Annotated in this window: 410 protein-coding genes, 3 tRNA genes and 6 pseudogenes (2 of these 419 running past the window's edge); 183 read left to right on the top strand and 236 right to left on the bottom strand. The window is 64.1% G+C overall.

Annotation, left to right across the window (positions count from 1 at the left end):
* Window positions 1-1,609: the 3' portion of a ShlB/FhaC/HecB family hemolysin secretion/activation protein gene (locus ACPFMA_RS23165; RefSeq protein WP_425928820.1), read on the top strand. Its footprint begins 26 nt before the window's first position; the window shows 1,609 of its 1,635 coding nt (coding positions 27-1,635); its start codon lies beyond the left edge, outside the window; the stop codon is at window positions 1,607-1,609.
* Window positions 1,610-1,633: 24 nt separating this feature from the next.
* On the top strand, window positions 1,634-6,178 hold the full coding sequence (locus ACPFMA_RS23170; RefSeq protein ID WP_425928821.1) for a hemagglutinin repeat-containing protein: 4,545 nt from the start codon (window positions 1,634-1,636) through the stop codon (window positions 6,176-6,178).
* 93 nt (window positions 6,179-6,271) lie between these two features.
* On the opposite strand, the gene ACPFMA_RS23175 is transcribed toward ACPFMA_RS23170, so the two are convergent.
* Window positions 6,272-6,583, bottom strand: coding sequence for an NGG1p interacting factor NIF3 (locus ACPFMA_RS23175; protein ID WP_420059159.1), 312 nt, complete (start codon window positions 6,581-6,583; stop codon window positions 6,272-6,274).
* 1 nt (window position 6,584) lies between these two features.
* Window positions 6,585-10,481 (bottom strand): phosphoribosylformylglycinamidine synthase, encoded by a 3,897-nt coding sequence (gene purL / locus ACPFMA_RS23180; RefSeq protein WP_420059160.1) that lies wholly within the window; start codon window positions 10,479-10,481, stop codon window positions 6,585-6,587.
* A 246-nt stretch (window positions 10,482-10,727) separates the two neighbouring features.
* On the opposite strand from purL, the gene mltF reads away from it, so the two are divergent.
* Window positions 10,728-12,185 carry a membrane-bound lytic murein transglycosylase MltF gene (gene mltF, locus ACPFMA_RS23185; RefSeq protein WP_064301700.1) on the top strand — a complete coding sequence of 486 codons (1,458 nt, stop codon included), beginning with the start codon at window positions 10,728-10,730 and terminating at the stop codon, window positions 12,183-12,185.
* Window positions 12,186-12,328: 143 nt separating this feature from the next.
* Here mltF and tadA read toward each other — a convergent pair whose 3' ends face one another.
* The 6 genes from tadA to ACPFMA_RS23215 all read right to left on the bottom strand — a co-directional run bounded on the left by tadA (window position 12,329) and on the right by ACPFMA_RS23215 (window position 19,644).
* Window positions 12,329-12,808 carry a tRNA adenosine(34) deaminase TadA gene (tadA, locus tag ACPFMA_RS23190; protein WP_064301699.1) on the bottom strand — a complete coding sequence of 160 codons (480 nt, stop codon included), beginning with the start codon at window positions 12,806-12,808 and terminating at the stop codon, window positions 12,329-12,331.
* On the bottom strand, window positions 12,808-14,190 hold the full coding sequence (locus ACPFMA_RS23195) for a multicopper oxidase family protein (RefSeq protein WP_425928822.1): 1,383 nt from the start codon (window positions 14,188-14,190) through the stop codon (window positions 12,808-12,810). The genes tadA and ACPFMA_RS23195 overlap by 1 nt, the downstream gene beginning before the upstream one ends.
* 237 nt (window positions 14,191-14,427) lie before the next feature.
* Entirely contained in the window at window positions 14,428-15,312 is an 885-nt protein-coding gene (locus ACPFMA_RS23200) for an alpha/beta hydrolase (RefSeq protein WP_425928823.1), read from the bottom strand.
* Window positions 15,312-17,540: a TonB-dependent siderophore receptor gene (locus ACPFMA_RS23205; RefSeq protein ID WP_425928824.1), complete on the bottom strand. Its 2,229-nt coding sequence runs from the start codon at window positions 17,538-17,540 to the stop codon at window positions 15,312-15,314. The genes ACPFMA_RS23200 and ACPFMA_RS23205 overlap by 1 nt, the downstream gene beginning before the upstream one ends.
* 74 nt (window positions 17,541-17,614) lie before the next feature.
* On the bottom strand, window positions 17,615-18,961 hold the full coding sequence (locus ACPFMA_RS23210) for a HAMP domain-containing sensor histidine kinase (RefSeq protein ID WP_425928825.1): 1,347 nt from the start codon (window positions 18,959-18,961) through the stop codon (window positions 17,615-17,617).
* On the bottom strand, window positions 18,961-19,644 hold the full coding sequence (locus ACPFMA_RS23215) for a response regulator transcription factor (protein WP_425928826.1): 684 nt from the start codon (window positions 19,642-19,644) through the stop codon (window positions 18,961-18,963). The genes ACPFMA_RS23210 and ACPFMA_RS23215 overlap by 1 nt, the downstream gene beginning before the upstream one ends.
* 221 nt (window positions 19,645-19,865) lie before the next feature.
* On the opposite strand from ACPFMA_RS23215, the gene ACPFMA_RS23220 reads away from it, so the two are divergent.
* From ACPFMA_RS23220 to ACPFMA_RS23235, 4 genes are all read left to right on the top strand, one after another.
* Complete coding sequence (locus ACPFMA_RS23220) at window positions 19,866-20,477, top strand: glutathione S-transferase family protein (RefSeq protein WP_425928828.1); 612 nt, start codon at window positions 19,866-19,868, stop codon at window positions 20,475-20,477.
* A gap of 30 nt (window positions 20,478-20,507) precedes the next feature.
* Complete coding sequence (locus ACPFMA_RS23225; protein ID WP_425928829.1) at window positions 20,508-22,541, top strand: pyridoxamine 5'-phosphate oxidase family protein; 2,034 nt, start codon at window positions 20,508-20,510, stop codon at window positions 22,539-22,541.
* A gap of 34 nt (window positions 22,542-22,575) precedes the next feature.
* Window positions 22,576-23,040, top strand: a complete 465-nt coding sequence (locus ACPFMA_RS23230) for a DUF1348 family protein (protein WP_009403547.1) — start codon at window positions 22,576-22,578, stop codon at window positions 23,038-23,040.
* A 110-nt stretch (window positions 23,041-23,150) separates the two neighbouring features.
* Complete coding sequence (locus ACPFMA_RS23235; RefSeq protein WP_064301691.1) at window positions 23,151-24,041, top strand: LysR family transcriptional regulator; 891 nt, start codon at window positions 23,151-23,153, stop codon at window positions 24,039-24,041.
* Window positions 24,042-24,076: 35 nt separating this feature from the next.
* Here ACPFMA_RS23235 and ACPFMA_RS23240 read toward each other — a convergent pair whose 3' ends face one another.
* The 8 genes from ACPFMA_RS23240 to ACPFMA_RS23275 all read right to left on the bottom strand — a co-directional run bounded on the left by ACPFMA_RS23240 (window position 24,077) and on the right by ACPFMA_RS23275 (window position 32,499).
* A complete protein-coding gene (locus tag ACPFMA_RS23240) occupies window positions 24,077-25,612 on the bottom strand; it encodes a ComEC/Rec2 family competence protein (protein ID WP_420059168.1) in 1,536 nt (511 codons plus the stop codon).
* Window positions 25,613-25,627: 15 nt separating this feature from the next.
* Window positions 25,628-26,611: a peptidoglycan-binding protein gene (locus tag ACPFMA_RS23245; RefSeq protein ID WP_425928830.1), complete on the bottom strand. Its 984-nt coding sequence runs from the start codon at window positions 26,609-26,611 to the stop codon at window positions 25,628-25,630.
* Entirely contained in the window at window positions 26,601-27,032 is a 432-nt protein-coding gene (locus tag ACPFMA_RS23250; protein ID WP_425928831.1) for a hypothetical protein, read from the bottom strand. The genes ACPFMA_RS23245 and ACPFMA_RS23250 overlap by 11 nt, the downstream gene beginning before the upstream one ends.
* A complete protein-coding gene (locus ACPFMA_RS23255) occupies window positions 27,016-27,765 on the bottom strand; it encodes a GNAT family N-acetyltransferase (RefSeq protein ID WP_425928832.1) in 750 nt (249 codons plus the stop codon). Before ACPFMA_RS23255 ends, ACPFMA_RS23250 begins: the two co-directional genes overlap by 17 nt.
* A 174-nt stretch (window positions 27,766-27,939) precedes the next feature.
* On the bottom strand, window positions 27,940-29,517 hold the full coding sequence (guaA, locus tag ACPFMA_RS23260) for a glutamine-hydrolyzing GMP synthase (RefSeq protein WP_064301686.1): 1,578 nt from the start codon (window positions 29,515-29,517) through the stop codon (window positions 27,940-27,942).
* Window positions 29,518-29,597: 80 nt separating this feature from the next.
* Window positions 29,598-31,067, bottom strand: a complete 1,470-nt coding sequence (gene guaB / locus ACPFMA_RS23265; RefSeq protein ID WP_009398329.1) for an IMP dehydrogenase — start codon at window positions 31,065-31,067, stop codon at window positions 29,598-29,600.
* A gap of 85 nt (window positions 31,068-31,152) precedes the next feature.
* Window positions 31,153-31,710 carry a sugar ABC transporter ATPase gene (locus ACPFMA_RS23270; protein ID WP_425928833.1) on the bottom strand — a complete coding sequence of 186 codons (558 nt, stop codon included), beginning with the start codon at window positions 31,708-31,710 and terminating at the stop codon, window positions 31,153-31,155.
* Window positions 31,711-31,734: 24 nt separating this feature from the next.
* Window positions 31,735-32,499 (bottom strand): sulfite exporter TauE/SafE family protein, encoded by a 765-nt coding sequence (locus ACPFMA_RS23275; RefSeq protein WP_064301742.1) that lies wholly within the window; start codon window positions 32,497-32,499, stop codon window positions 31,735-31,737.
* A gap of 115 nt (window positions 32,500-32,614) precedes the next feature.
* Here ACPFMA_RS23275 and ACPFMA_RS23280 point away from each other — a divergent pair, with 115 nt between their 5' ends.
* Together ACPFMA_RS23280 and ACPFMA_RS23285 are read left to right on the top strand one after the other, a co-directional pair.
* Window positions 32,615-33,505: a LysR family transcriptional regulator gene (locus ACPFMA_RS23280; protein ID WP_425928834.1), complete on the top strand. Its 891-nt coding sequence runs from the start codon at window positions 32,615-32,617 to the stop codon at window positions 33,503-33,505.
* Between the two features lie 51 nt (window positions 33,506-33,556).
* Window positions 33,557-34,303, top strand: coding sequence for a transglutaminase-like domain-containing protein (locus ACPFMA_RS23285; RefSeq protein WP_064301683.1), 747 nt, complete (start codon window positions 33,557-33,559; stop codon window positions 34,301-34,303).
* Between the two features lie 141 nt (window positions 34,304-34,444).
* Here the strand turns inward: ACPFMA_RS23285 and ACPFMA_RS23290 are convergent, their stop codons facing one another.
* From ACPFMA_RS23290 to ACPFMA_RS23325, 8 genes are read right to left on the bottom strand one after another with little or no spacing between them, the layout of a single operon-like run.
* Complete coding sequence (locus ACPFMA_RS23290) at window positions 34,445-35,656, bottom strand: DUF1302 family protein (protein ID WP_425928835.1); 1,212 nt, start codon at window positions 35,654-35,656, stop codon at window positions 34,445-34,447.
* A 3-nt stretch (window positions 35,657-35,659) separates the two neighbouring features.
* Window positions 35,660-38,797, bottom strand: a complete 3,138-nt coding sequence (locus ACPFMA_RS23295) for an outer membrane lipoprotein-sorting protein (RefSeq protein ID WP_425928836.1) — start codon at window positions 38,795-38,797, stop codon at window positions 35,660-35,662.
* Between the two features lie 29 nt (window positions 38,798-38,826).
* On the bottom strand, window positions 38,827-39,876 hold the full coding sequence (locus ACPFMA_RS23300) for a flavin-containing monooxygenase (protein ID WP_425928837.1): 1,050 nt from the start codon (window positions 39,874-39,876) through the stop codon (window positions 38,827-38,829).
* Window positions 39,877-40,221 carry an acyl carrier protein gene (locus ACPFMA_RS23305; protein WP_420059416.1) on the bottom strand — a complete coding sequence of 115 codons (345 nt, stop codon included), beginning with the start codon at window positions 40,219-40,221 and terminating at the stop codon, window positions 39,877-39,879.
* Window positions 40,218-41,924 (bottom strand): fatty acyl-AMP ligase, encoded by a 1,707-nt coding sequence (locus ACPFMA_RS23310; RefSeq protein ID WP_425928838.1) that lies wholly within the window; start codon window positions 41,922-41,924, stop codon window positions 40,218-40,220. Before ACPFMA_RS23310 ends, ACPFMA_RS23305 begins: the two co-directional genes overlap by 4 nt.
* Window positions 41,921-43,111: a cysteine desulfurase family protein gene (locus ACPFMA_RS23315; RefSeq protein ID WP_064301677.1), complete on the bottom strand. Its 1,191-nt coding sequence runs from the start codon at window positions 43,109-43,111 to the stop codon at window positions 41,921-41,923. Before ACPFMA_RS23315 ends, ACPFMA_RS23310 begins: the two co-directional genes overlap by 4 nt.
* Before the next feature lie 11 nt (window positions 43,112-43,122).
* Window positions 43,123-43,482, bottom strand: coding sequence for an iron-sulfur cluster assembly scaffold protein (locus tag ACPFMA_RS23320; RefSeq protein ID WP_425928839.1), 360 nt, complete (start codon window positions 43,480-43,482; stop codon window positions 43,123-43,125).
* A gap of 29 nt (window positions 43,483-43,511) precedes the next feature.
* Window positions 43,512-44,696, bottom strand: a complete 1,185-nt coding sequence (locus ACPFMA_RS23325) for a hypothetical protein (protein WP_420059418.1) — start codon at window positions 44,694-44,696, stop codon at window positions 43,512-43,514.
* Between the two features lie 430 nt (window positions 44,697-45,126).
* Here ACPFMA_RS23325 and xseA point away from each other — a divergent pair, with 430 nt between their 5' ends.
* From xseA to ACPFMA_RS23355, 6 genes are all read left to right on the top strand, one after another.
* Window positions 45,127-46,506 carry an exodeoxyribonuclease VII large subunit gene (gene xseA, locus ACPFMA_RS23330; RefSeq protein WP_425928840.1) on the top strand — a complete coding sequence of 460 codons (1,380 nt, stop codon included), beginning with the start codon at window positions 45,127-45,129 and terminating at the stop codon, window positions 46,504-46,506.
* 4 nt (window positions 46,507-46,510) lie between these two features.
* Window positions 46,511-47,335 carry a peptidoglycan DD-metalloendopeptidase family protein gene (locus ACPFMA_RS23335; RefSeq protein ID WP_425928841.1) on the top strand — a complete coding sequence of 275 codons (825 nt, stop codon included), beginning with the start codon at window positions 46,511-46,513 and terminating at the stop codon, window positions 47,333-47,335.
* Window positions 47,336-47,659: 324 nt separating this feature from the next.
* The gene (gene leuA / locus ACPFMA_RS23340; RefSeq protein WP_064301672.1) at window positions 47,660-49,336 is read left to right on the top strand and encodes a 2-isopropylmalate synthase; all 1,677 of its coding nucleotides are present in this window, start codon (window positions 47,660-47,662) and stop codon (window positions 49,334-49,336) included.
* Window positions 49,337-49,360: 24 nt separating this feature from the next.
* Window positions 49,361-50,890, top strand: a complete 1,530-nt coding sequence (locus tag ACPFMA_RS23345; protein ID WP_425928842.1) for a hypothetical protein — start codon at window positions 49,361-49,363, stop codon at window positions 50,888-50,890.
* A gap of 9 nt (window positions 50,891-50,899) precedes the next feature.
* Window positions 50,900-52,042: a merozoite surface protein 3b gene (locus ACPFMA_RS23350; protein ID WP_425928843.1), complete on the top strand. Its 1,143-nt coding sequence runs from the start codon at window positions 50,900-50,902 to the stop codon at window positions 52,040-52,042.
* Window positions 52,039-52,377, top strand: a complete 339-nt coding sequence (locus tag ACPFMA_RS23355) for a DUF6384 family protein (protein WP_425928844.1) — start codon at window positions 52,039-52,041, stop codon at window positions 52,375-52,377. Before ACPFMA_RS23350 ends, ACPFMA_RS23355 begins: the two co-directional genes overlap by 4 nt.
* 42 nt (window positions 52,378-52,419) lie before the next feature.
* On the opposite strand, the gene ACPFMA_RS23360 is transcribed toward ACPFMA_RS23355, so the two are convergent.
* The 3 genes from ACPFMA_RS23360 to zwf are packed head-to-tail and all read right to left on the bottom strand — an operon-like array spanning window position 52,420 to window position 55,286.
* Entirely contained in the window at window positions 52,420-53,097 is a 678-nt protein-coding gene (locus tag ACPFMA_RS23360; RefSeq protein ID WP_064301669.1) for a bifunctional 4-hydroxy-2-oxoglutarate aldolase/2-dehydro-3-deoxy-phosphogluconate aldolase, read from the bottom strand.
* Window positions 53,098-53,113: 16 nt separating this feature from the next.
* The gene (pgl, locus tag ACPFMA_RS23365) at window positions 53,114-53,827 is read right to left on the bottom strand and encodes a 6-phosphogluconolactonase (protein ID WP_420059421.1); all 714 of its coding nucleotides are present in this window, start codon (window positions 53,825-53,827) and stop codon (window positions 53,114-53,116) included.
* Window positions 53,814-55,286 carry a glucose-6-phosphate dehydrogenase gene (gene zwf, locus ACPFMA_RS23370; RefSeq protein ID WP_420059422.1) on the bottom strand — a complete coding sequence of 491 codons (1,473 nt, stop codon included), beginning with the start codon at window positions 55,284-55,286 and terminating at the stop codon, window positions 53,814-53,816. The genes pgl and zwf overlap by 14 nt, the downstream gene beginning before the upstream one ends.
* A 211-nt stretch (window positions 55,287-55,497) precedes the next feature.
* On the opposite strand from zwf, the gene ACPFMA_RS23375 reads away from it, so the two are divergent.
* Window positions 55,498-56,358: a MurR/RpiR family transcriptional regulator gene (locus ACPFMA_RS23375; RefSeq protein WP_425930627.1), complete on the top strand. Its 861-nt coding sequence runs from the start codon at window positions 55,498-55,500 to the stop codon at window positions 56,356-56,358.
* Window positions 56,359-56,511: 153 nt separating this feature from the next.
* Here ACPFMA_RS23375 and ACPFMA_RS23380 read toward each other — a convergent pair whose 3' ends face one another.
* The 9 genes from ACPFMA_RS23380 to edd all read right to left on the bottom strand — a co-directional run bounded on the left by ACPFMA_RS23380 (window position 56,512) and on the right by edd (window position 67,297).
* Entirely contained in the window at window positions 56,512-57,819 is a 1,308-nt protein-coding gene (locus ACPFMA_RS23380) for a carbohydrate porin (protein ID WP_009398303.1), read from the bottom strand.
* Between the two features lie 63 nt (window positions 57,820-57,882).
* Window positions 57,883-59,037: an ABC transporter ATP-binding protein gene (locus ACPFMA_RS23385; RefSeq protein WP_425928845.1), complete on the bottom strand. Its 1,155-nt coding sequence runs from the start codon at window positions 59,035-59,037 to the stop codon at window positions 57,883-57,885.
* 3 nt (window positions 59,038-59,040) lie between these two features.
* Window positions 59,041-59,874, bottom strand: coding sequence for a carbohydrate ABC transporter permease (locus ACPFMA_RS23390; protein WP_425928846.1), 834 nt, complete (start codon window positions 59,872-59,874; stop codon window positions 59,041-59,043).
* Window positions 59,867-60,775: a carbohydrate ABC transporter permease gene (locus ACPFMA_RS23395; protein WP_425928847.1), complete on the bottom strand. Its 909-nt coding sequence runs from the start codon at window positions 60,773-60,775 to the stop codon at window positions 59,867-59,869. The genes ACPFMA_RS23390 and ACPFMA_RS23395 overlap by 8 nt, the downstream gene beginning before the upstream one ends.
* A 171-nt stretch (window positions 60,776-60,946) precedes the next feature.
* A complete protein-coding gene (locus ACPFMA_RS23400; protein WP_064301664.1) occupies window positions 60,947-62,212 on the bottom strand; it encodes an ABC transporter substrate-binding protein in 1,266 nt (421 codons plus the stop codon).
* Window positions 62,213-62,328: 116 nt separating this feature from the next.
* On the bottom strand, window positions 62,329-63,744 hold the full coding sequence (locus ACPFMA_RS23405; RefSeq protein ID WP_167654026.1) for an ATP-binding protein: 1,416 nt from the start codon (window positions 63,742-63,744) through the stop codon (window positions 62,329-62,331).
* Between the two features lie 19 nt (window positions 63,745-63,763).
* Entirely contained in the window at window positions 63,764-64,474 is a 711-nt protein-coding gene (locus ACPFMA_RS23410) for a response regulator (protein ID WP_425928848.1), read from the bottom strand.
* A 28-nt stretch (window positions 64,475-64,502) separates the two neighbouring features.
* A complete protein-coding gene (locus ACPFMA_RS23415) occupies window positions 64,503-65,474 on the bottom strand; it encodes a glucokinase (RefSeq protein WP_425928849.1) in 972 nt (323 codons plus the stop codon).
* Complete coding sequence (gene edd, locus ACPFMA_RS23420) at window positions 65,471-67,297, bottom strand: phosphogluconate dehydratase (RefSeq protein ID WP_425928850.1); 1,827 nt, start codon at window positions 67,295-67,297, stop codon at window positions 65,471-65,473. The genes ACPFMA_RS23415 and edd overlap by 4 nt, the downstream gene beginning before the upstream one ends.
* 221 nt (window positions 67,298-67,518) lie before the next feature.
* On the opposite strand from edd, the gene gap reads away from it, so the two are divergent.
* From gap to ACPFMA_RS23440, 4 genes are all read left to right on the top strand, one after another.
* On the top strand, window positions 67,519-68,520 hold the full coding sequence (gene gap / locus ACPFMA_RS23425) for a type I glyceraldehyde-3-phosphate dehydrogenase (RefSeq protein WP_425928851.1): 1,002 nt from the start codon (window positions 67,519-67,521) through the stop codon (window positions 68,518-68,520).
* 126 nt (window positions 68,521-68,646) lie between these two features.
* Window positions 68,647-69,165, top strand: a complete 519-nt coding sequence (locus tag ACPFMA_RS23430; RefSeq protein ID WP_009398286.1) for an RNA polymerase sigma factor — start codon at window positions 68,647-68,649, stop codon at window positions 69,163-69,165.
* 78 nt (window positions 69,166-69,243) lie between these two features.
* Window positions 69,244-70,203, top strand: a complete 960-nt coding sequence (locus tag ACPFMA_RS23435) for a FecR family protein (protein WP_420059427.1) — start codon at window positions 69,244-69,246, stop codon at window positions 70,201-70,203.
* Window positions 70,204-70,320: 117 nt separating this feature from the next.
* The gene (locus ACPFMA_RS23440; RefSeq protein ID WP_425928852.1) at window positions 70,321-72,903 is read left to right on the top strand and encodes a TonB-dependent receptor; all 2,583 of its coding nucleotides are present in this window, start codon (window positions 70,321-70,323) and stop codon (window positions 72,901-72,903) included.
* Between the two features lie 108 nt (window positions 72,904-73,011).
* Here the strand turns inward: ACPFMA_RS23440 and arcD (ACPFMA_RS23445) are convergent, their stop codons facing one another.
* Window positions 73,012-74,439, bottom strand: a complete 1,428-nt coding sequence (gene arcD, locus ACPFMA_RS23445) for an arginine-ornithine antiporter (protein ID WP_009398283.1) — start codon at window positions 74,437-74,439, stop codon at window positions 73,012-73,014.
* A 414-nt stretch (window positions 74,440-74,853) separates the two neighbouring features.
* Here arcD (ACPFMA_RS23445) and arcD (ACPFMA_RS23450) point away from each other — a divergent pair, with 414 nt between their 5' ends.
* The 12 genes from arcD (ACPFMA_RS23450) to ACPFMA_RS23505 all read left to right on the top strand — a co-directional run bounded on the left by arcD (ACPFMA_RS23450) (window position 74,854) and on the right by ACPFMA_RS23505 (window position 89,135).
* The gene (arcD, locus tag ACPFMA_RS23450; RefSeq protein WP_009398281.1) at window positions 74,854-76,281 is read left to right on the top strand and encodes an arginine-ornithine antiporter; all 1,428 of its coding nucleotides are present in this window, start codon (window positions 74,854-74,856) and stop codon (window positions 76,279-76,281) included.
* A 33-nt stretch (window positions 76,282-76,314) separates the two neighbouring features.
* Entirely contained in the window at window positions 76,315-77,571 is a 1,257-nt protein-coding gene (gene arcA, locus ACPFMA_RS23455) for an arginine deiminase (protein ID WP_420059430.1), read from the top strand.
* 67 nt (window positions 77,572-77,638) lie between these two features.
* A complete protein-coding gene (locus ACPFMA_RS23460) occupies window positions 77,639-78,649 on the top strand; it encodes an ornithine carbamoyltransferase (protein ID WP_009398277.1) in 1,011 nt (336 codons plus the stop codon).
* Window positions 78,650-78,827: 178 nt separating this feature from the next.
* Window positions 78,828-79,757, top strand: a complete 930-nt coding sequence (gene arcC, locus ACPFMA_RS23465; RefSeq protein WP_420059431.1) for a carbamate kinase — start codon at window positions 78,828-78,830, stop codon at window positions 79,755-79,757.
* Between the two features lie 57 nt (window positions 79,758-79,814).
* Window positions 79,815-80,177 (top strand): DUF5064 family protein, encoded by a 363-nt coding sequence (locus ACPFMA_RS23470; RefSeq protein WP_009398274.1) that lies wholly within the window; start codon window positions 79,815-79,817, stop codon window positions 80,175-80,177.
* A 95-nt stretch (window positions 80,178-80,272) separates the two neighbouring features.
* Window positions 80,273-81,781, top strand: a complete 1,509-nt coding sequence (locus tag ACPFMA_RS23475; RefSeq protein ID WP_064301654.1) for a sigma-54-dependent transcriptional regulator — start codon at window positions 80,273-80,275, stop codon at window positions 81,779-81,781.
* A 288-nt stretch (window positions 81,782-82,069) separates the two neighbouring features.
* Window positions 82,070-82,453: a glycine cleavage system protein GcvH gene (gene gcvH / locus ACPFMA_RS23480; protein ID WP_425928853.1), complete on the top strand. Its 384-nt coding sequence runs from the start codon at window positions 82,070-82,072 to the stop codon at window positions 82,451-82,453.
* A gap of 10 nt (window positions 82,454-82,463) precedes the next feature.
* On the top strand, window positions 82,464-85,319 hold the full coding sequence (gene gcvP / locus ACPFMA_RS23485; RefSeq protein ID WP_425928854.1) for an aminomethyl-transferring glycine dehydrogenase: 2,856 nt from the start codon (window positions 82,464-82,466) through the stop codon (window positions 85,317-85,319).
* 132 nt (window positions 85,320-85,451) lie between these two features.
* The gene (locus ACPFMA_RS23490; RefSeq protein ID WP_425928855.1) at window positions 85,452-86,828 is read left to right on the top strand and encodes an L-serine ammonia-lyase; all 1,377 of its coding nucleotides are present in this window, start codon (window positions 85,452-85,454) and stop codon (window positions 86,826-86,828) included.
* 27 nt (window positions 86,829-86,855) lie between these two features.
* Window positions 86,856-87,980, top strand: coding sequence for a glycine cleavage system aminomethyltransferase GcvT (gene gcvT, locus ACPFMA_RS23495; protein WP_425928856.1), 1,125 nt, complete (start codon window positions 86,856-86,858; stop codon window positions 87,978-87,980).
* Window positions 87,981-88,337: 357 nt separating this feature from the next.
* Window positions 88,338-88,550 (top strand): cold-shock protein, encoded by a 213-nt coding sequence (locus ACPFMA_RS23500; RefSeq protein WP_064301650.1) that lies wholly within the window; start codon window positions 88,338-88,340, stop codon window positions 88,548-88,550.
* A gap of 96 nt (window positions 88,551-88,646) precedes the next feature.
* On the top strand, window positions 88,647-89,135 hold the full coding sequence (locus ACPFMA_RS23505) for an RDD family protein (RefSeq protein WP_064301649.1): 489 nt from the start codon (window positions 88,647-88,649) through the stop codon (window positions 89,133-89,135).
* A 55-nt stretch (window positions 89,136-89,190) separates the two neighbouring features.
* Here ACPFMA_RS23505 and lptG read toward each other — a convergent pair whose 3' ends face one another.
* Together lptG and lptF are read right to left on the bottom strand one after the other, a co-directional pair.
* Entirely contained in the window at window positions 89,191-90,252 is a 1,062-nt protein-coding gene (lptG, locus tag ACPFMA_RS23510; protein WP_064301648.1) for an LPS export ABC transporter permease LptG, read from the bottom strand.
* The gene (gene lptF, locus ACPFMA_RS23515; RefSeq protein ID WP_064301647.1) at window positions 90,239-91,360 is read right to left on the bottom strand and encodes an LPS export ABC transporter permease LptF; all 1,122 of its coding nucleotides are present in this window, start codon (window positions 91,358-91,360) and stop codon (window positions 90,239-90,241) included. The genes lptG and lptF overlap by 14 nt, the downstream gene beginning before the upstream one ends.
* Before the next feature lie 298 nt (window positions 91,361-91,658).
* Here lptF and ACPFMA_RS23520 point away from each other — a divergent pair, with 298 nt between their 5' ends.
* The 5 genes from ACPFMA_RS23520 to rlmF all read left to right on the top strand — a co-directional run bounded on the left by ACPFMA_RS23520 (window position 91,659) and on the right by rlmF (window position 98,134).
* Window positions 91,659-93,152 (top strand): leucyl aminopeptidase, encoded by a 1,494-nt coding sequence (locus tag ACPFMA_RS23520; protein ID WP_064301646.1) that lies wholly within the window; start codon window positions 91,659-91,661, stop codon window positions 93,150-93,152.
* Window positions 93,153-93,194: 42 nt separating this feature from the next.
* Window positions 93,195-93,623: a DNA polymerase III subunit chi gene (locus tag ACPFMA_RS23525; RefSeq protein ID WP_064301645.1), complete on the top strand. Its 429-nt coding sequence runs from the start codon at window positions 93,195-93,197 to the stop codon at window positions 93,621-93,623.
* 5 nt (window positions 93,624-93,628) lie between these two features.
* Entirely contained in the window at window positions 93,629-93,994 is a 366-nt protein-coding gene (locus ACPFMA_RS23530; RefSeq protein WP_420058713.1) for a DNA polymerase III subunit chi, read from the top strand.
* A 192-nt stretch (window positions 93,995-94,186) separates the two neighbouring features.
* The gene (locus tag ACPFMA_RS23535; RefSeq protein ID WP_064301643.1) at window positions 94,187-97,033 is read left to right on the top strand and encodes a valine--tRNA ligase; all 2,847 of its coding nucleotides are present in this window, start codon (window positions 94,187-94,189) and stop codon (window positions 97,031-97,033) included.
* A 153-nt stretch (window positions 97,034-97,186) separates the two neighbouring features.
* The gene (rlmF, locus tag ACPFMA_RS23540; RefSeq protein ID WP_425928857.1) at window positions 97,187-98,134 is read left to right on the top strand and encodes a 23S rRNA (adenine(1618)-N(6))-methyltransferase RlmF; all 948 of its coding nucleotides are present in this window, start codon (window positions 97,187-97,189) and stop codon (window positions 98,132-98,134) included.
* A 71-nt stretch (window positions 98,135-98,205) separates the two neighbouring features.
* Here rlmF and ACPFMA_RS23545 read toward each other — a convergent pair whose 3' ends face one another.
* Window positions 98,206-98,487, bottom strand: coding sequence for an HU family DNA-binding protein (locus ACPFMA_RS23545; RefSeq protein ID WP_009398256.1), 282 nt, complete (start codon window positions 98,485-98,487; stop codon window positions 98,206-98,208).
* Between the two features lie 408 nt (window positions 98,488-98,895).
* Between ACPFMA_RS23545 and yejK the strand changes: the two genes are divergently transcribed.
* Window positions 98,896-99,903, top strand: coding sequence for a nucleoid-associated protein YejK (gene yejK / locus ACPFMA_RS23550; RefSeq protein WP_420058715.1), 1,008 nt, complete (start codon window positions 98,896-98,898; stop codon window positions 99,901-99,903).
* Between the two features lie 145 nt (window positions 99,904-100,048).
* The gene (locus ACPFMA_RS23555; RefSeq protein WP_425928858.1) at window positions 100,049-101,320 is read left to right on the top strand and encodes a hypothetical protein; all 1,272 of its coding nucleotides are present in this window, start codon (window positions 100,049-100,051) and stop codon (window positions 101,318-101,320) included.
* On the opposite strand, the gene ACPFMA_RS23560 is transcribed toward ACPFMA_RS23555, so the two are convergent.
* The 14 genes from ACPFMA_RS23560 to ACPFMA_RS23625 form a co-directional block, all read right to left on the bottom strand.
* The gene (locus ACPFMA_RS23560; protein WP_420058717.1) at window positions 101,317-101,610 is read right to left on the bottom strand and encodes a GIY-YIG nuclease family protein; all 294 of its coding nucleotides are present in this window, start codon (window positions 101,608-101,610) and stop codon (window positions 101,317-101,319) included. The two genes, ACPFMA_RS23555 and ACPFMA_RS23560, sit on opposite strands and share 4 nt — an antisense overlap.
* A 44-nt stretch (window positions 101,611-101,654) precedes the next feature.
* Window positions 101,655-102,125 carry a nuclear transport factor 2 family protein gene (locus ACPFMA_RS23565; RefSeq protein WP_425928859.1) on the bottom strand — a complete coding sequence of 157 codons (471 nt, stop codon included), beginning with the start codon at window positions 102,123-102,125 and terminating at the stop codon, window positions 101,655-101,657.
* A 92-nt stretch (window positions 102,126-102,217) separates the two neighbouring features.
* Window positions 102,218-103,495 carry a CynX/NimT family MFS transporter gene (locus ACPFMA_RS23570; protein WP_425928860.1) on the bottom strand — a complete coding sequence of 426 codons (1,278 nt, stop codon included), beginning with the start codon at window positions 103,493-103,495 and terminating at the stop codon, window positions 102,218-102,220.
* Window positions 103,496-103,510: 15 nt separating this feature from the next.
* Window positions 103,511-104,155: a FadR/GntR family transcriptional regulator gene (locus ACPFMA_RS23575; protein WP_420058719.1), complete on the bottom strand. Its 645-nt coding sequence runs from the start codon at window positions 104,153-104,155 to the stop codon at window positions 103,511-103,513.
* A 191-nt stretch (window positions 104,156-104,346) separates the two neighbouring features.
* Window positions 104,347-105,393: a histidinol-phosphate transaminase gene (hisC, locus tag ACPFMA_RS23580; protein WP_420058720.1), complete on the bottom strand. Its 1,047-nt coding sequence runs from the start codon at window positions 105,391-105,393 to the stop codon at window positions 104,347-104,349.
* Window positions 105,394-105,395: 2 nt separating this feature from the next.
* Entirely contained in the window at window positions 105,396-106,721 is a 1,326-nt protein-coding gene (hisD, locus tag ACPFMA_RS23585; protein WP_420058721.1) for a histidinol dehydrogenase, read from the bottom strand.
* Window positions 106,722-106,846: 125 nt separating this feature from the next.
* On the bottom strand, window positions 106,847-107,482 hold the full coding sequence (gene hisG, locus ACPFMA_RS23590; RefSeq protein WP_009398242.1) for an ATP phosphoribosyltransferase: 636 nt from the start codon (window positions 107,480-107,482) through the stop codon (window positions 106,847-106,849).
* A 105-nt stretch (window positions 107,483-107,587) separates the two neighbouring features.
* Window positions 107,588-108,853 (bottom strand): UDP-N-acetylglucosamine 1-carboxyvinyltransferase, encoded by a 1,266-nt coding sequence (gene murA, locus ACPFMA_RS23595; protein ID WP_064301634.1) that lies wholly within the window; start codon window positions 108,851-108,853, stop codon window positions 107,588-107,590.
* 25 nt (window positions 108,854-108,878) lie between these two features.
* Entirely contained in the window at window positions 108,879-109,118 is a 240-nt protein-coding gene (locus tag ACPFMA_RS23600) for a BolA family protein (protein WP_009398240.1), read from the bottom strand.
* Window positions 109,119-109,234: 116 nt separating this feature from the next.
* A complete protein-coding gene (locus ACPFMA_RS23605) occupies window positions 109,235-109,540 on the bottom strand; it encodes an STAS domain-containing protein (protein ID WP_064301633.1) in 306 nt (101 codons plus the stop codon).
* Window positions 109,537-110,190 (bottom strand): MlaC/ttg2D family ABC transporter substrate-binding protein, encoded by a 654-nt coding sequence (locus ACPFMA_RS23610; protein ID WP_009398237.1) that lies wholly within the window; start codon window positions 110,188-110,190, stop codon window positions 109,537-109,539. Before ACPFMA_RS23610 ends, ACPFMA_RS23605 begins: the two co-directional genes overlap by 4 nt.
* Before the next feature lie 9 nt (window positions 110,191-110,199).
* On the bottom strand, window positions 110,200-110,667 hold the full coding sequence (gene mlaD, locus ACPFMA_RS23615; RefSeq protein ID WP_009398235.1) for an outer membrane lipid asymmetry maintenance protein MlaD: 468 nt from the start codon (window positions 110,665-110,667) through the stop codon (window positions 110,200-110,202).
* Window positions 110,667-111,464, bottom strand: a complete 798-nt coding sequence (mlaE, locus tag ACPFMA_RS23620; protein ID WP_009398233.1) for a lipid asymmetry maintenance ABC transporter permease subunit MlaE — start codon at window positions 111,462-111,464, stop codon at window positions 110,667-110,669. The genes mlaD and mlaE overlap by 1 nt, the downstream gene beginning before the upstream one ends.
* On the bottom strand, window positions 111,465-112,274 hold the full coding sequence (locus tag ACPFMA_RS23625) for an ATP-binding cassette domain-containing protein (protein ID WP_009398231.1): 810 nt from the start codon (window positions 112,272-112,274) through the stop codon (window positions 111,465-111,467).
* A 290-nt stretch (window positions 112,275-112,564) separates the two neighbouring features.
* On the opposite strand from ACPFMA_RS23625, the gene ACPFMA_RS23630 reads away from it, so the two are divergent.
* From ACPFMA_RS23630 to ACPFMA_RS23675, 10 genes are all read left to right on the top strand, one after another.
* Window positions 112,565-113,539 carry a KpsF/GutQ family sugar-phosphate isomerase gene (locus tag ACPFMA_RS23630; protein WP_425928861.1) on the top strand — a complete coding sequence of 325 codons (975 nt, stop codon included), beginning with the start codon at window positions 112,565-112,567 and terminating at the stop codon, window positions 113,537-113,539.
* Window positions 113,539-114,060, top strand: coding sequence for a KdsC family phosphatase (locus ACPFMA_RS23635; protein ID WP_009398228.1), 522 nt, complete (start codon window positions 113,539-113,541; stop codon window positions 114,058-114,060). Before ACPFMA_RS23630 ends, ACPFMA_RS23635 begins: the two co-directional genes overlap by 1 nt.
* Window positions 114,061-114,068: 8 nt before the next feature.
* On the top strand, window positions 114,069-114,641 hold the full coding sequence (gene lptC / locus ACPFMA_RS23640) for an LPS export ABC transporter periplasmic protein LptC (RefSeq protein WP_009398226.1): 573 nt from the start codon (window positions 114,069-114,071) through the stop codon (window positions 114,639-114,641).
* Window positions 114,628-115,155 (top strand): lipopolysaccharide transport periplasmic protein LptA, encoded by a 528-nt coding sequence (gene lptA / locus ACPFMA_RS23645; RefSeq protein ID WP_064301631.1) that lies wholly within the window; start codon window positions 114,628-114,630, stop codon window positions 115,153-115,155. The genes lptC and lptA overlap by 14 nt, the downstream gene beginning before the upstream one ends.
* Entirely contained in the window at window positions 115,155-115,880 is a 726-nt protein-coding gene (gene lptB / locus ACPFMA_RS23650) for an LPS export ABC transporter ATP-binding protein (protein ID WP_009398222.1), read from the top strand. The genes lptA and lptB overlap by 1 nt, the downstream gene beginning before the upstream one ends.
* A gap of 177 nt (window positions 115,881-116,057) precedes the next feature.
* Entirely contained in the window at window positions 116,058-117,551 is a 1,494-nt protein-coding gene (locus tag ACPFMA_RS23655; protein WP_064301630.1) for an RNA polymerase factor sigma-54, read from the top strand.
* Between the two features lie 81 nt (window positions 117,552-117,632).
* The gene (hpf, locus tag ACPFMA_RS23660) at window positions 117,633-117,941 is read left to right on the top strand and encodes a ribosome hibernation-promoting factor, HPF/YfiA family (RefSeq protein ID WP_009398218.1); all 309 of its coding nucleotides are present in this window, start codon (window positions 117,633-117,635) and stop codon (window positions 117,939-117,941) included.
* Window positions 117,942-117,953: 12 nt separating this feature from the next.
* Window positions 117,954-118,418, top strand: a complete 465-nt coding sequence (gene ptsN / locus ACPFMA_RS23665) for a PTS IIA-like nitrogen regulatory protein PtsN (RefSeq protein ID WP_009398216.1) — start codon at window positions 117,954-117,956, stop codon at window positions 118,416-118,418.
* A 2-nt stretch (window positions 118,419-118,420) separates the two neighbouring features.
* The gene (gene rapZ / locus ACPFMA_RS23670; RefSeq protein ID WP_064301629.1) at window positions 118,421-119,275 is read left to right on the top strand and encodes an RNase adapter RapZ; all 855 of its coding nucleotides are present in this window, start codon (window positions 118,421-118,423) and stop codon (window positions 119,273-119,275) included.
* 20 nt (window positions 119,276-119,295) lie between these two features.
* Window positions 119,296-119,568, top strand: coding sequence for an HPr family phosphocarrier protein (locus ACPFMA_RS23675; protein ID WP_009398212.1), 273 nt, complete (start codon window positions 119,296-119,298; stop codon window positions 119,566-119,568).
* Between the two features lie 213 nt (window positions 119,569-119,781).
* On the opposite strand, the gene ACPFMA_RS23680 is transcribed toward ACPFMA_RS23675, so the two are convergent.
* From ACPFMA_RS23680 to pmbA, 6 genes are all read right to left on the bottom strand, one after another.
* Window positions 119,782-120,675, bottom strand: coding sequence for a ZIP family metal transporter (locus ACPFMA_RS23680; RefSeq protein WP_279897201.1), 894 nt, complete (start codon window positions 120,673-120,675; stop codon window positions 119,782-119,784).
* A gap of 11 nt (window positions 120,676-120,686) precedes the next feature.
* Window positions 120,687-121,298, bottom strand: a complete 612-nt coding sequence (locus ACPFMA_RS23685; RefSeq protein WP_425928862.1) for a superoxide dismutase — start codon at window positions 121,296-121,298, stop codon at window positions 120,687-120,689.
* Window positions 121,298-121,759, bottom strand: a complete 462-nt coding sequence (locus tag ACPFMA_RS23690) for a hypothetical protein (protein ID WP_064301626.1) — start codon at window positions 121,757-121,759, stop codon at window positions 121,298-121,300. The genes ACPFMA_RS23685 and ACPFMA_RS23690 overlap by 1 nt, the downstream gene beginning before the upstream one ends.
* Window positions 121,760-121,789: 30 nt before the next feature.
* Complete coding sequence (locus tag ACPFMA_RS23695; RefSeq protein ID WP_425928863.1) at window positions 121,790-123,166, bottom strand: class II fumarate hydratase; 1,377 nt, start codon at window positions 123,164-123,166, stop codon at window positions 121,790-121,792.
* Window positions 123,159-123,551, bottom strand: coding sequence for a hypothetical protein (locus ACPFMA_RS23700; protein ID WP_064301624.1), 393 nt, complete (start codon window positions 123,549-123,551; stop codon window positions 123,159-123,161). Before ACPFMA_RS23700 ends, ACPFMA_RS23695 begins: the two co-directional genes overlap by 8 nt.
* 134 nt (window positions 123,552-123,685) lie before the next feature.
* Window positions 123,686-125,032, bottom strand: a complete 1,347-nt coding sequence (pmbA, locus tag ACPFMA_RS23705; RefSeq protein WP_425928864.1) for a metalloprotease PmbA — start codon at window positions 125,030-125,032, stop codon at window positions 123,686-123,688.
* Window positions 125,033-125,139: 107 nt separating this feature from the next.
* On the opposite strand from pmbA, the gene yjgA reads away from it, so the two are divergent.
* Window positions 125,140-125,661, top strand: a complete 522-nt coding sequence (gene yjgA, locus ACPFMA_RS23710) for a ribosome biogenesis factor YjgA (protein ID WP_009398198.1) — start codon at window positions 125,140-125,142, stop codon at window positions 125,659-125,661.
* Window positions 125,662-125,703: 42 nt separating this feature from the next.
* Here yjgA and tldD read toward each other — a convergent pair whose 3' ends face one another.
* The 8 genes from tldD to mreB all read right to left on the bottom strand — a co-directional run bounded on the left by tldD (window position 125,704) and on the right by mreB (window position 136,795).
* The gene (tldD, locus tag ACPFMA_RS23715) at window positions 125,704-127,143 is read right to left on the bottom strand and encodes a metalloprotease TldD (RefSeq protein ID WP_425928865.1); all 1,440 of its coding nucleotides are present in this window, start codon (window positions 127,141-127,143) and stop codon (window positions 125,704-125,706) included.
* A gap of 2 nt (window positions 127,144-127,145) precedes the next feature.
* A complete protein-coding gene (locus ACPFMA_RS23720; protein WP_009398194.1) occupies window positions 127,146-127,997 on the bottom strand; it encodes a carbon-nitrogen hydrolase family protein in 852 nt (283 codons plus the stop codon).
* Between the two features lie 9 nt (window positions 127,998-128,006).
* The gene (locus ACPFMA_RS23725; RefSeq protein ID WP_425928866.1) at window positions 128,007-131,819 is read right to left on the bottom strand and encodes a YhdP family protein; all 3,813 of its coding nucleotides are present in this window, start codon (window positions 131,817-131,819) and stop codon (window positions 128,007-128,009) included.
* 79 nt (window positions 131,820-131,898) lie between these two features.
* Window positions 131,899-133,356 (bottom strand): ribonuclease G, encoded by a 1,458-nt coding sequence (rng, locus tag ACPFMA_RS23730; RefSeq protein WP_064301620.1) that lies wholly within the window; start codon window positions 133,354-133,356, stop codon window positions 131,899-131,901.
* 83 nt (window positions 133,357-133,439) lie between these two features.
* The gene (locus ACPFMA_RS23735) at window positions 133,440-134,048 is read right to left on the bottom strand and encodes a Maf family protein (protein ID WP_425928867.1); all 609 of its coding nucleotides are present in this window, start codon (window positions 134,046-134,048) and stop codon (window positions 133,440-133,442) included.
* 37 nt (window positions 134,049-134,085) lie between these two features.
* Complete coding sequence (gene mreD, locus ACPFMA_RS23740; protein ID WP_009398188.1) at window positions 134,086-134,574, bottom strand: rod shape-determining protein MreD; 489 nt, start codon at window positions 134,572-134,574, stop codon at window positions 134,086-134,088.
* A complete protein-coding gene (mreC, locus tag ACPFMA_RS23745; RefSeq protein WP_081263088.1) occupies window positions 134,574-135,593 on the bottom strand; it encodes a rod shape-determining protein MreC in 1,020 nt (339 codons plus the stop codon). The genes mreD and mreC overlap by 1 nt, the downstream gene beginning before the upstream one ends.
* A gap of 164 nt (window positions 135,594-135,757) precedes the next feature.
* A complete protein-coding gene (gene mreB, locus ACPFMA_RS23750; RefSeq protein WP_008371426.1) occupies window positions 135,758-136,795 on the bottom strand; it encodes a rod shape-determining protein MreB in 1,038 nt (345 codons plus the stop codon).
* A 195-nt stretch (window positions 136,796-136,990) separates the two neighbouring features.
* Here mreB and gatC point away from each other — a divergent pair, with 195 nt between their 5' ends.
* The 6 genes from gatC to ACPFMA_RS23780 all read left to right on the top strand — a co-directional run bounded on the left by gatC (window position 136,991) and on the right by ACPFMA_RS23780 (window position 142,179).
* Window positions 136,991-137,278: an Asp-tRNA(Asn)/Glu-tRNA(Gln) amidotransferase subunit GatC gene (gene gatC, locus ACPFMA_RS23755; protein WP_009398181.1), complete on the top strand. Its 288-nt coding sequence runs from the start codon at window positions 136,991-136,993 to the stop codon at window positions 137,276-137,278.
* A gap of 15 nt (window positions 137,279-137,293) precedes the next feature.
* A complete protein-coding gene (gene gatA / locus ACPFMA_RS23760; protein ID WP_064301617.1) occupies window positions 137,294-138,745 on the top strand; it encodes an Asp-tRNA(Asn)/Glu-tRNA(Gln) amidotransferase subunit GatA in 1,452 nt (483 codons plus the stop codon).
* A gap of 11 nt (window positions 138,746-138,756) precedes the next feature.
* Window positions 138,757-140,202, top strand: a complete 1,446-nt coding sequence (gene gatB, locus ACPFMA_RS23765) for an Asp-tRNA(Asn)/Glu-tRNA(Gln) amidotransferase subunit GatB (RefSeq protein ID WP_009398177.1) — start codon at window positions 138,757-138,759, stop codon at window positions 140,200-140,202.
* A 110-nt stretch (window positions 140,203-140,312) separates the two neighbouring features.
* Window positions 140,313-140,684, top strand: coding sequence for a septal ring lytic transglycosylase RlpA family protein (locus ACPFMA_RS23770; RefSeq protein ID WP_009398175.1), 372 nt, complete (start codon window positions 140,313-140,315; stop codon window positions 140,682-140,684).
* A gap of 63 nt (window positions 140,685-140,747) precedes the next feature.
* On the top strand, window positions 140,748-141,791 hold the full coding sequence (locus tag ACPFMA_RS23775) for a calcium/sodium antiporter (RefSeq protein ID WP_081263087.1): 1,044 nt from the start codon (window positions 140,748-140,750) through the stop codon (window positions 141,789-141,791).
* 10 nt (window positions 141,792-141,801) lie between these two features.
* Window positions 141,802-142,179, top strand: coding sequence for a carboxymuconolactone decarboxylase family protein (locus ACPFMA_RS23780; RefSeq protein ID WP_425928868.1), 378 nt, complete (start codon window positions 141,802-141,804; stop codon window positions 142,177-142,179).
* 25 nt (window positions 142,180-142,204) lie between these two features.
* Here the strand turns inward: ACPFMA_RS23780 and ACPFMA_RS23785 are convergent, their stop codons facing one another.
* The 4 genes from ACPFMA_RS23785 to ACPFMA_RS23800 all read right to left on the bottom strand — a co-directional run bounded on the left by ACPFMA_RS23785 (window position 142,205) and on the right by ACPFMA_RS23800 (window position 146,578).
* Window positions 142,205-143,566, bottom strand: a complete 1,362-nt coding sequence (locus ACPFMA_RS23785) for an amino acid permease (RefSeq protein WP_009398170.1) — start codon at window positions 143,564-143,566, stop codon at window positions 142,205-142,207.
* A 54-nt stretch (window positions 143,567-143,620) separates the two neighbouring features.
* Window positions 143,621-144,562 carry an AEC family transporter gene (locus ACPFMA_RS23790; RefSeq protein ID WP_009398169.1) on the bottom strand — a complete coding sequence of 314 codons (942 nt, stop codon included), beginning with the start codon at window positions 144,560-144,562 and terminating at the stop codon, window positions 143,621-143,623.
* A gap of 193 nt (window positions 144,563-144,755) precedes the next feature.
* Window positions 144,756-145,316, bottom strand: a complete 561-nt coding sequence (locus tag ACPFMA_RS23795) for a response regulator transcription factor (RefSeq protein WP_009398167.1) — start codon at window positions 145,314-145,316, stop codon at window positions 144,756-144,758.
* A complete protein-coding gene (locus tag ACPFMA_RS23800; RefSeq protein WP_009398165.1) occupies window positions 145,316-146,578 on the bottom strand; it encodes an ATP-binding protein in 1,263 nt (420 codons plus the stop codon). Before ACPFMA_RS23800 ends, ACPFMA_RS23795 begins: the two co-directional genes overlap by 1 nt.
* A 204-nt stretch (window positions 146,579-146,782) precedes the next feature.
* Here ACPFMA_RS23800 and ACPFMA_RS23805 point away from each other — a divergent pair, with 204 nt between their 5' ends.
* The 9 genes from ACPFMA_RS23805 (at window position 146,783) to ACPFMA_RS23845 (ending at window position 158,354) form a co-directional block, all read left to right on the top strand.
* Window positions 146,783-147,490 carry an SIMPL domain-containing protein gene (locus ACPFMA_RS23805; RefSeq protein WP_425928869.1) on the top strand — a complete coding sequence of 236 codons (708 nt, stop codon included), beginning with the start codon at window positions 146,783-146,785 and terminating at the stop codon, window positions 147,488-147,490.
* Between the two features lie 329 nt (window positions 147,491-147,819).
* Window positions 147,820-149,445 carry an ABC transporter substrate-binding protein gene (locus ACPFMA_RS23810; RefSeq protein ID WP_425928870.1) on the top strand — a complete coding sequence of 542 codons (1,626 nt, stop codon included), beginning with the start codon at window positions 147,820-147,822 and terminating at the stop codon, window positions 149,443-149,445.
* A gap of 208 nt (window positions 149,446-149,653) precedes the next feature.
* On the top strand, window positions 149,654-151,249 hold the full coding sequence (locus tag ACPFMA_RS23815; protein ID WP_420058733.1) for an ABC transporter substrate-binding protein: 1,596 nt from the start codon (window positions 149,654-149,656) through the stop codon (window positions 151,247-151,249).
* A 106-nt stretch (window positions 151,250-151,355) separates the two neighbouring features.
* A complete protein-coding gene (locus ACPFMA_RS23820) occupies window positions 151,356-152,732 on the top strand; it encodes an OprD family outer membrane porin (protein ID WP_420058734.1) in 1,377 nt (458 codons plus the stop codon).
* Between the two features lie 66 nt (window positions 152,733-152,798).
* The gene (locus ACPFMA_RS23825; RefSeq protein WP_425928871.1) at window positions 152,799-154,394 is read left to right on the top strand and encodes an ABC transporter substrate-binding protein; all 1,596 of its coding nucleotides are present in this window, start codon (window positions 152,799-152,801) and stop codon (window positions 154,392-154,394) included.
* 74 nt (window positions 154,395-154,468) lie between these two features.
* Window positions 154,469-155,479 carry an ABC transporter permease subunit gene (locus ACPFMA_RS23830; RefSeq protein ID WP_064302776.1) on the top strand — a complete coding sequence of 337 codons (1,011 nt, stop codon included), beginning with the start codon at window positions 154,469-154,471 and terminating at the stop codon, window positions 155,477-155,479.
* 10 nt (window positions 155,480-155,489) lie between these two features.
* Complete coding sequence (locus tag ACPFMA_RS23835; RefSeq protein ID WP_425928872.1) at window positions 155,490-156,407, top strand: ABC transporter permease subunit; 918 nt, start codon at window positions 155,490-155,492, stop codon at window positions 156,405-156,407.
* Window positions 156,408-156,417: 10 nt separating this feature from the next.
* Entirely contained in the window at window positions 156,418-157,386 is a 969-nt protein-coding gene (locus ACPFMA_RS23840) for an ABC transporter ATP-binding protein (protein ID WP_064302774.1), read from the top strand.
* Window positions 157,386-158,354: a peptide ABC transporter ATP-binding protein gene (locus ACPFMA_RS23845; protein WP_064302773.1), complete on the top strand. Its 969-nt coding sequence runs from the start codon at window positions 157,386-157,388 to the stop codon at window positions 158,352-158,354. Before ACPFMA_RS23840 ends, ACPFMA_RS23845 begins: the two co-directional genes overlap by 1 nt.
* Window positions 158,355-158,534: 180 nt before the next feature.
* Here ACPFMA_RS23845 and ACPFMA_RS23850 read toward each other — a convergent pair whose 3' ends face one another.
* Window positions 158,535-159,434, bottom strand: a complete 900-nt coding sequence (locus ACPFMA_RS23850; protein WP_420058737.1) for a hypothetical protein — start codon at window positions 159,432-159,434, stop codon at window positions 158,535-158,537.
* Between the two features lie 294 nt (window positions 159,435-159,728).
* Here ACPFMA_RS23850 and ACPFMA_RS23855 point away from each other — a divergent pair, with 294 nt between their 5' ends.
* The 4 genes from ACPFMA_RS23855 (at window position 159,729) to ACPFMA_RS23870 (ending at window position 163,519) form a co-directional block, all read left to right on the top strand.
* On the top strand, window positions 159,729-160,532 hold the full coding sequence (locus ACPFMA_RS23855; RefSeq protein ID WP_064302771.1) for a helix-turn-helix domain-containing protein: 804 nt from the start codon (window positions 159,729-159,731) through the stop codon (window positions 160,530-160,532).
* Between the two features lie 62 nt (window positions 160,533-160,594).
* Window positions 160,595-162,001, top strand: a complete 1,407-nt coding sequence (locus tag ACPFMA_RS23860; RefSeq protein ID WP_425928873.1) for an NAD(P)/FAD-dependent oxidoreductase — start codon at window positions 160,595-160,597, stop codon at window positions 161,999-162,001.
* A 40-nt stretch (window positions 162,002-162,041) separates the two neighbouring features.
* Window positions 162,042-162,383, top strand: coding sequence for a cupin domain-containing protein (locus ACPFMA_RS23865; RefSeq protein WP_064302769.1), 342 nt, complete (start codon window positions 162,042-162,044; stop codon window positions 162,381-162,383).
* 56 nt (window positions 162,384-162,439) lie between these two features.
* Window positions 162,440-163,519, top strand: a complete 1,080-nt coding sequence (locus ACPFMA_RS23870; protein WP_420058739.1) for a polyamine ABC transporter substrate-binding protein — start codon at window positions 162,440-162,442, stop codon at window positions 163,517-163,519.
* A gap of 112 nt (window positions 163,520-163,631) precedes the next feature.
* Here the strand turns inward: ACPFMA_RS23870 and ACPFMA_RS23875 are convergent, their stop codons facing one another.
* A complete protein-coding gene (locus ACPFMA_RS23875; RefSeq protein WP_425928875.1) occupies window positions 163,632-165,215 on the bottom strand; it encodes a peptide chain release factor 3 in 1,584 nt (527 codons plus the stop codon).
* A 432-nt stretch (window positions 165,216-165,647) separates the two neighbouring features.
* On the opposite strand from ACPFMA_RS23875, the gene ACPFMA_RS23880 reads away from it, so the two are divergent.
* Genes ACPFMA_RS23880 through ACPFMA_RS23895 form a run of 4 tightly spaced genes read left to right on the top strand, consistent with a single transcriptional unit; the run spans window position 165,648 to window position 169,084 of the window.
* Window positions 165,648-166,361: an ABC transporter permease gene (locus ACPFMA_RS23880; RefSeq protein ID WP_009398138.1), complete on the top strand. Its 714-nt coding sequence runs from the start codon at window positions 165,648-165,650 to the stop codon at window positions 166,359-166,361.
* 13 nt (window positions 166,362-166,374) lie between these two features.
* Complete coding sequence (locus ACPFMA_RS23885; RefSeq protein ID WP_009398136.1) at window positions 166,375-167,283, top strand: glycine betaine ABC transporter substrate-binding protein; 909 nt, start codon at window positions 166,375-166,377, stop codon at window positions 167,281-167,283.
* Window positions 167,280-167,933, top strand: a complete 654-nt coding sequence (locus ACPFMA_RS23890) for an ABC transporter permease (protein WP_009398134.1) — start codon at window positions 167,280-167,282, stop codon at window positions 167,931-167,933. The genes ACPFMA_RS23885 and ACPFMA_RS23890 overlap by 4 nt, the downstream gene beginning before the upstream one ends.
* Window positions 167,930-169,084: a betaine/proline/choline family ABC transporter ATP-binding protein gene (locus ACPFMA_RS23895; protein ID WP_009398132.1), complete on the top strand. Its 1,155-nt coding sequence runs from the start codon at window positions 167,930-167,932 to the stop codon at window positions 169,082-169,084. Before ACPFMA_RS23890 ends, ACPFMA_RS23895 begins: the two co-directional genes overlap by 4 nt.
* A 100-nt stretch (window positions 169,085-169,184) precedes the next feature.
* Here ACPFMA_RS23895 and ACPFMA_RS23900 read toward each other — a convergent pair whose 3' ends face one another.
* From ACPFMA_RS23900 to ACPFMA_RS23910, 3 genes are all read right to left on the bottom strand, one after another.
* Window positions 169,185-171,620 (bottom strand): TonB-dependent siderophore receptor, encoded by a 2,436-nt coding sequence (locus tag ACPFMA_RS23900; protein ID WP_425928876.1) that lies wholly within the window; start codon window positions 171,618-171,620, stop codon window positions 169,185-169,187.
* 82 nt (window positions 171,621-171,702) lie between these two features.
* Entirely contained in the window at window positions 171,703-172,674 is a 972-nt protein-coding gene (locus ACPFMA_RS23905) for a FecR family protein (protein ID WP_425928877.1), read from the bottom strand.
* A gap of 17 nt (window positions 172,675-172,691) precedes the next feature.
* Window positions 172,692-173,180: an RNA polymerase sigma factor gene (locus ACPFMA_RS23910; RefSeq protein ID WP_064302785.1), complete on the bottom strand. Its 489-nt coding sequence runs from the start codon at window positions 173,178-173,180 to the stop codon at window positions 172,692-172,694.
* A gap of 653 nt (window positions 173,181-173,833) precedes the next feature.
* Here ACPFMA_RS23910 and ACPFMA_RS23915 point away from each other — a divergent pair.
* Complete coding sequence (locus tag ACPFMA_RS23915) at window positions 173,834-174,997, top strand: type III PLP-dependent enzyme (RefSeq protein WP_009398126.1); 1,164 nt, start codon at window positions 173,834-173,836, stop codon at window positions 174,995-174,997.
* Between the two features lie 136 nt (window positions 174,998-175,133).
* Here ACPFMA_RS23915 and ACPFMA_RS23920 read toward each other — a convergent pair whose 3' ends face one another.
* Both ACPFMA_RS23920 and ACPFMA_RS23925 read right to left on the bottom strand, forming a co-directional pair.
* A complete protein-coding gene (locus ACPFMA_RS23920; RefSeq protein ID WP_425928878.1) occupies window positions 175,134-175,883 on the bottom strand; it encodes a tetratricopeptide repeat protein in 750 nt (249 codons plus the stop codon).
* Between the two features lie 3 nt (window positions 175,884-175,886).
* On the bottom strand, window positions 175,887-176,567 hold the full coding sequence (locus tag ACPFMA_RS23925; protein WP_425928879.1) for a Fe2+-dependent dioxygenase: 681 nt from the start codon (window positions 176,565-176,567) through the stop codon (window positions 175,887-175,889).
* A 209-nt stretch (window positions 176,568-176,776) separates the two neighbouring features.
* Here ACPFMA_RS23925 and ACPFMA_RS23930 point away from each other — a divergent pair, with 209 nt between their 5' ends.
* Together ACPFMA_RS23930 and ACPFMA_RS23935 are read left to right on the top strand one after the other, a co-directional pair.
* Entirely contained in the window at window positions 176,777-179,119 is a 2,343-nt protein-coding gene (locus ACPFMA_RS23930) for a TonB-dependent receptor (protein ID WP_425928880.1), read from the top strand.
* A gap of 127 nt (window positions 179,120-179,246) precedes the next feature.
* Window positions 179,247-181,805, top strand: a complete 2,559-nt coding sequence (locus ACPFMA_RS23935) for a PepSY domain-containing protein (RefSeq protein WP_425928881.1) — start codon at window positions 179,247-179,249, stop codon at window positions 181,803-181,805.
* A 261-nt stretch (window positions 181,806-182,066) separates the two neighbouring features.
* Here ACPFMA_RS23935 and ACPFMA_RS23940 read toward each other — a convergent pair whose 3' ends face one another.
* From ACPFMA_RS23940 to trmJ, 21 genes are all read right to left on the bottom strand, one after another.
* The gene (locus ACPFMA_RS23940) at window positions 182,067-182,858 is read right to left on the bottom strand and encodes an amidohydrolase (RefSeq protein ID WP_420058747.1); all 792 of its coding nucleotides are present in this window, start codon (window positions 182,856-182,858) and stop codon (window positions 182,067-182,069) included.
* The gene (locus ACPFMA_RS23945) at window positions 182,846-183,994 is read right to left on the bottom strand and encodes a pyridoxal phosphate-dependent aminotransferase (protein WP_425928882.1); all 1,149 of its coding nucleotides are present in this window, start codon (window positions 183,992-183,994) and stop codon (window positions 182,846-182,848) included. The genes ACPFMA_RS23940 and ACPFMA_RS23945 overlap by 13 nt, the downstream gene beginning before the upstream one ends.
* A 126-nt stretch (window positions 183,995-184,120) precedes the next feature.
* Complete coding sequence (gene der / locus ACPFMA_RS23950; protein ID WP_009398529.1) at window positions 184,121-185,587, bottom strand: ribosome biogenesis GTPase Der; 1,467 nt, start codon at window positions 185,585-185,587, stop codon at window positions 184,121-184,123.
* A 117-nt stretch (window positions 185,588-185,704) separates the two neighbouring features.
* A complete protein-coding gene (bamB, locus tag ACPFMA_RS23955; RefSeq protein ID WP_051032693.1) occupies window positions 185,705-186,856 on the bottom strand; it encodes an outer membrane protein assembly factor BamB in 1,152 nt (383 codons plus the stop codon).
* Window positions 186,849-187,490, bottom strand: a complete 642-nt coding sequence (locus tag ACPFMA_RS23960; RefSeq protein ID WP_009398526.1) for a YfgM family protein — start codon at window positions 187,488-187,490, stop codon at window positions 186,849-186,851. Before ACPFMA_RS23960 ends, bamB begins: the two co-directional genes overlap by 8 nt.
* Window positions 187,491-187,526: 36 nt before the next feature.
* Entirely contained in the window at window positions 187,527-188,816 is a 1,290-nt protein-coding gene (hisS, locus tag ACPFMA_RS23965; protein ID WP_425928884.1) for a histidine--tRNA ligase, read from the bottom strand.
* A 28-nt stretch (window positions 188,817-188,844) separates the two neighbouring features.
* On the bottom strand, window positions 188,845-189,954 hold the full coding sequence (gene ispG / locus ACPFMA_RS23970; protein WP_064302759.1) for a flavodoxin-dependent (E)-4-hydroxy-3-methylbut-2-enyl-diphosphate synthase: 1,110 nt from the start codon (window positions 189,952-189,954) through the stop codon (window positions 188,845-188,847).
* Window positions 189,955-189,957: 3 nt separating this feature from the next.
* Window positions 189,958-191,001, bottom strand: a complete 1,044-nt coding sequence (locus tag ACPFMA_RS23975) for a RodZ domain-containing protein (protein WP_425928885.1) — start codon at window positions 190,999-191,001, stop codon at window positions 189,958-189,960.
* Window positions 191,001-191,753, bottom strand: coding sequence for a type IV pilus biogenesis/stability protein PilW (pilW, locus tag ACPFMA_RS23980; RefSeq protein WP_420058752.1), 753 nt, complete (start codon window positions 191,751-191,753; stop codon window positions 191,001-191,003). Before pilW ends, ACPFMA_RS23975 begins: the two co-directional genes overlap by 1 nt.
* 13 nt (window positions 191,754-191,766) lie before the next feature.
* Window positions 191,767-192,909 (bottom strand): 23S rRNA (adenine(2503)-C(2))-methyltransferase RlmN, encoded by a 1,143-nt coding sequence (rlmN, locus tag ACPFMA_RS23985; RefSeq protein WP_009398518.1) that lies wholly within the window; start codon window positions 192,907-192,909, stop codon window positions 191,767-191,769.
* A 28-nt stretch (window positions 192,910-192,937) separates the two neighbouring features.
* On the bottom strand, window positions 192,938-193,363 hold the full coding sequence (gene ndk / locus ACPFMA_RS23990; protein ID WP_009398515.1) for a nucleoside-diphosphate kinase: 426 nt from the start codon (window positions 193,361-193,363) through the stop codon (window positions 192,938-192,940).
* A 91-nt stretch (window positions 193,364-193,454) separates the two neighbouring features.
* Window positions 193,455-193,655, bottom strand: a complete 201-nt coding sequence (gene iscX, locus ACPFMA_RS23995) for a Fe-S cluster assembly protein IscX (protein ID WP_009398514.1) — start codon at window positions 193,653-193,655, stop codon at window positions 193,455-193,457.
* A gap of 14 nt (window positions 193,656-193,669) precedes the next feature.
* Entirely contained in the window at window positions 193,670-194,011 is a 342-nt protein-coding gene (fdx, locus tag ACPFMA_RS24000; protein ID WP_009398512.1) for an ISC system 2Fe-2S type ferredoxin, read from the bottom strand.
* Window positions 194,011-195,876 carry a Fe-S protein assembly chaperone HscA gene (hscA, locus tag ACPFMA_RS24005; protein ID WP_279897177.1) on the bottom strand — a complete coding sequence of 622 codons (1,866 nt, stop codon included), beginning with the start codon at window positions 195,874-195,876 and terminating at the stop codon, window positions 194,011-194,013. The genes fdx and hscA overlap by 1 nt, the downstream gene beginning before the upstream one ends.
* Before the next feature lie 42 nt (window positions 195,877-195,918).
* On the bottom strand, window positions 195,919-196,440 hold the full coding sequence (hscB, locus tag ACPFMA_RS24010) for a co-chaperone HscB (protein ID WP_009398509.1): 522 nt from the start codon (window positions 196,438-196,440) through the stop codon (window positions 195,919-195,921).
* 8 nt (window positions 196,441-196,448) lie between these two features.
* Window positions 196,449-196,772, bottom strand: coding sequence for an iron-sulfur cluster assembly protein IscA (gene iscA, locus ACPFMA_RS24015; RefSeq protein WP_009398508.1), 324 nt, complete (start codon window positions 196,770-196,772; stop codon window positions 196,449-196,451).
* 28 nt (window positions 196,773-196,800) lie between these two features.
* Window positions 196,801-197,187 carry a Fe-S cluster assembly scaffold IscU gene (gene iscU, locus ACPFMA_RS24020; protein WP_003248539.1) on the bottom strand — a complete coding sequence of 129 codons (387 nt, stop codon included), beginning with the start codon at window positions 197,185-197,187 and terminating at the stop codon, window positions 196,801-196,803.
* 46 nt (window positions 197,188-197,233) lie between these two features.
* Window positions 197,234-198,448: an IscS subfamily cysteine desulfurase gene (locus ACPFMA_RS24025; RefSeq protein WP_009398505.1), complete on the bottom strand. Its 1,215-nt coding sequence runs from the start codon at window positions 198,446-198,448 to the stop codon at window positions 197,234-197,236.
* A 43-nt stretch (window positions 198,449-198,491) separates the two neighbouring features.
* Window positions 198,492-198,980 (bottom strand): Fe-S cluster assembly transcriptional regulator IscR, encoded by a 489-nt coding sequence (gene iscR / locus ACPFMA_RS24030; protein WP_009398503.1) that lies wholly within the window; start codon window positions 198,978-198,980, stop codon window positions 198,492-198,494.
* 167 nt (window positions 198,981-199,147) lie between these two features.
* Complete coding sequence (gene cysE, locus ACPFMA_RS24035) at window positions 199,148-199,930, bottom strand: serine O-acetyltransferase (protein ID WP_064302754.1); 783 nt, start codon at window positions 199,928-199,930, stop codon at window positions 199,148-199,150.
* Entirely contained in the window at window positions 199,931-200,692 is a 762-nt protein-coding gene (gene trmJ / locus ACPFMA_RS24040) for a tRNA (cytosine(32)/uridine(32)-2'-O)-methyltransferase TrmJ (RefSeq protein WP_009398500.1), read from the bottom strand. It lies immediately after the preceding gene.
* Between the two features lie 151 nt (window positions 200,693-200,843).
* Here trmJ and suhB point away from each other — a divergent pair, with 151 nt between their 5' ends.
* The gene (suhB, locus tag ACPFMA_RS24045) at window positions 200,844-201,659 is read left to right on the top strand and encodes an inositol-phosphate phosphatase (RefSeq protein WP_009398498.1); all 816 of its coding nucleotides are present in this window, start codon (window positions 200,844-200,846) and stop codon (window positions 201,657-201,659) included.
* A gap of 389 nt (window positions 201,660-202,048) precedes the next feature.
* Here suhB and ACPFMA_RS24050 read toward each other — a convergent pair whose 3' ends face one another.
* The 6 genes from ACPFMA_RS24050 to queA all read right to left on the bottom strand — a co-directional run bounded on the left by ACPFMA_RS24050 (window position 202,049) and on the right by queA (window position 208,141).
* Window positions 202,049-202,606 carry a glycine zipper 2TM domain-containing protein gene (locus ACPFMA_RS24050; RefSeq protein ID WP_064302752.1) on the bottom strand — a complete coding sequence of 186 codons (558 nt, stop codon included), beginning with the start codon at window positions 202,604-202,606 and terminating at the stop codon, window positions 202,049-202,051.
* A gap of 120 nt (window positions 202,607-202,726) precedes the next feature.
* Window positions 202,727-203,638 (bottom strand): protein translocase subunit SecF, encoded by a 912-nt coding sequence (gene secF / locus ACPFMA_RS24055; protein ID WP_009399715.1) that lies wholly within the window; start codon window positions 203,636-203,638, stop codon window positions 202,727-202,729.
* A 9-nt stretch (window positions 203,639-203,647) separates the two neighbouring features.
* On the bottom strand, window positions 203,648-205,513 hold the full coding sequence (gene secD, locus ACPFMA_RS24060; RefSeq protein ID WP_009399717.1) for a protein translocase subunit SecD: 1,866 nt from the start codon (window positions 205,511-205,513) through the stop codon (window positions 203,648-203,650).
* 60 nt (window positions 205,514-205,573) lie between these two features.
* Complete coding sequence (yajC, locus tag ACPFMA_RS24065; RefSeq protein ID WP_009399719.1) at window positions 205,574-205,915, bottom strand: preprotein translocase subunit YajC; 342 nt, start codon at window positions 205,913-205,915, stop codon at window positions 205,574-205,576.
* Between the two features lie 46 nt (window positions 205,916-205,961).
* A complete protein-coding gene (gene tgt / locus ACPFMA_RS24070; protein ID WP_009399721.1) occupies window positions 205,962-207,077 on the bottom strand; it encodes a tRNA guanosine(34) transglycosylase Tgt in 1,116 nt (371 codons plus the stop codon).
* A gap of 14 nt (window positions 207,078-207,091) precedes the next feature.
* Complete coding sequence (queA, locus tag ACPFMA_RS24075; protein WP_064302750.1) at window positions 207,092-208,141, bottom strand: tRNA preQ1(34) S-adenosylmethionine ribosyltransferase-isomerase QueA; 1,050 nt, start codon at window positions 208,139-208,141, stop codon at window positions 207,092-207,094.
* Between the two features lie 114 nt (window positions 208,142-208,255).
* Here queA and ACPFMA_RS24080 point away from each other — a divergent pair.
* From ACPFMA_RS24080 to ACPFMA_RS24090, 3 genes are all read left to right on the top strand, one after another.
* Window positions 208,256-208,340: transfer RNA gene (locus ACPFMA_RS24080), tRNA-Leu, on the top strand.
* 630 nt (window positions 208,341-208,970) lie between these two features.
* On the top strand, window positions 208,971-209,216 hold the full coding sequence (locus tag ACPFMA_RS24085; RefSeq protein ID WP_064302748.1) for a hypothetical protein: 246 nt from the start codon (window positions 208,971-208,973) through the stop codon (window positions 209,214-209,216).
* 125 nt (window positions 209,217-209,341) lie between these two features.
* Window positions 209,342-210,082: a DUF72 domain-containing protein gene (locus ACPFMA_RS24090; protein WP_425928886.1), complete on the top strand. Its 741-nt coding sequence runs from the start codon at window positions 209,342-209,344 to the stop codon at window positions 210,080-210,082.
* Window positions 210,083-210,190: 108 nt separating this feature from the next.
* Here ACPFMA_RS24090 and ACPFMA_RS24095 read toward each other — a convergent pair whose 3' ends face one another.
* Window positions 210,191-210,904, bottom strand: a complete 714-nt coding sequence (locus tag ACPFMA_RS24095) for a DUF4339 domain-containing protein (protein WP_425928887.1) — start codon at window positions 210,902-210,904, stop codon at window positions 210,191-210,193.
* A gap of 176 nt (window positions 210,905-211,080) precedes the next feature.
* On the opposite strand from ACPFMA_RS24095, the gene ACPFMA_RS24100 reads away from it, so the two are divergent.
* Window positions 211,081-211,800, top strand: a complete 720-nt coding sequence (locus tag ACPFMA_RS24100) for an SDR family NAD(P)-dependent oxidoreductase (protein ID WP_425928888.1) — start codon at window positions 211,081-211,083, stop codon at window positions 211,798-211,800.
* Here the strand turns inward: ACPFMA_RS24100 and ACPFMA_RS24105 are convergent.
* Complete coding sequence (locus tag ACPFMA_RS24105) at window positions 211,741-212,259, bottom strand: sterol desaturase family protein (protein ID WP_425928889.1); 519 nt, start codon at window positions 212,257-212,259, stop codon at window positions 211,741-211,743. The two genes, ACPFMA_RS24100 and ACPFMA_RS24105, sit on opposite strands and share 60 nt — an antisense overlap.
* Window positions 212,260-212,504: 245 nt before the next feature.
* Between ACPFMA_RS24105 and ACPFMA_RS24110 the strand changes: the two genes are divergently transcribed.
* Window positions 212,505-212,912, top strand: coding sequence for a RidA family protein (locus tag ACPFMA_RS24110; RefSeq protein WP_425928890.1), 408 nt, complete (start codon window positions 212,505-212,507; stop codon window positions 212,910-212,912).
* Between the two features lie 122 nt (window positions 212,913-213,034).
* On the opposite strand, the gene ACPFMA_RS24115 is transcribed toward ACPFMA_RS24110, so the two are convergent.
* Genes ACPFMA_RS24115 through ACPFMA_RS24130 form a run of 4 tightly spaced genes read right to left on the bottom strand, consistent with a single transcriptional unit; the run spans window position 213,035 to window position 217,802 of the window.
* On the bottom strand, window positions 213,035-213,892 hold the full coding sequence (locus ACPFMA_RS24115) for an efflux RND transporter periplasmic adaptor subunit (RefSeq protein WP_420057703.1): 858 nt from the start codon (window positions 213,890-213,892) through the stop codon (window positions 213,035-213,037).
* Window positions 213,893-213,902: 10 nt separating this feature from the next.
* Window positions 213,903-214,103: a DUF1656 domain-containing protein gene (locus ACPFMA_RS24120; RefSeq protein ID WP_064302741.1), complete on the bottom strand. Its 201-nt coding sequence runs from the start codon at window positions 214,101-214,103 to the stop codon at window positions 213,903-213,905.
* Window positions 214,093-216,279, bottom strand: coding sequence for an FUSC family protein (locus ACPFMA_RS24125; RefSeq protein ID WP_425928891.1), 2,187 nt, complete (start codon window positions 216,277-216,279; stop codon window positions 214,093-214,095). Before ACPFMA_RS24125 ends, ACPFMA_RS24120 begins: the two co-directional genes overlap by 11 nt.
* On the bottom strand, window positions 216,276-217,802 hold the full coding sequence (locus tag ACPFMA_RS24130) for an efflux transporter outer membrane subunit (RefSeq protein WP_425928892.1): 1,527 nt from the start codon (window positions 217,800-217,802) through the stop codon (window positions 216,276-216,278). The genes ACPFMA_RS24125 and ACPFMA_RS24130 overlap by 4 nt, the downstream gene beginning before the upstream one ends.
* Window positions 217,803-217,987: 185 nt before the next feature.
* Between ACPFMA_RS24130 and ACPFMA_RS24135 the strand changes: the two genes are divergently transcribed.
* Window positions 217,988-218,935, top strand: a complete 948-nt coding sequence (locus ACPFMA_RS24135) for a LysR family transcriptional regulator (RefSeq protein ID WP_009404366.1) — start codon at window positions 217,988-217,990, stop codon at window positions 218,933-218,935.
* A 73-nt stretch (window positions 218,936-219,008) separates the two neighbouring features.
* Window positions 219,009-219,980: a 2-hydroxyacid dehydrogenase gene (locus tag ACPFMA_RS24140; RefSeq protein ID WP_009404368.1), complete on the top strand. Its 972-nt coding sequence runs from the start codon at window positions 219,009-219,011 to the stop codon at window positions 219,978-219,980.
* A 90-nt stretch (window positions 219,981-220,070) separates the two neighbouring features.
* Here ACPFMA_RS24140 and ACPFMA_RS24145 read toward each other — a convergent pair whose 3' ends face one another.
* Complete coding sequence (locus ACPFMA_RS24145) at window positions 220,071-220,973, bottom strand: DMT family transporter (RefSeq protein ID WP_425928893.1); 903 nt, start codon at window positions 220,971-220,973, stop codon at window positions 220,071-220,073.
* Between the two features lie 134 nt (window positions 220,974-221,107).
* On the opposite strand from ACPFMA_RS24145, the gene ACPFMA_RS24150 reads away from it, so the two are divergent.
* Window positions 221,108-221,983: a helix-turn-helix domain-containing protein gene (locus ACPFMA_RS24150; RefSeq protein WP_425928894.1), complete on the top strand. Its 876-nt coding sequence runs from the start codon at window positions 221,108-221,110 to the stop codon at window positions 221,981-221,983.
* Between the two features lie 93 nt (window positions 221,984-222,076).
* Here the strand turns inward: ACPFMA_RS24150 and ACPFMA_RS24155 are convergent, their stop codons facing one another.
* The 5 genes from ACPFMA_RS24155 to ACPFMA_RS24175 all read right to left on the bottom strand — a co-directional run bounded on the left by ACPFMA_RS24155 (window position 222,077) and on the right by ACPFMA_RS24175 (window position 228,024).
* On the bottom strand, window positions 222,077-224,464 hold the full coding sequence (locus tag ACPFMA_RS24155) for a TonB-dependent siderophore receptor (protein WP_425928895.1): 2,388 nt from the start codon (window positions 224,462-224,464) through the stop codon (window positions 222,077-222,079).
* A gap of 105 nt (window positions 224,465-224,569) precedes the next feature.
* A complete protein-coding gene (locus ACPFMA_RS24160; RefSeq protein ID WP_425928896.1) occupies window positions 224,570-225,823 on the bottom strand; it encodes a sigma-70 family RNA polymerase sigma factor in 1,254 nt (417 codons plus the stop codon).
* Window positions 225,824-225,827: 4 nt separating this feature from the next.
* The gene (locus ACPFMA_RS24165; RefSeq protein WP_009404377.1) at window positions 225,828-226,154 is read right to left on the bottom strand and encodes a DUF3325 domain-containing protein; all 327 of its coding nucleotides are present in this window, start codon (window positions 226,152-226,154) and stop codon (window positions 225,828-225,830) included.
* Window positions 226,154-227,722: a PepSY-associated TM helix domain-containing protein gene (locus tag ACPFMA_RS24170; RefSeq protein ID WP_425928897.1), complete on the bottom strand. Its 1,569-nt coding sequence runs from the start codon at window positions 227,720-227,722 to the stop codon at window positions 226,154-226,156. The genes ACPFMA_RS24165 and ACPFMA_RS24170 overlap by 1 nt, the downstream gene beginning before the upstream one ends.
* Window positions 227,719-228,024 carry a DUF3649 domain-containing protein gene (locus tag ACPFMA_RS24175; protein ID WP_425928898.1) on the bottom strand — a complete coding sequence of 102 codons (306 nt, stop codon included), beginning with the start codon at window positions 228,022-228,024 and terminating at the stop codon, window positions 227,719-227,721. The genes ACPFMA_RS24170 and ACPFMA_RS24175 overlap by 4 nt, the downstream gene beginning before the upstream one ends.
* A gap of 313 nt (window positions 228,025-228,337) precedes the next feature.
* Here ACPFMA_RS24175 and ACPFMA_RS24180 point away from each other — a divergent pair, with 313 nt between their 5' ends.
* Window positions 228,338-228,724, top strand: a complete 387-nt coding sequence (locus ACPFMA_RS24180) for an HPF/RaiA family ribosome-associated protein (protein WP_009404383.1) — start codon at window positions 228,338-228,340, stop codon at window positions 228,722-228,724.
* Window positions 228,725-228,911: 187 nt separating this feature from the next.
* Here ACPFMA_RS24180 and ACPFMA_RS24185 read toward each other — a convergent pair whose 3' ends face one another.
* Together ACPFMA_RS24185 and ACPFMA_RS24190 are read right to left on the bottom strand one after the other, a co-directional pair.
* A complete protein-coding gene (locus ACPFMA_RS24185; RefSeq protein ID WP_425928899.1) occupies window positions 228,912-229,277 on the bottom strand; it encodes a lysozyme inhibitor LprI family protein in 366 nt (121 codons plus the stop codon).
* Between the two features lie 14 nt (window positions 229,278-229,291).
* On the bottom strand, window positions 229,292-230,212 hold the full coding sequence (locus tag ACPFMA_RS24190) for a LysR family transcriptional regulator (protein ID WP_064302730.1): 921 nt from the start codon (window positions 230,210-230,212) through the stop codon (window positions 229,292-229,294).
* 95 nt (window positions 230,213-230,307) lie between these two features.
* Between ACPFMA_RS24190 and ACPFMA_RS24195 the strand changes: the two genes are divergently transcribed.
* On the top strand, window positions 230,308-230,787 hold the full coding sequence (locus tag ACPFMA_RS24195; RefSeq protein ID WP_064302782.1) for a DMT family transporter: 480 nt from the start codon (window positions 230,308-230,310) through the stop codon (window positions 230,785-230,787).
* 3 nt (window positions 230,788-230,790) lie between these two features.
* On the opposite strand, the gene ACPFMA_RS24200 is transcribed toward ACPFMA_RS24195, so the two are convergent.
* The 9 genes from ACPFMA_RS24200 to hmpA all read right to left on the bottom strand — a co-directional run bounded on the left by ACPFMA_RS24200 (window position 230,791) and on the right by hmpA (window position 240,240).
* Window positions 230,791-231,156: a YkgJ family cysteine cluster protein gene (locus tag ACPFMA_RS24200; RefSeq protein ID WP_425928900.1), complete on the bottom strand. Its 366-nt coding sequence runs from the start codon at window positions 231,154-231,156 to the stop codon at window positions 230,791-230,793.
* A gap of 173 nt (window positions 231,157-231,329) precedes the next feature.
* The gene (gene alaC / locus ACPFMA_RS24205) at window positions 231,330-232,562 is read right to left on the bottom strand and encodes an alanine transaminase (RefSeq protein ID WP_425928901.1); all 1,233 of its coding nucleotides are present in this window, start codon (window positions 232,560-232,562) and stop codon (window positions 231,330-231,332) included.
* A 282-nt stretch (window positions 232,563-232,844) separates the two neighbouring features.
* The gene (cyoE, locus tag ACPFMA_RS24210; protein WP_009404394.1) at window positions 232,845-233,732 is read right to left on the bottom strand and encodes a heme o synthase; all 888 of its coding nucleotides are present in this window, start codon (window positions 233,730-233,732) and stop codon (window positions 232,845-232,847) included.
* An 11-nt stretch (window positions 233,733-233,743) separates the two neighbouring features.
* Window positions 233,744-234,082 (bottom strand): cytochrome o ubiquinol oxidase subunit IV, encoded by a 339-nt coding sequence (gene cyoD, locus ACPFMA_RS24215; protein WP_009404395.1) that lies wholly within the window; start codon window positions 234,080-234,082, stop codon window positions 233,744-233,746.
* Window positions 234,083-234,706, bottom strand: a complete 624-nt coding sequence (cyoC, locus tag ACPFMA_RS24220) for a cytochrome o ubiquinol oxidase subunit III (protein ID WP_037061693.1) — start codon at window positions 234,704-234,706, stop codon at window positions 234,083-234,085.
* Window positions 234,707-234,709: 3 nt separating this feature from the next.
* Complete coding sequence (cyoB, locus tag ACPFMA_RS24225) at window positions 234,710-236,728, bottom strand: cytochrome o ubiquinol oxidase subunit I (RefSeq protein ID WP_009404397.1); 2,019 nt, start codon at window positions 236,726-236,728, stop codon at window positions 234,710-234,712.
* A 3-nt stretch (window positions 236,729-236,731) separates the two neighbouring features.
* Window positions 236,732-237,688 (bottom strand): ubiquinol oxidase subunit II, encoded by a 957-nt coding sequence (gene cyoA / locus ACPFMA_RS24230; RefSeq protein ID WP_009404398.1) that lies wholly within the window; start codon window positions 237,686-237,688, stop codon window positions 236,732-236,734.
* Between the two features lie 559 nt (window positions 237,689-238,247).
* Window positions 238,248-238,754: a disulfide bond formation protein B gene (locus ACPFMA_RS24235; RefSeq protein WP_009404399.1), complete on the bottom strand. Its 507-nt coding sequence runs from the start codon at window positions 238,752-238,754 to the stop codon at window positions 238,248-238,250.
* Window positions 238,755-239,058: 304 nt separating this feature from the next.
* Window positions 239,059-240,240, bottom strand: coding sequence for an NO-inducible flavohemoprotein (hmpA, locus tag ACPFMA_RS24240; RefSeq protein WP_064302727.1), 1,182 nt, complete (start codon window positions 240,238-240,240; stop codon window positions 239,059-239,061).
* Between the two features lie 159 nt (window positions 240,241-240,399).
* Between hmpA and norR the strand changes: the two genes are divergently transcribed.
* The 4 genes from norR to ACPFMA_RS24260 all read left to right on the top strand — a co-directional run bounded on the left by norR (window position 240,400) and on the right by ACPFMA_RS24260 (window position 244,141).
* On the top strand, window positions 240,400-241,926 hold the full coding sequence (gene norR, locus ACPFMA_RS24245) for a nitric oxide reductase transcriptional regulator NorR (RefSeq protein WP_064302726.1): 1,527 nt from the start codon (window positions 240,400-240,402) through the stop codon (window positions 241,924-241,926).
* Between the two features lie 85 nt (window positions 241,927-242,011).
* On the top strand, window positions 242,012-242,911 hold the full coding sequence (locus ACPFMA_RS24250; RefSeq protein ID WP_064302725.1) for a chemotaxis protein: 900 nt from the start codon (window positions 242,012-242,014) through the stop codon (window positions 242,909-242,911).
* Between the two features lie 178 nt (window positions 242,912-243,089).
* Window positions 243,090-243,392, top strand: a complete 303-nt coding sequence (locus tag ACPFMA_RS24255; RefSeq protein ID WP_009404403.1) for a hypothetical protein — start codon at window positions 243,090-243,092, stop codon at window positions 243,390-243,392.
* On the top strand, window positions 243,371-244,141 hold the full coding sequence (locus tag ACPFMA_RS24260) for a YkgJ family cysteine cluster protein (protein ID WP_425928902.1): 771 nt from the start codon (window positions 243,371-243,373) through the stop codon (window positions 244,139-244,141). The genes ACPFMA_RS24255 and ACPFMA_RS24260 overlap by 22 nt, the downstream gene beginning before the upstream one ends.
* Window positions 244,142-244,148: 7 nt before the next feature.
* Here ACPFMA_RS24260 and ACPFMA_RS24265 read toward each other — a convergent pair.
* Window positions 244,149-245,171: pseudogene (locus ACPFMA_RS24265) on the bottom strand (methyl-accepting chemotaxis protein); the annotation flags it as partial.
* A gap of 279 nt (window positions 245,172-245,450) precedes the next feature.
* Window positions 245,451-245,732, bottom strand: a pseudogene (locus ACPFMA_RS24270) (PAS domain-containing protein); the annotation flags it as partial.
* Between the two features lie 232 nt (window positions 245,733-245,964).
* On the opposite strand from ACPFMA_RS24270, the gene ACPFMA_RS24275 reads away from it, so the two are divergent.
* The 7 genes from ACPFMA_RS24275 (at window position 245,965) to ACPFMA_RS24305 (ending at window position 256,034) form a co-directional block, all read left to right on the top strand.
* Window positions 245,965-247,140 (top strand): efflux RND transporter periplasmic adaptor subunit, encoded by a 1,176-nt coding sequence (locus ACPFMA_RS24275; protein ID WP_064302721.1) that lies wholly within the window; start codon window positions 245,965-245,967, stop codon window positions 247,138-247,140.
* Complete coding sequence (locus ACPFMA_RS24280; protein ID WP_425928903.1) at window positions 247,137-250,253, top strand: multidrug efflux RND transporter permease subunit; 3,117 nt, start codon at window positions 247,137-247,139, stop codon at window positions 250,251-250,253. The genes ACPFMA_RS24275 and ACPFMA_RS24280 overlap by 4 nt, the downstream gene beginning before the upstream one ends.
* A 9-nt stretch (window positions 250,254-250,262) precedes the next feature.
* Window positions 250,263-250,937 (top strand): heavy metal response regulator transcription factor, encoded by a 675-nt coding sequence (locus ACPFMA_RS24285; RefSeq protein ID WP_009404408.1) that lies wholly within the window; start codon window positions 250,263-250,265, stop codon window positions 250,935-250,937.
* Window positions 250,912-252,294 (top strand): heavy metal sensor histidine kinase, encoded by a 1,383-nt coding sequence (locus ACPFMA_RS24290; protein WP_420057681.1) that lies wholly within the window; start codon window positions 250,912-250,914, stop codon window positions 252,292-252,294. The genes ACPFMA_RS24285 and ACPFMA_RS24290 overlap by 26 nt, the downstream gene beginning before the upstream one ends.
* A 175-nt stretch (window positions 252,295-252,469) precedes the next feature.
* The gene (locus ACPFMA_RS24295; RefSeq protein ID WP_420057680.1) at window positions 252,470-252,694 is read left to right on the top strand and encodes a hypothetical protein; all 225 of its coding nucleotides are present in this window, start codon (window positions 252,470-252,472) and stop codon (window positions 252,692-252,694) included.
* 254 nt (window positions 252,695-252,948) lie between these two features.
* Window positions 252,949-254,235, top strand: a complete 1,287-nt coding sequence (locus tag ACPFMA_RS24300) for an OprD family porin (protein WP_064302717.1) — start codon at window positions 252,949-252,951, stop codon at window positions 254,233-254,235.
* A 290-nt stretch (window positions 254,236-254,525) separates the two neighbouring features.
* Window positions 254,526-256,034: a sensor domain-containing diguanylate cyclase gene (locus tag ACPFMA_RS24305; RefSeq protein WP_420057679.1), complete on the top strand. Its 1,509-nt coding sequence runs from the start codon at window positions 254,526-254,528 to the stop codon at window positions 256,032-256,034.
* Between the two features lie 74 nt (window positions 256,035-256,108).
* On the opposite strand, the gene ACPFMA_RS24310 is transcribed toward ACPFMA_RS24305, so the two are convergent.
* Entirely contained in the window at window positions 256,109-256,579 is a 471-nt protein-coding gene (locus tag ACPFMA_RS24310; RefSeq protein WP_064302716.1) for a ferritin-like domain-containing protein, read from the bottom strand.
* Window positions 256,580-256,789: 210 nt separating this feature from the next.
* Here ACPFMA_RS24310 and ACPFMA_RS24315 point away from each other — a divergent pair, with 210 nt between their 5' ends.
* Window positions 256,790-257,014 (top strand): DUF3820 family protein, encoded by a 225-nt coding sequence (locus ACPFMA_RS24315; protein ID WP_425928904.1) that lies wholly within the window; start codon window positions 256,790-256,792, stop codon window positions 257,012-257,014.
* A gap of 16 nt (window positions 257,015-257,030) precedes the next feature.
* Window positions 257,031-258,227: an aminotransferase class V-fold PLP-dependent enzyme gene (locus ACPFMA_RS24320; protein ID WP_425928905.1), complete on the top strand. Its 1,197-nt coding sequence runs from the start codon at window positions 257,031-257,033 to the stop codon at window positions 258,225-258,227.
* Window positions 258,228-258,485: 258 nt separating this feature from the next.
* Here ACPFMA_RS24320 and ACPFMA_RS24325 read toward each other — a convergent pair whose 3' ends face one another.
* Genes ACPFMA_RS24325 through ptsP form a run of 3 tightly spaced genes read right to left on the bottom strand, consistent with a single transcriptional unit; the run spans window position 258,486 to window position 264,015 of the window.
* Window positions 258,486-260,210 (bottom strand): PTS fructose-like transporter subunit IIB, encoded by a 1,725-nt coding sequence (locus ACPFMA_RS24325; protein ID WP_064302714.1) that lies wholly within the window; start codon window positions 260,208-260,210, stop codon window positions 258,486-258,488.
* The gene (gene pfkB / locus ACPFMA_RS24330) at window positions 260,207-261,163 is read right to left on the bottom strand and encodes a 1-phosphofructokinase (RefSeq protein WP_420057677.1); all 957 of its coding nucleotides are present in this window, start codon (window positions 261,161-261,163) and stop codon (window positions 260,207-260,209) included. The genes ACPFMA_RS24325 and pfkB overlap by 4 nt, the downstream gene beginning before the upstream one ends.
* Before the next feature lie 2 nt (window positions 261,164-261,165).
* A complete protein-coding gene (gene ptsP / locus ACPFMA_RS24335; RefSeq protein ID WP_425928906.1) occupies window positions 261,166-264,015 on the bottom strand; it encodes a phosphoenolpyruvate--protein phosphotransferase in 2,850 nt (949 codons plus the stop codon).
* Between the two features lie 290 nt (window positions 264,016-264,305).
* On the opposite strand from ptsP, the gene cra reads away from it, so the two are divergent.
* Both cra and ACPFMA_RS24345 read left to right on the top strand, forming a co-directional pair.
* Entirely contained in the window at window positions 264,306-265,301 is a 996-nt protein-coding gene (cra, locus tag ACPFMA_RS24340) for a catabolite repressor/activator (protein WP_420057675.1), read from the top strand.
* Between the two features lies 1 nt (window position 265,302).
* Window positions 265,303-266,082, top strand: a complete 780-nt coding sequence (locus tag ACPFMA_RS24345; RefSeq protein ID WP_425928907.1) for a TatD family hydrolase — start codon at window positions 265,303-265,305, stop codon at window positions 266,080-266,082.
* Between the two features lie 105 nt (window positions 266,083-266,187).
* On the opposite strand, the gene ACPFMA_RS24350 is transcribed toward ACPFMA_RS24345, so the two are convergent.
* The 5 genes and pseudogenes from ACPFMA_RS24350 to ACPFMA_RS24370 all read right to left on the bottom strand — a co-directional run bounded on the left by ACPFMA_RS24350 (window position 266,188) and on the right by ACPFMA_RS24370 (window position 272,058).
* A complete protein-coding gene (locus ACPFMA_RS24350) occupies window positions 266,188-267,063 on the bottom strand; it encodes a methyl-accepting chemotaxis protein (protein WP_425930628.1) in 876 nt (291 codons plus the stop codon).
* Window positions 267,043-268,395: pseudogene (locus tag ACPFMA_RS24355) on the bottom strand (HAMP domain-containing protein); the annotation flags it as partial. The gene ACPFMA_RS24350 and the pseudogene ACPFMA_RS24355, both read right to left, overlap by 21 nt.
* On the bottom strand, window positions 268,377-269,210 hold the full coding sequence (ampE, locus tag ACPFMA_RS24360) for a regulatory signaling modulator protein AmpE (RefSeq protein WP_425928908.1): 834 nt from the start codon (window positions 269,208-269,210) through the stop codon (window positions 268,377-268,379). The gene ampE and the pseudogene ACPFMA_RS24355, both read right to left, overlap by 19 nt.
* Window positions 269,211-269,213: 3 nt before the next feature.
* Window positions 269,214-269,786, bottom strand: coding sequence for a 1,6-anhydro-N-acetylmuramyl-L-alanine amidase AmpD (gene ampD, locus ACPFMA_RS24365; protein ID WP_425928909.1), 573 nt, complete (start codon window positions 269,784-269,786; stop codon window positions 269,214-269,216).
* Between the two features lie 79 nt (window positions 269,787-269,865).
* Window positions 269,866-272,058, bottom strand: a complete 2,193-nt coding sequence (locus tag ACPFMA_RS24370) for a DUF1631 domain-containing protein (protein WP_425928910.1) — start codon at window positions 272,056-272,058, stop codon at window positions 269,866-269,868.
* A gap of 257 nt (window positions 272,059-272,315) precedes the next feature.
* Here ACPFMA_RS24370 and nadC point away from each other — a divergent pair, with 257 nt between their 5' ends.
* Entirely contained in the window at window positions 272,316-273,164 is an 849-nt protein-coding gene (gene nadC, locus ACPFMA_RS24375; RefSeq protein WP_009404447.1) for a carboxylating nicotinate-nucleotide diphosphorylase, read from the top strand.
* 307 nt (window positions 273,165-273,471) lie between these two features.
* A complete protein-coding gene (locus tag ACPFMA_RS24380; protein WP_009405810.1) occupies window positions 273,472-274,866 on the top strand; it encodes an amino acid permease in 1,395 nt (464 codons plus the stop codon).
* A gap of 63 nt (window positions 274,867-274,929) precedes the next feature.
* On the opposite strand, the gene trxB is transcribed toward ACPFMA_RS24380, so the two are convergent.
* Both trxB and ACPFMA_RS24390 read right to left on the bottom strand, forming a co-directional pair.
* Complete coding sequence (gene trxB / locus ACPFMA_RS24385) at window positions 274,930-275,892, bottom strand: thioredoxin-disulfide reductase (RefSeq protein ID WP_009405812.1); 963 nt, start codon at window positions 275,890-275,892, stop codon at window positions 274,930-274,932.
* A 119-nt stretch (window positions 275,893-276,011) separates the two neighbouring features.
* Window positions 276,012-276,611, bottom strand: coding sequence for a peroxiredoxin (locus tag ACPFMA_RS24390; protein ID WP_009405814.1), 600 nt, complete (start codon window positions 276,609-276,611; stop codon window positions 276,012-276,014).
* 257 nt (window positions 276,612-276,868) lie between these two features.
* Between ACPFMA_RS24390 and cysZ the strand changes: the two genes are divergently transcribed.
* Window positions 276,869-277,603, top strand: coding sequence for a sulfate transporter CysZ (gene cysZ / locus ACPFMA_RS24395; protein WP_064302705.1), 735 nt, complete (start codon window positions 276,869-276,871; stop codon window positions 277,601-277,603).
* On the opposite strand, the gene ACPFMA_RS24400 is transcribed toward cysZ, so the two are convergent.
* On the bottom strand, window positions 277,604-278,245 hold the full coding sequence (locus ACPFMA_RS24400) for a DUF1109 domain-containing protein (RefSeq protein WP_425928911.1): 642 nt from the start codon (window positions 278,243-278,245) through the stop codon (window positions 277,604-277,606).
* A complete protein-coding gene (locus ACPFMA_RS24405; RefSeq protein WP_064302703.1) occupies window positions 278,232-278,819 on the bottom strand; it encodes a sigma-70 family RNA polymerase sigma factor in 588 nt (195 codons plus the stop codon). Before ACPFMA_RS24405 ends, ACPFMA_RS24400 begins: the two co-directional genes overlap by 14 nt.
* Window positions 278,820-279,016: 197 nt before the next feature.
* Between ACPFMA_RS24405 and ACPFMA_RS24410 the strand changes: the two genes are divergently transcribed.
* Genes ACPFMA_RS24410 through ACPFMA_RS24425 form a run of 4 tightly spaced genes read left to right on the top strand, consistent with a single transcriptional unit; the run spans window position 279,017 to window position 281,363 of the window.
* Window positions 279,017-279,295: a BufA1 family periplasmic bufferin-type metallophore gene (locus tag ACPFMA_RS24410; protein WP_064302702.1), complete on the top strand. Its 279-nt coding sequence runs from the start codon at window positions 279,017-279,019 to the stop codon at window positions 279,293-279,295.
* A 15-nt stretch (window positions 279,296-279,310) separates the two neighbouring features.
* On the top strand, window positions 279,311-280,144 hold the full coding sequence (locus tag ACPFMA_RS24415; protein WP_425928912.1) for a DUF692 domain-containing protein: 834 nt from the start codon (window positions 279,311-279,313) through the stop codon (window positions 280,142-280,144).
* On the top strand, window positions 280,135-280,890 hold the full coding sequence (locus ACPFMA_RS24420; protein ID WP_425928913.1) for a DNA-binding domain-containing protein: 756 nt from the start codon (window positions 280,135-280,137) through the stop codon (window positions 280,888-280,890). Before ACPFMA_RS24415 ends, ACPFMA_RS24420 begins: the two co-directional genes overlap by 10 nt.
* Before the next feature lie 11 nt (window positions 280,891-280,901).
* Complete coding sequence (locus ACPFMA_RS24425; protein ID WP_425928914.1) at window positions 280,902-281,363, top strand: DoxX family protein; 462 nt, start codon at window positions 280,902-280,904, stop codon at window positions 281,361-281,363.
* A 45-nt stretch (window positions 281,364-281,408) separates the two neighbouring features.
* Here the strand turns inward: ACPFMA_RS24425 and ACPFMA_RS24430 are convergent, their stop codons facing one another.
* Complete coding sequence (locus ACPFMA_RS24430; protein ID WP_064302698.1) at window positions 281,409-282,722, bottom strand: methyl-accepting chemotaxis protein; 1,314 nt, start codon at window positions 282,720-282,722, stop codon at window positions 281,409-281,411.
* 181 nt (window positions 282,723-282,903) lie between these two features.
* Between ACPFMA_RS24430 and ACPFMA_RS24435 the strand changes: the two genes are divergently transcribed.
* Window positions 282,904-284,121 carry a glycosyltransferase family 4 protein gene (locus ACPFMA_RS24435; protein WP_425928915.1) on the top strand — a complete coding sequence of 406 codons (1,218 nt, stop codon included), beginning with the start codon at window positions 282,904-282,906 and terminating at the stop codon, window positions 284,119-284,121.
* Here the strand turns inward: ACPFMA_RS24435 and ACPFMA_RS24440 are convergent.
* From ACPFMA_RS24440 to ACPFMA_RS24450, 3 genes are all read right to left on the bottom strand, one after another.
* Window positions 284,090-285,193: an NADH:flavin oxidoreductase gene (locus ACPFMA_RS24440; RefSeq protein WP_420057666.1), complete on the bottom strand. Its 1,104-nt coding sequence runs from the start codon at window positions 285,191-285,193 to the stop codon at window positions 284,090-284,092. The genes ACPFMA_RS24435 and ACPFMA_RS24440 overlap by 32 nt on opposite strands.
* A 213-nt stretch (window positions 285,194-285,406) precedes the next feature.
* The gene (locus ACPFMA_RS24445) at window positions 285,407-285,889 is read right to left on the bottom strand and encodes a glutathione peroxidase (RefSeq protein ID WP_420057664.1); all 483 of its coding nucleotides are present in this window, start codon (window positions 285,887-285,889) and stop codon (window positions 285,407-285,409) included.
* Window positions 285,890-286,046: 157 nt separating this feature from the next.
* Entirely contained in the window at window positions 286,047-286,532 is a 486-nt protein-coding gene (locus ACPFMA_RS24450) for an FKBP-type peptidyl-prolyl cis-trans isomerase (RefSeq protein WP_009405827.1), read from the bottom strand.
* Between ACPFMA_RS24450 and ACPFMA_RS24455 the strand changes: the two are divergent.
* From ACPFMA_RS24455 to ACPFMA_RS24465, 3 genes and pseudogenes are all read left to right on the top strand, one after another.
* Window positions 286,501-286,620, top strand: a pseudogene (locus tag ACPFMA_RS24455) (DUF3565 domain-containing protein); the annotation flags it as partial. The gene ACPFMA_RS24450 and the pseudogene ACPFMA_RS24455 overlap by 32 nt on opposite strands.
* 102 nt (window positions 286,621-286,722) lie before the next feature.
* Entirely contained in the window at window positions 286,723-288,819 is a 2,097-nt protein-coding gene (pta, locus tag ACPFMA_RS24460) for a phosphate acetyltransferase (protein ID WP_064302695.1), read from the top strand.
* Window positions 288,820-288,821: 2 nt separating this feature from the next.
* Window positions 288,822-289,700 (top strand): acyltransferase, encoded by an 879-nt coding sequence (locus ACPFMA_RS24465; protein WP_420057663.1) that lies wholly within the window; start codon window positions 288,822-288,824, stop codon window positions 289,698-289,700.
* Between the two features lie 78 nt (window positions 289,701-289,778).
* On the opposite strand, the gene ACPFMA_RS24470 is transcribed toward ACPFMA_RS24465, so the two are convergent.
* From ACPFMA_RS24470 to ACPFMA_RS24485, 4 genes are all read right to left on the bottom strand, one after another.
* Window positions 289,779-290,477 carry an OmpA family protein gene (locus tag ACPFMA_RS24470; RefSeq protein ID WP_009405833.1) on the bottom strand — a complete coding sequence of 233 codons (699 nt, stop codon included), beginning with the start codon at window positions 290,475-290,477 and terminating at the stop codon, window positions 289,779-289,781.
* 94 nt (window positions 290,478-290,571) lie between these two features.
* A complete protein-coding gene (locus tag ACPFMA_RS24475; protein ID WP_425928916.1) occupies window positions 290,572-291,216 on the bottom strand; it encodes an MBL fold metallo-hydrolase in 645 nt (214 codons plus the stop codon).
* A gap of 94 nt (window positions 291,217-291,310) precedes the next feature.
* Window positions 291,311-292,237 carry an AEC family transporter gene (locus tag ACPFMA_RS24480; RefSeq protein WP_425928917.1) on the bottom strand — a complete coding sequence of 309 codons (927 nt, stop codon included), beginning with the start codon at window positions 292,235-292,237 and terminating at the stop codon, window positions 291,311-291,313.
* Between the two features lie 90 nt (window positions 292,238-292,327).
* Complete coding sequence (locus ACPFMA_RS24485; RefSeq protein WP_425928918.1) at window positions 292,328-293,212, bottom strand: LysR family transcriptional regulator; 885 nt, start codon at window positions 293,210-293,212, stop codon at window positions 292,328-292,330.
* Between the two features lie 147 nt (window positions 293,213-293,359).
* Between ACPFMA_RS24485 and ACPFMA_RS24490 the strand changes: the two genes are divergently transcribed.
* Together ACPFMA_RS24490 and ACPFMA_RS24495 are read left to right on the top strand one after the other, a co-directional pair.
* Window positions 293,360-293,752 carry an NUDIX hydrolase gene (locus ACPFMA_RS24490; protein ID WP_420057659.1) on the top strand — a complete coding sequence of 131 codons (393 nt, stop codon included), beginning with the start codon at window positions 293,360-293,362 and terminating at the stop codon, window positions 293,750-293,752.
* A 194-nt stretch (window positions 293,753-293,946) separates the two neighbouring features.
* Window positions 293,947-294,231 (top strand): DUF6555 family protein, encoded by a 285-nt coding sequence (locus tag ACPFMA_RS24495; protein WP_009405842.1) that lies wholly within the window; start codon window positions 293,947-293,949, stop codon window positions 294,229-294,231.
* 71 nt (window positions 294,232-294,302) lie between these two features.
* Here the strand turns inward: ACPFMA_RS24495 and ACPFMA_RS24500 are convergent, their stop codons facing one another.
* Window positions 294,303-294,794 carry a GNAT family N-acetyltransferase gene (locus ACPFMA_RS24500; protein WP_425928919.1) on the bottom strand — a complete coding sequence of 164 codons (492 nt, stop codon included), beginning with the start codon at window positions 294,792-294,794 and terminating at the stop codon, window positions 294,303-294,305.
* A 429-nt stretch (window positions 294,795-295,223) separates the two neighbouring features.
* Between ACPFMA_RS24500 and ACPFMA_RS24505 the strand changes: the two genes are divergently transcribed.
* The gene (locus tag ACPFMA_RS24505; protein ID WP_064302777.1) at window positions 295,224-295,535 is read left to right on the top strand and encodes a hypothetical protein; all 312 of its coding nucleotides are present in this window, start codon (window positions 295,224-295,226) and stop codon (window positions 295,533-295,535) included.
* 102 nt (window positions 295,536-295,637) lie between these two features.
* Here ACPFMA_RS24505 and ACPFMA_RS24510 read toward each other — a convergent pair.
* Window positions 295,638-297,004 (bottom strand): IS3 family transposase gene (locus ACPFMA_RS24510; protein ID WP_425928921.1). Its coding sequence is split into 2 segments (ribosomal slippage): window positions 295,638-296,539 and window positions 296,539-297,004, totalling 1,368 coding nucleotides; the frame shifts between segments, so codons are not numbered across the junction.
* Between the two features lie 251 nt (window positions 297,005-297,255).
* Between ACPFMA_RS24510 and ACPFMA_RS24515 the strand changes: the two genes are divergently transcribed.
* Complete coding sequence (locus ACPFMA_RS24515) at window positions 297,256-297,591, top strand: YceK/YidQ family lipoprotein (protein WP_420057656.1); 336 nt, start codon at window positions 297,256-297,258, stop codon at window positions 297,589-297,591.
* Window positions 297,592-297,596: 5 nt separating this feature from the next.
* Here the strand turns inward: ACPFMA_RS24515 and ACPFMA_RS24520 are convergent, their stop codons facing one another.
* From ACPFMA_RS24520 to peaA, 6 genes are all read right to left on the bottom strand, one after another.
* Window positions 297,597-298,292: a sensor histidine kinase gene (locus tag ACPFMA_RS24520; RefSeq protein ID WP_425928922.1), complete on the bottom strand. Its 696-nt coding sequence runs from the start codon at window positions 298,290-298,292 to the stop codon at window positions 297,597-297,599.
* Entirely contained in the window at window positions 298,292-299,899 is a 1,608-nt protein-coding gene (locus tag ACPFMA_RS24525) for a response regulator (protein WP_425928923.1), read from the bottom strand. Before ACPFMA_RS24525 ends, ACPFMA_RS24520 begins: the two co-directional genes overlap by 1 nt.
* A gap of 485 nt (window positions 299,900-300,384) precedes the next feature.
* The gene (gene peaD / locus ACPFMA_RS24530) at window positions 300,385-301,500 is read right to left on the bottom strand and encodes a quinohemoprotein amine dehydrogenase subunit beta (protein ID WP_425928924.1); all 1,116 of its coding nucleotides are present in this window, start codon (window positions 301,498-301,500) and stop codon (window positions 300,385-300,387) included.
* Window positions 301,501-301,532: 32 nt separating this feature from the next.
* Window positions 301,533-301,856, bottom strand: coding sequence for a quinohemoprotein amine dehydrogenase subunit gamma (qhpC, locus tag ACPFMA_RS24535; protein ID WP_009405860.1), 324 nt, complete (start codon window positions 301,854-301,856; stop codon window positions 301,533-301,535).
* 1 nt (window position 301,857) lies between these two features.
* The gene (gene peaB, locus ACPFMA_RS24540; RefSeq protein ID WP_420057653.1) at window positions 301,858-303,288 is read right to left on the bottom strand and encodes a quinohemoprotein amine dehydrogenase maturation protein; all 1,431 of its coding nucleotides are present in this window, start codon (window positions 303,286-303,288) and stop codon (window positions 301,858-301,860) included.
* A 45-nt stretch (window positions 303,289-303,333) separates the two neighbouring features.
* Window positions 303,334-304,911, bottom strand: a complete 1,578-nt coding sequence (gene peaA, locus ACPFMA_RS24545; RefSeq protein ID WP_425928925.1) for a quinohemoprotein amine dehydrogenase subunit alpha — start codon at window positions 304,909-304,911, stop codon at window positions 303,334-303,336.
* 397 nt (window positions 304,912-305,308) lie between these two features.
* Here peaA and ACPFMA_RS24550 point away from each other — a divergent pair, with 397 nt between their 5' ends.
* Window positions 305,309-306,802 (top strand): aldehyde dehydrogenase family protein, encoded by a 1,494-nt coding sequence (locus ACPFMA_RS24550; protein WP_425928926.1) that lies wholly within the window; start codon window positions 305,309-305,311, stop codon window positions 306,800-306,802.
* A gap of 184 nt (window positions 306,803-306,986) precedes the next feature.
* Here the strand turns inward: ACPFMA_RS24550 and qhpG are convergent, their stop codons facing one another.
* The 9 genes from qhpG to ACPFMA_RS24595 all read right to left on the bottom strand — a co-directional run bounded on the left by qhpG (window position 306,987) and on the right by ACPFMA_RS24595 (window position 321,797).
* Window positions 306,987-308,294 carry a flavin-dependent monooxygenase QhpG gene (gene qhpG, locus ACPFMA_RS24555; RefSeq protein ID WP_425928927.1) on the bottom strand — a complete coding sequence of 436 codons (1,308 nt, stop codon included), beginning with the start codon at window positions 308,292-308,294 and terminating at the stop codon, window positions 306,987-306,989.
* Window positions 308,291-308,956, bottom strand: a complete 666-nt coding sequence (gene qhpE / locus ACPFMA_RS24560; RefSeq protein ID WP_425928928.1) for a subtilisin-like serine protease QhpE — start codon at window positions 308,954-308,956, stop codon at window positions 308,291-308,293. The genes qhpG and qhpE overlap by 4 nt, the downstream gene beginning before the upstream one ends.
* A complete protein-coding gene (locus ACPFMA_RS24565) occupies window positions 308,949-310,664 on the bottom strand; it encodes an ABC transporter ATP-binding protein (protein WP_425928929.1) in 1,716 nt (571 codons plus the stop codon). The genes qhpE and ACPFMA_RS24565 overlap by 8 nt, the downstream gene beginning before the upstream one ends.
* Window positions 310,664-312,565 (bottom strand): sigma-54-dependent Fis family transcriptional regulator, encoded by a 1,902-nt coding sequence (locus tag ACPFMA_RS24570; RefSeq protein WP_425928930.1) that lies wholly within the window; start codon window positions 312,563-312,565, stop codon window positions 310,664-310,666. The genes ACPFMA_RS24565 and ACPFMA_RS24570 overlap by 1 nt, the downstream gene beginning before the upstream one ends.
* A 188-nt stretch (window positions 312,566-312,753) precedes the next feature.
* Window positions 312,754-315,459, bottom strand: a complete 2,706-nt coding sequence (locus ACPFMA_RS24575; RefSeq protein WP_425928931.1) for a LuxR C-terminal-related transcriptional regulator — start codon at window positions 315,457-315,459, stop codon at window positions 312,754-312,756.
* 294 nt (window positions 315,460-315,753) lie between these two features.
* Window positions 315,754-317,118, bottom strand: a complete 1,365-nt coding sequence (locus ACPFMA_RS24580; RefSeq protein WP_037062082.1) for a DUF1329 domain-containing protein — start codon at window positions 317,116-317,118, stop codon at window positions 315,754-315,756.
* Window positions 317,119-317,147: 29 nt separating this feature from the next.
* Window positions 317,148-319,028, bottom strand: a complete 1,881-nt coding sequence (locus ACPFMA_RS24585) for a DUF1302 domain-containing protein (protein ID WP_064303626.1) — start codon at window positions 319,026-319,028, stop codon at window positions 317,148-317,150.
* A 322-nt stretch (window positions 319,029-319,350) separates the two neighbouring features.
* The gene (locus ACPFMA_RS24590; protein WP_420057640.1) at window positions 319,351-321,033 is read right to left on the bottom strand and encodes a fatty acid--CoA ligase; all 1,683 of its coding nucleotides are present in this window, start codon (window positions 321,031-321,033) and stop codon (window positions 319,351-319,353) included.
* Between the two features lie 137 nt (window positions 321,034-321,170).
* Window positions 321,171-321,797 (bottom strand): LysE family translocator, encoded by a 627-nt coding sequence (locus tag ACPFMA_RS24595; protein WP_425928932.1) that lies wholly within the window; start codon window positions 321,795-321,797, stop codon window positions 321,171-321,173.
* A 129-nt stretch (window positions 321,798-321,926) separates the two neighbouring features.
* On the opposite strand from ACPFMA_RS24595, the gene ACPFMA_RS24600 reads away from it, so the two are divergent.
* The 3 genes from ACPFMA_RS24600 (at window position 321,927) to ACPFMA_RS24610 (ending at window position 324,773) form a co-directional block, all read left to right on the top strand.
* A complete protein-coding gene (locus ACPFMA_RS24600) occupies window positions 321,927-322,883 on the top strand; it encodes a 2-hydroxyacid dehydrogenase (RefSeq protein ID WP_425928933.1) in 957 nt (318 codons plus the stop codon).
* A gap of 53 nt (window positions 322,884-322,936) precedes the next feature.
* On the top strand, window positions 322,937-323,935 hold the full coding sequence (locus ACPFMA_RS24605; protein WP_420057639.1) for a methyltransferase: 999 nt from the start codon (window positions 322,937-322,939) through the stop codon (window positions 323,933-323,935).
* A gap of 253 nt (window positions 323,936-324,188) precedes the next feature.
* A complete protein-coding gene (locus ACPFMA_RS24610; RefSeq protein WP_170395132.1) occupies window positions 324,189-324,773 on the top strand; it encodes a TMEM165/GDT1 family protein in 585 nt (194 codons plus the stop codon).
* Between the two features lie 122 nt (window positions 324,774-324,895).
* On the opposite strand, the gene ACPFMA_RS24615 is transcribed toward ACPFMA_RS24610, so the two are convergent.
* Window positions 324,896-325,711: a M48 family metallopeptidase gene (locus ACPFMA_RS24615; protein WP_037062075.1), complete on the bottom strand. Its 816-nt coding sequence runs from the start codon at window positions 325,709-325,711 to the stop codon at window positions 324,896-324,898.
* Between the two features lie 156 nt (window positions 325,712-325,867).
* On the opposite strand from ACPFMA_RS24615, the pseudogene ACPFMA_RS24620 reads away from it, so the two are divergent.
* The 3 genes and pseudogenes from ACPFMA_RS24620 to ACPFMA_RS24630 form a co-directional block, all read left to right on the top strand.
* Window positions 325,868-326,720: pseudogene (locus ACPFMA_RS24620) on the top strand (cache domain-containing protein); the annotation flags it as partial.
* Between the two features lie 230 nt (window positions 326,721-326,950).
* Window positions 326,951-327,151, top strand: a pseudogene (locus tag ACPFMA_RS24625) (HAMP domain-containing protein); the annotation flags it as partial.
* 114 nt (window positions 327,152-327,265) lie between these two features.
* Window positions 327,266-328,009 (top strand): methyl-accepting chemotaxis protein, encoded by a 744-nt coding sequence (locus ACPFMA_RS24630; RefSeq protein ID WP_372239085.1) that lies wholly within the window; start codon window positions 327,266-327,268, stop codon window positions 328,007-328,009.
* Window positions 328,010-328,018: 9 nt separating this feature from the next.
* Here the strand turns inward: ACPFMA_RS24630 and ACPFMA_RS24635 are convergent, their stop codons facing one another.
* Genes ACPFMA_RS24635 through ACPFMA_RS24645 form a run of 3 tightly spaced genes read right to left on the bottom strand, consistent with a single transcriptional unit; the run spans window position 328,019 to window position 329,092 of the window.
* Entirely contained in the window at window positions 328,019-328,639 is a 621-nt protein-coding gene (locus ACPFMA_RS24635; protein ID WP_064303620.1) for an SOS response-associated peptidase, read from the bottom strand.
* Between the two features lie 10 nt (window positions 328,640-328,649).
* A complete protein-coding gene (locus tag ACPFMA_RS24640) occupies window positions 328,650-328,910 on the bottom strand; it encodes a putative signal transducing protein (protein ID WP_009405902.1) in 261 nt (86 codons plus the stop codon).
* The gene (locus tag ACPFMA_RS24645) at window positions 328,910-329,092 is read right to left on the bottom strand and encodes a CPXCG motif-containing cysteine-rich protein (protein WP_425928934.1); all 183 of its coding nucleotides are present in this window, start codon (window positions 329,090-329,092) and stop codon (window positions 328,910-328,912) included. The genes ACPFMA_RS24640 and ACPFMA_RS24645 overlap by 1 nt, the downstream gene beginning before the upstream one ends.
* 107 nt (window positions 329,093-329,199) lie before the next feature.
* Here ACPFMA_RS24645 and ACPFMA_RS24650 point away from each other — a divergent pair, with 107 nt between their 5' ends.
* A complete protein-coding gene (locus ACPFMA_RS24650) occupies window positions 329,200-330,366 on the top strand; it encodes a 1-acyl-sn-glycerol-3-phosphate acyltransferase (protein WP_425928935.1) in 1,167 nt (388 codons plus the stop codon).
* Between the two features lie 112 nt (window positions 330,367-330,478).
* Here ACPFMA_RS24650 and ACPFMA_RS24655 read toward each other — a convergent pair whose 3' ends face one another.
* Complete coding sequence (locus tag ACPFMA_RS24655) at window positions 330,479-330,610, bottom strand: hypothetical protein (RefSeq protein ID WP_425928936.1); 132 nt, start codon at window positions 330,608-330,610, stop codon at window positions 330,479-330,481.
* A complete protein-coding gene (locus ACPFMA_RS24660; RefSeq protein WP_425928937.1) occupies window positions 330,607-330,774 on the bottom strand; it encodes a hypothetical protein in 168 nt (55 codons plus the stop codon). Before ACPFMA_RS24660 ends, ACPFMA_RS24655 begins: the two co-directional genes overlap by 4 nt.
* 158 nt (window positions 330,775-330,932) lie before the next feature.
* Between ACPFMA_RS24660 and ACPFMA_RS24665 the strand changes: the two genes are divergently transcribed.
* Window positions 330,933-331,139 (top strand): hypothetical protein, encoded by a 207-nt coding sequence (locus tag ACPFMA_RS24665; RefSeq protein WP_009405910.1) that lies wholly within the window; start codon window positions 330,933-330,935, stop codon window positions 331,137-331,139.
* A gap of 171 nt (window positions 331,140-331,310) precedes the next feature.
* On the opposite strand, the gene ACPFMA_RS24670 is transcribed toward ACPFMA_RS24665, so the two are convergent.
* Window positions 331,311-331,895 carry a YajG family lipoprotein gene (locus ACPFMA_RS24670; RefSeq protein ID WP_009405912.1) on the bottom strand — a complete coding sequence of 195 codons (585 nt, stop codon included), beginning with the start codon at window positions 331,893-331,895 and terminating at the stop codon, window positions 331,311-331,313.
* Between the two features lie 171 nt (window positions 331,896-332,066).
* On the opposite strand from ACPFMA_RS24670, the gene ACPFMA_RS24675 reads away from it, so the two are divergent.
* The gene (locus tag ACPFMA_RS24675; protein WP_420057634.1) at window positions 332,067-332,300 is read left to right on the top strand and encodes a hypothetical protein; all 234 of its coding nucleotides are present in this window, start codon (window positions 332,067-332,069) and stop codon (window positions 332,298-332,300) included.
* Window positions 332,301-332,903: 603 nt separating this feature from the next.
* Complete coding sequence (gene mqo / locus ACPFMA_RS24680) at window positions 332,904-334,409, top strand: malate dehydrogenase (quinone) (protein ID WP_425928938.1); 1,506 nt, start codon at window positions 332,904-332,906, stop codon at window positions 334,407-334,409.
* 203 nt (window positions 334,410-334,612) lie between these two features.
* Here mqo and ACPFMA_RS24685 read toward each other — a convergent pair whose 3' ends face one another.
* From ACPFMA_RS24685 to ACPFMA_RS24700, 4 genes are all read right to left on the bottom strand, one after another.
* Window positions 334,613-334,903 carry a PA4642 family protein gene (locus ACPFMA_RS24685; RefSeq protein ID WP_064303617.1) on the bottom strand — a complete coding sequence of 97 codons (291 nt, stop codon included), beginning with the start codon at window positions 334,901-334,903 and terminating at the stop codon, window positions 334,613-334,615.
* Window positions 334,904-334,964: 61 nt separating this feature from the next.
* A complete protein-coding gene (locus ACPFMA_RS24690; protein WP_064303616.1) occupies window positions 334,965-335,432 on the bottom strand; it encodes a hypothetical protein in 468 nt (155 codons plus the stop codon).
* 67 nt (window positions 335,433-335,499) lie between these two features.
* The gene (locus ACPFMA_RS24695; RefSeq protein WP_425928939.1) at window positions 335,500-335,973 is read right to left on the bottom strand and encodes a WbuC family cupin fold metalloprotein; all 474 of its coding nucleotides are present in this window, start codon (window positions 335,971-335,973) and stop codon (window positions 335,500-335,502) included.
* 4 nt (window positions 335,974-335,977) lie between these two features.
* The gene (locus ACPFMA_RS24700) at window positions 335,978-336,535 is read right to left on the bottom strand and encodes a hypoxanthine-guanine phosphoribosyltransferase (protein WP_009405927.1); all 558 of its coding nucleotides are present in this window, start codon (window positions 336,533-336,535) and stop codon (window positions 335,978-335,980) included.
* 165 nt (window positions 336,536-336,700) lie between these two features.
* Between ACPFMA_RS24700 and upp the strand changes: the two genes are divergently transcribed.
* Window positions 336,701-337,339 carry a uracil phosphoribosyltransferase gene (gene upp, locus ACPFMA_RS24705; RefSeq protein ID WP_009405928.1) on the top strand — a complete coding sequence of 213 codons (639 nt, stop codon included), beginning with the start codon at window positions 336,701-336,703 and terminating at the stop codon, window positions 337,337-337,339.
* Between the two features lie 2 nt (window positions 337,340-337,341).
* Window positions 337,342-338,616, top strand: a complete 1,275-nt coding sequence (locus ACPFMA_RS24710) for a uracil-xanthine permease family protein (RefSeq protein ID WP_009405930.1) — start codon at window positions 337,342-337,344, stop codon at window positions 338,614-338,616.
* 61 nt (window positions 338,617-338,677) lie between these two features.
* Here ACPFMA_RS24710 and hemH read toward each other — a convergent pair whose 3' ends face one another.
* Both hemH and ACPFMA_RS24720 read right to left on the bottom strand, forming a co-directional pair.
* Window positions 338,678-339,691: a ferrochelatase gene (gene hemH, locus ACPFMA_RS24715; protein ID WP_425928940.1), complete on the bottom strand. Its 1,014-nt coding sequence runs from the start codon at window positions 339,689-339,691 to the stop codon at window positions 338,678-338,680.
* A gap of 12 nt (window positions 339,692-339,703) precedes the next feature.
* Window positions 339,704-340,606, bottom strand: coding sequence for a TIGR01777 family oxidoreductase (locus ACPFMA_RS24720; protein WP_420057629.1), 903 nt, complete (start codon window positions 340,604-340,606; stop codon window positions 339,704-339,706).
* Window positions 340,607-340,797: 191 nt separating this feature from the next.
* Between ACPFMA_RS24720 and ACPFMA_RS24725 the strand changes: the two genes are divergently transcribed.
* The 5 genes from ACPFMA_RS24725 to ACPFMA_RS24745 all read left to right on the top strand — a co-directional run bounded on the left by ACPFMA_RS24725 (window position 340,798) and on the right by ACPFMA_RS24745 (window position 345,873).
* Window positions 340,798-341,784: an NAD(P)/FAD-dependent oxidoreductase gene (locus tag ACPFMA_RS24725; protein WP_425928941.1), complete on the top strand. Its 987-nt coding sequence runs from the start codon at window positions 340,798-340,800 to the stop codon at window positions 341,782-341,784.
* Window positions 341,785-341,895: 111 nt separating this feature from the next.
* Complete coding sequence (locus tag ACPFMA_RS24730; protein WP_425928942.1) at window positions 341,896-342,852, top strand: YbgA family protein; 957 nt, start codon at window positions 341,896-341,898, stop codon at window positions 342,850-342,852.
* Complete coding sequence (locus ACPFMA_RS24735) at window positions 342,842-343,783, top strand: MerR family transcriptional regulator (protein WP_425928943.1); 942 nt, start codon at window positions 342,842-342,844, stop codon at window positions 343,781-343,783. The genes ACPFMA_RS24730 and ACPFMA_RS24735 overlap by 11 nt, the downstream gene beginning before the upstream one ends.
* Complete coding sequence (phrB, locus tag ACPFMA_RS24740; RefSeq protein WP_425928944.1) at window positions 343,743-345,170, top strand: deoxyribodipyrimidine photo-lyase; 1,428 nt, start codon at window positions 343,743-343,745, stop codon at window positions 345,168-345,170. The genes ACPFMA_RS24735 and phrB overlap by 41 nt, the downstream gene beginning before the upstream one ends.
* A gap of 1 nt (window position 345,171) precedes the next feature.
* The gene (locus tag ACPFMA_RS24745) at window positions 345,172-345,873 is read left to right on the top strand and encodes an SDR family NAD(P)-dependent oxidoreductase (protein ID WP_425928945.1); all 702 of its coding nucleotides are present in this window, start codon (window positions 345,172-345,174) and stop codon (window positions 345,871-345,873) included.
* Window positions 345,874-345,972: 99 nt separating this feature from the next.
* Here ACPFMA_RS24745 and ACPFMA_RS24750 read toward each other — a convergent pair whose 3' ends face one another.
* From ACPFMA_RS24750 to hemA, 6 genes are all read right to left on the bottom strand, one after another.
* Window positions 345,973-346,491 (bottom strand): acyloxyacyl hydrolase, encoded by a 519-nt coding sequence (locus tag ACPFMA_RS24750; RefSeq protein ID WP_064303607.1) that lies wholly within the window; start codon window positions 346,489-346,491, stop codon window positions 345,973-345,975.
* 122 nt (window positions 346,492-346,613) lie between these two features.
* Window positions 346,614-347,411 carry a glutamate racemase gene (gene murI, locus ACPFMA_RS24755; protein ID WP_064303606.1) on the bottom strand — a complete coding sequence of 266 codons (798 nt, stop codon included), beginning with the start codon at window positions 347,409-347,411 and terminating at the stop codon, window positions 346,614-346,616.
* Window positions 347,404-348,159, bottom strand: coding sequence for a molybdopterin-synthase adenylyltransferase MoeB (locus ACPFMA_RS24760; protein ID WP_425928946.1), 756 nt, complete (start codon window positions 348,157-348,159; stop codon window positions 347,404-347,406). Before ACPFMA_RS24760 ends, murI begins: the two co-directional genes overlap by 8 nt.
* Window positions 348,153-348,983 (bottom strand): peptide chain release factor N(5)-glutamine methyltransferase, encoded by an 831-nt coding sequence (gene prmC, locus ACPFMA_RS24765; RefSeq protein ID WP_064303604.1) that lies wholly within the window; start codon window positions 348,981-348,983, stop codon window positions 348,153-348,155. Before prmC ends, ACPFMA_RS24760 begins: the two co-directional genes overlap by 7 nt.
* Window positions 348,984-350,066: a peptide chain release factor 1 gene (gene prfA, locus ACPFMA_RS24770; protein WP_064303603.1), complete on the bottom strand. Its 1,083-nt coding sequence runs from the start codon at window positions 350,064-350,066 to the stop codon at window positions 348,984-348,986.
* Window positions 350,063-351,340, bottom strand: coding sequence for a glutamyl-tRNA reductase (gene hemA / locus ACPFMA_RS24775; RefSeq protein ID WP_009405954.1), 1,278 nt, complete (start codon window positions 351,338-351,340; stop codon window positions 350,063-350,065). The genes prfA and hemA overlap by 4 nt, the downstream gene beginning before the upstream one ends.
* Before the next feature lie 177 nt (window positions 351,341-351,517).
* On the opposite strand from hemA, the gene ACPFMA_RS24780 reads away from it, so the two are divergent.
* The 8 genes from ACPFMA_RS24780 to ychF all read left to right on the top strand — a co-directional run bounded on the left by ACPFMA_RS24780 (window position 351,518) and on the right by ychF (window position 358,337).
* The gene (locus ACPFMA_RS24780; protein WP_425928947.1) at window positions 351,518-353,251 is read left to right on the top strand and encodes a tetratricopeptide repeat protein; all 1,734 of its coding nucleotides are present in this window, start codon (window positions 351,518-351,520) and stop codon (window positions 353,249-353,251) included.
* Window positions 353,252-353,255: 4 nt separating this feature from the next.
* The gene (gene lolB / locus ACPFMA_RS24785) at window positions 353,256-353,873 is read left to right on the top strand and encodes a lipoprotein insertase outer membrane protein LolB (RefSeq protein WP_420057618.1); all 618 of its coding nucleotides are present in this window, start codon (window positions 353,256-353,258) and stop codon (window positions 353,871-353,873) included.
* Window position 353,874: 1 nt separating this feature from the next.
* Complete coding sequence (gene ispE / locus ACPFMA_RS24790; RefSeq protein ID WP_420057617.1) at window positions 353,875-354,723, top strand: 4-(cytidine 5'-diphospho)-2-C-methyl-D-erythritol kinase; 849 nt, start codon at window positions 353,875-353,877, stop codon at window positions 354,721-354,723.
* A 34-nt stretch (window positions 354,724-354,757) separates the two neighbouring features.
* Window positions 354,758-354,832: transfer RNA gene (locus tag ACPFMA_RS24795), tRNA-Gln, on the top strand.
* A 48-nt stretch (window positions 354,833-354,880) separates the two neighbouring features.
* Window positions 354,881-355,822: a ribose-phosphate pyrophosphokinase gene (locus ACPFMA_RS24800; protein WP_009405962.1), complete on the top strand. Its 942-nt coding sequence runs from the start codon at window positions 354,881-354,883 to the stop codon at window positions 355,820-355,822.
* Window positions 355,823-355,960: 138 nt separating this feature from the next.
* Window positions 355,961-356,554: a 50S ribosomal protein L25/general stress protein Ctc gene (locus tag ACPFMA_RS24805; protein ID WP_009405964.1), complete on the top strand. Its 594-nt coding sequence runs from the start codon at window positions 355,961-355,963 to the stop codon at window positions 356,552-356,554.
* Between the two features lie 76 nt (window positions 356,555-356,630).
* A complete protein-coding gene (gene pth / locus ACPFMA_RS24810; protein WP_009405966.1) occupies window positions 356,631-357,215 on the top strand; it encodes an aminoacyl-tRNA hydrolase in 585 nt (194 codons plus the stop codon).
* Window positions 357,216-357,236: 21 nt separating this feature from the next.
* Window positions 357,237-358,337, top strand: coding sequence for a redox-regulated ATPase YchF (gene ychF, locus ACPFMA_RS24815; RefSeq protein ID WP_009405968.1), 1,101 nt, complete (start codon window positions 357,237-357,239; stop codon window positions 358,335-358,337).
* 58 nt (window positions 358,338-358,395) lie between these two features.
* Here the strand turns inward: ychF and ACPFMA_RS24820 are convergent, their stop codons facing one another.
* The 4 genes from ACPFMA_RS24820 to ACPFMA_RS24835 form a co-directional block, all read right to left on the bottom strand.
* Entirely contained in the window at window positions 358,396-359,028 is a 633-nt protein-coding gene (locus ACPFMA_RS24820) for a glutathione S-transferase family protein (protein WP_425928949.1), read from the bottom strand.
* Between the two features lie 298 nt (window positions 359,029-359,326).
* Entirely contained in the window at window positions 359,327-360,670 is a 1,344-nt protein-coding gene (locus ACPFMA_RS24825; protein WP_425928950.1) for an SPFH domain-containing protein, read from the bottom strand.
* 136 nt (window positions 360,671-360,806) lie between these two features.
* Window positions 360,807-361,703, bottom strand: a complete 897-nt coding sequence (locus ACPFMA_RS24830; protein WP_425928951.1) for a LysR family transcriptional regulator — start codon at window positions 361,701-361,703, stop codon at window positions 360,807-360,809.
* An 80-nt stretch (window positions 361,704-361,783) separates the two neighbouring features.
* Window positions 361,784-362,986 (bottom strand): MFS transporter, encoded by a 1,203-nt coding sequence (locus ACPFMA_RS24835; protein ID WP_425928952.1) that lies wholly within the window; start codon window positions 362,984-362,986, stop codon window positions 361,784-361,786.
* A 214-nt stretch (window positions 362,987-363,200) separates the two neighbouring features.
* Here ACPFMA_RS24835 and ACPFMA_RS24840 point away from each other — a divergent pair, with 214 nt between their 5' ends.
* From ACPFMA_RS24840 to ACPFMA_RS24865, 6 genes are all read left to right on the top strand, one after another.
* Complete coding sequence (locus tag ACPFMA_RS24840; RefSeq protein WP_425928953.1) at window positions 363,201-363,341, top strand: hypothetical protein; 141 nt, start codon at window positions 363,201-363,203, stop codon at window positions 363,339-363,341.
* 108 nt (window positions 363,342-363,449) lie between these two features.
* On the top strand, window positions 363,450-364,502 hold the full coding sequence (locus tag ACPFMA_RS24845) for a helix-turn-helix transcriptional regulator (protein WP_425928954.1): 1,053 nt from the start codon (window positions 363,450-363,452) through the stop codon (window positions 364,500-364,502).
* A gap of 9 nt (window positions 364,503-364,511) precedes the next feature.
* The gene (locus ACPFMA_RS24850; RefSeq protein WP_425928955.1) at window positions 364,512-366,077 is read left to right on the top strand and encodes a hypothetical protein; all 1,566 of its coding nucleotides are present in this window, start codon (window positions 364,512-364,514) and stop codon (window positions 366,075-366,077) included.
* Between the two features lie 35 nt (window positions 366,078-366,112).
* Window positions 366,113-366,682 (top strand): hypothetical protein, encoded by a 570-nt coding sequence (locus ACPFMA_RS24855; RefSeq protein WP_064303593.1) that lies wholly within the window; start codon window positions 366,113-366,115, stop codon window positions 366,680-366,682.
* A gap of 12 nt (window positions 366,683-366,694) precedes the next feature.
* On the top strand, window positions 366,695-367,723 hold the full coding sequence (locus tag ACPFMA_RS24860; protein ID WP_064303592.1) for a hypothetical protein: 1,029 nt from the start codon (window positions 366,695-366,697) through the stop codon (window positions 367,721-367,723).
* 43 nt (window positions 367,724-367,766) lie between these two features.
* Window positions 367,767-368,075 carry a YkgJ family cysteine cluster protein gene (locus tag ACPFMA_RS24865; RefSeq protein WP_064303591.1) on the top strand — a complete coding sequence of 103 codons (309 nt, stop codon included), beginning with the start codon at window positions 367,767-367,769 and terminating at the stop codon, window positions 368,073-368,075.
* 193 nt (window positions 368,076-368,268) lie between these two features.
* Here ACPFMA_RS24865 and ACPFMA_RS24870 read toward each other — a convergent pair whose 3' ends face one another.
* Window positions 368,269-369,360 carry an NADH:flavin oxidoreductase/NADH oxidase gene (locus tag ACPFMA_RS24870; RefSeq protein WP_425928956.1) on the bottom strand — a complete coding sequence of 364 codons (1,092 nt, stop codon included), beginning with the start codon at window positions 369,358-369,360 and terminating at the stop codon, window positions 368,269-368,271.
* 81 nt (window positions 369,361-369,441) lie between these two features.
* On the opposite strand from ACPFMA_RS24870, the gene ACPFMA_RS24875 reads away from it, so the two are divergent.
* Window positions 369,442-369,753 carry an ArsR/SmtB family transcription factor gene (locus ACPFMA_RS24875; RefSeq protein WP_009406529.1) on the top strand — a complete coding sequence of 104 codons (312 nt, stop codon included), beginning with the start codon at window positions 369,442-369,444 and terminating at the stop codon, window positions 369,751-369,753.
* Between the two features lie 92 nt (window positions 369,754-369,845).
* Here the strand turns inward: ACPFMA_RS24875 and ACPFMA_RS24880 are convergent, their stop codons facing one another.
* A complete protein-coding gene (locus ACPFMA_RS24880; protein ID WP_425928957.1) occupies window positions 369,846-371,021 on the bottom strand; it encodes an MFS transporter in 1,176 nt (391 codons plus the stop codon).
* Between the two features lie 121 nt (window positions 371,022-371,142).
* On the opposite strand from ACPFMA_RS24880, the gene ACPFMA_RS24885 reads away from it, so the two are divergent.
* Window positions 371,143-371,718 carry a TetR/AcrR family transcriptional regulator gene (locus ACPFMA_RS24885; protein ID WP_064304788.1) on the top strand — a complete coding sequence of 192 codons (576 nt, stop codon included), beginning with the start codon at window positions 371,143-371,145 and terminating at the stop codon, window positions 371,716-371,718.
* Between the two features lie 147 nt (window positions 371,719-371,865).
* Here ACPFMA_RS24885 and ACPFMA_RS24890 read toward each other — a convergent pair whose 3' ends face one another.
* From ACPFMA_RS24890 to ACPFMA_RS24900, 3 genes are all read right to left on the bottom strand, one after another.
* The gene (locus ACPFMA_RS24890; RefSeq protein ID WP_420057602.1) at window positions 371,866-372,102 is read right to left on the bottom strand and encodes a hypothetical protein; all 237 of its coding nucleotides are present in this window, start codon (window positions 372,100-372,102) and stop codon (window positions 371,866-371,868) included.
* A gap of 349 nt (window positions 372,103-372,451) precedes the next feature.
* A complete protein-coding gene (locus ACPFMA_RS24895; RefSeq protein ID WP_425928958.1) occupies window positions 372,452-373,609 on the bottom strand; it encodes an MFS transporter in 1,158 nt (385 codons plus the stop codon).
* Window positions 373,610-373,712: 103 nt separating this feature from the next.
* Window positions 373,713-373,856 (bottom strand): hypothetical protein, encoded by a 144-nt coding sequence (locus ACPFMA_RS24900; protein WP_167654068.1) that lies wholly within the window; start codon window positions 373,854-373,856, stop codon window positions 373,713-373,715.
* 289 nt (window positions 373,857-374,145) lie between these two features.
* On the opposite strand from ACPFMA_RS24900, the gene ACPFMA_RS24905 reads away from it, so the two are divergent.
* Both ACPFMA_RS24905 and ACPFMA_RS24910 read left to right on the top strand, forming a co-directional pair.
* Complete coding sequence (locus tag ACPFMA_RS24905; protein WP_425928959.1) at window positions 374,146-375,243, top strand: hypothetical protein; 1,098 nt, start codon at window positions 374,146-374,148, stop codon at window positions 375,241-375,243.
* Between the two features lie 139 nt (window positions 375,244-375,382).
* Complete coding sequence (locus tag ACPFMA_RS24910) at window positions 375,383-375,847, top strand: hypothetical protein (protein WP_425928960.1); 465 nt, start codon at window positions 375,383-375,385, stop codon at window positions 375,845-375,847.
* On the opposite strand, the gene ACPFMA_RS24915 is transcribed toward ACPFMA_RS24910, so the two are convergent.
* Window positions 375,841-377,181 (bottom strand): sensor domain-containing diguanylate cyclase, encoded by a 1,341-nt coding sequence (locus tag ACPFMA_RS24915; protein WP_064304793.1) that lies wholly within the window; start codon window positions 377,179-377,181, stop codon window positions 375,841-375,843. The genes ACPFMA_RS24910 and ACPFMA_RS24915 overlap by 7 nt on opposite strands.
* Here ACPFMA_RS24915 and ACPFMA_RS24920 point away from each other — a divergent pair.
* The 3 genes from ACPFMA_RS24920 to ACPFMA_RS24930 all read left to right on the top strand — a co-directional run bounded on the left by ACPFMA_RS24920 (window position 377,180) and on the right by ACPFMA_RS24930 (window position 379,154).
* On the top strand, window positions 377,180-377,341 hold the full coding sequence (locus ACPFMA_RS24920; protein WP_158467821.1) for a hypothetical protein: 162 nt from the start codon (window positions 377,180-377,182) through the stop codon (window positions 377,339-377,341). The genes ACPFMA_RS24915 and ACPFMA_RS24920 overlap by 2 nt on opposite strands.
* Window positions 377,342-377,390: 49 nt before the next feature.
* Window positions 377,391-377,467: transfer RNA gene (locus ACPFMA_RS24925), tRNA-Met, on the top strand.
* A 202-nt stretch (window positions 377,468-377,669) separates the two neighbouring features.
* Window positions 377,670-379,154 carry a methylenetetrahydrofolate reductase C-terminal domain-containing protein gene (locus tag ACPFMA_RS24930; protein ID WP_425928961.1) on the top strand — a complete coding sequence of 495 codons (1,485 nt, stop codon included), beginning with the start codon at window positions 377,670-377,672 and terminating at the stop codon, window positions 379,152-379,154.
* Here ACPFMA_RS24930 and ACPFMA_RS24935 read toward each other — a convergent pair.
* Window positions 379,151-379,759 (bottom strand): LysE family translocator, encoded by a 609-nt coding sequence (locus tag ACPFMA_RS24935; protein WP_420057594.1) that lies wholly within the window; start codon window positions 379,757-379,759, stop codon window positions 379,151-379,153. The genes ACPFMA_RS24930 and ACPFMA_RS24935 overlap by 4 nt on opposite strands.
* A gap of 131 nt (window positions 379,760-379,890) precedes the next feature.
* On the opposite strand from ACPFMA_RS24935, the gene ACPFMA_RS24940 reads away from it, so the two are divergent.
* Complete coding sequence (locus ACPFMA_RS24940) at window positions 379,891-380,754, top strand: LysR substrate-binding domain-containing protein (RefSeq protein WP_420057593.1); 864 nt, start codon at window positions 379,891-379,893, stop codon at window positions 380,752-380,754.
* A 163-nt stretch (window positions 380,755-380,917) separates the two neighbouring features.
* Here ACPFMA_RS24940 and ACPFMA_RS24945 read toward each other — a convergent pair whose 3' ends face one another.
* Window positions 380,918-381,478: a D-Ala-D-Ala carboxypeptidase family metallohydrolase gene (locus tag ACPFMA_RS24945; RefSeq protein ID WP_425928962.1), complete on the bottom strand. Its 561-nt coding sequence runs from the start codon at window positions 381,476-381,478 to the stop codon at window positions 380,918-380,920.
* 62 nt (window positions 381,479-381,540) lie between these two features.
* On the opposite strand from ACPFMA_RS24945, the gene ACPFMA_RS24950 reads away from it, so the two are divergent.
* Complete coding sequence (locus tag ACPFMA_RS24950) at window positions 381,541-382,689, top strand: hypothetical protein (protein ID WP_420057591.1); 1,149 nt, start codon at window positions 381,541-381,543, stop codon at window positions 382,687-382,689.
* A 118-nt stretch (window positions 382,690-382,807) separates the two neighbouring features.
* Here the strand turns inward: ACPFMA_RS24950 and can are convergent, their stop codons facing one another.
* The 3 genes from can to ACPFMA_RS24965 form a co-directional block, all read right to left on the bottom strand.
* Window positions 382,808-383,446: a carbonate dehydratase gene (gene can, locus ACPFMA_RS24955; RefSeq protein WP_064304819.1), complete on the bottom strand. Its 639-nt coding sequence runs from the start codon at window positions 383,444-383,446 to the stop codon at window positions 382,808-382,810.
* A gap of 67 nt (window positions 383,447-383,513) precedes the next feature.
* Window positions 383,514-383,966 carry a ribosomal protein S18-alanine N-acetyltransferase gene (gene rimI / locus ACPFMA_RS24960; RefSeq protein ID WP_420057589.1) on the bottom strand — a complete coding sequence of 151 codons (453 nt, stop codon included), beginning with the start codon at window positions 383,964-383,966 and terminating at the stop codon, window positions 383,514-383,516.
* Complete coding sequence (locus tag ACPFMA_RS24965; protein ID WP_420057587.1) at window positions 383,959-384,747, bottom strand: energy transducer TonB; 789 nt, start codon at window positions 384,745-384,747, stop codon at window positions 383,959-383,961. Before ACPFMA_RS24965 ends, rimI begins: the two co-directional genes overlap by 8 nt.
* Before the next feature lie 176 nt (window positions 384,748-384,923).
* On the opposite strand from ACPFMA_RS24965, the gene mksB reads away from it, so the two are divergent.
* From mksB to mksF, 3 genes are read left to right on the top strand one after another with little or no spacing between them, the layout of a single operon-like run.
* Complete coding sequence (mksB, locus tag ACPFMA_RS24970; RefSeq protein WP_279897882.1) at window positions 384,924-386,213, top strand: Mks condensin complex protein MksB; 1,290 nt, start codon at window positions 384,924-384,926, stop codon at window positions 386,211-386,213.
* On the top strand, window positions 386,203-386,907 hold the full coding sequence (mksE, locus tag ACPFMA_RS24975; protein WP_009398996.1) for an Mks condensin complex protein MksE: 705 nt from the start codon (window positions 386,203-386,205) through the stop codon (window positions 386,905-386,907). The genes mksB and mksE overlap by 11 nt, the downstream gene beginning before the upstream one ends.
* Entirely contained in the window at window positions 386,904-389,735 is a 2,832-nt protein-coding gene (mksF, locus tag ACPFMA_RS24980) for an Mks condensin complex protein MksF (RefSeq protein WP_064304823.1), read from the top strand. The genes mksE and mksF overlap by 4 nt, the downstream gene beginning before the upstream one ends.
* A 106-nt stretch (window positions 389,736-389,841) precedes the next feature.
* On the opposite strand, the gene ACPFMA_RS24985 is transcribed toward mksF, so the two are convergent.
* The 5 genes from ACPFMA_RS24985 to rplU all read right to left on the bottom strand — a co-directional run bounded on the left by ACPFMA_RS24985 (window position 389,842) and on the right by rplU (window position 393,539).
* Window positions 389,842-390,297, bottom strand: a complete 456-nt coding sequence (locus ACPFMA_RS24985; RefSeq protein ID WP_064304824.1) for a CreA family protein — start codon at window positions 390,295-390,297, stop codon at window positions 389,842-389,844.
* Window positions 390,298-390,309: 12 nt separating this feature from the next.
* Complete coding sequence (gene proB, locus ACPFMA_RS24990) at window positions 390,310-391,428, bottom strand: glutamate 5-kinase (protein ID WP_009398993.1); 1,119 nt, start codon at window positions 391,426-391,428, stop codon at window positions 390,310-390,312.
* A 93-nt stretch (window positions 391,429-391,521) separates the two neighbouring features.
* Window positions 391,522-392,745 (bottom strand): Obg family GTPase CgtA, encoded by a 1,224-nt coding sequence (cgtA, locus tag ACPFMA_RS24995; protein WP_064304825.1) that lies wholly within the window; start codon window positions 392,743-392,745, stop codon window positions 391,522-391,524.
* A gap of 186 nt (window positions 392,746-392,931) precedes the next feature.
* Complete coding sequence (gene rpmA / locus ACPFMA_RS25000) at window positions 392,932-393,189, bottom strand: 50S ribosomal protein L27 (protein WP_009398991.1); 258 nt, start codon at window positions 393,187-393,189, stop codon at window positions 392,932-392,934.
* A gap of 35 nt (window positions 393,190-393,224) precedes the next feature.
* On the bottom strand, window positions 393,225-393,539 hold the full coding sequence (rplU, locus tag ACPFMA_RS25005; RefSeq protein WP_009398990.1) for a 50S ribosomal protein L21: 315 nt from the start codon (window positions 393,537-393,539) through the stop codon (window positions 393,225-393,227).
* A 249-nt stretch (window positions 393,540-393,788) separates the two neighbouring features.
* Here rplU and ACPFMA_RS25010 point away from each other — a divergent pair, with 249 nt between their 5' ends.
* The 3 genes from ACPFMA_RS25010 (at window position 393,789) to ACPFMA_RS25020 (ending at window position 395,579) form a co-directional block, all read left to right on the top strand.
* Window positions 393,789-394,757, top strand: a complete 969-nt coding sequence (locus ACPFMA_RS25010) for a polyprenyl synthetase family protein (RefSeq protein ID WP_075801499.1) — start codon at window positions 393,789-393,791, stop codon at window positions 394,755-394,757.
* Between the two features lie 98 nt (window positions 394,758-394,855).
* A complete protein-coding gene (locus tag ACPFMA_RS25015; protein ID WP_064304826.1) occupies window positions 394,856-395,197 on the top strand; it encodes a zinc ribbon domain-containing protein YjdM in 342 nt (113 codons plus the stop codon).
* A 133-nt stretch (window positions 395,198-395,330) separates the two neighbouring features.
* Window positions 395,331-395,579, top strand: coding sequence for a hypothetical protein (locus ACPFMA_RS25020; RefSeq protein ID WP_009398987.1), 249 nt, complete (start codon window positions 395,331-395,333; stop codon window positions 395,577-395,579).
* A gap of 113 nt (window positions 395,580-395,692) precedes the next feature.
* Here ACPFMA_RS25020 and ACPFMA_RS25025 read toward each other — a convergent pair whose 3' ends face one another.
* The 5 genes from ACPFMA_RS25025 to ACPFMA_RS25045 form a co-directional block, all read right to left on the bottom strand.
* Window positions 395,693-396,310, bottom strand: a complete 618-nt coding sequence (locus tag ACPFMA_RS25025) for an FKBP-type peptidyl-prolyl cis-trans isomerase (protein WP_009398986.1) — start codon at window positions 396,308-396,310, stop codon at window positions 395,693-395,695.
* Window positions 396,311-396,396: 86 nt separating this feature from the next.
* On the bottom strand, window positions 396,397-396,702 hold the full coding sequence (locus tag ACPFMA_RS25030; RefSeq protein WP_064304845.1) for a DUF6482 family protein: 306 nt from the start codon (window positions 396,700-396,702) through the stop codon (window positions 396,397-396,399).
* A 124-nt stretch (window positions 396,703-396,826) separates the two neighbouring features.
* Entirely contained in the window at window positions 396,827-397,315 is a 489-nt protein-coding gene (locus ACPFMA_RS25035; protein WP_009398984.1) for a TIGR00645 family protein, read from the bottom strand.
* Between the two features lie 93 nt (window positions 397,316-397,408).
* Window positions 397,409-397,717 (bottom strand): hypothetical protein, encoded by a 309-nt coding sequence (locus ACPFMA_RS25040; protein WP_009398983.1) that lies wholly within the window; start codon window positions 397,715-397,717, stop codon window positions 397,409-397,411.
* Between the two features lie 167 nt (window positions 397,718-397,884).
* The gene (locus tag ACPFMA_RS25045) at window positions 397,885-400,323 is read right to left on the bottom strand and encodes a Lon protease family protein (protein ID WP_420057584.1); all 2,439 of its coding nucleotides are present in this window, start codon (window positions 400,321-400,323) and stop codon (window positions 397,885-397,887) included.
* Window positions 400,324-400,596: 273 nt separating this feature from the next.
* Here ACPFMA_RS25045 and ACPFMA_RS25050 point away from each other — a divergent pair, with 273 nt between their 5' ends.
* From ACPFMA_RS25050 to ACPFMA_RS25065, 4 genes are all read left to right on the top strand, one after another.
* Window positions 400,597-401,085 (top strand): DUF3015 domain-containing protein, encoded by a 489-nt coding sequence (locus ACPFMA_RS25050; RefSeq protein ID WP_009398981.1) that lies wholly within the window; start codon window positions 400,597-400,599, stop codon window positions 401,083-401,085.
* 81 nt (window positions 401,086-401,166) lie between these two features.
* Window positions 401,167-403,020 (top strand): DUF4105 domain-containing protein, encoded by a 1,854-nt coding sequence (locus ACPFMA_RS25055; RefSeq protein ID WP_425928963.1) that lies wholly within the window; start codon window positions 401,167-401,169, stop codon window positions 403,018-403,020.
* Between the two features lie 193 nt (window positions 403,021-403,213).
* Window positions 403,214-403,561, top strand: coding sequence for a hypothetical protein (locus ACPFMA_RS25060; protein ID WP_425928964.1), 348 nt, complete (start codon window positions 403,214-403,216; stop codon window positions 403,559-403,561).
* A 70-nt stretch (window positions 403,562-403,631) separates the two neighbouring features.
* Complete coding sequence (locus tag ACPFMA_RS25065; RefSeq protein WP_425928965.1) at window positions 403,632-404,135, top strand: GreA/GreB family elongation factor; 504 nt, start codon at window positions 403,632-403,634, stop codon at window positions 404,133-404,135.
* On the opposite strand, the gene gdhA is transcribed toward ACPFMA_RS25065, so the two are convergent.
* Window positions 404,132-405,469, bottom strand: a complete 1,338-nt coding sequence (gene gdhA / locus ACPFMA_RS25070) for an NADP-specific glutamate dehydrogenase (RefSeq protein WP_064304850.1) — start codon at window positions 405,467-405,469, stop codon at window positions 404,132-404,134. The two genes, ACPFMA_RS25065 and gdhA, sit on opposite strands and share 4 nt — an antisense overlap.
* A gap of 295 nt (window positions 405,470-405,764) precedes the next feature.
* Window positions 405,765-407,429: an energy-dependent translational throttle protein EttA gene (ettA, locus tag ACPFMA_RS25075; RefSeq protein WP_009398974.1), complete on the bottom strand. Its 1,665-nt coding sequence runs from the start codon at window positions 407,427-407,429 to the stop codon at window positions 405,765-405,767.
* A 329-nt stretch (window positions 407,430-407,758) separates the two neighbouring features.
* On the opposite strand from ettA, the gene ACPFMA_RS25080 reads away from it, so the two are divergent.
* Window positions 407,759-411,601 carry a sensor domain-containing protein gene (locus ACPFMA_RS25080; protein WP_425928966.1) on the top strand — a complete coding sequence of 1,281 codons (3,843 nt, stop codon included), beginning with the start codon at window positions 407,759-407,761 and terminating at the stop codon, window positions 411,599-411,601.
* A 119-nt stretch (window positions 411,602-411,720) separates the two neighbouring features.
* Window positions 411,721-412,974 (top strand): serine hydroxymethyltransferase, encoded by a 1,254-nt coding sequence (gene glyA, locus ACPFMA_RS25085; protein WP_009398971.1) that lies wholly within the window; start codon window positions 411,721-411,723, stop codon window positions 412,972-412,974.
* Window positions 412,975-413,216: 242 nt separating this feature from the next.
* On the opposite strand, the gene yjiA is transcribed toward glyA, so the two are convergent.
* The 3 genes from yjiA to ACPFMA_RS25100 form a co-directional block, all read right to left on the bottom strand.
* The gene (gene yjiA, locus ACPFMA_RS25090) at window positions 413,217-414,185 is read right to left on the bottom strand and encodes a GTPase (protein ID WP_425928967.1); all 969 of its coding nucleotides are present in this window, start codon (window positions 414,183-414,185) and stop codon (window positions 413,217-413,219) included.
* An 80-nt stretch (window positions 414,186-414,265) separates the two neighbouring features.
* Complete coding sequence (locus tag ACPFMA_RS25095) at window positions 414,266-414,463, bottom strand: YbdD/YjiX family protein (protein WP_064303554.1); 198 nt, start codon at window positions 414,461-414,463, stop codon at window positions 414,266-414,268.
* Window positions 414,464-414,478: 15 nt separating this feature from the next.
* A complete protein-coding gene (locus tag ACPFMA_RS25100; protein ID WP_009398968.1) occupies window positions 414,479-416,545 on the bottom strand; it encodes a carbon starvation CstA family protein in 2,067 nt (688 codons plus the stop codon).
* Between the two features lie 182 nt (window positions 416,546-416,727).
* On the opposite strand from ACPFMA_RS25100, the gene ACPFMA_RS25105 reads away from it, so the two are divergent.
* From ACPFMA_RS25105 to ACPFMA_RS25120, 4 genes are all read left to right on the top strand, one after another.
* Window positions 416,728-417,111 (top strand): PilZ domain-containing protein, encoded by a 384-nt coding sequence (locus ACPFMA_RS25105; RefSeq protein ID WP_425928968.1) that lies wholly within the window; start codon window positions 416,728-416,730, stop codon window positions 417,109-417,111.
* 245 nt (window positions 417,112-417,356) lie between these two features.
* Complete coding sequence (locus tag ACPFMA_RS25110) at window positions 417,357-418,880, top strand: nucleobase:cation symporter-2 family protein (RefSeq protein WP_037060104.1); 1,524 nt, start codon at window positions 417,357-417,359, stop codon at window positions 418,878-418,880.
* A gap of 176 nt (window positions 418,881-419,056) precedes the next feature.
* A complete protein-coding gene (locus ACPFMA_RS25115; protein ID WP_425928969.1) occupies window positions 419,057-420,592 on the top strand; it encodes a tyrosinase family protein in 1,536 nt (511 codons plus the stop codon).
* A 2-nt stretch (window positions 420,593-420,594) separates the two neighbouring features.
* Window positions 420,595-421,407, top strand: a complete 813-nt coding sequence (locus ACPFMA_RS25120) for a DUF2182 domain-containing protein (RefSeq protein ID WP_064303557.1) — start codon at window positions 420,595-420,597, stop codon at window positions 421,405-421,407.
* Here the strand turns inward: ACPFMA_RS25120 and ACPFMA_RS25125 are convergent.
* The 8 genes from ACPFMA_RS25125 to radA all read right to left on the bottom strand — a co-directional run bounded on the left by ACPFMA_RS25125 (window position 421,317) and on the right by radA (window position 432,641).
* Complete coding sequence (locus tag ACPFMA_RS25125; protein ID WP_425928970.1) at window positions 421,317-422,666, bottom strand: TolC family outer membrane protein; 1,350 nt, start codon at window positions 422,664-422,666, stop codon at window positions 421,317-421,319. The two genes, ACPFMA_RS25120 and ACPFMA_RS25125, sit on opposite strands and share 91 nt — an antisense overlap.
* Window positions 422,666-423,985 (bottom strand): HlyD family type I secretion periplasmic adaptor subunit, encoded by a 1,320-nt coding sequence (locus ACPFMA_RS25130; protein ID WP_425928971.1) that lies wholly within the window; start codon window positions 423,983-423,985, stop codon window positions 422,666-422,668. Before ACPFMA_RS25130 ends, ACPFMA_RS25125 begins: the two co-directional genes overlap by 1 nt.
* Before the next feature lie 3 nt (window positions 423,986-423,988).
* Complete coding sequence (locus ACPFMA_RS25135) at window positions 423,989-425,755, bottom strand: type I secretion system permease/ATPase (protein ID WP_425928972.1); 1,767 nt, start codon at window positions 425,753-425,755, stop codon at window positions 423,989-423,991.
* 169 nt (window positions 425,756-425,924) lie between these two features.
* Window positions 425,925-426,530, bottom strand: coding sequence for a heme acquisition protein HasA (locus ACPFMA_RS25140; RefSeq protein WP_009398960.1), 606 nt, complete (start codon window positions 426,528-426,530; stop codon window positions 425,925-425,927).
* 101 nt (window positions 426,531-426,631) lie between these two features.
* On the bottom strand, window positions 426,632-429,307 hold the full coding sequence (locus tag ACPFMA_RS25145) for a TonB-dependent hemoglobin/transferrin/lactoferrin family receptor (protein ID WP_425930629.1): 2,676 nt from the start codon (window positions 429,305-429,307) through the stop codon (window positions 426,632-426,634).
* 310 nt (window positions 429,308-429,617) lie between these two features.
* On the bottom strand, window positions 429,618-430,616 hold the full coding sequence (locus ACPFMA_RS25150) for a FecR family protein (RefSeq protein ID WP_425928973.1): 999 nt from the start codon (window positions 430,614-430,616) through the stop codon (window positions 429,618-429,620).
* A gap of 68 nt (window positions 430,617-430,684) precedes the next feature.
* Entirely contained in the window at window positions 430,685-431,188 is a 504-nt protein-coding gene (locus tag ACPFMA_RS25155; RefSeq protein ID WP_009398957.1) for an RNA polymerase sigma factor, read from the bottom strand.
* An 82-nt stretch (window positions 431,189-431,270) separates the two neighbouring features.
* Window positions 431,271-432,641 carry a DNA repair protein RadA gene (gene radA, locus ACPFMA_RS25160; RefSeq protein WP_009398956.1) on the bottom strand — a complete coding sequence of 457 codons (1,371 nt, stop codon included), beginning with the start codon at window positions 432,639-432,641 and terminating at the stop codon, window positions 431,271-431,273.
* 168 nt (window positions 432,642-432,809) lie between these two features.
* Here radA and mscL point away from each other — a divergent pair, with 168 nt between their 5' ends.
* Window positions 432,810-433,223 carry a large-conductance mechanosensitive channel protein MscL gene (mscL, locus tag ACPFMA_RS25165; RefSeq protein ID WP_009398955.1) on the top strand — a complete coding sequence of 138 codons (414 nt, stop codon included), beginning with the start codon at window positions 432,810-432,812 and terminating at the stop codon, window positions 433,221-433,223.
* A gap of 103 nt (window positions 433,224-433,326) precedes the next feature.
* Here mscL and ACPFMA_RS25170 read toward each other — a convergent pair whose 3' ends face one another.
* Window positions 433,327-434,103, bottom strand: coding sequence for a ferredoxin--NADP reductase (locus ACPFMA_RS25170; protein ID WP_064303562.1), 777 nt, complete (start codon window positions 434,101-434,103; stop codon window positions 433,327-433,329).
* 247 nt (window positions 434,104-434,350) lie between these two features.
* Here ACPFMA_RS25170 and ACPFMA_RS25175 point away from each other — a divergent pair, with 247 nt between their 5' ends.
* Both ACPFMA_RS25175 and ACPFMA_RS25180 read left to right on the top strand, forming a co-directional pair.
* Window positions 434,351-435,055, top strand: a complete 705-nt coding sequence (locus ACPFMA_RS25175; protein WP_425928974.1) for an autoinducer binding domain-containing protein — start codon at window positions 434,351-434,353, stop codon at window positions 435,053-435,055.
* A gap of 84 nt (window positions 435,056-435,139) precedes the next feature.
* Entirely contained in the window at window positions 435,140-436,264 is a 1,125-nt protein-coding gene (locus tag ACPFMA_RS25180) for a methyltransferase (RefSeq protein WP_425928975.1), read from the top strand.
* 109 nt (window positions 436,265-436,373) lie between these two features.
* Here ACPFMA_RS25180 and ACPFMA_RS25185 read toward each other — a convergent pair whose 3' ends face one another.
* From ACPFMA_RS25185 to ACPFMA_RS25195, 3 genes are read right to left on the bottom strand one after another with little or no spacing between them, the layout of a single operon-like run.
* Entirely contained in the window at window positions 436,374-436,529 is a 156-nt protein-coding gene (locus tag ACPFMA_RS25185; RefSeq protein WP_425928976.1) for a DUF2474 domain-containing protein, read from the bottom strand.
* Window positions 436,530-436,542: 13 nt separating this feature from the next.
* A complete protein-coding gene (gene cydB / locus ACPFMA_RS25190) occupies window positions 436,543-437,550 on the bottom strand; it encodes a cytochrome d ubiquinol oxidase subunit II (RefSeq protein ID WP_064303566.1) in 1,008 nt (335 codons plus the stop codon).
* Window positions 437,551-437,553: 3 nt separating this feature from the next.
* Window positions 437,554-438,993: a cytochrome ubiquinol oxidase subunit I gene (locus ACPFMA_RS25195; protein ID WP_009398949.1), complete on the bottom strand. Its 1,440-nt coding sequence runs from the start codon at window positions 438,991-438,993 to the stop codon at window positions 437,554-437,556.
* A gap of 377 nt (window positions 438,994-439,370) precedes the next feature.
* On the opposite strand from ACPFMA_RS25195, the gene ACPFMA_RS25200 reads away from it, so the two are divergent.
* From ACPFMA_RS25200 to trmA, 3 genes are all read left to right on the top strand, one after another.
* Window positions 439,371-440,603 (top strand): MFS transporter, encoded by a 1,233-nt coding sequence (locus tag ACPFMA_RS25200; protein ID WP_064303567.1) that lies wholly within the window; start codon window positions 439,371-439,373, stop codon window positions 440,601-440,603.
* 282 nt (window positions 440,604-440,885) lie between these two features.
* A complete protein-coding gene (locus ACPFMA_RS25205; RefSeq protein ID WP_009398947.1) occupies window positions 440,886-442,181 on the top strand; it encodes an NCS2 family permease in 1,296 nt (431 codons plus the stop codon).
* Complete coding sequence (trmA, locus tag ACPFMA_RS25210; protein ID WP_425928977.1) at window positions 442,178-443,263, top strand: tRNA (uridine(54)-C5)-methyltransferase TrmA; 1,086 nt, start codon at window positions 442,178-442,180, stop codon at window positions 443,261-443,263. The genes ACPFMA_RS25205 and trmA overlap by 4 nt, the downstream gene beginning before the upstream one ends.
* Window positions 443,264-443,353: 90 nt before the next feature.
* On the opposite strand, the gene ACPFMA_RS25215 is transcribed toward trmA, so the two are convergent.
* Window positions 443,354-444,508 (bottom strand): alkaline phosphatase family protein, encoded by a 1,155-nt coding sequence (locus ACPFMA_RS25215; RefSeq protein WP_425928978.1) that lies wholly within the window; start codon window positions 444,506-444,508, stop codon window positions 443,354-443,356.
* A gap of 157 nt (window positions 444,509-444,665) precedes the next feature.
* Between ACPFMA_RS25215 and ACPFMA_RS25220 the strand changes: the two genes are divergently transcribed.
* Window positions 444,666-445,526: a shikimate dehydrogenase gene (locus ACPFMA_RS25220; RefSeq protein WP_425928979.1), complete on the top strand. Its 861-nt coding sequence runs from the start codon at window positions 444,666-444,668 to the stop codon at window positions 445,524-445,526.
* A 36-nt stretch (window positions 445,527-445,562) separates the two neighbouring features.
* On the opposite strand, the gene ACPFMA_RS25225 is transcribed toward ACPFMA_RS25220, so the two are convergent.
* The gene (locus ACPFMA_RS25225) at window positions 445,563-446,231 is read right to left on the bottom strand and encodes a TetR/AcrR family transcriptional regulator (protein WP_009398943.1); all 669 of its coding nucleotides are present in this window, start codon (window positions 446,229-446,231) and stop codon (window positions 445,563-445,565) included.
* 203 nt (window positions 446,232-446,434) lie between these two features.
* Window positions 446,435-448,351: a 3-dehydroshikimate dehydratase QuiC gene (gene quiC, locus ACPFMA_RS25230; protein ID WP_425928980.1), complete on the bottom strand. Its 1,917-nt coding sequence runs from the start codon at window positions 448,349-448,351 to the stop codon at window positions 446,435-446,437.
* 286 nt (window positions 448,352-448,637) lie between these two features.
* On the opposite strand from quiC, the gene ACPFMA_RS25235 reads away from it, so the two are divergent.
* Window positions 448,638-449,978, top strand: coding sequence for an MFS transporter (locus ACPFMA_RS25235; protein WP_425928981.1), 1,341 nt, complete (start codon window positions 448,638-448,640; stop codon window positions 449,976-449,978).
* A gap of 59 nt (window positions 449,979-450,037) precedes the next feature.
* Here the strand turns inward: ACPFMA_RS25235 and ACPFMA_RS25240 are convergent, their stop codons facing one another.
* From ACPFMA_RS25240 to ACPFMA_RS25250, 3 genes are all read right to left on the bottom strand, one after another.
* Entirely contained in the window at window positions 450,038-450,898 is an 861-nt protein-coding gene (locus ACPFMA_RS25240; protein WP_009398940.1) for a DMT family transporter, read from the bottom strand.
* 31 nt (window positions 450,899-450,929) lie between these two features.
* The gene (locus ACPFMA_RS25245; protein ID WP_064303570.1) at window positions 450,930-451,745 is read right to left on the bottom strand and encodes a sugar phosphate isomerase/epimerase family protein; all 816 of its coding nucleotides are present in this window, start codon (window positions 451,743-451,745) and stop codon (window positions 450,930-450,932) included.
* A gap of 198 nt (window positions 451,746-451,943) precedes the next feature.
* Window positions 451,944-452,720, bottom strand: coding sequence for an IclR family transcriptional regulator (locus ACPFMA_RS25250; RefSeq protein ID WP_425928982.1), 777 nt, complete (start codon window positions 452,718-452,720; stop codon window positions 451,944-451,946).
* 162 nt (window positions 452,721-452,882) lie between these two features.
* Here ACPFMA_RS25250 and ACPFMA_RS25255 point away from each other — a divergent pair, with 162 nt between their 5' ends.
* Window positions 452,883-453,729, top strand: the 5' end (the start) of a protein-coding gene (locus tag ACPFMA_RS25255; RefSeq protein WP_425928983.1) for an FAD-dependent oxidoreductase. Its footprint extends 869 nt past the window's final position; 847 of the gene's 1,716 nt are visible here — the first part of the coding sequence; it begins with the start codon at window positions 452,883-452,885; its stop codon lies beyond the right edge, outside the window.

Raw genomic sequence — 453,729 nt, forward strand, 5'->3', positions numbered from 1 at the left:
ACCCGCCACTGCCCAGGCCAACCCGGGGCTGCCACTGCTGCGCGAGCAGGAGCAGGAAACCCGCGAGCTCAGGCGCGAGCAACAACTGCGGCGGCTGGACTCTCCAACGATCGGTGCACCCGACGAACCCACCCCGACAATTTCCGGAAATGCTCACTGCTGGCCGATCCGCGCGGTGAAGCTGGCCGGAAGTACCCTGCTGAAAAGCCGAACCCTGCGCGAACGCCTCGACGCACTGCTGCACCCCTGCATGACCGAGACACATCTCAACGAGTTGCTCAAGGGGATCACCCGGCTTTACCTCGACCAGGGTTACCTGGGTAGCCGGCCTTACCTGGCCAGCCCACCGCAGAACGGCACGCTCGAGATCATCATCGTCGAAGGTTTCGTGGAGTCGGTGGAGTTCGATGAACCGGACCTGCCCCTGTCGCTGTCCCGCGCCTTTCCCGACCTGCTCGGCAAGCCGCTGAAGCTGGGTGATCTGGAGCAAGGCCTGTGGCAAATGAACCGCCTGCAGAGCGTCGATCTCAGCGCCGACCTGGAACCCGGCTCGATGCCCGGAGGGACGCGCGTGGTGATCCGTTCGCAGCGCGCCCGCACTTCGCGCCTGCGCCTGCTGGGCAGCCTGGACAATAACGGCAATGTCCTGGTGGGTCGCGGCCAACACGGACTGCAACTGGGCATCGACAGCCCCCTGGAACAGAACGACTTTTTCGCGCTGCACAGCACCAGCAGCCTGCCAGGCAGCCCCGGAAACAGTCATAGGCTTGGCCTGAGCTACAGCATTCCACAGGGTCCCTGGACCTTCAGCCTGAACGCCGTCCGCCTGCACTACCGAGCACCACTCCCCGCCTCGCATCGAGTCACCGAGGGCCGCATCGACCTGTACAGCGTCAAGCTGGAGAACACCTTCCGCTACCTGAACACCCTGCAATTCGATTACAGCCTTCAACTGGGCCAAAAGCACGCAGACACCCGACTGTCCCATAGCAGGATCAAGTTCCAGAGCCCTACCGTCACGGTCGTCGATGCCGACGTCACCCTCAGTTGGCGCGACGATGCCATATGGAGCATCGCCCTCGGCTACAGCCAGGGTCTGACCTGGTTCGGTGCCGACACGCAAAGGTTCAACTCCCGCTCTCCCGAGCCGCAGTTCCGCAAGTACCGCGCCACGCTCTGGCAGCGCCGCGAAAGCATGAATCCCGGACGGCGGTGGCGCTGGGATAGCGAATTGGCCTTGCAATTCAGCCCCGATCCGCTCGTTGCCCTGGAGCACATAGCGATTGGCGACGCCTCCGCCGTGCGCGGCTTCCGTGACAGCGGTGTGTCCGATTCCAGCGGCGCCGTCTGGCGCAACACCCTAAGCCTGCCCCTGAACACCGCACTGCCGCTGGAGATTCGCCCATTCCTCGGACTCGACGCCGGCTGGAGCCGCTTCGACCATGGCGCCCCCTCGCAACGCCTGCTGGGCCTGTCCACCGGACTTGAGCTCAGCCGCCCCGACGCCCGCCTGCGTCTCGACTACCAGCGCGCCCTGCACAACGACAACACGCCCCGCCACGCCCTCGAGCCCGGCCACTGGCGCGCGCAATTGACCCTGGTTTTCTGACTCATCACCGAGAGAGACCGCACCGTGAAACAAGCCCAACCCTGCTTTACCCCCAACCTGCTGCGCCTGGCCATCACCGCCAGCCTGCTGGCCCCAGTTGGCGCCCTCGCCAACCCGGCCCTGCAACCTGCCAGCGGCCCCGCTGGCACCCCGACGATCAACCCGCAAAACGGCGTACCGGTGATCGATATCGTCGCGCCTTCGGCCAGCGGCCTGTCGCACAACCAGTTCCTCGACTACAACGTCGGCCAGCCCGGGGTAGTGCTGAACAATGCCGTCGAGGCCGGTCAGTCGCAGCTCGCGGGAAAACTGGGGGCCAACCCGCAGTTCCAGGGCCAGGCTGCCTCGACCATCCTCAACGAGGTGATCAGCCGCAAGTCCTCGGTGATCGAAGGTCCCCAGGAAGTCTTCGGCCGCCCCGCCGACTATATCCTCGCCAACCCCAACGGCATCACCATCAATGGCGGCAGCTTCATCAACACCACCAAGGCCGGGCTGCTGGTGGGCCGCCCAATGATCGAGGACGGGCGCCTGAGTGAACTCGACAGCCGCACTGGCGCTGGCGAACTGAACGTCGGCGTCCGCGGCGCAAGCACTACCGAAGGCGCGCTGGCCCTGATCGCCCCGCGCATCGAAAGCGCCGGCCTGCTGGATGCCAAGGGCGACCTCGACGTGATCGCCGGTCGCAACCGTATCGATCACGCCAGCGGGCAGATCGTCGAGCACCTCCCGGGCACACCGGGGAGCATCGACGCCAACCTGTTCGGCGCCATGAGCGCCGGACGCATTCGTATCATCAGCACCGCCGAAGGCGCCGGGGTGCGTATCGCCGCGCCGTCGCTGACCGCCCGTGACGGCATCAGCGTGAAGTCGGCCGGTGACCTCGACATCAGCGGCAACGCCCGCCGGCAAAGCCGCCTGGATGCCGGCAAGGGCAAGCTGGAACTCGACGCCACGGACGACCTGCGCCTTACCGCCATCGACGCCAGCGCGACCAGGGTCGAAGGGCGGGCCGGCAAGCGCCTGGTCCTCGACAGCAAGACCCGCGAGAAGATCAAGCAGGAAAACGAGCAACGCGAGAAGAAGTGGTGGTTCGTCACTACCGAGACCTACAAGCGCAAGCGCACCACCACGACGCGCAAGGACCTCGGCAGCCAGCTGGCCTCCAGCGGCGGCATCGACCTGCAGGCCGGCACCGACCTGCAGATGCGCAATGCCAAGGTCAAGGCCGGCGGCGACCTCGACGTGCGCAGCGGCGGCCGCCTGGATATCGGTGCGGGGCTGGAAAGCGTCCGCGTCGACGAAACCGTCCGCCACCGCAAGCACCTCTGGCGCGGCGACAAGGACAGCCGTGAATACCGCGAGAGCGCATTGCCCAGCGAGCTGTCCGGGCGCAAGGTGAAGCTGCAGGCCGGCGATGAAATGCGTGTGGCCGGCAGCACCCTGCGCAGCGGCAAGGACATGACCCTGCAAGCGCCGCAGCTGGACATCACCAGCGAACGCCAGGACCGCAGCGAAAGCAACAAGCAGTACCGCGGCGACCTGGTTTCCGGCAGCTTCTTCGGCACGCACGACAACGGCCAGGGCGGCGACACCCGCAATCTCGGCAGCCAGGTGGTTTCCGGCGGCGCCCTGACCGTGGTCGCCGACCAGGTCCAGGTCAGTGGCAGCCGCATCGCCAGCAAGGATGACGCCCTGCTGGTCAGCCAGAAGGCGGCGCTCAACGTCGAGCCTGCCTATGACACATCGGCGCGTAGCAGCCAGCACAGCGACAGCAAGGTCTTCGGCCTGATCAAGAACGGCAGCGAGCGCCAGCAGAGCGGCAGCTCGGTGCTGGTCAGCGATGTCGCCTCCGACAGCAACCTGCGCCTGGCCAGCGCCGATGAGCTGAAGGTGATCGGCGCAAAACTGCAGGCCGGCGGCGACCTGAAACTGGAGGCGACGAAGGACGTGAACATCAGCGCCGCCAGCGAAACCCGCCTCGACACCAGCCAGGAGTCGGCGCGCGGCTTCTATGCCAATGCCGGCGAGACCCAGCAGGCCGCGGATGGCAAACCGGGCTCGAAACAGTACCGGGCTGCAGCAGGCTACCAACTGACCCACAAGGACAGCAGCGACAGCACCACCACCCTCACGCCCAGCCAACTGAGCGCCGGCAACATCGCGATCGACGGCAAGGCCTCGGTGGCGATCGACAGTTCGAAGCTCACCGCCAGCCAGGGCGCCCTTCTGATCGATGGCCAGCAGGTCAGCCTTGGCGCGCAGAGCAACCAGCAGACCCGCAAGCGCAGCGACACAAGTGTTGGCGGAGGCATCGGCGTGACCGGCGGCATGGACCGCATCGGCAGCGGCCCCGAGGGTTTCCATCAGCGGCAGACCCGCGAGGAAATCAATCTGGATCCGCTCTCCAGCGAGCTGAAGGCTCCGGGCGATATCCGCATCAAGACGCCGGCGCTGGTCAATGAGGCGGCCAAGGTCGAGGCAGGTGGCACGCTGCTGGTGGACGCCCAACAGGTGGAGAACCGCGCGACCGCCAAGGTCCACGAGGTGCGTGAAGGCAACCAGGACTGGAGCGGGCGCGCCGGCGTGAGCCTGGAGGTCCGCGACCTGACCCGGCCCATCGAGAACCTGGTGACCGGCAATGAGGCCGCGCGCTTCCAGCAAGGCTCGGTGGAAGATGCCCTGGCCCCGCCGACGCTGGGCGTGGACGTGTCGCTGGACCATCTCAACCGCCAGCAAACCCGCCGCACGGAAACGGCCACGGTCAGCGAACTGGGCGCCGGCGCCATCCAGGTCAAGGCCGACACCCTGAACGACACCGGCACCCGGTACAACGCCAGCAATGGACAGGTGTGGATCGACGTGCAGGACCATCAATTCGCGGCAGCTCAGGACAGCACGCGGGAAACGGTGAAGCGCCTGGACGTCAGCGGCGCCGCGCGGGTGGAAACCGCCACCGGCAAGGACATCGCCGTGCGCCTGTCCGGCAAGGGCGGCTCGCTGGACAGCACGACGCAGAGCATCACTGCGCAGCCCGGCAGCCTGTATGGCCAGCAGGGCATCCAGGTTCAACTGGGCAGCGACGGGACCTATGAAGGCACCGCGTTCAATGGCAGCAAGGGCGCGGTAACCATCGACGCCGGTGGCGACCTGACCTTCGCCCAGGCCAATGACCGTCAGTCCCACAGACTGCGCCAGACCGACGGCAGCGGCTGGGTCAAGGCCGGCAACACCCCGGGCGGCAGCGCCCTGGAGCTGCGTGGCTATCTCGACCACAAGCAGCTCGACAGCAGCGACAGCCAGGCGCGGGTCGGCAGTATCGATACGGAGGGCGTGGTGCAGTTGAAATCCGCTGGCGAAATGGCCCTGGTCGGTACGCGCATCGGTGATCCGAAGGCCAAGCCTGCGGATATCGTCCTGGACGCGCAGGGTACGCTGAACGTGCTGGCTGCCACTGACACCCATCGGGCGACCGGCAGCAACATCGGTGGCGGCGCTGAAGTGCTGGTCAAGAAAGCCGACGCCGGCCACGGTGGCGGGCTGGGCGGGCACTTCGAGACAGGTCGGGTGGATGAAACCAGCAGCACCGCCACCGGCGCAGTCCTGACTGCAGAAAACACCTTGACCTTGAAAAGCCAGGACAGCAGCGAGCAGGCCATTCACCTGCAAGGGGTCAAGGCTTCGGCCAAGGAGATCATCGTTTCGGCGGAGAACGGCGGGGTCCTGGTCGAGTCGGGGCAGAACCTGGAAAAACGCGACAATCTCAAGCTCACGGTCGGTGCCGGGTTCTCAAGGACGCCCGCCGAGGTCAAGGCCGATAACAAGCAGGCCCTGCACGGCCGGGCACAGGTCGCCCTGGACCAACTGGACAGCCTGCGCCATCTCAACAGCGAGCTGACCGGGCAGCGGCTCAGCCTCGACAGCCTCAACGATATGCAACTCAAGGGCGTGCGCGTGAACGCCGGGCGCATCGACGGCCAGATCGGCGGCGACCTGTTGGTGGCGAGCCAGATGGATAGGGTCAATGGCCTGAAAGTCGAGGTGGATGCACGACTGAGCCAGGAGAAGAATCCCCAGGGCTATCTCAATGCGGTGAAGTCGTTCAGCGGGCCGCTGGGCGCCAAGGCGGAGAAGAGCGTCGGGTCGGCGGTGCAGAAGGTCGATCCGGGCTTTTCACCAACGCTGGACCTGAAGGTGGATCATCGCAAGCTCGACAGCATTGCCGAGCCGAGCCGGCTGGTCGGGCGAGACGGGATCAATCTGGAGGTCGCGGGTGATGTACACCTGAAGGGTGCGGATCTGCGGGCGCCGAAGGGTGAGGTCGAACTGGGCAGCGGGCAAGTCAGCAAGGAAACGCTGAGCGGACGGGATTACCGGCGGGTGGTAGGGACCAATCTGTCCAATGCTCCGGTGGAGTTGGGAGAGGATCTGGTGAAGACCTACAAGGAGAGTGCGATGGGACTGGAGGATGGGGATGCTTCGGTGGACCTGGGGCTGTTCAGGACCGGGGGGCATGATCGGGAGGTTAGCGTTGGGTCGAATGTAACCAGCAAGAAGGGACAACACTAACCTCTGTGGGAGCGGGTTCACCCGCGATTACGGTAGTGAATTCACCATCGCAATCGCGGGTGAACCCGCTCCCACAGGGGACGCGTGCAGCCTTCAGAGATCAGCGAGCTTCCAGGCCTCGTAGGCCGGGGTTTCATAGGGATGGCTGTGCTTCAGCGCGCCAACGACCTGGTGAATCAGCTCGTCCGCCACCACCAGTTCCACCCGCCATTCCTCCACCGACTCGACCACCCCGCTCTGCCCGATGAACGGCGTTGCGCCGTCCAGCGGGCGGAACTGGCCCTGGCCCAGCACCTGCCAGGCACAGCAGTCGTAGTCGCCGATCCGCCCGCCACCGGCCTCGAACACGGCCTGCTTGACCGTGTCGAGGTGGCTTGGCGGGACAAAGAACGCGAGTTTGTACAACTCAGTTCACCCAGACCCGCGCATTGCGGAACATGCGCATCCAGCCGGCGTCCTCGCTCCAGTCGTCCGGACGCCAGGAGTTCTGCACCGCACGGAACACCCGCTCGGGGTGCGGCATCATGATGGTGACGCGACCGTCGCGGCTGGTCAGGCCGGTGATCCCGCGCGGCGAGCCGTTCGGGTTGGCCGGGTAGCGCTCGGTGACCTTGCCGTGGTTATCGACGAAGCGCAGCGCCACGCAGCCGGACAGGTCGGCTTCGAGCAGGGCCTGCTCGCTGGAGAACTCGGCATGGCCCTCGCCGTGGGCGATGGCGATCGGCATGCGCGAACCGGCCATGCCCTGCAGGAAGATCGAGTTGGACTTCTGTACCTCGACCATGGCGACACGGGCCTCGAACTGCTCCGAGCGGTTGCGCACGAAGTGCGGCCAGTATTCGGTGCCCGGGATCAGCTCGTGCAGGTTGGACATCATCTGGCAACCGTTGCACACGCCGAGGGCGAAGCTGTCGGTACGCTCGAAGAAGCCCTGGAAGGCATCGCGGGCGCGGGCGTTGAACAGCGCCGACTTGGCCCAGCCCTCACCGGCGCCGAGGACGTCGCCGTAGGAGAAGCCACCGCAGGCCACCAGGCCCTTGAACGCGTTGAGGTCGACGCGGCCGGCGAGGATATCGCTCATGTGCACGTCGATCGCATTGAAGCCGGCGCGGTCGAACGCCGCAGCCATCTCCACCTGGCCGTTGACGCCCTGCTCGCGCAGTACGGCAACCTGTGGACGCACGCCCTTCTTGATATAAGGCGCGGCGATGTCCTGGTTGACGTCGAAGCCCAGCTTGACGCTCAGGCCCGGGTTTTCTTCTTCCAGCAGCAGGTCGAATTCCTGGTCGGCACACTGGGCGTTGTCGCGCAGGCGCTGGATCTGGTAGCTGGTTTCGGCCCAGACGCGTTGCAGCAGGCGACGGTCGCCGTCGAAGAGCATCTCGCCGTTCAGGCTGATGGCCACTTCGCCGTTGTTGACCGGCTTGCCGATCACCGCGACGCAGTCGCCCAGGCCGGCGGCGCTGAATTGCGCCAGCACGTCCGGAGTGGCGTCCTGGCGAACCTGGATCACCGCACCCAGCTCTTCGTTGAACAGCACGGCGGCGACGTCGTCGCGGCTGTCGGCCAGGGTGTCGAGGGTCAGGTTCAGGCCGCAGTGCCCGGCGAAGGCCATTTCCAGGGCGCTGACCAGCATGCCGCCATCGGAACGGTCGTGGTAGGCCAGCAGGTGACCATCGGCGTTGAGGCCCTGGATCACGGCGAAGAAGGCTTTCAGGTCTTCGGCATCATCGACGTCCGGGGCCTGGGCACCGAGCTTGCCGTGGGTCTGGGCGAGGATCGAAGCCCCCATGCGGTTCTGCCCGCGGCCCAGGTCGATCAGGATCAGGTCGGTTTCGCCCTTGTCCATGCGCAGCTCTGGCGTGAGGGTCTTGCGCACATCGACCACCGGCGCGAAGCCGGTAACGATCAGCGACAGCGGCGAGGTCACGGTCTTCTCGGCGCCTTCGTCGCTCCAGCGGGTCTTCATGGACATGGAGTCCTTGCCCACCGGGATGGTCAGGCCCAGCTCGGGGCAGAGTTCCATGCCCACGGCCTTGACGGTGTCGTACAGACGGGCGTCTTCACCCGGGTGGCCGGCAGCCGACATCCAGTTGGCCGACAGCTTGATATCCGAGAGTTTCTCGATGCGCGAGGCGGCCATGTTGGTCAGGGTCTCGCCGATCGCCATGCGCCCGGACGCCGGAGCGTCGAGCAGGGCCAGCGGAGTGCGCTCGCCCATCGCCATGGATTCGCCGGTGTAGACGTCGAAGCTGGTGGCGGTGACGGCGCAGTCGGCCACCGGGACCTGCCATGGGCCGACCATCTGGTCGCGAGCGACCAGGCCGGTAATGGTGCGGTCGCCGATGGTGATCAGGAAGCTCTTGCTGGCCACGGCCGGATGACGCAGGACGCGCTCGATGGAGTCGGCCAGTTCAAGCTTCGACGGGTCGAAATCATCGCCCAGCTCGGCTTCGCGGGTGACCGAACGGTGCATGCGCGGCGGCTTGCCCAGCAGCACTTCCAGCGGCATGTCCACCGGAGTATTGCCGAAGTGGCTGTCGGTAACGGTCAGTTGCGGCTCTTCGGTGGCCTCGCCGACCACCGCGAACGGGCAGCGCTCGCGTTCGCAGATGGCCTGGAAGCGCTCGAAATCGACCGCGCTGACGGCCAGCACGTAGCGTTCCTGGGACTCGTTGCTCCAGATTTCGTGCGGGGCCATGCCCGGCTCGTCGTTCGGCACATTGCGCAGTTCGAAGCGACCACCGCGGCCGCCATCGTTGACCAGCTCGGGGAAGGCGTTGGAAATGCCGCCGGCACCGACGTCATGGATGAAGGCGATCGGGTTCTTGTCGCCCAGCTGCCAGCAACGGTCGATGACTTCCTGGCAACGACGCTCCATTTCCGGGTTTTCCCGCTGCACCGAAGCGAAGTCGAGGTCGGCGGAGCTGGCGCCGGTGGCCATGGACGAGGCCGCACCGCCGCCCAGGCCGATCAGCATGGCCGGGCCGCCGAGGACGATCAGCTTGGCGCCGACGGTGATTTCACCCTTCTGCACGTGCTCTTCACGGATGTTGCCCATGCCGCCGGCGAGCATGATCGGCTTGTGGTAGCCGCGCACTTCGTCGCCATGAGGAGTGCTGATGGACTGCTCGAAGGTACGGAAGTAACCGGTCAGCGCCGGACGGCCGAACTCGTTGTTGAACGCGGCGCCGCCCAGCGGCCCTTCGATCATGATGTCCAGGGCGTCGACGATGCGCTCGGGCTTGCCGTACGGCTTTTCCCACGGCTGTTCGAAGCCCGGGATGCGCAGGTTGGACACGGTGAAACCGGTCAGGCCGGCCTTTGGCTTGGCACCGCGGCCGGTGGCGCCTTCGTCGCGGATCTCGCCGCCGGAGCCGGTGGAAGCACCCGGGAACGGGGCGATGGCGGTCGGGTGGTTGTGGGTCTCGACCTTCATCAGGATGTGCACCGGCTCCTGCACCGCGCCGTACTGGCGGGTTTCAGGGTTCGGGAAGAAGCGCCCGGCCACGGAACCGACGATCACCGAGGCGTTGTCCTTGTAGGCGGACAGCACGCCTTCGCTGTGCATCTGGTAGGTGTTCTTGATCATGCCGAACAGGCTTTTTTCCTGGCTCTCGCCGTCGATATCCCAACTGGCGTTGAAGATCTTGTGACGGCAGTGCTCGGAGTTGGCCTGGGCGAACATCATCAGTTCGATGTCGTGCGGGTTGCGCTTGAGGCCCTGGAAGGCATTGACCAGGTAATCGATCTCGTCCTCGGCCAGGGCCAGGCCCAGCTCGACGTTGGCCTTTTCCAGCGCGGCGCGACCGCCACCGAGGATGTCCACGGCGGTCAGCGGCTTGGGCTCGGCGTGGCTGAACAGGCCGGCGGCCTCTTCCAGCCTGCCCAGCACGATCTGGGTCATGCGGTCGTGCAGCAGCTCGGCGACGCTGGCGGCGTCGGCATCGCTCAGTTCACCGGCAACGTAGTAGGCGATGCCGCGCTCCAGGCGACGAACGACTTCCAGGCCGCAGTTGTGGGCGATGTCGCTGGCCTTGCTCGACCAGGGCGAGATGGTGCCGAAACGCGGCATGACCAGGAACAGGCGACCGGCAGGCTCCTGCACCGGGACGCTCGGGCCGTACTTGAGCAGGCGCGCAAGCACTTGCTGTTGGTCGGCGGTCAGATCGCCGTCAACTTCGGCGAAATGAGCGAATTCAGCGTACAAACCATTAACAGCGGGGACTTTCTGGCTCAGTTGCTCGAGTAATTTACCGTGGCGAAAGGCAGAAAGGGCAGGAGCGCCGCGCAGGATCAACATCGTCGGGACAGCCTCAAGAAGGGGGTGTGCTTGGAGGCCGTGCATTCTAGCCTAAACCGATGCGTCAGGCACCCGAAACGCTGCATCCGTGCCCATCCGCATGTCGGCAAGCGCATTCCAGGCGTGTCGGCGCTTTCGCCGGGGGGCCGAAGTGCGGTGAAAAGTCGCAAGCACGGCGGGCGATAGCAGACAAGCCATCTGTTGTCGAGATATGGCGCGGCAGGCCCTTTGCGTATACTGCACCTTATGTCTGCCCACTCCGTTCTGCGCCAGCGATGCGCCCAATGGCTCGTCGCACTAGGACTCTTCCTGATGCTCGGTGCCTGCGTTGAAAAACCCAGCACCCTCGAACGCATCAAGGAGGATGGTGTATTGCGGGTGATAACCCGCAACAGCCCGGCCACCTATTTCCAGGACCGCAACGGCGAAACCGGTTTCGAGTACGAGCTGGTCAAGCGTTTCGCCGACGACCTGGGCGTCGAACTGCAGATCGAGACCGCCGACAACCTGGACGATATCTTCACCCGGCTCGGCCAGCCCAACGGCCCGGTGCTGGCCGCCGCCGGCCTGGTCAGCAGCGAGCAGCGCAAGACCCAGGCACGCTTCTCCCACCCCTACCTGGAAGTCACCCCGCAGGTCATCTACCGCAACGGCAAGACCCGGCCCACCAATGCCGCCGGCCTGGTGGGCAAGCGCATCATGGTGCTCAAGGGCAGCAGCCATGCCGAACAGCTGGCGGACCTGAAGAAGCAATACCCCGGCCTGGAATACGAGGAGTCGGACCAGGTAGAAGTGGTGGACCTGCTGCGCATGGTCGATGAAGGCCAGATCGACCTGACCCTGGTGGACTCCAACGAGCTGGCGATGAACCAGGTGTACTTCCCCAACGTGCGCGTCGCCTTCGACCTGGGCGATGCCCGCGACCAGCGCTGGGCCGTGGCCGCCGGCGAAGACGCCAGCCTGCTCAACGAGATCAACGCCTTCCTCGACAAGGTCGAGAAGAACGGCACCCTGCAGCGCCTGAAGGATCGCTATTACGGCCATGTCGATGTACTCGGCTACGTCGGCGCCTACACCTTCGCCCAGCACCTGCAGGAGCGCCTGCCACGTTTCGAAAAGCATTTCCGCAACTCGGCCAAGCAGGAACAGGTGGACTGGCGCCTGCTCGCGGCCATCGGCTACCAGGAATCGATGTGGCAACCGGAGGTCACCTCCAAGACCGGCGTGCGCGGCCTGATGATGCTGACCCAGCGCACGGCCCAGGCCATGGGCGTGTCCAACCGCCTCGACCCGGTGCAGAGCATCCGCGGCGGCGCCAAGTACTTCACCTACGTGAAGGACCAGCTCGACGACTCGATCAAGGAGCCGGACCGCACCTGGTTCGCCCTTGCCGCCTACAACGTCGGCAGCGGCCACCTGGATGACGCGCGCAAGCTGGCCGAGCGCGAGGGCCTGAACCCGAATCGCTGGCTGGACGTGAAGAAAATGCTGCCGCGCCTGGCGCAGAAGAAGTGGTACAGCAAGACCAAGTACGGCTACGCCCGCGGCGGCGAGCCGGTGCATTTCGTCGCCAACATCCGCCGCTACTACGACATCCTCACCTGGGTGACCCAGCCGCAACTGGAAGGCCAGGTCGCCGAGGGCAACCTGCACGTGCCGGGGGTGAACAAGGACAAGCCGGCGGAGCAGAGTCCTCAGCTCTGAGCGACACGGACTCCCACTGTGACGCTGTCGAACACAAAATCTACGGCTGGCCGAGGAAACCTGTGGGAGCGGGTTCACCCGCGATTACTCTCGTGGCCGCACCACCGCAATCGCGGTTAAAACCCCATAGGGTACGCGCTGAATCAGGCCTTTGCGCGGCGCGCCTTGAAGAACTCGCTGAGAATCGCCCCGCACTCCTCCGCCAGCACCCCACCTTCGTAGATCACCCGATGGTTGAGAAAGCCCTGGGTGAAGAACTGCCCTTGGCTCTGCACGATCCCCGCCTTCGGCTCCAGCGCGCCGTAGACCACCCGCTCGACCCGTGAATGCACGATGAGCCCGGCGCACATGCTGCAGGGTTCGAGGGTGACATACAGGGTGCTGCCGGGCAGGCGGTAGTTGCTCGCCGCCCTGGCCGCGGCACGAATGGCGACCATTTCCGCATGGGCACTGGGGTCGCTGTCGGTGATCGGCCGGTTGAAACCCTGCCCCAGTACCTGCCCGTGCTGCACCAGCACCGCGCCCACCGGCACCTCGCCGAGCGCCGCGCCTTGCGCCGCCAGCTCCAGGGCCAGGCGCATGAATTCCTGGTCGCGGCTGCGATCGATGATCCGCGGTCGCATCAGGCCACCGCGATCGCGGCCATCAGGCCGGTTTCCATGTGGTCGATGACATGGCAGTGGAACATCCAGGTCCCCGGGTTATCCGCCACCAGCGCCACCTGGGCACGTTCGTTCCTGCCCAGCAGGTAGGTGTCGGTGAACCAGGGCTCGACGATCTGCCGGCGGTTCGAGGCGATCACCTTGAAGCTCATGCCGTGCAGATGGATCGGGTGCTGGTACTGGGTCATGTTCTTCAGCTCGAAGATGTAGCTCTTGCCCTTCTGCAAGGTGGCGATGGGGCGGTCGGCGCAGGTCTTGTCGGTGATGTCCCAGGCCTGGCCGTTGATCTGCCAGAGGCTCGGCGGGCGTCCGTTGTCGGTGTTCACCGAGACCTTGCCCGCCCATTCGAAATTGAAGTTGAGCTTTTCGGCATTCTCCAGGTCCGGCTCGGCGATGGGGTTGGCCGGCAACGCGGGCGGCCAGTCACCGGGCTTGTCGGCGCTGGCCACCGAGCGCAGGGTGCCGAGACGGACGAAACCATCGCGCAGGGAAATGTCCTCGCCGGGCTCGGGAATGCGGATCGCCAGGCAGATGCGCATGCCCGGGCCGAGCCAGTACTCGTCTTCCAGCGGCCGCGGGGTGACGGGATTGCCGTCCAGCGCATAGACCATCGCCTCGCAATTGCCCTTGAGGTTCAGGCGATAGGTCCAGGTGTTGTCCAGGTTGAGCAGGCGCACCCGCACCACCTGGCCGGCGGGCAGTTCGGTCACGGCGTCGGCCTTGCCATTGATGGTGATCAAGCGCCCGGCGGTGCCGTTGCGCGCGGCCTCGCGGGGGATGCTGAAGGGCATGAAGGCGCCCTGCTCGTCCACGTGCCAGGTTTTCAGGCTCAGGGTGCGTTCATGCTTGAAGCCGGTGGGCTCGCGTTCCTCGACGATCAGCGGGCCGACCAGGCCGCGGCCCAGTTCCTCGCTGCTGCTGACGTGGGGGTGGTACCAGTAGCTGCCGGCGTCCGGAACGCGGAACTTGTAGTCGAAGAACTCGCCGGGCTTGACCGGCAACTGCGAGACATAGGGCACGCCGTCCATTTCCAGGGGCAGGCGGATGCCATGCCAGTGGATGGTGGTTTCAACCGGCAGGTGATTGATGAAGCGCACCCGCAGCCAGGTGCCCTGGCGCACCCGCAGTTCGGTACCGGGCGCGGACGGCCCGAAGGCCCAGGCCTCGGTCTTGAAGCCGGGGACCAGTTCCACGTCCAGCGGCGCAGCGATCAGCTCGTAGTCGTGCCCGGCATTCTCGTCCTCGACCTTGCCCAGCCAGTAGCGGGCCGCACCACCGGCACCAAGACCAACCACCACCAGGCCGGTCAGGCCCTTGAGCATTTGTCGACGGGTAAAGGACATCGGGACAGGCACCTCGGCTTCGCGGAAACAGCAACTGGCCAGCAGGGGCCAGCGTGAAGGGCGAATACGATACACCCGCATTTGCGAAATATTAAGTGAAGACTTGTCGCAGGGAGCTGTGTCGTTCTTGAGGACCTCATCGCCGGCAACGCCGGCTCCCACAGGTATCGCGTGCACCGCCAGACCCTGTGGGAGCCGGCGTTGCCGGCGATGAGGCCCTCAGCAACACAGAAAAATCTAGTGAAACATCCCTTCGATCACCCGATGCAACGAAGCCGGCAGCATCGGCCCGTGGTTCAGCCCTTCGAAGCGCTGGTAACTCACCTCCAGCCCAGGCACCTGCTGCAGTTGCGCCACCAGCGCCCGCGCCGGCCCTTCGTTATCCGCGCCGCCCGGAGCACGCGGCCGGGCCGGCTCGGCGGTACCGCGCATCAGCAGCAACCTCGGCCGCGCGTCGCCCAGGCGCCCGGCCAAACCCTCGGCCTCGGCCACGATTGCACCGTCCCGCCACCACAACGATGGACTCGCCGCCGCGTAGCCACTGAACGCCTCCGGCCGGGTAAACAGCGCATGCAGCACCGCCAGCCCGCCGTAGGAATGGCCCCATAACGTCTGCCGCTGAGGATCGATCGGCGCCACCCCGGCCACCAGCGACCGCATGCGCCCGACCAGCAGATCGAGAAACGCATCCACCCCGCCACTGGGCTGCCCGGTCAGCGGATCGACCTGAGCCTCCAGCCCCGCTACCCATGGCGTGTAGTCCCGGGTCCGGGCAGTACGCTCGATGCGCTGCTCGGTCCGGTACCCCACCGCCACCAGCAGCGGCGCCTGCCCGCCTGCCAGCCTTTCCAGTTCTGCCGGCTCCAGTGCACTGAGCGCGGCGTTGCCGTCGAGCATCCACAGCACCGGGTAGCCGGCCGCAGGCGCCGGCCGGGCCGGCTTGCCGACCCACAACCGGTAATGCCGCTGGCCATCGGCGGAATCAAGATCAAGGGTGCTGAAGCGATAGGCCGCGCCCTGCGTCTGCAACACCGCAGCCTGCATCCTCTGCTCCGGCTCCGGTCGTGCCACAGCGCTGCCGGCTACCAACAGCAGGCCAAGAAACAATGGCGACAGATTCATCAGAACGATGCCGTCAGGCTGGTGTAGAAGGTCCGGCCCGGCTCGTTGTAGGTTGCCGCGCCGGCCCCGTCGATATTGTTCACGCCCTGGGCGTTGCCCTCGCGGAACAGGCGCTTGTCGAACAGGTTGTCGACGCCGGTGGTCAGGCTCAGGTTGTTGCTGAAGGCGTAAGTCCCGCTCAGCCCGACCAGTGCATACGGCGACAGTTGGTTGTTGGCGTTACCGGTGACCCGGTCGCCGTGGTAGTCATACTTCTTGGGCGTCTGCTTGCCGTACCAGGCAACGCTGGCCTGCAGCGACAGGTCGTCGGTGGCCTGCCAGTCGAGCATCGAGTTGAGGGTGTACTTCGGCGTCACCGAGAGGGTCTCGCCGGTTTCCTTGTTCTTCGATTGCAGCATCCAGGTGAAGTTGTTGCTCCACTTCAGTTGCTCGGTCAGCGGGATGGTCAGGGTGCCTTCCAGGCCTTCGACCAGTGCCTTGGGCACGTTGTCCCACTGGTAGATCGCCGCGTTGGCATAGCTGCCGGTGCCACCAGTGGCCTGCCCGACCGGGCTCAGGCCGGACTCGATCTTGTTCCTGTAGTCGTTGCGGAAGTAGGTCAGGCCGGCGACCCAGCCGTCCTGCTGGAATTCGATGCCCAGTTCCTTGTTGACGCTGGTCTCGGCCTTCAGGTCGGCGTTGCCTTGCAGGTAGCAGCTGGTGCTCTGCCCATAGCAGCCCTGGCCGCGGCTGTAGAGCAGGTAGTCCGGGTTCAGCTGGTACAGGTTCGGCGCCTTGTAGGCCCGGGCGATACCGGCTTTCAGGGTGAGGGTATCGGTCAGCGCGTGGGACAGGTTGAGCGACGGGCTCCAGTTGTCGCCGACCACGCTGTGGTGGTCGAAACGCAGCGCCGGAGTGAGCATGGTGCCGGGCAGCAGCTCGATATTGTCCTCGGCGAACAGCGAGAAGATCTGCGCCTGGGAGCCGGTATCCCGCCCCGTACCGCTCAGCCCGCCGACCGCGCCGCCTTCGCTGGTGGTCTGGGTGTTGGCACTCGGGTCGTCGAGTTTCTGCTGGCTCCACTCGGCGCCCAGGGTCAGGGTCTGGTCGCGCAGGGCGTGCAGCGGCAGGTTCACTTCGCCGTGGGCGGTCAGGTCGCGCAGGGTCGAGGTGTAGAAGTCGGTGTTGCTGAAGATGCCTTCGGTGCCGCCGGCCAGGCCTTCGTTGATCCGCTGGTTGCGGGTCTTCTCGTATTGCAGGTAGGCCATGGTGCTGCCGAAGTCCCAGTCGCCGCGATGGGTCACGGCGTAGTTTTCCCGGTAGAGGATGTTGGTCTCGTGACCGAGCATGCTCTTCACGTTGGCGTTGGAGTTGGTGTTCTGGGTATCGCCGGTATAGAGGTTGCCCTGGCGGCTGAAGCCCGCTTCCAGTTCCAGGGTCTGCTCCGGTGTCAGGTGCCAGCTCAACTGGCCGTTGACGTCCTTGTTGCGCACGCCTTCGCGACCCGCCGGCAGGGTACCGGCCTGGTTGCCGGTGCGCGCGGATTCATGCCCGGCATTGATGTCCCAGTCGTCGGCGTCGGTCTTGGCCACATTGCCATAGACCCGGTAACTGAGAGTGTCGGTGAGCGGCCCGTTGAGGCCGAAGGTCATGCGCTTGCTGGCGCCTTCGTCGCGGTGGCTGGGGAAGTTCTGGTACACGGTCACATCGCCGTGGGTCTCGGCCCCGGCCTGCTTGGTGATGATGCTCACCACCCCGCCCATGGCCCCGGAACCGTAGCGCGCAGCTGCCGGGCCGCGTATGACCTCGATGCGCTCGACCTGGTCGGCCGGCACCCAGTTGGTATCGCCCCGGGAGTCGCGTTCGCCGCGCCAGCCGTAGCGCACCGAACTGCGGCTGCCGACCGGCTTGCCATCGACCAGGATCAAGGTGTTTTCCGGGCCCATGCCACGGATATCGATCTGCCGGTTGTTGCCGCGCTGGCCGCTGGTGGAGTTGCCGGTCAGGTTGACCCCCGGCATGGTGCGGATGATCTGCGACAGGTCGGTGGCCGGCGGGCGCTTCTTGATGTCCTCGGCAGTGATCACCGAGACACCCGGCGCCTGCTTGGTTTCCTCCAGTGCGGTAGCAACCACGTTCTGCGGCTGCAGCTCGACTACATCGGCCTCGTTGGCCGCCTGCACGGCGGTGGACAACAGGCAACCGGACAACATCAGGAAGGGAATGCTAGGGAAAGCGCGGGGCGACATCATCGATCTCCGGGACGGGCGCTGAATGCAAGAGATCACGAATGATAATGAGTGCTAATTGAGAGTAAAGCGCATTAACTTTCTAAACATTCCCCCGCCGCCGGCATTCGCAGATGCAGGACCAACCCCGGGTTGGCGTTGCTCGCCCAGAGCTGGCCGCCTTGCAATTCGATGGCGCGACGGGCGATGGCCAGGCCAAGGCCGAAGCCCGAGCCACTGCCGGCCAGGCGCTGGTAGGGCTCGAAGATCCGCTGCAGTTCCGTCTCGGGTACGCCAGGCCCCTGGTCGCGCAAGCGGAAATGCCACGCATCTCCCTCGCGCCGCCCGCTGAAGCTCACCGTGCCACCAGGCGGTGAATGACGGATTGCATTGCGCAGCAGGTTTTCCAACGCCTGGGCCACGCTGTCCAGATGGCCTTCGATCCAGCAGTCGGCTGGCAGGTCGCAGGGCAATCGCGCGCGCTCCCAGCCGCTTTCGAAGCAGCAGTCTTCGCACAGGGCTTCCCACACCGAGAGCATCTGCACCGGTTCGCTGGGCAGTTGCGGCTTCTCCGTGTCCATCCAGGCCAGGTCGAGGGTGTCTTCCAGCAGCCGCTGCATATCGTCCACTTCCCGTACCAGGCGCTCGCGCAACTGCTCCGGCGGCAGGACGCTGTCGTGGGCGATGCGCAGGCGCGCCAGCGGTGTGCGCAGTTCATGGGACAGGGTGCGCAGCAACAGGCGCTGCTGCTCCAGGCTGCGGCGCAGGCGCCCGGCCATGTGCTCGAAGGCCTGGGCCAGTTCGCCGAGTTCATCGCGGCGGTTCTGCAATGGCAGGCCGGGGCTGTCCAGGTCGTCCGCACGCAGGGCGTCGGCGCGGTCACGCAGGCGATTGAGCGGCGCCACCAGAAGGCGATAGAGCAGCAGGCCCAGAAGCACGGCCAGCATCGCGGGCGCCACGCCATGGGTGACCAGGTGCGTCCAGGGCGTCAGGCCGGTGGGCAGCAGGCGCTCCGGCAACTGGATGACCAGGCGCCCGGTCTCGGGATGCTCGGGAAAGGCGATGCTGACATAGGGCAACTCGTCCTGCAGGCGCCTGCTCATGGGCCAGTCGAGCTTGCGCATGAAGGTCAGGTGGCTGGCTTCCTCGGCGCTGAACGCTGTGGTGCCGAGGCTTTGCAGGTCCGCCCCGACCAGCGCGACCCAGGTATTTTCCCTGCTCGCCAGGGTGCGGCGGTATGCCTCGGCGCCCTGCGCACCGCCCTCGCGCCAGGCCTGTTCCGCCTCGGCGGCATAACGCGCCAGGTATTCCTGGTCTGCCGAGCCGAGAAAGTAGCTGCTGCGTTCCACCGACAGGCCCCAGGTCCAGATCAGCCAGGTCAGCAGCAGGCAGAAGGCGACCAGCAGCAGGGCGAGCTTCCACAGCAGCGGATGTCGGCGCATCAGGACGGCTCCGTCTCCACCAGGATGTAGCCCTGGCTGCGCACCGACTGGATCTGCACATGCACGGCACCGATGGCTGCCAGCTTGCGTCGCAGATTGCACACGTGCACATCAAGGCCGCGGTCCAGCCGGGTATAGGCGCGATGCAGCACGGTCTGGTAGAGGAAGGCCTTGCTCAGCGCCTCGCCGGGATGGGCGCGCAGGGTCGCCAGCAGACGGTATTCGGAAGCGGTCAGGCCGGCATGGCGACCTCGATGCACCACGTCCTGGCCATTCTCGTCGAGCCGGACGGCGTCCCTCGCCGTCGTGCGCCGGTCCAGCGCCACCCGGCGCAGCAGGGCATCGACCCGGGCATCCAGCTCGGCCAGGCTGAAGGGCTTGGGTAGGTAGTCGTCGGCGCCGCGGGTAAAGCCGCTGATGCGGTCCTGCTCGGCGCCGAGCGCAGACATCAGCATCACCGGCACGGCCTGCTCGCGGCGTAGCTGATCGAGCAGGCTCAGGCCGTCGATGCCCGGCAGCATGATGTCCAGGAGGACCAGGTCGAATGCGCCCTGCTCAAGGGCAGCCTGCGCCTGGCTGCCGTTTTCGCAGGCGTGGACCGCGAAGCCTCGACGCAGGAAATGGCGCTGCAGGTCCTGGCGCAGGTTGAGGTCGTCTTCGGCGAGGAGAAGTCGAGGGGACACGGGTGGCGAACTCTGCACGGAAAGTGATTGCAATTGCGAATCATCCCACTTTGGCGCGGGACAGGGCAATGACATCGGTCAGGCACCGCGAGGGATTATTCCACCTGAAGCAATAAAGAACTGCGAACAAAGCGTATTCCGCCAAAAAGCATCCGCTTCCACACTGTCATCACGGATCGGGAATCACCCCGCCCCGCATAACTACAGTCAGGAGCCGGACCATGAAGATTCATCACCATCCCCTCTCGGGCCATGCCCATCGCGCCGTACTGTTCGCTTCGCTGCTGGGCGTGCACCACGAGCTGGTCGAAGTGGATCTGGCCGCTGGGGCGCACAAGTCACCCGAGTTCCTCGCCCTGAACCCGTTCGGGCAGATCCCGGTGCTGGAAGATGGCGAGATCGTGGTCGCCGACTCCAACGCGATCCTGGTCTACCTGGCGAAGAAAGCCGGGCGCACCGACTGGCTGCCGGAAGATGCGCCGGGCGCTGCGCGTGTGCAGCGCTGGCTGTCGGTAGCCGCTGGCGAACTGGCCTACGGTGCCTGCGCCGCACGCCTGATCACCGTGTTCAACGCCAGCTTCAACGCCGAGGAAGTCATTGCCCGCGCCCATGTGCTGCTCGAACGCCTGGAGCAGCACCTCAGCGATCGCGACTGGCTGGCCGCCGACCACCCGACCATCGCCGACGTAGCGATCTACAGCTATGTGGCCCAGGCCCCGGAGGGCAATGTCGACCTGTCCGGCTACCCCGCCGTCAATGCCTTCCTGAACCGCTTCGAAGCGCTGCCCGGCTTCGTGCCCTTCACCCAGAGCCGGGCCGGTCTGAGAGCCTGATCCCCTGCCCAATCCACGGGAGTGACCGACATGGCCAAGCACCTGAAAAAGCTCTCCACCTGGCATGAAGGCGAGAAATTCATCCAGGAGAAAGTCGGCGTTGCCGAGCGCATGGAAGGTGTCGGCCAACGCGTGGTGCGGGATTTCATGCCCGACCAGCATCGCGCGTTCTATGCCGGGCTGCCCTTCATGGTGCTGGGCAGCGTGGATGCCGAGGGCGATGCCTGGGCGACCGTACTCGAAGGCCGGCCCGGCTTCATGAGCTCGCCCTCGCCCACGACCCTGGATATCGCGGCCCGACCGGACCCTCTGGATCCGGCCGGGCACGGGATGCACGACGGCGCAGCGGTCGGCCTGCTGGGCATCGAGTTGCATACCCGGCGGCGCAATCGCATGAACGGGGTGTTGTCGAGTCTCGACGCCGGCTTTCGGGTCGACGTGGACCAGAGCTTCGGCAACTGCCCGCGCTACATCCAGTTGCGCGACTTTTCCTTTGCCCGGGATCCGCAGGCTGCGTTCTCGGGGCAGCTAGAGGAGCTTGCGCAACTCGATGCCGCCGCGCGCCGATTGATCGAGTCTGCCGATGCGTTCTACGTCGCCACCTACGCCGACCGCGAGGCGCGCCGCCAGGTCGATGTGTCCCACCGCGGCGGCAAGCCCGGTTTCGTCCGTGTGGGCGAGGACGGCCTGCTCACCATCCCGGACTTCAACGGCAACCTGTTCTTTTCCACCCTCGGCAATATCCATCTGAACGGCAAGGCCGGGCTGTTGTTCGTTGACTACGAAAACGGCGATGTCCTGCAGATGACCGGCGATGCCGAGGTGATCTTCGAGTCACCGGAAATCGCCGCTTTCCAGGGCGCGGAGCGCCTGTGGAGCTTCAGGCCCCGGCGCATCGTGCGGCGCCCGGCAGGCCTGGCCCTGCGCTGGACGTTCCGGGCCAAGGGCGAAGCCGAAAGCTCGCTGTTGACCGGTGACTGGCAGCGGACGGAGGAACGCCTACGGGTTGCCTCGCTCGCCAGCCAATGGCGGCGTTTCAGGGTGACGCAGGTGGTACGGGAAAGCGCGTCGATCAATTCCTATTACCTGGAACCGCAGGACGGCGGCGGCCTGCTGCCGCACCTGGCAGGCCAGCATCTACCGATACGGGTGTCGATCCCGGGCGCGGACAAGCCGTTGATCCGCACCTACACCCTGTCGACCGCGCCGTCCGACGGCCACTACCGCATCAGCGTGAAACGCGACGGGCTGGTCTCGACCTGGCTGCATGAGCATCTGCACCAAGGCGATACCCTGGAAACCCGGGCTCCGGCTGGCGACTTCACCCTCGACGGCAGTGGCGATCGCCCTGTGGTGCTGCTGGCCGGTGGCGTTGGTATCACGCCGATGCTGGCGATGGCACGCCATCTGGCATTCGAAGGCCGGCGTACCCAGCGCATGCGCCCGGTCACGCTGTTTTACGCGGCACGTTCGAAACAGGAGCGGGCGTTCGATCAGGAACTGGGCGAGCTGGGCATCACGCTGGTACGGGTGCTCAGCGATACCCGCGAGGCCGAGGAAGGGCTCGATTACGACGCCGCCGGCCGGATCGACATGCCACTGCTGACGCGTCACCTGGCGTTCGGCGATTACGCGTTCTACCTGTGCGGATCACCGTCCTTCAGCCAGTCGCTGTACGACGGGATGCGCGGATACGGCGTGGCGGACGAGCGCATTCATGCCGAAGCCTTCGGGCCGGCCTCGCTCAAGCGTTCCACCGAACCACGGCCGACCGCCCTGCCCGGCCTGGCGCCGGCCACCACATCGATACCGGTGACCTTCATCGATTCATTGAAGGAAGCGCGCTGGGAACCCGGTTCCGGCACCTTGCTGGAACTGGCCGAAGCGCGCGGCCTCGCCCCGGAATTCAGTTGCCGCGAAGGTCACTGCGGCACCTGCAAGACCCGCCTGCTCAAGGGCGCGGTCAGCTACATCAAGGAACCCGCCGCCAAGGTTGGCGAGGATGAAGTCCTGGTCTGCTGCGCGGTACCTGCCGGCGAGGACCCGGTCCAGCTTGCACTTTGATTTGTCTCATTCACTCAGTTTCAGGAGCCTTGCCATGTCTCGTCCCCCACTGCCCCCGTTCACCGAACAGAGCGCCATCGAAAAAGTCCGCCTTGCCGAGGATGGCTGGAACAGCCGCGACGCGGCCAAGGTCGCCCTGGCCTACACCCTGGATACCCGCTGGAGAAACCGCGCCGAGTTCGTCAACAACCGCGCCGACGCCGAGGCCTTCCTCACCCGCAAATGGAACCGCGAACTGGAGTACCGCCTGATCAAGGAGCTCTGGGCCTTTACCGGCAACCGCATCGCCGTGCGCTACGCCTACGAATACCGCGACGACAGCGGCCAATGGTTCCGCGCCTACGGCAACGAGAACTGGGAGTTCGCCGAGGACGGGCTGATGCGTGCCAGGCATGCCAGCATCAACGAACAGCCGATCCGTGAGGAGGATCGCCGGTTCCACTGGCCGCTGGGCCGGCGGCCGGACGATCATCCAGGCCTGAGCCACTTTGGTTTCTGAAGCGGACACCGGACCAGGAAATGGCACATAATCCCGGGCACCCCGACCGTGTCCCGGGTCTTGCCGGAGACACTCAAGACACGCGACCGTACCGAAGGAAACACAGCGCAATGGATCGTTGGCTGGCAATGCGGGTGTTCGTCAAGGTGGCGGAAACCGAAAGCTTCGCCAAGACCGCCCGGGCGGTGCATATGAGCGCCCCGGCGGTCACGCGGATCATCGCCGCGCTGGAAGACCTGGTCGGTGCCCGGCTGCTGGTGCGCACCACCCGCTCGGTCAAGACCACCGAGGCCGGGGCGCGCTATCTCGCCGATTGCCGGCGCATCCTTGGCGATATCGCCGAAGCCGAGGCTGCAGCGGCCGGGCATTACCGCGAGCCGTCCGGCACCCTCGCGATCACCGCGCCAATCCTTTTCGGGCAGTTGCATGTGCTGCCGATCATCACCGAATACCTCGATGCCTACCCGGGCATGCACGCGCGCACGCTGTTCATCGACCGCCAGGTGAATATCGTCGAGGAAGGTCTCGATGTGGCCGTGCGCATCGGGCATCTGCCGGATTCCGGGTTGACCGCGGTGCGGGTCGGGGCGGTACGGCATGTGATCTGTGCCGCGCCGGGCTACCTGGAGAAACGCGGTATACCGCAAACCCCCGCCGACTTGAAGGACCACCGCATCGTCGCCTCCAACAGCTCCTGGGCTTTGCCGGAATGGCGCTTTGCCGGAGGACAGCGAGTCTCCATCGACCCGGTGCTGATGTGCAATACCAACCAGGCGGTGATCGATGCGGCGCGTTCAGGGTGGGGTTTGACCCGGGTGCTGCATTACCAGATCGGGCCGGCGTTGCGGGAGGGGGAATTGCAGGTGGTGCTGGAGGACTTCGAGGAGCCGCCGTTGCCGATACACCTGGTGTATCCGGAGGGGCGACAGGCGCCGGCGAAGGTGCGGGCGTTCGTGGATATGGCGGTGGAGCGGTTGCGGGGGGATCCGGTGTTTGGGTGACCGAATACCCGGTCACCACGCTTTCGGCTCCGCATTCAGTACTTGGTGATATCAGGCGCCGTATGGCCATCGCCGTGCAACGAAAGCTCCCAATGAACGCCAGTATTGGCGCCAAGCAGGCTACTGATAAGTCCGAAGTGGGTCGGGTTGCTGTCCCAATAGACAACAGAATCACGAGCGTCGGTGAAAGTCAGACCGGCACGCAATCGTTGCTCCTCCAGCATCGTGTCGAGAACTTTGCCGTGATAGGTAGAAGGCAACTGATTACGAAAAATAATTCTCGGGTTCCGGCCGTGTGCAACGTACTCGACGATCTCCACGCTGACGTCCTGCAACCACACCGGCGAAAACGGCGTCACGGTGTGACTCTTGACGTATTCCGCAAGCACCGTAGCGCCGTTCTTTTTGTCCTTATCCATCGTTTCAAGCAGGCTCATGATCAGCGTGGGCGCTTCCATCAAGTTGCTGCTGTGCGAGGACGGCTTGTCCGCCATGGTGCAACCGATCACGATTTCGTGCAGCTCGCACGTCGTGGTCTTGACGTTCGGACAGTGCGTCAGGATACGCTGGACAACTTCCCAGGTCGGATGACGGAAACGACCATGCATATTGGCGCTGAAATGTACGAACGAAGCATTTACCTCCCTGAGGAACCTGGGCGAGAAAGAATCCGCGCTACCGTGATGCCCGCCGGAAAGCAGAAATGACTGCAGGTGACCTGCCCAGCCCGACTTCGCCAGAATCTGGTACTCGGTCGAGAAGGTGGCATCCGCACACACCAGCACTTGGTCATATGTGCCGCCGTCGTAGGTGGGATCCTTGTAGCGAATGCATACCACCACGCTCGAACAGTTCGCCTCCGTCCCCGGCTTTGCCGAGTTGAGCTCGAGAAAGGTGCTGATGGTCGACCCGGAGGCCACCGGAGCGTTGGCGCAGACGATGAATACGTCGAAACCGGGAGTTCGGGTCTGGACCAGGCGTTGGTCAGCGGGCAGGTTTGGAGCTTCGGAGTAGAGAGCTCCTTCGTTGATCAGGCAATCGACCAGCTTGATGTCGATCTCCTTGAGAAAACCGGCGAGATCGCCTTTGCCGCTTCCGCTGTAGTTCGATACGTTTCGGCCACCGCACAATACCTTGCCGATGCTGAAGCCGCGCAGCACCTTCTCGACCTTGTTCACATGGTCCTTGTCCGGGTGCGAAATGATCAGGTAATCGAGATGGTTTTCCTTCTCGAGATAACCGTTGATCGCTTTCGTGGCATTGATCACCAGTTCGTCGGCTATCGCGTCCTCTGTAACACTTCCGCAGTCGATCAGAATCGATTCATTGCCAGGCCCGATGACCAGGGTCGCGTTACCCTGACCGATATCGATGAACAGGATTCTGAGAGGAACGGGTACATTGACGGTGTCGATTGCCCGACCGGGTCCGGAGTGAACAAGCGCCTCTTCCTCCATCCCCGTGTCCATGTCCGTCGAATCCGTCATAGGTGTGAACAGCCCACCAGCGACGAAACCATTGAGCTGAAGTTGCCTGGCTAGACGCTCTTTGTCTTCATCGGATATATCCAAACCGGTAGCGCTCCTCTATTGCCCAACGTCATCCGACGATTGATCGTGCACCGCATACAGGCGCTCCCTGAGCAGGCTATCGATACGCCCGGTCACCTCAAGGCCCTGAAGCCCCTGAAACGTCCGTACCGCTGCCTCCAGTTCGTCTGCCGATGGCGCTCCTTCACGGCGTACAAGTATCCCCAGATTTGCCAGACGATGAGCGACGCCCTGGTCGTCCTCCAGCGGCCCGAGGCCTCCAAACCGCAACCTCAAGGTGAGATCACTCCAGTAACCATTGGACTGGATCTCCAGTACACCCTCACGGCTCTGCGCCGGCAACCAGGTGGCCAGCACGCCGTTATCGTCCGTCCATCCATCAAGCACGAGGTGTTTGTCCACGGTCAGCAAGTAAGCACATCGACCCACCGGACGACCACCCGACCGGACCTGCAGGCGATAGATCGCCGGTATGCCTTTGCGCTGCAGGACATAGCGCTTGCCGATGCTTGCGGCCATCGTCTTGCGCCGCCTGGCGGGAATCGTCAATTCGTCCCCCGGCAACAATGCATTCATATCCTGACGCCCTTGGCGCAGCGATTCATTGCCCGGATCGGCCCAGATCGTCTGGGCAAAATGCCCATGTAACTCGGACAGGCTGATCGTGCTTTCCCCCGCACTGATCGTATGGCGTATCGGAGATGCTACGGATGCCTGTGGAGGATTCTGCCAGGCAGCAGGCTTGGGGTTTCCCTGCACGGCCGTGCCCACAACCGAAGTCTCGGCGAGCGACCAGGCATCCTGATCGAGTTCGAACAGGGACAGGCTATAGTCGCCCTCCTCCAGCCCCTCGAAACGCGCCGAGCCATCGCTGCCGGTCAACAAGCGCAGCACTTGGTCAGGAGCCCGCTGCAGTTCTACGGCGATGTCGGCCAGCGGTTTGCGGTCCGCGCCGACGACACAGACTTCGACCACCTCTCCAGCGCCAAGCGGGCACGCTTGTATCGCACTATCGGTCATTCGACTGCCTCCCGCGCGCCGCGCGCCTCAGAGCGAAACGGGCTCGGATTTCCCGGTTGAGGGCATCGCGCTCGATCTGCTGCGTACGTTGATCACATAACCTGGCCAAGCGTGCGGAGGGCAAGCTGATACGCTCCTCGATCAGGTATTCGTGCATCCATGCCAGTGCAGGTTGCTGATCGAAGTCCCAGCCATGCAATACCGCCAACTCAAGGTAGCGATACCAATCGTCCTTGTCTTGCAATCCATACTCTTCGGCCCGAGCTACCGCCTGCCGTACCCGTCGGTACAACGCAATCGGGCTCAGTGCCGTCAATCGCTCGGGATAACTGCCGCGCAAGGCATCGCACAATCCGGCGATCTTTCGGCGGCGGCAGTGCGCTGCGAGATGCGCTATCTGCGCCTCACGGATAAGGATCATGGTTGCGTCCCCGTCTGGCTGCCGCCGCCAGCAGCGCCCATTCTTCATGCAGCACGGCCTCATCCATCATCGGTGCGCTGCCTCCCAGGCACCGATACCAGCAACCGCTTTGCGCAAGCCCGACCTGCCGGACGGAGTCCAGGCACTGAAATCCTGCTGCAGAGAGCACACGAAGCGAGGATATGTTGTCGGCGAGCACCGAGCTGTAGAGTCTTTTCATGCCTTGCGCTTCGGCGCTGCGCTGCACCAGTTCGAGAACTGCGCGGCCATGACCACGACCACGAAAGGCCTTGCCCAGCCAGAAATGAAACGACCCGATCGCTCCCCAGCACCGAAGACCGTAGGCGCCTACCATGCCGTGCTTGGCATGTACGACGGCATACAATTGATGACCTGCCCTTCGCTCACGGCTGATCCAGGCACGAGACGCCTCAACACTGGCGTGCAGCGGCAAGCGCACTTGATAGGCAAGTACGGGGTCATCCTGCAAGGGGAAATAGAGGTGCGCCCAGCGCGGTTTCAATGCAATCGAGGACAGTATTGGCGCGGGCCTGGAGACTGTCTGCCTGCGAAGCGCCCTGAAAAAGGCCGTTCGCGCGGCCTGCTCCGCTACGATGAACGGGGAGCGGATATCCGCGAAGCTGGGCGGCACCGCCGACGGGGCATTTTCCATAATGCTACTAATTCCGCTGCCGTAAGTGCCTGCTAAGATGCCATAGAAGCGATGTGCCATCGATACCCTCAGGCGTGTCGGGGGATAACGATTCAGTAACTAGCGACCTGAGGCCTGATCTGGCGATGTAGAACGTTACCCGAACTCCCAGCCCCCAAAAGCCGAAAGCCCGCATTTACGCGGGCTTCCGGGGTATTTCTTACCACTTGATGCCGGTCTATGCCGGACGCGGGATCATTCCCACTCAATCGTCGCCGGCGGCTTGCTCGACACATCGTAGGTCACCCGCGAAATCCCTTCGATTTCGTTGATGATCCGGCCGCTGACAGTCTCCAGCAGCTCGTACGGCAGGTGCGCCCAGCGTGCGGTCATGAAGTCCACGGTCTCGACGGCGCGCAGGGCGACGACCCAGGCGTAGCGACGGCCGTCACCGACCACGCCCACCGATTTGACCGGCTGGAACACCACGAAAGCCTGGCTGGTCTTGTGGTACCAGTCGGCCTTGCGCAGTTCTTCGATGAAGATGTGGTCGGCACGACGCAGCAGGTCGGCGTATTCCTTCTTCACTTCACCGAGGATGCGCACGCCCAGGCCCGGACCCGGGAACGGGTGGCGGTAGACCATGTCGTACGGCAGGCCCAGTTCCAGGCCGATCTTGCGCACTTCGTCCTTGAACAGTTCGCGCAGCGGCTCGACCAGCTTGAGGTTCATTTCCTCCGGCAGGCCACCGACGTTGTGGTGCGACTTGATCACGTGGGCCTTGCCGCTCTTGGCGCCAGCCGATTCGATGACGTCCGGGTAGATGGTGCCCTGGGCGAGGAACTGGATGTTCTCCAGCTTGCTGGCCTCGGCATCGAACACGTCGATGAAGGTGCGGCCAATGATCTTGCGTTTCTTCTCCGGGTCGGACTCGCCGGCCAGGTTGCCGAGGAACTGCGCTTCGGCGTCGGCACGGATGACCTTGACGCCCATGTTCTCCTTGAACATGGCCATGACCTGGTCACCTTCGTGCAGGCGCAGCAGGCCGTTGTCGACGAAGACGCAGGTCAGCTGGTCGCCGATGGCGCGGTGCAGCAGCGCGGCGACCACCGAGGAGTCGACGCCGCCGGACAGGCCCAGCAGGACGTTGGCCGAACCCACCTGCTCGCGAACCTGGGCGATGGCGTCCTCGACGATGTTCGAGGCGGTCCACAGGGCTTCGCAACCGCAGATGTCGAGGATGAAGCGCGACAGGATGCGACCGCCCTGCTTGGTGTGGGTCACTTCCGGGTGGAACTGCACGCCGTAGTAGCCGCGGGCATCGTCGAACATGCCGGCGATCGGGCAGCTCGGAGTGCTGGCCAGGACGTGGAAGTCCTGCGGCATGCGGGTGACCTTGTCACCGTGGCTCATCCATACGTCCAGGCCGAGCACGCCGTCGTCATCGACGTGATCCTCGATGCCGTCCAGCAGGCGGCTCTTGCCGACCACGTCGACACGGGCGTAGCCGAACTCGCGCAGGTCCGAACCCTCGACCTTGCCGCCCATCTGCTCGGCCATGGTCTGCATGCCGTAGCAGATGCCCAGCACCGGCACGTTCAGGTCGAACACGGCCTGCGGCGCGCGCGGGCTGTTGGCTTCGTGGACCGACTCAGGACCGCCGGCGAGGATGATGCCGCGCGGGTTGAAAGCACGAATCGCTTCATCGTCCATGTCGAACGGATGCAGTTCGCAGTACACGCCGATTTCGCGCACGCGGCGGGCGATCAGCTGGGTGTACTGGGAACCGAAGTCGAGAATCAGGATGCGGTGAGCGTGAATGTCGAGGGCCATGACTCAATCTCGTCAGTGGTAATCGGAAACGACGCGGGGCTGTTCGATAACAGCCCCGCTGAACGGTGTTGCCAAGAGCATCAACCTACGCGGTAGTTTGGCGCTTCCTTGGTGATCTGTACGTCATGCACGTGGGACTCGGCCATGCCAGCACCGGTGATGCGCACGAACTCGGGCTTGGTGCGCATCTCTTCGATGGTGGCGCTGCCGGTGTAGCCCATCGACGAACGCAGGCCGCCCATCAGCTGGTGGATGATCGCGGCCAGTGCGCCCTTGTAGGGGACGCGGCCTTCGATACCTTCCGGTACCAGTTTCTCGGCGCCGGCCGAGGAGTCCTGGAAGTAGCGATCCGAGGAGCCTTGTGCCTGGGCCATTGCGCCCAGCGAACCCATGCCGCGGTAGGCCTTGTAGGAGCGCCCCTGGAACAGTTCGACTTCGCCCGGGGCTTCTTCGGTACCGGCGAACATCGAGCCCATCATCACGCACGAAGCGCCGGCGACGATGGCCTTGGACAGGTCACCGGAGAAGCGGATGCCACCGTCGGCGATCAGCGGAACGCCAGTACCTTCGAGGGCTTCGGCGACGTTGGCGATGGCGCTGATCTGCGGCACGCCGACGCCGGCAACGATACGGGTGGTGCAGATGGAGCCCGGGCCGATCCCGACCTTGACCGCATCGGCGCCGGCTTCGGCCAGGGCCTTGGCGGCAGCGCCGGTGGCGATGTTACCGCCGATCACCTGCACTTGCGGGAAGTTCTCCTTGACCCAGCGAACGCGGTCGATAACGCCCTTGGAGTGACCGTGGGCGGTGTCCACCACCACCACGTCGACGCCGGCGGCAACCAGGGCGGCAACGCGCTCGCCGGTGTCCTTGCCGGTACCGACCGCGGCACCGACGCGCAGGCGACCCTGGTCGTCCTTGCTCGCCAGCGGGTAGGCCTTGGCCTTCTCGATGTCCTTGACGGTCATCATGCCCTTCAGGTTGAAGTCGGCATCGACGATCAGGACCTTCTCCAGGCGGTGCTTGTGCAGCAGCTCGCGGACTTCGTTCTTGTCGGCGCCTTCGCGCACGGTGACCAGACGCTCTTTCGGCGTCATCACGTCGCGCACGGCAGCATCGAGGCGGGTTTCGAAACGCACGTCGCGGGAAGTGACGATGCCGACCAGGTCGCCGTTGTGCAGCACCGGTACGCCGGAGATGTTGTTCAGGCGGGTCAGCTCGAAGAGGTCACGCACGGTGGCCTCGGCATCGATGGTGATCGGGTCCTTGACCACGCCGGCCTCGAACTTCTTGACCTTGCGGACTTCGCCGGCCTGCTGCTCGATGGTCATGTTCTTGTGGATGATGCCGATGCCGCCTTCCTGCGCCATGGCAATGGCCAGGCGGGCTTCGGTCACGGTATCCATGGCGGCGGAGACCAACGGAATGTTCAGCTCGATGCCACGGGTCAAACGGGTCTTGAGGCTGACTTCGTTGGGCAGTACCTCGGAATAGCCAGGTACAAGGAGAATGTCGTCGAAGGTCAGGGCTTCTTGGCTGATACGCAGCATCGCGGGGGCTCCCGGGCGGGAAAAATGGAAGCGCGCCATTATACTCATGCGCGCCGTTTCGCTCAATGTAAAGATGGGCCTTCGGTCAGTTGCCCGACAGCGTTCCACGCACCACGGCTACCGGCTGGTCGAGCCAGTCGGCGAAGGCGTCGAGGAAGGCCGGTTTGAAACCGGCATCGGCCCACCCATTGAAGATGAAGCCCAGGTTGGAAAAGGCACACGGCTGGAGAAACAGAAAGCCGTTTATATCGTCTTCATGGCCGCATTCGGGACAGGTGAAGTTATCGGTCTGCGCCGGCATCCACTCTTCGAGGCTTTCGAACAACGCCTCGCCGATCTCCCGGCGGCACTCGGGGCAGCCCGCTTCCTCAAGGAAATCCACCGACGGCGTATAGATGCAGCGCTTGGTGATGATCTCCAGGCCGTTGACCCGCTTGCCGAACGGCAGCAGGTCGGGGCGCTCGACCACCTTGCGCGCGCCCTCGGCGATGGCATGGGCCATGCGGTTGCCGGTGCCGCCGCAGGTGCTCAGGCCCTCCTCGACGATCTTCTCGCGCACCAGCCAGCGCAGGATGGCCCGGGCACGGGCTTCGTGCACGGGGATGGAGGACATTCGGGGAACGATGATGCTCTGGGTGATCATGACGGCGGTCGGGTCGGCTCAAAGTCACCAGTTTACCTGACTCAGCCAGCGCCCGATCAGCGCCACCCCACTGGCCAGCACCAGCCAGGTCACCAGGCGCACGAATGCCTCGCGCGACATGTTCAAGGTCAGGCGCCGCCCTACCCGCAACCCGAGCACCATCATCGGCAGCAGGCACGCCGCCAGCAGCAGCAACGGCAGGTCGGCATAGACCCCGGCGATCAGGAACAGGCTCAGGCGCACCACCGTGCTGCAACTGATCAGTGCGCTTTGGGTCGCCCGCACCTGCTCCGTCGAGTCCAGCCGGGCATTGAGGTACAGCGCATAAAGAAAGCCGCCACTGCCGAACAGCGCGCCGAACAGCCCGCCCACGGTTCCCGCCGGTACCGACCAGCCCGCCGCCAGGTTCGCCGGCCTGACCTTCACCGCCAGGCTGTACAGCGCGTAGGCGCTGATGAACAGGCCCATGAGCAGCATCAGCACATCGGCATGCAGGTTGAGCAGGAACACCACGCCCAGTGTGCAACCCAGGGCCATGAACGGCAGCAGGCGCAGCAGCTCGCCCCTGTTCACCGCCTTGCGCGCCGGCAGCCAGTTGCCAAAGGCGGCGACGAAATCCAGCAGCACCAGCAGCGGGATGATCCGCGACAACGGCATGAAGTTGATCAGGATCGGGCCGGCCACCAGCGCGGTACCGAATCCGGCGATGCCGAAGACCACGTAGGCAGCGGCCACACCCAGCAGGATCGGCAGCCAGTCGAGCAGGGAGAACGGCAATTGGGCGAACAGGTCGGCGAGCATCCGGGCACTACCTTCGATTGGTTTTCAGCGCACCTTAACCAGTGCGGAGCCATGCCGACTAATATGCAATATCGCCATTAGCCATCTTGAAACGGCATAGCTCATGATTTCTACCCGCCAACTGCGCTACTTCGTTGAAATCGCTGAAAGCGGCAGCTTCAGCGCCGCCGCCGAACGCCTGTACATCGCCCAGTCGGCCCTGAGCCGGCAGATTCGCGAACTGGAGCAGCAACTGGATACCGCGTTGTTCGAACGGACCGCGCGACTGCCACGCCTGACCGCTGCCGGTACGGCGTTCCTGCCCAAGGCGCGCAACCTGCTGCAGGACCTGGACAAGGCCAGTGACCTGGCCCGCGCCGTCGGCCAGGGACGGCGCGGCAGCCTGCGCCTGAGTCATTCCAGCACGGTGCCATTGACCGGGGCCTTGTTGCAGCAGGTCAGCAGCTATTTGCATGACAACCCTGGCGTATCGATGGAGATAGCCCAGCTTTCCTCGGAGGGCCAGCTTGAAGAACTGGTCGACGGACGCCTGGACATTGGCCTGCTGCGCTTGCCTGTGCTACGCCAGCATGAAGGCCTGTGCGTCGAGCCCTTGTTCCAGGAACCGCTGTTGCTGGCGGTCGCCGATACCCATCCCTTGGCGCATCACGACAGCATCCGGCTGGCGGATCTGTCGGACCAGCCTTTCATTTCCATCCCGCATCGCCAGCGTGGCGGCCTGAGCTACCTGTCGGCGGAACTGTGCATGGCAGCCGGATTCTTTCCGCGGCCGGCGCGGGTGGTGTCGCGCAAGACCACTCAACTGCAATTGATCCAGGCCGGTTTCGGGGTGGCGCTGCTGCCTCGCTGCATGCAGGACATCGCCCCGGTTTCGCTGCGGTTCATCCCTTTGGTCGATCCCGGCTGCGTCAGTACAGTGGCCATAGCCTACCGTCGCGACGCCGGGCCGTTGGTCAGGCAGTTCCTCGGGCATATGCAGGCACAGCGTGCTTGACCCTGAAGTAACTACAGGGTCCAACCTTGGTGAAAACACGGAGGCTTTGCCATGCGCACGCAACAGGACTATCTACAACGCACTGAAATACTCGACTTCGACGCACCGGCGATCACGCGCCTCATCGACTCGCGCGGCTGGCGGCAATTGCCAGCGGAACAGGCGGCCCGTGCCGTCTACGAGTTCTGCCGCGACGAGATCCTGTTCGGTTACAACGCGGGTGCCGACAGCCTGCCCGCCTCGGCGATCCTTGCCGAGGGCCTGGGGCACTGCAACACCAAGTCCAACCTGCTGATGGCCCTGCTCCGCGCCCTCGGCATTGCCTGCCGGCTGCGGGCCTTCACCATCGACAAGCGCCTGCAGAAAGGCGCGATGACCGCGTTCGTGTACTTCATGGCGCCGCGGGAAATCCTCCACACCTGGGTCGAGGTCGAGCTGCACGGGCAATGGGTAGTGCTGGAAGGGGTGATTCTCGACCAGCAGTACCTGCGCGCGGTACAGGACAGGTTCAGCAACTGCCAGCACGCCTTCCTCGGCTATGCCGTGGCCACCCCGTCGCTGGCCGAACCGGCCGTGCAATGGACCGGCCGCGACACCTACATCCAGCGCGAGGGCATTGCCCGCGAGCTGGGGCTATACGCCTCGCCGGATGATTTCTACCGCGAGCACAAGACCAACCTGAACGGAGTGAAGGGCTGGCTGTACCACAACTTCTTCTACAAGCTGCTCAACGACAATGTGCGCAGGATTCGCGAAGGTGCACCGGGTAGCCAGGCCTGCAATCATCAATCAGGTTGAAAAATAACGACGTGTCCTCTGTGGGTTCATCGGAGCGCCGAACCGCCGCGATTGCAGTGGTGAACTCACCATAGCTATCGCGGGTAAACCCGCTCCCACAGGGGACGCGTCGTGCTCGCTGCGCTACAGCGTCATCCCGCCTCAAAACACCAGGCTCAATTCCACGAACGTCACGCTGTTCTTCTTCCTCACCCCGAAGTAACTCTGCCGGGCACCATGAAAGTGGTCCACCCCGGCCCCGAGCTTCACCGAATCGGTGAGCGAATAGCTGGCCCGTGGTCGCACTACGTAACTGCTGCCGGTCAGGTCGAGCACCGCCGACATTTCCAGCTTCAAGCGCTCGTTGAAGAACATGTCGGACACCCTGCTCGTCAGCCCCCAGTCACGCCGGCCGAATTCTGAGTTGAGGCGGTCGGTACCCTCCTCGACCAGGCGCAGGATGCCGCTGTCGGCAGGCTCGCGGTAGTCGCGCCAGACTCCGAACAACTGCAGGTTGAAGTTCGCCGAGTCGCCGAAGTTGCGGTCGGCACCGACCACGATCCGGCTGACCTTGCGCCGTTCGTCCCGGCACCCGGAGCACTCCAGGTGCAGCCGCTCGTGCGCGAACTCGCCACGTACCGTCCAGTCCCCCGTGGCCCAGGCAAAGTCCGCACCGATGGCGCGCTTGCGCTCGTAGGCGCTGATGAAGCGCGGCGCCGGTGCCAGCAGCGCCTGGTAACGCGGCGCGCGCTCGTAGCCATCGAACCAGGACAGCGACCAGTCGAGGCTGTCGCCGGCGTGGTCCAGCTTCAGCGCCGCTTCGAGGGCATCGGGCTCGTCGCGCTTGTCGAGGTTGGCCGGCAAGGTCCCGGTGGGCATGCGGTTGGCATCGAAATCCGCCACCACTGCGGTCAGCGACAGGCTGTCGTCGAGGTCGTGACGCACCTGCAGGGCGTTGATGCCCATGCGCTGTTCGTCGTCCTCCGGCACCAGCAGGGTCAGGTCGCGGGGCGACAGGTAATCGGTGGGGTTGATCCGGTCGGAACGCCCCCAGGCGATGATCTGCCGCCCTACCCGCCAGCGCCAGCCATCGTTGCCGGTCTCGAGGTAGCCCTCGCGCAGGCGGCCGCTGTAGCCGTCTGCCTTGGCGCTGTCATCGACCCCGGCACGCCCGGCGAGCACCAGGCGCAACTGCTCGGCGAGGTCAAGGTTCCAGTTGACCAGGCAGGTACCCTTGGCGATATCCCCGCGGTCGTCCAGGTTGCGGCTGGACGACCAGTAGCCCGTACGGCATTCGCCGTACGGCAGTGCCTCGGCCACGGCGTCGAGAGCGGCACCGAGGCTGGCGAGCAACACAAGCAGATGGGCGCGCATGATTCACTCTTGCCGTTCGAGGTAGCCGTTGCTGAAGTAGTTGTCGCTCACCGCGACGTTGGCTTCGAAGCTGTCCATGCGCACGCTGGTGGAGTGGCCGGTCTGGTGATTGCTGACCGTGACCAGCATGGGCTGGTACTTCTCCCGCGCCGGATCGACCAGCTTCAGCTCAGTGCTCAGCACGGTTTTCTGCAGCGCCTGGCCGGCGTCGTACAGCTCCGATTTCAGCGCTACGAAGGAGTCGTTGGCGACCCAGCTGATGCGCTTGGAATAGCCACTGTTGCTGGCGATTTCCGCGGTTTTCGGCAGCGACTCGATCACCTGGGTGGGCACGCCGTCCAGGCTTTCCTCCCGCAGCAGACGGTGGGTCCAGTCCTGCGGCTTGTGGCCGATCAGGTCGCCGTAGGTCAGGTCGGTGCCGACGAAGCTGCGGCTGTTGTTGCTGCTGGCCAGGCGCCGGGCCTTCTTCAAGGTCGGCAGATAGACCCAGACATCATCCTGCGCGGCCTTTTCGATGATCAGCGTGGTGGTATTGCGCACATCCCCCGGCGACAGGAAGCGGATCACCCGGCGATTGTGTGTGCCGTCGTCCTGTAGGCGGGTCGCGGCGAAGGTCTTGCGCACCCGCTCCTGGCCGGAGGCATTGGTCAGGGTGAAAGTGGACTGCGACAGGGAGCTGTCCATGCGCGTCGCCTGGTAGCTGCGCGCCATGATCTGCTCGGCATCGGCGGCCTGGGCCGGGGCGGGCCGGAACAGGCCGAAGGCAACCACCAACAGCAAGGGCAGGACGGCTCCGGACACGGGCTTCTTCATGCTGTGGTCTCTGAGGAACGCGGGCGGGAAGGCCTTCATCAACGCCGGGATCAACACCAGGGCGCACAGCGCGCTGACGATCATCGACAGGACGATGAGGAAGCCGAACCAGATGTGGATATAGAAGTTGAAGGAGAGCATCAGCACCGAGTAGCCGCCGGCGATCGCCGTGGCCACGTAGACCACCGCCTTGCCGGCCGTGCGCATGGTTTCCTGCAGGGCCAGGTCGAAGTCGCCGAGCCGGCGCAGTTCCTCGCGCATGCGATAGAGGATGTAGATCGCATAGTCGGCACCGATGCCGATGGCCATGGCCGAGGCCACCGAGTTAGGCGTATTGAGCGGAATGCCGGTGGCGCCCATCACGCCCAGGTTGACCAGCACGGTGACCGCCAGCGGGATCACCAGGTACAGGCCACCCACCAGCGAACGGAACACCAGGGCACCGGCGAGGAAGATCACCCCCATCATTTGCAGGATGTTCATGATCTTGCCGTGCACCAGGGTTTCGCTGAGGGCCGAGGACTGCGGCACGCTTCCGCCGATCTGCACCTTGACGCCAGGCGGCAGGCGCTCTTCCACGTAACTGCGGATCGCCTCCACCAGCCCGGCGGCGTAGGTGCTGCTGTCGTTGCGGGTCCAGACGATGAGGCTGGCATTGCGGTACTGGTAGTCGATGTAGGCGTCGAAATCGGTGGGGTCGCCCGACATCGAGTACAGCAGCAGGTATTGGGACACCATGTCCCGGGAGTCCGGCACCCGGTAGTAGCGCGGATCGCCTTCGTTCATCGATTGGCCCATCTGCTTGATGAAATCGACGATGGAAGTGGTCTTGCCCACATCCGGCAGGGTTTCGATGAAACGCTGGGTGTCTTCGATCAGGCGCAGGGTGCGCGGGTCCTTCAGGCTGTCGACCTGGTCGCCCTGGAACACCACATAGAGGGTGTTGGTACCGGCCAGCTTGCGGTTGAGGAATTCGTCATCCTGGTACACCGCCAGGCCGCTGCCGAAATAGCTCTTGGTGGAGTTTTCCTTGTTGAGGAACTGCAGGCCGAGCAGCGACAGCAGCGCAGTGGTCATGAATACCGCGACGATCAGGCCGCGACGCTTGAGGATCAGCGAGGTCAGCCGGTCGGCAAGGCGATCCCAGACCCGTGGCCCCTTGGCCGCCTGCGGCTTGACCGCCGGCGCCGGCAGGTAACTGCGCAGGGCCGGGATGAAGGTCAGCTCGATGAACAGTGCACTGAGGATGCCCAGCCCGGTGAACAGGCCGAAGGTGCGGATGGTGGCGATCTCGAACGTCACCAGGGAGAAGAAGCCCAGCGCCGCCACTCCGCCGGCGGTCAGCATCACCGGGGCGACCCGGCTCAGCGATTGGACGATCGCACGGTCGTTGAGCTGCTGCGGCGAACCCGTGGCGCCGCCGTGGGTGAGGCGGTCGTATTCCTCGTAGTAGCGCTTGAGGATCTGTACCGCATGCCCGGCGGCGACCGCCAGGATCAGGATCGGCGTGGTCGCGTTGAAAGCGTCCATCGGCACCCCCACCGCGCCCATGATGCCCAGGCCCCAGATCACCGCGAGCACCGCGGTCAGCAGCGGCAGGACCAGGCCCTGCACGGTACGGAAGGCCTCCAGGTGGATCAGGCCGATGATCACCAGGGCGATGGGAAACAGGATGGCCATGCGCTGGGCGAAGCGTTCCACGGCCGCGAAGAACACCGGCGAGCCGCTGGCAGTGATCCGGATATCGCTGGCCTGGTGGGTGTCGATGACCTTCTGCACGCCGTCCATGATCTTGCGGAAGCCGCCCTGGTCGGCGTGGATGGCGAACGACAGCGACACCAGGCTGTCATCCTCCGCCACCAGCGTGCCGCGGTACACCGGATTGCCGGCGAGGCGCGCCTGCAGGCGTGCAATGGCGTCGGCGTCGATGGGGGTGTCCAGCAACGGATCGACGCGCATCTCGTCGGCACCGCCTTCGATCGACCTGGCCTTGGCCGCCGTGACGCTCATCAGGGTATGTCCCTTGACCCCGGGCAGCACGGCGATTTCCCCCGACAGCTGCTGGAGAGTCCCGAGGATCCGTGGTGTCAGCGCGCTGCCGCCGCCTGCCGGACTGATGCCGATGACCACCACATGCTTGGAGCCGAACAGCGCTTCGGCCAGGTTGGTGCCGATCACGCTCGGGTGCGCCTGGGGCAGCATGGTGTTGGGATTGATGACGATCTGCAGGTTCCTGACCTGGGTGGCGAACAGCACGGTGGCCAAACTCAGGGCGACAAGGACCCACAACCTGGATCTGACGATCCAGGCAACCGTTTTTCCTATCATGATCAACTCATCCTTTAGATGAACTTCGATTAATTGCCCAGATACGCCCGGACATAGCCGACGACGCGGGCGGCATCGTTATTGGCGCCCACGACGAGTTCGGAGGCGCGGCAACTGAGCCACTTGCGCCCCATCAGGAAAAAGCCCGGCTGCGCGGTCCTTCCCAGGTGCCCGATCTGTGCGCCGAAGGTGTCTGCGCCGGGCAATGCCAGCCAACTGGTGTCTTCCCGATAACCGTTGCACCAGATCACTGCCTCGACCGCTTCGTGGCTCTGGTCCTGGAACTTCAGGCCAGCCGCATCGGCATCGATGGCGCGGCCTTTTAGCTGCACGCCCAACTTCGCCAGCTCCGCGTTGTTGGCACTGGCCACCGGAATCGGGTCGCGCTTGCGGATGATCGCGGCCACCCGACTGTCGTGACGGGCCGACAAAATTCCTGCCTTGTCCAGCCACCAGAACACGTCCTTGCCCAGGACCCGGTTGGGCACCAGCTTGCGCTGACGACCACAGGCCAGCAGCACTCGATGCTGCGCCGCCAGCTCGAAGGCAATCTGGCGTCCACTGGCGCCATCGCCGACCACGGCAATGCGCGACCCGGCGGGCATGCAGCCGGCATCGCGAAACTGTCCGGCCGTCAATTGCACCACCTGCTCGCCCAGGGCCTGGGCAAAGCCGGGGATCACCGGCGCCTGGTTGGAGCCGGTGGCGTTGATCACACTGCGGCAGCGCAGCACGTCGCCGGAGTCCAGCATCGCCTCGAAGCCGTCGGCGACGGCTCCCAGGCGCAGCACCCGGCTGGCGAACGACACGCGCACCCGCTTGGCAGCCGCGAACCCTTCCAGGTAGTCGGCGAACTCCAGGCCCGTCGGATAACCCTGCGGATCGCCAGGCATGTCCAGGTCCGCCAGGCGGCAGAACTGCCGCGAGGTGAACAGACGCAGGCCTGTCGGCCGCTGCCGCCAGACGTCGCCAGCCCGCGGGCCGGCATCGACCACGCGGTAGTCGATGCCGGCCCGCCCGAGCAGGTGTCCGCACAGCAGGCCCGATTGCCCGCCGCCGATTACGAGACAGTCGAGCATTCAAACCCCCAGGGTGGCTTTCAGGTCCAGGGCTTCGCCGGACAGCTCGGACCACACGAAGCGGGCCAGGGCTCCGACGGTGACGAAGTCATAGGCGGCGGTCGGGTCGAGGGCGATATCCAGGTGCCGTTCGAGCGCAGCGATCAGCTCGACTCTGGCCACCGAGTCGAGGCCTATGTAGTCGAACGACAGGTTGTCGTGGATCTCCTCGGCAAAGTCCGGTTGATGCACCTTAAGGTAATCGCGCAGACGCCCCTTGATCAGGGCATTGACAGCGGCCAGCCCGTCTTCGCTGGCCCAGGAGGCGTCGGGGATCGGGGCGCAAAGCGTGGTTTCGGTAGTCATGGCGCAATGGCCTCCAGGCAGGACGGGGCGGACAGGCGGGTGGAATGAAGCAGCAGGCGATGGTCCTCCAGGCTGCCGTCGAGGTAGCGGGCGGCACACAGGTGGCGTTGCACCTTGCCGCTGGACGTGCGGGGAATGCCGCCCTGGTAGAGGAAAACGATGTCTTCCAGGCGGACCTCGTGAGCGCTCATCAGCACCGCCCGCGCCTCCCGGCACAGCCGGGGGAAGTCCAGCCCGGCGGCAGCGCGGTCGCGCCGTGGAAACTCGATGCAGGCGACCACCCGCGACGGGCCGCCGTCTTCCACGGCGAACACCGCCACGGCCGCCTTGGCCAAGGCCGGCAAGGCCTCGCGCAGGCTGGCCTCGAGGTCGTGGGGATGAAGATTGCGCCCGCGCAGGATGATCAGTTCCTTGATACGTCCGGCGATGTACAAGGCTCCCTCATGGAGCAAGCCCAGGTCACCGGTGCGCATCCACGGCCCCTGGCCACAGGCCGTGGTGGCGGCGAAGGTGGCGGCGCTGGCCTCGGCGTTGGCCCAGTAGCCTGCGGCGACACTGGGGCCGGCGAACCACACCTCGCCGGTCTGGCCGTCGGCGAGCACGGCGCGGCTTTCAGGATCGACGATCGCGACCCGGTGATCGCGCACCGCCGGCCCGCAACTGACCAGCGCCTTGCCCTCGACATCGAGGCTTCGAAGCCCGTCCGCCGTAGTGCCACCGGAGACGATCAGCGTGGCCTCGGCCAGGCCGTAGCAGGGCACCACCGTCCCCGGGCGCAATCCACAGCGGGCGAACTTCGCCTCGAACTGCTCAAGCACCGTGGCACTCACCGGCTCGGCCCCGCAGAAGAGGATGCGCAGGGCCGACAGGTCCAGTTGCGCGGCGCTGCGTTCGTCCATTTCGGCCTGCACGCACAGGGCCAGGGCGAAGTTCGGCGCAGCGGTGGCCACTGCCCGGCTTTGGCTGAGCAGGCTCAGCCAGCGCAGGGGCCGCTGCAGGAAGTGCATGGGCGCCATGAACAGGTAATGACCGCCCAGGGCAATCGGCTGCAACAGCGCGCCGATCAGGCCCATATCGTGGAATTGCGGGAGCCAGCCGGCGCCGACGAAGCCTTCGTCCAGGCGCGAGACCGACTGGATGGCGCGCTCGTTGGCGATCAGTTGGCCGTGGCGAATCATCACCCCCTTGGGTACCCCGGTCGAACCGGAGGTGTACTGGATGAAGGCCAACTGCTCGGGGCCCGGACGCTCCAGCACCGGGCTGGCGCTCGCCGACGCCGGCGGTTCGCAATGGAACGCCAGGTCGGCGGCCAGGCCCTCGGCGACCGAAGCGCGCAACTCCGCCACGGTCAGCACCGCCACCGCACCGGCGTTCTTCACGATCTGCCCGAGCCGGGTGTAGTGATGGCTGTTGCGCGCCAGGTTGGCCGGGATGGGTACCGCCTGCGCATAAGCGCAGGCGAAGAACGCGATGACGAAATCCAGCCCGGTGGGGAACAGCAGCAGCACGTTGCGCTGCGCCAACCCGGCCTGTTTCAGCACCGCCGCATAGGCGCAGGCGCGCCGCTGCAACTCGCCATAGCTGAGAACCTGGCGGTCCTCGTCCTTGTGGCCGATAAAGGTGTAGGCCGGGGCATCGGGCTGGGTCGCCGCGTAATGATCAAGGCAGTCGAGGATGGTGGCGGCGCGATCCAGAACCATCATGCCGGCACCTCCCCGCTGATCCGCCGCAGCATGCGGATGCCCGCCTCCACGGCATCGACGAAGCGCTCCAGGCTGTGCTCGCAGGTCAGCGGGCCGAGGCTGACGCGCAGGGTCGCCTGGATCGCCGCCTCGTCCAGGCCCATGGCCAGCAGCACATGGGAAAGGGACTTGGCATTGTTGCTGGAACAGGCCGAACCGAGCGAGACCTGGATACCGTGCATCTGGTCAAGCAGTGCCGCCAGGGACTCGGCACGGATTCCCGCGAAGCACAGGCTGAGGGTGTTGGGCGCCTGTTTCGTCGGGTCTGCCGAACCATGCACGGTCACTCCGGGAATGCGCCGCTGCAATTGCTCGATCAGGTGGGCACGGTAGGCGCCCATGCGCGCGATGGTATCGGGCATGGCCGCCGTGGCCAGCTCGGCGGCAACGCCCATGGCCGTGACCAGTGCCGAGGCCTCGGTTCCGCCGCGCAGGCCGCCTTCCTGGCCGCCGCCATGCAGCAACGGCTCGAGCACCACGCCACTGCGCAGGTACAGGCCGCCGATGCCCTTGGGCCCGCAGAACTTGTGGCCGGCGAACGACAGGCTATCGATGCCCAGCGCCTGGACGTCCACCGGGATCTTGCCCACGGCCTGCACGCCATCGACATGGAAGTGGATACCCCGACCATGCAGCACCCGGGCGATGTCGCCCACCGGCTGCAAGGTACCGACTTCGTTGTTCATCAGCATGATCGAGACCAGCCGGGTGTCGTCGCGCAGTGCCTGGCGCACCCGCTCGGCACTCACCAGGCCTTCGCGGTCCGGTGCCAGGCGGGTGACTTCGAAACCGAAGCAGCGCTCCAGATGGGCGGCGATCTCGAGGATCGAGGAATGCTCGATCGCCGAAATGACGATATGGGTCGGCCGGGCCACGCGGCCGATGGCACCGCAGGCGAGCAAGGCGCCCTTGATCGCCCAGTTGTTGGCCTCGGTGCCTCCCGAGGTGAAGGTCAGTTCGGCCGGCGCGCAGTTCATCAGGCCGGCGACCTGTTGCCGTGCCGTGGCCAGAGCGTTGCGGTTCTGCCGGGCCAGCGTATAGACGCTCGAAGGATTGCCGAAATGATCCAGGGCTTCGCTCAGGGCGCGGGAAGCTTCCTTGTACATCGGCGTGGTGGCGTTGTAATCGAAATAACCGAGAGTCGACATCCCGTTCTTCCTCAGGCGGCGTTGTAATGCCGTAGCCGGGCAAAGAGTGAATTGAGCATTTCCAGGCAATGGTGTTGCGACGGTTCGATCTCGCCGAGCATCCGTTGCGTATCGGCTGGAGTAATAGCGTCGATCTGCGCCAGCGGCCGGCCGTCTATTTCGCTGCAAAATATATTTCCGGTGGCCAGGGAAGTTGCACAGCCCCAGGCCTGGTAACGAACATTGCGAATCGAGTTTTCGACCACTTCGAATTGCACGCGAATACGGTCACCGCATACGGGGTTGCCCAGTTCGATAGTTGCAGCCTGTTCATCGAGTTCGGCGGCATACAGCGGGTTGGAGAAGTTCCTGACGATAATATCGTTGAACATACAATGTCCTTTTGCGAGGTCCACATTTATCAACTGGCGATCGGGCACACCGGCGTTGCGTCGGACGTTTGTCCATCCATGGTCTTTTCCAGGTTCACCGCGCAGCAACCGAACTCCAGCGAGGACGGCGCGCGCATCACATATTCCATGCGCTGGCCGCTGCGGCCCGAAGGGCTCTCGCCTGGCAGCAGGATCACGATGTCTTCGGTCAGGATCATTCCCGGCGTAGCCAGCGCCAGCGGGTCGAGAATCCCCAGCACGCCCTTTTCGCCGGGCGCCACTTCACGGCTCAGGTCGTTCATGTCGCGTACGGTGAAGTGCACGTAGGGCGAGACGTGCTTGACCTGGTGCTCGTCGTCGATGGCCATGACGTTGGATTCCACCAGCGCATAGATATCCCGCACCGAGCCCGGGTCGATGCCCAGGTACTCCTGGCACATCAGGTTGAATTCGCGACGGGAGATCATCTGCCCGGTAAAGCGTTTCCAGCCGCCGAGGGTAATGACCCGGCTGCTGCGGTCCAGTTGCAGGCGCTGGCCGGTCTGCTTGAGGAACTGCAGCAGGCGGTGGATCAGGAACGGCGGGCCGATGATGTGGCGGGTGAACTGGTTTTCCCAGCCCTTGAGCCGGGCGATGGCCTGCTCCGGAACGAAGCGCTCCTCCTTGACCATGAACTCGTGGGTGTCCAGCAACCCGGCAAGCATGTTCAGCGCCTTGATCATGCCCATCTCCGGGATTTCCTCGGTGGACGGGCAGATATACAGGCCGGCGCCCTTGGAGATCCCGAGGAACTCGCGGTACATCGCATAGATGGCGACCACCGCGACATCCACGGTCTCGTGGCAGCGCCGGGAAATGCTCGGGATACCGCTGGTGCCGGTGCTGCGCATTTCATGTTCGATTCGGGCAAGCGGTTTGGACAGCAGCTCATGACTGCTGGCGGACTTGAACTTGGCGATCGGCACCAGCGGAATGCGGATCAGGTCTTCATACGTTGCAATGCTATGTTCATCGATGCCCTTGCTTTCGCACGCCTGGCGATAATAGGCATTGTTACGGTAATGAAAACGGAAGGCCTCGACGATCAGGGAAGTCTTGATTTCATCTAGGCGTGCCTGGGGCAAGCGATAAAGTTCCGATACCGAAGCGGCCGCGGCTTTCAACGGGTCGATACCCAGTTCTTTCAAGGCCGCAGAAAAATCGCTGTTGTTCATGAAGTTCCTCATTTCCATTGATGGTTGTTTTAAAACAGACAAGCGCAGGGGACCGCAGACCGAACATTGAAAGTTCGATCTTTTAAATCAACTTTTTCAGCGCCCGGCCGTCAGCGCAACGACAGCCCTGATAAAACAGGTCCGGTTGTACAAGCGAACAGGCAACTACCCGAAGCCATAGGACTTCGAATAATCAACGAGGGCTAATCAGAGGGGGTATTCATTTCATCAACATCCTTGTTGAGTTATACGAACCGGGTCGGTTCGCCGATCCATGGGTATTACGATGGAGGCACGATAAACCCTCTAGTGACTACAGAGTCAAGCAGTGACCTACAAGAAACCCTGTATTTTCTACAAGGTCGGCGGAACGCCTCCTACGCACCCGAATACAGGACACCTTGCCCCGCGATCCTTTATAGTGCCGCCCATGATCAGAGACCCTTTCGAACGCCTCGGCCTCGACCGTGAAGTGCTCACCGTCAGCCAACTCAACGGCCGCGCCCGCGTGCTGCTGGAAGATGTCTTCAGCAGCATCTGGGTCGAGGGCGAGATATCCAACCTCGCCCGCCCCGCCTCCGGCCATGTGTATTTCACCCTCAAGGACAGCGGTGCCCAGGTGCGCTGCGCGCTGTTCCGCAATAACGCGGCGCGGGTCCGCCAGGCCTTGCGTGACGGGCTGGCGGTGAAGGTGCGCGGCAAGGTCTCGCTGTTCGAGGGCCGTGGCGACTACCAGTTGATCCTCGACACGGTCGAGCCGGCCGGCGACGGCGCCCTGCGCCTGGCCTTCGAGGCACTCAAGGAAAAGCTCGGCGCCGAGGGCCTGTTCGCTGCCGAACACAAGCGCTCGCTGCCGGCGCATCCGCAGCGCATCGGCATCATCAGCTCGCCCACCGGCGCGGTGATCCGCGACATCATCAGCGTGTTCCGCCGTCGTGCCCCGCAGGTCGAACTGAACCTGGTGCCCACCGCCGTGCAAGGCCGCGAAGCCATCGGGCAGATCGTCCGGGCCCTGCAGAAGGCCGATGCCCAGGGCTTCGACGCGCTGATCCTGGCCCGGGGCGGCGGTTCGCTGGAAGACCTCTGGTGCTTCAACGAAGAAGCCGTGGCCCGCGCCATCGCCGCCTGCGTGACGCCGATCGTCAGTGCAGTGGGGCATGAAACCGATGTCTCGATCAGTGACTTCGTCGCCGATGTCCGCGCGCCAACGCCGTCAGCCGCCGCCGAGCTGCTGGCGCCCGACAGCAGCGACCTGCAACGCCGTCTGGAAAGCCTGCAACGGCGCCTGTTGCTGCGCATGCAGAACCGCCTGATGCACGATCGCCTGCGCCTCGACGGACTCAGCCGGCGCCTGCGTCATCCGGGCGAGCGCCTGCGCCAGCAGGCCCAGCGCCTCGATGACCTGGACATGCGCCTGCGCCGCGCCTTCGAGCAGCGCCTGAACCAGCGCCGCGAACGCCTGGCCCGTCTCGACACGCGCCTTGCCGCGCAGCATCCGGGACGTACCCTGGCGCTGCTCAAGCAGCGCCTGGACAACCTGTCCGCGCGCCTGCCCCGGGCCATGCGCGACACCCTGAAGGATCGCCGCCAGCAGCTCCAGGCCCAGGTGCAGATGCTCGAAGTGGTAAGCCCCCTGGCCACCCTCGGTCGCGGCTACAGCATCCTGCTCGACGAGCGCGGCCAGGCGATTCGCAGCGCCGCGCAAACGAACAATGGCCAGCGTCTCAAAGCCCGCCTCGGCGAAGGCGAACTGCTGGTGCGGGTCGAGGACAACCACCAGACCCCGGTCACGCTTTCCCTTCTGGACTGAACCCATGCCACGACTGCTTTGCACCTTTCTCCTGCTGTGCCTGACCTTCGCCGGCAGCGCCCACGCCAGCTACATCACTCGCCAGTTGAACAAACCGGTACCCGGCGGTGTGGCGGTGATCGACCTCGGGCCCTCGACCAAAGCGCCGAGTGCGCGCTTCGACGGCAAGCCGGTACTGGTGGTGAAGGAGCAGGACAACTGGCTGGCCATCGTCGGCATTCCCCTGACCCAGAAGCCCGGCGTTGCCCGCATCACCCAGGGCAACCGCACCCTGACCTTCAACGTTGGCAGCAAGAAGTACCAGGAACAGCACATCACCTTGAAGAACCAGCGCCAGGTCAACCCGAACCCGGCCGACCTCAAGCGCATCGACGCCGAGCTGGCCGAGCAGATCAAGGCCTACCGCAGCTTCAGCCCCGGTACGCCGAGCAACCTGATCCTCGACAAGCCGGTCAGCGGCCCGCTGTCCAGCCGCTTCGGCGTGCGCCGTTTCTTCAATGGCGAAGAACGCAATCCGCATTCCGGCCTGGACTTCGCCGTGCCCGCCGGCACGCCGGTCAAGACCCCGGCCAACGGCAAGGTGATCCTCACCGGCAGCTATTTCTTCAATGGCAACACGGTGTTCGTCGATCATGGCCAGGGTTTCATCAGCATGTTCTGCCACCTGTCGAAGATCGATGTGAAACCCGGGCAGGTGCTGACCCGCGGGGCGGTGATCGGCAAGGTCGGCTCCACCGGCCGGGCCACCGGGCCGCACATGCACTGGAACGTCAGCCTGAACGATGCGCGGGTCGATCCGGCGATCTTCATCGGTGCGTTCCAACCCTGAACTACCCGCCAGGCGGCGCTCTTGCGCCAATCAAAAAGACCGCGCAACCGACGCGGTCTTTTTGATTGGAATGCGCGATTAAATGTCGGTAAAAAGCAGATTCCGCACATTTCTATCAATTTTTTCGAGGTGCTTGCCATCTTTCACCTCACTGGTTAGGGTTGAGGGCATGAAAACCTTTGAAACCCTCATCCGCCTCCGCCAACACCGCAGCCTTTGCCTGGTCAGTGCACGACTACCAAGCTGAATCGCGTCGCCTCGCCCATTCCAAGATTCCATGTTTCCGGCAGGCCCGTTCCAGGCCGCATCAAAAGGATTGCTCCCATGTCCATGCTCAAAGACCCTTCGAAGAAATACCGCGCCTTCCCGACCATCGACCTGCCCGACCGTACCTGGCCGTCGAAGACCATCACCCAGGCGCCGATCTGGTGCAGCTCCGACCTGCGCGACGGTAACCAGTCGCTGATCGAGCCGATGGATTCGGAAAAGAAACTGCGCTTCTGGAAGACCCTGGTCAGCGTGGGCGTGAAGGAAATCGAAGCGGCCTTCCCGTCCGCCTCGCAGACCGATTTCGACTTCGTCCGCACCCTGATCGAAGACGGCCACATCCCTGACGACACCACCATCCAGGTCCTGACCCAGGCCCGCGAAGACCTGATCTCGCGTACCTTCGAATCCCTGCGCGGGGCGAAGAAGGCCATCGTCCACCTGTACAACGCCACCAGCCCGTCGTTCCGCCGCATCGTCTTCAACCAGGACAAGCAAGGCGTGAAGGACATCGCGGTGAACGCGGCCAAGCTGTTCGTCAAGTACGCCGCCCAGCAGCCGGAAACCCAGTGGACCTTCCAGTACTCGCCGGAGACCTTCAGCGCGACTGAAATGGAATTCGCCAAGGAAGTCTGCGACGCGGTGATCGAGGTGTGGAACCCGACCCCGGAACACAAGATCATCCTCAACCTGCCGGCTACCGTCGAAGTCTCGACGCCGAACGTCTACGCCGACCAGATCGAGTGGTTCTGCCGCAACGTCAACCGCCGTGACAGCGTGATCATCAGCCTGCACTGCCACAACGACCGCGGCACCGGCATCGCCGCCACCGAGCTGGGCCTGATGGCCGGCGCCGACCGTGCCGAAGGCTGCCTGTTCGGCAACGGCGAACGTACCGGCAACGTCGACCTGGTGACCCTGGCCCTGAACCTCTACACCCAGGGCATCGACCCCGAGCTGGACTTCTCCGACATCGACGGCGTGCGCAAGGTGGTCGAGGAATGCAACCAGTTGCCGGTGCATCCACGTCACCCGTATGTCGGCGACCTGGTCCACACCGCATTCTCCGGCTCGCACCAGGACGCCATCCGCAAGGGCTTCGCCCAGCAGAAGGAAGACGCCCTGTGGGAAGTGCCGTACCTGCCGATCGACCCGGCCGACATCGGCCGCAGCTACGAGGCGGTGATCCGCGTCAACAGCCAGTCCGGCAAGGGCGGTATCACCTACCTGCTGGAACAGGAATACGGCATCAGCCTGCCGCGTCGCATGCAGATTGAGTTCAGCCAGGTCGTCCAGGGTGAAACCGACCGTCTTGGCCTGGAAATGACCGCCCAGCAGATCTACAACCTGCTGCACCGCGAATACCTCCAGGCCAACGCGCCGTACGCACTGGTCAGCCACCGCCTGCAGGAAGAAAACGGCCACAGTGCCGTGGAAGTGGAAGTCGCCGGCGAAGGCGAAACCACCCTGCACTGGCGCGGCAAGGGCAACGGTGCCCTGGAAGCCCTGGTCGCCGGCCTGCCGGTTGCCGTGGAGATCATGGACTACAACGAACACGCCATCGGCGCCGGCACCAATGCCAAGGCTGCCGCGTACATCGAACTGCGCGTGGCCGGTGGTCGTCCGGTGCACGGGGTGGGCATCGATGAAAACATCACCACTGCCAGCTTCAAGGCCCTGTTCAGCGCGCTGAACCGCTCCCTGACCCAGCAGGCGGCGAGCAAGGCGGCGTGATGCTCTGAACGTTTGCGCCAACCAATGAGTACCCGCCTCTTGAGGCGGGTATTTTTTTTGCTCGCAAAAACGCCATTAATTTGCCGCTACCGCCGGGTATACTGTGCCCACTGCATTACCCCTCACAGTATCGAGGCCATGGACGACGTGAGCACTGAAAACCTGACTCCAGGAACCCTGCAGGCCTTGGTGGAAGACAACGTCCGCCACTACGAAATGATCCTCAGCAGGCACGAGTCGGCGGAGCTCAAGGCCTGGCACCGTCAGGCGGTCATGACCCAGGACATCATCGCCGACCTGCGCCGACAACCGAATGCACCGCTGCATAATGCCCATCTGGAAAGCGATGTCCGTTACGCACTGAAGCAGTGGGTAACGGAAGTGGAAAAGGCCAGACAGGCATTGGATGCAATAGAACAGGACATCACCCGGCTGGTCGGCGAATTTCGCCCGCTACTGGCAAAGCGCGAGCAGCAGTTGCTGCAGCTCTGGCGCCAGCATCTGGAACATCCCGACTTTTCCGATTACCTGCAACGTCTCGGCCCGCTGAATACCGAACACGCGCGCCTCAGCGAATCCCAGGCCCGACTCGCCAGGGAGCGTGACGAGAAGATGCCGGCATACGAGCGCAACGACCTCTATGTCTACCTGCGCGGACGTCGCTATGGAACCGATGATTACACCCGCAAAGGGTTATCGCGCACCCTTGATGACTGGCTGGCAAACAAGATCAACTACCGCGAAAACCGCCGCAACGAACTGATCCTGCGCTCGATGCCCGACGCCTTGAACGAGCTCATCGGTGAATGTGCCAACAAGATCCAGGCCCTGGAGCAACTCAACTCGACATCGTGGTCAACCCGCCTCGACAAGCTGAAGCGCAACCCCGACGGGTTGCGCTTCAGCCTGCTGGTCAAGCAGATCATTGCCGCCAAAAGCCATGCAAACGACGCGTATGCCAAGCTCAATAACTTCTTTGCGGAAGAAGACGAACTGGGCAACAACGCCGAGCAATGGATGGACGAGCAGATCGACGCGGAAGATCTCTACCAGGCCCTGGAAATCCTGATCGAACGTCATCCCGATAAGCGCCAGGTCTTCGACCGTCACCGGGATGCACTGAATGCCGTCAACGACGCACTGGAGGCAAGCATAGAGCGGGCCGATCAGGCGATGGACGACTACCTGCATGCCAAGGCGCTGGAATGGACACTGCGCGACTTGCGCAGTGCGGACGGCACCTGCGACCCATCGTGCAACTGCGACTGTCACCACGCCTTGGTCAACGATGGCCACGAGGAAGAGGAAGAGGAAGAGGAAGCACAAGCACAGTGCCCTTGCCTGTACAACGCCGAACGGTTCTACAGCTATCCCGCCAGCCTGCACTTCCCGGACCTCATAGAAAGCTACATGAAGCGCAACCTGACCGCAGCCGATCTACTGGAAGTATTCGACACACAGCGCCAGTGGTTCATCGATGCAGAATGGGCGCAGCCCACCAGCATCAACGCCGCGTCCGCGCCCCCGAACAGCACCCAAAGCCTCACCTCGTAAGGACACTGCATGAGCCAATATCTCGAACGCGCCATTACTGCCCTGCGCACCATCGGCGTGGAACTGGGCAAGCCGGTCCAGGACGCCCCGGTCCTGGCCCTGCTCGACAAGGTCGTGCACTACGACAACGACAAGGTCACCAGCATCGCCGCGGTGCTGCAGCAGTCCACCAGCTTCAACAACATGGTACGCGAGCAAATCGAGGGCATGGACGTGTCCACGCAGTTCATGGACATCACCGGCAGCTTCACCTCGATTCGCGAGGATGCTGCAGCCATGGCCTCGTGGATGGACGACGGCCGCCTGGACACCATGGAACGCCTCAAGCTGACCTGGATGAACATGCGCCGCGGATCGATCCCCAGCCGCTTCGAGGACATCCGCAAGCACTACCTGGAAGCCTGCAAGGCGGCCAACGAGCAGATCGCCCGGGAGAACGCGATCCTCGAGGCCTACATGGACTTTCGCCTGGCGATGAAGACCGCCGAGGTCAGCGCCCAGGAAGTCCTCGCCGTGGCCCAGGAGTCCCTTGCTCGTCGCAGCCAGGAGCTGGAGGCCGCCAACCGGGCCGTATCGAGCACCGAGGAACTTCCCGCCGCCGAGCGAGCGACGCTTGAGCTCAAGCGCGATGTGGCAGTGCGCGAACTGCAGAACGAAGACAAGCGCTTCCAGATCATCAAGGACATCGCCGATGACCTGCGGGTCGGCTACAACACGGCGGAAATGGTGTTCGCCCGCATCAGCCAGGTGCACATCGTCAAAGAGCGCCAGTATCAGCGCATGGTGTCGTTCTTCTCCACCAATGAGATCGTACTTACCAGCCTCGCCGTGTCGTTCACGGCCAGCCAGGGCATGGCCGAAGCGACCCACACGCTGAATGCGACAACCGAAGGCATCAACCAGGGACTCGAAGCCCTCGGTACCAGTGTCAACCGGCAACTGAACGATGCGCTGAAGGCCGGCTACGGGGCAACCCTGCGCGTCGATTCGGTCCGGGCCCTCGCTGACGCGACCCTGGCCTTCCAGAACGATATGAAGAACCTGACCGACACCTATCGCACCGAGGCCAGCAACGCTTCCAGGGAAATATCGGTTGCGGTCGAGGACGCCAAGCGTGCCTTTGCCGCCCTGCTGGGCAAGGCCGGCGAATGAGCGGCGGGCGCCTTTCCGAACAGATGGGGGCGATGGCCCTTGTCGACCAGTTGCGCCACCGGCGCATGGCGCTCGAAGAGCATCTCGACCTGCCGCAGCGCGAGGTCGAGGTTGCCGAACGCATCCGCAGCTACTACCGCAGCCAGGGTATCGACTGCGACGACCAGTTGGTCAACCAGGGTGTACGCGAGTTCTTCAGGCAACGATTGGTGTTCGAAGCACCTCCCATGAACCTGTGGCAGCGCTTCCTTGGCCGCTTGATCAGCAGCCTCGCCATGCGCCTGTGGGTCCTCGGCATGTTGGCATTCGCCGTGATGTTCGTGCTGTCGATATAAAAAAAGGGGCGCCGACCAAGCGCCCCGAACAGCCGTAACCACTTATCCTTCGAGCAGCGCCATCGCCTCGGCGCTGCACTTCTCCACGGCGGCCCAGTCGCCGTTCTTGATCCAACTGCTATCCAGCATCCAGGTGCCACCCACGCACATCACGTTGGGCAGGCCCATGTAGCTGAGCAGGTTATCCGGACGAACCCCGCCAGTCGGGCAGAAACGCACATCGGCAAAGGGCCCGGCATAGGCCTTGATCGCCGCGATGCCGCCGCTGATTTCCGCCGGGAACAGCTTGAAGCGCCGGTAGCCGAGGGCGTAGCCCATCATGATTTCCGACGGCGTACTGATCCCCGGCAGCAGCGGGATATCGCTTTCGACGCCGGCCTGGAGGATTTCCCGGGTCACGCCGGGGGTAACCACGAACTGCGCGCCCGCCGCTTCCACCGCCTCGAACTGGGCGCGGTCCAGCACGGTACCGGCGCCAATGCACAGCTGCGGACGCTGCTCACGCAATACCTTGATGGCCTTCAGGCCATGCTCGGAGCGCAGGGTCACTTCCAGGGTGCGAATGCCACCGGCGGCCAGGGCATCGGCCAGGGGCAGGATATCGGCCTCGCGGGCGATGGTGATTACCGGCAGGATGCGCGCCTGGTCGCAGATCGCATCGATCCGGGCGATCTTGTCGGCCATCGTCGGCAATGGCGTGGGGCGTTCGAGCGTGGTCATGACAGGGGTCCTTGGCTCATGGGCACCAGTAGATGCTCAAAGGGTCGTGAAGAAAGGCGCGAATCGGCATCTGCGCCGGCTCGTTGCCCGCCAGCGCGGCGCGCAGGGTAGCGAGTTTGCCGGAACCTTGCACGGACAAGGCGGTAAAGCCAGCCGTGGCCAACAGCCGCCGGGTCAGGCTCAGGCGCTGGTGCGGCACGCTCGGCGCCAGCATCGGCAGGCAGCGGCGCTCGCCATCGCGGCGCAGGCCTTCGGCGAGATTGGGGCTGTCCGGGAACAGCGAAGCGGTGTGCCCGTCATCGCCCATGCCCAGCACCAGCACATCGATCGGCGGCAGCTCGGACAGCGCCTGGTCGGCCGCCAGCGCGGCCGCCTCGAGGCTGGCGGCTTGGTGATAGAGGCCGACCAGGCGCGCCTTTGCCGCTTCGCCCTGAAGCAGATGGCGACGCAACAGACCTTCGTTGCTGTCGGCATGCTCTACCGGCACCCAGCGCTCGTCGGCGAGGCTGACGGTCACCTTCGACCAGTCCAGCGCCTCTTGCGCCAGGGCCTGGAAAAACGCAACAGGGCTGCGCCCGCCAGACACTACCAGGGTCGCCCCGCCCTGCCCGGCAATCGCTGCGCGCAGGCGCGCGGCGACGTCCGCGGCCAACTGCCGGGCAAGCTGCTCGGCGGTTTTCAATTCATGGATCGTGACCGTCGCCGGCCACTGCATTTCAGATATCGCCATACCACGACCTCCCATCGCGGGTAATCAGTGCCACCGCCGCCACCGGCCCCCAGGTTCCCGCGGCATAGGGCCGGGGCGCTTCGCCGGATTGCTTCCAGCCGGCGATCAACTGGTCGCACCATTTCCACGCGTACTCGATTTCATCCTTGCGCACGAACAGGTTCTGATTGCCGCGCATCACCTCCAGCAGCAGCCGCTCGTAGGCATCGGGAATCCGTGCGCTGCGGAAGCTGCCGTCGGAAAAATTCAATTGCAGCGGGCTGCTGCGCAGTTGCATGCCCTTGTCCAGGCCCTGTTCCTTGGTCATCACCCGCAGGGAAATACCCTCGTCCGGCTGCAGGCGGATGATCAGCTTGTTGCCGATCTGCAAACGCTGTTCCGCCGCGAAGATATAGTGCTGCGGTTCCTTGAAGTGAATGACGATCTGCGACAGTTTCTGCGGCATGCGCTTGCCCGTGCGCAGGTAGAACGGCACACCGGCCCAGCGCCAGTTGCGGATATCGGCGCGCAGGGCGACGAAGGTTTCGGTGTCGCTGTGGGTATTGGCGTTCTCTTCATCGAGATAACCCGGCAGCGCCCGCCCGTCGCTGTGCCCGGCGATGTACTGGCCGCGCACCACGCGGGTGCCCAGGCCTTCGCCGGTGATCGGCGCCAGGGCCTTGAGCACCTTGACCTTCTCGTCGCGGATGCTGTCGGCGGACAGGTCGCTGGGCGGGTCCATGGCGATCAGGCAGAGCAACTGCAGCAAGTGGTTCTGGATCATGTCGCGCAGTTGCCCGGCCTTGTCGAAATAGCCCCAGCGTCCCTCGATGCCGACCTTCTCGGCGACGCTGATTTCCACATGGGAAATCGAGGTCTGGTTCCACTGGGTTTCGAACAGGCTGTTGGCAAAGCGCAGGGCGATCAGGTTCTGCACCGTTTCCTTGCCCAGGTAATGGTCGATGCGATAGATGCGGTTTTCCGGGAAGAACTGCGCCACCGCGTCGTTGACCCGCCGCGACGACTCAAGGTCATGGCCGATGGGCTTCTCCAGCACCACCCGGGTACGCTCGGCCAGGCCGACCTTCGCCAGGTTCTCGCAGATACCTCCGTAGACCGCCGCCGGAGTAGCGAAATAGGCGATCAGCGGCGCTTCGGGGGTGACCTGCGCGGCCAGTGCCGGATAGGCCTGGGCGTCGAGGAAGTCCATATGCAGATAGTTCAGGCGGCCAAGGAAACGCTGCAACACCATGGTGTCCAGGGTGTCGGACGCGACGAACTCGTGCAGGTGCGCTTCGATCGAGGCCAGGTGCTCCTGCACGTTGCCGGGCTCGCGGGCCAGGGCCAGCAGGCGGGTGCGCTCATGCAGCAGCCCGGCTCGGTCGAGCTGGTAGAGGGCCGGGAACAGCTTGCGCAAGGCCAGGTCGCCAAGGGCGCCGAACAGGGCAAAGGTGCAAGGCTCAACACTGATCGAAGACATGATGTAGGTTCTTTTACCGAGTGCGTGTAGAAATATCGCGTTCCAGCGTGGATATCAAGAGCGAATGTAGTAATAACAACAACATCTGACCTGCAAGACAGATACAAGTGGTAGGTCTACCCTGCCATCAGTAGGATACAGACCCTGTAAACCCGGCCCCTGCTTGCGCGAACGGGCCGCACCCCCGACCGAAGGAACCCCAATGGACCGCGTGCGCAATCTTCTGGAGCAGATCCAGGGCCGTCTCGACGAGCTGAACAAGGCCGAACGCAAAGTCGCCGAAGTCATCCTTGCCGCCCCGCAACAGGCCACCCGCTTCAGCATCGCCGCACTGGCCCAGGCGGCCAAGGTCAGCGAGCCGACGGTCAATCGCTTCTGCCGCTCCTTCGGCGTCAGCGGCTACCCGGAACTCAAGCTGCAACTGGCGCAAAGCCTGGCCAGCGGTGCAGCCTACGTCAGCCGCGCGGTGGAGCCTGACGACGATCCGGCGGCCTTTACCCAGAAAATCTTCGGCAGCACCATCGCCTCCCTCGACAGCGCCTGGCAGCAGCTCGACCCGGTGCTGATCAGCCGCGCCGTGGACATGCTGATCCAGGCCCGGCAGATCCATTTCTTCGGCCTCGGCGCCTCGGCGCCGGTGGCGCTGGATGCCCAGCACAAGTTCTTCCGCTTCAACCTCGCGGTTTCCGCCCATGCCGATGTCCTGATGCAGCGCATGCTGGCGTCCGTGGCGCATACCGGTGAGCTGTTCGTGATCATTTCCTATACCGGACGCACCCGGGAACTGGTGGAAGTGGCGCAACTGGCGCGCGACAACGGCGCCTCGGTACTGGCCCTGACCGCCGCCAACTCGCCCCTGGCCCGGGCCAGCAGCCTGAGCCTGAACATCCCGCTGCCGGAAGACACCGACATCTACATGCCGATGACTTCGCGGATCATCCAGTTGACCGTGCTGGATGTGCTCGCCACCGGCATGACCCTGCGCCGCGGCGCGGATTTCCAGCCGCACCTGCGCAAGATCAAGGAAAGCCTGAATGCCAGCCGGTATCCGCTGGATGATGAGCTGGGCTGATCCGGAATCTGCTTCAAGCTACGACGCGACCCCTGTGGGAGCGGGTTCACCCGCGATTACGTCGGTGAATTCACTACCGCAATCGCGGGTGAACCCGCTCCCACAGGGGCCGCGTCAGCCTTTGTAAGTTTGTAAACTTACTACAAGGTTGCCTCAGAACGAGCTCTGCACCTTGATCCCCGCCACCAGCGCGTTGTCGACCTCGTCCACCCCACCCGGACTCTTGATGTATTGCAGGTTCGGCCGCACGGTCAGCCAGTCGGTGACGTGGAAACCGTAATACAGCTCGGCGTTGTACTCGCTGCGCTGGATCGGCACGAAGGCCGGGTTGTCGTAGTCATCGATGCCGTTGCCGGCGTTGATCAGCTCGGCCCGTTTCTTCACGTCGTCGTTGACGTGGATCCGCGCCACGCCAAAGCCGATGTCGTCCTTGGGCCGCCCGTCGAACGCGCCCTTGTAGACCAGGCCCACCTGTTGGTAGTTGTCGACCACGTTGGTGTCCTTGTCGTGCACGGTGAAGTTGGCGAACAGGCTCAGCCCGCGATTGGCGTCCCCCTTGTGCGCGGTGACCTGCTGCTGCGCCACCACCCACCAGCCATGCTTGCTCGAATGGGTACGGTCAGGGTCGCTGATGTCGTCGGCCTTGGCGGTGCTGTAGTAGTACCCCAGGCGGTACTCGCCCGGCAGCCCGCTGACCTGCGGCGACCAGACCAGCTCGACAGGCAGGATCATGCCCTTGGTCCCGCTGCCGCTGAGCTTGAAGCCGTTGCCGGTTTCCAGGTTCGACGGGTTCTGTTCGAACACCCCGACCTGGGCGAAGAACTCCGGCGTGATGTTGTACTTGACCCGCATCGCCCACTGGCTGACCGGCCAGTTGTACCAGATGCCGCCCACCCAGTTGCCCACCTGCGAACCACAGAACGCCAGGTTCTGGAAATCGCAGGGGAAGCTGTTGAAGTCCTCGCCTTCACCGAAGCGCCCGACTTTCACGTCGAGGGCGCCATCGAAGTATTTCTGCTTGATCCACATCTGCGTCAGGCGCCAGGTCTGGCCACGGCCCCAGACCTCCTGCACCGAGCTGAACTGCCCGGCGCGCGGATCGCTGATCCGGTCGTTGGACAGATTGCGCCCGCTGCGCTCGGTGATTGCCAGCTTGAACTCGGCATCGTGCCAGCCAAGGATCTTTTGCAGATCCAGCTTCATGCCCAGGGCGAACTGGTCGCTGTAGCGTGCGGTGCGGTCGTCGTTGTAGCCGCCGTGCAGGTTGGTCGCCGCCTCGCCGACATAGTCGAGGGTGAAGTCGTAGCCCTTGTCCAGCAGCTCGGTACGGGCCCCGCCCCAGTCGCCGGTCATCCATTTCGACGACGACTCGAAGGCCCCGGCGGCCAGCGCCGGGTTGCTCGCCACCGCCACCAGCACGGCCAGCGGGGTCAATCCTGAAATGCGCTTGAAGTACTCCATCCGTTGTTTCCTCGTTTTCTTGTTATCGATGGTGATTCATGCACGGCAGGCGAAGTTCAAGGCTCAACGTCCTTTGAACTGCGCCACGTTGCCCTTGCTCGCGGGCGGGTTGCCGATCGCACCCAGGCGTTCGCCGCTGGCAGCGTCGAACAGCAGCACCCGGGCGGGATCGAATTGCAGGGTCAGGCTGTCACCGACCCGCGCCGGGACATCCGGCGCCAGGCGGCAGCAGACCTTGGTCTGGTTGAGGGTGACGAACACCAGCAGGTCCGGCCCGGTGGGCTCGGTGATCTGCACCTCGGCGCGGATGCTCGGCATGCCGTTGCCTTCGCCGGGCGCCATGCTGATCTGTTCCGGGCGAATGCCGAGGATCACGTCGCGATCCTCCAGCCCGGCCTCGCTCAAGCCCAACGGCAGCTCGCAGCGTGCCTGGCCGCTGTCGAGCAGCGCCTGCAGGCGCCCTTCGCGCCGCTGCAGGCGCAATGGAATGAAGTTCATCGGCGGCGAGCCGATGAAGCTGGCGACGAACAGGTTGGCCGGGTCGTTGTAGATCTGCTGCGGCGTACCGAACTGCTGGATCAGGCCGTCCTTCATCACCGCCACCTTGTCGCCCAGGGTCATGGCCTCGATCTGGTCGTGGGTGACGTACACCGTGGTGGTCTTCAGGCGCTGGTGCATCAGCTTGATCTCGGTGCGCATCTCCACCCGCAGCTTGGCATCGAGGTTCGACAAGGGTTCGTCGAACAGGTAGATCTTCGGCCGCCGCGCCAGTGCACGGCCCATGGCCACGCGCTGCTGCTGGCCGCCGGACAGCTGGCCGGGCTTGCGCGCCAGCAAGTGCTCGATCTGCAACAGCCGCGCGACCCGCGCCACTTCCTCGTCGATGGCCGCCGCCGGCATCTTGCGGATCTTCAGGCCGAAGGCAATGTTGTCGCGCACGTTCATGGTCGGGTACAGGGCGTAGGACTGGAAGACCATGGCGATATCCCGATCCTTGGGGCTCATGCCGCTGATATCGGCCTCGTCCACCAGGATCGCCCCGCCGCTGATCTGCTCAAGGCCGGCAATGCAGTTCATCAGCGTGGATTTGCCGCAGCCGGAGGGCCCGACGAGGATCAGGAATTCCCCGGAATCGATCTTCAGTTCGATGTTCTTCAAGGTATCCGGCAGACCGCTGCCGTAGCTTTTGTTGACGTTGCGCAGTTCCAGCGTTGCCATGCTTCACCCCTTGACCGCGCCGGCCGTCAGCCCGCGCAGGAAGTATTTGCCCGCAAGGACATAGACCAGCAGGGTCGGCAGGCCGGCGATCATCGCGGCGGCCATGTCGACGTTGTATTCCTTGACCCCGGTGCTGGTGTTGACCAGGTTGTTCAGGGCCACGGTGATCGGTTGGGCGTCGCCGCTGGCGAACACCACGCCGAAGAGGAAGTCGTTCCAGATCTGGGTGAACTGCCAGATCAGGCAGACCATGATGATCGGCACCGACATGGGCAGCAGGATCCGCCCGAAGATGGTGAAGAATCCCGCGCCGTCCAGCCGCGCCGCCTGCACCAGGGCCTGGGGCACGCTGCAGTAGTAGTTGCGGAAGAACAGCGTGGTGAAGGCCAGGCCGTAGACGATATGCACCAGCACCAGGCCGCTGGTGGTGCTGGCCAGGCCGAGCTTGCCCAGGGTGAAGGAGGCCGGCAGCAGCACGGTCTGGAACGGCAGGAAACAGCCGAACAGGAGCAGGCCGAAGAACAGCTGCGAACCGCGGAAGCGCCACATCGACAGGACGTAGCCGTTGAGCGCGCCGAGCAAGGTGGAGATCAATACCGCCGGCACGGTGATCTTCACCGAGTTCCAGAAATAGCCGCCCACCGTGTCCCAGGCCTTGATCCAGCCGATCCCGGTGATCACCTGCGGCCAGCTCAGCAGGTTGCCGGCGCGGATGTCCTCGGGGGTCTTGAAACTGGTCAGCAGCATGACCAGCAGCGGCACCAGGTACAGGGCGCAGGCGGCCAGCAGGGTGGTGTAGATGGCGATGCGGCTCAGGCGCAGCGATGGGCTAGTCATGGCGCTTGCCTCGCAGTTCCGAATACAGGTACGGCACCAGGATCGCCAGGATCGCGCCCAGCATCAGGATCGCGCTGGCCGAGCCCATGCCCATCTGACCGCGGCTGAAGGTGAAGGAGTACATGAACATCGCCGGCAGGTCGGAGGCGTAGCCCGGGCCGCCGGCGGTCATGGCCGCCACCAGGTCGAAGCTCTTGATCGCGATGTGGGCAAGGATCATCAGCGCACTGAAGAACACCGGGCGCAGGCTCGGCAGGACGATGCGCAGGTAGATGACCGGCAGGCTCGCGCCATCGACCTGGGCGGCACGCACGATGGACGAATCGACGCCGCGCAGCCCGGCCAGGAACAGCGCCATGACAAAGCCCGAGGCCTGCCACACGGCAGCGATCACCAGGCAGTAGACGACGCGGTCCGGGTCTACCAGCCAGTCGAAGCGAAAGCCCTCCCAGCCCCAGTCGCGCAGCAGCTTGTCCAGGCCCAGGCTGGGATTGAGCAGCCATTTCCAGGCGGTGCCGGTGACGATCATCGACAGCGCCATGGGGTACAGGTAGATGGTGCGGATAAAGCCCTCGCGACGGATGCGCTGGTCCAGCAGCACGGCCAGCAGCACTCCGACGGCCAGGCTGATGGCGATGAACAGCCCGCCGAACACCAGCAGGTTCTTGCTCGCCACCCACCAGCGGTCGTTGTCCATCAACCGCGCGTACTGGGCCAGCCCGACCCATTTGTAGCTGGGCATGAAGCTGGAGTTGGTGAAGGACAGGATGAAGGTCCAGAGGATGTAGCCATAGAAGCCCACCAGCACGATGAGCATGCTCGGGGCCAGCACCAGTTTGGGCAGCCAGCGCTGGACGGCGTCCAGGGGGGAGGCTCGCCGCTGGGCGATTGCAGTGGTCATGATCGGGGATCTCCGGTGTGAACAAGCCAGCCCAAGGAACAGCACATGACTTATTGATCTAGCCGGGACCTTGTGGGAGCGGGTTCACCCGCGATTGCGTTGGTGAATTCACTATCGTAATCGCGGGTAAACCCGCTCCCACAAGACCGCGCCGCTTGATCGATATTCGTACTACCTGGCCGCCTTGATCGCCGCGTTGAGCTGCTTCACCGCTGTCGCCGGCTCGGCCTGGGGATCATTGAGGAAGTTGGTCACCACATCGAAGATGGCGCCCTGCACCGCCAGGGTCGTGGCCATGTTGTGCGCCATGCTCGGTTGCAGGCCGTCGCCCTTGGCCGCTTCCTTGAAGTCCGCCGCCGATTTCTGCGTGCAGGCGTCGAACTTGCTCATGTCCATGTCCTGGCGCACCGGCAGCGAGCCCTTGTTCTGGTTGAACACGGTCTGGAACTCCGGCTCCAGGGCGACCTTGGCCAGGTCGTTCTGCGCCTTGATGTCGTTGGCGTCCTTGAGCTTGAACATCGCCAGCGAGTCGATGTTGTAGGCGAAGCTGCCCTGGGTCCCGGGGAAGGCCACGCACTGGTAGTCCTTGCCAGCCACCTTGCCGGCAGCGCTCCACTCGCTCTTGGCCCAGTCGCCCATGATCTGCATGCCGGCCTTGCCGTTGATGACCTCGGCGGCGGCGATGTTCCAGTCGCGCCCGGCGCGGTTGGGGTCCATGTAGGTGCCGAGGCGCTTGAGGGTGGCGAAGGCCTCGGTCATCTGCGGCCCGGTCAGGGTCTTCTCGTCGAGGTCGACGAAGGCGGCGTGGTAGCCCTTGGGCCCGAGGATGCTCAGCACCAGGTCTTCGAACACCGTGCTGTCCTGCCAGGGCTGGCCGCCGTGGGCCAGGGGAATGAAACCGGCGGCCTTGAGCTTGTCGGCGGCGGCGAAGAGCTCGTCGAGGGTGGTCGGCACCTTGGCTCCGGCCTTGTCGAACACCTGCGGGTTGATCCACAGCCAGTTGACCCGGTGGATATTCACCGGCACTGCGACATAGTGGCCGTCGTATTTCATGATATCGGCGACCTGCCTGGGCAGCAGGTCGTCCCACTTGTTGGCGGCGGCCACGTCATCCAGTTCGGTGAGCAGGCCGAGGGCGCCCCACTCCTGGATATCCGGGCCCTTGATCTGCGCGGCGGAAGGCGGGTTGCCGGAAATGGCGCGGGTTTTCAGCACGGTCATGGCGGCAGCACCACCGCCACCGGCGACGGCATTGTCCTTCCACACGAAGCCGTCCTTCTGCACTTGTTGCTTGAGGGTTTCCACGGCCTTGGCTTCTCCGCCGGACGTCCACCAATGCAGGACATCGACGGTACCGGGATTATCGGCGGCGTGGGCAGCGAGGGGAAACAGCGAGGCCAGGGAAACGACGGCGGCGAGACGGGTAAGCGCATTCATCGGGAGAAGCCTTTTTGTTGTTTTCACTGGAGTCTAATCAGGGGGTGGAAGGCGGAGGTAACGAAGGGATGCGGGAATGTCACCAGGCAGTGACATTGGCGATGAGGCCCGGGAGATCAATCAAGATACCGGGGCAGGCTCAGGGTCACCCGCAAGCCACCCTCGCGCAGATTCCTCAAACTCACCTCCCCGCCATGGCTATGGGCAATATTCCTGGCAATCCCCAGGCCCAGGCCATACCCCTGCTGCTTCCCGGCCAGGCGGAAATGCGGTTCGAACACCTGTTCCAGCTGTTGCGCCGGCACCCCGGGGCCTTCGTCGTCCACATGCAGGACGAAGCTGTCCTCGCTATCGATGATCCGCAGGTGCGCCCGCTCGCCATATTTCAACGCGTTGTCGATCAGGTTGCCGATACAGCGGCGCAAGGCCAGCGGCTTGCCCGGGTAGGCGGCCTCGGCATGCCCTCGGATGGTCACCCGGCCACTGGCAAGGTAAGGCTCGACAAGGCATTCCAGCACCTGGTTCAGATCGATGGCCTCGATGTTTTCGTGGATATCCGTGTCCTTCACGCATTGCAGCGCGCCTTTCACCAGCATCTCCAGTTCGTCCAGATCCCGTCCGAACTTCGCCTGCACCTGCTCGTCCTCCAGCAGCTCGACGCGCAGGCGCAAGCGCGTGATCGGCGTACGCAGGTCGTGGGAGATCGCGCTGAACAATTGGCTGCGCTCGGTGAGATAGCGGCTGATGCGCTCGCGCATGGCATTGAAGGCGCGCGCGACTTCCTCCACCTCGCTGCCGCCGCCCTCCACCACCGGCGCCACATCCGCGCCGAGGGACATTTCCCGCGCCGCCAGGGCCAGGCGCTTGAGCGGCCTGCTCTGCCAGTGGACCAGCAGGCCGATGAACAGCAGCAGGAAGAAACCGGTGAAACCGATGAACAACACCTGCTGGCGCGGCAGCCCTTCATCTTCGAGGGTGGTGTAGGGCTCGGGCAGCAGCGAGGCGATATACAGCCACTCGCCCTCGGCCAGGCGGATCTGGGTGACCAGCACCGGCGGCTCCACCGGCTCCAGCGTGAGCGCGTAATGCGCCCAGGAACGCGGCAGTTCGTCGAGCTTCAGGCCACTGTTGAAAATCCGCAGGTCCTGCGGGCTGACGAACTCCACCGAAATGCGCATCTCGCCCAGGCGCTGGCGCAGCACTTCGTCCACCGCGGCGATGACCGCCTCCTTGCGCGGTGTGCTGGGCAGCACCTGCATGTCCAGCGGGCGATCGTTGAGGGAGACGAAGAAGCGCGTGCCGCCCATGCTGCGCAACTGGTCCAGCACCAGCGGTCGATAGGCCAGGGGCAGCGAGCGGAAGTAGCTGACACTGGCGCTCATCGAATGCGCCAGGCTTCGCGCACTGGCGACCAGCCCCTCGCGCTGGCTGGCACGCAGTTGCGACAGCCAGATCAGGCTCGACAGGCCCTGGGCCAGCAACACCACCAGCAAGGTCAGCAGCAGCATCCGCCCCAGCAGCGAACGCGGCAGCGGCAGGCGCCGGCGGCGCTCAGTGCGACGCAGCAACACTGGCCGCCAGCAGGTAACCGCTGCCCCGCACGGTCCGGATCAGCCGCGGCGGCTTGCCGGTGTCGCGCAGGCGCTGGCGCAGACGGCTGACCGCCATATCGACGATGCGATCCAGTGGCATCGGCTCGCGTCCGCGCGTGGCATTGCCGATGGTGTCGCGGTCGAGAATCTGTTGCGGATGATCGAGGAAAAGCTTAAGCAGGGCGAAGTCGGCGCCCGACAGAATCACCTCCTCGCCGTCGCGATGGAACAGGCGATGGCTGACGGTATCCAGGCGCCACTCATCGAAGGCCAGCACCTCGCCGGCCGGAGCCTGGAACCCGGCCCGGCGCAACAGCGCCTTGATCCGCGCCTGCAGTTCGCGCGGGCTGAAGGGTTTACCGAGGTAGTCATCGGCCCCCAGCTCCAGGCCGATCACCCGATCGGCCTCGTCGGAACTGGCGGTCAGCATGATGATCGGCACCCGCGCCTGGCGTGGATGTTCGCGCACCCAGCGGCACAGGCTGAAACCGTCCTCGTCGGGCAGCATCACATCGAGGATCACCAGGTCGCTGCCCTCGGCATCCAGCGCCTGGCGAAACGCCTGGCCGTCGGCCACGGCGCGCACCTGGAAACCGCAGCGGCTCAGGTAGGCGTCCAGCAGTTCACGGATGTCCTGGTCGTCATCCACCAGCAGAATCGACTTGCTCACGAAAGAGGTCCTTGTCCTTGACCGGGAATCAAGCCCCGGAGGTTCCCGCCAGCGCTTGCTGCAATGCCACGCCGGCACCCAGCAGCCCGGAGAATTCGGCGGTCACCAGCCACACCGGGATGCCTTGGAAATAGCCGCTCATGCAGCCTTTGTCAGCAAAGCTTTCGGCAAAGCCGCTGCGCAGGAACAGGCGGCTGAAACGCGGCACCACGCCGCCGACGATATACACCCCGCCGCGCCCGCCGAGGGTCAGCACATCATTGCCGGCGACCCGGCCGAGAAAGCGGCAGAACTGCTCGATCACCGCCAGCGCCACCGGCTCGCCCGACAGCGCGGCTTCGGTGATGGCAGCGGGCGCCGCCAGGGTCGGCGCGTGGCCGTCGAGGCTGCAGATGGCGTGGTACAAGCGCAAAAGTCCGCCACCGCTCAATACGGTCTCGGCACTGACGTGCCCGGTATGTTCGGCGATGGCCTGGCGAATTGCTGCCTCGCGGGCGTCGTTGACCGGCAGGTCGACATGCCCGCCCTCGCCCGGCACGGCCAGCCAGCGCCCCTCTTCCAGACGCAGCAGGCTGGCCACACCAAGGCCGGTGCCGGGGCCGATGATCAGCGCTGGGCGGCTCAGGTCGGCCTCGCCGGCGCAAACACTGATCCGCTCGTGCGGTTGCAGGCGGGTCATGCCCAGGGCCATGGCGGAGAAATCGTTGATCAGCAGCAGGTGCTCGACCTGCAAGGCAGCGCAGAAAATGCTGCGGTTGATCCGCCAGTGACTGTTGGTAAAGCGGAACTCCTCGCCCGACACCGGTCCGGCCACCGCCAGGCACACCGCCTGCAGCTCGCCACGGGCAATGCCCTGGCCCTCCAGGTAAACACCGATGGCCTGTTCCGGGCTGCTGTAGTCCGCTGCCTGGAATACCTGCACGGCATGCAGGGCATCGTCGCGCCACAGGGCGAAACGGGCGTTGGTCCCGCCGATATCGCCTACCAGCGAAACGCTCATTTGCACCCCTCCAGCGCCTGGGTGAAGGCACTCGCGCCCTTCTCCGCCGGGCTGAAGGCCTGGCGCATGAAACCGAACAGCTCGCGGCCACAGCCGAGGTCATTGCCCAGTGGCGCAGGCGGGACCTCGCGGGCGGCCAGTTCATCGTCCGGCACCCGCACCAGCAGGCTGCCGGTGGCGCCATCGACGCGCACGATATCGCCGTCGCGCACCCGGGCCAGCGGCCCGCCGTCATAGGCCTCGGGGCAGACATGGATGGCCGCCGGGATCTTGCCCGAAGCACCGGACATGCGCCCGTCGGTGACCAGCGCGACCTTGAAGCCGCGGTCCTGCAGCACGCCAAGGAACGGCGTCATCTTGTGCAGCTCGGGCATGCCGTTGCAGCGCGGGCCCTGGAAGCGCATCACGGCGACGAAGTCGCGCTCCAGCTCGCCGGCCTTGAAGGCATCGGCCAACGCCTGCTGGTCGTGGAAGACCCGCGCCGGCGCCTCGACCACCTGGTGCTCGGGCGCCACGGCCGAGACCTTCATTACGCCCCGGCCCAGGTTGCCTTCCATCACCCGCAATCCGCCTTCGGCGGAGAACGGCCGGGCCACCGGGCGCAGGATCGACTCGTCGAGGCTTTGCCGCGGCCCCTCGCGCCACACCAGCGCGTCGCCATCGAGGAAGGGTTCCTCGACATAGCGGCGCAGGCCTCGACCGGCCACGGTGTTGACGTCCTCGTGCAGCAGGCCGGCATCGAGCAGCTCGCGGATCAGGAAGGCCATGCCCCCGGCCGCCTGGAAGTGGTTGATATCGGCCTTGCCGTTCGGATAGACGTGGCAAAGGGTCGGAACCACTTCGGAAAGATCGGCCATGTCCTGCCAGGTCAACTGGATCCCGGCGGCCTGGGCGATGGCCGGGATATGCAGGGTGTGGTTGGTGGAGCCGCCGGTGGCGTGCAGGGCCACCACCGAGTTGACGATCACCTTTTCGTCGACGATTTCGCCGATCGGCATGAAGTTGCCGCTGGCCTTGGTCAGCCGGGTGACCTGCTGCGCGGCCGCCACGGTCAGGGCATCGCGCAGCGGCGTGTAGGGATTGACAAAGGACGCGCCCGGCAGGTGCAGGCCCATCACTTCCATGAGCAACTGGTTGGTATTGGCGGTGCCATAGAAGGTGCAGGTGCCGGGGCTGTGGTAGGACTTCATCTCCGACTCCAGCAACTGTTCGCGGCTGGCCTTGCCTTCGGCGTAGAGCTGGCGCACCTCGGCCTTTTCCTTGTTGGAAATCCCCGAGGGCATCGGCCCGCCGGGGACGAACAGCATCGGCAGGTGACCGAAGCGCAGCGCGCCCATCATCAGGCCGGGGACGATCTTGTCGCAGATACCGAGCATCAGCGCCGCATCGAACAGGTTGTGCGACAGCGCCACGGCGGTGGACATGGCGATCACCTCGCGGCTGGCAATGCCGATCTCCATACCCGGTTCACCCTGGGTGACACCGTCGCACATGGCCGGCACCCCACCGGCGAACTGGCCGACCGAGCCTATGTCGCGCAGGGCCTGCTTGATCTGCTCGGGGTAGTGCTCGTAGGGCTGGTGGGCGGAGAGCAGGTCGTTGTAGGCGGAGACGATGGCGACGTTGGCCGAATCGCTCAGGCGCAGGGTCTGCTTGTCGTCGGCGCCGCAGCCGGCCACGGCATGGGCGAAGTTGGCGCATTGCAGGCGGGCACGCATCGGGCCGTCGCTGGCGGCGCCGCGGATCAGTTGCAGGTAGCGTTCACGGGTGGGACGGCTGCGGGCGATCAACCGCTCGGTGACCTCGACAATACGCGGATGCATGAACTCGACTCCAGGCTAAACGGTGGTGGCGACGCTCTGGCGATTTTCCCTTCCAAACGATTGCGCCTACGCTCAGGCCAAGTGCCGGTAGAAAAGGACTGGATCGCTCGACGTGGTAATTCGAACAAAATATTGCCAGCAGCTACGCTTGTTTTCTATCTGTTTCCGATTAATCTTGTAATTACAACAACAAAATTCCGTACAGTACGCGAGGTGGTGCCATGACTATCCGGATTGCAATCAACGGCTTCGGCCGCATCGGCCGCAACCTGCTGCGCGCACTCTATACCCAAGGCTACCGCCGCGACCTGCAGGTCGTCGCCATCAACGACCTGGGCGACAGCGCCATCAATGCCCACCTGCTCCGCTACGACAGCGTCCACGGCCATTTTGCCGCCGAGGTGTCCTTCGACCAGGAGAGCCTGACGGTCAACGGCGACCGCATTGCCGTCAGCGCCATCCGCAACCCGGCGGAACTGCCGTGGCGGGCCGAGGATGTCGATGTGGTGTTCGAATGCACCGGGCTGTTTACCGATCGCACCAAGGCAGCGGCACATATTACCGCCGGAGCGCGCAAGGTGATCATCTCGGCGCCGGCCAAGGGCGCGGATGCCACTGTAGTCCATGGCGTCAACCACGACATCCTGCGCGCCTCGCACCAGATCATTTCCAACGCCTCCTGCACCACCAACTGCCTGGCTCCCGTGGCCCAGGTGCTGCACCGCGAGCTGGGCATCGAACAGGGCCTGATGACCACCATACACGCCTATACCAACGACCAGAGCCTGACCGATGGTTACCACAGCGATCCCTACCGCGCCCGCGCCGCGACCCAATCGATGATCCCGAGCAAGACCGGGGCCGCCGAGGCGGTGGGCCTGGTCCTGCCGGAACTGGCCGGCAAGCTCACCGGCATGGCGGTACGGGTGCCGGTGATCAATGTGTCGCTGGTGGACCTGACCGTCACCCTCGCCCGGCCGACCACGGCCGAGGACGTCAATGCGCTGTTCAAGGAAGCCAGCCGCGGGTCGAAAATCCTCGGCTACAACGATCTGCCGCTGGTGTCCTGCGACTTCAACCACAACCCGTTGTCGTCGATCTTCGATGCCAATCACACCAAAGCCAGTGGGAAATTGCTGAAGGTGATGGCCTGGTACGACAACGAATGGGCCTTCTGCAACCGCATGCTGGATAACTGCCTGGCACTGTGGAACGCCCGCTAGACGGGGCTTTCGGCGTTTGGCCGGCGGGCATCCCAGGCACTGCCCGCCAGCGCCGTGCTACTTACCGCTTGACCGAAGCCGTTAATGACAATCAATATCATTAGCAAATTCCGGTCGGGTATTCCCGTGAGCCACTCTCACTTCAACACCGTTTTTCTCGCCCAACGGGTGACCCTGTTGCGTACGCTGCAGCGCATGGTGGACAACCCCAGCACCGCCGAGGACCTGCTGCAGGAAACCTACCTGCGGGTCACCCGTGCACTGGGCGAGCGTCCCATCGAGCACCTTGAACCGTTCGTCTTCCAGACTGCGCGCAACCTGGCGCTGGACCATCTGCGTGCGCGCCGGGTCCAGGCCCGTACGCTGGTGGACGATGTGCCGGAGCAGATCCTGCACAATGTCGCGGCGCCGGTCAGCAGCGCCGAGGACGCCGCCCACGCGCAAAAGCTGCTCAAGCGCCTGAGCGGCTCGCTGGCGCAACTGACCCCGCGCCAGCAGCGCATCTTCATCCTCAGCCGGCTGCATGGCGCCAGCTACCTGGAGATCGCCGAGCAACTGAAGGTCTCCGCCAGCACGGTGCAGAAGGAACTGAAACTGATCATGGCGATCTGCATGGGCGTCGCCGATCGGCTCGACGGCAACTGAAGGTTCCTTGCCTGCCCTTGCGTTTGCCGCGATCATGACGCCCACGACAAGACAGCCGCCACGCCCCAAGGACCTTCCGTGACCGAACCCGCCCATCAGCGCCCCGCGCCGCATGCGACTGCCCGCGACCAGGCCATGGACGAGGCCCTGGACTGGCTGATCCGCCTGCAATGCCCCAGCGATGACGACACCCGCGCCTTCGAAGCCTGGCTGCAAGCCAGCCCGGACAACGCCCAGGCCTATGTCGATGCCGAAGCGCTGTGGAACGGCGGCGCCGTGCGCCAGGCGGCCGGTGAGCTGCAGCGAAAACGCAAGGCCTCGCCTCTGGCACGCCTGCGCCCGCACTGGAAGCCGCTGTCCGTTGCAGCGGTGTTGCTGGTGGGTGTCCTGACCGCCGGGAACCTGCCCGTGCGCCTGCAGGCCGATCACCTGACCGTGGTCGGCGAGCGCCAGCGGGTCGAACTGAACGACGGCTCAAGGGTACTGCTCAACACCGATTCGGCCTTTTCCAGCGCTGTCGATGCGCGCCAGCGGGTCGCTCGGCTGTACCAGGGCGAGGCCTATTTCGAAATCCCCGGCGGGCTTGACCAGCCCTTCGAACTGCAAGCCGGGCCGCTGCGCGCCAGTGTGCGCGACAGTGATTTCGCGGTGCGCTACCTCGATGGCGAAGCGCTGGTGCGGGTACAGCGCGGCGATGTCGATGTGCTCGCCAGCCAGGACCAGCGCATCCGCCTCACCAGCGGCGAAAGCATCCGGGTCGGCCCCGACGGTTTCGGCGAACGGCAGCGCGCCGACCTGCAGAAGGATCTGGCCTGGGTCCAGGGTCGGCTGATCTTCGAAAACTGCCCGTTCAGCGAGGTGCTGGCCGAGCTGCGCCGCTACTACCCCGGCTGGATCATCAACACCAACCACAGGCTGGAGCAGGTGGCGGTGACCGGCAACTACCGCCTCGACCAGCCGCTGGAAGCCGTGCGTGCCCTGGCCCACATCACCTCTTCGCAAGTGCGGGAATTGCCAGCCGTGGTGATTATCAACTGAGTCGAAGGTTTTTTTACGCGATCCCCTGAGGTCGTACGTCTCGTTATAGCCAATGCAACTGATTCTTGTTTGAACCAGTAGCCACCTATAACGACGCGCGACAGGGAGCGCCTTTCGATGCCCACCGGATCCACCCGCCGAAACCCCAGCCCCGCCCGCAAGCCGGGCCTGCCACGTTGCACGCTCTCCCTGCTGACCCTGGCCATGCTCGCCAGCAGCGCCGCCAGCCTGCCGGCGCTGGCCGCCGAGCCGGCGCAAGTGCCTGCCCAGCGCATGGGTGACTACCGCTTCAACATTGCCCAGCAACCGTTGGTGTCAGCGTTGAACGCCTTCAGTTCGGTGACCGGCTGGCAGGTCGGCTTGTCCGCCGAACTGGGACAGAATGTGGTATCGGCGGGGGTGCGCGGTTCGCTGCCGCCGGAGCAGGCCCTGCAACGGCTGCTGCTGGGCACCGGCCTGACCTACCGCAAGCTGGGCAGCAACAACGTCGCCATCGAGCGCAGCCAGTCCCAGGCCATCGCCCTGCAACAGGTGACCATCAGCGCCACCCGCAGCGCCCAGGACGTCAGCCAGGTGCCCAGTACCGTCAGCGTGCAGACCCGCGAACAACTGGACCGCAACAACGTCAACGACATCAAGCAACTGGTGCGCTACGAACCGGGTGTCTCGGTCAGCGGCACCGGCCAGCGCAGCGGCCTGAACGGTTACAACATCCGCGGCATCGACGGCGAGCGGGTACTGACCCAGATCGACGGCGTGGCGATCCCCGACAGCTACTTCTTCGGCCCCTACGCCCAGACCCAGCGCAACTACGTCGATCCGGAGATCGTCAAGCGCGTGGAAATCCTCCGCGGCCCGGCCTCGGTGCTGTACGGCAGCAACGCCATCGGCGGCGCGGTGAGCTACTTCACCCTCGATCCGGACGACATCATCAAGCCGGGCCAGGACGTCGGCGCGCGCCTGAAGGCCGGCTATAGCTCGGCCGACAACAGCTGGCTGAAATCCGCCACCGTCGCCGGCCGCGAAGGCGGGTTCGACGGCCTGCTGCACCTGAGCCGGCGTGACGGCCACGAGACCGAATCCTACGGCGAGCACGGCGGTACCGGCCTGAGCCGCACCGAGGCCAACCCGGAAGACGTGCAGACCACCAACGTGCTGGCCAAGCTGGGCTGGAACTACGCCGACGACGGGCGTATCGCCCTGACCTACGAGCACTACAAGGACGACCGCGACCTCGACCAGAAAAGCGCGGTCGGCGGCCCCTTCACGCCGAACCCGCTGAACTTCTACCAGGACCGCACCGGCAGCGACGTGGTCACCCGCGAGCGCTTCGGCATCGCTCATGACTTCGCCGTCGACAGCCTGCTGGCCGACAACCTGAAGTGGAGCCTGAACTACCAGATCGGCAAGACCGACCAGCGCACCGCGGAAATCTACCGGCCAATGGTCTACACCCTCTACCGCGACCGCAAGACCACCTACAAGGACCGTCAGTGGATCCTCGATGCCCAGGCCGATAAGGCCTTCGCTATCGGCGACACCGAGCACCTGCTGACCTACGGCGCGACCTTCAAGCAGAACAAGGTTACCGGCTCGCGCAGCGGCACCGCCACCTGCCTGACCACCGGCTTCGGCTGTGTCACCGGGCGGCCGCTGGCGTCCAGCGCACTGGTTGAAGTCAGCGACTTCCCCGATCCGACGGTCAATACCTACAGCCTCTTCGCCCAGGATGAAATCCGCTGGAACCAGTGGACCTTCCTGCCGGGCCTGCGCTACGACCAGACACGCATGAAGCCACACGTCACCGACGAGTTCCTGCGCGGCATCAGCTCGAGCAACGAGCCGGTCAACACCGAGGACAAGAAGTGGCACCGCGTCTCGCCCAAGTTCGGCGTGACCTATGCCTTCAACGACAACTACACCTGGTACGGCCAGTACGCCGAAGGTTTCCGCACCCCGACCGCCAAAGCCATGTACGGCCGCTTCGAGAACCCGGGCGTCGGCTACAGCGTGCAGGGCAACCCGAACCTCGAGCCGGAGAAGAGCAAGAGCTACGAAACCGGTCTGCGCGGCAACTTCGAGGCCGGCAACTTCGATGTGGCGGTGTTCTATAACAAGTACCGCGACTTCATCAACGAAGACGCCGTGCAGGGTTCCAACGTCGGCCAGAGCTTCGAGGCCAACAACATCAAGCACGCCACCATCAAGGGCGCCGAATTCAAGGGCCGCCTGAACCTGGATGCCTTCGGCGCGCCGAATGGCCTCTACACCCAGGGCTCGCTGGCCTATGCCTGGGGCAAGAACGAAGACACCGGCAAGCCGATCAACAGCGTCAACCCGCTGACTGCGGTGATGGGCCTGGGGTACGAGCAGGAGCAGTATGGTGGTTTGCTCAGCTGGACCCTGGTCAAGCGCAAGAACCGCGTCGACGACACCAGCTTCTACGCCCCGGACGGCACCAGCAAGCAGTTCCGCACTCCGGGTTACGGCGTGCTGGACCTGAGCGGGTTCTACAAGGTGAGCGACGACGTGACGGTCAATGCCGGCCTGTACAACCTGACCGACAAGAAGTACTGGCAGTGGGATGACGTGCGCGGCTACGACGGGATCGGCGAAGCCGCTGCGACCGCCCCGGCCAACCTGGATCGCCTGACCATGCCGGGGCGCAACTTCTCGGTGAATGTGGTCTGGGATATCTGATCACAATCTTGAAGCGCACATAGACACCCTGTGGGAGCGGGTTTACCCGCGATTACGGTAGTGAACTCACCGACGTAATCGCGGGTGAACCCGCTCCCACAGAGTTCTCTACAAGGTCAGGACACCGGTGTAGAGACTGAAGGCTGCCAGGCCGGCACCTGCCACCACCGCCGCGAAAATCAGCTTCTCCCAGCCGGTAAACAACGGCTTACCCTGCTCACGCTTCGCCCTTGCGAACAGGATCACCCCCGGCGCATAGAGCAGCGCCGAAAGCAGCAGGTATTTCAACCCGCCCGCGTACAACAACCACACCGCATACAGCAACGCCACCAGCCCGACGCACAGGTCCTTGCGCCGCGTTCCGGCAAAGCCTTCATAGGTCTCCCCGCGCAACGCCAGCAGCACCGCATAGGCCGCCGACCATAGGTAGGGCACCAGGATCATCGACGACGCCAGGTAGATCAGGCTGGTGTAGGTCCCCGCCGAGACCAGCGTGATCAGCAGGAAAACCTGGATCATGCTGTTGGTCAGCCACAGCGCGTTGGACGGCACATGGTTGGCATTTTCGAAGGCGAGAAACCGCGGCATGGTCTTGTCCCGCGCCGTGGCATAGAGAATCTCGGCGCAGAGCAAGGCCCAGGAGAGCAAGGCGCCGAGCAGCGAAACCGCCAGCCCGATGCTGATCAGCAAGGCGCCCCAGGGCCCGACGATATGCTCCAGTACCGACGCCAGCGACGGATTGTGCAGCGCCGCCAGTTCCGGCTGGGTCATCACCCCCAGCGACAGCACGTTGACCAGCACCAGCAGGGCCAGCACACCGAGAAAACCGATCACCGTGGCCTTGCCGACATCCGAGCGCTTTTGCGCCCGCCCGGAATAGATGCTTGCCCCTTCGATACCGATGAACACGAACACTGTCACCAGCATCATGTTGCGCACCTGGTCGAGCACGTTGCCAAAACTCGGGTTGGCCAGGCCCCAGATATCCCGGGTGAAGATGTCCATGCGAAACGCCGCCGCGGCAATCACGATGAACAGGATCAGCGGCACCACCTTGGCCACCGTGGTGATCTGGTTGATGAACGCGGCCTCCTTGATCCCGCGTAGCACCAGGAAATGCACCGCCCACAGCAGCAGCGAGGCACAGCCGATGGCCAACGGCGTGTTGCCTTCGCCGAACGCCGGGAAGTACAGGCCCAGGGTACTGAACAACAGGACGAAGTAACCGACATTACCCAGCCAGGCGCTGATCCAGTAGCCCCAGGCGGAGGAAAAGCCCATGTACTCGCCGAAGCCGGCCTTGGCGTAGGCATAGACCCCGGAATCCAGCTGTGGCTTGCGATTGGCCAGGCTCTGGAAAACGAAGGCCAGGGCCAGCATGCCGATCGCAGTGATACCCCAACCAATCAGTACTGCACCTACGTCGGCACGGGCAGCCATGTTCTGCGGCAGGGAAAAGATGCCACCGCCGATCATCGAACCCACCACCAACGCGATCAACGCTCCAAGGCGCAGTTTCTGGCCAGGCTCGGACATGAAATTCCCCTTTTTATTCCCTATTTTTCAGTCAATGAACCTGATCATCATCTTGTAAAAATCGCAGGTTATAAGCCTTTATATTTAATAACAAAGGACTCTAATAACGACACGCTTCGGTCAGAGTTTTGTGCACTAATTCCGCTTCGACAAGTCTAACCGCCTTTTTTTCGTGAAAAATTTGCGAAAGCCGGGAAACGGACTAGCTTCAAAGTTCTCTGGCACTTTCGAGAACCCACCCCTTCTCTGAAAGCGCCGTATCACAAGGCCTGCGCAGCAAACTGCTGATCTTTCGAAGGCTCTTCCAGTCATTTGTCAACAATGGAATGTCGCAATGAACTGACCTGTATCAGCTTCCTGTAATTCCATCCGCATTACCTTGAAAGTCTCTCTTTTCTGAAATGGAGCTCAAGCATGTCAGAGGCTTCCGGAAAACTTCGACTCGGTGCGCTCGTCGCACTTGTGGTGGGTTCGATGATTGGTGGCGGGATCTTTTCCCTGCCGCAAAACATGGCGGCCAGCGCCGATGTCGGCGCGGTACTGATCGGCTGGGCGATCACCGCCGTCGGCATGCTCACCCTGGCCTTCGTCTTCCAGACCCTGGCCAACCGCAAACCCGATCTGGATGGCGGGGTGTATGCCTACGCCAAGGCCGGTTTCGGCGATTACATGGGCTTCTCGTCGGCCTGGGGCTACTGGATCAGTGCCTGGCTGGGCAACGTCGGCTACTTCGTCCTGCTGTTCAGCACCCTCGGCTATTTCTTCCCGATCTTCGGCGAGGGCAACACCCCGGCGGCGGTCATCGGCGCCTCGGTGCTGCTGTGGGCCGTGCACTTCCTGGTGCTGCGCGGGATCAAGGAAGCGGCCTTCATCAACCTGGTCACCACCGTGGCCAAGGTGGTGCCGCTGGCCCTGTTCGTGCTGATCGCGCTGTTCGCCTTCAAGCTGGATATCTTCACCGCCGACATCTGGGGAACCATGAACCCGGACCTGGGCAGCGTGATGAACCAGGTGCGCAACATGATGCTGGTCACCGTCTGGGTGTTCATCGGCATCGAGGGCGCGAGCATCTTCTCGGCCCGCGCGGAAAAACGCTCGGACGTGGGCAAGGCCACGGTCATCGGCTTCATCACCGTGCTGCTGTTCCTGGTCCTGGTCAACGTGCTGTCGCTGGGCATCATGACCCAGCCTGAACTGGCCAAGCTGCAGAATCCGTCGATGGCGGCCGTGCTCGAGCACGTGGTCGGCCACTGGGGCGCGGTGCTGATCAGCGTCGGCCTGATCATCTCGCTGCTGGGGGCCCTGCTGTCGTGGGTGCTGCTGTGCGCGGAGATCATGTTCGCCGCCGCCAAGGACCACACCATGCCGGAGTTCCTGCGCCGCGAGAACGCCAACCATGTGCCGGCCAATGCCCTGTGGCTGACCAACGCCATGGTGCAGATCTTCCTGATCATCACCCTGTTCTCGGCCAGTACCTACCTGTCGCTGATCTACCTCGCCACCTCGATGATCCTGGTGCCTTACCTGTGGTCGGCGGCCTACGCCGTGCTGCTTGCCTGGCGCAGCGAGACCTACGAGCAGGCCCTGGCCGAGCGCAAGAAGGACCTGATCATCGGTGGTATCGCCCTGCTCTATGCGATCTGGCTGCTGTACGCCGGCGGGGTCAAGTACCTGCTGCTCTCCGCCCTGCTCTATGCCCCTGGCGCGATCCTGTTCGCCAAGGCCAAGCGCGAGGTCGGCCAACCGGTTTTCACCCACGTGGAGAAGTTGATATTCGCCGCCGTGGTCGTTGGTGCCCTGGTGGCAGCCTACGGCCTCTATGACGGCTTCCTTACGCTGTAACCCCCGTATTTCACACCTTTGGAGGAAATGATCATGTCCACGGATAAAGTCAAGTACGGTGTTCATTCCGAGGCAGGCAAACTGCGCAAAGTGATGGTGTGCTCCCCTGGCCTGGCGCACCAGCGCCTGACCCCGAGCAACTGCGACGAGCTGCTGTTCGATGACGTCATCTGGGTCAACCAGGCCAAGCGCGACCACTTCGACTTCGTCACCAAGATGCGCGAGCGTGGGGTCGAAGTCCTGGAAATGCACAACCTGCTGACCGAAACCATCCAGAATCCCGAAGCCCTGAAGTGGATCCTCGACCGCAAGATCACCCCCGACACCGTCGGCGTCGGCCTCACCAACGAAGTGCGCAGCTGGCTCGAAGGCCTTGAGCCGCGCCGTCTGGCCGAGTTCCTGATCGGCGGCGTGGCCGGCGAGGACCTGCCGGACAGCGAAGGCGCCAGCGTGATCAAGATGTATCGCGACTACCTGGGCCACTCCAGCTTCCTGCTGCCACCCCTGCCGAACACCCAGTTCACCCGCGACACCACCTGCTGGATCTACGGCGGCGTGACCCTGAACCCGATGTACTGGCCGGCGCGACGCCAGGAAACCCTGCTGGCCAGCGCCATCTACAAATTCCACCCCGAGTTCACCAACGCCGACTTCGAAGTTTGGTACGGCGATCCGGACAAGGACCACGGCCAGGCCACACTTGAAGGCGGCGACGTCATGCCGATCGGCAAGGGCGTGGTGCTGATCGGCATGGGCGAGCGCTCCTCGCGCCAGGCCATCGGCCAACTGGCGCAATCGCTGTTCGCCAAGGGCGCTGTGGAAAAGGTGGTGGTCGCCGGCCTGCCGAAATCCCGCGCGGCGATGCACCTGGACACCGTGTTCAGCTTCTGCGACCGCGACCTGGTCACGGTCTTCCCGGAAGTGGTGAAGGAGATCGTGCCGTTCGTGATCCGTCCGGACAGCAGCAAGCCCTACGGCATGGACGTGCGCCGCGAGAACAAGTCGTTCCTCGAGGTAGTTGCCGAGTCCCTCGGCCTCAAGGCCCTGCGCGTGGTGGAAACCGGCGGCAACAGCTTCGCCGCCGAACGCGAGCAATGGGATGACGGCAACAACGTGGTGGCCCTGGAACCCGGCGTGGTCATCGGCTACGACCGCAACACCTACACCAACACCCTGCTGCGCAAGGCGGGCGTGGAGGTCATCACCATCAGCGCCGGCGAACTGGGCCGCGGACGTGGCGGCGGCCACTGCATGACCTGCCCGATCGTGCGCGACCCAATCGACTACTAACGCCCACTACCCCGGCCGCGCCCACCCGGCGCGGCCGGGCAGATCACCGAATCCAAGGAGTCCCGAAATGGCGTTCAACATTCATAACCGCAACCTGCTCAGCCTGGAACATCACACCGAGCGCGAGCTGCGCTACCTGCTCGACCTGTCCCGCGACCTCAAGCGCGCCAAGTACACCGGCACCGAGCAGCAGCACCTCAAGGGCAACAACATCGCCCTGATCTTCGAAAAGACCTCGACCCGCACCCGCTGCGCCTTCGAGGTGGCGGCCTACGACCAGGGCGCCAACGTCACCTACATCGACCCGAACTCCTCGCAGATCGGCCACAAGGAAAGCATGAAGGACACCGCCCGGGTGCTCGGGCGCATGTACGACGCCATCGAGTACCGCGGCTTCAAGCAGGAAGTGGTGGAAGAACTGGCGAAGTTCGCCGGGGTGCCGGTGTTCAACGGCCTGACCGACGAATACCACCCGACCCAGATGATCGCCGACGTGCTGACCATGCGCGAGCACGCCGACAAGCCGCTGCACGAGATCAGCTATGCCTACCTGGGCGATGCGCGCAACAACATGGGCAACTCGCTGCTGCTGATCGGCGCCAAGCTCGGCATGGATGTGCGCATCGCCGCACCGAAGGCCCTGTGGCCGCATGACGACCTGGTTGCGCGCTGCAAGAAATACGCGGAAGACAGCGGTGCGCGCATCACCCTTACCGAGGATCCGAAGGCTGCGGTCAAGGGCGTGGACTTCGTCCACACCGACGTCTGGGTGTCCATGGGCGAGCCGGTGGAAGCCTGGGGCGAACGTATCCAGCAACTGCTGCCCTACCAGGTCAACGCCGAACTGCTGAAGGCCACCGGCAACCCGCGCACCAAGTTCATGCACTGCCTGCCGGCGTTCCACAACTCGGAAACCAAGGTCGGCAAGCAGATCGCCGAACAGTATCCGCACCTGGCCAACGGCATCGAGGTGACCGACGACGTCTTCGAATCACCGGCGTGCATTGCCTTCGAGCAAGCGGAAAACCGCATGCACACGATCAAGGCGATCCTGGTTTCGACCCTGGCTGATCTGTAACCCAAATCGCTGGCAAGCCAGCTCCCACAGGTCCGGTGTACGCCGTAACTGAGTAGGCAATCCTCCAGCCTGATGCTGTAAGCCAACTCCCACAGGTCCAGTTTACGCCGTCCCCTGTGGGAGCTGGCTTGCCAGCGATGGCGGCCTCCCGTTCAACGAGATTCAAAGGACATTCCCCATGCGTATCGTTGTTGCACTAGGCGGTAACGCGCTGCTGCGCCGTGGCGAGCCCATGACCGCCGACAATCAGCGCGCCAATATCCGTATCGCTACCGAACAGATCGCCAAGATCCACCCCGGCAACCAGCTGGTCATCGCCCACGGCAACGGCCCGCAGGTCGGGCTGCTGTCGTTGCAGGCGGCGGCCTACACCTCGGTCACCCCGTACCCGCTGGACGTCCTCGGCGCCGAGACCGAAGGCATGATCGGCTACATGATCGAACAGGAACTGGGCAACCTGCTGGACTTCGAGGTGCCCTTCGCCACCCTGCTCACCCAGGTCGAAGTCGACGCCAATGACCCGGCCTTCCAAAACCCGACCAAACCCATCGGCCCGGTCTACTCCAAGGAAGAAGCCGAGCGCCTGGCCAAGGAAAAGGGCTGGGCCATTGCCGCCGACGGCGACAAGTTCCGCCGTGTGGTCGCCAGCCCGAAACCCAAGCGCATCTTCGAGATCCGCCCGATCAAATGGCTGCTGGAAAAGAGCAGTATCGTGATCTGTGCCGGTGGTGGCGGCATTCCTACCCTGTATGGTGCCGACGGCAAGCTGCAGGGCATCGAAGCGGTGATCGACAAGGACCTGTGCTCGGCGCTGCTGGCCGAACAGCTGGAAGCCGACCTGCTGGTGATCGCCACCGACGTCAACGCCGCCTATGTCGACTTCAACAAACCGACCCAGAAAGCCATCGCCCAGGCCCACCCGGACGAGCTGGAACGCCTCGGTTTCGCCGCCGGGTCCATGGGGCCGAAGGTCCAGGCAGCTTGCGATTTCGCCCGTCACACAGGCAAAGTCGCGGTGATCGGCTCGCTCAGTGATATCGAGGATATCGTCAAGGGCACCGCCGGCACCCGGGTCAGTACCGCCTCCCCAGGCCTCAGCTATCGTTGAAACGCCCGGGCGGGCCTGCTGGCGGGCCCGCCTGTTTCAACCGTACAAGGAGCCCTCATGGCACAGTTCACCCCAGGCCATCTGCATATCGAGCGCCATGCGCTGAACAAGGACGACCACAGCTACAACTTCTGCGTCGATTACGAAACCGTCCAGGACCCCACCGCAGGCAAGGGCATCCAGTTCCGCCTGCACGGGACCATCCAGGACAAGCCCGCCGACGAGACGTTCTTCCTCGGCAAGAGCGACTGGTACAACTTCGCCGCCGTCATCGATGACATCGCCCGCAAGCACGACATGCCGATCAAGGGCATCGTCACCTCGGCGCACAACACCCTCTACGACAGGATGTTCGAAGACATCCGCGACAAGCTGGAGGTGAAATCGGGCGACCCGATCAAGCCCGAGCGTTTCGAATAACCGGCACAGCCTTCACCGCTGGCAAGCCAATCGACCACCACGCAGCCGCAAGGCATACTTGCACGCTTCGCCAGCCGTGAACCCATCGCCCACCAATGCGCATCCATGTCAGCTTCATCGACCGCGTCGGCATCACCCAGGAAGTGCTCGCCCTGCTGGGCGCGCGCAACCTCAACCTGGATGCGGTGGAGATGGTGCCGCCGAACGTCTATATCGACGCGCCCACGCTCAATCCCTTCGTCCTCGAAGAACTGCACGACGCCCTGCTCAACGTGCGCGGCGTACAGTCGGTGCGCGTGGTGGATATCCTTCCCGGCCAGCGCCGCCATCTGCAGCTCGATGCCCTGCTGGCAGCCATGGGCGACCCGGTGCTGGCCCTGGACAGCGCCGGCAACGTGCTGCTGGCCAACCCGGCGCTGGTCGCACTGTGCGGGCAGGAGCCGGCGGGACGCAGCATCGCCGAGCTGTTCGATGCGCCGGAACTGCTCGCCACCCTGATCGACCAGGGCTTCCACCTGCCGATGCGCGAAGTGGTGCTCAACGGCCAGACGCTGCTGCTGGACGCCACGCCGATCACCGACGCCGGTGCGCTGGTCACCCTGTACCCGCCGAACCGCATCGGCGAACGCCTGTCGGCCTTGCATCACGACCACGCAGAGGGCTTCGACGCCTTGCTTGGCGAATCCCCGGCGATCCGTACCCTGAAAAGCCGCGCCCTGCGCGTGGCGGCCCTCGATGCGCCGTTGCTGATCCACGGCGAGACCGGTACCGGCAAGGAACTGGTGGCACGCGCCTGCCATGCCATCAGCAGCCGCCATGCCGCGCCCTTCCTCGCCCTCAACTGCGCGGCACTGCCGGAGAACCTGGCCGAAAGCGAGCTGTTCGGCTACGCCCCCGGCGCCTTCACCGGCGCGCAGCGCGGTGGCAAGCCGGGGCTGATGGAACTGGCCAACCAGGGCACGGTGTTTCTCGACGAAATCGGCGAGATGTCGCCCTACCTGCAGGCCAAGCTGCTGCGCTTCCTCAATGACGGCAGCTTCCGCCGGGTCGGCGGCGATCGCGAGGTCAAGGTCAATGTGCGGATCCTCAGCGCCACCCACCGCGACCTGGAAAAGATGGTCGCCGAAGGCAGCTTCCGCGAAGACCTGTTCTACCGCCTCAACGTCCTCAACCTCGAAGTGCCGCCGCTGCGTGAGCGCGGCCAGGACATCCTGCTGCTGGCCCGCTACTTCATGCAGCAGGCCTGTACCCAGATCCAGCGGCCGCTCTGCCGCCTGGCCCCGGACACCTTCCCTGCCCTGCTCGGCAACCGCTGGCCGGGCAACGTGCGGCAACTGCAGAACGTGATCTTCCGCGCTGCCGCCATCAGCGAAAACAGCCTGGTGGACATCGGCGACCTGGACATCGCCGGCACCTCGGTAGCCCGCGAGCAGGACGGCGAAATCACCAGCCTGGAGCAGGCCGTCGAGAACTTCGAAAAGAACCTGCTGGAAAAGCTCTACGCCGAGCATCCCTCGACCCGCCAATTGGCCAGTCGCTTGCAGACCTCTCACACGGCGATTGCCCACCGGCTGCGCAAGTACGGAATCCCAACCAAACACTGAACATCCGTAGCGAAATCAATACACCGTAATGATTTCGCTACGACCTGTTGTAATGCCTAGCCGGCAAGGCCTTGATCCTTCTCGGCTTTAATCCCTCCCTTCTGCCGTATCGATTTCATTCCACTCATTCTGTAATTCGGTCAGGAAAATTCGGGAAAACCCTTTGTTCACGGGCTTTTGCCGAACATGGCCGCGAACTTGCTATGGATATTCCAGACCCCGCCCGCCGCGCCTTTTCCGCGGGCCATCACCGCATCCGGCCGCACCGACGGCCTTCGAGGAGTTTCCATGAGCGAGTTGCGTTTTACCGAAGATCACGAGTGGCTGCGTGCCGAAGCCGACGGCAGCGTGACCGTGGGCATCACCGCCTTTGCCCAGAACGCCCTGGGCGACGTGGTCTATGTGCAACTGCCGGAACTGCAGCAATACGCCAAGGGCGCCGAAGCCTCCACGGTGGAGTCGGTGAAAGCCGCCAGCGGCGTGTACATGCCGTTGGACGGCGAAGTGGTCGAGGTCAATGGGCAACTGGAAGACAGCCCGGAGCTGGTCAACGAAGACCCGCTGGGCGACGGCTGGTTCTTCCGCTTTATCCCGGCCGACGCCGGCGCCGTCGCGCAACTGCTCGACCAGGACGCCTACGACCGCCTGATCAAAGCCAACACCGACGCCTGAGGAACCCGTCATGACCATCAATCTCGGCACCGCCAACGAATTCATCGCCCGCCATATCGGTCCGCGCCAGGCCGATGAGCAGGCCATGCTCGCCACCCTCGGCTTCGACTCGCTGGACGCCATGAGCGCCGCGGTCATCCCCGACAGCATCAAGGGCACCAGCGTGCTGGAAATGGGCGAAGGCCAAAGCGAAGCCGACGCCCTCGCCGCCCTGAAAGCCATCGCCGGCAAGAACCAATTGGTCAAGAGCGTGATCGGCCAGGGTTACTACAACTGCCATACGCCGGCGCCGATCCTGCGCAACCTTCTGGAAAATCCGGCCTGGTACACCGCCTACACCCCGTACCAGCCGGAGATTTCCCAGGGCCGCCTGGAAGCCCTGCTGAACTTCCAGACCCTGATCAGCGACCTCACCGGCCTGCCGATCGCCAACGCCTCGCTGCTCGACGAAGCCACCGCCGTCGCCGAAGCCATGACCTTCTGCAAGCGCCTGAGCAAGAACAAGGGCAGCCACGCCTTCTTCGCCTCGGTGCATTGCCACCCGCAGACCCTCGACGTGCTGCGTACCCGTGCCGAGCCGCTGGGCATCGAAGTGGTGGTCGGCGACGAGCGCGAACTGAGCGACGTCAGCCGCTTCTTCGGCGCCGTGCTGCAATACCCGGCGAGCAACGGTGACGTCTTCGACTACCGCGAGCTGGTCGAGCGCTTCCACGCCGCCAACGCCCTGGTCGCGGTTGCCGCCGACCTGCTGGCCCTGATCCTGCTGACCCCGCCGGGCGAGTTCGGCGCCGACGTGGCCATCGGCAGCGCCCAGCGCTTCGGTGTACCGCTGGGCTTCGGCGGCCCTCACGCCGCCTACTTCTCCACCCGCGACGCGTTCAAGCGCGACATGCCGGGTCGCCTGGTCGGCGTGTCCATCGACCGCTTCGGCAAGACCGCCCTGCGCCTGGCCATGCAGACCCGCGAGCAGCACATCCGCCGCGAAAAGGCCACCAGCAACATCTGCACCGCCCAGGTGCTGCTGGCCAACATCGCCAGCATGTACGCCGTCTACCACGGCCCGCAGGGCCTGAAGCAGATTGCCGCACGCACCCACCAACTGACCGCGATCCTCGCTGCCGGCCTCAACGTCCTGGGCGTGACCGTCGAAACCAGCGCCTTCTTCGACACCCTGACCCTGGCTACCGGTGCCGCGACCGCCGAGCTGCACGCCCAAGCCCGCGCTGCCGGCTTCAACCTGCGCCAGATCGATGGCGAGCGCGTGGGTGTGTCCCTCGACGAAACCAGTACCCAGGCCGATGTCGAAGCCCTGTGGGCGCTGTTCGCCCAAGGCAAGGCGGCCCCGGACTTCGCCGCCCTGGCCGCCAGCACCGCCGCGCAATTGCCGCAGGCCCTGCTGCGCCAATCGGCGATCCTCGAGCACCCGGTGTTCAACCGCTACCACAGCGAAACCGAGCTGATGCGCTACCTGCGCCGCCTGGCCGACAAGGACCTGGCGCTGGACCGCACCATGATCCCGCTGGGCTCCTGCACCATGAAGCTCAACGCCGCCAGCGAGATGATCCCGGTGACCTGGGCCGAATTCGGCAGTCTGCACCCCTTCGCCCCTGCCGAGCAGAGCCAGGGTTACCAGCAACTGACGTCCGAACTGGAAGCCATGCTCTGCGCCGCCACCGGCTACGATGCCGTATCGCTGCAGCCGAACGCCGGCTCCCAGGGCGAATATGCCGGCCTGCTGGCGATCCGTGCCTATCACCAGAGCCGTGGCGACGACCGCCGCGACATCTGCCTGATCCCGTCCTCGGCCCACGGCACCAACCCGGCCACCGCCCATATGGCCGGCATGCGCGTGGTGGTGACCGCCTGTGACGCCCGCGGCAACGTGGACATCGACGACCTGCGGGCCAAGGCCATCGAGCACCGCGAGCACCTTGCCGCGCTGATGATCACCTACCCGTCGACCCACGGCGTGTTCGAAGAGGCCATCGGCGAGATCTGCGCGATCATCCACGACAACGGCGGCCAGGTGTACATCGACGGCGCCAACATGAACGCCATGGTCGGCCTCTGCGCACCGGGCAAGTTCGGTGGCGACGTTTCGCACCTGAACCTGCACAAGACCTTCTGCATTCCTCACGGCGGTGGCGGCCCGGGCGTCGGCCCGATCGGCGTCAAGTCGCACCTGGCGCCGTTCCTGCCGGGCCATGCGCAGATGGAAAACAAGCAAGGGGCGGTCTGCGCAGCGCCGTTCGGCAGCGCCAGCATCCTGCCGATCACCTGGATGTACATTCGCATGATGGGTGGCGCGGGCCTCAAGCGTGCCTCGCAGATGGCGATCCTCAACGCCAACTACATCGCCCGTCGCCTGGAAGAGCACTATCCTGTGCTGTACACCGGCAGCAACGGCCTGGTCGCGCATGAATGCATTCTCGACCTGCGCCCGCTCAAGGACAGCAGCGGCATCAGCGTCGACGACGTGGCCAAGCGCCTGATCGACTTCGGCTTCCACGCCCCGACCATGTCCTTCCCGGTCGCCGGCACCCTGATGATCGAGCCGACCGAAAGCGAGTCCAAGGAAGAACTGGATCGCTTCTGCGAGGCGATGATCCGCATCCGCGAAGAAATTCGTGCGGTGGAAAACGGCAGCCTGGACAAGGACGACAACCCGCTGAAGAACGCTCCGCACACCGCAGCCGAGCTCGCGGGCGAATGGCCGCACGGCTACAGCCGCGAGCAGGCGGTGTACCCGCTGCCGTCGCTGGTGGAAGGCAAGTACTGGCCACCGGTGGGCCGGGTCGACAACGTGTTCGGTGATCGCAACCTGGTGTGCGCTTGCCCGTCGATCGAGAGTTACCAAGAGGTCTGAGTTCGCTTGAGGGCCTCATCGCCGGCAACGCCGGCTCCCACAAGGTTCGCGGCGCACCCGATACCTGTGGGAGCCGGCGTTGCCGGCGATGGGCCGCAACGCGGCCCCGAATTTCACGCGGAGGAACCTGCCATGTCACTTAGCGTCTTCGACCTGTTCAAGATCGGCATCGGCCCCTCCAGTTCCCATACCGTCGGCCCGATGCGCGCTGCCGCACGCTTCGCCGAAGGGCTGCGGCGTGATGGCCTGTTGGCCGCCACCCACAGCGTCAAGGTCGAGCTGTATGGTTCGCTCGGCGCCACCGGCAAGGGCCACGGCAGCGACAAGGCCGTGCTCCTCGGGCTGGAAGGCGAGCACCCCGACAGCGTCGATACCGACAGCATTCCCGCCCGCCTGCAGGCGATCCGCGACAGCGGCCGTCTCGACCTGCTCGGCGAGCACAGCATCGATTTCCAGGAAAAACAGCACCTGGCGATGATCCGCAAGCCGCTGGACTACCATCCCAACGGTATGATCTTCCGCGCCTTCGACAGCGCCGGCCTGCAGATCCGCAGCCGCGAGTATTACTCGGTGGGCGGTGGTTTCGTGGTCGACGAGGACGCCGCCGGGGCCAACCGCATCGTCGAGGACAAGACCCCGCTGGCCTACCCGTTCAAGACCGCCAAGGAACTGTTGGCTCATTGCACCGCGCAGCACCTGTCGATCAGCCAGGTGATGCTTGCCAACGAAGCCGCCTGGCGCCCGGAAAGCGAAACCCGCGCCGGCCTGCTGAAGATCTGGCAGGTGATGCAGGACTGCGTCGGTGCCGGCTGCCGCAACGAAGGCATCCTGCCCGGCGGCCTGAAAGTCCGCCGCCGTGCCGCAGCGTTGTACCGCCAGCTCTGCGCCAGCCCGGAAGCCAGCCTGCGCGATGCCCTGTCGGTGCTCGACTGGGTCAACCTGTACGCCCTGGCGGTGAACGAAGAAAACGCCTTCGGCGGACGGGTGGTCACCGCCCCGACCAATGGCGCCGCCGGCATCGTTCCGGCGGTGCTGCATTACTACATGCGCTTTATCCCCGGCGCCAATGAAGACGGCGTTGTGCGCTTCCTGCTCACCGCCGCCGCCATCGGCATCCTCTATAAGGAGAACGCCTCGATCTCCGGTGCCGAAGTCGGCTGCCAGGGCGAAGTCGGCGTGGCCTGTTCGATGGCCGCAGGTGCCCTGTGCGAGGTCATGGGCGGCAGCGTGCAGCAGGTGGAGAACGCCGCGGAAATCGGCATGGAACACAACCTGGGCCTGACCTGCGACCCCATCGGCGGCCTGGTCCAGGTGCCCTGCATCGAGCGCAATGCCATGGGCTCGGTGAAGGCCATCAATGCGGTGCGCATGGCCTTGCGCGGCGACGGGCAGCATTTCGTCTCCCTCGACAAGGTCATCCGCACCATGCGCCAGACCGGCGCGGATATGAAAAGCAAATACAAGGAGACCGCCCGCGGCGGTCTGGCCGTCAACATCATCGAATGCTGACATCCCTTTGCAACCCAGGAGTTCCAAATGTCCACCGAAACACTGCTGAAAACCCCGCTGCATGCCCTGCACCTGGAACTGGGCGCGCGCATGGTGCCGTTCGCCGGCTACGACATGCCGGTGCAGTACCCGCTGGGGGTGATGAAGGAACACCTGCATACCCGTGAACAGGCCGGCCTGTTCGATGTTTCGCACATGGGCCAGATCCGCCTGCGCGGCGCCAATGCGGCCAAGGCCCTGGAAAGCCTGGTGCCGGTGGACATCATCGACCTACCCGTAGGCATGCAGCGCTACGCCATGTTCACCAACGAGCAGGGTGGCATCCTCGACGACCTGATGGTCGCCAACCTCGGTGATGGCGAACTGTTCCTGGTGGTCAACGCCGCCTGCAAGGACCAGGACCTGGCCCATCTGCGCCAGCACATCGGCGACCAGTGCGAGATCGAGCCGCTGTTCGAGGAGCGCGCCCTGCTCGCCCTGCAAGGCCCGGCGGCGGTCAAGGTGCTGGAGCGCCTGGCGCCGCAGGTGGCGAAGATGACGTTCATGCAGTTCGCACCGGTGCAACTGCTGGGCGAGGACTGCTATGTCAGTCGCTCGGGCTACACCGGTGAGGATGGTTACGAGATCTCCGTCCCGGCAGGGCAGGCCGAGACGCTGGCCCGCCGCCTGCTGGACGAACCGGAAGTCGCCGCCATCGGCCTCGGTGCCCGCGACTCCCTGCGCCTGGAGGCAGGCCTGTGCCTGTATGGCCATGACATGAACAGCACGACCACCCCGGTCGAGGCCAGCCTGCTCTGGGCCGTTTCCAAGGCCCGTCGCGCCGACGGTACAAGGGCCGGCGGCTTCCCAGGAGCGGCGCGGGTCTTCGCCCAGCAGCAGGAAGGCGTGGCACGCAAGCGTGTCGGCCTGCTGCCACAGGAGCGCACGCCGGTGCGCGAAGGCGCCGAGATCGTCGACGAAGCGGGCGAAGTGATCGGCCAGGTGTGCAGCGGCGGCTTCGGCCCGACCCTGGGCGCACCGGTCGCGATGGGCTACCTGGACAGCGCCCGCTCGGCCCTGGACAGCCAGGTCTGGGCCATCGTGCGCGGCAAGCGGGTGCCGATGAAAGTGAGCAGGATGCCGTTCGTGGCACAGCGTTACTACCGAGGCTGAGCCCAGGACAAAAAGTGTCATGGTGCGTTCGTATTATTCGATTTCGAACGCACCGGCAAACTTTCGAACATGAGCCTCGGCAAGGCCCTGAAAGGGTGCAAAAAAAGCCGCCGATAACGGCTTAAAAAAGCCTGGAACCGCGACTCTCCAGGGCTTGTTTTTCCCGGGGAAGTTAGCGTAGAGTCGATGCACTGTGTTTGCGTGGGTCGCTCGGTTAGTGACCTGGAACAGTAGGCTGAGATTCGCTACAAACCGTTCGACGTCTCTTACTTTCCTGCAACCCAGCCCAGTGTTCTTTCATTACAAACCGATGAAAGAAACTGTAATCACAATTCAAAGTTTCAAAGGGAATAAGACATGTCTACACGTCAGAGCGGTACCGTCAAGTGGTTTAACGACGAGAAGGGTTTCGGTTTCATCACTCCTGAAAGCGGTCCGGATCTGTTCGTACACTTCCGCGCCATTCAGGGCAGCGGCTTCAAGAGCCTGAAAGAAGGCCAGAAAGTGACCTTCGTCGCTGTGCAAGGCCAGAAAGGCATGCAGGCTGACGAAGTGATCGCTGAAAACTGAGTTTTCGCACGCCCCGAAAGCCCCTGTCTTCGACAGGGGCTTTTTTTTGCGCGCAATTCCGTAGAATGCAGGCTTTTGCGCCAGGAGCCTCATTGCATGTCCAAACCCTTGCTCCAGCCGCAGGGCGACTTTCCGGCTGCCGGACTTGGCCGTCGTTTCGCGGCGATGTTCTACGACTTCCTGCTCTGCACCGCCCTGCTGATGGTGACCACGCTGGTCTACAAGATGATCCAGATGTCGATCATCGGCGAAACCCGCATGCGCGCCATGACCGAAGCCGGCGCCCTGGATGGTGATCCGCTGCTGTCCACGGTGTTGCTGTTCGTCCTGTTCGGCTTCTTCGCCAAGTTCTGGACCCATGGCGGCCAGACCCTCGGCATGCAGGTATGGGGTGTGCGCGTACAGAACGCCGACGGCAGCGCCATCAGCCTGTGGCAGGCACTGCTGCGCTTCATCGTGTCGATCGCTTCCTGGCTATGCGTTGGCCTGGGTTTCTTCTGGGCGCTGTTCGACAAGCAGAAACGCAGCTGGCATGACATCTACTCGGAAACGCAGTTGGTGCGGATTCCCAAGCGCAAGAAGTGACAGACAGCAAAAAGCCGACCCAAGGGTCGGCTTTTTCATGCCTGCAAGAAGCGGATCAACCCGCCCTACGCAACAACCACACCCCCGCCAGCGCGCAGATCACCGCCGGCAGCAGCACCGCCAGCAACGGCGGGAAACCGAACACCTGGCTGGACGGCCCGAGCAGGTCCTGGGCGATGCGGAACACGAAGCCCACCAGCACACCGGTGAACACGCGCTGGCCAAGGGTCACCGAACGCAACGGGCCGAAGATGAAGGAGATCGCCATCAGTACCAGCGCGGCGGTCACCAGCGGTTGCAGGACCTTGGTCCAGAACGCCAGCCAGTAGCGGTCGTTGTTCAGGCCCTGGTCGGACAGGTAGTGGATGTAATCCCACAAGCCGGTGATCGACAGCGACTCCGGGGCCATCACCACGGTATTCAGCAGTTGCGGGGTCAAGGCCACGTCCCAGCGCTCTTCCGGAGCTTTCACGATCTCGGTGTGATCACCGCGGAACAGCGTGGTGGTGACATCGGTGAGCAGCCAGTGGTCCTGCTGGTACTGGGCACGCCGGGCAAAGCTCGACGACTGCATGTGCCGCTCGGCATCGAAGCGGTAGCGAGTCACACCAAGCATCAGGCCGTTGGGCTGCACCGTGTTGATATGCACGAACTCCTCGCCCTGGCGGTGCCACAGGCCACGCTTGGAGGTTTGCGCCTCGCCGCCACCCTGGGCCAGGGAACGGTCGGCCTGGGCCTTGTTCTCGGTGACCGGAGCGACGTACTCGCCGATCAGGACACCGGCCAGCATCAAGACCAGCATCGGCTTCATTACCGCCCAGACGATGCGACCGACGGACACACCGGCAGCACGCATGACAGTCAGCTCGCTGTTGCTGGCCAGGCTGCCGAGGCCGATCAGGCACCCGATCAGGCCGGCCATCGGCAGCATGTCGTAGAGACGCCGCGGCGCGGTCAGCAGGACGAACTGGCCCGCGTTCCAGAGGGTATAGGTGTCGCTGATATCGCCCATCTCGTCGATGAAGGCGAACAGCGAGGCGAGGGCCAGGATGATCCCGAGCACGGCGAGAATCGCCAGGAACACGCTGCTGCCGATGTAGCCGTCAAGCTTGCGCATGAGGCACCTCCGCAGCACGGGCACGCATCTTCAGGCGCAGCGGCTCCCAGTACATCAGGCCGAGACCGATCAGCAGGAACAGCAGGTGGACCGGCCACAGGCCCACGGAAAGCGGGATCTTGCCCTTCTCCAGGGCGCCGCGGGCGGCAATCAGGACGGTCAGGTAGGCCATATACAGGAGAATCGCCGGCAGCAGCTTGAGGAAACGGCCCTGACGCGGATTGACCCGCGACAGCGGCACCGCCATAAGGGTCACGATGAACACCAGCAGGGGCAGCGACAGGCGCCACTCCAGCTCTGCGCGCTCGCGCGGGGCATCGCTCTTGAACAGCTCGGAGGTGGGGATCGCCTCGCGTTCGGTGATGTCCTGGCTGACTTCCGGCTTGGGCAGCAGTACGCCATAGGTGTCGTACTTGATCGCCCGGTAGTCGGCCTGGCCCGGATTTCCGTCGTAGCGATAGCCGTTTTCCAGGATCAGGTAGCGATTGCCGTCGGCCTGGACTTCCTGGCGCCCTTTTTCGGCGACCAGCACGCTGATGCCGCGGTCCTTGCTCTTGTCGCTGGAGAAACGCTTCTCGGAAATGAACACGCCGGCCAGGTTGGCGCGGTCGTCCGAGAGTTGCTCGGTGTAGGTCACCCGGGTGCCATCACGCAGGGTCTGGAAACGGCCCGGCACCAGGGTGTCGAACTCGGTCAGGGCATCCTGCTGGTTGATGATCTGCGCAACGCGCGCGACGCCCTGCGGCGCCAGGCTCAGGCTCAGCCAGGCGACGATCAGCGCCACCAGCGCGGCCGGTGCAAGGGTCATGCACAGCAGGCGTTGCTGGCTCATGCCGGTGGCGGAAAGCACGGTCATTTCGCTTTCCAGGTACAGGCGCCCATAGGCCAGCAGGATGCCAAGGAACAGGCCCAGCGGCAGGATCAACTGCAGGAAGCCCGGCAGGCGATAGCCCATGATGAGGAACAGCACGCCCGGATCGAGCATGCCCTGTGCGGCCTGGGCCAGGTACTTGATGAAGCGCCCGCTCATGATGATGACCAGCAGCACGGCGCTGACGGCACTCAAGGTCACCAGGACCTCGCGGGACAGATAACGGAAGACGATCAAACCAGCCACTCCTGGGTTGTCAGGCTCGGACAGCCAAACAAGGAAAACGTTGCAACCAACAAGATAGTTGCCGGTGCGTCAATGCACCCGGACTTCGAAGTGGGCGCATTATCCTGTGATTGCCCCTGCCTGTCACTTCGCTCCGTGCAATGCTCGAAAACGGGGTTGTCATGGGCGCCGCACCGGGCTCAAACTGGCGGCTTTGCGTCTGGCCCCTCACGCCGGCCAGGTCACTTCGAGCGCTCGCTGTGGTTTATACGACAGGCAGCGCGCTGACAGTTCATTCGGGGACCCTGACATGGAATTGGTTGTAAAAAGTGTAGCCGCAGCATCCTTGAAAACCGCCACCCTGGTCCTGCCCGTCGGCGAAGGCCGCAAACTGGGCGCCAGCGCCAAGGCCGTCGATGACGCCGCCAAGGGCGCCCTGAGCGCCGTGCTCAAGCGTGGCGATATCGCCGGCAAGGTCGGCCAGACCCTGCTGCTGCAAGGCATCGCCGGGCTGAAGGCCGAACGCGTGCTGCTGGTCGGCACCGGCAAGGACGAAAGCCTGGGCGACCGCAGCTGGCGCAAGATCGCCAACGCCATCCTCGGTGCCCTCAAGGGCCTGAACGGCGCCGACGCGGTACTGGCCCTGGACGACGTCGCCGTGGCCGGCCGCGATGCTCACTACGGCAAGATCCGCCTGCTGGCCGAAACCCTGCTCGACGGCGAATACGTCTTCGACCGTTTCAAAAGCCAGAAAGCCGAACCCCGCGCCCTGAAGAAAGTCACCCTGCTGGCCGACAAGGCCGGGCTTGCCGACACCGAGCGCGCAGTCAAGCACGCCGTGGCCATCACCAGCGGCATGCGCTTTACCCGCGACCTCGGCAACCTGCCGCCGAACCTGTGCCATCCAACCTTCCTCGCCGAAGAAGCGAAGAACCTCGGCAAGGCGTTCAAGGGCCTCAAGGTCGAAGTCCTCGACGAGAAGAAGATCAAGGACCTCGGCATGGGCGCCTTCTATGCCGTCGGCCAGGGCAGCGACCAGCCGCCCCGCCTGATCGTGATGAACTACCAGGGCGCGAAGAAGAGCGACAAGCCGTTCGTGCTGGTGGGCAAGGGCATCACCTTCGACACCGGCGGCATCAGCCTGAAGCCGGGCGCCGGGATGGACGAGATGAAATTCGACATGTGCGGTGCTGCCAGTGTCTTCGGCACCCTGCGCGCCGTGCTCGAACTGCAGTTGCCGATCAACCTGGTATGCCTGCTGGCGTGCGCGGAAAACATGCCGAGTGGCGGCGCGACCCGTCCGGGCGACATCGTCACCACCATGAGCGGGCAGACCGTGGAGATCCTCAACACCGACGCCGAAGGCCGCCTGGTGCTGTGCGACACCCTGACCTACGCCGAGCGCTTCAAGCCGCAGGCGGTGATCGACATCGCCACCCTGACCGGCGCCTGCATCGTCGCCCTCGGCAGCCATACTTCGGGCCTGATGGGCAACAGCGAAGCGCTGGTCGAACAATTGCTCGACGCCGGCAAGCGCGCCGACGACCGCGCCTGGCAATTGCCGCTGTTCGATGAATACCAGGAACAACTGGACAGCCCGTTCGCCGACATCGCCAACATCGGCGGGCCGAAGGCCGGCACCATCACCGCCGGCTGCTTCCTTTCGCGCTTCGCCAAGGCTTACGACTGGGCGCACCTGGACATCGCCGGCACCGCCTGGATCAGCGGCGGCAAGGACAAGGGCGCCACTGGCCGCCCGGTCCCGCTGCTGACCCAGTACCTGCTCGACCGCGCCAATGCCTGATCCGGAGGCCGGCCGGTCCCGCGACAGGCCGGCGACTGCCCGATGAGCAAAGTCGACTTCTACATCCTGCCCAGCCCCTCCGCCGCCGTGCGCCTGGACTTCGCCTGCAAGCTGTGCGAAAAGGCCTGGCGCCTCGGCCATCGGGTCTATCTGCACTGCGCCGATGCGGCACAGCGCGATGAGCTGGATGCCCGCCTCTGGGCCTTCAAGGGCGAGGCGTTCGTGCCCCACAGCCACGCCGAGGAAGATGCCGCGGCAGCGGTGGCACTGGGTATTGGCGAGAATGCCGGCGAACACCAGGACCTGCTGGTCAATCTCGACCTGAAGGTGCCACCGTTCGCCGGCCGCTTCGCCCGTATCGCCGAGATTGTGGTGGAGGACCCGGCGATCCGCCAGGCCACCCGAGAGAGTTTCCGCTTCTACCGTGAACAGGGCTATGCTCTGCAAGATCACCGCTTACAGCGATTCTGACGACGATGGACAAACGCCCGCCCCTGCCTCAATCCGCACACTTGCTCGACGACCTGGAATCGATCCGCCAGCTGCTGGGCGATGAAACCCTGCAGCCGCCGCTGCTGACCGAGACCGTGGAAGAACAGATCCCTTTGCTGCTGGAACCTGCCGATGAACCGGCCAGACCGGCACCCGCCGCGTCCCCGGCGGAAGCAGTCGATCCGCAGACCCGCCGCCAGGACACCCTGCTGCACCTGGACGCCGAACTTCGCGCCGCCGCGCAGTTGATCATGCAGGACGTGATCGACGATTTCGCCCCGCACATCGAGACCGAGATCAAGCGCCGCCTGGATGCACGCCTGGAACGCCTGCTCAACCAGTCTTCCTAAACTGCACAAAACCCTGTGGGAGCGGGTTCACCCGCGATTGCGATGGTGGGGCCACTACCGTAATCGCGGGTAAACCCGCTCCCACAGGGTCCGCGTCGCGCTTTTGCCCTTGCCCTGCTTATCGCCTCAACCCCCCGCCTCCGTTATACTTCCCGGCTTTCCCGAATAAATGCCATAGGGTCCCCCCGCGCAATGGATAAGACCTACCAGCCGCACGCCATAGAAACCTCCTGGTACAACACCTGGGAGTCCGAGAACTACTTCGCCCCGCAAGGCGCAGGCGAGTCGTACACCATCATGATCCCGCCGCCGAACGTCACCGGCAGCCTGCATATGGGCCACGGCTTCAACAATGCGATCATGGACGCCCTGATCCGCTTCCGCCGCATGCAAGGCCGCAACACCCTGTGGCAGCCAGGCACCGACCACGCCGGCATCGCCACGCAGATGCTGGTGGAGCGTCAACTGGAAGCCAAGGGCCAGAACCGCCACGACCTGGGCCGCGAGAAGTTCCTGGAAAAGGTCTGGGAATGGAAGGATCAGTCCGGTGGCAACATCAGCCGTCAGATCCGCCGCCTGGGCTCCTCGGTGGACTGGAGCCGCGAGCGCTTCACCATGGATGACGGCCTGTCCGAAGCGGTCAAGGAAGCCTTCGTGCGCCTGCATGAGGACGGCCTGATCTACCGCGGCAAGCGCCTGGTCAACTGGGACACCAAGCTGCACACGGCGATCTCCGACCTCGAAGTGGAAAACCACGACGAGAAAGGCCACCTGTGGAACCTGCGCTACCCGCTGGCCGACGGCGCGAAAACCGCCGAGGGCCAGGACTACCTGGTGGTTGCCACCACCCGTCCGGAAACCATGCTCGGCGACGCGGCCGTGGCCGTGAACCCGAACGACGAGCGCTACCAGGCACTGATCGGCAAGTTCGTCGAGCTGCCGCTGGTCGGCCGACGCATCCCGATCATCGCCGACGATTACTGCGACCCCGAGTTCGGCACCGGCTGCGTGAAGATCACCCCGGCCCACGATTTCAACGACTACGAAGTCGGCAAGCGCCACAACCTGCCGCTACTGAACATCTTCGACAAGAACGCGGCGGTCCTGGCCAACGCCCAGGTGTTCAACCTCGACGGCAGCCTCAACGAGTCCATCGACGCGCGCCTGCCAGCCAAGTACGCCGGCCTCGACCGCTTCGCCGCGCGCAAGCAGATCGTTGCCGACTTCGAAGCGCTGGGCCTGCTGGTCAGCGTCGACGACCACGCCCTGAAAGTGCCGAAGGGCGACCGCTCGGGCACCGTCATCGAGCCGTGGCTGACCGACCAGTGGTACGTCTCCACCAAGCCGCTGGCAGAGCCTGCCATCGCCGCCGTGGAAGACGGCCGTATCCAGTTCGTGCCCAAGCAGTACGAGAACATGTACTTCTCCTGGATGCGCGATATCCAGGACTGGTGCATCAGCCGCCAGCTGTGGTGGGGCCATCGCATCCCGGCCTGGTACGACGCGTCCGGCAAGGTCTACGTCGGTCGCAGCGAGGAAGAAGTCCGCGCGAAGAACAACCTCGGTGCCGACGTGGTCCTGAACCAGGACAACGACGTCCTCGACACCTGGTTCAGCTCCGGCCTGTGGACCTTCTCCACCCTCGGCTGGCCGCAGCAGACCGAATTCCTCAAGACTTTCCACTCCACCGACGTGCTGGTCACCGGCTTCGACATCATCTTCTTCTGGGTCGCCCGGATGATCATGCTGACCATGCACCTGGTGAAGAACGAGGACGGTACCCCGCAGGTGCCGTTCAAGACCGTCTACGTCCACGGCCTGGTGCGCGACGGCCAGGGCCAGAAGATGTCCAAGTCCAAGGGCAACGTCCTTGACCCGCTGGACATCGTCGACGGCATCACCCTCGATGCGCTGCTGGAAAAACGCACCAGCGGCCTGATGCAGCCGAAGCTGGCGGAGAAAATCGCCAAGCAGACCAAGGCCGAGTTCCCTGAAGGCATCGCCAGCTACGGTACCGATGCCCTGCGCTTTACCTTCTGCTCGCTGGCGTCCACCGGCCGTGACATCAAGTTCGACATGGGCCGCGTCGAGGGCTACCGCAACTTCTGCAACAAGATCTGGAACGCCGCTCGCTACGTGCTGGACAAGGGCGAAGACTGCGGTCAGAACGGCGAGGCCTACGAGCTGTCCCTGGCCGATCGCTGGATCATCTCGCAGTTGCAGCGCACCGAAGCCGAAGTGACCCGCCAACTGGAACAGTTCCGCTTCGACCTGGCCGCCCAGGCCCTCTACGAGTTCATCTGGAACCAGTACTGCGACTGGTACCTGGAGCTGTCCAAGCCGGTGCTGTGGGACGAGAACGCCCCGGTCGAGCGCGCCCGCGGCACCCGTCGCACGCTGGTGCGCGTGCTGGAAGTAGCGCTGCGCCTGGCCCATCCGTTCATGCCGTTCATCACCGAGGAAATCTGGCAGCGCCTGGCGCCGCTGGCCGGCATCGACGGCAAGACCATCATGCTGCAGCCATGGCCCGTTGCGAACGAAAGCCGCATCGACGCCGCCGCCGAAGCTGATATCGAGTGGGTCAAGGAACTGATGCTCGGCGTCCGCAATATCCGCGGCGAAATGAACATCGGCCCGGGCAAGCCGCTGCAACTGTTCCTGAAAAACGCCAGTGCCGATGACCAGCGCCGCCTGGTCGAGAACGAAGCCCTGCTGAAGAAACTGGCGAAGATCGAGTCGTTCACCGTGCTCGGCGAACAGGACGAAGCGCCGCTGAGCGCCACTGCGCTGGTGGGTGACCTGCAAGTGCTGGTGCCGATGGCCGGCCTGATCGACAAGGACGCCGAGCTGGCGCGCCTGAACAAGGAAATCCAGCGTCTGCAAGGCGAGGTCCAGCGAGTCGGCGGCAAGTTGTCCAACGCCGCCTTCGTCGACAAGGCCCCGCCTGCGGTGATCGACAAGGAGCGCGCCAAGCTGGCCGAAGCCGAACAGGCCCTGGCCAACTTCACCGAGCAGCACGCGCGGATCGCAGCCCTGTAAAGCGACGCGGACAGTGTGGGAGCGGGTTCACCCGCGATTGCGTCATTGAATTCACCACCGCAATCGCGGGTGAACCCGCTCCCACATTGTCCGCGGCCGATCAACACATCACGCGGTAATCCTTGAGAGCGGGCCTGGCCCGCTCTTGTATTAATGACCATGAACAAACCCAGCCTGCACCCACGCAATCGCCACCAAGGCCGCTACGACTTCCCCCAGTTGATCAAGAGCAGCCCGGAACTGGCGCGCTTCACCATCACCAACCCCCATGGCAAGCCGAGCATCGACTTCGCCGATCCGGAAGCGGTGCGGGTGTTCAACCGGGCGCTGCTCAAGGCCCAGTACGGCATCCAGTTCTGGGATATTCCCGCCGACTACCTGTGTCCGCCGATTCCCGGCCGTGCCGATTACCTGCACGCGCTGGCCGATCTGCTGGCCGCAGAAAACGCCGGGGAGATCCCTCGTGGTGCGCAGATCCAGGTGCTGGACGTCGGCGTCGGCGCCAACTGCATCTACCCGCTGCTGGGCAATGCCGATTACCGCTGGCGCTTCGCCGGCTCGGATATCGACCCGGTCGCCCTGGCCTCGGCCAAGGCCATCGTCCAGGCCAATGGCCTGGGCAAGTTCATCAGCCTGCGCCAACAGGGCAACCGCAAGCACATCCTCAGCGGCCTGCTGGCTGCCGAGGAGCGCTTCGACCTGACCCTGTGCAATCCGCCCTTCCACGCCTCCCGCGAGGAAGCTACTCGGGGCAGCCAGCGCAAATGGCGCGCCCTGGGCAAGGCCGATCCGAAGCGCAAGCTGCCGGTGCTGAACTTCGGCGGGCAGAACAACGAGCTGTGGTGCGAGGGCGGCGAGATTCGTTTCGTCACCCAATTGGTGCAGGAGAGCAAGGCCTTGGGCCAGCAGGTGCTGTGGTTCAGCAGCCTGGTGTCGAAGGCATCCAACCTGCCGGGCATCGAAGCCGCGCTGAAGAAGGCTGGCGCCGTGGAGCAGCGGGTGATGGAGATGGGCCAGGGGCAGAAACAGAGCCGCCTGGTGGCCTGGACTTTCCAGGATGCGGACACTCGCCAGCTTTGGCGCGAGCAACGCTGGAAATAACCAACTTTCGGCAGGTATAAAAAAACCGCATCAGGCTCGCGCCGGATGCGGTTTTTTCGTGCTGCTTACAATTACTTGTTAACAGCGTCGGTCAGCACTTTGGCTGGCACGAACTTGACGACTTTCTTGGCAGCGATTTCGATGGCAGCGCCAGTCGAAGGGTTGCGACCGGTACGGGCAGGACGCTCGGTGATTTTCAGCTTGCCAATGCCTGGCAGGGTGATTTCGCTGCCGTTTTCCAGTTGATCAGCAACGATCTGGCCCAGTTGCTCCAGAGCGTTACGCGCGGTGGTTTTCGGCGCGTCGATAGCTTCAGCGATATCGGCGATCAGTTGGTCTTTGGTCAATGCCATGGTGGTGTTCCTTCCCTAATCAAATTCAGTGAGTTTGCAGAGTGCCGTGTCAGCCGTCGATTCCGGCTCCGTAGTGCGGAAAGCCGGGGTACTTCCATTTTGCCAATCGCGTATGTAGATACATAAAAATGCGATTGGTTCGACGTGACGCCAGCGGTCTGCCAGCAATGCGCCTTAAGGGGGGCGCAAGACCGGGCAAAACTACCACAGGAATGGATAAATATCCGCTTCGCCCAGGGCAAAAGTGCAGGTTTTTCGGGGGTTTACACAAAATATCGCAAAAAAGGGAAGGAAAAACGAACCTTGGTCCCTCTCAGCAACTACAGAACAGCGTCGCAAGCCCCAGCTAGGTTACACTTGGCCACTTTGCCCGGCCCCGCGCCATACCTTCACCGAGCCGAGAATTCCATGCCGATCCGCCACTGCATCGTCCACCTGATCGACAAGAAACCCGATGGCAGCCCTGCAGTCCTGCACGCGCGCGATTCCGAACTGGCAGAATCGACCGCCATCGAAAACCTCCTGGCCGACCTGAACGACAGCTACAACGCCAAGCAAGGCAAGGCATGGGGCTTCTTCCATGCCGAGTCAGGCGCCCACCCCTTCAGCGGCTGGCTGAAGGAATACCTCGATAGCGAGAAGACCTTCACCGAATTCAGCCGCATCGCGGTGGAACACCTGCAGAAGCTGATGGAAGAGTCGAACCTGTCGGTCGGCGGGCATGTGCTGTTCGCCCATTACCAGCAAGGCATGACCGACTACCTGGCCATCGCCCTGCTGCACCACAGCGAAGGCGTGGCGGTGAACGCCGAGCTGGATGTCACTCCGTCCCGCCACCTGGACCTCAGCCAGTTGCATCTGGCGGCACGGATCAATATCTCCGAGTGGCGCAACAACCAGAATTCGAAGCAGTACATTTCCTTTATCAAGGGCAAGAACGGCAAGAAGGTCTCGGACTATTTCCGCGACTTCATCGGCTGCCAGGAAGGGGTCGATGGCCCGGGCGAAACACGCACCCTGCTCAAGGCCTTCAGCGATTTCGTCGAGAGCGAGGACCTGCCCGAGGAAGCCGCCCGCGAGAAGACCCAGACCCTGGTCGACTACGCCACCAGCCAGACCCGCGCCGGCGAGCCAGTGACCCTCGAAGAACTGTCCGGCCTGATCGACGAAGACCGGCCGAAAGCCTTCTACGACCATATCCGCAACAAGGACTATGGCCTGTCACCGGAGATTCCGGCGGACAAGCGCACCCTGAATCAATTCCGCCGCTTCACCGGCCGCGCCGAAGGCCTGTCGATCAGCTTCGAGGCTCATTTGCTGGGTTCGAAGATCGAGTACGACGAGGAGGCCGGAACCCTGATCATCAAGGGCCTGCCGACCCAATTGACCGACCAGTTGAAACGCCGCAGGGACTGAACCGCCGGTCCGAACTGGCATTTTTGTCAGTAGCTGCGCCTACGTCCGCCTCCTTAGCCTGAGATTGTCACCACCGGCAATCTCGGACTTCTGCCCCGCTCGTGGTGACTGCCTGCCAGTCAACCTTCGCTTGCCGGGGTGAACGATGAAGATACTCGCGACATTTCTTGCACTGACGACCGTACTCGCCTCGGGTACCACCCTCGCCGGCCCCGGCGAGGATACGGTCAACGCCATGAACGCTCGCCTCGCTGACCAGAGAGTGAATTGCGGCGCGCTGTCGATGCCCGCCGTTCTCTGCACCGGAGTCATAGCCAGGGCCACCGACGACCCCAGGTTCTGGGTACCCCAGGAAAAGAACATCACGTCCGGCGCGATCTCCGCCTCGTACCTGCGCAACGATGCCAAGTTCAAGACACTGGTCTTTGGCCGCAACAGAGGCTTCACCCTGTTACCGGTCTTGCTCAACCGGCCAAACAACCAAACTTACGAAGTGCTCTGCGCCTTCCCCAACGATGGCGGCACGGATAACCGCAACGATCGCGGCTGCGGGGATCATGTGCTGAACCCCGAGGTGCAGGACTACTGCGACGTGCTGGGCATCATGACCGGGGATGACTGGAACAAGAGATTCCGTTCCGACAAGGTGCTGTACAGCGAGATCTGTGCCTTCGACATTCGCGACCGTCGCGACGCCCATGCCGGCCCGGCCTTCATGGCCAGTATCGACGCCCGCAACCTGGGCGGCGAGACCCTGTTCGCCGTGCAGAACGAACTGCGCATCGCCACCTGGGGCAACCACCCGCCCTTCGACCCTCCGGTGGAAAGTGTCTTCTACACCACGCCTCCGGTGTCCGACACCTCGGGCCTGGAGGGTGCCCGGGCCGAGCAGATCGAATGGTGGCTGGCAGCCAGGCAGTACCTGCCGTTGGTCAAACTGAACCTGCCGCAGACCATGGCGGCCAATCCGAGCTTTGGCTTCGACACCGCGGATCAAGTGATCCAGCCTGTCAGCGAACCCGACCAGTGCCCGGGCTTCATCAAAAGCTCTGCCTGGAAAACCGAACGCAAAGGCGCCTACTTTGCCACTCAATTGGACAGCCTGCAGGTCGAGCTCAACGATTGCGCGAAAACTATCCCGCCCAGCCAATTGAACAACCTGTTCAATGAGATCGCTGCCCGCCATTACCGGGACGAGAAATGGGGAGACCACCCGGTGCTTACCACCGACGCTACGCAGAACGCGGCGCTGGTGCAGGCAAAGAGCTATCCACGCCCCACCCATATCGTCAGCGGCATGCGCGCTCAATTGGCCTGCCAACTGGCACTGCCGGCAAGACCGGCGATCATCACCCTGGAGCCCAAGCGGCCCGAGGGTACGACCGAAACGTTGAAGAACATGAACTGCAACCTTTAAAAGGAAGCTCCGGCGAAGGAGGCCACCAGGGCCTCCTTCGCGCTTTTGCGCAGGCGCTTGATCAGGCGTTCATGACGCAGGGCCTGGGACTTGTCCGGCCACTGCTCGACGTAGACCAGCGCCACCGCCGGGCTGGTGCTGAAATAGCGGGCCCCCTGGCCTTTCTGGTGGGCGGCGAAACGCTTTTCCGGGTTATCGCTGATGCCGCAGTACAGCGAACCATTGGCCGCGCGCACCAGATAGACATACCAGGGCTTATCGGAAATGGCAGGAGCGGCGATATCGTTCACGGTACAAGGCGGGGTCTGACGGCAGAAGCCGACAGCTTACCGCCTCAGCGCCCGCTCTGGAACGCGCGCAGGCCCTTGAGCGCCTGCTGCCCGACCTTCGCGCGCAGGAAGGGCGTCCAGCCCAGCAGCAGCCCCGGAGTGCCCAGCGCCTGGCGGGACCAGCGCCAGAAATCGAAGACATCATGGTGTTCGACGATCAGGCCGTCGCGAATGACGAAGGTGGCACGAATATCGTTGACCACCACGCGTCCCGTCTGGCTGAACAGGTAGGTCGCTACCCAATGCGCCGAACCGCCGCGCTCGTCGGCGCGGACGTTATCGAAGGTCAGGGAGAAGTCCTTGGCCCGGCTGGTCAGCATGCGCCACATATCGCCAGCATCCTTGCCGCGCAAGGTGCCGAAGGCCGGGTCGCTGAAGACGATATCGGGGCTGTAGCAAGCGACCATCGCCTCGGCATCCAGGCGCTGGAAGGCCTGGTAGAAACGGTTGATCAGGGCACTGTTGGCATCGCTCATGGCGGGTTCCATCACCGGAAGGATCGAGCGATGCACGATAGTCCGGCTGGCAGCACAAGGCCAGTGCCATCAACCGGACGAATGGCGCGACTTCAGATCCGCTCGCTGCTCACCCGGACATACCGTGCGCGGCCGGCCAGCAACCCGAAGCCGATGGCACCGGTGCCGATTACCGCGAAAATCCAGCCCAGCGCATTCCAGCCACCGGACAGGTCATGCACCAGGCCCACCGCGAACGGTCCGGCCGAGGCCAGGGTGTAACCTACGCCCTGGGCCATACTCGAAAGATGGGCAGCGACATGGGCGTCCCGGGAACGCAGGACGATCAGGGTCAGGGCCAGGGCGAAGGTGCCGCCCTGGCCGATGCCGAGCACCACGGCCCAGCCCCACAACCCGCCGAGCGGCGCGTACAGGCAGCCGAACAGACCGACCAGGGTCAGCAGCATGACGATAACGATCGCCAGGCGCTGGTCCTTGCCGCGGGTGGCCAGCATCGGCGCGGTCAGTGCGCTGAGCAATTGCACGATCACCGAGCCGGACAGCACCAGGCCCGCTTCGACAGGGCTCAGGCCCCGACCGATAAGGATCGACGGCAGCCAGCCGAAGACGATATAGGCCAACGAGGACTGCAGGCCCATGTACAGCGTGACTTGCCAGGCCAGGCGGTCGCGCCACAGGCCGCGTACCTGGAACGCGGCATGATGCGCGCCGTGGCCTTGACGGGCCTGTGGCAACCAGATCAAGGCTGCCAGCAGCGCTGGAACCAGCCAGACGCCAAGCCCGAGGCGCCAGTCATCGCCGAAGTGATGCCCCAGCGGCACAGTCGCCCCCGCCGCCAGCGCCGCGCCCAGGCACAGGGCCATGGTGTAGACGCCCATCAGGCTGCCGGCATGGTTCGGAAAATCGCGCTTGACGATGCCGGGCAGGAGAACGCCAATCACCCCGATGCTGGCACCCGCGACGAGGCTGCCGGCGAAGATGCCGAAGCTGCCAAGGGTGCTGCGCAAGGCAATGCCGCCAGCCAGGCACAGCAGCACGCCGAGGATCACCCGCTCGCTGCCGAAACGCCGTGCCAGCAGCGGTGCCAGGGGCGCGAACAGGCCCAGGCACAGCACCGGCAAGGTCGTCAGCAAGCCGGCCTGGGAACCGCTCAGGCCCAGGCTGCGAGACACATCACCGAGAACCGGGGCCATGCTCGACAGCGCCGGACGCAGGTTCAGCGCCACCAGCACCAGGCCGAGCAGGAGCAGCCAGGCGCTGGGTTGCCGGGCAGGCGGCTGCAATTCGGCATCGTCGACTTCGGCGTCGATCAGCAATTCGTCAAGCACCGGCCCGTGGGGCGTCGGCTTGGTGGGAAGGTCTTGGCCCATGGCAGTCTCGAAAGTTCAAGGTTCATTGATCAACGTCCGGCTGAGGGTCTTGGCCCGTTCCGGATCTTGTCGCTCGACGGCGTCGAGGATTTCTACGTGCAGGTCGAATACCGCCTGCTTGCGCGGGGTGTGGCTCATGCTGTGTTCCAGCTTCATCGCCACCACACTGGAGAAATAGCGGTACAGCTCGCTGAGCGCCGGGTTGTGCGCGGCGTCCACCAGGCGCTGGTGGAAGACCAGGTCGCAGCGGATGTAGTCGTCGAGCTCGCCATGGAAATGGTTGCCGCTGTGCTTGAGCGCCTCGTGCAATCCGGCCAGGTCCGCCTCGGTACGACGCAGCGCGGCCAGGCCGATGGCTTCGGCTTCCAGCAGGTGCCGCGCCTCCCTGGCATGTTCCAGGCTGCAGGCCGACAGCGCCTGCACCGCCGACAACGGATCGGAGGCGGTGCGCAGGTAGCTGCCATCGCCCTGGCGGATCTCCACCTGGCCGCTGAAGGCCAGTACGCGCATGGCTTCACGCACGGTGTTGCGGCTGATGCCGAGTTCGGCAGCCAGTTCGGGCTCGGTGGGCAGGCGCTGGCCAACGGCCCAGAAGCCCTGGGTGATGCGCTGGCGCAGTTGTTCGACGGCTTGTTCGACCAGGGAGCGTTTGATAAGCATTGGGCTATTACATCCAATCATCGGATGAATTCAGGGAGGGCAAGGGTAACGGGTTGTTTCAGGTAAATGCAAACATCCGGGGGATTTGTGGTGAACTTCAGGGCCTCATCGCCGGCAACGCCGGCTCCCACAGGTCCTGCGGTGTACGCGATACCTGTGGGAGCCGGCGTTGCCGGCGATGGGATTTCAGGTCATTCCAGGGCGTCGAGCAACGCCTGGTTCTGCTCTTCGGTACCGATGCTTATACGCAGGAACTGGTCGATCCGCGGCAGCTTGAAGTGCCGCACGATCACGCCCTGCTCACGCAGCGCCGCAGCGATACCGGCAGCATCTTTCTGCGGGTGACGGGCGAAGATGAAGTTGGCCGCCGACGGCAGCACCTCAAAACCACGCGCGGTCAACTCGGCCACCAGCTTCTCCCGACTGGCGATGACCTTGTTGCACGTCTCTTCGAAATACCCGCGGTCCTCGAACGCCGCAGTGGCGCCGACGATGGCGATACGGTCGAGCGGATAGGAGTTGAAACTGTTCTTGATCCGCTCCAGCGCCTCGATCAGGTCCGGGTGCCCGACTGCCAGGCCAACCCTGAGCCCCGCCAGCGAGCGCGACTTGGACAGGGTCTGGGTCACCAGCAGGTTCGGGTAGCGGTCCACCAGGCTGATCGCGGTCTGCCCGCCGAAATCGATATAGGCCTCATCCACCACCACCACCGACTCGGTGTTGAGCTTGAGCAGTTGCTCGATGGCGTCCAGGGCCAGCAGGCAACCGGTCGGCGCGTTCGGGTTGGGGAAGATGATCCCGGCGTTCGGCTGGCTGTAGTCTTCGACGCGAATCTGGAACTGCGCGTCCAGCGCCACCGGTGCCGACTTGATGCCATACAGGCCGCAGTACACCGGATAGAAGCTGTAGCTGATGTCCGGGAACAGCAACGGCGCGTCGTGCTGGAACAGGCCGTGGAAGATGTGCGCCAACACTTCGTCCGAGCCGTTGCCGAGAAACACCTGGTTGGGCTGCACGCCGTAATAGCGAGCGACGGCCTGCTTGAGCAGGTCGCTGTTCGGGTCCGGGTACAGGCGCAGGTTCTCGCCCAGTTCGCCGCGCATGGCTTCCAGCGCTTTCGGCGAAGGGCCATACGGGTTTTCGTTGGTGTTGAGCTTGACCAGCTTGGTCAACTTCGGCTGTTCGCCCGGTACGTAGGGCACCAGGTTCTTGACGAAGGGGCTCCAGAATTTGCTCATGTTCAGTTGCCCTCTTTATCGGCAAGGATGCGGTATTCGGCACTGCGCGCGTGGGCGCTGAGGGACTCGCCGCGGGCCAGGACCGATGCGGTCCTGCCCAGTTCGGAAGCCCCCTGTTCGGAACAGAAGATGATCGACGAACGCTTCTGGAAGTCGTAGACCCCCAGCGGCGAGGAGAACCGTGCGGTACCGGAGGTCGGCAGCACGTGGTTCGGGCCAGCGCAGTAGTCGCCCAGGGCTTCGCTGGTGTGGCGGCCCATGAAGATCGCACCGGCATGACGGATCTTCGGCAGCCAGGCCTGTGGATCGGCGACCGACAGCTCCAGGTGCTCCGGCGCGATGCGGTTGGCCACTTCGATGGCCTGCTCCATGTCGCGAACCTGGATCAGTGCGCCACGCCCCTCCATGGAGGTGCGGATGATCCCGGCACGGTCCATGGTTGGCAGCAGCTTGTCGATGCTGGCGGCGACACGCTCGAGGAAATCGGCGTCGGGGCTGACCAGGATCGACTGGGCGTCCTCATCGTGTTCGGCCTGGGAGAACAGGTCCATGGCGATCCAGTCCGGGTCGGTCTGGCCATCACAGACCACGAGGATTTCCGACGGGCCGGCGATCATGTCGATACCGACCTGGCCGAACACATGGCGCTTGGCAGTGGCGACATAGATGTTGCCCGGACCGACCACCTTGTCCACCTGCGGGACGCTCTCGGTGCCATACGCCAGGGCCGCGACGGCCTGGGCACCGCCAATGGTGAAGACGCGATCGACACCGGCGATGCAGGCCGCGGCAAGGACCAGTTCATTGACCTCGCCGCGCGGGGTCGGCACCACCATCACCACCTCGCTGACCCCGGCGACCTTGGCCGGAATGGCGTTCATCAGCACGGAGGACGGATACGACGCCTTGCCGCCCGGCACGTAAAGGCCGGCACGATCCAGCGGGGTGACCTTCTGGCCGAGGACGGTGCCGTCGGCCTCGGTGTAGCTCCAGGAATCCTGCTTCTGCCGCTCGTGGTACAGGCGCACACGCTCGGCAGCCTTTTCCAGGGCCTGGCGCTGCTCCGCGGTGATGCGGGTCAAGGCCAGTTCCAGGCGCTCGCGGCCGAGAATCAGGTCATCGATGGATTTGGCGTCGACGCCATCGAAACGCTGGGTGAACTCCACCAGCGCTGCGTCGCCGCGCTCACGCACGGCCTGGATGATGTCGAGGACCCGCTGGTTCACCGCGTCATCGGACACGCTTTCCCAGCTCAGCAGATGATCCAGATGTCGGGCGAAATCCGGGTCAGCGGCATTGAGTCGGCGAATTGCGGTGGACGTGGTCATAGCTAAGGCCTCGGTTATTTGGCGAATGCTCAGGCGCCCTGAAGCTACCAGACCATCCGCGCGGGCACCCGAGAAAATTGGCTATGACGCGGATAGACGGGCGCGGCTAAAAGCCGCGCGCATGGTCAGCCGCGGTGTCGCGACTCCACGGCCTGGCGCAGGGTGTCGATCAGGCTCTGGATACGGGCGTGCTGCATCTTCATCGATGCCTTGTTGACCACCAGGCGGGAGCTGATGGTCGCGATGAGTTCCTGGGGCTCAAGACCGTTGGCCCGCAGGGTGTTGCCGGTATCGACGACGTCGATGATCTTGTCGGCGAGGTTCACCAGCGGTGCCAGTTCCATCGAGCCATAGAGCTTGATGATATCGACCTGGCGGCCCTGCTCGGCGTAGTAGCGCTTGGCAACGTTGACGAACTTGGTGGCGACGCGCAGGCGGCCCTTGGGCTCCGGGGCGCCGATGGCACCGGCGGTCATCAGCTTGCAGCGGGCGATGTTCAGGTCCAGCGGCTCGTACATGCCCTGGCCGCCGTATTCCATCAGCACGTCCTTGCCGGCCACACCCAGATCGGCGGCACCATGCTCGACATAGGTCGGCACGTCGGTGGCCCGCACGATCAGCAGGCGCACGTCGTCCTGGGTCGTGGGGATGATCAGTTTGCGGCTCTTGTCCGGATTCTCGGTGGGCACGATGCCCGCTTCCGCCAGCAGCGGCAGGGTATCGTCGAGAATGCGGCCCTTGGACAGCGCGATGGTCAACATGAAACGTCGGTCCTTATGCGGCTTGAAGCCGCCGGCCCTGTACGAGCAACCGGCGGCGATCAGTTCGGTACGGCAGTGTCGGCGCGTCCCTGCGCCTGGTGCAGGCTAGCCCGGTACGCGACGGATCTTCGCGCCAAGCATCTGCAGTTTTTCCTCGATGCATTCGTAGCCGCGATCTATGTGGTAGATGCGGTCGATCAGGGTGTCGCCCTCGGCAACCAGTGCCGACAATACCAGGCTGGCAGAGGCCCGCAGGTCGGTGGCCATGACCGGGGCGCCTTTCAGGGCCTTGGTCCCGGTGACGATGGCAGTGTTGCCCTCGACCTGGATCTGGGCGCCCATGCGGTGCATTTCGTAGACGTGCATGAAGCGGTTTTCGAAGATCGTCTCGATCACCGCGCCAGTGCCTTCGGCAATCGCGTTGAGGGAAATGAACTGCGCCTGCATGTCGGTCGGGAACGCCGGGTACGGTGCGGTACGCAGGTTGACGGCCTTGGGCCGCTTGCCGTGCATGTCCAGTTCGATCCAGTCTTCGCCGGTGGTGATTTCCGCGCCGGCTTCCTTGAGCTTCTCGAGGACGGCTTCGAGGATGGTCGGATCGGTGTCCTTGACCTTGACGCGACCACCGGTGACGGCAGCGGCGACCAGGTAGGTGCCGGTCTCGATACGGTCGGGCATGACGCGGTAGGTCGCCGAACCCAGGCGCTCGACGCCATCGATGGTGATGGTGTCGGTACCGGCACCCTGGATCTTCGCGCCCATGGCGATCAGGAAGTTGGCCAGGTCGACCACCTCCGGCTCGCGCGCGGCGTTCTGCAGGACACTGCGGCCCCTGGCCAGGGCAGCGGCCATCATGATGTTCTCGGTACCGGTCACGCTGACGGTATCGAAGAAGAAGTGAGCACCGCGCAGGCCGCCTTCAGGCGCCTTGGCCTTGATATAGCCACCTTCCACTTCGATCTTCGCGCCCATGGCCTCGAGGCCGCGGATGTGCAGGTCGACCGGACGCGAACCGATGGCGCAACCACCCGGCAGGGCCACTTCGGCCTCGCCGAAACGGGCGACCATCGGGCCCAGCACCAGGATCGAGGCGCGCATGGTCTTGACCAGCTCGTACGGCGCGACCAGGGTCTTGATGGTGCGTGGATCGATCTCCACCGAGAGTTTCTCGTCGATCACCGGCTCGATGCCCATGCGCCCGAACAGCTCGATCATGGTGGTGATGTCGTGCAGGTGCGGCAGGTTGCCAACGGTGACCGGGCCATCGCACAGCAAAGTGGCCGACAGAATCGGCAGGGCCGCGTTCTTCGCGCCGGAGATGCGGATCTCGCCGTCGAGACGAGCGCCGCCAGTAATAATCAGTTTGTCCATTTGAACTCTCGCCGCCACAGGTGGCTCAGGTGCGCTCAGCCCAGGCTGCGCTGCTGAAAAATTTCATGGTGACCGCGTGGATGCGGCCATCGGTGATCCACGGATTAAGGTGAGCGTAGATCTGCTGCTGACGCTTGACCGGGCTCAGGGCCGCGATTTCGTCGCTGATCACGTTCAACTGGAAGTTGCAGCCTTCGCCTTCAACTTCGACCCGGGTTCCCGGCAACTTTTCTTCAAGGAAGTTCTTAACTTCTACGGCCTGCATGCTCAACCTCAATCGGCGCCCTGTGCGCGCGGGTCGGCCATCATACAAAAAAGCCCCTCGCCTGCGAACCCCGTTGACGAGGACTCTGACAGAGGGGCTTCGTTTCGCTTACTCGATCACTGCAATGCCAGGATGTCGTCCAGGCCATAGACCTCGGCGATTTCCCGCATGCCGTGGGGCATGCCACGGATTGCGCAGTGTTTTCCGGCGGCCTGGGCGTCACGGATAAAGCCCAGCAGCAAGGACAGGCCGACGCTGCTGGACTGCTGCACCGCAGTGCAATCGAGCACCAGCGCCTCGGCCTTGCTCGACGCAATCAGCGCGGCGCCCTGCTTGCGCAGGTCCGGACCGGAGCGATAGTCGAGAATGCCGGCCAGGCTCAACACACCCGGCTCGGCCAACTGCACGCTGCCAAGGCTCATTGCGCCTGCTTCTCCGCCGCATCCTCGGTGACCGCCTTGGCCTTGGCGACTTCGCCGGCCCAGTTGTCGATGGTCTTGTCGAGGTCGTTGCCGTTGCGCTGCATGGCGTCGGCGAACTGGTCACGGAACAGCTTGCCGATGTTGATGCCGTTGACGATCACGTTGCGCACCTTCCACTCGCCGTTGAGCTTCTGCAAGGTGTACTGCACCGGATAGACAGCGCCATTGGTGCCGGTGACCTTCATGCCGACGCTGGCGCGATCGCCGTCCTCGGCCTTGGCCGGATCCACCACGATACCCTGATTGTTGTACTCCAGCAGGGCGTTGCCATAGAACTGCATCAGGCTGCGCTTGAAGTTTTCCTGGAAGCGCTGCATCTGCGCCGGGCTGGCCTGGCGCGAGTACTTAACGGTCATGATGCTCTTCGAGATGCCGTCGGCATCCACGACCGGGCCGAGGATGTTGTTCAGCGCATCGTAGAACTGGCCAGGATTGGCCTTGTACTGCTCCTTGTTGGCCTTGAGGTCGTTGAGCAGCTGGGTGGTGGTGCCCTGAATCACGTCATGGGCCGATTGACCCGGTGCCGCCAGTGCCAGCATGGGCAGGGCCGCCAGCAACACCAGCAGGCCGCGTCGCAGGATGGAAATCATGGAAACTCCTTATTTAGCTTCTTTGCCTACGGTATTGAGCAGGAACTTGCCAATCAGATCTTCCAGGACCAGCGCCGACTGCGTGTCATGGATCACGCCGCCATCCTTGAGCACGGAATCTTCCCCGCCGACGCTGATGCCGATGTACTTCTCGCCGAGCAACCCGGCGGTCAGGATCGATGCAGTGGAGTCGACCGGGAGGTTGTCCACGCTCTTGTCCAGTTGCAGGGTCACCCGACCGGTATAGGTATCGCGGTCCAGATCGATGGCCGTGACCTTGCCGATGGTCACACCGGCCATGGTCACTTTTGCTCTGACCGTCAAACCGGCGATATTGTCGAAATTCGCATAAAGTTTATAGGTATCGCTGCCAGGGCTGGCGGACAGGCCACTGACACGCAGGGCCAGCAGGATCAGCGCCAGGATCCCGGCCAGAAGGAACAGGCCGACACCGATTTCCAGGGTGCGGTTTTGCATCAGAAATCTCCAAACATCAGGGCGGTCAGAATAAAGTCCAGGCCAAGGACTGCCAGCGAGGCATAGACCACGGTTCTGGTGGTGGCCCGACTGATCCCCTCTGAGGTGGGCTCGCAGTCATAGCCTTGAAAAACGGCAATCCAGGTGACGACGAAGGCAAACACAACGCTCTTGATCACGCCGTTGAGCACGTCATCGGTAAACGACACGCTGTTCTGCATGTTCGCCCAGAATGAGCCTTCATAGACCCCCAGCCAGTCCACCGCGACCCACGAGCCGCCCCAGATGCCCACCACGCTGAAGATCATCGCCAGCAGCGGCAGGGAAATGAAGCCGGCCCACAGGCGCGGGGCGACGATGTACTTGAGCGGGTCGACACCGATCATTTCCAGGCTGGAAAGCTGTTCGGTGGACTTCATGTTGCCGATCTCGGCGGTCAGCGCGGAACCGGCACGCCCCGCGAACAGCAGCGCGGTGACTACCGGCCCCAGTTCGCGCAGCAGGGTCAGGGCGACCATCTGCCCCACCGCCTGCTCCGAACCGTACTTGGTCAGGATGCTGAACCCCTGCAGGGCCAGGACCATGCCGATGAACATGCCGGATACGACGATGATCGCCAGCGACAGCACGCCTACCGAATAGAGCTGGCGCACCAGCAGCTGGAAGCCGCCACCGATACCGCCGCGCCCGACCAGCGCGTGCAACAGGAACAGGCAGGAGCGCCCCATGACCGCGACCACGTCGATGGCCGAACGGCCGAAACGGCGGATACGTTCAAGCAAGGATTTTCTGCGCATCTAACGCTTCCCCAACAGATCGGCGCGGTAGTCTGGCGCAGGAAAATGGAAAGGCACCGGTCCGTCCGGGTCGCCCTTCATGAATTGGCGGATGCGCGGGTTGTCCGAGTCCATCAGCTCCGCCGGGGTACCCTGGCCAAGCACCTGGCCGTCGCCCACCACATAAATGTAGTCGGCGATGCTGGCGGTTTCCGCCAGGTCATGGGAAACCACGATGCTGGTGATGCCAAGCGCATCGTTGAGCAGGCGGATCAGGCGTACCAGGACGCCCATGGCGATCGGGTCCTGACCGACGAAAGGCTCGTCGTACATGAGGATCTGCGGATCCAGGGCGATCGCCCGGGCCAGCGCCACGCGGCGCTTCATGCCACCGGAGAGCTCGTCGGGCATCAGTTCGATGGCGCCGCGCAGGCCGACGGCCTGCAGCTTCATCAGAACGATGTCGCGAATCATCTCCTCGGAAAGCCGGGTGTGGACGCGCAACGGAAACGCGACGTTCTCGAACACGTCGAGGTCGGTGAACAGCGCGCCGCTCTGGAAGAGCACGCCCATCTGCTTGCGCGCGTCGAACAGATCGCTGCGCGACAGGGTCGGCAGGTTCTGCCCGGCCACCCACACTTCACCGCTGGCCGGTCGCAGCTGGGCGCCCATCAGGCGCAGCAGCGTGGTCTTGCCACAGCCGGAGGGCCCCATGATGCCGGTGACCTTGCCCTTGGGAATGCGTATGTCGACATTATTGAAGATGCTGCGCGAGCCGCGCTTGAAGGTCACGCCCTTCAACTCGACCGCGTAGGCGTTATCAACGCTCATCTAGACTCCTTGCGATGCAGCCTTGAGCTCAGACGCACGGCCCCTTCGTGGAGACACGCAATAATCGAGCAGGCCGAACTGGTGGCGAACTATAGCACCGCTGGCAAGGCCTTCCCAAGGCCATCGCGCTGCCTGTTCAGGCCCGGTACAGGCATTTTCGTGCCATCGCCAAAGGGAACCGCGATGGCACAAATCGCTCCAACGGACAGCCTGCGACCAATCCGCAGGTGAGGCTTTCGCGCATTACCGCTATAATCGCGCCCCTTTCATCAGGCAACCCGATTTCCGACATGAGCCAATCCACCGACCTGATCCAATCCGCGCAGCGCACCATCCGCCTCGAGATCGAGGCGGTGCAGGGTTTGCTCGCCCATATCGACGCCGATTTCGTCAAGGCGTGCGAACTGATCCTGGGCAGCAAGGGCCGCGTTGTCGTGGTGGGCATGGGCAAATCCGGGCATATCGGCAACAAGATTGCCGCAACGCTCGCCAGCACCGGGACCCCGGCGTTCTTCGTCCATCCTGCCGAGGCCAGCCACGGTGACATGGGCATGATCACCCGGGACGACATCATCCTGGCACTGTCCAACTCCGGCTCCACCGCCGAAATCGTCACCCTGCTGCCGTTGATCAAGCGCCTCGGCATCAAGCTCGTCAGCCTGACCGGCAACCCCGAATCGCCTCTGGCCAAGGCCGCCGAGGTCAACCTCGATGCCAGGGTCGCCCAGGAAGCCTGCCCGCTGAACCTGGCACCGACCTCCTCGACCACTGCCGCGCTGGTGCTGGGCGACGCCCTGGCCATCGCCCTGCTCGAGGCACGCGGCTTCACCGCCGAAGACTTCGCCTTCTCCCACCCCGGTGGCGCTTTGGGTCGCCGATTGCTGCTCAAGGTCGAGAACGTGATGCATGCGGGCGACGAGCTGCCACAGGTCAACCGCGGCACCCTGCTCAAGGACGCCCTGCTGGAAATGTCGCGCAAGGGCCTGGGCATGACCGTGGTGGTCGAGGCCGACGGCAGCCTGGCCGGGATCTTCACCGACGGCGACCTGCGCCGCAGCCTCGACCGCAACATCGATGTGCACAAGACCCTGATCGAAGAGGTCATGACCGCCCACGGCAAGACCGCCCGCGCCGAAATGCTCGCCGCCGAGGCCCTGAAGATCATGGAAGACCACAAGATCAGCGCGCTGGTCGTCGTCGACAAGACCGACCGTCCGGTCGGGGCATTGAACATGCACGACCTGCTGCGCGCCGGAGTGATGTGATGAATACCCTGTTGCAACGCGGCAAAGCCATCAAGCTGGCGGTTTTCGATGTGGATGGCGTGCTCACCGACGGCCGCCTGTACTTCCTCGAGGACGGCAGCGAGTTCAAGACTTTCAACACCCTCGACGGGCAAGGCATCAAGATGCTGATGAACTCGGGCGTGACCACCGCGATCATCAGCGGTCGCAAGACGCCCGTGGTCGAGCGCCGGGCGAAGAACCTCGGCATCCCGCACCTGTACCAGGGCCGCGAGGACAAGCTGGTGGTGCTGGACGAGCTTCTCGCCCAGCTCGGCCTAAGCTATGAAGAGGTCGCCTACCTGGGCGACGACCTGCCAGACCTGCCGGTGATTCGCCGGGTCGGCCTCGGCATGGCGGTGGCCAACGCGGCAGCGTTCGTCCGCCAGCACGCCCACGGCGTGACCCAGGCCCGCGGCGGTGAAGGTGCAGCCCGCGAATTCTGCGAGCTGATCCTGCAAGCCCAGGGCAACCTTGAAGCGGCAAACGCCCACTACCTGTAGAGCACGCCATGTTCAGCAAGAAGATTCGCAACATCGCGCTGTTCGGCGTGATTGCCCTGGTGTTCGGGGCGATCGGCTACTGGAACATCGTGCCCGAGCGCTTCCTTGACCAGCCAGCGGCCCAGGTCGACGAAAGCGCCATCGACTACTATGCGATCAATGCCCACAGTGTGCAGTTCCTGCCTGATGGCAAGCTGCAATACGAAATGACCGCGGACAAGGTCGAGCACCTCAAGGCCAGCGAAGTCACCCTGCTGACCAAGCCCGACCTGCAGATGTACCGCGGAACCACCTTCCCCTGGCACGTGCAGAGCGAGCGCGGCGAGGTCAACCCCGACGGAACCGAGGTGGAACTGATCGATTCGGTACGGGTAGCCCGCACCGACGAGAAGGATCGCACCACCATCATCACTTCCAGCCGCATGACGGTATTCCCGCAGAAGCAATATGCGCAAACCGAGCAAGACGTTAGAATCGACGGCGCCGGTGGCGTGACTACGGGCAAGGGAATGAAAGCGTATTTGAAAGACGGCAGGATGGACCTGCTGTCCAACGTAAGAGGACAGTATGAGGCTCGTTAAAACCCTCCCCTATTTGCTCAGCCTGAGCGCGGCACTGGGAAGCGCGAGCGCCTGGGCCCTGCCGAATGATCGCGAACAGCCCGTCCGCATCCAGGCCGACAGCGCCCAGATGGATGACAAGAACAAGGTCGCGACCTACACCGGCGACGTCATCATCACCCAGGGCTCGATGATGATCAAAGGCCATACGGTCACCGTCACCCTGAACCAGGCCGGCGATATCGACACCGCGACCTCGGTGGGCAACCTGGCCTACTTCGAGCAGCAGCAGGACGCCTCCAAGCCGGACAAGATGCAGGGTTACGCCAAGCAGATCCAGTACCAGGCGGGCAAGGACCTGATCGTCCTTACCGACCAGGCCAAGGTGATCAACGCCGGCAACACCACCGAGGGCGAGAAGATCGTCTACAACTCCAAGACCCAGGTCGCCACGGCCGGTCGCGGCGGCAAGGACATCAAGACCCCGCGCAATCGCATCGACATGGTGATCCAGCCGAAGAAGAAGGGCGAGTAATGGCGACCCTCAAAGCCCAGCACCTGGCCAAGAGCTACAAGAGCCGGCAAGTCGTGCGCGATGTCAGCCTGTCGATCGACAGCGGGCAGATCGTCGGCCTGCTCGGCCCGAACGGCGCCGGCAAGACCACCTGCTTCTACATGATCGTCGGCCTGGTCCAGGCCGACCAGGGCCGCGTGCTGATCGACGACCTGGACGTCAGCCACCAGCCCATGCACGGTCGCGCCCGCGCCGGCATCGGCTACCTGCCCCAGGAAGCCTCGATCTTCCGCAAGCTGTCGGTGGCCAACAACATCATGGCGATCCTGGAAACCCGCAAGGACCTCGATAGCGACGGCCGGCGCAAGGAGCTGGAAAGCCTGCTGCAGGAATTCCACATCAGCCATATTCGCGACAACCTCGGCATGAGCCTGTCCGGCGGTGAACGCCGCCGGGTGGAAATCGCCCGCGCCCTGGCCACCGCACCGAAGTTCATCCTGCTCGACGAACCCTTCGCCGGGGTGGACCCGATTTCGGTCGGCGACATCAAGCAGATCATCCATCACCTCAAGGCCAAGGGTATCGGTGTACTGATCACCGACCACAACGTCCGCGAGACCCTGGACATCTGCGAAACCGCGTACATCGTCAACGACGGCCAGCTGATCGCCGAGGGCGACGCGCAGACCATCCTCGCCAACCAGTTGGTGAAAGAGGTGTACCTCGGCCACGAGTTCCGGCTGTAGGTCGACATATCGGAGTGACCCGAGCGCTGGCATTGAGCCATTATTCCAGGCTTAATTGTTACAGCGCTCTAGGCAAACGCTACAATTTCAGGCATATAACTTGCTTAAAATTGGCGCCCAGCGCCCGTGTCGTAGATGGCGCATGCGCGCCGGCGAATAAGGTGTAAAGCCCCAGCCATGAAACCATCGCTCGTCCTAAGAATGGGCCAGCAACTGACGATGACCCCGCAGTTGCAACAGGCCATCCGTCTGCTCCAGCTCTCAACGCTGGACCTGCAGCAGGAAATCCAGGAAGCCCTGGAGTCCAATCCGATGCTCGAACGCCAGGAAGACGGCGACGACTTCGACAACAGCGACCCCATGGCCGACAACGCCGAGAGCAAGCCCGTCGCGGAGTCTCAGGAGAGCAGCTTCGAACAGTCCGCATCCACTGCGGAGAACCTCGAAGAAGGCGAATGGAACGAGCGCATCCCCAACGAACTGCCTGTCGATACCGCCTGGGAAGACATCTACCAGACCAGTGCCAGCAGCCTGCCCAGCAACGATGACGACGAGTGGGACTTCACTACCCGCACCTCGGCCGGCGAAAGCCTGCAAAGCCACCTGCTCTGGCAGCTCAACCTGGCACCGATGTCGGACACCGACCGCCTGATCGCCGTCACCCTGATCGACTGCATCAACAACCAGGGCTACCTCGACGAGACCCTGGAGGAAATCTGCGACTCCTTCGACCCTGAGCTGGATATCGAGCTGGACGAAGTCGAAGCCGTCCTGCACCGCATCCAGCAGTTCGAGCCTGCGGGCATCGGTGCGCGCAACCTGGGCGAGTGCCTGTTGCTGCAACTGCGCCAGCTGCCCGCCAGCACGCCGTGGATGAACGAAGCCCAGCGCCTGGTCAGCGACTACATTGACCTGCTCGGCAGCCGCGACTACAGCCAGCTCATGCGCCGCATGAAGCTCAAGGAAGACGAGCTGCGCCAGGTCATCGAGCTGGTGCAGAGCCTGAATCCGCGCCCCGGCTCGCAGATCGAGTCCAGCGAGCCGGAATACGTGGTGCCCGATGTCATCGTGCGCAAGGACAACGAACGCTGGCTGGTCGAACTGAACCAGGAAGCGGTGCCGCGCCTGCGGGTCAACCCGCAATATGCCGGCTTCGTCCGCCGCGCAGACACCAGCGCCGACAACACCTTCATGCGCAACCAGTTGCAGGAGGCGCGCTGGTTCATCAAGAGCCTGCAGAGCCGCAACGAGACCCTGATGAAGGTAGCGACCCAGATCGTCGAGCATCAGCGCGGCTTCCTCGACCATGGCGACGAGGCCATGAAGCCGCTGGTGCTGCATGACATCGCCGAGGCGGTGGGCATGCACGAGTCGACCATTTCCCGCGTCACCACGCAGAAATACATGCACACCCCTCGCGGCATCTACGAGCTGAAGTACTTCTTCTCCAGCCACGTCAGTACCTCCGAAGGGGGTGAATGCTCCTCCACCGCCATCCGCGCGATCATCAAGAAACTGGTTGCTGCGGAAAATCAGAAAAAGCCATTGAGTGACAGCAAGATCGCTGGTTTACTGGAGGCACAAGGCATCCAGGTAGCCCGTCGCACCGTCGCCAAGTACCGCGAATCCCTTGGCATTGCGCCATCGAGCGAACGCAAGCGATTGATGTGACATTCCCTGAGATGTGCCATCGCAATTCAGTGGCAGGCGCAACACCTGCCTCTTTATGCACGGCAATAAAGGAGAAGCAGTATGCAAGTCAACATCAGTGGACAACATGTAGAAGTTACTCCACCGCTTCGTGACTATGTCGAGCAGAAGCTCAAGCGCCTGGAGGGTCATTACGACCGCATCACCAACGTTCAGGTCATCATGAAGGTCGAGAAAATCCAGCAGAAAGTGGAAGCGACCTTGCAGATCCCTGGTGGCGAGGTGGTAGCGAACGCAGAGCACGAAGACATGTATGCCGCAATCGACCTCCTGACCGACAAGCTCGACCGCCAACTGAAAAAACACAAGGAAAAACAGCAAAGCCTGCTGCAAGGCGCAGCGGCCCGCTGATCCCACTCATCCATGATCCGACTTGAATCCATCCTGACCCCCGGCCGTTCCCTGGTGAACGTGCCGGGAGGCAGTAAAAAGCGCGTACTTGAACAGATCGCCAACCTGATCGGGACGGACGTTCCCGGACTGGACCGACAGGAAGTGTTCGAAAGCCTGATTGCCCGCGAGAAACTGGGCTCCACGGGCTTCGGCAACGGGATCGCGATTCCTCACTGCCGGCTCAAGGGCTGCGCCAGTCCGGTCAGTGCCTTGCTGCACCTGGATGCCCCCATCGATTTCGACGCCATCGACGGCGCCCCGGTAGACCTGCTGTTCGTCCTGCTGGTCCCGGAAGCCGCCACCGATGCGCACCTGGAGCTGCTGCGCCAGATTGCCAGCATGCTTGATCGCAAGGAAATTCGTGACAGGCTGCGCGCCGCCGACAGCAGCACCGCCCTGTACCAGGTTGTCCTGGACGGGCAGAACGAGTCCTGAGCATGCGCCTGGTCATCGTCAGCGGCCGTTCCGGATCGGGCAAGAGCACCGCCCTCGATGTCCTGGAAGACAACGGCTTCTACTGCATCGACAACCTCCCCGCCGGCCTGCTGCCGCAGTTGGCGGAAAGCGCGCTGATCAACACCGAATTGCTGCAGCCGCGGGTTGCGGTATCGATCGATGCTCGCAACCTGCCCAGCCACCTTACACGCTTCCCCGAATTGCTGGAGGAAGCGAGATCCAGGCATATCCAATGTGATGTGCTTTACCTGGACGCCGATGAAGACACCCTGCTCAAGCGCTTCTCCGAAACCCGGCGGCGTCATCCGCTGACCAACCAGGACCGTTCGCTCGCCGAAGCGATACGGGTCGAAAGCGAACTGCTGGGCCCCATCGCCGACCTGGCGGACCTGAAGATCGATACCACCAACCTGAACCTCTATCAGTTGCGTGACTCGATCAAATTGCGCCTGTTGAACCAGCCCGAGCCCGGTACCGCCTTCCTGATCGAGTCCTTCGGATTCAAACGCGGCATGCCGGTGGATGCCGATGTGGTGTTCGACGTGCGCTGCCTGCCGAACCCGTACTGGAAACCGGAACTGCGCGAGCACTCCGGCCAGGACCAGCCCGTCATCGATTACCTCGCGGCACAACCGGATGTGGAAGAGATGTTCCAGGACATATCGTCCTACCTGCTGAAATGGTTGCCACGCTTCGCCGCCAGCAACCGCGCCTACGTCACCGTTGCCATCGGCTGCACCGGCGGTCACCATCGCTCGGTCTACCTGACCGAACGCCTGGGCCAGTTGCTGCAACCCATATTGAAGAACGTCCAGGTCCGCCACCGCGACCTCTAGTCCACAGGATCCCACCCGCGATGCCCGCCATTGAAATCGAGATCATCAACAAGCTGGGGCTGCATGCCCGTGCTGCCGCCAAATTCGTCGGCGTGGCCGGCAAGTTTCCCTGCACGGTCAAGGTTGGGCGCGCGCCGGACAAGCTGGTGGACGGCAAGAGCATCATGGCGGTGATGATGCTGGCGGCGGGCAAGGGCACCACGGTGCACCTGTCTGCGGAAGGTGAGCAAGACAATGAAGCGATCCAGGCGCTGGTGGAATTGATCAACAATCGCTTTGATGAAGGCGAGTGAAGTCGCCACCCAGCCCCGAATGAAAAAGCCCGCCATTTGGCGGGCTTTTTCATTCGGGGCTGATGGTTTTGGGACTGCTCGCAGTCCATCGCAGGCAAGCCAGCTCCTGCAGGGCATTCAAAAGCACGACGCGGACACTGTGGGAGCTGGCTTGCCAGCGATTGGCCAGATCTGACAACAGTGCTGTAATTGCCGGCCTTATCGCAGCCTTTATCAAGACAGCGCGGTATCCATCACCATCATCAGGCAGAACCCGACGCACAGCCCCAGGCTGGCCAACCGGTGATGCCCGTTGGCCCGCGATTCGGGAATGATTTCCTGGGTGACCACCAGCAACATCGCCCCGGCCGCAAAGGCCAGCCCGAGCGGCAACAGCAGCTCGGCCACATTGACCAACCAGGCACACACCAATGCCGCCGCAGGCTCCACCAGTCCGGACGCCGCGCCGATCAGGAACGCCTTGAAGCGCGCCATCCCGGCGCCGGCCAGCACCAGCGCGATCACCAACCCTTCCGGTACGTCCTGCAAGGCGATGCCCATCGCCAGGCTGTCCGCGTCCGGCATGCCACCGCCGGCAGACACACCGATGGCCATGCCTTCCGGAATGTTGTGGGCAATGATGGCGATGACGAAGATCCAGATCCGCGCCGGTATCACCGGCTGGGTGCCGCAAGCCACCAGCGCCTCGGGCGAAGCGCTGGAGACCTGGCGATCCACCAGGTACAGGCACAACGCGCCGGACAACAGGCCGAAGCTGACCAGACCACCCGCGCCCCACTTGCCGAAGCCCACCGCCTGGGCGGCATCCAGCCCCGGGATGATCAGCGAGAACGCCGTCGCCGCCAGCATGACGCCAGCACCAAAGCCCAACAGGGTGTCCGCCAGCGCCACCGGCATGCTGCGGATCACCAGCACCGGTACCGCACCGAGCGCGGTACCAAGCGCACAAAGCGCCCCGCCCTCCAGTGCCCGCATCATCCGCGGCTCCAGGTCGAGCCAGGCGATCCCCTGGGCCACCAGCAAGGCCGTGCCCACCAGCAGCAACAGGGTGCCCAGCGCCAGGCGGAACAAACGCACGCTGCTTACGGACAAGACATCCGAGCGCATTCGCTTGTCACTCACGCCACGGCGGCAAGGTAGCGCCGCTCGACTTCGGCCCAGTCGACCACGTTGTAGAACGCGTTGATATATTCCGGGCGGCGGTTCTGGTACAGCAGGTAGTAGGCGTGCTCCCAGACGTCCAGGCCAAGGATCGGCGTGTTGCCGTTCATCAGTGGGCTGTCCTGGTTGCCGCTGCTCTCCACCACTACGCGCTTCTCCGGAGTAACGCTCAGCCAGGCCCAGCCGCTGCCGAAGCGGGTCAGGGCGGCCTTGGTGAAGGCGTCCTTGAAGGCTTCGAAACCGCCCAGTTGCTCGTCGATGGCCTTGGCTACCGCGCCGTGAGGCACGCCACCGCCGTTCGGCGACATGACGGTCCAGAACAGGGTGTGGTTGGCGTGGCCGCCGCCCTGGTTGATGACCGCGGCCTGGAGGCCCTGCGGCAGCTGCTTGACCGCCGCCACCAGCTTCTCCACCGGCCATTCGGCCCATTCGGTGCCATCGAGGGCGGCATTGAGGTTGTTGATGTAGGTCTGGTGATGCTTGGTGTGGTGGATCTGCATGGTCTGGGTATCGATATGCGGCTCCAGCGCGTCGTAGGCGTAGGGCAATGCAGGCAAGGCGTGTGGCATCAGTGGATTCCTTGTCGGATGGCTTGGGAAATCACGGGGTCGCGACCGGCCAGCACACCGGGCTGTGGCTCCTGCCGGTACAGCAGGCGCTCGGTACGCGGGTATTGGCCGTACTCGCTGATGAAGCTCAGCAGTTCGGTGTAGGTCTTGCCGCTGTGGCGCAAGGCCGCCTGGCGCAATGGCTCGGGCAAGCGCGGATCCTGGCTGGCCGCGAGCAGGCGTTGATGAATCGCGCAGAGATACTCGGCGCTTTCCTGGGGCTGCTTCAGGCGCAGATGAAGGTCCGCCAGGTTGTGATGGGATATCACGCAGGCGGCGACCGCTTCGTCGGCGTCCTGCCAGCGCTCGAACAGCACCTGGGCCAAGGCCAGGGCCTGCAGGTACAGCTCACGGGCATCGACCAGATCCCCTTGGTTGAACAGGCGGTTGGCAATCTCGGTGGTACGTTTCCAGTGCTGCATGGCGAACCTCCAAAGCGGTTGTCGGCGGCTTCAGATTCCGCCGGCGGTGAGCTTTTCCGGATCCAGCAGGACTTCCAGCCGGGTACGCGACAGCTCGGTATGTTCCAGCGCCACATCGATGATCGGGCGGCCCTGCTTGTAGGCAGTCTTGGCGATCTCGGCAGCCTTCTGGTAACCGATGATCGGGTTCAACGCTGTCACCAGGATCGGGTTGCGCGCCAGCGCTTCCTTGAGCTTCGGCTCGTTGACCTTGAAGCTGGCGATGGCCTTGTCGGCCAGCAGGCGGCTGGCATTGGCCATCAGCTCGATGCTTTCCAGCAGGTTGCGGGCAATGACCGGCAGCATCACGTTCAGCTCGAAGTTGCCCGACTGGCCGGCGACGGTAATGGTCGCGTCGTTGCCGATGACCTGGGCAGCGACCATCGCCGTGGCTTCCGGAATCACCGGATTGACCTTGCCCGGCATGATCGAGGAGCCCGGCTGCAGCCCTTCCAGCTCGATTTCCCCAAGGCCGGCCAGCGGCCCGGAGTTCATCCAGCGTAGGTCGTTGGCAATTTTCATCAACGCCACGGCGGTGGCCTTGAGCTGGCCGGAGACGGCAACCGCAGTGTCCTGGGAGCCGATCAGGGCGAACAGGTTCTCGCCCGGCACAAAGTCGACGCGGGTCAGTTCACTCAACTGCCTGGAGAACAGCACGGAAAACTGTGGATGGGCGTTGATCCCCGTGCCCACCGCCGTGCCACCCTGGGCCAGGGCCTGGAGGGCCGGCAGGGTGTCCTGCAGGTGGCCGATACAGGCCTTGATCTGCTGCGCCCAGCCACCCAGCACCTGGCTCATGCGCACGGGCATGGCATCCATCAGATGGGTACGGCCGGTCTTGACGAACGCGTGGACCTGCACCGCCTTGGTCTCGATGACCCCGACCAGATGCTGCAGCGCCGGCAACAGTTGCTCATGCAGGGCCAGCGCGGCACTGACGTGAATGGTGGTGGGGATGATGTCGTTGCTGCTCTGCCCGCAATTGACGTGGTCGTTCGGGTTGACCTGGTCGCCGGCGATGCGGCTGGCGAGGGTGGCGATCACCTCGTTGGCGTTCATGTTCGAGCTGGTGCCGGAGCCGGTCTGGAACACGTCCACCGGGAAGTGCTGCATGAAGTCGCCAGCCAGCAGTTGCTCCACGGCAGCGACTATGGCCTCACCCTGGGCCTGGGTGATCTGTTCCAGCTGGACGTTGGCCCGGGCTGCCGCGGCCTTGGCCAGCAACAGTGCACGGATGAACTGGGCCGGCATGCGTTGCCGGCTGATCGGGAAGTTGTCGACCGCACGCTGGGTCTGGGCGCCATACAGGGCCTCGGCCGGCACCTGCAACTCGCCCATGCTGTCACGCTCGATACGGGTATTACTCATCATCAAGTCCTTGCATCAGTTCAAAGGATGAAATCGAAGGCAACAGCGCGCAGTTCGCCAGTTGCAAGGCCAGCGGCTGCCAGCGCTGGCCGTGCTCGCCGCCGTCGAGCTTGCGCAGTTGCAGCAGCGGTCGCCAGGCCTGGTCCAGGCACAGGCAGCGCCAGTGCCACGGCAACATGCGATCGCAGGCGGTATCGAGCAGAACACGGAACGAAGTCAGGGCAACGGCCCACGCCGAGGTGTCCGTACAGCAGACCAGGTAGCGCCCTTCGGCCAGGTAATGCTCGATCAGGCGCGGCTCGTCGGGCTCCAGCGCGCAGCGGATGCGCAGGCTCAGCCAGCGCCAGTTATCGAGGTAGGGCAGTTCGCGAAGGACGGATTTCATGGCAGGAATATCATCGCCGAGATAATGATATTCATTATTAATTGATAAATAGAATCAGTACAACCCCGTTGTGACACCAACGAAAAAGCCCGGCGCAAGGGCCGGGCTTTCAGGTGAAACAGACGAAGCGCCGTTTAGCTACCGGCTACGGTCATCCGCTCGATCAGGATCGAGCCGGTGTGGATGTTGCTGCGGGTTTCAAGATCACTGCCGATGGCCACGATCTGCTGGAACATGTCTTTCATATTCCCGGCGATCGTGACTTCCTGGACAGCGAACTGGATCTCGCCGTTTTCCACCCAGTAGCCTGCCGCACCGCGGGAATAATCACCGGTCACCATGTTCAGGCCGTGCCCCATCAGTTCGGTGACCAGCAAGCCACGCCCCATCCGGCGGATCAACGCGGCCTGGTCCTCGACACCGTGGGACACGAACAGGTTGTGCACGCCACCCGCATTCGCCGTGCTTGGCAGGCCGAGCTTGCGCCCCGAGTAGGTGCCCAGGACATAGGAAACCAACTGGCCGTTCTCGACGAACGGCTTGGCATAGGTCGCCAGGCCATCGCCATCGAATGCAGCACTGCCCAGTGCCCGTGGCAGATGAGGACGCTCATCGAGGGTCAGCCAACTCGGGAACAGGCGCTGGCCGATGGTGCCTTCGAGGAACGACGATTTGCGGTACAGGTTGCCGCCGGAAATCGCCGACAGGAAGCTGCCGAACAATCCGCCGGCCAGCTCCGCCGAGAACAGCACGGGCACCTCGCAGGTCGGCACCGGCCTTGCGCCAAGGCGACTGGCGGCACGCTGCGCGGCGCGAATGCCAATGGCCTTGGGATCGGCCAGCAACTCGCCCTGGCGATTCACGTCGTACCAGTAATCACGCTGCATCTGTCCGTCGCCTTCGGCGATCATCACGCAGCTCAGGCTGTGCCGGGTCGACGCGTAGCCACCGATGAAACCGTTGCTGTTGCCGTAGACCCGGCAACCTTGGTGGGTGTTCAAGGTAGTACCGTCGGCATTCTTGATCCGCGGATCGGCATCGAAAGCCGCCGCTTCGCAGACCAGCGCTTTCTCGATGGCCTGTTCCGGGGTGATATCCCAGGCGTGGTACAGGTCGAAATCCGGCAGGTCGCGGGCCATCAGCGCAGGGTTGGCCAGCCCGGCGCAATCGTCCTCGGACGTATGCCGGGCAATCGCCAGTGCCGCCGCGACGGTTTCGCGGATCGCCTCGCTGCCGCTGGCCGAGGTGCTGGCCGAGCCCTTGCGCTGGCCAACGTAGAGGGTGATGCCAAAGCCCTGGTCACGGTTGAATTCCACCGTTTCCACTTCGCGCTGGCGCACCGAGGTCGACAAGCCCTGCTCCAGCGACACCGCTACCTCGCAGGCGCTGGCGCCCTGGCGTTTCGCCTCGGCGATGATCTGCTCGACCTGCTCCTGCAAGGCCGGCAGGGCTTGCGGACCTACGCTCTGGACTGCACTCATGGTTTTCTCCACTCAATACGGCGTTCGGCGAGGGTCATCGAGCGACCGGGCCGGACAAGCGGCCCCCGACTGGTTATCATGGCGGCGTTTCTCAGCGGACTGCCCCCATGGTTGATTCTTACGATGCCTTCGACGAAGGCGAAAAAAGCAAATCCCAGATCAAGCGCGAACTCCAGGCGCTGGTCGATATGGGCGAGCGCCTTACCACGCTCAAGCCCGACACCCTGGCCAAACTGCCTCTGACCGACGAGCTGCGCAAAGCACTCGAAGAACACAAGAAGCACACGGCCAACGAGGCCAAGCGCCGTCACCGTTCGTTCATCGGCAAGCTGATGCGCGACCAGGACCTCGACGCCATCAACGCCCTGCTCGACCAGCTGGACGCGTCTTCGCGCCAGTACAACGAGCGCTTCCACAACCTCGAACGCTGGCGTGACCGGCTGATCGGCGGCACCGACGACGTCCTGGAAAAATTCGTCCAGGAGTACCCGGAAGCCGATCGCCAGCAACTGCGCTCGTTGATCCGCCAGGCCCAGCACGAGGCCAAGACCAACAAGCCGCCAACCGCCGCGCGCAAGATCTTCAAGTACATCCGCGACCTCGACGAGAGCCAGCGCGGCCTGCGCTGATTCACGCTACCGGGCAGGCACCCTGCCCGCCCGGTGTCCCGCTCATGCGCCCGTGCCACCCACGGTGATCGCATCGATCTTCAGGGTCGGCTGGCCCACGCCAACCGGCACCGACTGCCCATCCTTGCCACAGGTCCCCACGCCGCTGTCCAGGCTCAGGTCGTTGCCGACCATGGAAACCCGGCTCATGGCTTCCGGACCATTGCCGATCAGGGTGGCGCCCTTGACCGGGGCGGTGATCCTGCCGTCTTCGATCAGGTACGCCTCGCTGGTGGAGAAGACGAACTTGCCACTGGTGATATCCACCTGGCCGCCACCAAGGTTGGCGCAGTACAGGCCGCGCTTGACCGAAGCGATGATTTCCGCCGGATCGCTCTCGCCCGCCCGCATGTAGGTGTTGGTCATGCGCGGCATCGGCAGATGCGCGTAGGACTCGCGGCGCCCGTTGCCGGTGACGGCCATGCCCATCAGGCGCGCGTTGAGCTTGTCCTGCATGTAGCCGACCAGCTTGCCGTTCTCGATCAGGGTGGTGCATTCGGTCGGCGTACCCTCGTCATCGACGCTCAGGGAGCCGCGACGATCCTTCAGGGTACCGTCATCGACGATGGTGCACAGGCTCGACGCAACCTTCTCGCCGATGCGCCCGCTATACGCCGAACTGCCCTTGCGATTGAAGTCGCCCTCAAGGCCATGGCCGACCGCTTCGTGCAGCAGCACGCCGGACCAACCCGGCCCCAGCACCACCGGCAAGGTGCCTGCCGGAGCCGGCAGCGCTTCCAGGTTGACCAGCGCCTGGCGCAGCGCTTCGCGGGCAAAGCCCATGACCCGGTCTTCGGTGAAATAGCGATAGTCGGTGCGTCCGCCGCCGCCATGGCCGCCGCGTTCGCGGCGACCATTCTGCTCGACGATCACGCTGACGTTGAAGCGCACCAACGGCCGGATGTCGGCCCCCAGGCTGCCGTCGGCAGCGGCGATCAGGATGCGTTCCCAGACCCCGGCCATGCTCACGCTGACCTGCTGGATCCGCGGATCGAGCGCGCGGGTGGCGGCATCGACACGCTTGAGCAGGGCGACCTTTTCCGCCCGGCTGATGACTTCCAGCGGGTTGTCCGCCGCGTACAGGGGCGTGATCGCCTGGCTGCGGAAGGCCTGCACCGTGCCGTTCTGCCCAGCCCGGGAAATCGAGCGGGCCGCCTGGGCAGCGGCGCTCAGGGCTTCGAGGCTGATGGCATTGCTGTAGGCGAAGCCGGTCTTCTCGCCGGACTGGGCACGCACGCCCACGCCCTGGTCAAGGTTGAAGCTGCCTTCCTTGACGATGCCGTCTTCCAGCGCCCAGGACTCCGAGATCTGGCCCTGGAAATACAGGTCGGCCGCGTCGATGCCCGGCCCGGCCAGCTCGCCCAGCACGCTCTGCAGGCTGTCGAGGGTCAGGTCGCCGGGGGCCAGCAGTTGCTCGCTGACGCTTGTTAACAACTCGCTCATAGTCACTCCGAGGTGTGCGCAGGCCGCAAGGCGTCCTGCGAGAAAAAGCGCCGGTGCGAGACCACCGGCATCCGCGCCCGTATGGACGCCTGTTCTGCGCTGTCGCGCGTGGCCAGCAGCACCGCTTCGCCGCGCGCTTGTTGCGCGAGGATCCGCCCCCAGGGGTCGACGATCGCCGCCTGGCCGTGGGTTTCCCGCGGTCCCGGGTGCATGCCGCCCTGGGCCGCGGCCAGCACATAGCACTGGGTTTCGATGGCGCGGGCACGGATCAGCACTTCCCAATGTGCAGCCCCGGTCACTGCGGTAAAGGCCGCCGGCGCCGTGATCAGTTCCGCCCCGGCCTCGCGCAGTGCGCTGTACAGCTCGGGGAAGCGCAGGTCGTAGCAGACCGTGAGGCCCAGCTTGCCCACCGGGGTATCGGCCACCACCACATTGGCGCCATGGGCATAATCGTCCGACTCGCGATAGCGGCCGCGGTTGTCGGCCACGTCCACGTCGAACAGGTGCAATTTGTCGTAGCGGGCGACCAGCTCGCCGTGCTCGTCCACCAGCAGGGAGCAGGCATGGGCTTTGGCCTCGGGCCGGTCGACGGGCGGCAGCGGCAAGGTGCCCGCTACTATCCACAATCTGAGGTCGCGGGCCGTGCGTTTCAACCAGGGCAGGATCGGCCCTTCGCCACGGGCTTCGGCCAAGCCGATGGCGGCACTGTCGCGGCGGCCCATGGCGGCGAAGTTTTCCGGAAGTACCGCAAGCCGTGCGCCTTGCCCTGCTGCCTGTTCGAGCAGTGCCCGGGCGCGGGCCAGGTTGGCGGCAATATCGTCCTGGCTGATCATCTGGATGACGGCAAAGGTCATGGCCACGCTCTACCTTGATTTATCAAAGGGTTTCACGAAGGTAATCTTAGGCTCTTTCACCGGGCCTTCGACCCGATAGTTGACACTGGCATAGCGAGCCACCCGGTCGCCCAGCAGCTTGTCCACCAGGAACAGGGCGCCGCCGACGGCTGGCGCACCAACGATCAGCGCCGCCAGTGGCAGGTTGTTGGTCACCGGCAGGGTCACCATCAGGTTGGCGGCGATCCGGTCGCGAACCATGTCCAGCGTGCCTTCCAGTTCGAAGTTGCTCGACGGGCCGGTGAGCGTGATCGGCTCGCGGGTTACATAGACCCCTTCGCTGGCCACCAGCAGGCCCTTGACCCGATCGTAGCTCAGCCCCTTGCCCAGCAGGTCGGAGAAGTCCAGGCGCAGGCGGCGACCGATCGAGTTGAAATTGAGCAGCCCGAACACCCTCAGCGCCTGGGCACTGCCGTCCACCTCGACGATCTGCCCGTCGCGCAGCGAAGCGTCCATGCTTCCGGAGAAGCGCTTGAGGCTGATCCAGGCCGGCGAACCTTGCCAGCGGCCATCGACGTCCATATGGAAATCGCGGCTGGTCACGGTCGGCGCAAAGTTCCAGGCCTTGAGCACATCGGCGAGGTTACCGCCCTCGACGCGCCCCTTGTACCAACTGCTGCTGGCGCCGGGGATACCTTCCCAGGCGGCGGAACCGTTGATCGCCAGGCCCTTGAGATTCAGGTCCAGGTCATTGAATGCCACACCCTGCGCCGTGGGTCGCGATTTGAGGGACACACTGCCCATCAGGTCGTCGCCACGGAACAGTTTGTCGATGCTCAGGTTCACCGCAGGAACCTTGCGAGGATCGCTCGACGCCAGTGGATCCGGGGCATCCGGCTCGGCTTCGACCGCAGGGTCGGCGGCAGGCAGGCGCAAGGTCGGCAGTTGGACCACGATGGGCGCCGCCTTGGCGTCGGGAATCCGCGCATTGCCGATCACTTCCCGGCTATCCAGGCGCAATCCCCAGCTGTCGCTGCTGCGATCAAGGCGTACCACCGCCTGGTTCAGTTCGAAGTCGTAGGCCTTGATCTTGCCCACGCTCAATTCAACGCTCCGCAGGATCTGCCGGGCACTGCCCCCCGGATCGTCGCCGGTGTAGCTACCGGCCTTGCTCTGCCAATCGTCGAGGTTCACCTCGGCAACCCGGCCACGCACGCGCAAGCCCGGGCTGGTCGGCAACTGCGCGGCCCCTGCGCCGAGCAGCAATTCGCCGCGCACCTGTTCGGCCTTGCCTGCCGGAGCGGCCATGGCCAGGCTGGCCAGATCGACATAGCTCGCGTCGATACGCCGCTCGGTGCCTCCCAGGTTCATGCGGAACTGGCTGCTGCGGGTGTCGCTCGCTGCCTTGCCGAAGGGCGCGGGCAGGTCGATGGCCAGGCCCTTGAGGCTGGAATCGACCACCAGCTGGTTATCCCGCCCCAGAGACACCTGCAATTGGTACGGCAACTCCCCGGAAACCGGCAACGGCTGGGTGAACTGCAGCCAGTCGGTCAAGGACTTCAGGGCAATCTGGCCCTTGGCAACGATCCGGGTCTGCAACTGCCCGGGCTTGCCTTCGGCGAAAATCTCGGCGGTCACCGGCTTGCCGAACGCCACGGTACTGATGTTCTTGCCACTCAGGCCCTGGCCCAGGTCAAAACGGAAGTCCCCTTTCAGTTGACTCAGCTCCAGGACCGGCTCACTGATTTTCAGGCGCGACTGTTCGGCATGGAAGTCCACCACGACCTTTGGCTCGATACCGTGGGCCAGCGGGATATCCAGCTTCAGCGAGCCGGTCAGGTCGCCCTCGCCTTCCCAGCCGGCGAAGGTGGGGCCGGTGCCGATCGGCGCTTGCTGAAGAATCTTCACGCCGTCGGCCAGGGTGCCGTCGAAGTTGCCATCGACCAGCAGATGACTGTGCTCGCCGGCAGGAACATGGGGGATGTCCACCAGCACGTCGCTCACCCGGGTATCGAGCATCTGTCCGGTGCTGGCCTTGATCCGCACGCCGTGGTCGTCGATGAACACATCGCCGTCCACCTTGCTCAGTTGCGGCCAGCCCGGCTGGAAGTCCAGGGCCGCATCGCGCACCTTGAAGAACAGGCTGATGCTGCGGGCATGATCCGGCGCACCATGGTTCAGCGACCCTTGGTACTGGAAATACCCCTCGTCCACCGTTCCCTTGAGAATCGCCGTGCGCAACCAATGATCGACCTCGGGGCTGAGCACCTCGGGCAGGTACTTGCCGGTGTAGCGGCCGTCCCCCTCGACCAGGCCGACCCGCAGGTCCATGTAGTCTTCGTGCCCCGGTTGCAGATGCAGGCGGATCAGGAAGTCGCCGGCGATCTTGCCTTCCTCCCCCAGCACCTTGAGATAGGGCGCGACCAGGGTGAAGGTTTCCTTGTCCAGCTTCCAGGTCAGCAAGGCGTTGGCCTTCAGGTAATGCCAGGGATCGGCGAAGATCGGCGCCAGGTGCAACATGAACCTGTCGGTATCCAGGCGCAGCTCGCCATGCCCCAGGTCACCGCTGATGCTGCCGCTGACGTCGCCCGCCGCCGGTGCGCCGTGATAGGCATCGAAGCCGACACGGTCGAGGTTGGCGGCGAAGCTGAATCTGCGGTCGCCCTCCACCTGCGGCCGCACTTCGAGCTGGACGTTGCGCAGCCCTCCGGTGACCTTGAGGCCATCGACCACCGCCATGGCCTGTTTCGGCAGCGGACCGAGGGCCTGGATCACCGGTGTCAAAGGCGTCAGGTCGACACGGTCAGCCTGGATCTTCCACAACTCGCCCTCGTCACCGGCCATCGACTGACTGATGCCGACGCGGGATTCCCAGCGTGTCTCACCCAGGTTCATGGCCAACGAGTCGATGCTCAGTTGAATGCCGTCGTCATCCCGCCGCAGCCATGCATTGAGCGCCAGGTTGTCGAGCTTCACCGGCTCGCGTTCGGCATAGGCGGCCTGTACTTGCGGGGCATTCAGGCGCACCGTGGCGCTTTGCACCGTGCCCTTGCCCCAGTCGAGCCAGACTTCGCCGCCTGCACGCAGCTGTGGCAGTTGCCATTGGCCCAGCAGGCGGGCCGGCAGCCATTTGGCCCAGTCGCTCTGCGGCAGGCTGGCGTAGGCCTCGACCTCGGCCTCGCGCCACTGCGCCGGGCGAATCCGGCTTTTCAGACTCAGCGCCACGGGCTGGCCGTCGGGCAGGGTCAGCCGCGCGTCCAGGCGCTGGCGCACGCTGCCGGTCTGCAAGCTGAGGCCGACATAGGTCACGGTCATGGGATCGTGATCGAAGGGTTCCAGGGTGATCTGGCTGTCCAGCAGCGAAACCCGGGAGACCATCTGCATGCGCCGCAGCGCCTGCTCGACGTCCAGTGGCTGGTCGTCGTCCTGCACCGGCAGGCCCTTGAGGGTCCACTTGCCGCTTTCGTCTTCGTGCAGATTCAGTTGTAGCCCACCCAGCTCCACCCGGGCCAGGCGCACATCCCGCGCCATCAGGCTGGCCCACAGGTCGGGGACGACCTTGACTGCGTCCAGGCGCAAGGCCGAAGCGCCCTCACCGACCTGCACATCGCGAACCACCAGGATCGGCGCCAGCCCGCTCCAACGCCCCTCCAGCTCACCGACATGCACGGGCAGGCCGAGGCTTGCCGCGGCCTTGTCCTCGACGTCGGTACGGTACTCGGCGACCAGTGGAACCAGCTCGCGCCCGAGGCTGACATACAGGGCCACCAGCACCGCGACCAATGCGCAGGCGCCCAGCCCCCAGCGAACCAGGGCAGCCAGAACGCGGATCAGACGCTCCATAGCTGTGGCCCCCGACTCGTGCAAGCCCTAACTATGGCCTGACATGCAGGGTTTGCCACCATCCGGGATTCAGGGCCAGTCAGAGCAGCACCACATCGTATTGTTCCTGGGAATACATGGACTCCACCTGGAAGCGAATGGTTCGCCCGATAAAGGCTTCGAGTTCGGCGACATTCCCCGATTCTTCGTCCAGCAGGCGGTCCACCACCTTCTGGTTGGCGAGCACCCTGTACCCTTCGGCCTGGTAGGCCCGCGCTTCGCGAAGGATTTCCCTGAAGATTTCGTAGCAGACGGTTTCCGGGGTTTTCAGCTTGCCGCGGCCCTGGCAGCAGATGCACGGCTCGCAGAGCACCTGCTCCAGGCTTTCGCGGGTGCGCTTGCGGGTCATCTGTACCAGGCCCAGTTCGGTCAGGCCGATGATATTGGTCTTGGCATGGTCGCGTTCGAGCTGCTTTTCCAGCGTGCGCAGGACCTGGCGCTGGTGCTCTTCGTCTTCCATGTCGATGAAGTCGATGATGATGATCCCGCCGATGTTGCGCAGGCGCAGTTGCCGGGCAATGGCGGTGGCCGCTTCGAGGTTGGTCTTGAAGATGGTTTCTTCAAGATTGCGATGGCCGACGAAGGCACCGGTGTTCACATCGATGGTGGTCATGGCCTCGGCCGGATCGACCACCAGGTAGCCGCCGGACTTGAGCGGCACCTTGCGCTCCAGGGCACGCTGGATCTCGTCCTCGACGCCGTAGAGATCGAAGATCGGCCGCTCGCCGGGATAGTGCTCCAGCCGATCGGCGATTTCCGGCATCAGTTCGGCGACGAACTGCGTGGTTTTCTGGAACGTTTCCCGGGAATCGATACGGATCTTCTCGATCTTCGGGTTGACCAGGTCGCGCAGGGTGCGCAGGGCCAGGCCGAGGTCCTCGTAGATTTCCGTGGGAGCGCCCACGGTCTTGATCTGGGCACCGATCTGGTCCCAGAGCCGGCGCAGGTAGCGAATGTCCATCAGGATCTCGTCGGCACCCGCCCCTTCGGCGGCGGTGCGCAGGATGAAACCACCGGAATCCTGGATGTTCTCCTGGGCCACGCAGTCGCTGACCACCTTCTTCAGGCGCTCGCGCTCGGCTTCGTCTTCGATCTTCAGGGAAATGCCGACATGCTTGGTGCGTGGCATGTACACCAGGTAGCGCGAGGGGATCGACAACTGGGTAGTGAGGCGTGCGCCCTTGGAGCCGATCGGATCCTTGGTCACCTGGACCACCAGGCTCTGCCCTTCGTGGACCAGGGCGCTGATGCTTTCCACCGTGGTGCCTTCGCGCAGGGAGATTTCCGACGCATGGATGAAAGCGGCGCGGTCCAGGCCGATATCGACGAAGGCCGCCTGCATGCCCGGCAGGACCCGCACCACCTTGCCCTTGTAGATGTTGCCGACGATGCCGCGACGCTGGGTGCGCTCGACATGGACTTCCTGAAGGACACCGTTTTCCACCACCGCCACGCGGGATTCCATCGGGGTGATGTTGATCAGGATCTCTTCACTCATGGCAATCTCTCGTCAAAGGGGCTTCGGGTAATCATGGATCGCCCGACACCGACTGGCGAGCGATAAACGGCGTCGGTGCATCCTCACTCGGTACCTGGTACGCCCTGCCAGCACGGAATGCCGAAGCGGGCCAGCAATTCGGCGGTTTCCGCCACAGGCAAGCCCACCACCGCAGAGTAGCTGCCCTGCAGGCCCTGCACGAATACCGCGCCAAGCCCCTGGATGGCATAGGCGCCGGCCTTGTCCCGGGGCTCGCCGCTGGCCCAGTAGGTACGGGCACGCTCCTCGCTGATGGTGTTGAACGCAACACGGCTGCTGATGCACAGGCTTTCCGTGCGCTGTCCATCGGTGACGGCGACGGCGGTCAGCACTTCGTGCTCGCGCCCGGACAGCGCCGCCAGCATGGCCAGGGCATCCTCGCGATCGACCGGCTTGCCGAGGATCCGTCCATCGAGCACGACGGCGGTATCGGCGCCCAGCACCGCGAGCGGCGCGCTGGCGCCGCTCGCGGTGAGCAGGGCCAGGCCGGCCGCAGCCTTGCCACGGGCCAGGCGCTCGACATAGGCACCGGGCTGTTCGCCGTGAAGCGGGGTTTCGTCGATGGAGGCGCTGACGACGGTAAAGGGAATGCCGATCTGGGTCAGCAGTTCACGGCGACGCGGCGAACCGGAGGCCAGGTACAGCGGGGTCATCTTGACTACTCCCTGTCAGCGTCGAAAAGCGAATGGTTCAGTAGATGCTCAAACGGCTGCGCAGGCCGCGCAGGCCAAAGCTGATCCACGGCCAGAGCAAGGCACTGGTGACTGCGGGCCAGACCAGCGCCAGGGTCGGCTGGCGGTTACCGGTGAGGGCACTGAGCCACAACTGCACCAGTTGCGCCACACCGAACACCACGAGGATGGTCAGGCTCTGCTGCCACATCGGGAACATCCGCAGGCGTTGCTGCAGGCTCAGCACGAGGAAGGTGATGAGGGTCAGCACCAGCGCATTCTGCCCAAGCAACGTGCCGTAGAGCACATCCTCGCACAGGCCGAGGACGAAGGCGGTGGTCATGCCGATCCGGTGCGGCAGGTTCAGGGTCCAGAAGGCCAGCAGCAAGGCCAGCCACAAGGGGCGGAAGATATCCATGAACGGCGGCATCGGCCAGACGCTCAGGAGCAGGCCGATGAGGAAGGTCAACCAGACCACCCAGCCATTCTTGCCGTGGGTACTGACCATCAGTGTGTCTCCCGCGAAGGTGAGGTTGGCGCTGCGGGCGTCGCGGACGGTGCGGGTGCGGGTGCGGCGGCTGGCGCATGCGGCGCGGCGGCGGGGGCCACGGTAGCAGGGTGCGCAGGATCGGTACCCGGCGCCGGCGGCCCCATCTGCTCCGCTTCCTGGGCCTTGACCGCATCGCTGGCACGCTCTTCAGGGCTGCGACTGTCGGAAAACACCAGCAGCAGGTAGCGGCTGCGATTGAGCGCGGCAGTCGGCACCGCCCGAACGATGGCGAATGGCTGCCCGGAGTCGTGGATCACTTCCTTCACCGTCGCCACGGGGTAGCCGGCCGGGAAACGCTGGCCCAGGCCGGAACTGACCAGCAGGTCGCCTTCCTTGATGTCGGCAGTATCGGCGACATGGCGCAGCTCCAGGCGTTCCGGATTGCCGGTACCGCTGGCGATGGCGCGCAGGCCATTGCGGTTGACCTGCACCGGAATGCTGTGGGTGGTATCGGTGAGCAGCAGCACCCGCGAGGTATAGGGCATCAGCTCGACCACCTGGCCCATCAGGCCACGAGCGTCGAGCACCGGCTGGCCGAGGACAACCCCGTCGCGCTCGCCCTTGTTGATGAGGATGCGATGGGTGAAGGGATTCGGGTCCATGCCGATCAGTTCGGCTACCTCGACCTTCTCGTTGACCAGCGCCGAGGAGTTGAGCAACTCGCGCAGGCGCACGTTCTGCTCGGTCAATGCCGCCAGCTTCTGCAGGCGGCCTTGCAGGAGCAGGGCTTCGGTCTTGAGTTTCTCGTTCTCGGCGATGAGTTCGGTACGGCTGCCGAACTGGCTGGCCACCCCCTGCCACAGGCGCACGGGCAGGTCAGTGATGGCATAGGACTGCATCAGCACCAGCGACATCTGGCTGCGCACGGGCTTGAGTACGGTGAAACGGGCATCGACCACCATCAGGGCGATCGACAGCACCACCAGCACGAGCAGGCGCACGCCCAGCGACGGGCCTTTGGCAAAAAGCGGTTTAATGGGCCGCTCCTCGTGGACGACGGTTCAGGAGGTCATTCATACGGCAACGCACCGGCCTGGCTTCGGATGGGTGGAATCGGCGCCGCTGACGGACGCCGACCCGGTTTCGGGCAGCACTGCGCAGGCTAGCCGAAATCCGGGCGACAGGAAGGCAATCCGGCGAATCACTCGCTGGAAAGCAGGTCCATGGTGTGCTTGTCCATCATTTCCAGGGCGCGACCGCCGCCACGGGCGACACAGGTCAGCGGGTCCTCGGCGACGATCACCGGCAGGCCGGTTTCCTGGGCCAGCAGTTTGTCCAGGTCGCGCAGCAGGGCGCCACCGCCGGTCAGCACCAGGCCACGCTCGGCGATGTCCGAGGCCAGCTCCGGAGGCGATTGCTCCAGCGCGCTCTTGACCGCCTGGACGATGGTCGCCAGGGACTCCTGCAGGGCCTCCAGCACTTCGTTGGAGTTCAGGGTGAAGGCACGTGGCACGCCTTCGGCCAGGTTGCGACCGCGAACATCGACTTCGCGCACTTCGCCGCCCGGGTAGGCGGTGCCGATTTCCTGCTTGATGCGCTCGGCGGTGGATTCGCCGATCAGGCTGCCGTAGTTGCGGCGCACATAGGTAACGATGGCTTCGTCGAAGCGGTCGCCGCCAACGCGCACGGACTCGGCGTAGACCACGCCGTTCAGGGAAATCAGCGCGATCTCGGTGGTACCACCACCGATATCGACGACCATCGAACCGCGGGCTTCCTCGACCGGCAGGCCGGCACCGATCGCGGCGGCCATCGGCTCCTCGATCAGGAACACTTCGCGGGCACCGGCGCCCAGGGCCGATTCACGGATGGCACGGCGCTCGACCTGGGTCGACTTGCACGGCACGCAGATCAGCACGCGCGGGCTCGGCTGCAGGAAGCTGTTCTCGTGCACCTTGTTGATGAAGTACTGCAGCATCTTCTCGCAGACGCTGAAGTCGGCGATCACGCCGTCCTTCATCGGACGAATGGCAGCGATGTTGCCCGGGGTACGGCCGAGCATGCGCTTGGCTTCGGTACCGACCGCGACGACACTTTTCTGGTTGCCGTGGGTACGAATGGCCACGACGGAGGGCTCATTCAGGACGATACCGCGCTCACGCACGTAAATAAGGGTGTTGGCAGTGCCCAGGTCGATGGAGAGATCGCTGGAAAACATGCCACGCAGTTTCTTGAACATGGGAAAGGGACCCTGGCAACGCGTGGGTAAAAAAGTGCGGCAAACTCTAACAATGGCAGGGATTTTGGGCAAGGCGCCAATATGGTAAATTGGCGGTTTTTCCGAGCAGGCCAGCACACGATCGGGCCTTATGACCACGTGTCCCCCGGCATGTTCCTCATCCGGACAATTCCGTTTCTTACCCAGGAGATCCCCATGGCGCTTGAACGCAGCGATGTGGAAAAGATCGCCCATCTGGCCCGGCTGGGCCTGAACGAGGCCGATCTGCCACGTACTACCGATGCCCTGAACAGCATTCTGGGACTGGTCGACCAGATGCAGGCAGTCGACACCGACGGCATCGAGCCACTGGCCCACCCGCTGGAAGCCCGTCAGCGCTTGCGCGCCGACGTTGTAACAGAAAGCAACCAACGCGACCGCTACCAGGCCATCGCCCCGGCGACGGACAGCGGCCTGTACCTGGTTCCGAAAGTCATCGAGTAAGGGAATAGCGCCAGCATGCATCAACTCACCCTGGCCGGGATCGCCCGTGGCCTCGCCGACAAATCGTTTTCCTCCGAAGAGCTGACCCGCGCGCTGCTGCAGCGCATCCACCAGCTCGACCCGCAACTCAACAGCTTCATCAGCATCACCGATGACCTGGCCATTGCCCAGGCCAAGGCTGCCGATGCCCGCCGCGCCGCCGGCGAGAGCGGTGCCCTGCTCGGCGCGCCGATCGCCCACAAGGACCTGTTCTGCACCCAGGGCGTACGCACCAGCTGCGGCTCGAAGATGCTCGACTCGTTCACCTCGCCCTACGACGCCACCGTGGTCGCCAGGCTGGCCGAAGCCGGCACCGTGACCCTGGGCAAGACCAACATGGACGAATTCGCCATGGGGTCGGCCAACGAATCCAGCCACTACGGTGCCGTGAAGAACCCGTGGAACCTGGAGCACGTTCCGGGCGGTTCGTCCGGCGGTTCCGCTGCCGCCGTGGCCGCGCGCCTGCTGCCGGCAGCCACCGGCACCGATACCGGCGGTTCGATCCGCCAGCCGGCTGCACTGACCAGCCTGACCGGCCTCAAGCCGACCTACGGCCGCGTTTCGCGCTGGGGCATGATCGCCTACGCCTCCAGCCTCGACCAGGGCGGCCCGATGGCCCGCACCGCCGAAGACTGCGCCCTGCTCCTGCAAGGCATGGCCGGCTTCGATCCGAAGGACTCCACCAGCATCGACGAACCGGTCCCGGACTACAGCGCCAGCCTCAACGGCTCGCTGCAGGGCCTGCGCATCGGCCTGCCGAAGGAATACTTCGGCGCCGGCCTAGACCCGCGCATCGCCGACCTGGTCCAGGCCAGCGTCAAGGAGCTGGAAAAGCTCGGCGCGGTGATCAAGGAAATCAGCCTGCCGAACATGCAGCACGCCATTCCCGCGTACTACGTGATCGCTCCGGCCGAGGCGTCCTCGAACCTGTCGCGCTTCGATGGCGTGCGCTTCGGCTATCGCTGCGAGAACCCCAGGGACCTTACCGACCTGTACAAGCGCTCCCGTGGCGAAGGCTTCGGCAGTGAAGTGCAGCGGCGCATCATGGTCGGTACCTACGCGCTGTCGGCCGGCTACTACGATGCCTATTACCTGAAGGCGCAGAAAATCCGCCGCCTGATCAAGAACGACTTCATGGCCGCCTTCGAAGGCGTAGACGTGATCCTCGGCCCGACCACGCCGAACCTGGCCTGGAAGATCGGCGCCAAGAACGCCGACCCGGTCGCCGAGTACCTGGAAGACGTCTACACCATCACCGCCAACCTCGCCGGCCTGCCGGGCCTGTCGATGCCGGCCGGTTTCGTCGATGGCCTGCCGGTGGGCGTGCAGCTCCTGGCCCCGTATTTCCAGGAAGGCCGCCTGCTCAACGTCGCGCACCAGTACCAGCAAGTGACTGACTGGCATACCCGCGTACCCAACGGCTTCTGAGGAACAGACACATGCAATGGGAAGTTGTGATCGGGCTGGAGATTCATACCCAGCTCGCCACCCAGTCGAAGATTTTCTCCGGCAGCGCCACCACCTTCGGTTCCGAGCCGAACACCCAGGCCAGCCTGATCGACCTGGGCATGCCCGGGGTACTGCCGGTGCTCAACCAGGAAGCGGTGCGCATGGCCTGCATGTTCGGCCTGGCCATCGACGCCGAGATCGGCCAGCACAACGTGTTCGCGCGCAAGAACTACTTCTACCCGGACCTGCCCAAGGGCTACCAGATCAGCCAGATGGAGCTGCCGATCGTCGGCAAGGGCCACCTGGACATCGCCCTTGAGGACGGCACCGTCAAGCGCATCGGCATCACCCGCGCGCACCTGGAAGAAGATGCCGGCAAGAGCCTGCACGAAGACTTCAGCGGTTCCACCGGCATCGACCTGAACCGCGCCGGCACGCCACTGCTGGAAATCGTTTCCGAGCCGGAAATGCGCAGCGCCAAGGAAGCCGTGGCCTACGTCAAGGCGATCCACGCCCTGGTCCGCTACCTGGGCATCTGCGACGGCAACATGGCCGAAGGCTCGCTGCGTTGCGACTGCAACGTGTCGATCCGGCCGAAGGGCCAGGCCGAGTTCGGCACTCGCTGCGAGATCAAGAACGTCAACTCGTTCCGCTTCATCGAGCGTGCGATCAACAGCGAAGTGCAGCGCCAGATCGACCTGATCGAGGACGGTGGCAAGGTCATCCAGGAAACCCGCCTGTACGATCCGAACAAGGACGAGACCCGCTCCATGCGCAGCAAGGAGGAAGCCAACGACTACCGTTACTTCCCCGACCCGGACCTGCTGCCAGTGGTGATCGAGTCGGCGTACCTCGACGACCTGCGTGCCACCCTGCCGGAATTGCCGCCACAGAAAGTGGAGCGTTTCCAGAGCCAGTACGGCCTGTCGGCCTACGATGCCAACGTGCTGGCTTCCAGCCGCGAGCAGGCGGAGTACTTCGAGAAGGTCGCGGCCATCGGCGGCGACGCCAAGCTGGCGGCCAACTGGGTGATGGTGGAACTGGGCAGCCTGCTGAACAAGCTGGGTGTCGAGATCGACCAGGCGCCGGTCAGCGCCGAGCAACTGGGTGGCATGCTGCTGCGCATTCGCGACAACACCATCAGCGGCAAGATCGCCAAGACCGTGTTCGAAGCGATGGCGGCGGGTGAAGGTGATGCCGACCAGATCATCGAGGCCCGCGGCCTGAAGCAGGTTACCGATAGCGGCGCGATCGAGAAGGTGCTGGACGAGGTTCTTGCGGCCAACGCCGAGCAGGTCGAGCAATACCGTGCGGCGGACGAAGCCAAGCGCGGCAAGATGTTCGGCTTCTTCGTCGGCCAGGCGATGAAGGCCTCGAAGGGCAAGGCCAACCCGCAACAGGTGAACCAGTTGCTCAAGAGCAAGCTCGAAGGGTAATTCGTGCCCCCCAATCGCTGGCAAGCCAGCTCCCACAAGGTCCGCGTGCACCGCCGACCCTGTGGGAGCTGGCTTGCCAGCGATCAGCCCCCACGGAGCATCAGACATACATGTGGCGTCCCCTAAGCGCCCTGGCGCTGTTCACTCTCCTTGCCGGCTGTGCCAGCCACGACATCGACCCTCGCGGCTACGATGAAACCGGCACCGCCTCCTTCTATGGTTCCCGCCATCACGGCAAGCGCACCGCCAGCGGCGAGCCGTTCAACCAGCATGGCCTGACCGCCGCCCACCGCACCCTGCCCTTCGGTACCCGGGTCCTGGTGACCAACCTGAAAAACGAACGCAGTGTCGTGGTCCGCATCAATGATCGAGGCCCCCATACCCGCGGCCGTCTGATCGACCTTTCCAAGGCTGCGGCCCAGCAACTGGACATGATCCGTAGCGGAACGGCGCGAGTCCGGGTACAAAGCCTGAGCGACTGACCGGTTTTCTGGAGCACGACCATTTTCGACCTGGCCGCTTTACCCACTTTCAGCCTGCTGCAATTGGCCAGCGGCCTGATCCTTCTGATTCTCGGCGCCGAACTGCTGGTGCGTGCAGCCCTGCGTATCGCTGCCAGCCTGCACGTGCGCCCGCTGATCATCGGCCTCAGCCTGGTGGCCTTCGGCAGCAGCGCGCCGCAACTCACCGTCAGCCTGCAGGCGGCCTACACCGGCGCGCCCGATGTGGCGGTGGGCAGCGTGATCGGCAGCAATATCTTCAATGTCCTGGTGATACTTGGCCTCGCGGCGCTGATCATTCCGCTGCGAGTGTCACGGCAACTGGTACGCCTGGATATCCCGCTGATGATCGCCGCCAGCGTGGCGGTCTACCTGCTGGCCCTGAACGAGGTACTCGGGCGCTGGGAAGGCGCGCTGCTGCTGGCCGGACTGGCGGCATACCTCGCCATCCTCTGGCATCAATCGCGGCATTACGCGCGGACTTACCCGGCACCCAACCCGCGAATCGACCGGGGCATCGGCTTCTGGTTCGGCAGCCTGCTGCTGATGCTGCTCGGGCTCGGCCTGCTCAGCCTGGCCGGGCACCTGTTGCTGGAAGCCGCGGTCGAGGTGGCGACCGACCTGGGCCTGTCGGAACGGGTGATAGGCCTGACCGTAGTCGCGGTCTGCACGTCGCTTCCGGAACTGGCCACCTCGCTGATCGCGGCGATCCGTGGCGAACGGGAAATCGCCGTGGGCAACGTGATCGGCAGCAACCTCTTCAATCTGCTGGCGGTGCTTGGCCTGACTGCGGTGCTGGCCCCGGAACCGCTATCGATCTCGCCCAACGCGCTGGACTTCGACCTGCCGGTGATGCTCGGCGTCGCCCTGCTGACCCTGCCGGTGTTCTATTCCGGCTACCGGGTCACCCGCGTCGAGGGCCTGGTGTTCCTCTGCCTGTATCTGGCCTACGGCCTGCACGTGGTGGCCTTTACCACCGGCATGCCGCTGGCCAATCGCCTGGAGCAGTTGATGCTGTTCTATGTCCTGCCAGCGCTCGCCGTATTGCTGAGCTATACGACCTTGCGCGCCTGGCGCCGCCAACATTAAGGAGAACAACATGGGTGAGACGAAGAAAACCGGCGAACAGGTTCGCCGCCAGGTCATGGGCGACGTGTTCGTCGATCGCGCCCTGGGCAATGCCACCGAGTTCACCGCGCCGCTGCAGGAATTCGTCAACGAACACGCCTGGGGCAGTGTCTGGAGCCGCGAAGGCCTGCCACTGAAGACCCGCAGCCTGATCACCCTGGCCGCCCTGACCGCGCTGAAATGCCCGCAGGAACTGAAAGGCCACGTGCGTGGCGCGCTGAACAATGGCTGTACGGTAGAAGAGATTCGCGAAGCCCTGCTGCATTGCGCAGTCTATGCGGGCGTGCCGGCGGCGATCGATGCGTTCCGCGCGGCCCAGGAAGTGATCGACGCCTGGCAACAGGGCTGATCGATCACTTGCGCGACAAGGTGCGTCAGGCCTGGGCCTTGCGCCCCTTGGTCAGTTTGTAGACCACCCACAGCACGAGCAGCCAGACCGGGATCAGCTCCACGGAAATGCGGATGCCCTCGGTCTGCCACATCACCACCAGGATGAAGGCCAGGAAGGCCAGGCACAGGTAGTTGGTCAGCGGATGGCCCAGGCTCTTGTAGAAGGTGTCCTGGCCGGCCGCAGCCTTGGCCTTGCGGAATTTCAGGTGGGTGATGCTGATGATCCCCCAGTTGATCACCAGCGACGACACCACCAGCGCCATCAGCAGGCCGAAGGCTTCGCGGGGCATGAAGTAGTTGATGAGCACGCACAGGCCGGTGGCCAGCGCGGAAATGCCCAGGGCCGCCAGCGGCACACCCTTGGCGTTGACCTTGAGCAGCGACTTCGGCGCATCGCCCTGGGTCGCCAGGCCGAACAGCATGCGGCTGTTGCAATACACGCAGCTGTTGTACACCGACAGTGCCGCAGTCAGGACCACCAGGTTGAGCACCGTGGCCACGACGTTGGCGTCCAGGTCATGGAAGATCATCACGAACGGACTGCCGCCATCGACCACTTTCTGCCACGGGTACAACGCCAGCAGCACCGCCAGCGCACCCACATAGAACAGCAGGATGCGGTAGATCACCTGGTTGGTCGCCCGCGGAATGCTGTGGCGCGGGTTATCGGCCTCGGCGGCGGTGATGCCCACCAGTTCCAGGCCGCCAAAGGAGAACATGATCACGGCCATGGCCATCATCAGCCCGGTAACACCATTGGGGAAGAAGCCGCCATGCTGCCACAGGTTGGCAACGCTGGCGTCCGGACCGCCATTGCCGCTGAGCAGCAGGTAGCCACCGAAGCCGATCATGCCGAGGATGGCCGCCACCTTGATCAGGGCGAACCAGAACTCCATCTCGCCATAGACCTTTACCTGGCTGACGTTCATCAGGTTGATGATGACGAAGAATACCGCCGCCGTGGCCCAGGTCGGGAAATCCGGCCACCAGTACTGCACGTAGATACCCACGGCGGTCAGTTCGGCCATGCCCACCAGGACGTAGAGCACCCAGTAGTTCCAGCCGGACATGAAGCCGGCGAACGGCCCCCAGTAGCTGTGGGCGAAGTGACTGAAGGTGCCGGAAACCGGCTCCTCGACCACCATCTCGCCGAGCTGGCGCATGATGAAGAAGGCGATCAGGCCGGCAATGGCATAACCCAGCAGCACCGAGGGGCCGGCCATCTGGATGGTCTGGGCGATGCCCAGGAACAGGCCGGTGCCGATCGCCCCGCCCAGGGCGATCAGCTGGATATGGCGATTCTTCAGGCCGCGATGCAAACGCTCGGGCGTGATCTGGTCTTGCATGAAGTGTCCTCGGACGTGAGAGGCAGTGTTGGCGTTGTTTTGCGAGCGAAGGATCTAGATCCATCCGCCCCACTGCAATAGGAATATTCCGATGTTCGTTGTCACAGCGGCGGCAAGGGTGGTGATCACGATGATCGATGCCGCCAGTTCATGGTTGCCATTGGACGAGCGGGCCATCACATAGCTGGCCGCTGCCGTCGGGCTGCCAATATAAAGGAACAGGATGCCCAGTTCCGCCCCGCGAAAGCCGCATAGCCAGCCGCCGAAGGTAAATATCACGGGTAGCCAGACCATCTTCACCAGGCTTGCGCTCACGGCCATCCGACCGCTGGCGCGCAATGACGCCAGGGACAGGGTGCCGCCGATGCAGATCAGCGCCAGTGGCAGGGTCATCTGCGCGATGTAGTCGGCGGAAGTCAGCAGCCAGTTGGGCAGCGCCACCTTGGCATAGGCCATTGGCGTCGCCAGCAGCACGCTGATGATCAGCGGGTTGCGCAGGATGCTCTTGAAGATGCTCCACGGGTCCGACTTGACCGTCGGGCTGTAGACCGCCAGCACCACCACCGACAGCGAGTTGTAGAGCAGGATCACCAGGCCGGCGAGGATCGCGCCGAGGGAAATGCCGTAGTCGCCGTACATGCTGGCCGCCAGGGCCAGGCCGATCACACCGTTGTTGCCCCGAAACGAGCCCTGGGTGTAGATGCCGCGATCTTCCTTGGGGCAACGCCAGATGGCAATCAGCCAGGCCAAGGCAAAACTGCCGAAGGTGGCGGCGATGAAGTAAAGCAGCAGGCCGGGATTGACCGCCGCGTCGAGGTCGGCGTGGTAGATGCCGAGGAACAGCAGCGACGGCATGCAGACGTTGAAGACGAGGGACGAGGCAACCTGGATGAAGTTGTCGTTGATCGCATCGATGCGGCGCAGCAGCACACCCATGAACAGCATCGCGAACACCGGGGCGGTGATGTTCAGGGTCTGGATGAAGAGGGCGAGCATGCGGGGGAATTTCCGTGGGCCTGGCGTCAGGCGACCAATGATACGCCAGTGCGGGGCTCAGGGATGGGGGTTTGTGGATGAAATGCCGGAATTTCGGCGATTTTGAGCGCCTCATCGCTTGCAAGCCACAGCCAACCCCCACCCTGTGGGAGCTGGCTTGCCAGCGATGAGGCCCTCAAGGGCAATGAACGACTCAGCGACGAACCGGCCGCTTCTGCAACTTGCGCTGCAAGGTCCGACGGTGCATGCCCAGGGCGCGGGCCGTGGCGGAAATGTTGCCTTCGTGCTCGGTCAGCACGCGCTGGATGTGCTCCCATTGCAAGCGGTCCACCGACATCGGGTTTTCCGGCACCAGGGTGTCCAGGTCCGCGTGCTGGGACAACAGCGCCGCCACCACGTCATCGGCATCCGCCGGCTTGCACAGGTAGTTGCAGGCGCCGCGCTTGATGGCTTCGACGGCAGTGGCGATGCTGGAGTAACCGGTAAGGATCACCACCTTCATTTCCGGGTCCAGTTCCAGCAGCTTGGGCAACAGGACCAGGCCCGAGTCGCCGTCCATCTTGAGGTCCAGCGCAGCGTAGTCGGGAACGTCCTGCTGGGCGATCAACAACCCGGCATCCGCGGAACTGGCAGTGCTGACGCGAAAACCGCGGCGAGCCATGGCCCGGGCCATCACCCGGGTAAAGGTCGCATCGTCGTCGACCAGCAGCAGGTGCGGCAGGTCTTCACCTTCAACCTGGATTTCATCACTCATCACACGTCTCCTCGCGCGTCACGGGGCAGGCGCAGCTCGGTCAGCGTACCGCCCTCTTCGTGACTATAGAGTTTTACCGAGCCGCCAGCACGGGTCACGCTGGCCTTGCTCAGGAACAGGCCAAGACCGAAGCCTTTGCCCTTGGTGGTAAAGAAGGGTTTGCCGATCTGCTCGGCAATGGCCACCGGTACGCCGGGGCCGTGATCGCGGATGCTGATGACGATATCCGTGGCATCCCAGTCGAGCTGCACCTCAAGCCCGTCGGGGCAGGCATCGGCGGCGTTGTTCAGCAGGTTCAGCAAGGCCTGGGTCAGGTCGGGTGGCGGCGCCAGGTGTGGCACCAGCCCCTGTCCGAGGCGCTGGAAGCGATAGCTGGCTTCCGGACGCATCAGGTGCCAGCGGTTCAGCGCCTCGTCCATCCAGAAGGTCACCGGCTGCTCTTCCACCGCCATGCGCCGGTTGGCCTCGGCAGCGCGGACCAGTTGCTGCAGGGTGTGCTTGCACTGCTTGACCTGCTCCTGCAACACCGCCAGGTCCTCCTGCAGCAGGGGGTCGGTGTGATCCTGGCGCATCTCGTTGAGCAACACGCTCATGGTCGCCAGCGGTGTGCCCAGTTCGTGGGCGGCGCCGGCCGCCTGGGTGGCCACGGCCAGCAATTGCTGGTCGCGCAGGCCTTCTTCGCGACGCTGGGCCTGGAAGGCTTCCTGGCGGCGCAACTCCTCGGCCATCTTCGCGGCAAAGAAGGTGATGACCGCTGCCGCCAGGGCGAAGCTCAGCCACATGCCGTAGATCTGCATCTTTTCCCTGGCCATGGGGAAGGTATCCAGCGGATAGAACTGCACCAGCAACAAGGTGTAGGCAACCAGGGCGATACCGGAGAGGATCAGCGAATAGACCCACGGCAGGGTAACCGCGGCGATCGCCAGCGGTACCAGGTAATAGGAAACGAAGGGGTTGGTCGAGCCGCCGGAAAAGTACAGCAGGGCACTGTGGATCAGCAGGTCGCAGGCCAGCTGCACGGCGTATTCCAGCTCGGTGACCGGCAGCGAGGCACGCAGGCGCAGGGCGGTCACCAGGCAGAGCACCATGGAAAAGCCGAGGGTGACGCTCAGCGCCAGCCAGGGCAGCGGCAGCAGTTCGGTCCAATAGGCGACCGCCACCGAGCCGGCCTGGGCCGCCAGTACCAGGGTACGGATGAACGTAAGGCGCCAGAGGTTCTGGCGGGTGGCAGACAACATTTGCATTTTGACCGGGGCGAGCATGAGCTCTCCTGATGAGTGCTCCAGGTAAACCGTGGCGAAGTATACCGAAGGGACGTCCTGCACTGCAGCGATGCGGCAACTCGCCACACCGCAGGCCGGTTAAATGATAGCCATTTGGAACCTTGGTGCTACTTTCAAGGTCTGATCGAGTCTGCGTGGTGCACAGGATGGTACCGGCCACGCCCATTTTTCAAGGAGCCGCACATGAATACCCCAAGCCGTAGCGCCAAGGCCCTGCTGGTCGCCAGCCTGCTGGCCAGCCTTCCCGTTCTGGCGGACGAGCCGCGCTACAACCAGATCTCCCTGCGCGCCGAAGCGAGCAAGGAAGTCCCCCGCGACCTGATGGTCGTGACCCTCTACAGCGAAGCGCAGAACACCGACCCGGCCAAGCTCGCCGCCGAGATCACCACCACCCTCAACAAGGCGCTGGAACAGGCGCGCCAGGTCAAGGATGTGAAGATCAGCCAGGGCAGCCGCAACGCTTACCCGATCTATGACGACAAGGGTCAGAAGATCACCGGCTGGCGCGAGCGCGCCGAACTGCGCCTGGAAAGCGGCGACTTCCCTGCCCTGTCCAAACTGACCGGCGAACTGCTGCAACAACTGAAGATGGGCGGCATGGACTTCGCCATCGCCCCGGCCACGCGCAAGACCAGCGAGGACGCACTGATCAAGGACGCGGTCGATGCCTTCAAGGCACGGGCGCAGATCGCCACCGAAGCGCTGGGCGGCAAGGGCTACAAGGTGGTCAGCCTGAACCTCAACAGCAGTGGTTATCCACAGCCGTACCTGCGTGCACCGATGATGATGAAAGCCAGCATGGATGCCGAGGCGGCACCTTCGCCACAGGTCGAGGCGGGGACGACGCAGGTCAGCGTCAATGCCGATGGCACCATTGAAGTGCAGATGTAAGCCACCTCTCTAAAGAGCGACACGGGCTCCTGTGGGAGCGGGTTTACCCGCGATTGCAACGGTGAATCCACCGACGTAATCGCGGCGGTTCGGCGCCCCGATGAACCCGCTCCCACAGGAGCCCGTGTCGCATTCAAATTCTGCAATTTCCCCCACGCAAACGTTCAACTCGCACAAAGTTACACAATCGCGACATTCCTGTACGAACGTTCCGAAATTGCTGTCAGAAGCTATCCTCAAGCGTTGCACCAGGTCCAGTACCTGCATAAGTATCCGCGGGTCGGCTCACAAGGCCGCCCTCAGATCACAATGACAACAATGAGGCCACCATGCTGAAAACCGCAGTCATTCCGTTCCTTGTCGGCGCAGGTCTGCTCGCCGCCACACCGGCCGCCCAGGCCGCTTCCAACCTGGTCTACTGCTCCGAAGGCAGCCCCGCCGGCTTCGACCCGAGCCAGTACACCACCGGTACCGACTTCGACGCGTCCTCGGAAACCGTGTTCAACCGCCTCGCCCAGTTCGAGCGCGGCGGCACCCAGGTCATCCCGGGGCTGGCCACCAGCTGGGACGTTTCCGATGACGGCCTGACCTACACCTTCCACCTGCGCGAAGGGGTCAAGTTCCATACCACCGATTACTTCAAGCCCACCCGCGACTTCAACGCCGACGACGTGCTGTTCACCTTCAACCGCATGCTCGACAAGGACATGCCGTTCCGCAAGGCCTACCCCACCGAGTTCCCATACTTCACCGACATGGGCATGGATGCCAACATCAAGCAGGTGCAGAAGGTCGACGCGCACACCGTCAAATTCCTCCTCAACGAAGTCGACGCCGCGTTCATCCAGAACATTGCCATGAGCTTCGCCTCGATCCAGTCCGCCGAATACGCCGAGCAGTTGCTCAAGCAGGGCAAAGCCGCGGACATCAACCAGAAGCCGATCGGCACCGGTCCTTTCGTGTTCAGCAAATACCAGAAGGACGCGCAGATCCGCTTCAAGGGCAACAAGGACTACTGGTCGCCCGCCGAGGTGAAGATCGACAACCTGATCTTCGCCATCACCACCGACGCCTCGGTGCGCATGCAGAAACTGAAGAAGAACGAGTGCCAGATCACCCTCTTCCCCCGTCCTGCCGACCTCGAGGCGCTCAAGGCCGACCCGAACCTGCAGATGCCGCACCAGGCCGGCTTCAACCTCGGCTACATCGCCTATAACGTGATGGACAAGATCAAGGGCAGCAACGAGCCCAACCCCATGGCCCAGCTCAAGGTGCGCCAGGCCCTGGACATGGCGGTGAACAAGCAGCAGATCATCGATTCGGTGTACCAGGGTGCGGGCGAACTGGCAGTCAATGCCATGCCGCCGACCCAGTGGTCGTACGACGACACCATCAAGGGCACCGAATACAACGTCGATAAGGCCAAGGCGTTGCTCAAGGAGGCCGGCGTCAAGGAGGGTACCGAGATCACCCTGTGGGCCATGCCGGTACAGCGGCCGTACAACCCCAACGCCAAGCTGATGGCCGAGATGATCCAGTCCGACTGGGCGAAGATCGGCATCAAGGCGCGCATCGTCAGTTACGAATGGGGCGAGTACATCAAGCGCGCCAAGGACGGCGAGAACGGCGCCATGCTGATCGGCTGGAGCGGCGACAACGGTGACCCGGACAACTGGCTCGGCACCCTCTACGGCTGCGATGCGGTCAACGGCAACAACTTCTCCCACTGGTGCAACGCCGACTACGACAAACTGGTGAAGGCGGCCAAGCGCACCCCCGACCAGGCCAAGCGCACCGAGCTGTACAAGCAGGCCCAGCACATCCTCAAGGACCAGGTGCCGATCACGCCGATCGCCCACTCCACGGTCTACCAGCCGATGCGCAAGAGCGTCGAGGGCTTCAAGATCAGCCCCTTCGCCCTTAATGACTTCTACGGCGTCAGCGTGAAGCCATAAACCCAAGGCAGGAGCTGGCGAGCCAGCTCCTACACCTGTCTGAAATTTCCTCAACTCAGCCGGAAAGCTCCCACCCCAATTTGCTCCCTGTGTACCTCGTCGTCTCCTCCGTACCCACTTACCTTGGGAACGGTGCCGTGATGCGTGAGCGAGGATTCGCTGCGTGCTGCGGAAACTTCCAATAATGACGACAAGACAGGGAATTCCCATGCGTAAGACGTCTCTCTTCGCCGCCTTGCTCGGAGCCGGTCTGCTGGCCCATTCGCCCTTCGGCCTGGCCAAGGGCAACCTGGTGTTCTGCTCGGAAGGCAGCCCCTCGGGCTTCGACACCGCGCAATACCAGAGCGGTACCGACAACGACGTGTCCGAACCGCTGTACAACCGCCTGGTGGAGTTCGAACGGGGGGCCACGGGCATTCAACCGTCCCTGGCCACCGACTGGACCATCTCCGACGACGGCCTGGTGTACACCTTCAACCTGCGCCCCGGGGTGAAGTTCCACAGCAATGCCGGTTTCACCCCGAGCCGCGAGTTCGACGCCGACGACGTGGTGTTCACCTTCAACCGCATGCTCGACCCGACCCACCCCTTCCGCATGGCCTACGGCACCGTGTTCCCCTACTTCAGCGCCATGGGCATGGACAAGACCATCGCCAAGGTGGAAAAGACCGGCCCGATGAGCGTGACCTTCACCCTCAACCACCCCGACGCGACGCTGCTGCAGAACCTCGCCATGAGCTTCGCCTCGGTTCTCTCGGCCGAATACGCCGAACACCTGCTGGCCCGCGGCACCCCCTCGGACATCACCCACAAGCCCATCGGCACCGGCCCCTTCGTGTTCACCCGCTACCAGAAGGACACCCAGATCCGCTACCGCGGCAACCCCGACTACTGGGCCCCCGAGCAGGTCAGGCTGGACAACCTGATCTACTCGATCAACGTCGATCCGTCGGTCCGGGTGCAAAAGCTGCGCAAGGGCGAATGCCATGTGAGCATCCATCCACGTCCCGCCGACCTCGAGGCCCTGCGCAGCGACGAGAACATCAACCTGATCGAGAAGCCCGCCTACAACCTCGGCTATATCGCCTACAACACCCGGCACAAGCCGTTCGACCAACTGGAAGTCCGCCAGGCGCTGGACATGGCGGTAAACAAGGAAGCGATCATCAAGACCGTGTTCCAGGGCGCCGGCCAGGTGGCGGTCAACACCATGCCTCCGACCCAGTGGTCGTATGACGAGAGCATCGTCGATACCCCCCGCGATCTGGAAAAGGCCCGGCAGATGCTGCGCGACGCCGGGGTCAAGGAAGGCACCGAAATCACCCTCTGGGCCATGCCCGTGCAGCGCCCGTACAACCCCGACGCGCGGCTGATGGCGCAGATCCTCCAGGACGACTGGGGCAAGCTCGGGCTGAAGGTGAACATCGTCAGCTACGAATGGGGCGAATACCTCAAGCGGGCCAAGAACGGTGAACACGACACCCTGCTGATCGGCTGGACCGGCGACAACGGTGACCCGGACAACTGGCTGGGCACCCTGTACAGCTGCGATGCCATTGGCAGCCACAACCATTCCATGTGGTGCGACCCGGAATACGACGCGCTGATGAAGAAAGCCAAGGGCACCAACGACCGCGAGCAACGCAGCGAGCTGTATCGCCAGGCCCAGCAGTACATCAAGCAGAACGTACCGATCACCCCGATCGCCCACTCCACCGTCAGCCAGCCGGTAAGCACGCGGGTGAAGGACTACCTGGTGAGCCCGTTCGGCAAGACCACGTTCCGCGACGTCGGCATCGACTGACCACTGCCAGCCGGATCGACGCCCACCGGCCACGATCCACCGCATTGGCCGCCGGGTCCGCGAGGCCCGCCGGCACACCAAGAAGAACAAGAAAGGAAGCATCGCCTTGAAACGAATCACCACCGTAATCGCCCTTTCCCTTGGCGGCCTGTCCGGCCTTGTCCAGGCCGACGCCACCAGCCAGGACTACCTGCCGCTGACGCTCAAGGAAAACAGTGCCCAGGCCGAATCCAACGGTTTCATCGAAGACCAGAGCCTGTCCGGCTGGACGCGCAACTGGTATGCCCGCGAGCGAGCGACCAAGGGCCCGCTGTTCCGCTACTACAAGAGCGACGGCAGCCGCCGCGACACCCACAGCCGCGACAACTGGGTGCAAGGTACCGTTCTCGACTACAGCTCGGGCTTCACCCAGGGCACCGTCGGTTTCGCCACCCAGGTCGCCGGCTACCACGCGCTGGCCCTGGAGCGCGGCCGCGCCCGGGTCGCCGGGCCGAACAACCGCACCCTGACCCACGGCGATGGCGATGTCATCGGCCAGTGGAGCAAACTCGGCCTGGCCAACCTGCAGGCACGCATCTCCAACACCACCCTGGTCGCCGGTCGGCAGTCGATCAACACGCCGGTGTTCGCCTACATCGGAAACCGCGCTTTGCCGTCGAGCTTCGATGGCGTCGCCCTGCACAGCGCCGAATTCGACAACCTGTCCTTCGACCTCGGCACCTTCGAACGGGTCTCGACCCGCACCGAACAGGGCAAGAGCAGGTTCACCACCGAGTATTCGGCACTGGGCGCCGAAGCCGACCGGGTCAGCCTGGCCGGCCTCAACTACCAGCCGTTGCGCAGCCTGACCACCAGCCTGTACTTCGGCCATGTCGAGGACATCTGGAACCAGTACTACTTCGGCGCGTCCCACGACCTGGGAGACAAGGGCACCCTGGCCCTGACCACCGGGTTCAACTGGTACGGCACCCGCGACACCGGCTCGGCAAAACTGGGGACGATCGACAACGACACCTTCAGCCTATCCTTCACCCTGGCGCACCAGGCCCACAGCCTGACCCTGGCCTACCAGCAGGTGAACGGCGACGAGTACTTCGATTACGTGCACGACACCAATGCGATCTTCCTCGCCAACTCGCTGTTCTCCGATTACAACGGGCCCAACGAGAAGTCGTTCCAGGTCGGCTACGCCCTGGACATGGCCGGCTTCGGCGTGCCGGGCCTGCGCCTGAACGCCTACACCGCCCGCGGCTGGGGCATCGACGGCACCCACTACAAGGGCAACGGCTACGATGTACGCAACCTCGATGGCGAACATCACCGGGAATGGTCCCTCGGGGCCAGCTACGTGGTGCAGAGCGGGCCGCTGCAGGCGACCAATATCCGCGCCTATTACACTGCGCACCGCGCCAGTCGAGAACAGATCGATGGCAATCTCGATGAATTCCGCATCGTGACCACCATTCCGTTCAACATTCTTTAAGCAGGTCCCGGGGGGCGATCGCCCAGGCGCCCGCTCCCCGGGCAGGAGACGACAAAGGATATGCCGATGAAAAACCTGACCCTGCACGCCGCGCTCGCGGCCCTGCTGCTGGGCGCCTCGACGGGGCTTCTGGCGCGCCCGCTGGTGGTCTGCACCGAAGCCAGCCCGGAAGGCTTCGATATGGTCCAGTACACCACCGCCGTCACCGCCGATGCCGCGGCCGAGACCCTGTTCAACCGCCTGGTGGACTTCAAGCCCGGCACCACCGAGATCCAGCCATCCCTGGCCGAACGCTGGGACATCAGCGAAGACGGCCTCACCTACACCTTCCACCTGCGCAGGGGCGTCAAGTTCCACACCACGCCCTGGTTCACCCCGACCCGGGACATGAACGCCGACGATGTGCTCTGGAGCTTCCACCGCCAGCTCGACCCCGGGCATCCCTGGCATGACAAGACCAGCATCGGCTTTCCCTATTTCGAAGGCATGAGCTTCGGCAAATTGCTCAAGAGCGTGGAAAAGACCGACGACCACACCGTGGTCTTCACCCTGACCCAGCCCCAGGCCCCGTTCCTGCGCGACCTGGCCATGGCCTTCACCTCGATCTACTCGGCCGAGTACGGTGACCAGTTGCTCACGGCGGGCAAAACCGGCGACCTCAACAGCAAACCGGTCGGCACCGGCCCGTTCGTCTTCCAGCGCTATATCAAGGACGCCCAGGTCCGCTACAAGGCCAACCCGGACTACTTCCGCGGTGCGCCGCCCAGCGAAACCCTGGTCTTCGCCATCACCCCCGACAACAACGTGCGCCTGCAGAAACTGCGCGCCAACGAATGCCAGGTTGCCGTCTATCCCAAGCCCGACGACGTCCCCTCGATCAAGCAGGACCCGATGCTCAAGGTGGCCGAACTGGAGGCGCTGATCATCGGCTACGTGGCGATGAACACCGAGCATCCCCTGCTCAAGGACGTGCGGGTGCGCAAGGCCATCGATATCGCCTTCGATCGCCAGAGCCATATCGACCAGTTGTTCGGCCAGGGCAACGCGGTGCTGGCGGTCAACCCGTACCCGCCGACCCTGCCCGGCTACAACCACGACAACCGGAACCCGCCCCGCGACCTCGACAAAGCCCGTGCCCTGCTCAAGGAAGCCGGCGTGCCGGAAGGCGCCAGGCTGACCCTGTTCACCCGCAATGGCGGCGGCATGACCAACCCCAATCCGCGCCTGAGCGCCGAAATGCTCCAGGCCGACCTCAAGCAGATCGGCCTGAAACTGGATATCCGCGTTATGGAATGGGCAGAAATGCTGCGCCGCGCGAAGAACGGCGAGCACGACCTGGTGTCCACCGGATGGGCCGGCGACAACGGCGACCCGGATAACTTCCTGACCCCGCTGCTCAGTTGCGAGGCGGTGAAGAACGGCGAGAACTATGCTCGTTGGTGCAATGAACGGTTCGACGCGCTGATCGACCGGGCTCGCCAGGTGATCGACCCGCAACAGCGAGAAGCACTCTATAAGGAGGCCCTGGCCGTGTACGATGCGGACCGGCCGTGGATAACCATGGCCCATCCGAAGATGTTCACGGCCATGCGCCGGAACGTCGAGGGCTACATCATCAGCCCCCTGACCAATAACAACTTCGCCACTACCCAGGTGAAGTAGAACAAGAACGCCCGCCCAACCCCACCCGGGAAAAGCGGGCACGCGCCTTACCGGCTGACGAGGAACACCACACGATGTTGAGTTTCATTGCCCGGCGTCTGGGATTGCTGATCCCGACCTTTTTCGGCATTACCTTGCTGACCTTCGCCCTCATACGGCTCATACCGGGGGACCCGGTGGAAGTGATGATGGGCGAGCGCAGGGTCGACCCTGAAATGCACGCACAGGCCATGGAACGGCTGGGCCTGAACAAGCCCTTGCCCGAGCAGTACCTGGACTACATCGGCAAGCTGTCCCAGGGCGACCTGGGCGAATCGCTGCGCACCCGCGAAAGCGTGTGGAACGAGTTCCTCGCGCTGTTTCCCGCCACCCTCGAACTGGCCCTGGCGGCGCTGCTGTTCGCCGGGGTCATCGGCGTACTCGCCGGGGTCATCGCCGCGCTCAAGCGCGGTTCGCTGTTCGACCACGGGGTGATGGGCCTGTCCCTCACCGGCTATTCGATGCCGATCTTCTGGTGGGGCCTGATCCTGATCATGTTCTTCTCCGTGAGCCTGGGCTGGACCCCGGTTTCCGGGCGCATCGACCTGCTCTACGACATCGAGCCGAAGACCGGCTTCATGCTCATCGACACCCTGCTCGCCGATGAACCCGGCGCGTTCAAGGATGCGCTGATGCACCTGATCCTGCCGGCCATCGTCCTGGGCACCATTCCCCTGGCGGTGATCGCGCGGATGACCCGTTCGTCGATGCTCGAAGTCCTGCGCGAGGACTACATCCGCACCGCCAGGGCCAAGGGCCTGTCGCCGGCCCGGGTGGTCTTCGTCCACGGCCTGCGCAACGCGCTGATTCCGGTGCTGACGGTGTTCGGCCTGCAGGTCGGCACCCTGCTCGCCGGTGCAGTGCTCACCGAAACCATCTTTTCCTGGCCGGGCATCGGCAAGTGGCTGATCGAAGCCATCGGTGCCCGTGACTACCCCGTGGTCCAGAACGGCATCCTGCTGATCGCCTGCCTGGTCATCCTGGTCAACTTCGTCGTGGACATCCTCTACGGCCTGGCCAACCCACGCATCCGTCACCAGCGCTGAGGCCGCCGTCATGAATACTCCAGCTCCAAACCCGGCTCCAGCCATCGACCAGAGCCTGCTCTATCCGTCGCCGTACAAGGAATTCTGGCAAGCCTTTTCGCGCAACAAGGGCGCGGTGGCCGGCCTGCTGTTCATGTGCGTGATCGTTTTCTGCGCGCTGTTCGCCCCCTGGGTCGCGCCACACAGCCCCAGCGAGCAATACCGCGACTTCCTGCTGACCCCGCCGGTGTGGCTCGAAGGCGGCAACTGGCAGTTCATCCTCGGCACCGACGAACTGGGCCGCGACCTGCTCTCGCGGCTGATCCAGGGCTCGCGCCTGTCGCTGCTGATCGGCCTGTCGTCGGTACTCATTTCGCTGATCCCGGGGATCATCCTCGGCCTGCTGGCGGGCTTCTTCCCCAATGCCCTCGGTGCAGCGATCATGCGCCTGATGGACGTGATGCTGGCCCTGCCCTCGCTGCTGCTGGCCGTGGCCATCGTTGCCATCCTCGGCCCTGGCCTGGTCAATACCGTGATCGCCATCGCCATCGTCTCGCTGCCGTCGTACGTGCGCCTGACCCGCGCCGCGGTGATGGGCGAACTGAACCGCGACTACGTCACCGCCGCCCGCCTGGCCGGCGCCAGCCTGCCGCGGCTGATGTTCGTCACCGTGCTGCCCAACTGCATGGCGCCGCTGATCGTGCAGGCCACCCTGAGCTTCTCCTCGGCGATCCTCGATGCCGCCGCGCTGGGCTTCCTCGGCCTCGGCGTGCAGCCGCCGACCCCGGAATGGGGAACCATGCTGGCCTCGGCCCGCGACTACATCGAACGTGCCTGGTGGGTCGTGAGCCTGCCGGGCCTGACCATTTTGCTCAGCGTGCTGGCAATCAACCTGATGGGCGACGGGCTGCGCGATGCGCTGGACCCGAAACTCAAGAATGCCGCCTGAGGAGAAGCCCATGTCACTTCTGCAAATCCGCAATCTCAACGTGCGCTTCGGCGACGCCGATGCCGTGCCGGTGGTGGACGGCCTCGACCTCGACGTGGACAAGGGCGAGGTGCTGGCCATCGTCGGCGAGTCCGGCTCCGGCAAATCGGTGACCATGATGGCCCTGATGGGCCTGATCGACCCGCCCGGGCGCATCAGCGCCGACCAGCTCGGCTTCGACGGCAACGACATGCTCAGGATCAGCGGTCGCCAGCGGCGCAAGGTGGTCGGCAAGGACATTGCGATGGTCTTCCAGGACCCGATGACCGCCCTCAACCCCAGCTACACCGTGGGCTTCCAGATCGAGGAAGTGCTGCGCCAGCACCTCGGCCTGCGCGGCAAGGCCGCCCGCCAGCGTGCCCTGGAACTGCTGAGAAAGGTGGAGATCCCTGCTCCGGAAAGCCGCCTCGATGCCTATCCGCACCAGCTCTCCGGCGGCATGAGCCAGCGCGTGGCAATCGCCATGGCGATCGCCGGCGAGCCGAAGCTGCTGATCGCCGACGAACCCACCACCGCCTTGGACGTGACCATCCAGGCGCAGATCATGGAGTTGCTGCTGAACCTGCAAAAAGAGCGGGACATGGCCCTGATCCTGATTACCCACGACCTCGCCGTCGTCGCCGAAACCGCCCGGCGGGTCTGCGTGATGTACGCCGGCCAGGCCGTGGAGGTGGGCCAGGTACCGGAGCTGTTCGACGTGCCGGCCCACCCCTACAGCGAAGCGCTGCTCAAGGCCATTCCCGAGCACAGCCTGGGCGCCGAGCGCCTGGCCACCCTGCCCGGCATCGTCCCCGGACGCTATGACCGGCCCACCGGCTGCCTGCTCTCGCCGCGCTGCCCTTACGTGCGCGACAACTGCCGCCAGCAACGTCCCGGTCTCGATCCCCAGGCCCACAGCCTGGCCCGCTGCTTCTACCCGCTGAACCAGGAGGTGGCGTGATGAGCGTTGTCCTGACCGCACGTGAGCTGACCCGTCACTACGAAGTCTCCCGGGGCCTGTTCAAGGGCCACGCCACGGTCCGCGCGCTGAACGGCGTGTCGTTCGAGCTGGAAGCCGGCAGGACCCTGGCCGTGGTCGGCGAGTCCGGCTGCGGCAAGTCCACCCTGGCCCGGGCCCTGACCCTGATCGAGGAGCCGTCGTCCGGCTCGCTGCAGATCGCCGGGCAGGAGGTCAACGGCGCCAGCAAGCGCGAGCGCAAGCAGTTGCGCCGCGATGTGCAGATGGTCTTCCAGAGCCCGTATGCCTCGCTCAACCCACGGCAGAAAATCGGTGACCAACTGGCCGAGCCGCTGCTGATCAACACCTCGTTGTCCAAGGAACAGCGGCGGGAAAAGGTCCAGGCCATGATGCAGCAGGTCGGCCTGCGCCCCGAGCACTACCAGCGCTACCCGCACATGTTCTCCGGGGGCCAGCGCCAGCGTATTGCCCTGGCCCGGGCGATGATGCTGCAGCCGAAGGTGCTGGTGGCGGACGAGCCCACCTCGGCCCTGGACGTGTCGATCCAGGCCCAGGTACTCAACCTGTTCATGGACCTGCAAAAGGAGTTCAACACCGCCTACGTGTTCATCTCGCACAACCTGGCGGTAGTGCGGCATGTCGCGGACGAGGTGCTGGTGATGTATCTCGGCCGGCCGGCGGAGATGGGGCCGAAGGAGGCGATCTACGAGAAGCCGCTGCACCCCTATACCCAGGCGCTACTGTCGGCGACACCGACGATTCATCCGGATCCGCACAAGCCGAAGATCAGGATTGCCGGGGAACTGCCCAACCCGCTGAATCCGCCTGATGGCTGCGCGTTCCACAAGCGCTGTCCGTATGCGACGGAACGCTGTGCGAAGGAAGTGCCGGCGTTTCGGCGGGTAGAGACACGGCAGGTGGCCTGCCATTACGCGGAGCAGTTCCTCTAAAAGCATCGCTGGCAAGCCAGCTCCCACAGGGTTCCGAGTCGCTGCGGACCCTGTGGGCGCTGGCTTGCCAGCGATGAGGCCTTCAGATCAATGCATGAAGATCGCGATCAGGATGATCACAGGAATCGGTACACCCAGGAACCACAGCAGTAATGAACGCATGATGTCTCTCCTCTTATCTCAACGAATCGGCGCAGTCCGGGCCACATAACCCGCACCGTCTACTTCAACCCATTGCACCTGGTCGCGACGACGACCGCCATACAGCGCCGCCAGGCTGGCGAAGAACGCCCCGCACAGCAGACCGACAAAGGTCCACAGCGCCGTCCAGGCCGCCGCTTTCGCTGCTGCATCCGCCGCCTGCTTGGCCTGCACCTTGGCCTGTTGAACCTGCGCGAATACCTGGTCCACACGGGCTTCGGCCTCGGCCTGGGTCAGGCGGGTCCGCTGAGCTACCAGTTGCGCCAGGTAGGCACGGTCTTCCGGCACCAGGCTGTCATCGACGATGGCCCGCCCGAGAATCCGCGCCGCCACGGCATTGGCTGCGTCATCGCTGACCGGGGCCGGGCCTTCGCTGCGGAACAAGGTGTCGACGAAGTAACCCATCGGATCGGCATCGTTGTTATTGCTGGCTGCGGCACTGACCGCAGTGGCCCCGGCCGTAGCAGCGGTGTGCGCACCGGCACTGGCCAGGCTGCCCGCCGTGCCCAGCACCATCGCCGCCGTGATCAGCGTGGCCACGGCCCAGGCCAGGAAGCCATGGGCGGTGTCGCGGAAGTACACCTCGTCAGCGTGCAGGCTGGCCCATTTCACCCGCAGCCGGCCGGCGATGTAGCCACCGAAGCCGGAGGCGATGATCTGGGTCAGCAACAGCCAGACGATGGTCGAGATGCCCAGCGCCTTGGCGCTGGCGCCCTCGTCGGCCCAGGGCGAGGTGGCGGCGAAGCCGAGCCCTGCGCCGAGCACGACGAGAATCAATGACAACGCCGCAGCAGCTGCGGCCCCGGCGAAAATCGCCGCCCAGGACACGCCCGAACGATTCGGGATATCGACAGCGGGTGAATAGTCGTTGGTGATCATGTATGCCTCTCCGGTGAGCAAAGGGTCCTTTGACGGGAGGGGAGGTGCAGCGGGCGTGCCAAATGTTTCCAATGATGACAAGCAATGAAACCGGGGGTTTGGCCAGGGATGGCCGTCTGAGGACCGTGCAAAATGCGGGATGGGCGGTTCGGCAGATGGCTTTCTGCAATATTCACCGGCCTCATCGCTGCGGTGCGGCGGTCCGACAAGCCAGCTCCCACAGGTTCAGCGGTGCACATAGATCCCTGTGTGAGCTGGCTTGCCAGCGATGAGGCCCTCAAGCACTATCCAAAAATGACCTCCCTCCCCGACGGCCCCAGCCAGACCCCGATCACCGCCGACACCGTCCTGCGCTACCACCACTGCTGGATGCGCCGCGACCTCGACGGGGTGATGGCGCTGTATCATCCGGACGTCGAGTACCACGATTTTTTCCAGAACCGCGTGCTCGCCTACAACGAGCTGCGCGATTATGTGCGGGTGTGCCTGCCCCACCAGGACGGCGAGGACATCGTCCACGGCGACCGTATCCGCGTCGATGGCTGTACCGCCTTCATCCAGTACCAGGTCACGGTTCGAGGTGGCGAAGGCCTGGTGGCCTTCCACGCCAGCGAGGCGATCACGGTCAAGGATGGCCTGATCTGGCGGGTCAACGAATACGCCACGCTGGTCCAGCAGAACGTCAAGGGCACAAGGCCCTCGGGCCCGCGCCCGGCGACCAGCCGCCTTGGCCTGTCGCCTCGCCAGCTACGTACCATGGCCCAGGACCTGGAGCACTATTTCCAGCGCCAGCGGCCCTACCTCGACCCGGAACTGGACCTGCAACGGGTGGCGAAGGAAAGCGGCTACAGCCGCAACCAGATTTCCTACCTGCTCAACCAGGTCCTTGGCCAGAGCTTCTACCGCTACGTCAACCAGGCCCGCCTGCACCATCTGCTCGGTCGCCTGGACAGCACCACCGCCAGTGCCACCGTCGATGAGCTGGCCTTCAACGCTGGTTTCAACTCGCTCTCGGCCTTCTACAAGTGTTTCCGCGAGCATACCGGCCTGTCTCCCAAGGCCTACGTGAAGCAAATTTCCCTGCGTGCACGCACGTAGGACAGCCCGACCCGCCCGCCACTAGGATCGGCTCCAGACCTTTCCGATGTGGAGCAGCACCAATGCAAGCCTGGCGCACGATCAGCCTGTGGATGGACCAGCTCGACGAATCGATCGAGCCGCGCCCGGCGTTGAGCCAGGACCTGGATGTCGATGTGTGCATCATCGGTGCCGGCTACACCGGGCTGTGGACCGCGTACTACCTCAAGCAGCAGGCGCCGCACCTGAATATCGCCATCATCGAGGCGAAGTTCGCCGGCTTCGGCGCTTCGGGGCGCAATGGCGGCTGGCTGATGGGCAACCTGCTCGGCGAAGACCGCCTGCTTGCCACGTTGTCCCCGCAACAACGCCGGGACAGTATCGACCTGCTCCACGACATCCCCGACGAGGCCCGCCGCATACTCGACCGCGAAGGCATCGACTGCGACTACCGCAAGGGTGGCGTGCTGTACTGCGCAGCGCGCTACCCGGAGCAGGAGCGAAGCCTGCGCAGTTGGCTCGACGACCTCTACCGCCAAGGCATGACCGCCGACGACTACCGCTGGCTGCGCCCCGAAGAACTGGACGGCCAGTTGCGCGTCAGCAATGCCTACGGCGCGATCTACAGCCCGCACACCGCGACCATCCAGCCGGCGAAACTCGCCCGCGGCCTGGCCCGGGCGGTAGAACGGCTCGGCGTACCGATCTACGAGAACACCCCGGCCATCGACTGGAACCCCGGCCAGGTGCGCACTCCGCAAGCCCGCATCCGCAGTCACTGGGTAGTGCCTGCCGTGGAAGGCTACGCCGTCAGCCTGCCACCGCTGGGCAAGCACCAATTGCCGGTGCAGAGCCTGCTGGTGGCCACCGAGCCATTGAGCGACTCGCAATGGGACGAGATCGGCCTCAAGGAAGGCCAGGCGTTCAGCGAGAACAGCCGCCAGGTCACCTACGGCCAGCGCACCCGGGACAACCGCCTGGTATTCGGCGCCCGCGGTGGTTATCGCTTCGGCGGGCGTCTGCGCGAAGACTTCAGCCTGAGCCACGATGAAATCGAACTGCGCCGGTACCTGTTCAGCGAACTGTTCCCGCAATTGAAGAACGTGCGCATCAGCCATTCCTGGGGCGGCAACCTGGGCATGGCGCGGCGCTTCCGCCCGCACATGCTTTGCGATCGCCAGCGCGGCATCGCCCTGGCCGGTGGCTACGGCGGCGAAGGGGTCGGGGCTACCAACCTCGGCGGGCGCACCCTGGCAGCGCTGATTCTCGGCCAGCACAACGCTCTCACCGCCCAGCCCTGGGTCCACGACAACCGCGCACTGTCCAGCCTCGCCAGCTGGCCGCCGGAGCCGTGCCGCTGGCTTGGCTACAACGCCATCATCCAGAGCTTCGTCTTCGAGGACCGCACCCTCGCCAGCCCGGCCAGCCCGCCATGGCGCCGGCGCATGGCCGGAGCGCTCGCGGACTTCATGCAGGGATTCATGAACTGAACCTGATCAACTGAATCACCCGACAGAGGAACCCGCGGTCATGAGCATCACCCAGTTCAAACACACCGACAGCGTCGCCCTGGAAACCTCCAGCCCGGTCGCCGTACCCCTTGGCGAGCCCGTCGCGGTGACCTCGGTCACCTGCGTCGAACGCAGCGACGGGGTGGAAACCGGCATCTGGGAATGCACGCCGGGGCGCTGGCGGCGGCAGATCGTGCAACAGGAGTTCTGCCATTTCACCAAGGGCCGCTGCACCTTCACCCCCGACGGCGGCGAGCCCCTTGTCATAGAAGCCGGAGATGCACTGATGCTACCGGCCAACAGCACCGGAATCTGGGATATCCAGGAAACGGTGCGCAAGACCTACGTGTTGATTTTCTGATCCCGCTGATCGCCTGCTGCCTTCGATAACAACAGCTAGAGAAAGGTAACCCGGACATGCGCACTCTCCTTTTTGCACCCCTGATGCTGGCGGCCTCCATGGCCAGCGCGGCCGACTCGGTGAAGATCTACAACTGGTCCAGCTACATCGCCCCGGACACGCTGAAGAACTTCCAGCAGGCCAGCGGCATCGTGCCGACCTACGACGTTTTCGACAGCAACGAAACCCTCGATGGCAAGCTGATGACCGGCAACTCCGGTTATGACGTGGTGTTTCCCTCCAACCATTTCATGGCCCGGCAGATCCAGGGCGGCGCCCTGAAAAAGCTCGACCGTAGCCAGTTGCCGAACTGGAAAAACCTCAATCCGGTGCTGCTCAAGGCCCTGGAGGTGAACGACCCGGGCAACCAGCACGGTTTCCCTTACCTGTGGGGCAGTACCGGCATTGGCTACAACATCGACAAGGTCAAGGCGGTACTCGGCGACAATGCGCCCGTGGATTCCTGGGACCTGATCTTCAAGCCCGAATACATCGGCAAGCTGAAAAGCTGCGGTGTCGCGGTGCTCGACAACGGCCCCGAGCTGTTGCCGATCGCCCTGCACTACCTCGGCCTGCCGCACCACAGCCAGGATCCCAAGGACTACGACAAGGCCAAGGACCTGCTGATGAAGGTGCGCCCGTATATCAGCTACTTCCACTCCTCGAAGTACACCGGTGACCTGGCCAATGGCGATGTTTGCGTGGTGGTGGGCTTCTCCGGCGATGTGCTGCAGGCGAAGAACCGTGCCGAGGAAGCGAAGAATGGCGTGAAGGTGGGCTATTCGATTCCGAAGGAAGGGGCGCCGATGTGGTTCGACATGGTCGCGATGCCGGCGGACGCGCCTGACGAAAAAGCCGGGTATGCCTACATGAACTACCTGCTGCAGCCGGAGGTAATGGCCAACATCAGCAACCATGTGCAATACGCCAACGGCAACCTGAAGGCGGACGGGCTGGTGGATCCGGCACTGAAGGCCAACCCGATGATCTATCCGGGGGAAGAGGTGATGGACAAGCTGTATGCGCTTGAGGCGATGCCGGCGAAGATCGACCGGATCAGGACGCGGATCTGGACCAGCATAAAAGCCGGTAACTAAGGCTGGGCGCGGACAATGTGGGAGCGGGTTCACCCGCGATTGCGGCGGTGAATTCACCATCGTAATCGCGGGTGAACCCGCTCCCACATTATCCGCGTTCAGCCTTCGACTATCAGTGATGCTCGCGAGTAGCGCGGAATTTCACATCCGGCCAGCGCTCTTCCATCAGCGACAGGTTGACCCGGGTCGGCGCCAGGTAGGTCAGGTGACCGCCGCCGTCCACCGCGAGGTTTTCCATCGCCTTGTTCTTGAAGTCTTCCAGCTTCTTCTTGTCATCGCAGGCGATCCAGCGTGCCGACCAGACGGTGATCGGCTCGTAGGCGCATTCGACCTTGTATTCCTCCTTCAGGCGGCTGGCGACCACATCGAACTGCAGCACACCGACGGCGCCGAGGATGATGTCGTTGCTGCGCTCGGGGAAGAACACCTGGGTCGCGCCCTCTTCCGCCAGCTGTTGCAGGCCCTGGCGCAACTGCTTGGATTTCAGCGGGTCCTTCAGGCGCACGCGGCGGAACAGTTCCGGGGCGAAGTGCGGGATACCGGTGAAGCCCAGGCTTTCGCCTTCGCTGAAGGTGTCGCCGATCTGGATGGTGCCGTGGTTGTGCAAGCCGATGATGTCGCCGGCCCAGGCTTCTTCCAGTTGCTCGCGCTCGGAGGAGAAGAAGGTCAGTGCATCACCGATGCGCAGGTCCTTGCCGGTACGCACGTGGCGCATCTTCATGCCTTTCTCGTACTTGCCCGAGCAGATGCGCATGAAGGCGATGCGGTCGCGGTGTTTCGGGTCCATGTTCGCCTGGATCTTGAACACGAAGCCGCTGAACTTCTCTTCCACCGGCTCCACGGTGCGCTCGTGGGCAACCCGGGCCAGCGGGCGCGGAGCCCAGTCGACCACCGCATCGAGCACATGGTCGACGCCGAAGTTGCCCAGCGCGGTACCGAAGAACACCGGGGTCAGCTGGCCGTTGAGGAACTCGTCCTGGTCGAACTCATGGCAGGCGCCCTGGACCAGTTCCAGTTGCTCGACGAAGCCGTCGTACTGGTCGCCCAGGTGCGCGCGGGCCTCGTCGGAATCCAGCTTCTCGATGATCTTCGCTTCGGTGCGCTCATGGCCATGGCCCGGGGTGTAGACCACGATGTAGTCCTCGGCCAGGTGGTAGACGCCCTTGAAGTCCTTGTAGCAGCCGATCGGCCAGGTGATGGGTGCCGCCTTGATCTTCAGGACCGCCTCGATCTCGTCGAGCAGTTCGATCGGGTCGCGGATATCGCGGTCGAGTTTGTTGATGAAGCTGACGATCGGCGTATCGCGCAGGCGGCACACGTCCATCAGGGCGATGGTCCGCGGCTCGACGCCTTTACCGCCGTCGAGCACCATCAGCGCCGAGTCCACGGCGGTCAGGGTGCGGTAGGTGTCTTCGGAGAAGTCTTCGTGGCCCGGGGTATCGAGCAGGTTGATCATGTGCTCGCGATAGGGGAACTGCATCACCGAGGTGGTGATGGAAATACCGCGCTGCTTCTCCATTTCCATCCAGTCGGAGGTGGCATGGCGATCGGACTTGCGCGACTTCACCGTACCGGCCACGGCAATGGCCTTGCCCATCAGCAGGAGCTTCTCGGTGATGGTGGTCTTACCGGCGTCGGGGTGGGAAATGATTGCGAAAGTGCGGCGCTTCGCGACTTCGGCGGCCTGTTGGGTCATGGGAAATCGCCTGACTGGGGATTGAAAAAAGGGGCGATATCATACCTGAAGTCGGGCCAACGGCCAAAGGCTGGCCAAATGTGCTGTTGGTGCAGGAGCGCGGCATGCCGGACGCATTCATCATCGGCCCAACAGCAGTCAATTCAACGCCTCCCCGTCAGAATCACGCTCATTCCTCGTGCGAAATTTCAAACACCCGGGGGATTAGCGCTGGCCAAATGCCGCATCAGATGGGAACCTTTAAAGCGATGGAGGCGTCCATTCCCCTGCAATGACCGTTGGTCGGGGGTGGTTTCACCGGCAACACGAGCCTGACGGGGCTTCGCTCATGGCGCGCATTCTGGCCGCCGCTTTTCGCACACGGATCGCCCGTCGCCTGGAATGGCGACCCCATGGAATCCGTGCGCCGACGATAGAAAAAGGAGTCCGCCTATGGCTGCACGCTATGGCAAGGGGCTGATGGGATGTGCCGCCGCGCTCGTCATCCTGGCCCTGCTGATCCACTGGATCGGCATCGATACGATCGCGCATTACCGCGCCGATCTGTGGTTCTACCTGCAGGCGCACCTGATGCTGGTGCTGCTGTCGATGGGGGCGGCGCTGGTCGTGGGCATCCCCGCCGGCATTGCCCTGAGTCGACCGCACCGGGTCGACCGCGCCGAACGCTTCATGCAGGTTTTCAATATTGGCAACACCGTTCCTCCTCTCGCCGTACTCGCCATCGCCCTGAGCATCCTCGGCATCGGCGCCGGCCCCGCGATCCTCGCGCTGTTCCTCGCCTCGTTGCTGCCCATCGTGCGCAACACCTACGAAGGCCTGAAAAACGTCCCCGCCTCGCTCAAGGAAGCCGCCACCGGCATCGGCATGACGCCGCGCCAGTCGCTGTTCAAGGTCGAGCTGCCGAACGCCGTGCCGATCATCGTCGGCGGGGTGCGCGTTGCCCTGGCGATCAACGTCGGCACTGCGCCGCTGTCGTTCCTGATCGGCGCCAACAGCCTGGGCAGCCTGATCTTCCCCGGCATCGCCCTGAACAACCAGCCGCAACTGCTGCTGGGCGCGGCCTGTACCGCCCTGCTGGCCTTGCTACTGGATGCGCTGGTCGCCCAGGGCAGCCGCCGCTGGCTGGAACGCGGCCTGACTCACTGACCGAGGGATCATCATGAAACGAATCGCCTTGCTCCTGGGCGCGGCCCTGCTGTTCGCAGGATTTGCCCAGGCTGCCGAAAAACCCCTGATCCGCATCGGCGCGCGGGTCTTCACCGAGCAGACCGTGCTCGCCGAAATCACCGCCCGCTACCTGCGCCAGCACGGCTTCGACGTGCGCATCACCGGCGGCCTGGGCAGCACCCTGGCGCGCAGCGCCCAGGAAAGCGGGCAGTTGGATATGGTCTGGGAATACACCGGGGTCTCGCTGGTGTCCTACAACCATGTCGACGAACGCCTGCCAGACGCCGCCGCCACCTACGCCCGGGTAAAGGAACTGGACGCGAAGAAAGGCCTGGTCTGGCTGGCGCCGTCGCGCTTCAGCAACACCTACGCCCTGGCGCTGCCCCGTGAGGTGGCCGAGGAGTACCCGCAGGTGCAGACCATCAGCCAGCTCAACCAGGTGCTGCGCGACGAGGCCGGCAAGACCCACATCCTCGCCCTCGACACCGAGTTCGCCAATCGCCCGGACGGCCTCGCCGGCCTGACCGAAACCTACGACCTGCAGTTCACCCGCAAGGACATCCGCCAGATGGACGCCGGGCTGGTCTACACCGCATTGCGCAATGGCCAGGTGTTCACCGGCCTGGTGTACACCACCGATGGCCGGCTCAGCGCCTTCGACCTGAAGCTGCTGGAAGACGACCGTCACTACTTCCCGGACTACACGGCCGCGCCGGTCGTGCGCAAGGCGGTACTCGACGCCAACCCGCAACTGGCGACCTTGCTCAAGCCACTGGCCGAGCGCCTGGACGACGAGACCATGCGCCAGCTCAACGCCAGGGTAGACGTCGAGCATGAAAGCCCCGGCAAGGTGGCCGACGACTTCCTGCGCGCCCACCCACTGCAAGGAGATGCGCAATGAGCCTGCTGGATACCTTCGCCCATCTCGACTGGGGGCAAGTGCTGCAACTGACCGGCCAGCACATCACCCTGGTCGGCATCGCCGTAACCCTGGCGATCCTCGTCGGCGTGCCGCTGGGCATCCTGATGACCCGCTTCCCCGCCCTCGCCGGCCCGCTCCAGGCCAGCGCCACGGTGCTGCTGACGGTGCCGTCGATCGCCCTGTTCGGCCTGCTGCTGCCGTTCTACTCGAAGTTCGGCCAGGGCCTGGGCCCGCTGCCGGCGATCACCGCGGTGTTTCTCTATTCGCTGTTGCCGATCATGCGCAACACCTACCTGGCCTTGACCAATGTCGAGCCGGGCATCCGCGAAGCCGCCCGCGGCATCGGCATGACCTTCGGCCAGCGCCTGCGCATGGTCGAACTGCCGATCGCCGTACCGGTGATCCTCGCCGGGGTGCGCACCGCCGTGGTGATGAACATCGGCGTCATGACCATCGCCGCCACCATCGGCGCCGGCGGCCTTGGCGTACTTATCCTGACCTCCATCAGCCGCAGCGACATGTCGATGCTGCTGGTCGGCGCCGTGCTGGTGAGCCTCCTGGCCATCGCCGCCGACCTGCTCCTGCAAGCCCTGCAACGCAAGCTGACTCCAGAAGGACTGCTCAAATGATCGAACTCCAGAACCTCTCGAAAACCTTCCAAAGCAACGGCAAGGAGGTCAAGGCGGTCGACTCGGTCAGCCTGACCGTCAACGAAGGCGAGATCTGCGTCTTCCTCGGCCCGTCCGGTTGCGGCAAGAGCACCACCCTGAAAATGATCAACCGCCTGATCGAGCCCACCTCGGGCAAGGTCCTGATCAATGGCGAGGACACCACCGGCCTCGACGAAGTGACCCTGCGCCGGCGCATCGGCTATGTGATCCAGCAGATCGGCCTGTTCCCCAACATGACCATCGAGGAAAACATCACCGTGGTTCCGCGCCTGCTCGGCTGGGACAAGCAGAAATGCCACGAGCGCGCCCGCGAGCTGATGAGCATGATCCGCCTGGAGCCCAAGCAGTACCTGCAGCGTTACCCGCGGGAACTGTCCGGCGGCCAGCAGCAGCGCATCGGGGTGATCCGCGCGCTGGCCGCCGAAGCGCCGCTGCTGCTGATGGACGAGCCGTTCGGCGCGGTCGACCCGATCAACCGCGAAATGATCCAGAACGAATTCTTCGAGATGCAGCGGGCGCTGAACAAGACCGTGATCATGGTCAGCCACGACATCGACGAGGCCATCAAGCTGGGTGACAAGATCGCCATCTTCCGCGCCGGCAAGCTGGTCCAGATCGACCATCCGGACACCTTGCTGGCGCATCCGGCGGACGAGTTCGTCAGCAACTTCGTCGGCCAGGACAGCACCCTCAAGCGCCTGCTGCTGGTGCGAGCCGAAGATGCGGCGGACAACGCGCCGTCGGCCAGCCCGGACATGCCGGTGGCGGATGCGCTGGAGCTGATGGACGAGCATGACCGCAAGTACGTGGTGGTGACCGATGGCGAGAATCGTGCGCTGGGCTATGTGCGGCGTCGGGACCTGCACCGCCAGCAGGGCGTGTGTGCCGACTTCCTGCGCCAGTTCAACGCCACGGCGGCGCACGACGAGCACCTGCGCATCCTGTTGTCGCGCATGTACGAATTCAACCGGGCGTGGCTGCCGGTGCTGGATGCGGAGCAGGTATTCCTGGGCGAGGTGACCCAGGAATCGATTGCGGCCTACCTGAGTTCGGGGCGCTCGCGTGGGGGCAAGACCAGCATCGTTTCCCCGGCTGAGACTGCTGTGTAAGGCTTGAGGGCCAATCGCCGGCAACGCCGGCTCCCACAGGGTATTGTGAACACCGCAGAACCTCGTGGGAGCCGGCGTTGTCGGCGATTGGCCTTAAAGGTCAGAACCCTACACTGGCCTGCACATAGAAGGTCCGCGGCTCGCCCACGTAAATTCCCGAGTTGTTGTCGCTAGAGCGGGTGTAGTACTGCTTGTCGAAGATGTTCTTCACCCCCGCCGCCAGCTTCAGGTTCGACAGCTGCTGGCCGAAGTCGTAGCCACCACGGGCCGCCCAGGTCACGTACCCCGGGATGTCCCCGTATTGCCCGTCGGCACTCGGCTCGGTGATGTAGTTGCCGTTGAAGCTGCCGTTGGCATTCATACCGGTCCCCGGCGCGCGCTGTTTCGATTGGGCGAAGGCGTCCAGGTTCCAGGTCCAGCGGTTTACCTGGTAACGCAGCCCGGCATTGACCACCTGGCGCGAATAGAACGGCAGGTCACGGCCCTTGAAGCCCGGGATCTCGCCTTCATAGGTTGCACGGGTGTAGGTGAACCCGGCGTTCGCACTCAAGCCTTCCAGCCGTGCATCCAGCCCGGACAGGTCATAGCGCAGCGAAGCCTCGATGCCCTGGTGCTTGGTCGCACCGAGGTTGGTCCAGCCCACGTCGTTGCTGATGTACTGCAGTTCGTCGTCGAAGTCGATGTAGAACGCGGTCAGCTCACCGCCCCAATGTTCATCGTTGTAGCGCGTGCCGATCTCGTAGGTCTTGGCCTTTTCCGGTTCCAGGCCGTTGGCGGTCGAGTTGCCGACGCCGCCCTGCCCCAGCTGGAAGTACTGCAGGCTGCCGAAGGAGGTTTCGTAGTTGGCGAACAGCTTCCAGGCATCGGAAAGGTGGTACATAACGCTCAACGCCGGCAGCGGCTCGTCGCTGCTGATGCTGCGGCTCTTGGCCTGGACCCGCACCCCATTGGTGCCCAGCACCGCGCGCTCGTGCCAGTCGGTGTTGATGTGCTCGAAGCGCAGGCCTGGCGTGATGGTCCAGTTGCCGATGTCGATCTTGTCATCGATGTAGTAGGCGCTGGCTTCGGTTCCACCGGTACGGTCCTGGTAGACATGGCCGTCGGAGGTCGGAGTGACGGTCGGCACGTTGTCGATCAGCGCCAGGCGGCTGGCCTGCTCGTGCATGGCTTCCTTGAGGTAGCGGTAGCCGACGCTGACTTCCTGGGTCGCCTCGCCGGTGAAGAACAGCCGCGACAACCGTGGCTCGATGGCGAAGGTGTGATAGCTGCGCGGGAAGGACGACAGGGTCTTCTGGTCGCGGGCGGCGATGGTGCTGCCGCGGAAGCTGTCGGTGTAGTAGGTCTGCACTTCGAACTGGGTGACGTCGTCGATCTGCCGCAGGTACTTGAGCGACACGTCCTTGCGCCGGCCGCTGAAGTTGTCGTGGTCACGATCGGACTGGTATGGGTCGGCGTCATACTGGGCCTGGGTCAGGCCACCGGGCATGTCGGCCTTGCCGTCGTAGTAGTGGAAGTTCAGCCACAGTTCATCCTGGTCGGTCGGCGCCCAGTGGGTCTTGAACAGCACGTCGTCGATATCGTTGCCGTTATTGCTGCGGCGGTAGCCGTTGCCATTGACCCCGGAATACAGCAGCGCCGCGCCGATGCCGTTGTCGGCGGTGCCGCCGAGGAAGGCCGTATCGATATGCTTCCAGCCGCCGTAGCGGGACGTCTCCAGGGTGGTGCCGATTTCGCCGGTGGCCTTTTCCGGGATCGCCCGGGTGACGAAGTTGATGACCCCGCCGACGTTCTGCGGCCCGTAGCGAACGGAGCCGGCACCGCGCACCACGTCGATGCTGTCGAGGTTGCCGGAGGAAATCGGTGCCATCGACAGCTGTGGCTGGCCGTAGGGTGCAAAGGCCGCCGGTATGCCGTCGATCAGCACCGTGGAGCGCGGCGACAGGCGCGAGGTCAGGCCGCGTACCCCGACATTGAGCGACAGGTCGCTGCCACCGGTACCGTTGGAGTCCTGCACCTGAACCCCGGGAATGCCCTTGAGCACGTCGCGCACGTTCATCGCACCCTGCTCGATCATCGCCTCGCGGCGCACCACGGTGCGCGCGCCGGGATGGTTCTGCACCACCGCCTCCTGCGCGTCGCCGAGCCAGTCGCCGACCATGCTGATATCGGTCGCCGCCAGTTCCACGACCTCGCCGGAAGCCTGCGCCGAACGCAGGACCACGGTGCCCTGGGACATCTCGTAGGTCAGCCCGCTGCCCTGAAGCACGGCTTGCAGCGCCTGCTCCGGCGTCAGGTTGCCGGACACCGCCGGAGCCTGCTTGCCGGCCACCAGCTCGGGGGTGAAGAACAGTTGCAGCGAGGTCTGCTGGCCAAGCTGGTTCAGCGCGCTGGCCAACGACTGGGCCTGGATCTGGATGGGGGTCGGCGTCGAGTCGGCGTAGCTGTTGCCGATACCGGCACTGACCGCCAGGGCCAGCGCCAGGGGCAGCCAGCGCGAGCGGCCGGCGGAACGCGGGGCATGCTTGTTGTTGTTCACGTCTTCGGGACTTCCTGAGAATGAAAATGCTTGGCAATTACAAGTCAGGCAGGAAGACGAACAACTGAAAAAATACCTGAATCTATTTTGCAATTATTTCCTGGGAGCCGTCGGCATGGGCCACCACGGACACCGGCAGGATGCTCGGCAAGGCCCGCAGCAGAGCGTCCGTGTCGTCGACACGGAAGGTGCTGCTGAGGCGCAGCTTCGCCACTTTCGGCGCCACTTTCAGCGGCTGCCGGCGATAGCGCGAGACCTCTTCGGCCACCTGGGCCAGGGAAGCGTCGTTGAACACCAGCTTGCCCGAGCGCCAGGCGGTCAGCGCGGCGGGATCCACCTTGTAGGCGGCGGCAACGTTGCCGTTTTCATCTATATCGGAACCGAGACCGGCGCTGAGCAGCGCCCGCGATTCACCATGGCCCTGGACCCTGACCGAGCCCTGCTCCACCACCACCCGGGTCTGCCCGGGATCGCGGCGCACATCGAAGCGGGTGCCGGTCACGGTGACCGTGCCGTTGCCCGCGTCCACCACGAAGGGCCGCCCGCTGTCATGGGCGACGCTGAACATCACCTCGCCCTGGGCAAGGCGGATATCGCGCTGTCCGGCACTGAAACGCACTTCCAGGCGGGTCCGGCCATTGATCTCCAGGCGCGAGCCGTCCGGCAACACGACCTGGCGGCGTTCACCGAGGCCGGTCTGCAGTTGCTGGTAATGGTCGAGCGTGCCGTCCTGCCAGGTGAACCAGCCGAGGCCGACCGCAGCAGCCATGATGCCCGCGGCCAGTGCCTGGCGGATGAAGCGCCGACGCGGCAGGACGGCGACCGGATCCTCGACGCACAAGGCCTCGAGGCGCGCGCGGGGCAGCAGGTCGCTGGCCCGCCACAGCTCGGCCAGCATCCGGTATTCGTCACGATGCAGCGGATCCTGCGCCAGCCAGGCCTCGAACACCGCCTGCTGGCCGGGCGGCAACGACCCGTCCTGAACCCGGGCGAACCATTCGGCCGCCTGCGCGCGCGCGGCCTCCTGGGGGCCGGAACTAGCGTCCTGATTCATGAATACCTTCGCCTGACTCATCTGTTCGCCACATCCAGGTGCTCGCGCAGATGGCGAAGCGTGCGGATCATATACTTTTCCACCATGTTCCTGCTCAGGCCCATGCGCTCGGCGATCTCCGCCTGGGTCAGGCCTTCGAGCTTCTGCCAGACGAACACCTTGCGGCAGTTCAGCGGCAACTCGGCCAGCGCCCGCTCAACGCTGTCGGCCAGTTGCAGGGCGTTCATGTAGGCCTCCGGATCGTCGTCCACCGGCGGGGTCAGGTCCAGGGCCTGCTGTTCGAGGGACTGGCGACGGTCTTCGCGGCGATAACCGTCCACGGCGATATTGCGCGCAGTCTGGTGCAGGTAGGCGCGTGGTTGCTGCACCGCGCCGGGCTCGCTTTCCAGGACGCGGACAAAGGCATCGTGCGCGAGGTCCTCGGCCTGCTGGCGACTGCGCAGCTTGCGCGTCCAGGTGCCGATCAGTTCGTGATAGTGGTCGAGGAAGCCTTTGGGTCGAGACACGGTGGGAGGTCGTCGTCAGGCAGTGGAAAAGTGTGCGAATAGTAATGTTTCTCGTTAACGCCGGCAAATCCGACCTTCGTCCGGCCGATCGGAGGTGCACCGGTCAAAATTTTTTCGCTGCAACTACGCACGCTTCAGGTGGCCATAAATATGAACACCCAGGGCATTCAAACACCCGCTCGAACACACTCGACAAACGGTCATATTTAATAAGTGAACAGTAACTTGAAGGGAAACGCGCCAATTGAAAGGCTGAGTGTTGAAGTTCGGGAAAAGTGAGCATTTCGCCAGCTATTCCACAATTCTTTACGCATCGGCGATCTGGCGGAACATATGGCTGTCACTTGGGTCGGTTATGAAAGGAACACGCCGACAACAGGTCGCCGCGGCGTGCGAAAAGGCGACATTTTTAGTTGATCTTGAACCCCTCAGGTCCTAAAGTTCGCGCCGAACGTCCATGCTGGAAACGATCCATCCGGCTCAAGTACTGACGACGAGACAGCAAGGTCACCCGCAGCAGCAATGTATCGCGCGCGGTTGACCTTTTTGCTTTCGGCGACATGCCTTGGGAAGTAGGCGAACCAAAGTGGGGATACGGAGGGCGTTCAGTTGCAGCCACTTATTCATTCAGTTTGCCCATGGAGTTCCCAGGTATGTCGATCCAGGTCGAAGACTACTTTGCGCGCGAAACCTTCCAGAAGATGAAGGCCTTCGCCGACAAGCAAGAAACCCCGTTCGTACTCATCGACACCCAGATGATCAGCCAGGCCTACGACGACCTGCGCGCCGGCTTCGAATTCGCCAAGGTCTACTACGCGGTCAAGGCCAACCCGGCGGTCGAGATCATCGACCTGCTGAAAGACAAAGGCTCGAGCTTCGACATCGCTTCGATCTACGAGCTGGACAAGGTGCTGGGCCGCGGTGTCACCGCCGACCGCATCAGCTACGGCAACACCATCAAGAAATCCAAGGACATCCGCTACTTCTACGAGAAGGGCGTGCGCCTGTACGCGACCGATTCCGAAGCCGACCTGCGCAACATCGCCAAGGCCGCCCCGGGTTCGAAAGTCTACGTACGCATCCTCACCGAAGGCTCCACCACCGCCGACTGGCCGCTGTCGCGCAAGTTCGGCTGCCAGACCGACATGGCCATGGACCTGCTGATCCTCGCCCGCGACCTGGGCCTGGTGCCTTACGGCATCTCCTTCCACGTCGGCTCGCAGCAGCGCGACATCTCGGTATGGGACGCCGCGATCGCCAAGGTCAAGGTGATCTTCGAGCGCCTGAAGGAAGAAGACGGCATCGAGCTCAAGCTGATCAACATGGGTGGCGGCTTCCCGGCCAACTACATCACCCGTACCAACAGCCTGGAAACCTACGCTGAAGAAATCATCCGCTTCCTCAAGGAAGACTTCGGCGACGACCTGCCGGAAATCATCCTCGAGCCAGGCCGTTCACTGATCGCCAACGCCGGCATCCTGGTCAGCGAAGTGGTGCTGGTGGCGCGCAAGTCCCGCACTGCGGTCGAGCGCTGGATCTACACCGACGTGGGCAAGTTCTCCGGCCTGATCGAAACCATGGACGAGTCCATCAAGTTCCCGATCTGGACCGAGAAGAAAGGCGAGAGCGAAGAAGTGGTCATCGCCGGCCCGACCTGCGACAGCGCCGACATCATGTATGAGCACTACAAGTACGGCCTGCCGCTGAACCTGGCGATCGGTGACCGCCTGTACTGGCTGTCGACCGGGGCCTACACCACCAGCTACAGCGCTGTTGAGTTCAACGGCTTCCCGCCGCTGAAGGCCTACTACCTGTAAATGAAAAAAGGGGCTGAGTGATCAGCCCCTTTTTTTTTGTGTGTCCTTTCGGGCCTCATCGCGGGTGAACCCGCTCCCACAGGGCCACAGTGATCTTGTGGGAGCGGGTTCACCCGCGATGAGGCCCGAAAGGCCACTACATCAGCTCAGCCAGCCGCTCCTTGTAAGCCCCCGCCATCGCCCGGATCTCCGGCTCCGCTGCCTGCTCCAGCGCCGGCCCGGCCACTCGCAGGAAATTGGCATTGCCGCCTTCGAGCGCCAGCTGCAACCACTTCAGCGCTTCTTCCAGTTCACCCTGCGCCGCCAGCACCCCCGCATGGCTGAACTGCCCACGAAAATCCCCGGCCTCTGCCGAACGTCGATACCACTCCCGTGCCGCCGGCAGGTTCGCCTGGCAATGCAGCCCTTCCTCCAGATAGCGCCCCAGCAGGTTCATCGATTTGGCATGTCCCATCTGCGCCGCGCGCCGGTAGCAGGCCAGCGCCAGCCCGTGGTCAAGGTCCACACCGCGTCCGGTAGCCAGCAGGTTTCCCAGGTTGTAGATCCCCCAGTCCAGCCCGCCATTGGCAGCATGCCGGTAATGCCGCGCGGCCTTGGGCAAGTCCACCTCGCCACCCCAGCCATGCTCCAGGCAGCGCCCGAGCATGTTGTGGGCCATTGCGCTGCCCTGCTGCGCCGCGATACCGAACCAGGTCCGCGCCAACGCCGGATCCTTCTCGATCCCGCGCCCGTCCAGCAGCACCTGCCCAAGCAACGCCTGGGCCTCGACCACGCCCTCGCCCGCCGCCATCAACAGGGCCTGGGCCGCCTTCGCCGGGCTGTGTTCGAGCATCCGTGCCAGCTCATCCGGGCCCACCACTTCCTCACGCCGTAACTGCAATGCCATGTGTCAGACCTCGACCCAGCGCCGCAGCAGGTTGTGATAGGAGCCGGTCAATTGCAGCAGCGAGGGATGGTCCGGCACATCGGCCGTGAGCTGCTGGATCGCGCTGTCCATTTCGAACAGCAAGGCGCGCTGGCTGTCCTCGCGCACCAGGCTCTGGGTCCAGAAGAACGCCGCGTACCGTGCGCCACGGGTCACCGGATTGACCCGATGCAGGCTGGTGCCCGGATACAGCACCATATCCCCCGCCGCCAGCTTGACCCGCTGCAGACCGTAGGTGTCCTGGATTTCCAGCTCGCCGCCGTCGTAGTCCTCCGGGTCGCTGAAGAACAGGGTCGAGGATAGGTCGGTACGCACCCGCTCCACACTGCCCTTGGGCTGGCGCACGGCATTGTCGATGTGGAAACCGAAGTTGCCGCCTTCGCGGTAGCAGTTGATCAAGGGCGGAAACACCTTGTGCGGCAGCGCCGCCGACATGAAGCGCGGGTTGCTCCATAACCGCTCGATCATTGCCGCCCCGATTTCCTTGGCCAGCGGGTGGCCCTCGGGCAGTTGCAGATTGTGCTTGGCCTTGGCCGACTGGTAACCCGCAGTGATCCGGCCGTCGGCCCAGTCGGTCTGCTCCAGCGCCTCGCGGATGCGCAGCACTTCCTCGCGATTGAACAGGCCGGGAATGTGTAAAAGCATGGCGATCTGGCACCTGGGCGGAAAAGATGCCAATGGTATTGATTCTTATCCAGCCGTCACAAGCCCCTACCGAGGAGCGGCCGTTGATCCTTGGCAAAATTTCGTGAAAAAGATGTAAAGAATGTAAATGCAACACTTTCTCAATTGTGACTGCCAATCACTTGCTCTTATATTCGCCCCCCTCGAAACCTTGGGAGGGGGTCCACCTGATGTCGCGTCAATTCGTTCCAGCCACTGTCAGTTCGCCGCGCTTGCTCGCATCCGCCATCGGTGTCGCCATCACCGCCACGTCCGCTGCGCACCTGGCCTATGCCGACGAGCCAGCACCTGCCAAGCCGGCCGGTCCGTTGACCCTCGATGCCACCAGCATCAATGCCCAGGCCGAGCAGGCCAGCACCGACTATAAGGTCGAGCGCGCCTCCTCGCAGAAATACACCGCCCCGCTGGTCGATACGCCGCGCTCGGTCACCGTGGTTCCGCAACAGGTGCTCAAGGACACCAATGCCCTGACCCTGCAGGACGCCCTGCGCACCGTGCCCGGCATTACCTTCGGCGCAGGCGAAGGCGGCAACCCGCAAGGCGACCGGCCATTCATCCGCGGTTTCGACGCGCAGAACGACACCTACATCGATGGCGTGCGCGATACCGGCGCGCAAACCCGCGAAATCTTCGCCGTGGAATCCATCGAAGTCAGCAAGGGCCCGAATTCGGCGGTTGGCGGCCGTGGCGCGGCCGGCGGCAGCATCAACCTGGTGAGCAAGAAAGCCCACCTGGGCAACTCGTTCGACGGCGGCTTCACCTGGGGCTCCGACCAGACGCAGCGCTACACCCTCGACGGCAACTATCAATTCAGCGACACCGTTGCCGGCCGCCTGAACCTGATGAGCCACGAAAGCAACGTCGCCGGCCGCGACAAGGTCAACTACGACCGCTGGGGCATCGCCCCGTCCCTGGCCTTCGGCCTGGGCACCGATACCCGGCTCAACCTCGACTGGTACCACGTCGAGAGCGACGACCTGCCGGACTCCGGCGTGCCCTACACCTACTCCGGCAGCAATCGCACCTCGGCCAACCCGGACAAGCCTTATTCCGGTGGCGACCACAGCAACTTCTACGGCCTGACCGACCGCGACTTCCGCAAGGCGCGCACCGATATCGCCACCATCGCCATCGAGCACGACCTGACCGACGCGCTGACCATCAAGAACACCCTGCGCCACGGCAATTCGATGCAGGACTACATCCTGACCCAGCCCGACGACTCCAAGGGCAACGTCAACAACGGCAGCGTCTGGCGCCGGGCCAACACCCGGGTGGGCAACACCTCCACCACCACCAACCAGACCGACCTGTTCGGCGACATCTACATCGCCGGCTTCAAGAACAGCTTCTCCACCGGTATCGAGTTGAGCCGCGAAGAGAGCGAGCGTTCGACCTATGACGTCAATACCGACACCACGCCAGCGACCCCGATCACACCGACCGTGCCATCCAGCACCAATTGCACCCCGGCGATGATCGTATCCAGCGGCTACAACTGCACCTCGCTGAGCAACCCGAACCCGGACGATCCGTGGAACGGTTCGATCGCACGCAACTACGGCGGCACCACCACCAAGGGCAAGACCCGCGCCCTCTATGTGTTCGACACCCTTGAGCTGACCCCGCAGTGGCTGGTCAACATGGGCCTGCGCTACGACCACTTCGACACCGAGTACCGCACCTACGGCGCCAACGGTGCCACCACCGTAAGCAAGACCGGCGTGCGCGCCGAGGGCAAGGACACCAGCGAATTCGTTACCGGCCAGTTGGGCCTGGTCTGGAAACCGGCCGACAACGGCAGCGTTTATGTCTCCTACGCCACCGCTGCTACCCCGCCGGGTGCAATGCTGGGTGAAGGCACGGAAGGCAACCTCCTGCCCAACAGCACCGATCGCAACGGCGTCCTGCTGGGCAGCGACATGGAGCCGGAAGAAACCACCAACTACGAAGTCGGTACCAAGTGGGACCTGCTGGACAACCGCCTGTCCCTGACCGGTGCGATCTTCCGCACCGAGAAAGACAACGCCCGCGTCCAGGTCAACACCAACACCTACGAGAACATCGGCACCACCCGCGTCGACGGTATCGAGCTGTCGGCCAGCGGCAAGCTCACCGAGAAATGGCAGGTCTTCGCCGGCTACGCCTACATGGAAGGCCGGCAGATCGACGGCGGCCCGCTGGGCAAGGCCAACGACGGCAATCAACTGCCTAACCTGCCGAACAACTCGGCCAGCCTGTGGACCACCTACCAGATCACGCCGAAGTTCACCATCGGTGGCGGCGCCTTCTACACCGATGAGGTGTTCGGCAACGTGGCCAACACCACCAAGGTCGACAGCTACGTGCGCTATGACGCCATGGCCGCCTACAAGCTGACCAAGAACGTCGACCTGCAACTGAACGTGCAGAACCTGACCAACGAGGTCTACTACGACAAGGCGTTCTCCACCCACTTCGCCAACCAGGCGGCGGGGCGTACCGCACTGCTGACCACCAGCGTTCACTTCTAAGGTTTTCGCCGGTCTGGCCCTTGCCCCGTTCATTTCGATGAGCGGGGCTTTTGTGTGTCAAGGCATGTGTAGCAAGGCATAATGCGCGACTAATTCGCATTCCCAGAAACATTCCCAGGTGGTCGATGTGCTGAAAAAGACGCTGTTCCAATTGCACTGGTTCTTCGGCATCACCGCCGGGCTGGTGCTCGCGCTGATGGGCATCACCGGCGCAGCGTACTCGTTCCAGGATGAAATCCTCCGGGCCATCAACCCGCAGGTGCTCAAGGTCCAGGTGCGCGAAGGCGGCGTGCTGGCGCCGGCCGAGCTGGTGCGGCGGGTCGAGGAAAGCGAAGGCAAGAAGGTCTCGATGATCTGGGTCGAGACCAAGAGTGACGCCGCCGCGCGAATCTTCTTCACTCCGCCGCCGGGCGAGCGGCGTGGCCAGCTGCGCTATGTCGATCCTTATACCGGCGCCTTCCAGGGCGACGTAGTGGGCCAGGACTTTTTCAACCTGATGCTCAACCTGCACCGCTTCCTGACCCTCGGCGACACCGGCCGGCAGATCACCGGCGCCTGCACACTGGTCCTGGTGTTCTTCTGCCTGTCCGGGCTGTATCTACGCTGGCCGCGCCAGGCGCTGAACTGGCGCACTTGGCTGACCCTCGACTGGGCGAAAAAAGGCCGTGCCTTCAACTGGGACCTGCACGCAGTGTTCGGCACCTGGTGCCTGCTGTTCTACCTGCTGTTCGCCCTGACCGGATTGTTCTGGTCCTACGAGTGGTACCGCGAGGGGCTGAGCCGGCTGCTGGCGGACAAACCGCCGGCTGGCCAGCAGCAACAGAAACGCGAAGGCCGTGGCGGCCACCGCGGCCCGCCCAAGGCCGACCCGAACGCCCCGGCGCTGGTGGTGGACTACGACGCCATCTGGGCCAGCCTGCAAAAAGCCGCCGGCCCCGGCTTGACCGCTTATAACCTGCGCCTGCCAGCGGCAGGCGGACAGCCGGCGACGCTCTTCTACCTGCTGGACGACGCAGCCCACGAACGCGCCCTCAACACCCTGACCATCGACCCGGCCAACGGCCAGGTGAAACGCCAGGAGGTGTACAACGACAAGTCGTTCAAGGCGCAATTGCTGACCAGCATCTATGCCCTGCACGTAGGCAGCTATTGGGGCCTGCCGGGTCGCATCATCCTGACCATCGCCAGCCTGGGCATGCCGCTGTTCTTCGTCACCGGCTGGCTGCTGTACCTCGACCGTCGCCGCAAGAAGCGCCAGATCCGTGCCGCGCGCAGCGGCCTGGCCCAGGGAAGCGACGAGGCCGGCGGCTGGCTGGTGGGCTTCGCCAGCCAGAGCGGTTTCGCCGAGCAACTGGCCTGGCAAAGCGCCGGGCAATTGCAGGCGGCCGGCCTGCCGGTACGTGTGCAAGCGCTGGCGTCGCTGAGCGAGGACGATCTGCGCCAGGCCGGGCGGGCGCTGTTCGTGGTCAGCACCTTCGGCGACGGCGAAGCCCCGGACAGCGCCCGCGGATTCGAACGCAAGGTGCTGGGCCAGGCATTGTCGCTGCAAGGGCTGAACTACTCGTTGCTGGCCCTGGGCGATCGCCAGTACCCGCACTTCTGCGGCTTCGGTCGGCGCCTGCATGCCTGGCTCGGCGAGCGTGGCGCCCACGCCCGCTTCGCCCCGGTGGAAGTGGACAGCGCCGATCCGCTGGCTCTGCAACGCTGGCAGCAGCAGTTGGCAGAACTGAGCGGCAGCGTCGTGGTGCCGGTGTGGCAGGCGCCCGAATTTGCGCCATGGACATTGAAACATCGCGAACTGCTGAACCCGGGCAGCCAGGGCTCGCCGGTATTCCTTCTGGGCCTGACTGCGCCGACGCCGTCGCAATGGGAAGCGGGCGATCTGGTGGAAATCATGCCGCGTCAGGCACCGGCTACCGTCGAGCGCTTCCTCGAGGGTCTGGGGCTGGACGGTAACACTCAAGTGCAACTGGCTGGCCTGGATGAATCACTGGCTGCCGCCCTCGCCGGCCGGCAACTGCCGGTCAGCCGCGAGCATCTGGTTGGCCTGCATGCCCAGGCGCTGGTGGATGCGCTGATTCCGATCGATGCGCGGGAGTATTCCATCGCTTCGATTGCGGCTGACGGCGTACTGGAACTGATCGTGCGTCAGGAACGGCACCCGGACGGCAGCCTGGGGCTGGGGTCTGGCTGGCTGACCGAGCATATGGCGCCGGGCAGCACCGTCAGCCTGCGTCTGCGTCGCAACAGTGGTTTCCATCTGCCGGCGGATGCGGTGCCGATGATCCTGATCGGCAACGGCACCGGCCTGGCGGGGTTGCGCAGCTTGCTCAAGGCGCGGATCGCGGCGGGCGAGCAGCGTAACTGGCTGTTGTTCGGGGAACGCAATGAGGCCCATGACTTCCACTGCCGGGACGAACTGCAAGGCTGGCTGGCCACTGGCGACCTGGCACGCCTGGACCTGGCGTTCTCGCGGGACCAGGCGGAAAAGGTGTATGTGCAGGACCTGTTGCTGCAGCGGGGCGAGGAACTGAAGCGCTGGCTGGCCGACGGCGCGGCGATCTATATCTGCGGCAGTTTGCAGGGGATGGCGGGTGGCGTGGATGCGGCGCTCAACGGGTTGCTCGGTGAGGCGGCCGTGGAAGAGTTGATCGAGCTGGGGCGCTATCGCCGGGACGTCTACTGAGTATTCGAGGGCCTCATCGCTGGCAAGCCAGCTCCCACAGGGATTTGTGGGAGTCCGCCCAGCCTTTCAGGCTGCACTGTCGCGCAGAGAACAGCTCCAAAGTACGACGCGTACCCTGTGGGAGCGGGTTTACCCGCGATTGCTATGGTGAATTCACTACTGCAATCGCGGGTGAACCCGCTCCCACAAGGTCCCTGCAAATCAAAGAGTTATGTTTTGTTCTATGGGAGCTGGCTTGCCAGCGATAGGGCCCTCAGGAACTCAGTGAAGCTCGAAGGTATCGGCATCCAGGTTCGCCGGAAAACGCGTCCGGTAGGCCGCCAGGTCCGCCGAATTCAGCACCGCGGTGAACACCCCGTCCGCTTCCCCCGCACTCAGCAGGCTTTCACCCTGGAAGTCCAGCACCTGGCTGTCGCCGCTGTAGGCGAAGCCCTTGCCGTCCGTGCCGACCCGGTTCACCGCCGCCACGTAGCACAGGTTCTCGATGCCCCGCGCCGGCAGCAATCGATTCCAGTGCTGGCGGCGCGCCGCCGGCCAGTTGGCGGTGTACAGCAGCAGGTCGGTGTCCTGGGCGTCGCGGCTCCACACCGGGAAACGCAGGTCGTAGCAGATCAGCGGACGGATCCGCCAGCCCTTGAGCTCGAACTGCACCTGGCGCTCGCCCGGGGTGTAGTGCTTGTGTTCGCCGGCCATGCGGAACAGGTGACGCTTGTCGTAGTGCAGGATCTCGCCGTCCGGACGCGCCCAGAGCAGGCGATTGCGGTGGCTGCCATCGGCGGCCTGGATGATCACGCTGCCGGTGATCACTGCATCGAGGCGCCTGGCCTGGGCTTTGAGCCAGGCGTAGGTGGGGCCGTTTTCCGGCTCGGCGAGGCGTTCGGACTCCATGGAGAAACCGGTGGTGAACATCTCCGGCAAGATCACCAGGTCAGCGCCTTTGGCCTGGTCCAGCAAGGCTTCGAAGTGCTCGTAATTGCCCTGGCGGTCCTGCCAGACCAGGCTGGTCTGGACCAGGGCGACGCTCAGGTTGGGCAGGTTGCTCAGATCGCGCATAGTTTTTCCGCTGCCTCGCGCAGCGTCTCCTCGCGTTTGGCGAAACACAGGCGCACCAGGCGCTGCTCGGGAATGGGTTGCTGGTAGAACACCGACACCGGAATGGTCGCCACGCCATGCTCACGGGTCAGCCACAGGGCCATGTCGACATCGTTGAGGTCAGGGCGGATGGTCGAATAGTCCACCAGTTGGAAATAGGTGCCCGCCGAACGCTTGAAGCTGAAACGGGACGGGCCAAGCAGATCGCAGAACAGGTCGCGCTTGGCCTGGTAGAAGGCCGGCAATTGCTCGATATGCTCGGGATGCTCGGCCATGAAGTCGGCCAGCGCCCACTGCAGCGGGGTCACGCCGCAGAAATTGACGTACTGGTGGACCTTGCGCAGTTCGCCGCTCAGTGCCGGCGGCGCAACGACGTAACCGGTTTTCCAGCCGGTGACGTGGTAGGTCTTGCCGAACGAGCTGACCACGAACGCCCGCGGGTACAGGGCTTCATGGCTCAGCACGCTGGCATGGGCGACGCCGTCGAACACCAGGTGTTCGTAGACTTCGTCGCTGATCAGGTAGATATCGCGGTCGGCGATCAGGGCCGCCAGTTGATCGAGGTCGGCACGGGTGATCAGCGCGCCGCTGGGGTTGTGCGGCGAGTTGATGATGACCATGCGTGTGCGCGGGCCCAGGGCATCGCTGAACGTCTGCCAGTCGATGCTGAAATCCACCGGGTCCAGTTGCACATGCACGCAACGGCCACCGGCCAGTTCCACCGCGGGTTCGTAGCTGTCGTAGCTGGGGTCGAAGACGATGACTTCATCACCGCTGCGGATCACCGCCTGGATGGCGCAGAAGATGCCTTCGGTCGCCCCGGGAACGATGGTCACTTCATGGTCGGCATCGACACCGACGCCGTAATGCCGGGCGATCTTGGCCGCGACCTGCTGGCGCAACGCGGGCAGGCCGGTCATCGGCGAATACTGGTTATGCCCGGCGCTGACATGCCGTCCCACCGCATCGAGCAGCGCCTGCGGGCCATTGAAATCCGGGAAACCCTGGGACAGGTTCAACGCTCCGGTCTGCACCGCGAGCTGAGACATGGTAGTGAAGATGGTCGTGCCGACATTCGGCAGCTTGCTGCTGATCATGAAGCCCTCTTTCCTGCGGACCCGGCCCAGGCACGGTAAGCCGTCGAGCATAGCGGATCGGACAGTCAGGAAAAAGGTTGAAACACAAGGCCGGCGGCGCGGGTGCAAGCCCGCGCCGCCAAGAGATTACTTGCGCTTGTCCTTGCGCTTCTTCTCGGCCTTCTTGTGGTGCGACATCAACCGGCGCTTCTTGTTGACCTGGCGGTCGGTGAGGGTGTTCTTGTTACCCTCGAACGGGTTGTCGCTGCCCTTGTACTCGATGCGGATCGGCGTACCGACCAGCTTGAGCACGCGGCGGTAGGTGTTTTCCAGGTAACGCGAGTACGAGCGCGGTACCTTCTCCACCTGGTTGCCGTGGATCACGATGATCGGCGGGTTGGCGCCACCAAGGTGGGCGTAGCGCAGCTTGATGCGACGGCCGTTGACCATCGGTGGCTGGTGCTCGCTGACCGCGTCTTCGAGGATCTGGGTCAGGCGGCTGGTCGGCCAGCGAGTGACCGCCGACTTGAAGGAGTTCTGCACCGACTGGTACAGGTTGCCCACGCCGGTGCCATGCAGCGCCGAGATGAAATGGATGTCGGCGAAGTCGACGAAGAACAGCCGGCGTTCCAGCTCGGTCTTCACGTAGTCGCGCTCGCTCGGCTGCATGCCGTCCCACTTGTTCAGGGCGATGACGATGGCGCGACCGGCCTCCAGTGCGAAGCCCAGCAGGTTGAGGTCATGATCGACCACGCCTTCGCGGGCATCCATGACGAAGATCACCACGTTGGCGTCCTTGATCGCCTGGAGCGTCTTCACCACCGAGAACTTCTCGACTTCCTCATGGATCTTGCCGCGCTTGCGCACGCCGGCGGTGTCGATCAGGGTGTACTTCTCTTCATTGCGCTCGAAGGGAATGTAGATACTGTCGCGGGTGGTGCCGGGCTGGTCGTAGACCACCACGCGCTCTTCGCCGAGCATGCGGTTGACCAGGGTCGACTTGCCGACGTTGGGCCGACCGATGATGGCGATCTTGATGCCGTCCTTCTCGCTCGGACCGGGGATGCGCGTGGCTTCCTCGCCTTCGGCGACGTTCTCGTCGAGGGACTCTTCTTCCTGGTCGCGCGGCACGTCACCGAGCACCGTCTCCATCAGGGCATTGATGCCGCGGCCTTGCGAACCGGCAACCGGAATGGCGTTGCCCATGCCCATGGGGGCGAATTCGGCGCGGGCGGTGTCCGGGTCGATGTTGTCGATCTTGTTCGCCACCAGGAACGACTGCTTGTTCCGCTTGCGCAGGTGCTCGGCAATCATCTGGTCGGCGGCGGTCAGGCCGGCACGGGCATCGACCAGGAACAGTACGTAGTCGGCTTCTTCGATAGCCATGAGCGACTGCTCGGCCATTTTCTCGTCCATGCCCGCCTCGTCACCGGTGATACCGCCGGTGTCGATCAGGATGTAGGAACGGCCCTGCCAGCGCGCTTCGCCGTACTGGCGGTCGCGGGTCAGGCCCGAGAGGTCGCCGACGATGGCGTCGCGGGTCTTGGTCAGGCGGTTGAACATGGTGGACTTGCCGACGTTCGGGCGACCCACCAGGGCGATTACGGGAACCATGCGGCTCTCCATTGGGTAAATTCAAGAAATACAAAGGCCGCTGCGAGGCAGCGGCCGAAGTTGCGGGCAACGTCTCTCGACGTCGCGGCCCGGGGCCCGAAAGCCCCAAGCATAGACTTACTTGATGGTCAGCGCCTCGAGCGTACCGCTGTTGCCAAACACGTAGATCATGTTGCCTTCGACCAGCGGACGGGCACGCAGGCCATCGCTGTCGATGCGCTCGCGACCGACGAAACGACCGTCCACCTGGCTGAGCAGGTGCAGGTAGCCTTCGAAGTCACCGACCGCCACGTAGCTGGAGAAGACTTCCGGCGCCGACAGTTGACGGCGGGCCATCTGGTCGTTGCTCCACAGTGCCGAGGACGAACGCTCGTCGATGCCTTCGACGGTGCCCGAGGCCTCGCTCACGTAGACGTTGCCGAAGCCCTGGGCCACACCGGTGTAGCTGGAGGCATCACGCTGCCACAGCACCCGGCCGGACTCCAGGTCCAGGCCGGCGACGCGACCCTGGTAGGTGGCGACGTACAGGGTGCCGCCGGACAGCAGCAGGCCGCCGTCGATGTCGACCACGCGGTCCAGCTCCGAACGACCCTGCGGGATGGCAACGCGTTGCTCCCACACAGGTACGCCGTTGCTGGTGTCCAGGGCGATTACCTTGCCGCTGGACAGGCCGGCCACCGCCAGGCGGTTGGTCACGATCGGCGCACCGGTACCGCGCAGGGTCAGGACCGCAGGCGTGCTGTCGTAGATCCAGCGACGGTCGCCAGTAGCGGCGTCGAGGCCGATCAGGCGGTCGTCCTGGGTCTGCACGACCACCACGTCACCGTTGGTGGCCGGCGGGGCCAGCACTTCGCTGGTCACCCGGGCAGTCCATTTCTGCTCGCCGGTGCTGGAGTCAAGGGCGATCACCTCACCCTTGAGGGTGCCCAGCAGGACCATGCCGTAGCCCACGCCGACGGCGCCGGAGACCGGTTTTTCCAGGTCCTTCTTCCAGATCACGTCGCCGTTCATGCGATTGAGCGACATGACCACGCCGGTCACGTCGGACGCGTAGATGCGGTCGTTCTCGATGGCCGGAACCAGCATGTTGTAAGTTTCGCCCTGACCGTCACCGATCGAGCGGCTCCACTGCTTCTGCAAGACCACCTCTTCGGTGAACTTGGTCAGCTCGGCCGGAGGCAGTTCCTTCTTGCTGTTGCTGCTGCAACCCGCGGCCAGGATGGCCAGGGTCAGCACTGCTGCATGTTTCCAACCGATCACGTCACGCATCCCCTTTGGCCAGGTCGTCGAGCTTGAGTTGCAGGCCACCTACCGCGTCGTCATCCGACAGCGCAGCCTTGGCCTTTTCATATGCAGCATGCGCCTCGTCGGCACGGCCCAGTTGCACCAGCAGGTCGCCCTTGAGCTCCTCGCGGGTGGCAACGAACGCCTTGTCGGCGTCGCCGTCGAGCAGTTTCAGGGCCTCCTCGGCCTTGTTCTGCGCACCCAGCACGCGCGCCAGGCGCTGGCGGGAAATCTCGCCAAGGGTCGCGTCGGCCGGCTTGTCGTAGATGCTCTTCAGCTCGGCAGCAGCGTCGTCCAGCTTGCCGCTGTCCACCGCCACCTTGGCGACGAACAGGCTGCCGTACTGGGCGTAGGCGGTTCCACCGAACTCGCTTTTCAGCTTGCCCGACAGCTCGGCGACCTTGGCCGTGTCCGGCGTGCCGGTCGGCGTCAGGGTGGTTTCCAGCAGAGCCTGGTAAAGGTTCGAGGCGCCTTGCGACTGGTTGTTCTGGTACTTGTGCCAAGCCTGCCAGCCAAACACCGCCACCAAGGCCAGCAGACCGCCAGTTACCAGTGGCTTGCCATTACGCTCCCACCAGTCCTTGAACGCGGCCAGTTGTTCATCATCGGTACTCGACACCCCAATACTCCTTTCGACAATTCGGTCAGTGGGCGCTTACGCCTGCGCGAGGGAAGCTTCCAGGTGCTCGGCCAGAGCATCCCAGGCAATGTTTTGTTGTTCACCCTGACCACGCAGGGGTTTGAAACCTACCACTTGTTGCGCCAGTTCGTCCTCTCCGAGGATCAGGGCGTACAGGGCATTGCTCTTGTCGGCCTTCTTGAACTGGCTCTTGAAACTGCCGCCACCGGCGTTGACCTGCAGGCGTAGGCCCGGCAGACGGTCGCGCAGGCGCTCGCTCAGTTGCAGGCCGGCCAGCTCGGCGGCGTCACCGAAGGCGCAGAGATAGACGTCGATCTGGCGGGAAATCGATTCCGGCACCAGTTCGAGGGTTTCCAGCAGCAGGATCAGGCGCTCGATGCCCATGGCAAAACCAACGCCCGGGGTCGGCTTGCCGCCCATCTGCTCGACCAGGCCGTCGTAGCGGCCACCGGCGCAGACGGTGCCCTGGGCGCCGAGCTTGTCGGTGACCCACTCGAACACGGTCTTGCTGTAGTAGTCGAGGCCGCGCACCAGCTTGGTGTTGATCACGTACGGAATGCCGGCGGCATCGAGGCGGGTCTTCAGGCCTTCGAAGTGCACGCGGGACGCTTCGTCCAGGTAGTCTTCCAGCTTCGGCGCGCCGACCAGGGCGGCCTGGGTGCCGGCGTCCTTGCTGTCGAGGATGCGCAGCGGGTTGCTCTTCAGGCGGCGCTGGCTGTCTTCGTCCAGTTGCTCAAGGCGGGCGGACAGGAACTCCACCAGGGCGTCGCGGTAGCGGGCCCGGGCCTCGCTGGTACCCAGGCTGTTCAGCTCCAGGGTGACGGCGTCGCGCAGGCCCAGCAGGCCCCACAGGCGCCAGGTCAGGGCGATCAGCTCGGCATCGATGTCCGGCCCTTCGAGGTTGAACACCTCGATGCCGATCTGGTTGAACTGGCGATAACGGCCCTTCTGCGGGCGCTCGTGGCGGAACATCTGGCCGATGTACCAGAGCTTCTGCACTTCGCCGTTGCCGCTGATGCCGTGCTCCAGCACCGCACGCACGCAGGACGCGGTGCCTTCCGGGCGCAGGGTCAGGGAATCGCCGTTGCGGTCGGTGAAGGTGTACATCTCTTTTTCGACGATGTCGGTCACTTCACCGATGGAGCGCTTGAACAGCTCGGTGAATTCGACGATCGGCATGCGGATCTGGCGGTAGCCGTAGGTGTCCAGCAGGCCCGCCACGGTGCTTTCGAAGTAGCGCCACAGGGGCGTCTGCTCGGGCAGGATGTCGTTCATGCCACGGATGGCTTGCAGCGATTTGCTCACGAAAGGTCCTTAACGAAATCTGTAGCGGTCAACCGCGGGCAATCAGTGCCGCGTCGGCCTCGGCCTTCTCGGCCGCTTTCTGGCGGATGAGCTTCTCGAGGTCGTCCACCAGGTTGTCATTGGTCAGCTTCTGCGCCGGCTTGCCGTCGATGTAGACCAGGTTCGGCGTGCCGCCGGTCAGGCCGACATGGGCTTCCTTGGCTTCGCCAGGGCCGTTGACCACGCAGCCGATCACCGCGACATCCATGGGCACCAGCAGGTCTTCCAGACGGCCTTCCAGCTCGTTCATGGTCTTGACCACATCGAAGTTCTGCCGCGAGCAGCTCGGGCAGGCGATGAAGTTGATGCCGCGGGAACGCAGGTGCAGCGACTTGAGGATGTCGTAGCCGACCTTCACTTCCTCGACCGGGTCGGCCGCCAGCGAGATGCGGATAGTATCGCCAATCCCGTCGGCGAGCAGCATACCGAGGCCGACCGCCGATTTCACCGTGCCCGAACGCAGGCCACCGGCTTCGGTGATACCCAGGTGCAAGGGCTGGACAATCTGCTTGGCCAGCAGCCGGTAGGCTTCGACGGCCATGAACACGTCGGAGGCCTTCACGCTGACCTTGAAGTCCTGGAAATCAAGGCGATCGAGGTGCTCCACGTGACGCAGCGCCGACTCCACCAGCGCGGCCGGGGTCGGCTCGCCGTACTTCTTCTGCAGGTCCTTTTCCAGGGAGCCTGCGTTGACGCCGATGCGGATCGGGATGCCACGGTCGCGGGCGGCATCGACCACCGCGCGCACACGGTCTTCGCGGCCGATGTTGCCCGGATTGATGCGCAGGCAGTCGACGCCCAGTTCGGCGACGCGCAGGGCGATGCGGTAGTCGAAGTGGATGTCGGCGACCAGCGGCACGCTGACCTGCTGCTTGATGCGACCGAAGGCCTCGGCGGCGTCCATGTCCGGGACCGAGACGCGGACAATGTCCACGCCGGCATCGATCAACCGGTTGATCTGCGCCACGGTGGCGGCGACATCGTTGGTGTCGGTGTTGGTCATGCTCTGGACGGCGATGGGAGCATCGCCGCCGACAGGTACGTTACCCACCCAGATTTTCCGGGATTCGCGACGCTTGATCGGAGATTCGCCGTGCATGAGTTACTGCCCCAACTTCAGGCGAGCGGTCTCGCCACTGGTGAACGGTGCGATATCGACGGCCTGGCCGTTGTAGCTGACCTGAGCACCGCGGGCCACGCCCAGGCGCACGGCGAACGGCGGCTTGCCAGCGAGCTCGAGGTTTTCGCCCTTGCGCTTGATACCGCTGTAGAGGAGCTTGCCGTTGCCGTCGGTGACCGAGGTCCAGCAATCGGCGGTGAACTGGATGCTGACCTGGCCGCTGCCTGCAACAGGGGCTGCCGGTACGGAAGGTGCGGGAATGGCAGGTGCTGGAGTGGCCGGCACGGTTGGCGCGGGTGCGGTGGCCGCCGGAGCGACCGGCGTGACCGGTGCCGGCGTGGCCGCAGCATGGGCAGCCGGCGCAGTGGCGGCTGCCGGAGCGGCCGGCGCGGCGGTTGCGGCTGGAGCGCTGGCAACCGGCGCCGCCGGGGCTTGCGATGCGGTTTCGCCTGCCGACGCTGGCTCGGTGACCGGAGCAACGGCTTCAGGCTGCTGCGCCTCGGTCACGGCCTGGTCTTCGGGCTCGTCCAGCGGATGAATCTGGGTAGTGCCGTCGGCGCTTTCCACTTCGATGTGTTCCGGCGCGGCGCTGAACAGGTCCCTGGTGGCGTTCGCGCTCTGGTCTTTCCACCAGACGAAACCACCGCCAATGACCACCACCAGCAACAGCAGGCTGACGATGCGCAGGATGTTGTGGGACAGGCGCACCGGCTCTTCGATACGCCCGAGGGCGTGCACGTCGCTGCCCTGGGCATGGGTGCCGGTGCACAGGTCGAAGGCCTGGACCAGGGCGGCCTGATCCATGTCGAGCAGTTTGGCGTAGGCGCGGATATAGCCGCGGGCGAAGGTATGCCCCGGCAGCTTGTCGAAGGCGCCGGCCTCGAGGTTGTTCAGGGAACTCACGGTCAGGTTGAGCTTGCGGGCCACTTCGGCCTGCGACCAGCCCCGGCTTTCACGGGCCTGGCGCAGGGTCTCACCGGGATTTTCGCGAGTCGCTGCTGCTGCTTCGGGATGCGCCGCTTTCATCATTGCTCCGACAGGTATTGCTGATATTCCGGCGTACCGGGATAAAGTCGTTGTAATTGCAGGCCCAGTTCGGCGGCCTTGTTTCGTTCATCGAAGACGGTCGCCAGGCGATTGCCGAGCAACAGGCTGCGGGCGCTCGGTTCACTCAGCCGGCTGTGCCGGTCGTAGAACTCGCGAGCTGGCACATAATGCCTGTCTTCGTAAGACATCTCAGCCATTTCCAGCAATGCACGCGGCTGCTGGCGGTTGAGACGCAAAGCCTTTTCCAGGTATTCCCGCGCCTGGTCGCGCTGGCCCATGCGCAGGGCCGTCAGCCCGAGGTTCTCGAACACCCGGGACCGCTCAGGATACAGGGTATCGGCCGAAGCCTGGCGAAACATCTGCTGCGCCTTGGCATATTGCCCCTGGGCGTAGAGAAAACTGCCGTAGTTGTTACGGATTCGCGCATCGTGGGGGCTGGCCGACAGGGCCTGGCGGAAATGCCGGTCGGCCAGCCCGGTTTCGCCTTCACGCTGAAACACCAGGGCCAGGGCCGCATTGACCTCGGCATCGTTGCCACCCAGGTCGAGGGCCTGTTTCAAGGGAACCTTGGCGCGCTCGGTATAGCCTTGCTGCAGATAACCCAACCCCAACTGCACGTAGGCCTGGCGGGCCTCGTCGCGCCTTGCCTGCGGGCCGGGACCGCCGGAGCTGACGCAGCCGCTCAGCAGCGTCGTCAGCAGAACAAGCGGCAGCGCGGCGCGCAGGGTCATGGCCGCCCTCGTCTCAGTTGCCCGCCACGCCGCTGGAATCGGCGTCGGCGTTCAGTTGCCGCACGGCGATGTAGCGCTCACTGCGACGGGTACGGTCCATCACCTGGCCGACCAGCTGGCCGCACGCGGCGTCGATGTCCTCGCCGCGGGTGGTGCGCACGGTCACGTTGTAGCCGGCGTTGTGCATGTAGTCCTGGAAACGGCGGATGGCATTGTTGCTCGGCCGCTCGTAACCGGAATGCGGGAACGGGTTGAACGGGATCAGGTTGATCTTGCACGGAACGTCCTTCAACAGCTCGGCCATTTCCTTCGCATGTTCGAGCTGGTCGTTGACGTCCTTGAGCAGGGTGTACTCGATGGTCAGCACGCGCTTCTCGCCGAGTTCCGACATGTAGCGCATGCAGGAGTCGAGGACGACCTTGAGCGGGTACTTCTTGTTGATCGGCACCAGTTCGTTGCGCAGCGCGTCGTTCGGCGCGTGCAGCGAGAGGGCCAGGGAGACGTCGATGTGCTTGGCCAGCTCATCGATCATCGGCACCACGCCGGAGGTGGACAGGGTCACCCGGCGCTTGGAGATGCCATAGCCGAGGTCGTCCATCATCAGGTGCATGGCGGCGACCACGTTGTCGAAGTTCAGCAGCGGCTCGCCCATGCCCATCATCACCACGTTGGTGATGGCGCGGTCGATGGTGGCCGGTACGGAGCCGAACGACTTGTTGGCAATCCACACCTGGCCGATGACTTCGGCGGCGGTGAGGTTGCTGTTGAATCCTTGTTTGCCGGTGGAGCAGAAACTGCAGTCCAGGGCGCAACCGGCCTGGGACGATACGCACAACGTACCGCGCTTGCCCTGGGGGATGTAGACGGTTTCGACGCAACTGCCGGAGGCCACGCGCACGACCCATTTGCGGGTACCGTCCGCGGAGATATCTTCGCTGACCACTTCGGGCCCGCGGATCTCGGCGCAGTTCTTGAGCTTTTCGCGCAACGCCTTGCCGACGTTGGTCATGGCGTCGAAATCATCGACGCCAAAGTGGTGAATCCACTTCATTACCTGACCGGCACGGAAGCGCTTCTCCCCTATCGAGTCGAAGAACTTTTCCATTTCCGGCTGGGTCAGCCCCAACAGGTTAGTCTTGCCAGTAGATGTCGTCATGGATTCACCCTCACCCGAAAGCCTTGGCTTAGCGAGTGGTTACCTCGGTAGCTGCGAAGAAGTAGGCGATTTCGCGAGCGGCAGCGGCTTCGGAGTCCGAACCGTGGACGGCGTTGGCGTCGATGGACTCGGCGAAGTCGGCGCGGATGGTGCCTGGAGCAGCTTCTTTAGGGTTGGTAGCGCCCATCAGCTCACGGTTGCGAGCGATGGCGTTCTCGCCTTCCAGAACCTGGACAACGACCGGACCGGAAGTCATGAAGGCAACCAGGTCACCGAAGAAACCGCGCTCCTTGTGCTCGGCGTAGAAGCCTTCGGCCTCGGCCTTGGACAGTTGCTTGATTTTCGAGGCGACGATTTTCAGGCCGGCGTCTTCGAAGCGGGTGGTGATCTTGCCGATCACGTTCTTGGCAACGGCGTCAGGCTTGATGATCGAGAAAGTACGTTGAACAGCCATGGTGTAACTCCAGAAACAGTAAGTGATGCGAAAAATTAAACCCGCGAATTATACGCGGGTTCAGGGGGATTGCCTAACCTGCCGAGTGCGCTCAGTCGGCTTCTTCGATCCAGGCGGCCTGGATGGCTTCCAGGACCTTCTCGCCACCGCGTGCCGGATCGTCGTTGAAGTCTGGCAATGCCAGCACCCAGCGGTGCAGATCGACGAAATTCACGTAACGAGGATCGACTTCCGGCTTGCTTTCGGCAAGCTGGATAGCGATTTCAAGTACATCAATCCATTTCAGGCTCATGTCGGGCTCCAGGATCAATGCGGCGCTTCGGCGGCATGGTTGAGCGAATACTTGGGAATCTCGATGGTCAGGTCCTGGTCACCGACCTTGACCTGGCAGGCCAGGCGCGACTGCGCTTCCAGGCCCCAGGCCTTGTCCAGCATGTCTTCTTCCAGCTCGTCGGCTTCCTCGACCGAGTCGAAGCCCTTGCGCACGATGCAGTGGCAGGTGGTGCAGGCGCACACGCCGCCGCAGGCGCTTTCGATCTCGATGTGATGGTCATGGGCCAGTTCGAGAATGGACGTCCCCGGCGCCGCCTCGACGGTCAGGCCATCCGGGCAGAATTTCTCGTGGGGCAGAAATGTAACCTGCGGCATCAGTTATCCTCGATCTCATTCAGGTTGCGCCCGGCCAGTGCGGCTTTGACCGTCGAATCAAGACGCCGGGCGGCAAAGGCATCGGTCACCTGCGACAGACGCTTGGTCTGCTGCTCGATGGCCGCGCCATCGGTGCCGTTCATCAAATCACGCAAGTCTTGCATCTGTTGTTCGATCGCAGCGCGCTCTTCGGCGTCCAGCAGGCGCTCGCCGTCGGCGTCGAGGGCGCCCTGCACCGCTTCGAGCAGGCGTTCGGCATCCACCTGGTGCTCGCGCAACTGCCGTGCGGCCTTGTCGTTGCCGGCGTGCTCGAAAGAGTCCTTGAGCATGCGGGCGATCTCGCCATCGGTCAGGCCATACGACGGCTTGACCTGGATGCTCGATTCCACGCCCGAACCCAGCTCCCGCGCCGAAACGCTGAGCAGGCCGTCGGCATCGACCTGGAAGGTCACGCGGATCTTCGCCGCACCAGCGACCATGGCCGGGATGCCGCGCAATTCGAAGCGCGCCAGGGAACGGCAGTCGCTGATCAGCTCGCGCTCACCCTGGAGCACGTGGATCATCATCGCCGACTGGCCGTCCTTGTAGGTGGTGAACTCCTGGGCACGGGCAACCGGGATGGTGGTGTTGCGCGGAATCACCTTCTCCATCAGCCCGCCCATGGTCTCCAGCCCCAGGGACAGCGGAATCACGTCCAGCAACAGCAGTTCGCCGCCATCACGCTGGTTGCCGGCCAGGGTATCGGCCTGGATCGCGGCGCCGATGGCAACCACCTGGTCCGGGTCGATATCGGTCAGCGGCTGGCGGCCGAACAGCTCGCCAACGGCGCTGCGCACGCGCGGGACACGGGTAGAACCGCCGACCATGACCACGGCACTGACTTCTTCCAGCTCGACACCGCTGTCGCGCACGGCACGGCGGCAGGCCTTGAGGCTGCGGGCGATCATCGGCTCGATCAGCGCATCGAAGGCGGCGCGGGTGAGCTCGGCCTGCCAGTCGCCGTAGCTGACGGTGACGGCTTCGGCGTCGGTCAGCGCTTCCTTGGCCGCGCAGGCGGTCTCCAGGAGGCGGCGCTGGGCGCTCGGGTCGAGATCGGAGGACAGGCCAGCGGATTCCATGATCCAGGTGGCGATGGCGTAGTCGAAGTCATCGCCGCCCAGGGCAGTATCGCCACCGGTGGCCAGCACTTCGAAGACCCCGCCAGTCAGGCGCAGGATGGAAATATCGAAGGTGCCGCCGCCCAGGTCGTAGATGGCCACCACGCCTTCGGCGTTCTGGTCCAGGCCATAGGCCACGGCCGCAGCGGTGGGCTCGTTGAGCAGGCGCAGCACGTTCAGCCCGGCCAGCCGCGCGGCGTCCTTGGTGGCCTGGCGCTGGGCGTCGTCGAAATAGGCCGGCACGGTGATCACTGCACCGACCAACTCGCCGCCGAGGGTCGCTTCGGCACGCTGGCGCAGCACCTTGAGGATGTCGGCCGAGACTTCCACCGGGCTCTTCGGCCCCTGGACAGTCTCGATGAACGGCATGTGCGATTCGCCGCCAACGAAGCGGTACGGCAGTTGCTCGCCCAGTTGCTTGACGTCCGCCAGGCCACGACCCATCAGGCGCTTGACCGAGAGGATGGTGTTCAGCGGATCGGCCGACGCCGCGTCGCGGGCGCTGTGGCCGACATCGATGTGATCGGCGTGGTAGCGCACCGCGGACGGCAGGATCACCCGGCCTTCGGCGTCGGGCAACGGAGCGGAAAGACCACTGCGCAGGGCAGCGACCAGCGAGTTGGTGGTGCCAAGGTCGATACCCACGGCCAGGCGACGCTGGTGGGGTTGAGGGCTCTGACCGGGTTCGGCGATCTGCAGTAGGGCCATGCTTATCTGAATACCAAAGGTGCCGCCAGCGGCGACACCGGGTTAATCGTCGAGGCGCTCTTCCAGCTGGCGCACTTCATAGGCGAGCTTGTCGAGGAACTGCATGCGGCGCATCAGGCGCTCGGCCTGGTCACGCTGCGCGGCGTCGTTCCAGCACGCGGCGAACTCCTCGTTGAGGGCTTCCTGGGCGACCTTCAGGCGACGCTTGAAGGCGGCGACACCGTCGAGGTCGGCACTGTCCTGGAGATCCTCGAGCTCTTCGCGCCATTGCATCTGCTGGAAGAGAAACTCGGGGTCGTGGACCGTGACTTCCTGCGGCACTTCGTGACCGCTGATCGCCAACAGGTAACGCGCCCGACGGGGCGCGCTCTTGAGGGTCTGGTAGGCCTCGTTGAGGCCGGCGGAACGCTCCAGCGCCAGGCGCTGTTCGCGCTCGCTGGCGTCGGCGAAGCGGTCCGGATGCACCGCGCGGGCCAGCTCGCGGTAGCGAGTGGCCAGCTGGTCCAGGTCCAGACGGAAGTCCGGTTGCAGGTCAAACAGGGCGAAATGACAAGGAGTACCCACGCGCAGCCTCAAACGTTGAAGCTTTCGCCGCAGCCACACTCACCGCGCACGTTGGGGTTGTTGAACTTGAAGCCTTCGTTCAACCCTTCCTTGACGAAGTCCAGCTCGGTGCCGTCGAGGTAGACCAGGCTTTTCGGGTCGATGATGACCTTCATGCCGTGGCTTTCGAAGACCTGGTCTTCGGCATTCGGCTCGTCGACGAATTCCAGCACGTAGGCCAGACCGGAGCAGCCGGTAGTACGGACGCCCAGGCGAATGCCGTCACCTTTGCCGCGTCCTTCGAGGGAGCGCCGCACATGGTTGGCGGCGGCTTCTGTCATGCTGATAGCCATCGGGACTCCTTGACCTGCAACAGGCGGGTTAGATCAAACCTTTCTTCTGCTTGTAATCGCGAACGGCCGCCTTGATGGCGTCCTCGGCGAGCACCGAGCAGTGGATCTTCACCGGCGGCAGGGCCAGTTCTTCGGCCAGCTGGGTGTTCTTGATGGTTTCGGCTTCGTCCAGGGTCTTGCCCTTCATCCACTCGGTGGCGAGGGAGCTGGAAGCGATGGCCGAACCGCAGCCGTAGGTCTTGAACTTGGCGTCTTCGATGACGCCCTGCTCGTTGACCTTGATCTGCAGGCGCATCACGTCGCCGCACGCCGGAGCGCCGACCATGCCGGTGCCGACATCCGGATCCTCGGCGTTCATCTTGCCGACGTTACGCGGGTTTTCGTAGTGGTCGATGACCTTTTCACTGTATGCCATGGTGCAATTCCTTCCTCATCAGGGAGCCGCTCTTGCTGGCGACTACTTAGTGCGCAGCCCACTCGATCTTGGAGATGTCGACGCCGTCTTTGTACATGTCCCACAGCGGCGACAATTCGCGCAGCTTGGTAACGGCCTCGCAGACTTTCTGCGCGGCGTAGTCGATTTCTTCTTCGGTGGTGAAGCGGCCGAAGGTGAAACGGATCGAGCTGTGCGCCAGCTCGTCGTTGCGGCCCAGGGCGCGCAGGACGTAGGACGGCTCGAGGGATGCCGAAGTACAGGCGGAACCGGACGACACGGCCAGGTCCTTGAGCGCCATGATCAGCGACTCGCCTTCGACATAGTTGAAGCTCAGGTTCAGGTTGTGCGGGATACGCGAAGTCAGGCTGCCGTTGACGTACAGCTCTTCCAGGCCTTGTACCTGCTTGAAGAAGCGATCGCTCAGGGCCTTGATGCGCACGTTCTCGCTGGCCATCAGCTCCTTCGCCACGGCGAAGGCCTCGCCCATGCCGACGATCTGGTGGGTAGCCAGGGTGCCGGAGCGCATGCCGCGCTCGTGACCGCCACCGTGCATCGCCGCTTCCAGGCGTACGCGAGGCTTGCGGCTGACGTACAGCGCGCCGATGCCTTTGGGGCCGTAGGTCTTGTGGGCGGAGAACGACATCAGGTCGACTTTCAGCTTCTGCAGGTCGATCTCGACCTTGCCGGTGGACTGGGCTGCATCGACATGGAACAGCACGCCGCGGGAGCGGGTCAGCTCGCCGATGGCCGCGATGTCGTTGATGGTGCCGATCTCGTTGTTCACGTGCATGACCGAAACCAGGATGGTGTCTTCACGCAGCGCGGCTTCGACCAGCGCCGGAGTGATCAGGCCGTCTTCGCCCGGTTCCAGGTAGGTGACTTCGAAGCCTTCGCGCTCGAGCTGGCGGGTGCTGTCCAGGACCGCCTTGTGCTCGATCTTGGAGGTGATGATGTGCTTGCCCTTGGAGCCGTAGAAGTGCGCAACGCCCTTCAGCGCCAGGTTGTCGGATTCGGTGGCACCGCTGGTCCAGACGATTTCGCGTGGATCGGCGTTGACCAGATCGGCCACCTGGCGGCGCGCGTTCTCGACCGCTTCTTCAGCCTTCCAGCCGAAGACGTGGGAGCGCGAGGCCGGGTTACCGAAGTTCCCGTCGACCAGCAGGCATTCGCTCATCTTCTGGGCGACGCGTGGGTCGACCGGAGTGGTCGCGGAATAATCGAGGTAGATCGGCAACTTCATTGAATATCTCCTATCAGGCAGGCACGTCGCTCGTTCGACACGGTCAATCGACGGCGGACGTTTCAATCTTGTCCAGTGGGGCACGGCCCGCTACGCGGCGCTGGTCCTGGCGCAGGGCGACTTCCTGGACTTCACGGCGGGTCACGAGGTCGGCCAGGCTGATTCCGCTGAGGAATTCATGGATCCGGGCGCTGAGATCACACCACAGGTGGTGGGTCAGGCAGGTGTCACCGGCATGGCAATCGCCGAGCCCCTGGCAACGGGTGGCATCGACCGATTCGTTGACCGCATCGATCACCTGGGCCACCTGGATGCTTTCCATCACCCGCGAGAGCTGGTAGCCACCACCCGGGCCGCGCACGCTGGAAACCAGGTTGCTGCGGCGCAGCTTGGCGAACAGCTGCTCCAGATAGGAAAGGGAAATGCCTTGGCGCTCGGAGATGTCGGCCAGGGAGACCGGCCCATTTTGCGCGTGCAGTGCCAGATCGAGCATGGCAGTCACGGCGTATCGGCCTTTAGTAGTCAGTCGCATGGCTATTTGATACCACGGGGGTTACGGGATGTGTGCAAGTATGCGATTCCCGAGCATTTAAGTCAACTATAAGACCTAGTGCTTTAGTCGGGATTGCGCCTGAACGGCGGCGCAGATCATAGCAAAGTCGGGGCGCGATCACACGCCCCGATTTGCCCGGCGCGCCGTCAATGCGCGGGCGCGTCGCTGCGCAGCTCGCCCTTGACGCAAGCGAAGTCTTCTTCGTGCAGGGCCGGCAGCTCCGTGGCGCGATAGTCGCTACCGAGCCTGGTCAGGGCACCGCACATATCCTCCAGGCGTCCGTCCACCGCTTGCAGGTGGTCGAGCAACTGACCGATGGCGCGAGCCACGGGGTCGGGCATGTCCTCGCTGACGCCGTAGGCATCGAAGCCGATCTTCTCGGCGATGGCCTTGCGCCGGGCCTCCTGCTCGCCATCGGTCTTGACGATGATCCGCCCGGGGATGCCCACCGCCGTGGCGCCAGCCGGCACCGCCTTGGTCACCACCGCATTGGAGCCGATCTTGGCCCCGGCCCCGACGGTAAACGGCCCGAGCACCTTGGCCCCGGCGCCGACCACCACGCCATCTTCCAGGGTCGGGTGACGCTTGCCCTTGTTCCAGCTGGTGCCACCCAGGGTCACGCCCTGGTAGAGGGTGACGTCGTCGCCGATCTCGGCGGTTTCGCCGATGACGATGCCCATGCCGTGGTCGATGAAGAACCGCCGGCCGACCTTGGCCCCCGGGTGGATCTCGATGCCGGTCAGCCAGCGCCCGAAGTTGGACACCAGGCGGGCCAGCCATTTCCAGTCCTTTTGCCACAGGCAATGCGCCGCGCGGTGCAGCCAGATCGCGTGCATGCCCGGATAGCAGGTCAGCACCTCAAAGGCATTGCGTGCCGCCGGGTCACGGTGGAAAACGCTTTGGATATCTTCACGCAGACGCTCGAACATTTACTGATCCTTCCGCTTATGCGCATCGCCACGGGCCGCTTTCTGGGTTTCGGTGAGGATGCCGCGCAAAATACTCATTTCCGAACGATTCACCGCACTGCGCCCGAACAGGCGACGCAGACGCGGCATCAGGTGCTTGGGCTTGGCCGGATCGAGGAACCCGATCTGCACCAGGGTGCTTTCCAGGTGTCCGTAGAACCGCTCCATCTCGTCCATGGTGGCCAGTTCCTCGACCACTTCGTCCTTGTCCGTTTTTACCGCCTGCGGCTCGCGGGCCAGCCAGGCGGTACGAACCTCGTAGCTCAGCACCTGCACCGCCGCCGCCAGGTTAAGCGAGCTGAAGTCCGGGTTGGAGGGGATATGCACGTGGTAATGACATCGCTGCAGCTCTTCGTTGGTCAGGCCGGCGTGTTCACGACCGAAGACCAGCGCCACCTCCTCGCCCTGCGCGGCGCGGGCGACGGACTCGCTGCCGCACTCGCGGGGATCGAGCATCGGCCAGGGCAGGCTGCGACTGCGGGCGCTGGTGCCAACCACCAGGGTACAGCCGACCAGGGCCTCTTCCAGGGACGCGACGACCTGCGCGGACGCCAGCACATCATCGGCGCCGGAGGCCCGGGCGCTGGCCTCGGGAGAAGGGAAATCCGCCGGATTCACCAGCACGAGGCGCGACAGTCCCATGTTCTTCATGGCACGCGCAGCCCCGCCGATATTCCCGGGATGACTGGTACAGACCAGGACGACACGAATATTTTGCAGCACGTCAGGCGCTCACAGACATGAAATCAGGGGGGAGCAAATCTTACAGAAGCGACCGGCGTAACGCTACGTAAGCAAATGTTGCCCCACAGCGCCGTAAGTTTTCTGATAGACTGTGCGGCTTTCATTTCTTTAAAACTCAGGTGAAACGTCCATGCAGCCCATGCTGAATATCGCGCTGCGCGCCGCCCGCAGCGCCAGCGAACTGATTTTCCGCTCAATCGAACGCCTGGATACCATCAAGGTTGATGAAAAGGACGCCAAGGACTACGTGTCCGAAGTCGACCGCGCCGCCGAGAAGGTCATCATCGATGCGCTGCGCAAGGCGTATCCGAACCACGCCATCCAGGGCGAAGAGACCGGTCTGCATGCCGGCAGCGGCGAAGGCGAAGACTACCTGTGGATCATCGATCCGCTGGACGGCACCACCAACTTCCTGCGTGGCGTTCCGCACTTCGCGGTCAGCATCGCCTGCAAATACCGCGGCCGCCTGGAGCACGCCGTGGTTCTCGACCCGGTACGCCAGGAAGAATTCACCGCCAGCCGTGGCCGTGGCGCCCAGCTCAATGGTCGTCGCCTGCGCGTCAGCTCGCGCACCAGCCTCGAAGGCGCCCTGCTGGGCACCGGCTTCCCGTTCCGCGACAACCAGATGGAATACCTGGACAACTACCTGGGCATGTTCCGCGCCCTGGTCGGCCAGACCGCCGGCATCCGCCGCGCCGGCGCCGCCAGCCTGGACCTGGCCTACGTGGCTGCCGGTCGTTTCGATGCCTTCTGGGAATCGGGCCTGTCCGAATGGGACATGGCTGCAGGCGCGCTGCTGATCCAGGAAGCGGGCGGCCTGGTCAGCGATTTCACCGGTGGCCATGACTTCCTCGAGAAAGGCCATGTGGTCGCCGGCAACATCAAGTGCTTCAAGGCCGTGCTGACGGCGATCCAGCCGCACCTGCCGCCTTCGGTCAAGCGCTGAGTTTCGCCTGAAAATGAAAAAAGCACCTTTCGAGGTGCTTTTTTTGTGGCCCGGAATTGATGTCGCCTGATCTGGCCTCATCGCTGGCAACGCCAGCTCCCACAGGGTTTTGAGCTGCGCCGCGAAACCTGTGGGAGCCGGCGTTGCCGGCGATAAGGTCAGCAGCCTCACCCAATACTGGGCTGACAGCACCTGCCGCCCTCGGTCAAGCATTGAGTTTCGCCTGAAAATGAAAAAAGCACCTTTCGAGGTGCTTTTTCTGTGCCTGGATTTCAGGAGCGCCGCGCACCTTGTGGGAGCGGGTTCACCCGCGATTGCTGTAGTAAATTCACCATCGCAATCGCGGGTGAACCCGCTCCCACAGGGTCCGCGCCAGCCATCAAGGCAGTTTACTGGGCTGGCTGCCCCGGCTGGGCCTGACCCAGCACCAGGTTACCCTGCTTGTCCAGCGGGATCTGCGAGCCTGGATCGCGGTCCATCCGCACCTGGCCGACCTTGTCGCCGATGGTGTACTTCACGTCATACCCGACCACCTTCTCGCTCACGTCATTGACGGTATTACAGCGGGTCTGGGTGGTGGTGTAGGTGTCGCTGTTCTGCATGTGCTCCTGCACCTTGTTACCGGCATAGCCGCCGCCGACCGCACCGGCCACGGTGGCGATCTTCTTGCCGGTGCCGCCGCCGATCTGGTTGCCGAGCAGGCCACCGGCAAGCGCACCGACCACGGTACCGGCGATCTGGTGCTGATCCTGCACCGGCCGCTGCCGGGTGACCGTGACGTCCTTGCAGACTTCCCGTGGCGTCTTGACGGTCGTCTTGACCGGTTGCACGCCCGTTACCTGGGCGTATTCCGGTCCGTTATTGACCAGGCTGTAGGTCGCGACAGCACCTCCGGCAGTCACACCGACAGCACCCAGTACCGCACCCACCAGCATCGACTTGTTCACGTGAACCTCCTGATTTACCCGCGGGTATCAATCCGCGCTTCTCCCAGCCTTGGAGCAAAAAAAAAGGCGCGAGTTCAACACTCGCGCCCTTCTGTTGCGCCAACGGCGCCGGAAGCTGCCTTATGGACGGTCGTCCACACCCTCGGTCTTGGCCGGAGGAATCAGGTCTTCGGTGGTCAGGTTCAGCCAGATCAGCACCACGTTGGCGATGTAGATCGACGAGTAGGTACCCGCCAGGACACCCACCAGCAGCGCCACCGAGAAGCCCCACAGGTTGTCGCCGCCGAAGATCAGCAGGGCGGCGATGGCCAGCAGGGTGGAGACCGAAGTCGCCACGGTGCGCAGCAGGGTCTGGGTGGTCGAGATGTTGATGTTCTCGATCAGCGTCGCCTTGCGCAGCACACGGAAGTTCTCGCGGACCCGGTCGAATACGACGATGGTGTCGTTGAGCGAGTAACCGATGATCGCCAACACCGCCGCCAGTACCGTCAGGTCGAAGGTGATCTGGAAGAACGACAGGATACCCATGGTTACCACGACGTCGTGGACCAGCGAGAGGATGGCGCCCACGGCGAACTTCCACTGGAAGCGGAAGGCCAGGTAGATCAGGATGCCGCCCAGCGCCATGAGCATGCCGAGGCCGCCCTGGTCGCGCAGTTCCTCACCCACCTGCGGGCCGACGAACTCGACGCGCTTGACCGTGGCCGGGTTGTCGCCGCCGATTTTCTTCAGCGCGTCGGCAACCTTGTTGCCCAGCTGAGGATCATCGCCAGGCATGCGCACCAGCAGGTCGGTGGTTGCACCGAAGCTCTGCACCACGGCCTCGTGGAAACCGGAATTGACCAGTTCCTCGCGGACCTTGCCCAGGTCGGCCGGACGCTCGTAGGTCAGCTCGATGAGCGTACCCCCGGTGAAGTCCAGGCCGAAGTTCAGGCCCTTGTGGAACCAGCTGAACAGTGCCACCACCGTGAGGAGCATGGTGACGGCGAACGCAATATTGCGCACGCCCATGAAGTTGATCGTACGTAGCATGGCAGCCCCTTAAACCCACAGCTTCTTGATGTCGCGGCCGCCATAGATCCCGTTGACGATCGCACGGGTAACCAGAATGGCAGTGAACATGGAGGTGAAGATACCCAGCGACATGGTGACCGCGAAGCCCTTGACCGGGCCGGTGCCCATGGCGAAGAGGATGCCGCCGACCAGCAGGGTGGTCAGGTTGGCGTCGAGAATCGCCGTGTAGGCACGGTCGAAACCTTCGTGGATGGCGCGCTGCGCCGACATGCCATTGGCCAGCTCCTCGCGGATACGCGAGAAGATCAGCACGTTGGCGTCGACCGCCATACCCATGGTCAGCACGATACCGGCGATACCAGGCAGGGTCAGGGTCGCGCCGAGCAGCGACATCAGCGCCAGCAGCAGGACCATGTTGCCCGCCAGGGCGACGGTGGCGATCAGGCCGAAGAAGCGGTAGATGGCCATGATGAACAGCGAGACGAACAGCATGCCCCACAGCGACGCATCGATACCCTTGGTGATGTTGTCGGCACCCAGGCTCGGGCCGATGGTGCGTTCTTCAGCGAAGTACATCGGCGCGGCCAGGCCACCGGCACGCAGCAGCAGGGCCAGCTCGGACGATTCGCCCTGGCCGTTCAGGCCGGTGATGCGGAACTGGCTGCCCAGCGGCGACTGGATGGTCGCCAGGCTGATGATCTTCTTGTCTTCCTGGAAGGTCTGCACCGCCACGTCTTTTTCGACGCCGTCGACCACCTGCTTCTCGTAGCGGGTGACCGGACGCTGCTCGATGAAGATCACCGCCATGCTGCGCCCGACGTTGCTGCGGGTCGCGCGGCTCATCAGTTCGCCACCATGGCCGTCGAGACGGATGTTGACCTGCGGACGGCCGTGCTCGTCGTAGCTGGCCTGGGCATCGGTGACCTGGTCACCGGTGATGATCAGGCCACGCTCGACCGGCGCGGAACGCCCGCCTTCACGGAACTCGAAGACCTCGGTAGTCGCCTTGGTCGCATCAGGGCCTGCGCCCAGGCGGAACTCAAGGTTGGCGGTCTTGCCGAGGATACGCTTGGCTTCGGCGGTGTCCTGCACGCCCGGCAGCTCGACCACGATGCGGTTGGCACCCTGGCGTTGAACCAGCGGCTCGGCGACGCCCAGCTCGTTGACGCGGTTACGTACCGTGGTCAGGTTCTGCTTGATCGCGTATTCACGGATTTCCGTGATCTTCGCCGGCGAGATCGCCAGACGCAGTACCGAGAGGTCGTTACGCTCGGTGGTGGTCAGGTCGAAATCGTTGAAATTCTTGCGGATCAGGCTGCGGGCCTGTTCGCGGGTCGCATCGTCGGAGAAGCCCAGCTGGATGCCACCATCCTGCTGCGGCAGGCTGCGGTAGCGGACCTTCTCTTTGCGCAGGAGGCTCTTGACCTCGCCTTCGTAGACTTTCAGGCGCGCGGCCATGGCCTTGTCCATGTCCACTTCGAGCAGGAAGTGCACACCACCGGACAGGTCGAGACCGAGCTTCATCGGGTGAGCGCCGATGCTGCGCAGCCATTGTGGCGTGGTCGGGGCCAGGTTCAGCGCCACCACGTAATCATCGCCCAGTGCCTTGCGCACCACGTCCTTGGCCGGAAGCTGGTCTTCCTGCTTGACCAGGCGCAGCAACGCACCCTTGCCGTTCTCGCCCAGAGTAGCGGCCTTCACCGCGATTCCGGCATCGCCCAGCGCCTTGCTGGCGCGGTCCAGGTCGGCCTGGCTGACCTGCAGCGCAGTGCTGGCGCCGCTGACCTGCACAGCCGGATCGTCAGGGTAGAGGTTGGGAGCGGAATAAATAAAACCGATCGCCAGTACCGCCAGGATCAGTGCGTATTTCCATAGAGGAGTTTTGTTCAGCATCACGCCGCCCGTTCAAGACGCGGGGCGCCTTGCGCGCCCCGTCGATTGGATAAAAACTAATCAGATCGCTTTCAGCGTACCTTTCGGCAGGGTGGCCGCGATGGCGCCCTTCTGGAACTTCAGTTCGACCGAGTCGGACACTTCGAGTACCACGAAGTCATCGCTGACCTTGACGATCTTGCCGGCGATGCCACCGTTGGTGACCACTTCGTCGCCCTTTTGCAGGTTGCTCAGCAGGTTCTTCTGCTCTTTGGCACGTTTGGCCTGCGGGCGCCAGATCATCAGGTAGAAGATGACCAGGAAACCGACCAGGAAGATCCACTCGAAGCCGGTACCGGCCGGGCCAGCAGCAGCGGCTGGGGCGGCGGCGTCCGCGTAAGCGGCAGGAATCAGAAAGCTCATTTGGCACTCCAGTTGCAAAAGTTATGTTTGTCAGGATGGCAAAACATCAATCCAAAGGCGGCACGGGGAGTCCGCGTTTGGCATAAAAGGCGTCGACAAAGGCGGCCAATGTACCTTGTTGAATTGCCTCGCGCAAACCAGCCATCAGGCGCTGGTAATGACGCAAGTTGTGGATTGTATTCAACATGGCGCCGAGCATTTCGCCGCATTTATCCAGGTGATGCAGATAGGCGCGGGAGAAGTTCTGGCAGGTGTAGCAGTCGCAGGTCGGATCCAGTGGCGAATCATCATGACGATGGAACGCGTTGCGGATTTTCAGCACGCCGGTATCGATGAACAGATGGCCGTTCCGCGCATTGCGGGTAGGCATCACGCAGTCGAACATGTCAACGCCGCGGCGCACACCCTCAACAAGATCCTCCGGCTTGCCAACCCCCATAAGGTAACGAGGTTTGTCAGCGGGCATCTGCCCCGGCAGGTAGTCGAGCACCTTGATCATCTCGTGCTTCGGCTCGCCCACCGACAGGCCGCCGATGGCCAGGCCATCGAAGCCGATCTTGTCCAGGCCTTCCAGGGAGCGCATGCGCAGGTCCTGGTGCATGCCGCCCTGGACGATGCCGAACAGCGCCGCCGTGCTGTCGCCGTGGGCGTTCTTCGAGCGCTGGGCCCAGCGCAGCGACAATTCCATGGAAATGCGCGCCACGTCTTCGTCGGCCGGGTACGGCGTGCATTCATCGAAGATCATCACGATGTCCGAGCCCAGGTCGCGCTGGACCTGCATCGACTCTTCCGGGCCCATGAACACTTTCGAGCCGTCCACCGGGGAAGCGAACGTCACGCCCTCTTCCTTGATCTTGCGCATCGCGCCCAGGCTGAACACCTGGAAACCGCCGGAGTCGGTAAGGATCGGGCCTTTCCACTGCATGAAATCGTGCAGGTCGCCGTGGGCCTTGATCACCTCGGTGCCCGGGCGCAGCCACAGGTGGAAGGTGTTACCGAGGATGATCTCGGCGCCGATGGCCTCGATGTCCCGAGGCAGCATGCCCTTGACCGTGCCATAGGTGCCCACCGGCATGAACGCCGGGGTTTCCACGGTGCCACGGGGGAAGGTCAGGCGGCCGCGACGGGCCTTGCCGTCGGTGGCCAGCAACTCGAAGGACATACGACAGGTGCGACTCATGCTTGATCCTCGGGGCCGCGCGGCGCCGGATTGCGGGTGATGAACATGGCATCACCGTAACTGAAGAAGCGGTACTCGTTGCTCACCGCCGCGGCGTAGGCGGCCATGGTTTCCGGGTAACCGGCGAAGGCCGAAACCAGCATCAGCAGCGTGGACTCGGGCAAATGGAAGTTGGTGACCAGGGCATCGACCACATGGAACGGACGGCCCGGGAAAATGAAGATATCGGTATCGCCGCTGAACGGCTTGAGCACGCCATCGCGCGCCGCGCTCTCCAGCGAGCGCACGCTGGTGGTACCCACCGCCACCACCCGGCCACCGCGCGCACGGCAGGCGGCCACGGCATCCACCACAGCCTGGCTTACTTCGAGCCACTCTTTATGCATGTGGTGGTCTTCGATGCGTTCCACCCGCACCGGCTGGAAAGTGCCGGCGCCGACATGCAGGGTCACGAAGGCGGTCTCGACGCCCTTCTCGGCGATCTTCGCCAGCAGGTCTTCATCGAAATGCAGCCCGGCGGTGGGCGCGGCCACCGCACCGGCGCGCTCGGCGTACACGGTCTGGTAGCGCTCGCGGTCGGCGCCCTCGTCGGGGCGGTCTATATAAGGAGGCAGCGGCATATGGCCGACGCGGTCCAGCAGCGGCAGCACCTCTTCGGTAAAGCGCAGCTCGAACAGCGTATCGTGGCGCGCCACCATCTCGGCCTCGCCACCGCCCTCCACGAGGATCTGCGAACCCGGCTTCGGCGCCTTGCTCGAGCGCACATGGGCCAGCACGCGATGGCTGTCCAGCACCCGCTCCACCAGGATCTCCAGCTTGCCGCCGGACGCCTTCTGGCCGAACAGACGGGCCGGAATCACCCGGGTGTTGTTGAACACCATCAGATCGCCCGGGCGCAGGTACTCCAGCAGATCGGCGAACTGCCGATGCGCCAGCGCCCCGCTCGGCCCATCGAGCACCAACAGGCGACTGGCGCGCCGCTCGGCGAGGGGATGGCGGGCGATCAGGGAATCGGGCAGTTCGAAAGAAAAATCGGCGACGCGCATGGGCAATGGGGGTACGGGTTCGACAGGGCCGGGAAGTTTAGCCGAAAGCGGAAAAATTGACCATGAAAGCTGATTGACCAACGGTAGGTGGCTCTTTATACTCCGCCGCCACATGCCCTGATGGCGGAATTGGTAGACGCGGCGGATTCAAAATCCGTTTTCGAAAGGAGTGGGAGTTCGAGTCTCCCTCGGGGCACCAAGATCCAGAAAAAACCGACCTTTTTAGGTCGGTTTTTTTGTGGGTGGGATTTGGTGGTGCGGTCTGCTGGGGTTTTTAGCTGCCTATACGGTAGTGAACATCCATCCTGGCCTTCATGTTATGTGCTTACGTTTCTGAGCTGCCTATACGGCAGTGAACCAGGTGCTGGTGGGCCATTTTTTGAACAAACCTTTCTGAGCTGCCGTATAGGCACCTCAGAAAATCATCGAAGTTCATGTTGAATGCGTTGTTGGGTTCACTGCCGTATAGCCAGTTCATAAGGACACACGACGGGAACAGAAGTAAAAGGTGTTGCATACAGCAACGAAAACGCTCCTATTTCCGACTTTCTTGTAGGCAATTTCCCAAGCATACTCCCCGCCCCCACCCAGCGGTTGCGTCATCTGGAAACGGTGCCTAGGCTTCCCCGGTCGTTGCAGTACGAACGACCGGATTAGCAGTCCGAACCACGTTTGAATCCATAGCAACCGATTTATGGTGGCTGTGCGTGCGGGCACCCTAGGGTGCGCCGGGTTCCTACGTGTCCGGTCTGCTAACCCACGCACAGTCGCCTCCATTCGTTTAGCAGCGAGGCGGGGCGATACCGTTAACTCACGTAGGTATCACTCCATGAAGAAGCTCGTACCCGATCCACCACCCGTCCTCTGCATCCGCGCAGGCATGTCGCCCGCAGAAGCCATTTACAAGGCTGAAAAGCACCTCCAGAGCGCGATCTCCTCGCTGAACGAATTACCCGAACAGGCATTGCCCATGAACCAGACCAGGCTCACCGGTGCGATCCTCAATATCAAGATCGGCAGAACCCTGCTGACGGTCGCAAGGGCCAAGTCAGGGGCCAGCGTTCCGGTACAGTGATTCACCGCTGCGGGCTTGCCCCGCAGCACCGCTCTTCCCTCCCGCGTCCTTTCTCTCAAGCCAATGAAACCCACCCCACCCACCACCACTCCATAAACCAAGCCCCCAAAAACGAGCCCCACCCCATGACCCACCTTGGCTGCGCCGGCTGGAGCCTGTCCCGCGATTACGTCGAGGCCTTTCCCGGGCCCGGAAGCCATTTGCAGCGCTATGCGAACGGGCTGAATGCAGTGGAGATCAACAGTTCGTTCTACCGTCCGCACCGGCCAGCGACCTATGCGCGCTGGGCCGAGTCGGTGCCGGCTGGCTTTCGCTTTGCGGTGAAGGTGCCGCGAGCGATAACCCATGAGCGCCGCCTGGTGGATTGCGCGGGGGAGCTGGACGGCTTTCTGGCGCAGTGCAAGGAGCTGGGCGAGCGCCTGGGTGTGTTGCTGGTGCAATTGCCGCCGTCGCTGGCGTTCGAGGCGCAGGTGGTCGAGCGGTTTTTCATGGCGCTGCGCAGTCAGTACGACGGCGGCCTGGCGGTGGAGCCGCGGCATGCGAGCTGGAGGGCAGCAGACGGGCTGTTGAAGGACTTGCGCGTGGCGCAGGTCGCGGCGGATCCGCCACGGTTCGGGGACGATGAAGCGCCCAAGGGATGGCCAGGGCTGGCCTATTGGCGGTTGCATGGCTCACCCCGGATCTACTTCAGCGATTATCCGCAGGAGTGGTTGCGCAATCTGGTTGGGCGGCTGAAGGAATGCGAGAGCAATGGGTGCGAGACCTGGTGCATATTCGACAATACGGCGGCGGGTGCAGCACTAGGGAATGCATTGGGCTTGAAGCGGTTGATCGGGTCGTGTGCCGACCACACTGCATGCCCGTGAGCCGGTTACTTGCCGGCTTTACTTGAATGCCCTCCCAAGGCCGGAGGGGTGTCGGCAAAGCCGCTTCAAGAGGGAAAGCGGCTCCGCCTTTCTGGCCACGCTGGTGGCTTATTGCTCTGGCACACGCACCACGATCTGCTTGCCCTTTTCTTCAATGGTGATAGCGATCTCGTTGCCGTTATCGAGCAGCGCGGTTGCGCGGTAGAAGCCGGTCTTCGGCTGATCGCCGATGGTCACCTTCACACACGAAGAGCCCTGCAAGAACTGCTCGTGGATGATTTCGGTCACTAGCGGGCAAGCCGAATCCTCGATCGTGGATTCAGCGCCCATGATGCCCAGTACACCGGAAAGCAAGGCAGCAGGGAACCAGGCAAAGAAGTGGTGCTTCTTTTGACCAAGCAGGTTGGCGCGTTTCCACAGGTAGACCGGAACCACCAGGCACCACCAGGGGTTCGGCGCCGGGTGCCCGCTCGCCTTCAATTGCTTGGCGTCCCCTACGCAGGCAGCGACGCACAGGCCGACATAGCCAAAGGAATAATTTTTTCCGGTCAACAGTTCAAGTACACCAAAGGCCACTACGCCGCCGATCAGCGCCCAGATATAGCGGTTGTCGACCTGCGCGGCAGCAAGCGGCGGCGCCACAGGGCCGTGGCCGGTTGCTCCCAACTCACTATCCTTCAACGATACCCAGTTACCCTTGCCAGGCCACACCTGGGTGTCCGGGTGAATTGTGTTCGCCGCCACGAACTGCTTCATCTGATCGAACGTGAAAGGCCCTTGCTGCGCGCCATTCGATGCGTAATACCAAGATGCATCCGACATCCCTGTTCTCCTTAAGGCTTGGACTACCCACCTCACAAGGGAAGTGGCCATATGACATTATCGCCATTGGATCCAAGAACTTGAAGCCTTTATTTTCACATCCAGATACATCCGGCGCTTTGCCACGATCTGTCCCATCTGCTTGCATCCCCTGGACCACCACAAGGAGTGATGCAATGAAAACCATGGTTATCGGGGCCAGCAAAGGCCTGGGCAGAGCCCTGATGGAAGGACTGGGCAACAACGGCGACACGCTGGTCGGCGTTTCCCGCACCTGCCCCCGCGACGTGAAACCATTGCCCGGGGTGAGTCTGCAATGGCTCCAGGCCGATCTCGGCGATCCCCTCAAGGCTGCCGATCTACTGGCCGGGTACAGTGCCGAAACCGGCCTCGACACCCTGGTCTACAACCTCGGCATCTGGGAAGACGCCGCCTTCGATGAGCATTACAGCTTCCTGAGCGACCGCGACGATCAGTTGCAGGCCATCATCGATTGCAACATCACCGCGCCGATCCTGCTGATCAAGCGCTTGTTGCCGATCCTGCTGCGCAGCGAGCGCCCGCGCATCATCCTCACCGGCTCCACCTCGGGCCTGCCACGGAGCGGGCGACCGGAAGTGACCTTCGGCGCCAGCAAGTTCGCCCTGCGCGGCATGGCCGAGGCCCTTCGCGAGGGCTGCCGCGAGCAGCGCCTGGGCGTGACCTGCCTGAACCTGGGCTACCTGAATACCGAGGACCCATTGGCCACGCCCCGCGAGCAGGCCGAGCGGCGCGGCGAAGGCAAACTGATTCCGCTGCATGACGTGGTGCAGGTGGTACGGATGGCCCTGAGCCTGTCAGCCGCGAGCTTCGTCAAGGAAATCACCCTGCCGGCGATCCTCGACCCGCGCTTCTGACTCACGCATCTCCCGCAACTGCCGCTTGATCACCTGCACCGGCGGCGCATACAGGAAGCCGAACGACACGCTGTTGCGTCGCCCCTTCACCGCATGGTGCATCAGGTGCGCCTGGTACAGGCGGCGCAGATAGGGATGACGCGGCTTCGGACGCACAGGCCAGTGGCGGTGGACGATACCGTCGTGGACCAGCACATAGATGATCCCGAACGCTGCCACGCCAGCGCCGACCCACTGCAACGGGTCATGCCCGGCATTGCCCAGCACGATCAGGGTAATCGCCACCAGGGCGAGGACCAGCAGGTAGATGTCGTTGGTCTCGACCACGCCCAGGTGCGGCTCATGGTGCGAGCGATGCAGGAACCAGCCGGGCCCGTGCATCACGTACTTGTGCGCAAGAAAACCGACACCCTCCATGGCGACCAGGGTGCAGAGGAAGATGGCGAGGTGGAGGATCATGTGCAGCCGGTGCCGGGTATGAGGGGTGGGCGTCAGATTAGGGGAAGTGGCAGGGAGAATCCATGACGGGATTGTCATGTGGCGATGGGCTGGCAACATCGATCGGAAGAACGACGCGGATATTGTGGGAGCGGGTTTACCCGCTCCCACAATATCCGCGTCGTTCTCTGGATTTTCCTGCTTGACCTCAACCTAACTAGAGGTCTGAAACTCCTCCGCTCTCTTTCTTCCTATGGAGTTTCGCCATGACCACCCCTTTCCAGCTGTTCAACCCCGAAGGCCTCTACGACCCCAGCGCCAATGCCTATTCCCATGTCGCCGAGGTCAAGGCGGGGACGCGCTTGCTGTTTCTTGCCGGGCAAGGTGGCGAGGACCTGAGCGGCGCCCTGTCGCCGGTGTTCGCCGAGCAGGCGCGGCAGGCGCTGGAGAATGTGCGCACGGCACTGGCGGCCCGAGGGGCCGGGATCGGGGATGTGTTCAAGCTGACGTTGTTGATCGTCGATCATTCGGCAGAGCGGCTGCGGGATTGGGTGCAGGTGGCGGATGAGGTGTGGGGGGAGAGGATGAAACCGGCTTGTACCTTGATTCCGGTGCCGAGGTTGGCGCTGGAGGGAATGCTGGTCGAGGTGGAGGCTGTGGCGGTCGGGCAGTAACACAGCTTCCGAGAGCACCACAATACTTGTGGGAGCGGGTTCACCCGCGATTACGGTGGTGAGCTCACTATCGCAATCGCGGGTGAACCCGCTCCCACAGGGGATTTGTAGTGTCTGTCAGATCACTTCCCAGGCCGCACGATCACCGTACAGGTCGTCCCCGCCGCCAGCAGGAAGCCTTCCGGCACTTCATCGATATGAATCCGCACCGGCACGCGCTGGGCCAGCCGTACCCAGTTGAAGGTCGGGTTCACGTCGGCGATCAGCTCGCGGCTTTCGGGGTTGTCGCGGTCGTAGATGCCGCGTGAAATGCTCTCTACATGGCCCTGCAGCACTTCGCCGCTCATCATTTGCAATTCGGCGTGATCACCCACCCGCACATGGGGCAGCTTGGTTTCTTCGAAGAAGCCGTAGACCCAGAACGAGTCCTTGTCCACGACGGCCATCTTCGCTTCGCCGGTACGCGCGTAGTCGCCACGGTGGACGTTGAGGTTGGTCACGTAGCCATCCACCGTGGCGAGAATGGTGGTGCGCTTCAGGTCCAGTTGCGCGGCGGCCAGCTGTGCCTGCGCCTGCTGGTAATCGGCCAGCGCCGAGTTGGCGATATTGCTGGCGTCGTCGCGGTTCTCCTTGGAGATTACCAGGTTGTCCATGTCCGCCCGGCGGCTGGCGTTGACCTTGCGCATTTCCCAGGTGGCCTTGCGCGACGCCACCAGCGCTTCGGCCTGGCGTACCGCCACCTCGTAGTGCTCGGGATCGATGCGCATCAGCACGTCGCCCTTCTTCACCAGTTGGTTGTCCTTGACCGGCACGTCCACCACATACCCCGGCACATCGGCGGCAACGTTGATGATGTCGGCGCGTACCCGGCCGTCGCGGGTCCAGGGCGTGGTCATGTAGTTGATCCACAGCTGCCGGCCGATCGCCACGGCGGCGGCCAGCACGAGCAAGGTGGCGATCAGGCTGAAAAACTTCTTCATCGACGGGCTCTCAACGGTAGACGGTCAGCGCCATCGCGCCGAACAGGCAAAGGAACAGGCACAGGCGCAGCAAGGCCGGGTGCCAGAAGAAACGGTAGCCATCGACGCTGGCGATAAAGCGGTCCAGCCCCCAGGCCAGGCCCGCAGCGAACAGGAACATCAGGGTCACGGTGGGCATGTACAGGCCATGGAAGGCGATTTCACGAAGCATGCGGCGGTCCTTGCAGCGGGCCGAGTTCGGCCAGCGGCGATCGAGGGTCGAGCAGGGAAGTACGGATGAAGTGCAGGTAGCTTTGCACCCGGCGCAGCGCCGAGGTGTCGAAGTGGCGGGCGAAGGGTTCGTCGGTGGCCTGTACGCGGCTGATCGCATGTTCCACCGCCACCAGGGCGCGCTCGTGGTTGCTCGCCGATGGCTGCAGGAACAGCCGCGCCAGGGCCCGGCCCATGACCCGGATGGCCTGGCGCCACGGCTGGGATTCGGCATAGGACGGATGCACCGGGAGAATCGCCTGCTCCTTGCGCAACTCGATGATCGCGTGGCCGACTTCCAGCACCACGAACATCCAGCGCAGCAGGCGGCTTTGCACCAGCGGCTGGCCGACCGCCAGGCCATAGGCCTGGTGCAGCAGGTCGCGGGTGCGGCTTTCGAAGCCCGAACCCAGCCCGCGCAGGCGCCCGCTGATGGCGAACAGCACCTGCTCGCGCAGGTCGTGCTCCAGCCGGCTCCACAGCCAGCGGCTGTTCGGCGGCAGGATGATCGCACCGGCGGCGGCACACACCAGCATGCCGATGACCATGCCGATGTAGTCGTTGATGTAGGTGTAAGGGTTGTAGACGGTCAGGTTGTTCGGCACCGAACCGATGGCGAAGAACACCAGCAGGCCCAGGCCATAGCCGGCATACGCCGGGCGCGAGGCGAGGAAGGCGCCGAGCACGAATACCGGCGCCAGCACCAGGCACAGCAGGGGGAAACCGTCGATCCAGGGGAACACGAAGAAGGTCTCGAAGAAACCGACAAAGGCGCCGAACAACGTGCCGCAGGCCATCTGGAACGACATGCGCTTGGGGTTGGGCGAGGCCGCCGACAGGCCCACGGTGACCGTGGCGATCAAGGTCATCATGCCGCCGCTGGGCCAGTCGCTGAGCAGCCAGTAGCTGCCGAGCAACAGCAGCACCGCCGCCGCGCGCACGCCGGCTGCGGCCGACACCACCCAACTGGTCTGCGCCACATAGGGTTCGTCCCACTGCTCGCGCTCGTGGTTGTGCGCGGCGAGGGAGGCGTGGGTCTCGGCGTAGTTGTGCATGTCGTCGACGAAGCGGTACAGCAGTTCGTAGGCGGTGTGGAAATCCAGCAGGTCGGATTCGCTCGGCGCGGTTTCCTCGTAGGCCGAGCGCAGGGCACGGACCTGTGCCGGCAAGCCTGCCTTGTAGGCGGCCAGCTCCAGGGTCAGGCGCAGGGCATCGGCATCGACCAGGGCCCGTCCGACATAAGGGTCGAGCAGTTCGGCCAAGGTCCTGAGGCCCGGCTCGATGGCGCTGACGATCTGCAGCGGCCCGCGCGAACGCAGGCGCTCGAGCAACTGATGCAGGGCGTTGTAGCGCGTGGTGATGGCCATGAATTCGCTGTTCATGCGCATCAGCCGGCCGCTGCGCCGACGCATGTGCGGGTCTTCGAAGGTGGTGACGCTGCGCAGGCTCTCCAGCCCCACGGCCTCGGCGATAAAGCGTACGTTGCTGCTTTCCAGGCGGTCGCGCTGGCTGTCGCCACGCAGCCCTTCCACCACCACCCCGGCGAACACGCCGAAGCGCTGGTACAGGGCGTTGCGCATCGCCGCACTGGCCGACTGCGGAAGGATCGCGGCGCTGACCAGGGTCGAGACGAAGATCCCCAGGCCGATCTCCAGTACCCGCCATACCGCCGCCATGAAGGCCTCCTGCGGCTGGTCGAGCACCGGCAGGCCGATCATCGCCGCCGTATAGCCGGCCAGGACGAAGCCATAGGCGCGGAAGGTGCGATAGCGCATCGCCCCGGCTGAACACAGGCCGACCCACAGCGCCAGGCTGGGCAGGAACAGCTCGGTGTTCTGCGGAAAGATGGCGATCAGCGCCACCATCATCGCCGAGCCCGCCAGGGTGCCGAGCACCCGGTAGAAGCTTTTGGCGAACACATGTCCGCTTTGCGGCTGCATGACGATGAACACCGTGATCATCGCCGTGCGCGGTTGCGGCAGCTCCAGGCGCATGGCCAGCCACAGGGTGACGAAGGCGGCGGTAAGGACCTTGAAGATATAGACCCAGGTCACCCCGTCGGTGCGCGCCCACTCAAGGAAGCCGCGGCGCCATTCCAGGGAAGCGAGCCAGCGCAGCGGCAAGGCCAGTGCGTTCATTGGTGGTGGCCGGATTGGTCGAGGATCGCCAGGGTTTTCGGGGTGGACGGTGCGGCCTCGCGCCCGGCGTCGGGCACATCGGCACCGGCGCCCAGGCCACCACCCAGCGCCGTGACCAGCCCGGCATGGGCGCTCAGGCGCGCGGCCTGGACCTGCTGCTCGATCATCTGCTGCTTGAACAACAGGGTCTGGGCGTTGAGCACGTTGAGGTAATCGGTAAGGCCGCGCTGGAAGGCGATCATGGCGATGTCGTAGGTCTTGCGTGCCGAAGCGACGGACTCGGCGGCGAAGTGCGCCTGCTCGTTCATCGACTCGCGGCGGATCAACTGGTCGGAAATGCCCTTGAGCGCCTCGACCACGGTCTGGTTGTAGCGCGCCACGGCGATGTCGTAGCCGGCCGCAGCAACGCCCAGCTGCGAACGCAGGCGACCGCCATCGAAGATCGGCAGGCTGATGGCCGGGCCGACGTTGTAGTTGAATTTGCGCCCGGTGAGGAATTCCAGCGGGCCACCGCCGGTGGCCATGAAACCGAGGCCACCGACCAGATCGACGTTGGGGAAGAAACCGGCGTGGGCAACATCGATGCCCCGCGCCTGCGCCGCGACCTGCCAGCGACTGGCGACCACGTCCGGACGCTGGCCGACCAGATCCGCCGGGAGTGCCGACGGCAGCTTCAAGGGCGCGCCCAGGGCCAGCAGCGGACGCTGGATCTGCGCGCCCTCTCCCGGGCCCTTGCCGGCGAGCGCCGCCAACTGGTTACGGGCCAGGGCGATTTCCTCGTTGAGGGCGTCGAGCTGGCGGTGGGTTTCCGGCAGCGGGGTCTGCGCCTGGCTGACTTCGAAATGGGTGCCGATGCCGCCGGCCAGGCGCCGTTCGGCCAGGGCGAGGATCTGCTCCTGCTGGGCCAGCTCGGCCTTCACCACATCACGCTGGGCAAAGTGCAGCGACAACTGGATATACACGCGCACCAGGTTGTTCTGCAGTTCGAGCTGGGCCTGGCGGGCCTGGGCCGCGCTCATATGGGCCAGGTCCACGGCCTGTTCGCTGGCATTTTCTTCCCGTCCCCAGAGGTCGAGGGCGTAACGAAAGCCCAAGGCGGCGTTGTTGTCCCAGGTGTTGGCGCCGGACAGCGCACCCGGGCCATAGAACTGGTCTTCCGGCCAGTTGTGGCGTTTGAGGGTGGCGTCACCATTGACCTGGAGCTTCTCCGCCGACTCGACCACCCCGGCCATCGCCCGGGCCTCGCGTACCCGCGCCGCGGCCATGGCCAGGGTCGGGCTGCCGGCCAGGGCCAGCGCCATCCAGTGGTCCAGCTGCGGATCGCCATAGGCCCGCCACCACTGCTGCTCGGGCCAGTGCGCATCGCGGGCGGCTTCGGCGATCGCCGCGTCGGTCGTCAGGGTATTGGCTTGCAGCGTCTTGCTTTGCGGGGCAATGCCCCAGGTTCCGATACAGCCGCTCAAGGTGAAGCAAAAGGCACAGACACTGAGCGCATTCAGCGCTCTGATGATGCGACGCGGCACTGCTGCAAATTCCCGACGTAGGTGGATGAAGCCAAGAGCGGGCAATTCTATGAGGCGGCCGTGGCGGCGATAAGCGCGCATTCCTGTGAATCTTTATTACCGATTCGGCGATAATCCGGCTTTAGTCTGAAGACCAGCCAAGTTACTTCATGTCACAATTCTGTCGTCTTCCTTGAGAGCGCCCCATGGACACCCTGCAAAACATGCGTGCTTTCAGCTGCGTCGCCCAGGTTGGCAGCTTCACCGCCGCCGCCGTGCAGCTGGATACGACCACCGCGAACGTCTCGCGGGCGGTTTCCAATCTTGAAGCACACCTGCAAACCCGCCTGCTCAACCGCACCACCCGGCGCATCGCGCTGACCGAAGCCGGCAAGCGCTACCTGATGCGCTGCGAGCAGATCCTCACCTACGTCGAGGAAGCCGAGGCCGAGGCCAGCGACGCCCACGCCCGCCCCGCCGGGCAACTGAAGGTGCATTCGATGACCGGCGTCGGCCAGCACTTCGTCATCGACGCCATCGCCCGTTATCGCCAGACCCACCCGGACGTGACCTTCGACCTGACCATGGCCAACCGCGTGCCGGACCTGCTGGACGAGGGCTACGACGTGTCCATCGTCCTCGCCAGCGAACTGCCGGACTCGGGTTTCGTCTCGCAGCGCCTGGGCATCACCTACAGCATCGTCTGCGCCTCGCCGGAATACGTGGCCGAGCATGGCGTGGCGCAGAAACCGTCGGACCTGCTCAAGCATTCCTGCCTGCGCATGGTCAGCCCGGTGATCCCGCTGGAGAAATGGCTGTTCGACGGCCCGGAAGGCCAGGAGGTGGTCAACATCACCCAGGCGCCGTTCCAGGTGAACTCCGCCGATGCGATGAAGGCGGCGATCCGCAGCGGCATGGGGGTCGGCGTGCTGCCGATCTACTCGGCCATCGAGGGCCTGCGCGACGGCACCCTGGTACGCGTGATGCCCGAGTATCGCCTGCAGGAGCTGAACCTCTACGCGATCTACCCGTCGCGGCAGTACCTCGACGCCAAGATCAAGACCTGGGTCGAATACCTGCGCAACTCGCTGCCGGAGATCCTTGCGGCCCACGAAGCCGACCTGAAGACCCACGAGCTGCGCGTGGCCAACTGAAATCTTGCTGCACAGCGGCGGCGGGGAATGATAGGTTGCTACCCATTCCTCCCCGCCAGCAGAGATTTCCCCGATGAAAAAGACGGTACTGGCCTTCAGCCGCATCACCCCGCCCATGGCCGAACGCCTGGCGCAAGACTTCAATGTCATCGTGCCCAACCCGAAGAACGGCGACATCGCCGCCCAGTTCGACGAGGCCCTGCCCGAGGCCCACGGCCTGATCGGAGCCGGTCGCAAGCTGGGCGCGGCGCAGCTCGATGGCGCGCTGAAGCTGGAAGTGGTGTCCAGCGTCTCGGTGGGCTACGACAACTATGACGTGGCCTACCTGACCGAACGCGGCATCGCCCTCACCAACACCCCGGACGTCCTCACCGAAAGCACCGCCGACCTGGGTTTCAGCCTGATCATGAGCAGCGCCCGGCGCGTCGCCGAGCTGGATGCCTGGACCAAGGCCGGCAACTGGAAGGCCACCGTGGCGCCGTCGCATTTCGGTGCCGATGTACATGGCAAGACCCTGGGTATCGTCGGCCTCGGCAATATCGGAGCGGCGGTGGCGCGGCGCGGGCGCTTCGGTTTCAACATGCCGATCCTGTACAGCGGCAACAGCCGCAAGCCGGAGCTGGAGCAGGAACTGGGGGCGCGCTTCGTCAGCCTTGAGCAGTTGCTGGCCGAAGCGGACTTCGTTTGCCTGGTGGTGCCGCTCAGCGCCAGTACCAAGCACCTGATCGGCGCCGAGCAACTGCAGCGGATGAAGCGCAGTGCCTTCCTGATCAATATTTCCCGCGGGCCGGTGGTGGACGAAGCGGCGCTGGTGGAAGCGCTGCAAAACGGCACCATTCGCGGTGCGGGGCTGGATGTGTACGAGAAGGAGCCGCTGAGCGAATCGCCGTTGTTCTCGCTGAGCAATGCGGTGACCTTGCCCCATGTGGGCTCCGCTACGGCCGAAACCCGCGAGGCCATGGCCAACCGGGCCATCGATAACCTGCGGGCCGCCCTGCTGGGCGAGCGGCCTCGGGACCTGGTGAATCCGCAGGTCTGGAAGTAGTCCCTGAGGGCCCTATCGCGGGTGAACCCGCTCCCACAAGTTCACCATCGTCTGTGGGAGCGGGTTCACCCGCGATGAGGCCAGACCTGCCTACCTCAAGACCGCCCCGCCCACCGCAGCCTTCGGCTTCGGCTTCCTGAACACCAGCACATTGCCCACCATCACCAGCACCAGCCCGACCAGGGCCGGCGCCGTCCACTGGTACCCTTCCATCACCGCCGACACGTTCAGCGCCACCAACGGGAACAGCACGGTGCAATAGGCCGCCCTCTCCGGCCCCATCCGGCCCACCAGCGTCAGGTAGGCGGTAAAGGCGATCACCGACCCCGGCACTGCCAGGTACAGCAGCGACCCCACGTACTGCCCGCTCCAGTCCATGCCGAACGGCACGCCGCTGACCAGGCAATACAACCCGAGCATGCTGGCGCCATACAGCATGCCCCAGGCATTGGTGGTCATCGGCCGCAGGCCGGCCTTCTGCTGCACGCTGGACAACATGTTGCCGGCCGAGAAGCACAAGGTCCCCAGCAGCCCCAGGCCCAGCCCCATCAAGGTTTCATGGCTGGCGCCCTGCCCGGCCAGTTCCGGCCAGAACAGCAAGCCCAACCCGGCCAGCCCCAGCGCCCCGCCAATCAACACATTGGGCGCGATTTTCTGCCCGAAGAACACCCGGGCATTCAGCGCGTTCCACAGGGTCGCGGTGGAAAACACCACGGCGATCAACCCGGTGGTCACCCACTGGCTGGCGGTAAGGAAACACATGAAGTTCAGGCAGAACAGGCACAGGCCCTGGGCGACGCAGACCAGGTGCCCACGCGGGTTCATCGGTTGCAGCTTGCGGCTCAGCAGCAGGAACGCGAACAGCACCAGCGCCGCCAGGGCGAAGCGATAGACGATGGACACCGGGATGGCGACCACCCCGAGTTGCAGTTTCAAGGCGATCCAGGTGGTGCCCCAGATCAGGACGGTGAGCAGATACAGCGACAGGTTCATGGCGAAGGCTCCTACGATGGCCTTCAGTCTCAGCCCTGCCCGGCATATTCCGCTTGCATAAACTTGCGCTTTTATCGGCTAACCGGCTGTCAGACCAATGCCTACGGCGTAGGATGACCGCGGAGGTAGCCACCATGACCGCGCTCGACCAATTGCAGGTATTCAAGTCGATGAATGCTTCGCCCCATGCCCGCCTGGAAACCAGCGCGCTGCTGGGCGAGGGCATGGCAGCGGCGTTGTGGAGCAACCGGCATGACGCGCGGGACTACGAGGCGCCCAGCCATCACACCCTGTCGTGCTACATCGCCGACGGCACCGGCACCTTCCGCCGTGGCCAGCCGGACCGCAAGGGCGCGCCCGACAAGTTGTGCGTGATGCCGGCGGGCTGCGTGTCGAACTGGATCGTCAACGGCAGCATTCGCCTCGCCCACCTGTATATCAGCGAGGAACAGTTCGCCCTGGGTTGCGTCACCCTGCTCGACCGTGACCCACGGGAACTGCAATTGCGCGAAGCGGATTTCATCGAGGATGCGCAGCAGGCCCGGCGCTTTCGACAGTTGATCGCGATGAACTGGGAAGAGCCGGGGGAGCGTTTGCTGACCAGCAGCCTGGCACACGAGATCCTCAGCCATGCGCTGCTCAGCCAGGTCGGGTTGCGTGAAGGCTTGCGCTTGAAGGGCGGCCTGGCAGCGCATCAGCGCCGGCATCTGGCGGACTACATCGAGGGGCATCTGGACGAATCGATCGGGCTCGGCGAACTGGCAGCGCTGTGCAGCCTGTCGGAGTACCACTTTGCGCGGATGTTCCGCGAGAGCTTCGGGCTGCCGCCGCACCAGTACCTGCTGGCGCGAAGGCTGGCCAAGGCCCGCGAGCTGCTGGCCGCAGGGGACCTGCCGCTGGGCGAGGTGGCATTGCGCTGCGGGTTTGCCAGTGCCAGTCATTTCAGCAACCGGTTCCGCCAGGCGGTGGGGGCGACGCCGGGGGCTTATCGGCTGGCGCTCGGCCGCTAGGGCCTCATCGCGGGTGAACCCGCTCCCACAGACGGTGGTGAACCTGTGGGAGCGGGTTCACCCGCGATGAGGCCCGAGAGATCAACAAAGAGATCAGAACTCCAGCGTGCTCGAAAGGCTGACCTGCCGCGAATCCCCGATCGCCACGAAGTAGCGGTTCACCGCCGAGGTGTAGTAGGTCTTGTCGAACAGGTTCTTCACGTTCAACTGGAAACGCACCTTGTGCTCGTCGAGCTTCGTTTCGTAGCTGGCAAAGGCATCCGCCACGGTGTACGACGGCAGATCGAAGTCATTGACCGGGTTGCCCGCCCGCTCGCCTACATAACGCGCCCCGGCGCCCATGCGCAGGCGATCGCCGCCCAGCACGCTGCCGAAGTCATACACCGCCGAAAGCGACCCACTGTGCCTGGCCACGTTCTGCAGGCGATTGCCCTTGTAGTCCGGGTCCTTGGTCACTTCCGCGTCGGTGAAGGCGTAGCTGCCGATCAGGCTCCAGCGCTCGCTCAACTGGCCGCTGACGTCCACTTCCAGACCACGGGATTTCACCTCGCCCGCCGCGCTGTAGACCGTATCGCCAGTGCTGGTATCGAAGTTGGACACCAGCACGTTGCGCTTGGTGATGTCGAACAGCGCGACCGTGGCACTAAGCGAGTCCGGCAGATCCAGCTTGGCACCGATCTCCCAGGCCTTGCCCTCTTCCGGCGCGATCGCCGAGTCCAGCACCAGGCCGCCGGTCAGCGGAGCGATGCTGGAGTTAGGCTTGAACGACTCGCTGTAGCTGCCGTACAGCGACAGCGTGTCGTCGACCTTGTAGACCACCCCGGCATGCGGCACCCAGGCCTGGTCCTTGTTGTCGGTATTGGCCTTGAACGGCCGCCCGCGCCCGGCGTACTGGTCGTAGGTCTGCCAGCGTGCGCCGGCCACCAGGATCCAGTGCTCGTCGAGGTGCAGCGAGTCCTGGAAGAACAGTGCGTCGTTGCGCAGCTTGTCGGTCTGCGCACTGTCGCTGGCGCGTACCGTGGTGCCCTCGACTTCGCGGCCATACACCGGGTTGATGTAGCTGAAGGTACTGCGGCTGGCCTGGCGGATCAGGTCGGAGCGATAGATCTTGCGGTATTCGCTATCGATACCGAACAGCAGGTCGTTCTGCAATCCGGCGACCTGCACCTTGCCGTCGAAGCTCAGGGTGGCGAAACGGTCGCTGCTCAACGCACCACGGGTGCCGTCGATGCTGCGGGTCAGGGTGCCGCGGGCGGCATTCACGCCGGTCACCCGCACCTGGCTGGCGTCATAGGTCTCGCGGTTGAAGCTGTAGCCGAAGTGAGCCTTCCAGTCATCGGAAAACTGGTGATCGACTTCCAGGCGATACAGGTCCGAGCGCCCTTCCATGTCGTTGAACGGTTCGTCGAGGCGGCGCTCGGCAGGAATGTTCAACGGACGATTGGTGTTCGGGTCGATGGCGGTGCCGCGGTCGAACGGGTAGAGGAACTCACGATGCTCGTAGGCCAGCTGCACCTGGGTGTTTTCGCCGTACCAGGCCAGCGACGGGGCCACCAGCGATTCGCGGTGCACGCCGTAGTTGCGCCAGTAGTCCTCGTCCTCATGGTCCAGCACCAGGCGATAGGCCAGGCCGCTGTCGCCCAGGGCGCCAGTGCTGTCGAGGCCGCCGCCGCTGCCGTTCTTGCCTTCGCCGTAGGTCGAGCCGCGCAGGTTGAGGGCGTTGTAGCTCTGCAATTGCGGGCGCTTGCTGACCACGTTGATCACCCCGCCCGGGTCCTGGATGCCGTACAGCAGCGAGGCCGGGCCCTTGAGCACTTCGACGCGCTCGGTGGTGGCGTTGAGGCTGCGGCCCTGCACGATGGGCATGCCGTCGCGCATGATCGAGCCGTCGCGGTTGTCGCCGAAGCCGCGCTTCATCACGGTGTCGGAGGTGCCGCCGAAGTTGTTGCCCTGGGTGATGCCGCTGACGTTGTACAGGGCATCGTCGAGGTTGCGCGGGGTCTGGTCCTTGAGCACCTGTTCCGGCACCACGTTGATGGCCTGCGGAATGTCCATGCTCGACGCCGAACCACGCATGATCGAGGTGGTTTCCGGCTGGGCGTAGCTGCCGATGCCATCAGCCTGGGACACGATGCTGGTGGCCTGCAGGCTGAGGGTGCCGTCCTGCGGCAAGGGTTCCAGGGTCAGGGTGCGGGCATTGACCCGGCGGTAGCCGAAGCCGGAACCCTGCAACAGCCGCAGCAACGCCGCTTCGGCACCCAGCCGGCCGTTCAGCGCCGGCGCCTGCAGGCTGGAGAGATCGACGGTGTAGACCACGCTGAGCCCGGTGATACGACTGAAATCGGCCAGGGCCTGGGGCAGCGGCTTGCCCGGCACATCGAACTGATACACCTGCTCGACCTGCTCCGCCGCATATGCCGGCAGCACCATCAGCCCCGCCAAACCCAATGAAACGCTGTAAACCGCCGACCTTGCCTGCATGCCGATGAACCTGTGAGAGAACAGTCTTGTATGCGAATAAATCGCACTTCCATTCACTACACGGATGTCGTCGCGAAGTACCTCACATGTTTTTCAAAATAATTTTCAACGCAGCAAGGTGACCCGGCCGAACAGCGTGTGGCGCTGGAACCCGGTCACCGCGCCGAGGGCATCAAGGGCTGCCAGCGGGTCGTTGCCGGGGAAGCTGCCGCTGACCTTGCGCGCGCCGAGCTGGCGGTCGAGCAGGATGATGCGTCCGGGATAGTAGCGAGCCAGATCATCCACCACCTGGCTCAGCGGAACCTCGTAGTAGTTCAGCCAGCCCTGGCGCCAGGCCAGGCTGTTCTGGCTATCGACGCCGTGCACCCGGCCGGCCTGGCCGTCGTGGTATTCGACCTGCTGGTTGGCCGTAAGCACTTGCTGCGCCTGCCCTGCGCCGGCAGTGACCCCGACCCGCCCGGACAGCACCGTGACCTGCGCCCCGCCGGCTTGCTGGCGGACCTCGAACTGCGTGCCCAGCACCTCGGTGCGGCCGCCTTCGGTCTCGACGACAAAGGGCTGGCCCGTGTGGCTGACATGGAAGAACACAGCGCCACGCTGCACCTCGATACGACGCTGGCCGTGGCTGAAATCGACGCGGATGGCGGTATCGGCGTCCAGCACCAGGTGCGAGTTGTCGGCCAGGGTCACTTCGCGTATCTGCCCGACCGGCGCCACATAGTCCGCGCCGAGGTCGCGCAGCCAGTCCGCCGGATGCCAACCAGCACCGGTGCCGAGCATCAGCAGCAGGAAAGCCGCAGTTGCAAGACCGCCGAGCTTGCGCGCCTTGCGCACCGGCACGGGCTCGTTGGCGATGCTCGCCTTGCAGGCTTCGAGGGCGCGCATCATGTGTTTTTCCACCGCGCTTTGGGAAAGCGCCATGACCTTGGCGATCTCGCCATAGGTGCGTCCATGAATACGGTTGAGCAGAAAGATCTGCCGGGTGCGCTCGGGCAACTCGCGCAGGGCCGCCTCGATCCGGCGCAGGTCGCTGCTGGCCTCGAATGCCGCCTCGGGCTGGCTTTCCTGCGGCAGTTCAAGGGGCTCGGGGAGGCTTTCGTTGACTCGCTCGCGGGCGCCCTCGCTGCGCAGATGGTCGATGGCGATATTGCCGGCACAACGCATCAGGTAGCTTTCCAGGGCCTCGATCCCGATCTGCGGGCGCCGCCAGAAGCGCAGGAACAGCTCCTGCACCAGGTCTGCCGCAGTCGCCCGGCAACCGACCCGCCGCCTCACCAGGTTTTCCATGCGCCCGCGCTGGGCCAGGAATACCTGGAGGAAACGGGCCCGGGCCAGGGCGTCATCGAGCGGTTCGGCCATCGCGTCAGATCAGCCCGAGCGCAGAAAACGGCGCCAGCACCAGGCTCAGCGCTGCCAACCCGAGCAGCCAGCGTGGCCGGTAGGGCAAGGCGAAAACCCACAGGCACAGGCTGGCCATCAGCAAGCCGAACAGTTCGGCCAGGCCGATCGCCCAGCCGGCGTGCCTGACTGCCGCGGCGAGGGCCAGGGCCAGGAGCAGCCAGCCGGCCAGGCGCAAGACGAGGGTTTGCCCGGGGCGGGGTTTGCGCCCGAGCAGTTCGCTGAAGTGCTTGTCCATGGCCAGACACAACGCCGCGCAGCCGGCGAAGGCAAACAACGCGATCGCCAGCATCAGTTCGTCTCCGCTTCGAGGTACGGCGTCCGGGCCGCTTTCGGCGTGCGCCTGGCCGCCGGTAGCGGTTCGCGCAGCATTTTCGCGGCGGTCCAGGCGAACAGCAGGCCACAGCCGAACACGGTGAGGTCGAAACCGGCCATCGCCCAGTCGCCACCCGGAATCGAATGGTTCAGGCCCTGGCCGGTGGTCAGCCCGTTGAGCAGCGGCAAGGCTGTCCAGGCCAGCGCCGCCAGCGCCAGTTGCTCGCCCCAGGCGCGGCGCCCCGGACGCAGCAGCGCATGCAGCAGGCTTGCGAGCCAGACGCCGAAGAACAGGTTCACTTCCCACTGAGCCCGCCCTTCCAGGCCGACCGGCAACAGGCGGTTGGCCCAGAAGAATCCGGCCACGGCGAGGATCAGCCCGCTCATGCTGACGATGTTCAGCACTTCCACCAGGCGCAGTTCGAACGGCTGGGTGCCGCTCCTGGCGTGCTTGAGCTGGCGCTTGCCAAGCCACATCACCAGCCCGGTGCCGATCACCGCCGTGCCGGCCAGGCCGAAGAAGAAATACAACCAGCGCAGCAGCGGGCCGGCGAAAGAGGCCATGTGCAGGCCATAGAAGCCGCCGCTGACGATCCCGGCGACGCTCTCGGGACGGGCACTCCAGGCCAGGCTGCCGTCGGCGCCGTTGAAACGCCAGCCGGCACCGCGCTGCACCGATACCCGCTCGCGGCCATCGGGGACGAACAGCACCTGGGCATTGCGGTCGCCCGGGCGCTGGATTTCGACCCAACTGATCTTCGCTTCCGGGGCCTGCGCCAGCAGCCGCGCATAAAGCTGCGGCAGCGCCTGCATGGGGGCCTTCTCGCCGGAGGCGGCAACCAGGTCGCGGCCGCCGAAGACCTCATTGAAATAGCTGTCCTGGTTGTCATAACCGGCAAGGATCGGCGCGGGCATGACCATGTACATGAAGATCACCAGGCTGCTGTAGCTGATCATCAGGTGGAACGGCAACACCAGCACGCCGATCGCGTTATGCCCGTCGAGCCACGAGCGCTGGCCCTTGCCGGGACGGAAGGTGAAGAACTCCTTGAAGATCTTCTTGTGGGTGATGATCCCGGTGACCAGCCCGACCAGCATCATCAGCGCAGCGAAGGTCGCCAGCCAGCGGCCCCACGGATAAGGCATTTCCAGCTGGAAGTGGAAGCGGTAGAAGAAATCGCCACCGCGGGTTTCGCGGGTCGGCACTTCCTCGCCGGTGGCGGCGTCCAGGGTCTTGCGGGTAAAGCCGCGCTGGCCATCGCCGCCGCGCCAGCCGACGGTGATGCCCGGGGTGCGCTCGTCCGGGAGCTGGATGAACCAGTTCGGGGCGTCGCCGGCGTTGCGTTGCAGGTAATCCTGGGCCTTGCCTAGCGCCAGCGGGATATCCAGGGCCCGCACCGGTACCTCCGGCTGGCTCCAGCGGGTGATCTCGGGCTTGAAGTAGGACATGGTCCCGGTGAGGAAGATGGCGAACAGCAGCCAGCCGAAAATCAGCCCGGCCCAGGTGTGCAGCCAGGCCATCGCCTGGCGGAAGCCCTCTTTCATGGCCGCGCCACCCAGTACGTCAAGCCATTGATCGTGCCCAGCACCAGGCTCGGCAACAGGATGCCCAACCAGGCCCGCCAGGCGCTGTGGCTGGCGAACGCCCAGATGAACGCACCGAGGTAGAACAGGAACGAGCTCATCATGCCCACCTGCACCGCATCGGCCCTGGGCAGCGGCAGCCATTGGCTGAGCAGCACCCCGGCCATCGCCGCCAGGGCATAGCCGCCGAACAGCGCGGCGAGGCAACGCGAGGTCACGGCGAGGCGATAATTCAGGGGCAGGCCGGCGGCAGTGCTCTTCATGACGGGGCGTCCGGGACGGAAAGACGCCTAATATAAATGATAAGGATTCTCAGAATCAAAGCTATCTGACAGGTCGCCACTCACCGTCCGACTGCCGGAGCACAGGTTTCCCTTTCAACGAGAGAAATGCGCTACGCACTTATCTCCCTGATCCTACCCCTGTTTCCCAACCCGATTGAAACAAAATATTTTTATTTTTTAGGGGGTTGAAATCCGCTTCGATCTGCCCGAAGTTGTAAGCAAGAGGCAACGAATTCCAAGGCAACCCGGCCTCCGGTGCCTCTTGCGAGCTAGCTGAATAAGGATTGGAATCATGCAAATCCAGGTCAACAGCGACAACCATATTCAAGGCAACATCCGGCTGGAACAGTGGGTACGCAGCACGGTTGAAAGTACGCTCGAACGCTTTGACGACGGGGTCACCCGGGTCGAGGTCCACCTGAGGGACGAGAACGGCGACAAGCCCGGTCCCCACGACAAACGTTGCCAGATGGAGGCACGCCCAAAAGGCCATCACCCGATTTCCGTAACCCACAAGGCCGCCACACTGGAGCAGGCCATCGAGGGTGCAGCATCGAAACTGAACAACGCCCTGGAGCATTTCTACGGCAAGCTGCGCAGCAAACGCGCCGTCACCCAGCAAGAGATCAGCGCCAATGACGCGCTGCTGCAAGAGGAATTCCTCGAACGGCTGGGTTGAACGTAAGAACAGCAACGCGAGACGGTAAATGAAAAAGCCCCTGGCCTCGTGGCCAGGGGCTTTTTCTTTGGTGTACGCGTACCCTGTGGGAGCGGGTTCATCGGAGCGCCAAACCGCCGCGATTGCGGTAGTGAATTCACCATTGCGATCGCGGGTGAACCCGCTCCCACAGGGTACGCGATTGCTCTCAATGCTCCGGCAAGTTCTCCAGCTCCCCGGCCCGCTGTTTGGTCATGTCCACCTCGCAGCCAATCCCGTTGAGCCGATCGATGGTGCCACCGGTCATGCTGTAGTACATCCCGCAATTGGCATCCCGGTACGCCACCCATTTGCGCTGGGCATCCCTGAGCTTGCCCTTCTGTACTTCCCCGAGGCTGCCCATGGCTGCCTTGTAGTTCTGGTTCAGACGATCATCCTGGCGCTTCAGCTCGGCGCCGGAGCATTCGCTCATGGCCGCCGTGGTGCTGGCGCCCTTCATGCACTGGCTGTAACTGTCGGCCTGGGCCAGCGGGCTGGCCGCGAGCAGGGCCAGGGCGAGGATTCCAAGGTTCATCGGCACACTCCGTGTCAGGTAATTGAGGATTCAACAGGTTCCAGCAGGCAGGCGCGGGTCACTTGAGCCCGCAGCCAGCGATGGGCCGCATCACCCTCACGGCGCTCGTGCCAGGCCTGCTGGAAGCCAAAGGCCCGGATCGGCAGGGGTGGTGCGAAACAGCGTAGCCCACGGGGCGGGCGCAACAGGTTGCGGCGGGCGACGGTGAGCACCAGATCGGTCCCGGCCAGCACTTCGGTGGCAGCGATCCAGTGCGGCATCGCCAGCGCAACACGCCGTTGCTCTCCCAAGGCGGCCAGGGCAAGGTCGATTTCGTTGTCGGTACCGGGTCGCATCGCCACCAGCACATGAGGACGGGCCAGCCACTGCGCCAAGGTCAGCCCGCCACGGGCCGGCAGGGTGTCGCGGTCGGCCAGGCAGGCGAAGCTTTCCTCGAACAGGGTCTGCGCACGCAACGGCGCGGTCAGGGTCGGAAAGACCCCAAGCGCCAGATCGATTTCGCCATCGAACAACTGGCTGAGCATCGCTTCGCGACTGCCCTGGGTCACCACCAGATCCACCTCCGGCGCCTCGACGCGCAACGCACGAACCAGACGGGGCAGGACAACCCTCGCGCCATAGTCCGACATCGCCAGGCGAAAACTGCGCCGCGCCCGCAGCGGATCGAAGCCGGGACTGCTGAGCAAGGCATCGAGTTGCTGCAATGCCTCTCTGAGCGGCTGGGCCAACTCCAGGGCACGGGCCGTGGGCTGCAAGCGCCCTCCCCGGCGTACTAGCAACGGATCGGCAAAGATATCGCGCAACTGTGCCAGCGCATGGCTCACCGCCGGCTGGCTGCGATGCAGGCGCAAGGCGGCACGGGAAACATGCTGCTCGGCCAGAAGGGCATGCAGGGTCAGCAACAGATTGAGGTCGATACGGCGCAGATCATCCATATGACGAATAGTCCCCGTGCAAAATTCGAATTTCCATCCAGCCTGTGGATAACCAAGACTGCCTTATGCCCATCGTGCGTATCAAGGAGTCCGCCATGAATCTCAACATCGCCCCCGCTGTCGTAGCGCTGCCGCTGATCGCCCTGCTCGCCGGAGCTGCCGTGCCGTTCCAGGCCGGGAGCAACGCTGCGCTAGGTCGCCTGCTTGGTCATCCACTATGGGCCACGCTGGTCTCGCTTGCAGTCAGTGTGCTGATGGTATTGCCCGCGCTCTGGCTGATGCGCGCACCGATGCCGCAAGTGGCGGCACTGGGCCAGGCCCCCTGGTGGGCATGGTTCGGCGGGGTGGCAGGCGTGGTCTATATCACTGCGGCGCTGATCCTGACGCCCAAGCTCGGCGCAGCGGGTTTCATCGTCTGCGTGATTGCCGGCCAGGTGCTGTCATCGCTAGCCATCGACCAGTGGGGCCTGATGGGCCTGCCCGAGCGCCCGGTCAACCTGGCACGGCTGCTGGGGGTCGGGCTGATCGTGGTGGGCATGCTGGTGGTGCAGTGGGGCACCCGCTCCAGCCAATAGCGGTCAGGCCGCGGTCGAGCCCATGTCGAAATCGAATGGCTGCAACGGCGGCAGGCCATGGGCGGCGCGGGCGTCGTCGCAACGCGGATTGTGCTCGCCGTTTTCCCAGGACGCCTCGAATTCCCGGCATGGGCTGGAACGCTGTTCGTACATGGTGCAGGCGACCGCCTTGCCCACCTCGCCCGACAGGGAAATGCAACGCGTCGGCTTGGCATCGGTGCCGATCATCGCGACCCGGCTCGGGGTGATCTGCACCACCAGGTCATCCGGCACGCAACCGCCGGCCGAGGTGCATTCGCCCCAGAAGAAGGACACACGGAAATGCGCGCAGCAGGCGCCACAGCTCAAGCAAGGATGGGTATCGGACATGATGTCGGGAGGGGGGAGCAAGAATTGTTATGGGGAGAATCCCGTCGCCAATTCTATGCGATGCCACGCCGTTGAGAAGGGGGTGACGAAAAGAAATCCGGGCGCCCGACCGGCGGAAGGAAAAAGGCCCGAAGCGCCCGTATCACGGGGGCTTCGGGCCTTTCGGGCGTGCCTTAGACCTTGGCCGGTTTGGCGGCTTTCGGCGCCTCGATGCCGTCGGCCCGGAACATCTGGCGGATGCCGCGCACAGCCTGGCGGATCCGGTCCTGGTTCTCGATCAGGGCGAAGCGCACGTGATCGTCGCCGTAGTCACCGAAGCCGATGCCCGGCGACACGCAGACCTTGGCTTCGGCCAGCAGCTTCTTGGAAAACTCCAGGGAGCCGAGATGCTTGTATTGCTCGGGAATCTTGGCCCAGACGTACATCGATGCCTTGGGGTTCTCGACCATCCAGCCGATCTCGTGCAGGCCCTTGACCAGCACGTTGCGGCGCTGGCGATACTGCTCGGCGATGTCGCGCACGCACTGCTGGTCGCCTTCAAGGGCGGCGATGGCCGCGACCTGCAGCGGAGTGAAGGTGCCGTAGTCGTGGTAGCTCTTGATCCGCGCCAGGGCGCTGACCAGCTCCGGATTGCCGACCATGAAGCCGATCCGCCAGCCAGCCATGTTGTAGCTCTTGGACAGGGTGAAGAACTCCACCGCGATATCCTTGGCTCCCGGCACCTGCATGATCGACGGGGCTTTCCAGCCGTCGTAGACGATGTCGGCATAGGCCAGGTCGTGGATCACCAGCACGCCATACTGCTTGGCCAGTTCAACCACCCGCTCGAAGAAGTCCAGCTCCACGCACTGCGACGTAGGGTTCGAGGGGAAGCCGAGGATCATCATCTTCGGTTTCGGAATGGACTCGCGGATGGCCCGCTCCAGCTCGGCGAAGAAGTCCACGCCCGGGACCAGCGGCACCGAACGCACCTGGGCGCCGGCGATTACCGCACCGTAGATGTGGATCGGGTAGCTGGGGTTGGGCACCAGCACCGTGTCGCCGTGGTCCAGGGTAGCCAGCATCAGGTGTGCCAGGCCTTCCTTGGAGCCGATGGTAACGATGGCTTCGCTCTCGGGGTCGATCTCGACCTTGTAGCGCTCCTCGTACCAGCGCGAAATCGCGCGGCGCAGACGGGGGATGCCTCGGGAAGTGGAATAGCCGTGGGTGTCTTCACGCTGGGCGACCTGCACCAGCTTCTCGACGATATGCGGCGGCGTGGCCCCGTCGGGGTTGCCCATGCTCAGGTCGATGATGTCCTCGCCACGACGGCGCGCGGCCATCTTGAGTTCGGCGGTGATGTTGAAGACGTAGGGGGGGAGACGATCGATGCGCGCAAAACGGCGCGGCGAACCTTGTTCGGCCATGATTTCCTCGAAGACGTAAGCGCCCGGAACCGTCCGAGCGACGTTGGCCACTCCTGTGGCCGAGGCTGAAAGATAGGGCCGGGGGTGGATTCTTGTAAAGCGTTATTTCATAGACCCTGTGATTACCCCACTGGCCTCATCGCCGGCAACGCCGGCTCCCACAGGTATCGTGTGCACCGCTGAACCTGTGGGAGCCGGCGTTGCCGGCGATGAGGCCCTCAAGACAAACAACAACGCCCCGGAACCTCTCGGCGCCGGGGCGTTTTCGTCAACCGTCGGTGCTCATTGCACGTAGGTCATCAGCACTTCCGCCGGGGTGCGGGTATCCACCGACATCATCACGCTCAGGGCAGTGATGGTGAAGATGGAGAAGGCGAATACCTTGCGCGCCCACAGGCGGTCATCGGCCACCTTGTTGCCGCCCCAGGCCATGTACAACCAGTACAGGCCCATGGCCGCCGCGACGGCCAGGTAGCTCAGGCCGGCGTAGCCGCCAATGGTGAGCATCAGGGTGGCGACCAGGAAGGCCACGATGTACCAGATGATCTGCTTCTTCGCCGCCGCCACGCCACGGGCGACCGGCAGGACCGGAATCGACGCGGCGCGGTAGTCGTTGAAGCGGAAGATCGCGATCGCGTACGAGTGCGGCATCTGCCACAGGCTGAACATCACCAGCAGGGTCAGCGCAGCCAGGTCGAAGGTGCCGCTCACGGCGCAGTAGCCGATCACCGGAGGCATGGCACCGGACAGGCTGCCAACCAGGGTGCCGTGCACCGACTTGCGCTTGAGGTACAGGCTGTAGAAACCGACGTAGATGATGAAGCCGATCAGGCCGAACAAGGCCGCCAGGGCGTTGGCCTTGAACAACAGCAGGCCCAGGCCGGCAACCCCGAGCAGGGTGCCGTAGGCCAGGGCTACCGGCGACGAGATCGCACCTTGAACCATTGCGCGGTTCTTGGTGCGCTCCATCTTGATGTCGATGTCGCGGTCGATCCAGTTGTTGAAGACGCAACCGGACGCTACGACCAGCGAGGTACCAATCACCGTGGCGAGGAACAGCATGAAATCGACATGCCCTGCCGCAGCGAGGAAGAAACCGCCCGCCACGGACAACACGTTACCGAAGATGATTCCCGGTTTGGTGATCTGGATAAAGTGTTTCAGGGACATGCCGGATTACCTCACTTCGCCATCATGCTGGTGTGGATGCTGAACATGATCCACAGCGACAGGCCGACCAGCAGGGCGATGACCAGGCCGGTGAACAGGAACGACGTCACGTTGGAACGTGCTGCCTTCGAGCTGTCCAGGTGCAGGAAGTAGTACAGGTGCACCACGATCTGGATCACTGCGAAGGCAACGATGATCAGCAGGGTCATGTCCTTCGGCAGGGTCGGGTACATCACCAGGCCGAACGGAATGACGGTGAGGATCACCGACAGGATGAAGCCGATGGCGTACGACTTGACGCTGCCGTGGTTGGCTTCGTCGTGGCCGTGGCTGTTGTGTGCGTTAGCCATTTACAGAACCCCCATCAGGTACACGACGGTGAACACGCAGATCCAGACCACGTCCAGGAAGTGCCAGAACAGGCTCAGGCAGCTCATGCGGGTCTTGTGGGTGTTGGTGATACCGTCCTTGTTGATCTGGTACATCATGATCGCCATCCAGATCAGGCCCGCGGTCACGTGCAGACCGTGGGTGCCGACCAGGGCGAAGAAGCCAGACAGGAAGCCGCTGCGGCTAGGGCCGAAGCCTTCGCTGATCAGCAGGTGGAACTCGTTGACTTCCATGCCGATGAAGCCTGCACCCAGCAGCCAGGTGATTGCCAGCCAGGCCAGCACGCCACCCTTGTTGCCTTTGTACATCTGCAGCATGGCGAAACCGAAGGTGATACTGGAGAACAGCAGCAGCGCGGTTTCGACCAGTACGTAGTTCAGTTCGAAAATGTCATGACCCGACGGGCCGCCGGCGAAGTTGCCGGACAGCACCGCGTAGGTGGCGAAGATCGACGCAAACAGGATGCAGTCGGTCATCAGGTACAGCCAGAAACCGAATACGGTCATCTGGCTCGAGTCGTGGTGGTGATCGTCATGCCCATGGTCGTGACCATGAGCATCTGCGTTGATTACATGACTGGACATTGATTAAACCCGCTCAAACGATTCGACACGTGCACCGGCAGGCGCACCAGTGGCCAGACCCAGGGCTTTCATGCGCTCACCTTCGATGCGCGCCACTTCCTCGGCCGGAACCATGTAGCCCTGGTCGTCACGCGCAGCGTGGCGAACGAAGACTGCGACGGTGGCGAACAGGCTGACGCCGACCAGCCACCAGATGTGCCAGATGAAGGCAAAGCCGAAGATGGTCAGGAACAGGCCCATGAACACACCGGTGGAGGTGTTGTTCGGCATGTGGATCGCTTCGTACTTGGCCGGAACCTTGTACGCAACGCCGGCTTCCTTGGCTTCGTGCCAGGCATCCAGGCCGACTTTCTCAGGCATGGTGGCGAAGTTGTAGAACGCAGGTGGCGACGAAGTCGACCATTCCAGGGTACGGCCGCCCCATGGGTCGCCGGTGACGTCCAGGTTGTCCTTGCGATCGCGGATCGACACGTACAGCTGGATCAGCTGGCAAGCGATACCGAACAGGATCAGCACGGCGCCGACCACGGCAACGTACAGGTACGGTTCCCAGGCAGGGTTGTCCGAGTGGTTCAGACGACGGGTCATACCCATGAAGCCCAGGGCGTACAGCGGCATGAAGGCCACGTAGAAGCCGGAGATCCAGAACCAGAAGGCAGCCTTGCCCCACTTCTCGTTCAGGGTGAAACCGAAGGCTTTCGGGAACCAGAAGGCGAAGCCCGCCACGTAGCCGAAGACCGCACCGCCGATGATCACGTTGTGGAAGTGGGCGATCACGAACAGGCTGTTGTGCAGCACGAAGTCAGCACCTGGAACGGCCAGCAGAACGCCGGTCATGCCACCGATGGAGAAGGTGACCATGAAGCCCAGGGTCCAGAGTACTGGCGCGGTGAAGCGCAGGCGGCCCTGGTAGATGGTGAACAGCCAGTTGAACAGTTTCACGCCGGTCGGGATCGAGATCAGCATCGTCGCCAGACCGAAGAAGGTGTTGACGCTGGCGCCCGAACCCATGGTGAAGAAGTGGTGCAGCCAGACCGCAAAGCCCAGTACCGCGATCGCGCCCGATGCGTAGATCATCGAGTGGTGACCGAACAGGCGCTTGCCGGTGAAGGTCGAGGTCACTTCCGAGAACACGCCGAAGGCCGGCAGGATCAGGATGTACACCTCAGGGTGACCCCACGCCCAGAACAGGTTGACGTACATCATCGGGTTCCCACCAAGCTCGTTGGTGAAGATGTGGAAGTCCAGATAACGGTCAACGGTCAGCAGGGCCAGGGCAGCGGTCAGGATCGGGAACGAAGCCACGATCAGGACGTTGGCCCAGGTGCAGGTCCAGGTGAAGATCGGCATGTCCATCAGTTTCATGCCAGGGGCGCGCATTTTCAGCACGGTCACCAGGAAGTTCACACCGGTCAGCGTCGTACCCAGACCCGACAACTGGAGTGCCCAGATGTAGTAGTCAACCCCGACACCCGGGCTGTACTGGATACCCGACAGCGGCGGATAGGCCACCCAGCCGGTCTTGGCGAACTCGCCCACGCCCAGGGAGATGTTGACCAGCGCAACGCCGGACACCAGCAGCCAGAAGCTCAGGGAGTTGAGGAACGGGAAGGCCACGTCGCGGGCGCCGATCTGCAGCGGCAGCGCCAGGTTCATCAGGCCGGTGAAGAATGGCATCGCCATGAAGATGATCATGATCACACCGTGGGCGGTGAAGATCTGGTCATAGTGTTCAGGCGGCAGGTAGCCCTCGGCGCCACCGGTGGCGGCCGCGAGCTGGGTACGCATCATGATCGCGTCGGCGAAGCCGCGGATCAGCATCAGCATGGCGACGATGATGTACATCACGCCGATCTTCTTGTGGTCGACCGAGGTCAGCCACTCGGACCAGAGGTAGGTCCACTTCTTGAAATAGGTGATTGCCGCGAACAACGCGATACCGCCGAGCGCGATCATGGCGAGGGTCACCATGACGATCGGCTCGTGATACGGGATCGCGTCCAGACTTAATTTACCGAACATCTCTTACTCCTCTGCCCCGGCAGCTGAATGCATACTCACGTCCATCCCTTCGGTACCGGTAGTGGCCGCTGCTTCTTTGTGCTCGGCCTTCTCGTGTACCACCGGCTTGCCGCGGTTCATGCCTTCGTACTTGTCGACGATGGTCTGGAACTGGTCGGCCGGCGCCACGCTGTACAGCGCGACTGGATTGTTTTCGCTCGGTTTGGCCAAGGCCTCGTACTCAGCTTTGTCCAGCTGCTTAGGCGACTGCTTGACTTCGTTCACCCACGCCTCGAAATCGGCCTGGGAGGTGGCGACTGCCTTGAATTTCATGCCGGTGAAGCCTGCACCGCTGTAGTTCGCCGAGATACCGTCGAACTCGCCGTTCTCGTTGGCGATCAGGTGCAGCTTGGTGGTCATGCCGGCCATCGCGTAGATCTGGCCACCCAGCGCAGGGATGAAGAACGAGTTCATCACGGCGTCGGAGGTCACGCGGAAGTTGACCGGGGTATTGGCCGGGAAGACGATCTTGTTGACGGTGGCGATGCCTTGTTCCGGGTAGATGAACAGCCACTTCCAGTCCAGGGCGACCACGTCGATCTGCACCGGCTTCACGTCGGAAACCAGCGGACGATACGGGTCCAGCTCATGGGTGGTTTTGTAGGTGACGATACCCAGGGCGATGATGATCAGGACCGGGATGGTCCAGACCGCCACTTCGATCTTGGTCGAGTGCGACCAGTCCGGGGTGTACTTGGCAGCCTTGTTGGAAGCGCGGTACTTCCAGGCGAACGCCAGGGTCATGCAGATGACCGGGACGACCACCAGCAGCATCAGGCCGAAGGCGATCAGGATCAGGTTCTTTTGCTCAATGCCGACCTGACCTTTCGGGTCGAGCAGGGTCCAGTTGCACCCACTGAGTAAAAGCATGCCTAAAAAGGGCAGAATGCCAAACAGTCTGGGGTAACGCTTTTTACTCATCTCACGACCTCTAGATCAGCTTGCTTCAATGCAATTTGTGTTTTGGTCGCCAACACTTCTTCCTGCCTGGTGTCAGCATTTACGGGCGAATAAGGTCATACCTTGAGGAGCGTCGCTGCTCGGCATAAACCTTGGGTGGTGCGTGGTTATTGTTCTGACTTCGTAGGCAACAGGCCTGTATTTCAGACCAAGTCCATTTGGTGCGGAAAATCACGGAGGGGAGTCAGCCCGGCATCGCCGCAGGCGATGCTCGTCGAAGTCAGCAAGAAAGGCTGCGGAGCCTTTGAAACTGCGACTTGCAAGCAGTGCCGAACGGAAATTGGGGGCGATTGTAGATAGGTCGCCCCCCCTTGACTATGACTTATTGAGCAACAATCTTTTACAGGAAGTGTAATAATCCAGCCCGAAAAATCAGTTTCGCGACAGTTTGTCGCACCCGTTCCATTAGCGCTGGAACGCCCGTCCTACAAGGGTTTCGGGTTGACGCAAGTCAATCGCCCTGTGCGCACTGTGGGAAATTTCACGGCACAAGGGACTTGCGTCAAAACATGACTTTTGTCTAACCCTGGCGACGGTTGCGCCAGATGCCCAGCGGCACCAGGACGGCAGTCAGGACGAATGCTACAAGTGCCCATTGTGCAAGGGAAAGTCCCAATACAGGCGGGTATGGTGTGGTGCAGAAACCGTCGACCTGGAACACCAGCGGCAGCACCGAGGCCAGGGGCAGGCCGTCGACGATCGGTTGCAGGGTATCGATGCCGCAACTGACGGACGGATTGGCGAGGATATAGACATGGTTGCCGGCAGCGGCGACTCCGCCCAGGGCGCTGAGCACCACCAGTCCCTCGAAGATCGTCAGGCTGCGCCGGCCGGGCATGGCGGCGCCGATGAAGGCGAACAGGGCGATCAGCAGCAGTGCATAGCGCTGCAGGATGCACAACGGGCACGGCGCCTCGCCCAGGACGATCTGCATATAGAGTGCGCCGCCGATCAATGCCAGACAGATCACGCCCAGCAGGACCAGGAAGCGCCGTTCCCGATTCAGGCGCTGCGTTTGCTCGTTCATTGCCATTCCCTTCACGTTTAAATGGATCGACTCGCGGCCACGCGAAAGCCGCGGGGCGCACAAGATGACGGTGCGCCGGCGGAAAGTCTACAGGCAGACGGCAGATCGAAGGTGAAGTCGGCGTGAAAAACGCAGGCGCAGGGTGGCAGTGAAGAGGAAGGGGATTAAAACAGGATTAATGGGCGTTGAAGACACCACCGAATCCTGTTGGAGCGGGTTCACCCGCGATTACGGTGGTGAATTCACCATCGTAATCGCGGGTAAACCCGCTCCCACACATCCGCGGAGATCCTGCTACTAATGGTTACTCCAAGGCAGCAGCCGGCCCGAAGAACTCATGGCGGCTCTGCCCTTCCGGCACCCGCAGCGCTTTCAGGTGGCGCTTGACCGCGGCCATGAAGCCCTTGGGCCCGAGGAAGTAGGCATCCAGGTCACGCTCGGCCGGCAGCCACCGATCCAACTGGTCCTGGCTCAACGGCCCCAGCGCATCCCCCGGCAAACTCACGCCATCATCCACGTCATAGCAATAGAAGCGCTTGAGCTGCGGATGACGTGCCGCCAGGGCATCGACATGCTCACGGAACGCATGCACCCCGCCGTTGCGCGCGCAATGGATGAAATGGATCTGCCGTCCGCTTTCCAGCGCCTTGTCGAGCATGGCCAGGGTCGGGGTAATACCCACGCCGCCGCTGATCAGCACCAGCGGCTTGTCGCTGGCCGCCAGGGTGAAGTCCCCCGCCGGCGGGAACAGGTTGATCCGGTCGCCGACCTTGAATTGGTCATGCAGGTAATTGGACACCTTGCCGTCCGCCTCGCGCTTGACGCTGATGCGGTACAGGCGACCGTCGCCCAGGCTCGACAGCGAATAGTTGCGGCGCTGCTCGACGCCATCGATCAGCAGTTGCAGGCCGATGTACTGGCCCGGCTCGGCCACCAGCACCGGCTGGCCATCGACCGGAGCGAAGTAGAAGGAAACGATTTCGGCGCTCTCCTCGACGCGCTCGACCAGCGTGAAAGCCCGCGCGCCGCGCCAGCCGCCCTTGGCCTGCTCCTTCTGTTGGTACAGGCCTTCTTCGGCACCGATCAGGATATCCGCCAGTTGCTGATAAGCCGCGCCCCAGGCCTTCAGCACCTGCGGCGTGGCGATCTCGCGGCCGAGCACTTCCTCGATGGCGCGCAGCAGGCAGGCCCCGACGATCGGGTAATGCTCCGGAAGTATCTGCAAGGCCACATGCTTGTTGACGATCTGCCCGACCAGCCCGCCCAGTTGCTCCAGCTGGTCGATGTGCCGGGCGTACATCAGCACGCCGTTGGCCAGCGCCCGGGGCTGGTCGCCGCTGGCCTGGTGGGCCTGGTTGAACAGCGGGCGTACCTCGGGGTACTCGCTGAGCATCATCTTGTAGAAATGGGTGGTCAGGGCTTCCCCACCGCTTTCCAGCAGCGGAACGGTGGCCTTGATGATTGCACGGTCTTCGGCGGTCAGCATGAAACGACTCCTGAGCCTGATGGGCTTCTGTGTAAATACTGGCAAGTGCGTTTCAGAATCCATGCCAACGACAAAGGCCAATGAAATCGGGCATTTGCGCCCCAATAAAGTCAAAATGACGCAAGTCTGCTAGAGTCATTACGACTACATGGAGTCATTATGACCTCAACCCCTCTGCTTACCGCCCTCCTCCCCCTGGTCAGCGATCTGTCCCGCGACCTGCCCGAACGCGAGCGCTACCGCCGCCTGCTGCAGGCCATGCGTGCCTTGCTGCCCTGCGATGCCGCCGCGCTGCTGCGCCTGGACGGCGAGTGGCTGGTGCCCCTGGCCGTGGACGGTCTCAGCGCCGACACCCTGGGTCGGCGCTTCCGGGTCAGCGAGCACCCGCGCTTCGCCGCCTTGCTCAGCCGCAACGGGCCGACCCGCTTTGCCAGCGACAGCGAACTGCCCGACCCCTACGACGGCCTGGTCGAGGGCCTGCACCAGCAACTGGAGGTCCATGACTGCATGGGCTGCCCGCTGTTCGTCGATGAGCGGCCCTGGGGCTTGCTGACCCTCGATGCACTGCAGCCGGACAGCTTCCGGCAAGCCGAGCTGGACTCCCTGCAAGCCTTCGCCAGCCTGGCGGCGGCCACGGTCAACGTGGCCCAGCGTATCGAAGGCCTGGCCCTGCGCGCCGAGGTCTATCGCCAGGCCAGCGACCAGCAGGCCAAGGAACTGATCGGCCAGAGCAAGGCGCATAAGCGCCTGCTGGAAGAGATCCGCCTGGTCGGCGGCAGCGACCTGACCGTGCTGGTCACCGGCGAGACCGGGGTCGGCAAGGAACTGGTGGCCCAGGCCATCCACCAGGCCTCGTCGCGTGCCGACAAGCCGCTGATCAGCCTCAACTGCGCGGCATTGCCCGACACCCTGGTGGAAAGCGAATTGTTCGGTCATGTGCGCGGCGCCTTTACCGGTGCCGTGGGCGAGCGGCGCGGCAAGTTCGAGCTGGCCAACGGCGGCACGCTGTTCCTCGATGAAGTGGGCGAACTGTCGCTGATGGTCCAGGCGAAACTGTTGCGGGTCCTGCAGAGCGGCCAGTTGCAGCGCCTCGGCTCGGACCAGGAGCACCGCGTCGATGTGCGCCTGATCGCTGCCACCAACCGCGACCTGGCCGAGGAAGTCCGTGCCGGTCGTTATCGCGCCGATTTCTATCATCGCCTGAGCGTCTATCCCTTGCCGGTGCCAGCCCTGCGCGAACGCGGTCGCGATGTGTTGCTGCTGGCCGGCTACTTCCTCGAACAGAACCGTTCGCGCATGGGCCTCAACAGCCTGCGCCTGAGCGCAGAGGCCCAGGCCGCGTTGCTGGCCTACGACTGGCCGGGCAATGTACGCGAACTGGAACACCTGATCGGGCGCTCGGCGCTCAAGGCGCTGGGACAGCATCGGGACCGGCCACGCATCCTGACCCTCGACGCCGCCGACCTGGACCTGCCTGGCGTCACCACGCCATCCGCGACACCGCCGCCGGTCAGCCGCGACGGGGAACGCGGCGGCGACCTGCGCCAGGCCCTGGACAACTACCAGCGCCAGTTGATCGGCCAATGCCTGGAACGCCACCAGCACAACTGGGCCAGCGCGGCACGCGAACTGGGCCTGGACCGTGCCAACCTCGCGCGCCTGGCGCGCCGGCTTGGCCTGCGCTGATTTACGAATATGCTAAAGGGCGGCGCGCTCGGGTCGATAACCCGGCACAAGCCCCCGAATCCATCCTCTACGCACGAAGGTTTCTATGTTCTCGCAAAAAACCCGCGCGGACTCGCTGTCGCTGCTGCTCTTCACCTTGCGCAGCGGCAAGCTGATGGCGATCAACCTGCTCAAGGTCAGCGAGATCATTCCCTGCCCGCCCTTGACCCGCCTGCCCGAGGCCCATCCCCACGTCAAGGGCGTGGCGACCCTGCGCGGCAACTCGCTGCCGGTGATCGACCTGTCCCGCGCCATCGGTGAGCGGCCACTGGCCGATCCTGACGGTGGCTGCCTGATCGTCACCGATATCAGCCGCTCCAAGCAGGGCCTGCATGTCCAGGCGGTGGCGCGCATCGTCCACTGCAAGAGCACCGACATCCGCCCGCCGCCCTATGGCTCGGGGGAGAAGTCGTTCATTACCGGCGTGACCCGGATCGACGACACCCTGGTGCAGGTGCTGGACATCGAGAAAGTCATCCACACCATCACCCCGGCCCAGCACCAGGAAGCGCCTGCGCAGATCAGCGAAGAGGACGCCGCCATCCTCAAGGCCACCAACATCCTGGTGGTGGATGACAGCCAGGTGGCGCTGCAGCAGTCGGTCTACACCCTTCGCGGGCTCGGGCTGGAGTGCCACACGGCGCGCAGTGCCAAGGACGCCATTGCGGTGTTGCTGGACCTGCAGGGCACCGAGCAGGAAATCGACGTGGTGGTCTCGGATATCGAAATGTCGGAAATGGATGGCTACTCGTTCACCCGCACCTTGCGTGAAACGCCGGACTTCCAGCATCTCTATGTGCTGCTGCACACCTCGCTGGACAGTGCGATGAACAGTGAAAAAGCCAAGGCAGCCGGGGCTAATGCGGTGTTGACCAAATTCTCCTCGCCGGAGCTGACCGACTGCCTGATCGTTGCGGCGCGGACCGTGGCCTTTACCGAAAGATAAAAAGCTCAGCGGACCCTGTGGGAGCGGGTTCATCGGAGCGCCGAACCGCCGCGATTGCGACAGTGAGTCCACTACCGTAATCGCGGGTGAACCCGCTCCCACAGGGTCCGTGTAACGCCATCCATCAGTTCCCTCTGGCATACTCCGGCACTCAGCCCCCAGAGGAGCCACTTCCCTCATGAAAGCCGCCATCCTCAGCCTGCTTCTGCTTGCCCCTCTCGCCCACGCTTCCAGCGACCAGGCCTGGGCCGAGCACGACAAGCAACTGCTGCGCGCCTGCACCGCGGCCAGCCAGCTCAAGGACGTCCGCGCCCTGGGCAAGAGCGCCGAATTCGATGACCGCAGCGGCTATTCTGCGCTGCTTCTGCAGGGCCGCTACCCGCAAAAGCACATGAACAACCGCAAGGGCACCGAACTGTGCCTCTACGACCGGCGCCAGAAGAGCGCCTACGTCACTGAATGGACCCCAGGGAAACCGTGAACAGCGCCTCCGATACCACCCGCTTCCACTGCACCGGCTGCGGCCGTTGCTGCACAGGCCACCATGTCCCCCTGACCCTGGGCGAAGCGCAACAGTGGATCGATGACGGCGGCCAGGTCATCGTGCTGGTCGAGGCCTTCCTCGCCAACGGCATCGGGCTGCCCGCCGAACAACAGGACCACGCCCGCCGTCGCTCCTGCGCCGTGCCCTGCGGCGACACCGAGGCGTATGTCGCCATCACCTTCGCTGCCTTCAATCCGGGCCCGTGCCGCAACCTCGACGCCGAGCTGCGCTGCATGATCTACGAGCGACGCCCGCTGGTCTGCCGCATCTACCCGATGGAGATCAATCCGCATATCCCGCTGCGCCCGCAGGCCAAGGACTGCCCGCCGGAAGCCTGGGAAGACGGCGAGGTGCTGATTCACCGCGAGCGCGTGCTGGATCCGACGCTGATGGAACTGATCGAACGCTCGCGCCAGGCCGACCGCGACGATATTCGCAACAAGGCCTTGGTCTGCCAGCGCCTGGGCATCGACACCAGCGCACTGAAAGGCAACGGGTTTACCGCCTACCTGCCGGACACCGGCGCGCTGCGCCAGGCCATGCGCGATACCGCCGCCGACACCGAGGCGGCTCTCGCCGAGTGGATCCTGCACGTGGAAGATGGCGACCTTGCCGGAAAACTCGGCTCGGCAGGGGCCAGGGTCACCGGCACCAGCGCCGGACACTACAGCTTCATCGGGTTCTGATCCGGCATTACTGGCGCCGGCACCAGAACTCTTCGGCCAGGCGGCGCAGGTCTTCGGCGAGCCCGGCCACGTCGCTGGCCGTGGAATGACCGCGCTGGCCCGCCGTGACGCTTTGCTCGCTGGCCTGGCGGATGCTGATGATATTGCGGTTGATGTCTTCGCTGACCAGGCTCTGCTGCTCCACCGCAGAGGCGATCTGCAGGCTCATCTCGCTGATCTGGTTGACCCGCTGGCTGATGCCGTGCAGCGCCTGGGTGGCGTGCTGGGCCTGCTCGACGCTCTGGCCGGCATGGTCGCTGCTCTGCTGCATCGCCTGCACTGCATCCCGGGCGCCGTTCTGCAGCATGGTGATCATGCGCTGGATCTCACCGGTCGATTGCGCGGTGCGCTGGGCCAGGCCGCGGACTTCATCGGCCACCACTGCAAAGCCACGCCCGTGATCCCCGGCCCGCGCCGCCTCTATCGCTGCGTTCAGGGCCAGCAGGTTGGTTTGCTCGGCAATGCTGTGGATAACCTCCAGCACGCCGGAAATCTCTTCGCTGTGGTTTTCCAGGGTGTGGACAACGTCGGTCGCCTCGGCCAGGACACCCGCCAGTTGCAGGATGGTGCTACGGCTCTGGTCTACCAGTTGATGCCCGACCTGGGTCTCGCCTTCGGCCTGGTCCGCCGCCTTCGAGGCCTGTTGGGCACTGTTGGCGACCTCGGCGACTCGCGCCGCCATGCGGTTGATCGCTTCGGCGACCTGGTCGGCATCGCCCTGCTGGCCGAGGGTGGTGGTATGGCTGTGTTGCAGATGGCTGGCCAGCTCTGCGGTATGCCCGGCCAGGCGCCTGGAGGTGTCGCCGATGCGCCCGACCACCGCGCCGATCTGCGCTTCGAGCATCTGCAGGGCGAACTCGACCTGCCCCACGGTATCGCGACGGCCGGTGTACAGGCGCTGGCTCAGCGGGTTGTCGGCGATGTCACGGGCGCGTTCGCCGAGGCGCTCCAGCGGGCTCAGGGTCCGTTTGATCATCAGCGCGGCAAGTCCGGCGAACACTCCCCACTGCGCTACGGCCCGCCCGGGAAACTCCGGCAGCAGAAGCTCGCTGCCGCCCATCACCACGGCCAGCAATGCGCCCAGGCCCAGGGACAGGCGCGTGCCCATGCCCAATGCCGGCAGGCGCTCCGCCAGGCTGCGCTGGCCGCTGCGCAAGCGCGCGTAATACCGCTCGGCCGCGTCGATCTGCGCCGCGCTCGGCTTGGTCCGCACCGACTGGTACTCGACGGTCTGGCCATGGCTGGTGATCGGCGAAACGAAGGCGCTGACCCAATAGTGATCGCCGTTCTTGCAGCGGTTCTTGACCAACCCCATCCACGAGCGTCCCTTCTTCAGGGTCTGCCACATATGTTCGAAGGCCGCCGGTGGCATGTCCGGGTGGCGCACGATATGGTGCGCGCTGCCGATCAGCTCCTCGCGGGAAAACCCGCTGATGCGGATGAACTCGTCGTTGGCGTAGGTGATGGCACTCGTCAGATCCGTGGTGGACAGGATGTTCGCATCCACGGGGTAATCCACATTTCGACCGGTCACAGGCAGATTGCTCTTCATCGAGAGGCGCTCGTCGTTCGGATGGGGGTATGAAAGCAGGGCGCAGATACTACGTTTGGCCCCTTGACGGAAACTTGACCCAGAGCAGCATTAAGGCCTATCGCCATCACCGTCCATCCGTAACGATCCGTAGCTGACATTCGTGACAGCCAGCCGTCACGGTGGCGACCCGTTCTGTCCTATATAAGGGTATGCAGCCCTTACTCTTCACTCCTGTCGGCGCCTTTGACGCATGCGAATCTCCAGCCCTCGAACGCTGCTTGTCCTCCTGGCCATCGTCCTCCTGGCCGGCGCCGCATGGTTCGTCAACAAGCGCCCGCAGGCGGCACGCCCCATGGCCTCCAGCGCCATCCCGGTCAGCGTGATCGCCGTGCAGCGCGAGGATGTCCCGCGTTTGCTCAGCGCCATCGGCACCGTGCAATCGCTGCACAGCGTGGTGATCCGCCCCCAGGTGGAGGGCGTGCTGACGCGGATCGCAGTGCAGGAAGGCCAGGAAGTGCACAAGGGCGACCTGCTGGCGACCCTCGATGACCGCGCCATCCGCGCCAGCCTAGACCAGGCCCGCGCCCAGCTTGGCCAGAGCCAGGCGCAGTTGCAGGTGGCGCAGACCGACCTGAAGCGTTATCGCCTGCTCAGCGAAGACAACGGTATCTCGCGCCAGACCCTCGACCAGCAGCAAGCGCTGGTCAACCAGCTCCAGGCCACGCTGCTCGGCAACCAGGCGAATATCGCCGCGGCCGAGGTACAACTGTCCTATACCCGGATCCTGTCGCCGGTCAGCGGCCGGGTCGGCATCCGCAACGTCGATGAAGGCAACCTGGTGCGCAGCACCGACACCCAGGGCCTGTTCAGCGTGACCCGCCTCGACCCGATCAACGTGGAGTTCTCCGTCCCGCAGAGCTGGCTGCCGACCCTGCAACAGCTCACCGCCAGCCGCGAGGCCGCGCCGATCAAGGCCTATCTGGAGGGCGACGGCGACACCGGCGGGCAACTGCTCGGCGAAGGCCGCCTGAGCCTGATCGACAACCAGATCGCCGCCGGCACCGGCACCTTGCGCGCCAAGGCCACCTTCGCCAACCCCGATGCACGCCTGTGGCCCGGCCAACTGGTGACCCTGCGGGTGCAGACCGGCATCGAGCGCGATGCCCTGGTGGTTCCGCCGGGCGTGGTGCGCCAGGGCGTGGACAAGCACTTCGTCTACCGCATCGCCGGGGACAAGGCCGAGGCGGTACCGGTCAAGGTGACTTACCAGGACAGCAAGCTCAGCGTCATCACCGGCGTCGAGGCCAACGACCGCCTGGTCGCCGACGGCCAGTCGCGGCTCAAGCCCGGCGCCACCGTGGAAATCCTCGAGGCCAGGCCGGCCAGCGAGGATGTCGCCCGTAGCGAAGCGAGCGTACAACCATGAACGCGGCCCTGCCCGGCGGTCGCGGCGGTATCTTCGCCTGGTGCATCGAGCGTCCGGTCGCCACCCTTCTGCTGACCTTCGCCCTGGTCCTGCTCGGGGCCATCGCCTTTCCGCGCCTGCCGGTGGCGCCGCTGCCGGAGGCCGACTTTCCGACCATCCAGGTCACCGCCAACCTGCCCGGGGCCAGCCCGGAAACCATGGCCTCGTCGGTCGCCACGCCGTTGGAGGTGCAGTTCAGCGCCATCCCCGGCATGACCCAGATGACCTCCAGCAGCGCCCTCGGCTCCACCAGCCTGATCCTGCAATTCACCCTCGACAAGAACATCGACACCGCCGCCCAGGAAGTCCAGGCGGCAATCAACACCGCCACCGCGCGCCTGCCCCAGGACATGCCGAGCCCACCGACGTGGCGCAAGGTCAACCCGGCCGACAGCCCGGTGCTGATCCTCACGGTCAGTTCCGAGCACATGCCGGCCAACGAACTCAGCGATTACGCCGAAACCCTCCTGGCCCGGCAATTGAGCCAGATCGACGGGGTCGGCCTGGTCAACATCACCGGCCAGCAACGCCCGGCGATCCGCGTCCAGGCCCAGCCGGACAGGCTCGCCGCCCTCGGCCTGACCCTGGCCGACCTGCGCCTGGCCATCCAGCAGACCAGCCTCAACCTGGCCAAGGGCGCACTCTATGGCGAAAACAGCGTGTCCACCCTGGCGACCAACGACCAGCTGTTCCACCCCGAGCAATACGCGCAACTGATCGTCTCCTACCGCAACGGCGCGCCGGTCCAGCTCAAGGATGTGGCCAAGGTCATCAGCGGTGCGGAGAACGCCTACGTCAAGGCCTGGTCCGGCGATCAGCAGGGCCTGAACCTGGTGATCTTCCGTCAGCCCGGGGCGAACATCGTCGACACCGTGGACCGGGTCAACGACGCGCTGCCGCGCCTGGAAGAAATGCTCCCGGCCACGGTCAACGTCTCGGTGCTGCAGGACCGCACCCAGACCATCCGCGCCTCGCTGCACGAGGTGGAACTGACCCTGGCCATCGCCGTGCTGCTGGTGATCGCGGTGATGGCGCTGTTCCTGCGGCAGTGGTCGGCAACCCTGATCGTCTCGGCGGTGCTCGGGGTCTCGCTGGTCGCCAGCTTTGCCTTCATGTACGTGATGGGCTTCAGCCTGAACAACCTGACCCTGGTGGCGATCGTCATCGCCGTGGGCTTCGTGGTGGACGACGCGATCGTCGTGGTGGAGAACATCCACCGGCACCTGGAAGCAGGTGACAGCCGTCGCGAGGCGGCGATGAAGGGCGCGCGGGAGATCGGCTTCACCGTGGTGTCGATCAGTTTTTCCCTGGTGGCGGCCTTCATTCCGCTGCTGTTCATGGGCGGGGTGGTCGGCCGGCTGTTCAAGGAATTCGCCCTGACCGCCACCTCGACCATCCTGATCTCGGTGCTGGTGTCCCTGACCCTGGCGCCGACCCTGTGCGCCCTGTTCATGAATGCTCCGGGCCACGACAAGGAGAAGCAGCCGGGCTTCGGCGAACGCCTGGTCGCCGCCTATGAACGCCTGCTGGACAAGGCCCTGGCCCATCAACGCCTGATGCTCGGCGTGTTCTTCCTCAGCACCGCGCTGGCAGTGGTGGGCTATGTGCTGATTCCCAAGGGTTTCTTCCCGGTGCAGGACACCGGTTTCGTGCTCGGCACCAGCGAGGCGGCAGCGGACGTTTCCTACCCGGACATGATCGCCAAGCACCAGGCCCTGGCCGACATCATTGGCGCCGACCCGGCGGTACGCGCCTTCTCCCACTCGGTGGGCGTCACCGGCAGCAACCAGACCATCGCCAACGGACGTTTCTGGATTTCCCTCAAGGACCGCGGCGAGCGCGACGTGTCCGCCAGCGAGTTCATCGACCGCCTACGGCCGAAGCTGGCGAAGGTCCCCGGCGTGGTCCTCTACCTGCGCGCCGGCCAGGACATCAACCTGAGTTCCGGCCCCAGCCGCAGCCAGTACCAGTACGTGCTCAAGAGCAACGACGGCCCGGCCCTGAACCTGTGGACCGAACGCCTGACCGAACGGCTGAAGGCCAACCCGGCGTTCCGCGACCTGTCCAACGACCTGCAATTGGGCGCCAGCGTCACCCGCATCGAGATCGACCGCAAGGCCGCCGCGCGCTTCGGCCTGACCACTGCGGATGTCGACCAGGCCCTCTACGACGCCTTCGGCCAGCGGCAGATCAGCGAATTCCAGACCGAGACCAACCAGTACAAGGTCATCCTCGAACTGGATGCGCGCCAGCGCGGCCGCGCGGAAAGCCTGAATTACTTTTACCTGCGCTCGCCGCTGAGCGGTGAAATGGTCCCGCTGGCGGCGCTGGCGAACGTCCAGGCGCCGAGCACCGGCCCGCTATCGATCGCCCACGACGGCCTGTTCCCGGCGGCCAACCTGTCGTTTAACCTGGCGCCCGGCGTCGCGCTTGGCGATGCCGTGAGCATCCTCGAACGGACCCAGCGCGAACTGGGCATGCCGGCCTCGATCAGCGGCACCTTCCAGGGCGCGGCCCAGGCCTTCCAGAGTTCGCTGTCGAGCCAGCCATGGCTGATCCTCGCCGCGCTGGTGGCGGTGTACATCATCCTCGGCGTGCTCTACGAGAGCTTCGTGCACCCGCTGACCATCATCTCCACCCTGCCGCCGGCCGGCCTCGGCGCCCTGGCCCTGCTCTGGCTGTGGGGGCAGGACTTCACCATCATGGGCCTGATCGGCGTGGTGCTATTGATCGGCATCGTCAAGAAGAACGGCATCCTGCTGATCGACTTCGCCCTGGACGCCCATCGCAACCAGGGCATGAGCGCCGAGGAAGCCATTCACAAGGCCTGCCTGACGCGCTTCCGGCCGATCATCATGACCACCCTTGCCGCCCTGCTCGGTGCCGTGCCGCTGATGCTCGGCGCCGGGGCCGGCGCCGAACTGCGCCAGCCGCTGGGGATTGCCGTGGTCGGCGGGCTGCTGGTCAGCCAGGCCCTGACGCTGTTCACCACGCCGGTCATATACTTGGCCCTCGAGCGCCTGTTCCACCGCCGCCAGCGCCCCGCCCCGGCGCCCCGGCCGATTGCCCACTGAGAGCCGACCATGCGCGTGCTGATTATCGAAGACGAAGAAAAAACCGCCGACTACCTGCACCGCGGACTCACCGAGCAGGGCTTCACCGTGGACCTGGCGCGGGACGGCATCGAGGGTCTGCACCTGGCGCTGGAGGGCGATTACTCGGTGATCGTACTCGACGTGATGCTCCCGGGCCTGGACGGTTACGGCGTACTCCGTGCCCTGCGCGCGCGCAAGCAGACCCCGGTGATCATGCTCACCGCCCGCGAGCGGGTCGAAGACCGTATCCATGGTCTGCGCGAAGGCGCCGATGATTACCTGGGCAAGCCTTTTTCCTTCCTCGAACTGGTCGCCCGCCTGCAGGCCCTGACCCGGCGCAGTGGCGGCCATGAACCGGTGCAGATCCAGGTCGCCGACCTCTGGGTCGACCTGATCAGCCGCAAGGCCAGCCGCGCCGGGCAGCGCCTGGACCTGACCGCCAAGGAATTCTCCCTGCTCAGTGTCCTGGCCCGGCGCCAGGGCGAGATCCTGTCGAAAACGGCGATCGCCGAGCTGGTCTGGGACATCAATTTCGATAGCGACGCCAATGTCGTCGAAGTGGCGATCAAGCGCCTGCGGGCCAAGCTCGACGGGCCGTTCGAGAGCAAATTGCTGCACACCATCCGGGGAATGGGCTATGTCCTGGAAAACCGTGCGGGCTAACTCCCTGGCGCTGCGCCTCAGCGCCCTGTTCACCGGGGTCGCGGCGCTGGTGTTCGTGCTGATCGGCTGGGCGTTGTACAAACAGGTGGACCGCAGCCTCGACCTGCTGCCCTCGGCCGAACTGGAGGCGCGCTACAGCGTGCTGGAATCCTCGCTGATGCGCTTCGGCAACCAGGAACACTGGGGCAAGGTCACCCGCAAGCTCGACCTGCTAAGCGAGGAAGACCGGCGCATCCGCTTCTGGGTGGTGAGCAGCGACAGCCGCTACGAATATGGCCAGCCGGACGCGGTGATCCGGCATATCGCCGAGGGCCGTCCGGGGATGCGCGACGTCTACCTGGCCGACAGTCCGTACCCGTTCAAGATCATGCTCAGCGAACTGCCGGCACTGGAGCAGCGCCCGCCGCTGCGCTTCCTCATCGGTATCGACACCGACACCTTCTGGAATACCCAGCGCACCCTGCTGATCGCCCTGGTCAGCCTGGCCGTGGTCGGTGTGCTGCTGGCCTCGGCGCTGGGCTACTGGGTAGCGCGAATAGGCTTGCGGCCACTGCGCCAGCTTTCCGACGAAGCCCAGCAACTGGCACCGCCGCGGCTTAGCGGGAGGTTGCGGGTCTCGGCGCTGCCGCCGGAACTGGAGCAATTCGCCCAGGCCTTCAACGCCGCGCTGGAGCGGGTCGATCAGGCCTACTCGCGGCTGGAGGCCTTCAACGCCGATGTTGCCCACGAACTGCGTTCGCCGCTGACCAACCTGATCGGCCAGACCCAGGTCGCCCTCACCCGCGGGCGCAGCGCCGAACATTACTTCGAAGTGCTGCAATCGAACCTCGAGGAGCTGGAGCGGCTACGCAGCATCATCAACGACATGCTCTTCCTCGCCAGCGCCGACCAGGGCAGCAAGGCCACGGCGCTGATCAGCACCTCGCTGGCCGAGGAAGTGGCGACCACCCTCGACTACCTGGACTTCATCCTCGAAGACGCCCAGGTGCGCGTCGAAGTGACCGGGGACGCCCAGGTGCGGATCGAAAAGGCCCATCTGCGCCGGGCGCTGATCAACCTGATCAACAACGCGGTGCAGCACACCGGGGCGCAGCAGGTGATCCACGTGAGCATCGACAGCAGCGAGGGGCAAGTGCGCATTGCCGTGAGCAATCCGGGGCCGGCGATCGGCGACGAGCATCTGGCGCGCCTGTTCGAGCGCTTCTACCGGGTGGATGCGGCGCGCAGCAACGCCGGCGGCGGCAACCACGGGCTGGGGCTGGCGATCGTCAAGGCGATCGCGGTGATGCATGGCGGCAGTGTGTTCGTGCGCAGCCAGGATGGCGCCAATACCTTCGGTATTCTCCTGCCCGCCTAAGCGCCGCTCCCACAGGGGCCGCGATTTCCTTTCGAAATGCTCTAGCCTGAGCCTGCCAGAAGACTATTACTTAAACAGCAACAGTCCATCTCCAAAACCCATCTTTTTCGTTCGTTTGCTAACGATTATTTTGAGCACACCAAACAGATACTTGCTCTGCAAGAAGGTTGTTCAAATGTCCAACAGCATGGGTATTGCCAGCGTTTTTGTCCTGTCCTCGGTCCTGCTTTCGCCGCTGGCGATGGCTGAAGAATCCCAGGCCTTCGTGGCCCAGACCGCGCGCCATCAAGCTGCCATGGAGCAGTCTCGCGAGGCCTTCGCCAAGCAACGCCAGGACGCTCCGAAAGATTCGGAACAGACCGCTTCCAAGGCCAGCCTGAATGACGCCAGCGACAGCTGATCGCCAGCAACGCCCTCTCGTTTTTCCCTCGACGTTCGCGCGGGTGACTTTTGTCCTGCTGCGTCTGTCATTGAAAGCCGCTGCCCGTCAGCGGCTTTTTTTTACCTGGTGAAAAGTACCGGAACACAGCACGCCCCCGCACAAGAACAACACCCTCTCCAGAATAAAAACTGCCGCAAAACCACCTCAAGGAGTTCATCAAGGTGATCAAGACCCCAGGTTTGACCCCATTTTTTCTTGCACTGGCTGCAACTATGCCGCTGCAGGCCCAGGCCGAGGAAGAAAGGCCCGAAGGCTTCGTCGAAGGCGCCAGCCTCGATGTGCTGGCACGCAACTTCTATGTAAACCGCAACCAGTTGCTGCCCGGCGTGCGCGATAACCGTGAATGGGGCCAGGGCTTCATCGGCAGGTTCGAATCAGGCTTCACCCAGGGCAGCGTCGGCTTCGGCCTCGACGCCTATGCCATGCTCGGCCTGAAACTGGATGGCGGTGGCGGCACCGCCGGTTCCAGCATCCTGCCGATCAACAGCCCGGGCAAGGAAGGGTATGACTACGGCAAGGCCCCGGACGACTTCTCCAGCGCCGGCGCCTCGATCAAGGTGCGCGCCTTCGACACCGTGCTGCGCGCCGGTGACCTGTTCCTGAGCAACCCGGTGATCGCCGGCGGCGAAAGCCGCATGCTGCCGCAGACTTTCCGCGGATTCAGCCTGACCAACAACAGCATCGATAACCTGATGCTCGAAGCCGGCCAGGCCAGCTTCACCAAGCCGTACAACCAGAGTGGCCACCGCCGCATCGATACCTTCTACGGCAGCCTCGCCGACGACCGCGACAGCCGTCACCTGAACTGGGCCGGCGCCGCCTGGACGCCGCTCGAAGGCTTGAGCAGCAACCTGTACGCCTCCGAGCTGAAGGACATCTGGAACCAGTACTACTTCGACCTCGACTACACCTGGCAGCTCGACGACCTGGTCAGCCTCAACCCGGGCCTGCACTACTACCACACCCAGGACACCGGCGACGCCCTGCTCGGCCATATCGACAACAACACCTACAGCCTGCACTTCACGGTGAATGTCGGGTACCACGCGATCACCGCGGTGTACCAGCGGGTCAATGGCAACACGCCGTTCGACTACATCAACCAGGGCGACAGCGTGTTCCTCGACAACTCGCAGATCTACTCGGACTTCAACGGGCCCAACGAGCGCTCCTGGAAATTGAAGTACGACTACGACTTCGCCGGGGTGGGCGTGCCGGGGCTGACCACATCGGTCTCGTATTCGAAGGGTGAGCTGGACCTGACCAAGGTCGATCCGGCGGGTACCGGGTATGGCCATTGGTACAGTGAAAACGGCAAGAATGCACGGCATTGGGAACGCGACCTGGACCTGGCGTACACCGTCCAGGAAAGCACGCTCAAGGACCTGACCCTGCGCCTGCGCTGGGCCGCGCACCGGGGCAGCCAGGGGTATTCGGCAGTGGATAACGATGTCGATGAATACCGGGTGATCGTCGAGTATCCGGTGAACATCTTCTGACTTATCGCTGGGGTTGATGGCCTCATCGCTGGACCCTGTGGGAGCTGGCTTGCCAGCGATGAGGCCATCAGCCCCGACACATGACCAACAGCCATACATCAGCCCCCACCACTAAATTCTTGTCCTACAATCCCCGCCCCACCTAGAATACCCGCCGCCGCACAGGCCCTTCGTGCGGTAAACCATGGAATTCCTTTACCCGAACCGTCCCCCGGAACAGTCCAGCCTGTCGCCGGCGCACGGCGTTATCCGTTTTCCGGCGCCATCGACGCCCAGGCAACTTCGCGACCATGAACGCGCACATCCCGCCCCCACGCTCCGGCCTGTACCGGAAGCACCCGGAGCTGCTCCTGAACCTGGGCAGTTGCCTTGCCGTGGGAGCGATCATTGCCATCGTCACCTTCCTGTTGATGCGCGAGCGGGCCAGCGTGGAACAGGGCGCCATCCGCTCGGCCGGCAATATCGTCAAGCTGATCGAGACCGACATCGTCCGCAACGTCGAGCTGTACGACCTGTCGCTGCAAAGCCTGATCTGGGCGGTGCAGCATCCAGAGCTGCTGGGCATCCCGGCGCCCATGCGCCAGCAGGTGCTGTTCAACCAGGCCTTCGGCAGCACGGTACGCGGCGATATCCTCTGGCTGGACCAGGACGGCAAGGTGGTCGCCGATTCGGCCAGCATTACCCCGCGCACAGCCAGCTTCGCCGATAACCCGATCTTCCAGGAACATCGGCGCAATCCCGATACTGGCCTGGTCATCAGCCCGCCCTTCAAGGCCCGATCCGGCGATCCGCACTGGCTCGTCAGCTTCAGCCGGCGCATCGACGGCGCCGATGGCAAGTTTGCTGGCGTGGCCATCGGTGCGATGCGGCTCTCGCACTTCAATGACATGTTCAAGCGGCTCGATGTCGGTCACGACAGCTCCATCAACCTGATGAACGTCGAGGGCCGGTTGCTGGCTCGTAACGCCACGGAGCCAAGTGTGCAGCGCAACGAGCAGATCGGTGACAGCTTCGCCAGCCGGCCCAATTTCCGCCGCCTGCTGGCCGAGGGCAACGGCAGTTTCACCGCGTCCTCGGCAGATGACGGCCAGTTGCGCCTGTATACCTTCGCCCGCGTCCAGGGGCTGCCGCTGGTGCTGGTGGTGACCCAGTCGGTAAGCGAGGTCTATGGCGCGTGGAAACGCACCGCGATCCTGGTCAGTACGGCGACGGCGGTGTTGTGCATCGGCATCCTGTGGCTGAGCCAGATGCTCGGTCGCGAGCTGAAGCGCCGCCGCAGCGCCGAGCGCAGCCTGGAGGAACTGGCGGCCACCGACAGCCTCACCGGCCTGGCCAACCGCCGCCAGCTGGACCAGACACTGCGCCGGGAATGGGCCAGGGCACAGCGGACCCAGCGCCCTGTCGCGGTGCTGATGATCGATGTGGATCACTTCCGCGGATTCAACCAGCGGCATGGACATCACGGGGGCGACGAGGCGTTGCGGCGGGTAGCCGGGGCCATCGCTGCCAGCCTGCTGCGCCCGACCGATCTGGCGGCGCGCTATGGCGGCGAGGAATTCGTGGCCGTGCTGCCGGACACCGTTCTGGTCGGCGCACTGATCCTGGCCGAACGGATCCGCCTGAACGTGCGGGCACTGCCGCCCTACGGCGCGGATGAACGTTCGGTAACCGTGAGCATCGGAATCGGGGTGTACGAGCCGGGAACTGCGATGGGCCTGGCGGAAATGATGGCCAAGGCGGACGAGGCGCTGTACCGGGCCAAGAGCAATGGTCGCGACCGTGTGGAAGCCCCTGCATGAAGGTGGGCTGCGCATAGGCCAGCTTCATGCAGAAAAAAGCCCCGCCGAAGCGGGGCTTTTTTTCAGGACCAGGATCAGGACTGGGCGCGAGCGCTGTTGCGCAGCACCTTGACCTGGTCGTGATTGCGCTGCACACCGTGGTACTGGCGCTCGACCAGGCTGTACGAAGCCGATGCCGGAGCGATTTTCGCCAGTTTTTCCAGCGCTTCCTTGTAAGCCTTCAGCGCATGGTCTTCACCACGCTCGGCCTCGTTCAGCACGGCTTCGTCGTCCTTGCCGGTGATCATGGCCTTCAGGTCTACCCAGCGGCGATGCAGGTCGCCGGTCAGGCTGGTGGAGGTTTCGGGATCGCCACCCAGGCTGCGGACATGCTGCTGCAGTTCGGCCGCCGCGCTGGCGCAGTCGCCGGAGCGTTGCAGGAAGTAGGTTTTCAGGTCAGCGCGCTTGATGTCCTCGGCGCAGGTGGCGAAGCCTTTCTCGCCGTCCTTGCTGAATTCGATCAGGTCGTTCAGGACAGAAATGACTTCTTTGTTGGTATCGGTCATGACACAGCTCCTTTTGCATGAGGAAAGATGCAAGGGATATCGCAGGCTTCGTGCCAGCTTCGCCTATTTCATAAAACCCAATAATTTCAATTGGTTAGAAAAAAATCCCGAATCTGTATGCTCGCTTTCTGCATGAACTGTCCTTTGGCCTTCGTGCAGATTGCCTGTATCGTCCCGCCAGTCGTCAGCCTTTTCCTGCATGTCTTTCTTATGAATCCCGAAGCCCTCGTCCTGCTGGTTACCCGTGAAATGCCCTACGGCAAATACCAGGGCCGATTGATCGCCGACCTGCCCGGCCATTACCTCAACTGGTTCGCTCGCCAGGGCTTTCCCAAGGGCGAGCTGGGCAGCCTGCTGGCGCTGATGCACGAGGTTGACCACAACGGCCTGTCCGACCTGCTCGACCCCCTGCGCAAGCAATACCCACGTCCCTGATCAAGCGAGAACATCCATGTCAGAACTGCCGTCATCCGAGTCCTCCCTGCTGGCCCGCGATGAGGGCTACTGGCGCGATATCGCCGCCAGGTACGACGTCGAACCCGGCCCGATCAACCTGGAATACGGCTATTTCGGGCGCATGACCCGCACCGTCAGCCAGGCGTACCAGGGCCATATCGAAACCATCAACCGCTGCAACTCGGTGCCGGTGCGCCAGCATTTCGAGCAGATCGGCAGCCTGCATAGCCGCGATGCGGTGGCCGGGCTGCTCGGGGTTGCGCCGCGCAGCGTTGCCATCACCCAGAGCGCATCGGCCTCGGTGCAGGCGATCATTCGCAACTACAACCGTCTGCAGCCGGGTGATGAACTGCTGGTCACCGACCTGGACTACGACAGCGTGCAAAACGCCATGGGCTGGCTGGCCCGCCAGCGCGGATTGAAGCTGATCACCCTGGCACTGCCGCATCCGGCCACCTTCGACAACATCCTTGAAAGCTACCGCGACACCTTCGTGCGCAACCCGCGTATCCGCCTGATGGCCCTGACCCACGTCAGCCACCGCACCGGGCTGGTGATGCCGCTCGAAGCCATCGCCCGGCTGGCACGCGAACATGACGTGGAGATCATCCTCGACGGCGCCCACGCCCTCGGCCAGATGGAATTCGACCTGGAACGACTGGGCATTGGCCTGGCCGGTTTCAACCTGCAGAAATGGATCGGCGCGCCGCTGAGCCTGGGCGTGCTCTATATCGCCCCGGACCGGATCGACGCGGTCGATGCGGACATGGGCGAGCTGCGTTATCCACAGGACGACATCCGTTCCCGGGTGCCCTACGGCACACCGAACGTACCGGCCTGGCTGACCTTGCCGACGGTGATCGCCGAGCACGAGGCCATGGGTGGGTCGCTGGTGAAGGGCGCCCGGCTGAACTACCTGCGCGACCTCTGGGTGAAGCCGGCGCGGGAGATCGACGGGATCGAGGTGCTGACGCCGGATGATCCGCGGTTGTATTGCGGGATCACCTCGTTGCGCTTTACCCGGCATCACGACCAGGTAGCAATGGCGCAGCGGCTGCTGCGGGAGTTCAACCTGTTCACCGTGGCGCGGGAGGGCTCGGCATGCGGGCCTTGCATCCGGATTACGCCGGGGTTCGTGACCACACCGGAAGAGGTTGGGTCGTTGGTGAGGGCTTTGGAGAAACTGGCCTGATTGTATGGCCTTGCAGGGCCTCATCGCCGGCAACGCCGGCTCCCACAGGGTTCGCGTTGGACACAGATTTTGTGACTGGCTCAGTACCCTGTGGGAGCCGGTCTTGCCGGCGATGGCGTCAGGCCGGGCAACCTCTTCGCCAGTGCCGGCGCCATCGCTGGCAAGCCAGCTCCCACAGGGTTCGCGTTGGACACAGATTTTGTGACTGGCTCAGTACCCTGTGGGAGCCGGCGTTGCCGGCGATGAGGCCCGCAAGCCTTACCCCTTCACCGGCTGCACCGCCAGCTCCACCACCTCGTTCTTCTTGATCAGCGCATACACCACGCCGGTCACCAGGCTGCCCGCCAGGATCGCCAGCAGATACAGCACGGCGTGGTTGATCGCGTTGGGAATCAGCATGACGAACAGCCCGCCATGCGGCGCCATCAGCTTGCAGCCGAAGTACATCGACAGCGCCCCGGTCAGCGCGCCACCGGCGATGCTGGCGGGAATCACCCGCAGCGGGTCCTTGGCGGCAAAGGGAATCGCGCCTTCGGAGATAAAGCACATCCCCAGCACCAGCGCCGCCTTGCCGGCCTCCCGTTCGCTCTGGGCGAACTTGCGCCGGGCCAGGAGGCTGGCGATCCCCAGGCCGATCGGCGGCACCATGCCCGCCGCCATGGTCGCCGCCATCGGCGCATAGCTCTGCGAAGCCAGCAGCCCTACCGAGAAGGCGTAGGCCGCCTTGTTCACCGGCCCGCCGAGGTCGACGCACATCATCGCGCCAAGGACGATGCCCAGCAGAATGGCATTGGTGGTACCCATGCTGTCGAGGAATCCGGTCAGCCCGGCCAGCAGCCCGGCCACCGGCTTGCCCACCACGTAGATCATCACCAGCCCGGTGAACAGGCTGGCGAACAACGGGATCAGCAGGATCGGCTTCAACGCCTCCAGACTGCTCGGCAGCCTAAGCCAGCGGCTGATGGCTCGGGCGCTGTAGCCGGCCAGGAAGCCGGCGATGATGCCACCGATGAACCCTGCGCCCAGAGAGCTGGCGAGCAATCCGCCGATCATGCCCGGGGCCAGCCCCGGACGGTCGGCGATGGACCAGGCGATATAGCCCGCCAGCAACGGCACCATCAGCTTGAATGCCGCCTCGCCGCCGATCTGCATCAGCGCCGCGGGCAAGGTGCCCGGCTCCTTGAAGGCCTCGATGCCGAAAACGAACGACAGGGCGATCAGCAGGCCGCCCGCCACCACCATCGGCAACATGAAGGACACACCGGTCAGCAGGTGCTTGTAGACGCCTGCCTTCTCGCTGCGCGCCTCGGTTTTCTGCGCCGCGCCCGGGCTTTCTTCGCGGGCTTCGGCCAGCGCCCTGGTCAGGGTCGCTTTCGCCTGCTTCAGCGCCACGCCGGTACCGCAGCGGTAGATGCGCTTGCCGGCGAAACGCTCGGTCGGTACCTCGATATCCGCCGCCAGCAGCACCACATCGGCTTCGGCGATGGCCGCCGCGCTCAAGGGGTTGCGCGCGCCCACCGAGCCTTGGGTTTCCACGCTCAGTTGCAGGCCCATCTGCTGCGCCGCCTGTTGCAGCGCTTCGGCGGCCATGAAGGTGTGGGCGACGCCGGTCGGGCAGGCGGTCACGGCAACGATACGGCTTGCCGAAGGCGCCGCGCCGCTTTCACCTGGCTGATGAACGATCGCCTGCGACGCCGCCGCCCTCAGGAAGTTATCCACATCCTCCAGCGCCTGGGCCGGAGTGCTCTGGAACAGGCGCTTGCCGGCGAAGCGCTGCAAGTCCAGCGCGGCACTGGAAACCACCAGCACCCAGTCGGCATCGGCGATGGCCGCCGGCGACAGCTGTCGCTCCGGGCGGGCCGGGTCGTGGATTTCCACGCAGGTGCTCCAGCCCAGGCGCTGGGCGGCGGCGTCCAGCAAGCGGGCGCTGACCACGCTGGACACCTGGCCATTGGGGCAGGCGGTGATGATCGCGAGTTTCATTGGTCACCCTCTTGTTCTGTGCCGGGGGTCTGGATGCGAACCTGCGCTTCGAAACGCGCCAGTTGCGCGCGATCGTTGATGCCGAAACCGATCTGGCTGACCGCCTGGGCGGCGATGGCGGTGGCGCGACGCAGGGTCTGCTGCGGCGCCTCGTTGGCCAGCAGGCCATGAAGCATGCCGGCCAGCAGCGAATCACCGGCACCGACGGTACTGGCGACCACCACGTCGGGCGGTACGCCGTGCAGCACGCCGCCAGCACTGAACCAGTTGACCCCCTGCTCGCCCTGGGACACCACCACATGCTCGATACCCTGATCGAGCAGGCGTTGGGCGGCGTCACGCTGGCGGGGGAAATCCACCAGCGCCTGGCCGACCGCCTCGCCCAGCTCCTCGGTGTTCGGCTTGATCAACCAGGGCGTGGCGCGCAATCCGGCGTCGAGGGCGGCGCCGCTGCTGTCGAAGGCGACCCTCAGGCCCATGCCCTTGAGGCGCAGCAACAACTGCTCCAGCCATTCGGGGCTGATGCCCCGCGGCAGGCTGCCGGCCACCACCACCGCGTCATGTCCGGGTGCCAATTGGTCGAGGCGCTGCAGCAGCGCCTGTTGCGCCGCCTCGTCCACCTCGGGACCGGGGCCGTTGATATCGGTGACCTGCCCGCCCGCCTCGACCAGCTTGATATTGCTGCGGGTCTCGCCGGGCACACGGATGAAGCCATCGACGAAGCCGCGCTGGCGTATCAGCGCCTCGAACGGGCCGAGGTTATCCCGCCCGAGAAAACCGCTGACGCTCAACTGATGGCCCAGATCGGCGAGGACCTGGGCCACGTTCAGGCCCTTGCCGGCGGCATGGCTGTGCTGCGTCGATGCGCGGTTGACCGCGCCGGTACGCAGGGCATCCAGGCTGACGGTCACGTCCAGCGCCGGATTAAGGGTCAAAGCGAGAATCCTGGCCATCGTTACTTCTCCACCAGTGCCCGCACGTCGGCGGCACTGCCCAGGGCCAGCGCCTGTCGCGCCAGCCCGCGGGCCTGTTCAATACCCAGCGCACGCACCTGCGCCTTGACTTCGGCAATGCTGCGCGCCGCCACGCTCAATTCGTCCACGTCCAGCCCCAGCAACAGCGGCACCGCCTGGGGGTCGGCCGCCAGTTCGCCACAAACGCCGACCCACTTGCCATGGGCATGGGCGGCGCGCACCGTCATGTCGATCAGGTTCAGCACCGCCGGGTGCAGGCCGTCGGCCTGGGCCGAGAGGCTCGGGTGCCCGCGGTCGATCGCCAGGGTGTATTGGGTCAGGTCGTTGGTGCCGATGCTGAAGAAATCCACTTCTGCCGCCAGCACCGGGGCCAGCAGGGCCGCCGAGGGCACCTCGATCATGATGCCGACCTGCAGATCGCTGACCGGAATCTGCGCCAGCAGCCGATCGACCATACGCCGGGCCTCGCGCCATTCCTCCAGCTGGCCGACCATCGGGAACATGATCCGCAACGGGCGATCACCGGCGGCACGCAGCAAAGCCCGCAACTGGCTTTCCATGACCTGCGGGCGCTGCAGGGTAAGACGGATGCCGCGCACGCCGAGGAACGGGTTTTCTTCCTTGGCGATCGGCCAATAAGGCAAGGGTTTGTCACCGCCGACATCGAGGGTGCGGACCACCAGCGGGCGCCCGGCCAGGCCATCGAGGACGCGGCGGTACTCGGCCTCCTGGGCGGCCTCATCGGGCAGTTGCGGATGGGCCATGAAGATCAGTTCGGTACGCAGCAGGCCGACGCCCTCGGCGCCCTGCTCGACCACCGCGTCGATACCGGCGCTTTCACCGATGTTGGCGAAGACCTCGACGGCATGGCCATCCTGGGTGACTGCCGGCTCGAAGCGGCGCGCATGAGCCGCACGCAGGGCCTTTTCGCGCTGGTCGCGTTCGGCCAGGGCCTTTTCCAGTTGTTCGGTGGCCGGATCGACGGTGGCACGACCGCGCTGGCCGTCGAGCAACAAATCGGTACCGGGCTCGATCAGCAACACCGCGTCGCCAGCGCCAACCACCGCCGGGATGCCCAGGGCCCGGGCAACGATCGCGCTATGGGCGGTGGCGCCACCACGGGCAGTGAGAATCCCCGCGACCCGCGACGGATCGAGGCGGGCCACATCCGATGGCCCGACCTCGGCCATCACCAGCACGTAGGGCTGTTTCGGTTCAGGGGTTTCGCTGATGCCACACAGTTGCATCAGCACCCGCCGCCCGACATCGCGCAGGTCCGCCGCGCGCTCGGCGAGCAAGGCGTCCTGCAGCGACTCCTGCTGGCGCGCCGCCGTATCGATCACGGCCAGCCACGCCGCCGGCGCGCTTTCACCCTGGCGCAGGCGCAACCCGACCTCCTCCGCCAAGCCGGGGTCGGCAAGCATTTCCTGGTGGGTGACGAAGATCTCGCGGATGGCGCTGACCTCGCTGCGCCGGATCAGCGCTTCGATATCGTTGCGCACCTGCAGCAGCGCGGCTTCCAGGCGCTGCTGCTCGTGGCTTGGCGATTCACCGCGCAAGGGATAGTCGAAGTGCTGCTGCAATTGCACATGGGCGGGCCCGGCGGCGATGCCGGGAGCAGCAGCGACGCCCTGTATGGTCGATCCGGCAGCGGGCGCAGCCAAGGTCGTTGCCACCGGCTCCGATGGCAAGGGCGCCAGTGCTGCCAGCGGCTCGACCTCCTCGCCCAGCCCGCCCTCCACCGCCGCCAGCAGCGCCGGCAAAGCATCGGCGATGACCGGCTCGACACTGAACTCCAGCACTTGCCCGCGCCGGGCGCCGAGGCCCAGCAGTTTGCTCAGGCTCTTGGCGGAAACCGGCGAACCGACGCCGTCGACCAGGCGCACCCGCACTTCGCCGGGGAATTCCTTCGCCAGTTGCGCCAGCACTTTCGCCGGGCGTGCATGCAGGCCATGGGGGTTGGCCAGGGTGATCCGCGCACTGGGCCAGTCGCCAGGAACGTCCCCGCCAAGCAGAGCCAGCACCGCGCGGACATTGCTGGCGCGCAGCAGCTCCTGGGCGCGACCTTCGATCAATAGCGAACACAGGCGATCCAGCAGCGGCGCCTGCGCCTCGCCATGCGCGGCGAGGCAGAACAGGCCGGCGAGCGGTCGATCGAGGTGGCGCAGCGGTTGCTGTGGCGTAACGAACGCCAGGGCGGGCTGGCGCACCGCCTGGTCACTGGCGACCAGCCACAGGCCATGGCCCAGCGGCAGCGGCTCGGCCCGGTGCAGATGGGTGATGAAACCGCTCTCCACACAATCGGCCCGACGCAGCAGGCGCGCGCCCTGCCAGAGCAGATCATCGAAGTCGTCGGCGGCCACACCCAGGCCAATGCTGCGCTCGTCCAGCACTAGCTCGCGCGGGGCGCCTTGCAGCAGTTGCAGCACGGCCTCGGCACTGTCGGCCTGGCTCAGGGCGATGGACAGATCGCCTTCGCCGAGCGCGCGGGTCAGTTGCTGGAGCAGGCGCAGGTGCTCGTCGGAGCGGGCGGCGATGGCGATCGCCAGGTGGACGATCTGCCCGTCGCCCCAATCGACCCCGGCGGGAAACTGCATCAGGCATACGCCGGTGGCGAACACCTGGTCGCGGGTCTGGGGCGTGCCGTGGGGGATGGCGATACCTTGGCCGAGATAGGTCGAGCCCTGCTGCTCGCGGGCCTGCAAGCCCGCCAAGTAGCCCTCGGCCACCAGGCCGTCCTCGACCAGCCGGGCGGCCAGCAGGTCCAGCGCGGCGGACTTGTCCACAGCCTCTTGACCCATGGCAATCTGCGCCGTGGTGAATTGCAGCATCGTCCTCTCCTTTTGCAACGCCGGGGCGGCGCCGAGGTATTGTTGTGGGTACACAATCATAGGGCCAGTACTGTTCAGACCCATCGGCAAGCGTCAGGTGCGGCAGCGAAATCGCTTGCTGAAACGATTAATCTTGAAATGACGAGCACGTTACTCGATAACCTGCGAACAAAGAAGCCCCTTGCTGTCCGACAATTGCGACAATGGTCGTCTGCGCCGGCAGCACAGGATCGGCGACAATGACCGGTCAGGCTTCGCAGCCCGCCCCGGCATATAACAAGGAAAATCTGGTGAAACTCAGCGATATAGCCCGTCTGGCCGGTGTCTCCGTGACCACCGCCAGCTACGTCATCAACGGCAAGGCCGAGCAGCAACGCATCAGCAATGCGACCGTCGAGCGTGTCCGCGCGGTAGTCGAAGCCCACGGCTTTACCCCCAATCCGCAGGCTGCCGGCCTGCGCAGCCGGCACACGAAAACCCTCGGTTTCATTCTTCCCGACCTGGAAAACCCCAGCTACGCCTGCATCGCCAAGCGTCTCGAGCAGGGCGCACGGGCGCGCGGCTACCAGTTGCTGATCGCCAGCAGCGATGACCAGCCGGACAGCGAGCGCCAGTTGCAGCAACTGTTCCGCGCCCGCCGCTGCGATGCGCTGTTCGTTGCCAGTTGCCTGCCGCCGAGCGATGACAGCTATCGCGAACTGCAAGCCAAGGGCCTGCCGATCATCGCTCTGGACCGTAGCATGGATCCGCGGGTGTTCTGCTCGGTGGTCAGCGACGACCAGCCGGCCAGCCTGGAGTTGACCCGCAGCCTGCTGGACCTGCAGCCGGCCAATATCGCCCTGATCGGCGCCCGTGCCGAACTGAGCGTGAGCCAGGCCCGCGCCAGCGGTTTCGACCAGGCGCTGCATGCGTTCGACGGCAAGGTCAGCCAGTACCAGGGCGATGCCTTCAGCCGTGAATGCGGCCGCCAGTTGATGAGCCAGTTGCTGGCCGAGCAGGGCCGCCTGCCGGATGCCCTGGTGACCACCTCCTACGTGCTGCTGCAAGGCGTGTTCGACGTGCTCTCGACCCGCCCGGCGGATTCCCGTGCCCTGCACCTGGGCACGTTCGGCGACACCCAGTTGCTGGATTTCCTGCCCTTGCCGGTCAACGCCATGGCGCAGCAGCACGGCCTGATCGCCCAGACCGCATTGGAACTGGCCCTCGCCGCCGTGGAACAAAAGCACTACCAGCCCGGTGTCCACGCCGTGGCGCGAACCTTCAAGCAGCGGATCTTCAAGGGCTGACATGCGCCTGATCGACACCCACACCCACCTTGACTTCCCCGACTTCGACGCCGACCGCCGCGAACTGCTGGCGGCGGCGCGGGCCGCCGGGGTCGAGAAGATGGTGGTGCTGGGGGTGTACGAGGGCAACTGGCAACGGCTGTGGGACCTGGTCAAGGCCGAGCCCTCGCTGTATGCAGCGTTCGGCCTGCATCCGGTGTATCTCGACGATCATCGGCCGGAGCATCTGCTCGCACTGGGTGACTGGCTTACCCGGTTACGCGGAGATCCGCAGCTATGCGCCGTGGGTGAGTTCGGCCTGGATTATTACCTTGAGGAACTGGACCGCGAGCGGCAGCAGGCGCTGTTCGAGGCGCAATTGCAACTGGCGGTGGATTTCGATCTACCGGCGCTGCTGCATGTACGGCGCAGCCATGCGGCGGTGATTGCCACGCTCAAGCGCTTCAAGCTCAAGCGCGGCGGAATCATCCATGCCTTTGCCGGGAGTTACGAAGAGGCGCGGGAGTACATCAAGCTGGGCTTCTGTCTTGGCCTGGGCGGCGCCGCGACCTGGCCCCAGGCGCTGCGGCTGCAAAAGGTGCTGCCGCGTCTACCGCTGGACGCGGTGGTACTGGAGACCGATGCCCCGGACATGGCGCCGGCGATGTATCCGGGGGTGAGGAACAGCCCGTTGCATCTGCCGGAGATTGCCGGGGCGCTGGCCGGGATCATGGGGGTCGAGGTTGGGGTGTTGGCAGAGGCCAGTAGCCGGAATGCCTCCCACCTTTTTGGCTGGCCGTGAGGGCCTCATCGCCGGCAACGCCGGCTCCCACAAGGACCGAGTGCACCGCAATACTTGTGGGAGCCGGCGTTGCCGGCGATGAGGCCCTCGCGGTTCATGCACTACTCAGACCCTGAACGCCCCGATCAACTGCTTCAACTCCATCACCTGGCTGCTCAACTGGCGGCTGGCATCCTCGGTCTGGTGGGCGCCCTGGGTGGTGTGCTCGGCCGCGCGGTTGATCTGCACGATGTTCTGGTCGATGTCATGGGCCACCGCCGTCTGCTGCTCCACCGCTGCGGCGATCTGCTGGTTCTGGTCGACGATGCTGCCGATCGCGCCAAGGATATTCTCCAGCGCCTGCTGCACCTGCTGCGACTGGCTCACCGTACCCGAAGCCATCTGGTGACTGCTGTCCATCGCCCGCACCGCCGCTCCGACACCGTTCTGCAGGCGCGAGATCATTTCGTCGATCTCGCCGGTGGATTGCTGGGTGCGCTTGGCCAGGGTCCGCACTTCATCCGCCACCACGGCGAAGCCACGCCCCTGCTCGCCCGCCCGCGCCGCTTCGATGGCGGCGTTGAGGGCCAGCAGGTTGGTCTGCTCGGCGATGCTCTTGATCACCTCCAGCACACGGCTGATGGCCTGGCTGTCACTGACCAACTGGTTGATCACCGCTACCGACTGGTCGATCTCCCGGGCCAGCCCGGCAATGCTGCCCTGCTGCGATTCCACCAGGCTGCGACCGGTCACGGTTTCCTGGTTGACGCTATGGGCGCTGCTCACCGCCGCCGCCGCGCTGCGCGCCACTTCCTGGGCGGTCGCCGACATCTGGTTCATGGCAGTCGCGACCTGTTCGATCTGCCCGCGCTGGCCGCTGACCGCCTGGTTGCTGCGTGACGACACCTCATGGACCTGCTCGGCCTGGCGCTCGACTTCGCCAACGGTGTGGCCGACCTTTTCGATCAGGTCGTGGATGCGCTTGACCGTGCCGTTGAACATCTGCCCCAGTTCGCCCAGCTCATCACGGCTCTGCACGGCGTAGCTGACGGTCATGTCCCCTGCCGCCACCTTGTCCATGACCGCGCCGAGGCTGTCGAGGGTGTTGCGGGTGGAGGCGTAGAAGCCGCTGTAGAGATAGACCACCAGCAGGAACACCGTGGCCAGCGCCACCACCAGCAGGATCATATGGCTGCGATAGTCGCCCAGGCGGCTTTGCAACTGCTGGTCGAGGAAGCCGACCGTAGCCTCGTTCAGCTCGTAGGTACGGGCCATCAGGTCGGTGGTGCGCTGGTAGAACTCGGTCCAGGGCGCATCCAGGGTTTCCGCCACCACCACCTGGCTTTCGAACAACTCCGAGGCCTGTTTCAGCGACGCCTGGCTGGCAGCAGCCTGGGCGCCAAGACGGGCTTCGGCCTGGCGGTCTGCGGCGAGTGCCTCGCCGACTTTCATGGCGTAGTCGGCGGAGAGTTTTTCCAGTTGCAGCAGCAGGTCTTCGAAGCGGGTGCTGGCGGTGGAGTTGATAAAGCCCTGGGCCAAGGAATAGGAGCCCATGGCGCGGCCTTCGCCGAGGGTCCGGGTCACCTGCGGCGTTACCGTGATCAACAATTCGGTCAACTGGCGTACCGCGCCATCGATGTCCTGGCCAAGCCCGGACTGGCTGGCGACCAGGCGAGGCAGGTTTTGCGCCGGGGTCTGCAACTTGTCGAACAGCGCGACCTGGGCCGGCAGCGAGGACTCGTTCAGGGCGGTACGCAGGGCGTCGAGCAGTTCATCGCGCTTGTCGGCGAAGGCCTTGACCAGCGCTTCGTCGCTGTGCACCGGTTGCAGGGCAGTGAGCCTGGCCTGCACCTGCTGGCCGAGGCTGGCGATCCGCGCCTCGATATCCTCGGCCTTGCCCGACTGGCCGACCACGGCATTGATCTGCACCAGATTGCCAAGCGTCTCCAGGTCACCGCGCACACCCAGGGTGCCGCGCAGCAGGTCGAGGCTCTGCAATTCGTCGCGGGTAGCATTGAATTTGGCGTAGGAATCGCGGACCAGATAGAAGTTGGTCACCAGCATGGGCAGGAAGAACAGCACGCTGATCAGGCTGAACTTCATGCCGAAGCTCAGGCGGTTCATCAGGGCAATGGCCGGACGCAACAGGCTCTTCACTGGTCGTCTCCTTCGATTTCTTATTGTTCTTGGCGCGATGGCAGTTAGCCAGCGACGGCATTCCTGCATCCTGTATAGCGCATATCGAAGAAAGGCTTTGTAACTTAAGGTAAATGACCAGGTAGTCAGTTTTGGGGACCGCTTTGCGGTCCCGACACTCACCCCAACACCGTCCATAGGGCAAAGAACGCATACCAGAGCACCGCCGACCTCAGCAGCAGCTCCCAGATCTTGTCCAGCCCCGCCAACCCTGCCTCGCCCGCAGGCGCCGTGGCCGGCAATTCTGCCGCCGCATACCCGGCGATGCTGATCAACCGTGGCGCGGCGACATGCCAGTTGAGCAGTTCATGCAGCATCACCCGGCTCACCGCAACGAAGTTGCCGACCAGGGCGAAGCTCGCCGCCAGTACCCGTACCGGCGCCCAGTCGAAGGCATGACGCAGTTGCCGGGCGCGCTCCTGCACCGCCGGGCTGGCGGCATGCTCGGCAGCCAGCGCCAGCAGGCGATAGGCCAGGGCCGCCGCCGGCCCCAGCAGGACATACCAGAAGATCACCACGAAGAAGCTCTGGCAGGCGTCCCATAGCAAGTGGCCCTGGACCTTGTGCAACAAGCTCTGCTCGTCATCGGCAATCACCTTCAGGTCGCGTTCGGCCACATGCACCGCCGCCTGCTCGTCGCCGCGCCGCCAGGCATCGCGGAACGGCCCGAGCGCCGCCTTCACATCGCCGCGTCCCAGGCTGTAGACAAGCACCAGCAGATGCACCGGCAAGGCCAGCAAGCCATAGGCTACCGGGTCCAGCACATGCAGGAGCAAGGCCACCAGCAGCACCGGGCACAGCACCAGGAACGCCAGCACCCACCAGGGCCGGACCTTGCCGGTACGCTCCAGGCGCGCCAGTTCGGCCAGGAAGAAACCGTCACGCTGCACGCGGGCGCGCAGGCCCGAGAATTTCTCGACCCACAGCATCAGCAGCAAAACCAGGAACGTCATCGATCAGTTCTCCTTGCCATATAGCGGGGCGCGCAGGCTGGCACGCAAGCGCTCCCAGTCGAAGGCCGGGCCCGGGTCGGTCTTGCGCCCCGGGGCGATATCGCTATGGCCGCAGATCCGTTCGCCATCGAGCGCCGGCCAGGCCGCGCGCAGTTGCCGGGCCAGGCACTCCAGCGCCACATATTGGGCATCGCTGTAGGGCAGATCGTCGGTGCCCTCCAGCTCGATGCCGATGGAAAAATCGTTGCAGCCTTCACGTTCGCCAAAGCGCGAGACCCCGGCATGCCAGGCACGGTCGAGGCAGGAAACGAACTGGGTGACCGCACCGTCGCGCTCGATCAGGAAGTGAGCCGACACGCGCAGGTCCTTGATGGTCTCGAAAAAGGGATGTTCGGCGGGGTCGAGGCGGTTCTGGAAGAAGGCCTGGACCTTGCCGGTCGCGAATTGCCCGGGCGGCAGGCTGATGTTGTGGATCACCAGCAGGGCAATGGCCTCGCCATCGGGGCGGGCATTGAAGTTGGGGGAAGGGCAATGGGTAACGCCAGCGAACCAGCCTGTAGTGCGATCCAGCTGCATAGAAAGTCCGTAAACACGAGGGCACCCGCGCAGTATGCCCCGAGCCGAGCCGCCCTGTATCGTTAAAAAGTGTGAGGCTTCACTGGCGCTCGCGCCGCAGTTGGCCGACCACCGACTCCAGGGCACGGTCGAACAGCAGGCTGGCGTCGAGCAGCCTTGCATCACCTCGCTGCAACGCCGCCGCCAGGCCCATGCCAGTCCATTCGCGAACCTTCATGCCGCTGCGATTGACGAACACATAGCGGTCGCTGTCATCGAACAGGCCGATCAACTTGCAGCGCAGGGTTTGCCCATCCTCCTGCAGCTCGATCCAGGCTCCGGGTTGCAAGGCACGAACCCGCAACAGCTGCGGATCGTCCGCAGCCAGCAGCGCCTGGCTATCGCAAGGCGCTCCATGTTCCGGGTCCTGGAGGATGATTTCGTCGCGCACCAGTACCCGCTCGGTGCCCGCCTGCGCGTCGCCCTGGCGGCCCGAAGGATCGAACGCGCCGATATGCAGCAACTCCAGGGCAGCGAAGAATTCGCTGGTGGCAAACGGATCGAACACCACACCGCCCAGGCCATCGCGCAGCGCCTTGAGCAGACCTGGTACACGCACCAGCAACTGTTGGCGATCTTCCGGCAGTTCCAGCGGCCCGACGCTCCATAGCAACTCGTCCATGGTCTGCAGCGCCTCGCACCATGGCGACGAGTCTTCGCCATGCTTGAGCCAGGCCAGCAGCAACACCTGGCTCCAGGCTTCCTCCAGCATCCTTATCACGATGCGCGGCAAGTTCCTGCCCTGCAGCCGCCGGTTGAGCTCGTGCTGGACCCGCCCTCGACCTTGCTCGGTGCGGGCGCGCCCCTCTTCGGCATCGCGGGTACGTTGCTCCAGCAGTTCGGTACGGCGCCGCTCGTCGTTGATGAAGGCGAGGAAATCCTCGAGGAGTTCGGCGAAAATCGCCGGGTCGTCATCGAAGTCGTCGAGCAGCCGCTGCACCATCCGCTCCACGTGCTGGTAAAGACTGTCGCGCTGAGGGTCGCCACGCTTGTCCCAACCCATGGCGGCGGCGGCCACTTCATTGAGCAAGCGCCGCGCCGGGTGGGTGGCGCGGCTGAACAGGCGCTTGTCGAGCAAGGCCGCCTTGAGCATGGGAATCTGCAGGCGGCCGATCAGGATCCGCAAGGAGTGCGGCAGGTTGCGGTCGCGAAGAATGAAGTCGAAGAGCATGGCGATCAGGTTGATCACGTCCTCGTCGCCGGCGTCGAGACGGCGCCCTTGGCCGCTCTGCACGCTGAGCCGGGTCAAGAGTTGCTCCAGGTGGTGACGCAGGTCGAAGTCCTCGTGCTCCAGTTCCGCCGGCACGTAGCGTTGCAGGTGGGTCAGCAGCCGCAGCAGGTCGCGGCTGCTGATCGGGCGCACCGGAGCGCCTCCCAGGCGCGGGGCCAGACGTCCGCGTACCGGACGCAACAGTGACTGCAACGAGGAGAACAGCGCCTGGGTCGCGGCATCGGTTTGCTCAGCGTCCGGGCTGTCCGCCACTTCGTTGGCCGGCGCCCGGGTTTCCACGCGGATACGGTCCTGGGCGCGGCGGCGCGGCGGCGCCTGCAGCTCGGGAAGAACGCCGCTATCGGCCAGCGACTGGTTGGCCTCGTCATAAAGCTGGTCGGCTTCGCGCAGCACATAGCGCTCGAACAGCTTGAGCAGGACCAGCTTGACCTTGATGCCCACGCCAAGGCTGCGCCCGGCATGCAGGAAATACTCGCAAAGCAGGGTCGGGCCCAACGGATTACTGCGATCGTCGAGGGGTTGCTGCAGCAGGCTGTTGAGACGTCGGGTCAGTTGCCCAAGGGCAAGACCATCGCGATTCATCACCCGTGCGACCATGCCATCCACCGCCACGGCGCGTTCCAGTTCATCGCCGACAATCAGGCCGAGCGTACCAGGCAGCGCCGCTCGCGCCGGCAGGGCGGCCAACGGGTCACCATGGCCGGCTTCCATGAACGCGGCATAGAAGCTGTCGAGAAAACCGCGCTCGATGCTCTTGCGCTTGTGCCGCAGGTCGCGCATGGCCTCGAACAGCAGGTTGCGCTCCTTGCTCCCGGTGGCCTTGTCGGCCATTTCGAAGAGCGTGTCGTCGGCATTGTCGAACAGCACTTGAAGGGACTGGCGCAACTGCAATGCCGCCCGGTCGCGAACATGCAGCAGGGCGACCGGCAGACGGACGACAGGGGCGGGCACCGCCTGGCTGGCGAGGCTGCGAAAGGGCACAACCTTCCCGTCTTTGTGCATCCCGGTCTCCTTGTTGGGGGCTGTTTCGCGATCGTCAAAAGCATGACGTCAAATATAGGTCGCGCATTATCTTGAAATTAATTTCCGTTTGCCAGAGGGACAATGCGCGGAACTCCAGCCCCGGGTAGACCGTCGTGGCAGGAAAAACGCTCAACTTTCCCGACCAAAGGCAACTGCCGGACGCAATGCCCACCGGCTGCTGCGCGCACGCCCCGGCCTGCCCTATAATCCCGGCCACTTTGCTTGTGGAGCTCGTCATGCCGAACCTACGCCTCGCCGATCTGACCGCCGAAATCGAAGCCAACGTGCGCCGTGCGTTGCTCGAAGATGTCGGCAGCGGCGATATCACCGCGCAACTGATCCCTGCCGAACGCCTGGCCAAGGCCACCATCATTACCCGCGAGGACTGCGTGATCGCCGGTACGGCCTGGGTCGATGCGGTGTTCCGCCAGCTCGATCCGCGGGTGGCAGTGCATTGGCAGGTGCAGGACGGCCAGCGCGCGGTGGCCAACCAGGCGCTGTTCCACCTGGAAGGTCCGGCACGCTCGCTGCTGACCGGCGAACGCAGCGCGCTGAATTTCCTGCAGATGCTGTCGGGTGTGGCCACCCATGCCCGGGCCCTGGCCGACAAGGTCGCCGATACCCGGGTACAACTGCTCGATACGCGCAAGACCCTCCCCGGCCTGCGCCTGGCGCAGAAGTACGCGGTCACCTGCGGTGGTTGCCATAACCACCGCATCGGCCTGTTCGATGCCTTCCTGATCAAGGAAAACCACATCGCCGCCTGTGGCGGCATCGCCGAAGCCATCGGTGCCGCGCGGCGCATCGCCCCGGGCAAGCCGGTGGAAGTCGAGGTGGAAAGCCTGGACGAGCTGCAACAGGCCCTGAACGGCGGCGCCGACATCATCATGCTCGACGAACTGAGCCTGGATGAAATGCGCGAAGCGGTACGCATCACCGCCGGTCGCGCCAGGCTGGAGGCAAGCGGCGGGATCAACGACAGCACCCTGCGCGTGATTGCCGAGACCGGGGTGGACTACATCTCGATCGGTGCGATGACCAAGGATGTAAAGGCGGTGGACCTGTCGATGCGCCTGAGCCTCTGATAAATATCAAAAGCGACGCGGGCCCTGTGGGAGCGGGTTCATCGGAACGCCGAACCGCCGCGATTGCGGTGGTGGATTCACCATTGCAATCGCGGGTGAACCCGCTCCCACAGGGCCCGCGTCTGCCTTTCTGCATGTCGCAATCGGAAAGCCCCAAGCCGCAACCGGGTCAATTTGCCCGCCCTGCCTCGCGGTAAGGTAGCTGCGCCGGACCGCTACCGGCTCATAACAACACGCGTAGAGGCACGCCCTTGAGCGTCGCTGCCTTGTCTCTGCCCCGATAATCCTCATCCAACAAGAGCAGAGTATGTCGAGCCCGAACGACTCCCACGGTGGACAACTGTCCGCCGGCTTCAAGCCCCGCCACGTCACCATGCTGTCCATCGCCGGGATCATCGGCGCCGGATTGTTCGTCGGCTCCGGCCATGCCATCGCCGCAGCCGGACCTGCAGTGATCCTCGCTTACCTGGCCGCCGGCACCCTGGTGGTGCTGGTCATGCGCATGCTCGGCGAAATGGCCGTGGCCAACCCGGACACCGGCTCGTTTTCCACCTATGCCGAGAAGGCCATCGGTGGCTGGGCCGGTTTCACCATCGGCTGGCTGTACTGGTGGTTCTGGGTGCTGGTGGTGCCCATCGAGGCGCTTGCCGCCGGTTACATCCTCAACCAGTGGTTTCCCGGTATCGATAGCTGGATCTACGCCCTGGCCTCGGTGCTGCTGCTGAGCATCACCAACCTGTTCGGCGTGGCCAAGTACGGCGAGTTCGAGTTCTGGTTCGCCCTGCTCAAGGTCACCGCGATCATCCTGTTCATCGGCTTCGGCGCTGCCGCGCTGACCGGCTGGGTGCCCAATCACGAAGGCGCCGGGCTGTTCAACGTGATGAAGGAGCACGGCGGTTTCGCCCCCAACGGCATGACCGCCGTGGTCGGCGCCTTCATTACCATCATGTTCAGCTTCATCGGCACCGAGTCGGTGACCATCGCAGCCGCCGAATCCGGCGAACCGTCGCGCAATATCGCCAAGGCCACGCGCTCGGTGATCTGGCGTATCGGCGTGTTCTACCTGCTGTCGATCATGGTGGTGATTTCCGTGGTGCCGTGGAGCGATCCGCAACTGGCGACGGTCGGCTCGTACCAGCGCGCCCTGGAACTGCTGGACGTGCCCTATGCCAAGCTGATCGTCGACCTGGTGGTGCTGGTGGCGGTGACCAGTTGCATGAACTCGTCGATCTACATCGCCTCGCGCATGCTCTACTCCCTGGCCCGCCGCAAGGACGCGCCGGCTGCAGCGGCGCGCACCTCGCGCAATGGCGTGCCACGCACGGCGGTACTGGTGACCGCGGCGGTGGGTGCCTTCATTGCCGCCCTCAACCACTTCGCCCCGGCCAGCCTGTTCGACTTTCTGCTGTCCAGTTCGGGGGCGATCGCCCTGCTGGTGTACCTGGCAATCGCCATTTCACAGTTGCGCATGCGCCGCCTGCACGGCGATGCGCTGGTCCTGAAGATGTGGCTGTTCCCCTGGCTGACCTACGGCGTGATCCTGTTTATTTCGGCAGCGCTGGCCGTACTGGTGGTGACGCCTGAACATCGTGCCGAAGCGACCAGTACCCTGATGCTGGCGATGGGTGTGTCGCTGGTGGGGATCATCGTCTGCCGCAAGCGCGGCAAGGAAACGGAGGCGGGGCTGGAGCGGGTGTATTGACGGCACCCGGACATGAAAAAGCCGCGAAGGACCCTCAGGCCCTTCGCGGCTTTTTTGCGTCGATCAGAACGAAGCGTTCTGCAGACCGTCCAGGTAGCGCTCGACATCCAGCGCGGCCATGCAACCGGCACCGGCCGAGGTGATCGCCTGGCGGTACACGTGGTCGGCCACGTCGCCTGCGGCGAACACGCCTTCGATGTTGGTCGCGGTGGCGTTGCCTTCACGGCCGCCGGCAACCACCATGTAGCCGTCCTTCAGTTCGAGCTGGCCTTCGAACAGCGAGGTGTTCGGGGTGTGGCCGATGGCGATGAACACGCCGTCCACCTTGATCTCGTCGAAGCTGCCGTCGTTGTTCTTCAGGCGCGCACCGGTGACGCCCATGTTGTCGCCCAGGACTTCGTCCAGGGTGGCATTGAGCTTGAGTTCGATCTTGCCTTCGGCAACCCGGGCATGCAGCTTGTCGATCAGGATCTTCTCGGCGCGGAAGGTTTCGCGACGGTGGATCAGCGTCACCTTGCTGGCGATGTTGGCCAGGTACAGCGCTTCTTCCACGGCCGTGTTGCCGCCACCGACCACGGCTACCGGCTTGTTGCGATAGAAGAAACCGTCGCAGGTTGCGCAGGCGGAAACGCCCTTGCCCATGAACGCCTCTTCCGATGGCAGGCCCAGGTAGCGGGCGCTGGCGCCGGTAGCGATGATCAGCGCGTCACAGGTGTAGGTACCGCTGTCGCCCTTGAGGGTGAACGGCTTTTGCTGCAGGGCCACTTCGTTGATGTGGTCGAAGACGATTTCGGTCTCGAACCGCTCGGCGTGTTCCTGCATGCGCTGCATCAGGGCTGGGCCGGTCAGGCCGTGGGGGTCGCCCGGCCAGTTGTCGACCTCGGTGGTGGTGGTCAGCTGGCCGCCAGCCTGCATGCCGGTGATCAGCAGCGGCTTGAGGTTGGCCCGCGCCGCGTAGACCGCAGCACTGTAGCCGGCAGGGCCGGAGCCCAGGATGATGACGCGGGAATGACGTACTTCGGACATGACACGCTCCTGTCGGGCCGGCGCTGAATGACTGCCAACCCCGAAGAATAAAAAAGAACCTGCCGAGCCTTGGGGAAGACCTATCGCGACAGGTTCTGAAAACCGTTGCGGCGAAGGCCTTACAGGCTCTTGGCGTTTTCCGCCAGGTAATCGGCGACACCCTGGGCGTCAGCCTTCATGCCTTTCTGGCCAGGACGCCAGCCGGCGGGGCAGACTTCGCCATGTTGCTCGGTAAATTGCAAGGCTTCGACCAGACGGATCATTTCGTCCACTTCGCGACCCAGTGGCAGGTTGTTCACCACCTGGTGCTGCACCACGCCTTGCTGGTCGATCAGGAACGATGCACGCAGGGCCACGCCATCGTCGTGCTCGACACCGTAGGCGCGGGTGATCTCGTGCTTGACGTCGGCGACCATGGTGAACTCGACCGCACCGATGCCACCCTTCTCTACCGGCGTGCTGCGCCAGGCATGGTGGGTGAACTGCGAGTCGATGGACACGCCGACCACTTCAACGCCCAGCTCGCGGAAACGCGCCATGCGGTTGTTGTGGGCGATGATTTCCGACGGGCAGACGAAGGTGAAGTCCAGCGGCCAGAAGAACAGCACGACGTATTTGCCGCGCAGGGACGAGAGCTTGAAGCTGTCGACGATCGAACCGTCGCCCAGCACCGCTGCGGCGTCGAAATCGGGGGCTTGCTTGTTGACCAGAATGCTCATGGGAACTCCTTGAGAACCGTGGATTCGAAGGCGTTGAAAAAGAATGTGCGCACTGTAGCGAGGGCCCAGAGATTAAGGAAATATCCTTAAACAATCCACCTTATAGACTTGCTCTATATAGGCCCTCGGAGTGTGTCTCTTTAGCTATGACCTATCCTTCCGAGGAATTGTTACACCCGGTTTCCTGGCCATCGGTCAGCTTTCGTCAGGTGGCCAAACTCGGTAAGGTCGGCGCGTTTTCATCCCCGGAGCCCTTTATGCAAGCCCCCGTTCTGTCTGGCCCGCAATACCTGCGCGAGGGCCTGAAACTGGTCCTGAGCCCCGGCCTGCGTCTGTTCGTGCTGCTGCCGCTGGCAATCAACCTGCTGCTCTTCACTGGCCTTGTCTACCTGGCCGGGCATCAGTTCGCCCTATGGGTCGATGCGCTGATGCCTACCCTGCCCGACTGGCTGGGTTTCCTCACCTACATCCTCTGGCCACTGTTCGTGATACTGGTGGTGCTGATGGTGTTCTTCACCTTCACCCTGCTGGCGAACATCATCGCCGCACCGTTCAACGGCTTCCTGGCGGAAAAGGTCGAGGTGGTGGTACGCGGCAAGGATGACTTCCCGCCCTTCAGCTGGGGCGAGCTGGTGGCCATGGTGCCACGCACCTTCGGCCGCGAGATGCGCAAGCTCGGCTACTTCGTGCCGCGGGCCCTGGGCCTGTTCATCCTGTCGTTCATCCCGGTGGTGAACATCATCGCCGCGCCGCTGTGGCTGCTGTTCGGCATCTGGATGATGGCGATCCAATACATCGACTACCCGGCGGACAACAACAAGATGAGCTGGCAGGACATGCTCGCCTGGCTGCGCGCCAAGCGCTGGCAAAGCCTGAGCTTTGGCGGCATCACCTACCTGGCACTGCTGGTGCCGTTCGTGAATATCCTGATGATGCCGGCGGCGGTGGCCGGTGCGACGCTGTTCTGGGTACGCGAGCGCGACGGTCGCTGACTACCAGCGCAACAGGCGCGGCCCGAGGGCCGCGCCCAGCAAGGTGGGCAGGAGCATGCCCAGCAGGTACCAGATGCCCCAGAACGGAATGCCCATTTCCGGGCAGTGCAGGCAATAGGCGAGGGTCGCCGTGCTCCCGGCCAGCAGGCCGGCGGCCGCACCGGCCTGGCGCAGGCGAGTGGGTGCCAGGCCGCGCAAGGCCCAGAACACGCCGATGAAGGTCGGCAGCGACAACAGCCCGATGTTCAGTGCACAGGTACGCCAGGTACTGCCGAAGATCAGTTCGGATCGAGCCTGCGGCGCCGCTCCGGCCAGACTCGATGCTGCGCCCAGCCAGACCAGCACGATCGGCACGGCCAGCAAGGCCCAGACCGCTCCGCCCTTCACTCCGGGCCGGGCCAGGCGCCGGGTCAGGACCAGCGCCAGCAACGCCAGGCTGGCCGGCAGCGCCACCTTGCCCCAGAACAGCGGGGTCGGCGCCACGCTCGCCAGGTCGCTGCGCACGCCATACAGCGTCATGGTCAGCAGCAAGGCCCCCAGGCCGCCGCCAAGCAAGGCCAGGCCCAGGCGTCGCAACAAGGCATGACGATCCACCGGACCTTCGCCACTGGCCAGCAGGTTGATCAGTTCATCGGTCTTCATCGCTACCCTTTCCTCGAATCATGCTCGCCAGCGCCTTTAGCCCGCGATGGATGCCGACCTTGACTGCCGAACCGGACATCCCGGTCAGGCGCGCCGCCTCCTCGACCGACAGACCCTCGACCTTGACATGGACGATCGGCAGGCGCTGGCGCTCGGGCAACTGCTCCAGCAGCCTGTCGAGATCACGCCGGGCATCGCTCGCCTCTTCATCCCCGTCGCCGAACAGTGCGTCGTCATCACCAAGCGGATCATGCAACGCGTCACGCCGGGCGAAGCCACGGAAATGATCGGCCAGCTTGTAGCGGGCGATGGCCTGCACCCACGCAGTCAGGGGTTGCCCGGCCTGATAGGTATGGCGGGCATTGTGCACCGCCAGCAGCACTTCCTGCAGCAGGTCTTCGACCTCCTCCGGACGCTGCGCGAGGCGTCGGCGCAGGAAACCACGCAGGTGAACGGCCAGGGCGGCGAGGAAATCGCGGTACGCCAGCGCATCGCCGGCCATCCCTCGCAGCAGCAGGCTGTGCAACTGCGCCTCGCGCGCGCTCAGGGCGTCATATGGACTAGTTCGTTGCATTGGCCGACCAGGTTACACCCATGGGACATTCCTTTTGTTGGCCGGGAAACACGGCACGGGATGGAACAGTAGGAGAGCGGCGAAGGAATCTCAAAAAAAATTTTCCGCACGCTGTAACCGTTCCCGATTCCCCGGCGAACTACTCCACGAGCCGCCGGTAAATCACCGGGGCCATCCAACCCTGTGGAGACAGCACCATGAACAATCTCACCCTCGCCACCGCCGCCCTGGCCCTCGCCGCCCTGGCCGGTACCGTGCATGCCGACGACATGAAGGCCCAGGCCCCGGCCATGGAGAAATGCTACGGCGTGGCCATGGCCGGCAAGAACGACTGCAAGGCCGGCGCCGGCACCTCCTGCGCCGGTACGTCGAAAAAGGACTACCAGGGCGATGCCTGGAAGAACGTTCCCGCCGGTACCTGCACTTCGATCAAGACGCCCACCGGCATGGGCTCGCTGACCCCGCTCAAGTCCTGACCCGGAGCGCCAGCCATGACCCCGTGCAAGCGAATCGGTGCCGGCCTCGGACTCAAGGCGCAGCATTACGCCGAGGCCCTGACCTGCACGGCCGAGGGCCTGTGGTTCGAGGTCCATCCGGAAAACTACATGGTTGGCGGCCCGCGTCGCGCCTGGCTGCAGCGGATCGGCGAACGTCATCCGCTGTCGCTGCACGGTGTCTCGCTGTCGCTGGCGGCGGATACACGCCCGGATGAAGAGCATCTGCGCCGCCTCCGCGAACTGGTGGAACTGGTCGATCCGCTGCTGGTTTCCGAACACCTGGCCTGGTCGGCCTGGCGTGGGAGCTATCACCCGGACCTGCTGCCCTTTCCACGCACCAGCGAGGCACTCGGGCGTATCGCCGACAACATCCAGCGCACCCAGGAGGCGCTGGGTCGGCGGATCGCGATTGAAAACCCCACCCACTACCTGCGTCTGGACGGACACGACCGGGACGAGATCGACTTCCTCGTCGAACTCACCCGGCGTACCGGCTGCGCCCTGCTGCTGGACATCAACAACGTCCATGTCAGCGCCCATAACCTCGATTACGACGCCAGTGCCTGGCTGGAGCGGATTCCCGCCGCACTGATCGCCGAAATCCATCTGGCCGGTTTCAGCGAAGACGACACCGGCAGCCTGCTGATCGACTCGCACGCCGCTCCCGTTGCCGGAGCGGTGTGGGACCTGTACCGGCAACTGATCCAGCGCATCGGCCCGCGCCCGACCCTGATCGAGCGCGACGATGCCATTCCCGCGTTCAGCGAATTGCTGGATGAACGTGAAACGGCCCAGGCGCTACTCGACCAGGCGGAGGAATGCCCATGAAACTCGAAGAATTCCAGGACGCCTTCGTCGAAGCGCTTTACCAGCGCCCGGCCCCTGCCCTGCTGCAACTGACCACACAACCGGCGTTCGCCGTATACCGCAATACCGTGCTCAAGGGTTGTGTCGATGCCCTGTGCGCCAATTTCCCCAGTGTCGAGCGCCTGGTCGGCAGCGACTGGATGCAGGCGGCAGCCCGTGACTACGCGTTGCGCTCACCACCCGGTGATGCCCGCCTGGTGCTCTATGGCGCGGACTTTCCCGCCTGGCTCGCCCGGTTGGCCAACCTCGCCGAGCTGCCCTGGCTGGCCGACGTCGCTCGTCTCGATCATGACTGGCTCAGCGTTTTCTGCGCCCCTGACGAACCGGCACTGGACCTGGCAGCGCTGACAGGTATCACCGCCAGCGACCTCGCCAACCTGAACCTGGCGCCACGCAGCGCGGCGCGCTGGCGCTGGTGCGAAAGCCATCCGGCCTACAGCCTCTGGCACTACAACCGCGAGGGGCTGGACTGGCACGACCAGGTGCCGTGGCAAGGCGAAGGCACGCTGTTGACCGGCGCCCCGGAAGGCGTCACGCATCAGGCGCTGGAGCACGCGGGCTGCGTGTTCCTCGACGCCTGCGCCGCCGGCGACAGCCTCGACCACGCTTCCGCCCGGGCCCTGGCGATACAGCCCGACCTCGATTTCACCGACCTGCTCGGACGCCTGCTGCGCGCCCGGGTGTTCCGCCCTATCGCGCTGGATTGAAGGAGCTCGTCATGGATATCAGCCACACCGCCCCGCACTGCTACCGCTCGCGCTACAGCCGTATCGCCGACGCCGCGCAACGGCTGCTCAGCGACTCCGTTCTGAGCCTTGTCGCGCGGCTGGCCATCGCCGCCGTGTTCTTCCTGTCCGGACGCACCAAGGTCGAGGGCCTGCTGACCCTGACCCCAGGCACCTTCGAACTGTTTCGCAGCGAGTACATGCTGCCGCTGATCCCGCCGCACCTGGCCGCCTACCTGGCGACCTATGCCGAACATCTGTTCCCGCTGCTGCTGATCCTGGGCCTGTTCACACGCGGCGCAGCGCTGGCCTTGCTGGGCATGACCCTGGTGATCCAGGTGTTCGTCTACCCGGATGCCTGGCCGACACACCTGACATGGGCAGGCCTGCTGCTACTGCTGATCGCGCGGGGTGGTGGTGGCTGGGCGCTGGACAGGTTGTTGCGGATTCGCTGAAAACATTGGCCGGTGCCTCGCGCACCGGCCATTTTCCATCCGCGATTACTTCAGCTGATTGGAGAACTGCCCCACCGCGTTCACCACCTTCCGCGCGCCGTCCTGGATCTCGGTGATCACCGTCCCCGTCTGCCCGGCCAGTTCAAGGCCTTGCTCGGCCTGGCGCTTGCTGCTGTCGATGATGTCCACCGCGGCCTTGGCCAGTTCCTCGTTCTGCTGCACCACGCGAGCGATTTCCTCGGTGGCGGTGCTGGTGCGCGAGGCCAGTTGGCGGACTTCGTCGGCGACCACGGCGAAGCCCCGGCCCTGCTCGCCGGCACGGGCCGCTTCGATGGCAGCGTTGAGCGCCAGCAGGTTGGTCTGCCCGGCGATGTCGCTGATGGTCTTGATGATCGAGCCGATCACCTGGGACTGCTTGTCCAGTGCCTGGATGCCGTTGGCGGCGTCCTGCATGCAGGTTTCCAGGCCACGCATGACATCCACCGTCTGGGTCACCACCTCGGTGGCCCGGCGCGCACTGGTGTCGGTGGCCAGCGAATTGGTGTAGGCAATATCGGCCGCCTGGGCGACGGCATTTTCCTGATTCACCTGGTCGGTGATCACGGTGGCGAACTTGACGATTTTGTACAGCACATCATGGGCATCGATGATCGGGTTGTACGAGGCTTCCAACCACACGATCCGGCCGTGGGCATCGATGCGTTTGAAGCGCTCGGCGACAAATTCGCCGCGGCGCAGCTTGCCCCAGAACGCTTGGTACTCGGCGGAGTTGTACTCCTCCGGCTCGCAGAACATCCGGTGATGCTTGCCGCGCACCTGCTCCAGGCTGTAGCCCATGGTGCGCAGGAAGCGGTCGTTGGCCGTCAGCACTTCACCGTCGAGGTTGAATTCGATCACGGCGGTGGAACGCATCAGCGCCTTGATCAGGCTCTCGTGCTCCCGCGAGGTCTCGATGGTCCGGGTCAGGTCGCTGGAGTGCATGGTGAAGTACTGAATACGGCCGTTGCCGTCCTTCACCGGTTGCAGGATCGAACGCAGCCAGGCCTCCTCGCCATTGCCACGAAGCAGGCGGAATGCACCGTTGAGATGCTCGCCGCGGGTGATGGCCTGCTTCATGCGCTGGTAGAAATCCAGCGGCTTGACGTGCGCCGGAACGATATCCTCGATAGGCCGGCCGACCAGTTGCGAACTGCTCCAGCCCATTTCCTTTTCGAAGTTGATGTTCACCGACTCGATGCGCCCGCTCGGGTCCAGTTGCAGCACCAGCATTTCGCTGTCCAGGCTGTCCTTGACCTGCTCCAGGCTCAGCAGTCTTTCGCGCAGTTCCTGGTTTTCTTTCTTCAGTTTGCTGTTGAACATCACCGCTCTCCTGGAGCGCTATCGTCATCGGGGGAATGCGTATTGCATCGGCTGACGGGACGTCATTCTTGAGCAACAAAACGGGAATATTTCTTTTGCCCGGAGCGCCAAGGATCGGGCGTCATGAAGTTGTCATGCGAACGTCACCCGCAAGCCATTTCAGCGCTGGAGACTGGACAGCATGACGACGCTCGCGCTGCACATCACCCTTATCAGCGAAACCTTCCCGCCGGAAATAAACGGCGTGGCCAACACCCTCGGCCGCCTCAGCGAAGGCCTGCGCCAGCGCGGCCACCGGGTAGAACTGGTGCGGCCGCGGCAAAGCGACGACCCGCCTGGGCAGGCCAACGCCGACCAACTGCTTTGCCGCGGCTGGCCGCTGCCGGGGTACCCGGGATTGCAGTGGGGCCAGGTGTCGATGCACAAGCTGCTGCGGCGCTGGCGCAGGGACCGCCCGGATGTGCTCTACATCGCCACCGAGGGCCCACTGGGCCTGAGTGCGCTGCGCGCCGCGCGGCGCCTGGGGATAACCGTGGTCAGTGGCTTCCATACGAACTTCCAGCAGTATTCCAGCCAGTACGGCCTGGGCCTGCTGGCACGGATGCTGACCCACTACCTGCGCTGGTTTCATCAGCGCACCCACAGCACCCTGGTGCCCAGCCCGAGCCAGCGCCTGGCTCTGGAAAGACGTGGCTTCGAGCGCCTGGCCCTGTTGTCCCGCGGAGTCGATGGCTGCCTGTTCAACCCGTCGCGACGCAATGCGGCGCCACGTGAGCGATGGGGGCTGGGCCACGACGATATCGCCCTGCTGCATGTCGGCAGGCTGGCCGCGGAAAAGAACCTGGGGATGCTGGGGCGTACCCTTCAGGAATTGCAACGCCGGTACCCGGAACGCCGCATCCGCCTGGTGATCGTCGGCGACGGCCCGCAACGGGCCGCCCTGCAGGCACAACTGCCCGACGCCATTTTCTGCGGCCCGCAGCGCGGCGAACCCTTGGCCGAACACTATGCCTGCGGCGATATCTTCCTGTTCCCGAGCCTGACCGAGACCTTCGGCAATGTGGTACTGGAGGCCCTCGCCTCGGGGCTGGGCGTGGTTGCCTATGATGAAGCCGCAGCGGCCCAGCATATCCGCCACGGGCACAATGGCGCACTGGCGATACCAGGCAATGCCGCCGCCTTTATCGATGCCGCCTGCTGGCTTCTGGAAGATGACGAGACCTTGCGCCGGGTTCGCCTGAATGCCCGCCAGCACGCCAGCCGCCAGGGCTGGCCGGCGATTGTCGAGCAGTTCGAGGCCCACCTGCGCAATGCCTGCGAGCCGCTACGAGACAGGCCCGTCGCAATGAACGGGCCCGACCTGCTGGTCAAACCAGGCTCGTCAGCGCCTCGCGGCTGAACGGCAGGATCTCGCCTTCGCGGCCGTCCCGCACCTTGGCCGCCCATTGCGGATCGACCAGCAGCGCGCGCCCCACCGCGACCAGGTCGAACTCTTCGGCGTCGAGCCGTTGCAACAGGTTTTCCAGGCTGGCCGGTTGCGCCACCTTGTCGGTATCGACCATGAACTGCAGGAACTCGCCATCCAGGCCTACGCTACCGACGGTGATGGTCGGCTTGCCGGTGAGCTGGCGCGTCCAGCCCGCCAGGTTGAGCGGCGAACCTTCGAACTCCGGCTCCCAGAAGCGACGGGTAGAGCAGTGGAAGATATCCACGCCGGCCTCGGACAAAGGCTTGAGGAAGTCTCCCAGGGCTTCGGGCGTGGTAACCAGGCGTGCGTTGTAGTCCTGCTGCTTCCATTGGGAGAAGCGGAAGATGATCGGGAAATCCGGACCTACCGCAGCACGCACCGCCTGGATCAATTCGATGGCGAACCGCGAACGCCCCGCGAGATCGCCACCGTACTCATCGTCGCGACGGTTGCTGGCGTCCCAGAAGAACTGGTCGATCAGGTAACCGTGGGCACCATGGATCTCCACGCCGTCCATGCCGATGGATCGAGCATCCCTGGCGGCCTGGGCGAAGGCGGCGATAACCTCCTGGATATCCTCGCGGGTCATGCCGTGGACCACCTCCTGCCCATCCTTGAGCTTCTCGCTCGGGCCGTAGCCCGGCACGCTGGCGTCCGGCTCGGTACCGAGGCGGCGGACCATGCCCACATGCCACAGTTGCGGCACGATGCGGCCACCCTCGGCATGGACGGCCTCGACCACCTTCTTCCAGCCGGCCAGGGCATCCTCACCGTAGAAGCGCGGTACGTTCGGGTAACCGTTGGCGGCCTTGTGGCCTACGGTGGTGCCCTCGGTGATGATCAGGCCGACACCGGCGGCGGCACGGCGGCGGTAGTACTCGACCACCTTGGCGTGAGGCACGCCGCCGGGGCAGAAGGTGCGGGTCATCGGCGCCATGACTACACGGGTCGGCAGCTCCAGGGCGCCCAGTTGGAAAGGCGTGAACAGTGCATTGGCGGACATGTGGCGCTCCTCGGGATGAAAGGCGCCTGAGCATAGAATGGGTGGTTGTGAGGGACGAGTACTATTGATTCGAGTGATTTAAAGGCATGGTCTTTGTGTTGTTCTTCCGGGCCTCATCGCCGGCAACGCCGGCTCCCACAAGGTTCAGCGGTGTACGCGATACCTGTGGGAGCCGGCGTTGCCGGCGATGAGGCCCAAAAGGCCAACAAAGAGTCACGCCAACGCCTTCTCGATCGCCTGCACCACTGCCGGATCATCCGGCGCGGTCCGCGGCGAAAACCGGGCCAGCACCCGCCCGTCCTTGCCTACCAGGAATTTCTCGAAATTCCAGGTGATGTCGCCCGGAAACTCCGCGCCCTCGCCCGCCAGCAAGCGATACAGCGGATGCCGCTGCGCCCCGTTGACCTCAAGCTTGCCCCCAAGCGGGAAAGTCACCCCATAGTTGAGGCTGCAGAAGCTGGCGATCTCTTCCTCGCTGCCCGGCTCCTGCCCGGCGAACTGGTTGCACGGCAGGCCCAGTACGCTGAAACCCTTGCCCTTGTACTGCTGATAGAGATTTTCCAGCGCCGCATACTGCGGCGTCAGGCCACATTTGGAGGCGACATTGACCACCAGCACTACCTGGCCCTTGAACGGTGCCAGCGACAGGTCCTGGCCGTTCAGCGCTTGCAGTTTCAGGTCGTGAAATGCACTCATGACGTACTCCCCTTCTACGACGGATCCCGGGCATCCCGGCGGTCGGCCACGATCGCGGCCCACTAAAAAGGCGCCTGGCCTGCCGCATGCACCCTTGCGGGACTGCACGACGGAAGGACAAGGCGCCTTCGCGACTCTCTGAGCTTAGCGCAGAAAATCAGTGGTGATGGCCACCTTCGCCATGGACGTGGCCATGGGCGATTTCTTCTTCGCTGGCGTCACGCACGTTGACCACCTTGACCTTGAAGTTCAGGCGCTGGCCGGCCAGCGGGTGGTTGCCGTCGACGGTGACGTCGTCGCCGTCCAGGTCGCGGATGGTGACGATCTGCATCTGGCCGTCCGGCGCCGAGGCGTGGAACTGCATGCCGACTTCCAGTTGGTCGACGCCTTCGAACATGCTGCGGTTCAGGGTGCTGACCAGCTCGGCCAGGTATTCGCCGTAGGCGTCTTCCGGCTCGATGGTGACGTTCAGCTCTTCGCCGGCGCCCTTGCCTTCCAGGGCCTTTTCCAGGCCCGGGATGATATTGGCGGCGCCGTGCAGGTATACCAGCGGCGCGCCGCCAGCGGAGCTGTCGATGACCTCACCGGCGTCGTTGGTCAGGGTATAGTCGATGGAGACAGCCTTGTTGGCGGCGATCAGCATGGGGCGAGACCTTTTGCATAAGAAGTGTGAGCGAGCAAGTGTAACCAACGCATCGCCCGAAAGCGAACGCAACCCGGACAGACGGGACCGCCATCCCGGGGCTTTTGCCACTGGCGGATGCACGGCAGGGCGGGTTAGCGATACCCTTGGCAATTGACGTTTTTTGCACTGGCTCATTCGAGAAGTTCGCATGCAAACCTTTTTCATCGCGCCGACCGACTTCGGCGTTGGCCTGACCTCCATCAGCCTGGGCCTGGTCCGCACCCTGGAGCGGGCCGGCCTGAAGGTCGGTTTCTTCAAGCCGATCGCCCAGCCGCACCCGGGCGACACCGGGCCGGAACGCTCCACCGAGCTGGTTTCGCGGACCCACGGCCTGAAACCGCCCAAGCCCCTGAGCCTGGCCCATGTCGAGCGCATGCTCGGTGAAGGCCTGCTGGATGAACTGCTGGAAGAAATCATCACCCTGTACCAGCAGGCCTGCGTCGACAAGGACGTGCTGGTGGTCGAGGGCATGGTCCCGACCCGTCACGCCAGCTATGCCGCGCGGGTCAACCAGCACCTGGCCAAGAGCCTCGATGCCGAGGTGATCCTGGTTTCCGCGCCGGAAAACGACGTGCTTGCCGAACTCTCCGGTCGCGTCGAATTGCAGGCCCAACTGTTCGGCGGCCCGCGCGACCCGAAAGTGCTCGGGGTGATTCTTAACAAGGTGCGCAGCGACGAGGACATGGCCGGGTTCGCCAGCCGCCTGCGCGAACATTCGCCCTTGCTGCGCAGCGGTGACTTCCGCCTGCTCGGCTGCATTCCGTTCCAGGCCGGGCTCAACGACCCGCGCACGCGGGATGTCGCCGACCTGCTCGGTGCCCAGGTGCTCAATGCCGGTGATTACGAAACCCGGCGCATGAACAAGATCATCCTGTGCGCCCGCACCGTGGCCAACACCGTGCCGCTGCTCAAGCCGGGCACGCTGGTGGTGACCCCGGGCGACCGCGACGACATCATCCTTGCCGTCAGCCTCGCCGCGATCAACGGCGTGCCCCTGGCCGGCCTGCTGCTGACCAGCGACAGCAAGCCCGATCCACGTATCCTCGAACTGTGCCAGGGCGCCCTGCTCGCCGGCCTGCCGATCCTCTCGGTGAGCACCGGGTCCTACGACACCGCCAACCAGCTCAACCAGCTGAACAAGGAAATCCCGGTGGATGACCGCGAGCGCGCGGAGATCATCACCGACTTCGTCGCCAGCCACCTCGATGCCGACTGGCTCAACCAGCGCTGTGGCACCCCGCGGGAAATGCGCCTGTCGCCGGCGGTGTTCCGCTATCGCCTGATCCAGCAGGCCCAGGCGGCGAACAAGCGCATCGTCCTGCCCGAGGGCGCGGAGCCCATGACCGTGCAGGCCGCCGCCATCTGCCAGGCCAGGGGTATCGCCCGCTGCGTGCTGCTGGCCAGACCGGACGACGTCCAGGCGGTCGCCCGGGCCCAGGGCATCAGCCTGCCGGAAGGCCTGGAGATCATCGACCCGGACCTGATCCGCGAGCGCTATGTCGAACCCATGGTCAGCCTGCGCAAGAGCAAGAGCCTGAACGCCCCGATGGCCGAGCAGCAACTGGAAGACCCGGTGGTGATCGGCACCATGATGCTGGCCCTGGACGAGGTCGATGGCCTGGTATCCGGCCTGGTGCACTCCACCGCCAACACCATCCGCCCGGCCCTGCAATTGATCAAGACCGCACCGGGTTGCAGCCTGGTGTCCTCGGTGTTCTTCATGCTCTTTCCCGAGCAGGTGCTGGTATACGGCGACTGCGTGATGAACCCGCACCCGAGTGCCGCCGAGCTGGCGGAAATCGCCCTGCAAAGCGCCGACTCCGCACAAGCCTTCGGGATCAACCCACGGGTCGCGATGATCAGCTACTCCAGCGGCGAGTCTGCCAGCGGCGAAGAAGTGGAGAAGGTCCGCGAGGCCACCCTGCTCGCCCAGGAAACCCAGCGCGCCCTGCAGATCGACGGCCCGCTGCAGTACGACACCGCCGCCAACCTGGAAATCGCCCGGCAACTGGCGCCCAACAGCCCGGTAGCCGGGCGCGCCACGGTGTTCGTGTTCCCTGACCTGAACACCGGCAACACCACGCACAAGGCAGTACAGCGCAGCGCCGATTGCGTCAGCCTCGGGCCGATGCTGCAAGGCTTGCGTAAACCGGTGAACGACCTGCCGCGCGGGGCCCAGGTGGACGACATCGTCTACACCATCGCCCTGACCGCGATCCAGGCCAGCCGCGCGGCGGAGTTCTGATCATGCCCGACATCCTGCGCGGCACGCTGGCCGCCTTGCTGCTGGGGCTCAATACCCTGGCCTGCTGCACACCGCTGTTCATCGTCAGCCTGGTCAAGCTGTGCCTGCCGTTCGCGGCGGCGCAGCGGGTTACGGACGAGCTGATGCGGCATATCCACGAAGCCTGGATCAGCAACAACAAGGGCTGGATGAAGCTGCTCGGGCGCACCCGCTGGCAGGTGCAAGGGCTGGAGGGGCTCGACTACCAGCACAGCTACCTGGTGACCAGCAACCACCAGAGCTGGGTCGATATCCTGGTGCTGCAATACGTGCTGAACCGGCGCATTCGCCCGCTGAAGTTCTTCCTCAAGCAGGCATTGATCTGGGTTCCGGTGATCGGCCTGGCCTGGTGGGCGCTGGGCTTCCCGTTCATGAAGCGCTACAGCAAGGCGTACCTGGACAAGCACCCGGAAAAGCGCGGCAAGGACCTGGAAACCACGCGCAAGACCTGCGCCAGGTTCCGCGGCAAGCCCACGGCGATCTTCAATTTCGCCGAGGGAACGCGCTTCACCCAGGCCAAGCATGACCAGCAGCATTCACCCTTCCGCCATCTGCTCAAGCCCAAGGCCGGGGGCATTGCCTTCGTGCTGGATGCGATGGGCGAGCAGTTGGAGTCGATCATCGATGTCACCATCCACTACCCCGATGGCGCGCCTGGCTTCTGGGACTTGCTGTGCGGACGGGTGCGGCGGATCGTCGTACAGTTCGAGGAACTGGCGATTCCGGGGGAATTCCTTGGAAAGAGTTATGACCAGGACGAGGAATACCGGGCGGCATTCCAGCAGTGGATCAACCGGTTATGGGAGAGGAAGGATCAGCGGTTGGAGCAGATGAATCGTTGAGATCCCGAGGGGCCCATCGCTGGCAATCCAGCTCCCACACTGTGGGAGCTGGATTGCCAGCGATGGGGCCGTCAAAGATTACTGCTGATAGTTCTGCCCTGGAATCGGCTTCAGGTTCACCTCTACCCGGCGGTTCTGCGCCCGGCCGTTGGCATCGGCATTGCTCGCGATCGGCTGGTCGGGGCCCATGCCACGCACGCTCACCCGCGATGGATCGACGCCCTGGGACGTCAGGTAGGTACTGACGGCCTGCGCGCGGCGCTGCGACAGGTCCATGTTGTGCTGGCGGCTACCGGTGCTGTCGGTGAAGCCCACCACCTCGATGGTGTTCTGGTTGAACTGCTTGAACGAGTTCGCCAGGTTGTTCAGCGGCGAATAGAAGCTTGGCGCGATGTTCGCCGAGTCGGTGGCGAAGGTGATGTTGCCCGGCATGATCAGCTTGATCTGGTCGCCTTCACGCTGCACTTCCACACCGGTGTTGGCCATGCTCGCGCGCAGCTCGGCTTCCTGCTTGTCGGCGTAGTAGCCGTAGCCCGCAGCCGCGGCACCCACTGCCGCCGCGCCGATCAGCGCGCCCTTGCCACGGTTGTTGTGATCGATGGCGGCACCGGCGATGGCACCGGCCAGCGCACCCAGGCCGCCATACTTGGCAGTCTTGCTCATCCCTGAGGAGCCCTGCGCCTGGCCACCCTGGTTGTCATAGGGGTTCTGGCTGGCACAGCCAGTCATCAGGGCAGCGGCGGTAGCGACGATAATCAAACGGCGCATGGTGAACATGGACAAGCTCCTGCGAACAATTCGTATAGATGGCCAACTGACGTGAGTTCGCCACCAGCCTTGGAGTGCGGCGGCGAAGAAAAATTCCCTGCGCTCATGCCCGAACAAACGGATTTTCACGCATTTCCTCACCCAGACGGGTGTCGGGACCATGCCCGGCCACCACCGTCGCCTCTTCGTCGAGACGATACAGCCGCTGTTTGATAGAACGAACGATAGTTGCCTGATCGCCACCCCACAAATCGGTGCGGCCCACGCCACGGCGGAACAAGGTATCGCCGGCGATCAGCAGCTTGGCGTCGGCGAACCAGAAGCTCATCGAGCCCGGGGTGTGACCTGGCGTATGCAAGGCCACGCCGCAACCACAGGCCAGTTTCTCGTCATCCTCCAGCCAGCGGTCCGGCGACGGCACCGGCACGTACGGCACGCCGAACATGCGGCACTGCATTTCCAGGTTGTCCCAGAGGAACTGGTCGTCCTTGTGCAGGTGCAGGGTGGCGCCGGTCTTTTCCTTCAACTGGCCGGAGGCCAGGAAATGATCGAGGTGGGCATGGGTATGGATGATGCTGACCACCTTCAGGCCATGGGCATCGAGCTTCTGCATGATCAGGTCGGGGTTGCCGCCCGGGTCTACGACTATGGCTTTCTTGGTGACCGGGTCGCCGATGATGGTGCAGTTGCACTGCAAAGGGCCGACGGGGAAGGTTTCGCGGATTAGCGTAGATGGGGCGGGATTCATGACAGCGTCCTCTCAGGCGAATCGCCTATTCTAGCCATTCCCGCGGTTCCCTGCGGGAGGTGGCCTGTCAGCGAGAGGACCCTGAAGGACACCTTCAAATCCAAGGCAATAAACTGCTCACCGCCAAAGGCAAGGCCACACCCGCCAGCAATGTCTGTCCGGCGATGATCCCCGCCATCAACGGTGCATCGCCGCCCAGTTGCCGGGCCATGATGTAGGACGACGAGGCGGTGGGCAGCGCCTGGAACAGCAGCGCCGCGATAGCTGCTTCGCCACTGAGGCCGAACAAATGGCAAGCGGCCAGGGTCACCATGGGCATGACCACGAACTTCGCCAGCGACGCCATCCCCACCGGCCGTAGCCAACTGCGCGCCGCCTTGAGATCCAGCGCCGCGCCCACGCACAGCAGGCCCAAGGGCAGCGAGGCCTGGCCAAGGGCTTTCAACAACGGCTCGATTGCTGGCGGGAGGCCCAGCTCCGTTGCGTGCAACAGGATCCCGAGCGCACAGGCCAGCAACAGCGGGTTGACGACCATCTGCCGGGCCACGCCCCTCCAGCTCATGCGCCCTGCCGAGCCGTATCGGGCGAACACCAGTACGCAGAGGATGTTGACGGTGGGCACGATCGCCGCATTCGCCACCGCTGCCAGGGCAATGCCCTGGGCGCCGAACAGGCCTGCCGCCGCCGAAACGCCAACGTAGTTATTGAAGCGCACCCCGCCCTGGAAGACCGAGGTGAACGCCGCGTCGCTCACGGCGAAACAGCGGCGCGAGAGCACCAGCAGCAACGCCACCAGCACCGTGGAGGAGACCAGCGCCAAGGCCATGCCCAGCACCGGCACGCCGTCCAGTTTCGCCGTGGCCAGGCCATGCACGAACAGCGCGGGCAACAGGACGTAATAGCCGAGGCGCTCGGCCTGGGGCCAGAAACTGTCGGCCAGGAAATGGCTGCTGCGCAGCCAGGTACCCAGTGCGATCAACAGGGCAATGGGCACAAGGGCCAGCAACAGGGAAAGGGTCATGGCAGGGTCCGCACGATCAACAGATGAGCGTCACGATAAAGACCCGGTAGCTTGATTAAAAACGATGAATTATCGAGCCGCCCTCAAGTTTTACTCATCAGTCAGCGCGGCCTGTCGGCGAATCGTCTGGGCCAGCACCGCGGCCAGACGGCCCCGCGGGCGGTCCTCGCGCTCGATCAGGACCACCTTGCGGGTGCGTTGAGGATCGCCGAAAGGGCGGTAGGTCAGTTGCTCGATCTTCCCCAGCACCCGTTCCGACGACGGCACGATGGACACCCCGAGGCCGCTGGCGACCATGCGGATCAGCGCTTCCTGGCTATCCAGCTCCATGGTGGTGCGCACCCGCAGGCGCATGCGCCGCAGTTCACGCTCGATGGTGCGGCCGGCCCAGGCACGACGATCGAAGCGAAAGAACGGCTGGTCCTGCAACAGGCTGCGCGAGTCGGCATCGGCGAGCCGCTGCGGAGCGATGATCCAGAACCCCTCCTCGTACAGCACGGTGCTCACCAGGCCGTAGGGGTGTGGCTTGACCGGCTCGGTGGTGACCGCCGCGTCCAGCTCCCCCGCCTCGACCCGGGTAGCCAGTTCTGCCGACATTCCCGACAGGACATTGACCCGCACATGCGGATGCTCGGCGTTCAACGCAGCCAGGGCCGCCGGCAGGACACCCGCCAGCGCCGTATGGATAGCGCCCACCCGCAAGCGCCCGCGCAGTTCGCTGTCCTCGCCAAGCTCGGCGGCGATGCCGTCGTAGAGCGCCAGGATCTCCCGCGCCCGCTCCAGCGCCAAGTACCCGGCTTCGGTCAGCACCGGCAGGCGCCGCGAACGGTCGAACAGCGGCGCGTTGAACTCTTCTTCCAGCCCGCGGATATGCAGGCTCACCGCCGACTGGGTGAGGTGCACCGCCTCGGCAGCACGGGCGAACGAGCCGTGCTGGGCAATGGCGACCAAGGTTCGCAGGGCACGCAGGGACATGGATCGGGGTCCGTAGGAAATGATGAAAGGTCTGACAGCACATCTGGCTGGCACGCCAGATGCTTCCGAATTCAACTACGTTTAATTGAACCTGACCGGAAGTACACAAGTCTCCCGCAAAAGAACACCGATTTACAGGATTGCCCGATGTCAGGAAAAAGCCGCAGATACAAAGCCAGAGCCACCATCATTTGCCTGCGTAGCGGCAAGGTACTGCTCGTGCGCAAGAAAGGCGGCAAATGGAACTTCCCAGGCGGTACCGTCGAGGCCGGTGAGCAGCCGATCCAGGCGGCAGCCCGGGAACTGGAGGAAGAGACGAAGTTGCGCAGCCTGGGCCTGTTGCAATTATGTTCGGTGGAAGTGGGCAATATCGTCCACCACGTATTCACCACCCAGTTCGATGACTACACCGAAGCGGTGGCCGACAACGAAATCGTCGCCTGCAAATGGGTACGTCGCGAACAGCTGAACGGCACGCTGCTCACCCCCAACGCCGCAGCGCTGATGATGCGTCAACTACCGGCCCTGTGCGCCAGCTGAACCGCGCGTTTTGCACGGCCCGGCGAGGGCCGTTCATGCAAAATGCACCGCGTGCGTCCTGCCACTTCCAGTGTTTACTGGGTCAAATGCATGTCCAGGATCGGGCACGGCATTCGCAACTGTCCCTCACATCCGATGCCTCGGCGCATCACGGCTGCGTCGACGGCCGGCAAGAAAACGGAGGGATTCCACCAATGGCGGGACAACAGTTGTACGTGATCGATTATGAACTTCAGGGGCAGCCACGCACCTTCATCATTCGCCTGGAAAACATGAACAACGCCGAGGCCTGGCACTGGGCCAGTTGCGATGCCGGCGTTGGCGTGATTCCCCGCTTCGGGCAGCAGAAAATCAAGAAGGTCAGCCGGCCGATGGCCGAGCGCTACGGGATCACCAATGTGCGCTGGCGGGTATCCGGCCAGGGTCCGGAATTCAAGCCGATGCCGGTGGATGTGGGGAAGTTTGCCGGGTCTGAATGATCCAGGGTGGCCCCTCGGGCCTCATCGCTGCGGTGCGGCGGTCCGACAAGCCAGCGATAAGGCCTTGAATCTCACCCGAGAACCTTGGCCATTTCCGCCGTCTTCTCCCATCCCAGCCCTTCATAAACCGGCCGCCCCACCTCGGTAGCATGCAACACCGCGAACCCCAGCCCGCGTCGCGTGAACTCCGCCTCGCCCAGTTTCATCAATTTCGAAGCCAAGCCCCGTCGCCGATACGCCGGCTCGACATACACATTCAACACATACCCACGCTGATCCCTCTGCGGATGCGCCGGATGCGGTGGCCAGTCGATGCTCATCAAGCCGATCGCCGCGGCTACCGTGCCGCCATCGACCACGGCGAACCCGTAATAACGCCCGTCGTCCAGGCGCGGCAGCAGCCAGGGGCGGAAGTGCTCGGTCATGACGCGCAGCTTCGCCGGATCACCTCCGGCCTCGACAAACATCGCCTCACGATGGGCGCAGATAGTCCCGGCATCCTCCGGCCCGAGTCGACGCACCGTCAGCTCGCCGAAATCGATATCACCCGTCAGCTCGGTCATCACACTCACACCCTGGTCGAAAACCTCATTGTGTGACCCGGACCGGTAGAGCGTTAGATACAGATTCGCCATCCGCCGGCCATACAGCTACATTAGGCAAAAACCTCATCTGCTTCCGACTTTCTTGTAGGCAATTTCCCAAGCATACTTCCGCCGCTTGTTTGCCGTTGCGTGCCGGGGAAACGCTGCCTAGTCTTGCTGCCGTCGCTGATGTCTGGCGACCGGCTTTGACAGGCTGAACAGCGATTGAACCGCGGCACCCATTTCACCTGAACAGGCGTTTTCGCCTGGGCATCGTGTCATGGCGGCTGTGCGTGGGGCGCTTCGTGCGCGCCGGGTTCTCTCGCTCTCGGTCTGTCAACCTACGTACAGCTGCCACCCTTTTGTTTGACAGCGATGGGTGGTGGCATTGATAGCGAGATGACCACCATGAAGAAGATCGTCCCCGATCCACCCGCGCCATCCCCGCGCGCCGTAACCGTCCACACCCGCTTCGCTGGCTGCGATGGCCATCATCCCCCGCTCTTCGCCGTGCGTGCCGGAGCCGATGTGGACAAGGCGCTGGTCCATCTCACCGTGCTGCTGCGTTCGGCCTATGAAACCAATCTGCAGGCCTGCGACGTGGTGAAGGACAACCATCTCGCCGGCATCCTCTGGGCGACCCAGCACGCCCTGGAGGCGTCGCGGGCATTGGCCGAGTCGATGGCGAGCGGGATTTCGCTGATGCAGGCTTCGGGTTGAAGCCTGAGGACTGAAGTGGTTGCTCCCGGCCTCATCGCCGGCAACGCCGGCTCCCACAGGTTTTTGAGCTGCGCCCCGGATGTTGGACACTTTTGTCTAAAGCTATGCGGCTTGTGCTCTGTACGCTACAGGGCTCAGGCCGCCGAGCTTCATCTTGATACGTTCGTGGTTGTAGTAGCGGATGTAATCATCAATCCCAGCGCGTAATTGCTCGATGCTCTCAAATTTCTCGCGGTAGAAATACTCGGACTTCAGCGTGCCGAAAAAGCTTTCCATCGCCGCATTGTCCAGGCAGTTGCCCTTGCGCGACATGCTCTGTTCCAAGCCCGCTTCTTTCAAGCGCTGGCGGTAATCCGGATAGCGATAATGCCATCCCTGATCTGAGTGCAGCATCGGCTTACTGTCAGCCGGCAGCTTCTCCAGCGCTCGTTCAAGCATCGTTCCCACCAGGGTGTAACGCGGCCGAGTATCCGTTTGATAGGCCACGATCTCCCCGTTGTACAAGTCCAGAACTGGCGACAGATAAAGCTTTTCTCCAGCCACCTTGAACTCGGTAACGTCTGTCACCCATTTCTGATTCGGCTGATCAGCAGCGAACTCCCGGTTCATGGTGTTCGGCGATGCTTCGTCCATCAGCACTCTGTACGACTTGTATTTCTTCGGTCGTACCGTGCACTTGAGGTCCAACTCGCCCATGAGGCGGCGCACTTTCTTGCCGTTGATCACGTGCCCTTTCTGGCGCAGCGCAGCGGTCATGCGACGATAACCATACCGGCCCCTGTGGTGCTCCTGAATGCCCCGCATCGCCTGTTTCAGTGGAGCGTACTTATCCTCGGCGCCCTCGTCCCCGAAGTAGGTGTAGTAAGTGCTACGAGGCAAACCAGCAGCGATCAGCAGGTATTTCAGCCTGAACTGTCGGCGCAGCGCGGTAATCAGCTGGGCTTTTTCCTTACTGCCCGGGTCTGCCTGAGCTTCGCCTCCTCTAACTCCTCGAGCTTTTTTAGGTAGGCGTTCTCCGCTTCAAGCATGCGAACTTTCTCTAGTAACTCTTTGGGCGAGAGGTCCTCGTTACGCACGGCTGCAGGCTTGGAGGACTTGGCGGAAGGCTTGGGCATGGTGCGGGTTGAACTCTTTTCTACAGAAAGCTGGTTTGCGAGCCCGTCACTGTAATACTGGCGCAGCCATCTGCCCAGCTGACTAGAGTTACCTAGGTTGAACAACGCTGCGGCGGCGCGCTGAGAAAGACGGTCATTTAGCATGCGGTGAAGCACCGTAATCTTGAATTCGGCGCTGTGGCGCTGATGGCGACGCTCAAGGCTGGACCTGCCGTGTTGCTGATAGGCCACGACCCAACGGCGAAGCAAGGTGGGATCTATCTGGAACTGGTTCGCCACATGACGGAAACCTCGGCCTCGCTTGAGGAAGGCTTCGATGGCGGACAACTTGAACTGCTTTGAATACTTGGTCATGCAAAACACCCCGATGTTGGATTTTTTGTCCAACATCCGGGGCGCAGCTCATTTTGCTTCGCTCACTCATTTTGTGGCTGATACATAACCTTGTGGGAGCCGGCGTGGCCGGCGATGAGGCCGGAACTGACAGAAGTAGTACCCAGCCTACCCCGGCAACATTTCCCTCCTACGATTTCCTCGCTGGCAGCTGATAGCCCTCCCCCCGGAGCCTGCGATCAACTAAGGTTCTTCGCCAAGGAGCAGCCCTCATGAATTTCAGCAAGCCATTCCTCATATTTCTCGCCCTGAGCCTGCCCGGCTGCGGCACCTTCAACACAGTGGTCCGTGGCGACCAGGTAACGGCAAAGAACCTTCGGGAATGGCGCACCTACTGCGCCTCCCTGCCACGGGTCTACAGCGGTGCGGTGTACAACTTCTGCATTCTCAACGGCGAGCCGAACTATTCCACCGACGCGCCGGGTTCACCTGCCGCAATTCCCTTCACCATGGTGGATATCGCCTTGTCCGGCGTGCTGGATACCCTGGCATTGCCGTACACGATCTATCGCCAGTCGGAAGACGGGAACATCGAGCTCCATCCGTAGAGGGGTCAGGGCAGATACAGCCTGAACAATCCACCGCCCAAGGCCCCGCCATTGGCAATCTCGATCCGCCCCGGCACGCCGTTGCGCGCGTGCAGCGCGGCGATCCTGGCGGCGAAATACAACCCCAGCCCGGTACTCGCCGTGCTGTGCTCGATGCCCTGCACATACTCGTGCTGCTGGGCGATCATCACCGCCGGGAAACCCGCGCCGTCGTCGTTGACGCTGATCACCAGCGCCTCGTTTTCCTCGCGCACGGTGACCAGCAATGCGTGTCCTGCATAGCGAATGGCGTTGTTGATGATGTTGGAAATCACCGACCCCACCAGCTCGCGATCAAAGAAGCCGAGGGGTGTGGCCTCGTCGATTTCGTAGCGGGCAACGATGTCGCGGCTGTGGAGGATCTCCTGGTAACCGGCCAGCAGCCCGCCGATGAAGTCATCGAGTTCGTGGTAGTCCGGCAGCATCGGCAACTGGTTGATACCGAGCTTGTACAGGCCCAGCAGCTGCACCAGCATGCCGTTCAGGTGAACGAACTCGTGCTCGATCACTATCTGCTCGGGCGCCTGCTGGTGGCTGTCCGGCAGGCGCGAGAGCCATTGGCTATGGGCCTGCATGAGCATGGCCAGCGAGTTCTTCATGTCGTGCACGGTGGAGGCGATCACCGTGGAAAAATCCAGCCCCGATTCCTTGTCCCTGGACATCATGACCCCACAGCGCGAATGCGCAGTTTGCGGTAGCGCTCGTAGCGCGGATCGGTATCGGGAATGCCGGCCACCTTGGCCAGGCAATCGCGACACTCCTGCAGCAACGCCGCCGCCGGACTTTCCCCGCCGATACGCAGCAGGGCCTGGGCGGTGTTGAGGGCGATGCTGATGTTCTTCGGTTGCAGCTTCAATGCCTTGCGGAACTGCTCCAGCGCTTCGTTCAACTGCCCGGCCTGGTAGCTGCGCACGCCCTGGCGATTGAGATCGACCGCCTCGTTGCCGGCCCTCAGGATGGCCGGGTCGTCGGTAAGCTTGGCGATGTTCTGCATGACCGCATTGTCATCGCCGTAGACCTCGACGCAGTTCTTCAGGATGGTCTTGCCGGCATCTTCCTGGCCCAGTTGCTTGAGCTGTGCGGCAACGGCCAGGGCGGCCTCGGCCGAGAAGAACTGGTCCATGGTTTCCAGGCGCGCCAGGGCCGCTTCAGTGAGCTTGGCCGCCGTCTCGGCATCGCCTGCCTGGGCCACGCCGGTGGCCTTGATCAGCCGTGCGCGCACCTGCAGGCCCTGGTCTTCGGCGTACTCCTTGGCGACATCACCGAGCACCTGGTTGATCTCGACCCGGGTGCGCGCGTCCAGGCCATTGCCGGTGTTTTTCTGGATCAGCGCCTGGGCCAGCCCCAGGTTGCTTTCCGGGTCCTTGAAGCGCGAGTTCTGGCCCTGGCTCACCGCCTGCCGATAGGCCCGCGATGCACCGTCGAAGTCGGCGTTGGCCAAGGCCAGCTTGCCCAGCAGCATCTGCCGTTTCACCGCCAAGGGCGACAGGCGCACCGCATCCTCCAGCACATGCTGGGCACGACGGCTTTCACCCAGGGCCACCAGCACCTCGGCCAGGCCGTCGTACAGCCCGGGCATCATCGAGAAAGCCTTGATCGCCTGCTCGTAGACATCCTTGGCCTGGCTGGTCTGGCCGCGCTTGAACAGCAGCTTGCCCAGTGCCGAATAGGCCCAGGGGGTCGGGCGGTTGGCGAGGATCGCCTTGAGGAAGCGCTCCAGTTCTTCATGCCGGTTCAGCGAGGCCATGGCGTCGGCGCGGTAGCGCAGGCACAGCGGGGCGAAGCGCGGATCCTGGCGGCACAGTTGCTCGCAGGCCACCAGCACTTGCGCCGGGTTGCCACGGTCGAGCGCCTGAAGGATGGGCTTGAGCAGGGTCTTGCGCTGCACCAGCTTGTCCAGGCGCTGGGTGAGGCCGACACGGTTGAACGGCTTGGTCAGGTAGGCATCGGGTTCGTGCTCCAGGGCACTGAGCACCACGGCCTGGCTGCTTTCAGCCGTGATCATGACGAAGATCGCTTCGTGGCTGATCAGCTTGTCGAGCATCAGGTCTTCGAGTACCTGCTGGCCGTTCTTGCGACCGTCGCCCATGTGGAAGTCGTGGAGGATGAAGTCGTAGCGCTTCTGCCCGCACATGCGGATCGCCGTCTCGCCGCTCTCGGCGGTGTCGACGTCCTTGATCCCCATCTCGCGCAGCATCGAGCGCAGCGAAGTACGGAAATCGGTGAAGTCATCGACGATGAGAAAACTTTTCTGGCTGTAGACCAACATCCGCAAAACCTGTCTTGGAATTGAATGAAACGCACACGAACACACACAAGGACAGGCGCCTGGAGGGAACCAGGACGAAATCGTCGCCGCCGATCGTCGTAACGCTATCGGCAGCACGCGACATTTGCTTGAGCCGGCGAACGCCAGGGCGTCGACGGAGGTGAAACGAGGGCCGGGAGGGTGATGCCAGGTAACAATAGCTAATTGCCACTATTGAAGTCCAGACTTCCGGCCCCGGGGTGTACGCCAGTTCACTTGCGCGGTGCTGGCAAAGGGCTTGAACAGGGATCGCGTCGAGCCCGGTAGCGGTGACCTGCACACCCTTGTGGGAGCCGGCGTTGCCGGCGATTTGGCCAGATCAGGCAACCACTTTGCCTGGTCTGGCCTGATCGCTGGCAACGCCAGCTCCCACAGGTCCAGCGGTGCACTCAGATCACTGTGGGAGCTGGCTTGCCAGCGATGAGGCCCTCAACAACGAAGCAGGACTACCTGACGAACATCTGCGCCGTAGTAATCGCCATATCCCCCCCAGGCAGCTTGATCTTGCCCAGCGGCTTCAAACTGTCCGCATCGAAGATCGCCACATCGTTGTACGTCCCCGCCAGGTACACCTTGCTTCCCGCCTTGTTCAGCGAAATGCAGTAGTACGAGTGGTCCAGCGCCGCTGCCTTGACCAGTTTCTTCGCCTTGATGTCGTACTTCGCCAGCCGGTTGAGCACGCCATACACCACGTTGGGATCCTTTGGCGAGCGCATGCCGCTGAAGTAGATTTCCGTCAGCGGGCCGAAGTCGACGGTCTGGGTCTTGCCGGTCTTGAGATCGATGTTGAAGAAGCCGTAGAGGTTCTCCGCCGTCGCCGGATCCTGCTTGTCGTCGGTGAATTTCGCCGTGGTGTAGAGCAGCGAGAAGTCATGCCGGTAGGTCTGCTGGTTCCATACGTAGAGCACGTCCGGCGCACTGTAGCCGGGGCGCTTCCAGTGCCGGCTGGGGACCAGCACATCGAACTTGCCGGTCTTCACGTCCACCTTGTAGATATCCGGCCCGGCCACGTACAGGGCGCCGTCGTCGCCGCTTTGCATGATGGTCAGCTGGCGCGGGGCCGGGAAGCTGCGCAGCGGCCTGGCGTTCAACCCGCCATCGGTGGCGTAGACGTCCAGACGTGGCGCCTGCACTTCGTAGTGGTCGCTGAAGATCTTCGTGGGATTGGCCACGGTGTAGATCTCCTTGCCGTCGTGGCTGACGGTGAAGGAGAACATCGACCGCGCCTTTTCGCCCGGCAACTGGGTGATGCTGGCGTGGAACACCTGCTTGCAGGTGTCCAGCTCGACGCCGTAGATATCGGCATAGTGGTTGTTGAGCACGTAGGCGATGCGCTTGTCCGGGGACAGCTGTACCGAGCCCGGGCCGAACGCATCGGGCATGACGCAGGTCTTGTAGAGCTTCTCGCTGTTCAGGTCGATGACGTGCAGGTTGTTCGGGTAGTTGGTGACCACCATGTACTCGTGGCCGGCATTCAGGGCCTTGCCTTCGTCGGCGGCCATCGCCGTACCGGCGCCGAGCGCCACCAGGGCGGCCAGGCCGCGGGTTGCAATCTGGAGCATGCGGTTATCCCTCTTCTTGTTCGCCTGGGGGCTCATTTGTCGTCCGGGAACACGGTCCCGAGGTTGCGCCAGCCATCACCGGAGGACTGCGCGTCCTTGTTCCAGTCGGGGAAGGTGCTCATCATGTCCGGCACCTGGGCCGGCCACCAGCACGGGTCGGAGCAGCCATACAGGTCCGACTCCATCGGCTGGCACAGCGACGAGACGCCACCAAAGGCGTCGATTTCCCAGCCCGGGTCGGTGGTCGAGGCGCAGCCGGCGACCGAGTTCATCGCCACCACTTCCTCGATGCGGTTTTCCTCGGCGGCCTGGTCCAGCTTGAGGGCTTTGTTGTTGATCGGCTTGAGATGTTTCATGTCAGTGCACCTTGCGCGCAGTGATGTAGCGAGTGATGAAGGCCGGGTTCTCGGCCATGATCCGGCTGTAGACTTCGATGCCGAAGTCCACCCAGTCGCGCATCAGTTCGCAGTAGTGATAGGTCGGATGAGTCGGGTCGCCATAGCGGGCATAACTCTCGTGGTAGCAGCCGCCGGAGCACAGGTTGCGAATGCGGCAGCTGTCGCAACCGGTGTTTGTGCGGTCCAGGCGCTGTGACAGGAAGTCGTTGAGCTCGACCTGCTTCACCCCGCTGTGCACGTTGCCGAAGGTCGGCAGGCTGGAGCCGGTGAAACGGTGGCAGAGGTTCAGTTCGCCCTTGTGGTCCACCGCCAGCATCTTCAAGCCGGCACCGCACGGCAGCGCCTTCTTGTGGCCCTCGTGGATATCGGTGAGCAACTGGTGCAGGTTGGAGAAGCCGATATTGCGATGCTCCAGCGCCGCCTCCAGGTAGCGCCGACCGAGAGCCTTCATGTTGGCGAAGACTTGCACCAGCTCCTCACCAGTGAGGTTGTAGGCACTGATATCGCCGGATGTCACCGGCGCGAAGCCCACCTCGGCGAAACCTATCTCGTTGAACAGGTGATTCCAGATGGTCTCGATATCGGTGACCCCGGTGGTCAGGGTTACCCGCGCGCCTACCGGACGGCTGTCGTAGCGCGACAGCAGCATGTCGGCCTTGCGCCGCACAACATCGTAGGTGCCCTGCCCGCCCACGGTGATGCGGTTGCGGTCGTGCACGGTCTTCGGCCCGTCGATGCTCACCGACAAGCCGAAGCGGTGGGCATTGAGGTAGTCGACGATCTCCTCGGTGAGCAGGGTGGCGTTGGTGGTCATGACGAACTCGACGCGCTTGCCCGCCTCGGTGAAACGCCGCTCGCAATAGTCGACCATGTACTCGATCAGCTTGCGGTTGCTCAACGGCTCGCCGCCGAAGAACACCACGGTGTAGACCGGCTCGTCCGGCGACTCCTTGAGCAGCATTTCCACCGAGGCCACGGCGGTCTCGACGTCCATGCGCTTGCCAGCCGACGGTTTGTCCAGGTCTTCCTTGTAGCAGTAGGTGCAGCTCAGGTTGCAGCCGGTGTTGACGTTGAGCACCACGGTGTTCAGCGCGGTGCGCTCGACCCGCTTCGCCGCGATGTCCGGGGTCAGCGGCGAACCATCGCTGACCAGTTCCAGGGCGATCAGCTCGCGCAGCACCTCGTTGACTTCATCACCATCGAAGCGCTCGGCCAGGCGCTGCACCAGCGCTTCGCTGGAGCAGCCGGCGCCGCGCAGGCTGTCGATGATTTCCCCGGTCAGGGCATCGCTGGCGAACAGCGAGCTGCTGGGGATATGGAACAGCATGCGGGCATCGTCGACCCGCACTTCATGCAGATTGCGTTCTACCAGATTCAGGATGGCACCCATCACAACCTCCTCGAAAACTCGAATGTGGCCCGGTCGATCCGCTCATCAAGGGATAGGCGGGTTGTTCCAGCGCTGGATGGTCACGATCATCTGGCCCTCGCCGGTGCGCGCGGTGCCGGCATCGTCCACTGCAGCAATCACCTTGAGGTTGCCGGCGTTGTTGGTGGACATCTTGCGCGCCGGGTTCGGCCCGGCATCGCCCGGGGTGAACACGCCGGTATCGGCCTGCATCACGCCGGCGAACCTGACGTCCTCGTCCTCGCGGGCACGCTCGTCGAACGGCTCGACCTTCCATTTGGCCGGGAACACGCCGATGCGGTAGGCCTTGCCATCGGCGCCCTGGCCCCAGGCCTCGGCGTCGAAGCGCCCCTGCACCTTCGGCGTCGAGCCGCCGTTGTCACCCACCCGGGCGACCGAGAAGGCCGGCACCACCTTCACTTCGGCGATTTCGCGATAGACGGCCAGTTGCTGGCCGCCGAGCGTGCCGACGGATACCTCCTGCAGACCACTGGCAGCATCGGCGGCGGCCTTCACCTTCACGCGGATACGCTGCGGCGTGTTCTCCAGCACCTCGACCACTTCAACGCCCTTGCCGAACGACGGTGTGCCGCTCAGGCCGCTGCCGACCAGGGTCAGCTCGCTTTCGCCACCGGCCTTCACATAGCCCGGCTGTACCGCCAGCAAACGCGCACTGCCCTGTTGCGCGGCGGTGAAATCGAGGCCGCGTTCGTCGTGGGCCTTGTCGAACATGCGGCCGCTGAGCTGGCCGTTATTGGCGGCGAGCACCTGGCGCATGCTCACGCCATCCACGTCCACCGTGCCGCGCCATTCATAGCCGCTGTACAGCACCGCCGAGCCCTCGCCCTTGAACGGTTTGCCATCGGCGTACTGCCCGTCGAGGCGGACCTTGAAGCGATCACCGTCCTCGGCGGTGACCTTCATCACCCCGTTCAGCTCTCCCCTGCCCGGCAGATGGCCGCTGAAGCTCCAGTCGCCGGCCAAGGACGCGGACTTCGGCATGGCCTTCTGCCAGTCGCTCCAGGCCTTGCTATCGAAGGGATACTTCTGCGCCAGCAGCGGGACCATGTCCTGCTTCGCCAGTTCGAGCCAGTCGCGATCGCGAGACAGTGCCTGATACTCCAGCGACGGCCACTGGCCGAGGTGGAAATGCACCAGGCGCTCCCATTCCTGGGCCGGTCGCCGCTGCAGGGCGATCCGCGCGCCGGAGTGGCAGCGGGCACACATCTGCTGGGTGGGTTCCTCGATGTTCTCGACGGTGTTCAACCGACGCTCGAGGGCATAGCGCACGCCGTCGGTCTCGCTGGGGGCGAGGCCCTGGGTGTCGGCGAGGTACTTGACCAGGGTGCGACGGTCTTCGTCGCTGATCTGCAACTGGTGCATGGTCTGCATGCGGCCGATGGTCATCAGCCAGCCTTCCGGCGTTTTGCGCTGGTGGCTGATGCGGCTCAGGGCGTCGTTACCTTCGGGAAGGTGGCAGCCCTGGCAGGTCTCCATAAGAATCTGCTTGCCCTCGCGGGCCTCACTGACCTGCGGCTGCACGGCAAGGCCGACGGCCACTGCCAGCAGGCCACCGGCGCTGGCGAACCTGAGTGTTCTCTTCATCGATGACTGACCTCCACGGGGTTCTTCTTATTGTTCGTACACTTCTTATAGGTCTCTTCCGTCGGCCGTACAGCGGCAGAGCGCGCACCGAAGAGCCGCTTGAGGGGGGCGATACACATTGTGTGCCAAGAGCCGCAAGCGCCGTTTTACGCGGCTTGCAGGCCGCGGAAGGCGGGCCCTGCGCTACGTTTCGCGACGAACGAGACGGCGTGAGACAGCTGTCTCACAGCGCTGGGACTGTCTCGCCCGCTGTCGCATTTTGCGACTGACGGTATAAGACATGGCGTTGTCGCGCCGGTGCTCCGGCCTTGGATTGCATGGGCTGGCGCCAACATCGACGGGCTTGGCACAGCGGTTGCGATGGCCCTGGCAATCACTCACAAGAACGAGGTTTGCCATGTCCACCACTGCCCCTTTGCACCCGGCCGTCGAGGCTTTCGTCCGGCGCGCGCCCACCATGCTGATCGGTGCCGACTGGGCCGAGGCCGCGGACGGCGAACGCCTGACCTTGCGCAACCCGGCCAACGGTGACGTGCTGTGCCAGGTGCCGGCAGCGACCGCGGCCGACGTGGCCCGCGCGGTGGGCGCGGCGCGCCAGGCCTTCGACGATTCGGCCTGGAGCCGCAGCCGCCCCCGCGAACGGCAGAACCTGCTGTGGAAGCTGGCCGACCTGATGGAGCGCGACGCCGAGATCCTCGCCCAGCTCGAATGCCTGAACAATGGCAAGAGCGCGGTGGTGGCACGGGCCATGGACGTGCAGTTGTCCATCGACTTCCTGCGCTACATGGCCGGCTGGGCAACCAAGGTCGAGGGGCATACGGTCGATGTCTCCATGCCACTGATGCCGAACGATGAATTCCACGGCTTCGTGCGGCGTGAAGCGGTAGGCGTGGTAGGTGCCATCGTCGCCTGGAACTTCCCGCTGCTGCTGGCCTGCTGGAAACTTGGCCCGGCCCTGGCCACCGGCTGCAGCGTGGTCCTCAAGCCGGCCGACGAAACTCCGCTCAGCGCCCTGAAGCTGGCCGAACTGGTGCTCGAAGCCGGCTACCCGAGCGGGGTGTTCAATGTGGTCACCGGCACCGGCGCCATTGCCGGCGACGCCCTGACCCGCGACCCGCGCGTGGACAAGCTGACCTTCACCGGCTCGACCGCCGTCGGCCAGCACATCGGCCGCATCGCCATGGACAACATGACCCGGGTCACCCTGGAACTGGGCGGCAAATCGCCGACCATCGTCATGCCCGACGCCGACCTCGCCAGCGCTGCCGCCGGCGCCGCCACGGCGATCTTCTTCAACCAGGGCCAGGTGTGCTGCGCCGGCTCGCGCCTGTATGTACACCGCAAGCACTTCGACAACGTAGTCGCGGACATCGCCGGGATCGCCAACGGCATGAAACTGGGCAACGGCCTTGATCCGAGCGTGCAGATGGGCCCGCTGATTTCCGCGCGCCAGCAGAAACGCGTGTTCGACTACATCGAGCAAGGGCGCAGCAGCGGCGCCACCATCGCCTGTGGCGGTGAGCAGTTCGGTCCGGGGTATTTCGTCAAGCCGACGGTGATCGTCGATGTGGACCAGCAGCACCCACTGGTACAGGAGGAAATCTTCGGGCCGGTGCTGGTGGCCATGCCGTTCGATGACGAGGCCGAGGCGCTGCGGCTGGCGAACGATAGTCCGTACGGGCTGGGGGCAAGTATCTGGTCGAACGACCTGGGCGCGGTGCACCGCATGATTCCGCGAATCAAGTCGGGCTCGGTCTGGGTCAACTGCCACAGCGCCCTGGACCCGGCACTGCCGTTTGGCGGCTACAAGATGTCCGGCGTCGGCCGCGAGATGGGCGCCGCGGCGATCGAGCATTACACCGAGCTGAAGTCGGTATTGATCAAGCTTTAAGCAAATTCAGGTACCAGATGCCCGGTGGCTGATCGGGGCTGATCACCACATGCGAGGGCGGTCTGGTACCTGATCCATTCAAGTGGACACGGACCCTGTGGGAGCGGGTTTACCCGCGATTACGGTAGTGAGTCCACTGTTGCAATCGCGGGTGAACCCGCTCCCACAAGGTCCGCACTCGGCTTCAGGGGCGGTAGCCCTGGCTCAGAAGCCAGCTGCGCAGGTACCGCTGTTGCTCCGGGCTCAGATGGGCCAATACCTGGTCTGCCGGCTCGCTGTGCAAGCGACTCACCAACGGCGCCAGCTCCACCCCGTTCAAATGCCAGATCCCCAACGGCTGGTCCGGGCTGATCACCACCTGCGCAAGATCGACGAACCCATCCCGCAACACCGGCGCCTGCTCGACCCGCAGGTCATCGAAACACGCCTCGGCATGCACCGGCTCGCCATCCGGCCATTGCCGCCGAACCTGCCAGAACGGTTCCTGCGCCCAGCGCCTTTCCTCCAGATAGAAATCCCGCCCCAGCCGGGCGAAGCGCCAGAACAGGTGTTCGACCCGTTGCTGGTGGAACCGCAACGCCAGCTCACGACGCTCGGGATGAACCAACAGGGTGTTGATCACCGTCGGCGCCTGCAACGCCGAGGACAGCGACTGGAAGATGCCGTTGCCCGACAGCGGATCCACCGCCATCGCCGCATCCCCCACCCGCAACCAGTTCTCCCCGCCACACACGGGCGTGAGGATCGCCGTGCTGCTGCGGGCATGCAGCTCAAGATCCTGTTCCTGGTCGTTGTCGAAGAACGCCCTGGCCAACACCGATTCCCAGCGCCGCTGACGGCAGAAATCCAGCAGCGCCGCCTTCTCCGGCAACGGTGTGGCGCTGACATCCAGGGTCCATTGCCAGTAGCACCGGCCATCCGCCTGGCGGGCCATCCACATCCAGCCATCGGGCTGGCTTTCCACCGCACTGGCGCTTTTGCCGGGCGGGCCTTGCCAGCGATTGAGCAGGCTCAGGGTCTCCGGGCCACGGGCGGCACGTCCAAGGGCTTTGTCGTGTTGCGGCGCCTGACGACCACGGGCTTCGACATGGAAATCAGCAACCAGGGAAGGCGCTCCATCCAGCTCGATCACGCTGTGCCCTTCATCCTGCCGCACACCCAGCACCCGCGCTTCGATCAACGCAATACCCGCAGCATGCAGGTCGTCCCGCAACCCCTGATCGAAGCGCGGACGATCCAGCAGGAATTCGACATTGCGAGTCTGCGCCTCGCTGTTCCACCGCGAATGGCGCCGCGACGGCTCGCCCGCCACCGCCAGCGCACGGTGCAGGCCAACCCCGCGCAGCGCCTCGATCACCCGCTGCGAAACACCTTCAAGCGCCGAGAATCGCCGCCACTCACTGATAACGCTGACCTGGTAGCCAAGCCGTTTGAGACCAAGGGCAACCGCCGCGCCCGCCGGGCCGGCACCTAATACGACAATGGATTTCAAGCACGTCCTCGATATTCACGACCACGGTAATGAGCGTTGTGCAGCAGCCAGGCCATGACCAGGGCATTGCTTGCATGGGGCTGGTCACGCAGGAAGGCGGCGATATGCCCGGTGAGCGCCGCACACGCGAAACTGGCGCCGGACAGCGGGCTTTCCTTGGCCCGCACGCAGGCGCCGAAATCCGCCTGGGGCGTGTCCAGCCAGCTCCACTCGTCGCGCTGGCAACGGGCATCGCCGGTAATGCGCAACACGCCGGGATAGGCAGCGGGAAAGACCGGTGCCCCCTGCGCAGGCGTCGAAGCGCAGATCAGCACGCCGGCATTCTGCGCCGCCTCGCAGGCCTCGCGCAGGGCCGGGCGATCCTCGCGCAGGCCAAGGCTGAGATTGATCAGGCGCACACCGCGCATCACCAGCCATTCGATTCCGGCAGCGACCTGCAAGGCACTGGTAACACCGCGCTCGTCGAACACCTGGGCGACATGGATCGGCATGTCGCCGGCCCCGGCAGCGATCAGCTCGACCACCGCGCTGCCATGGCCCAGGGCATCGTCGCGAACCGGCTGCTCGCTGACGCCGACAGCCGCCAACTGGAAACGCCGCGACTCGGCCATACGCGCCAGCGGCGCGCCGCTGTCCACCACACCAATGCGCACCTCAGACATGCCCGGCCTCCCGCGCGCGCAACTGACCGTCGCGCAGGACCAGGTGCAGGTCGGCATTGGCCAGGGTCGAGGGGCGATGGCTGACCAGAATCCGTGTGCGGTCAGAAAAGAGTTGGTCTATTGCGGCAATCACTTCGCGCTCCGTGTCTTCATCGACTTGTGAGGTGGCTTCGTCCAGTACCAGCAGCAGGGGATTCTGGAGCAATGCCCGGGCAATGGCGATACGTTGTTTCTGGCCACCGGAAAGCTGTTGCCCGCGCTCGCCCAGCGGGCTGTCCAGGCCCTGCGGCAAGCTGGCGACCAGGCTGTCCAGTCGCGCCAGCCGGGCCACCTCGGCAACGGCTTCGCGACTGGCATGCGGAACACTGTAGGCGATGTTGTCGGCCAGGCTGCCGCGGAACAGCACGATATCCTGGCTGACCACCGCCACGCACCGACGCAGGTCATGCAGATCGAAATCTCTCAGGTCCGTGCCGCCCAGCAGGATCCGGCCGGACTGGGGATCATGGAAACGTTGCAACAGGTCGATCAGGGTCGATTTGCCGGCACCGGACATGCCGCTCAAGGCAACCTTGCAGCCATGGGGAATATCGATCTCAACGTCCTGCAACAGTGGCGGCCGCCCCGGATGGGCGAAGCACACTCCGCGCAATTGCAGGTCTCCACGCCCGGGCACCGGGCAGGCCTGGGCAGGGCTTTCCACTTCCGGCAGCACCCCGCGCAACTCCATGACCCGGCCGAGGCTGACGCTCATGCGCTGCATCGCTACATACAGCCCAAGCAGGCTCTGCACGGGGCCGACCGCCATTCCCAGGTACGTCGAAAAGGCAATCAGGGCACCCAGTTGCCAGGTGCCCTGCACCACCCAGTAACCGCCCACCAGGAACGCGCAGGCCCGGGACAGCGAGGTCAACGTTCCGGGAACGGCCTGGGTGAAGAACTCGGTGACCTGCAGGCGCAGCAGCTGGCTCATATAGCCCTGGCCCAGGCCATCGAGCCGTCGCGCCTCACGCTGCTGCTGGCCGGCGGACTGAATGAACTTCATAGCCGGCAAGGTCTCCACCAGGAACGACGAGATGTCCGCCGAGCGCTCGCGCAACTGCCGCACCTCGCACTCGACCTTGCGCCGCATCCAGCGCAGCCAGAGCACGTCCAGCGGAATCAGGAGCAAGGCCAGCAGCGACAATTTCCACGACAGCATCAGCAGCATGCCCAAAGCACAGACCAGTCCAAGCACGCTGGACACGGCGGAAAACAGCGAGTCCACGGCAAAGCGCTGGATCTCCGCCACATCGCCATCCAGCCGCGACATCAGGTCGCCCAGGCGGCGCTGGGCGAAGAAGCCTGGCGAGAGACGCTGCAGATGGCGATACAGCTCATCGCGCAGGGCAAACAGGATGCGCCCCGAGAGGCGGGTATGCAGGTAGCGGTTTAGCCCTGACAACAGGGTGCCGAGGATACCGGCGAGGATCATCGCCCCGGCGATCAGCACCAGCTTCGGGAAATCCTTCGCCAGCAGACCGTCGTCGATCAGCAGCTTGGTCAGCCAGGGCTGCACCAGCACCACCGCAGTGGCACACATCGACAGGCCCAGCAGGCCAAGGATCGCCAGGCGATGGGGGCGAATGAATCCATACAGCCAGTGGAGTGCATCCTGCAGGGCGGGCCGGTCCTGATGGTCGATCAGACGGCTGAGCAGGCGTTGCATCACGGATTCATCTGCTTGAGCTTGCGATACAGCGTGGCGCGGCTGATGCCCAGGGCAGTCGCGGCGGCCGTGGCGTTGCCGTGGTGACGATCGAGGGCCTGGCGGATCAGCTCGAGCTGGTTATCGCGCAGGCTCTCGTGCCTGGCCGGTCGTTCGCCGCTGCGCAGTTCGTCGAGCAGGTTGTCGGGGACATGATCGAGGCCGAGCACCTGCTCACCCGCCTCGCGCATCGCCAGCAGCAGGCGCAGGCTCATTTCCAACTGCCGGATATTGCCCGGCCAGTGATAGCCGTGGAGCAACTGCGCCAGCTCGTCGGACAGGCGCACGCCCTGCCCGCCGAGGCGGGACAGCAGGCTGTCGATCAACGCCGGCAGGTCGTCGCGCTCGCGCAGCGCCGGCAAATTCACGCTGATGCCGTTGATGCGGTAGTAGAGGTCTTCGCGGAAATGCTGGTCCTGGACCTGGCGCTTGAGGTCGCGGTGGGTGGCGCAGATCAGGGCGATGTCCAGGTCCTGCTCCTGGGCCGCGCCCAGCGGTGCCACCTTGCGCTCCTGCAACACCCGCAGCAGTCGGGCCTGGAGGGCCAGGGGCATATCACCGACCTCATCGAGGAACAGGGTGCCGCCATGGGCCTGTTGCAGGCGCCCGACCATCCCGCCACGGCGCGAGCCGGTGAAGGCGCCTTCGCGGTAACCGAACAGTTCCGACTCGATCAGCCCCTCGGGAATCGCCGCGCAGTTCACCGCGATGAAGGGCTTGCCGGCACGGGCGCTTTCCTGATGCAGGGCGCGGGCGACCACTTCCTTGCCGCTGCCGGTCTCGCCCAGCAGCACCACCGGCAGATCGTTGGCCAGGCCCTGGCAGGCCATGCGCAGGGCGCGGGCGAAGCGAGCGTTGCCAGCGCCAAGGACTTCCAGGGACGGCGTGGTGGATGCCGGGGCGTTGCGCCGGGCCGTCGCCGGTACCGACAGCGCCAGCGGGCGCTGCGGGACGTGCAGGGTCTTGTAGTGGAAGGCGCCCTTGGCGGTTTCGACACTGTCGCACTGCCCCTGCTGCAGACGTGCCAGCCACTGCTCGATGCGCAGGCCCAACAGGCTGTCGCAGCGCTGTCCGACCAGGCCGGCGCGGTCGCTGCGCAGCAATTGGCAGGCCTGGTTGCTGACGGCGAGGATACGTCCATCGAGGCTGACCGCAAGCAGGCCCTGCCAGCAGGAATCGAGGTATTGCCGACGATTGTGGAACGCCAGGACGATCTGTTCCGGGAAGCTGTTCATGAACAGGCGGCTCTCGATCTGCATCACCGCCAGGGCCAGTAGCGCGGTGCGATCCGGCAGGCGGCCGAGGGGACCTTGGCGGGTCAGGTCGAGCACGCCCAGCAATTCCCCCTGCGGGCAATGGATGGGGACCGAGGTGCAGGAAAAGTCGCTGAGGCGCTCGAGGAAATGCTCGCCGCAATCGATCTGTACCGTGCGCGCTTCCACCAGCGCGGTGCCCAGGGCATTGGTACCGCGGGCCGCCTCGCTCCAGCAGGTGCCGGGTGCGATATCGCCGAGGCCGCGCTGCTTGAGCACGGCGGATTCGCCCTGGATGGTGAGGATGGTGGCGTCGGCGTTGGCGAGGATCACCAGGCTGTCCTGGCCCTGCCGTGCGCCGAGATAGTCCAGTTCGGCAGTAGCCGCGTCCAGCAGCGGGCGGTTGTTGGCCAGCAGCAGGTCGAGGCTGGCGGCCGAGGTCAGGGCGACTTCCTGCCCGGCGTTACCGGTAACCCCATGACCGAGGCTGCGACGCCAGGAGGCATCGATTTCGGCCCGAAGAAAACCGTCGGGCAAGCGGCCCTCGATGGACAGGCGTTCCCTGGCAAGACGCGGGTTCGAGGTCGGGGCGGTTTTTATTGTGCTCATCGGCGGCTCCGGGTCGGATATCCGATACAAGCAAGACCTGCGCCAGATCAGGCGGGTAACACTTCTTCAAGAGCGACGCGTACCCTGTGGGAGCGGGTTTACCCGCGATTGCGTCGGTGAATCCACTATCGCAATCGCGGGTAAACCCGCTCCCACAGGGTACGCGTGCAGCTTCAAGTACAACCCCGTTACAAAAGCCCCAGCGCCTTGGCCCGGGCCACGGCCTGGGTGCGCCGTTCGACTCCGAGCTTGCTGTTGATATGGCTGGCGTGGGTTTTCACCGTATGCAGCGAGATGAACAGTTGCTCGCTGATTTCCTGGTTGGAACAACCCTGGGCAATCAGCTTGAGGACCGACCTTTCGCGCGCGCTCAGGGTATCGGCGCCGGTGGTTTCCTGGCTGGGCAGCAACCCCAGCAGGCTGGCCTGGACCGGCCCCGCCGGCTGGGCCTGAAGCTGCTCGCGCAGCCATTGCGGATGCCCGGCAAGCAAGCGCTGGAAAGGTTGCAACGCCCCGCCCCGCGCAGCTTCGAATGCCTGCAGCAGGCGCTCGCGCGCCTCCGCCTGGTCGCCCTGTGCCAGCAACAGGCCGACCTGCTGGCACAGGGCGGTCACGCAAAGCAGTTGCCCGCCACTAGCCTGCCCACGATTGACCAGGGCCTGCAACCGTTGCCCGGCCTGGGCGCTCCGGCCCTGGGCCTGTTCGAGCAAGGCCTGCTGCAACTCGATATGCAACGGCAGCAGCGGGTGGAATTCCGGCGCCGCTGCGGCTTGCTGGCCGCCATAGGTCTGGCTCAGGCGCAGCAACCAGGACTCGGCGAGATCGTTGCGTCCCTGGGCCAGCCACAGCTCGCATTTCACCAGGGTGATCATCGCCAGGTAGAAGATCGGCGGCACGTCCCAGATATGCATCAACCGTTCAGCTTCGGCCAGTTCGGCGAAGGCCTCGGCGAAGCGCCCTTCGCGACCGTCGAGGGTCGCCAGGGCGCAATGGCCGATCAGCACGCTGATGTCGCGACAGGCCCTGGCCTCGATCAGCCCGGCGCGCAGGCGGCTGCGACCGGCCTCCGGCTGCAGGCGTCCGATCAGCAGGTAGCCTTCGTAGAGCATCAACCGCGCACGCACCGCGTACAACCGCTGGGAAGACAGGCCACGCAGCCGCTGCAGGCCCTGGCTCACCTCGTCCATCGCCCGCAGTACTTCGCCCCGCGCGTGCAGGACGCGGGCGCGGTCGTAATGGGCCAGGGCTTCGAACAGCGGATTGCCGACCCGTTGCGCCAGCTCCAGGGCTTCGCGGTTCCAGCCGCGGGCACGCCAGAAATCGGCTTCGGCGATAGCCAGGTTGGACAATGTCGACAGGCACATCAGGCGCTGCCCGTAGCGCTTGTGCGGCAGGCTTTGCAGGGCCTGCTCGCAGTAGGACCGCGTGCGCTCGCGGTCACCGCGACCGCGGGCGATGATCCCGCTCAGGGCCAGCCATTGGGCGAGCATGGATTTCTGCGCCGTGGCCGACGGCGCCGGAAGGAAACGACTCAGGTGGCTGGCCAGCTCTTCAGCGGCATCCAGTTGGCAGGCCAGGCCCAGGGCCCAACTGTACAGGACGATCAGCCGCGGGGTGCTGATGAGCAGGCTGTCGGGCAGGTCCATCTTCCAGCGCAGGAGCATGCCCACGTTCTGTTCGGCCAGCAGCTGCTCTTCGGAAAGGTTCTGCACCAGGTTGGCGGCCACGTCCAGGTGCCCGGCCCGCAGGGCCTGTTCCACCGCTTCGTCGAGCAGGCCCTGGCTGTGGAACCAGCGGCAGGCGCGCAGGTGCAGGCTCGACAGCGGCAGGCTGGCCTGGCGGGTGCGCAGCAGGTCGGAAAACAGATGGTGATAGCGGAACCAGTAGCCATGCTCGTCCAGCGGCACCAGGAACACCTGGTGCGACTGCAGGAAACGCAGGATCTCGCTGCTGTCATGGCTTTCCCGCAGGGCGTCGCAGAGGTCGGCGCAGAAGCGGTCCTGGCAGGCGGTGTCGTTGAGGAAGGCCTGGACTTCGGGTGGCAGGCAGTCGATGACTTCTTCCAGCAGGTAATCGCGGATCAGCCCTTCACCACCGTGCAGCGCCTGGGGCAGATGGCTGTCGGTCCCCGACTCGTTGGCCGCCAGCAGCCAGAAACGCAGGCCGGCGACCCAGCCGTCGCTGCGCTGCACCAGGTTGTCCAGGGCCTGGCCGCGCAGCAGCGTGGGGTGCTGGCCGAGCACGGCGAAGGATTCGTCGGGGGTCAGGCGCAGGTCCTGTTCGGTCAGTTCCAGCAACTGGCGCGACAGGCGCAGGCGTGCCAGGTGCCAGTCCGGACGCAGGCGACTGGTGACCAGCAGGACCAGGCCCGGCGGCAAGTGATTGAGGAAAAACTGCAGGCAGCGATCGAGCACGGGGCCCTGCGCCAGGTGATAGTCATCGAGGACCAGCAGGATCGGCGCACCGTTTTGCAGATGGACGGCCAGTTCGTCCAGCAGCCCGTCGAGCCACTCCTCGAAGGCGAAGGGCTGATGTCGCTGGCGCATCTTCAGCAGGCCGAGCGCCTGGGCGCCCAGGCTCGGGCAGTGCTGCTGGAGCCCTTCGAGCAGGCGTTCGAGGAAACGGCCGGGATCGGCATCGCGCTTGCTCAGGCCCAGCCACAGGCTGCGCCACTGCGCGGGCAGGCTTTGGCAGAACTCTACCGCGAGGGAGCTTTTACCGAAGCCGGCCGGCGCATTGACCAACAACAGGCGGCCGCCAAGGCCGGCCTGCAGTCGCTGGCACAGGCGTGCCCGCGGCACATGCCCTTCAGGCAGCGGCGGCCGGTAGAAACGCCCCTCCAGCGCAGATACGGTCTGGCCGGGGAATCCTTGCGTGCTGGACAGATCGGTCATGGCCGGCTCGTTTGTTGGAAAGTCTCGGCGACAGGGATTGCCGGAGACTAGCGGTTTACCCGGCACATTTGAAGGCGATTGCAGCAGGTAAGCCAAAAAAGACTACAACAAGAAGCAACAGGAATGACATTGATGGGGGGCAAGGGATGATTGCCTTGCAGGGAGGATTTGAGGGTGTTGCTGATGGCCTCATCGCTGGCAACGCCAGCTCCCACAGGATCCGGCGGTGCTTCACAAATCAAAACGCCCCGGCAAGCCGGGGCGTTCTGGGGGATCACACGGAGTAGGTGAAACTTAACGAATACCGCTCTGACGCAGGGCCGCCGGCTGGAAGTCAGCCTTGGAGGCGGTGAAGCCGAAGTCGTAGGCTTTCTTCTCTTCGTTCTTCATGCCCAGTGCCAGGTAACGGCCCGATTGCAGGTCGTAGATGGCCTCCAGGGTGTACCACGGGACCTGGACGTTGTAATAGTCCTGGGCATGGGCCTCGGACACACGCCACAGCTGGCCACGGCCGTCATACTGGTCGATCACCGCAGCTTGCCAGGTGTCCTCGTCGATGTAGAAGTCACGCTTGGCGTAGATGTGCCGCTGGCCCGGCTTCAGGGTGGCGACCACGTGCCAGACACGGCGCAGCTCGTAGCGGGTCAGGTCCTGGTTGATATGGCCCGGCTTGATGATGTCGGCGTACTTGAGGGTCGGCGAGTCCAGCTTGTAGGCGTTGGAGGCGATGTACATCTCCTTCTTGCCTTCGAGTTTCCAGTCGTAGCGATCCGGCGCGCCGTTGAACATGTCGAGGTTGTCGGAGGTGCGCAGACCATCGGCGGCGGTACCCGGACCGTCGTACGACACTTGCGGTGCCTGGCGTACCCGACGCTGGCCGGCGTTGTAGATCCACGCCTTGCGTGGCTCCTTGACCTGGTCGAGGGTCTCGTGGACCAGCAGCACGGTACCGGCCAGACGTGCCGGGGCGGTCACTTCCTGCTTGAAGTAGAACAGCACGTTGCCCGGGTTGGCCGGATCGAAGTCCTTCATCCGGTCGCGGAAAACGAACTGGTCAGCGAAGTACACCAGGCTGTAGCTGCCGTTCTGCTGCGGCGTGGCCTGGGTCACCAAACGCGACACGCTGCCACCACGATAGCGGGTGATGTGGTTCCAGATGACTTCCACACCGCTTTTCGGAATCGGGAACGGCACGGCAACCTGGAAGTTGTTCAGGCCGTTGCCGCCCTCGACCAGGGTGGTCGCGGTAGCGTTCTTCTTGATCGCGGCAAAGACGTCGTCCGGTACGGTGGCGCCGCGGTGGGTCTTGTACACCGGGATCTTGAAGGTGTCCGGATAGCGCTTGAGCATGGCGATCTGCCCAGGAGCCAGCTTGTCCTTGTACTGCTCGACGTTCTGCGCGGTGATGGTGAACAGCGGCTTGTCGGTACCGTAAGGATCGGACAGGAAGCCCCGGGCATCGGCGCTGCCGGCAGTTTTCGACAGCGGCTCCCACGGGCCGATGGAGCCATCGGCATTACCGGCCTTTTCCGCGCCCATCGGGGTCAGGGTAGTGCCCAGCTTGGCGGCTTCGTCGGCGGAAACCGCGGCCATCACGCTGCTCGCCAGCAGGGACAGGCCCAGTACGCCGGCTTTCAGCAAAGTCTTGGTGCTTTTCATGGTCATGTGCTTCTTCCTGGAAAATGCGCTTAGAAGTTCACGCCGAAGCTGAGGGCGACGAAGTCGCGATCATCCACGGTGCTGTACTTGCCGTCGAAGAAGTTGGTGTACGACAGGCTGGCGGTGTAGGTGTTGAGGTAGTCGGCATCCAGGCCGAGGCTGATCGCCTTGCGACCTTCCTCGAAGTTGCCGCCAGGGCCAGGCGAGTAGCCGTCGACGTCGTGGGACCAGGCCACGCTCGGCTTGAGGTTCACGCCGGCGAACACGTCCGGGTATTCCCAGATCGCACGGCCGCGGTAGCCCCAGGAAGTACGGGTGGTGTAGCCGTCGTCTTCGCAGTTGCGCGTAAGGTTGGCGGTGGACGCTCCGTTGGCGGCACCGGCGATGGTGTTGGCGTTGAGCACCGCGCAGGTATTGCGGCCGGCGGTGGCTGGCAGAGGGCCAGGGCCGAAGACCGGGTCACGGCCGTAACGCACCTTGTCGCTGCTTTCCAGGCCACCCACCACGGTCATGCCGACTTCACCCACCAGCGTCAGGCGGCTGGCGCCCATCACCTGGTCGAAGAAGTGCGTGAAGGTGGTTTGCAACTGGGTCACTTCCTTGCGGCGGTAGCCGTGCAGGTCCTGGCCCGGTTGGCCCTTGAGCAGGGATGCGTTGCTCAGGCCGAATGCCGGTGGCAAGGCGGTGACGCCGGCATACAGGATGTCGGTGGTGTTCAGCTGTACCGGAGCATTGGGACGGTAGCTGATCTCGCCGCTCCACGCGGTACCGGTGGGCAGCGTGGTGGAGAAGCTCAGGCCGTAGAGACGGATGTCCTCCGGATATTCGACGAAGTACTTCGAGTTGCCGGCGACGATGACCGGAGCCAGGGCCCCGGAGGCTGCTGCCGCCGTGTAGGCCGCCTGCGGAGCACCGGTTGCGCTGAAGATCGGCGACCGGCTGTGATAGTTCATGGCGTACAGGCCGAACTCGGTGTTCAACGGCTCGAACATGTAGCGCAGCGCCACACCGAACTGCCCGCTGTCGCGTGCGTCGCGGTCGGGTCCGCGGGCGACCTTCACCCCTTCTTCGTTTACATCGATGCCCCGGCTGCGCAACAGCGCCTGCACAGGTGCCGACAGGGCACGGCTGCTGGACAGTACGCGCAGGTTGTCGGAGCAACCATCGGCAATCACGTCCGGCTGCGAGAAGAAGGTGCCGCAGTTGTCCACTACGGTCTGGTCCCATTCGAGCTGGTAGAAGGCTTCGGCCGAGAGGTTGTCGGTCAGGCTCTGGGAGAAATAGAACATGTTGACTGGGATCAGGCCTTCCTTGATCTCGGAACCCGGGCGACGGAACGCGGCCACGTCGATCGGGTTGATGGCGTTGATGCCGCTGCCGATGAAGGTACTTTCACCCCAGCTCACCACCTGCTTGCCCAAACGTACGGAGCCCGGCTGATCGGCGATGGAATAGTTGTGATAGACGAATGCGTCGAGAATCTGCCCGCCGGAGGACTGTGCCCCCTCCTTGCGGTTGGAGTCGCTGATGTCCTTGAACTCGCGGTGCTCGTCCTTCAGCTCGAAGTCATACCAGTACTTGCCGCGCACGAAGACACCGGTGTCGCCGTACTTCAGCTCCAGGTCATGGATACCCTTGAAGATTTTCGAGAAGGTTTCACCGCGCTTGAAGTTCAGGTGACCGTCGTCGGAGGTCTGGGACAGGCCCTTGCCGCCGTTGTTCACCCCGATCAGGTTCTTGTTCGGGCTTTGCGTGGACCAGCTGGCGCCGACCGACAGCGACGAGTCGAAGCTGCCTTCGATCTCCCCGATGTTGAAACTGACCGCGAATGCAGGGCTTGCAAGCGTAGAAGCGAGGCTGACGGCCAGGGGCAGTTTTGCCCGGCGCCAGAACAGATTTACTGATGTCATCGACGCTACTCCATGTACTTTATTTTTATGGCAGTGAGTCCTTCAAAGAAACGAGGCCGATCGGTCGCCAGTTGGCAGGGCGTGTCGGTTGCGCAGTTGCGCGGTCCCCATTCCTCAAAATCCCCTGACCCGACTATAGCCAGCAGGTAGTAGTGCTTGATCCCTCTAAAGTGTGATTTGCACATCACCCTCGCCCGTGCTGCTGCCAGAGCGGGCGACACGAGGACTGGCCGGGCAAAGAATGGCTGATATTTTTCATTTCACAAGGCCGCGAAGCGTCTGCAACACGGCTCGCGCCGGCCAGGGCGCGAGCCGGAGCGGCTCACAGGGTGGAAAGAAATGCGCTGTTGCTGGCCTGCCATTCGATGATGTCGACGCGGATGCGCTTCTTGTCCAGCTTGCCGACGCTGGTCTTGGGAATTTCGGTAACAACGGCGATCTGGCTGGGGATCGCCCACTTGTTGATATGCCCCAGCTCGACGAACGGCTTGAGGTGCTCCTTCAAGACCCGGGCGTCGATGCTGGCCCCTTCGTGCACCACCAGCAGGGCGAACGGGCGCTCGCCCCACTGCGGATCGGCAACGCCCACCACTGCCACTTCGCGCACTGCGGCATGGCGGCTGATCAGGTCTTCCAGGTCCAGCGACGAGATCCACTCGCCACCGGTCTTGATCACGTCCTTGATGCGGTCGCGGATATCGATCACGCCCATGGCGTCGAGGGTGGCGACGTCACCGGTATGCAGCCAGCCACCGGCCCACAGTTCTTCGCTCTTCTCCGGCTCGCGGAAGTAGCCCATGGTCAGCCAAGGCGCCCGCAATACCAGTTCGCCCTGGGACTCGCCATCGGCGGGCAGGAAGTTGCCGTCGCCATCGATGATCGCCGCCTCGACCAAGGGTACCGGCACGCCGGCCTTGATCCGGTAGGTGATGCGCTCGTCCTCGCTGCCGGCCAGCAATTCTTCGTTGAGGTGGGCGCAGGAAATCAGCGGGCAGGTTTCCGACATGCCGTAGGCCGCCGTCAGCTGGATGCCACGGGCCTTCGCCGCTTCGTATAGGGCACGGTTCAGCGCGCTGCCGCCGATGATGATCTTCCAGCCGCCGAAGTCTTCGTTCTGCGCGTTCTTGCAGTGCAGCAGCATCTGCAGGATGGTCGGCACACAGTGGGAGAAGCTGACCTTCTCCTCGCGCCATAGCCGGACCAGCATGTCCGGCTCGTAGCGCCCGGGATACACCTGCTTGAGCCCGAGCATGGTGGCCACGTAGGGAATGCCCCAGGCATGCACGTGGAACATCGGGGTGATCGGCATGTACACATCGTCGGTGCCGAGCAGGCGCACGCTGTCGATGCTGCCGGTAACAGTGGCCACGCCCATCGTGTGCAGGACCAGTTGCCGATGGGTGAAGTACACCCCCTTGGGGTTGCCGGTGGTGCCGGTGGTGTAGAAGGTGGTGGCGACGGAGTTCTCGTCGAAATCCGGGAAGTCGTAGTGAGGGCTGGCGGCGGCCAGCAGCTGCTCGTACTCGCCCACCAGGTTGGGCAGTTCGGCGGTTTTCTCCTCGCCGTCGGTCAGCAGCAGGGTGTTTTGCACCGTGGTCAGTTGCCCGGCGATGGCCTGGTAGAGCCCGACGAAATCGCTGTTGACCAGCACGAAGCGGTCTTCGGCGTGGTTCATGGTGTAGAGGATCTGTTCTGGCGACAGCCGCACGTTGATGGTGTGCACCACCGCGCCGATCATGGGGATGGCGAACATGCATTCCAGGTAGCGATGGCTGTCCCAGTCCATCACCGCCACGGTGTCCCCGGCCTTGACCCCGGCCTCGGTGAGGACGTTGGCCAGGCGCGCAATGCGCTCGTTGAGGGTCGGGTAGCTGTAGCGCAGCTGGTCGCGATAGACGATCTCGCGGGTTTTCTCGTAGCGGCTGCCGGACATCAGCAAGCGCTTGATCAGCAGCGGGAACTGGTAGGCACCCTGGGCGGGAGCAATGACACGAGTCTGCAACATGGGAATCCCTTTTCTGGAGTTGCACGAGGCATTGGACACATGGTCCTTACTCTAGAACGGGGCTGCGGCGGCAAAATCAGCCAAAGGAATGATTTGGCCGCCTCCCGACCCGACGGGCATGCCGCCGGGCACTTCGGTCAGCGCATTTCGCTGAAGGCGATCCTGATTCCCAGGGCGATCAGCACCGCCCCCATCGCACGGTCGAACCAATGCCCCATGCGGGCGAAGGTGGCGCGCACACGGGCCTGGCTGAACAGCATCGCGACCAGGCAGAACCAGAGGCCGGTCGCCAGGGCCAGGTAGACGCCATAACCGGCCTGGACCAGCAGCGGGGTGTGCGGGTCGATGACCACGGTAAACAGGGACAGGAAGAACAGGGTCGCCTTGGGGTTGAGGCCATTGGTCATGAAACCGGCGATCCAGGCCGCCCGTGGAGTGCGTTCGACCGTGGAGACCTGCACCGCCTCGCCGGCAGCGGCCGGACGCGCGCGCAAGGCCTTGAACCCGATGTACACCAGGTAGGCCGCGGCGGCCCATTTCAGCGCATTGAACAGCATGATCGACTGCGACACGATCAGGCCGATGCCCAGCAGCGAATAGCCGACATGCAGGAAGATCGCCGTGCCGACGCCAAAGGCGGTCCAGGTACCGACGCGGCGGCCGTGGGTAACACTTTCCCGCACTACCACGGCAAAGTCGGGACCAGGGCTGGCCACGGCGAGCAGGTGGATAAGTGCGACGGTGAGGAATTCTGCCCAGTACATCGGTGAAGGCTCCTGGTGAGAAAGAGGGCGCTTACCTTAACACCTTGTTACAACTTGGGTTGCGGGGATGGCGTCATCACCCCGATCATCTGCCTTCATCGAACGCCATCACCTTCCAGGAGCCCCGCCATGACCCACGCCGTCTTTCTCGACCACAGCTCGCTGGACCTGGGCGATCTCGACCTCAGCGGCCTGCGCGAGAGTTTCAGCCGCCTGGACGTGCACGCCTCCACCACGTCGGAACAGGTGGTGGAGCGTTTGCAAGGCGCCAGCGTGGCGATCAGCAACAAGGTGGTGCTGGACGCCGCTGTGATCCAGGCCTGCCCGGAGCTGAAACTGATCCTGGTGGCCGCCACCGGCACCAACAATATCGACCTGCAGGCCGCCCGCGCGCGCGGTATCGTCGTCAGCAATTGCCAGGGCTACGGCACGCCGTCGGTGGCCCAGCACACCCTGGCCCTGCTGCTGGCCCTGGCGACCCGCCTGCCGGATTACCAGCGCGCGGTGGCCGACGGCAAGTGGAGCCAGGCCAAACAGTTCTGCCTGCTGGACTTCCCCATCGTCGAGCTGGAAGGCAAGACCCTCGGCCTGCTCGGCCATGGCGAACTGGGCGGCGCAGTGGCGCGCCTGGCCGAGGCGTTCGGCATGCGCGTGCTGATGGGCCAGTTGCCCGGTCGCCCGGCGCGCAATGACCGCCTGGGCCTCGAAGAACTGTTGCCGCAGGTGGATGCCCTGACCCTGCATTGCCCGCTCAACGACAACACGCGCAACATGATCGGCGCCGCGCAACTGGCCTTGCTCAAGCCCGGGGCCTTCGTCGTCAACACCGCCCGCGGCGGGCTGATCGACGAACAGGCCCTGGCCGACGCCCTGCGTGCCGGGCACCTGGGCGGAGCGGCCACCGATGTGCTGACGGTGGAGCCGCCGGTCAACGGCAATCCGCTGCTGGCAGACGATATCCCGCGCCTGATCATCACCCCGCACAGCGCCTGGGGCGCGGTGGAAGCGCGCCAGCGCATCGTCGGTCAACTGGCCGAGAACGCCCGGGCCTTTCTCGCCGGAGCGCCGCGCCGCGTGGTCAGCTGACAAAGGCCGGCTTCTGCTAGAATTCGCCCCTTTTTTCTCAGGAGCCGCCGTCCATGGACCCGCGCAGTGAAGTGTTGCTTCGTCAGGCCGATCTGTTCACCGGCCCGCTGTTGCTCGCCGGCTTGCCCGCCGACAGCCTGCTGGGCAGCTTTGCCCAGGCGCATGGCTGGAGCTGGCATGCCGGCGACCAGGCACTGCTCGATGCACGTTTCGCCGGGCGCAGCCATTACGGGGTAGAAGTGCCGGACGTCGCCTTCGAGGCAGCCGTAGTGTTCCTGCCCAAGTCCCGGGACCTCGCCAACTATTTGCTCAACGCCCTCGCCTCGCGCCTGGGCGGGCGCACCTTGTACCTGGTCGGCGAGAAACGCGGCGGCATCGAGGGCGCGGCGAAGCAACTGCATGCCTTCGGCAAACCACGCAAGCTCGACAGCGCCCGGCATTGCCAGCTCTGGCAGGTGACGGTGGAGAACCCGCCGGTGGCGCAACCGCTGGACAGCCTGGCCCTGCGCTTCGAGTTGCCGCTAAGCGATGGCCCGCTGCACGTGGTCAGCCTGCCGGGGGTCTTCAGTCATGGCCGCCTGGACCGGGGCACGGCCCTGCTGCTGCAGCATCTGGACGGCCTGCCGACGGGCCATGTGCTGGATTTCGGCTGCGGTGCCGGGGTGCTTGGCGCGACCATCAAGCGGCGTTATCCACAGAGCCGGGTCACCCTGCTCGACGTCGATGCCTTCGCGGTTGCCAGCAGCCGCCTGACCCTGGCCGCCAACGGGCTGGAGGGCGACGTCATCAGTGGCGACGGGATCGACGCGGCCCCGCGTTCGTTGAATGTGATCCTGAGCAATCCGCCGTTTCACACCGGCGTCCACACCAATTACCAGGCCTCGGAAAACCTGCTGAAAAAATCAGCCGATCATCTGGAAAAAGGTGGGGAAATGCGCCTGGTGGCGAACAGTTTCCTACGCTACCCGCCACTTATCGAAGCGGCCCTGGGCAACTGCGAGACGCTGGTCCAGGCCGACGGTTTCAAGATTTACCGGGCATTGCGCAACTGAAAAACAGCGCTTGCACAAACCGATCGGCGCGGGCAGAATCCGCCCCGTCCTAGGGGAGTAGTCTCCCGCGAGCGCCCTGCTCGCATGGTGTGACGTCAACATACTTGGTCCACAGACCATGGCGCGCACGACCCACGATCCGCACCAGACGGATCCAGGGTTTGACAAGACCTATGACACGCACACCTTACCCGGGGCGGGGAGGTTGTACGTGTCATAGCCGTGTCGACCCGCCCCCGTAGGAATCCTGATGCTGGAATCGCTGCTCGTCCCCACCGGAATCGTTGCCCTCGCTGAAATCGGCGACAAGACGCAACTGCTTGCCCTCATTCTCGCCGCGCGCTTCCGCAAGCCCTGGCCGATCATCGCCGGCATCGTTGCCGCGACCCTGGCCAACCATGCGGCCGCCGGTGCCGTCGGGGCCTGGGTGGGCAGCTTCTTCAGCAATGTCACCCTGCACTGGATCCTGGCCGCGAGCTTCCTCGCAACCGCCGCCTGGACGCTGATTCCGGACAAGATGGACGACGACGAAGCCAGTACCGCGAAGCGCTACGGGCCGTTCCTGACCACACTGATCGCATTCTTCCTTGCCGAGATCGGCGACAAGACCCAGGTCGCCACGGTGATGCTGGCGGCGCAGTATCCGCATCTGATCATGGTGATCATCGGCACCACCCTGGGCATGCTGATTGCCAACGTGCCGGTGGTATTGGCCGGCAACTTCGCCGCGGAAAAACTGCCGTTGACCCTGATCCGCCGACTGGCGGCGAGTGCGTTCGCGGTGCTGGCGCTGATCGCCGTGTACTCGGCGATGCAGGCCAGTGGCTGGGTGGGCTGACACGATCGAGAGAATTGAAACAAAACCCTGTGGGAGCGGGTTTACCCGCGATTACGCCGGTGAATTCACCATCGCAATCGCGGGTGAACCCGCTCCCACAGGGATCGGCGCAGGCCTGAGATTTACTTTTTCGCCTGCTCGTACAGCGGCATTACCTTCGGAATCGCCGCCTGCAACGAGGCAATGCGGCTATCCGAAGCCGGGTGGGTGCTCATGAACTCGGGCGGTGCCTCGCCCCCCGAGGCCTGGGCCATCTTGTTCCACAGGGTGATCGCGGCGTTCGGGTTGTAGCCGGCGCGGGCCGCCAGCTCCAGGCCGATCAGGTCGGCCTCGTTTTCGTTGCTGCGGCTGTTGGGCAGGGTCAGGCTGTACTGCACGACGGTGTCGGCCAGTTGCAGGCTGTCTTCACCCAGGCCGAGCAAGGCACCGGCGCCGGAACGCGCCATCTGGATGCCATAGGCCTTGGACATCGCTTCGCGCCCGTGCTCACGCAGGGCGTGGGCGATTTCATGGCCCATCACCGCGGCGATTTCATCGTCGGTCAGCTTCAGCTTGTCGATCAGGCCCGTGTAGAAAATGATCTTGCCGCCAGGGCCGCAGTTGGCGTTGAGCTCGTCGCTCTTGATCAGGTTGACCTCCCACTGCCATTGCGCCGAATCCGGGCGGAATTTCGGCGCCTGGGCGATCAGGCGATCGGCGATGGCCTGGATCCGCTTGGCATTGGCGCTGGTCTTGTCCAGCACACCCTTGCCGGACGCCTCGCCAAGGGTCTGCTGGTAGGACTGGGCGTACATCTGGTTGACCTGGTCGGTCGACAGCATGCTGAACATGTACTGCTTGCGCTCGACCCCGACCGCGCCGCCGCTGGTGGTGTTCACCGCCTGGCAACCGGCCAGGATCGAAGCGCCCAAAGCACCGACAACAATCAATCTACGCATGAAAAAACTCCCTTCTGACATGGGCCGTATCCTAGGACGGCGCAGGTGTTCGCGCCACAACACAAGCAAAGATTTCTCTCGGACCGCCTAATGATTTAGTGGTTTCGCGCCGATAACAGCGGAGCAAGGCGACCTTCCCCTGCGTTCGGAGCTCCCATGAAGTTCAAGTCGATCCAGTTTTCCGTTGCCGCCCTGGCGGGCGCTATCGTGTTGAGTATCGTCGCGGCACTGGTGCTGTATGCAGTGATTTCCGGGGCCCGGACCCAGGACCTGGTGGAACGCCGGACCCAGGAGCAGTTCGATGCAGTGATCGAACAGCGCCTCACTGCCCTGGCCCAGACCCAGGCCAGCCAGATTCTCCGGCGCCTGGAAGCGCCACTGTTGATCACCCGCGGCATCGCGACCACCAATGCCCAGATCGGCCTGAAGGACGAAGCCGGCAACTCGCGCCTGAAGGTCGAGCGCGAGCAGTTGATCGGCCTGCTCAAGCAGACTCTTGTGGATAACCCGCTGCTGCTGGGCACCTATGTCGCCTGGGAGCCGAATGGCGTCGACCGTAATGACGGCAGCTATGTCGGCACCACGGTCGAAGGCATTGATCCGGCCAATGGCCGCTTCCAGCCCTGGTGGTACCGCAATACCGACGGCAGCCTCGCCCTTGAGAAACTGGTCGACCTGAGCAACGACACCCTGCTTTCCACCGGCGTGCGCGCCAGCGAGTACTACCTGTGCTCGAAGGAAAGCAAGCGGGCCTGCGTTATCGACCCGGCGCCATACAAGGTCGGCGACAAGATGGTGATGCTCGCCTCCTTTATCCAGCCGATCCTGGTCGACGGCCAGTTCCACGGCATCGTCGGCGCCGACCTGTCGGTGAACTTCATCCAGGACCTGCTCAAGGCTGCCGACGCGCAGCTCTACGACGGTGCCGGCGAGCTGGCGCTGGTCGCCAACAACGGCCGCCTGGTCGCCTATACCAGGGACGAAGGCAAGTTCGGCGAGAAGGCCAGCGATGTCCTGCCCGCCGCCGACACCGCCGGCCTGGGCAAGCTCAGCGGCGACGCCCTGCGCTATGAACTGGACCGCGACGGCGGGCAGATCCGCCTGTTCCTGCCGTTCCAGATCGGCGATACCGCGCAACGCTGGACCCTGCTGATCGACCTGCCGCTGAGCGCGGTGATGGCCGACGCCGAGAAGATGCAGAACGAACTGAGCGAGCAACGCCGCACCGACCTCACCGGCATGACCCTGGTCGGCCTGGCCATCGCTGCCCTCGGCCTGCTGGTCATCTGGCTGCTGGCCCACGGCATCGCCCGCCCGCTGCGGCAGATGGTGGCGATGCTCGACGATATCGCCCAGGGCGAAGGCGACCTCACCCGCCGCCTGCACAGCGACCGCGCCGACGAACTGGGTTCGATCGCCAAAGGCTTCAACACCTTCCTCGGCAAACTGCAGACCATGATCAGCCAGGTGGTGACGTCGGTGCAGAAGGTCAGCGACTCGTCGGAGCACACCGCCGACATCGCCATCCGTACCAACCAGGGCGTGCACAAGCAGATGGCGGAGATCGATCTGGTCGCTACCGCCGTCCATGAAATGACCGCCACCGCCCAGGATGTCGCGCGCAATGCCACCCATGCCGCGCAGGCCGCGAGCAACGCCGACCAGGCGGCCAACCAGGGCCTGTCGATCGTGCGCGACACTTCGCAGTCCATTACCGCGCTGGCCGACGAGATCGGCCGCGCCGTGGGCGTGGTACAGACCCTGGCCCGGGACAGCGAGAACATCAATGCGATCCTCGTGGCGATCCGCGCCATCGCCGAACAGACCAACCTGCTGGCCCTCAACGCCGCCATCGAAGCAGCCCGGGCCGGTGAGCAGGGTCGTGGCTTCGCCGTGGTCGCCGACGAAGTGCGCAACCTGGCGCAGAAAACCCAGCAGGCCACCGAAGAAATCCAGCAGATGATCCAGCAACTGCAGCAAGGCACACGCGATGTCGTGCGGGTGATGGAGGACAGCCAGGGCAAGACCGACATCAGCGTGCAGCAGGCGGCGAAGGCTGCGGATGCGCTGGAAAGCATCACCCGCGCGGTGTCGGTGATCAATGACATGAACACCCAGATCGCCAGTGCCGCCGAGGAACAGAGCGCGGTGGCCGAGGATATCAACCGCAACGTGATCAATATCGGCCAGGTCGCCAACGAAGTGGCCGGCGGCGCCGACGAGTCGAGCAGCGCCAGTGCCGAGCTGACCAAGCTGGCGGAGCAGCAGCGCCGGCTGATCAACCAGTTCCGCGTTTAACGCAGGGAATCACGCCGGGGTCAGGCACTCCGGCGCATCGAGCCTGGGATCATTGACGAAGTTGGCCAGCACCCGCTCGCGCAAGGCGGCGGGCGGACTGGCCAGCAGGGCATGGAGGTCGGCCAGCGGGGTCTCGGGATCCAGCCAGGCGGCCTGTCCTGCCGCATCGAGGATCAACGGACGGCGCTGGGTCATGGCCGGCTGGGTCACCACCGCCGTACTCAGCCAGACCTGCTCCTGCACCGGATACGCTTCCCAGATCGCCGCGAAGAACAACGACGCGCCCTCCCCTGGCGTCAGCCAGTACGGGCGCTTGCGCGCGGTGCCGCGCCACTCGTAGAAACCGTTGGCCGGCAGCAGGCAGCGGCGTTTGGCGAAAGCGTCGCGGAACATCGGCTGGTCGGCCAGGGTTTCGGCGCGAGCGTGGGCCGGAGTGCGGGTCAGGTCGGTGAGCCAGGACGGCGTCAGGCCCCAGCGGGCACGGGCCAGGGTCAAGCGGTCGGCTTCGCGGCGCTGGATCAGTACCTGGGCACCCGGGGAGATGTTCCACTGCGCCTTCTGGTCAGCAGGGAAGCCGGGCAGCGCGGCGAAGGCCGGCGACCAGCGAAAGAGAGCGTAGCGTCCACACATCAGGCAAAACCTAGCAAATCAGGATTCCGGGGAAACTCTCCGGCTCGTCGCCAGGAAGCGGCTGGGCAGCATTGTACGCGGCGATCAGTTGCCGTGCGTACTCGGCCTGGTCATCCGGCACGGCAAGGCCGAGCAAGCCCTGCAACGGCAGCTCGCCGATACCGCCCATCAGGTCGCGGCCGACCAGATGGGCATCCACGCCTTCGTTGCCGAGCATGCCCAGCAGGACTTCGGCTTCCAACAGGTTTTCCGGATCGTAGATTCGCTGCATCAATCATTCTCGGCTTTCACGTCGAGCATCCATTCGTCACCGTGCACCTGCAGGATGAAGAGGACCGGCTTGCAGCAGACCTGGCAATCTTCAATGTACTGCTGGTCGCCGCCCGAGAGGTCGACGGTGGTTTCCACTTCTTCACCGCAATAGGGACAATCGTAGAGCGCAGTTTCGAGCATCGCGGCCTCCGCGGTTACTTATGCGTATAATTGCCGGTCCTGCGCCCCGAGCCCGGATTTGCGGCGCAGCCCTACCCTTTACCCTAGTCGTTTCACAACAAGAGAGCATGATGGGCGAATTCGATGCCATCCGACCCTATGACGACGCTGAAGTCCCTGCCGTTCTGGCACGCCTGCTCAGCGATCCGGCATTCCTCGATATCCTGACCCGGTTCCGCTTTCCGCGGATGGCCAATGGCTTCGGCTGGCTGCTCAAGCCGCTGATCGCCCGGCGCCTGCGCAAGGAGTTCGCCGGGGTGAAGTGTGTGGCAACCCTGCAGGACAAGGTCGAGTTCTACGTCGATCACACCATCGAACGGGCCACCGACGGTGTTACCTACACCGGCGTCGAGCAGTTCAAGTCGGGCACCGCCTATCTGTTCCTGGCCAACCACCGTGACATCGTCATGGACCCGGCCTTCGTCAACTACGCCGTGTACCACGCCGGCCTGCCGACCCCGCGCATCGCCATCGGCGACAACCTGCTGCAAAAGCCGTTCGTCAGCGACATGATGCGCCTGAACAAGAGCTTCATCGTGCACCGCTCCATCAGCGGCCGGCGCGAGAAGCTGGCGGCCTACCAGTTGCTTTCGGCCTACATCAACCACTCGATCCGCAAAGACGGCGCGTCGATCTGGATCGCCCAGGCCGAGGGCCGGGCCAAGGACGGCGACGACCGTACCGATTCGGCGATCCTCAAGATGTTCCACATGAGCCGCAAGGACGAGCCGTTCGGCGAGGTGATCCAGTCGTTGAACCTGAGCCCGGTGTCGATCAGCTATGAATACGACCCGTGCGACCAGGCCAAGGCCCGCGAGCTGTATATCCGCGCGACCACCGGCACCTACACCAAGGCGCCGGGCGAGGACGACCTGAGCATCGGCCTGGGCATCACCGGCTACAAGGGCCGGGTGCATATCAACTTCAACGCGCCGGTGACTGCGCTGTTCGAGGACACCAAGCAACTGGCGGCGCATATCGACAGGCAGATTCTCGGCGGCTACCGGTTGTTCCCGGTGCACTACCTGGCGTATGCGCAATGGACGGACGCTGACCCGCAATTGCGGGTGCCGAAGGCCAACGAGGTGTTCGGTGCCGAAGAGCTGGCCAAGGCCCAGGCGGAGTGGCAACGGCGGCTGGAGGCTTGTCCTGAAGAGCACCGGCCATACCTGGTGTTGCAATATGCGATGCCGGTGCGCAATCAGTATCGGGTCAAGGCCGGGTTGCCTTTGTAAGGTCAATGCAAGACCTTGTGGGAGCGGGTTCACCCGCGATGACGCCAGTGAATTCACCATTGCAATCGCGGGTGAACCCGCTCCCACAGGGTACAGAGTTGCTCTTACGAGCTCAGATCCAGGTACTGACCCACGACAACAGCAGGGCCATCGCCAGGAAGGCAAAGCCCATGCTGTAGTGGAAGCGATTGACCCGCTGGGTCAGCAGGTCGATCGCCGCTTCACCTGCGGGCAGGCTGTTCATGGCCCGCGCCGCGCGGCGGCGGGCAGGCTGTTCATGGCCCGCGCCGCGCGGCGGCGGGCGCCGTGCAGGAGCAGGCCCGCCGGGCAGGTGAGCACAAGGGCGAACAGGTTGATGAGTTTGGCCGGGTGGGCAACGAACAGCCCCCAGAGCATTTGCAGCGACATCGCCTTACCTCGAATTGACCACGATTGCATCGGAACGCGCGCATTCTACCCAAGCGCCCGGCTCGCGCTCGTGCTTTGCGACCAAATGACCGGCGCCGTCATACGTTCGTCATGATCCCGGGCCACCCTGTCGCACTCGCAACGCACAGGAGCTTGTCATGCTGCACGCCGAAAACCAGGATCGCCTCTATCTGATTGCCCAGAGCGAGGAGCAGGAAGCGCTGATCGACGGTTTGGCCTTCAATGTCCAGGACCGCCAGTGGCTGGTCTATTGCGCGCTGGGCGGCCACCAGCACGAGCATTTGCCGGAGATCGACAGCCAGACCGGCATCAGCGTGCTCGATTTCTACGTCGAGGCAGCCTGAAGGATCAGAACAGCACCACGCCCCCTGTGGGAGCGGGTTTACCCGCGATTGCGTCGGTGAGCCCACTACCGCAATCGCGGGTGAACCCGCTCCCACAGGGGGCGTGTAGCCCAGAAGAAAAAGCCCGCGCCCTGATACAGGACGCGGGCTTTTGCGTTTCTGCGGTAAGGCTTACTCGCCCAGCACCTGACCGATGGTCGGGTCCTTGAACAGGCGGGTCAGCGCATCGCTGAGCACGTCGCTGACCAGCTTGGTATTGGTTTCCTGGTTCGGCGCCATGCCGAAGCGCTGGTCCAGGGACGCACCGTAACGGCCGCTGTAACGACGGTTGGCGTTGTTCACGTCAGCCTTGAAGGTGGCGCCGATGGTCGCTTCGGTGACGTACATGCCCTCTTTCGGCGACTGGTATTTCAGTTCCGCCAGGGTCACGGTCAGCTGCGGCGCATTGTAGGCATTCGGCGTCGGGGTGAAGCCGAGCAGACGCACGGCAGCTTCGGCCTGTGCCTGCAGCTTGGGCAGCACATCATTGCCGGTCACGGTGATGGCGCTGGTTTCCGGGTACAGGCCGCCGCGGGTGCCGAGGGTCTGGGTGCCACGCCCATCGACAACCCGCACCACCACCGGCTGGCCATGGCCAACGGGAGCGAGCTGGGCGGTGAGTTTCGGTTGCGGGCTGAGTTGTTGCGGACTATGGGCACAACCCACCAGGGTCAGGCTGGTCACAGCGATCAAACCGAACAACAAACGTTGCAACATGCTCATCTCTCCTGGAATGGCGAAAAAGGGCGCCAGTATACCCAGCGCCCGCGGCGCCAGTCATCGGATCCCTGCAGGGTAAGACCCTTCTTTCATCCACGGATTCCGCTGTCACACGCACTTCATCATCACCGGCTTATCCTTGCGCCAGCCCCCACAAGGTACTTCGCCATGAACAGCTTCTGGTCCCTGCTCTTCAAGCGCCAGCCACAACGCCACTTCGCCCGCCTCGATGCCAGTGGCCTGTGCCAGGCATTCAAGTGCTGCGAGCTGCCGCCCGTCGGCGCCGGCTGGGTCGAAGTCAACGAGCCCGCGCTGTGCTGGCTGAACCGCCCCCTGCCCGCCAGCGCCCGGCTGGTGCAGCGTCGTCGTGGCAATCTGCTGCGGCGCACGCTGGCCGCCTGACGGGCGCGCAAGAAAAGTCTGCAATAAAGGCCATTTCTGCCCGCGACATCGTTATAATCTGCCCCCGATTATAAGGACGTCTCCTGATCGGGCCCCGCAACACCGCCAATGTCATGCATCGGCATTCCCAAGATCGCCCACAGAGAGCCGTTCACACAGGTCTTGCGCAGCCGGTGTGCCCGCTTTTCGGCCCTCCACGCTCTGCACTGAACCTGACGAGCCTGCCCTGCACGGCTCCTTTTTGAGGTTCACGACTCCAAAAGAGCGTGAAAAAACGGGTTTTCACAACTTCACAAGAGTGTGGCGAGCATGAACAGTCTGGTATGTGCAAAAGCATCATCAGTACCCCTGGCAGCTTCAGGCAGTGGGTATCGGCCCTCATCCGAGGTGAACGACTGAGGCCGGTCCACAGCGCACGACGGGCACCTCGACCATAAGTCGAATTGCCGAACCGGCCGCTGGATGCGTTCATATGCAACGTAGAGAGCCCGGTTGGCAGTGTCCGTGAACGTTGGAAAAACTGTGAAGTAGCGGATAGGGCATTCCGGCGGGTCCGGGGTCCTATGCTGTCAATTAGGTGCTGATGATTTTGGAGATGCGTTAATGGCGCAGAACGAAGCAGTCGATGTAGTACTGGTGGGCGCGGGCATCATGAGTGCCACCCTGGCCGTGCTGCTCAAGGAGCTCGACCCGGCGATCAGGCTGGAAGTCGTCGAGTTGATGGATTCGGGTGCCGCGGAAAGTTCCAATCCGTGGAACAACGCCGGTACCGGCCATGCCGGGCTGTGTGAACTGAACTACACGCCTCAGGCTGCCGACGGCAGCATCGACATCAAGAAAGCGGTGCACATCAACACCCAGTTCGAGGTTTCCCGGCAATTCTGGGCCTACCTGAGCAAGAAAGGCGCGTTCAGCTCGCCACGGGCGTTCATCAACCCCGTGCCGCACCTGAGCTACGTCGAGGGTGACAAGGGCATCGCCTTCCTCAAGAAGCGCTACGAGCTGCTCAAGCAGCACCACGCCTTCGCCGAAATGGAATACACCGAAGACCATGCGGTGATGAAGGACTGGATGCCGCTGATGATGCCGGGCCGCCCGGCGGACCAGAAGATCGCCGCGACCCGCGTCATGAAAGGCACCGACGTCAACTTCGGCGCCCTGACCAACAAGCTGCTCAAGCACCTGGGCAACGCTGCGGACGCGCAGGTCAAGTATTCCAAGAAGGTTACCGGCCTGCGCCGTAACGGCAGCGGCTGGACTGTCACCGTCAAGGACGTCAACAGCGGCGGCAGCCGTGATGTCGATGCCCGCTTCGTGTTCCTCGGCGCCGGTGGCGCGGCCCTGCCGCTGCTGCAGATGTCGGGCATCCCGGAAAGCAAGGGCTTCGGTGGCTTCCCGGTCAGCGGCCAGTGGCTGCGTTGCGACAATCCGGAAATCGTCAAGCAGCACCAGGCCAAGGTCTACAGCCAGGCCGCCGTGGGCGCTCCGCCAATGTCGGTACCGCACCTCGATACCCGCGTGGTCGATGGCAAGAAATCCCTGCTGTTCGGCCCATACGCCGGCTTCACCACCAAGTTCCTCAAGCACGGCTCGTTCCTCGACCTGCCGCTGTCGGTGCGCATGGGCAACATCGGTCCGATGCTGGCCGTGGCCCGCGACAACATGGACCTGACCAAGTACCTGGTCAGTGAAGTGATGCAGTCGATGGAACAGCGCCTGGACTCCCTGCGCCGCTTCTACCCGGAAGCGAAAGCCGAGGACTGGCGCCTGGAAGTGGCTGGCCAGCGCGTGCAGATCATCAAGAAGGACCCGAAGAAAGGCGGCATCCTGCAGTTCGGTACCGAACTGGTGGCTGCACAGGACGGCTCGCTCGCCGCGCTGCTGGGCGCTTCACCAGGCGCCTCGGTGACCGTGTCGATCATGCTGGAACTGATCGAGCGCTGCTTCGCCGACAAGGCCAAGGGTGCCTGGGCCGAGAAGCTCAAGGAAATCTTCCCCGCCCGGGAGAAGGTCCTGGCGGCCGACGCCGAGCTGTACCACAAGGTCGCGGCCTACAACGACGAGGCCCTGGGCCTGGTCGAAAGCAGTCCGGCGCCTAGCTACGCCTGATCTGCACCCATGAAAAAACGCCCATCTGGGCGTTTTTTTATGTCTGCCGATTTGTGATGCTTACACCACTGGAAAGCACAATACAGCCCCTGTGGGAGCGGGTTCATCGGGGCGCCGAACCGCCGCGATTACGGTGGTGAATCCACCTACGCAATCGCGGGTGAACCCGCTCCCACAGGGTCGGCGTCAGGCCATAGAGATGTTCAACCCCGGGCCTTTTCGATGATCTCGATGTATTCCGGCGCATTGCGCTGGTCGGCGATTACCTCGACGAAGGTCTTGCCGTGCTCGTCCTTGCCGTCCAGGTCATAACCTGCCTCGACGAAGAAACCGACGAAGCGCTCGAAGTCGTCGATGCGCATGCCGCGGTAGCCCTTGATCAGCTTGTGATGCGAAGGGGAGCCCTGGCCCTCGGCCGGCTCGTACTGGAGGAAGGATTTGACGTAGTCGTCGCTGATTTCGTCGCCAATCACCTGCTTCTTGTCTTTACGCATTACCGACTCCAACTGAACCATCAAGGACATTTTCCAATGGGCCGGGAGTGTACCCCGCCGCTCAGCGCGTGCGAAGGGTTCCGGTATGCAGGTCGGCCCAGATATGCCCGTTGGCGTAGCTGAGGAACTGGACGTAGACAATGTCGTTGCGCAGCAGGTCGAGGATCACCTGGTACTGCGCCGGCGCATAGTTGAGGGTCAGGGTGCGGGTCGCGCTGTCGTAGGCCGGTTTGCGCAGGCTCTTGCCCTCGCCGTCGAAGCTGATGACCACCTGGCTGATGCTGGCGCCCTGGTTCAGCGGCTTGCCCTTGAGGCGCATGGTCAGCGACGAGGTGATCGGCAATGGCTGCTGGCTGGACTGGCGCTGGTTGCCCACTACCACCGAATAGCTGGTGACCTGCAACAGTTGCTGGCTTTCCGGAGCATCCTGGCGTACGGCCAGTTCATCCGGCGGCAGGAACTGCCCATGCATCGGCGCAGCAGCGACGGGAAAACCGAGGAACAGGAGAAGCGGGAGAATCGCACGCATGACAGGCTCCTTGAAGGCGGCCTGGCACTCTAGCATGGCAAAAGGGCCCTGGCGGGGCCCTTGCGGATCAATCGAACTGCGCAAGCATCCAGGCTTGATAGGCTGCCACCTCCGGCTCGCCTTCCCGCGGCGCCCAGGGTGCCATGTCGCCGTCGGCCACCGGACGATAAGGCCCGGCCTTGCACTCGAACATCACGCTGTCGCGTTCTAGCACCACCAGGCCATGGAAAATCCCCGGCGGCAGGTCGACGCCCAGGCAGTCCCCACCCGGCTCCAGGATACGCTTGTCGATGACCGTGCCCGCCTCGTCGAAAATCAGCAGGCCCAGCTTGCCCTTGAGCACGATCAGGGTTTCCGCCTTGTCCAGCGCCTGGTGGCGATGTGGCGGGATGTAGGTCTCGGGCTGCAGGCCGACCGCCATCCGGTGGCACGGATCTTCCATCGCATGGAAGTTATGGTGCTGACGTCCGCGTGGGCTCTGCGCGGCCTTCTGCGCGACATCGGCAAACAGCGTTTGATCGAGGAACTGGGTGTTGCTCACGGTTTCAGAGTCCTTTGACGGCATAGATGCCATTGGCGTTGCGCCAGTAGCCTTTGTAATCCATACCATAACCGAAGACGTAGCGATCGACGCAGCTCAGCCCGGTGAAATCGGCCTTCAGGCCAGGGCTGGCCTTGCGCTCATGGTCCTTGTCGATCAATACCGCCGTATAGACGTTGCGCGCCCCGGCATGGCGGCAGAAATCAAGAATCGCGCTGAGGGTATGACCTTCGTCAAGGATGTCGTCGATGATCAGCACGTCGCGGTCGATGAACGAGACTTCCGGCTTGGCCTTCCAGAACAGGTCGCCGCCGCTGGTCTGGTTGCGGTAGCGGGTGGCGTGCAGGTACGAGGCTTCCAGCGGGAACTGCAGCTGGGTCAGCAGTTTGCCGGCGAAGATCAGGCCGCCATTCATCACGCAGAACACCACCGGGTTGCTCTCGGCGAGCTTTTCGCTGATTTCCACGCCGACGCGGACGATCGCCGCTTCGACTTCGGCTTCGCTGTGCAGGCAGTCGGCTTCCCGCATGACTTGGCGGATGTGCTCGAGATCAGCGGACATGAATGCTCTCCAGGTGGTCAGGTTTTGGAAAAGCGGGCAAAGGTACGCATCCACACGCACCAGATCAAGCATTTATGGACTAACGTCCTGTATGCCTATAGGAGCACGTGGACGAATAGATTAATCTAGCGCGGTTTTTTTGCCCGCATTCCGGAGCCCTCCCCTATGCCCATCCGTGAGATCCGCCATCCGCTGATCCGCCACAAGCTCGGCCTGATGCGCCGCGCTGATATCAGCACCAAGAACTTTCGCGAACTCGCCCAGGAAGTCGGCGCGCTCCTGACCTACGAGGCCACCCAGGACCTGCCCCTGGAAAGCTATGAAATCGATGGCTGGTGCGGCAAGGTCCAGGCCGAGAAGATCGCCGGCAAGAAGATCACCGTGGTTCCGATCCTGCGCGCCGGCATCGGCATGCTCGACGGCGTGCTGAGCCTGATTCCGGGCGCCAAGGTCAGCGCCGTGGGCGTGGCACGCAACGAGGAAACCCTCGAAGCGCACACCTACCTGGAAAAACTCGCGCCGGAAATCGACCAGCGCCTGGCCCTGATCATCGACCCGATGCTGGCCACCGGCGGTTCCATGGTCGCCACCATCGACCTGCTCAAGCGCGCCGGCTGCAAGGACATCCGTGCGATGGTCCTGGTCGCGGCGCCGGAAGGCATCGCCGTGGTGGAAAAAGCCCACCCCGACGTACAACTGTTCACGGCTTCGATCGACCAGCGCCTGAACGAAGACGGCTACATCATTCCCGGCCTGGGCGATGCCGGCGACAAGATCTTCGGTACCAAGCAGAAGGACGCCTGAGCATGCAGGACGAGTTCAACGACCCGCTGTGGCGGCAGATCGTCTCGGGCGCGCAGATGCTCTTCGTGGCCTTCGGCGCCCTGGTACTGATGCCGCTGATCACCGGCCTGGACCCGAACGTGGCACTGTTCACCGCAGGCCTGGGAACCATCCTGTTCCAGGTGGTGACCGGCCGTCAGGTTCCGGTGTTCCTCGCCTCCAGCTTCGCCTTCATTACCCCGATCATCCTCGCCAAGGGCCAGTTCGGCCTGGCCGAGACCATGGGCGGGGTGATGGCCGCCGGCTTCGTCTACACCTTCCTGGGCCTGGCGGTGAAGATCAAGGGCACCGGTTTCATCGACCGCCTGCTGCCGCCGGTGGTGATCGGCCCGGTGATCATCGCCATCGGCCTGGCCATGGCGCCGATCGCGGCGAACATGGCCATGGGCAAGGCCGGTGATGGCAGCGTCCTGATGCCGTACAGCACGGCGATGATGATCTCCATGCCGGCGCTGCTGACCACCCTGATCGTCGCCGTGTTCGGCAAGGGCATCTTCCGCCTGGTGCCGATCATCGCCGGCGTGCTGGTGGGCTTCGCACTGTCCTTCGCCTTTGGCGTGGTCGATGTGGCCAGGATCGCCGCGGCGCCCTGGCTGGAACTGCCGAAGTTCACCGCCCCGGCGTTCAACTGGCAGGCCATCCTGTTCATTGTCCCGGTTGCCCTGGCTCCGGCGATCGAGCATATCGGCGGAGTGATCGCAGTGGGCAGCGTGACCGGTCGCGACTACCTGAAGACCCCGGGCCTGCATCGCACGCTGCTGGGCGACGGCATCGCCACCACCACTGCCGGCCTGTTCGGCGGCCCGCCCAACACCACCTACGCCGAAGTCACCGGCGCGGTGATGCTGACCAAGAACTACAACCCGAAGATCATGACCTGGGCGGCGATCTTCGCCATCGTCCTGGCCTTCATCGGCAAGTTCGGTGCGCTGTTGCAAAGCATCCCGGTACCGGTGATGGGCGGGATCCTCTGCCTGCTGTTCGGCTCCATCGCGGCGGTGGGCATGAATACCATGATCCGCCACAAGATCGACCTGAGCGAGGCTCGCAACCTGGTGATCGTCTCGGTGACCCTGGTGTTCGGTATCGGCGGCGTGCTGGTCGGCAGCGGCGACGGCCCGGACGACTGGGGCCTGAAGGGCATCGCCCTGTGCGCCATCGTGGCCATCGGCCTGAACCTGCTGCTGCCGGGCAACGATAGCTGGAAGAAGAAAGTGATGGACGATCATCTGCCGTGAGCCGGTGATCCTCCGCTGAACGAAGAAGGGGCTGCATGTGCAGCCCCTTCTTCGTTTCAGGTCAGGCCCGCTCGCAGAGCGTGGCCAGGGCCTCGATCCATTGCGGATGGTCATTGAGGCACGGCACCAGGGTAAGCTCCTCGCCGCCCGCCTCGATGAACTGCTCGCGGCCGCGGTCACCGATCTCCTCCAGGGTCTCGATGCAATCGGCGACGAAGGCCGGGCACATCACCAGCAGCTTCCTGGTTCCGCCCTTGGCCAGCTCGTCGAGGCGCGTTTCGGTGTAGGGCTCGATCCACTTGGCCCTGCCCAGGCGCGACTGGAAGGATACCGACCACTTGCCGTCCGGCAGGCCCATCTGCCGGGCGAACGCCTCGGCGGTGCGCAAGCACTGGGCGCGGTAACAGACGGCAAGGGTCTCGGCCGGGGCGTTGCGACAGCAGTCGGCATTCTGCAGGCAGTGATTGCCGGTAGGATCGACTTTCTTCAGATGCCGTTCCGGCAGGCCATGGAAACTCAGCAGCAGGTGATCGAACGCCTGTTGCAGGTACGGCCTGGCACTGGCGACCAGCGCATCGATGTACTCGGGCTGGTCATAGAAGGGACGCAACTCGCGCATCTCCAGCGGCAGGTTCTGCTCGCGGATGGTGGCCCTGGCCTGCTCCACCACGGTCGTCACGGTGCTATCGGCGAATTGCGGATAAAGCGGCGCCAGGGTCACCTTGCGTACGCCCTGGGCGGCAAGGCGCTGCAGGACCGTCGGCAGCGCCGGCTCGCCGTAGCGCATGGCGATTTCAACCGGGCCGTGACGCCAATGAGGACGCATCGCCTCCTGCAGGCGCCGGGTCAGCACCACCAGCGGCGAACCCTCCGGCCACCAGATGGAGGCATAGGCGTGGGCCGACTGTTCCGGGCGTTTGATCAGGATCAGCGACACCAGCAGACGCCGAACCGGCCACGGCAGGTCGATGACATACGGGTCCATCAGGAACTGGTTGAGATAACGGCGCACATCGGCGACGGAAGTGGACGCCGGTGAACCCAGGTTGACCAGCAGCAGAGCATGATCGGTCATGCAACATCCTTTTCAGAGGCGCGCAGACAAGTCGTCCAGCGCCGATTGCACATCGTTGAAACGGAAGGTGAAACCCGCCGCCAGGGCCCGGACCGGCCGGGCCCGCTGGCCGCCGAGCAGCAGCGTGGACAACTCGCCCAGCCCGGCCTTGAGCACCAGCGCCGGCAACGGCATGAAAGCCGGACGATGCAGGGCTCGCCCCAGGCGCCGGGCGAACTCGCGATTGCGCACCGGCTCCGGAGCGCAGGCATTATAAGGACCGCTGGCGTCCTCGTGCTGCAAGAGAAAATCGATCAGGGCGATTTCGTCGTCCATATGGATCCATGGCATCCATTGCCGGCCATCGCCGATAGGCCCGCCCAGCCCGAGCTTGAACGGCAGACGCAGGCGCGACAAAAAGCCGCCCTCGGCGGACAGCACCAGCCCGGTCCTGATCAATGCCACGCGAATGCCCAGGGCCTCGGCACGCAGTGCGGTTTCTTCCCAGGCGATGCACAATTGGCTGGCGAAGTCTTCCTTCACCGGTCGTGACGCTTCGGTCAGCTCGCGTTCGCCACCGTCGCCATACCAGCCCACCGCCGAGCCCGACAGCAGCACCGACGGTCGCTGCTGTCGCCGCTCGAGCCAAGTGAGCAGGTGTTCGGTCAGGGTGATCCGGCTTCCCCACAGCTGCGCGCGCCGGGCCGCGGTCCAGGGGCGATCGGCAATCGGTGCACCGGCCAGGTTGACCACCGCATCCAGCACCCCGTCGCCGTAGTCGTGCAATTGGCCGATACCTCGAACTCCCGCGCCACACAGCTTTCCAACTTCATCAGGGCGCCGGCTCCAGACGGTCAGGTTATGCCCCTGATCCTGCCAATGACGACACAACCGCTGTCCGATAAGGCCTGTACCGCCGGTCAGCAATATATTCATGGCCGTGTCCTCTCTGTGGCGTGTGCTGGTCTATTTTTAAGAGCAAGGCACTTTTTTGACCGTTCACTCTGGGATAAACATAGGCCAACCTGTTGTAAAGAGCCGGTTAATCTTATACACAATGCCAGGGTTGTACAGGTTTTATTGACAGCGAGGCTGTCCGTACACATCACGGGTTCGAAGAGGCCATCATGACTGTACCTATCGCCATCATCGGTGCCGGCATCGCCGGACTCTCCGCAGCGCAGGCATTGCAGAAGCAGGGGCTGGCCGTTCACCTGTTCGACAAGGGCCACGGCAGCGGCGGGCGCATGGCCAGCAAGCGCAGCGACGCCGGCGCGCTGGACCTCGGCGCGCAATACTTCACCGCGCGCGACCGGCGCTTCGTCGAGCAGGTCCAGCACTGGCAGGACAAGGGCTGGGTCGCCGAGTGGAAACCGCAGCTGTACAACTATCGCGACGGCCAGTTGACCCCGTCCCCCGACGAACAGACGCGCTGGGTCGGCGTGCCGCGCATGAGTGCGATCACCCGCGGCCTGCTCAAGGACGTCACGGTGAACTTCAGTTGCCGTATCAGCGAAGTGTTTCGCGGCAAGCACTACTGGCACCTGCAGGACACCGACGGCTGCAGCCATGGCCCGTTCAGCCGGGTCATCGTTGCCGTCCCCGCCCCCCAGGCCACGCCGTTGCTGGCAGCCACGCCGAAACTCGCCGCGGCCGTGGCAGGCGTGCAGATGGAGCCGACCTGGGCCATCGCCCTCGGCTTCGACACGCCGCTCGATACGCCGATGCAAGGCTGCTTCGTCCAAGGTTGCGCACTCGACTGGCTGGCGCGCAACCGCAGCAAACCGGGCCGTGACGAGCACCTCGACACCTGGGTCCTGCATGCCACTTCGAGCTGGAGCAAACAGCACATCGACCTGCACAAGGAGGCCGTGATCGAGCAGTTGCTGGGCGACTTCGCCGAACTGGTCGGCTGCGCCGTACCCGCCCCGAGCTTCACCCTGGCGCACCGCTGGCTGTACGCCCGTCCCGCCGGCAGCCATGAATGGGGCGTGCTGGCCGATGCCGACCAAGGCCTCTATGCCTGCGGCGACTGGTGCCTGTCCGGTCGGGTCGAGGGGGCCTGGCTCAGCGGCCAGGAAGCAGCGCGTCGGCTGATCGAACACCTGGAATAAACCCTGCGGGCATGGCGACCTCTACAGGGATATTGACTTGTACAACCTTGGGCCTATGCTAGGCGTAAGTTGTACATGTTTTTATCTTTGTACAAGAAAGGTCGTCACCGCATGTCCCACACCAAGCCGAAAATCGCCCTCAGCGCCTGCCTTGCCGGGGCAGAAGTCCGCTTCAACGGCGGCCACAAGCAGTCCCGTTTGTGTACCGATGTGCTGGCCGAGCACTTCGAACTGCTGCCCGTCTGTCCGGAAGTGGCCATTGGCCTTGGCACGCCACGCGCGGCGATCCATCTCAGCGGTGACCCGGAAAACCCCCGGGCCGTTGGCAGCCGTGATCCATCCCTGGACGTTTCCGACGCGCTGCGCGCCTACGCCGAGCAAACCGCCGTGGAGCTGGACGACATCTGCGGCTACATCTTCATGCAGAAATCCCCGTCCTGCGGACTGGAGCGCATCAAGGTCTACCAGGCCAACGGCTATCCGGCACGGCAGCTCTCCAGCGGCCTTTACGCCGCGCGCTTCCGCGAACTGCGCCCTGACCTGCCATTGGAAGAAGAAGGCCGCCTGCACGACCCGGTGCTGCGGGAAAACTTCATTACCCGGGTGCTGGCCTATGCCGACTGGCAGCGTTTGCGCAGCGAGGGGCTGAGCAGGCATGCACTGATCGCCTTCCACTCGCGCTACAAGTACCAGTTGATGGCGCACAACCCCGAACAGTACAAGGTACTCGGCAAGCTGCTCGGCAGCATGACGCGCCAGGATGATCCCGAGGAACTGGGCACGCGCTATTTCAGCCAGTTGATGAGCGCCCTGTCGCGCTGCGCCAGCCGTGGCACCCATGGCAACGTGCTGATGCACCTGAGCGGCTATCTGCGGGACTTCCTCGGCCCACAGGACAAGCAGGAAATCCGCCGCCTGATCGATCAGTACATGGCCGGCGTGGTACCGCTGGTAGTGCCGATGACCCTGCTCAAGCACCATCTGCGACATCACCCCGATCCCTACCTGCTGGCCCAGGTCTACCTGCAACCGCATCCGGAAAACCTGAGCCTGCGCAATGCCATCTGATCAACTGCTGCCAATCCGCGAAATCGCCCGCCTCACCGGGGTCAACCCGGTCACCCTGCGCGCCTGGGAACGACGTTACGGCCTGGTGGTGCCACAGCGCACCAGCAAGGGCCATCGCTTGTATAGCAGCGACCAGGTACAGCGGATCCAGGCCATCGTGTCCTGGCTCAACCGCGGTGTCGCGGTCAGCCAGGTCCTGCCGTTGCTGGACGCCGATCCGCCACCGGCAGGGCGCAATACGGGAGATGACTGGTCCGTGCTGTCGGCACACCTGACCAACTGCATCGCCCACCTTGGCGAACGTCAGCTCGACCAGCAGTTCAACCAGGCCATGGCGCTGTATCCGGCGGCCACCCTGTGCGAACAACTGCTGCTGCCGTTGCTGGACCAACTGGAAGTGCGCTGGCAGGTTCATCCTTGTGCCCAGGTGGAACGGGCATTTTTCCACAGTTGGCTGCGCAGCAAGCTGGGCCTGCGGGTCTACCACAACAACCGCCAGCTCAACGGCGTGCCGGTGCTTTTGCTCAGCACCGGCAACCAGGCCATCGATCCGCACCTGTGGCTGTGCGCCTGGCTGGTCAGCGATGCGGGTTGCCCGGTGGAGGTCTTCGATCTCCCGCTGCATGGGCGCGACCTGGCCATTGCAGCAGAACGCCTCGGCGCCGGGGCATTGCTGCTCAGCGTCAATACCGTTGCGGACTGTGAGCAACTGCGTCGCGACCTGAATCCGCTAGAGGTGCCGAAACTCCTGTTCGGCGCTGCGGTCATCCTTCATAAGCAAGCATTGGGCGATGATCCAGGCTGGCATCTGCTCGATACGCCATTGGCGGCACAGCGTTGCCTTCACGGCCTGGGAGCGCTTGCTGCCCCTATCTCCACGGAAACCCTGAATGCAACTGATCTGGCTGCGCAACGACCTGCGAATCCATGACAACACCGCACTGTGCGCCGCCAGCGAACGCGGGCCGACCCTGGCCCTGTGGCTGGTCAGTCCCGGGCAATGGAAAGAACACGACGACGCGCCGTGCAAGGTGGATTTCTGGCTGCGCAACCTGCGCGAACTCCAGGGAGCACTGGCCCACTACAACATCCCGCTGTTGATCCGCCATGCCGAGCACTGGCGAGACGCGCCGCAGGTGGTGCTGGAGGTCTGCCAGGCACACGGCGTGCAGGATGTGCACGTCAACGAGGAATACGGCATCAACGAAACCCGGCGTGACCGCCAGGTTGGCGAGCTGCTGCAGCGTCACGACATTCGCCTGCACAGCCACCTCGACCAGTTGCTGTTCAAGCCGGGCACGGTTTTGACCAGGAACGATGGTTACTTCAAGGTCTTCACCCAGTTCCGCAAGGCCTGTTACCAGCGCCTGCACCATGCCCTGCCGCCGTTGCAGAGACTGCCGCGCAAGCAGGACAGGCCAGCCGTGGCCAACGACGCCATTCCCGAAGCCATCGAAGGCTTCGCGCTCCCCTGCGACACGCTGCGCGACCTGTGGCCGGCAGGAGAACGCCACGCCCGCAAGCGTCTGAAGGATTTCGCCCAGGACGCCATGGCCGACTATCCCGAGCAGCGCGATATACCGTCGGTGGACGGCACCAGCCAGCTTTCGCCCTATCTCGCGGCCGGCGTGGTCTCGGTGCGCCAGTGCCTGCACGCGGCGCTTGCGCACAATCACGGCGAGTTCGAGAGCGGCAACCCCGGCGCGGTTACCTGGATCAACGAACTGCTCTGGCGCGAGTTCTACAAGCATGTGCTGACGGGGTATCCACGGGTCTCACGTCACCGCGCCTTCCGTCCGGCCACCGAGGCAGTGCAATGGCGCGATGCCCCCGAAGACCTCAAGGCCTGGCAGGAAGGCCGCACCGGCGTGCCGATCGTCGACGCCGCCATGCGGCAACTGCTCGCCACCGGCTGGATGCATAACCGTCTGCGTATGGTCGTGGCGATGTTCCTGAGCAAGAACCTGCTGATCGACTGGCGCAAGGGCGAAGCATTCTTCATGCGTCACCTGATCGACGGCGACCTCGCCGCCAACAACGGTGGTTGGCAGTGGAGCGCCTCGACCGGAACCGATTCAGTGCCTTATTTCCGGGTATTCAACCCGGTGAGTCAGTCGGAACGCTTCGACAAAAAGGGACGCTTCCTGCGACACTGGCTGCCGGAGCTGAAAGACCTCGACGACAAGGAAATCCACAGCCCCGGCGGCCTGTTTTCGGTAAAGGGTTATCCACAACCCATTGTCGATCTGGGCATGAGCCGCCGCCGGGCCATCGAGGCATTCAAACAACTCCCGAAAGAACAAGAAGTCGAGCACTAACGTGACAACCGAGCACAGCAAACGAATCTGGGTCACCGGCGCCAGCAACGGCCTCGGTCATGCATTGGCCTTGCACCTGCTTGCCCTTGGTCATCGCGTGGCGATCAGCGGGCGGGCGCCCTTCGATCCCCTGCCGAACAACCTGGCACCCTGCTGCCTGGAGCTGCACGGCAACCTCGCCGAGGCGGCCGACGCCGAAGCCATGAGCATGCGCATCCAGGAAGAATGGGGTGCGCTGGACCTGCTGATCCTCAATGCGGGTACCTGCGATTACCTCGACGGGGCGTCCAGCGGTACGGCGATGTTCGAAGCGCTGATCACCAGCAACGTCAGCGCCAGCACCTATTGCCTGGACAACGCCGTGCCGCTGCTGCTGGCCGGCAGGAAGCCGCAGGTCGTGGGGATCCTCAGCAGCATTACCGCACTTCAGCAGCATGAAGGCAGCCAAAGTCCCACGGCACATAACAGCCTGGGCCAGTGGTTCAGCGAAATGCGCAGTCGCCTGGCGCCACAGGAAATAGACCTGACCCTGGTTACGCCGCAAACCGTGAAGAAGCCGGTGACCTCGACGATCGCTCTGCCGCAGCGGTGGACGGCAGAAACGGCGGCGTTGGCAATCATCGACCGGCTGCCGCAGCGGATGCCGGAGATGGTGCTGGAAGCCATGTCGGTGAGCAGCCTTTGGCCTTTGCGGCGAACCTGAGGGCCTAATCGCTGGCTTGCCAGCGATTAGGCCCATAAAAACGACACAAAGCCAGAAACACCGCCATCTCCGGCGGCGTTTCTTTCAATCCATCAAACTTCAGAGCGCCATGCGGTAATGCAGGGCGAAGCTCTCGACACCATCGTTGGGCTGGCTGATGCCGGCGTTGGAGTAATGGATTGCCCGGACACCGACCTCATGCCCTCCCGCAAAGCGCAGACCGAAGCCGATGCGGTCCTCGAACTGGAAGGAGCCGCCCAGGTTGTTGCTTTCCAGCTTGGTGTGGGCGAATGCCGCGACGCCGATCCCCGCCTCGATATAAGGCTTGACCGAACCGCCAGCGAACTCGTAGACGAATACCGGCGCGAACGACAGGCTGTGGTTGCTCGAGGTTTCGTCACCGTCCCAGTAGGTGTAGCCAGCATCCCAGTAGCCGGTCAGGCGACCGACGCTGGTCTGCCACCAGCTGGCGTCCCAGTTGGACTCCAGGCCGAGACGATAGGTCATGGTCGAATCGCTGGTCTGGCCGACTGCGAAGGTGATGTCCGCAGCTTGTGCGGTGAATGCTTGCCCCAGGGTTGCAACTGCAAATGCAGCCGCGCAAATCAGTTTCTTCATGAGAAACGTCCTTTATAGAAATCCTGCTTGTTGGTTTTTTTGTCCCATCAGACAACGTATCAGAAATCAGCGCTTACAAAGGAGTTCAGTGAATTTTCGACTTTTTGTGAAAATTTTGTCGATTACCGGCAGAAGCTTCGCACAAGGTCCGATTTTTTCCACAACAACGGCAGGATGTTTTTCAGATGCTGGGGATCCGCGCTGGTCCAGAACTCTGCCGGCCGGGCGGGACCGGTGGCGAGCAGCTCGCGCTCGGCCAGCAGGCGCTGCAACTGGCGGGCAACTGCGGCCCCCGTATCGATGATCGCCACGCTGGGCGGAACCATCTGGCTGAGCAGCGGACGCAGGAAGGGATAGTGGGTGCAGCCGAGGATAATGGTGTCGCAACCGGCAGCCAGCAGAGGCTCGACGTAGCCTTGCAGCAACTGGCGCAGCGCCGGGCTGTTCAGGTCACCCGACTCGATGCGCTCCACCAGGCCGGGGCACGGCTGGGTCACCACCTGGACATCGGTAGCGAAGCGGTCGAGCAATGCCGCGAACTTGGCACTTTGCAAGGTACCGGTAGTAGCCAGCACACCGACCACGCCGCTGCGGGTCGCTGCGGCCGCCGGCTTGACCGCAGGCTCCATGCCGACCAGCGGCCAGTGCGGGAATTGCTCGCGAAGGTCGGCGGCGGCGGCCACCGTCGCGGTATTGCACGCCAACACCAGGGCCTTGACGCCCTGCTCCTGGAAGAAACCGGCAACAGTGCGACAACGCTGACGGATGAACTCGGGAGATTTTTCCCCGTAGGGAATGTTCCCGCAATCGGCGACATACAGCAGCGACTCGTTGGGCAGCAGCCGGGCTATCTCGGCCAGGACCGAGAGGCCGCCGACGCCGGAGTCGAATACGCCGACCGGCGCCGAGGCATCAACCATGTTGGCTCCCGCACACCGCGCAGCCCGGATCGCGCTTGACCCTCAGCTCGCGGAAACGCGTGCCCAAGGCATCCACCAGCAGCAGGCGGCCCACCAGCGGCTCGCCGAAGCCGGCCAGCAGTTTCAGCGCTTCCAGCGCCTGCAAGCTGCCGACCAGCCCGACCAGCGGCCCGACGACGCCGGCTTCGCTGCAGGTCAGTTCCGCATCGCTGCCGTGGCCATAGAGACAGTGGTAGCAGGGGCTGTCCGCACGCCGTGGATCGAACACCGACAACTGTCCTTCCAGACGGATCGCCGCGCCGCTGACCAGCGGCTTGCCGGCCTGGACGCAGGCCGCGTTGACCGCTTCGCGAGTGCCGAAGTTGTCGGAGCAATCCAGCACCAGGTCGATTGCATCCACCGCTGCGGCCAGGGAGTCCGCGTCCAGCGCGCGAGGATGGGCGACCAGCCGGATATCCGGGTTCAGCGCGCGCAGGCGGGCCAGCGCCGAGTCCACCTTGGGCTGGCCGACCATGCTGCCGTCGTGGATGATCTGCCGCTGCAGGTTGGTCAGGTCGACCGTATCGAAATCCGCCAGGTGCAAGGTCCCGACTCCGGCCGCCGCCAGGTACAAGGCGACCGGCGAACCGAGACCGCCGAGCCCGACGATCAGGGCGCTGGCATTCTTCAGGCGCAACTGGCCGTCGATATCGATCTGCGCCAGCAGGATCTGCCGGCTGTAGCGCAGCAGTTCCTCGTCGGTCAGCACGGCAGGCGCCCCAGGGTGATGCGCTCGTGGGCATTGAGGTCAAGACGGCTTTCGATCTGCTCGAAGCCGTGTCGGGCCAGCAACTCGCGCACCGCCGCAGCCTGGTCGTAACCGTGCTCCAGCAGCAGCCAGCCGCCTTCGACCAGGTGCGCAGGCGCTTCGGCGACGATCTGGCGCAGATCGTCCAGGCCGTCGGCGCCGGCCACCAGCGCACTGCTCGGTTCAAAACGCACGTCTCCGGCAACCAGGTGCGGGTCTTCGGCAGCGATATAGGGCGGATTGCTGATGACCAGCTCGAAACGCTGTCCGTCCAGGGCGCTGAACCAGTGGCTTTGCAGCACCCTGACGTTGTCCAGTTGCAGGCGCTCGCGGTTGCGCTCGGCCAGGGCCACGGCCTCGGCTACGCGATCCACGGCGGTGACCTGCCATTCACGACGCTCGCTGGCCAGGGCCAGGGCAATGGCGCCGGTGCCAGTGCCGAGATCGAGGACGCGGGCCTTGGTGGCAGGCTGCAGGGCCATGGCGGTTTCCACCAGCAGCTCGGTTTCCGGACGCGGGATCAGGGTATGCGGGGCAACTTCCAGATCAAGATTCCAGAAGCCTTGCTGGCCAAGGATATAGGCTACCGGCTCACCGGCGCGACGCCGTTGCAGGTACCCGGCGAAGGTCTGCGCCGCCTCGCTGGCGACGATGCGCTCCGGCCAGGTGTGCAGGTAGCTGCGGGTCTTGCCGATGGCTGCGGCCAGGAGCAATTCGCTGTCGAGGCGCGGTGTCGGCGAGTCGGGAAGCTCCGCGCTGCGGAGCAGGCTGGCGATAATGGTCATTCAATCACCCAGTGCGGCCAGTTGATCGGCCTGGTATTCCGCCAGCAACGGTTCGATCACGGCATCAACGCCCCCCGCCAGGACTTCGTCCAGCGAATACAGGGTGAGGTTGATGCGGTGGTCGGTGACCCGGCCCTGTGGATAGTTGTAGGTACGGATCCGTTCCGAGCGGTCGCCGGAGCCGACCAGCAGCTTGCGCTCGGATGCCATGGCGTTCTGCGCGGCGCTGGTCTGCATGTCGTTGAGCTTGGCCGACAGCCAGGACATCGCCCGGGCACGGTTCTTGTGCTGGGAGCGCTCTTCCTGGCATTCGACCACGATACCGGTGGGCAAGTGGGTGATGCGGATCGCCGAGTCGGTCTTGTTCACGTGCTGGCCACCGGCACCGGACGCGCGATAGGTATCCACGCGCAGATCGGCCGGGTTGATCTCGATGGCGACCTGCTCATCGGGCTCGGGCAGCACGGCAACGGTACAGGCGGAGGTATGGATGCGGCCCTGCGACTCGGTCTCGGGAACCCGCTGCACGCGGTGCGCGCCGGACTCGAACTTGAGCTTGCCGTACACCGCCTCGCCTTCGACACGAGCAATGATTTCCTTGTAGCCACCGTGTTCGCCCTCGTTTTCCGAGAGGATTTCCAGGCGCCAGCCGCGCCGCTCGGCATAACGCGAATACATGCGGAACAGGTCGCCGGAGAAGATCGCCGCCTCGTCGCCGCCGGTGCCGGCGCGGATTTCCAGGAACACGTTGCGCCCGTCGTTCGGGTCTTTCGGCAGGAGCATGCGTTGCAACTGGTCTTCCAGCGCCTGCAACTGCTCCTTGGCTTCACGGACTTCCTCGACGGCCATCTCGCGCAGGTCGGGGTCGCTGTCCTTGAGCAGGGCTTGCGCGCCCTCGAGGTCATCCTGCAGCTTGCGCCATTGCACATACCCGGCGGCCACCGGCTCGACTTCGGCATATTCCCGGGAATAGGCGCGGAAGCGGGTCTGGTCGGAAATGACCTCGGCATCGCCGAGCAGCGCGGTCAGTTCCTCGAAGCGGTCCTGGAGGATCTCCAGTTTTTTCAGCAGCGACGCTTTCATTGCGGGGTTTTATCCGTGGGGCCCTCGTTGAGGGCAAAGAGTTCCTGGGCCATGGCCAGCGCATCGACGCGGCCCTCGGCAGAGAGCTTTTTCAGTTGCACGCTGGGAGCATGCAGCAGCTTGTTGGTCAGGCCGCGGGCGAGCTGCACCAGCACGTCCTCGGCGCTCGCGCCGTTGGCCAGCAGGCGCTGTGCCTTTTGCAGTTCCTCGTCGCGCAACCGTTCGCTCTGCTGGCGATAGGCACGCAACACATCCACCGCCGCCAGCTCGCGCAGGCGCGACATGAAGTCCTCGACGCCGGCGCAGACCAGCTCCTCGGCGGCCTGGGCGGCGCCCTGCCGGCTCTTGAGGTTTTCCGCGACGACATCGTGCAGGTCATCGACCGTATAGAGGTAGACGTCGTCCAGTTCCCCCACTTCCGGCTCGATATCCCGGGGCACGGCGATGTCGACCATGAAGATCGGCTTGTGCCGGCGCTGTTTCAGGGCGCTCTCCACCGCGCCTTTGCCGAGGATCGGCAACTGGCTGGCGGTGGAACTGATGACGATATCGCTGTTGACCAGTTCCTGTGGAATGTCCGCCAGCAGCACCGCACGGGCGCCGAACTGCTCGGCCAGGGTGCTGGCACGCTCCAGGGTCCGGTTAGCCACCACGATGCGCCGCACGCCCTGCTCATGCAGGTGGCGGGCGACCAGGGTGATGGTTTCGCCGGCCCCGATCAGCAGCGCCTGGCTGCGCCCCAGGTCGCTGAAGATCTGTCGGGCCAGGCTCACCGCGGCGAAGGCTACCGATACCGGGTTCTCGCCGATCGCGGTGTCGGTGCGTACCTGCTTGGCCGCGTTGAAGGTGGCCTGGAACAGGCGCCCCAGCAGCGGGCCTATGGTACCGGCCTCGCGCGCCACGGCGTAGGCCGACTTCATCTGGCCGAGGATCTGCGGCTCGCCGAGCACCAGCGAGTCGAGCCCGGATGCGACCCGCATCATGTGCCGGACCGCGTCGTGGTCCTCATGGATGTAGGCGCTGGCCCGAAGCTCCTCGACGCTCAACTGATGATAATCGGCCAGCCAGCGCAGGACGCTGTCGGCCGCCAGGTGGTCCTGCTCGATGTACAGTTCGCTGCGATTGCAGGTCGAAAGGATCGCGGCTTCGCGGCTGGCGGTCAGTCGACAGAGCTGCTGCAAGGCTTCGACCAGCTGCTCGGGGGTAAACGCCACGCGCTCGCGTACGTCTACCGAGGCAGTCTTATGGTTGATACCGAGGGCAAGAAAGGCCATTCAAGGTCGCTGGTTGTGACGTGAAGCCGATAATTGTCCTACTTCGCTGGATCGAGAACAACCACCGCTCGCGATTGTCTCTATAGACTGTATGCATAACGCCATCGCGAAGTGGGTTTGCCCAGGCGCTTGTGTCATGATGGCCCGACCGCAGGTTAGTCGCTCAAAATCCTCATTATGAATAGATCTTCCGCGTTGCTGCTCGCCCTCGCCCTGCTCCAGGGCTGCCAGGCCCTGCCGGGTTCCGGGGAGGCCTCGTCGCCTGCCGCCGAGCAAGCCGCCGCGCCGGCGGCCAGGCCAGAGCCGACGGTGTACGGCTCGTTCACCCAGGACACGCTCTACAGCCTGCTGGTCGCGGAACTGGCCGGGCAGCGCAATCGCTTCGACATCGCCCTGGACAACTATATGGTCCAGGCCGAGAAGACCCAGGACGCCGGCGTTTCCGAGCGCGCCTTCCGCATTGCCGAATACCTGGGCGCCGACCAATCGACGCTGGAGGCTTCGCTGTTGTGGGCGAAGAACGACCCGGAAAACATCGATGCGCAGCGTGCCGCGGCCATCCAGCTTGCCCGCGCAGGGCGCTACGACGATTCCATGAGTTACATGGAGAAGGTCCTGCAGGGCCAGGGCGATACCCATTTCGACTTCCTTGCCCTGTCGGCCGCGGAAACCGACCAGGACACCCGCGACGGCCTGCTCAAGAGCTTCGATCGTCTGCTGCAGAAATACCCCGATAACAGCCAGCTGGTATTCGGCAAGGCCCTGCTTCTGCAACAGGACGGCAAATCCGAGGAGGCCCTGGCCCTGCTCGAAGCCCATCCGCCGCAGCAGGACAGCGAAATCGCCCCGGTCCTGCTGCGCGCACGCCTGCTGCAAAGTCTCGACCGCGGCGGTGAAGCCCTGCCGTTGCTGCGCAAGAGCATCGCGCGCAACCCCGACGACAAGCGCCTGCGCCTGACCTACGCACGCATGCTGGTCGAGCAGGACCGCATCGACGATGCCAAGAACGAATTCGCCAGCCTGCTCCAGCAATACCCGGACGACGACGAACTGCGTTATTCCCTGGCCCTCGTCAGCCTCGAGGCCAAGGCCTACGACGAGGCGTCCGGCTACCTGCAGGACCTGATCGACCGTGACAGCCACGTCGATGCCGCGCACCTCAACCTCGGCCGCATCCGCGAGGAGCGCAACGACCTCGAAGGTGCCCTCAGCGAATACGCCCAGGTCGGCGCCGGCAACGATTACCTGCCGGCGCAACTGCGCCAGGCCGATATCCTTATCGCCAACGGCCGCACCGACGAAGCCATCCGCCGCCTCGACCAGGCCCGCGACAGCCAGCCCGACTACGCCATCCAGCTGTACCTGATCGAAGCCGAGACCCTGGGCAACAATGGCAAGGAAGACCAGGCCCGGCGCGTCCTCGATAATGCCATCAAGCAGTATCCGGACGATCTCAACCTGCTCTATACCCGGGCCATGCTCGCCGAGAAGCGCGACGATCTGGCGCAGATGGAAAAAGACCTGCGCGCCATCATCACCCGCGAGCCGGAAAACGCCATGGCCCTCAACGCCCTTGGCTACACCCTCGCCGATCGCACCACTCGCTACGCCGAAGCCCGGCAGCTGATCGAAAAAGCCCACCAGCTGACCCCCGACGACCCGGCCGTGCTCGACAGCCTGGGCTGGGTCAATTACCGCCTGGGCAACCTGGACGAGGCCGAGCGCCTGCTGCGCCGTGCCCTGGAGCGCTTCCCCGACCACGAAGTCGCTGCCCACCTGGGCGAAGTGCTCTGGGCCAACGGCAAGCAACGCGAAGCCCGCCAGGTCTGGGCCAAGGCCTTCGAAGCCCAGCCCGACAGCCCTATCCTGCGCAAGACCATCCTGCGCCTGACCGGATCCGAGACCCTTTAAGCCTATGTTTGTGCGCCACCTGATCACCTTCAGCCTGATTGCCCTGCTCGCCGGTTGCGCCGGCTTCGGTTCCAAGGAAGCCGTACAGGGCCAGGGCAGTCCACAACTGTGGAAAGAACATAAAGCCCAACTGAGCACCCTCGACGGCTGGCAAATCAGCGGCAAGGTCGGCATCCGCGCGCCGAAGGACTCCGGCAGCGGCACGCTGTTCTGGCTGCAACGCCAGGATTATTACGATATCCGCCTGTCCGGCCCGCTGGGCCGCGGCGCCGCACGCCTGACCGGGCGCCCGGGCCAGGTGGTGCTGGAAGTCGCCAACCAGGGCCGCTTCGAGGCGCCGACTCCGGAAACCCTGCTGGCCGAGCAACTGGGCTGGGAATTGCCGGTATCGCACCTGGTCTGGTGGGTCCGCGGCCTGCCTGCGCCGGACAGCAAGAGCCGGCTGACCCTCGACGGCGACAGCCGCCTGGCCAGCCTGGAGCAGGACGGCTGGCAGGTGGAATACACCCGCTACACCGAACAGAACGGCTACTGGCTGCCCGAGCGGATCAAGATGCACGGCCAGGACCTGGACGTGACCGTGGTCCTCAAGGAATGGCAACCGCGCCAGCTGGGGCACTGAAATGAGCGAACGCCTGACCTTGCCGGCGCCGGCCAAGCTCAACCTGATGTTGCATATCCTCGGGCGCCGCGCCGATGGCTATCACGAGCTGCAAACCCTCTTCCAGTTCCTCGACCATGGCGATGAACTGGACTTCGCCGTGCGCGAGGATGGCCAGATCCGCCTGCACACCGACATCGCCGGCGTTCCCCACGACAGCAACCTGATCGTCCGCGCCGCGCGCAAGCTGCAGCAAATGACCGGCACCACGCTGGGTGCCGACATCTGGCTGCACAAGGTGCTGCCCATGGGCGGCGGCATCGGCGGCGGCAGCTCGGACGCGGCGACCACCCTGCTCGCCCTCGATCATCTGTGGCAAACCGCCTGCGGTGAAGACCGGCTCGCCGAGCTCGGCCTGGGCCTGGGCGCCGACGTGCCGGTGTTCGTTCGCGGCCATGCGGCCTTTGCCGAAGGCGTGGGGGAAAAGCTCACGCCCGTCGATCCGCACGAGCCCTGGTACGTCGTGCTGGTTCCGCAAGTGTCTGTAAGTACGGCGGAAATTTTTTCGCATCCTTTGTTGACACGTAATTCAAAGCCCATTAAAGTGCGCCCCGTTCCCGAGGGAAACAGTCGAAATGACTGTCAAGCGGTAGTTGAGCAAAGTTACCCAGAAGTACGTAACGCCTTGAATTTATTAAACAAATTCACTGAAGCAAGACTCACCGGCACTGGAAGTTGTGTGTTTGGGGCCTTCCCAGACAAAGCTGAAGCTGATAGAGTTTTGGCCCTTCTTGCAGAGACCCAAACAGGGTTCGTGGCAAAGGGAAGCAATGTTTCGATGTTGCATCGCAAGCTACGAAGTCTGCGCTAGGAATCGAGTACCAGGTACTCGCAGCAACAGATACAGGGGCGTCGCCAAGCGGTAAGGCAGCAGGTTTTGATCCTGCCATGCGTTGGTTCGAATCCAGCCGCCCCTGCCATTTTCCTTATACTCATCCAGGTATACCCTCAGCCTTCAGGTACTGCGCGTGTCCAAGATGATGGTCTTTACGGGGAACGCCAACCCCGATCTGGCTCGGCGTGTCGTACGTCAGCTGCATATCCCACTGGGTGATGTTTCTGTCGGCAAGTTCTCCGACGGCGAAATCAGCACTGAGATTAATGAAAACGTTCGCGGTAAGGACGTCTTCATCATTCAGCCGACTTGCGCGCCAACCAACGATAACCTGATGGAACTGGTAGTGATGGCCGACGCCTTCCGCCGCTCCTCAGCGTCCCGAATCACCGCTGTGATTCCTTACTTCGGATATGCCCGCCAGGACCGCCGTCCGCGTTCGGCGCGTGTTGCAATCAGCGCCAAAGTCGTCGCTGACATGCTCACCGTCGTGGGTATCGACCGTGTTCTCACCGTCGACCTGCACGCTGACCAGATCCAGGGGTTCTTCGATATTCCGGTAGATAACATCTACGGCTCCCCCGTCCTGGTGGATGACATCGAAGACCAGCGTTTCGAGAACCTGATGATCGTCTCCCCGGACATCGGGGGTGTCGTGCGTGCACGCGCCGTCGCCAAGTCCCTGGGCGTGGATCTCGGTATCATCGACAAACGCCGCGAGAAGGCCAACCACTCCGAAGTGATGCACATCATCGGTGACGTCGAAGGACGTACGTGCATTCTGGTCGACGACATGGTCGATACCGCCGGCACCCTGTGCCATGCGGCCAAGGCCCTGAAAGAACACGGCGCTGCAAAGGTTTACGCCTATTGCACGCACCCTGTACTCTCCGGTCGCGCGATCGAGAACATCGAGAATTCCGTGCTCGACGAGCTGGTGGTGACCAACACCATCCCGCTGTCCGCCGCTGCACAAGCCTGTGACCGTATCCGCCAACTGGATATTGCACCGGTCGTCGCCGAAGCGGTTCGCCGCATCAGCAACGAAGAATCGATCAGCGCGATGTTCCGCTAAGGCATCAGCCTCGCGAACATCCGTTGACGTAAAGCGCCCCGCCCCAACACCGGTTGTTGGGGCGGGGCTTTTTTGCCCTTTCCGCTCTGGTGCTGGTCGCAAGCCCCATTCGGAACAGGCTAATTTTGGAGATACAAAATGACCGATTTCATCCTGAACGCCCAAGCGCGTACTGACCTGGGGAAAGGTGCGAGCCGCCGCCTGCGTCATGCCGCCAGCATCCCTGCCGTTGTCTACGGTGGTAACAAGGACGCCGAGTCCGTAACCATCCTGGCCAAGGAAATCGCCAAGCTGTTCGAAAACGAAGCTGCCTTCAGCCACGTTATCGAACTGAACGTCGATGGCAAAAAGCAGAACGTCATTGTCAAGGCAATGCAGCGTCACCCAGCCAAGCAGTACATCATGCACGCTGACTTCGTTCGCGTCGTTGCTGGCCAGAAACTGACTGCCGTTGTTCCGGTTCACTTCATCAACGAAGAAGCTCCGGTCAAGAAAGGCGGCGAGATCTCCCACACCCTGAACGAGATCGAAGTTTCCTGCGAAGCCAAGGACCTGCCTGAGTTCATCGAGGTTGACCTGGCCAACGCTGAAATCGGCACCATCGTCCACCTGTCGGACCTGAAAGCTCCGAAAGGCGTAGAGTTCGTTGCTCTGGCCCACGGTGATGACAAGGCCGTTGCCAACGTTCACGCTCCGCGCGTTGCTCCTGAAGCAGAAGGCGCTGCCGAGTAATCCACTCGGTTCGCCGGTGTTGCCCGGATTGCGGCGCTGATGCCGCAATCCCCAACTCCAAGGAAGAGCCCCTGACGTGACCGCCATCCAGTTGATCGTCGGCCTGGGAAACCCGGGCCCCGAATACGAACAGACCCGGCATAACGCAGGGGCTCTTTTCGTTGAACGCATTGCCAGCGCCCAGCGCGTCAACCTGACCGCTGACCGCAAGTATTTCGGCCTGACGGCAAAATTCAGCCATCAGGGCCACGATGTTCGCCTGCTGATCCCCACCACCTACATGAACCGCAGCGGCCAGTCCGTTGCCGCTCTGGCCAACTTCTTCCGTATCGAGCCAGATGCCATCCTGGTGGCCCACGACGAACTCGACCTGCCCCCCGGCGTCGCCAAACTCAAGAAGGGCGGCGGCCACGGCGGGCACAACGGCCTGCGCGACATCATCGCGCAGCTCGGCAACAAGAACGACTTTCACCGTCTGCGGCTTGGCATCGGCCACCCGGGTGATGCCAAGCTGGTGTCCAACTTCGTCCTGGGCAAGGCGCCCCGCGCCGAACAGGACAAGCTCGACGCCAGTATCGATTTTGCCCTCGGCGTGCTGCCGGACATCCTCGCCGGCGAATGGGCGCGTGCGATGAGAGAGCTGCACAGCCAGAAGGCCTGACTTCACGAAGAGGGATTCACCATGGGATTCAATTGCGGCATCGTCGGCCTGCCCAACGTCGGCAAGTCCACCCTGTTCAACGCCTTGACCAAATCCGGCATCGCGGCGGAGAACTTCCCCTTCTGCACCATCGAGCCGAACAGCGGCATCGTGCCGATGCCGGACGCCCGCCTGGACGCCCTGGCGGCCATCGTCAAGCCACAGCGCATCCTGCCGACCACCATGGAGTTCGTCGACATCGCCGGCCTGGTGGCGGGCGCGTCCAAGGGTGAAGGCCTGGGCAACAAGTTCCTCGCCAACATCCGCGAGACCGACGCCATCGCCCACGTGGTGCGCTGCTTCGAAGACGAGAACGTGATCCACGTTTCCAACAGCGTCGACCCCAAGCGTGACATCGAGATCATCGACTTGGAACTGATCTTCGCCGACCTCGACAGCTGCGAGAAGCAACTGCAGAAGGTCGCGCGCAACGCCAAGGGCGGCGACAAGGAAGCCCTGGCGCAGAAAGCCATCCTCGAAAAACTCATCCCGCACTTCACCGAAGGCAAGCCGGCGCGCAGCCTGATGAAGAACATGGCTGACGACGAGAAGGCGGTGATTCGCGGCTTCCACCTGCTGACCAGCAAGCCGGTGATGTACATCGCCAACGTGGCCGAAGACGGCTTCGACAACAACCCGCACCTGGACGTGGTGCGCGCCATCGCCGAAGAAGAAGGCGCGGTGGTGGTGCCGGTATGCAACAAGATCGAAGCTGAAATCGCCGAGCTGGACGAAGGCGAAGAGAAGGACATGTTCCTCGAGGCCCTGGGCCTGGAAGAGCCTGGCCTGAACCGCGTGATCCGTGCCGGCTACGCCCTGCTCAACCTGCAGACCTACTTCACTGCCGGCGTGCAGGAAGTCCGCGCCTGGACCGTGCGCGTCGGCGCCACCGCGCCACAGGCGGCCGGCGTGATCCACACCGACTTCGAGAAAGGCTTCATCCGCGCCGAAGTGGTCGCCTATGACGACTTCATCCAGTACAAGGGTGAAGGCGGTGCCAAGGAAGCCGGTAAATGGCGCCTGGAAGGCAAGGACTACATCGTCAAGGACGGTGACGTGATGCACTTCCGCTTCAACGTCTGATTCCTGCGCTGAAACGAAAAGCCCCCTGTGAGCCTCGGCTCCAGGGGGCTTTTCGTTTTCAGGCCTGCGCTGGTCGGCCCGGCATCAGCTCATAGGGTGGCTTCCAGCCCGGCAGGTCGCGAATCCTGTCTTTCCAGGCCTCGATATGGCGATACGCAGCGAGGTCCATGCCGGTATCTTCCGGCATGAAGACGTAGCCGGCCAGGGAGAAGTCGGCGATGGTCAGGCGCTCGCCGAGCATGAACGGACGATGGGCCAGGTGCCCATCGACGATGTCGTAGGCCGCTTTCGCACGCTCGCGCAGGAACGTGGTGACCGGCGTCTCGCCGCTGTGCTTCAGCCCGTAGATAAAGCGCAGGGTGGCGTAATAGGAAGTGAACTTGTGGTTGTCGAAGAGCATCCAGCGCCAGATCTCGCGGCGCTCCTCCTCGCTTTGCGGCCCGAAACGACCGCTGTACCCGGCCAGGTAGTCGAGGATCAAGGCCGACTGGGTCAGCGTCTGCCCGGCATGTTCCAGCACCGGCACCTCGCCCTGCTCGTTGACCTCGTCGCGCCAGGCAGCCTGGCGTGTCTGCCCGTGGAAGAAATCGACGAACACCGGCTCCCAGTCCAGGCCACTCAGTTCGAGCATCAACGCGGCCTTGTAGGCGTTTCCGGACTCAGCAAAACAATGCAACTTGAAGTCTGACATGACGCTCCCTTTTCCTTTGGAAAACGACGCGGTCCAGGTAGGAGCTGGCTTGCCTGCGATGGACCGCAAAGCGGTCCCAAATCCATCCAGCACGAGCATGCGCCATACAACAACGCTGGATTCAGCGCCGGTCTGATCGCGATCAACCAGACGACCCGGCGTAGCCGGTTTTGGGACCGCTGCCGCGGTCCATCGCAGGCAAGCCAGCTCCTACAGTGACCGCGTAGCCGTTGGTTGCTTGCAAGCCTTCGGAGCAAAGCATGTCTTGGCGGGAAGGGTCAATTGCCAGCGCCAGCAGTTACTCCGTTCGCAGATCCACCGCCAGATCCCGCGCCGCCTTGGTCGCCAGCACGCTCATCAGCTTGCCCATCTCGTCCTGCCGTCCGGTTCCGCCGTCACCGGCGCCCATCATGACCGACGGCACCGGTGCACGAGCTGCCGCCTCGGCCCACGCCTGGTTGATCCGCACCAACGCATCGAGCTTCGCCTGCAACGCACCGTCGGCCTTGATCGACGCCGCCCGGGCATAGGCTTCGGCATCAGCGGTTATCTTGGTCGCTTCACCTGTAACCCGGGCCTTGTCCCGCAGCAGTTCGGCGGTCTTCTTCTCGATCTCGGCGCGGCGCTGCTCGCGTTCGGCATTGATCAGGGTGAGCTGTTTTTCGGTCTCGGCCTGGGTGGTGCGCTCGATCTGCTGGCGCAGGCTTTCCTGGCGCTTGGCTTCGACATCCTTGGCACCGCGGGCGGAGACCAGTTGCTTCTCCTCCTCTTCCTTGAGCCGGTTCTGCCGGGCCACGGCCAGCTCGGCAAGAGCCTGCTGCACACGGACCATACGCTCCTGATACTGCGGATTTGGGTCGATGTGAGTGACCCGGGCGTCCACCACATCCACGCCGAACAGGCGGAACTGCTGTTGCTTGCGGATTTCCACGCCGTTCTCGTCACGCAGCTTCTCGATGACGAAGCGCGTGGAGATGCTGTCGCCGTATTGCCCCTGCTCGGTGCCGGCCTGGAGGATCGCCGTCTGCGCCGGCGAGTGGTCACGCTGGACCCGCACTTCCTTGCGTTTGGTCAGGTACAGGCCATCACGCAACTGGTTCTCGAACTCGGCGCCGAACTGGTTGCGGTCACCGGCGTAGTAGTCGTCGGCGCTCATCAGCGAAGCGGTGGCCTGCAGGGTTTCCTTGACCGCCGGGAGCAATGCGCGCTGCAGGAAGTTCTCCGGCGTGCGGTACTCATGGGCGATGGTCAGGAAGGCTTCGCCGCTCGGCATGCGGAACTGGGTGCTGAACTCGGCCTTGGCGTCGACGTTGCCAAGGAACACGATCGGCAGAGTGCCGACCGTCACCGTCGGATTGCCGCTGGCATGGGTATCGCCCTGCAAGGCCGATTGAACGCCGATGGTGCGCTTCCACACCGTTGTGCGCCCGAACCACTGGGTGGCGTAACCGACGTCCTCGACCACTTTCTCCTCGCCGAAGATCGTGCGCACGTGAGCCATCTGGCCGGCTTCGTTGTAGAAGAACACCTGGTTGAACAACGCGGCGCAGGCACCGATGGCAATCAGGGGAATGGCGGCCAGGGCGATGGTCTTGCGGCTGACGCGGGGTAGATCGACGTTTGGCAGTGAAAGATTGGACATGGACGTCTCCTTGAATGAGGGACGTGCATGCTCGTTGGGAGGCATTTCCCCAGCAATGAGGAGATTCTGCTTGAACCGTGGGAAACATCTGGCTTAAGCAGGCGGTCCGACAAGCCAGCTCCCACAGGGTCCGCGTTCAGCCGCAGATTTCTTCTAGAAACCCCACGAACGCCCGAATCCGGCTCGAATCCCGATGGCTCGGCAGATACAGCGCATTGATCGCACAACTGGCACTGCCCGGGCTCGCCTCGAACCCTTCCAGCACCCTTAGCAACCTGCCCCGCCGCACGTCCTCGGCAACCAACCAGTCCGCCAGCAGTGCCAGGCCACCCTCGGCAATCGCCGCCTCGCGCAGGACATCGGCGTTGTTGCTGCGCAAGCGCCCCTGCACATTGATCGGAATACTGTCACCCCCTTCACGGAACACCCAGTTCTGTAACGCCGGGCCGTAATCGAACACCAGGCATTGGTGCTCCAGCAGATCCAGCGGATGCCGCGGGATGCTGGCTCGCTCCAGATAGGCGGGGCTTGCGACCAGCCAGCGCTCGAAGCGCCCGATCGGCTTGCTGATCACGTCCTCGCTGCCAAGGGCCGAGCCCAGTCTCACGCACAAATCGACCCGCTCGGTGAGCAGGTCGGTCATCTGGTCGCTGAGGGTCAGGCTGATCTCCAGTTCCGGATGCCGCGCCAGCAGACGCCCCAGGTGCGGCGCGATAACCCGGCGACCGAACTCCACCGGCACGTTCACCCGCAACCGCCCTCGCGCTTCGCTGCCACGATCGAACACCGCGCCATCCGCCTCGGCCAGGGCTTCGAGAATGGCCACGGCCTTGTCGTAGTAATCCTGGCCGGCCACCGTCGGGCTGCTGTGGCGGGTGGTGCGGTTGAGCAGCGTGGTGCCCAGCTGGGCTTCGAGGGCGGCGACCTGGCGGGTCACCGAAGAGGTCGCCACGCCCAGCTTGCGCGCTGCCGCCGAGTAGCCACCGCAGCGCACGGTTTCGACGAACATGCTCAACGCCTGCAATTTGTCCACGGCCCGGCTCCTGGCTTCGGCTGATGTCTCTGACCGGGCAGTGTGCCGCAAAGCGTCGCGCTGCGCTTGCATGAGCGTGCTCAGCCGCGCGGACGGAGAATGAACAGGATCAGCGCGGCCAGCGGTGGCAGGGCCGCCATGCAGGCGAACAATGGCCAGCCGACGTGCTCGTAGAGCGGGCTGGCGATCAGCGAGCCCAGGGCGCCGCCCACGAAGATGCTGGTCATGTACACCGCATTCAGCCGGGCCCGGCTGTGCGGATCCAGGGCATAGATTTCGCGCTGGCCAAGCACCATGTTCAGTTGCACGGCAAAGTCCAGGGCCACCGCCGTGACCACCATCCACAACCAGCCAGCCCCGGACAGCGAACCGGCGATCAGCGACAGCGGCGCCAGCAGCAAGGCCGCCAGGGTGCCGCGCACGCCATGTCCGGCGTCGGCCAGGCGCCCGGCGATCGGCGCCGCGATCGCACCCACCGCGCCAACCAGGGCGAAGATCGCCACTTCGGTCTGGCTGAAGCCGTAATGCCGCACCAGTTCGATCGGAGCGATGGTCCAGAAGCTGCTGAACGCGGCGAACAACAAGCCCTGGTACAGCGAGCGCTCGCGCAGCACCGCGTAACGCCGGGCCAGGGTGAACACCGAGCCGATCAGTTGCGCGTAGCTGGCCTGGTGCGTCGGCACCCGGCGCGGCAACAGCAGGCCCATGACCACGGCCATGAACGCCATCAGGCCAGCAGCGCCGAAGAATACCCCGCGCCAGCCGAACGCTTCGGCCAGGGTGCTGGAGATCGGCCGCGACAGCAGGATGCCCAGCAGCAGGCCGCTCATGATATTGCCGACCACCCGTCCGCGAGAGGCTTCCGGCGCCATATGCGCAGCCAGCGGCACGAGGATCTGCACCGCCACCGACGTCAGGCCGATCAGCAAGGAACTGATCAGGAACAGCGATGGCGTGGTGCTCAGCGCTGCGCCCGCCAAACACACGGCCGCCGCGAGGGTGAAGCCCACCAGCAGGCGGCGATTCTCAAGCAGGTCGGCCAGCGGCACGAGGAACAGCAGGCCGATCGCATAGCCGAACTGGGTCAGCGACACGATCAGGCTGGCATTGGCGCTGGACAGGCCGATCGACGGGGCGATCAGTTCGACGATCGGCTGGGCGTAATACAGGTTGGCGACCACCGCGCCACAGCAGATGGCCAGGAAGATCACCAGGGAACTGGACAGCGTGGGTGTCACCAATGCCGAGCGGGACTCGGCAGTGACAGGATTGCCAAGGGACATGGCGGACCTCATCGAAAGGGCTGAACGGAATGGCACCAGAGTAGAGGGCCTGGCGCCACCACGGAATCCGTCCACAGGGCAAAACTGCGGTGCGTCGTGCGCAAAGCCGGGTGGTCCGGTCGGGGCTTTTTTTCGCTTTTTTTGCAAGGTGCGACGCAGGCTGTCGCAGCCCCGCCGGATGATCGCCTCAACCCCGGTCAACGAGCGAACCGTCATGAAAGAACTGATCTGCTTCACCCTCGGCGTGGTCATCGGCGTGATCACCATGAAAAACCGCCAGGCCTTCAGCGAGCTGGAAAAGGAACTGGAGCGGGAAAAGTCCCGCAATGGCGCCGGGCAACACGGCGCAGCCTGAACCTTCGACGGATGAACTATTGGCGGAGTGCACAAGATGATGTTAAAAGGCCACGAAGGAATGTTCGTCGCACCCGCGAACTTTCAAGGCAGATCGGATTCTTCCCCCATGTCAGATCCCAAGGACCGGTTGTTCAGGCATTTGGCATTGCTACGCCTGATTCCCCGTGCGCCGAAAAGCATCTCCACCACCGAGCTGCTGAAAAAGCTCAAGGCCGAAAATTTCGATATCGACCAGCGAACCCTGCAACGCGACCTGATCGGACGCCTGGGCCTGGACTTCCCCCTCGACTGCGATGAAAGCCGCAAGCCGTTTCGCTGGAGCTTTCCCAGCGACATGCCGCGCTTCGATTTCCCGGCGCTGGACACCCCGACGGCACTGGCCTTTGCCCTCGCGCAAAGCCACCTGAACAAGGTGTTGCCGCCGAGCATCCTTGAGCTGCTCGCGCCGCACTTCGACCTGGCCCACCGGCAATTGCAGGGCCTGGAGCACAACCCCCTGGCCAACTGGCCCGGGCGCGTGCGGGTGATCCCGAACGGCAAGGCCCTGCTGCCGGCAGCCGTGGAAGCCACGGTGTGGAGCGAGGTGGCCATGGCAGTGCTCGAAACGCGGCAACTGGACATCCGCTACCACAGCCGCAGCAAGGCCGAGCACAAGGCCCTGCGCATTCACCCCAGCGGCATCGTGTCGCGCCATGCGGTCAGCTACCTGGTCGGCCGGGTCGAAGGCTACAGCGACGTGCGCCAGTTCGCGATGCACCGCATCCAGCAGGCGACCTGTCTGGACCAGGCCTGTGTCGAGCCGCCCGGCTTCGAGCTGGACACCTTCATCCGCAGCGGCTTCAACCACAAGGGCCAGATCGGCCAACAGCGCCTGGTTGCCGATGTCGCGCCGTCGATCGCCTGGATGCTGCACGAAACCCCGCTGAGCGCCGAACAGTCCCTCACGCCGCTTGCGGGCAGCGATTGGCAGCGCCTGCAGGCCACGGTACCGGACGACCAGGAAACCTTCTGGTGGGTCTTTGGCCTCGGCGAGAGCATCCGCCTGCACGAGCCGCAACCCTGGATCGACGCGATCAAGGACAAGCTGGACAAAGTCACCGCCCTGTATGCAACGCCGGCCAACCCCGGCCAGCCCTCTTCCACCTGCGACCCGTTTTGAGGAGCGCGCATGAACTTCAATGACATTGCCCCCGTGCCTAGCGCGGACGCCGAGGAGCAACCGCTCGCGCCAGCGGATCGCGAGGCCATCGCCCGCGACCGGGCCAACACCGCCGCCGCGCTGTCGGCCAGCGAAACCGTGTCGCGCTACGGCAGCGCCAACGCCGAATTCGTCAAGGCCTACACCGGCGTCGACAACGAATACGGCGTCAAGCTGAGCAAGGGCCTCAAGGGCATCAGCCAGGAGAACACCGGGGTCAAGCACCGCGCCGGCTGGGCGGCGGAAGTCTCCAGCACCAGCCGCGAGAACGCCGAGGCGATCATCAACAAGTCGAGCGAGCGCAGCATTCGCAGCGATGATCTCAAGCACTATGGCATCGAGACCGACGGCAAGTACCGCCAGGCGGTGGACCGGGTCCGGGTGAAGGACGGCGAGATCGTCTACGAAGCCCAGACCAAGGTCGAGGCCAACGGCAACCGGGTGGCCAACCAGGTCAGCCACGAGGACCACAAGTACAGCAAGTACTTCGGCAAGAAGCTCGAACTGCCCACCGAACAGGTGGAGGAAGCCAAGACCTACTGCCGTACCCGTGCGCAGAACCTGCGAAACCGCGCCGACAAGCTCGATAGCGAAGGCAAGCCCGAAGTGGCCGCCAAGTTCCGCGAGCGCGCCGAGCGCTTCGACAAGCTGGCTGACGAAGACATCGTCGACCTCGGCCTGGATACCGCCCAGGCCATCGACTACGCCGAGCGTCCGCTGCGCGAAACCCTCAAGGACATCGCCCGTACCAGCCACCGCGCCGGTGTCGAAGGGGCCAAGTATGGTGCGCTGATCGGCGGCAGCATCTCCTTGCTGACCAACGCATTCAAGGTGGCCCAGGACACCAAGGAACTGGGCGAGGCCGCACAGGACGTGGTGCTGGACACCGCCAAGGCAGCCGCACTGGGCTACGGCACGGCGTTCGCCGGCTCGGCGCTCAAGGGCGCCATGCAACAGTCCAGCAGCCAGACCCTGCGCACCCTCGCCGGCACCAACGCCCCCGCGCTGGTGGTGAACATCTGTCTGTCGCTGACGACCTCCATTCATCGCTACATCAAGGATGAGATCAGCGAAGCGCAACTGCTCGAAGAACTCGGCGAGAAAGGCGCGGGCATGCTGTCGAGCAGCATGATGGCGGTGCTGGGCCAGATTGCCGTGCCGATTCCCTTCGTCGGCGCCGCCATCGGCGGCATGATCGGCTACACCCTGTCGTCGAGCTTCTACCAGTGCGCCTTCGAGGCCGCCCGCGACGTGGAATTGTCCCGCCGGCAACTGGCCCGCGTGCAGATGATCCAGCAAGCCGCCCGCGAGCGCATCGCCGAGGAACAAGCCCGTCTCGATGAATTCACCCGCCGCGAGATCCCGCAGTTGCGCACGGAAACCGCGCAGCTGTTCGTCGCGGTGAACGGCGCGGACAGCGATGCCTTCGCCGTCGCCATCAACCAGTACGCCACCCTGTTGGGCAAACAGCTGGAGTTCAGCTCGCAGAGCGAATTCGACACCTTCATGGACAGCGATGCCCCTCTGGTGCTCTGACCCTACGCCTGCTCCCGGAAAAAGGACCCTATGCAATGCTCATGAAATTCCTGTCCCGATCGGACAAGCAACACCTCATCGACCTGGCGAAACTGCTCGCCATCGCCGACAAGCCGCTGCGCTGGGATGGCAAGACCCGTGACCAGCTCACCTCCAGCAGCAACCTCGACGCCCTGACCATCGTCACCGGCGACGCCGAACGCGAGCTGATCGAGGAACTGGTGCAGTCCACCGGCAGTGCTTCGGCCTTCGACAGCTTCTTCTCCTCGTCCTGCAACGTGGAACGGCGCCTGATCGATGCGCTGAAGAAGCTGCCGATGATCGTCGCCGAGAAACCGGAATATCGCGTCCAGGCCGCCACCAGCGTACTGCGCGAGCTGCTCAATGCGACCAGGTTCGAACTGCCGTCCACATCGAAGGTGGTGCTGTTCGAACTGTTCCTGGTGGCCCTGCGCGACGGCCACATTTCCAGCGTGGAATGGGCCCTGCTCAAGGAGTTCCAACTGCACCACAAGCTGGAAGACTTCATCTTCGACGACCTCCTGGAACGTGCCGAAACCATGAACCGTGAAGTCAGCAAAACCATCTCGCTCATTCTCGAATAAGGACACGAGCCCATGCCAATTCCACTCATCATCGGTGCGGTCGCTGCGGCGGCCGGCATCTACGGCGCGGTCAAAGGCGTCAGCGGCGCCATGGACCACAGCGAAGCCAAGGACCTCAATGCCAGTGCCGGCTCGATGGTCGATGCCGCCAACGCCAAGGTCGAGGAGCAGCGCACCAAGACCAACGCCACCCTGGAAGACTACGGCCAGCGCAAGCTGCGTGCCTTCAACGGCGTGGTCGACGAGTTCATCGAAACCTTCGAACGCCTGAAGAACGTCGAGCTCAGCCAGAGCCCGGAACTGGACAAGCTCAACGCTGGCGACTTCACCGGCAAGACCCTGGCCGGCCTGCGCCAGGACTACCAGGCCCTCAAGGACGCCGGCCTTGGCCTCGGCGCCGGCATGACCGGTGGCGCGGCACTGGCCTTCGGCGCCTACAACGGCACCATGCTGCTGGCCACGGCGAGCACCGGCACCGCCATCTCCTCCCTGGGCGGCGTAGCCGCGACCAACGCCACCCTGGCCTGGCTGGGCGGCGGGTCGCTGGCGGCCGGTGGCTACGGCATGGCCGGCGGCATGATGGTACTGGGCGGCATCGTCGCCGGCCCGGCCCTGGCGATCTTCGGCCACGTGCTCGGCAGCAAGGGCGAGGAAGCCCTGAACACTGCGCGCAGCAACATGGAACAGGCCCGGACCATCCACGAGCAGGCCAAGCTGATGGCCGGCAAGCTGCAAGCCATCGATGCGGTGACCTCGCTGGCCAACACCACCTTCTCCAACATCAGCTCGCAGTTGCGGCGTAGCGTCAGCGAGCTGAAGAAGGTGATCGAGAACAACGGCGTCGACTACCGCACCTTCTCTGAAGAAAGCAAGAAAGTGGTGTTCCGCGCGGTCAAGTTCGCCCAGCTGATCAAGGCGATGATCGACACCGCCATCCTCGACGAAGCCGGCAACCTGGTGCTGTCGACCGAGAAGCGCATCAAGGATGTCGCCGCGGTAGCCAGCGGACAGAAAGCCAGCCTCGACGCACCTGTCGCGTAAGGCAATGGCCCGCGCCTGGCGCGGGCCACTTCGAGCGACCGCCATGCCTTGCCAGATCACCTCGCCCTTCCCCTGCACCCAGTGCGGCTTGTGCTGCCAGCACGTGGACATGGCCGATGAAACCCGTTTCCTCGACCGTGGCGACGGCACCTGCCGGCACTACGACGCCAACAGCAAGGGGTGCGGGATCTACCAGGACCGCCCGGATATCTGTCGGGTGGACCTGCAGTTCACCGAGCGTTATGCCCGTGACTACAGTTGGGATGAGTTTGTGCGGCTGAACCTGGAGATCTGTAGCTATCTGCAGCACCAGCACGCCGTGACGACCATTCCCCTGGTCGAGGTGGACTGACGAATACTTGTGGGACTCCGCCCAGCCTTTTCGGGCTGCGCTGTCGCACAGAGAACAGCTCCAAGGCACAACGCGCACCCTGTGGGAGCGGGTTTACCCGCGATGGCTATAGTGAATTCACTACAGCAAATCGCGGGTAAACCCCACACAGGACGCTTAGCTGCCTAGGTTAGAGCGGTTGCACCAACCGTGATCAGCGATAGCGTTCCAGCCAGTGCGCATAAGGCGCCGGCAGGGTCCACGAGGCTTTGTCCATACCCAGCTCCTTGGCCGCGAAGTACGCCCAATGCGGATCCGCCAGATGGGCGCGGCCCACCGAGACGATATCCAGTTGCCGCGAGCTGACCGCTTCTTCCGCCAGTTGCGGGGTACCGAAGCCCCAGGCCGAGGTCACCGGGATACCGGCCTCGTCACGCACCCGGCGCGATACTTCACCGAGGAAGGCCGGGCCCCACGGAATGTTGGTTTCAGCGATGGTGAAGCCGACACTGACGCTCAGCAGGTCCAGGCCACCGGCCTTGAAACGACGGGCCAGTTCGATGGACTCGGCGAGGGTCTGCTCGTCGCGGCCGTCGTATTCGATCACCCCGAAACGGGCAGTCAGCGGCAGGTGCTCGGGCCAGACTTCACGCACGGCGGCCAGGGTTTCCAGAAGGAAACGGCTGCGGTTGTCGAAGCTGCCGCCATAGGCATCGGTGCGCTGGTTGGAGTGCTCGGAGAAGAAGCTCTGGGCCAGGTAGCCATGGGCGAAGTGCAGTTCGATCCACTCGAAGCCGGCGTCGCGGGCACGGCGCGCGGCATCGACGAAGTCCTGGCGGACCCGGGCGATATCGTCGAGGGTCATTTCACGCGGGGTTTTCGGCAGATGATGACCGAAAGCAATGGCGGACGGGGCGATGGTCTGCCAGCCGCGGGCGTCGGACTCGGCCATATGGTCGTCACCTTCCCATGGGCGGTTGGCGCTGGCCTTGCGCCCGGCGTGGGCGATCTGGATGCCCGGCACCGAGCCTGCCGCCTTGATCGCCTTGACCACCGGCACGAAGGCCTGGGCATGGGCATCGCTCCAGATCCCGGCACAGCCCGGGGTGATGCGGCCTTCAGGAGCGACCGCCGTGGCTTCCACCACGACAAGGCCAGCGCCGCCACGTGCCATGCTGGCGTAATGAACCTGATGCCAGTCGTTGATAACGCCATCCTCGGCCATGTACTGGCACATCGGAGGAATGGCGATGCGGTTGCGCAGGGTGACGTCCTTGAGGGTGAAAGGCTGGAAAAGTGCAGTCATGCGGAAGCTCCTGGGAGAGGACATGGATAGTTACGATTGTTCGATAGTATTCGAACTTTGGCATTTAGTGAAGCCTCCGGTATGATCCGCCCCATGCGTGCCTACAAACATCCAGACCCACAAGACTTCGTCCTCGAGCGCGTGCTCTACGCGCTGAGCGATCCCGTGCGCATGGAAATCGTCCGGACCCTGGCCAACTGCACCGAAGCCAGTTGCGGCGACCTGGACGGAGGGCGGCCGAAGTCGAGCATGTCCCACCACTTCCGGGTATTGCGCGATGCGGGGCTGGTGCAAACGCGCGCGGTGGGCACCACGCACATGAACTCCCTGCGCATCGAGGCGCTGGACGGGCGTTTCCCGGGGTTGATCGGGGCGATTCTGCAGCACGTCTGAGCTCCTGGACTTGTGTTGTTGCTGATGGCCTAATCGCTGGCAAGCCAGCTCCCACAGGACCTGTGGGAGCTGGCTTGCCAGCGATAGGGCCCTCAAGTTCGACCACCCAACCGCCTGAATCCCCACCCGCCCACCAGCACCACGATCCCTCCCGCCACCACCGCCACCTCGAACCCTGCCCCTCCCAGATCCACCCACTGCCCCGCCAGCGCCGCGCCCATTGCCACGCCGATATTCAACCCCGCCAGCAACCAGGTCATACCTTCGGTCAAGCGCTGCTCCGGCACACTGCGCTCGATCAGCGACATCGCCACGATCATGGTCGGTGCGAAAGACAGTCCGGCAATGAACACCGCCAGCGCCAGGCCCGGAATCGACCCGGCGAACCACACCGGCAAGGTGCTCGCCGCCGTCGCCAGGGCTCCGATCAACAGCAACCGCGGCAAAGGCTGGTTCAACTTCAACGCACCGAACACCAACCCCGCCAGGCACGACCCCAGTGCATACGCCGACAACACCAGGCTCGCCGCCCCCGCTTGCCCGCGCCCACTGGCGAAGGCCACGCTGGCGATATCCACGGTGCCGACGATCACCCCCATCGCCATCATCAACAGGGTCAGCAGGCGAACCTCGGCAACACGGATCAGCGAAGCACGCTCGCCCTGCCCGGGAGCCAGGACCGGCGGCTCGCTGCCTCGCTGCAGCACCAGCGCGCTTACGCCGAGCGTCAGTAATAGCGCCGCCAGCAACGGCCCGGCCTGGGGAAACAGCGCCACACAGAGACCCACCGACAACGGCGGCCCGACGATGAAGGTCAGTTCATCCAGCACCGTTTCCAGCGAATAGGCGGTCTGCAACTCCGCTCGGCCGCGATAGAGCACGGTCCAGCGCGCCCGCACCATTGCCGACAGGCTGGGCATGGCGCCGGCCAGCAATGCGCCGAGGAACAGGCTCCAATCCCCCAGCGGCCACCAGGTCCCGGCCAGCAGCAAGGCCGATCCGCTAACGCTGACCAGCGTCACCAAGGGCAACACCCGGGATTGCCCCTGGCGATCCACCCACCGCGAGATCTGCGGCGACAGCAGCGCATAGGTCATCACGAAGGTCGCGGCCAGCGCGCCGGCCAACGCATAACTGCCGCGCAACTGGGAAACCAGGGTAATGATGCCGATTCCGGTCATCGGCAATGGCAGCCGCGCCAGCAATCCAGCCAGGGCGAAACCGCGGGTGCCGGGAAGGTCGAACAGTGATCGATAAGGGTTAGCCATTTTGCGCTCCTTGGCCTGTCCGCTTGCCTTCAGGCAGGCATGCGGGGAAGATACATACAGCTCGTATGTTTAAAAGCCTATTTACATACGTCGCGTATGTAAACCCCCATGGAGTTAGCCAATGGCCCGCCGCACCCGCGCCGAAATGGAAGCAACCCGCGCCACTTTGCTGGCCGTGGCCCGCCAGGTCTTCACTGCAACCGGTTATGCCGACGCTTCGATGGACGACCTCACCGCCCGCGCCGGGCTGACCCGGGGTGCGCTGTATCACCACTTCGGCGACAAGCAGGGCTTGCTGGCGGCAGTGGTGGCGCAGATCGACGGGGAAATGGATGAGCGGCTGAGGGCGATTTCAGAGCGGGCGGATACGCCGTGGGAAGGCTTTCGCGAGAGATGCCGGGCGTACCTGCGGATGGCGCTGGAACCGGAGATCCAGCGCATCGTGCTGCGGGATGCGCGGGCGGTGCTGGGTGGGGTGCCGATGGCCGAGGAACAGCACTGCATCGCCTCGATGCGCGGGCTGATCGAGCGGAGTGCGATTGTCGGAGTAGATGCCGAGGCGTTGGCGCGGATGGTCCATGGCAGCCTGACGGAGGCGGTATTGTGGATTGCTGCCGGGGAGGAGGGTGAAACGCGGTTGGAGCAGGCCGACGCGACGCTGGATCTGCTTCTGGGCAATCTCTCGCCTGGAATATGATTTACAGGATGCACACAGCCCCTGTGGGAGCTGGCTTGCCAGCGATTTGGCCGGCACGTGCACCGATGCTGTCAGGTCCGCCGCTATCGCTGGCAAGCCAGCTCCCACAGGGGCCATGCCAGCCAGCGATTGCGAGGCGGCCTCAACTCAGACAACCACCGCCCGGTGGTTCGCACAGACCTTCAACAACGCCAATCCAATCCTTATCTGCAATACGGCATCGCCAATCAGGGTTTCCTGCTTGAGCGGCGCGTCTTCCGCTGCCTCGTGGGCGTTATCGATGGCTCTGGTCAAATGCTGGCGCGCGAGGTACAGCGCCTCGTCGAGGGATAGTCCTTCGCGAATGCAAAGGTCCGGGGGTGGGTCGGGGACGAGCTTTTTCATGGGCATCTCCTGAAGTCATCGGGGCTGCCATCGGCTCGCTGTCAAACGAGAGGGTGGCAACTGTGCGTGGGTTGACAGACCAGGGACTTCAGGAGAATTAACCCGGCGCACCCGCAGGTGCCCACACGCACAGCCGCCATAACGACCGTTTGCGTCAACTGAAGTATTCCTCGGCCTGTCAAAGCCGGTCGTCACTCTCGCAACGACCGCCGAAGACTAGGCACTGATCTCCAAGAGCGCAACGGACAATCAGGCGCGGAAGTATGCTTGGGAAATTGCCTACACAAAAGACGGAAATGTCCGGTTTTTCGTAGCTGAATACGACACCTTATAAGCGTGCGGGTTAACGTTACTCCACCGCCGAAACCCGCCACACCCTCCGGCTCGCCGACTGCGCAAAGCACACGAACAACGCTGCCATCACCGCCAGTGCCATCGGCAACCCTTCCGGCGCCACGTCCATCGCCGCGCCACTGACCAGCGGCCCGACCAGGCTGCCCACGCCCCATAACAGGCCGACACTGGCATTGGCCGTGACCAGGTCCTGCCCCTTGAATTGCTGCCCGATCAGCACCAGCGCCAGGGTATATACCCCGCCCGCCACCGCCCCGAGCAGCACCAGCGCCGGCCAGAGCAGCCATGGCACCTGGATCAGCCACGGCAGGGCCAGGCCGATCAGCATCGCCAGCACGCCACACACCAGGTGCACCGTGGTTCGCTCGCAGCGGTCGGCGAGCCAGCCGATGGGCAACTGGAACAGCATGTCGCCGGTGAGGATCACCGTGACCATCAGCGCCGCGACGCCGACCGCGTAGGCGTGGTGGGTGGCGTAGACCGGCAGCAGCGAGAGGATCACCGCGTCGAAGAAAGAGAAGAACAGCACGCCCATGCACAGCGCCGGGGCGACGCGGAAGAAGCCGGCCAGGGAGAAACTCTTTTCGCCGTCCTCACCATGTTCGACGTAGTCGTTGGGCACCGTCCAGACGATGCAGGCCAGCGCCAGCGCATAGCCCACCGACACCATCAGCACCAGCCACGGCCCCTCGGCCCCGAGCAGCGAGAGCATGGCCGGGCCGAGCATCTGGCAGCCGGTGAAGGCGGTAGCGTATAGGGCCATGATCTTGCCGCGGTTGTGCTCCTCGCTCAGTTCGTTGACCCAGGATTCACCCAGGATGATCGCCACGCCCATGCCCAGGCCCAGTGCCAGGCGCAGTCCGGCCAACAGGTAGATCGAGGAAAACGCCCACTCGATCAGGCCGACGCTGAGGGCACAGACACTGAAGCTGAGCAGGTAGATAGTGCGCCGGGTCAGGTGCCGGCAACAGGCATCGACGAGAAACGCCGAGAGCATCATGCCGGCAGCCGGCATCGCCGAAAGAATGCCGATCTGCAGGCTGCTGGCACCGGCCTGCAGCAAACGCAGGGACACCAGCGGCAAGGTCGCCCCCAGCGAGAAACCGACCACGGAAACGACGAACAGCACACCCACGAGAAAACGCTTGTTCACAACTCACTCCACCACCGCCGACGCACAGGCTCGATGCCTTGCGCGCGGGCGCACAGACGCTGAAATCGAAAGAAGACGAACGAGCCCGAAAGGCTCGCAGAGGTCAGGCGAAGCGGCGGTGTGGCGAGAAGGTGAAGGCGAACAGCACGCTGCGCCGGCGCTTGAGCACGGTGTCCTGCGGCCAGGCACGGCGAAGGGCCCGGAAAAGGGGCAGCCTGGCAGTGAAAGGACGGACAACGGCGTTCATGTTCGGCAACAGCAAGGACGGAAAAGAGGGTCGGCACTCTAGGCCATGGCTGACATACCCGTCAATCGCCCTCGCCCCACACCGGCAACTTCGGGGGACCTGATATTTCTGCCAGTAGATGGGGTTGGCTTGCGGGCTTAGAAAATTGATCTCAACCCATCTTTACGAGAACTGCTGATGAACGCTCCGCAAACCACCAGAAACCCCGGCGATCTCGATGTCGATTTCGGATTTTCGGGCAGGGCCCCCTTTCCGCCAGCCATGCGTAGCGGCAAATCGAAACTCCTCGGTGACCGCAGAATTCTTAGCGTGCTCCGACACCGTGACCCCGATGATCACCATGGCGCGCCATCTGTGGACCGGCGACCTTGATGTTTCATACGGCCCATCGGGCCTTGTCCACATCCAGCTACCGGAGGGTCCGGCCCCGAACACGGCCAATCTGGTCGAGCTCCTGGTACTGCCCGACGATAGCGCCCTTGTGTATGGCGCATTACGGGCCATGGATAAGGAGAAGTCGTTCGTATTCCGGTTATTACCCAACGGAGAACTGGACAGCGCATTTGGCGTGGACGGGTTCTGCATCCTCGATTTTGGCGACCAAAGCGCCATCATCACCGCGCTGGAGTTGCTGAACGACGGCAAGATCATGGCGTGTGTGATCTCGCACAGAACTACTGCTCCTGCATTTCACGGCAGCTACCTGGTACGCCTGGATAACGGGGTCGTGGACACCACCTTCGGCGATAACGGCATGGGCTACGTCGAGGCCAGCAACCATCCATTGCGTCACCTGGCAGTGTCCGCGGATGGCGGCTACCTGCTGGCCGGCCGCTCCGATGACCTGGGCAAGGCCGAGTTCCGCCAGTATCACGCCGATGGCAGCCCTGATCTCGCCTTTGGGGAAAACGGCCAGGTGCTTTTGCCCCTTCCCCCGGGCCAGGCGGAAATCCTTCAGGTGAAAGTGCAAACGGACGGCAGGATCGTCGGGGTCGGCATGGCCAACGTCGGCTTCGGCAATCACACGCTGACCACCCGATTGAATCCCGATGGCAGTCTGGACGGCACGTTCAACAACGGCGAACCGAAGATCATGGTCTTCCAGGGCCACGAAACGCAGAGTACCGGCGTCGATTTTCTGCCCGACGGCAGGATCGTGACAGCAGGCTACACCACCGACCCGATCGACGTGATTCTGATGCGCATGGAACCCAACGGCATGATGGACATGAGCTTCGGTATCAACGGCCAGGTCATAAGCGATCTGGGTGGACAGGAAACCTGCGAGGGCGTTGAAATCCAGGGCGATGGCAAGATCCTGGCATCCGGTAGACGCATCACCGACTTGCCGTTCAACCACCTGTTCCTTGCCCGGTATCTGGGCTGACGGAGGGAAGTCGCCCGTTATCGATCACTCCGCTTACAGCGCTCGATAACCGTCGGCACCTGACATTTTTGCCAGTAGACGGCCATCACTCCAAGGCTTAAAAAACAGGCTCCGTCCCCCAAGTTCCGCAGGCACGACCATGGCAACCCACTACAACAACCAAGCCGCGTTCGCTTCCGCCGACTCCCTGCCGCTGCCGTCCACCACCTACTGGGAGCAGTCGGTGCTGCTGCCCGACGGCAGGATCCTCATGGCCGGCATCGACCGCGACGCCGGGGCCTTCATGCTGGCTCGCCATCTGAAGAGTGGTGCGCTGGACGAGACCTTCGGCGACGCTGGGATCCAGCGTATCGCTGCTGATGTCGCCCGCGATGTGACCCATTTGTCGTTGGAGCTGGAGGCCGACGGCCGCCTGATGCTCGAAGGCACCCTGGGCGACCGCTTCAGCGCCCGTAACGGCTCTTGCCTGCTGTGGGTGCGTCCAACGACGGCGGCCTGGGTGCGCTTGGGGGTGGACGCCTTCCTGAGCATTTCCCGCTCGCCACTGGCCAGCGAGTTGCTGGTATCTCCCAACGTGGACTGCCCGGTACCGATGACTCAGTGAGGCGCAGCGGGCTCTTCCTGCCCGCCTTGCACCAGCCGGTTGCGTCCGCCCTGCTTGGCCCGGTACAGCGCAAGGTCGGCCACGCGCAACAAGGCGCCGAGGGCGACGCTGTTATCGGGGTGGTCAGGGTCGTGGCTGGCACTGCCGATGCTGAGGGTCACCCGCTGCAGCGGACTCGCCAGATGTTCCAGATGGGCGTCGAAGACCTGCCGACAAAGATCCCGGGCAACGCTGCGAGCGCCATGGACGTCGGTGTCCGGCAGGATCACCGCGAATTCTTCGCCGCCATAGCGGCAGACCTGGTCGCCCGGCCTTTGCAAGGACTGGCCAAGGAGCACGGCGATACGTCGCAGGCATTCGTCTCCAGCCTGGTGCCCATAGTGATCGTTGAACACCTTGAAGTGGTCCACGTCCACCATCAGCAGCGACAGCGGCCGGCCTTCGCGGCGCGCGCGGGCCTTCTCCTGCAATAGGGCTTCGTCGAAGCGACGGCGGTTAGGCAGGCCGGTGAGAAAGTCTTCGCTCGCCAGGGCCTGCAGGCGCGCATTGGCCTCGGCCAGTTGCGCGTTGCTTTGCGCCAGGGCTTCGCGCATCAGGCGTTGCTCGGTGATGTCGCTGAAGGCCAGGGTCATGCCGAGGATCTGCTGGTCCAGGTCCCGGACCGCGCCGATACTCAGCAGGTAGGTGCGCTCGCGCCAGTCCAGCTCGCAGTCGGCAACGGACCGGCCCAGCTCCAGCTCGGCCAGGCACTGCGCCAGATCGAGCTGCGGCATCAGCAGGGGCTGTCCCACCAGTTGCGTCGCATCACCACCGAGCAACTGGCCCAGGGCATGGTTGACATTGACCAGTATCCCTTGCCGGTCCACCAGCCCAAGCGCCACCGAGGCGGCGGCGTACAAGGCTTCGAGCTGTACTTCGCGGCGGTCCAGGGGACCGATGGCCGGTGTCACGTCGCGGTCGATGCCACGATAGCCGATCAAGCTGCCCTGCTCATCGAACAGCGGAACCCCGCTGGTCTCCAGCACTACAAGACGGCCATCGGCACGCAGGTTGCGATTGATCAGGCCGGCGAACGGCCGCTGCTCGGCGACGATGCCGGCGAAGATCGCACCGACCCGCGCCGCCTCTTCGGCCGGCATGAAATCGAAGGGTGTCTTGCCCAGCACCTCGCTCGGCGCGTAACCGAGCATCTGCCGGCTGTGCTCGGAGCAAAAGGTGTAGCGCCCCTGGCTATCGACTTCCCAGAGCCAGTCGGAGTTGTGCGCGATGATTTCCCGCAGACGAAGGACTTCCTGTTCCTCGGGGAGCGGCTCGGGTACGGAAGCGTTGGGCATGGAAGGCGACTTCGACGAACGACCAGGCAATTGCAAAACGCCACGTTACTGGATCGAAGCCCTTGCGGGCAAATCCGGCGTGACCTGGCGGAACTGCCCTGTGCGGGCCGTCTGGCCGGTGAATCCGGCTAAGCGGTTGAATGCGCGTAAAATTTTTTGAAAAAGAGTGTTGACAGATACCCGTTTCGAGCGAATAATGCGCGCCACTTGGCTACATAGCTCAGTTGGTTAGAGCATAGCATTCATAATGCTGGGGTCCGGGGTTCAAGTCCCTGTGTAGCCACCATACCCCGCCAGAGAGTCTCCGGATTCGATGGCAAACGAAGAAGCCCGCCTAGCGCGGGCTTTTTCGTGTCTGTCGTTCGGGCTTTTCCCTGTCAGGGACGCGCCCTGTCTTTTTCACGACATTTTCCTGCGCTCCCGGACAAGGGTCTCTCGATGCACTGGCCCACAATGCACCGTCATGTCCTGACCCCATGGCGCAGCTTATGAATTCGTTGAAACAGGCGCTCCGCGACCGTCAGTTCGTCTGCGTGATGGAGTTCGTCCCCAAGCCACAACGTTTCGCCGCCTTCGAGCAATTGATGCAGCGCGGCCACCTGTGCGGCTGGCCGATGCTCGCCGGGATCGCCGACCGGGTAGGCAGCAACCTCGACCTGTCGCCCCTGGATACCTTCGCCGCCCTCTCCACGCCCGTGCCAGTGATGCCGCATTTTTCCGGCAAGGACCGCGAACGCCAGGACCTGCTGGCACAACTCGAGCGCATGGACCGGCTGGGGCTCGACCAGCTTCTGCTGCTCACCGGCGACCGCCTGCACGGCCATGAACCGGGCCAGCGGCCGGTACGTTACCTGGAGTCGGTGGCAGCCCTCGGCATCGTCCGCCGCGCCCGTCCGGACTGGCTGCTCGGCGCCGCGCTCAATCCGTTCAAGTATTGCGAGGAAGAAGGCGGCGCCCAGTACTTCAAGGCACAGAAAAAACTGGCCGCCGGTGCCGACTTCCTGATCCTGCAACTGGGTTTCGACATGGCCAGGTACCGCGATGCCATGGACTGGATGCAGCGCCAGCCAACGCCGCGCCCGATGCTCGCCTGCATCATGGGCCTGACCCATGGCCGGGCGAAAATGCTCGAGCATGTGGCAGGCGTGACCGTCTCGCCGTCGATGCTGGCACTGGTGGCGGCGGAAGAGGCGGTTTCGAAAGCCCATGCCCAGGCACGCAGTGTCGATCGCCTGGCCTTGCAGATCATCGGCCTGCAACGGATGGGCTATGCCGGGATCAACCTGTCCGGCGTGCATGACATCGCGCAATTGCTGGCGCTCGAACAGGCGCTGGACGCCTGGCGGGAAAAGATCCGCACCGATGAAGAATGGGCCCTGGCCTGGGCCCGAAGCTGGGAAATGCCGGGCGTGCCCGCGGTGACCTTCAATCCGCCGGAGTCGGACTGGAAAGCCGGGGAGTCAAGGGTAAGCGCTACACCGAAGGAAAAGCTGCGGTATCACCTGCTCTCTACGCTCCACTCGACCCTGTTCAACCGCACGACGCTGCTGAGCCGGGCTTTCGCTTGGACGGTGCGCCGGCCCCTGTGGTCTACGCAGGCCGGACAGCGCTGGCTGCACCGCCTCGAACGCGGCGTGAAACGCCCGCTGGTGGGCTGCGACACCTGCGGCAGTTGCCGCCTCGAAGACACGCTCTATATCTGCCCGGAAACCTGCCCCAAGGGTTTGGCCAACGGCCCCTGCGGCGGCACCCGGCTGAACCGCTGCGAGTTCGGCGACCGCGAGTGCATCCACAGCATCAAGTACCGCACGGCAAAGTCGGTGGGGCAGACGACGGTGCTGACGCAGCGGTTGATTCCGTGCGTGGAGATAGAGGGACGGCAGCGTAGCTCGTGGCCGGAGTGGTTTGCGGTTGGCACAGAGCAGGCTGCGTCCGCAATGGCCGCCGACCTGAGCCCCGACCAGCCACGCTAGCGCACACTGGCGAACAGGACGGTCACGCCGAGCCCCAGCAGGGCCATGCCGATCACCCGGTCCACCAGGCGCTGGCGGTCGATCATCAGGCGCCGCAACGAGGTGCTGGAGAAGCACAGTGCGACCAGGCTGAACCAGAGCCAGTGGGCCAGGGACATGAACAGCCCGTAGGCGAATTGCCGGGCCAGCGAGCTGTCCGGCCCGACCACCTGGGTGTAGGCGCTGACCACGAACAGCAGGGTCTTGGGGTTGAGAGCGTTGGTGAGGAACCCCGAGAGGAAAGCGCCTCCGGCCTTGCGCCCACTTTCCCCTTCCAGCGACAGCCGACTGGTGTTGGTCAACGAACTGTAGCCGAGGTAGATCAGGTATCCGGCACCCAGCACCTTCATCACCAGGAACAGCGTCGGCGAATGCTGCACCAGCAGGGAAACGCCGAGCACGGTATAGAGCACATGCACCTGCACGCCACAGGCGATGCCCAGGGCGGCGAACAGTCCGTTGCGTCGCCCGAAGGCGTAGCTGGCGCGGGTGACCATGGCAAAGTCCGGGCCGGGGCTGATAACGGCCAGCACGGTGAATAAAGCGACGGCGATAAGTTCGTTCACGCGGGCTTTCCCTGTTTTCGATAAGCGATGAAATAACGCAGATGGGTTAGGTATTTGCCATTATCGAAAGCCTTACTGGCCTGGAAAAAGCGATTTATAGTGCGACAAATCCGCTAGTTTTCCTCACCGATATGAAACTGCCCGCACTCACCGCCTTGCGCTATTTCGACATGGCCGCCCGCACCGAAAGCTTCGTCCGTGCCGCCGAATTGCTGCACGTCACCCATGGCGCTGTCAGCCGCCAGGTGCGCCTGCTCGAGGCGTCGCTCGGGGTGGAACTGTTCGAGCGGCGCAACCGCGCGATCTTCCTGACAGCCGCCGGGCGCACCTTGCTGGGCACCACCCAATCGATCTTCGAACAACTGGAAGGCACGGTTTCGCGCTTGCAGCAACACTCGCGGGAAAACGTGCTGGTGCTGTCCTGCGAGCCGACCCTGGCGATGAAATGGCTGATCCCGCGGCTGGCGGATTTCCAGGCGCGGCATGCGGATATCCAGGTGCACCTGATGACCGCCGGAGGGCCGGTGGATTTCGTCCGCAGCGGGGTCGATCTGGCGCTGCGGCGGGATGATTTTCAGTGGGAGGACGGCCTGCATGTGCAGAAGATCTGCGATGAGTGGGTCGGGCCGGTGGCCAGCCCCAACCTGGCGTTGCCGGCCAGGGGCTTTGCCGGTCAGCGCCTGCTGCATAGCGCCACGCGGCCGGGGGCCTGGGCGACCTGGCTGCGACTGAACAGGAAGACCGGGCGTGGTACCGAGCGGGCGGATTACGAACATTTCTACCTGTGCATCCAGGCGGCGGTAGCGGGGCTCGGAGTGGCGATGGCATCGCGGTTGATGGTGGGCGATGAACTGGCCAGCGGGCAGTTGGTGGCACCTCATGGGTTTGTACCGGATGGGTCGGCGTATGTGCTGTTGTGCCCGCAAGTGCTGGCGGAGACCGAGAAGGTTCAGCGCTTCACCGAGTGGGTGATGGAGCAGGCCAAGCCTCGCTAGCAAGCACGACGCGTACCCTGTGGGAGCGGGTTTACCCGCGATTGCGGTAGTGAATTCGCTACCGCAATCGCGGGTAAACCCGCTCCCACAGGGTCCTTGTAAATCAAAAAGTTATGTTTTTTCTATGAGAGCTGGCTTGCCACCTCCCACAGGGTTATGTGAGTCAGTTGCAACCGGGTTCCATTCCCCAGGTGCGATAACCGGCGGTATCGATATGGATCCTCCCGGTCGGATACCGCCCCAGCCCCATGTTCCAGGCCTTGCCGTAGTGTTGCCAGAAATGGCACAGCGCCTGTGCATCGCCGCTGTTCGCCAGCAACAGATCCATCGCGAAGGCGCGCATATGGGCACTGCCTGCAGCACCGCCGGCACAGCGGTTGAGCGCAGGATCCCGATACCCGGACACCACCTCGAACGCCCCGAGAACCCGCTCATCCTGCAATAGATCGAGCAAGCGCAAGGTACTGCGTACATCCGCCCACTGCGCCTGCGGCGGCACGGCGAACGGCTGGCCCCGGCATTTGCGCCAGTCACTCGCCGACCTCAGCAACTGATACAGCGGCACCACGCCATACAGCCGCGCATCCACCAGCATCTCGCGAAAGCCGCGGGTGGCGTGATCGCCGGTCCACTGGGCGAACATCCATGGATCCCGCTCGTCCGCACGGACGACGCCAAGCATCAACAGGGTCACCAGCGCCACCGCCCCTCTTCCCACGACCATGGCATGTCCTCCAGTATGGCGAGCCTCCCCTGCGCAGGGAGCCATCTGACAAGGAGTTAAGCATGAAGATCGCACCGATCGCCCTGGGCCTGCTCGCCCTCGGCATTGCCGGACAGTCCGTCGCCGATGCCCGCATCGATTTGGGCGACCAGGCCCGGGTCACCCGGCTGTTCGCCTACCCCAACAATTGCAGCGTGATCTGTTTCCGCGACTGGACGCTGGAACAGACCGTCGAGCACTACCTGAAGCAGAGCGTACAGCGCGACGGCTACCCGGCCGCGACCGTGACGGTCCGCCGTGACAACGACAGGTACTACGCCGATATCGCCGGCGTTCCCGGCGAATACCACAAGCCCCTGGATGCCCTGCTCGATGCCGGCGAACTGGCCTACAACGGTGCGAAAAAACTCAACAGCGATGGCAAGTGGGCGTACGACTGGTACCTGTTCCTGCCCCTGGGCATGGCCCTGGAAAACCGCCGCAGCATCGAGCTGCTGCACTTCCCGCCGGATTATTCGCTGACCCAGGCCCAGGACTACCTGCGCTCCAACACCACCGACCGCTGGGCCAGCCTGCTGACCTTCAACGGCATCCCCGCCGAGCAGACCCCGGCCTACCAGACCATCGTCGATATCGCGCCGATCGCCGCACCGGCCAGCGCGGGCTCGACGCTTGAAGGCACCTACGGCTACTTCCAGGACTACCAGGTGCGCATGGTCAAGGACGTTACCCTGACCTCGAAAGGCCAGTCGCTGCCGATGGTGGCCTTCGGCGCGCCGGTGCGCAGCTGGATCAAGCAGCAGTACGGCGCCGACCTCAAGGTGCTGGGGCTGGCCGTCATCAGCCCGAATGCCGGGCAGAAGGTACCGGTACTGGGCTCCAACCACCCGAGCGCGATCTGGTATGCGGCAGACAAGGACAACAATGGCGGCGACCAGGACAAGGCCGATGCGGCGGGCCTGAAAATGATGGGCCAGGACCTCAGCGCCGCCTGCTGGCAAGCCGGAATGGGACGCAACCCAAGCGCCGACCCGCAACTGACGCTCAACGCCTGCACGCAGAAATGGCAAGTGACGGCGAAGAAGCAGACCTGTGAACTGTTCTATCGGACGATTCGCAACATGACGCCGGAGCAGGCCAGTGCGAAGTGCAATACGGGATCGGTGACGCGGGAACTTCGGGAGCTGCAGAAGCCTGCCGCAGAGATATGAGATAGCTGAGGCGCTGCTGGCCTCATCGCCGGCAACGCCGGCTCCCACAAGGACCGTGTAGAACGCCGAACCTTGTGGGAGCTGGCGTTGCCAGCGATGAGGCCAGCACAGGCAACACTTACTCCTGCGGGCGCAACCGGTACTGCGGCGGCAACTGCTCCAGCCCGCTGATGGTCACGTCCAGGCTTTTCCAGCGACCATCCTGGATGCCATAGATGCAGCCATGCACCGACAGCTCCTGGCCGCGATGCCAGGCATTCTGGACGATGGTGGTATGCCCCACGTTGGCGACCTGCTGGATGACGTTGAGCTCGCACAGGCGGTCTACCCGCGCCTCCTCGGTCGGCAGCTTGCCCAGCTCCACCCGGTGCTCGTAGTACAGGTCGCGGATCGAACGCAGCCAACCGTCGATCAGGCCGAACTGGCGGTCCTGCATCGAGGCGCGCACGCCGCCACAGCCATAGTGACCGGTCACCAGGATATGGCGGACCTTGAGCACATCCACCGCGTACTGGATCACCGACAGGCAGTTCAGGTCGGTGTGCAGCACCACGTTGGCGACATTGCGATGGACGAACAGGTCGCCCGGCAGCATGCCGACGATCTCGTTGGCCGGAACCCGTGCATCCGAGCAGCCGATCCAGAGGAATTCAGGGGTCTGCTGGCGGGCCAGCTTGGCGAAGAAGTCCGGGTCCTTCTGCTTGATGCCGTCGGCCCAGCGCGCGTTGTTGTCGATCAGTTCCTGCAGGTCGTGCATGGTCAGGCCTCATGGATTGATGCGCTGTTGTGACAGGCAGCGACCCGCGCAGGTCTCGCTGCCGTTTTTATTCGATCAGGGTGCAGGCCATCACCAGGGCATCCTCGCGACCGCCCGGGGCCGGGTAGTAATCGCGGCGGCGCCCGACTTCGTTGAAACCGTAGCGCTCGTACAGGCGATAGGCCGACTGGTTGCTGGCACGCACTTCGAGGAAGCATTCGCGGCCATTGAGTTCATAGGCACGCTTCATCAGGTGTTCGAGCAGGCGCAAGCCGAGGCCGCGGCCCTGGCTCTCGGGCTTCACGGTGATATTAAGCAGGTGGGCTTCGTCGATGATTACGTTGATCACACCGTGCCCGACCTGCTGCTCACCTTCGAACATCAGCCAGATTTCATAGCTCTTCAGGCCGTCGAGGAAGATCCCCCGGGTCCACGGGTGGCTGAAGGCGGCGTATTCGATCTTCAGTACGGCATCCAGGTCCGCCTCGGTCATCCGGCGGAAGCTGAGGGTGTCACTCATTGCTCGTTTTCCAGCGCGCCATCAGCCGGCGCATGGCTTTCCAGACGTCCGCCTTGCGCTGCGGCTCGTCCATCAACACTTCAAGGCCGGGCAACGCCCAGGCGGTGCCCAGGCCCTCGACCGGAAACTCCTGGTAATACACAGACTCGTCGCGCTCGCCGGCATGGCGGATAGCGGGCAGGCCGACCAGCCACAGGCAGGCCGCAGGCTCGCGCTCCAGTTGCACCTGGGTGAAACCGTGGACGAAGTCGCGGGCGGCGTCCGGGCCCTGGTCGAGGCTGCCGCGGGCCAGCAGCGGCCAGCGGATCGGCTCGCCAAGGATCTGCGGGCTGTCCGGCAGACCGGCGGCACGCAGCATGTCCTTGAGCAACAGGTAGGAAGGATCGCGGCTCTGGAACGGCTGCCCGGTGGCCAGTTCCACCAGCAGCAGGCAATTGCCGGCGCGCAGCAGTTGCAGGGAAAAACGCGGGGGCGGCGCTGCGACCACCTTGGCCGGGGCCGGTTTCTCTTCCTCGCTTTCCACCGGTTTGCCAACGGCCTTGGCCGTGGCGCCCGGACGCGGAATCTCGATCTTCGGCCGTTCCGCTGGTTTCACCGTCGGCTGCACGGCAGCCGGTGCGGCCTGCTTCGGCATTTCCACCGGCAGCGCTTCCGGCACCGGCTCCAGCGGCAGCAACAGCTCGGGCCGCGACGGCGCGGCGAACGGCAGTTCGGTACGCGGCAGCCAGTGCACCACTTGCATGGCGTTGAGGTAGGCGCGGCGGCGGGACTCGGTCAGCAAGGAAGTTCGGCCATCTGTGGATAAGTCAGGGCGCACATTCTAACGCCGTTGCGCTGGTCGCGCCGCTGTCGATCGCACAAATCCGCCGGACAACCGCCGAATCGATCAAGGGTGAAACCATTGCGGTTCAATGCAGTACAATCCGGCGTTTTATTTGGCAGCGAGTCGACCCGCCAATGATCGAACCCAAACGCGTCCTGCGCGCCCTGGCCGAACACTGGAACCTGCTGGAACCTTTGTCGGAGCGTTTTGACGGCGGCACCCTGAGCCTGGGCGAATTGCGCCAGCAACTGGCCGCCCAGCAGCTGGAAAGCACGCCACAGGACATCACCGCCCTGCTCGACGTGTGGATCCGCCTGGACATCCTGGTTCCGGTGGCGAAAAGCCCCAACCGCTTCGAGCTGAACGCGCAGATCCACGATTTCCTCGCCTACCTGCGCCGCGAGCACCGCCTCGGCCTGTGCCTGGAGATCGAGGCCTACCTGCGCCACCTGGAGCGCCTGGCCGGGCATATCCAGGACGCCTTCGACATTCGCGACGGCCACGACCTGGCGCGCCAGTTGCGCCTGCTCGACATGCGCGTGCGCGATGTGCTGAAGAAGCTCGACAACGACGAACAGGCGCTGGTCGCCGTGGCCGAGCGGGCCAAGACCAGCGACCGGCAGATCCCCCTGCGCCAGCGCTATGCCGAGGTCCTGGCGACCTGGGACGAGTACGTCGAACCGATGATCCAGTTGGTCAACGCCGACGGCGCCTTCGAGCAAGGCGTGCGCAAGGTCGAGACGGTGCTGCTGCGCCTGCTTGGCGAACAGGCCCGGCTCGGTCACCTGGTCGATGACGACATGCTCCTGCGTACCCACGCGCGCATCCTCGAAATGCAGACCAGCGCCCAGCTGACCCTGCGCCACGCCCGCGAGCTGCTCCTGCCCCTGCGTGAAGAAGCGCGTCGGCACAACGCCGTGACCCGCGGCGCCGCGCTGGCCCTGTCGGTGATCCGGCGCAAGGGCATCGACGCCGTGCCGCAGGCTGCCATGCCGCTGTTCACCCGGCCGCAGAGCACCTTCCTCGGCAGCGCCAGCCAGGTCGAGGCCTACGTCTATGCCCTGGCCCGCTTCGAGCCCAAGCCTGCGCGCTTCCCCAAGGCGCACAAGACCCAGAAGGGCGAGCCGCCGCGTGCGCCGCGCACGGTCAAGGAAATGCTCGAGCGCTGCGAGGACGCCCTGCCCTTGCCGGACCTGATGGTCTGGCTGCTGGAGCAGGAGCCGGAAGGCGCCACCGACGAATTGCTGTACTGGTTCTCGCGACTCTCGCGGGAAAAACGCTTCACCCGTGAACGCCTCGACCGCCGCGAATACACCACCCGCGAACACCTGGTCAGCCTGCGCTCCTTCGCCCTGACTTCCAGCCGCGAAACCTCGCCCCAACTTTCGCCCGAACCTGCTGCGAGCCCTGCCCATGCATCTTGATCTTTCCGAACTGTCCCAGCTCGCACCGATCTTCCGCGAGCTGTTCAAGGGCTTCCACATCAGCCGGCGCGACCCCGAGCTGTACGCCCAGCTGTCGAACTTCCAGGACCAGTACCGCGGCCTGTTCAAGGCCCTGGGCTTCGAGCTGGTCTGCGATACCCGCGGCTTCTACTACTTCGTCCCCGAGCAGGCTGCCGCCCAGGTCAACAAGACCGCGCAACGCCTGGCGCTGTTCACCTTCATCCTGGTCGAGCACCTTGCCGACCAGGGCCGCGACCCGATGTCGGTGCTCGACGGCGGCAGCCTCGGCCGCGACGAACTGCCATCGATGCTCGACAAGTACCGCGACCTGTTCCTCCAGGCCGAGGTGCAGACCCCGGACGAGCTGGAGGAAAAGATCATGCGCCGCATGACCCAGCTCGGCTTCGCCTTCGAGGAGAACGGCATCTACCGCTTCCTGCCGCCGATGCACCGCTTCCTCGATGTCTGCCTGTCGGTCCAGCAGGACCGCGACCTGGCCGCCAGCCTGCACAGCAACCTGCCGCTGCCGACCCCGGTGCTGGTGGTCGAGGAAACCCCGGAAGAACTCAACCGTACCGACGACCCGCTGGACCTCGCGCCCTTCGCCGAGGAAAGCGAAGAAGAAGCGCTGGCCCGGGCCATCGCCGAAGAGCAACAGGAGATTGACGCATGAGCCAGGAACGCTACGGCATCCGCCGTTTCGCATTGCTCAACACCGCCGGCTACAGCCTTGGCCTGTTCCCGCTGGAGCATCCGCTGTCGGTCTATGGCGCCAACAACCTGGGCAAGAGTGCCTCGATCAACGCCCTGCAGTTCCCGATCCTGGCGCGCATGTCGGACATGAGCTTCGGCAAGTACAGCCTGGAGCAGTCGCGGCGCTTCTACTTCGCCAGCGACACCAGCTACATCCTCTGCGAAGTCAACCTGCCCCACGGCCCACATGTGATCGGCGTGGTCGGGCGCGGCCCGGGCGGCGGCTTCGGCCACCAGTTCTTCGCCTATGCCGGCGAGCTGGACCTGGGCCACTACCAGAAGAACGACACCTGCCTGCGCCAGAAAGAACTGTTCAGCAACCTCGAGCGCAACGGCCTGAAGGCCTACGAACTCAAGCCTGACGAACTGCGCCGGCTGCTGGTCGGCGGACACACCTCGATCCCGCTGGACCTGACCCTGATCCCGCTGCGCTCCACCAGCGAGCAGAGCCTGAAGACCTTCCGCGCCCTGTTCATCAACCTGCTGCACATGCGCGAGATCACCGCGGCCAAGCTCAAGCAGCTGTTCCTCGATGCCTTCGAGCACAGCCTGCGCTCCGGCAGCGTCGATTACATCGCTGCCTGCGACGAAGCCTTCCGCGACGTACGGCGGATGGAGCAGGACTACAACTCGCTGGTCGCCGCCGGGCCGCTGGTCGAAGCCCTGGCCAACGGCGTGGCCCAGCGCGACATCCTGCGCGGCAAGCTGCATCGCCTGTCGCCGTTGCTCGACTCGCTGCTGGGCACCTGGCAGGACTACTCCAGCGCGCGCAAGGAAGAGCTGGTCATCCAGGCCGAGCACTACCGCAACGAGCAGGACGCCCTGCAGAACGACCAGCGCAACGGTACCCAGGAGCTGATGCGCCTGGAGCGCGAGATCAGCGGTATCCAGCGCTGGCTCGGCGAATTGTCGGTGCTGAAGAACCGTTTCGCCCTGGTCGATGACGTCAAGGTCCTGGAGCAGCAGTTGCTGGCCGCCAAGGACGCCCATGACGAGCTGGCCGGTGCCCTGGCCCAATCCCGCCAGTTCAGCGCCGAGGACCTCGACGAGCGCCTGCGCGAGCTGGAAAAGCGCCTGAAATCGGTGAAGCAGCAACTCGATCACGCCGACAACAACAGCTATGCCCGCCTGCGCGAGGAATTCTCGCAGCAGGACGTCGAGCGCCTGATGCGCCTGTTCAACGGCGCGCTGTTCAGCCTGCCGCTGGGCGAGCGCGGCATCGAGCTGGACGAGAGCGACGTCTGGATCAAGACCCTCGAAGCCCTGCTCGACGGCTTCAAGGGCGAGCGCTTCGAAGCGCCGGGGATCTCCGTCGACCTGTCGCATATCGAGCCGCCGGCCCTGCAGGCCCTGGCCGATCGCGCCGCCCTGCGCGATCAGAAGGAGCGCCTGGAGAAGGAGCTCAAGCAGCTCAAGACCCAACAATCCGTAGCCGCCGACCGCGCCGCCAGCAAGACCCAGACCGAAGCCCTGTACCAGCAGGTGCTGGACGCGCAGAAGGCCCTCGAGGACTTCCGCCGCAGCCAGACCCTGAGCGCCGAGGAAGGCGACAAGCTGGAACAGCTGGCGCAACTGGAAGCTGCCCAGGACGAGCTCAAGCGTTCCAGCGATGCCTTCACCGAGCGCGTCCAGCAGCTCTCCGCCAAGTTGCAGCTGGTGGGCCGGCAGATCGCCGATATGGAAGCCAAGCAGCGCACCCTCGACGACGCCCTGCGCCGCCGCCAGCTGCTGCCGGCGGACCTGCCGTTCGGCACGCCGTTCATGGAGCCGGTGGACGACTCCATGGACAACCTGCTGCCGCTGCTCAATGACTACCAGGACAGTTGGCAGGGCCTGCTGCGCATCGACAACCAGATCGAAGCCCTGTACGCCCAGGTGCGCCTCAAGGGCGTGGCCAAGTTCGACAGCGAAGACGACATGGAGCGCCGCCTGCAACTGTTGATCAACGCCTACGCGCACCGCACCGACGAAGCCCTGACCCTGGGCAAGGCGCGTCGCGCGGCAGTCACCGATATCGCCCGGACCCTGCGCAACATCCGCAGCGACTACGACAGCCTCGAACACCAGCTGGCCCTGTTCAACCGCGAGATCAACCGGCGCCAGGTGTCCAACCTGGAAAGCTTCCGCATCGTCCTCGCGCCGAACAAGGAAGCGCTCAAGCACATCGACCAGATCATCCACAGCGCCGGCCAGTACGAGGAAGGCGAGACCCTGTCGGTATTCGACCTGAGCCAGAGCGCCGAGCAGGACAACAAGAACGAGGAAGCCAAGGAGTACCTGGCCCGCCTCGTTGCGGCGAACCACAACCAGCTGGGCCTGAAGGACCTGTTCGAACTGGCCTTCGAGATCACCAAGGTCAATGGCCAGCCGGTGATCCACACCGATATCGATGGCGCGGCGTCCAACGGCACCACCATGACCATCAAGGCGCTGACCAACATGTACCTGTTGCTGCACCTGATGGACCGCGACCTTGCCGGCCGCGTGCGCCTGCCCTACTACCTCGACGAAGCGGCGGACATCGACGAACGCAACCAGGCCGCATTGCTGGAAACCAGCCTGCAACTGGGCTTCGTACCGATCCTGGCGAGCGTGAAGCCGCAGGTGTCGGCGCGGGTGGCGATCGACCTGGAAGGGGGTAGCGGCCCGAACGGGATCTACATCGACGAGGCGGACTGGAAATACATCAGCCGGCGGGATGTGGAGAAGGCGGTGGTGCGGGAAGAGGCGGAAGAGACTTCAGCCTGAGCGTACGCGGTCAATGTGGGAGCGGGTTCACCCGCGATTGCGGCGGTGAATCCACTACCGCAATCGCGGGTGAATCCGCTCCCACAGGGTCCGCGCTCGACAGGGACTACCTGGCCCAGGGCAGGATCGGAATCGCCGTCACCGCATTCTGCGGGCTGCCCTCGATCAACCGGTCGCTGTACACCAGGTACACCAGGGTGTTGCGCTTCTTGTCGAGGAAGCGCACCACCTGCATGGTCTTGAACACCAGCGAGGTGCGTTCCTTGAACACTTCCTCGCCATCCTTGAGCTCGCCCTTGAACTGGATCGGCCCGACCTGGCGGCAGGCGATGGAAGCCTCGGCGCGGTCCTCGGCCAACCCCAGGCCGCCCTTCAGACCACCGGTCTTGGCTCGCGACAGGTAGCAGGTCACGCCTTCCACCTTGGGATCGTCGAACGCCTCGACCACGATCCGGTCATTCGGCCCGACGAACTTGAACACCGTGGATACCTGGCCAATCTCTTCAGCCGATGCCAGCAGCGGCAACGCCAGCACGGCGGCGGCAAACAGTCCCTTGAACACGCAATTCACTCCTCAGACCAGGATCAGGTTGTCGCGGTGCACCAGCTCCGGCTCGGCACTGTAGCCCAGCAGGCCTTCGATGGCGTCCGACGGTTGGCCGATGATTTTCTGTGCTTCCAGAGCGCTGTAGTTGGCCAGGCCGCGAGCCACCTCGGCGCCGTCCGGCCCGACGCACACCACCATTTCGCCGCGACGGAAGCTGCCCTGCACGGTCTTCACGCCGACCGGCAGCAGGCTCTTGTTGGCCTGGCGCAGGGCCTGCACGGCACCGGCATCCAGCACCAGGGTGCCACGGGTCTGCAGATGGCCGGCCAGCCATTGCTTGCGCGCCGCCAGCATGCCGCGCTCCGGCGACAGCAGGGTGCCGATGCGCTCGCCGGCCTTGAGACGATCCAGCACGCGCTCGATGCGCCCGCCGATGATGATGGTATGGGCACCGGACCGGGCCGCCAGGCGCGCGGCCCGCAGCTTGGTCTGCATGCCGCCACGGCCCAGGGCACCGCCGGTCCCGCCGGCCACGGCGTCCAGGGCCGGATCGTCGGCGCGGGCTTCGTAGATCAGCTGGGCCTCGGGGTTGTTGCGCGGGTCGGCGTCGAACATGCCGTCGCGGTCGGTGAGGATCACCAGCAGGTCGGCCTCGACCAGGTTGGCCACCAGCGCCGCCAGGGTGTCGTTGTCGCCGAAGCGGATCTCGTCGGTGACCACCGTGTCGTTCTCGTTGATCACCGGCACCACGCCCAGCTCCACCAGGGTGCGCAGGGTGCTGCGGGCGTTGAGGTAACGCTTGCGATCGGAAAGGTCGTCGTGGGTCAGGAGAATCTGCGCGGTGTGCTTGCCGTGCTCGGCGAAGCTCGACTCCCAGGCCTGCACCAGGCCCATCTGGCCGATGGAGGCGGCGGCCTGCAGCTCGTTCATCGCGCTCGGTCGCTTGGTCCAGCCCAGACGGCTCATGCCGGCAGCCACGGCTCCCGAGGAGACCAGCACCAACTCGACGCCCGCTTCGCGCAGGGCCACCATCTGTTCAACCCAGACACCCATCGCCGCGCGATCCAGGCCCTTGCCATCCGCCGTCAGCAGGGCACTGCCAATCTTCACGACCCAGCGCTGGGCACCTGTCACCTTGCTCCGCATCTTCTTCCAACCTATCGATCTGTGTGGATTCTGTAGATTCTGTAGATAACAAAACGCCGCTTGAAAAAGCGGCGTTCAGTGTACTGCAACGGATCAGTCGCGCACGTAAATGATTTCCGGGCCGTCCTCGTCGTCCTCGTCGTCCCAGAAGTCATCGTCGTCGCTGACATCGTCGACGCTCTTGACGCCGGTACGGCGCAGGGTGCGTGCATCGTCCAGGGCCTGCAGCTGGGCGCGGGCCTCGTCTTCGATGCGCTGGTCGAGGTCGGCCAGCTCGGCGGCGTAGGCCGGGTCGGCGGCCAGGCGGTCGGCACGGTCTTCCAGGTAGCGCATCAGGTCGTGGCTGATCTGCTCGGTACCCTGGCGCGAGATGGCCGAGATCAGGTAGACCGGGCCTTCCCATTGCAGGCGATCGACCACTTCCTTGACCCGTGCTTCACGCTCATCTTCCGGGATCATGTCCGCCTTGTTCAGCACCAGCCAGCGCTCGCGCTCGCACAGCGACGGGCTGAAGCGCTCCAGCTCGTTGACGATGACTTCGGCGGCATCGGCCGGGCTGCTTTCGTCCAGCGGCGCAAGGTCCACCAGGTGCAGCAGCACGCGGGTACGCGCCAGGTGCTTGAGGAAGCGGATGCCCAGGCCGGCGCCGTCGGAAGCACCTTCGATCAGGCCGGGGATGTCGGCGATGACGAAGCTCTTCCAGCGATCGACGCTGACCACGCCCAGGTTCGGCACCAAGGTGGTGAACGGGTAGTCGGCAACCTTCGGCTTGGCGGCCGAGACGGCACGGATGAAGGTGCTCTTGCCGGCGTTCGGCAGGCCCAGCAGGCCGACGTCGGCGAGGACCTTCATCTCCAGCTTGAGGTCACGCTGCTCGCCCGGCTTGCCCGGGGTGGTCTGGCGTGGCGCACGGTTGGTACTGGATTTGAAACGGGTGTTGCCCAGGCCGTGCCAGCCGCCCTGCACCACCATCAGCTTCTGGCCTGGCTTGACCAGGTCGCCGATGATTTCCTGGGTGCTGGCGTCGATCACGGTGGTACCCACCGGAACGCGCAGGATCAGGTCATCGCCTTTCTTGCCGGTGCAGTCGGTGCTGCCGCCGTTGGAGCCACGCTGGGCCTCGAAGTGACGGGTGTAGCGATAGTCGACCAGGGTGTTGAGGTTTTCGTCGGCAACCATGAACACCGAACCGCCGTCACCACCGTCACCGCCGTTGGGGCCGCCGTTCTCGATGAACTTTTCGCGGCGGAAGCTCATGCAACCGTTCCCGCCATCACCGGCCTTTACCCGGATCGATACTTCGTCAACAAACTTCATAAAAACCGCCTCTCGTCAGACCGACGAGCTGAATGACCAGATACGTAAGGCTCTTGCAAAAATGAGCGCGGCTAACCCGTCAAGCGAATACAGCGCCGGCAGCCCATGCGGACAGCTTTGCAAGAGACTCACTCCATAAACGAAAAAGCCCCGTCGCAAGACAGGGCTTTCCCAGCGTTCGCACGATTACTCGGCGACAACGCTCACGTAACGACGACCGAAGGCGCCTTTTACTTCGAACTTGATCTTGCCAGCGATCTTGGCGAACAAGGTGTGATCCTTGCCCATGCCAACGCCGTAGCCAGCGTGGAACTGGGTGCCGCGCTGACGGACGATGATGTTGCCTGGAACGATAGCCTGGCCGCCATACATCTTCACGCCAAGGCGTTTGGCTTCTGAGTCGCGACCGTTACGGGTACTACCACCAGCTTTTTTGTGTGCCATGAGTTCAATTCTCCTGAAGGGGGATTAGGCTGGAATTAAGCCTGAATACCGGTGATTTTGATCTCGGTGAACCACTGGCGGTGGCCCATACGCTTCATGTGGTGCTTACGGCGGCGGAACTTGATGATGCGCACTTTGTCGTGACGACCTTGGGAGATCACTTCAGCAACAACCTTTGCACCAGCAACGACTGGAGCGCCGATGTTCACGTCGTCGCCATTGGCAACCAGCAGAACGCGGTCGAAAGTAACGGATTCGCCGGTAGCGACTTCCAGTTTTTCGATCTTCAGGTATTCACCTTCGGCGACTTTGTACTGCTTGCCACCGGTAACAATTACTGCGTAAGACATGGTATTTCTCCGATAATCCTGCTCACCCAGCGCTTTATAGGAAGAGTATTGGCTGGCATGGCTGCACGAGGCTGGAACGGCCCGGTGCAATTGCGTAAGGCAGGTGCTGCCCAGGAAGTAGGGTGCGCGATTGTACGCAAGCCCGCCGGGCCTTGCAAGTGGCGCCCGGGGCCGCCGGGCCGGGCGCCTTGACAGGCCGGGACCCGCAACCTAGCATGCCGCGCAACCTATATGGAGCACCTGTGGCCGATGCAACCCCAAGCTTTCTACCGCGCGGTAGCGGACGATTTCAGCGCCGTTGACGAGATCATCAAGAAACAGCTGACTTCGCGCGTTCCGCTGGTATCGAAAATCGGCGACTACATTACCTCGGCCGGCGGCAAGCGCCTGCGTCCGCTGCTGGTACTGCTCTGCGGCAAGGCCCTGGGCCGTGAAGGCGACGACCTGCGCCTGCTCGCCGCCACCATCGAATTCCTCCACACCGCCACCCTGCTGCACGACGACGTGGTCGACATGTCCGGCATGCGCCGTGGCCGCTCCACCGCCAACGCCCTGTGGGGCAATGCGCCGAGCGTGCTGGTGGGCGACTTCCTTTATTCGCGCTCGTTCGAAATGATGGTCGAGCTCGGCTCGATGCCGGTCATGCAGATCCTGTCGAAGGCCACCCGGGTCATCGCCGAGGGTGAGGTGCTGCAACTGTCGCGGGTGCGCGATGCCAGCACCACCGAAGAAATCTACATGGATGTGATTCGCGGCAAGACCGCGATGCTGTTCGAAGCCTCGACCCACAGCGCCGCCGCCCTGGCCAATGCCAGCGAAGAGCAGCGCGAGGCCCTGCGCACCTTCGGCGACCACCTGGGCGTGGCCTTCCAGTTGGTCGACGACCTGCTCGACTACAAGGGCGACGCGCAGACCCTGGGCAAGAACGTCGGCGACGACCTCGCCGAAGGCAAGCCGACCTTGCCACTGATCTACACCATGCGCGAAGGCACCCCTGAACAGGCCGCACTGGTTCGCCAGGCGATCCAGAAAGGCGGGATCGAGGACCTGGAGCGCATCCGCGAAGCCGTGGAAGCCTCGGGTTCGCTGGACTACACGGCGAAAATGGCCCGCGACTACGTGGCCCGCGCCATCGCCTGCCTCGAAGTGCTGCCGGCCAGCGAATACCGCGATGCGCTGGTCGAGCTCAGCGAATTCGCCGTAGCCCGCACCCACTGACACCCCTCCGGCCCGTCGCTCGACGGGCCTGCTTTTCCTCTGCCGGGCAAAACCCTATACAATGTGGGCTTTCTGCACGCATGACCCGAGGAAACTTAGTGAGCACCTTGCCACCCTGCCCCAAATGCAACTCCGAATACACCTATGAAGACGGCACCCAGCTGATCTGCCCCGAGTGCGCCCACGAGTGGTCGGCCGGCGGCGACGCCGAGGCGGCCAACGATGACGTAGTGAAGAAGGACGCGGTGGGCAACGTCCTGCAGGACGGCGACACCATCACCGTGATCAAGGACCTCAAGGTCAAGGGCACCTCCCTGGTGGTCAAGGTCGGCACCAAGGTCAAGAACATCCGCCTGTGCGATGGCGACCACGATATCGACTGCAAGATCGACGGCATCGGTCCGATGAAGCTGAAGTCCGAGTTCGTCCGCAAGGTCTGAACCCCGCCTCATTCCAGGTGCGCGCTGCCATACGGGCGCGCACTTCGGCAGAAAATGCAAACTATTCCCAATTGCCACTTGCTATTTCGATAATAAGAATTATTCTCACTGGAAGTTTTCAAGGAGAATAGCCATGACTTATCTGATCGACGCCTGGCTGGACCGTCCCCACCCTTACCTGCGCATCCTCCACCGTGAAACCGGCGAAGTCTGTGCCGTGCTCGAAGAAGCGGCACTGGACGAACTGCGTGAACAGGGCGACCTGGATCTGAACGGATTGAATTCGAGTGAGCCGATCGTGCTCAAGGAACTGGTGAGGAACCTGTTCCTGTTCTGCTATGCCCGGGCCTTGCGCCCGAACACCCCGCATGCGGGGTTCTAGCTGATTCCTGTGTTGTTCTTCAGGGCCTCATCGCTGGCAAGCCAGCTCCCACAGGTTTCGCGGTGTGCAAAACCCTGTGGGAGCCGGCGTTGCCGGCGATGAGGCCAGAAGCCTTACAGAACGTCCAGCAGCTCGACGTCGAACACCAGCACGCTGTGCGGCGGGATGCTGCCGACGCCCTGGGCGCCGTAGGCCAGCTCGCTCGGTACGTACAGGCGCCATTTGCTGCCGGCATTCATCAGTTGCAGGGCTTCGGTCCAGCCGGCGATCACGCCGCCAACCGGGAATTCGGCCGGCTGGCCACGGTCGTAGGAGCTGTCGAACACGGTGCCGTCGATCAGGGTGCCGTGGTAGTGGGTGCGCACGCTGTCTTCGCGAGTCGGCTTGGCGCCTTCGCCTGCGGTCAGCACTTCGTACTGCAGGCCGGAGGCCAGGCTGGTGATGCCTTCGCGCTTGGCGTTCTGGGCCAGGAACTCCTTGCCGGCCGCTGCAGCGGCTTCGGCCTTGGCAGCCTGCTGGGCCTGCATGACTTCACGAATGACCTTGAAGCTGGCCGACAGGTCTTCTTCGCTGACGCGGCTGGCCGCACCGTTGAAAGCGTCGGTCAGGCCGGCCAGGATGGCTTCCAGGCTCACACCCGGTGGCGGGTTGTCACGCAGTTGGCCACCCAGTTGACGGCCGATGCCGTAGCTGACGCGGGTTTCGTCGGTGGACAGATTGATTTCGGACATTGGCTTGCTCCGCAGCAGGGCGCACGACAACCGCGCCCTTTATGAAAAGGGCTCGCAGCCTAGCACACTGCGGCGAAGCGAATCAGCTATCGGGCACTACGGCTGGACAACGGCACTTTAAGGTCTTCCTCGACAACGCTGGCCATCCCGCACATTTCGTCCTGCACCGACCAGTGCACCAGGTGCATCGGCATCTGCGGCAACCCTTCGAGCAGCAGGTGTGCCTGCTCCAGCGAATGCACTTTCAGGCGCCCGCCACGGGCGTCGGTAAGGGCGTGGGCATGACCATGGGAACGCGCTTCCAGCAAATAGTCGCCGCCTTCGATGGCGATCAGGTTGAGCTCGTCGATACGGCCCGCTCGGGCCTGGGTGTTCAGTTCGTGCAGGTTCATGGGCGTACCTCGCGACGTTGACCGCTCATTTTTTGTACAGCCCATTGCAAAGCACAAGAGCGAAACGCAACCGCCCGTCCGTTTTGCAACGGACGGGCGGTCAGTGACGCAGGCGACGCCTTGCTCAGTGCTTGGTGACCTTGTCCAGGTAACCCATGGCAAAGGCCGACACCACGAAGGTCATGTGGATGATCACGTACCACATCAGGTAGTTCGACGAGATGTTCTGCGCATCCATGAACACCCGCAGCAAGTGGATCGAGGAAATCGCCACGATCGACGCCGCTACCTTCATTTTCAACGACGAGGAGTCCATCTTGCCCAGCCAGTTGAGCTTTTCCTTGTCCTCGTCGATGTCCAGTTGCGAAACGAAGTTCTCGTAGCCGGAAATCATCACCATCACCAGCAGGCCACCGACCAGGGCCATGTCGATCAGCGACAGCAGCACCAGGATCAGGTCGGATTCAGCCAGGGAGAAGACGTTCGGCAGAACGTGGAAGATTTCCTGGAAGAACTTGAGCGCCAGCGCCAGCAAGCCCAGCGACAATCCAAAGTAGATCGGTGCGAGCAGCCAGCGCGAGGCGTACATCGCATTTTCGATAAAGCGTTCCATTGAGCTAGTCACCTGAAGGCGGGGGAAAATCGGCCGGGAGTATATCAGCCGGACGTGAAGGAAAAAGCCCGCGACGCGCTGCCGCAGGCTCCCTCAGTGATGGACGTGACCGTTGACCCGGCGCAGTTGGGCTTGCAGGTGCACGCTCCAGATCTGCGGGTCATCGGCCAGCTGGTAGCCGTGCAGGGTCAGGCTGTCGACGATGGCGTTGAGTACCGACTCGGCCACGAAGGGCCCATGGAAGGGCCCTTGGGCCTTGATCGCGGAAGGTTGTTCGCCTGCCATGCCGGCGGCGAAGAGAAGGGTCCACATGCCGTTGTCACCGGCCAGCGGACGGATGCTGCATTCGATGCGGGTCACCAGACCCAGGCATTGGCGGGTAAGGCTGAGGCTGCGCGGCATGGCGAAGACCCTCGGTAGAACCTCGTTCAGCCTTCGACAAGGCTGTTTCCATCCTGTACCGACGACTATCCATGCTTTGAAGGATAGAAGAAAACCGGCCAGTACAAGCGCCTCACGGGCAACGGGCGCCGAGTGGTCATGTCACCGCAGCGCCCGCGCCCGGCCCGTCAGGCCGGCTTCACTTCGGCAAGTGCCTGTTCGGCCTGCTCTTTTTCCGCCTCCTTGAACTCCTCCTCGCTGATCATCTCGGCGATCACCCGCAGGCGCTCTACCACCCGGGCATTGACGCTGCCCTCAGGGAACTGGCCGTCGGCATCCGGCTCGCCGGCCGGCTCGCCCACCAGCAGGCTCAGGGCTTCATCGGCCTGGCTGACCGCATAGACATGGAACTGCCCGGCGCGCACAGCCTGGAGCACCCGCTCGTCGAGCATCAGGGTGGAGACGTTGGCTTTCGGGATGATCGCCCCCTGCTCCCCGGTCAGGCCGCGGGCCTCGCACAGGCGGAAGAAGCCCTCGATCTTCTCGTTGACCCCGCCCACCGCCTGCACTTCGCCGAACTGGTTGATCGAGCCGGTGATGGCGAAGCACTGCTTGAGCGGAGTCTTCGACAGCGCCGAGATCAGCGTGCAGGCCTCGCCCAGGGACGCGCTGTCGCCATCCACATAACCGTAGGACTGCTCCAGGGCAATGCTCGCGGAAATCGCCAGCGGGAATTCCTGGGCGTAGCGGCTGCCAAGGTAGCCGGTGAGGATCATCACGCCCTTGGAGTGGATCGGCTGGCCAAGGTTGACCTCGCGCTCGATATCGACGATCCCGCTGCCCCCCGGGTACACCGTGGCGGAAATCCGCGCCGGCACACCGAAGGCCGAATCGCCCACTTCCAGCACTGTCAGGCCGTTGCACTTGCCGACGGCGGCACCCTCGGTGTCGATCAGGATGATCCCGGCGAGCATGTCGTCGAGAATCCGCGCCGAGACCCGCCCGGTCCGGGTGGCCTTGGCCTTGAGCGCGCGCTCGATATGGCCGACATCGGTCATCTCGTCGTTGGCCAGGTGGCGGATGAAATCCGCCTCGCTGACCAACTGGAACAGATCGCCGATGCGCGCCGACAGACGCTTCTGGTTTTCCGCCAGGCGCGCGCTGTAGGTTGCCAGGCGCGCCACCGCGTCGGCAGTCAGCGGCGCCATGCCTTCCTCGCTGGTGCGGGTCTTCAGCAACTGGGCGAACTGCTCCAGGCTTTCGTCGTGCATCGGGATTTCCTCATCGAAATCCACCAGCACGCGGAACATCTCCTGGAAGTCCGGATCATGGTCCTGCAGCGCGTAGTAGAGCTGGCGCGCGCCAATGATGATGACCTTGACCTGCAACGGGATCATCTGTGGGGTCAGGGTCACGGTGGCGATGCGCCCCAGTTCGCCCAGGGGCGACTCCATCTTCAGCTTGCGCGACTGCAGGGCACGCTTGAGCGCATCCCACACGAACGGCTCGCCGAGCATCTTCTCCGCTTCGAGAATCAGGAAGCCGCCATTGGCGCGGTGCAGCGCACCCGGGCGCAACTGCCGGTAGTTGGTGTACAGCGCGCCCTGGTCGGTGCTGTATTCGATGCGACCGAACAGATTGTCGTAGGTCGGATGCGGCTCGAACACCACCGGCGCCCCGCCATTGACCGAATGACCGACCACCAGGCTCGGCGACAACTGCTCTTCGAGCATCTTGCGCGCCACGGCATCGACCTTGCTGTCATCCACCAGTTGCTCGACCACGGTACGCAGCAGGTGCACCTGCATGGCCTGCAGGTAAGCGCAGACCTCGGCATTTTCCGAGTACTTTTCCGACAACGGGCCGAGCAGCGGCTGCAGGGCCAGGGTGATGGTTTCTTCGTTGAGCTGGCGCAACTGGTTGTTCGACTCGCGCTTCCATTGCGGCAGGCTGGCCAGCTCTTCGTTGAGCCGCTCCTCGAGTTCGGCGATGTCGTTGTGGAAGCGCTCGCGCTCGGCTTCCGGCAACTGGGCGAACTCCGCTTCGTCCAGTGCCTTGCCGTCGCTCATCGGGGTGAAGGCGACGTTGCTGCTGTCGCGATACAGCGCCACGTCCTTCTCCAGCGAGGCACGTTCGATGATATCGAGGGCGCGGTCGTAGCGCTGGTTGAAGGCGCGGTCGATGGCGCTCTTCTTCTGCTGGTAGGACGGGTGTTCGAAGACTGCCGGGAAGGTGACCACCAGGTTGTCGATCAAAGCGCCGATATCGGCGATGAAGGTGGTCGCACTACCGGGCGCCAGCTCGACGGCGCGCGGTTCGCGCGGCTCGTCGAAATTGTTGACATAGACCCAGTCGGAAGGCGTCTGCAGGCGCTTGCCTTCGGCCTTGAGGTAGCGTTTGACGAACGAGAAGCGACCGGTCCCCGGTTCGCCCATGACGAAAACGTTGTATCCGGGGCGGGGCATGGCGACACCGAACTGCAGCGCCTCTACCGCGCGTTCCTGGCCCAGCACACCGCGAAATGGCTCCAGATCATTGGTTGTGGAAAAAGCGAACTGTTCAGCGGAAAACGGCCGGGTCAGGGCTTCGGGCGCAAGACGCAGGCTCGCAGCGACAGGATCGGGCATCGGGCTTCCTTACTTCGGCGGGGCAGATGCCGGCATTCTGGCGCTGCCCGCGCCCGGGTTGCAAGGCTCTTGGCGCAATTGCCTACAGGGGGCCAAAACGTGACGCAGCGCCTATGTGAACGCAATATTTCGCAATTAACTACGGAACCTCAGGATCGTGCCTAAACTCTACACTGCGCGGCCGGGTAGATAACCGGACCCGATCCGGCAGCCGTTGCAAGGCACGCCGGAAACCCTGACCTTTGGTTTGCAAATCAGAAAGAGAACAAAGCTATGAAACGGATTCTTCTGGGTACTCTGTTCACCGCGGTTTCGATCAACGCCATGGCCCAGGCGCCAGGCGGCCCGGACTGCGGCTGGGGCAACATGCTGTTCGAAGGCCAACGCGGCACTCCCGCTCACTTCCTCGCTTCCACCACCAACGGCACCTCGGGCAACGCCACCTTCGGCATGACCTCGGGCACCAACGGTTGCTCGACCAACGCCGCGCTGACCTACGGTGGCAAATCCTGGTTCGCCATGAACGGCATGATGAACGAGCTCTCCGAAGACATGGCCAAGGGCCAGGGCGAAGCCCTGACCACCTACGCCGTGGTTCTCGGTGTGGCACCTGAAGACCGCGCGCACTTCGCCGCCGTCACCCACCAGCACTTCCAGGACATCTTCAAGACCGCGGACATCACCGCCGAAGACGTTCACAACAACACCCTCGCCGTCCTCAAGTCGGATGCTCGCCTGGCCAAGTACGCTACCCCGGCCTGAGCCTGACCTTGCGTCACCCCGCCTCGGCGACGAGGCGGGTTGTGTTTCCCATCGGCTTCATTCGAGAAGTAGTCGCCCGACATGCTCAAACGCCTCGCCTATCTGGCGCTCTGTGCCTGTGCACCGTTGCACGCGGCACCTTCCATGGACGAATCGCGCCTCCAGGCCCTGGCCGCCGATCCTTATTGGATCGCCCTGGGGCACTATGAAACGGGCAAGCTGGGCGGCTGGCGCAGCTACGTCGATGACGACCGCTTCTTCCTCGCCCAGGACGGTGCCCATCACCCGGATCGCGAGCTCGCCGCCACGCTCGAGGCACTCTACGCCCCGGCCAGCAAGGGCGACCAGCATGCCCAGTGCGTGTACCCGGCACGGACCCGCTGGCTGCGCGAACAATTGCAACTGACCGATTTGCCCAGCCCTGATTGCGCCGAGTACAAACACTGGTTCCAGGACGTGTCGCCCCATAGCGCCGTGCTGATCTTCCCCGCCGCCTACCTGAACAGCCCGTCGTCCATGTTCGGCCACACGCTGCTGCGCATCGACCAGGCCGACGTGCAAAGCAACGAGACCGCCCTGCTCAGTTATGCGGTCAACTTCGGGGCCTATATCGAAGGCAACGACAACAGCATTCTTTACGCCTGGAAGGGCCTGATGGGCGGTTATCCCGGCCTGTTCGCCTTCGTTCCCTACCAGGAAAAGCTTTCCGAGTACCGCAGCCTGGAAAACCGCGACCTGTGGGAGTACCGGCTGAACCTCACGCCCGAGGAAACCGGGCGCATGGTCGAGCATATCTGGGAACTCAAGCAGATCCGCTTCGACTATTTCTTCTTCGACGAGAACTGCTCCTACCGCCTGCTGGAACTGCTTCAGGTCGCCCGCCCGAGCCTGGACCTGACCTCGCACTTCCCGCTCACGGCGATTCCCACCGATACCGTGAAGGCGGTGAAGAAGGCCGGCCTGGTTGAACGCGTGGACTACCGGCCATCGCGGGAACGCGAACTGCTGGCCCGTGCCGAGCCACTGGACAAGGCCGAACAGCAACAGGTACTGGCGGTGGCCGCCGATACCGGCAAGCTGCAAAGCCCCGAATTCACTGCCCTGCCCAAGCCCCGCCAGGCCTTGGTGCAGGATGCTGCCTACCGCCTGGAACGCTACCGCGCCACTGGCCAGGAGCGCGATGCGGACCAGGCCAGGCGCAGCTTCGAACTGCTGCGGGCAATCAATCGCAATCCACCGCCGCCGCTGGAGATCGAGCGCCCGGGCCTGCCCGAAGACGGCCATGAGTCGCGCACCTGGCAGCTCGGGGTCGGCACCCGGGAAGATCGCGCATTCGCCGAGTATGGTCTGCGCATGGCCTATCACGACCTAAATGACAATGCCTACGGGTTCCCCCTTGGTGCGCAGATCGAGATCCTCCAGCTCAAGCTGCGCCAGTACGAAGGCAACGACTGGCAGGTGCAGCGCCTGGACCTGGCGACCATTCGCTCGCTGACGCCGCGCAACGACCTGTTGAAGCCCTGGTCGTGGCAGGTTTCCGGAGGCCTGGAGCAGGTGCCGGGCAAGCATGACGACGAGGTGCTGGTCAGCCACGTCAATGGCGGCGCGGGCGGCACCTGGAAACTCGGTGACGACATGCTCGGCTTTGCCCTCGGCACGGTGCGCGTCGAGCATCACAACGACTTCGCCCAGTTCATCGCCCCGGCGGCCGGGTTCAACACCGGGGTGCTGTGGCGCAACGGGCTGGGCAACCTGAGCGTCGAGGCCAAGGGCGATTACTTCACCAATGGCGAGGTGCGGCGCAGCCTCAGCCTTAACCAGCAATGGGAGCTGAGTGACAGCCTCGGGTTAAGGTTGAGCGCCAAGCGCGAGTTCAGCCAGCTGGCGACGGCGCAGAACGAGGTGATGCTGGAATTGAAGTGGTACAACTACTGATGCCGCGCCGCGTACCCTGTGGGAGCGGGTTCACCCGCGATTGCAGTAGTGAATTCACCATAGTAATCGCGGGTGAACCCGCTCCCACAGGGTACGCGGTGCTGCCACCAGCTCTGCGAGAGTTTCACGGCCTTTTGACACCACACTGACATTCCCCCACCTAGACTTTCCCCATCATGCGGAGAGTGTTGCGATGCGGCGGTACTGTTTTGTTGTGTTGTTGCTGTTGGCCGGTTGCCAGTCGACCCACCAGCAGTTGCTTGACCAGGGGTATCCACCGGCCTACGCCGACGGTTTCCAGGACGGCTGCGGCAGCGGCCAGCAGGCCGCCGGGATGATGGCGGGGGCGTTTCGCAAGAACGTGCCACGCTACCTGCACGAACGCCAGTACGAAACCGGCTGGGACGATGGCTTTCGCCAATGCCAGGCGATGCGCCAGAGCCAGGACCAGCAACGCTACTACGACCGCCATTGGGACGAACGCGAGGAGCGCTGGCAGCAGGAAAAGGACCGCGACGCCGCCAGGGCCTATCGGCGCTGAACAGGTCGTAATCGGACATCCACTGCAACCCCGGGCCTGTCAGCATGGTCTTCTGGCAAAGGAGACCTTCATGAGCCGAGCATTCGTCAACGAAGACCAAGCTGCCAACCAGGCCAGCCAGCCGGTCGAGCGCAGCATCAGCGAGCAGCCCAACTACGTGACCGCCCGCGGCCTGGCGCTTCTGCAGGAGCGCGTCGCGCAGCTCAATCGCCTGCGCAGCGAACTGCTGGCCCAGGGCGAACGGGGCGACAAGCAACACCTGGCCGATACCGAGCGCGACCTGCGCTACTTCAGCGCACGGCAACAGAGCGCCCAGGTGGTGCCCACGGCGACTTCAAGGGAAAAGGTACAGATCGGCAGCCGCGTGACCTACGTCGATGAGCAGGATCGCGAGCACAAGGTGCAACTGGTGGGGGAAGACCAGGCCGACATCGCTGCCGGCCTGGTCAACTGGGGTTCCCCGCTGGGCCGGGCGCTGCTTGGAGCGGCGCCTGGTGACGAGGTGGTGTGGCGGCGACCGGCGGGCGATCAGTTGATCGAAGTCGTCACCATCGAGCCGGAGCCTGAATCCTAGACCACGCCCTGGGCCAGCATGGCATCGGCGACTTTCACGAAGCCGGCGATGTTGGCGCCCTTGACGTAGTTGATACGGCCGTTTTCCTCGCCATAGTGAACGCAGGCGTGGTGGATCGATTGCATGATGTTGTGCAGCTTGCTGTCCACTTCACCAGCGGTCCACAGCAGGCGCATGGCGTTCTGCGACATTTCCAGGCCGCTGACCGCAACGCCACCGGCGTTGGACGCCTTGCCCGGGGCGAACAGGATTCCCGCTTCGATGAACAGGTCGACGGCTTCCAGGGTGGTCGGCATGTTGGCGCCTTCGGCCACGCAGATGCAGCCGTTGGCCAGCAAGGCGCGGGCATCGTCCAGGTCCAGCTCGTTCTGGGTCGCACATGGCAGGGCGATATCGCACGGCAGGTTCCAGGGGCGCTGGCCGGCGCGGAATTCCAGGCCGAACTGGCCGGCCAGTTCGCTCAGGCGACCGCGCTTGACGTTCTTGAGCTCCATCAGCGCATCCCACTGGGCGTCGGTCAGGCCGGCCTCGGCGAACAGGGTGCCTTCGGAGTCCGACAGCGAGATCACCTTGCCGCCCAGGTCCATGACCTTGCGCGCCGCGTACTGGGCAACGTTGCCGGAGCCCGAAATGGCCACGCGACGACCATCGATGCGCTTGTCCTCGCGCTTGAGCATTTCCTCGGCGAAGTACACGCAGCCGTAGCCGGTGGCCTCTGGACGGATCAGGCTACCGCCGTAGGTCATGCCCTTGCCGGTCAGTACCGACGTGAACTGGTTGGCCAGGCGCTTGTACTGGCCGAACATGAAGCCGATCTCGCGCGCGCCGACACCGATGTCACCGGCCGGAACGTCCAGGTCCGCGCCGATGTGGCGATACAGCTCGCTCATGAAGGCCTGGCAGAAACGCATGACTTCCGCGTCGCTCTTGCCCTTCGGATCGAAGTCCGAACCACCCTTGCCGCCGCCCATGGGCAGGGAGGTGAGGGAGTTCTTGAACACCTGCTCGAACGCCAGGAACTTCAGCACGCCGATGTTCACCGACGGGTGGAAGCGCAGCCCGCCCTTGTACGGGCCGATGGCGCTGCTCATCTGGATGCGATAACCCCGGTTGACCTGGACCTTGCCTGCATCATCGACCCACGACACCCGGAACAGAATGGCGCGCTCGGGCTCGACCATGCGCTCGAGGATGCCGGCTTCGAGGTAGTGCGGGTTGGCTTCGAGGAACGGCCAGAGGCTGCGCAGGACTTCTTCGACAGCCTGGTGGAATTCGGGTTGGGCAGGGTCGCGTTGTTTCAGCCGTGCCAGGAAGTGATCGACAGATTCAGTCATGAGTAGACATCTCACCGAGGGAGTTGGACTTTTTGGTTTTTTCGGGACTTTACCAAGAAGCAATCGCACTGGAACAGGGCGAAATGTCGTTTTTATGAATTTTTTTGGTGCATTTCTGTAAATGTATACAGAATTCAAGGGGCCTCATCGCTGGCAAGCCAGCTCCCACAGGGACTGCACGCACCATGCCTGTGGGAGCTGGCTTGCCAGCGATGGGCCATCATCGATCTGAACCTAAGGCACAAAAATGGGGCCACTAAGGGCCCCATTCCTGTGCATCAATCGACCAGCCTTATCAGGCCAGCTTCTTGTGCCGTACCCGGTGCGGCTGGGCAGCAGCCTCGCCCAGGCGCTTCTTGCGATCGGCTTCGTACTCGGTGTAGTTACCCTCGAAGAACACCGCCTGCGAATCATCCTCGTAAGCCAGGATGTGGGTCGCGACACGGTCCAGGAACCAGCGATCGTGGGAAATCACGATGGCGGCGCCCGGGAAGTCCAGCAGGGCTTCCTCCAGCGAACGCAGGGTTTCCACGTCCAGGTCGTTGGACGGTTCGTCGAGCAGCAGGACGTTGGCGCCCTCTTTCAGGGTCAGGGCCAGGTGCAGACGGCCACGCTCACCACCGGACAGGTCCTTGACGAACTTCTGCTGGTCGCCGCCCTTGAAGTTGAAGCGACCGACGTAGGTGCGCGACGGAATCTCGTAGTTGCCGATACGGATCTGGTCGGAACCGTCGGAGATCTGCTGGAACACGGTCTTGTTGCCGTCCAGGTCCTCGCGGCTCTGGTCGACGCAGGCCAGTTGCACGGTTTCGCCGATCTCGATGCTGCCGGAGTCCGGTTGTTCCTTGCCCATCAGCATGCGGAACAGGGTCGATTTACCCGCGCCGTTACCGCCGATAACGCCGACGATCGCGCCTTTTGGCATGACGAACGACAGGTTGTCGATCAGTACGCGGTCGCCGTAGCCCTTGGTCACGTTCTTGAATTCGATGACCTTGTCGCCCAGGCGCGGACCGGCCGGGATGTAGATCTCGTTGGTTTCGCTGCGCTTCTGGAATTCCTGCGACTGCATTTCCTCGAAGCGTGCCAGACGGGCCTTGGACTTGGACTGGCGGGCCTTGGCGCCTTTGCGCACCCACTCCAGCTCTTCCTTCATGGCCTTTTCATGGGCCGACTGCTGCTTGGATTCCTGGGCCAGACGCTCGGACTTGGCTTCCAGCCAGCCGGAGTAGTTGCCCTCGTAAGGAATACCGGCGCCGCGGTCGAGTTCGAGGATCCAGCCCGCGACGTTGTCCAGGAAGTAACGGTCGTGGGTGATTGCCACCACGGTGCCCGGGAAGTCGTGGAGGAAGTGTTCCAGCCAGGCGACGGAATCGGCGTCCAGGTGGTTGGTCGGTTCGTCGAGGAGCAGCATGTCCGGCGCGGACAGCAGCAGGCGGCACAGGGCGACGCGGCGCTTCTCACCGCCCGACAGGTGTTCCACCTTGGCCTCCCAGGCCGGCAGGCGCAGGGCGTCGGCGGCGACTTCCAGCTGGCGCTCCAGGTTGTGGCCGTCGCTGGCCTGCAGGATGGCCTCCAGCTTGGCCTGTTCGGCGGCCAGCTTGTCGAAATCGGCATCCGGCTCGGCGTAGGCCGCGTAGACCTCGTCCAGGCGGGCCTGGGCATCCTTGATCACACTGACCGCTTCCTCGACCACTTCGCGCACGGTCTTGGAGGGATCCAGCTGCGGCTCCTGCGGCAGGTAGCCGACGTTCAGCTCCGGCATCGGGCGGGCTTCGCCGTCGAACTCGGTATCGACGCCGGCCATGATCTTCAGCAAGGTGGATTTGCCCGAGCCGTTCAGGCCCAGGACGCCGATCTTGGCGCCAGGGAAGAACGACAGGGAGATGTTCTTGAGAATTTCACGCTTGGGCGGAACAACCTTGCTCAGCCGGTGCATGGTGTAAACGTATTGAGCCAAAATGCGGACCTCGCTCGAATCGTTGGAAAAGCCCCGTCCACGGGACAGGGCTGGACAAAAACCGGGTATCGGGGTGGAGCGCCGTGTTCTGTCAGGGCAGGCTCACGGCGGGCACGGGCAGCGGCCTCACCCTCGGTAACGGATAATCGGAACCGCCAAGGTTACCCCAACTGGACGCCGCCGGGCAGGGGCAGCACAGCCGGGCAGGTGCCGGCCCGATGAACAGGACTGGCACTTTGCCACAAGTCAGGTCATGCTAGCCGCCCTTCGGGCGTCCGGCTTATAGTGCGCGCTGCGACGACCAGCCAGCCATACCGCAGGAACACCGTTTGACCGACCTCAATCAGCCGCCTTCCTTGCGCAAAGCCGCCGTTGCGTCGGGTCAGCCCCTGCGCGGCTCGCTCAAGGGTGCCCTGGCCACCCTGGCCTTGCTGTTGCTGGCTCTGCTGCTGTGGCAAACCTTCGATCAATACCGCCGCACCGTCACCGAACGCCGCCAGCACAGCATCGATGCCAGCGCCGAGATTGCCGATCGCCTCAACCTGAGCCTGGCCCTGGAAGCCGAACGCACACGCAACCTGCTGCCGGTCGGTGCCACTGCACCAGATACCGACGTCCTGGCGGGGCTGTACGCCCGCCTGCACCAGCGCCAGCCCGCCCTCGCCAGCCTGGCCTGGCTCGATGGCGACGGGCGGATCCTGCGCGACAGCCTTGGCCCGTCGCCGGACCAGGCGGCCATGACCGAACTGCTGCGCCTGAACCACGAGCAGGATCATCACTTCAGCAATGCGCCCGGCAACGAGCGGGTCTATCTGTTGCTGCGCCAGCGCGACGGCGCTGGCTACTGGCTGCTGCGCTTCGAACCGTCCTGGTACCAGCAACTGGCCGAACGCCTGGAGCCCGCCGACCATCTCCAGTGGCAACTGGAAAACGGCCAGACCGCCGGGATCATCCAGCAGCACCTGCAACGCCAACAGGCGACGTCGCCGACGACCGAAACCGCACCGCTGCAAAGCGTGATGCTGGCCTTCGTCGATAACAGCGACTGGCAACTGCGCGGCTTCCACGATGCCGAGCGCACCCGCGGTGAACTGCTCCCGGCGCTGGTCGGCAAGGCCCTGCTCGGCCTGCTCTGCGCGCTGCTGCCCGTGCTGGCACTGTTCAACATGCGTCGGCGCAACCAGATGCTCCAGGCCGGGCGCCGCCGCTACCAGGACATCTTCGAAAGCACCGGCGTCGCCCTGTGCGTGCTGGACCTGTCGGGCCTGGACCCGATCCTCGACCGCCTGCGCCTGCGCAGCCGCCTGGAACTGGAACAACGCCTGGACGCCGACCCGACCTTGCGCGAGCAATTGCTGCGCGAGTTGAAGGTCACCGAAGTCAACCAGGTTGCCCTGCAGCTGCTGGGCGTCGATTGCTGCGAAGGCACCTGGCGGCACCTGATCGCCGGCAATGCCCTGGAAAACGGCGGCGTCGGCGTGCAACTGGTAGCGGCGGTGCTGGACCGCCAGGCACGCCTGGAACTGGAAGTGCGCTTGCCGACCGCGCATGGCCTGGACCAGCACCTGTGGCTGATGGTGCGCTTCCCTGAACAACGCCGCGATTATCGGGCGGTGATCCTCAGCATCAGCGATATCACCAGCCGCAAGCGTGTCGAACTGTCGCTGCTGGAGCGCGAGAGTTTCTGGTCCGACGTGGTCCGCACCGTGCCGGACCAGCTCTACGTCCAGGACGTGCAAAGCCTGCGGATGATCTTCAGCAACCGCCATCTTGGCCAGACCCTCGGCTACGAGCGCCACGAGCTGGCGCGCATGGGCGAATTCTTCTGGGAGATCCTGCTGCATCCGGAGGACGCCGAGCTGTACCGCGACCTGCGCCGCCAGCAGCGGGAAAGCGGCTATGTCGAGCAACTGCATTGCCAGTTGCGCTTCCGCCATCACGACCAGCGCTGGCGCCGCTACGACATCCGCGAACAGGTGCTGACCCGGGATGCCGCCGGCAACGTCACGCGGATCATCGGCGTGGCCAAGGACGTCACCGACCAGTTGGAGGCCAGCGAATCCCTGCGCGATAGCGAACAGCGCTATCGCATGCTCGCTGAAAGCATCAGCGACGTGATCTTCTCCACCGACGACCGCCTCCAGCTCAACTACGTCAGTCCTTCGGTGCAATCGGTGCTGGGCTACGACGTCGAGTGGATTTTCAGCAACGGCTGGCAGTCGACCATCGCCAACCCGGCACAACTGGCCGGGCTGTATACCCTGGTCGAGCGGGTCAACCGCGCGCTCGGCGATGCCGCGCAACTGGCCGCGCTGCGTACCCAGGTGCCGACCCAGTTGTTCCTCTTCGACTGCCTGCGCGCCGATGGCCGCAAGATCCCTATCGAACTGCGCCTGGTGCTGGTCTGGGACGAACATGACCAGTTCGGCGGGATCCTCGGCGTCGGTCGCGATATCAGCCAGCAGCGCCGTGCGGAAAAAGACCTGCGCATGGCCGCGACGGTCTTCGAGCATTCCACGTCGGCGATCCTGATCACCGATCCGGCCGGCTACATCGTCCAGGCCAACGAAGCCTTCAGCCGGGTCAGTGGCTATGCCGTGCGCGACGTGCTCGACCAGGTGCCGAGCATGCTCACGGTCGACGGCCAGCAGGACTCGACCCTGCGCTACATCCTCAAGCAACTGCACCAGCACGGCACCTGGGAAGGTGAGATCTGGCTCAAGCGACGCAATGGCGAGCACTACCCGGCGTGGGTCGGCATCACCGCGGTGCTCGACGACGAAGGCGACCTGGCCAGCTACGTGTGCTTCTTCACCGATATCAGCGAGCGCAAGGCCAGCGAACAGCGCATCCATCGCCTGGCCTACTACGACGCCCTCACCCACCTGCCCAACCGCACGCTATTCCAGGACCGCCTGTACACCGCGCTGCAGCAGGCCGAGCGGCACAAGTCGTGGGTGGTGCTGATGTTCCTCGACCTCGACCGCTTCAAGCCGATCAACGACTCCCTCGGCCATGCCGCCGGCGACCGCATGCTCAAGGACATGGCCGAGCGCCTGCTCGATTGCGTCGATGACGACGACACGGTGGCGCGCATGGGTGGCGACGAGTTCACCCTGCTCCTGCAGCCGCGGGCGACCCGGGAAATGGCGCTGCACCGCGCCGTGCATGTGGCCGAGCAGATCCTCACCAGCCTGGTGCGGCCGTTCGTCCTGGAGAACCGCGAGTTCTTCGTCACCGCCAGTATCGGCATCGCCCTCAGCCCGCAGGACGGCAGCGAGCTGAGCCAGTTGATGAAGAACGCCGACACCGCGATGTACCACGCCAAGGAACGCGGCAAGAACAACTTCCAGTTCTACCAGGCCGACATGAACGCCAGCGCCCTGGAGCGCCTGGAGCTGGAAAGCGACCTGCGCCATGCCCTGGAGCAGAACGAATTCATCCTCTATTACCAACCGCAGTTCAGCGGCGACGGCAAGCGCCTGACCGGAGCCGAGGCCCTGCTGCGCTGGCGGCATCCACAGCGCGGGCTGGTGCCGCCGGGGGATTTCATCCCGGTGATGGAGGAACTGGGCCTGGTGGTGGATGTGGGCGACTGGGTCATCGCCGAAGCCTCGCGCCAGCTCAAGGCCTGGCACCAGGCCAGGGTGCGGGTGCCGAAGGTCTCGGTGAACATCTCGGCGCGGCAGTTCTCCGACGGCCAGCTGGGCAACCGCATCGCCGCCATCCTCAAGGACACCGGCCTGCCGCCGGCGTGCCTGGAGCTGGAACTGACCGAAAGCATCCTGATGCGTGAAGTCCACGAGGCCATGCAGATCCTCGACAGCCTGAAGAACCTCGGCCTGAGCATCGCCGTCGACGATTTCGGCACCGGCTATTCGTCGCTCAACTACCTCAAGCAGTTCCCCATCGACGTGCTGAAGATCGACCGCACCTTCGTCGACGGCCTTCCCGAGGGCGAGCAGGACGCGCAGATCGCCCGGGCGATTATCGCCATGGCCCACAGCCTCAACCTGGCGGTGATCGCCGAGGGCGTGGAAACCCATGAGCAGCTGGAATTCCTCCGCGAACATGGCTGCGACGAAGTCCAGGGCTATCTGTTCGGCCGGCCGATGCCGGCCCACCAGTTCGAGGCGCAATTCAGCAACGAAACCCTGTTCATGCTGGAATAGCAGCCGGTTTTCCCCTGCTTGAATCCCATTTGTCCGCCAGATGACGCCCTTTCATATGCCAGACAAAAGTCTATGGGGTAGAATGCCGGCCTATTTCAGCCCGATCCTTGAGGACCGCCATGTTCAGCCGTGATTTGACCATTGCCAAGTACGACGCCGAGCTCTTCGAAGCCATGCAGCAGGAAGCCCAGCGCCAGGAAGAGCACATCGAGCTGATCGCTTCGGAAAACTACACCAGCCCGGCCGTGATGGAGGCCCAGGGCTCGGTCCTGACCAACAAGTACGCCGAAGGCTACCCGGGCAAGCGCTACTACGGTGGTTGCGAGTACGTCGACGTGGTCGAGCAACTGGCCATCGATCGTGCCAAGGAACTGTTCGGTGCCGACTACGCCAACGTCCAGCCGCACGCCGGTTCCCAGGCCAACGCCGCGGTCTACCTGGCCCTGCTGTCGGCTGGCGACACCATCCTCGGCATGAGCCTGGCCCACGGTGGCCACCTGACCCACGGTGCGTCGGTAAGCTCGTCGGGCAAGCTGTACAACGCCATCCAGTACGGCATCGACGGTAACGGCCTGATCGACTACGACGAAGTCGAGCGCCTGGCGGTCGAGCACAAGCCGAAAATGATCGTTGCCGGTTTCTCGGCCTACTCGCAGGTCCTGGACTTCGCCCGCTTCCGCGCCATCGCCGACAAAGTGGGTGCCTACCTGTTCGTCGACATGGCCCACGTGGCCGGCCTGGTCGCCGCAGGCGTCTACCCGAACCCGGTTCCGTTCGCCGACGTCGTCACCACCACCACCCACAAGACCCTGCGTGGTCCGCGTGGCGGCCTGATCCTGGCCCGTGCCAACGCCGACATCGAGAAAAAGCTGAACTCCGCAGTCTTCCCGGGCGCCCAGGGCGGCCCGCTGGAGCACGTGATCGCGGCCAAGGCCATCTGCTTCAAGGAAGCGCTGCAGCCTGAGTTCAAGGCCTACCAGCAGCAGGTCGTGAAAAACGCCCAGGCCATGGCCAGCGTGTTCATCGAGCGTGGTTTCGACGTCGTTTCCGGCGGCACCCAGAACCACCTGTTCCTGCTCTCGCTGATCAAGCAGGAGATCTCCGGCAAAGATGCCGACGCTGCCCTGGGCCGCGCCTACATCACCGTCAACAAGAACTCCGTGCCTAACGACCCGCGCTCCCCGTTCGTCACTTCGGGCCTGCGCTTCGGTACTCCAGCCGTCACCACTCGCGGCTTCAAGGAAGCCGAGTGCAAGGAACTGGCTGGCTGGATCTGCGACATCCTGGCTGACCTGAACAACGAAGCGGTGATCGACGCCGTTCGCGAGAAGGTCAAGGCCATCTGCAAGAAGCTGCCTGTCTACGGCAACTGATTCAGGGCTGTACTGAAAAAACCGATGCCGGGTGACCGGCATCGGTTTTTTGGTGGCTGCAAGATCGCCACCGACCACTGTGGGAGCGGGTTCACCCGCGATTGCAGTAGTGAATTCACCATAGCAATCGCGGGTGAACCCGCTCCCACAGGGTACGCGTCGTGCTTTGGAACTGTTCTCTGCGCGACAGCGCAGCCTGAAAGGCTGGGCGGACTCCCACAGGGGCCGCGGTGTTCTCTGGATCAGCGACTCAACGCCTCGAACCCCGCCCGGATCTTCTCTTCCGGCAACTGATCGGCGATAAACACCATCACGCTTTCCCTCGTTTCGCCCTCGGCCCACTCGGTGTCCCAGTCGAAGCCATACAGCTTCAGCACGCCCTGGAACACCAGGCGCCGATCCTCCCCGGCGATATTCAGCACGCCCTTGTAGCGCAGCAGCTGCTTGCCATGCTCCTCCAGCAGCTCGTTCATGAACTCGCTGAGCCGGTCGATATCCAGAGGCGTTTCAGTGCGCAGCACCAGGCTGGAAATCCGGTCCGGGGCGGTGGTCGCCAGCACCGGCCGCAGGCTCATGCCGCCACCGAGGTCGGCATTGAGATTGAAGCCCCGCACATCCAGCAATTCGGCCAGGTCGATCCGCCCGTGATCCACCACCCGCACCGGCGCGCGACGGTTGATCCGGCCGAGCCGCGCCGTCAGCGCTTCGACCGTGGCGTCGTCCACCAGGTCGGTCTTGCTCAGCAGCAGGCGGTCGGCGAACCCGACCTGGGCCTGGGCGATGGCCTGGGTCAGGTGCAGGTCGGCATGGGCCGCGTCCACCAGGGTGATGATGCCATCGAGGATGTAGCGATCACGCAGTTCCTCATCGATAAAGAAGGTCTGCGCCACCGGCGCCGGGTCGGCCAGGCCGGTGCATTCGATCACCAGGCGGTCGAAGGCGATCTCACCGCTGTCCAGACGCTCCAGCAGCAGGAACAGGGCCTTGGTCATGTCGGTGTGGATGCTGCAGCAGACGCAGCCGTTGGCCAGGGTCATGACCTCGACCGGCGCGTCGCCAAGCAGTTGGGTGTCGATGCCGGCATCGCTGAATTCGTTTTCGATGACGGCGATCTTCAGGCCGTGCTCGGCCTTGAGGATATGGCGCAGCAGGGTGGTCTTGCCGGCACCGAGGAAACCGCTGAGCACGGTTACGGGAATGGGGGAATGCACACGAATTCTCCTGACGCTGAAAATGACTGTGGGAGCCCGGTGCCCCGGGCTCCCACAGGTTTGTCGCTAGCGGCCGAAGCTCAACAGCACTTCGGCCCACCCTTGCCGCCGTAACGGGCTTCCTGGCGTTCGCGGAAGAACGCCTCGTAGCTCATCACCGGCTGGTCCGGGTGCTTCTTCTGCATGTGCTCGACGTAGTTGTCGTAGTCGGGCATGCCGACCATCAGGCGGGCTGCCTGCCCCAGGTACTTACCCAGTCGACCCAGGTCGTTGAACATCACTGCATTCCTCTATCAAGCTTCCGGCTGGGCCTGGAACGGGGTTTCCTTGTCGCTGCGCTCCTTCTTGCCGAGGGCGGCGTAGCCGACCTTGAGGGCGAAGAACAGGATGCTGAAGACCACCACCAGGAACAGCACGGTCAGGGTTGCGTTGGTGTAGGCGTTGAAGATCACGTGCTGCATCTGCCCGATGTCCTTGGCCGGAGCCAGGACCTGGCCAGCGTCCAGCGCGGTGCTGTATTTCTTGGCCAGGGCCAGGAAGCCGACCGCCGGGTTCGGGTCGAACAGCTTGATCAGGCCCGCCGTGGTGGTGCAGATCAGCAGCCACACCGCAGGCACCAGGGTGACCCAGATGTACTGCTGGCGCTTCATCTTGATCAGCACCACGGTGCCGAGCATCAGGGCGATGCCGGCGAGCATCTGGTTGGAGATGCCGAACAGCGGCCACAGGGTGTTGATGCCTCCCAGCGGATCGATCACGCCCTGGTACAGCAGGTAACCCCAGAGCGCTACGCAGCCGGCAGTCGCGAGCAGGTTGGCGCCCCAGGACTCGGTGCGCTTCAGCGCCGGGACGAAGCTGCCCAGCAGGTCCTGCAGCATGAAGCGACCGGCACGGGTACCGGCGTCCACCGCGGTGAGGATGAACAGCGCCTCGAAGAGGATCGCGAAGTGGTACCAGAAGGCCATGGTGTTTTCACCCGGCAATACCTGGTGGAGGATCTGCGCGATACCCACTGCGAGGGTCGGCGCACCACCGGCACGGGCCAGGATGGTGTGCTCGCCGATGTCGCGGGCGGTGGCTTCAAGTTGCTCGGGGGTGATGGTGAAGCCCCAGCTGCTGACCGTCTGCGCCACCGACACGACGTCGGCACCGACCACGGCGGCCGGGCTGTTCATGGCGAAGTAGACACCCGGCTCGATCACCGAGGCGGCGACCATGGCCATGATGGCAACGAACGACTCCATCAGCATGCCGCCGTAGCCGATGTAGCGGGCGTTGACTTCGTTGTCCAGCAGCTTCGGCGTGGTCCCCGAGGAGATCAGCGCATGGAAGCCGGACACCGCGCCACAGGCGATGGTGATGAACAGGAACGGGAACAGGGTGCCCTTCCAGACCGGGCCGGTACCGTCGGTGAACTGGGTCAGCGCCGGCATTTTCAGCTCGGGCGCGATGATCAGGATACCGATGGCCAGGCCGACGATGGTGCCGATCTTGAGGAAGGTGGAGAGGTAGTCACGCGGTGCCAGCACCAGCCATACCGGCAGTACGGCGGCGACGAAGCCATAGCCCACCAGCATCCAGGTGATCTGCACGCCGGTGAAGGTGAATGCAGGGCCCCATACCGGATCCGCGGCAACCTGGCCCCCCAGCCAGATGGACAGCAGCAGCAGGACCACGCCGATGATGGAGATTTCACCGATGCGGCCCGGGCGGATGTAGCGCATGTAGATGCCCATGAACATCGCGATCGGGATGGTCGCGATCACGGTGAACATGCCCCACGGGCTTTCAGCCAGTGCTTTCACCACGATCAGCGCCAGCACGGCGAGGATGATGATCATGATCAGGAAGCAGCCGAACAGGGCGATGGTCCCCGGGATCCGGCCCATCTCCTCGCGCACCATGTCGCCCAGGGAGCGACCGTTGCGACGGGTGGAGAGGAACAGGATCATGAAGTCCTGCACCGCACCGGCCAGCACGACGCCGGCGATCAGCCACAAGGTACCGGGCAGGTAGCCCATCTGTGCGGCAAGCACCGGCCCGACCAGCGGCCCCGCGCCGGCGATGGCCGCGAAGTGGTGACCGAAGAGGATGTGCTTGTTGGTCGGGACATAATCCAGGCCATCGTTGTTGAGCACCGCCGGAGTGGCCCGGCGAGGGTCCAGCTGCATCACCTTGGTGGCGATGAACAGGCTGTAGTAACGGTACGCGACCAGGTAGATCGCCACCGAGGCGACGACAATCCACAAGGCATTGATGGCTTCGCCACGCCGCAGGGCAACCACCCCGAGCGCACAGGCCCCTAGTACTGCCAGCACCAGCCAGGGGATATGGCGGGCCAGGCTATTATTGTTGTTCATGGTTCGCTTCCAGCAAATTGATTAAAGGTAGCGTTTCGAGTCTAGCGACACTGGCCGGAAAGGCCAGCCCCCACGTTGGTCTAGAGCCTCTGAAGCCCTTCGCCACTATCGAAGATTGCGCCCCTTGGGCGGTGCTGGCAAGGGCTGGACTATAGTTGTCGAACCCACCCGGAGGGCCGAGCATGAGCGAGCAGAACGATCGTCGACGCTTCAAACGCATTGCCTTCGATGCCCCCACCGAATTGATCCAGGGCGCCCGGCGCTGGAAGGCCACGCTGGTCGACATCTCCCTCAAGGGGCTGCTGGTGGAGGTCCCGTCCAGTTGGGATGCCGATGGCGAACAGTTGTTCGACGCCGAGGTCACCCTCAGTCCCGATGCGAAGGTGCTGATGCAGGTGCAATTGCGCCATGTAGAGAAAACCCAGCTGGGCTTCATCTGCCTGCACATCGACCTGGCTTCGATGGAGCACCTGCGCCGCCTTGTGGAGCTTAACCTGGCAGACCGCACCGAACTGGAGCGCGAATTCCATCAATTGATCGAAGATCAAGATCTTTTAGCGCCCTAACCTTTTCGCCCCGCCTGCATTTCCTGTCCAGCCAGACAGCTTATTTAGCGCTGTACACGGTTTTTTCCTACACCGTGGTACAGCGTCTCGCCTTTTTGGAACGATTACTGCAACCGCTATTTGGCCAAATCAATGGCCTTACTGTTCCTGAGCCAATCGATAAATTGTATACAATTTCTCTGGCAATGTTTGGCAACAGATGTCTACAGTAGCGGCACAACAATAAATACCGAGATCCTGCTCCCATGAATACGTCCTCACCAAGCACGTCTTCCACTGCGCCTCGTCCGGAAGATGAAAACCTCGGCCTGGGTGCCAACGTCGCTTATGGTCTGCAACACGTTCTGACGATGTATGGCGGTATCGTTGCGGTGCCGCTGATTCTTGGCCAGGCTGCCGGCCTCGGCCCTGCCGAGATTGGCCTGCTGATCGCTGCATCGCTGTTCGCCGGCGGCCTGGCGACCCTGCTGCAAACCCTCGGCCTGCCGTTCTTCGGTTGCCAGTTGCCGCTGGTGCAGGGCGTGTCGTTCGCCGGTGTGGCGACCATGGGCGCGATCCTCTCCACCGAAGGCGGCGGCGGCTTGCCAGGCGTGCTCGGGGCGGTGATGGCCGCATCGTTCCTCGGTTTCCTGATCACCCCGATCTTCTCGCGCATTACCAAATACTTCCCCCCGCTGGTGACCGGCATCGTCATCACCACCATCGGCCTGACCCTGATGCCGGTCGCGGCGCGCTGGGTGATGGGCGGCAACAGCAAGTCGCCGGAATTCGGCAGCATGGAGAACATCGGCCTGGCCGCCCTGACCTTCACCTTCGTGCTGGCCCTGAGCAAGCTCGGCAGCGCCTCGATCTCGCGCCTGTCGATCCTGCTGGCCATGATCATCGGCACCCTGATCGCCTGGTCGCTGGGCATGGCCGACTTCAGCAAGGTGCTGGACGGCCCGCTGGTGGCGATGCCGTCGCCGTTCCACTTCGGCATGCCGACCTTCCACATCGCCGCGATCCTGTCGATGTGCATCGTGATCATCGTGACCCTGGTGGAAACCTCGGCCGACATCCTCGCCGTCGGTGAAATCATCGACACCAAGGTCGACTCGCGCCGCCTCGGCGACGGCCTGCGCGCCGACATGGCGTCGAGCATCCTGGCACCGATCTTCGGCTCCTTCACCCAGAGCGCCTTCGCCCAGAACGTCGGCCTGGTCGCGGTCACCGGCGTGAAAAGCCGCTACGTGGTGGCCACCGGTGGCGTGATCCTGGTGATCCTCGGCCTGCTGCCGATCATGGGCCGGGTGATTGCCGCAGTACCGACCTCGGTGCTGGGCGGCGCGGGCATCGTGCTGTTCGGCACCGTGGCGGCGAGCGGGATCCGCACCCTGTCCAAGGTGGAATACAAGAACAACATGAACCTGATCATCGTCGCCGCCTCCCTGGGCTTCGGCATGATCCCGATCGCGGCACCGAACTTCTACGATCACTTCCCCAACTGGTTCGAGACCATCTTCCACTCGGGCATCAGCTCGGCGGCGATCATGGCGATTTCCCTGAACCTGCTGTTCAACCACTTCAAGATCGGCAACTCCGACCAGCAATCGGTGTTCGCAGCCGGTTATGAGCGCACCGTGGTCTATTCCGACATCTCCGCCCTGCGTGACGGCGACTACTTCAAGGACGGCAAGCTGTTCGATGCCGACGGCAAGGAAATCCCGATGGTGGCCGAGGATGAGCATGCCGCAACGGCGCCGCGACGAAAGGCCGTTGCCGAGCACTGATTACACGGCAGTTCTCAAGGGGCCGATGCGCAAGCATCGGCCCCTTTTCGTTTGGTTGGTGCACGTATATTTCCTTCAACATCCCGACGCGCGGATATGGCACTTTGATGCCACAGGCCTATCGTGAGCAGGCCCGTATGGAACATCCCCTCACATGGAATATGGAGAGCGTGAACATGACGTATGTGCGTAAGGATCTGTGGGATCTGGGAGACGGCTGGAACGACACCATGTTGTGGTACGCCAAGGCCGTACAGGAATTGCAGAAGCGACCGATCACCGACAACACCAGTTGGCAATTCCTCGGCGCTATCCATGGTTTCAAGAAAGACCTGTGGATCAGCCACTGGCAGATCGACGAAGAAACGCCCCTGCCCACGCAGAAGGACCAGGATCTGTTCTGGAACCAATGCCAGCACCAGAGCTGGTACTTCCTGCCCTGGCACCGTGGCTACCTGCTGGCGTTCGAAAACATCGTGCGCGAGACGATCATCAAGCTCAATGGCCCATCGGACTGGGCACTGCCCTACTGGAACTACAACGAGATCGGCACCCGGTTGCACAGTGTCACCCTGCCGCACATCTTCTACGAAACCAAGTTGCCCGACGGCACCAACAACCCGCTGGCCCTGCCGAAACTGCGCTTTGGCAACACGATCGACGGGCGCGTGGTTATCAACCCGCTGAAAATCAACCTCAAGTCCCTGGACATCGCCCTGTTCACCGGCGGCGCCACGGGCGGTACGCCTGGCTTCGGTGGCCCGGAAACCGTCTTCCATTTCGACGGCGACGTACAAGGCGGCCTGGAAAACAACCCGCATAACCCAGTGCACATCGCTGTAGGTGGCCACATCAACAGGCCCGGCGAGAAAGACCCGTTCGAAGGCCTGATGTCTGACCCGCAAATGGCCGGCCTGGATCCCGTATTCTGGCTCCACCATGCCAACATCGACCGCCTCTGGCAGGTCTGGCTCGATCGCAATCCGGCCCACAAGAACCCGGTCGATGATCCGGCCTGGGTCGAGGGTCCTCCTTCGGGTGGCCGCCCGTTCATCATGCCGGCACCGGACGGCAGCACCTACACCTACATCGTCTCGCAGATGCTCAGCCTGCAAGACCTGGGCTATACCTACCAGGACCTTCCAACACCACCCCAGGCGAACCTCGCCACCGCGAAGGTGGAGGCAACGGCAGTGGCCGATACCAAAGTCACCGAACTGCTCGGCGCCAATGCCCAGCCGATCAAGCTGCTCGGCAGTCGTTTCGAAAGCCCTGTACGCCTGGACAAGCCCGGTATCGCCAAGGTCGCGCAGAAACTTGCCGCGCGCGGGCTGCTGACGGCCGGCAACGCGGCGCCGTTACCAGAGGAGCGGGTCTACCTGAACGTGGAGAATATTCGCGGCAAGCTCAACGCCGTGATCCTCTCGCTCTACGTCAACCTGCCGGATGGTGCGTCGCCGGAGGCCCATCCTGAACTCTACGCAGGCGACATCGGATTGTTCGGCGTACGGGTAGCCAGCCAGAAGGATGAAAGTCACGCCGGGGCCGGCCTGACAGCGGTCCTCGACATTACCGACATCGTTAACCGTCTGAATGTACAAGGTGACCTGAACCTGGATCATCTGCACATCAGCCTGTTCGCCAGCACCGACCTGACCCCGGCGGCCGATATCTCCATCGGTCGCATCAGCGTCTACCGCCAGGGCCAGTAACGATGTTCAACCGGCAATTCGCAGCTAGGCTGCTGCACGGTCCATGGCCCTGGCTGGCCGTGGCCAGTCTCGCCGGTTGGGCGGCAATGCTCGGGGCACCAGCACAGCTGATGCTCCCGGCATTCTGCGGTTCGGTGGCTTCGCGGGTCTCCGATGGGCTGTGGTCCGCCTGGACCCTGGCCCTGACCTTCGACCCGCAAGGCCTGCTGGTCGCCTGGCTGCTGATGCTGCTGGCGATGATGCCGCTGTTGCTGGGTGGTCCGTTGGTCTACCTATGGAAGCGTAGCCTGCGCCGCCGCCGCCCCTGGGCCATAGGGCTGTTCCTGCTCAGCTATTGCCTGGTGTGGACTGCCGCCGGGGTGCTTATCGCCCTGCTCAGTGTCACCGCGCAGTTGCTCGGCAGCGACAGCCCGTGGCTCATGCTCGGGCTGGTGTTCGTCCTGTGCATGCTCTGGCAGGCCTCGCCGGCCAAGCAGCACTGCCTGAACAACTGCCACTATCCGCCGCGGATCTCCGCCTTCGGCTGGCCCATGCTGCGGGATTGCCTGCGCTACGGGCTGACCAATGGTTTCTGGTGCATCGGGGCCTGCTGGCCGGCGATGCTGCTACCCAGCCTGGTGCAACAGGGCCACAGCCTGCTGATGCTGGCGTGCATGGTCTGGCTGGCGTACGAACGCCTGCTCCCGGCCCGCAAAGCCCGCTGGCGCTGGCCGCTGCCGGGTGGTCAACGGCTGGCGGATGCCCTTGCACCACGGCTGGCGAAGTACCTGTCCAGCCGCTGCAAGTCACTGGCCTCCAGGGTCCCCGCCAGATAGTGAACCTGCAACCAGGCCCGCAAGTAGTCATGGCGGGCCTGGGCCAGGTCACGCCGGGCGCCGTACAACTGCTGCTCGGCATCCAGCACATCGAGATTGACCCGTTCCCCGCCGGCCACGCTCTTGCGCGTCGCTTCGATCAGGCGATCCGCCGACTCCACCGCGAGCTCATAGGCACGGATCTTCGCCGCGCTGCTGGCACACAGGTTGAACTGCTTGCGCAGTTCGTTGAGGGTCTCGCTCAGCAGCCCATCCAACTGGTACTGCACCTGGTCGCGCTGCGCCGCCGCCTGACGGGTCGCCGCCGACACACCGCCACCGGCGAACAGCGGCACGTTCAACTGGATGCCGATGCTGTCGGTGTCATAGCGCTGGTTGTAGGTGCTCTCCGAACTGGAGCTGGAGCGCCCGGTACTGGCATAGGCGCTGAGGCTCGGCAGGTGTCCGGCGCGATTGCGTTCGATGCCCTGGTCCGCCGCTTCCACGGCATGTCGCTGGGCAATGAGCTGGGCGTTGTTGCTCACCGCCAGGTTGCGCCAATGTTCGAAATTGCCCGGCGCCAGCGGCTCCACCTGGAAGTCGTCCGCCAGCGGTGCAAGATCCTCCACCTCCAGCGGCTCGCCGACGATGGCCTGCAACGTGCGCAACGCGGCATCGAGATTGTCCGTAGCCTCGATTTCCTGGGCCTTGGCCAGTTCATAGCGGGCGCGGGTTTCCAGGACATCGGTGCGGGTGCCCTCGCCGCCTTTGAACAGCCGCTCGTTGAGGGTCAGTTGCTCGGCATAGGCCCGGCGCTGGGCCTGGGCCAGGGCAATCTGCTCGTTGGCGAACAGCGCCTCGCTGTAGGCCTGGAACAGGCGCACCGCCAGTTCCTGCCCGCGCCCACGGAACTGCGCATCGGCCAGCAGGGCCTTGGCCACGCCCTGGCGATACTCGGCCCAGGCGCCGTAGTCGAACAGCGGCTGTTGCAGGGTCAGGGTCGAGGAGTAACTGCGGTAGTCGCGCTGCTGGGTGATATTCCCGACCGTGGTCGACTGGGTCACCTCGGAGTCATTGCGCGCACTGTTGTAGCGGTACGACAGGTTGGGCAACAGTTTCGCCCGGCCAATGGCCCGGTATTCCAGTCCGGCATCGCGCTCGGCGATGGCGGCGTGGAAAGCCGGATCGTTGCGCAGGGCCAGGGCGAAGGCATCGCTCAGGTCGACTGCCGCAGCCGGCAGGCTCAGGCCCAGCAACATGAAGCAGGACAGCAAACGCATCATTCCTCCGCCAGGGCGACATGGGCCCGGTCGGTCAAGGGCTTGAACAGGTAGTTGAGCATCGAGCGTTCACCCGTACGGACGAAGGCCTCCACCGGCATGCCCGGGCGGATGTCCTGGCCGGCCAACTGCCCCAGGCCCTCTTCGCCAACCCGTACACGCACCTGGTAGTAAGGCTGTCCGTTGTGCTCATCGAGCAGGCGATCGGCAGAAACCAGGATCACCTCGCCCTCGACCCGGGGCGTGGTGCTCTGGTTGAAGGCAACGAACAGCAGCTCCACCGGCAGCCCCGGATGCAGGCGGTCCACCAGTTCCACCGAGGCCCGGGCATCCACCAGCAGCGGCACATCACGGGGGACGATTTCCATCAGCGATTGCCCGCGGGCGATCACCCCGCCATTGGTAAACACGCTGGAACCGACCACAGTGCCGCTGGCCGGCGCCTTGACCTCGGTACTGGCCAGGTCGAAGGCGGCGCTGCGCAGGCGGTTGTCGAGATCGGCGGCAGTCGACTGCGCCTCGGCAAGCTGCTGGCTGACCTCGCGCCGGTACTCCTGCTGGCGCTGGGCGATGCGCAGCTTCAGCTCCTGCAACTGGCGACGGGTGCGGCCGATAGTGCCCAGGTCTTCGGAAATCGATCCGTTGACCTGGGCGAACAGGCGCTCGTTTTCCAGCAGCCGGTTGCGCGGGATATAACCGTCCCGGGCCAGCTCGCGCAGGCCGTGCAACTGCTCTTGCAAGGCGCGGCGCTGCTCCTGTTTTGCGGCCAGCGAGCCTTGCAGGCCGTCGAGGCTGGCCTGGGCGCCGGCGATGCTTTCGCGTACGCCGTCGAGTTCCATGGCCAGGGCCTGGCGGCGGCTGCTCAACAGTTGCCGCTGGGTCTCCAGGATCGCCGCCAGCCAGGGTTCGCTGGCGTCCTTCTGCAATTCGGCCGGGTACTGCACCGTCCTCTGCCCGTCACGCTCGGCGCTCAGGCGGGCCTGCATGGCCCGGGCGGTGAGTAATTGCACCCGCAACGACTCGTACTGGGCCCGGGCCTGGGTCGGATCCAGGCGCAACAGCACCTGGCCGGCCGTGACCTGGTCGCCATCGCGCACCAGCAGTTGTTCGATCACCCCACCTGCAGGGTGTTGCACCGCCTGGCGGCTGCCGGCGACCACCACGTTGCCGGACAGCGGCACGCCCTTGTCCAGCGGCGCCAGCGCGGCCCAGAGCATGAAACCGCCGAAGCCGGCGATGACCATCCAGCGCCCGATACGCGCAGGGCGGCGCTCGTCCATGGCGAGGACATTGTTGGGAAGAGGCGCGGTTGCAGTCATCGATCAGGCTCTCGGTGTGCCGTAGCTCATGCTGACGCTGGCCGGGCTGCGCAGCGCGGTGGGGCCGGGGACCACGGCGGGACGGGCGGCTTTCTGCAGGTCCTGGAGCACCCGCACGGTGGGCCCGAAGGCCTGCAACTGGCCGTTCTGCAGGACCAGCAACTTCTCCAGGCCAGACAGCAATGCCGGCTTGTGGGTGATCAGGATCAGCGTGCGACGCGCCTCGCGCACCTTGGCCACCGCTGCGAGCAAGGCCTGTTCGCCGGCTTCGTCGAGGTTCGAATTGGGCTCGTCGAGGACGATCAGCGCAGGCAGCCGGTACAACGCCCGGGCCAGGCCGATGCGCTGGCGCTGGCCACCGGAAAGACCGCTGCCGCCCTCCCCCAGCACGGTGTCGTAGCCCGCCGGCAGCTTGAGGATCATGTCATGCACCCCGGCCAGTTGCGCAGCGGCGACCACGGCATCGGCATCCACCTCGCCAAGCCGGGCGATGTTCTCGGCGATGCTGCCGGCGAACAGTTGCACGTCTTGCGGCAAGTAGCCGATGTGCTGGCCGAGCAGGCTTTTGTCACAGCGTTGCAGGTCGGCGCCGTCGAGGCGCACCTTGCCGTCGAAGGGATTGGCAGCACCCACCAGCAAGCGGGCCAGGGTCGATTTGCCGGAGCCGGACGCGCCGATGATGCCCAGGGAATCACCGGGCTCGAGGGCGAAGGCGAGATTGCTCAGGCAAGGTTTGCGCGTACCCGGCAGCAGCGCGGTGACCTGCTCGACGCACAGGCGACCGCTGGGCGCCGGCAGCGGCATGCCGTCGGGACGCGGCGGCCGGGCCTGCAACAGTTCAGTGAGGCGGACATAGGCCTGGCGTGCCGAACCCCACTGGCGCCACACCGCGATCAACTGGTCGATCGGCGCCAGCACACGGCCCATCAGGATCGAGCCGGCAACCATCATTCCCGGGCTGACCTGCTTCTCCAGCGCCAGCCAGGCACCGAGGCCAAGGACCAGGGATTGCAGGGTCAGGCGCAGGCTCCTGGACACCGCGGCCACCGCGGCAGCGCGCTCGCTGCCATGGTTTTGCAGACCGAGAAAGCCATGGTGCAGCACAGTCCAGCGCTGGCGCACCGCATCGAGCATGCCCATGGCTTCCATGGCCTCGGCGTTGCGCAGGTTGCCGCTAGCCTGCGCACCGGCCTGCTGGGAGAGTCGCCCGGCGTCGGCGAACGGCTTCTGCGTCAGGCGTTCGTTCAAGCATGCCAGGGCAATCAGCAGCAGCGCGCCGGCCAGCGCCATCAACCCCAGCCAGGGGCTGAACAGGAACATCACCGCGAGGTAAACCGGAAACCACGGCACATCGAAGAAGGCGAACAGTGCCTGGCCGGTGGCGAACTGACGCAGGCTGGTCAGGTCCGCCAGCACTTGCCCGGCGGCCCCCTTGCTGCCGGCCAGGCTGGCTTCATAGGCGGCCTGGAACACCCGGGGATTGAGGCCCAGGTCCATCTGCGTGCCGAGGCGGATCACCACCAGGCTGCGCACCCACTCCAGCAAGCCCATGAAGACGAACAGGCCAACGACCATCAGGCTGAGCATGAGCAGGGTCATCTCGTTGCCCGAGGACAGCACCCGGTCGTAGACCTGCAGCATGTACAGGGCCGGCGCCAGCATCAGCAGGTTGATCACCGCCGTGAACAGGCCGACATTGGCAAAGCCGGCGCGGCAGGCCTTGAGCGCCTGGCGCACTTCGTTGTTGGCCGAAACGGGAGCGGTTCCCATTGCTTGGATTCCTCGCAAACGGCGACGGCGGGCGATTGCAATCGCCGCACCCTCGCCACAGAATTCTCACCACCGCAGCCTGGGCCCAGCAAAGACACGGGCTGCGGGGTAAATGCAGCAGATCAGCGAATGCCAGGGCGACCTGCCATTCGCTTTTTATTGCCCGCTATCAGGCCGCCAGGGCGAGGTCGTCGACCTGCGCCTGGACGCCGACGGCGGTGGCCGAGGCCGCATTCAAGGCCGCGGTGATTTCGGCGAAGGTGTTGTCGGTAGACACGCTGTAGCTGGCCAGCAGGCTGTCGAGCACGCCTTCCAGGGCGGAGGTGTTGCCCTGCATCAGGCCGTAGATCACTTGGTGCACCTCGTTGCCGGTGCGGCCGGCGCCCAGCACCGAGTCCAGGTCCAGGCCGGAGAAGGTCACAACGTCGTTGCCCAGCGCGAAGTTGCTGCCGTTGCCACCGGACAGGTCGTAGCCCAGGGAAACGTTGTCCAGCGAGCCATACAGGTAATGGTTCTGGTTGCTGCTGGCCGGCAGGGCCGGGTTGAACACGTAATGCAGGCCATTGGCGGTATCGCTGCCGGCAATGAATGCGTAGTCCGAACCGTTGGCGCCGTGGGTGGCGTACTGGCTACCGTTGAAACCGCCGTTGTTGAAACCACCGGTGTTGCTGGTGCCATGGCCTGCGGTGGCGAATCCGGTGGCCCACTCCGCCAGGTACTCGTCGACGGTGTAGTTGGCGAAAATGGCGGCATCGTAAGTAACGGAAATGCTCATGACTGTTCCTCTGAACGTTGGGGTGGATTGACGAAGGCGCCTGCCTTCGTTTTTGTCCCGAAGGACAAAAGCGTTGCCAGCGGCCCGAGGGCCGTGTCATTTCAGAATCGGTATTCCAGCATTCCGGTCAGGGTGCGACCGCGAGCCAGGGACAGGTTGTTGACATCGCCCATGGCCACGAAATAGGCCTGGTCGGTGGCGTTCTCCAGGGCCAGCGACAGGTTCACCTGTGGCGTCATCCAGTAGCTGGCGAAAAGGTCGTAGACCTTGTATTTGGGCCACAGCGCCTGGTCGAGGGTGGCGTAGCCGGGGGTGTCGAGGTTGGCGCCATTGCCCTTGCTGTAGCGCAGGCGACCACCGACATCCAGGGTGTTGTCGAAGAAGCGCATGCCCAGGGTCAGCGAGCCACGGTCGGCGGGCATGTAGGTGGCATTGCCCATGATGTTGCCGCAGGTGATCTGGTTGCTCATGGCGTCGTTGGCCTGCGCCACGCTGACCGGGAACTGGCGCATCACGATGCGGTTGCCAACCTGCACGGGGCGGGTCACGGTGCCGACCCTGACCACCTGCTTGGCGCCGCCCATGTAGAACTGCCGGGAACAGAAATCGTTGCTGCCGATCATGTGGGTGTAGGCCAGGCGTCCGTACCAGGCCCCGGCGTCGTAGTCCAGCGAGTACTCGACGCCCCGAAAGCGCGTGGTTTCCTCGTTGTTCTGGTAAGCCATGCGGCCCAGGCCGGTGCCCGAGGAGGTTTCATCCGGCAGGTTGACGTTGACGTCGAGGAACGAGAAGTTGTCGATCCGGGTATCGAAGTAGGCCACCTTCAGGCCGAAGCGGTCACCGTCGCGCAACAACGACTCGCGGAAGATGTTGAAACCCAGTTCCCAATCATGGGACGTCTCGGGCTTGAGGTACGGATTGGGGTAGACCATCTCGGAGGCGTTGCCGGCGTGCGGACGCCCGGTCATGAACACTTCGGTGACCGCCGGCGAGCGCCAGCCTCGACCCCAGCGGGTGTACAGCTGCAGCCAATCGACACCCGGTTTTACCGCGATGCCGAAGGTCGGCGAAAAATGCCCCTGTTCCGTCGTGTCATCGAAGAGCAGGGTTTGGCGGGTCTTCGTCGAAGCAGCACCTTCCCAGGTGCCCTCGGGGTACATCCACAGGGTCATGCCACTGGCGCCACTGAGGCGATAGCGGTCATAGCGCAGGCCGGCGTCGAGGGTCAGCCAGTCGCCGTGCTCATATTGAGCATTGGCGAACAGGCTGGCGGTCAGCTTCTTGCCCTCCGGCGTAGCGCCCTCGACATATGGCAGCGCCTGCTCGTTGGTCGCGGCCACGCGATCGGTCGCCGGCTTGAAGCGGTCTTCGAAGAGTTCGGTGCCGTAGTTGATGGTCAACTTGTCCACCGCGCCGATATAGAAGCGCGAGGTGTTCTGCAGTTGCAGGCCCCAGGTGTCGGTCTGGAAACGGTCGTTGTATGCGCCGAACCAGTTGCCGCTGCCGGGGCTGGCGGTGCTCGCGGCGTTCCAGCGATCCATGCGGGTGCGCACGAAATAGACCTTCGCCTGCACATCGATCAGGTCGTTGTCGGGCGTGAAGCTGTAATCGATCGAAGCGTTCTTCGCGTTGAGGTCGGTGGCGCCGCTGCGCTGGTAGTAAAAGGCGCTGAGATCATCGGTCGGCCAGGTCCAGGCATCCTTGCTGTCGGTGTCGGTCTCGATGTAGTTGAACTGCAGGCGCTGGTCCTGGGGCAGGTTGACGCCGAGCTTGAACAGCCGCGAGCGGGTCACGCTGCCCATGTCGCCGACCTCGCTTTCCAGCCAGTTTTCCCACGCCTGGGGCCAGACTTCACGGGCACGGATCTGGGTGCCCAGGTTGTCCTTGTCGTTGGTACCGGCGCGGTAATCGCCGAAGTGGCGTTCGCTGACGCCAAGCAGCAGGTCGCCTACTTCATTGCCGAAGGCGAACAGCGCGCTGCCATTGAAGTAGGTGCCATTGCCCAGCTCGCCAATACCGTGACCGGCACGGATACGACCACCGTACTCCTTGTCCGGCCCAAGGAATTCGCTGGCCTGCACGGTATTGAAGCTGGCAATGCCACCGAGCACGCCGGCGCCGCCCATGCCCGATTGCGAGCCCTTTTCGATTTCCACCGAGCTGACGAACTCCGGGTCCACCACCATGATGCCGTTGCGCTGCTGATGGCCGTTGACATTGAAGTTCTGGCGCATGCCGTCGATGTTCATGTTGACCCGACCGTAGTCCTGCACGCCGCGGATATTCACCGACAGGCCGGGGTCGCGCTGGTTGACCGCGGTATAGACACCGGCGGTTTCCTCCAGCATGTCGGCGGCGTGGCGGGGCGGGCGCTTGTCGATCTGCTCGCGGGTGATCACCGCCACCGAGCGCGGCGCGGTGTAGACCCAATCGCCGTCACTCACCGAGCGGATCCGCGTGGCGCCCAGTTCCAGGGCCTTGCCGTCATCGCTCAGGCGCTCCAGGCCGACCTGGTCATTGCCGCCGAAGCGGTAGCGCACCGGGTTGGCCCCCAGCAGCAAGGCCAGGCCCTCGCGCGAGGTATGTTCGCCGTGCAGGCCTTCGCTGCGCAGGCCGGCCAGCTTGCGGCTGTCGAAGAACACCTGGACCTTGGCCTGCTCGGCGAAGGCCAGCACGGCGCTATCGAGGGACTGGGCCGGAATATCGAAACGGATCAGGGCGCTGCGCTGGCTCGCGTCCTGGCCCGGCTCGGCCGCCTGTACCACGCCGATCCCCATCGGCAGGGTGCAGACGCTCAGCAGCAGATTGCAGGCCAGGGCAATCCGGTTGAGGTGCAAGGGTCGTTGTTGTGGAGTGGTCACTTCAGGTGGCTCGCTGTGTTGGCATTTTCTAGTAATGAAAATCAATCTCAACAATCAGACGAGCGGGGTGGGGAAAGTCAGTAAATAAATTTTGGGGAATTTTCAGCAGGGGGATTTTCGAGGGCCTCATCGCTGGCAAGCCCGCTCCCACAGGGTCAGCGGTGCATGCAATCCTTGTGGGAGCTGGCTTGCCAGCGATTACGCCCGAAAGAGCGACGAAAAGTTTTCAATAGATCAAGGTCAGCCCTGGCAAATCGACCCGCTTCACCTTCAGCTCTTCGGTCAGCATCACCAGCGCCTGGTCCAGGTTGTCCAGGCGGAACATGCCACTGACCTCGCGCCGCGCCAGCGCCGAATCGGTAATGACCACATGCCCGCCACGGTAGCGGTTGATCTGTTCGGCTACCTTCGCCAGCGGCTCGCGCTCGAAGATCAGCAGCCCGCGCTGCCAGGCACTGGCGCGGCGTACATCCTGTTCCGGCCAGGCGCGGATGCCATGCTGCGAGTCGTAGCGCAGGCTCAGGCCCTCCTCTAGCACCCGCTCGGCAACGCCGCTGGCCGGCGGCTCGAGCAGGCTCACCCGGGTGCTGTGCTCGAGCATGCCGACCCAGCCACCCTGCCCTTCCCCACCGACCACGAAGCGCGTGCCAAGCGCACGGGTCGTGGCGCCGGCGTATTCGACGACGAAAGGCCGCGTTTCCTTGCCACCGATCGGCACTGCGTCGAACAGCGCATCCCCCGACCACAAGCGCACGCGCCGCTCGCTATCGCTGTAGGCCAGGCTGATGGCGCTGCCACTGTCGAGGTCGACCTTGCTGCCATCGGGCAGGACGACCTGGCGGATTTCCCCACGACTGGTGACGTAGTCGGCGTTCAGGCGCTGGACGGTATCCGGCCCGCGAACCACGGCGAACACCGCCAGCAGCACCGCCGCCGCACTCGCCGCCAGGCGCAGACGCGACCGGCGAGGCCGGCCAGTGACCGGCCGCGGCAGTTGCGGCAGCAGCAGCGCCGCAGGCTGCGGCTCGTCCAGGGATCCCAGGCGCCCAAGATCGGCCCAGGTCGCCCGGGCGAACGCCAACGCCCGCGCATGACGCGGATCGCGTTCACGCCATTCGGCCAATGCCTGTTCCTGCCCGGGGCTCAGGCATCCGGCCTCCAGCAATACCGCCCACTCGGCGGCCTGCTCGCGAATCGCTTGCTCTGGCGGGATCTGGCTGCTCACACGGTTCTCTCGAATTCTGCTTATGTAAGGGCTGACGTCCGAAGGCGTATTTCCCAGTAAACCGTTCGTCATCCCGGTTCCTGAAGACACTGCATGACATAGGCCAAGGCCTTGGAAAGGTGCTTCTGCACCGAGCTGTCGGAAATATCCAGGCGCCTGGCAACCTCGGCGTGGGTCAAGCCCTCGAGGCGGTTGAGGCGGAAGATTTCCCGGGTTCGTGGCGGCAGCTCGTTCATCGCCGCACGCAGACGGCGCATATGCTGCTCGGTCGCCGTGCTGTCTTCAAGGCCGGGGCTGTCTTCGACGATGCCTTCGAGGGCTTCGTGGGGAACCAGGTCGGTCTTGCGCCGCTGTTGCTGGCGCAGGTGGTCGATCATCAGGTTGTGCGCCGTGCGATAGAGATAGGCCGGCGTGTTGTCGATGCGCTCGCCGGCCTTCTGCTCGACCAGGCGCAGGAAGCTTTCCTGCACCAGGTCGGCGGCCAGTTGCGGGTCGCGTACCTTGCGTGTGAGCAGGCCCTGCAGGCTTTTCGCGTGCTTGAGGAACAGGCGCTTGAGGTCGGACTCCGCCACGCGAACTCCAGAGGGCTATCGGGATGGAGGAGCCATGCTACTCGCTAGTAAGAATCACTTGCAAGAAGACCTCGCCGCCGCCCTACTCCTCGAAGAGTGCGTCGAGCGCCTGCTCCAAACGAGTAACGGCGATCACCTGGAGGCCCGCCGGCGCTTCCTTCGGCGCGTTGCCCTTGGGCACGATGGCACGCTTGAAGCCGTGCTTGGCAGCTTCCTTCAAGCGCTCCTGGCCGCTCGGCACCGGGCGCACCTCGCCTGACAGACCGATCTCGCCGAACACCAGCAAGCCCTGGGACAGTGGCTTGTTGCGCAGGCTGGACATCACGGCCGCGATCAGCGCCAGATCGGACGCGGTCTCCAACACCTTGACCCCGCCGACCACGTTGAGGAACACGTCCTGGTCGTGGGTGGGAATCCCGCCATGCCGGTGCAGGACCGCCAGCAGCATGGCCAGACGGTTCTGGTCGAGGCCGAGGGTCACCCGGCGCGGGTTGGCCAGGTGACTGTCGTCGACCAGGGCCTGGACCTCCACGAGCATCGGCCGGGTACCCTCCCAGGTGGCCATGACCACGCTGCCCGGCACTTCCTCCTGGGTCCGGGTGAGGAAGATCGCCGAGGGGTTGGACACTTCCTTCAGGCCGCGATCGGTCATGCCGAATACGCCGAGTTCGTTGACCGCGCCGAAACGGTTCTTCACCGCCCGCAGCAGGCGCAGGCGGCCATCGGATTCACCTTCGAAATACAGCACGGTATCGACCATATGCTCCAGCACCCGCGGGCCGGCCAGGGCGCCTTCCTTGGTGACGTGGCCGACCAGGAAGATCGCCGTGCCGCTCTGCTTGGCGTAGCGCACCAGCAGCGCCGCGCTTTCACGCACCTGGGCGACACCGCCGGGGGCCGATTGCAGTTGCTCGGTGAAGATGGTCTGGATCGAGTCGATCACCATCACCTTGGGCTTTTCGCTGCGCGCGGTGGCGATGATGCTTTCAATGCAGGTCTCGGTCATCACCCGCAGCTTGTCCAGCGGCAGGCCCAGGCGGCGGCCACGCATGGCCACCTGTTGCTGTGACTCCTCGCCGGTGACATACAGCGCCGGCATACGCGCGGCGATGTGGCAGAGGGTCTGCAGGAGGATGGTGGATTTGCCGATCCCGGGATCGCCGCCGATCAGCACCACCGAGCCGTCCACCAGGCCGCCGCCCAGGACGCGGTCGAGTTCGGCGCTGGCGGTAGAGAAGCGCGGGATCTCTTCGATGGAGACTTCGGCCAGGGTCTTGATCTGCGCCTGCTGCCCGGCCCAGCCAGTGCGCCCGCTGGGCGCCGCCGCCCCGCCGCTTTCGATCATGGTCTCGGTGAGGGTGTTCCAGGCGCCGCATTCACTGCATTGGCCGGCCCATTTCGGGAAGGTCGCACCGCACTCGGTGCAGCCGTACAAGCGCTTGGCCTTGGCCATGGGCAATCTCCTGGAAAAAGTCGCCATGATAGCCGCCGTGCCGGGGAAGGCGCCAATCGCGACCAAACCATTGGCTATCAGCGGGGTCATTTGTTGCGACGCAGCGCATTAAGCCAGCAGCTGAATTACACTGCGTTGACCCCTTTCAATTGTTACAAGGAATAAACCATGGGCCTGATCAGTGAATTCAAAGCCTTTGCGGTCAAGGGCAATGTCGTCGATATGGCCGTCGGTATCATCATCGGCGCGGCATTCGGCAAGATCGTTTCTTCTTTCGTCGGCGATGTGGTGATGCCGCCGTTGGGCCTGTTGATTGGCGGGGTGGACTTCAGTGACCTGGCAGTGACGTTGAAGGCCGCCGAGGGCGATGCACCGGCGGTGGTGCTGGCCTATGGCAAGTTCATCCAGACGGTGGTGGACTTCGTGATCGTGGCGTTCGCGATCTTCATGGGTGTCAAGGCGATCAACCGCTTGAAGCGTGAAGAAGCCGTCGCGCCGTCGGTGCCACCTGCGCCGACGCCGCAGGAGACGCTGCTGACCGAGATCCGCGATTTGCTGAAACAGCAGAACAATAAACCCTAAGGTTTGCACGTACCCTGTGGGAGCGGATTCACCCGCGATACGGTAGTGAATTCACCGACGTCATCGCGGGTGAACCCGCTCCCACAGGGGTCAGCGTACAGACTTACCAGTAAGTCTCGACCGCCACCTGCCCCGGCCGCCGGCTCAGGCTCAGGTTCAAGCCACGTGCCTTGAGCACCTGCCGGGTGTCGTCGATCATCTGCGGGTTGCCGCACAGCATCACCCGCGAATGCTCGGGGCTCAGTTCCAGGCCCGCTGCCCGCTCCAGCTCGCCGTTCTCGATCAGGGTGGTGATCCGCCCGTTCAAGGCTCCCGGATGCTGCTCACGGGTCACTACCGGAATGAACTGCAACTTGCCGGCATGTTCGGCCAGATACTCACGCTGCTCCAGGCCGGCGATCAGGTCCAGGTAGGCCAGCTCGCGGGCTTCGCGCACCGAATACACCAGCTTGATGGTTTCGAAGCGCTCCCAGGCTTCGAAGTCCTGAAGGATCGAAAGGAACGGCGCGATCCCGGTGCCGGTCGCCAGCAACCAGAGATCACGGCCATCGACGAACCGGTCCAGGGTGAGGTAGCCGAAGGCCTGGCGATCGACCAGCAACTCGTCGCCCTCGCGCAGACGGCTCAGTTCGCTGGTGAACTCGCCGCCGGGCACGACGATGGAATAGAAGTCCAGATGCTCGTCGAACGGCGACGAAACCATCGAATACGCCCGCCAGACCACACTGCCGTCGGCCTTCGCGACGCCCAGGCGAGCGAACTGGCCAGCACGGAAACGGAAACCGGCATCGCGAGTGGTACGCAGGCTGAACAGGCTGGACGTCAGCGGCTGGACGTCGAGCAGGGTCTGGCGGGTGTATTTCTCCGCGCTGGCAGTCATGGTTCGCTCCATAAATCAGGTGCGCCCAGTTTCGCCCAAAGCCGTATGAATAAACACCACCGGTTTGTAGTGGCTTGAGAGATGAAGACGGAAACGCATACACATCGCGTTTACCCCAACCAAGCGTTACCGACCATGATCTGGATCAAGTTATAGCGAAAAAAACCAATCATCTTGTAGGACGATTCCTATACTCAGCAGACGAAAAAGCGCAAGTTGGATCCATTTAAAAGGGAGCGACACTCAAATGGCGCATTGGAAGCAAGAGCAGCTCGAAAGCCTGATCGCGGAGCAGGAACCCGAGCGCATCTTCGAATCCGCCCTGTCGCTGGCGCAGCAACTGGACATGGAGTACCTGAGCCTGGTGGTACAGAGCCAGGCCAGCGGGATGACCGCGCAGATCATCATGTTCAACAACTATTCGGCCGAGTGGAACGCTCATTACCAGGCGTGCAACTACCTCGCCCAGGATCCGACCTTTCAGCACTGCCGCCACTCGCTGATTCCCCTGCTCTGGGAAGACGCGGTATTCGTCGAAACGCCGCAACTGCGCGAAGACGCCAGGACTCATGGGCTGACCCATGGCTGGAGCCAGGCCGCGCACGATATCCGCGGCAACAACAGCATGCTCAGCCTGGTGCGCAGCGCAGGGGCCATCGACAGCTGCGAGTTCTACGACAAGACCGGCCAGGCCCTGTGGCTGTGCAATGTCATGCATACCGTCATGGTCGAACGCATCAACCCGTTGCGCCCCAACGGCTTCGGCCTTTCCGACCGCGAGCGCGAAGTGCTGAAATGGTCCGCAGCGGGCAAGACCGCATCCGACATCGCCTGCATTCTCACCCTGTCGCAAAGCACGGTGAACTTTCATATCCGCAGCGTCATCACCAAGATGCGCGCCAACAACAAGGCCGGCGCCGTGGCCATCGCCGCCATGCATGGACTGCTCTGACCCCGCTATACGGCAAAGCCCTGTAGAATCGGCGCCTGTCTGACACTGCCCGGCAGTGCCACCCATGCCCCAGAGCCTCGTACCATGCCTTTGCTGACCAGCCCCTTCGCCGAACTCGACCTGATCCGCCAACCCGAATACGCCAACGATCCACTGCAAGCGTTCGACGCCGCGGACGAATACCTGCTGGAGCATCTGGCGGCCCGCAACCTGCCGGCCAACGCCCGGGTGCTGGTACTCAACGACAGCTTCGGTGGCCTGGCGATCAGCCTGCGCGAGCGTTTCCCGGTAACCAGCAGTGGCGATTCGTTTCTTGCCCGCCTGGGCCTGGAAAAGAACCTTCCGCGCAATGGCCAGCCGTGGGATGGCGTAGCCTTCGTGCCGTCCAGCGAAGCGTGGCAGGGGCCTTTCGATCATGTATTGGTGCGGGTGCCAAAGACCCTGGCGCTGCTGGAAGAGCAACTGATCCGCCTGCAAGGGCACCTGGCCCCAGGCGCGAAGGTGGTGGCCGGGGCGATGATCAAGCACCTGCCGCGGGCTGCAGGTGACTTGCTGGAGCGGTACATCGGCCCGATGCAGGCATCCCTGGCCCAGAAAAAGGCGCGCCTGCTGGTCGCCACCTTCGAGGAAAAACCTCGCGCCAGCTCGCCCTACCCGACCCGCTACCGGCTGGACACGCCAGCGCTCGAACTGGTGAATCACGCCAACGTGTTCTGCCGCGAAGGCCTGGATATCGGTACTCGCGCCTTCCTTCCGCACTTGCCGCGCAACCTGGGCAATGCGCGGGTCGCCGACCTTGGCTGCGGCAACGGTGTATTGGCGATCGCCAGTGCACTGGAAAACCCGCAGGCGCACTACACGCTGGTGGACGAGTCGTACATGGCGGTGCAATCGGCGCAGGAAAACTGGCGAGCGGCCCTGGGCGAGCGCGAAGCGCAGATCCGTGCGGCCGATGGGCTGGCCGGACAGGCCGAGCAATCGCTGGATGTGGTGTTGTGCAACCCGCCGTTCCACCAGCAGCAGGTGGTCGGCGACTTCCTCGCCTGGCGCATGTTCCAGCAGGCCCGGGAGGCGCTGGTGGTGGGTGGTGCCCTGTATATCGTCGGCAACCGGCACCTGGGCTATCACACCAAGCTGGCGCGGCTGTTCCGTGGGGTGGAACAGGTAGCGGCGACGCCGAAGTTCGTGGTGCTGAAAGCGCGGAAATAAGCGCTGGTGCTACTGGCCTCATCGCCGGCAACGCCGGCTCCCACAAGGTAAGGTGGTGTACTCCATTCCTGTGGGAGCCGGCGTTGCCGGCGATAGCAACGACACAAGGTCAGTGGGTACTCAACCCCGCCGCGCTCATGAACATCCGCATCAGCCACGCCACCACCGCCAGGCTCGCCACGCTCAGCGTCCAGATCAGCGCCAGCCAGCCGAGCCGCTGCCACAGCGGCTTGTTTTCCGGCTCGAAGGTGTGTTTCCCGGTCATGACCTGAACCCTCCTAGTGGTAACCATGCTCGTGGGTCACCTTGCCGCGGAACACGTAGTAGCTCCAGAAGGTGTAGCCGAGGATGAACGGCAGGATGAACAGCGTCCCCACCAGCATGAAGCCCTGGCTCTGCGGCGGCGCGGCGGCGTCCCAGATGGTGATCGACGGCGGGATGATGTGCGGCCAGAGGCTGATCCCCAGCCCGCTGTAGCCAAGGAAGATCAGCACCAGGGTCAGCAGGAACGGCGTGTAGTGCGCGTTGCGCTTCACCGCCTGGAGCAGACCGTAGAAGGTGACCAGCACCAGCAACGGCACAGGCATGAACCAGAACAGGTTGGGCATGCTGAACCAACGCTCGCCGATCTGCGGATAGGCCAGCGGCGTCCACAGGCTGACGATGCCGATCACCAGCAGCAGCACCAGCGCCAGCGGCCGGCCAAGCGCGTGCATCTGCTCCTGCAGCTTGCCCTCGGTCTTCATGATCAGCCAGGTGCAGCCGAGCAGTGCGTAGGCCACGATCAGCCCCAGGCCACTGAAGATGCTGAACGGGGTCAGCCAGTCGAGCGTGCCGCCGGCATACTGGCGATCGACCACCTTGAACCCTTCGATGAAGGCGCCGAGGGCCACGCCCTGGAAGAAGGTCGCGGTCAGCGAGCCCCAGATGAATGCCTTGTCCCACAGGTGACGCTTGTCGGCCTTGGCCTTGAAGCGGAACTCGAAGGCCACGCCACGGAAGATCAGGCCGACCAGCATCAGCATCAAGGGCAGGTACAGCGCCGAAAGCACCACCGAGTAGGCCAGCGGGAAGGCGCCGAACAGCCCCGCGCCGCCGAGCACCAGCCAGGTTTCGTTGCCGTCCCACACCGGCGCCACGGTGTTCATCATCACATCACGGTCCTGCTCGCCCTTGACGAAGGGAAAGAGGATGCCGATGCCCAGGTCGAAACCGTCCATGACCACGTACATCATCACGCCGAAGATGATGATCACGGCCCAGATCAGTGAAAGATCGATTCCCATGATTCAGTGTCCTTCTTTGTTCAGGCTGACATCGCCGATGTCGTGTTCGTCCTTCGCCGCCGACAGCGGACGCGCCGGGGTACGGGGCTGGCCAGGGCCGCCCGGGTTGCTCTCGTCGCCTTCGCCGGTCTTCGGTCCCTTGCGCACCAGGCGCATCATGTAGCCAAGGCCCGCGCCGAACAGGGCGAAATACACCACCACGAACATGATCAGGGTGAAGCCCAACTGGGCGTAACTGTGGTTGGAGGCACCGTCGGCGGTGCGCATCAGCCCGTAGACCACCCAGGGCTGGCGGCCGACCTCGGTGGTGAACCAGCCTGCCAGGATGGCGATAAGCCCGGACGGCCCCATCCACAACGCCAGGTGCAGGAACGGCCGCGAACTGTAAAGCGTGCCGCGCTTGCGCAGCCACAGGCTCCACAGGCCGACGAAGATCATCAGCATGCCCAGCCCGACCATGATGCGGAACGACCAGAACACCACGGTGGAGTTGGGCCGATCCTCGGGCGGGAAGTCCTTCATCGCCGGCACCTGCTTGTCCAGGCTGTGGGTCAGGATCAGGCTGCCCAGGGCCGGAATTTCCAGCTTGAAGCGGGTGGTTTCGGCCTGCATGTCGGGAATGCCGAAGAGAATCAGCGGGGTCGGTTCATCACCGACGTTTTCCCAGTGGCCTTCGATGGCGGCGATTTTCACCGGCTGGTGCTTGAGGGTGTTGAGGCCGTGGAAATCGCCGATCACCGCCTGGATCGGCGCAACGATCAGGGCCATCCACATGGCCATCGACAGCATCTTGCGGATCGCCGGGTTATCGCGGCCACGCAGCAGGTGCCAGGCCGCCGAGGCGCCGACGAAGAAGGCGGTGGCGACGAAGGCGGCAGTGGCCATGTGCATCAGGCGGAACGGGAAGGACGGGTTGAAGATCACCGCCAGCCAGTCCACCGGGATCACCCGGCCGTCGACGATCTCGTAGCCCTGGGGCGTGTGCATCCAGCTGTTGGACGCAAGGATCCAGAAGGTCGAAACCAGGGTGCCGAGGGCCACCATCACCGTGGAGAAGAAATGCAGGCCGCGGCCCACGCGGTTCCAGCCGAAGAGCATGACGCCGAGGAAGCCGGCTTCGAGGAAGAACGCGGTCAGCACCTCGTAGGTCAGCAAGGGGCCGGTCACCGCGCCGGCGAAGTCGGAGAAGCGGCTCCAGTTGGTGCCGAACTGGTAGGCCATGACCAGCCCGGAGACCACGCCCATGCCGAAGTTGACGGCAAAGATCTTCGACCAGAAATGGTAAAGGTCGCGGTATACCGCTTCGTTGGTTTTCAGCCACAGGCCTTCGAGCACCGCCAGGTAGCTGGCCAGCCCGATGGTGATGGCAGGGAAAAGAATGTGAAAGGACACGGTGAACGCAAACTGCATTCGGGCGAGATCGAGAGCCTCTGATCCGAACATGGTGCTTCCTCTGTCAGGTAAACCGGCGTCAGGGTCCGTTGCCTTGACGTCAACTTGCCCCCTTGGTGGTGGAGTGCACTCGGCTGGATTTGTTCTGATTAATTTCCCACCGCAGGGATTGGCGGCCTGAATGGCCTGGCGCCGCTGATCAATCGTTGCAGATACAAGTATTGATACAGATCAACGTCAGGAAAAAGGATAGTCCCGAAAGCCCTGCAGGGTTGTGTGGTCGTTTGCCGCGTGACCGGTTGCCTCACCCTCTTTACCCAAGGACGGATCGGTGCGCTGACCGCACGGGTTTTGCCGCTTCATGCAACCTTTTGTTACAGCCTGGTGTTACGCTGCAACACCCCTTCCCTATAAAGACCCCGCGCTCGATGTCCGATCAGGCTCCGTTGTTGTTGCGTCATCACCGTCCGTTCCTGTCCTTCTGGCTGGCCCGGGTGTTTACCGCCAGCGGTTTCCAGATGCTCACCGTGGCGATCGGCTGGCACCTTTACCAATTGACCGGCAACGTGCTCGACCTGGGGCTGGTCGGCCTGGTGGAGTTCGCCCCGCGGGTGCTGTTCATGCTGCACACCGGGCATGTCGCCGACCGCTACGACCGGCGCCGCGTGGCCGCGCTGTGCCAGAGCCTGCAGGCGCTGATCGCCCTGTCGCTGGCGCTGGCCAGCAGCACCGGCTCGGTGACCCGCGAGCTGATCTTCATCCTCGCCTTCCTCCTTGGCGCCGCCCGCTCCTTCGAGATGCCCGCGACCCAGGCGCTGCTGCCCAACGTCGTCCCGCCAGGGCTGTTCCCCCGTGCAGTCGCGGCGTCGGCTTCGGCGATGCAATCGGCGACCATCGTCGCCCCGGCGCTGGGCGGGTTCCTGTATGCCTTCGGCAGTGTCTGGGTCTACGGGCCGACCGTCTGCCTCTATGTGATCGCCTGCTGCCTGACCTTGAGCCTGACCTCGCGCCAGGTCCCGCTGGCCCAGGGGCGCGCCAGCATCGAGTCGCTGCTGGCGGGGATCCGCTTTATCCGCAGCCGCCCGGACATCCTCGGGGCGATCTCCCTGGACCTGTTCGCTGTACTGCTGGGCGGCGCTACCGCGCTGTTGCCGGTATTCGCCAAGGACATCCTGCTCACCGGCCCCTGGGGCTTGGGCCTGCTGCGCTCGGCACCGGCGGTGGGGGCGCTGCTGATGTCGCTGTGGCTGGCACGCTTCCCTGTGGAACGCAACGTGGGCCGGGTGATGTTTACAGCGGTCGGGGTGTTTGGCGTGGCGACCATCGCCTTCGGCCTGTCCACCTCGTTCTGGTTCTCGCTGGCGGTGCTGGCCGTGCTGGGTGCGGCGGACATGATCAGCATGGTGATCCGCGGCGCCTTCGTGCAACTGGAGACGCCGGACGAGATGCGCGGCCGGGTCAGCGCCGTGAACGGTTTGTTCATCGGCGCCTCGAACCAGCTGGGCGAGTTCGAATCCGGCGTGACCGCACACTGGTTCGGCACGGTACCGGCGGTGGTGCTGGGCGGCGTCGGCACGCTGGTGGTGACCGGGGTATGGATCAAGCTGTTCCCGACGCTGGCGGGGCGGGATCATATGCATAGCCGGCGGTCGGACACTTAACCGCCAGACAACACACATCCCTGTGGGAGCCGGCGTTGCCGGCGATTGGCCAGAACAGACAACACCATTGCTCCTGCGGGCTCATCGCCGGCAACGCCGGCTCCCACAAGGTTCTCGGCCAGCCTTGAAAGGCCCGGTGGACGCATTACCCTCGGCCAGCCATGCTGGTATCATGCGCGGCTTTTTTCCGGCCCGGTCGAAACGGCACCAATGCGGTACGCTTTGTGCTTTCCTGACCGGGTCGACAATTTTTGGCGCCGATCGCGCCACGGGGAGCAGGACATGCTGGAAAGGCTGTTTCAACTGAAAGCCCACAATACGAATGTGCGGACCGAGATCCTGGCGGGCGTGACCACGTTCCTGGCCATGGCCTACATTCTATTCGTCAACCCGAGCATCCTCGGCGAGACCGGCATGGACAAGGGCGCGTTGTTCGTCGCGACCTGCCTGGCTGCGGCCATCGGCTCCACCACCATGGGCATCATCGCCAACTACCCGATCGCCCTGGCCCCGGGCATGGGCCTGAACGCCTTCTTCACCTATACCGTGGTCCTGCACATGGGCCACACCTGGCAGGTGGCCCTGGGCGCAGTGTTCATCTCGGCGGTGCTGTTCTTCCTGCTGTCGATCTTCCGTATCCGCGAATGGATCGTGAACAGCATCCCGCTGCCGCTGCGCTCGGCCATCGCCGCCGGCATCGGCCTGTTCCTGGCGCTGATCGCGCTGCACAACGCCGGTATCGTCGTCGATAACCCGGCCACCCTGGTGGGCCTGGGCGACCTCAAGCAACCGGCACCGATCCTCGCCACCCTGGGCTTCTTCCTGATCGTTGCCCTGGAAGCCATGAAGGTCCGCGGCGCCGTGCTGATCGGCATCCTCGCCGTGACCATCGCCTCCATCGCCCTGGGCGTCACCCCGTTCGGCGGCGTGGTGTCGATGCCGCCATCCCTGGCCCCGACCTTCCTGCAACTGGACATCAAGGGCGCCCTGGACGTCGGCCTGGTCAGCGTGATCTTCGCCTTCCTGTTCGTCGACCTGTTCGACAACTCCGGCACCCTGATCGGCGTCGCCAAGCGCGCCGGCCTGATGCGCAAGGACGGCCATATGCCGAAGATGGGCCGCGCCCTGATCGCCGACAGCACCGCGGCCATGGCCGGTTCGCTGCTGGGCACCTCGACCACCACCAGCTACATCGAATCGGCAGCGGGCGTCAGCGCCGGCGGCCGCACCGGCCTGACCGCCATCGTCGTCGCCATCCTGTTCCTCCTGGCGCTGTTCTTCGCCCCGCTGGCCGGTAGCGTGCCGGCCTTCGCCACCGCGCCTGCGCTGCTGTTCGTCGCCGTGCTGATGGCCTCGGGCCTGGCGGAAATCGACTGGGAAGACATCACCGAAGCCGCGCCGGTAATGATCACCGCACTGGCCATGCCGCTGACCTACTCGATCGCCAACGGCATCGCCTTCGGCTTCATTTCCTGGACCGCCATCAAGCTGCTGTCCGGCCGCCGCCAGGACCTCAACCCGGCGCTGGTCATCCTCTCCATCCTGTTCGTCATCAAGCTGGGCTGGTTCAACGCATGAGTGCTGTCTTCGACCCCTCCACCTACGACCAGCAGCTCGCGGCCAAGGTAGAACGCCTGCGTGCGCTGCTGGCGCCGTTCGATGCGCCGCAGCCGGCCGTCTTCGACTCGCCGCGCGAGCACTATCGCCTGCGTGCCGAGTTCCGCCTGTGGCGCCAGGATGGCCAGCGCCACTACGCGATGTTCGCCCCGGGCGAGAAGCACACGCCGATCCTGATCGAGGATTTCCCCATCGCCAGCCAGCGCATCAATGACCTGATGCCGCGCCTGAAAAGCGCCTGGCAGGCCAGCGAAGCGCTGAGCAACCGGCTGTTCCAGGTGGAGTTCCTCACCACCCTGGCCGGCGATGCGATGGTCACCCTGTGCTACCACCGCCCGCTGGACGAGCAGTGGGAAGCCGAGGCGCGGCAACTGTCCGCCGATCTGGGGGCGAGCATCATCGGTCGCTCCAAGGGCAAGCGCCTGGTGATCGGCCGGGATTACGCGGTGGAGGAACTGCAGGTCGCGGGCCGCACCTTCCGCTATCGCCAGCCGGAAGGCGCCTTCACCCAGCCCAACGGCCAGGTCAACCAGAAGATGCTCGGCTGGGCTTATGAAGCCCTGGGCCAGCGCCAGGACGACCTGCTGGAGCTGTATTGCGGCAACGGCAACTTCACCCTGCCGCTGGCGACCCGGGTGCGCAAGGTGCTGGCCACCGAAATCAGCAAGACCTCGGTAAACGCCGCGCTGCACAACCTGGACGACAACGCGGTGGAAAACGTACGCCTGGTGCGGCTGTCGGCGGAAGAATTGACCGAAGCGCTGAATGAAGTGCGGGCGTTCCGCCGGCTGGAAGGGATCGACCTGAAGAGCTACGCGTTCGGCAGCGTATTCGTCGATCCGCCGCGGGCCGGGATGGACCCGGACACCTGCGAGCTGACCCGGCGTTTCGACAATATCCTGTACATCTCCTGCAATCCGGAGACGCTGGCGGCGAACATCGCACAATTGCATGACACCCACCGGGTGGAGCGCTGCGCGTTGTTCGACCAGTTCCCGTATACCCACCATATGGAGAGTGGGGTCCTGCTGGTTCGGCGCTGATCTCTCGGGCCTCATCGCGGGTGAACCCGCTCCCACCCGGATCGCGCTGACCCTGTGGGAGCGGGTTCACCCGCGATGAGGCCCTTACAGTCAACACATCAACAACGGCACCACCTGGTCGGCATCGGCCAACGCCCCATGATGCCCCTGCCAACGGCTCGCCGCCGGCTCCACCACGCTGCGAATGATTCCCCCGCCAGCATTCGGCACCACGATCAGGTCGCCGATCCGTCCTTCCGCCTGGCTCAGCATCACATCGCCGAACAATCCGCCGGCGATCGCATTGGCCTTGCTCAGCACCGTGTAATCGTCGCCAAGCCGGTCCCGCCAGCGTTCCAGCACCCGGTCGTGCCGCGCAGCATCGATATAGACATGCCGCGCGCGGATATCCCCGGCTATCGCCAGCACATCCTCCTGCAACCCGTGCTCAAGGTCGAAATCCACCACCTCGGCGCTGTCCAGGCCGAGCATGCCGTGGTCGGCGCTGACCAGCAGCCGCGCGCCCTGCGGCAGTTGCCGGAAGATCGCCTCGGCCAGCCGGTCGGCGCTGCGCAGCTGTGCCAGCCAGGCTTCGGAGCCGGGGCCGAACAGATGGCCGGCGAAGTCCAGGTCGGCGAAGTAGGCGAAGCAATAGGCCGCAGCGTCGACACTCAGCGCCTGGCGCACCAGCAGCGGATAAGCGTCAAGGGACGGCGCCCCGAGAATCTGCGAACCGCGGTAGACGGCCCGGGTATAGGGCGAGTCGGCATAGCGCGCCGGCATCACCGTGCTGATCCGCAGGCCCTGCTCGCTGGCTTGCTCCCAGGCGGTTTGCGGCACGATGAAGCGCTCCGGCGGCGGGGCCGGGGTTGTTGGCTTTTCTTCGGTGAAGGGCGAACAGGTCCAGGTCAGTGGCGAGAATTCACTGTCGGCATCGAGGGCGAAGGTGCAACCGACGATCCCGTGCACCCCGCTGGCCATGCCCGAGGACAGCGTTGCCAGGCTCGACGCCGTGGTCGCCGGAAAACCCACGCGAAACACGCCTTCAGGTTTCGCCCGGGCCGCCAGGAAAGGCGCCTGTTGTGCATGTTCCTGCAGCAAGGCATGCCCAAGCCCGTCGATCAGCAGCAGGCAGGTCGCCGACGACGGTGCCAGCTCGAAGGCATTGCGAAAACCCACGCCGCCCAGCGCGGCAAGAATCGACTGGCTCAGGTTGGCCAGCCCGGGCCAGGTCGGCTGCCGGGTTACGTCCATCGGCACTGTCATGTATGCCCCTCCTCCATGTTCGAAGCACAAGGTTTAGCACGAGCCTGTTCGATCAGCGAACACTAAACGCGGCAGCCGGTTGATTCCTGTTAACCAAACGGTACATTTTGTCGGAACTCCTCTTCCAATCGCCAAGAACAACAACGGAGTCTTACCGATGAATCTGGCCAAACCGCCCGGCATTCTCGCCGGCCTGATCGGCGCGGGCATCCAGGCCTCGCGCACCCCTGCGCTGCACGAGCACGAAGGCGCCGCCCAGGGCCTGACCTACCTTTACCGCCTGATCGACCTCGACCAGTTGAAGCTCGACAGCACTGCCCTCGAAGAACTCCTGACCGCCGCCCAATACATGGGCTACACCGGCCTGAACATCACCTTCCCGTGCAAGCAGGCGATCCTGCCGCTGCTGGATGACCTTTCGCCCGAAGCCCGTGGCATCGGCGCGGTCAATACCGTGGTGCTCAAGGACGGCCGGCGCATCGGCCATAACACCGACTGCCTCGGCTTTGCCGAAGGTTTCCGTCGCGGCCTGACCGACGTTTCACGGCAGCGCGTAGTGCAGATGGGCGCCGGTGGCGCAGGTGCCGCCGTCGCTCATGCCCTGCTCAGCGAGGGCGTGGAACAGCTGATCATTTTCGACGTGGAAAGCCAACGGGCCCAGGCCCTCGTGGATAACCTCAACCAGCACTTCGACGGCACCCGGGCCAGGGTCGGCCATGACCTCGACAGCGCGATGAACAGCGCCTGCGGCCTGGTCAACACGACGCCCATGGGCATGGCCAAGCTGCCGGGCATGCCGGTGCCGAAGGCATTGTTGCGGGCAGATTTGTGGGTGGCGGAGATCGTCTATTTCCCGCTGGAAACCGAACTGCTCAAGGAGGCCCGGGCCCTGGGCTGTCGCACCCTGAACGGCGCCACCATGGCGGTGTACCAGGCGGTCAAGGCGTTCGAGCTGTTCACCGGCATTACCCCCGATCCGCTGCGCATGACCGAGCACTTCCACAGCCTGGGCAACTGAAGACAGCGACACCGCAGGGCAATCCTGCGGTGTTTCTCAAGCCTGCAGGTAACGCAGCACCGACTCGCAGATCATTTCCTTGTGCCGGGCCTTGATGGCCTGGTCCTCGAAATCGATCTGGAAGATTTCGCCGAAGGTGTGGCGGTTGGACACCCGGTAGAAACAGAACGAGCTGATCAGCAGGTGCACGTCCAGTGCATCCAGGCCCTTGCGGAACAGCCCTTGGTCCGCGCCCCGCCGCAGGATCTCGTCCAGCGCCCGCAGCACCGTATTGTTCATCGAACGGATGGCCGTGGACTGCTTCACGTATTCGCCGTGGTGCATGTTCTCGTTGCACACGATACGCACGAAATCGACGTTGCGGTCATGGTGGTCGAAGGTGAACTCGATCAGCCGGCGGATGCCGGTACGCGGCTCCAGCTCGTCCAGGTGCAGGTTGCTTTCAGTGCTGCGGATATCGCCGTAGAGCTTTTCCAGCACCTCGACGTACAACTGCTCCTTGCTGTTGAAGTAGTAGTAGATCATCCGCTTGGAGGTCTGGGTACGCTCGGCGATGGCGTCCACCCGGGCACCGGCCAGCCCCTGGTGGACGAACTCGGTGATCGCCGCCTGGAGAATGTTCTCGCGGGTTTTTTCCGGATTGTTCTTGCGACCTTTGCGCGGTGTGCTGTCCGTCGCCTCGGCAAGTGCAGGGGTAGTCGTCATACGGGACTCGTGGCCTTCGATTAACGGCGCAATTATGGGCCCGGGTTGCACCAGAAGAAAGCCTTAGGGTTGTAGGGGGATTTACCCCGATCATTGTGGGTGCTGCTGAAGACCTCATCGCCGGCAACGCCGGCTCCCACAAGTTCTGCGGCGCACACCAAACCTGTGGGAGCTGGCGTTGCCAGCGATGAGGCCCTCAAGCCTTACAACTTGGCGTGGCGCAACCCACCACTACGCGCCTTGGCCATCGCTGCCAGCCTCACCGCCACGTTCGCCGCACCATACCCGGCGTAGCCATTGCGCCGCTGGATCACCTCGAAGAAGAAGCGGTCCTCGAACGGCTCGGTGTACACATGGAACAGCTCGCCGCCATTGGCGTCACGGTCGTACAGCACGTTGTAGTAGGCCAGCTCGCTGAGGAACTCGTCGTCGAAGTCGAAGCGCGCCGCGAGGTCGTCGTAGTAGTTCAGCGGGATGTCCAGCAATGCCACGCCCGCCTCCTTGGCCTTTTTCACGGCGGTGAAGATGTCCTCGCAATCGAAGGCTATGTGATGCACGCCCGAACCGCGATAGTGGGACAGCGCGTGGGAAATCGCGGTGTTGCGGTTCTCCGAGATGTTCAGCGGCAAGCGGATGCTGCTGCACTGGCTGCGCAGCGCGCGACTCTTCACCAGGCCGTAAGGGTCCGGGAGCACCACTTCGTCGTCGGCCTTGAAGTCCAGCAGGCTCTTGTAGAACAGCACCCAGGTGTCCAGGCCGTCGGCCGGCAGGGCCATGGCCATGTGGTCGATGCGGGTCAGGCCGAGGCCGTTGTCCGCGACCCCGCCGCTGAGGCTGAAGTCGGTGTCGTAGATGGTCTGGCCATCGGCGCCCTGGTCCACCAGGTAGATCAGGCTGCCGTCCGGCGCACGCACCGCCGCCAGTTCGCGTTCGTTGGGACCGACCAGGCCACGGTAGGGCTGGCCGTGATAACCCACGGCACGGGCCAGGGCCCTGGCGCTGTCCTTGACCCGCACGGCGGTGGCGCATAGCGACGGGCCGTGGCTTTCGAAGAAGTTGTGAGCGAAGGAATACGGCTCGGCGTTGAGGATCAGGTTGATATCGCCCTGGCGCAGCAGGCTGACATTCTTCGAGCGGTGCTGGCCGACCTTGGCGAAACCGAGGCCTTCCAGCCAGCCACCGAGCTTGGCACCGGAAGCATCGTCCACCGCAAACTCAAGGAATTCGACACCGTCATAGGTATCCGCCGCCGGCGGGGCGAACAGCAGGTCCGGCTCGGCGGCTACCGCAGGTGCGGTCTGCAGCAGGCGCTCGCGGGTTTTCTCCTCGAGGTACAGCAGCGAACGCAGGCCGTCGGCGGCATTGGCCCGCGGCGGGGCGGCGCGGAAGCCATCGTTGAAGATTTCCAGGGACAGCGGGCCGCGATAACCGGCCTTGAGGATCGGCGCAAGGAACGCCGGCAGGTCGAACTCGCCCTGGCCCGGGAAGCAGCGGAAATGCCGGCTCCACTCCAGTACGTCCATGGCCAGGATCGGCGCGTCGGCCATCTGCACGAAGAAGATCTTTTCGCCCGGGACGTCGGCGATACCGCTCGGGTCGCCCTTGATCGAATAGGTGTGGAAGCTGTCGAGGATCATGCCCAGCGCCGGGTGGTTCGCCTCGCGAACGATGTCCCAGACCTGCTGCCACTGGTTGACGTGCCGGCCCCAGGCCAGCGCTTCGTAGCCGATGCGCAGGTTGCGCGCGCCGGCACGCTCGGCCAGCAGGCCGAGGTCATCGACGAGAATCTGTTTTTCGCCGAGGGCATCGGCGGCGACGTTGCTGCATACCAGCACCAAATCGGTGCCCAGTTCCTGCATCAGGTCGAACTTGCGCTCGGCGCGGTCGAGGTTGCGGGCCAGACGGTCGCGGCGGCAGCCTTCGAAGTCGCGAAATGGCTGGAAAAGGGTGATATCCAGGCCCAGGTCGGCGCAGCGCTGGCGGATTTCACGGGGGCTGCCGTCGTAGTAGAGCAGGTCGTTTTCAAAAATCTCGACACCGTCGAAACCCGCAGCGGCTATGGCTTCGAGCTTTTCCGGCAGGGTGCCGCTCAGGGACACGGTGGCAATCGAACGCTGCATCTTCAGTCTCCTACGGGCAGGCAGTGCCCAAACTATGAAGAATTATTGGCCGGGGCCAAAATCCGCTCAAGAAAAAGGTACGAACTGGTTAGTTTTGTGTGCGATTATCGCCCGAAATGCGTTGAGACGAATTGACCCTTTTTTGAGCAGTGGCGCACCATTTCCAACCATGAAGCAGGCTACTCGGCCAAACTGCGGCGCCGATCCTGCCAAATAACCTGTAATGCCCGCTTTTCTTGCGTCACCCAGGCTTGACCCATAAACATAAAAATACGGGTAACCCACGATGATCCACAGCTCCAGCACTCCCGTTGCTCAGACGCTGAGCAGCAACCCGCACGCCGGTATCGGCGACAAGATCCGCGGCGCCATGGCCGTCGGCAAGACCCGCTGGGTCATGCTGGCCCTGGTCTTCTTCGCCACGACCCTCAACTACATCGACCGTGCCGCCCTCGGCGTGATGCAGCCCATCCTGGCCAAGGAGATGAGCTGGACGGCGATGGACTACGCCAACATCAACTTCTGGTTCCAGGTCGGCTACGCGATCGGCTTCGTCCTGCAGGGCCGGCTGATCGACCGGGTCGGTGTGAAGCGCGTGTTCTTCTGCGCCGTACTGCTCTGGAGCCTGGCAACCGGTGCCCACGGCCTGGCCACCTCGGCGGTCGGCTTCATGGTCTGCCGCTTCGTCCTCGGCCTGACCGAAGCCGCCAACTACCCGGCCTGCGTCAAGACCACCCGCCTGTGGTTCCCCGCCGGCGAGCGCGCGGTGGCGACCGGCATCTTCAACGCCGGCACCAACGTCGGTGCCATGTTCACCCCGATGCTGCTGCCGCTGATCCTCACCGTGTGGGGCTGGCAGGCCGCGTTCATGGCCATGGGCGCACTGGGCCTGGTCTGGGTGATCTTCTGGGGCCTGAAGTACTTCAACCCTGAAGACCACCCAACCGTGACCGACGCCGAACGTGCCTACGTAATGGGCGAAGCCGAACCCGAGCAGAAAGGCGTGCCGTTCTCGCGGATCCTGCGCATGCGCGGCACCTGGGCCTTCGCCCTGGCCTACTCGATCACCGCGCCGGTGTTCTGGTTCTACCTGTACTGGCTGCCACCGTTCCTGAACCAGCAATATAGCCTGGGCATCAGCGTTACCCAGATGGGTATCCCGCTGATCGTCATCTACCTCAGCGCCGACTTCGGCAGCGTCGGTGGCGGCATCCTGTCCTCGTTCCTCATCGGCCGCGGCATGACCCCGGTCAAGGCGCGCCTGCTGTCGATGCTGATCTTCGCCGCTACCATCATCGGCGTGATCTTCGCCGCCGGCGCCAGCAGCCTGTGGGTCGCGGTCATCGCGATCTCCCTGGCCATCGCTGCGCACCAGGCCTGGACCGCCAACATCTGGAGCCTGGTGATGGACTACACGCCCAAGCACATGATGAGTACCGTGTTCGGCTTCGGCGGGATGTGCGCGGCCATCGGCGGCATGTTCATGACCCAGATCGTCGGTTACGTGCTGACCACCACCAACAACAACTATGCCGTGCTGTTCACCATGATCCCGACGATGTACTTCATCGCCCTGACCTGGATGTACTTCATGGCGCCGCGCAAGGTCCCGAAAGTCGAAGACTGATCCACCCTGCGTGACCCCGGGCGGGGCCTGTCCTTCGGTGGACAGGCCCCGCTTGCGTTTCAGCGGCGCCTTTGCAGCCAGGCTGCGGCGAGGCCGCTGAGGCAGACGATGGCAATGCCGATCACGCCCCAGCGGTCCGGGCTCTGGCCGAACAGCACGATGCCCATCAACCCCGCGAAGACAATCTGGCAATAGCTGAACGGCGCCAGCATGGCCGGCGGCGCATGGCGGAAGGCCTGGGTCAGGAACAGATGGGCGAGCATGCCGAAGGTACCCAGGGCCAGGGTCATGAGGCCGTGGGTCAGGCTTGGCACGATCCAGAACAACGGCACCAGGGCGCTCATCACCAGGGTGTTGAACAGCCCGGTGAAGAAGTTGGTGGCGGTCGGGCTGTCCACCTGGCTCAGCTTGCGGGTGAGGATCTGGTAGAAGCAGAAACAGGTTGCCGAGCCGAAGGGCAACAGCACTGCCGGGGTGAATAGCGCCCCACCCGGATGGACGATGATCAGCACCCCGACGAAGCTCGCCAATACCGCGACCCACTGCCCCTTGCTCACCGACTCCTTGAGCAACGGCACCGACAGCGCCGTCACCATCAGCGGGGCAAGGAAGTTGACTGCGGTCGCCTCGGCCAGCGGCAGGTACTGCAAGGCCTTGGTGAACAACAGGCTGCAGCCGAGCAGGCACAGCGCCCGCGCCGCCTGCAGGCCGGGCCTGCGCGTATACAGCCCGCGCAGGCCGGCCTGGGGCAGGAAGATGCCAAGCATCAGCAAGGTGTGAACCAGATAGCGCGCCCAGACCACCCAAACGATCGGATAGAAGCCCGACAGGTACTTCGACATGGCGTCGTGGCTGGAAAACAGGAAGGTCGCCAGGACGACCAGGAGGATGCCTTTGAACGGTTGACTGACAGAGGGCATGGGCGCGACTCGGGACGTTGGGCTCGGGGCCTTAAAGGGGGCTCAGTACGGAACGGGCCTTGTCCAGCGCCCATTGCGCCCGCTGCAACGCGGACACGCCCTGCTCCAGCAACTGCCGGGTGGGGATTTCCAGGCTCAGTGGCATATCGGGCGAAACGCTGGCGAGCAGGCCGCGCAGGTCACAGTCGCCGTCGCCGGGGAACCGCCGCTCGTTGCGCGCCTGGCGCAGGATCTCGGCCATATCGTCGGGACGCGGCCCGGCAACGTCGCACAATTGCAGATAGCGCATGCGCGAGGCCGGAATTTGGCGCAGGTCGTCCAGGCGCGAGGCGGAGCGGTCGAAGTGGAAGGCATCGACCAGCACGCACGCATTCTCGCGGTTGGCGGCGCTGACGATATCCCAGGCCTGGGTGAGGTTCCGGCAGTCGGTCCAGGGCATGAACTCCAGGTGCGGGTAGATGCCGTACTTCGCGGCGAGGTCGCAGAGCGCGGCGAAGTTGTCGGTCAGGCGGGCCTGGTCGGGGTCGTTGCCGGCCACCAGCAACTCGGTGGCGCCGAACCCTGCGCCAACGGCCAGCAGGGCATCGAAATCGTCGACGCGGGTTTCCGGCTTGAGCCGGAGGATCTCGATATCGAGCACCTTGATGCCGGTGTCACGCAGGCGCTCGGCGGTCTGTCGGCGCAGGCCGGCATCGCCGACCAGGGGAAAGTGATGTTCTTCGGCGGTGGCCGGTTCCAGGCGCAGGCCGACATGGCTGTAGCCGGCCCGGGCAGCGACCTCGACCATGTCCGGCGGGGACAGCTCGAGCACGGTCAGGGCGGCCAGGGAGAAGATGCGTTGGCTCATTTTCGCGGGGGTCTCTTGGGGTTGTTGTTCTGACGCAATTATTTAGAACTTGGTTCCAGATTCATTGCAAGCAGAAAAAAATCACTTCCCCGGTTCACGCGGACCTTGTGGGAGCGGGTTCACCCCCGATTACGATAGTGGGCTCACTACCGCAATCGCGGGTGAACCCGCTCCCACAAGGGTCGCGGCGTGCTTGAGTTAACTGAACAACTCCGAAGCCGGACTCGCCGCCGCCAACTCTTCTACGGTTTCCAGCAGATAAGGCGCCAGTTCATGCATCCGCGCCTCGCTCATCCGCGCCGTAGGCCCGGCAATGCTGACCACCCCGACCGCCCGGCCATCCCGGGGATCCGCCACCACCGCCGCCAGCGCCGACATGCCTACCGCCGAGCTCTCCACCACCCAGGCGTAGCCGCGCTCCCGGGCCAGGCGCAGGCGCTCCAGCAATTCGGCATTGGATTTGGGTGCGTTCGGCCCGAATTCCTTGGCCGGGCCCACGCCCTGGCGCTCCACCAGCAGCAGGGCCTGGGCATCGCTCAGGCTGGCCAGCCAGGCATGCCCCGAAGCGCTGTAGAACAACGGTGCATCCCGGCCCATGTCCGGATCGTACTTGAGCCCCGAGCGGGCGCCCTGGGACTTGGCGATCCAGGTCTGGCGCTCGCCTTCGATCACCCCGAGGCGCACCAGCTCGCCGCTCTTGCGCGCCAGATCGTCAAGGATCGGCTGGACGATGTCCGCGCCGCTGTTGGCGAGGTAGCGAAAGCCCATGGCCACCAGCCGGGTGCTGAGCAGGTAGCGGCTGTTCTCCGGATTCTGCCGCACATAACCCAGCCGGATCAGCTCGGCGAGCATGCGGTGGGTCGCGCTTTTCGGAATGTCGAGCTGCTCGGCCAGCGTCTGCATCGGCAGCCCGCGAGGCTCGCTGGTAAGGCTTTCGATAAGGCTCAACGCGCGTTCGATCTGACTGCCGGCCATGGTCACGGTCCTTGGAAATGTGGGGCGAATTCTAAAGAGCGCCAGACAAAGCGCAAACCACTGTTCGATCTTCGCCCAACTTCGATTACGGAGGCTTGGCACCGTCCGCGTCATTAGCGATTATGGAATCAAGTTCCAAAAATAACATCCCGAGGATCGTCCATGACAGCTCTGCCCACCCCATCCCGCACCGTTGCGTGCGATGTTCTGGTGATAGGTTCCGGCGCCGCCGGCCTGAGTGCCGCGGTTACCGCCGCGTGGCACGGGCAGAAGGTCATCGTGGTCGAGAAGGACCCAGTGTTCGGCGGCGCCACCGCGTGGTCCGGCGGCTGGGCCTGGGTGCCGTGCAATCCGCTGGCCCGGCGCGCCGGTATCGTCGAGGACCGTTCGGCGCCGCGTACCTACCTGGAACACGAGTTGGGCGAGCGCTTCAACGCGCCGTTGATCGACGCCTTTCTCGACGCCGCGCCACACATGGTCGGCTTTTTCGAAAAGCACACCCGCCTGCAGTTCGCCGATGGCAACGGCATCGCCGATATCCATGGCGACACCCCCGGCGCCGGCACCGGCGGCCGCTCGGTGATCGCCGCGCCCTATGACGCTCGCGAAACCGGCAAGTTGCTCAAGCGCCTGCGCCGCACCCTGCGCGAAACCGCGTTCTGGGGCATGCCGATCATGGCCGGCAAGGACCTCACGGCCTTCCTCACCCTGACCCGCTCGTGGCGCTCGGTACTGCATGTGGGCAAACGTGTCACCCGCCACCTGATCGGCCTGGCGACCCACGGCCGCGCCTTGCATCTGGTCAATGGCGTGGCCTTGGTGGCGCGGCTGGCGAAGTCCGCCGAGGACCTGGGCGTGTTGCTCTGGGAGTCTGCTCCGGCCCGTCGCCTGCTGCGTGAGGACGGCACGGTGACCGGCGCCGTGGTGCACACGGCCAAGGGCGAAGTGACCATCAAGGCCCGCGCCGTGGTGCTGGCGGCGGGTGGTTTCCCCAACGATATCGAGCGGC

It is taken from the genome of Pseudomonas sp. NyZ201 (assembly GCF_049860765.1).
Lineage (GTDB): Bacteria > Pseudomonadota > Gammaproteobacteria > Pseudomonadales > Pseudomonadaceae > Aquipseudomonas > Aquipseudomonas bharatica.

Coding starts and splice junctions, on each gene's coding strand:
- ACPFMA_RS25145 (WP_425930629.1), bottom strand. CDS start 429,307: ATGGGGATCGGCGTGGTACAGGCGGCCGAGCCGGGCCAGGACGCGAGC.
- ACPFMA_RS23385 (WP_425928845.1), bottom strand. CDS start 59,037: ATGGCAACGCTGGAACTGCGCAACGTCAACAAAAGCTACGGCAGCGGT.
- ACPFMA_RS23245 (WP_425928830.1), bottom strand. CDS start 26,611: ATGACCGATAGTGCGATACAAGCGTGCCCGCTTGGCGCTGGAGAGGTG.
- ACPFMA_RS23685 (WP_425928862.1), bottom strand. CDS start 121,298: ATGCCACACGCCTTGCCTGCATTGCCCTACGCCTACGACGCGCTGGAG.
- peaB (WP_420057653.1), bottom strand. CDS start 303,288: ATGGGTGCCATCCTGAATCTGGTAGAACGCAATCTGCATGAAGTGCGG.
- ACPFMA_RS23490 (WP_425928855.1), top strand. CDS start 85,452: ATGTCACTTAGCGTCTTCGACCTGTTCAAGATCGGCATCGGCCCCTCC.
- ACPFMA_RS24915 (WP_064304793.1), bottom strand. CDS start 377,181: ATGCCCAACGCTTCCGTACCCGAGCCGCTCCCCGAGGAACAGGAAGTC.
- secD (WP_009399717.1), bottom strand. CDS start 205,513: ATGCTGAACAAAACTCCTCTATGGAAATACGCACTGATCCTGGCGGTA.
- ACPFMA_RS24890 (WP_420057602.1), bottom strand. CDS start 372,102: ATGAAAAAGCTCGTCCCCGACCCACCCCCGGACCTTTGCATTCGCGAA.
- ACPFMA_RS24700 (WP_009405927.1), bottom strand. CDS start 336,535: ATGTCCGCTGATCTCGAGCACATCCGCCAAGTCATGCGGGAAGCCGAC.
- ACPFMA_RS24025 (WP_009398505.1), bottom strand. CDS start 198,448: ATGAAGTTGCCGATCTACCTCGATTATTCCGCGACCACTCCGGTCGAC.
- ACPFMA_RS25095 (WP_064303554.1), bottom strand. CDS start 414,463: ATGTTCAACGACCTGGGTCGACTGGGTAAGTACCTGGGGCAGGCAGCC.
- iscX (WP_009398514.1), bottom strand. CDS start 193,655: ATGAGCCTGAAATGGATTGATGTACTTGAAATCGCTATCCAGCTTGCC.
- ACPFMA_RS24300 (WP_064302717.1), top strand. CDS start 252,949: ATGCCGCTGCAGGCCCAGGCCGAGGAAGAAAGGCCCGAAGGCTTCGTC.
- rng (WP_064301620.1), bottom strand. CDS start 133,356: ATGAGTGAAGAGATCCTGATCAACATCACCCCGATGGAATCCCGCGTG.
- ACPFMA_RS24180 (WP_009404383.1), top strand. CDS start 228,338: ATGCAAATCCAGGTCAACAGCGACAACCATATTCAAGGCAACATCCGG.
- ACPFMA_RS25170 (WP_064303562.1), bottom strand. CDS start 434,103: ATGACTGCCAGCGCGGAGAAATACACCCGCCAGACCCTGCTCGACGTC.
- qhpE (WP_425928928.1), bottom strand. CDS start 308,956: ATGTCTGAGGTGCGCATTGGTGTGGTGGACAGCGGCGCGCCGCTGGCG.
- ACPFMA_RS23255 (WP_425928832.1), bottom strand. CDS start 27,765: ATGGCACATCGCTTCTATGGCATCTTAGCAGGCACTTACGGCAGCGGA.
- ACPFMA_RS23505 (WP_064301649.1), top strand. CDS start 88,647: ATGTCCAAACCCTTGCTCCAGCCGCAGGGCGACTTTCCGGCTGCCGGA.
- ACPFMA_RS25205 (WP_009398947.1), top strand. CDS start 440,886: ATGCTGGAAAGGCTGTTTCAACTGAAAGCCCACAATACGAATGTGCGG.
- pmbA (WP_425928864.1), bottom strand. CDS start 125,032: ATGAGTGCAGTCCAGAGCGTAGGTCCGCAAGCCCTGCCGGCCTTGCAG.
- ACPFMA_RS24170 (WP_425928897.1), bottom strand. CDS start 227,722: ATGAAAGAGGGCTTCCGCCAGGCGATGGCCTGGCTGCACACCTGGGCC.
- ACPFMA_RS24730 (WP_425928942.1), top strand. CDS start 341,896: ATGTCCCACACCAAGCCGAAAATCGCCCTCAGCGCCTGCCTTGCCGGG.
- ACPFMA_RS23555 (WP_425928858.1), top strand. CDS start 100,049: ATGAAGATACTCGCGACATTTCTTGCACTGACGACCGTACTCGCCTCG.
- ACPFMA_RS24305 (WP_420057679.1), top strand. CDS start 254,526: ATGAACGCGCACATCCCGCCCCCACGCTCCGGCCTGTACCGGAAGCAC.
- ACPFMA_RS24425 (WP_425928914.1), top strand. CDS start 280,902: ATGGATATCAGCCACACCGCCCCGCACTGCTACCGCTCGCGCTACAGC.
- ACPFMA_RS25025 (WP_009398986.1), bottom strand. CDS start 396,310: ATGTCCGAAATCAATCTGTCCACCGACGAAACCCGCGTCAGCTACGGC.
- ACPFMA_RS24325 (WP_064302714.1), bottom strand. CDS start 260,210: ATGAAACTCGCGATCATCACCGCCTGCCCCAATGGCCAGGTGTCCAGC.
- ACPFMA_RS24260 (WP_425928902.1), top strand. CDS start 243,371: ATGGACCCCAGGGAAACCGTGAACAGCGCCTCCGATACCACCCGCTTC.
- ACPFMA_RS24780 (WP_425928947.1), top strand. CDS start 351,518: ATGAATAGATCTTCCGCGTTGCTGCTCGCCCTCGCCCTGCTCCAGGGC.
- suhB (WP_009398498.1), top strand. CDS start 200,844: ATGCAGCCCATGCTGAATATCGCGCTGCGCGCCGCCCGCAGCGCCAGC.
- rpmA (WP_009398991.1), bottom strand. CDS start 393,189: ATGGCACACAAAAAAGCTGGTGGTAGTACCCGTAACGGTCGCGACTCA.
- cysZ (WP_064302705.1), top strand. CDS start 276,869: ATGCAAGCCCCCGTTCTGTCTGGCCCGCAATACCTGCGCGAGGGCCTG.
- ACPFMA_RS23335 (WP_425928841.1), top strand. CDS start 46,511: ATGCCACGACTGCTTTGCACCTTTCTCCTGCTGTGCCTGACCTTCGCC.
- ACPFMA_RS25110 (WP_037060104.1), top strand. CDS start 417,357: ATGAATACGTCCTCACCAAGCACGTCTTCCACTGCGCCTCGTCCGGAA.
- ACPFMA_RS25100 (WP_009398968.1), bottom strand. CDS start 416,545: ATGAACAACAATAATAGCCTGGCCCGCCATATCCCCTGGCTGGTGCTG.
- mlaE (WP_009398233.1), bottom strand. CDS start 111,464: ATGCGCAGAAAATCCTTGCTTGAACGTATCCGCCGTTTCGGCCGTTCG.
- ACPFMA_RS23210 (WP_425928825.1), bottom strand. CDS start 18,961: ATGCGCCGACATCCGCTGCTGTGGAAGCTCGCCCTGCTGCTGGTCGCC.
- ACPFMA_RS23250 (WP_425928831.1), bottom strand. CDS start 27,032: ATGATCCTTATCCGTGAGGCGCAGATAGCGCATCTCGCAGCGCACTGC.
- murI (WP_064303606.1), bottom strand. CDS start 347,411: ATGGTTGATGCCTCGGCGCCGGTCGGCGTATTCGACTCCGGCGTCGGC.
- arcD (WP_009398283.1), bottom strand. CDS start 74,439: ATGTCCGAGCCTGGCCAGAAACTGCGCCTTGGAGCGTTGATCGCGTTG.
- ACPFMA_RS23695 (WP_425928863.1), bottom strand. CDS start 123,166: ATGAGTAATACCCGTATCGAGCGTGACAGCATGGGCGAGTTGCAGGTG.
- ACPFMA_RS24125 (WP_425928891.1), bottom strand. CDS start 216,279: ATGAACGCACTGGCCTTGCCGCTGCGCTGGCTCGCTTCCCTGGAATGG.
- ACPFMA_RS24880 (WP_425928957.1), bottom strand. CDS start 371,021: ATGGCTAACCCTTATCGATCACTGTTCGACCTTCCCGGCACCCGCGGT.
- rlmF (WP_425928857.1), top strand. CDS start 97,187: ATGACCATGAACAAACCCAGCCTGCACCCACGCAATCGCCACCAAGGC.
- cyoA (WP_009404398.1), bottom strand. CDS start 237,688: ATGAGTAAAAAGCGTTACCCCAGACTGTTTGGCATTCTGCCCTTTTTA.
- ACPFMA_RS23875 (WP_425928875.1), bottom strand. CDS start 165,215: ATGACCCAACAGGCCGCCGAAGTCGCGAAGCGCCGCACTTTCGCAATC.
- ACPFMA_RS24605 (WP_420057639.1), top strand. CDS start 322,937: ATGGACCCGCGCAGTGAAGTGTTGCTTCGTCAGGCCGATCTGTTCACC.
- ACPFMA_RS23800 (WP_009398165.1), bottom strand. CDS start 146,578: ATGCTCGCCCCGGTCAAAATGCAAATGTTGTCTGCCACCCGCCAGAAC.
- ACPFMA_RS23860 (WP_425928873.1), top strand. CDS start 160,595: ATGCAAGCCTGGCGCACGATCAGCCTGTGGATGGACCAGCTCGACGAA.
- ACPFMA_RS25185 (WP_425928976.1), bottom strand. CDS start 436,529: ATGACCGGGAAACACACCTTCGAGCCGGAAAACAAGCCGCTGTGGCAG.
- ACPFMA_RS23830 (WP_064302776.1), top strand. CDS start 154,469: ATGTTGAGTTTCATTGCCCGGCGTCTGGGATTGCTGATCCCGACCTTT.
- ACPFMA_RS23415 (WP_425928849.1), bottom strand. CDS start 65,474: ATGAGCGTTTCGCTGGTAGGCGATATCGGCGGGACCAACGCCCGTTTC.
- ACPFMA_RS24450 (WP_009405827.1), bottom strand. CDS start 286,532: ATGCTGATCGCCGCCAACAAGGCTGTCTCCATCGACTATACCCTGACC.
- ACPFMA_RS24250 (WP_064302725.1), top strand. CDS start 242,012: ATGTTCTCGCAAAAAACCCGCGCGGACTCGCTGTCGCTGCTGCTCTTC.
- ACPFMA_RS24400 (WP_425928911.1), bottom strand. CDS start 278,245: ATGAAGACCGATGAACTGATCAACCTGCTGGCCAGTGGCGAAGGTCCG.
- ACPFMA_RS24490 (WP_420057659.1), top strand. CDS start 293,360: ATGTCAGGAAAAAGCCGCAGATACAAAGCCAGAGCCACCATCATTTGC.
- gap (WP_425928851.1), top strand. CDS start 67,519: ATGACTATCCGGATTGCAATCAACGGCTTCGGCCGCATCGGCCGCAAC.
- ACPFMA_RS25030 (WP_064304845.1), bottom strand. CDS start 396,702: ATGAACCTGCACGAACTGAACACCCAGGCCCGAGCGGGCCGTATCGAC.
- ACPFMA_RS24350 (WP_425930628.1), bottom strand. CDS start 267,063: ATGTTCAACGGCACGGTCAAGCGCATCCACGACCTGATCGAAAAGGTC.
- peaD (WP_425928924.1), bottom strand. CDS start 301,500: ATGCTCCAGATTGCAACCCGCGGCCTGGCCGCCCTGGTGGCGCTCGGC.
- can (WP_064304819.1), bottom strand. CDS start 383,446: ATGCACGACCTGCAGGAACTGATCGACAACAACGCGCGCTGGGCCGAC.
- ACPFMA_RS23655 (WP_064301630.1), top strand. CDS start 116,058: ATGAAACCATCGCTCGTCCTAAGAATGGGCCAGCAACTGACGATGACC.
- trxB (WP_009405812.1), bottom strand. CDS start 275,892: ATGTCCGAAGTACGTCATTCCCGCGTCATCATCCTGGGCTCCGGCCCT.
- ACPFMA_RS24410 (WP_064302702.1), top strand. CDS start 279,017: ATGAACAATCTCACCCTCGCCACCGCCGCCCTGGCCCTCGCCGCCCTG.
- ACPFMA_RS24595 (WP_425928932.1), bottom strand. CDS start 321,797: ATGTACTGGGCAGAATTCCTCACCGTCGCACTTATCCACCTGCTCGCC.
- ACPFMA_RS23825 (WP_425928871.1), top strand. CDS start 152,799: ATGAAAAACCTGACCCTGCACGCCGCGCTCGCGGCCCTGCTGCTGGGC.
- mksB (WP_279897882.1), top strand. CDS start 384,924: ATGATCGAACCCAAACGCGTCCTGCGCGCCCTGGCCGAACACTGGAAC.
- ACPFMA_RS24345 (WP_425928907.1), top strand. CDS start 265,303: ATGCGCCTGATCGACACCCACACCCACCTTGACTTCCCCGACTTCGAC.
- fdx (WP_009398512.1), bottom strand. CDS start 194,011: ATGCCGCAGGTTACATTTCTGCCCCACGAGAAATTCTGCCCGGATGGC.
- ACPFMA_RS24100 (WP_425928888.1), top strand. CDS start 211,081: ATGAAAACCATGGTTATCGGGGCCAGCAAAGGCCTGGGCAGAGCCCTG.
- ACPFMA_RS24105 (WP_425928889.1), bottom strand. CDS start 212,259: ATGATCCTCCACCTCGCCATCTTCCTCTGCACCCTGGTCGCCATGGAG.
- ACPFMA_RS24525 (WP_425928923.1), bottom strand. CDS start 299,899: ATGTTGGTCTACAGCCAGAAAAGTTTTCTCATCGTCGATGACTTCACC.
- ACPFMA_RS23295 (WP_425928836.1), bottom strand. CDS start 38,797: ATGATAGGAAAAACGGTTGCCTGGATCGTCAGATCCAGGTTGTGGGTC.
- ACPFMA_RS23205 (WP_425928824.1), bottom strand. CDS start 17,540: ATGTCGCCCCGCGCTTTCCCTAGCATTCCCTTCCTGATGTTGTCCGGT.
- ACPFMA_RS23840 (WP_064302774.1), top strand. CDS start 156,418: ATGTCACTTCTGCAAATCCGCAATCTCAACGTGCGCTTCGGCGACGCC.
- ACPFMA_RS24295 (WP_420057680.1), top strand. CDS start 252,470: ATGTCCAACAGCATGGGTATTGCCAGCGTTTTTGTCCTGTCCTCGGTC.
- tldD (WP_425928865.1), bottom strand. CDS start 127,143: ATGAGCGAGTTGTTAACAAGCGTCAGCGAGCAACTGCTGGCCCCCGGC.
- edd (WP_425928850.1), bottom strand. CDS start 67,297: ATGCATCCGCGTATTGTCGAGGTCACCGAGCGGTTGATCGCCCGCAGC.
- gcvT (WP_425928856.1), top strand. CDS start 86,856: ATGTCCACCGAAACACTGCTGAAAACCCCGCTGCATGCCCTGCACCTG.
- cyoE (WP_009404394.1), bottom strand. CDS start 233,732: ATGTCCCTGAAACACTTTATCCAGATCACCAAACCGGGAATCATCTTC.
- lptB (WP_009398222.1), top strand. CDS start 115,155: ATGGCGACCCTCAAAGCCCAGCACCTGGCCAAGAGCTACAAGAGCCGG.
- ACPFMA_RS23285 (WP_064301683.1), top strand. CDS start 33,557: ATGCGCACGCAACAGGACTATCTACAACGCACTGAAATACTCGACTTC.
- ACPFMA_RS23610 (WP_009398237.1), bottom strand. CDS start 110,190: ATGATTTCCATCCTGCGACGCGGCCTGCTGGTGTTGCTGGCGGCCCTG.
- ACPFMA_RS23355 (WP_425928844.1), top strand. CDS start 52,039: ATGAGCGGCGGGCGCCTTTCCGAACAGATGGGGGCGATGGCCCTTGTC.
- gatB (WP_009398177.1), top strand. CDS start 138,757: ATGCAATGGGAAGTTGTGATCGGGCTGGAGATTCATACCCAGCTCGCC.
- ACPFMA_RS23690 (WP_064301626.1), bottom strand. CDS start 121,759: ATGCAGCACTGGAAACGTACCACCGAGATTGCCAACCGCCTGTTCAAC.
- ACPFMA_RS23885 (WP_009398136.1), top strand. CDS start 166,375: ATGAAACGAATCGCCTTGCTCCTGGGCGCGGCCCTGCTGTTCGCAGGA.
- guaA (WP_064301686.1), bottom strand. CDS start 29,517: ATGGCCCTCGACATTCACGCTCACCGCATCCTGATTCTCGACTTCGGT.
- ACPFMA_RS23605 (WP_064301633.1), bottom strand. CDS start 109,540: ATGAGCCTTGGCAGCGTGCAGTTGGCCGAGCCGGGTGTGTTGAGCCTG.
- ACPFMA_RS23930 (WP_425928880.1), top strand. CDS start 176,777: ATGTCGCGTCAATTCGTTCCAGCCACTGTCAGTTCGCCGCGCTTGCTC.
- ACPFMA_RS23880 (WP_009398138.1), top strand. CDS start 165,648: ATGGCTGCACGCTATGGCAAGGGGCTGATGGGATGTGCCGCCGCGCTC.
- ACPFMA_RS25225 (WP_009398943.1), bottom strand. CDS start 446,231: ATGACGACTACCCCTGCACTTGCCGAGGCGACGGACAGCACACCGCGC.
- lptC (WP_009398226.1), top strand. CDS start 114,069: ATGTTCAGCAAGAAGATTCGCAACATCGCGCTGTTCGGCGTGATTGCC.
- ACPFMA_RS25130 (WP_425928971.1), bottom strand. CDS start 423,985: ATGACTGCAACCGCGCCTCTTCCCAACAATGTCCTCGCCATGGACGAG.
- mksF (WP_064304823.1), top strand. CDS start 386,904: ATGAGCCAGGAACGCTACGGCATCCGCCGTTTCGCATTGCTCAACACC.
- proB (WP_009398993.1), bottom strand. CDS start 391,428: ATGCGGAGCAAGGTGACAGGTGCCCAGCGCTGGGTCGTGAAGATTGGC.
- cysE (WP_064302754.1), bottom strand. CDS start 199,930: ATGTTCGAGCGTCTGCGTGAAGATATCCAAAGCGTTTTCCACCGTGAC.
- ACPFMA_RS24090 (WP_425928886.1), top strand. CDS start 209,342: ATGACCCACCTTGGCTGCGCCGGCTGGAGCCTGTCCCGCGATTACGTC.
- ACPFMA_RS24255 (WP_009404403.1), top strand. CDS start 243,090: ATGAAAGCCGCCATCCTCAGCCTGCTTCTGCTTGCCCCTCTCGCCCAC.
- ACPFMA_RS23545 (WP_009398256.1), bottom strand. CDS start 98,487: ATGGCATTGACCAAAGACCAACTGATCGCCGATATCGCTGAAGCTATC.
- ACPFMA_RS24645 (WP_425928934.1), bottom strand. CDS start 329,092: ATGCTCGAAACTGCGCTCTACGATTGTCCCTATTGCGGTGAAGAAGTG.
- trmA (WP_425928977.1), top strand. CDS start 442,178: ATGAGTGCTGTCTTCGACCCCTCCACCTACGACCAGCAGCTCGCGGCC.
- ACPFMA_RS24095 (WP_425928887.1), bottom strand. CDS start 210,904: ATGTCGGATGCATCTTGGTATTACGCATCGAATGGCGCGCAGCAAGGG.
- ACPFMA_RS23470 (WP_009398274.1), top strand. CDS start 79,815: ATGGCACAGTTCACCCCAGGCCATCTGCATATCGAGCGCCATGCGCTG.
- ACPFMA_RS25065 (WP_425928965.1), top strand. CDS start 403,632: ATGAGCCGAGCATTCGTCAACGAAGACCAAGCTGCCAACCAGGCCAGC.
- ACPFMA_RS24565 (WP_425928929.1), bottom strand. CDS start 310,664: ATGCAACGCCTGCTCAGCCGTCTGATCGACCATCAGGACCGGCCCGCC.
- ACPFMA_RS24910 (WP_425928960.1), top strand. CDS start 375,383: ATGGCAACCCACTACAACAACCAAGCCGCGTTCGCTTCCGCCGACTCC.
- ACPFMA_RS23635 (WP_009398228.1), top strand. CDS start 113,539: ATGAATACCCTGTTGCAACGCGGCAAAGCCATCAAGCTGGCGGTTTTC.
- ACPFMA_RS24440 (WP_420057666.1), bottom strand. CDS start 285,193: ATGTCCGCCAATGCACTGTTCACGCCTTTCCAACTGGGCGCCCTGGAG.
- yejK (WP_420058715.1), top strand. CDS start 98,896: ATGCCGATCCGCCACTGCATCGTCCACCTGATCGACAAGAAACCCGAT.
- mqo (WP_425928938.1), top strand. CDS start 332,904: ATGGCGCAGAACGAAGCAGTCGATGTAGTACTGGTGGGCGCGGGCATC.
- cydB (WP_064303566.1), bottom strand. CDS start 437,550: ATGGGAATCGATCTTTCACTGATCTGGGCCGTGATCATCATCTTCGGC.
- ACPFMA_RS24475 (WP_425928916.1), bottom strand. CDS start 291,216: ATGAATCCCGCCCCATCTACGCTAATCCGCGAAACCTTCCCCGTCGGC.
- mlaD (WP_009398235.1), bottom strand. CDS start 110,667: ATGCAAAACCGCACCCTGGAAATCGGTGTCGGCCTGTTCCTTCTGGCC.
- ACPFMA_RS23460 (WP_009398277.1), top strand. CDS start 77,639: ATGGCGTTCAACATTCATAACCGCAACCTGCTCAGCCTGGAACATCAC.
- ACPFMA_RS23895 (WP_009398132.1), top strand. CDS start 167,930: ATGATCGAACTCCAGAACCTCTCGAAAACCTTCCAAAGCAACGGCAAG.
- ACPFMA_RS25250 (WP_425928982.1), bottom strand. CDS start 452,720: ATGGCCGGCAGTCAGATCGAACGCGCGTTGAGCCTTATCGAAAGCCTT.
- ACPFMA_RS25010 (WP_075801499.1), top strand. CDS start 393,789: ATGCAACCCCAAGCTTTCTACCGCGCGGTAGCGGACGATTTCAGCGCC.
- ACPFMA_RS24860 (WP_064303592.1), top strand. CDS start 366,695: ATGCCAATTCCACTCATCATCGGTGCGGTCGCTGCGGCGGCCGGCATC.
- ACPFMA_RS23360 (WP_064301669.1), bottom strand. CDS start 53,097: ATGACCACGCTCGAACGCCCCACGCCATTGCCGACGATGGCCGACAAG.
- ACPFMA_RS24590 (WP_420057640.1), bottom strand. CDS start 321,033: ATGTTGCAGACTCGTGTCATTGCTCCCGCCCAGGGTGCCTACCAGTTC.
- ACPFMA_RS23600 (WP_009398240.1), bottom strand. CDS start 109,118: ATGCAGGCCGTAGAAGTTAAGAACTTCCTTGAAGAAAAGTTGCCGGGA.
- ACPFMA_RS24845 (WP_425928954.1), top strand. CDS start 363,450: ATGTCAGATCCCAAGGACCGGTTGTTCAGGCATTTGGCATTGCTACGC.
- ACPFMA_RS25105 (WP_425928968.1), top strand. CDS start 416,728: ATGAGCGAGCAGAACGATCGTCGACGCTTCAAACGCATTGCCTTCGAT.
- ACPFMA_RS23390 (WP_425928846.1), bottom strand. CDS start 59,874: ATGACTAGCCCATCGCTGCGCCTGAGCCGCATCGCCATCTACACCACC.
- ACPFMA_RS24735 (WP_425928943.1), top strand. CDS start 342,842: ATGCCATCTGATCAACTGCTGCCAATCCGCGAAATCGCCCGCCTCACC.
- ychF (WP_009405968.1), top strand. CDS start 357,237: ATGGGATTCAATTGCGGCATCGTCGGCCTGCCCAACGTCGGCAAGTCC.
- ACPFMA_RS24655 (WP_425928936.1), bottom strand. CDS start 330,610: ATGAACAGCCTGCCCGCAGGTGAAGCGGCGATCGACCTGCTGACCCAG.
- pilW (WP_420058752.1), bottom strand. CDS start 191,753: ATGACCCTGCGCGCCGCGCTGCCGCTTGTTCTGCTGACGACGCTGCTG.
- ACPFMA_RS23720 (WP_009398194.1), bottom strand. CDS start 127,997: ATGACCTTTGCCGTCATCCAGATGATCAGCCAGGACGATATTGCCGCC.
- ACPFMA_RS24750 (WP_064303607.1), bottom strand. CDS start 346,491: ATGAAGAAACTGATTTGCGCGGCTGCATTTGCAGTTGCAACCCTGGGG.
- ACPFMA_RS23835 (WP_425928872.1), top strand. CDS start 155,490: ATGAATACTCCAGCTCCAAACCCGGCTCCAGCCATCGACCAGAGCCTG.
- ACPFMA_RS24275 (WP_064302721.1), top strand. CDS start 245,965: ATGCGAATCTCCAGCCCTCGAACGCTGCTTGTCCTCCTGGCCATCGTC.
- ACPFMA_RS23945 (WP_425928882.1), bottom strand. CDS start 183,994: ATGATCAGCAGCAAGCTGCCGAATGTCGGCACGACCATCTTCACTACC.
- hscA (WP_279897177.1), bottom strand. CDS start 195,876: ATGGCCCTACTGCAGATCGCCGAACCCGGTCAGAGCCCTCAACCCCAC.
- ACPFMA_RS23325 (WP_420059418.1), bottom strand. CDS start 44,696: ATGAACAACAGCGATTTTTCTGCGGCCTTGAAAGAACTGGGTATCGAC.
- ACPFMA_RS24485 (WP_425928918.1), bottom strand. CDS start 293,212: ATGTCCCTGCGTGCCCTGCGAACCTTGGTCGCCATTGCCCAGCACGGC.
- gcvH (WP_425928853.1), top strand. CDS start 82,070: ATGAGCGAGTTGCGTTTTACCGAAGATCACGAGTGGCTGCGTGCCGAA.
- ACPFMA_RS23300 (WP_425928837.1), bottom strand. CDS start 39,876: ATGCTCGACTGTCTCGTAATCGGCGGCGGGCAATCGGGCCTGCTGTGC.
- quiC (WP_425928980.1), bottom strand. CDS start 448,351: ATGCAGCGTTCGATTGCCACCGTGTCCCTGAGCGGCACCCTGCCGGAA.
- yjgA (WP_009398198.1), top strand. CDS start 125,140: ATGGTTGATTCTTACGATGCCTTCGACGAAGGCGAAAAAAGCAAATCC.
- ACPFMA_RS23225 (WP_425928829.1), top strand. CDS start 20,508: ATGGCCAAGCACCTGAAAAAGCTCTCCACCTGGCATGAAGGCGAGAAA.
- ACPFMA_RS23870 (WP_420058739.1), top strand. CDS start 162,440: ATGCGCACTCTCCTTTTTGCACCCCTGATGCTGGCGGCCTCCATGGCC.
- ACPFMA_RS24160 (WP_425928896.1), bottom strand. CDS start 225,823: ATGGCCGAACCGCTCGATGACGCCCTGGCCCGGGCCCGTTTCCTCCAG.
- ACPFMA_RS23725 (WP_425928866.1), bottom strand. CDS start 131,819: ATGGAGCGTCTGATCCGCGTTCTGGCTGCCCTGGTTCGCTGGGGGCTG.
- ACPFMA_RS24430 (WP_064302698.1), bottom strand. CDS start 282,722: ATGTTCAACAGCAAACTGAAGAAAGAAAACCAGGAACTGCGCGAAAGA.
- ACPFMA_RS23770 (WP_009398175.1), top strand. CDS start 140,313: ATGTGGCGTCCCCTAAGCGCCCTGGCGCTGTTCACTCTCCTTGCCGGC.
- leuA (WP_064301672.1), top strand. CDS start 47,660: ATGTCCATGCTCAAAGACCCTTCGAAGAAATACCGCGCCTTCCCGACC.
- ACPFMA_RS24155 (WP_425928895.1), bottom strand. CDS start 224,464: ATGCAGGCAAGGTCGGCGGTTTACAGCGTTTCATTGGGTTTGGCGGGG.
- ACPFMA_RS24875 (WP_009406529.1), top strand. CDS start 369,442: ATGATCCGCCCCATGCGTGCCTACAAACATCCAGACCCACAAGACTTC.
- ACPFMA_RS24195 (WP_064302782.1), top strand. CDS start 230,308: ATGAATCTCAACATCGCCCCCGCTGTCGTAGCGCTGCCGCTGATCGCC.
- ACPFMA_RS24415 (WP_425928912.1), top strand. CDS start 279,311: ATGACCCCGTGCAAGCGAATCGGTGCCGGCCTCGGACTCAAGGCGCAG.
- ACPFMA_RS23925 (WP_425928879.1), bottom strand. CDS start 176,567: ATGCTTTTACACATTCCCGGCCTGTTCAATCGCGAGGAAGTGCTGCGC.
- ACPFMA_RS24685 (WP_064303617.1), bottom strand. CDS start 334,903: ATGCGTAAAGACAAGAAGCAGGTGATTGGCGACGAAATCAGCGACGAC.
- tgt (WP_009399721.1), bottom strand. CDS start 207,077: ATGTCCTTCGAGTTGCTGGCCACCGACGGCAAGGCCCGTCGCGGCCGC.
- ACPFMA_RS23475 (WP_064301654.1), top strand. CDS start 80,273: ATGCGCATCCATGTCAGCTTCATCGACCGCGTCGGCATCACCCAGGAA.
- ACPFMA_RS25240 (WP_009398940.1), bottom strand. CDS start 450,898: ATGCCCTCTGTCAGTCAACCGTTCAAAGGCATCCTCCTGGTCGTCCTG.
- radA (WP_009398956.1), bottom strand. CDS start 432,641: ATGGCCAAGGCCAAGCGCTTGTACGGCTGCACCGAGTGCGGTGCGACC.
- iscU (WP_003248539.1), bottom strand. CDS start 197,187: ATGGCATACAGTGAAAAGGTCATCGACCACTACGAAAACCCGCGTAAC.
- mreD (WP_009398188.1), bottom strand. CDS start 134,574: ATGGTCAGTACCCACGGCAAGAATGGCTGGGTGGTCTGGTTGACCTTC.
- ACPFMA_RS23805 (WP_425928869.1), top strand. CDS start 146,783: ATGAATACCCCAAGCCGTAGCGCCAAGGCCCTGCTGGTCGCCAGCCTG.
- ACPFMA_RS24505 (WP_064302777.1), top strand. CDS start 295,224: ATGAAGAAGATCGTCCCCGATCCACCCGCGCCATCCCCGCGCGCCGTA.
- ACPFMA_RS24575 (WP_425928931.1), bottom strand. CDS start 315,459: ATGACCGATCTGTCCAGCACGCAAGGATTCCCCGGCCAGACCGTATCT.
- ACPFMA_RS24675 (WP_420057634.1), top strand. CDS start 332,067: ATGAACAGCTTCTGGTCCCTGCTCTTCAAGCGCCAGCCACAACGCCAC.
- arcC (WP_420059431.1), top strand. CDS start 78,828: ATGCGTATCGTTGTTGCACTAGGCGGTAACGCGCTGCTGCGCCGTGGC.
- ACPFMA_RS23320 (WP_425928839.1), bottom strand. CDS start 43,482: ATGTTCAACGATATTATCGTCAGGAACTTCTCCAACCCGCTGTATGCC.
- ACPFMA_RS23795 (WP_009398167.1), bottom strand. CDS start 145,316: ATGAGTGATGAAATCCAGGTTGAAGGTGAAGACCTGCCGCACCTGCTG.
- ACPFMA_RS23525 (WP_064301645.1), top strand. CDS start 93,195: ATGAGCAAAGTCGACTTCTACATCCTGCCCAGCCCCTCCGCCGCCGTG.
- ACPFMA_RS24135 (WP_009404366.1), top strand. CDS start 217,988: ATGGACACCCTGCAAAACATGCGTGCTTTCAGCTGCGTCGCCCAGGTT.
- ACPFMA_RS24805 (WP_009405964.1), top strand. CDS start 355,961: ATGACCGATTTCATCCTGAACGCCCAAGCGCGTACTGACCTGGGGAAA.
- ACPFMA_RS23200 (WP_425928823.1), bottom strand. CDS start 15,312: ATGAATCTGTCGCCATTGTTTCTTGGCCTGCTGTTGGTAGCCGGCAGC.
- ACPFMA_RS23305 (WP_420059416.1), bottom strand. CDS start 40,221: ATGACTACCGAAACCACGCTTTGCGCCCCGATCCCCGACGCCTCCTGG.
- ACPFMA_RS24390 (WP_009405814.1), bottom strand. CDS start 276,611: ATGAGCATTCTGGTCAACAAGCAAGCCCCCGATTTCGACGCCGCAGCG.
- ACPFMA_RS24500 (WP_425928919.1), bottom strand. CDS start 294,794: ATGACCGAGCTGACGGGTGATATCGATTTCGGCGAGCTGACGGTGCGT.
- ACPFMA_RS25215 (WP_425928978.1), bottom strand. CDS start 444,508: ATGACAGTGCCGATGGACGTAACCCGGCAGCCGACCTGGCCCGGGCTG.
- phrB (WP_425928944.1), top strand. CDS start 343,743: ATGCAACTGATCTGGCTGCGCAACGACCTGCGAATCCATGACAACACC.
- ACPFMA_RS23680 (WP_279897201.1), bottom strand. CDS start 120,675: ATGCGCTCGGATGTCTTGTCCGTAAGCAGCGTGCGTTTGTTCCGCCTG.
- ACPFMA_RS24495 (WP_009405842.1), top strand. CDS start 293,947: ATGGCGGGACAACAGTTGTACGTGATCGATTATGAACTTCAGGGGCAG.
- ACPFMA_RS24515 (WP_420057656.1), top strand. CDS start 297,256: ATGAATTTCAGCAAGCCATTCCTCATATTTCTCGCCCTGAGCCTGCCC.
- tadA (WP_064301699.1), bottom strand. CDS start 12,808: ATGCGACCGCGGATCATCGATCGCAGCCGCGACCAGGAATTCATGCGC.
- xseA (WP_425928840.1), top strand. CDS start 45,127: ATGATCAGAGACCCTTTCGAACGCCTCGGCCTCGACCGTGAAGTGCTC.
- ACPFMA_RS24380 (WP_009405810.1), top strand. CDS start 273,472: ATGTCGAGCCCGAACGACTCCCACGGTGGACAACTGTCCGCCGGCTTC.
- ispG (WP_064302759.1), bottom strand. CDS start 189,954: ATGCACGGCGAATCTCCGATCAAGCGTCGCGAATCCCGGAAAATCTGG.
- cyoC (WP_037061693.1), bottom strand. CDS start 234,706: ATGTCCAGTCATGTAATCAACGCAGATGCTCATGGTCACGACCATGGG.
- ACPFMA_RS24190 (WP_064302730.1), bottom strand. CDS start 230,212: ATGGATGATCTGCGCCGTATCGACCTCAATCTGTTGCTGACCCTGCAT.
- prmC (WP_064303604.1), bottom strand. CDS start 348,983: ATGACCATTATCGCCAGCCTGCTCCGCAGCGCGGAGCTTCCCGACTCG.
- ACPFMA_RS24945 (WP_425928962.1), bottom strand. CDS start 381,478: ATGGTCGTGGGAAGAGGGGCGGTGGCGCTGGTGACCCTGTTGATGCTT.
- ACPFMA_RS23270 (WP_425928833.1), bottom strand. CDS start 31,710: ATGATCACCCAGAGCATCATCGTTCCCCGAATGTCCTCCATCCCCGTG.
- ACPFMA_RS24570 (WP_425928930.1), bottom strand. CDS start 312,565: ATGAGCACAATAAAAACCGCCCCGACCTCGAACCCGCGTCTTGCCAGG.
- ndk (WP_009398515.1), bottom strand. CDS start 193,363: ATGGCTGTTCAACGTACTTTCTCGATCATCAAGCCTGACGCCGTTGCC.
- ACPFMA_RS23500 (WP_064301650.1), top strand. CDS start 88,338: ATGTCTACACGTCAGAGCGGTACCGTCAAGTGGTTTAACGACGAGAAG.
- hpf (WP_009398218.1), top strand. CDS start 117,633: ATGCAAGTCAACATCAGTGGACAACATGTAGAAGTTACTCCACCGCTT.
- ACPFMA_RS24480 (WP_425928917.1), bottom strand. CDS start 292,237: ATGACCCTTTCCCTGTTGCTGGCCCTTGTGCCCATTGCCCTGTTGATC.
- ACPFMA_RS23570 (WP_425928860.1), bottom strand. CDS start 103,495: ATGGGCCAAGACCTTCCCACCAAGCCGACGCCCCACGGGCCGGTGCTT.
- ACPFMA_RS23220 (WP_425928828.1), top strand. CDS start 19,866: ATGAAGATTCATCACCATCCCCTCTCGGGCCATGCCCATCGCGCCGTA.
- hisC (WP_420058720.1), bottom strand. CDS start 105,393: ATGAGCAAATTCTGGAGCCCCTTCGTCAAGAACCTGGTGCCCTACGTA.
- ACPFMA_RS24940 (WP_420057593.1), top strand. CDS start 379,891: ATGAAACTGCCCGCACTCACCGCCTTGCGCTATTTCGACATGGCCGCC.
- ACPFMA_RS25175 (WP_425928974.1), top strand. CDS start 434,351: ATGGCGCATTGGAAGCAAGAGCAGCTCGAAAGCCTGATCGCGGAGCAG.
- hisG (WP_009398242.1), bottom strand. CDS start 107,482: ATGTTGACCATCGCGCTGTCCAAGGGCCGCATTCTCGACGATACCCTG.
- ACPFMA_RS24175 (WP_425928898.1), bottom strand. CDS start 228,024: ATGAAGAGCACTGCCGCCGGCCTGCCCCTGAATTATCGCCTCGCCGTG.
- ACPFMA_RS24120 (WP_064302741.1), bottom strand. CDS start 214,103: ATGCTTCGTGAAATCGCCTTCCATGGCCTGTACATGCCCACCGTGACC.
- ACPFMA_RS23235 (WP_064301691.1), top strand. CDS start 23,151: ATGGATCGTTGGCTGGCAATGCGGGTGTTCGTCAAGGTGGCGGAAACC.
- ACPFMA_RS23915 (WP_009398126.1), top strand. CDS start 173,834: ATGTCGATCCAGGTCGAAGACTACTTTGCGCGCGAAACCTTCCAGAAG.
- ACPFMA_RS23280 (WP_425928834.1), top strand. CDS start 32,615: ATGATTTCTACCCGCCAACTGCGCTACTTCGTTGAAATCGCTGAAAGC.
- ACPFMA_RS23230 (WP_009403547.1), top strand. CDS start 22,576: ATGTCTCGTCCCCCACTGCCCCCGTTCACCGAACAGAGCGCCATCGAA.
- ACPFMA_RS24285 (WP_009404408.1), top strand. CDS start 250,263: ATGCGCGTGCTGATTATCGAAGACGAAGAAAAAACCGCCGACTACCTG.
- ACPFMA_RS23700 (WP_064301624.1), bottom strand. CDS start 123,551: ATGAAATCCGTCCTTCGCGAACTGCCCTACCTCGATAACTGGCGCTGG.
- rapZ (WP_064301629.1), top strand. CDS start 118,421: ATGCGCCTGGTCATCGTCAGCGGCCGTTCCGGATCGGGCAAGAGCACC.
- ACPFMA_RS23530 (WP_420058713.1), top strand. CDS start 93,629: ATGGACAAACGCCCGCCCCTGCCTCAATCCGCACACTTGCTCGACGAC.
- ACPFMA_RS24585 (WP_064303626.1), bottom strand. CDS start 319,028: ATGACATCAGTAAATCTGTTCTGGCGCCGGGCAAAACTGCCCCTGGCC.
- ACPFMA_RS23940 (WP_420058747.1), bottom strand. CDS start 182,858: ATGCGCGATCTGAGCAACCTGCCCAACCTGAGCGTCGCCCTGGTCCAG.
- rplU (WP_009398990.1), bottom strand. CDS start 393,539: ATGTCTTACGCAGTAATTGTTACCGGTGGCAAGCAGTACAAAGTCGCC.
- ampD (WP_425928909.1), bottom strand. CDS start 269,786: ATGCAGCTGGATCGCACTACAGGCTGGTTCGCTGGCGTTACCCATTGC.
- mreB (WP_008371426.1), bottom strand. CDS start 136,795: ATGTTCAAGAAACTGCGTGGCATGTTTTCCAGCGATCTCTCCATCGAC.
- glyA (WP_009398971.1), top strand. CDS start 411,721: ATGTTCAGCCGTGATTTGACCATTGCCAAGTACGACGCCGAGCTCTTC.
- nadC (WP_009404447.1), top strand. CDS start 272,316: ATGCCGAACCTACGCCTCGCCGATCTGACCGCCGAAATCGAAGCCAAC.
- ACPFMA_RS23380 (WP_009398303.1), bottom strand. CDS start 57,819: ATGGAGTACTTCAAGCGCATTTCAGGATTGACCCCGCTGGCCGTGCTG.
- ACPFMA_RS23735 (WP_425928867.1), bottom strand. CDS start 134,048: ATGACCCCGCTGTACCTGGCCTCCGGTTCGCCGCGTCGCCGTGAACTG.
- ACPFMA_RS24950 (WP_420057591.1), top strand. CDS start 381,541: ATGAAGATCGCACCGATCGCCCTGGGCCTGCTCGCCCTCGGCATTGCC.
- ACPFMA_RS25040 (WP_009398983.1), bottom strand. CDS start 397,717: ATGCCGCGCAGCCTCAGCCTTACCCGCCAATGCCTGGGTCTGGTGACC.
- ACPFMA_RS25125 (WP_425928970.1), bottom strand. CDS start 422,666: ATGCGTTTGCTGTCCTGCTTCATGTTGCTGGGCCTGAGCCTGCCGGCT.
- rimI (WP_420057589.1), bottom strand. CDS start 383,966: ATGAGTGACACCCTCAGCTTCCGCCGGATGACCGAGGCGGACCTGGAT.
- ACPFMA_RS23905 (WP_425928877.1), bottom strand. CDS start 172,674: ATGAATCAGGACGCTAGTTCCGGCCCCCAGGAGGCCGCGCGCGCGCAG.
- gcvP (WP_425928854.1), top strand. CDS start 82,464: ATGACCATCAATCTCGGCACCGCCAACGAATTCATCGCCCGCCATATC.
- ACPFMA_RS24825 (WP_425928950.1), bottom strand. CDS start 360,670: ATGTCCAATCTTTCACTGCCAAACGTCGATCTACCCCGCGTCAGCCGC.
- lptG (WP_064301648.1), bottom strand. CDS start 90,252: ATGCGCAAGCTTGACGGCTACATCGGCAGCAGCGTGTTCCTGGCGATT.
- ACPFMA_RS24865 (WP_064303591.1), top strand. CDS start 367,767: ATGCCTTGCCAGATCACCTCGCCCTTCCCCTGCACCCAGTGCGGCTTG.
- secF (WP_009399715.1), bottom strand. CDS start 203,638: ATGCTACGTACGATCAACTTCATGGGCGTGCGCAATATTGCGTTCGCC.
- ACPFMA_RS25140 (WP_009398960.1), bottom strand. CDS start 426,530: ATGAGCATTTCCGTTACTTACGATGCCGCCATTTTCGCCAACTACACC.
- gatC (WP_009398181.1), top strand. CDS start 136,991: ATGGCGCTTGAACGCAGCGATGTGGAAAAGATCGCCCATCTGGCCCGG.
- ACPFMA_RS24150 (WP_425928894.1), top strand. CDS start 221,108: ATGACCGCGCTCGACCAATTGCAGGTATTCAAGTCGATGAATGCTTCG.
- ACPFMA_RS25050 (WP_009398981.1), top strand. CDS start 400,597: ATGAAACGGATTCTTCTGGGTACTCTGTTCACCGCGGTTTCGATCAAC.
- yajC (WP_009399719.1), bottom strand. CDS start 205,915: ATGAGCTTTCTGATTCCTGCCGCTTACGCGGACGCCGCCGCCCCAGCC.
- ACPFMA_RS24445 (WP_420057664.1), bottom strand. CDS start 285,889: ATGAGTGCATTTCACGACCTGAAACTGCAAGCGCTGAACGGCCAGGAC.
- hemH (WP_425928940.1), bottom strand. CDS start 339,691: ATGACCGATCATGCTCTGCTGCTGGTCAACCTGGGTTCACCGGCGTCC.
- lptA (WP_064301631.1), top strand. CDS start 114,628: ATGAGGCTCGTTAAAACCCTCCCCTATTTGCTCAGCCTGAGCGCGGCA.
- ACPFMA_RS23815 (WP_420058733.1), top strand. CDS start 149,654: ATGCGTAAGACGTCTCTCTTCGCCGCCTTGCTCGGAGCCGGTCTGCTG.
- ACPFMA_RS24640 (WP_009405902.1), bottom strand. CDS start 328,910: ATGCAGCGAATCTACGATCCGGAAAACCTGTTGGAAGCCGAAGTCCTG.
- ACPFMA_RS25200 (WP_064303567.1), top strand. CDS start 439,371: ATGTCCGATCAGGCTCCGTTGTTGTTGCGTCATCACCGTCCGTTCCTG.
- ACPFMA_RS24085 (WP_064302748.1), top strand. CDS start 208,971: ATGAAGAAGCTCGTACCCGATCCACCACCCGTCCTCTGCATCCGCGCA.
- ACPFMA_RS24320 (WP_425928905.1), top strand. CDS start 257,031: ATGTCAGAACTGCCGTCATCCGAGTCCTCCCTGCTGGCCCGCGATGAG.
- ACPFMA_RS24420 (WP_425928913.1), top strand. CDS start 280,135: ATGCCCATGAAACTCGAAGAATTCCAGGACGCCTTCGTCGAAGCGCTT.
- pfkB (WP_420057677.1), bottom strand. CDS start 261,163: ATGGCCAGGATTCTCGCTTTGACCCTTAATCCGGCGCTGGACGTGACC.
- ACPFMA_RS24920 (WP_158467821.1), top strand. CDS start 377,180: ATGGAAGGCGACTTCGACGAACGACCAGGCAATTGCAAAACGCCACGT.
- ACPFMA_RS24140 (WP_009404368.1), top strand. CDS start 219,009: ATGAAAAAGACGGTACTGGCCTTCAGCCGCATCACCCCGCCCATGGCC.
- ACPFMA_RS24470 (WP_009405833.1), bottom strand. CDS start 290,477: ATGTTCACCATGCGCCGTTTGATTATCGTCGCTACCGCCGCTGCCCTG.
- ACPFMA_RS24930 (WP_425928961.1), top strand. CDS start 377,670: ATGAATTCGTTGAAACAGGCGCTCCGCGACCGTCAGTTCGTCTGCGTG.
- ispE (WP_420057617.1), top strand. CDS start 353,875: ATGAGCGAACGCCTGACCTTGCCGGCGCCGGCCAAGCTCAACCTGATG.
- ACPFMA_RS24670 (WP_009405912.1), bottom strand. CDS start 331,895: ATGTTGCAACGTTTGTTGTTCGGTTTGATCGCTGTGACCAGCCTGACC.
- ACPFMA_RS24405 (WP_064302703.1), bottom strand. CDS start 278,819: ATGCAACGAACTAGTCCATATGACGCCCTGAGCGCGCGCGAGGCGCAG.
- ACPFMA_RS25045 (WP_420057584.1), bottom strand. CDS start 400,323: ATGCCCGATCCTGTCGCTGCGAGCCTGCGTCTTGCGCCCGAAGCCCTG.
- ACPFMA_RS23630 (WP_425928861.1), top strand. CDS start 112,565: ATGAGCCAATCCACCGACCTGATCCAATCCGCGCAGCGCACCATCCGC.
- ACPFMA_RS24165 (WP_009404377.1), bottom strand. CDS start 226,154: ATGCTGGCGATCGCGTTGTTTGCCTTCGCCGGCTGCGCGGCGTTGTGT.
- ACPFMA_RS25115 (WP_425928969.1), top strand. CDS start 419,057: ATGACGTATGTGCGTAAGGATCTGTGGGATCTGGGAGACGGCTGGAAC.
- ACPFMA_RS23565 (WP_425928859.1), bottom strand. CDS start 102,125: ATGAGCGATGCCAACAGTGCCCTGATCAACCGTTTCTACCAGGCCTTC.
- cgtA (WP_064304825.1), bottom strand. CDS start 392,745: ATGAAGTTTGTTGACGAAGTATCGATCCGGGTAAAGGCCGGTGATGGC.
- ACPFMA_RS24840 (WP_425928953.1), top strand. CDS start 363,201: ATGAAAGAACTGATCTGCTTCACCCTCGGCGTGGTCATCGGCGTGATC.
- rlmN (WP_009398518.1), bottom strand. CDS start 192,909: ATGACGACATCTACTGGCAAGACTAACCTGTTGGGGCTGACCCAGCCG.
- alaC (WP_425928901.1), bottom strand. CDS start 232,562: ATGGCCGAACAAGGTTCGCCGCGCCGTTTTGCGCGCATCGATCGTCTC.
- cyoB (WP_009404397.1), bottom strand. CDS start 236,728: ATGTTCGGTAAATTAAGTCTGGACGCGATCCCGTATCACGAGCCGATC.
- ACPFMA_RS23975 (WP_425928885.1), bottom strand. CDS start 191,001: ATGAAAGCGGCGCATCCCGAAGCAGCAGCAGCGACTCGCGAAAATCCC.
- pta (WP_064302695.1), top strand. CDS start 286,723: ATGCAAACCTTTTTCATCGCGCCGACCGACTTCGGCGTTGGCCTGACC.
- arcA (WP_420059430.1), top strand. CDS start 76,315: ATGTCCACGGATAAAGTCAAGTACGGTGTTCATTCCGAGGCAGGCAAA.
- ACPFMA_RS23315 (WP_064301677.1), bottom strand. CDS start 43,111: ATGTCGACTCTCGGTTATTTCGATTACAACGCCACCACGCCGATGTAC.
- ACPFMA_RS24290 (WP_420057681.1), top strand. CDS start 250,912: ATGTCCTGGAAAACCGTGCGGGCTAACTCCCTGGCGCTGCGCCTCAGC.
- ACPFMA_RS24870 (WP_425928956.1), bottom strand. CDS start 369,360: ATGACTGCACTTTTCCAGCCTTTCACCCTCAAGGACGTCACCCTGCGC.
- ACPFMA_RS24650 (WP_425928935.1), top strand. CDS start 329,200: ATGATGGGCGAATTCGATGCCATCCGACCCTATGACGACGCTGAAGTC.
- ACPFMA_RS24710 (WP_009405930.1), top strand. CDS start 337,342: ATGCAGGACGAGTTCAACGACCCGCTGTGGCGGCAGATCGTCTCGGGC.
- ACPFMA_RS24370 (WP_425928910.1), bottom strand. CDS start 272,058: ATGCACAAAGACGGGAAGGTTGTGCCCTTTCGCAGCCTCGCCAGCCAG.
- peaA (WP_425928925.1), bottom strand. CDS start 304,911: ATGAAGAGAACACTCAGGTTCGCCAGCGCCGGTGGCCTGCTGGCAGTG.
- ACPFMA_RS24110 (WP_425928890.1), top strand. CDS start 212,505: ATGACCACCCCTTTCCAGCTGTTCAACCCCGAAGGCCTCTACGACCCC.
- ACPFMA_RS23780 (WP_425928868.1), top strand. CDS start 141,802: ATGGGTGAGACGAAGAAAACCGGCGAACAGGTTCGCCGCCAGGTCATG.
- ACPFMA_RS23520 (WP_064301646.1), top strand. CDS start 91,659: ATGGAATTGGTTGTAAAAAGTGTAGCCGCAGCATCCTTGAAAACCGCC.
- ACPFMA_RS24855 (WP_064303593.1), top strand. CDS start 366,113: ATGCTCATGAAATTCCTGTCCCGATCGGACAAGCAACACCTCATCGAC.
- ACPFMA_RS24520 (WP_425928922.1), bottom strand. CDS start 298,292: ATGTCCAGGGACAAGGAATCGGGGCTGGATTTTTCCACGGTGATCGCC.
- norR (WP_064302726.1), top strand. CDS start 240,400: ATGACCTCAACCCCTCTGCTTACCGCCCTCCTCCCCCTGGTCAGCGAT.
- ACPFMA_RS23920 (WP_425928878.1), bottom strand. CDS start 175,883: ATGGCATTGCAGTTACGGCGTGAGGAAGTGGTGGGCCCGGATGAGCTG.
- ACPFMA_RS25060 (WP_425928964.1), top strand. CDS start 403,214: ATGCGGCGGTACTGTTTTGTTGTGTTGTTGCTGTTGGCCGGTTGCCAG.
- ACPFMA_RS23400 (WP_064301664.1), bottom strand. CDS start 62,212: ATGAATGCGCTTACCCGTCTCGCCGCCGTCGTTTCCCTGGCCTCGCTG.
- ACPFMA_RS24900 (WP_167654068.1), bottom strand. CDS start 373,856: ATGAACGCCGTTGTCCGTCCTTTCACTGCCAGGCTGCCCCTTTTCCGG.
- ACPFMA_RS24115 (WP_420057703.1), bottom strand. CDS start 213,892: ATGAAGAAGTTTTTCAGCCTGATCGCCACCTTGCTCGTGCTGGCCGCC.
- ACPFMA_RS23845 (WP_064302773.1), top strand. CDS start 157,386: ATGAGCGTTGTCCTGACCGCACGTGAGCTGACCCGTCACTACGAAGTC.
- ACPFMA_RS24720 (WP_420057629.1), bottom strand. CDS start 340,606: ATGAATATATTGCTGACCGGCGGTACAGGCCTTATCGGACAGCGGTTG.
- ACPFMA_RS25235 (WP_425928981.1), top strand. CDS start 448,638: ATGATCCACAGCTCCAGCACTCCCGTTGCTCAGACGCTGAGCAGCAAC.
- ACPFMA_RS24820 (WP_425928949.1), bottom strand. CDS start 359,028: ATGTCAGACTTCAAGTTGCATTGTTTTGCTGAGTCCGGAAACGCCTAC.
- ACPFMA_RS23790 (WP_009398169.1), bottom strand. CDS start 144,562: ATGCTCGCCCTCTTCATCCAGACCCTGAACATCACCGCCCCGGTGTTC.
- ACPFMA_RS25195 (WP_009398949.1), bottom strand. CDS start 438,993: ATGTTCGGATCAGAGGCTCTCGATCTCGCCCGAATGCAGTTTGCGTTC.
- ACPFMA_RS24185 (WP_425928899.1), bottom strand. CDS start 229,277: ATGAACCTTGGAATCCTCGCCCTGGCCCTGCTCGCGGCCAGCCCGCTG.
- guaB (WP_009398329.1), bottom strand. CDS start 31,067: ATGCTGCGTATCAGCCAAGAAGCCCTGACCTTCGACGACATTCTCCTT.
- ACPFMA_RS24435 (WP_425928915.1), top strand. CDS start 282,904: ATGACGACGCTCGCGCTGCACATCACCCTTATCAGCGAAACCTTCCCG.
- ACPFMA_RS23890 (WP_009398134.1), top strand. CDS start 167,280: ATGAGCCTGCTGGATACCTTCGCCCATCTCGACTGGGGGCAAGTGCTG.
- ACPFMA_RS23625 (WP_009398231.1), bottom strand. CDS start 112,274: ATGAGCGTTGATAACGCCTACGCGGTCGAGTTGAAGGGCGTGACCTTC.
- upp (WP_009405928.1), top strand. CDS start 336,701: ATGCCCATCCGTGAGATCCGCCATCCGCTGATCCGCCACAAGCTCGGC.
- ACPFMA_RS23810 (WP_425928870.1), top strand. CDS start 147,820: ATGCTGAAAACCGCAGTCATTCCGTTCCTTGTCGGCGCAGGTCTGCTC.
- ptsP (WP_425928906.1), bottom strand. CDS start 264,015: ATGCTGCAATTCACCACGGCGCAGATTGCCATGGGTCAAGAGGCTGTG.
- pgl (WP_420059421.1), bottom strand. CDS start 53,827: ATGGCGATATCTGAAATGCAGTGGCCGGCGACGGTCACGATCCATGAA.
- ACPFMA_RS25220 (WP_425928979.1), top strand. CDS start 444,666: ATGAATCTGGCCAAACCGCCCGGCATTCTCGCCGGCCTGATCGGCGCG.
- ACPFMA_RS25035 (WP_009398984.1), bottom strand. CDS start 397,315: ATGGAACGCTTTATCGAAAATGCGATGTACGCCTCGCGCTGGCTGCTC.
- hemA (WP_009405954.1), bottom strand. CDS start 351,340: ATGGCCTTTCTTGCCCTCGGTATCAACCATAAGACTGCCTCGGTAGAC.
- mltF (WP_064301700.1), top strand. CDS start 10,728: ATGTCTGCCCACTCCGTTCTGCGCCAGCGATGCGCCCAATGGCTCGTC.
- zwf (WP_420059422.1), bottom strand. CDS start 55,286: ATGTCTTCGATCAGTGTTGAGCCTTGCACCTTTGCCCTGTTCGGCGCC.
- bamB (WP_051032693.1), bottom strand. CDS start 186,856: ATGCGTGACGTGATCGGTTGGAAACATGCAGCAGTGCTGACCCTGGCC.
- ACPFMA_RS24690 (WP_064303616.1), bottom strand. CDS start 335,432: ATGCGTGCGATTCTCCCGCTTCTCCTGTTCCTCGGTTTTCCCGTCGCT.
- ACPFMA_RS23675 (WP_009398212.1), top strand. CDS start 119,296: ATGCCCGCCATTGAAATCGAGATCATCAACAAGCTGGGGCTGCATGCC.
- ACPFMA_RS24200 (WP_425928900.1), bottom strand. CDS start 231,156: ATGTCCGATACCCATCCTTGCTTGAGCTGTGGCGCCTGCTGCGCGCAT.
- ACPFMA_RS24315 (WP_425928904.1), top strand. CDS start 256,790: ATGAATCCCGAAGCCCTCGTCCTGCTGGTTACCCGTGAAATGCCCTAC.
- murA (WP_064301634.1), bottom strand. CDS start 108,853: ATGGACAAACTGATTATTACTGGCGGCGCTCGTCTCGACGGCGAGATC.
- gatA (WP_064301617.1), top strand. CDS start 137,294: ATGCATCAACTCACCCTGGCCGGGATCGCCCGTGGCCTCGCCGACAAA.
- gdhA (WP_064304850.1), bottom strand. CDS start 405,469: ATGACTGAATCTGTCGATCACTTCCTGGCACGGCTGAAACAACGCGAC.
- queA (WP_064302750.1), bottom strand. CDS start 208,141: ATGCGCGTCGCCGATTTTTCTTTCGAACTGCCCGATTCCCTGATCGCC.
- ACPFMA_RS24615 (WP_037062075.1), bottom strand. CDS start 325,711: ATGCGTAGATTGATTGTTGTCGGTGCTTTGGGCGCTTCGATCCTGGCC.
- ptsN (WP_009398216.1), top strand. CDS start 117,954: ATGATCCGACTTGAATCCATCCTGACCCCCGGCCGTTCCCTGGTGAAC.
- ACPFMA_RS23785 (WP_009398170.1), bottom strand. CDS start 143,566: ATGCAAGACCAGATCACGCCCGAGCGTTTGCATCGCGGCCTGAAGAAT.
- ACPFMA_RS24630 (WP_372239085.1), top strand. CDS start 327,266: ATGGCGGAGATCGATCTGGTCGCTACCGCCGTCCATGAAATGACCGCC.
- der (WP_009398529.1), bottom strand. CDS start 185,587: ATGGTTCCCGTAATCGCCCTGGTGGGTCGCCCGAACGTCGGCAAGTCC.
- prfA (WP_064303603.1), bottom strand. CDS start 350,066: ATGAAAGCGTCGCTGCTGAAAAAACTGGAGATCCTCCAGGACCGCTTC.
- arcD (WP_009398281.1), top strand. CDS start 74,854: ATGTCAGAGGCTTCCGGAAAACTTCGACTCGGTGCGCTCGTCGCACTT.
- ACPFMA_RS23350 (WP_425928843.1), top strand. CDS start 50,900: ATGAGCCAATATCTCGAACGCGCCATTACTGCCCTGCGCACCATCGGC.
- ACPFMA_RS23535 (WP_064301643.1), top strand. CDS start 94,187: ATGGATAAGACCTACCAGCCGCACGCCATAGAAACCTCCTGGTACAAC.
- ACPFMA_RS25120 (WP_064303557.1), top strand. CDS start 420,595: ATGTTCAACCGGCAATTCGCAGCTAGGCTGCTGCACGGTCCATGGCCC.
- ACPFMA_RS24725 (WP_425928941.1), top strand. CDS start 340,798: ATGACTGTACCTATCGCCATCATCGGTGCCGGCATCGCCGGACTCTCC.
- mscL (WP_009398955.1), top strand. CDS start 432,810: ATGGGCCTGATCAGTGAATTCAAAGCCTTTGCGGTCAAGGGCAATGTC.
- ACPFMA_RS23290 (WP_425928835.1), bottom strand. CDS start 35,656: ATGCGCGCCCATCTGCTTGTGTTGCTCGCCAGCCTCGGTGCCGCTCTC.
- ACPFMA_RS25020 (WP_009398987.1), top strand. CDS start 395,331: ATGACTTATCTGATCGACGCCTGGCTGGACCGTCCCCACCCTTACCTG.
- ACPFMA_RS25245 (WP_064303570.1), bottom strand. CDS start 451,745: ATGAGCCAACGCATCTTCTCCCTGGCCGCCCTGACCGTGCTCGAGCTG.
- mksE (WP_009398996.1), top strand. CDS start 386,203: ATGCATCTTGATCTTTCCGAACTGTCCCAGCTCGCACCGATCTTCCGC.
- ACPFMA_RS23850 (WP_420058737.1), bottom strand. CDS start 159,434: ATGATCACCAACGACTATTCACCCGCTGTCGATATCCCGAATCGTTCG.
- ACPFMA_RS24310 (WP_064302716.1), bottom strand. CDS start 256,579: ATGACCGATACCAACAAAGAAGTCATTTCTGTCCTGAACGACCTGATC.
- ACPFMA_RS23395 (WP_425928847.1), bottom strand. CDS start 60,775: ATGACCACTGCAATCGCCCAGCGGCGAGCCTCCCCCCTGGACGCCGTC.
- ACPFMA_RS24850 (WP_425928955.1), top strand. CDS start 364,512: ATGAACTTCAATGACATTGCCCCCGTGCCTAGCGCGGACGCCGAGGAG.
- ACPFMA_RS24580 (WP_037062082.1), bottom strand. CDS start 317,118: ATGAAAAGCACCAAGACTTTGCTGAAAGCCGGCGTACTGGGCCTGTCC.
- ACPFMA_RS24665 (WP_009405910.1), top strand. CDS start 330,933: ATGCTGCACGCCGAAAACCAGGATCGCCTCTATCTGATTGCCCAGAGC.
- iscA (WP_009398508.1), bottom strand. CDS start 196,772: ATGGCTATCAGCATGACAGAAGCCGCCGCCAACCATGTGCGGCGCTCC.
- ACPFMA_RS25055 (WP_425928963.1), top strand. CDS start 401,167: ATGCTCAAACGCCTCGCCTATCTGGCGCTCTGTGCCTGTGCACCGTTG.
- ACPFMA_RS25135 (WP_425928972.1), bottom strand. CDS start 425,755: ATGGGAACCGCTCCCGTTTCGGCCAACAACGAAGTGCGCCAGGCGCTC.
- ACPFMA_RS23575 (WP_420058719.1), bottom strand. CDS start 104,155: ATGCTTATCAAACGCTCCCTGGTCGAACAAGCCGTCGAACAACTGCGC.
- ACPFMA_RS24280 (WP_425928903.1), top strand. CDS start 247,137: ATGAACGCGGCCCTGCCCGGCGGTCGCGGCGGTATCTTCGCCTGGTGC.
- ACPFMA_RS25180 (WP_425928975.1), top strand. CDS start 435,140: ATGCCTTTGCTGACCAGCCCCTTCGCCGAACTCGACCTGATCCGCCAA.
- ACPFMA_RS24550 (WP_425928926.1), top strand. CDS start 305,309: ATGTCCACCACTGCCCCTTTGCACCCGGCCGTCGAGGCTTTCGTCCGG.
- ACPFMA_RS23310 (WP_425928838.1), bottom strand. CDS start 41,924: ATGATGGTTCTGGATCGCGCCGCCACCATCCTCGACTGCCTTGATCAT.
- qhpC (WP_009405860.1), bottom strand. CDS start 301,856: ATGAAACATCTCAAGCCGATCAACAACAAAGCCCTCAAGCTGGACCAG.
- lolB (WP_420057618.1), top strand. CDS start 353,256: ATGTTTGTGCGCCACCTGATCACCTTCAGCCTGATTGCCCTGCTCGCC.
- ACPFMA_RS24465 (WP_420057663.1), top strand. CDS start 288,822: ATGCCCGACATCCTGCGCGGCACGCTGGCCGCCTTGCTGCTGGGGCTC.
- hmpA (WP_064302727.1), bottom strand. CDS start 240,240: ATGCTGACCGCCGAAGACCGTGCAATCATCAAGGCCACCGTTCCGCTG.
- ACPFMA_RS24235 (WP_009404399.1), bottom strand. CDS start 238,754: ATGAACGAGCAAACGCAGCGCCTGAATCGGGAACGGCGCTTCCTGGTC.
- ACPFMA_RS23440 (WP_425928852.1), top strand. CDS start 70,321: ATGCCCACCGGATCCACCCGCCGAAACCCCAGCCCCGCCCGCAAGCCG.
- cyoD (WP_009404395.1), bottom strand. CDS start 234,082: ATGGCTAACGCACACAACAGCCACGGCCACGACGAAGCCAACCACGGC.
- ampE (WP_425928908.1), bottom strand. CDS start 269,210: ATGACGTTCCTGGTTTTGCTGCTGATGCTGTGGGTCGAGAAATTCTCG.
- ACPFMA_RS23345 (WP_425928842.1), top strand. CDS start 49,361: ATGAGTACCCGCCTCTTGAGGCGGGTATTTTTTTTGCTCGCAAAAACG.
- iscR (WP_009398503.1), bottom strand. CDS start 198,980: ATGCGACTGACTACTAAAGGCCGATACGCCGTGACTGCCATGCTCGAT.
- purL (WP_420059160.1), bottom strand. CDS start 10,481: ATGTTGATCCTGCGCGGCGCTCCTGCCCTTTCTGCCTTTCGCCACGGT.
- ACPFMA_RS23195 (WP_425928822.1), bottom strand. CDS start 14,190: ATGTCCTTTACCCGTCGACAAATGCTCAAGGGCCTGACCGGCCTGGTG.
- ACPFMA_RS24885 (WP_064304788.1), top strand. CDS start 371,143: ATGGCCCGCCGCACCCGCGCCGAAATGGAAGCAACCCGCGCCACTTTG.
- ACPFMA_RS24660 (WP_425928937.1), bottom strand. CDS start 330,774: ATGTCGCTGCAAATGCTCTGGGGGCTGTTCGTTGCCCACCCGGCCAAA.
- ACPFMA_RS24600 (WP_425928933.1), top strand. CDS start 321,927: ATGACCCACGCCGTCTTTCTCGACCACAGCTCGCTGGACCTGGGCGAT.
- ACPFMA_RS23865 (WP_064302769.1), top strand. CDS start 162,042: ATGAGCATCACCCAGTTCAAACACACCGACAGCGTCGCCCTGGAAACC.
- ACPFMA_RS24835 (WP_425928952.1), bottom strand. CDS start 362,986: ATGTCCCTTGGCAATCCTGTCACTGCCGAGTCCCGCTCGGCATTGGTG.
- ACPFMA_RS24145 (WP_425928893.1), bottom strand. CDS start 220,973: ATGAACCTGTCGCTGTATCTGCTCACCGTCCTGATCTGGGGCACCACC.
- ACPFMA_RS24635 (WP_064303620.1), bottom strand. CDS start 328,639: ATGTGTGGACGCTACGCTCTCTTTCGCTGGTCGCCGGCCTTCGCCGCG.
- hisD (WP_420058721.1), bottom strand. CDS start 106,721: ATGACCACGTCCACCGCAATTCGCCGACTCAATGCCGCTGACCCGGAT.
- ACPFMA_RS23855 (WP_064302771.1), top strand. CDS start 159,729: ATGACCTCCCTCCCCGACGGCCCCAGCCAGACCCCGATCACCGCCGAC.